The 461,373-nt window shown below is 70.3% G+C and carries 254 protein-coding genes and 41 pseudogenes (2 of these 295 running past the window's edge); 140 read left to right on the top strand and 155 right to left on the bottom strand.

Annotated elements, in window-relative coordinates; genetic code table 11:
* Together OG306_RS00485 and OG306_RS00490 are read right to left on the bottom strand one after the other, a co-directional pair.
* Positions 1 to 785, bottom strand: partial view of a PIG-L family deacetylase gene (locus OG306_RS00485; RefSeq protein ID WP_266907989.1) — the 5' portion only. The gene continues 49 nt to the left of window position 1, outside the view; the window shows 785 of its 834 coding nt (coding positions 1–785); the start codon lies at positions 783 to 785; its stop codon lies beyond the left edge, outside the window.
* A gap of 438 nt (positions 786 to 1,223) precedes the next feature.
* Complete coding sequence (locus tag OG306_RS00490) at positions 1,224 to 1,778, bottom strand: MarR family winged helix-turn-helix transcriptional regulator (protein WP_266751745.1); 555 nt, start codon at positions 1,776 to 1,778, stop codon at positions 1,224 to 1,226.
* A gap of 66 nt (positions 1,779 to 1,844) precedes the next feature.
* On the opposite strand from OG306_RS00490, the gene OG306_RS00495 reads away from it, so the two are divergent.
* Entirely contained in the window at positions 1,845 to 2,873 is a 1,029-nt protein-coding gene (locus OG306_RS00495) for an alpha/beta hydrolase (protein ID WP_266751743.1), read from the top strand.
* Between the two features lie 434 nt (positions 2,874 to 3,307).
* Here the strand turns inward: OG306_RS00495 and OG306_RS00500 are convergent, their stop codons facing one another.
* Both OG306_RS00500 and OG306_RS00505 read right to left on the bottom strand, forming a co-directional pair.
* Complete coding sequence (locus OG306_RS00500; protein WP_266751742.1) at positions 3,308 to 3,838, bottom strand: CHAT domain-containing protein; 531 nt, start codon at positions 3,836 to 3,838, stop codon at positions 3,308 to 3,310.
* Positions 3,741 to 4,985 carry a CHAT domain-containing protein gene (locus OG306_RS00505; RefSeq protein ID WP_327259604.1) on the bottom strand — a complete coding sequence of 415 codons (1,245 nt, stop codon included), beginning with the start codon at positions 4,983 to 4,985 and terminating at the stop codon, positions 3,741 to 3,743. Before OG306_RS00505 ends, OG306_RS00500 begins: the two co-directional genes overlap by 98 nt.
* A 93-nt stretch (positions 4,986 to 5,078) precedes the next feature.
* Here OG306_RS00505 and OG306_RS00510 point away from each other — a divergent pair, with 93 nt between their 5' ends.
* Positions 5,079 to 5,450 (top strand): integrase, encoded by a 372-nt coding sequence (locus OG306_RS00510; protein WP_323184024.1) that lies wholly within the window; start codon positions 5,079 to 5,081, stop codon positions 5,448 to 5,450.
* On the opposite strand, the gene OG306_RS00515 is transcribed toward OG306_RS00510, so the two are convergent.
* Entirely contained in the window at positions 5,422 to 6,492 is a 1,071-nt protein-coding gene (locus tag OG306_RS00515) for a transposase (RefSeq protein WP_327259602.1), read from the bottom strand. The genes OG306_RS00510 and OG306_RS00515 overlap by 29 nt on opposite strands.
* 132 nt (positions 6,493 to 6,624) lie before the next feature.
* Here OG306_RS00515 and OG306_RS00520 point away from each other — a divergent pair, with 132 nt between their 5' ends.
* Both OG306_RS00520 and OG306_RS00525 read left to right on the top strand, forming a co-directional pair.
* Positions 6,625 to 7,098 (top strand): hypothetical protein, encoded by a 474-nt coding sequence (locus tag OG306_RS00520; protein WP_371665026.1) that lies wholly within the window; start codon positions 6,625 to 6,627, stop codon positions 7,096 to 7,098.
* A 45-nt stretch (positions 7,099 to 7,143) separates the two neighbouring features.
* Positions 7,144 to 7,814 (top strand): annotated as a pseudogene (locus tag OG306_RS00525) (transposase family protein).
* A gap of 30 nt (positions 7,815 to 7,844) precedes the next feature.
* Here the strand turns inward: OG306_RS00525 and OG306_RS00530 are convergent.
* From OG306_RS00530 to OG306_RS00540, 3 genes are all read right to left on the bottom strand, one after another.
* The gene (locus OG306_RS00530; RefSeq protein WP_323184070.1) at positions 7,845 to 8,747 is read right to left on the bottom strand and encodes an IS3 family transposase; all 903 of its coding nucleotides are present in this window, start codon (positions 8,745 to 8,747) and stop codon (positions 7,845 to 7,847) included.
* 5 nt (positions 8,748 to 8,752) lie between these two features.
* Positions 8,753 to 9,058, bottom strand: coding sequence for a transposase (locus OG306_RS00535; RefSeq protein WP_266751048.1), 306 nt, complete (start codon positions 9,056 to 9,058; stop codon positions 8,753 to 8,755).
* A 65-nt stretch (positions 9,059 to 9,123) separates the two neighbouring features.
* Positions 9,124 to 9,369 carry a transposase gene (locus tag OG306_RS00540; protein ID WP_371665027.1) on the bottom strand — a complete coding sequence of 82 codons (246 nt, stop codon included), beginning with the start codon at positions 9,367 to 9,369 and terminating at the stop codon, positions 9,124 to 9,126.
* A 277-nt stretch (positions 9,370 to 9,646) separates the two neighbouring features.
* On the opposite strand from OG306_RS00540, the pseudogene OG306_RS00545 reads away from it, so the two are divergent.
* Positions 9,647 to 10,393, top strand: a pseudogene (locus OG306_RS00545) (integrase core domain-containing protein); the annotation flags it as partial.
* Here OG306_RS00545 and OG306_RS00550 read toward each other — a convergent pair.
* The 6 genes from OG306_RS00550 to OG306_RS00575 form a co-directional block, all read right to left on the bottom strand.
* A complete protein-coding gene (locus tag OG306_RS00550) occupies positions 10,368 to 10,598 on the bottom strand; it encodes a MauE/DoxX family redox-associated membrane protein (protein ID WP_323184077.1) in 231 nt (76 codons plus the stop codon). The pseudogene OG306_RS00545 and the gene OG306_RS00550 overlap by 26 nt on opposite strands.
* 15 nt (positions 10,599 to 10,613) lie before the next feature.
* Entirely contained in the window at positions 10,614 to 10,760 is a 147-nt protein-coding gene (locus OG306_RS00555) for a hypothetical protein (protein WP_266751732.1), read from the bottom strand.
* Positions 10,757 to 11,377 (bottom strand): hypothetical protein, encoded by a 621-nt coding sequence (locus tag OG306_RS00560; protein ID WP_266751730.1) that lies wholly within the window; start codon positions 11,375 to 11,377, stop codon positions 10,757 to 10,759. The genes OG306_RS00555 and OG306_RS00560 overlap by 4 nt, the downstream gene beginning before the upstream one ends.
* Complete coding sequence (locus OG306_RS00565; RefSeq protein ID WP_266751729.1) at positions 11,374 to 12,840, bottom strand: hypothetical protein; 1,467 nt, start codon at positions 12,838 to 12,840, stop codon at positions 11,374 to 11,376. Before OG306_RS00565 ends, OG306_RS00560 begins: the two co-directional genes overlap by 4 nt.
* Entirely contained in the window at positions 12,837 to 13,694 is an 858-nt protein-coding gene (locus tag OG306_RS00570) for an ATP-binding cassette domain-containing protein (RefSeq protein ID WP_371665028.1), read from the bottom strand. The genes OG306_RS00565 and OG306_RS00570 overlap by 4 nt, the downstream gene beginning before the upstream one ends.
* Before the next feature lie 418 nt (positions 13,695 to 14,112).
* Positions 14,113 to 14,559 carry a hypothetical protein gene (locus OG306_RS00575; protein WP_266751725.1) on the bottom strand — a complete coding sequence of 149 codons (447 nt, stop codon included), beginning with the start codon at positions 14,557 to 14,559 and terminating at the stop codon, positions 14,113 to 14,115.
* 498 nt (positions 14,560 to 15,057) lie between these two features.
* Between OG306_RS00575 and OG306_RS00580 the strand changes: the two genes are divergently transcribed.
* The 3 genes from OG306_RS00580 to OG306_RS00590 all read left to right on the top strand — a co-directional run bounded on the left by OG306_RS00580 (position 15,058) and on the right by OG306_RS00590 (position 16,294).
* Positions 15,058 to 15,498, top strand: coding sequence for a transposase (locus OG306_RS00580; protein WP_371665029.1), 441 nt, complete (start codon positions 15,058 to 15,060; stop codon positions 15,496 to 15,498).
* A gap of 259 nt (positions 15,499 to 15,757) precedes the next feature.
* A complete protein-coding gene (locus tag OG306_RS00585; protein WP_266751724.1) occupies positions 15,758 to 15,988 on the top strand; it encodes a hypothetical protein in 231 nt (76 codons plus the stop codon).
* A 9-nt stretch (positions 15,989 to 15,997) separates the two neighbouring features.
* Positions 15,998 to 16,294 carry a hypothetical protein gene (locus OG306_RS00590; protein WP_371665030.1) on the top strand — a complete coding sequence of 99 codons (297 nt, stop codon included), beginning with the start codon at positions 15,998 to 16,000 and terminating at the stop codon, positions 16,292 to 16,294.
* A gap of 20 nt (positions 16,295 to 16,314) precedes the next feature.
* On the opposite strand, the gene OG306_RS00595 is transcribed toward OG306_RS00590, so the two are convergent.
* The 3 genes from OG306_RS00595 to OG306_RS00605 all read right to left on the bottom strand — a co-directional run bounded on the left by OG306_RS00595 (position 16,315) and on the right by OG306_RS00605 (position 20,537).
* Positions 16,315 to 17,073, bottom strand: a complete 759-nt coding sequence (locus OG306_RS00595) for an IS6 family transposase (protein ID WP_327259600.1) — start codon at positions 17,071 to 17,073, stop codon at positions 16,315 to 16,317.
* 262 nt (positions 17,074 to 17,335) lie between these two features.
* Entirely contained in the window at positions 17,336 to 20,026 is a 2,691-nt protein-coding gene (locus tag OG306_RS00600) for a SpoIIE family protein phosphatase/ATP-binding protein (protein WP_266908128.1), read from the bottom strand.
* 292 nt (positions 20,027 to 20,318) lie between these two features.
* On the bottom strand, positions 20,319 to 20,537 hold the full coding sequence (locus OG306_RS00605; RefSeq protein ID WP_371665031.1) for a hypothetical protein: 219 nt from the start codon (positions 20,535 to 20,537) through the stop codon (positions 20,319 to 20,321).
* 458 nt (positions 20,538 to 20,995) lie between these two features.
* On the opposite strand from OG306_RS00605, the gene OG306_RS00610 reads away from it, so the two are divergent.
* Positions 20,996 to 21,601, top strand: coding sequence for a hypothetical protein (locus OG306_RS00610; protein WP_266751718.1), 606 nt, complete (start codon positions 20,996 to 20,998; stop codon positions 21,599 to 21,601).
* A gap of 137 nt (positions 21,602 to 21,738) precedes the next feature.
* Positions 21,739 to 23,904: an alpha-L-fucosidase gene (locus tag OG306_RS00615; protein WP_371665032.1), complete on the top strand. Its 2,166-nt coding sequence runs from the start codon at positions 21,739 to 21,741 to the stop codon at positions 23,902 to 23,904.
* A 134-nt stretch (positions 23,905 to 24,038) separates the two neighbouring features.
* On the opposite strand, the gene OG306_RS00620 is transcribed toward OG306_RS00615, so the two are convergent.
* Complete coding sequence (locus OG306_RS00620; protein ID WP_371665033.1) at positions 24,039 to 25,670, bottom strand: ISAzo13 family transposase; 1,632 nt, start codon at positions 25,668 to 25,670, stop codon at positions 24,039 to 24,041.
* Positions 25,671 to 25,909: 239 nt separating this feature from the next.
* Here OG306_RS00620 and OG306_RS00625 point away from each other — a divergent pair.
* Positions 25,910 to 26,218 (top strand): annotated as a pseudogene (locus tag OG306_RS00625) (cytochrome c oxidase assembly protein); the annotation flags it as partial.
* 210 nt (positions 26,219 to 26,428) lie between these two features.
* Positions 26,429 to 27,766: an IS630 family transposase gene (locus OG306_RS00630; protein WP_266908007.1), complete on the top strand. Its 1,338-nt coding sequence runs from the start codon at positions 26,429 to 26,431 to the stop codon at positions 27,764 to 27,766.
* Between the two features lie 98 nt (positions 27,767 to 27,864).
* Here OG306_RS00630 and OG306_RS00635 read toward each other — a convergent pair whose 3' ends face one another.
* Positions 27,865 to 28,143: a hypothetical protein gene (locus tag OG306_RS00635; RefSeq protein WP_266908009.1), complete on the bottom strand. Its 279-nt coding sequence runs from the start codon at positions 28,141 to 28,143 to the stop codon at positions 27,865 to 27,867.
* 57 nt (positions 28,144 to 28,200) lie between these two features.
* Here OG306_RS00635 and OG306_RS00640 point away from each other — a divergent pair, with 57 nt between their 5' ends.
* Both OG306_RS00640 and OG306_RS00645 read left to right on the top strand, forming a co-directional pair.
* Complete coding sequence (locus OG306_RS00640; RefSeq protein WP_371665034.1) at positions 28,201 to 28,401, top strand: hypothetical protein; 201 nt, start codon at positions 28,201 to 28,203, stop codon at positions 28,399 to 28,401.
* Positions 28,398 to 28,991 (top strand): hypothetical protein, encoded by a 594-nt coding sequence (locus tag OG306_RS00645; RefSeq protein WP_371665035.1) that lies wholly within the window; start codon positions 28,398 to 28,400, stop codon positions 28,989 to 28,991. The genes OG306_RS00640 and OG306_RS00645 overlap by 4 nt, the downstream gene beginning before the upstream one ends.
* On the opposite strand, the gene OG306_RS00650 is transcribed toward OG306_RS00645, so the two are convergent.
* From OG306_RS00650 to OG306_RS00710, 13 genes and pseudogenes are all read right to left on the bottom strand, one after another.
* Positions 28,924 to 29,685 carry a Scr1 family TA system antitoxin-like transcriptional regulator gene (locus OG306_RS00650; protein ID WP_266908015.1) on the bottom strand — a complete coding sequence of 254 codons (762 nt, stop codon included), beginning with the start codon at positions 29,683 to 29,685 and terminating at the stop codon, positions 28,924 to 28,926. The two genes, OG306_RS00645 and OG306_RS00650, sit on opposite strands and share 68 nt — an antisense overlap.
* Positions 29,686 to 29,713: 28 nt before the next feature.
* Positions 29,714 to 30,241 (bottom strand): DUF6879 family protein, encoded by a 528-nt coding sequence (locus OG306_RS00655; protein ID WP_266908017.1) that lies wholly within the window; start codon positions 30,239 to 30,241, stop codon positions 29,714 to 29,716.
* Entirely contained in the window at positions 30,210 to 30,464 is a 255-nt protein-coding gene (locus tag OG306_RS00660; protein ID WP_266908019.1) for a hypothetical protein, read from the bottom strand. Before OG306_RS00660 ends, OG306_RS00655 begins: the two co-directional genes overlap by 32 nt.
* Positions 30,465 to 30,674: 210 nt before the next feature.
* Positions 30,675 to 30,869, bottom strand: a complete 195-nt coding sequence (locus OG306_RS00665) for a hypothetical protein (protein ID WP_266908021.1) — start codon at positions 30,867 to 30,869, stop codon at positions 30,675 to 30,677.
* Positions 30,870 to 31,148: 279 nt separating this feature from the next.
* Entirely contained in the window at positions 31,149 to 32,417 is a 1,269-nt protein-coding gene (locus tag OG306_RS00670; RefSeq protein WP_266908023.1) for an AlbA family DNA-binding domain-containing protein, read from the bottom strand.
* A 518-nt stretch (positions 32,418 to 32,935) separates the two neighbouring features.
* Positions 32,936 to 33,760, bottom strand: a complete 825-nt coding sequence (locus OG306_RS00675; protein ID WP_266908025.1) for a hypothetical protein — start codon at positions 33,758 to 33,760, stop codon at positions 32,936 to 32,938.
* Positions 33,761 to 33,883: 123 nt separating this feature from the next.
* A complete protein-coding gene (locus OG306_RS00680; protein ID WP_266908027.1) occupies positions 33,884 to 34,600 on the bottom strand; it encodes a hypothetical protein in 717 nt (238 codons plus the stop codon).
* A 43-nt stretch (positions 34,601 to 34,643) separates the two neighbouring features.
* Positions 34,644 to 35,728 (bottom strand): annotated as a pseudogene (locus OG306_RS00685) (integrase core domain-containing protein).
* 42 nt (positions 35,729 to 35,770) lie between these two features.
* A complete protein-coding gene (locus OG306_RS00690) occupies positions 35,771 to 36,058 on the bottom strand; it encodes a hypothetical protein (protein ID WP_266908029.1) in 288 nt (95 codons plus the stop codon).
* 778 nt (positions 36,059 to 36,836) lie between these two features.
* Positions 36,837 to 37,118: pseudogene (locus OG306_RS00695) on the bottom strand (IS630 family transposase); the annotation flags it as partial.
* Positions 37,119 to 37,150: 32 nt separating this feature from the next.
* A protein-coding gene (locus OG306_RS00700; RefSeq protein ID WP_371665036.1) for an IS3 family transposase occupies positions 37,151 to 38,325 on the bottom strand; the annotation gives its coding sequence in 2 pieces (ribosomal slippage) (positions 37,151 to 38,055 and positions 38,055 to 38,325; 1,176 coding nt in all).
* Entirely contained in the window at positions 38,300 to 39,454 is a 1,155-nt protein-coding gene (locus OG306_RS00705) for an IS630 family transposase (protein ID WP_323187899.1), read from the bottom strand. The genes OG306_RS00700 and OG306_RS00705 overlap by 26 nt, the downstream gene beginning before the upstream one ends.
* Positions 39,455 to 39,787: 333 nt before the next feature.
* Complete coding sequence (locus tag OG306_RS00710) at positions 39,788 to 39,919, bottom strand: hypothetical protein (protein WP_266751862.1); 132 nt, start codon at positions 39,917 to 39,919, stop codon at positions 39,788 to 39,790.
* 232 nt (positions 39,920 to 40,151) lie between these two features.
* Between OG306_RS00710 and OG306_RS00715 the strand changes: the two genes are divergently transcribed.
* Positions 40,152 to 40,460, top strand: a complete 309-nt coding sequence (locus tag OG306_RS00715) for a hypothetical protein (RefSeq protein WP_266908033.1) — start codon at positions 40,152 to 40,154, stop codon at positions 40,458 to 40,460.
* Between the two features lie 72 nt (positions 40,461 to 40,532).
* Here the strand turns inward: OG306_RS00715 and OG306_RS00720 are convergent, their stop codons facing one another.
* Genes OG306_RS00720 through OG306_RS00730 form a run of 3 tightly spaced genes read right to left on the bottom strand, consistent with a single transcriptional unit; the run spans position 40,533 to position 43,758 of the window.
* Positions 40,533 to 41,441 carry a carbohydrate ABC transporter permease gene (locus tag OG306_RS00720; RefSeq protein ID WP_266751865.1) on the bottom strand — a complete coding sequence of 303 codons (909 nt, stop codon included), beginning with the start codon at positions 41,439 to 41,441 and terminating at the stop codon, positions 40,533 to 40,535.
* Positions 41,438 to 42,454, bottom strand: a complete 1,017-nt coding sequence (locus OG306_RS00725) for a carbohydrate ABC transporter permease (RefSeq protein WP_266751867.1) — start codon at positions 42,452 to 42,454, stop codon at positions 41,438 to 41,440. The genes OG306_RS00720 and OG306_RS00725 overlap by 4 nt, the downstream gene beginning before the upstream one ends.
* Positions 42,451 to 43,758: an ABC transporter substrate-binding protein gene (locus OG306_RS00730; RefSeq protein WP_266908035.1), complete on the bottom strand. Its 1,308-nt coding sequence runs from the start codon at positions 43,756 to 43,758 to the stop codon at positions 42,451 to 42,453. The genes OG306_RS00725 and OG306_RS00730 overlap by 4 nt, the downstream gene beginning before the upstream one ends.
* Before the next feature lie 542 nt (positions 43,759 to 44,300).
* Here OG306_RS00730 and OG306_RS00735 point away from each other — a divergent pair.
* From OG306_RS00735 to OG306_RS00745, 3 genes are all read left to right on the top strand, one after another.
* Positions 44,301 to 46,004, top strand: a complete 1,704-nt coding sequence (locus tag OG306_RS00735; RefSeq protein ID WP_266751870.1) for a class I mannose-6-phosphate isomerase — start codon at positions 44,301 to 44,303, stop codon at positions 46,002 to 46,004.
* The gene (locus tag OG306_RS00740; RefSeq protein WP_266751871.1) at positions 46,001 to 46,948 is read left to right on the top strand and encodes an ROK family protein; all 948 of its coding nucleotides are present in this window, start codon (positions 46,001 to 46,003) and stop codon (positions 46,946 to 46,948) included. Before OG306_RS00735 ends, OG306_RS00740 begins: the two co-directional genes overlap by 4 nt.
* Before the next feature lie 310 nt (positions 46,949 to 47,258).
* Entirely contained in the window at positions 47,259 to 49,028 is a 1,770-nt protein-coding gene (locus OG306_RS00745) for a glycoside hydrolase family 35 protein (RefSeq protein WP_266908037.1), read from the top strand.
* Positions 49,029 to 49,134: 106 nt separating this feature from the next.
* Here OG306_RS00745 and OG306_RS00750 read toward each other — a convergent pair whose 3' ends face one another.
* A complete protein-coding gene (locus tag OG306_RS00750; protein ID WP_327259705.1) occupies positions 49,135 to 50,304 on the bottom strand; it encodes a Gfo/Idh/MocA family protein in 1,170 nt (389 codons plus the stop codon).
* Positions 50,305 to 50,728: 424 nt separating this feature from the next.
* Between OG306_RS00750 and OG306_RS00755 the strand changes: the two genes are divergently transcribed.
* The 3 genes from OG306_RS00755 to OG306_RS00765 all read left to right on the top strand — a co-directional run bounded on the left by OG306_RS00755 (position 50,729) and on the right by OG306_RS00765 (position 53,027).
* Entirely contained in the window at positions 50,729 to 51,505 is a 777-nt protein-coding gene (locus OG306_RS00755; protein ID WP_327259592.1) for a FadR/GntR family transcriptional regulator, read from the top strand.
* A gap of 30 nt (positions 51,506 to 51,535) precedes the next feature.
* Positions 51,536 to 52,579 (top strand): enolase C-terminal domain-like protein, encoded by a 1,044-nt coding sequence (locus OG306_RS00760; RefSeq protein ID WP_266908041.1) that lies wholly within the window; start codon positions 51,536 to 51,538, stop codon positions 52,577 to 52,579.
* A gap of 118 nt (positions 52,580 to 52,697) precedes the next feature.
* Complete coding sequence (locus OG306_RS00765; RefSeq protein WP_266751875.1) at positions 52,698 to 53,027, top strand: L-rhamnose mutarotase; 330 nt, start codon at positions 52,698 to 52,700, stop codon at positions 53,025 to 53,027.
* Positions 53,028 to 53,133: 106 nt separating this feature from the next.
* On the opposite strand, the gene OG306_RS00770 is transcribed toward OG306_RS00765, so the two are convergent.
* From OG306_RS00770 to OG306_RS00795, 6 genes and pseudogenes are all read right to left on the bottom strand, one after another.
* Entirely contained in the window at positions 53,134 to 55,506 is a 2,373-nt protein-coding gene (locus OG306_RS00770) for a hypothetical protein (protein WP_266908043.1), read from the bottom strand.
* 41 nt (positions 55,507 to 55,547) lie between these two features.
* Positions 55,548 to 56,515 (bottom strand): annotated as a pseudogene (locus OG306_RS00775) (aldo/keto reductase).
* 92 nt (positions 56,516 to 56,607) lie between these two features.
* Entirely contained in the window at positions 56,608 to 57,441 is an 834-nt protein-coding gene (locus OG306_RS00780; protein ID WP_266752718.1) for a carbohydrate ABC transporter permease, read from the bottom strand.
* Positions 57,442 to 57,473: 32 nt separating this feature from the next.
* Positions 57,474 to 58,472, bottom strand: a complete 999-nt coding sequence (locus tag OG306_RS00785) for a carbohydrate ABC transporter permease (protein WP_266908045.1) — start codon at positions 58,470 to 58,472, stop codon at positions 57,474 to 57,476.
* Complete coding sequence (locus tag OG306_RS00790; RefSeq protein ID WP_266751879.1) at positions 58,472 to 59,770, bottom strand: ABC transporter substrate-binding protein; 1,299 nt, start codon at positions 59,768 to 59,770, stop codon at positions 58,472 to 58,474. The genes OG306_RS00785 and OG306_RS00790 overlap by 1 nt, the downstream gene beginning before the upstream one ends.
* 443 nt (positions 59,771 to 60,213) lie before the next feature.
* On the bottom strand, positions 60,214 to 61,020 hold the full coding sequence (locus OG306_RS00795) for a FadR/GntR family transcriptional regulator (protein ID WP_266908047.1): 807 nt from the start codon (positions 61,018 to 61,020) through the stop codon (positions 60,214 to 60,216).
* 467 nt (positions 61,021 to 61,487) lie between these two features.
* Here OG306_RS00795 and OG306_RS00800 point away from each other — a divergent pair, with 467 nt between their 5' ends.
* The 7 genes from OG306_RS00800 to OG306_RS00830 all read left to right on the top strand — a co-directional run bounded on the left by OG306_RS00800 (position 61,488) and on the right by OG306_RS00830 (position 74,156).
* Positions 61,488 to 63,836, top strand: a complete 2,349-nt coding sequence (locus tag OG306_RS00800) for an Ig domain-containing protein (protein ID WP_371665038.1) — start codon at positions 61,488 to 61,490, stop codon at positions 63,834 to 63,836.
* A 119-nt stretch (positions 63,837 to 63,955) separates the two neighbouring features.
* Positions 63,956 to 66,322: a discoidin domain-containing protein gene (locus OG306_RS00805; RefSeq protein ID WP_266751882.1), complete on the top strand. Its 2,367-nt coding sequence runs from the start codon at positions 63,956 to 63,958 to the stop codon at positions 66,320 to 66,322.
* Between the two features lie 97 nt (positions 66,323 to 66,419).
* The gene (locus OG306_RS00810) at positions 66,420 to 69,848 is read left to right on the top strand and encodes a putative Ig domain-containing protein (RefSeq protein WP_432762226.1); all 3,429 of its coding nucleotides are present in this window, start codon (positions 66,420 to 66,422) and stop codon (positions 69,846 to 69,848) included.
* A gap of 127 nt (positions 69,849 to 69,975) precedes the next feature.
* A complete protein-coding gene (locus OG306_RS00815) occupies positions 69,976 to 72,354 on the top strand; it encodes an Ig domain-containing protein (protein ID WP_266751884.1) in 2,379 nt (792 codons plus the stop codon).
* A gap of 413 nt (positions 72,355 to 72,767) precedes the next feature.
* Complete coding sequence (locus OG306_RS00820) at positions 72,768 to 73,073, top strand: hypothetical protein (RefSeq protein ID WP_266908053.1); 306 nt, start codon at positions 72,768 to 72,770, stop codon at positions 73,071 to 73,073.
* Positions 72,983 to 73,189, top strand: a complete 207-nt coding sequence (locus OG306_RS00825) for a DUF5110 domain-containing protein (protein ID WP_353963841.1) — start codon at positions 72,983 to 72,985, stop codon at positions 73,187 to 73,189. The genes OG306_RS00820 and OG306_RS00825 overlap by 91 nt, the downstream gene beginning before the upstream one ends.
* A 115-nt stretch (positions 73,190 to 73,304) precedes the next feature.
* Positions 73,305 to 74,156, top strand: coding sequence for a reverse transcriptase domain-containing protein (locus OG306_RS00830; RefSeq protein WP_266908129.1), 852 nt, complete (start codon positions 73,305 to 73,307; stop codon positions 74,154 to 74,156).
* A gap of 25 nt (positions 74,157 to 74,181) precedes the next feature.
* Here OG306_RS00830 and OG306_RS00835 read toward each other — a convergent pair whose 3' ends face one another.
* Positions 74,182 to 75,507: an IS701 family transposase gene (locus OG306_RS00835; protein ID WP_266750593.1), complete on the bottom strand. Its 1,326-nt coding sequence runs from the start codon at positions 75,505 to 75,507 to the stop codon at positions 74,182 to 74,184.
* An 894-nt stretch (positions 75,508 to 76,401) separates the two neighbouring features.
* Here OG306_RS00835 and OG306_RS00840 point away from each other — a divergent pair.
* Complete coding sequence (locus tag OG306_RS00840; RefSeq protein ID WP_266908055.1) at positions 76,402 to 76,593, top strand: hypothetical protein; 192 nt, start codon at positions 76,402 to 76,404, stop codon at positions 76,591 to 76,593.
* Positions 76,594 to 76,700: 107 nt separating this feature from the next.
* Here the strand turns inward: OG306_RS00840 and OG306_RS00845 are convergent, their stop codons facing one another.
* The 3 genes from OG306_RS00845 to OG306_RS00855 form a co-directional block, all read right to left on the bottom strand.
* Positions 76,701 to 77,114, bottom strand: a complete 414-nt coding sequence (locus OG306_RS00845; RefSeq protein WP_266908057.1) for a hypothetical protein — start codon at positions 77,112 to 77,114, stop codon at positions 76,701 to 76,703.
* Complete coding sequence (locus tag OG306_RS00850) at positions 77,059 to 77,409, bottom strand: DUF433 domain-containing protein (RefSeq protein WP_323187903.1); 351 nt, start codon at positions 77,407 to 77,409, stop codon at positions 77,059 to 77,061. Before OG306_RS00850 ends, OG306_RS00845 begins: the two co-directional genes overlap by 56 nt.
* A 418-nt stretch (positions 77,410 to 77,827) precedes the next feature.
* Positions 77,828 to 78,100, bottom strand: a complete 273-nt coding sequence (locus OG306_RS00855; RefSeq protein WP_266908059.1) for a hypothetical protein — start codon at positions 78,098 to 78,100, stop codon at positions 77,828 to 77,830.
* Between OG306_RS00855 and OG306_RS00860 the strand changes: the two genes are divergently transcribed.
* Positions 78,085 to 78,813: a hypothetical protein gene (locus OG306_RS00860; protein ID WP_266908061.1), complete on the top strand. Its 729-nt coding sequence runs from the start codon at positions 78,085 to 78,087 to the stop codon at positions 78,811 to 78,813. The two genes, OG306_RS00855 and OG306_RS00860, sit on opposite strands and share 16 nt — an antisense overlap.
* 653 nt (positions 78,814 to 79,466) lie before the next feature.
* Here OG306_RS00860 and OG306_RS00865 read toward each other — a convergent pair.
* Positions 79,467 to 80,354: pseudogene (locus OG306_RS00865) on the bottom strand (alpha/beta hydrolase); the annotation flags it as partial.
* A 684-nt stretch (positions 80,355 to 81,038) separates the two neighbouring features.
* Entirely contained in the window at positions 81,039 to 82,670 is a 1,632-nt protein-coding gene (locus OG306_RS00870; protein WP_371665041.1) for an ISAzo13 family transposase, read from the bottom strand.
* A gap of 348 nt (positions 82,671 to 83,018) precedes the next feature.
* Here OG306_RS00870 and OG306_RS00875 point away from each other — a divergent pair.
* The 3 genes and pseudogenes from OG306_RS00875 to uppS all read left to right on the top strand — a co-directional run.
* Positions 83,019 to 84,212: pseudogene (locus tag OG306_RS00875) on the top strand (IS4 family transposase); the annotation flags it as partial.
* A gap of 232 nt (positions 84,213 to 84,444) precedes the next feature.
* Positions 84,445 to 85,307: pseudogene (locus OG306_RS00880) on the top strand (ABC transporter permease).
* A gap of 16 nt (positions 85,308 to 85,323) precedes the next feature.
* On the top strand, positions 85,324 to 87,213 hold the full coding sequence (gene uppS / locus OG306_RS00885; protein WP_266908063.1) for a polyprenyl diphosphate synthase: 1,890 nt from the start codon (positions 85,324 to 85,326) through the stop codon (positions 87,211 to 87,213).
* A gap of 241 nt (positions 87,214 to 87,454) precedes the next feature.
* Here the strand turns inward: uppS and OG306_RS00890 are convergent, their stop codons facing one another.
* Entirely contained in the window at positions 87,455 to 87,754 is a 300-nt protein-coding gene (locus OG306_RS00890; RefSeq protein WP_327259590.1) for a hypothetical protein, read from the bottom strand.
* 413 nt (positions 87,755 to 88,167) lie between these two features.
* Between OG306_RS00890 and OG306_RS00895 the strand changes: the two genes are divergently transcribed.
* The 4 genes from OG306_RS00895 (at position 88,168) to OG306_RS00910 (ending at position 91,433) form a co-directional block, all read left to right on the top strand.
* Entirely contained in the window at positions 88,168 to 88,419 is a 252-nt protein-coding gene (locus OG306_RS00895) for a DUF6207 family protein (protein WP_266751517.1), read from the top strand.
* A gap of 118 nt (positions 88,420 to 88,537) precedes the next feature.
* Positions 88,538 to 88,921 (top strand): hypothetical protein, encoded by a 384-nt coding sequence (locus tag OG306_RS00900; protein WP_266745039.1) that lies wholly within the window; start codon positions 88,538 to 88,540, stop codon positions 88,919 to 88,921.
* A gap of 20 nt (positions 88,922 to 88,941) precedes the next feature.
* Positions 88,942 to 89,946, top strand: a complete 1,005-nt coding sequence (locus OG306_RS00905; protein WP_266745038.1) for an IS3 family transposase — start codon at positions 88,942 to 88,944, stop codon at positions 89,944 to 89,946.
* Positions 89,947 to 90,254: 308 nt separating this feature from the next.
* Positions 90,255 to 91,433 (top strand): DUF418 domain-containing protein, encoded by a 1,179-nt coding sequence (locus tag OG306_RS00910; protein ID WP_266908067.1) that lies wholly within the window; start codon positions 90,255 to 90,257, stop codon positions 91,431 to 91,433.
* A 344-nt stretch (positions 91,434 to 91,777) separates the two neighbouring features.
* Here OG306_RS00910 and OG306_RS00915 read toward each other — a convergent pair.
* Positions 91,778 to 92,098: pseudogene (locus OG306_RS00915) on the bottom strand (DUF4232 domain-containing protein); the annotation flags it as partial.
* On the opposite strand from OG306_RS00915, the pseudogene OG306_RS00920 reads away from it, so the two are divergent.
* Both OG306_RS00920 and OG306_RS00925 read left to right on the top strand, forming a co-directional pair.
* Positions 92,083 to 92,232: pseudogene (locus tag OG306_RS00920) on the top strand (IS110 family transposase); the annotation flags it as partial. The pseudogenes OG306_RS00915 and OG306_RS00920 overlap by 16 nt on opposite strands.
* Positions 92,233 to 92,257: 25 nt before the next feature.
* Entirely contained in the window at positions 92,258 to 92,731 is a 474-nt protein-coding gene (locus OG306_RS00925; protein ID WP_266908133.1) for a DDE-type integrase/transposase/recombinase, read from the top strand.
* An 82-nt stretch (positions 92,732 to 92,813) separates the two neighbouring features.
* Here the strand turns inward: OG306_RS00925 and OG306_RS00930 are convergent.
* The 4 genes and pseudogenes from OG306_RS00930 to OG306_RS00945 form a co-directional block, all read right to left on the bottom strand.
* Positions 92,814 to 93,638 (bottom strand): annotated as a pseudogene (locus OG306_RS00930) (transposase); the annotation flags it as partial.
* Between the two features lie 105 nt (positions 93,639 to 93,743).
* Positions 93,744 to 95,528, bottom strand: coding sequence for a reverse transcriptase/maturase family protein (locus tag OG306_RS00935; protein WP_266751484.1), 1,785 nt, complete (start codon positions 95,526 to 95,528; stop codon positions 93,744 to 93,746).
* A 517-nt stretch (positions 95,529 to 96,045) separates the two neighbouring features.
* Positions 96,046 to 96,753 (bottom strand): annotated as a pseudogene (locus tag OG306_RS00940) (ISL3 family transposase); the annotation flags it as partial.
* A 636-nt stretch (positions 96,754 to 97,389) separates the two neighbouring features.
* Positions 97,390 to 98,949: an SDR family oxidoreductase gene (locus OG306_RS00945; RefSeq protein ID WP_327259589.1), complete on the bottom strand. Its 1,560-nt coding sequence runs from the start codon at positions 98,947 to 98,949 to the stop codon at positions 97,390 to 97,392.
* A gap of 350 nt (positions 98,950 to 99,299) precedes the next feature.
* On the opposite strand from OG306_RS00945, the gene OG306_RS00950 reads away from it, so the two are divergent.
* Complete coding sequence (locus OG306_RS00950; RefSeq protein WP_371666200.1) at positions 99,300 to 99,605, top strand: MarR family winged helix-turn-helix transcriptional regulator; 306 nt, start codon at positions 99,300 to 99,302, stop codon at positions 99,603 to 99,605.
* A gap of 36 nt (positions 99,606 to 99,641) precedes the next feature.
* Here OG306_RS00950 and OG306_RS00955 read toward each other — a convergent pair.
* Positions 99,642 to 100,310: pseudogene (locus tag OG306_RS00955) on the bottom strand (cryptochrome/photolyase family protein); the annotation flags it as partial.
* 97 nt (positions 100,311 to 100,407) lie between these two features.
* Positions 100,408 to 101,781, bottom strand: coding sequence for a cryptochrome/photolyase family protein (locus OG306_RS00960; RefSeq protein ID WP_266908137.1), 1,374 nt, complete (start codon positions 101,779 to 101,781; stop codon positions 100,408 to 100,410).
* A 238-nt stretch (positions 101,782 to 102,019) separates the two neighbouring features.
* On the opposite strand from OG306_RS00960, the pseudogene OG306_RS00965 reads away from it, so the two are divergent.
* The 4 genes and pseudogenes from OG306_RS00965 to OG306_RS00980 all read left to right on the top strand — a co-directional run.
* Positions 102,020 to 102,478 (top strand): annotated as a pseudogene (locus OG306_RS00965) (transposase); the annotation flags it as partial.
* A gap of 229 nt (positions 102,479 to 102,707) precedes the next feature.
* Positions 102,708 to 104,072: a PAS domain-containing protein gene (locus OG306_RS00970; RefSeq protein ID WP_371665042.1), complete on the top strand. Its 1,365-nt coding sequence runs from the start codon at positions 102,708 to 102,710 to the stop codon at positions 104,070 to 104,072.
* A complete protein-coding gene (locus OG306_RS00975) occupies positions 104,036 to 104,734 on the top strand; it encodes a PP2C family protein-serine/threonine phosphatase (protein WP_266908073.1) in 699 nt (232 codons plus the stop codon). Before OG306_RS00970 ends, OG306_RS00975 begins: the two co-directional genes overlap by 37 nt.
* Before the next feature lie 289 nt (positions 104,735 to 105,023).
* Positions 105,024 to 106,649 carry a hypothetical protein gene (locus tag OG306_RS00980; RefSeq protein ID WP_266908075.1) on the top strand — a complete coding sequence of 542 codons (1,626 nt, stop codon included), beginning with the start codon at positions 105,024 to 105,026 and terminating at the stop codon, positions 106,647 to 106,649.
* Between the two features lie 16 nt (positions 106,650 to 106,665).
* Here OG306_RS00980 and OG306_RS00985 read toward each other — a convergent pair whose 3' ends face one another.
* The 5 genes from OG306_RS00985 to OG306_RS01005 form a co-directional block, all read right to left on the bottom strand.
* A complete protein-coding gene (locus OG306_RS00985; RefSeq protein ID WP_371665043.1) occupies positions 106,666 to 110,262 on the bottom strand; it encodes a LysM peptidoglycan-binding domain-containing protein in 3,597 nt (1,198 codons plus the stop codon).
* Between the two features lie 9 nt (positions 110,263 to 110,271).
* A complete protein-coding gene (locus OG306_RS00990) occupies positions 110,272 to 110,730 on the bottom strand; it encodes a TadE/TadG family type IV pilus assembly protein (protein ID WP_266908079.1) in 459 nt (152 codons plus the stop codon).
* Positions 110,727 to 111,098, bottom strand: coding sequence for a pilus assembly protein (locus tag OG306_RS00995; RefSeq protein ID WP_323187901.1), 372 nt, complete (start codon positions 111,096 to 111,098; stop codon positions 110,727 to 110,729). Before OG306_RS00995 ends, OG306_RS00990 begins: the two co-directional genes overlap by 4 nt.
* A gap of 82 nt (positions 111,099 to 111,180) precedes the next feature.
* A complete protein-coding gene (locus tag OG306_RS01000) occupies positions 111,181 to 111,606 on the bottom strand; it encodes a TadE family protein (RefSeq protein WP_266908081.1) in 426 nt (141 codons plus the stop codon).
* Positions 111,607 to 111,657: 51 nt separating this feature from the next.
* Positions 111,658 to 111,828 carry a hypothetical protein gene (locus OG306_RS01005; RefSeq protein WP_266908083.1) on the bottom strand — a complete coding sequence of 57 codons (171 nt, stop codon included), beginning with the start codon at positions 111,826 to 111,828 and terminating at the stop codon, positions 111,658 to 111,660.
* Between the two features lie 152 nt (positions 111,829 to 111,980).
* Here OG306_RS01005 and OG306_RS01010 point away from each other — a divergent pair, with 152 nt between their 5' ends.
* The 3 genes from OG306_RS01010 to OG306_RS01020 all read left to right on the top strand — a co-directional run bounded on the left by OG306_RS01010 (position 111,981) and on the right by OG306_RS01020 (position 114,517).
* Positions 111,981 to 112,130, top strand: coding sequence for a hypothetical protein (locus tag OG306_RS01010; RefSeq protein ID WP_371665044.1), 150 nt, complete (start codon positions 111,981 to 111,983; stop codon positions 112,128 to 112,130).
* A 133-nt stretch (positions 112,131 to 112,263) separates the two neighbouring features.
* Positions 112,264 to 114,063 (top strand): RNA-binding domain-containing protein, encoded by a 1,800-nt coding sequence (locus tag OG306_RS01015; protein WP_266908139.1) that lies wholly within the window; start codon positions 112,264 to 112,266, stop codon positions 114,061 to 114,063.
* 178 nt (positions 114,064 to 114,241) lie between these two features.
* Entirely contained in the window at positions 114,242 to 114,517 is a 276-nt protein-coding gene (locus OG306_RS01020) for a hypothetical protein (protein ID WP_266908141.1), read from the top strand.
* Positions 114,518 to 114,590: 73 nt separating this feature from the next.
* Here OG306_RS01020 and OG306_RS01025 read toward each other — a convergent pair.
* The 10 genes and pseudogenes from OG306_RS01025 to OG306_RS01070 all read right to left on the bottom strand — a co-directional run.
* A pseudogene (locus OG306_RS01025) lies at positions 114,591 to 114,844 on the bottom strand (WhiB family transcriptional regulator); the annotation flags it as partial.
* A 223-nt stretch (positions 114,845 to 115,067) separates the two neighbouring features.
* Positions 115,068 to 116,072 carry a hypothetical protein gene (locus OG306_RS01030; RefSeq protein ID WP_266908087.1) on the bottom strand — a complete coding sequence of 335 codons (1,005 nt, stop codon included), beginning with the start codon at positions 116,070 to 116,072 and terminating at the stop codon, positions 115,068 to 115,070.
* Between the two features lie 318 nt (positions 116,073 to 116,390).
* Positions 116,391 to 117,113 carry a class I SAM-dependent methyltransferase gene (locus OG306_RS01035; RefSeq protein WP_266908089.1) on the bottom strand — a complete coding sequence of 241 codons (723 nt, stop codon included), beginning with the start codon at positions 117,111 to 117,113 and terminating at the stop codon, positions 116,391 to 116,393.
* Positions 117,114 to 117,307: 194 nt separating this feature from the next.
* Positions 117,308 to 117,628, bottom strand: coding sequence for a VOC family protein (locus OG306_RS01040; protein ID WP_266908091.1), 321 nt, complete (start codon positions 117,626 to 117,628; stop codon positions 117,308 to 117,310).
* Positions 117,625 to 118,155, bottom strand: a complete 531-nt coding sequence (locus OG306_RS01045; RefSeq protein WP_266908093.1) for an NUDIX domain-containing protein — start codon at positions 118,153 to 118,155, stop codon at positions 117,625 to 117,627. The genes OG306_RS01040 and OG306_RS01045 overlap by 4 nt, the downstream gene beginning before the upstream one ends.
* A 6-nt stretch (positions 118,156 to 118,161) precedes the next feature.
* Positions 118,162 to 118,551, bottom strand: a complete 390-nt coding sequence (locus OG306_RS01050; RefSeq protein WP_266908095.1) for a hypothetical protein — start codon at positions 118,549 to 118,551, stop codon at positions 118,162 to 118,164.
* A gap of 3 nt (positions 118,552 to 118,554) precedes the next feature.
* Positions 118,555 to 119,115 carry a GntR family transcriptional regulator gene (locus tag OG306_RS01055; protein WP_353963842.1) on the bottom strand — a complete coding sequence of 187 codons (561 nt, stop codon included), beginning with the start codon at positions 119,113 to 119,115 and terminating at the stop codon, positions 118,555 to 118,557.
* Between the two features lie 38 nt (positions 119,116 to 119,153).
* A complete protein-coding gene (locus tag OG306_RS01060; protein WP_371665045.1) occupies positions 119,154 to 120,053 on the bottom strand; it encodes an IS3 family transposase in 900 nt (299 codons plus the stop codon).
* A 171-nt stretch (positions 120,054 to 120,224) separates the two neighbouring features.
* The gene (gene ltrA / locus OG306_RS01065; RefSeq protein WP_327259585.1) at positions 120,225 to 121,652 is read right to left on the bottom strand and encodes a group II intron reverse transcriptase/maturase; all 1,428 of its coding nucleotides are present in this window, start codon (positions 121,650 to 121,652) and stop codon (positions 120,225 to 120,227) included.
* Between the two features lie 582 nt (positions 121,653 to 122,234).
* Positions 122,235 to 122,537 carry a transposase gene (locus OG306_RS01070; RefSeq protein WP_266749749.1) on the bottom strand — a complete coding sequence of 101 codons (303 nt, stop codon included), beginning with the start codon at positions 122,535 to 122,537 and terminating at the stop codon, positions 122,235 to 122,237.
* 277 nt (positions 122,538 to 122,814) lie between these two features.
* Between OG306_RS01070 and OG306_RS01075 the strand changes: the two are divergent.
* From OG306_RS01075 to OG306_RS01115, 9 genes and pseudogenes are all read left to right on the top strand, one after another.
* Positions 122,815 to 124,042: pseudogene (locus tag OG306_RS01075) on the top strand (IS110 family transposase).
* Between the two features lie 476 nt (positions 124,043 to 124,518).
* The gene (locus OG306_RS01080) at positions 124,519 to 124,941 is read left to right on the top strand and encodes a hypothetical protein (protein WP_266908099.1); all 423 of its coding nucleotides are present in this window, start codon (positions 124,519 to 124,521) and stop codon (positions 124,939 to 124,941) included.
* A gap of 73 nt (positions 124,942 to 125,014) precedes the next feature.
* A complete protein-coding gene (locus OG306_RS01085; protein WP_327350054.1) occupies positions 125,015 to 125,530 on the top strand; it encodes a helix-turn-helix domain-containing protein in 516 nt (171 codons plus the stop codon).
* The gene (locus OG306_RS01090; protein ID WP_327259583.1) at positions 125,503 to 125,784 is read left to right on the top strand and encodes an integrase catalytic domain-containing protein; all 282 of its coding nucleotides are present in this window, start codon (positions 125,503 to 125,505) and stop codon (positions 125,782 to 125,784) included. The genes OG306_RS01085 and OG306_RS01090 overlap by 28 nt, the downstream gene beginning before the upstream one ends.
* A gap of 65 nt (positions 125,785 to 125,849) precedes the next feature.
* Positions 125,850 to 126,383 (top strand): hypothetical protein, encoded by a 534-nt coding sequence (locus OG306_RS01095; protein WP_266908104.1) that lies wholly within the window; start codon positions 125,850 to 125,852, stop codon positions 126,381 to 126,383.
* Between the two features lie 66 nt (positions 126,384 to 126,449).
* Complete coding sequence (locus OG306_RS01100) at positions 126,450 to 127,985, top strand: ISKra4 family transposase (protein ID WP_266908106.1); 1,536 nt, start codon at positions 126,450 to 126,452, stop codon at positions 127,983 to 127,985.
* Positions 127,986 to 128,080: 95 nt separating this feature from the next.
* The gene (locus tag OG306_RS01105; protein ID WP_266908108.1) at positions 128,081 to 128,656 is read left to right on the top strand and encodes a Mu transposase C-terminal domain-containing protein; all 576 of its coding nucleotides are present in this window, start codon (positions 128,081 to 128,083) and stop codon (positions 128,654 to 128,656) included.
* Between the two features lie 39 nt (positions 128,657 to 128,695).
* On the top strand, positions 128,696 to 129,505 hold the full coding sequence (locus OG306_RS01110) for an ExeA family protein (protein WP_266908110.1): 810 nt from the start codon (positions 128,696 to 128,698) through the stop codon (positions 129,503 to 129,505).
* 474 nt (positions 129,506 to 129,979) lie between these two features.
* Positions 129,980 to 130,378 (top strand): integrase core domain-containing protein, encoded by a 399-nt coding sequence (locus OG306_RS01115; RefSeq protein WP_266908112.1) that lies wholly within the window; start codon positions 129,980 to 129,982, stop codon positions 130,376 to 130,378.
* A 30-nt stretch (positions 130,379 to 130,408) separates the two neighbouring features.
* On the opposite strand, the gene OG306_RS01120 is transcribed toward OG306_RS01115, so the two are convergent.
* Entirely contained in the window at positions 130,409 to 130,774 is a 366-nt protein-coding gene (locus OG306_RS01120; RefSeq protein ID WP_266908114.1) for a hypothetical protein, read from the bottom strand.
* A gap of 5 nt (positions 130,775 to 130,779) precedes the next feature.
* On the opposite strand from OG306_RS01120, the gene OG306_RS01125 reads away from it, so the two are divergent.
* The 3 genes from OG306_RS01125 (at position 130,780) to istB (ending at position 134,097) form a co-directional block, all read left to right on the top strand.
* Positions 130,780 to 131,364 carry a DUF6262 family protein gene (locus OG306_RS01125; RefSeq protein ID WP_327259581.1) on the top strand — a complete coding sequence of 195 codons (585 nt, stop codon included), beginning with the start codon at positions 130,780 to 130,782 and terminating at the stop codon, positions 131,362 to 131,364.
* Between the two features lie 550 nt (positions 131,365 to 131,914).
* Positions 131,915 to 133,330 (top strand): IS21 family transposase, encoded by a 1,416-nt coding sequence (istA, locus tag OG306_RS01130; protein ID WP_266753038.1) that lies wholly within the window; start codon positions 131,915 to 131,917, stop codon positions 133,328 to 133,330.
* The gene (istB, locus tag OG306_RS01135; protein ID WP_266908118.1) at positions 133,327 to 134,097 is read left to right on the top strand and encodes an IS21-like element helper ATPase IstB; all 771 of its coding nucleotides are present in this window, start codon (positions 133,327 to 133,329) and stop codon (positions 134,095 to 134,097) included. Before istA ends, istB begins: the two co-directional genes overlap by 4 nt.
* A gap of 158 nt (positions 134,098 to 134,255) precedes the next feature.
* Here istB and OG306_RS01140 read toward each other — a convergent pair whose 3' ends face one another.
* Entirely contained in the window at positions 134,256 to 134,867 is a 612-nt protein-coding gene (locus OG306_RS01140) for a DUF6461 domain-containing protein (protein WP_266753042.1), read from the bottom strand.
* Positions 134,868 to 135,336: 469 nt separating this feature from the next.
* Between OG306_RS01140 and OG306_RS01145 the strand changes: the two genes are divergently transcribed.
* Together OG306_RS01145 and OG306_RS01150 are read left to right on the top strand one after the other, a co-directional pair.
* Positions 135,337 to 135,828 (top strand): hypothetical protein, encoded by a 492-nt coding sequence (locus tag OG306_RS01145; RefSeq protein WP_371665046.1) that lies wholly within the window; start codon positions 135,337 to 135,339, stop codon positions 135,826 to 135,828.
* Positions 135,829 to 135,873: 45 nt separating this feature from the next.
* Positions 135,874 to 136,713: a transposase family protein gene (locus OG306_RS01150; protein ID WP_266753019.1), complete on the top strand. Its 840-nt coding sequence runs from the start codon at positions 135,874 to 135,876 to the stop codon at positions 136,711 to 136,713.
* Positions 136,714 to 136,813: 100 nt separating this feature from the next.
* On the opposite strand, the gene OG306_RS01155 is transcribed toward OG306_RS01150, so the two are convergent.
* Entirely contained in the window at positions 136,814 to 137,257 is a 444-nt protein-coding gene (locus tag OG306_RS01155; RefSeq protein WP_266753017.1) for a phosphotransferase, read from the bottom strand.
* Between the two features lie 221 nt (positions 137,258 to 137,478).
* Here OG306_RS01155 and OG306_RS01160 point away from each other — a divergent pair.
* A pseudogene (locus OG306_RS01160) lies at positions 137,479 to 137,934 on the top strand (ATP/GTP-binding protein); the annotation flags it as partial.
* Positions 137,931 to 138,725 carry a hypothetical protein gene (locus OG306_RS01165; protein WP_266753015.1) on the top strand — a complete coding sequence of 265 codons (795 nt, stop codon included), beginning with the start codon at positions 137,931 to 137,933 and terminating at the stop codon, positions 138,723 to 138,725. The pseudogene OG306_RS01160 and the gene OG306_RS01165, both read left to right, overlap by 4 nt.
* Here the strand turns inward: OG306_RS01165 and OG306_RS01170 are convergent.
* The gene (locus OG306_RS01170) at positions 138,714 to 140,225 is read right to left on the bottom strand and encodes a hypothetical protein (RefSeq protein WP_266753013.1); all 1,512 of its coding nucleotides are present in this window, start codon (positions 140,223 to 140,225) and stop codon (positions 138,714 to 138,716) included. The genes OG306_RS01165 and OG306_RS01170 overlap by 12 nt on opposite strands.
* Before the next feature lie 510 nt (positions 140,226 to 140,735).
* Between OG306_RS01170 and OG306_RS01175 the strand changes: the two genes are divergently transcribed.
* Entirely contained in the window at positions 140,736 to 140,921 is a 186-nt protein-coding gene (locus OG306_RS01175; RefSeq protein ID WP_327259579.1) for a hypothetical protein, read from the top strand.
* Here OG306_RS01175 and map read toward each other — a convergent pair.
* Entirely contained in the window at positions 140,893 to 141,675 is a 783-nt protein-coding gene (gene map / locus OG306_RS01180; protein WP_266753010.1) for a type I methionyl aminopeptidase, read from the bottom strand. The genes OG306_RS01175 and map overlap by 29 nt on opposite strands.
* A 65-nt stretch (positions 141,676 to 141,740) precedes the next feature.
* Here map and OG306_RS01185 point away from each other — a divergent pair, with 65 nt between their 5' ends.
* On the top strand, positions 141,741 to 142,043 hold the full coding sequence (locus OG306_RS01185) for a helix-turn-helix domain-containing protein (RefSeq protein WP_266753008.1): 303 nt from the start codon (positions 141,741 to 141,743) through the stop codon (positions 142,041 to 142,043).
* A 561-nt stretch (positions 142,044 to 142,604) separates the two neighbouring features.
* Here the strand turns inward: OG306_RS01185 and OG306_RS01190 are convergent.
* Positions 142,605 to 143,276 carry a hypothetical protein gene (locus OG306_RS01190; protein WP_266753006.1) on the bottom strand — a complete coding sequence of 224 codons (672 nt, stop codon included), beginning with the start codon at positions 143,274 to 143,276 and terminating at the stop codon, positions 142,605 to 142,607.
* Between the two features lie 301 nt (positions 143,277 to 143,577).
* On the opposite strand from OG306_RS01190, the gene OG306_RS01195 reads away from it, so the two are divergent.
* The 6 genes from OG306_RS01195 to OG306_RS01220 all read left to right on the top strand — a co-directional run bounded on the left by OG306_RS01195 (position 143,578) and on the right by OG306_RS01220 (position 152,913).
* The gene (locus OG306_RS01195) at positions 143,578 to 147,312 is read left to right on the top strand and encodes a S8 family serine peptidase (RefSeq protein WP_266753004.1); all 3,735 of its coding nucleotides are present in this window, start codon (positions 143,578 to 143,580) and stop codon (positions 147,310 to 147,312) included.
* Positions 147,313 to 148,010: 698 nt separating this feature from the next.
* Complete coding sequence (locus OG306_RS01200) at positions 148,011 to 149,093, top strand: integrase core domain-containing protein (protein WP_266753002.1); 1,083 nt, start codon at positions 148,011 to 148,013, stop codon at positions 149,091 to 149,093.
* Between the two features lie 633 nt (positions 149,094 to 149,726).
* Entirely contained in the window at positions 149,727 to 150,206 is a 480-nt protein-coding gene (locus OG306_RS01205) for a hypothetical protein (protein ID WP_266753301.1), read from the top strand.
* Positions 150,207 to 150,420: 214 nt separating this feature from the next.
* Complete coding sequence (locus OG306_RS01210; RefSeq protein ID WP_266752970.1) at positions 150,421 to 151,251, top strand: IS5 family transposase; 831 nt, start codon at positions 150,421 to 150,423, stop codon at positions 151,249 to 151,251.
* Positions 151,248 to 151,670 (top strand): hypothetical protein, encoded by a 423-nt coding sequence (locus OG306_RS01215; RefSeq protein ID WP_266908125.1) that lies wholly within the window; start codon positions 151,248 to 151,250, stop codon positions 151,668 to 151,670. The genes OG306_RS01210 and OG306_RS01215 overlap by 4 nt, the downstream gene beginning before the upstream one ends.
* A 586-nt stretch (positions 151,671 to 152,256) precedes the next feature.
* On the top strand, positions 152,257 to 152,913 hold the full coding sequence (locus OG306_RS01220; protein WP_353963819.1) for a transposase: 657 nt from the start codon (positions 152,257 to 152,259) through the stop codon (positions 152,911 to 152,913).
* On the opposite strand, the pseudogene OG306_RS01225 reads toward OG306_RS01220, so the two are convergent.
* From OG306_RS01225 to OG306_RS01240, 4 genes and pseudogenes are all read right to left on the bottom strand, one after another.
* Positions 152,823 to 153,839 (bottom strand): annotated as a pseudogene (locus OG306_RS01225) (IS30 family transposase); the annotation flags it as partial. The gene OG306_RS01220 and the pseudogene OG306_RS01225 overlap by 91 nt on opposite strands.
* Positions 153,840 to 153,849: 10 nt before the next feature.
* Positions 153,850 to 154,740, bottom strand: a complete 891-nt coding sequence (locus OG306_RS01230) for an IS3 family transposase (RefSeq protein ID WP_266752043.1) — start codon at positions 154,738 to 154,740, stop codon at positions 153,850 to 153,852.
* Between the two features lie 17 nt (positions 154,741 to 154,757).
* Positions 154,758 to 155,063 (bottom strand): transposase, encoded by a 306-nt coding sequence (locus tag OG306_RS01235; RefSeq protein ID WP_266744336.1) that lies wholly within the window; start codon positions 155,061 to 155,063, stop codon positions 154,758 to 154,760.
* A 72-nt stretch (positions 155,064 to 155,135) separates the two neighbouring features.
* Positions 155,136 to 155,300 (bottom strand): annotated as a pseudogene (locus tag OG306_RS01240) (IS30 family transposase); the annotation flags it as partial.
* Positions 155,301 to 155,319: 19 nt separating this feature from the next.
* On the opposite strand from OG306_RS01240, the gene OG306_RS01245 reads away from it, so the two are divergent.
* Positions 155,320 to 156,096, top strand: coding sequence for an IS256 family transposase (locus tag OG306_RS01245; RefSeq protein ID WP_371665049.1), 777 nt, complete (start codon positions 155,320 to 155,322; stop codon positions 156,094 to 156,096).
* 644 nt (positions 156,097 to 156,740) lie between these two features.
* Here the strand turns inward: OG306_RS01245 and OG306_RS01250 are convergent.
* A pseudogene (locus tag OG306_RS01250) lies at positions 156,741 to 158,136 on the bottom strand (IS1380 family transposase).
* Positions 158,137 to 158,728: 592 nt separating this feature from the next.
* Entirely contained in the window at positions 158,729 to 160,156 is a 1,428-nt protein-coding gene (locus OG306_RS01255) for a replication-relaxation family protein (RefSeq protein WP_371665050.1), read from the bottom strand.
* A 645-nt stretch (positions 160,157 to 160,801) separates the two neighbouring features.
* Here OG306_RS01255 and OG306_RS01260 point away from each other — a divergent pair.
* Entirely contained in the window at positions 160,802 to 161,281 is a 480-nt protein-coding gene (locus OG306_RS01260; RefSeq protein ID WP_266752979.1) for a hypothetical protein, read from the top strand.
* Positions 161,282 to 161,747: 466 nt separating this feature from the next.
* Here the strand turns inward: OG306_RS01260 and OG306_RS01265 are convergent, their stop codons facing one another.
* The 3 genes and pseudogenes from OG306_RS01265 to OG306_RS01275 form a co-directional block, all read right to left on the bottom strand.
* On the bottom strand, positions 161,748 to 162,362 hold the full coding sequence (locus tag OG306_RS01265; RefSeq protein ID WP_266908833.1) for an HAAS signaling domain-containing protein: 615 nt from the start codon (positions 162,360 to 162,362) through the stop codon (positions 161,748 to 161,750).
* A complete protein-coding gene (locus OG306_RS01270; protein WP_266360896.1) occupies positions 162,359 to 162,733 on the bottom strand; it encodes a PadR family transcriptional regulator in 375 nt (124 codons plus the stop codon). Before OG306_RS01270 ends, OG306_RS01265 begins: the two co-directional genes overlap by 4 nt.
* A gap of 61 nt (positions 162,734 to 162,794) precedes the next feature.
* Positions 162,795 to 162,998: pseudogene (locus OG306_RS01275) on the bottom strand (transposase family protein); the annotation flags it as partial.
* Between the two features lie 178 nt (positions 162,999 to 163,176).
* On the opposite strand from OG306_RS01275, the gene OG306_RS01280 reads away from it, so the two are divergent.
* From OG306_RS01280 to OG306_RS01290, 3 genes are all read left to right on the top strand, one after another.
* On the top strand, positions 163,177 to 164,493 hold the full coding sequence (locus OG306_RS01280; RefSeq protein ID WP_323184085.1) for an ice-binding family protein: 1,317 nt from the start codon (positions 163,177 to 163,179) through the stop codon (positions 164,491 to 164,493).
* Between the two features lie 366 nt (positions 164,494 to 164,859).
* Positions 164,860 to 165,210: a hypothetical protein gene (locus OG306_RS01285; protein ID WP_266752984.1), complete on the top strand. Its 351-nt coding sequence runs from the start codon at positions 164,860 to 164,862 to the stop codon at positions 165,208 to 165,210.
* 133 nt (positions 165,211 to 165,343) lie between these two features.
* A complete protein-coding gene (locus OG306_RS01290; protein ID WP_327259577.1) occupies positions 165,344 to 165,556 on the top strand; it encodes a DUF6233 domain-containing protein in 213 nt (70 codons plus the stop codon).
* A 115-nt stretch (positions 165,557 to 165,671) separates the two neighbouring features.
* Here the strand turns inward: OG306_RS01290 and OG306_RS01295 are convergent, their stop codons facing one another.
* Together OG306_RS01295 and OG306_RS01300 are read right to left on the bottom strand one after the other, a co-directional pair.
* The gene (locus OG306_RS01295) at positions 165,672 to 166,793 is read right to left on the bottom strand and encodes an IS630 family transposase (protein ID WP_266752985.1); all 1,122 of its coding nucleotides are present in this window, start codon (positions 166,791 to 166,793) and stop codon (positions 165,672 to 165,674) included.
* Between the two features lie 34 nt (positions 166,794 to 166,827).
* On the bottom strand, positions 166,828 to 168,231 hold the full coding sequence (locus tag OG306_RS01300) for an RCC1-like domain-containing protein (RefSeq protein WP_266752987.1): 1,404 nt from the start codon (positions 168,229 to 168,231) through the stop codon (positions 166,828 to 166,830).
* Between the two features lie 277 nt (positions 168,232 to 168,508).
* On the opposite strand from OG306_RS01300, the gene OG306_RS01305 reads away from it, so the two are divergent.
* Positions 168,509 to 168,814, top strand: a complete 306-nt coding sequence (locus tag OG306_RS01305) for a transposase (protein ID WP_371665051.1) — start codon at positions 168,509 to 168,511, stop codon at positions 168,812 to 168,814.
* A gap of 322 nt (positions 168,815 to 169,136) precedes the next feature.
* Positions 169,137 to 169,531, top strand: a pseudogene (locus tag OG306_RS01310) (bifunctional DNA primase/polymerase); the annotation flags it as partial.
* Here the strand turns inward: OG306_RS01310 and OG306_RS01315 are convergent.
* The 5 genes from OG306_RS01315 to OG306_RS01335 form a co-directional block, all read right to left on the bottom strand.
* Positions 169,431 to 169,802, bottom strand: a complete 372-nt coding sequence (locus OG306_RS01315) for a hypothetical protein (RefSeq protein WP_266752989.1) — start codon at positions 169,800 to 169,802, stop codon at positions 169,431 to 169,433. The pseudogene OG306_RS01310 and the gene OG306_RS01315 sit on opposite strands and share 101 nt — an antisense overlap.
* Positions 169,799 to 170,629 carry an IS5 family transposase gene (locus OG306_RS01320; protein ID WP_266908839.1) on the bottom strand — a complete coding sequence of 277 codons (831 nt, stop codon included), beginning with the start codon at positions 170,627 to 170,629 and terminating at the stop codon, positions 169,799 to 169,801. Before OG306_RS01320 ends, OG306_RS01315 begins: the two co-directional genes overlap by 4 nt.
* Positions 170,622 to 170,831, bottom strand: a complete 210-nt coding sequence (locus OG306_RS01325; protein WP_266753302.1) for a hypothetical protein — start codon at positions 170,829 to 170,831, stop codon at positions 170,622 to 170,624. The genes OG306_RS01320 and OG306_RS01325 overlap by 8 nt, the downstream gene beginning before the upstream one ends.
* Positions 170,825 to 171,391: an amidohydrolase family protein gene (locus OG306_RS01330; RefSeq protein WP_266752996.1), complete on the bottom strand. Its 567-nt coding sequence runs from the start codon at positions 171,389 to 171,391 to the stop codon at positions 170,825 to 170,827. The genes OG306_RS01325 and OG306_RS01330 overlap by 7 nt, the downstream gene beginning before the upstream one ends.
* A 231-nt stretch (positions 171,392 to 171,622) precedes the next feature.
* Complete coding sequence (locus OG306_RS01335; protein WP_266752997.1) at positions 171,623 to 171,775, bottom strand: hypothetical protein; 153 nt, start codon at positions 171,773 to 171,775, stop codon at positions 171,623 to 171,625.
* Between the two features lie 38 nt (positions 171,776 to 171,813).
* Here OG306_RS01335 and OG306_RS01340 point away from each other — a divergent pair, with 38 nt between their 5' ends.
* Entirely contained in the window at positions 171,814 to 172,077 is a 264-nt protein-coding gene (locus OG306_RS01340) for a hypothetical protein (RefSeq protein WP_266907967.1), read from the top strand.
* Positions 172,078 to 172,197: 120 nt separating this feature from the next.
* Here OG306_RS01340 and OG306_RS01345 read toward each other — a convergent pair whose 3' ends face one another.
* Positions 172,198 to 172,827 (bottom strand): TetR/AcrR family transcriptional regulator, encoded by a 630-nt coding sequence (locus OG306_RS01345; protein WP_266752998.1) that lies wholly within the window; start codon positions 172,825 to 172,827, stop codon positions 172,198 to 172,200.
* Between the two features lie 153 nt (positions 172,828 to 172,980).
* On the opposite strand from OG306_RS01345, the gene OG306_RS01350 reads away from it, so the two are divergent.
* The 3 genes and pseudogenes from OG306_RS01350 to OG306_RS01360 form a co-directional block, all read left to right on the top strand.
* Positions 172,981 to 174,198 (top strand): beta-ketoacyl-[acyl-carrier-protein] synthase family protein, encoded by a 1,218-nt coding sequence (locus OG306_RS01350; protein WP_266752999.1) that lies wholly within the window; start codon positions 172,981 to 172,983, stop codon positions 174,196 to 174,198.
* Between the two features lie 62 nt (positions 174,199 to 174,260).
* Positions 174,261 to 174,464 (top strand): annotated as a pseudogene (locus OG306_RS01355) (hypothetical protein); the annotation flags it as partial.
* 106 nt (positions 174,465 to 174,570) lie between these two features.
* Positions 174,571 to 174,717: pseudogene (locus OG306_RS01360) on the top strand (ATP-binding protein); the annotation flags it as partial.
* A 172-nt stretch (positions 174,718 to 174,889) separates the two neighbouring features.
* Here the strand turns inward: OG306_RS01360 and OG306_RS01365 are convergent.
* Positions 174,890 to 175,021, bottom strand: coding sequence for a hypothetical protein (locus tag OG306_RS01365; RefSeq protein WP_266752969.1), 132 nt, complete (start codon positions 175,019 to 175,021; stop codon positions 174,890 to 174,892).
* A gap of 82 nt (positions 175,022 to 175,103) precedes the next feature.
* Here OG306_RS01365 and OG306_RS01370 point away from each other — a divergent pair, with 82 nt between their 5' ends.
* Positions 175,104 to 175,394, top strand: a complete 291-nt coding sequence (locus OG306_RS01370) for a hypothetical protein (protein WP_266752968.1) — start codon at positions 175,104 to 175,106, stop codon at positions 175,392 to 175,394.
* A gap of 9 nt (positions 175,395 to 175,403) precedes the next feature.
* Here OG306_RS01370 and OG306_RS40855 read toward each other — a convergent pair.
* A pseudogene (locus OG306_RS40855) lies at positions 175,404 to 175,616 on the bottom strand (hypothetical protein); the annotation flags it as partial.
* A gap of 66 nt (positions 175,617 to 175,682) precedes the next feature.
* Positions 175,683 to 176,795, bottom strand: a complete 1,113-nt coding sequence (locus OG306_RS01375; protein ID WP_266908841.1) for a serine hydrolase domain-containing protein — start codon at positions 176,793 to 176,795, stop codon at positions 175,683 to 175,685.
* A 934-nt stretch (positions 176,796 to 177,729) separates the two neighbouring features.
* On the opposite strand from OG306_RS01375, the gene OG306_RS01380 reads away from it, so the two are divergent.
* A complete protein-coding gene (locus OG306_RS01380) occupies positions 177,730 to 178,107 on the top strand; it encodes a hypothetical protein (protein ID WP_266908843.1) in 378 nt (125 codons plus the stop codon).
* Positions 178,108 to 178,116: 9 nt separating this feature from the next.
* Here the strand turns inward: OG306_RS01380 and OG306_RS01385 are convergent.
* A pseudogene (locus OG306_RS01385) lies at positions 178,117 to 178,476 on the bottom strand (transposase); the annotation flags it as partial.
* 16 nt (positions 178,477 to 178,492) lie between these two features.
* Between OG306_RS01385 and OG306_RS01390 the strand changes: the two are divergent.
* The 5 genes from OG306_RS01390 (at position 178,493) to OG306_RS01410 (ending at position 182,201) form a co-directional block, all read left to right on the top strand.
* Entirely contained in the window at positions 178,493 to 178,894 is a 402-nt protein-coding gene (locus OG306_RS01390; RefSeq protein ID WP_371665052.1) for a transposase, read from the top strand.
* The gene (locus OG306_RS01395) at positions 178,891 to 179,778 is read left to right on the top strand and encodes an IS3 family transposase (protein WP_371665053.1); all 888 of its coding nucleotides are present in this window, start codon (positions 178,891 to 178,893) and stop codon (positions 179,776 to 179,778) included. Before OG306_RS01390 ends, OG306_RS01395 begins: the two co-directional genes overlap by 4 nt.
* Positions 179,735 to 181,126: an IS1380 family transposase gene (locus OG306_RS01400; RefSeq protein ID WP_266749819.1), complete on the top strand. Its 1,392-nt coding sequence runs from the start codon at positions 179,735 to 179,737 to the stop codon at positions 181,124 to 181,126. The genes OG306_RS01395 and OG306_RS01400 overlap by 44 nt, the downstream gene beginning before the upstream one ends.
* Positions 181,127 to 181,172: 46 nt before the next feature.
* Positions 181,173 to 181,460: an IS3 family transposase gene (locus tag OG306_RS01405; RefSeq protein ID WP_266752964.1), complete on the top strand. Its 288-nt coding sequence runs from the start codon at positions 181,173 to 181,175 to the stop codon at positions 181,458 to 181,460.
* 186 nt (positions 181,461 to 181,646) lie between these two features.
* Positions 181,647 to 182,201 (top strand): SMI1/KNR4 family protein, encoded by a 555-nt coding sequence (locus OG306_RS01410; protein ID WP_266752963.1) that lies wholly within the window; start codon positions 181,647 to 181,649, stop codon positions 182,199 to 182,201.
* A 197-nt stretch (positions 182,202 to 182,398) separates the two neighbouring features.
* Here the strand turns inward: OG306_RS01410 and OG306_RS01415 are convergent, their stop codons facing one another.
* The 5 genes and pseudogenes from OG306_RS01415 to OG306_RS01435 form a co-directional block, all read right to left on the bottom strand.
* Positions 182,399 to 182,740, bottom strand: coding sequence for a DUF6262 family protein (locus OG306_RS01415; protein ID WP_371665054.1), 342 nt, complete (start codon positions 182,738 to 182,740; stop codon positions 182,399 to 182,401).
* Positions 182,730 to 183,149 (bottom strand): hypothetical protein, encoded by a 420-nt coding sequence (locus OG306_RS01420; RefSeq protein WP_266753299.1) that lies wholly within the window; start codon positions 183,147 to 183,149, stop codon positions 182,730 to 182,732. The genes OG306_RS01415 and OG306_RS01420 overlap by 11 nt, the downstream gene beginning before the upstream one ends.
* A 43-nt stretch (positions 183,150 to 183,192) precedes the next feature.
* A pseudogene (locus OG306_RS01425) lies at positions 183,193 to 184,248 on the bottom strand (tyrosine-type recombinase/integrase); the annotation flags it as partial.
* Between the two features lie 450 nt (positions 184,249 to 184,698).
* Positions 184,699 to 184,974 (bottom strand): hypothetical protein, encoded by a 276-nt coding sequence (locus tag OG306_RS01430; protein WP_266752960.1) that lies wholly within the window; start codon positions 184,972 to 184,974, stop codon positions 184,699 to 184,701.
* A complete protein-coding gene (locus OG306_RS01435; RefSeq protein ID WP_266752958.1) occupies positions 184,971 to 186,080 on the bottom strand; it encodes a tyrosine-type recombinase/integrase in 1,110 nt (369 codons plus the stop codon). Before OG306_RS01435 ends, OG306_RS01430 begins: the two co-directional genes overlap by 4 nt.
* A 385-nt stretch (positions 186,081 to 186,465) precedes the next feature.
* Between OG306_RS01435 and OG306_RS01440 the strand changes: the two genes are divergently transcribed.
* On the top strand, positions 186,466 to 187,263 hold the full coding sequence (locus OG306_RS01440; protein ID WP_371665055.1) for an NAD-dependent epimerase/dehydratase family protein: 798 nt from the start codon (positions 186,466 to 186,468) through the stop codon (positions 187,261 to 187,263).
* Between the two features lie 31 nt (positions 187,264 to 187,294).
* On the opposite strand, the gene OG306_RS01445 is transcribed toward OG306_RS01440, so the two are convergent.
* The 3 genes and pseudogenes from OG306_RS01445 to OG306_RS01455 form a co-directional block, all read right to left on the bottom strand.
* Positions 187,295 to 187,756 (bottom strand): hypothetical protein, encoded by a 462-nt coding sequence (locus OG306_RS01445; protein ID WP_266752955.1) that lies wholly within the window; start codon positions 187,754 to 187,756, stop codon positions 187,295 to 187,297.
* Complete coding sequence (locus OG306_RS01450; RefSeq protein ID WP_266752953.1) at positions 187,753 to 188,346, bottom strand: hypothetical protein; 594 nt, start codon at positions 188,344 to 188,346, stop codon at positions 187,753 to 187,755. The genes OG306_RS01445 and OG306_RS01450 overlap by 4 nt, the downstream gene beginning before the upstream one ends.
* A 684-nt stretch (positions 188,347 to 189,030) precedes the next feature.
* A pseudogene (locus OG306_RS01455) lies at positions 189,031 to 190,237 on the bottom strand (ISAzo13 family transposase); the annotation flags it as partial.
* Positions 190,238 to 190,621: 384 nt separating this feature from the next.
* Between OG306_RS01455 and OG306_RS01460 the strand changes: the two are divergent.
* The gene (locus OG306_RS01460) at positions 190,622 to 191,164 is read left to right on the top strand and encodes a DUF4232 domain-containing protein (RefSeq protein WP_266752951.1); all 543 of its coding nucleotides are present in this window, start codon (positions 190,622 to 190,624) and stop codon (positions 191,162 to 191,164) included.
* 117 nt (positions 191,165 to 191,281) lie between these two features.
* Here OG306_RS01460 and OG306_RS01465 read toward each other — a convergent pair whose 3' ends face one another.
* From OG306_RS01465 to OG306_RS01480, 4 genes and pseudogenes are all read right to left on the bottom strand, one after another.
* Entirely contained in the window at positions 191,282 to 191,458 is a 177-nt protein-coding gene (locus OG306_RS01465) for a hypothetical protein (RefSeq protein WP_266752949.1), read from the bottom strand.
* 101 nt (positions 191,459 to 191,559) lie between these two features.
* Positions 191,560 to 192,237 carry a hypothetical protein gene (locus OG306_RS01470; RefSeq protein WP_266908847.1) on the bottom strand — a complete coding sequence of 226 codons (678 nt, stop codon included), beginning with the start codon at positions 192,235 to 192,237 and terminating at the stop codon, positions 191,560 to 191,562.
* Positions 192,234 to 192,749, bottom strand: coding sequence for a sigma-70 family RNA polymerase sigma factor (locus OG306_RS01475; protein WP_266752944.1), 516 nt, complete (start codon positions 192,747 to 192,749; stop codon positions 192,234 to 192,236). Before OG306_RS01475 ends, OG306_RS01470 begins: the two co-directional genes overlap by 4 nt.
* Before the next feature lie 705 nt (positions 192,750 to 193,454).
* A pseudogene (locus OG306_RS01480) lies at positions 193,455 to 193,784 on the bottom strand (helix-turn-helix domain-containing protein); the annotation flags it as partial.
* Between the two features lie 204 nt (positions 193,785 to 193,988).
* Here OG306_RS01480 and OG306_RS01485 point away from each other — a divergent pair.
* The 3 genes from OG306_RS01485 to OG306_RS01495 all read left to right on the top strand — a co-directional run bounded on the left by OG306_RS01485 (position 193,989) and on the right by OG306_RS01495 (position 197,483).
* Positions 193,989 to 194,627 carry a hypothetical protein gene (locus OG306_RS01485; protein WP_266752942.1) on the top strand — a complete coding sequence of 213 codons (639 nt, stop codon included), beginning with the start codon at positions 193,989 to 193,991 and terminating at the stop codon, positions 194,625 to 194,627.
* Positions 194,628 to 194,750: 123 nt separating this feature from the next.
* Positions 194,751 to 196,142, top strand: coding sequence for an IS1380 family transposase (locus OG306_RS01490; protein WP_266745780.1), 1,392 nt, complete (start codon positions 194,751 to 194,753; stop codon positions 196,140 to 196,142).
* A gap of 219 nt (positions 196,143 to 196,361) precedes the next feature.
* A complete protein-coding gene (locus OG306_RS01495) occupies positions 196,362 to 197,483 on the top strand; it encodes an IS630 family transposase (protein ID WP_266752985.1) in 1,122 nt (373 codons plus the stop codon).
* 538 nt (positions 197,484 to 198,021) lie between these two features.
* Here OG306_RS01495 and OG306_RS01500 read toward each other — a convergent pair.
* On the bottom strand, positions 198,022 to 198,990 hold the full coding sequence (locus OG306_RS01500) for a hypothetical protein (protein ID WP_266908849.1): 969 nt from the start codon (positions 198,988 to 198,990) through the stop codon (positions 198,022 to 198,024).
* A gap of 346 nt (positions 198,991 to 199,336) precedes the next feature.
* On the opposite strand from OG306_RS01500, the pseudogene OG306_RS01505 reads away from it, so the two are divergent.
* Positions 199,337 to 199,996 (top strand): annotated as a pseudogene (locus OG306_RS01505) (transposase); the annotation flags it as partial.
* 169 nt (positions 199,997 to 200,165) lie between these two features.
* Here the strand turns inward: OG306_RS01505 and OG306_RS01510 are convergent.
* Positions 200,166 to 201,284 (bottom strand): PP2C family protein-serine/threonine phosphatase, encoded by a 1,119-nt coding sequence (locus tag OG306_RS01510; RefSeq protein ID WP_266752940.1) that lies wholly within the window; start codon positions 201,282 to 201,284, stop codon positions 200,166 to 200,168.
* 740 nt (positions 201,285 to 202,024) lie between these two features.
* On the opposite strand from OG306_RS01510, the gene OG306_RS01515 reads away from it, so the two are divergent.
* The gene (locus OG306_RS01515; RefSeq protein ID WP_266752938.1) at positions 202,025 to 203,731 is read left to right on the top strand and encodes an alpha-L-fucosidase; all 1,707 of its coding nucleotides are present in this window, start codon (positions 202,025 to 202,027) and stop codon (positions 203,729 to 203,731) included.
* Between the two features lie 112 nt (positions 203,732 to 203,843).
* Here the strand turns inward: OG306_RS01515 and OG306_RS01520 are convergent, their stop codons facing one another.
* The 3 genes and pseudogenes from OG306_RS01520 to OG306_RS01530 form a co-directional block, all read right to left on the bottom strand.
* Positions 203,844 to 204,173 (bottom strand): hypothetical protein, encoded by a 330-nt coding sequence (locus OG306_RS01520; protein ID WP_266752936.1) that lies wholly within the window; start codon positions 204,171 to 204,173, stop codon positions 203,844 to 203,846.
* A 372-nt stretch (positions 204,174 to 204,545) separates the two neighbouring features.
* Positions 204,546 to 204,999 (bottom strand): annotated as a pseudogene (locus OG306_RS01525) (SDR family oxidoreductase); the annotation flags it as partial.
* Positions 205,000 to 205,063: 64 nt separating this feature from the next.
* A complete protein-coding gene (locus tag OG306_RS01530) occupies positions 205,064 to 205,549 on the bottom strand; it encodes a MarR family winged helix-turn-helix transcriptional regulator (RefSeq protein ID WP_266752934.1) in 486 nt (161 codons plus the stop codon).
* Between the two features lie 257 nt (positions 205,550 to 205,806).
* On the opposite strand from OG306_RS01530, the gene OG306_RS01535 reads away from it, so the two are divergent.
* The 13 genes and pseudogenes from OG306_RS01535 to OG306_RS01595 all read left to right on the top strand — a co-directional run bounded on the left by OG306_RS01535 (position 205,807) and on the right by OG306_RS01595 (position 214,857).
* Positions 205,807 to 206,997 (top strand): MFS transporter, encoded by a 1,191-nt coding sequence (locus tag OG306_RS01535; protein WP_266752932.1) that lies wholly within the window; start codon positions 205,807 to 205,809, stop codon positions 206,995 to 206,997.
* Between the two features lie 44 nt (positions 206,998 to 207,041).
* On the top strand, positions 207,042 to 207,464 hold the full coding sequence (locus tag OG306_RS01540; RefSeq protein ID WP_266752931.1) for a GlcG/HbpS family heme-binding protein: 423 nt from the start codon (positions 207,042 to 207,044) through the stop codon (positions 207,462 to 207,464).
* A gap of 109 nt (positions 207,465 to 207,573) precedes the next feature.
* Positions 207,574 to 207,804, top strand: a complete 231-nt coding sequence (locus OG306_RS01545; RefSeq protein WP_327259575.1) for a hypothetical protein — start codon at positions 207,574 to 207,576, stop codon at positions 207,802 to 207,804.
* 14 nt (positions 207,805 to 207,818) lie between these two features.
* Entirely contained in the window at positions 207,819 to 208,643 is an 825-nt protein-coding gene (locus OG306_RS01550) for an aldo/keto reductase (RefSeq protein WP_266908851.1), read from the top strand.
* A gap of 212 nt (positions 208,644 to 208,855) precedes the next feature.
* Positions 208,856 to 209,083 (top strand): hypothetical protein, encoded by a 228-nt coding sequence (locus OG306_RS01555; RefSeq protein ID WP_266752929.1) that lies wholly within the window; start codon positions 208,856 to 208,858, stop codon positions 209,081 to 209,083.
* Positions 209,084 to 209,099: 16 nt separating this feature from the next.
* A pseudogene (locus tag OG306_RS01560) lies at positions 209,100 to 209,249 on the top strand (MarR family transcriptional regulator); the annotation flags it as partial.
* A gap of 351 nt (positions 209,250 to 209,600) precedes the next feature.
* Positions 209,601 to 210,611 (top strand): aldo/keto reductase, encoded by a 1,011-nt coding sequence (locus tag OG306_RS01565; RefSeq protein WP_266908853.1) that lies wholly within the window; start codon positions 209,601 to 209,603, stop codon positions 210,609 to 210,611.
* 51 nt (positions 210,612 to 210,662) lie between these two features.
* Entirely contained in the window at positions 210,663 to 211,082 is a 420-nt protein-coding gene (locus OG306_RS01570; protein WP_266908855.1) for an SRPBCC family protein, read from the top strand.
* A gap of 718 nt (positions 211,083 to 211,800) precedes the next feature.
* Positions 211,801 to 212,214 (top strand): hypothetical protein, encoded by a 414-nt coding sequence (locus OG306_RS01575; protein ID WP_266752922.1) that lies wholly within the window; start codon positions 211,801 to 211,803, stop codon positions 212,212 to 212,214.
* A 264-nt stretch (positions 212,215 to 212,478) separates the two neighbouring features.
* Complete coding sequence (locus OG306_RS01580; RefSeq protein WP_266752920.1) at positions 212,479 to 212,778, top strand: SsgA family sporulation/cell division regulator; 300 nt, start codon at positions 212,479 to 212,481, stop codon at positions 212,776 to 212,778.
* Between the two features lie 265 nt (positions 212,779 to 213,043).
* Complete coding sequence (locus OG306_RS01585) at positions 213,044 to 213,784, top strand: aromatic acid exporter family protein (protein WP_266752918.1); 741 nt, start codon at positions 213,044 to 213,046, stop codon at positions 213,782 to 213,784.
* Complete coding sequence (locus tag OG306_RS01590; RefSeq protein ID WP_266752917.1) at positions 213,759 to 214,376, top strand: hypothetical protein; 618 nt, start codon at positions 213,759 to 213,761, stop codon at positions 214,374 to 214,376. The genes OG306_RS01585 and OG306_RS01590 overlap by 26 nt, the downstream gene beginning before the upstream one ends.
* Positions 214,306 to 214,857 carry a TerD family protein gene (locus OG306_RS01595; RefSeq protein WP_266752915.1) on the top strand — a complete coding sequence of 184 codons (552 nt, stop codon included), beginning with the start codon at positions 214,306 to 214,308 and terminating at the stop codon, positions 214,855 to 214,857. Before OG306_RS01590 ends, OG306_RS01595 begins: the two co-directional genes overlap by 71 nt.
* 263 nt (positions 214,858 to 215,120) lie before the next feature.
* Here OG306_RS01595 and OG306_RS01600 read toward each other — a convergent pair whose 3' ends face one another.
* On the bottom strand, positions 215,121 to 215,726 hold the full coding sequence (locus OG306_RS01600; protein ID WP_266908859.1) for a helix-turn-helix domain-containing protein: 606 nt from the start codon (positions 215,724 to 215,726) through the stop codon (positions 215,121 to 215,123).
* 144 nt (positions 215,727 to 215,870) lie between these two features.
* Between OG306_RS01600 and OG306_RS01605 the strand changes: the two genes are divergently transcribed.
* On the top strand, positions 215,871 to 216,857 hold the full coding sequence (locus OG306_RS01605) for an alpha/beta fold hydrolase (protein WP_327259574.1): 987 nt from the start codon (positions 215,871 to 215,873) through the stop codon (positions 216,855 to 216,857).
* 337 nt (positions 216,858 to 217,194) lie between these two features.
* Here the strand turns inward: OG306_RS01605 and OG306_RS01610 are convergent.
* Together OG306_RS01610 and OG306_RS01615 are read right to left on the bottom strand one after the other, a co-directional pair.
* Positions 217,195 to 218,007, bottom strand: a pseudogene (locus OG306_RS01610) (MerR family transcriptional regulator).
* 135 nt (positions 218,008 to 218,142) lie between these two features.
* Positions 218,143 to 218,439 carry a helix-turn-helix domain-containing protein gene (locus OG306_RS01615; protein WP_327259573.1) on the bottom strand — a complete coding sequence of 99 codons (297 nt, stop codon included), beginning with the start codon at positions 218,437 to 218,439 and terminating at the stop codon, positions 218,143 to 218,145.
* Positions 218,440 to 218,446: 7 nt separating this feature from the next.
* Here OG306_RS01615 and hflX point away from each other — a divergent pair.
* A pseudogene (hflX, locus tag OG306_RS01620) lies at positions 218,447 to 219,565 on the top strand (GTPase HflX); the annotation flags it as partial.
* Between the two features lie 308 nt (positions 219,566 to 219,873).
* A complete protein-coding gene (car(A), locus tag OG306_RS01625) occupies positions 219,874 to 221,529 on the top strand; it encodes an ABC-F type ribosomal protection protein Car(A) (RefSeq protein WP_327259572.1) in 1,656 nt (551 codons plus the stop codon).
* A 568-nt stretch (positions 221,530 to 222,097) separates the two neighbouring features.
* Here car(A) and OG306_RS01630 read toward each other — a convergent pair.
* From OG306_RS01630 to OG306_RS01665, 8 genes and pseudogenes are all read right to left on the bottom strand, one after another.
* Entirely contained in the window at positions 222,098 to 223,114 is a 1,017-nt protein-coding gene (locus OG306_RS01630) for a group II intron maturase-specific domain-containing protein (protein WP_323187864.1), read from the bottom strand.
* Between the two features lie 550 nt (positions 223,115 to 223,664).
* Positions 223,665 to 224,786 (bottom strand): annotated as a pseudogene (locus tag OG306_RS01635) (recombinase family protein); the annotation flags it as partial.
* A 132-nt stretch (positions 224,787 to 224,918) separates the two neighbouring features.
* The gene (locus OG306_RS01640) at positions 224,919 to 225,266 is read right to left on the bottom strand and encodes a hypothetical protein (RefSeq protein ID WP_266744339.1); all 348 of its coding nucleotides are present in this window, start codon (positions 225,264 to 225,266) and stop codon (positions 224,919 to 224,921) included.
* 77 nt (positions 225,267 to 225,343) lie between these two features.
* Positions 225,344 to 226,174, bottom strand: coding sequence for a reverse transcriptase N-terminal domain-containing protein (locus tag OG306_RS01645; RefSeq protein ID WP_371665056.1), 831 nt, complete (start codon positions 226,172 to 226,174; stop codon positions 225,344 to 225,346).
* Between the two features lie 591 nt (positions 226,175 to 226,765).
* A complete protein-coding gene (locus OG306_RS01650) occupies positions 226,766 to 228,382 on the bottom strand; it encodes a transposase (RefSeq protein WP_371665057.1) in 1,617 nt (538 codons plus the stop codon).
* 179 nt (positions 228,383 to 228,561) lie between these two features.
* Positions 228,562 to 229,338, bottom strand: coding sequence for a GNAT family N-acetyltransferase (locus tag OG306_RS01655; protein WP_266752907.1), 777 nt, complete (start codon positions 229,336 to 229,338; stop codon positions 228,562 to 228,564).
* 115 nt (positions 229,339 to 229,453) lie between these two features.
* Positions 229,454 to 229,726: a helix-turn-helix domain-containing protein gene (locus tag OG306_RS01660; protein ID WP_266752904.1), complete on the bottom strand. Its 273-nt coding sequence runs from the start codon at positions 229,724 to 229,726 to the stop codon at positions 229,454 to 229,456.
* Positions 229,727 to 230,336: 610 nt separating this feature from the next.
* The gene (locus OG306_RS01665; protein WP_266752900.1) at positions 230,337 to 230,648 is read right to left on the bottom strand and encodes a hypothetical protein; all 312 of its coding nucleotides are present in this window, start codon (positions 230,646 to 230,648) and stop codon (positions 230,337 to 230,339) included.
* A 466-nt stretch (positions 230,649 to 231,114) separates the two neighbouring features.
* Here OG306_RS01665 and tap point away from each other — a divergent pair, with 466 nt between their 5' ends.
* The 3 genes from tap to tpg are packed head-to-tail and all read left to right on the top strand — an operon-like array spanning position 231,115 to position 234,244.
* The gene (gene tap, locus OG306_RS01670) at positions 231,115 to 233,238 is read left to right on the top strand and encodes a telomere-associated protein Tap (protein WP_266752898.1); all 2,124 of its coding nucleotides are present in this window, start codon (positions 231,115 to 231,117) and stop codon (positions 233,236 to 233,238) included.
* Between the two features lie 52 nt (positions 233,239 to 233,290).
* Entirely contained in the window at positions 233,291 to 233,686 is a 396-nt protein-coding gene (locus OG306_RS01675) for a hypothetical protein (protein WP_266908490.1), read from the top strand.
* Between the two features lie 3 nt (positions 233,687 to 233,689).
* A complete protein-coding gene (gene tpg / locus OG306_RS01680; RefSeq protein WP_266752896.1) occupies positions 233,690 to 234,244 on the top strand; it encodes a telomere-protecting terminal protein Tpg in 555 nt (184 codons plus the stop codon).
* 294 nt (positions 234,245 to 234,538) lie between these two features.
* Here tpg and OG306_RS01685 read toward each other — a convergent pair whose 3' ends face one another.
* Together OG306_RS01685 and OG306_RS01690 are read right to left on the bottom strand one after the other, a co-directional pair.
* Positions 234,539 to 235,555, bottom strand: a complete 1,017-nt coding sequence (locus OG306_RS01685; RefSeq protein ID WP_266752894.1) for an NAD-dependent epimerase/dehydratase family protein — start codon at positions 235,553 to 235,555, stop codon at positions 234,539 to 234,541.
* 408 nt (positions 235,556 to 235,963) lie between these two features.
* On the bottom strand, positions 235,964 to 236,821 hold the full coding sequence (locus OG306_RS01690; protein ID WP_266752892.1) for a class I SAM-dependent methyltransferase: 858 nt from the start codon (positions 236,819 to 236,821) through the stop codon (positions 235,964 to 235,966).
* A 274-nt stretch (positions 236,822 to 237,095) separates the two neighbouring features.
* Here OG306_RS01690 and OG306_RS01695 point away from each other — a divergent pair, with 274 nt between their 5' ends.
* On the top strand, positions 237,096 to 237,806 hold the full coding sequence (locus OG306_RS01695; RefSeq protein WP_266752890.1) for a histidine phosphatase family protein: 711 nt from the start codon (positions 237,096 to 237,098) through the stop codon (positions 237,804 to 237,806).
* Positions 237,807 to 237,812: 6 nt separating this feature from the next.
* Here OG306_RS01695 and OG306_RS01700 read toward each other — a convergent pair whose 3' ends face one another.
* Positions 237,813 to 238,022, bottom strand: coding sequence for a hypothetical protein (locus tag OG306_RS01700; protein WP_266752888.1), 210 nt, complete (start codon positions 238,020 to 238,022; stop codon positions 237,813 to 237,815).
* A gap of 500 nt (positions 238,023 to 238,522) precedes the next feature.
* On the opposite strand from OG306_RS01700, the gene OG306_RS01705 reads away from it, so the two are divergent.
* Both OG306_RS01705 and OG306_RS01710 read left to right on the top strand, forming a co-directional pair.
* Positions 238,523 to 239,500 carry an ABC transporter ATP-binding protein gene (locus OG306_RS01705; protein WP_266752886.1) on the top strand — a complete coding sequence of 326 codons (978 nt, stop codon included), beginning with the start codon at positions 238,523 to 238,525 and terminating at the stop codon, positions 239,498 to 239,500.
* 5 nt (positions 239,501 to 239,505) lie between these two features.
* A complete protein-coding gene (locus tag OG306_RS01710; RefSeq protein ID WP_266908494.1) occupies positions 239,506 to 240,330 on the top strand; it encodes an ABC transporter permease in 825 nt (274 codons plus the stop codon).
* 422 nt (positions 240,331 to 240,752) lie between these two features.
* Here OG306_RS01710 and OG306_RS01715 read toward each other — a convergent pair whose 3' ends face one another.
* Positions 240,753 to 241,397: a dihydrofolate reductase family protein gene (locus OG306_RS01715; protein ID WP_266752885.1), complete on the bottom strand. Its 645-nt coding sequence runs from the start codon at positions 241,395 to 241,397 to the stop codon at positions 240,753 to 240,755.
* A gap of 104 nt (positions 241,398 to 241,501) precedes the next feature.
* Between OG306_RS01715 and OG306_RS01720 the strand changes: the two genes are divergently transcribed.
* A complete protein-coding gene (locus OG306_RS01720) occupies positions 241,502 to 241,999 on the top strand; it encodes a winged helix-turn-helix transcriptional regulator (RefSeq protein ID WP_266752883.1) in 498 nt (165 codons plus the stop codon).
* A gap of 90 nt (positions 242,000 to 242,089) precedes the next feature.
* On the opposite strand, the gene OG306_RS01725 is transcribed toward OG306_RS01720, so the two are convergent.
* The 4 genes from OG306_RS01725 to OG306_RS01740 form a co-directional block, all read right to left on the bottom strand.
* Positions 242,090 to 242,959 (bottom strand): IS5 family transposase, encoded by an 870-nt coding sequence (locus tag OG306_RS01725; protein ID WP_266752881.1) that lies wholly within the window; start codon positions 242,957 to 242,959, stop codon positions 242,090 to 242,092.
* A 313-nt stretch (positions 242,960 to 243,272) separates the two neighbouring features.
* Complete coding sequence (locus OG306_RS01730) at positions 243,273 to 243,902, bottom strand: 4'-phosphopantetheinyl transferase family protein (RefSeq protein WP_327259571.1); 630 nt, start codon at positions 243,900 to 243,902, stop codon at positions 243,273 to 243,275.
* Positions 243,883 to 244,770, bottom strand: coding sequence for a metallophosphoesterase family protein (locus OG306_RS01735; RefSeq protein WP_266752877.1), 888 nt, complete (start codon positions 244,768 to 244,770; stop codon positions 243,883 to 243,885). Before OG306_RS01735 ends, OG306_RS01730 begins: the two co-directional genes overlap by 20 nt.
* 14 nt (positions 244,771 to 244,784) lie before the next feature.
* Entirely contained in the window at positions 244,785 to 245,549 is a 765-nt protein-coding gene (locus OG306_RS01740; RefSeq protein ID WP_266752876.1) for an AfsR/SARP family transcriptional regulator, read from the bottom strand.
* 603 nt (positions 245,550 to 246,152) lie between these two features.
* On the opposite strand from OG306_RS01740, the gene OG306_RS01745 reads away from it, so the two are divergent.
* Complete coding sequence (locus OG306_RS01745) at positions 246,153 to 246,617, top strand: hypothetical protein (RefSeq protein ID WP_266752874.1); 465 nt, start codon at positions 246,153 to 246,155, stop codon at positions 246,615 to 246,617.
* A 76-nt stretch (positions 246,618 to 246,693) separates the two neighbouring features.
* On the opposite strand, the gene OG306_RS01750 is transcribed toward OG306_RS01745, so the two are convergent.
* Positions 246,694 to 246,870 (bottom strand): hypothetical protein, encoded by a 177-nt coding sequence (locus OG306_RS01750; RefSeq protein WP_266752872.1) that lies wholly within the window; start codon positions 246,868 to 246,870, stop codon positions 246,694 to 246,696.
* An 8-nt stretch (positions 246,871 to 246,878) separates the two neighbouring features.
* On the opposite strand from OG306_RS01750, the gene OG306_RS01755 reads away from it, so the two are divergent.
* Positions 246,879 to 247,028: a hypothetical protein gene (locus OG306_RS01755; protein ID WP_266752870.1), complete on the top strand. Its 150-nt coding sequence runs from the start codon at positions 246,879 to 246,881 to the stop codon at positions 247,026 to 247,028.
* A 36-nt stretch (positions 247,029 to 247,064) separates the two neighbouring features.
* Here OG306_RS01755 and OG306_RS01760 read toward each other — a convergent pair whose 3' ends face one another.
* Entirely contained in the window at positions 247,065 to 248,723 is a 1,659-nt protein-coding gene (locus OG306_RS01760) for an acyl-CoA carboxylase subunit beta (RefSeq protein WP_266752868.1), read from the bottom strand.
* A 149-nt stretch (positions 248,724 to 248,872) separates the two neighbouring features.
* Here OG306_RS01760 and OG306_RS01765 point away from each other — a divergent pair, with 149 nt between their 5' ends.
* Genes OG306_RS01765 through OG306_RS01775 form a run of 3 tightly spaced genes read left to right on the top strand, consistent with a single transcriptional unit; the run spans position 248,873 to position 251,376 of the window.
* Positions 248,873 to 249,877: a beta-ketoacyl-ACP synthase III gene (locus OG306_RS01765; protein WP_266752866.1), complete on the top strand. Its 1,005-nt coding sequence runs from the start codon at positions 248,873 to 248,875 to the stop codon at positions 249,875 to 249,877.
* Between the two features lie 39 nt (positions 249,878 to 249,916).
* Entirely contained in the window at positions 249,917 to 250,159 is a 243-nt protein-coding gene (locus OG306_RS01770; protein WP_266752864.1) for an acyl carrier protein, read from the top strand.
* Positions 250,156 to 251,376 carry a beta-ketoacyl-[acyl-carrier-protein] synthase family protein gene (locus OG306_RS01775; protein ID WP_266752862.1) on the top strand — a complete coding sequence of 407 codons (1,221 nt, stop codon included), beginning with the start codon at positions 250,156 to 250,158 and terminating at the stop codon, positions 251,374 to 251,376. The genes OG306_RS01770 and OG306_RS01775 overlap by 4 nt, the downstream gene beginning before the upstream one ends.
* A gap of 358 nt (positions 251,377 to 251,734) precedes the next feature.
* Here the strand turns inward: OG306_RS01775 and OG306_RS01780 are convergent, their stop codons facing one another.
* The 6 genes from OG306_RS01780 to OG306_RS01805 all read right to left on the bottom strand — a co-directional run bounded on the left by OG306_RS01780 (position 251,735) and on the right by OG306_RS01805 (position 346,821).
* A complete protein-coding gene (locus OG306_RS01780; protein WP_327259569.1) occupies positions 251,735 to 251,890 on the bottom strand; it encodes a hypothetical protein in 156 nt (51 codons plus the stop codon).
* A gap of 66 nt (positions 251,891 to 251,956) precedes the next feature.
* On the bottom strand, positions 251,957 to 253,105 hold the full coding sequence (locus OG306_RS01785; protein ID WP_266752860.1) for a hypothetical protein: 1,149 nt from the start codon (positions 253,103 to 253,105) through the stop codon (positions 251,957 to 251,959).
* Positions 253,106 to 253,262: 157 nt separating this feature from the next.
* Entirely contained in the window at positions 253,263 to 253,796 is a 534-nt protein-coding gene (locus OG306_RS01790; RefSeq protein ID WP_266752858.1) for a DUF1707 SHOCT-like domain-containing protein, read from the bottom strand.
* A gap of 210 nt (positions 253,797 to 254,006) precedes the next feature.
* On the bottom strand, positions 254,007 to 282,338 hold the full coding sequence (locus OG306_RS01795; protein ID WP_371665058.1) for a type I polyketide synthase: 28,332 nt from the start codon (positions 282,336 to 282,338) through the stop codon (positions 254,007 to 254,009).
* A complete protein-coding gene (locus OG306_RS01800) occupies positions 282,328 to 313,713 on the bottom strand; it encodes a type I polyketide synthase (protein ID WP_371665059.1) in 31,386 nt (10,461 codons plus the stop codon). Before OG306_RS01800 ends, OG306_RS01795 begins: the two co-directional genes overlap by 11 nt.
* Positions 313,714 to 313,749: 36 nt before the next feature.
* Positions 313,750 to 346,821 (bottom strand): type I polyketide synthase, encoded by a 33,072-nt coding sequence (locus OG306_RS01805; protein ID WP_371665060.1) that lies wholly within the window; start codon positions 346,819 to 346,821, stop codon positions 313,750 to 313,752.
* A 458-nt stretch (positions 346,822 to 347,279) separates the two neighbouring features.
* Between OG306_RS01805 and OG306_RS01810 the strand changes: the two genes are divergently transcribed.
* The 4 genes from OG306_RS01810 to OG306_RS01825 all read left to right on the top strand — a co-directional run bounded on the left by OG306_RS01810 (position 347,280) and on the right by OG306_RS01825 (position 403,329).
* On the top strand, positions 347,280 to 348,080 hold the full coding sequence (locus tag OG306_RS01810) for an ABC transporter ATP-binding protein (RefSeq protein ID WP_266753724.1): 801 nt from the start codon (positions 347,280 to 347,282) through the stop codon (positions 348,078 to 348,080).
* Positions 348,081 to 348,085: 5 nt separating this feature from the next.
* Positions 348,086 to 350,008: a hypothetical protein gene (locus tag OG306_RS01815; RefSeq protein ID WP_266753722.1), complete on the top strand. Its 1,923-nt coding sequence runs from the start codon at positions 348,086 to 348,088 to the stop codon at positions 350,006 to 350,008.
* A gap of 446 nt (positions 350,009 to 350,454) precedes the next feature.
* Positions 350,455 to 384,444, top strand: coding sequence for a type I polyketide synthase (locus tag OG306_RS01820; protein WP_371665061.1), 33,990 nt, complete (start codon positions 350,455 to 350,457; stop codon positions 384,442 to 384,444).
* 42 nt (positions 384,445 to 384,486) lie between these two features.
* The gene (locus OG306_RS01825; protein ID WP_371665062.1) at positions 384,487 to 403,329 is read left to right on the top strand and encodes a type I polyketide synthase; all 18,843 of its coding nucleotides are present in this window, start codon (positions 384,487 to 384,489) and stop codon (positions 403,327 to 403,329) included.
* A 216-nt stretch (positions 403,330 to 403,545) separates the two neighbouring features.
* Here OG306_RS01825 and OG306_RS01830 read toward each other — a convergent pair whose 3' ends face one another.
* A complete protein-coding gene (locus tag OG306_RS01830) occupies positions 403,546 to 404,760 on the bottom strand; it encodes a cytochrome P450 (protein ID WP_327259562.1) in 1,215 nt (404 codons plus the stop codon).
* A 258-nt stretch (positions 404,761 to 405,018) separates the two neighbouring features.
* Here OG306_RS01830 and OG306_RS01835 point away from each other — a divergent pair, with 258 nt between their 5' ends.
* The 6 genes from OG306_RS01835 (at position 405,019) to OG306_RS01860 (ending at position 446,989) form a co-directional block, all read left to right on the top strand.
* Positions 405,019 to 421,686 carry a type I polyketide synthase gene (locus tag OG306_RS01835; RefSeq protein WP_371665063.1) on the top strand — a complete coding sequence of 5,556 codons (16,668 nt, stop codon included), beginning with the start codon at positions 405,019 to 405,021 and terminating at the stop codon, positions 421,684 to 421,686.
* An 18-nt stretch (positions 421,687 to 421,704) separates the two neighbouring features.
* The gene (locus OG306_RS01840) at positions 421,705 to 426,318 is read left to right on the top strand and encodes a type I polyketide synthase (RefSeq protein WP_266907501.1); all 4,614 of its coding nucleotides are present in this window, start codon (positions 421,705 to 421,707) and stop codon (positions 426,316 to 426,318) included.
* The gene (locus OG306_RS01845) at positions 426,284 to 441,310 is read left to right on the top strand and encodes a type I polyketide synthase (protein ID WP_371665064.1); all 15,027 of its coding nucleotides are present in this window, start codon (positions 426,284 to 426,286) and stop codon (positions 441,308 to 441,310) included. The genes OG306_RS01840 and OG306_RS01845 overlap by 35 nt, the downstream gene beginning before the upstream one ends.
* A gap of 264 nt (positions 441,311 to 441,574) precedes the next feature.
* Positions 441,575 to 442,363 (top strand): thioesterase II family protein, encoded by a 789-nt coding sequence (locus OG306_RS01850; protein ID WP_323183773.1) that lies wholly within the window; start codon positions 441,575 to 441,577, stop codon positions 442,361 to 442,363.
* Positions 442,364 to 442,777: 414 nt separating this feature from the next.
* Positions 442,778 to 445,582 carry a helix-turn-helix transcriptional regulator gene (locus OG306_RS01855; protein ID WP_327259559.1) on the top strand — a complete coding sequence of 935 codons (2,805 nt, stop codon included), beginning with the start codon at positions 442,778 to 442,780 and terminating at the stop codon, positions 445,580 to 445,582.
* Positions 445,583 to 445,750: 168 nt separating this feature from the next.
* Complete coding sequence (locus OG306_RS01860; protein ID WP_371665065.1) at positions 445,751 to 446,989, top strand: cytochrome P450; 1,239 nt, start codon at positions 445,751 to 445,753, stop codon at positions 446,987 to 446,989.
* Positions 446,990 to 447,062: 73 nt separating this feature from the next.
* On the opposite strand, the pseudogene OG306_RS40860 reads toward OG306_RS01860, so the two are convergent.
* The 3 genes and pseudogenes from OG306_RS40860 to OG306_RS01870 form a co-directional block, all read right to left on the bottom strand.
* Positions 447,063 to 447,257 (bottom strand): annotated as a pseudogene (locus OG306_RS40860) (helix-turn-helix domain-containing protein); the annotation flags it as partial.
* A gap of 741 nt (positions 447,258 to 447,998) precedes the next feature.
* Positions 447,999 to 448,667 (bottom strand): annotated as a pseudogene (locus OG306_RS40865) (ATP-binding protein); the annotation flags it as partial.
* A gap of 121 nt (positions 448,668 to 448,788) precedes the next feature.
* Complete coding sequence (locus OG306_RS01870) at positions 448,789 to 449,646, bottom strand: metallophosphoesterase family protein (protein WP_266744327.1); 858 nt, start codon at positions 449,644 to 449,646, stop codon at positions 448,789 to 448,791.
* Between the two features lie 315 nt (positions 449,647 to 449,961).
* Between OG306_RS01870 and OG306_RS01875 the strand changes: the two genes are divergently transcribed.
* Positions 449,962 to 450,495: an EF-hand domain-containing protein gene (locus OG306_RS01875; protein ID WP_327259556.1), complete on the top strand. Its 534-nt coding sequence runs from the start codon at positions 449,962 to 449,964 to the stop codon at positions 450,493 to 450,495.
* Positions 450,496 to 450,545: 50 nt separating this feature from the next.
* Here the strand turns inward: OG306_RS01875 and OG306_RS01880 are convergent, their stop codons facing one another.
* From OG306_RS01880 to OG306_RS01890, 3 genes and pseudogenes are all read right to left on the bottom strand, one after another.
* Positions 450,546 to 451,463 carry an SAM-dependent methyltransferase gene (locus tag OG306_RS01880; RefSeq protein WP_371665066.1) on the bottom strand — a complete coding sequence of 306 codons (918 nt, stop codon included), beginning with the start codon at positions 451,461 to 451,463 and terminating at the stop codon, positions 450,546 to 450,548.
* Positions 451,460 to 452,125, bottom strand: a pseudogene (locus OG306_RS01885) (zinc-binding dehydrogenase); the annotation flags it as partial. The gene OG306_RS01880 and the pseudogene OG306_RS01885, both read right to left, overlap by 4 nt.
* Before the next feature lie 36 nt (positions 452,126 to 452,161).
* A complete protein-coding gene (locus OG306_RS01890; protein WP_371665067.1) occupies positions 452,162 to 452,404 on the bottom strand; it encodes a hypothetical protein in 243 nt (80 codons plus the stop codon).
* A gap of 86 nt (positions 452,405 to 452,490) precedes the next feature.
* Between OG306_RS01890 and OG306_RS01895 the strand changes: the two genes are divergently transcribed.
* From OG306_RS01895 to OG306_RS01910, 4 genes are all read left to right on the top strand, one after another.
* Positions 452,491 to 453,753 carry an IS701 family transposase gene (locus OG306_RS01895; RefSeq protein ID WP_371665068.1) on the top strand — a complete coding sequence of 421 codons (1,263 nt, stop codon included), beginning with the start codon at positions 452,491 to 452,493 and terminating at the stop codon, positions 453,751 to 453,753.
* Between the two features lie 232 nt (positions 453,754 to 453,985).
* Entirely contained in the window at positions 453,986 to 455,143 is a 1,158-nt protein-coding gene (locus OG306_RS01900) for an IS30 family transposase (RefSeq protein ID WP_432762221.1), read from the top strand.
* Between the two features lie 775 nt (positions 455,144 to 455,918).
* Positions 455,919 to 456,590, top strand: a complete 672-nt coding sequence (locus tag OG306_RS01905) for a HEAT repeat domain-containing protein (RefSeq protein WP_266752041.1) — start codon at positions 455,919 to 455,921, stop codon at positions 456,588 to 456,590.
* 3 nt (positions 456,591 to 456,593) lie between these two features.
* On the top strand, positions 456,594 to 457,598 hold the full coding sequence (locus OG306_RS01910; protein WP_266744330.1) for a MerR family transcriptional regulator: 1,005 nt from the start codon (positions 456,594 to 456,596) through the stop codon (positions 457,596 to 457,598).
* 112 nt (positions 457,599 to 457,710) lie between these two features.
* Here OG306_RS01910 and OG306_RS01915 read toward each other — a convergent pair whose 3' ends face one another.
* The 3 genes and pseudogenes from OG306_RS01915 to OG306_RS01925 all read right to left on the bottom strand — a co-directional run bounded on the left by OG306_RS01915 (position 457,711) and on the right by OG306_RS01925 (position 459,555).
* Positions 457,711 to 458,169: a hypothetical protein gene (locus tag OG306_RS01915; protein WP_266744331.1), complete on the bottom strand. Its 459-nt coding sequence runs from the start codon at positions 458,167 to 458,169 to the stop codon at positions 457,711 to 457,713.
* A pseudogene (locus tag OG306_RS01920) lies at positions 458,135 to 459,049 on the bottom strand (transposase); the annotation flags it as partial. The gene OG306_RS01915 and the pseudogene OG306_RS01920, both read right to left, overlap by 35 nt.
* A 101-nt stretch (positions 459,050 to 459,150) precedes the next feature.
* Positions 459,151 to 459,555, bottom strand: a complete 405-nt coding sequence (locus OG306_RS01925; RefSeq protein WP_327350217.1) for a hypothetical protein — start codon at positions 459,553 to 459,555, stop codon at positions 459,151 to 459,153.
* A 128-nt stretch (positions 459,556 to 459,683) separates the two neighbouring features.
* Between OG306_RS01925 and OG306_RS01930 the strand changes: the two genes are divergently transcribed.
* Positions 459,684 to 459,806, top strand: a complete 123-nt coding sequence (locus tag OG306_RS01930) for a hypothetical protein (protein WP_266744332.1) — start codon at positions 459,684 to 459,686, stop codon at positions 459,804 to 459,806.
* A 141-nt stretch (positions 459,807 to 459,947) separates the two neighbouring features.
* Here OG306_RS01930 and OG306_RS01935 read toward each other — a convergent pair.
* From OG306_RS01935 to OG306_RS01945, 3 genes and pseudogenes are all read right to left on the bottom strand, one after another.
* Positions 459,948 to 460,175, bottom strand: a pseudogene (locus OG306_RS01935) (Tn3 family transposase); the annotation flags it as partial.
* Positions 460,176 to 460,256: 81 nt separating this feature from the next.
* Positions 460,257 to 460,445 carry a hypothetical protein gene (locus OG306_RS01940; RefSeq protein ID WP_266744333.1) on the bottom strand — a complete coding sequence of 63 codons (189 nt, stop codon included), beginning with the start codon at positions 460,443 to 460,445 and terminating at the stop codon, positions 460,257 to 460,259.
* 110 nt (positions 460,446 to 460,555) lie between these two features.
* Positions 460,556 to 461,373, bottom strand: the 3' portion of a protein-coding gene (locus tag OG306_RS01945; RefSeq protein WP_371665069.1) for an RNA-guided endonuclease InsQ/TnpB family protein. 463 nt of this gene lie beyond the right edge of the window; the window shows 818 of its 1,281 coding nt (coding positions 464–1,281); the start codon falls outside the window, past its right edge; its stop codon occupies positions 460,556 to 460,558.

Here is a 461,373-nt window from a genome sequence, read left to right on the forward strand (position 1 = left end):
GCGTCCTTGACACGTACGAAGGTCTCCATGCCCATCAACTCGCCGAACCTCTCCTTGCCCATCTTGAGGAAGAAGATGTTCTCGCCCTGACTGGCGTGCGCGGCCAACGCGTCGAACTTCTGACCGCTGAACGCGGCGGTGTCCACCCACGTGGTGATCTCATCGTCGGGGAGGCCGATCTCGGCCATCGCGGCGGCCTCGGCAGGATCCGGCTCCGGCATGTCCTCATGAAACTCGCGCATGATCTCGCCGAACCGCTGCATCATCGAGCGGGGCATCGTGGTCCAGTACACCTTCGGTGTCAGCGCGGTCATCTCCAGCGCCGCCATCGTGATGCGGTGGGCCTGGATGTGGTCGGGGTGGCCGTAGAAGCCGTTCTCGTCGTAGGTGACGACCACATCAGGTTGGTAGTGCCGCATGAGTTCCGCGAGTCGAGCCGCGCCTTCCTGCACGGGGGTCTGCCAGAAGGATCCGGGGGCGTCGTTGCTCGGCCAGCCCGTCATCCCGGAGTCGGCATAGTCCAGCATCTCCAGATCGCTGACCTTCAGGACGTCACAGCTCGCCTCAAGTTCTTGACGGCGCATCAAGGCGACCGCCGTCGGATCGTGCCCGGGATCGCCCGGCTTGGCACCCCCCGGTCCGTCACCGCAACCGCCGTCGGTACACGTCACGAGAACCGTGCGGATGCCTTCCGCCGCGTACCGCGCGAGGACCCCTCCGGTTCCGGTGGCCTCGTCGTCGGGGTGGGCGTGTACTGCCATGAGCGTCAAGGGCCGGTCAGTCATGAAACAGTCCTCCTGCAGAAATACATCTTGGTCCGAGTGTGCGGCGGGCGCGCCGCGATCTTGGGGCCCGGATCCTGGTGGGGCGGACGACCTTGTGGTCTCCGCGTTCCCCGCCCGTGCGGCGCCGGTCCCTCGGTCGATGCAACCGTGCCGGCCGGACCGGCTGTTCCCGGCGCGGCCGCTTGGTCTTCCAGGCGTCGGCGTTCAACGCGAACGAGGTACAGGCGCGACCTGCATGTCCCGTCGCACTGCATCTGGCAGATAGTGAGCCGTTGACCTACTCGGATGCCATGTCGTTTGAGAGCGCTGACCCTCGGCGTTCTCAAACGACATGGCTTTCGCGAAAGTGCCCTGGTTGTGGGCAACGGCCGTGGGGCTGAGAGGCTCATCGGTGAACTGGCTGAGGGCCGTCGTGTACTGAGTGGTGGTGCTGGAGGTTCAGTCGACGTGCGGCATGAGGGGCGGGCCGTCCTCCTCGACAGCGAGGGCCACGACCCGCAGGAGGGCGGCCAGGTGTCCCAACTCCTTCTTGGCCAGGGGCGCGAGCAGTGTGGCCTCGGCCTCCCGCTGGTTGTCGATCACCGCCGCCCACGTTGCGGCCCCCTGGCGAGTCAGGCCGACGAGGAGGCTGCGGCGATCCTCAGGTGCGTGCTCGCGAGTGATCAGGCCCGCCAACTGCAGTCGGTCGAGGCGGTTGGTGAGGGTGGCGGGGTGAACCCCGAGTCCCTGAGCGAGACGTGTAGGTGCCATGCGGTAGGGCTCTCCCGCCGAGCGCAGGCGCCACAGGATCTCGTACTCCCACAGCTTCAGGCCGTTCCGCGCCAGGGCGGCCTCCTTCTCTTGCTGCAGGTGCCGCACGAGCTTCTGCATGCGGGTGACGGTGCCCTCCAACTCCGTTACCAAGCCGGGAACTTCGCGTTCCCAGCGGGCGATGTGCCGGTCGATCGAGTCCCGTGGCTGCGCCGATTCCGCCGCCGAATGCCGTGATGTCACGGCGTCACCCTACCCTCCAGAAATTATGCATTCAGATATTCTGAAATCGTAGTACCGTCCCTAGGTATGTCGTCCTTCACGCTCGCCGGCCGCATCGACGAACACGTCATCGACAGCGCGCTGCTCCACGGCAACCCCCTCAACGACCCGGCGCAACGACCGCTGTGGGTCTACACCCCGCCCGGCTACGACGATGCGCCCGAACGCCGCTACCCCGTCACGTATCTGCTACTCGGCTTCACGGGAACGCTCCCGGTCTGGCGCAACCGCATGGCCTTTCGGAAGCCAGTCCCCGAGCTCGCCGACGAGATCTTCGCCCGCGGGGAGGCGCCCGGGATGCTGCTGGTATTCGTGGACGCCTGGACCGCCTACGGCGGCAGCCAGTTCATCGACTCACCCGGCACCGGCTGCTACCACTCTTACCTGTGTGAAGAGGTCGTGCCGTACGTCGACGCCCGCTACCGCACGCTCCCCACGCGCGACCACCGAGCCATCGCGGGCAAGTCCAGCGGCGGATTCGGCGCCACGGTCACCTCGATGCTCCGCCCAGATCTGTTCGGCGCCTTCGCCACCCACTCCGGCGACTCGCTGTTCGAGGCCCAGTGCCACCCGAACTTCCTCACCGCGGTCCGCCAACTGCGGCCCTATGGCGGTGACATCTTCCGCTGGTGGGATGATTTCCGCTCGCGGGTCGCCTTCACCAAGGAGGAGGACCTGAACCTCCTGGAGATCCTCGCCGTCTCCGCCTGCTTTTCCCCGGGCCCCGACGGCTCCCCCACCCTTCCCTTCGACCCCCGCACCGGGGCCCTGCGCGAGAACGAGTGGCAGCGCTGGCTGGCCTGGGATCCGGTACGGATGGCCACCACGCACGCCGACGCCCTCCGCTCCCAGCGCGGCATCTGGATCGACGCCGGCACCCGCGACGAGTGGTTCCTCGACCTGGGCGCCTTGGCCTTCCGCGACGCGCTTACGGAAGTCGGAGTGGCCGACGACATCGTGCATTTCGAGCTGTTCGAGGGTGGCCACCACGCCATCGAGTACCGGATGCCGCCCGCCATTGCCTGGTTGGCGCACCGCATCGCCGATCGGCCTTAACCTCCCGGGTTAGATCAAACCCCACGAACGAAGCAATATCGCCGCTCAGAGCACACCTCGACGAGAATCCGCCAGAGCGAACGAGAATGAGTGAGAATCCGACAACTTCAATGCGACAGGACACGAAGTTCGTCTCACATCGGTGTCCCATGGGCCGGACATAGGCCACCGTCGGTGAGAAAGGGACATCCGAATTGCGAACCTACATCGGTGTAGGCCCGCATTAGGAATGTCCCGTTCCGGCGTAGCGACCTGGGCTTTTCCGACCGTCTCATTTGGGGGACACGACACTTCTGGCTCATGACCTTGTCCCTTGAGGTCTGCTGTCGACGTGTATGCCGTGTCCCTGGGACGGTGGTTCATCCGTGATCCAGCCGAACGGGATATTAGGGCCGTCCTCGAGACGTGTGACTCCTCGGGGGCGGAGGTTCGTATCAGGCGCCAGCGTGGAGGTAGGCGGCCCACAGGAAGGGGGTCCGGGTCCGGTCGAGCTGGCCGGGCAGGTCGTGGCCGTCGCGTACGCCGCGCACGGCTTGGTGCAGCGCCCGGGCTGCCCGGCTGGTGTCGATGGTCCCGTCGGGGGTGCGTAGGTGGGTGTAGAAGGTGTCGGCGACAGTGACAGCGATCTGGTCGTCGATCTCCCACAGGGTGCCGACGACGTGGGGAAATCCGGCGAGCTGGAAAGCGGAGGTCAGATGGATGGCCTCGTCGGCCAGGTTGGCGGTGTCGATGGCCGCTGTGCGGCAGGCGGATAGATAGGCCAGCTGGGCGTGGTCGAGGCGGACGGGGGCGAGGCTGGCGACGGTGAGGGGGTCGCTTTGATGGTCGTGGAGCAGCAGCAGGCTCTGGGAGGGGTCGGTGGGGTGGCTAGCGCCGTGGCAGGCGAAGTGGGCGATCGGGCAGTGGGGTAGGTGGTCCAGGACAGTTGGTCGGCCTGCTCGGCGGCGGGCTGACAGGGTGGCCATCCGGGTCGGCTTCGCGCAGCAGTACGGTGCGCGGCAGGTGGTGGCTCAGCATCTCGGCCTCGGCGCTCACATGTCCCAGGCGACCGTGGCGGGGGAGGCCGGGGGTGGTGGGCATCGCGACGACCAGCCCCTGGGCGGGCGCATTCGGGTGTGGAGTGTGTTCCCGGGTGTGCTGGCGGGCGTAACGCAGAGCGCGGACGGTGGGGGTGTACGAGGAGATGACCCGGTCCATGACGGTGCACCGGTGCGGGTCGTCGGCGGGGTCAGTGTGGAAGCCGGCGGCGTGCAGGGGCAGCAGTCCCAGCAGCCCGCCCGGTGCCCACCACACCCGCGGCCAGTCGGCGTCTGCCAGCGGCTGGCGGTGGTGGCCCAGCGCGTCTAGGACGGGCCCGGCCGCGGTATCCCACAGCCATTGCAGGACCTGGGTGATCAGGTCCTGTGCCTGCCGCCGCTCGGATTTTTCCCGCCCCGTGACGGCGGTGTGCAGCGCCTGCTGAAAGCAGACGACCCTCTCGATCAGGGCGTCGACGGTGAGCTGGGGGAGCTCCAGGTGGGTGATGCCGTCCCGGGTCAGGAGCAGGGCGTCGCTGCGGTAGCCGCTGATGTTGAATACCACGACGGGGCCTTGTTCCGCCTGGCTGAGGAGTTCCTCTGTAGTAGGTGGGAGGGCGAAGGAGGCGAACTCGTCCAGGTCGCGGATCTCGGCCAGGGTCTGGGCGAAGTCGCGGGCCAGTCGGTGCCGGTCGTGTGCGGTGCGGTCCTGCCGCACCGTGAGGGTATCCGTCTCACCACTCCCGTCGGCGGAGGTGGCGGTGCTGGTGGGCTGGTCGAGCTTGTCGCGCAGCTGGACGAACCGTGCGGCCAGGTCCGGGCGCTGCCGGTTCAGGTCGGTGAGGTCGCTGCGGGTATCCAGTGCTTGGCTGAGCAGCACCGCCCGCCCGGCCTCAAGCAGCCGCAGCGCGCGGGCGGCGCGTTCCTTCCGGGTCCCGCGGGGCTCAGCAAGAGCCAGCGCTGCGGCATCCCCGGCCAGTCCGGCGAAGCCGCCGAGCGCATGCTGCTGATCGCCCCGGCCCAGCCGACGCAAGGTCACCTCGGGCAGCAGCCGCACCGCGGCCTCCGCCGCATCCTGTGGGGCTCGTAAAGTCATCGCTGCAGGTGAGCAGCGGTGTCCATGGTTGTCGGTGGTGGCTGGGACCCTGTCCGGATGATCGTGTCGCTGTTGTACCGTGCTGCTCGCACGATGCTGTCCATACCGGCTGTCCTGCTGCGCCGGGACACTGCCAAGGACGCCGAGTTGTTGGTGCTGAGGCATGAGAACACTGTCCTGCGCCGTCAGCTCAAGGGCCCGGTCCGCTACGAGTCGGCCGACCGGTTCTGGTTCTCCGCGCTGTCCTCGCTGATACCGCGGCGCCGCTGGGCCGGCGTCTTCCCCGTCACCCCCGGCACCGTGCTGGCCTGGCACCGCAAGCTGATCGCCAAGAAGTGGGACTACTCCGCCCGCCGCAGCCGTACCGGCCGACCCCCGACTGTGGCCGCGCTCAGGAAGCTGGTGAGGCTGTCGCACGGCTCCTGCCCCGTGAAGGTCAAGAGCGATTCTTGGGTGTGTGATTGATGAGCTTGTTGAGGTTGTGCACCGTGCCGAGGAGCTTGATCTCGGCGTCCACCGCTTGGCGGCCGCGGTAGTTGAGGTGTCGTCCGAACCGTTGGAAGATCTGGGCGAATCCCGGCTCGACCAGGGCACTTCGTTGACGGTACTGGGCCCGTCCCGTTGGGGTGGCGAGGCGGGCCGCCATGTCCTGCTGGCCGGCAGGGGCCTGCTGACGTTTCGCGGGAAAGCCTGCCTGGTCGGCATCGCTGGTGACCGAGACCAGTAGCGGGAGGTCAGCGAGGGCCTCGAAGGACGTGGCGGAAGCGTACCCGCTGTCAGCGAGCCAGAGTTGGATGTCGCCGGGGAGCCGTGCGGCCTGGTGATTGTGCTGGGTCTTCTTCACGATCGGAACGAGAGCCGTCCTGTCCGAGGGATTGTCGTGCGCTTCGATGGCCAGCAAGAATTGACGGCGGGCGCACACGATCTGGATGTTGTATCCCTGCAGGTAGCCACCGCGTTTGCCGGGAATCAGCCGGGAGTCGGGATCGCTCAGGCAGGCACGGGATGCCGGGGAGGGGGCCGGTCGGGGTGCGTGGGCCCGCTCCAGCCAGGCCCGCATCTTCACCAGTCGTGTTCGCTGGCGAACGAGGACGGTCTTGTGCTCCATCGGGACCGGCGGCCGTCCGTTCGCTCCACGACGTCCTGCCGCCCGGTCCTCTTGGACGCGGAGCTCGTACTTCTTCAGCTTCTCCTGGTGAGCCTCGGTCTCGGCGGCCAGGCGCTTCTGCGCGCGGGCGACCATCCGCTCGGCGGCTTCGACCTTGATCCGGATCTCGGTAGGTGAAGGCATAGCCCGTTCATGCAGTCTGTCCCTGGCCGTGTGCGCGCGGGTGAGCCGGTCGCACAGCCGGGACAGGCGAGGCCAGTTATCGCACGGGTCCTCGCCATCGCCCTGTGCTGCCGAGCCGTCGGCCTCGACGCTCAGCGCGTGGTCGACTACATCCTCCATCAGCGTGTGGATCTCTTTCTCGCACTGAGTGGTGTGCATCGTGAAGTAGCAGGTCACGGGCCTGGTGTGCGTCGGTGTCGAGGCGCTCGTGCTGGTCGCGCGCGACAGTCTGCCGTGTAGATCGTCGGGCAGGGGGGTCTTCGCGGGTTCTGGTCCGTTACCGCCCGTGCGGCTCCTACGCTCCCGGGCATGGTGGATCCTGAGGTGCGGGAACGGATCGCCGCGCGCCGCGCGGAACTGAACGGACTGGAAGAACAGCTGGTCAAGCGGCTGGACCAGGTGCGGGCCGAGCGGAACGAACTCGCCGTCGCCGAGCGGGTCCTGGCGCGGGTGAGCGAGCAGATCGCTGGGGAGCGAGCCGCCTCCGCGCCGGCGCCTGCGCCTGCGCCTGCGCCTGCGCGGGTGGCGGGGCGTGCGGTGCTGTTGGTTCCGCACCGCGGCGACAGCGTGGACAAGACCGCGCTACCCGGCGACTACCGCCGGATCCTGGTGATCGTGCGGGCCGCCGGCGGTCCGGTGCAGGTGCGGGCGGTGGGCGAGGAGCTGGGCCTACAGGTGGAGGTGCGCGGGAAACTGGAGCCGCTGCGGGCGAAACTGGTCAAGCTCGCGGACCGCGGCTGGCTGCACAAACGCGGCGACGGGAAGTTCACCGCACGCCTGTAGCCGTGCCACCGTAACTGGAAGGCCCCCGGCGGCAGTTGAGTTTGTGTGAAGAAAAACAACAGTCTTGCCGAGGGCCCCGACGGTCTTGTCTACACCGCCCGCCTGCCGCTGTCGAGCGCCACCTTGAACTGGCTCGCCGACCTGATCCGCGGCCACTGCAAGAAGGTCGGATCGCGGTGGCGGGCCCTGCCCGCAGGGAAGATCGCCGGCCTCGTGCTGGCCGTGCTGCGCTGTGACCAGCGGCCCGGCGACCTGGCCGGCGGGAACGGGGTGCACCGCACCACTGTGACCCGGTGGGTGCGGGAAGTCGTCGGGCTGCTGGCCGCCCGCGCCCCGCGCCTGGACCGCGCGCTCAAGAAGATCGCCCGATCGGGTGGCGGGGTGGTGCTGCTGGACGGCTCCCTGATCCGCACCCGCCGCCGCACCGGGACCGAGAACCGCAAGAACTACTCTCCGGCAAGCACAAGTGCCACGGCCTGCTCGTGATCGCGCTCACCGACGACAAGGGACGCCTGGCCTGGGTGAGCGCGGTGAGGCCCGGACGCACCTCGGAGATCACCGCGTGCCGCCACGACAAACTGACCGCCCATCTGCGCGCGGCCGGCCTCGGAGCGATCGCAGACCTGGGCTTCGTCGGCCTCGACGACAGCGGCCCGGACGCCGACCCGGCTGTGATCACCGGCTACAAGGCTGCCCGCAACAAGCCACTGACCTGAAGTTCCCCCTCTGAAGTGGACAGCGGTTGTTTACGCTGCGGGGGTGAAGTCGTGCTGCAGCCTGGCTCGGGTTTCGAGCGGGGTGAGGTACCCGAACTCGGGGTGCTTGCGGAGCCTGGTGCGGTTGTACTCGACCTCGATGAAGCGGAAGACGTCGGCGCGGGCCGCCTCACGGCTCTCCCAGACGGCGGTGCCGATCTCCGCTTTCAGCAGTCCGAAGAAGCTCTCGGCTGCGGCGTTATCGTAGCATATGCCGGTTCGTCCCATGCTCTGCCTCAGGTTCAACTCCCGCAGCTCGTGGCGGAATTCGCCACTTGTGTACTCGCTTCCGCGATCGGTGTGCATGATGCAGCCGCCCTGAAGGTCGCCGCGGCTGGCGGCCATCCGCAGCGCGTCGGTGACCAGCTCGGCACGGTGGTGTTCGGCCATCGCGTACCCGATCACCTCGCGCGTCGCCAGGTCCATGACGGTCGCGAGATACCACCAGCCCTCGATCGTCGGCAGATAGGTGATGTCGCCGACGAGCTTCGTGCCGGACCGGGTAGCGGTGAAGTCGCGGCCGACCAGGTCCGGAGCCGGTGCGGCCTTGGTGTCCTGCTGCGTCAGGTGGCGGCGTCTGCGGCGGGTGACGCCGCGGATGTCGCGCTCGCGCATGATCCGCTCGACCTTCTTCCGGTTGATCGCATGGCCCTTGCGCCGCAGCGCGGCGTGTACGCGCGGGGCTCCGTAGGCACCCCGTGAGGAGGCGTGGATCTCGCGGATCTCCTCGGTCAACTCGTTCTCGGCACACTGCCGTTCGGCCGCTGCCGGCCGGGCCGCCAGCCAGGAGTAGTAGGTGGAGCGGTTGATCCCCGTGACGCGGCACAGCAAAGCCACGCTGTAGCCGTCGGGGTTGGCCTCGGCGGCCTTCTCCGCGTCGATGAATCGGCACAGCGTGCCTACTTCATCGTCTCCTTCGCGAAGAAGGCCGCTGCTTTTTTCAAGATCTCGATCGTCTGCTGCTGTTCCCGGTTCTCCCTGCGCAGCCGCTGGAGCTCTTCCTTCTCCGCCGTGGTCAGCGCGCCGGGCGCCCCCTCGCCGCGGTCGGCCTTCGCCTGCTTCACCCAGCCGCGAAGCCCCTCCGGACTCACACCGAGTTCCCGGGCAACCTCGGTGACATTCCGCCCTGACGACCGGACCAGTGCCACCGCGTCCCGCTTGAACTCCGACGTGTACCGCTTGCTCATGTTGCTCTTGCCACTCAACCTGGACTGCTTCCTCCGGGACCGATCCGTCCCAGTATCAGGCTGTCCACTTCAGAGGGGGAACTTCAGAAGCTGTCCAACAAGGCCACCGCCGAAAGATCGACCAGGCCACGTCGGCCACACAGCGACAACACCTGGACGAACAGCGAGTTCAAGGCGGCACGGTGGCGTCGTACGAACCGCGCGACGGTGGAGTGGTCCACTCGGCGGTTCGCTGTGATGATTCGGCAGCCCACGTCGTCCCAGCAAGCCTGCTCGATGCGACGGGAGGAGCGCACTCCCTTGCTGTAGCAGTAACAGGAGCAACGCAATCAGGCTCGCGGGAGGGTAGGCCACCCCGCCCCGCCCGTCGTCACGGTAGCTGTTCTCGAACGCCGATAGGTCAAGAACCTCGACGACGTCGAGCACCTTCCAGCACAGGTGCTCGGGCGGCAGCCACTGCCGGACATCCCGCGGCATCTCAAGATCACGTTCACGGTCGCACGACAAGAAGTTCCGCTCCACCGGCCAAGAATCCGACGCCTCCCTGATCCTCGGAACCGAACAACGAATCGCTCTTGACCTTCACGGGGCAGGAGCCGTGCGACAGCCTCGGTGCTGCGCCTGGCCGGCGAGAATCCCCGGTGGGGGCACCGAAGGGTCCAGGGCGAACTGGCCCGGCTGGGCCATCCGATCGCACCGTCCACGGTCTGGAGGATCCTGAACGCCGCGGGCATCGACCCGGCTCCACGCCGGTCCGGCCCCAGCTGGCGCGAGTTCCTGACCACCCAAGCCCAAGGGATCATCGCGGCCGACTTCTTCCACGTGGACACCATGCTCGGAAAGCGCCTGTACGCCATGACGTTCCTGGAACACGGCACCCGCCAACTGCACATCACCGACGTCACCGCCCGCCCCACCCGGGCCTGGGCGACGCAGCAGGCCCGCAATCTCGCCGACCAACTCGTCACGCACATGGAGTCCCTGCGCTTCGTGCTGCGCGACCGTGACGCCAAGTACGACCAGTCCTTCGACACCGTCTTCGAAGCCGAGGACATGGAGGTGCTGCTCAGCGCGCCACGGGCGCCCCGGATGAACGCGCACTGCGAGCGGGTGATCGGCACCGTCCGCCGCGAGGCGCTCGACCACCTCTTGCTCATGAATGAGGCCCACGCCCGGCAAGTCCTTGCCGACTTCGAACGGCACTACAACACGCATCGACCTCACCGGGCCCGAGATCAACGGCCCCCTCACGCCTCCGGGCAGCCAGCCACCGTCCACGGCCTCGACGGCCGCAGACTCCTGCGCACCCGCATCCTCGGCGGTGCTATCAACGAGTACCGGTACGCCGCTTGACCTGCGCCGATGACTTTTCGAGCCCCACACCCACAGGTGCCGACGAAGTGCCGAAGCACTGGCAGAGAACACGCCGCCTGCGCCGCACCGCCACGAGGATGCCCGTGGTGAAGGCGATCAGGAGGCCGATCGCCACGGCGAAGCCGGCCAGGGCCGTCGCCGGCAGCGCCACGAAGACGACGGTGGCAGCTTCGGCCACCACCACCACCGTGGCCGTGGCCTACGGCGGCAGCCCGGGTGCCAGCTCTCCCGCCGCCTTGATGAAGTCCGTATACCGCTCCCGCACCCGGACCTTGCCGACGAAGGAGACGAGGAAGACCACACCGACGAAGATCCGGCAGCCTGCGAGCACTGCGGTGGCGATCACCGGGACACCTCCCTGTGCGCGAGGACGAGCGCCGCCACCGGAACAGGCAGTACGGCGAGCCAGACGTGGTGGATCTGATCCCAGCGCGCGCTCCCGGGGTACGGCCAGACCTCCTCGAACCAGGGCACTGTGCTCACCGCGATGCCCAGGAGCACTGCCGCGCCGGCCACCGCCGCGAGCCGCTCGGGTCGCCGCCGTACGACGAAGGCGGTGCATGCCAGTCCGGTCAGGACGCAGACGGCTGCCTCGGTCATCAGTCCGGGTGCTGCCATCTCCGCACCCTCGGCCAGCCGAGTCGACAGGATGAGGAACGTGCCCGCCCAGACAACGGCGGTCGCGGCTGCCACGAGCAGCAGCCGAAGCCACTGCCGCAGCCAGCGGGGTACCGGGACCACCGTCGTGGTGACCTCGGCGGGGTCGACGAGCGCGAAGCTCGAGGCGGCCCCGAGGAGGACTCCGGACATCCTGAGCGTGATCGCGGCATTGTCCGGCTCCACCGCGGAGCCCGGGGTCGTGGCCAGCGCCAGGACGATGGTGACCGCCGCGGCCGTGGCTACGGGAATCCAGTCGATCGCCCGGATCAGCGGTCCGAGCAGGGGTCCGGAAAGGCGGATCACTCGCACGGCGTTCCCTTCGGCTCCGCGGACGCGTTCGAGCGACCGAGGCCCAGGAGCGGCAGCGCTTGATCGACGGTGGTGGTAGGCGCGGTCAGTACGGCCCAGTGCTCCCAGATCCGCTCGCGGGCTGCGGGTTGCGCCAGCAACTGCTTCGCGTAGCCGAGTTCGGCCTCGCCGTAGTCCACGGACCCGAGGTCGGAGCGCGGCACCTCCAGCGCCGACTGCCCGCCATCGTCCGTACGGATGGACGTCCGCTTGGTGGTGGCGGCGACCGGCTGCTCGACCTGGCCGATCAGCCAGAGAGCGACGACGGTCCGGGCCTGGCCACGGGCGTCGCAGCCCTGCGGGCCACCGCCGCGCTGGGTTCCCCACGGGAGGCCCCCCGCCGCGGCGGCCATCTGCGCGGCGAGGGTGCGCCGGGAGGCACGCTCGGCTCCATTGCGCCCCCACGATGTGGTGGTCAGGATGTTGCCGTCGGTGACCGCCGGATCGAGGACTCCGGTGGCGGCTCGCTGGACGATGCCGGGCAGCCGCTCGCGTGACGCTTCCGGCACCGCCGCCACCACAGGATCGACGGCGCCCTGCCACAGCGGGATCCAGGCCGCATAGGCCGGAAACGCGCAGTATCTGGTGGTGTTCAGTTCGCGGCAGTGTTCAGCGCCCGCCGTGGCGGACCGCGTCGACTGTCGGAGGTCTCCCACCTGCGCGGCAGCCTTCGCCGCCGGGGAGTTCAGGGTCAGTGCTCCGGCCACGACCACGGCGGCCGCACCACTCACCGCCGTGATCACGGGAACAGGACGCCGGCCGTGCCGCAGCAGTGCGACGGACCCGGCGAGCAGGACCAGCGCGGCGACATAGAGCAGGTGCCAGCCGGGCGGCCGGACGGGATCGATGGCCAGCTTGAGTTCGGGAACCACCGGCAGCAGCCAGGTCGAGGGAAACTGGACGAGCGTCCAGAAGAACAGCACGATGCCGATTGGGGCCGCGATCAGGCCCGGAATCCAGCAGCCGGCGGCCACCCCCAGGGCCCCCATCAGGGCGACCAGCAGCAACCCGGTGACAAGTTCCCGCACGTCGGCGTGCCCTGTGGGGCGGCTGCCGATCAGCAGGCTGCCCAGCTGGATACCCATGGCCGGCGCGGCGACGAGTACGCCGGCGAGCGGGTAGGCAACGAGCACGGCCAGGGTGCGGGTCTGCGGCCGCACGGGTAGCGCCTCGGTCAGTTCCACGGCATCGGAGCGTGCGTCACGCAGGATCGCCAGATTGCCGGCCAGCATCGCGCCGGCGCCGATCACGAGTGCGGACGTGGCGGTGTTGACCGTCTCCCCCGACCAGTCGGGCATCTCTTTCCAGGTGGTGACGATCCGCCCGGCCACGGTCACCAGCGCCAGGGCCCACAGCAGGGGGCTGCGCAGTGCGAGCGTCGATTCCTTCAGGATGAGCGCGGGCAGCGGCCTCTTCATGATCCCGCCCTTGCGCCAGCGCCCAGCAGCTGGAGGTATCCGTCCTCCGCGGTGGGGGCCACCGCCGTACCGTCCGAGGGCCGCTCGCCGACCACGCGATAGCTGCCGTCCGCCGTCCGCCAGAAGATCTGTGCCTCCGCCGGCCGGCTGTCGGAAGACCAGACACGGCCCTTCGCCCCATCGGCGAGTTCCCGCGGTGTCCCGTCGAACATCACGGTTCCCCCGCTGAACACGATGACCCGGTCGCACAGCGCGGCGATGTCCTCGGTCTGGTGCGTCGACAGCAGCACTGTCCGGTTCTCGCCCAGTCGTGAGGTCAGCGTGCGGAACCGCATCCGCTGCTCGGGATCGAGACCGACCGTCGGCTCGTCCATGATGAGGAAGTCGGGATCGCCGATGAGCGCCTGCGCGATACCCAGCCGCTGGCGCATGCCCCCGGAGAGCTTGCGGACCTTGATACGGGCGGAGTCCGCCAAGTCCACCTCGGCGAGCACCCGCCGGACCTCGCTCCGGCGTGCGCGTCGATCGGTGATCTCTTTGAGGATCGCGATGTAGTCGACCATGGACGCTGCGGTGAAGTGCGGGTACAGGCCGGGATTCTGCGGCAGATAGCCGATGAGTCTGCGCAGCTTCGTGCGCTGGGAAGAGTCCGCCGGGTCCAGTCCGAGGATGTCGATCCGGCCCGAGTTCGGAGTGAGGGCGGTGGCCAGGCAGCGGAGCAATGTGGTCTTGCCCGCCCCGTTGGGGCCCAGGAGGCCGGTGACGCCCGGTCCGAGTTCCAGATCCAGCTTGCCGATCACCTCCTTGGCACCGTACCGCTTGCTTAATTCCCGTACCGCGACTGTGGCTTCCATGTCCAACATTTCGATAGGTCTTGATCGGATAAGCTGGCGACAGGGGTGTCGTGCCCTCTTCGTTAAGGCACGACACCCCCTACCGCACCTATCGACCAGTGCAGTCATCGAACGTGTGTCAGCAGCCACAGCCGCAGCACTCGTACTCGGTCCAGCTCTTCCCGTCGCTGCAGGTGATGTAGTGCGCACGCCGCCACCACCAGAACGGACAGTTGCCGTCGCAGTAGTTACGAGCCTCGCTGCAAGTGTGGGGGCATCAGGCGACGGCCGGGCGCTGGGCGGCGAGGCAAGTGAGGTGGGCCTCGCGCAGCTCCTCCCACGGCGTGCACTGCTCAGGGTCCGGGAGGGCGTTGGTGGCGATGTCCTCCCGGGGGAGTCCAGGGTGTTCGAGACAACGTGAGAAAACCGCCAACATAGTTCAGCCGGATAGCTGGTCTGGGCCTGGTGATGGCAGAGGGCTCGTCGTGATGACTTCGATCTGATTGAGCATGCGGACAGCCAACCGCCCGCGCGCCTCCTGGATGTACTCCAGGGCTGAGCGGAGCTCGTCCACCACGTCGGGTCCGGCGGAAGACCCGTTCACCGCCTCTTGGCGGATCCGCCTGGAGGCAGCTTCCAGGTACACCAGAGGTGACCTTTGACCATCTTGCGAAAGAGGATCATGTAAGGGATACCCATAGGCGGATTGCCCGATCCATAGCCCGTCACGCAACATGGCGTCTACAGCCGCGTGGGCAGCATCCCGGACACGTGCGAGCGCGACATCGAAGTCCTCCGCATTCAGCTGCCGGCCAAGTTCAAGGTCTTGAACTGCCCTGTACAAAAAATCGTTCCAGTCACGCAAGGTGGAACGAACCAGGATCACCCTCTCAACTCTCTCCTCCTTTTGTACCTCCCCCTGGGCACGCTCCGCGCGGGCACCCTGCTCTCGGGCCTCCTGCCGCTGCGCTCTCAGCGTCGCTCGCTGGATCTGTAGCGGTCCCCAATACGCCCCCAGCGCAGTGATGAACGCTCCGCCAAGCACTCCCAGTACCCCATATAGAACCTCCGGCATGGGACAACCATGCTCGGCGGGCAACATGGCGCAGACAGACTTGATACGACTGAAGTCAATCTGTGATCGATGAGATCGTGTGCTATTCGATGGATTTCAGGGCCGCCAGGTAGTCCGCCCAGCTGTCCTGTGCCAGTGCGGCCCACTCAATCGCGGTGCTTGTCAATGGCCTTGAAGTTCGGTTCTGATCCACTCTCTGTGGAGCTGTGACTGACCGTCACAGCTGCCTGGCAGAATGGGTGGTCGTGTGACTGTAGTGCGCTCTTGGCCGCCTTCTCCCATCTCTCAACGGTGACTGTGGAGTAGGTTGTGGTTGACGACGGCACGATGACCTTGTCCGCGCGTACCGGGACGCGGCAGGCCGTCTGTCCGGGGTGCGGCACGGCGCCGGGCCGTGTCCACGGCGGGTATCGGCGGCGGCTGGCGGACATGGCGGTGGCCGGGGACCGGTGCCCGGAACTTGAGCAAGTCGCCACCTGCTTGAGCACCTTCGCCGACATGATGACCGAACGCCGGGGCCAAGACCTCGCCGACTGGCTCGAACGGGCCGAAGCCGCAAACTTCCCCTCCCTGACCAGCCTGGCCCGCGGGCTCCGCCACGACTTCCAGGCCGTTACCGCCGGACTCACCCTGGAGTGGAACTCCGGCCGCGTCGAGGGCAACGTAAATCGCGTGAAACGCATCAAACGAGACGGCTACAGCCGCGCCGGCTTCGATCTCCTCCGCCTGCAAATCCTCCACGCCGACTGAATGATGTGACGGTCAGTCACAGCTCCGCAGAGAGTGGATCAGAACCGAACTTCAAGGCCATTGACAGTGAGCGATGAGGAAAAGGCGTCCACAGGACAGCTGGGCGGACTACCTGGCCGCCCGGAGAGACACCGAATAGCGCATGGTCGGAACGCTGACCCTTCACCAGTACCGGCCTCGCCGCGGCCGGTCTCGGCCGACGACGGATGATGATCTGCGCAGGTCAAAATGGCGTGCAAGTTCATAGAGCAATGCGGCAATGATCGAGGTCGAGCGCAACGGGGCCTTCAACGTCAACAGCGTCGGGATGAATCGATTGCCGTTCCCGCTGAGTTTCACCGTTCGTGAGGTCGACGGGTCGTGGCAGATCAGTGCTTCGGCGGCCCAAGCCAGCGAGTTGATCGATGTGCTCTCGCGCTCGGCGAACGACACGATCCTCGTCGTGGACCTTGCGACGAACAGCTTCCTGCACGAGGACTTCCAGCAGTGACAGCCATCGTTGATCGCCGCGGAACAGGGGGCCGACTTCACCGTTCACCCGGTCGGGGCATGGGCTTCTGCCACCCCAAGACTCGGTGAGGAGATCGTGGTGATGCACCGCAACAGTCTGCCCCGGTTCCTGGATGGCAACTGGTCGCCCTACGAGCTGTCTCTGGTCGACGTGCCGATGGTGCCGACCCCGGCCCAGCTTGACGAGATCGCCCTGGTCATTGGAATGGCTGCCCTCGACGAGCCGGTCCGGCGTTGTCACGTTGATGGCGCGGTGACCGGTCGATGGAGCTTCGGGGCGTGCTGAGGTGTGGTTTCGGTGCCCGTTTAAGCCGCGGTAGTCAGGCCGATGTTCTCGGTGACGTGGTCCCAGAGGGTGAAGCGGATGGTCATTTCGAAGCGGTGTTCGGCGGCGGTGCGGAGATGTCGCCGGGTGCGGAAGTGGGGTGAGATGCCGCTGAACGCGGACAGGAACCGCTGCGCTCCACCGACGGAGCGGAAGCCCTTCATCGCGCGTTCGCATTGCCTCGTCGGCTGGTGGGAGTTCTCGGCCCGGTTGTTCAGTCCCTTGTGGGAGCGGTGCTCCACCGAGGGCATGATTTCGCGGTGGGCCGCGCCGTAGGAACGCAGCTTGTCGGTAACGATCACCCTTGGCACCGCCCGGGTCTTCTTCATCAGACGGCGGAAGAACCGCCTGGCCGCGGCCTTGTCGCGGCGGTTCTGGACGAGGATGTCGAGGACGTTGCCGTCCTGGTCGACGGCCCGCCACAGGTACTTCTGCACACCGTTGATCTTGATGAAGACCTCGTCCAGATGCCACTTGTCGCCGGGCCGTGGCTGTCGGCGGCGCAGTCCGGCGGCGTAGGCCTGTCCGAACTTCAGACACCACCGCCGCACCGTCTCGTAGGAGACGATGACGCCGCGCCGGAGCATCAGCTCTTCGACCTCGCGGTAGGACAGAGGGAGGCGGAAGTACAGCCACACGCAGTGCGAGATCACCTCGACCGGGTACCGGTGACCCCTGTACGACGGCAGCACAGACGACACCAGCGATCCCCTCCCCAGCGTGATCAATACGAAGATCATCCCACCCGGTCAGCCAAGGTGACAGTGCCTCTGGCAGAGATGATGCCCCTTCGGTACCCGAAGGGGATTCGAACGATGGCGTGCGAATTCGCACGCCGGGCTCGGGCTGAAAGGGCAGGCGGCGTCAGGACAGCGGTACCCCCGAGCTGACCCCCGGCAACTGGCGACAGAGAGCCGGCTGCGTGGTCAGAAAGGCTGGGCTACCGCTGCCGCGAAGCCGGGACCCGCACCAGTAGTTGCGCTGTAACCGAATACACCGCCGTCACAGCTCTGTGCCAGTCCATAGATCCAACAGGTTGTCGCCGAGGCCTGCACCGGGTTCGGCTGCGGCGTCGTGGAGGGATTGTTCGGTCCAGATGACCTTGCCGCGGGCGCCGTACCGGGTGCCCCAGCGCTGGGCGAGCCGAGCGACGAGGAACAGCCCGCGGCCGCCCTCGTCCGTGGTGGCCGCCCGCCGCAGGTGGGGGGAGGTGCTGGAGCCGTCGGTGACCTCGCAGATCAGGTGGTTGCGGTCGTGTAGCAGGCGCAGCCGGATGGGCTGGGTGCCGTATCGGATGGCGTTGGTGACCAGTTCGCTGACGATCAGTTCGGTGGTGAAGGCGACCTGGTCCAGGCCCCAGGTCTCCAGCTGGCGGGTGACGTCGGTACGGACGCGGGAGACGGCTGCCGGGTCGGAGGGCACCTCCCAGTCCGCGACCCGGGCCGGGTCCAGCAGGTGGGTCCGGGCCACCAGCAAGGCGATGTCGTCGCGGGGGCGCTCGGGGAGCATGGTGGCGAAGACGGTCTGGCAGGTGGCCTCCGGGGTGCGGTCCACAGCATCGGCCAGGGCCGTGCGCAGCTGCTCGATTCCGGTGTCGTGGTCGCGGTCCCGGTCCTCGATCAGCCCGTCGGTGTAGAGGACCAGCTGACTGCCCTCGGGCACAGTGAGTTCGGCTGTCTCGAAGGGCAGGCTGCCGCCCAGGCCCAGCGGGGGACTGACGGGTACGTCCGGGAAGGTGACGGTGCCGTCGGGGTGGACCAGGGCGGGGCCGGGGTGGCCGGACCGGGCCACAGTGCATCGGCCGGAGACGGGATCGTAGATGGCGTACAGGCAGGTGGCCCCCGTGACTCCCTGGCCATCGGCCTCGTCGTGGTCGATGTGGGCGACCAGCTCGTCCAGGTGGCTCAGGAGTTCGTCCGGGGCCAGGTCCAGGGCGGAGAAGTTGTACACGGCGGTGCGCAGCCGACCCATGGTGGCGGCGGCGTGCAGGCCGTGGCCAACGACGTCGCCGACCACCAGGGCCACCCGGGTGCCGGGCAGGGGGATGACGTCGAACCAGTCGCCGCCCGCCCCGGCCTGGGCGGGCAGGTAGCGGTGGGCGACCTCGACGGCGGTCTGCTCGGGCAGGGTGCGGGGCAGCAGGCTGCGCTGCAGAGTGGCCGCCAGGGTGTGCTCGCGGGTGTAGCGGCGGGCGTTGTCGATGCACAACGCAGCACGTCTGGCCAGCTCCTCGGAGAGGGAAAGGTCCTCCTCCCCGAAGGGAGGGGAGGCGTCCGCCCGCCAGAAGTTGGCCATCCCTAGCACCACCCCGCGGGCCTGCAGCGGCACCGAGATCAGGGAATGGATTCCGTACTCCAGCACCCGCCGCGCCCGCTCCGGGTCCTGGGCCCGCCAGCCGTCGGAGTCGGCGAGGTCCGACTCCAGCACAGCGTGGCCGTTGGCCGCCCCGGCGGCGATGGGGTTGGTGGAGGCGAAGCGGATCAGCTCCCCCACGGGGTAGAGAGGCGGATCGTCACGGACGCCGGTGACGGCGGTGCGGCGCATTTCGGTGCTTGCCTCGGCCGGCTCCTCGCCACGCAGCACCGGATCCAGCAGCTCCACAGTGACGAAATCGGTGAACCGCGGGACGACCATCTCCGCCAGTTCCTCGGCGGTGCGCACCACATCCAGCGTGGTGCCGATCCGCACGCCCGCGTCGTAGAGCAACTGCAGGCGCTCGCGGGCCACCTCGGCCCGGCCTGCGAGTGTGCGCAGTTCGGTGGTGTCGCGCAGCGTGGCCACGCTGCCCGCCGGGCCGCCGTAGCGCTCGACGGGCCGGACGTTGACGGCCAGCAGCCGGTCGCCAGCCAGATGGACCTCGTCGGTGGCCGTCCGCCCCGAGGAAAGCAGCTCGGCGGCGCCCGGGGTCAGGCCGAGGTCGGTGATCTGGCGCTGCTCCACGTCCGCCGGCAGCTCCAGCAGCCGCCGCGCCTCGTCGTTGGCCAGCAGCAGCCGCCCGTCACCGCCGACGATGAGCACGCCCTCGCGCACCGCATGCAGCACCGCGTCATGATGCTCGTACATGCGAGTCATCTCGGCGGGGCCCAGTCCGCGGGTCTGGCGCAGCAGCCGGCGGCCAATCAGCGCCGACCCGCCCGCGACCAGGGCGAGCGCGCCGCCCGCGGCGCCGAAGAGCACCGGAAGCTGCCCGGCCACCGCTTCGTTCACCTTCTTGACCTTGATCTCGGGGGACACGATGCCGGCGACCGAGCCGTCAGGCCGGAAGACGGGGACCTCCGCGAAAACCGAAACGCCCAGCGGAGTCACCTCGGAGTCCGTGAGGGCCGTGCCCCTCACCGCCTTCCGGTAGGGGTCGCCCTTGACTACGTGTTTCCCGATCTGATGCGGGTCAGGGTGCGTGTACCGGATCCCGTCCGTGCTGATGACCACGATGGCGTCGACGCCGGACCGCTTTCGGGCCCTCTCGGTGAGCGGTTGCAGTACCGCGCTCGGATCGCGGCTGTCCAGCGCCTGCACGATCCCCGGGGAGTTCGCGAACGCCTCGGCGACGGCAAGCACCTCGTCGCGGGCTTTCTCCGTCCCCTGGTGCCGGGCCTGGACCACCAGCGTCACCACCGCCGCGGCCACAAGCAGCACCACGACCGCCAGCTGCAGGAGAAACACCTGACCGGCGACGCTCTGCGCGCTCACCAGGGAGCGCAGGCGCCGCCCGGGCGACCGGTGCTGGATCTCCCGTTCGTCCGCGGGACGAGTCGGCTGCTCCGCTCCCGGACGTGGAACCTCACGCCGCCTCCGCGCACGCCAACCAGCGAACCGACGGGCGAGCTGTCGGCGCGCGGTGCGCCGGGGCGGCCAGGGCGTGATCATCTTCGACCTCGTATTCGTGGTGCGGATTCGGGAGCGGGCCGCCGCCAGAGCGCTGTCGGCGGCCCGCCGAATATGGTTTATGGCAGGCCCGAAATTCGACCGTGCCAGAACCGGAAATCTATTGACTGGACGTGCTAAAAACCGCACGCAGGCCAGCGGCGCTGGTGCCCCATTCCGTGAAATACGACTCGGTGATGACCCCCGCGACGATCGGATGCAGCTCCTCCTCCGTCGCACCATCTTCCCGAAGCTGGAGGATCTGCGCGGCGTAGGTGGGTGAGATCGGCGTGGTGATGGTGCGCTCGCGGCCGTCGTCCGAGCTGCCTAGCGACGCCATGCCCTTGTCGAAGTGCGTGGTGAAGCTGTCCGCACCCGACTCGCAGCCGACCAGCTCATCGGCGTCCCCGAGAGCTCAGGCTTCTGGAGCCGCTGATCTCCCGCCACCGCCTGGCGCCCTACCTCGCCCCACGACGTCGTCGGCCGCTGCGATGGAGCTGTATCTGTGGAACGTCCGCGTCTCTGCCGCCTTCGCCGAGGTCATCGCCCTGGCGGAGATCATCCTGCGCAACGCGATGGCCGAGCAGCTGGCCGCCGCGTACGGGGCCACCTGGTACGCGCAGGAAGAACTGTTCGACGACTGCATGATCAACGGGTTCCGCAGCACGTGGCACAACATCAACATGCCCAATGATCCCGGCACCAGGAGACCGGCGAGCAAGACACTGCGAACCGTCCCGGCCGGGAAGATGGTGGCGGAGTCCACCTTCGGCTGCTGGGTTCACCTGCTCGACGCCCATGGGCATCACCACCCGCCGGCAGCTGCTGGGAGCCCTCCGGCGCGCCGACCAGGCCGACGCCGCGCATACCGCAGCCGGCCGCGCCTGCACCCGGGCCACCCGGGCCGCGGTGGAAGCGCTCACCGACATCGGCCGCGGCGAGCAGCAGCTGGCCGTTGCCCGCGGCCGTGCCCAGACCAAGCTGCGCCGAACGTTCGCCGCGGCCCGTGCCGCCAACCGCGAGCTCGCCGCCCTGGCGGTCGGCCGGTGGCTGGCGGCGAAGAGCTTTCCGGATATCGCGGCGGTGACGGGATGGCTCCATCTGATCGCGGCGCTGGTGGTGGCTGGGGTGGGGCTGAGCATGCTGCTGCGGCATCTGCGCCGTCGGGAGCATCACCACCGCGGGCAGGGGCACGACCATGTGCTCGGGGGCGGCCACGGCCTCGGCGGTGGTGGCCGCGGGGACGGTGGTCCCGGCGCTGGCCGCGGCACAGCTCGCGGGGCCGTGACGCCCGTCCGGGAGAGACAACGCACGCGGCGTCGTAGCCACCCGTGTCACTGCCGCCGCCGACGCCGATTGGTCCAACGATGGTCACCGCAGGGGCAAATGGTCCGACTAATTTGATTGCTTCATCGAAGCTTTCGGGGGACATGCGACTGTGGAGCAGTTACGTCGGAAGTATTGATCGGATGTCTCTTCGGTTCTACCGTGTCCGCGCATCGAGGCAATGCACTCCACCCCGATCCGGAGGAGCAGGACGCATGTTCAAGAGACCCATCGGCCAACCAGCCAGACGCCGGCGCGTGTGGCGGCCCGTGATCGCTTCGCTCTGCATGTTCGCGGCGCTCGGCGGCAACGCCGTCGCGGCCGCACCCCCTAAGGCGCCGCCCGTGACGGCGGCGGCGCCGAGTCCGGTCGTCGGGATCAGCAGCTCCGACACGCAGGCGCAGATCCTTGAGAAGGCGGCGTCCGTCACGCCGTCGGCGAGGCAGTTGGCGTGGCAGCGGGAGGAGCTGACGGGGTTCGTCCACTTCGGCCCGAACACCTTCACCGGTGTGGAGTGGGGGTCGGGACTTGAGGACCCGGACGTTTTCAACCCATCCGACCTGGACACCGATCAGTGGGCGGCGACGTTCAAGGACGCGGGCTTCAAGAAGGTCATCCTCACCGCCAAGCACCACGACGGCATGCTGCTGTTCCCCTCGGAATACTCCGATCACGGGGTGGCCTCCAGCAGTTGGCAGAACGGCCGGGGCGACGTCGTCAAGGCGTTCACCGACTCGGCCCGCAAGTACGGTCTCAAGGTCGGCTTCTACCTCTCCCCCGCGGACGGCCACGAGTACGAGACCAGGGACGACGGCGGCCGGTACGGCAACGGCAGCACCCCGCAGCCCACCCAGATCCCGAGAAAGGGTAACGGCAACGGCACGACCTTCAACTTCACCGCCGACGACTACAACCGCTACTACATGAACACCCTGTACGAGCTGCTCACCAAGTACGGCGAGATCAGCGAGGTATGGCTCGACGGCGCCAATCCCTGGCCCAACACCAACCAGAAGTACAACTTCACGGACTGGGTCACCATGATCCGCACCCTCCAGCCGGGCGCGGCCGTCTTCCAGGACGGCGGTCCCGACGTCCGCTGGTCCGGCAACGAGGCCGGTCTCACCAACCGGACGAGCGAATGGTCGCCGCTCCCGTACAACACCGACTACAAGGGCGACCCCGCGGATCCGGCGACCGCAGCCGACACGATCCTGAGCGTGCCCGGCTACAATACGGCCGCCGACCTGGGCAGCGACGCGGTACTCGGACGACAGACCAACGGCAGCAGTAGCTGGAAGCTGCTGCGCTGGCAACCGGCCGAGTGCGACGGCCGGCTCCAGGCCCCATCCTGGTTCTGGGACAAGGACGCCCGGCCCGTCCCGCTGGACACGCTGAAGGAGATGTACCTCAACTCGGTGGGCAAGAACTGCCAGCTACTGCTGAACGTGGCACCCGACAACACCGGGCGGTTCCCCGACGACGCGGTCTCCCGGATGAAGGAGTTCGGCGACTGGATCCGCTCGGTCCAGGTCAAGACCTCCGCAAAGGCGTCGGCGCAGAACGATAAGGGCACCTCCCACACCAGGGGCAACCACCCTCGCAACGTGCTGGACACCGACGACGCCACCGCCTGGCAGCCCACGGCCACCACCGGGAACCTCGTGCTGAACCTCCACAGGGCCAAGACGTTCAACGTGGTGAACCTGCAGGAGAACATCCAGGTCGGACAGCGCGTCTCGGGCTTCGCCGTGGACGCCTGGGACGGCACCTCCTGGAAGGAAGTCGGCAACGGCACCACGATCGGCTACCGCCGCCTCCTCAAGCTGCCGAACCCGGTCACCACCACCAAGCTCCGGCTGCGGATCACCGCGTCCAGGGCACTCCCTCCGGCGATCTCCACCTTCTCCGTCCACCAAGACGGCGACCAGAGAATCAACCTGGCCTTCGACAAGCCCGCTACCCAGTCGAGCACCCTTCAGGCCGGCACCGAGGCCAGTAAGGCCGTCGACGGAAACACCAGCGGTAGTTTCAGCTCCGGCTCGGTCACCCACACCTCCGACAAACCACTGGACGCCAACCCGTGGTGGCAGGTCGACATGGGCAAGCCCCAGTCCGTCGGCACGATCGAACTGTCGAACCGGACGGACTGCTGCTCCGACCGGCTCCGCGACTTCTACGTGTTCGCCTCCGACACTCCCTTCACCTCCACGGATCCGGAGGCCACCAAGAACCAGCCCGGCGTGTGGAGCTCGTACCAGACCGACGCCGTCGGCCAGAGGCTGACCCTGCCCGTCGGCCGCGACGCGCGCTACATCCGCGTCCAACTGGTCGGCTCGGACCGGCCCCTGTCGCTCGCCGAAGTACAGGTCTTTGGCTGACCCACCCCCGGTCCGCGGCGGACGCGTGAGCGACTGCCGCGGACCGACCGTTCAGCACCCATCGATCATTCCCGGGTCGCTGGTCGCTACTGTCCGAAAGAGGGGCCGTCGAGAAATTACTGGTGCGTGTCGGGTCAATCGTCTGTTGTCGTTGCGTGTATGACATAGCGGGCGAGTTCGCTGGGGTCGATAAGGCGGACCGGGAGCGGGTCGCTGTGGTGGCCGTGTCGCTGTAGCAGGGGGCGGGTCTGCTGGAGGAGGGTGCGCATCTGGTTCTCGCCGACGCGGAAGAGGTGGGCGATCAGCGAGGCGGGCAGCCCGCGCTGGTCCAGGACGGAGGCCCAGATGATGTTTTCGACCGCGAGTTTGCGGTGGCGGGGTCGCTGGCCCGGTGCGAGTTGGTCGATCAACTCACGAACTCTGCTGACGAGTTGGTCGAGGGCTTGCCGGGTGAGACCGGTCAGCACCGGGTGGGTGGCCAGCGCCGCGTCGAAGGTGTGGGCCTGGCGGGGATGGGCTCGGCGCCCTTGCGGCTGCAGCGGCACGGCCGGGACGCCGGGCTGCGGCGGAATGGTGTAGTTCCACTCGCCGTGGAAGTCGTCGGGGTCGATACGCAGCGCCGCAAGGTGCTGGGCGTCAATCTCGATACCGGTGGGATAGGCGCCCTCGTCCAGGCGGGCGCTGACACGCAGGCCGGTCGTGGTCGTGGTGGAGGCGATCAGGTTGAGAGCGACTTCGTAGCTGGTCAGCGGGCGGGCGCGCCAGTTCATGGAGATGAAGGAGAACAGGCGATGTTCGACCTTGTTCCATTTCGATGTGCCTGGGGGCAGGTGGCACACGCTGATCTCCAGACCCGTCTCGGTGGCCAGGGCGGCGAGGTTGGCCTTCCAGGCGCGGGCGCGGGAGCTGTTCGAGCCCCCGCCGTCCGCGGTGATCAGGAGTCTGTGTGCGTCGGGGTAGGCCGTTTGGCCTTCCTCCCTCCACCAGCGGCGCAGGGCCGCGACCGCGAACGCGGCGGTGTCGTGGTCGGTGCCCACCACGACGAAGCCGGTATTGCGCCCCAGGTCGTAGATGCCGTACGGGATCGCCGTACCGGTAGCGTGGGAGGGGAAGTCGTGGTCGAGGACCTTCACCGGCGCACCCGGCGGCACCCACTCCCTCCCGGCCTGCGCGAACAGCCCGATCTGCTCCTTCTTCTTGGTGTCCACACTGATCACGGGATCGCCGGCGGCCAGGAACTGGCCCACCGTGTCGTTGAGGTGCCGGAACTGGGCATCACGGTCCGGGTGCGAACTCCCCGCCAGGACCCGCGCGTTCGCGCGCAGGCTGAACCCGGCCTGCTTGAGCAGCGCGGCGATGGTGTCCCGGCCCACCGCGTGGGCCTGGGCGGCCAGTTCACCCGCCAGGTGGCGCAGCGACTTCGTCGTCCACGTCAGCGGCCGTATGGGATCACCCTGGGTACTGTCCTCGACCAGGGCCAGTAGTGCGGCCCGCAGCCCCGGATCCTTCTCGGCCGCGGCCGGACGGCCCGCGCCGGCCCGGCGGGTACGGCCGTGTGGCGCGGGATCCTCCTCCAGCTCGGCCAGCCCACGGGAGACGCAGCCCTTGGAGACTCCTGCCGCCTTCGCGACGGCGGCGATCCCACCGTGACCGAGTATCCGGGCCTCCGCCCCGTACAACAACCGACGCTGACGCTCGTCCAGATGCGGCGTCACCGCCTCCAGCTTCGCCCGCAACGGACCGATCAACTCATCGAAACGCCCCATACCACATCAACGATCCGAAGGCTCGGAAGCAACCCGTAGAAAATCGACGGCCCCAGAGCTTCCACTGAGAGGGCGGTATGTGACGTGATGCCGCATCTGTCGTCACCGGAACGTGTGGGACCGTAGCCTCCACGCTGACCAGAGGACTCGGCCGTGCTGGAGTGTCTGCCGTGAGTGGCTGTTGTCGTTCCGATCTTGAGTGGTGCTGGTCGAACAGGGGTCTCGTTCGGCTGATCGCGGCGGGCGCCGGCGCCGGTCCCGACCCCGCCCCGACCCGGCCCGGCGTCCCCACCCGGCTCGTCGTCCTCGGGATCGCCGTCGCGGCGCATGCCACGATTTCCCAGCTGATCTACGGCGGCTTCCTCATCAACGTTCACGCACCCATCGACCAGGTCCAAGGCGGCGCGGAGATCATGTACTACGGCGGCGACATCGCCGAACTCCTCCTCGCCGCAGCCCTCGTCACCACTTGGCGGCCTGCCCGCCACCGGCGCCAGGATGCTGATCGGCCGGTGCCCAGTGGCGTGGTCAGGACAGTCGCCGGCTGACCCGGCCCGTCGCACCGATCCCACGGGCGTCGGTGGTCACCCGGCAACCTGGACGATCTGCTGGCCCGGCTCGACCGACACACACCCGCCGACCGACAAGAAGAATCCTCCGTCGCCCTGGCAGCCTGATCAACCCCCGAAGGACTTCCGGAGCTGACCACTTAGTGTCCCGCGCCGGAAATTGCGGCTGTAAGTCTGTAGGCTGTTTTCATGTCGCATCGGGGTCCGCGTGCTGTCGAGGTCGTACTGTCCGAGGAGGAGCGCGCTGAGTTGTCGCGTTGGGTGGGTGGTGGGGCGGGATCTCGTCCGGCTGAGCGCGCGCGGATCGTCCTGTCTTGCGCGGATGGCGCGTCAAGTTCCCAGGTGGCGGCTGACTTGGGCGTGAACGTGGCGACGGTACGCAAGTGGCGCTCCCGGTTCGTGGACCTACGGATGGCGGGCTTGGTCGACGAGCCGCGGCCGGGCCGGCGCAAGTCGGAGCTGGTACTCAGCAAGACCGAGCGCGCGCAGTTGACCCGCTGGGCGAAGCGGGCGAAGACTGCGCAGTTCCTGGCGCTGCGCGCGAAGATTGTGCTGCGGTGTGCGGAGGGCAGGACGAACAAGCAGGTCGCCACCGAACTCGGGGTGGCGCAGGCGACGGTCAACCGCTGGCGGTCGAGGTTCGTCACCGGTCGCCTGGACGGGCTGATGGACGAGCGGCGTCCGGGACGGCCCCCGTCGATCCTGCTCGACCAGGTCGAGGACGTCGTCGTGGCGACCTTGGAGTCGACGCCGGGCAGGGACACACACTGGTCGCGCGCCTCGATGGCCAAACGCACCGGACTGTCGAAATCCACCATCGGGCGGATCTGGAAGAGGTTCGACCTCAAGCCGCACCTGCAGGACTCCTTCAAACTCTCCACCGATCCGCAGTTCGTCGACAAGGTCGTCGATGTCGTCGGCCTGTACCACAACCCGCCCGAAAAGGCGGTGGTGCTCTGCGTGGACGAGAAGAGCCAGATACAAGCTCTGGACCGCTCCCAGCCGGTGCTGCCGATGATGCCGGGCATGCCCGAGCGTCGCACCCACGACTACCTGCGGCACGGCATCACCAGCCTGTTCGCCGCCTTCAACATCGCCGACGGCACCGTCATCGGTGAACTCCACCGCCGCCACCGGGCGATCGAGTTCAAGAAGTTCCTGGTCACGATAGACAAGGCCGTCCGCAGCGAGCTCGACGTGCACCTGGTGTGCGACAACTACGCGACCCATAACACTCCAGAGATCAAGACCTGGCTGGCCAGGCACCCTCGCTTCCACGTGCACTTCACCCCCACCGGCTCGTCCTGGATAAACCAAGTCGAGCGCTGGTTCGGCCTGTTGACCGACAAGCTCATCCGCCGCGGCGTCCACACTTCCGTAAAGGCGCTGGAAGACGACATCAAAGCGTGGATCGCAACCTGGAACGAGGACCCGAAGCCCTTCACCTGGACGAAGACCGCCGACGAGATCCTCAACTCACTCGCCGACTACCTCGCCAAGATCACCCCACCCAGCACCGAATCCTGACAAGAAAATAAGCTCGCCATTTCTGGCGCAGGACATTAGTGGTCGCGTCCGGAAGTCCTTCGGGGGTTGACTGCAGAGTCGGTGTGGTGCCTCCCGTCTTACCGGATCGCCGCTGCATCTTTCCGAAGTTGCTCACGCCATACCGGCACCTGCGACTTCGGCTTCGCCGCCCCCGGCACTGACGACGTCTGCTCGGCCTGCCCGTCGGCGGCCGGCACTGTCCGGTCGGCGTGGTCGTGGCCATGCCCGGTCTTGTCCGCCGGGGCCAGCACCTCGCCGACCCGCGAGCGGGCAATGGCCCATTCCTTCCAGTCCCACTCGGCCACGGCCAGTTCAGCCTGGACGTCGGAGTCGCGCGGGACTATGGGCAAGGTCATGTGGGTCCCGTAGCGTCGGCGGTGCACAGGCCGATCACCATGACTGCGGGGCAGACCATGAGGCGGACCGAGCACGCAATCGTGGCCATCGCCCTCGCGGCGCCCCTGGGGGTGACCCGGCTCGGCGCCCCGGCCTCCGCGGATGCCGGGAACGGCACCGAGCGCGCCACTCCCTCCCAGCCCGCGTACCGCGTCGCCTTGCACGCAGACGTCACCGGCACCCGCTGGACCGTCTTCCAACGTTGGGAGGAAGCATGAGGGCAGAGATGGTCGCCGTGCTCGTGGCAGTCGTGGGTGTGGCCGGCACGCTTCTGGCCCCGATCACGACCGCATGGGTCAGTGCACGTACCCGGCTGCAGGAGTTCACCCTGCAGCAGCGGGCCGCCGAGATCACGCGCCAGGATGAGGAGCGCAGGACGGAGATCGAACGGAGGCGGACCACCTACATCGCTGTGAACTCCAGCACTCGGCTTTGGCGTATACGGCTCATGGAGGACCTTCGGGCTCTGCGTGCCGGCGAGATCGCAGGCGGGCATGCCGAGGAAGCGCGGATCGCCTTCCAGAACGACTACGCGCAGGCACAGATGCTGGTTCCGGATCCGGTACTGCACGCCTGCACCCAAGTGCGTGCGACTCTGGCCGACGCCCGAAAGCGGATGCTGAGTCTCGCGGCGGGCGACACGGAGTACGGGGACACCTGGGAGGTCCTCTACGAGTACGTGCTGGGCACCTGGGACCTGATCACCGAAATGCAGACGGCGATGCGCCGTGACCTCGGTATCACCGCGCCGGAGCTGCCGGACTCGGAAGGACGCCCAATCCCGCCGGAACCCGGCGATACGCAGTGAGGCGACGGCGCCTCTGAGGCGAGCATGCGGGCCAGATGGCGCGCTGGGCGGTTTGCGGGATGATCCCGAAGGCGACTGAGGGCAGAGACATCAGCTCCAGGAGCTTGCCGAGCTGGCCGGCCATCACCTCGGGGTCGCCGATCCGGTAGCGCAGGACGGCTTCTTCCGCCAGGAGCACGAAGCGGTGGTTGCCCTCGTAGATGACCCGGGAGCGGTCCAGGCGGGCGGTGGCGGCGTCTGCGGCGTCGTTGGGGGTGCCCTGGAAGGTGCTGATGGTCGAGAGCAGCGCGGTGGCGTAGGGGTGGGTCTGGAGCAGGCCGGGGACGACGTTGGAGCAGTAGACGCGGAAGAGGCTGGTGCGCTGGTAGAGCGGGACGGCTGATTCCTGGAACGCCTTGATGCCGCTTCGGTGCAGGCGTCTCCACTCCTGGTACATCTCGTTGGCTGTGCGGGATTCGGCGATCAGGTCCGCGGTGTGTTCGTCGGCGTCGCAGGCGCGGCACCACGCACGGATATCGGCGTCCGAGGGCAGGGTGCGGCAGTTCTCGATGCGGGATGCCTTGGACTTGTGCCAGCCACACCGGTCCGCCACCTCGAACGACTTGAGACCGGCGTCCTTGCGCAGCCCCGTCAGGCGCCGGGCGAGGGCCGTGCGGGCGGCTTGCGCGGCCGAGGACGGGGAGGCGGTCGTCATGAGGTGGCGGCCCTTGGGTGTGCGTCGGTCAGATGCGGTAATCGGCGTGCGGGACGGCCAGTTCCCACACCGACCGGAACGCCTCGGTGCACAGCTTGATCGCGCTGGGGTCTTCGGTGTGGTCGGGTTCGAGGGCCTGGCCGTCACCGGAGAAGACGTTCCAGCGCACGACCTGGTCGTCGATGAGCCAGAAGTCGTTGCCGGGCAGTGCGAGCGTGGAGGCGCGGCGGCGGCCGAGCCAGCGGATCTCCTCGCCTGCACGGAGGTTGGCGTCGGTGATGGCGTGCTCGAATCGGATGTAGTCGGTGACGGGCTCGGACACGACCCGGGCCCGCAGGACCTTCACCCCGCGGGCGATGGTCCGCTCCACCAGCGGCAGCCATCCACTCCAGAACGCAGAGTTGTCCGCGGGCACGCTCCCGTCTCTCAGGAACGCGTCGTAGACCTCCCGTTCCTCCCCCACGGCGTAGACGTCCCGCAGTTCCAGGTGCAGGGCGTGCTGCTGGGCGGAGTCGAGCAGGTCCTCAAAGCTGGGTGCCGGCGGCTTCTGCGGCATCGCACGCCTTTCTGATCTGCGGCACCATCCGGGCCGGGATACGGATGACCGTCTCGTCGTCCGCGGGCGGGCTGTCCTGGCCGCAGGCGGCCCGGGTGGCCTCGTCGACGGCCTTGCCCTGCAGGACCAGTTCCGGCCCCTCGGGGGTGTCGGTGTCCACCCACACCGCGGGGCAGTTCCCTCCGCCTGAGTTCGGGTCCGTGCCGAAGAAAAGTAACGCCATGATCGCCTCCCGAGCGAGCCGGTTGCGCGTAGTTGCGCACCGACCGTCCCGCGCCGTGGTGTCGGGGGTCAAGGGCACAGACAGCACCGCGACCGGTTCGTGTGACACCGAGGCCGGATCATCGTCGGCCTGTGCGACTCCAGGGGTCGGGCCCCGGGGACGTCATGGCTGATCCCCCGGGGCCCGTGGTGTGTCCGACTCGGAGTCAGGTCAGTCCTCTTGGGCCGCCGTGGCGGCGACCCACGCGGTGGCTTCGGCGTTGGTCAGGAGCAGCACCTGCGTCTGGTGGGCGGTGAAGCCCTGGACGACGTGGACGCGGCCCGGGTGCGTGCTGCTCTTCGGCGCGGTGTCGATCTGCGGGGCCAGCCGGTCCCAGGTGCGGGTGGTGACCCGCCCCAGGGTCACGGTGGAGAACTGCTCGCGCCCTTCCGCGCCATGAGGTCAATCTCGGCTCTGGCGAAGAACGATCCCGGGGTGGCGAGGAACAGGCCCGGGTCGGTAGGTGACTGGTCGCCCGCGGTGTCGCGATGGCCCGGAAGGTTGCCGACGCCCTCGAAGTCCGGGAGCTGGCCGCCACGTGACGCCGGAGTCGCGCCGTCGTTGGACAGCGCGACTCCATATGCCGGTGCCCTGGGGATGTTATGACCGATTCTCCGGGGCCCGTGGTGTCTCGTGGAGCGAGGCTCATTCTTCGTCGGTCAGAGCCTTAGCGAACAGCTCTTCGGAGTCGAGCGAGCGGAGCAGGGGGCCGATGAGCCTGTGGGTCACCGTGCCCGGTGCGTGATGCAGTTCGGCCAGGGTGGCGCCGGTGCTCTCCTCGTAGTTGTCGGCGCTGTACCTGTGGTTGCTGGGCCAGTGTGACTGTCCGGAGTACCTGCGGCGGCCGCGGAGCCGGTTGGCCCCGACCGCAACGGCCCAGTTCCCGTGGTAGCCCACGTCGTCGGAGACCAGGCGCATCAGCTCCAGCATGTGCCGAGTGAGGATGACGGCGCCGGAGTCGAAGAGGACCTGCTCCTCTTCGTTCTCCGACGCATGGCGCTGGAGGCCGTCGGAGAGGCGGGTCATGAAGAGGCGCAGGCCGCCATCCTCGAAGAGCTGGACTTCGATCACTTTCTCGTCGCCCCAGCTGCCGTCTGCGACGTACGTGCGGTCGGACTGGAGACTCGAGGAGCTGAGAGCCACTCCCCTGGCGCGCCTGTGCCCTTGGTGGGCATCGCTCAAGTCGGGGCTGAAGCCCTGGTTCGCGAGCGCTGCCCGCAGGCTCTGGTTCTCCTGGACACGACGGATCAGGGTGTGCAGCTGCATGTTCCAGTCTTGGGCACCAGTGATGGGCAGGCACAGGTCCCGTCGTCCGGCTGTGGGCTGGGCGACCAGGAAGAGGTGGGACTGGGCTCCGACGTCGCGCAGTGGGTCTTCGTCCATCTCCTTGCGCAGCAGGGTGAGGGTGTCGGCTTCGGCGTTGCGCCGGCGTGCGTGCAGTGTGACGACCTCGGCATCGCCCATCTGGTACTTCGTCTTGTCGCCGCGGCCGAAGTAGCGGTTGTCGACCATGTGCGGTGCGACGGGGCTGGCCGGGATGTGAACGACGAGGTAGCCGGTCCCGTCGTTGGCCGCCGAGCTGATCTCCTCGGTGAGGATGGTCAGGGGCGGGTCGGGGATGGTCCGGGCCACCTGCTCGATCTTTTCCGGCAGTCCGTTCAGGGGCTGGGGGGCGAGTTCGAAGGTGCGGCTCTCCTTGTTCTCCTGCACACCGATGATCAGGGTGCCGCCGTCGACGGCGAACGAGGACAGGTCGCGCGCCAGTTCCTTGTTGTCGCCCTTGCTGTTCGGGGCTTTCTTCAGGTCCAGGTGGTGGCTTTCCTCGAACAGGCCGCCGTCGACGGCGGCCTGGAGGTCAACCTCGGTCTTCGGTATCCACCGGGGGTTGTCGGAGGAGAGGTAGATCGATGACACTATGCGGTCCCGCTTCCCGTGATCCAAGGCCCAACACAGGCCGTAGCCCAGGCGGCTGAGCGCCAAGACTACGGAGGGGGACCGACAGTCGACTGTTCGTCTATTCCGGGCCAGGATCGCGCAGCGGGTTACGGTGCCTGCAGTCCCAGCACCTCACGGTCTCCGGGAGATTCTCGAATCGCGTGCCGGAGACGCCGAAGGATCCGTCGATGCGGAAGCCTCCGCATTCTTGGCACGGGGTGGCGTGGAAGGGCTTGTCGCAGCGGAAGCAGACGCCTTCCGCGCTGTTCTGGTCGAGGTGGGTAAGTCGGGTGTCTGCGCTGCCGCATCGCACGCAGAACGCTTCCTGGGTCTTCATGGTTCTGGTTTACCTCAGATCCGCGGCGACGTTCCCCCTGCTCCGCGTCCGGCACCCATACCGCAGCGGGCGGAGATCGTTGAGTCGGCGACTCCATATAGCCGGGCCCCAGGGAGGTCATGGCTGATCCCCCGGGGCCCGTGGTGTGTCCGACTCGGGGTCAGCCCTCTTCGGCCGCCGTGGCGGCGACCCACGCGGCGGCTTCGGCGTCGGTCATAAGCAGCACCTGCGTCGGGTGGGCGGTGAAGCCCTGCACGACGTGGACGCGACCCGGGTGCGAGCTGGACTTCGGGGCGGAGTCGATCTGCGGGGCGAGCCGGTCCCAGGTGCGGGTGGTCACCCGCCCGAGGAGCACGGTGGAGAACTGCTCGTGCCCTCCCAAGCCGAGGGCGCTGTTGAGGGCGTGGCCGTGGTAGAAGACGTGGATGCGGGCCTCACGGCCCACGAAGAGGAGCTCGTGAAGGGCGTCGACGGCCGGGGACGTCTTCGGGTCGCCCTTCTCCCGGACCGTGTCCCAGTAGCGGGCGAGCTTATGCAGGGTGTGGTCGGCGGCCTCGAACACCACCGTCAGGCGCGGCAGGTCGTCGGTGTCACCGTCCTGGTCGGTGTGGTCGATGCGGCGCTTCAGTTCGGCCTGGAGTCCGACCAAGGCGTCGTGGATGTCGGCGAGGTTGGTGCGGTACGTCACCGTCGGCAGGGCACGCGCCCACTGCTGGGAGATCCGCTTGGTATCGAGGACCAGGGCGTGCCCGCCGTGGTGCAGGAGCTGGGCGGTCAGGGTGCGCAGGGTGGACGTGGTGCCGCCGCCGCTGCCGGAGCAGACCAGGACGTGCGGCGATTCGACGTCCAGGTCGACGCAGACCGGCTGCCCGTCAGGGCCGATGCCGATCAGGATCTGGGAGGCGGGCAGCGCTGCGAGCTGTTCGCGGATGCCGGGGTCGGTGAAGCGCAGCAGCTCCGGGAGGGTGCTCTTCTTGTTCCACATGGTGCGGTGTTCCTTTTCTGTGCTGTGCCTGGTGAACCGGGTGTTCACCAGGACTGGGGGGGATCGTGTCGGCCGAAGCGGACAGGTCCGGTTCGCGGACGTCGGCGGTTGGGCCGGGGCGGGTCAGTCATCCTCGAGTTCGGTGGTGCCGGAGGCGGCGCGGGGCCGGTTGCGTGCCCACTTCTTGAGGTCGCCGACGCGGTAGAGGAATGCGGAGCCGCGCTTGGCGACGTGCTTGGGGAAGGTGGCGTCGGTGTGACGGGCGGTGCGCAGGGCGTGGAGGCTGGCGGCGCCCGGCAGGTGGTTCTCGAACGCCTCGCGGAGCCCCATCACCTGGTCGTCGTCGACCGGGGCCGGGTTCGCCGGCGACGTCGCTGCGGTCGTCGCGGCGGCCGCGCTGTCGCCCGGGTCGGCAGCCGGGGGCGTGAGGCTCCAGGCGTCGGCGAGGAAGTCGCGGTCGGCGGCCGGGGCCGGATCGGGCGCGGCCGTGGTCGCCTCGGTGGCATCGGGGGCGGGCGGCTTCTGCAGCTGCACCGGGCCGGGCTGCGTCGGGAGGTCCGCGGGCTTCGGGTCGGTGGCCTTCTTGCCGGTGGTGGCCCACTCGCGGGCTTCGGCCTCGGTGAAGAACAGCACCTGCGTCTCGCGGGCGGAGCCGCCGATGACGACCTGGGCGCGGCCCGCGTGCTTGGTGGACTTCGGCGCCGGGTGGACCTCGGGGGCGAGCATGCGCCAGGCGTTCATGCTGTAGCGGGCGAGGATGCGGGTGGCGAACTGTTCGCGGACCTCCGGGCCTCCCAGGGCGCGGGCGGTGGCGGACTGGGCGACCAGGAGCACGTGCATGCGCAGCTGGCGGCTGTGCCGTTCAGAAACTCATCGCTGCTGGTCAAGCCGCGTATCTGTACTCGTTGATGACGCCGCCCAGTACTCGGGTGCGGAGGAGTCGGTGCGCGGTCAAGTCGGTCGAGGGCGCCGGGTGCTCCTGGGCGAGGGGAGGAAGTTGTCCCCGGGCCTGGTGGGGCGATGGCCGTTGTAGTGGAAGGCGTAGACGTCGAGCACGCGTCGAGCGTGGGCTTCGTTCAGGATCAGCAGGTGGTCAAGGGCCTCGCGCCGGAGTGTCCCGATGGCCCTTTCGCAGTGCGCGTTCATCCGTGGGGCCCGCGGCGTCGTCTTCAGGGTCTCGATGCCCTCGGACGCGAAGACCGCGTCGAAGGACTCGGTGTACTTGCGGTCCCGGTCGCGGACCAAGAAGCGCAGCGACTCCAAGCGCAGGCCCAGGTCGACGGCGAGGCTGCGGGCTTGCCGGACCGTCCACTGCGCGGTCGGATGCGCGGTTATACCAGCGATGTGCAGGCGGCGCGTGCCGTGCTCGAGGAAGACCAGTGCGTAGACCCGGCGACGATCAGCCAGGTCGATGTGCAGTAAGTCGCGGGCGATGACGCCGTCGGTCTGCGCCGTCAGGAACTCGCGCCACGTCGGCCCACCTCTACGGGGAGCAGGGCCTACTCCGGCAACAGTCAAGATCTCCCAGACCGTGGAGGCTCCGACCCGATGCCCGAGCCGCGCGAGCTCGCCTTGGATCCTGCAACACCCCCAACGCGGATTCTCTGCGGCCAGCCGCAGCACCAGCTCTTTGATCGCCTTCGTGGTCGGTGGCCGGCCGGGCCTGCTCCGGCGCTTGCTGTAGTCCCACCGGCGCGCCACGAGCCTTCGATGCCACGCCAGCACGGTGCCCGGAGTCACCGGGAACACCTGCGCCCAACGACGCCAGGGTATCAACGAGGACAACGCCGCGAACCACAGCCGGTCCGCCGGCTCGTAGCGCACCGGACCTGCAAGTTGCCTGCGCAGCACCGCGTTCTCGTGCCGCAGGACAAGAAGTTCGGTGTCCTTGGCCACCTGCCGACGCAGCAGCAACACCGGGACCGACAACAGCTTCCTCGTCACCCGATAGACCAGCGAGACAATCACCCGCGGCATCGTCCCACGCGACCCTGAGCGCCACCACACCCCCTACGACCTGCAGCAACGCATTTCTGAACGGCACAAGTCGGGAATATGGTCCTCCCGCCCGCTGGTGCTCTGGAAGCGCAGCCGGAACGGTTGCGCGAGGGCTTCCACCAGGCCTCCGGCGAAGTCGGCTACCAGAAGCAGGAGTTCCTCCTCGAAACTCTCAAAACCATGGTGGCGATCCGTGGTCACGAGGTATTCAAGGCCCGGGCGATGCCATTGCCCGGTGCGCCAGGTGAAGCGGCGTACGGGAACACTGGACAGCATGTCGACCTGGTTGAGGTCTTTCACGGAACAGGCGACCTGCGTCTTCCCGTGGCGCCAAGCCGTGGTCCATCGGGCATGCCAGTCTCCCGGCATGACGAGTTGAGCGGCAGCTTCGGTCGAAATGGTGTGCGCGTGCGCGAGGTCGGACAGCCGAGATGTGTCCGACCAAGGACTGGTGGTAGATGCGGGAACCCGCGCGGCGTCTCGCAGCAGGGTACGGAGTGGCATGGCTCTGCCTCACGTTCATAGCAGTGCAGCGGAAAACGCCGTGATCATGCTGAGACATGCGCGGGTTCTGCAACTTGACCCAGCGGATCAAGAGAACCGCGTCATGGCGGTGTGGTAGTGGGCAGGCCGTTTCTGCACGCAGCTGGGTGAGTCCGAGAAGGAACGAAGCCTATGCAAGGGAGATTCAGAGGATCTCGTGGTCCTGTCACGGCCTAGAAATCTGCCATGAACGGAATGCCGAGCTCGGGTCAAGGAGAGCCGGAGGAGCGATTCTTCGCTTACTTCGAGGGGGCAGTCACATTAATGTGCAGGGACGTGCGAGCACACTTTCGAGGGAATTATTCATGGCTCGCCGGGCAGGAACCATATCAGCGCGGCAAGGAGAGAGGCGTGCCCCATCTTGCCGACGTCGAGGCGGGCGTGGCGGGTGCCCTCGGTCTGTACCGATGTGCCAAGAAGACTCGGCATCTGGCGCGTTGAGGTACCGCCGATGGTTGGCAAAAGACCAGGTCGACGGTGACCCGAAATGTCACCTAGTGTGTCCTGCGCCAGAAATGGCGAGCTTATTTTCTTGTCAGGATTCGGTGCTGGGTGGGGTGATCTTGGCGAGGTAGTCGGCGAGTGAGTTGAGGATCTCGTCGGCGGTCTTCGTCCAGGTGAAGGGCTTCGGGTCCTCGTTCCAGGTTGCGATCCACGCTTTGATGTCGTCTTCCAGCGCCTTTACGGAAGTGTGGACGCCGCGGCGGATGAGCTTGTCGGTCAACAGGCCGAACCAGCGCTCGACTTGGTTTATCCAGGACGAGCCGGTGGGGGTGAAGTGCACGTGGAAGCGAGGGTGCCTGGCCAGCCAGGTCTTGGGGCTTCCCCCGGGAGCGTGGACACCGGGTGCTATGCGGCCGTGGCCAGGGTAACTGATCTCTGCTCGTAGGCGATCGGGGTCATGTGGTCGAGGGCGGAGTGCCGCCTCCAGGTGTTGTAGCGGTTGATCCACCGGAACACCGCGAGCCGGGCCGCGCGGGCTCCCGGCCAGCGCTTCGCGCCCTGGAGCGTCTCCCGCTTCAGGCTCGCGTTGAACGCCTCGGCGGCGGCGTTGTCCGCCGAGGTGCCGACGGCCCCGCGCGATCGGGTCACGCCGAGCTCGCGGCAGACCTTCGCGAAGTCCTTCGAGCAGTACTGGGCGCCGTTGTCCGTGTGGAACACCGCGCCGGCCAGGTCTCCACCTCTGGTTGCGGCGGCGGCCCGCAGCGCGTCGGTGACCAGCTCGGTCCGCATGTGGTCGGCGATCGACCAGCCCGCAAGCCGCTTGGAGTGCAGATCCAGCACCGTTGCCAGATAGAGGAATTGGCCGTCACCGACTGGGAGGTAGGTTATGTCGCCGACGTACTTCGTGTTCGGCGCCGTGGCAGTGAAGTCCCGCTGGAGCAGGTCGGGCACCGGGGCCGCCTCCGGCTCGGGGACGGTGGTGCGGATCTTCTTGCGCAGGTGGACTCCGACGATGCCGTGCTCGCGCATCAGGCGCTCGACGCGCTTGTGGTTGACCGGGCAGGTGGCGTCCCGCAGCTCGGCGGTGATCCTCGGGCTGCCGTAGGTGCCGTCCGACTCGGTGTGGATCTCCTTGATCCGCTCCGTGAGCATCCGGTCGGCGCGCTCACGCTCCACCCGGGCCGGAGCTGCCTCGCGCCAGCGGTAGAACCCGGAGCGGGAGACCTCCAGGACCTGGCACAGCCGCTTCACGCCGAAGGCGCGGTGGTGGTCCTCGACGAACTGGAAGCGGCTCACCAGTTGGTCTCGCCCGCGAAATACTTGGCCGCCCGGCGCAGGATCTCACGTTCCTGCTCGAGCTCGCGGACCTGCTTGCGCAGCCTGGCGATCTCGGCGTCCTTCTCCGATGCCGCCCCGGTCCCGGGATGCTCGGTCTTCTCGGCGGCCTTGATCCACTGGCGCAGCGTCTCGTGGTTCACGCCCAGGTCAGCGGCCACCGACGCGACCGGCCGCCCCGGGCTGGAGCGGTACAGCGCGACGGCGTCGGCTCGGAACTCAGCCGAGTACTTGTAGGTCCCCAACGGGAACTCCTGATCTCCGGATCTTCACGGATCCAGTGTCCAGGGTGTCCACGCTTAAGGGGAAACGCCCCTTGATCTCTGGAGTGTTGTGGGTCGCGTAGTTGTCGCACACCAGGTGCACGTCGAGCTCGCTGCGGACGGCCTTGTCTATCGTGACCAGGAACTTCTTGAACTCGATCGCCCGGTGGCGGCGGTGGAGTTCACCGATGACGGTGCCGTCGGCGATGTTGAAGGCGGCGAACAGGCTGGTGATGCCGTGCCGCAGGTAGTCGTGGGTGCGACGCTCGGGCATGCCCGGCATCATCGGCAGCACCGGCTGGGAGCGGTCCAGAGCTTGTATCTGGCTCTTCTCGTCCACGCAGAGCACCACCGCCTTTTCGGGCGGGTTGTGGTACAGGCCGACGACATCGACGACCTTGTCGACGAACTGCGGATCGGTGGAGAGTTTGAAGGAGTCCTGCAGGTGCGGCTTGAGGTCGAACCTCTTCCAGATCCGCCCGATGGTGGATTTCGACAGTCCGGTGCGTTTGGCCATCGAGGCGCGCGACCAGTGTGTGTCCCTGCCCGGCGTCGACTCCAAGGTCGCCACGACGACGTCCTCGACCTGGTCGAGCAGGATCGACGGGGGCCGTCCCGGACGCCGTTCGTCCATCAGCCCGTCCAGGCGACCGGTGACGAACCTCGACCGCCAGCGGTTGACCGTCGCCTGCGCCACCCCGAGTTCGGTGGCGACCTGCTTGTTCGTCCTGCCCTCCGCACACCGCAGCACAATCTTCGCGCGCAGCGCCAGGAACTGCGCAGTCTTCGCCCGCTTCGCCCAGCGGGTCAACTGCGCGCGCTCGGTCTTGCTGAGTACCAGCTCCGACTTGCGCCGGCCCGGCCGCGGCTCGTCGACCAAGCCCGCCATCCGTAGGTCCACGAACCGGGAGCGCCACTTGCGTACCGTCGCCACGTTCACGCCCAAGTCAGCCGCCACCTGGGAACTTGACGCGCCATCCGCGCAAGACAGGACGATCCGCGCGCGCTCAGCCGGACGAGATCCCGCCCCACCACCCACCCAACGCGACAACTCAGCGCGCTCCTCCTCGGACAGTACGACCTCGACAGCACGCGGACCCCGATGCGACATGAAAACAGCCTACAGACTTACAGCTGCAATTTCTGGCGCATCACACTAGCGGCAGTGGTCACAGCAGCTGTGACGAGGATTCATAGTTGGCACAGGAGAGGCATGGTTGGCACCGGCTGCAGCCCGCAGTCATCGGGATGCCGGCTCCGACGGGAAGGGCGTGCCGCGACCACGGCAGGGCACCACGAAGGTTCGGACTGAGGGGATGCCCCACGTGGTGGTGTGAGCTGCGGCACGACGTCTCTTCGGGGGTGCCGATCTGTCGCGGCGGCTGGTTCCTGACGGTCTGTCGGAACTTGGCGTTCCGTTGCTTTCGTCGTTCAACTCCCGCCCTCAGGGCGGCGGAACCGTGCTGCTGGACGAGCGGGTCGGATTCACGGCGGTGGTGTACATGCCGACCAGCGGGGGTGCCTGGCGGCCCCTGCTGGAGACGTCCGGGATGTCGCCCGCGACGGCGCACCTCATGGGCCAAGGCGGGGCTGTGGCGCGGATCGAACCGGGCGGTCCTGGACGAACTCGGCGGCCAGGCTGAGCTCGACTGGACATATGCGATCGTTGACGCCGCCTCGGAGCGGGCGAAAGAGGGCGTTCGCTGACCGGGCCGCCCCCGGTCGCTCGCGGCAAGCAGGGCAGCGTACTGCATCTGCTGGCCGAGCTTCAGGGCGTCCCGCTCAGCGTTGCCATGGTCGGCGCCAACATGCACGAGAGCCTCGCCCTCAAGTCGTCGGTCCGCGGCATACCCGCCATCCGTTCCCGACGCGGAACCCGTCGACGACGCCCGGCCAAACTCCGCGCGGACAAGACGGACTTCTCCGCCGAACACCTGGCCTGGCCGCGCGAGCGGGGAGTCGTCCCACGCATCGCACGGCCGGGCATCGAGTCCGGCGAACAGCTCGGCCGGCACCGCTGGAGGACCGAGCGGTCCATCGCCCGGCTCTTCGGCCGCCGGCGCCTCACCATCCGGTACGAGCGATCCGGCTCCCACTTCCACGCCTTCCTCGGGTGAGCCACTGCCCTCACCTGCTGAGAGAAGCCCGCAACACTCGCCAAAGCTGATCAGCACGGAACTGTCCGCGCGTCAGCTCTTGAGGCTTCCGGCGGACAGCCCCGAGCGCCAGAACCTCTGGAGGGCGAGGAAGGCGATACAGAGGGGGACCACCGACACCAGGGAGCCCGTGACGACGATGTCGTACCAGGGCTGGTCCCGAAGCTGGCTGTTCCAGAAGTAGAGCCCCAGGGTGAGCGGCCAGCGTGAGTCGTCGGCGAGCATCATCAGTGGCAGGAAGAAGTTGTTCCAGATCCCCACGAACTGGAACAGGCAGATGGTGACCAGCGCGGGCGACATCAGCCGCAGGGCGATGGTGAAGAAGATCCGGAGTTCTCCCGCGCCGTCGACCCGGGCGGCGTCGGTGAGTTCGTCGGGCACGGAGGCTTCGGCGTAGACGCGGGCGAGGTAGACCCCGAAGGGGGTGACGGCGCTCGGGATCAGCACCGACCAGTACGTGTTGACGAGGCCGGTCGACGAGGCGAGCAGATACAGCGGGAGGGCGAGCAGCGGCGGGGGGATGAGCACCGCGCCGAGGATCACGGCGAAGACACCCTCCCGGCCTTTGAAGGGATATTTGGCCAGGGCGTATCCGGCCATCGCGGCGAACAGGGTCGCCACCAGGGCCCCGGCCCCGCAGTACAGAAGGCTGTTGAGGAGCCAGCGGCCGAAGACGCCGTCGCTGTGCCGGAAGACCTTCGTGAGGTTGTCGGCGAGGTGGAAGTGCGAGCCGAACCAGAAGCCGTTGCTGCCGAACAGGTCGCCGTTGGATTTCGTCGCCGAGACGATCAGCCACCAGATCGGCAGCAGGAAGTAGCCCGCGATCGCGAACAGCAGCACGGTGGTGCTCAGTCGGGCGGCCGAGGTGCCGCGACGGCGGGCGGGCGGCGCCGCCCGCCCGGGGTCGGACCCGCGGTCTCGGGGTGTGGGCTGCGTGCTCATCGCGATCCTTGTGTGCTCAGGCGCAGGAAGCCGTAGGACAGGGCGAATGTGGCCAGGGCCAGGACCACCGCGACAGCCGCGGCGAAGTTGTAGTCGTTGAGGCCGAAGGCAGCCTGGTAGGAGAGCATCACCGGGGTGTAGTTGCTGCTGATCGTGGCGGTCATGGGGCGCAGCACCATCGGTTCGCCGAACAGCTGCAGCGTGCCGATGATGGAGAAGACGCCGGTCAGGGTGAGGGCCGGGCGCACCAGCGGCACCTTGATGTGCCAGGCGATCCGGAATCCGGAGCATCCGTCCAGCTCGGCGGCCTCGTACAGCTCCTTGGGGACCGACTGCAGCGAGGTGTAGATGATCAGCATGTTGTAGCCGGTCCAGGACCAGGTGACGATGTTGCCGATCGAGAAGAGGATCACGTTGTGGGAGAGGAAGTCGACGTCTACGCCGATGCTCCTGCCGACGTCGTTCAACGGACTGATGCCGGGCATGTAGAGGAAGGCCCACAGCACCGCCGCGATCACACCGGGGATCGCGAACGGCAGGAAGTACGCCACGCGGAAGAAGCGCTTGAACCGTGCCACTTGCGAGTCGAGGAGCAGGGCGAGGAGCAGGGCGAGACCCAGCATCACCGGCACCTGGACGAGGCCGAAGACCAGGACCCTGCCCACGCCCTTCAGAAACGTGCTGTCGGTGAGCACCCGCGTGTAGTTGTCCAGGCCGGCGAAGACGGTGCGCGGCGCCCCGAAGCCGAGCCCGGAGCGCTCCACCCGGAACAGGCTCTGATGGACGGCGTACCCGATCGGGATGACGAACACGGCCAGGAACAGGACGCCGAACGGGGCGAGCAGCACGGCGGCGGAGCGGTTGCGCCGGGCGGCGAGCCTGCTGCCGGAGCGGCCGCGCGACGGCCGCCGCTCCCGGCCCGGGACACCGGCGAACCGGTCCCGTCCGTGACCGCCCGACCGCGCCGGCCGGTCCGCGACCGGCACTGTCGAGGAGTCCACATCGCGGGTCATCTGACCTTCACGCCCTTCGACTTGATCGCCGCGAGCGTCTTCTTCTGTACGTTGTTGAGCGCGTCGAACAGCGTGCCGGAACCGGCGTAGGCGTTGGCGGTCGCCTCGTCCAGATCGACACCGAACTGCGACTGCGTGGGACCCCAGTGCCAGTTCGTGTCCGTGTGCTGGGCGGCTTCGCCGAACACCTTGTAGATGTTCTGGCCGCCGTAGTAGTCCACGCCCTTGTTCACTTCGGGCAGCTCAAGTCCGGCGGTGGCGGCCGGGTAGATGCCGGTCTTCGTGATCAGATTCTTGAGGCTGTCGGGGTCGGTGCTCATCCAGGTGGCGAACTCGACTGCTTCGTCCTTGTGCTGACAGCCCTTGAGCAGGGCCGTGCTGCCGCCGCCGTCGTTGCCGAACTTTTTCTCCCCGGCGGTCCACTGCGGCATCGGGGCGACGGCGAACTTGCCTTTGGCCTTGGGGGCATTCTGGGCGATCAGCGGGTTCAGCCAGACCGCGCCGATCGCCGTGGCCACCTTGCCGGACTGCAGGCCGCTCCACCACGCGGGGCTGTAGCCCTGGTCCGTGGCCACCAGCTTCTTGTCTACCAACTGCTGCCAGTAGTTGGCGAGTTGAAGGGACTGGTCGTCGTTGACGCCGATGTGCCACGCGTCGCCCTCGGTGCCGAACCACTTGGCGCCCTTCTGCCAGGCCAGGCCGGACAGGGTGATCGCCCGCAGGTTCACGATGTGGGCCTCGGGGTCGACCTTGTGCAGCTTCTCGGCCGCCTTGGCGTACTCGTCCCAGGTCGTCGGCACCGAGATGCCGTACTTCGTGAAGACGTCCTTGCGGTAGTACATGGCCATCGGGCCCGTGTCGACCGGGATGCCGTAGGTCCTGCCCGCGACGGTGACCTGGTTCCACGTCCACGGAACGAACTTGTCCTTCGCGGCACCGGCCTCCTGGGAGACGTCCTCCAGGGCGCCCTCGAGCAGGAACGTGGGTATGGACTCGAAGCCGATCTGCGCCAGACAGGGGGCGTTGCCCGCCTTCACCGCCGAGAGCATCTTGTCGTAGCCGCCCTGGCCACCGGACGGCAGCTTCTTGAAGGTGACCTTGATGTTCTTGTGGGTGGCGTTGAACAGCTCGGCCGACTTGTCGTAGCCAGGGGCCCAGCCCCAGAACTCCAGGTGGACGGTGCCGCCGGCGGCCTTGTCGTCGCCGCTCCCTCCGCACGCCGCCGCTGTCAGGACCAGGGCGGCCGCGGACAAACTCCCGAGTACGACCCGCCTTCTGGAGCGCGCGGCCAACTTAGCAAGCATTTATGTGCACCTTCCCGTTGCGAAGAACTGGAAATTACTCAGATTCTTGGGCACGTTGAACGTGAGGAGCCTGGTGCTGCCCTCGAAGGTCGAGGGGTGGGGCTGTAGTTTCCCGAGGCGCTGAGGTCCGGTACTTGTATCCATTGCGAGGCGAAGCTCAGTATTTGTGGGGTGCTCCGTGACGTCAAGACCATAGATCGGATACATTCCAGCTGTGGAGATCCGTAGCTCAGAAATATCAGATGGGCATTGAAGCGGCTGCGAGCCTGCCTTCATCGCCGCGTCGGCCGTGATCCCACCGTCGGACACCAGGCCGGGACCGGACCGGCGGCTGGAGCGCCACGGGGAGGCTGAGCGGACCGGAGGGCGACGGCGACCCGGTCGCCGTCGCCCTCCGACCGTCCCGATCACGGCGCGGTCGGCGCCTGCGCCGCTTGGACCCGGCATCACGCCGGGTGCGGTGCTCCCGGCCCTCGTCGCAGGAGCGGCCTGAGCCGCACGATCAGCAAGCCCTACCGAAAGACAGAAAGGCTGACACCGTCATGTCGGAAGTTCGCGGCTATGAAGCCGAACCGTGTTACAGCATCTCCGCAGAGGTGGGCGCCGGGTACCGGGAGGCGGTCGCCGGACTCGCCCCGGGTCTTGTCCTCGCCGTCGACGGCCCGGCGGCCGTGGACTGGGAGGCGGTTGCCGCCGGGATCTGTGAGGCGCTGGCCGCCCGTGCCGTCGCGACCAAACAGACCGACCTGCGCGAGCACTTCGCGCCCTGGCCGGACGTCCTTGCCCTGACCGCCTCCGCGGTACTGGAGGACGACCCGGACTTCGCCCCGCTGTCCCGGGCCGGGCTCGCCGACTTCTTCACCGGGCTGCCGGAGCCCGGGGCCGCCGACGACACCGTAACGGTCGTCTTCGGACCGGGCGCGGCCCTGGTGCCGCACGACCGGCTCTGGTACGCGGACCTGCCCAAGCGGTACGCCGAGGCCCAGATCACCGGCGGGACCGGCCGCAACCTGGGGCAGCCCGCCGGTACCGGGGCGGGCACGACCCGTCGGCTCTTCTACATCGACTGGCCCGTCCTCGACCGGCACCGCGACACCCTCGTGTCCGGCGTCGACCTGTGGCTGGACACCCAGGACGCGCAGGCCCCGTCCTGGCTGGAGGGCGCCGCCCTGCGCACTGCCCTCGCAGATCTGGCCAGGCGGCCCTTCCGTACCCGCCCCACCTTCAACACCACTTCCTGGGGCGGACATTGGGCCCAGGCGCAGCTCGGCTTCAACCAGGAGGGGGCCAACACCGCGCTGGGCTACGAGCTCATCGCTCCCGAGAGCGGGATTCTGGTGGGTACGCCGGACGGTCCGCGGGTCGAGGTGCCCCTGCAGGCACTGGTCGCCTCGCACCCCGAGGCGATCCTCGGCGACGACGTACACGCGAGGTTCGGCACCTCGTTCCCGATCCGCTTCGACTACCTCGACACCGTCGGCGGTGGCAACCTCTCCGTCCACTGCCACCCGCAGTCGGACTACATGCGCCGCGTATTCGGATGGCCGTACACCCAGCACGAGACCTACTACATGATGCTCGGCGGGCCCGGCCGGCAGGTGTTCCTGGGGCTGCGCCAGGACGCCGACCTCGCGGCCTTCCGACACGAGGCGGACCGGGCGTTCCACGACGGCGTGCCGTTCGACATCGAACAGTACGTCCAGACCTTCCCGGCCGATCCGCACCAGATCTTCCTCATCCCGGGCGGCACCCCGCACGGCAGCGGCGAGGGCAATGTCGTACTCGAGATCAGCGCGACGCCGTACCTGTACAGCCTTCGCCTCTACGACTGGCTGCGCAAGGACAGCGAAGGCAGGCAGCGGCCGGTCCACGTCGGCCACGCGTTCGAAAACCTGGACCCGGACCGGTCGGGGGAAGCCGTGGCCAGGGACCTGGTCCCCACGCCGCGCACCCTGCGCTCGGGCGACGGCTGGCACGAGGACGTCATCGGCCGCCTCCCGGAGATGTTCTTCGAGGTCCGGCGGATCGCACTGGCGCCGGACACCGTTGCGGACGACGACACGGACCACCGCTTCCACGTCCTCAACGTCGTGGAGGGCGACGGAATCCTCCTGGAGACCAGTGGCGGCCACCGCCATGTGCTGGCGTACGCCGAGACACTGACCGTGCCCGCCGCGGTCGGCGCCTACCGGGTGTGGGCCCTCGGCGGGGGACCGGTGCGCTATGTGAAGGCGCTGGTGCGGTGAGCCCCGCAGACGAGGCCACCATCTCGGTCCTCGAGGTCGGCGGCACCCATGTGACCGCGGCCGGTGTCGACATCCGCGCCCGCAGCCTCCGGTCCGGCCGCTCGTTCCGTGAGGCGGTGGACAGTAACGGCAGTGCCGAGGAGATCCTGTCGGCCCTCGTCCGCTGCGCCGACCGGCTGTCCGGCCTCGGCGCGGGCCCATGGGCCGTGGCACTGCCCGGTCCGTTCGACTACGAGCGTGGGATCGGGCGGTTCGAAGGGGTCGGCAAGTTCGAAGCCCTGCGGGGGGTCGATCTGCGGGCCGCCCTGACAGCATCACTGCCCGGCGCCACCGCGCTCAGCTTCTGCAACGACGCGGACGCGTTCGTGCTCGGCGAGTGGTGGGCCGGGGCGGCGCGCGGGCACCGCACCGTCGCCGGTATCACGCTCGGGACCGGTGTGGGTTCCTGCTTCCTGCGCGACGGCCGGATACTGCGGCACGGCCCCGGGATCCCTCCCGAAGGCTGGGTCCACAACCTGCGGTACGCGGGCGGACCCCTGGAGGAGACGGTGTCCCGGTGTGCCCTGCGGCGGGCCTACGCACGGGCGACCGGCGCGGCGCCGCCCGACGTCCGGGAGATCGCCCGGCGGGCGCGGCAGGGGGACCGGGCCGCGGCGGAGGTGTTCACCGAGACGTTCCGTGCCCTGGGAAGGGTGCTCGGGCCACTGCTCGCCGCCTTCGAACCGACGGTTCTGGTGGTCGGGGGCGCCATCGCGGGGGCCTGGGACCTCCTGGCCGAACCGCTGCGCTCAGGGCTCGCCGAGGCCGATCCGGTCCGCAACCGACGCGTCGTCATCACCCCGGCGCACCGGCCGGACGAGGCCCCGCTGCTCGGCGCGGCCTACCTGGCCGGGGAGCGCGGGCGGCCGGGCGACCGTACCGCGCCGCTCGGAGACTCCCGCTGACACCGACCCGGCACGTGCGGGACCCGGAGGAAGCCGGGTGAAGGACGAGAAGAAAGGTCTCACCTCGGTGCCCTCGTCACATCCTCACCGGCGGCGCATCAGCACGCCGCCGGCCTCGCCCCGCATGCCTCTCGGGCCTCGGCCACCGTCCAGCGGGCGGCGGCACGAGCTGAGCGGCTTCCCGCTGTACGGCCGGCACCACTTCGCGCACGTCGGCCGGACCCCTTTCCGCCTTCTTCCGGGAATTGCGCAGAGCGGATCCCCCGACGAGGCCTCCTCGATCCACACCCCCGACCCCCTGGGAACAGCTGTGACACCTCCCCGTTCCACCGCCGAACTGACCGTGACCGAGCGCGGCTTCCTGCGCGCCGGACGCCCCCACCAGATCGTCTCCGCCGCCATCCACTACTTCCGTGTCCACCCCGAACTGTGGGAGGACCGGCTGCTGCGGCTGCGTGCCATGGGCGTCAACACCGTCGAGACCTACATCGCCTGGAATCTGCACCAGCCGGCTCCCGGGCAGACCGACTTCTCCGGACAGGCAGATGTCGCCCGCTTCCTGCGCACCGCCGCCCGGCTCGACCTGGACGTGATCGTGCGACCCGGCCCCTACATCTGCGCCGAGTGGGAGTTCGGCGGCCTCCCCGCATGGCTGCTGGCCGACCCCGGGCTGCGGCTGCGCCGCACCGACGACCGCTATCTGGCCGCCGTGGACGCCTGGTTCGACCAGCTGATCCCAGTCCTGCGCCCCCTGCTCGCCGGCCGGGGCGGGCCGGTGATCGCCGTCCAGATCGAGAACGAGTACGGCAGTTACGGCCATGACACCCCCTACCTCGACCATCTGCGGCAAGGTCTGATCCGACGCGGCGTGGACTGCCCGCTGTTCACCGCCGACGGAGCCACTGACGGCGTACTGCGCGGGGGCATGCTGCCCGGCACCCTGGCGACCGCGACCTTCGGCTCACAGCCCGAGGAGTCACTGGCGACCTTGCGCCGCCACCAGCCGACCGGCCCGCTGATGTGCTCCGAGTACTGGCACGGCTGGTTCGACCACTGGGGCGAGCACCACCACGTACGGAACGCGGACGAGGCCGCCGGGGAGCTGGACCGGATGCTGGCTCAGGGCGCTTCGGTCAACCTCTACATGGGCCACGGCGGCACGAACTTCGGATGGTGGAACGGAGCCAACCACAATGAGACCGACTACCAGCCCACCTGCACCAGCTACGACTATGACGCTCCGGTCGGTGAGGCCGGAGAGCTGACCGAGAAGTTTCACGCGTTCCGCGCGGTGATCGAGCGGCACCGTGGCCCGATCCCGTACGCGATACCCGCGACACCGGACCGGCTCGCCCCGCAGACGGTACGGCCGAACGGTGCGGTGGCGCTGGCAGACTGCCTCGACGTGCTATCCACTCCTCGGCAGCGGCTCTCACCGGAACCGATGGAGGTGCTGGGCCAGTCACTGGGGCTGATCCACTACCGCACGTGGCTCCGTGGCTCCTTCCCCGACTCGACCCTGCGCGTGCACGGCCTCGCGGACCGGGCCCAGGTGTTCCTCGACGGAGTGCCGCTGGGCGTCCTGGAGCGGACAGGGTCGCTCGACGCGCTGCCGATCGACGTCCCCGACACCGGTGCCGAACTCGACCTGCTGGTGGAGAACATGGGACGGATCAACTACGGCCCCTTGCTGGAAGATCGCAAGGGCATCAGCGGCGGCGTCCGCATCGACGGCCAGTACCAGTTCGACTGGGAGATCCGCCCCCTCCCGCTGACCGATCTGGCAGGCCTGCGGTTCGGGGCCGCCGAACAGGTCGAGGGCCCGGCCTTTCACCGTGCGACGCTGGAGGTACCGGAACCGGCCGACGGTTTCCTGGCCCTGCCGGGCTGGACCAAGGGCCAGGTGTGGCTGAACGGCTTCGCCCTCGGCCGTTACTGGGACCGCGGACCCCAGCGCACCCTGTACGCCCCTGCCCCGGTGTGGCGGGCCGGCCGAAATGAACTCGTGATCCTGGAACTGCACCGGCCGGGCGAGCGGATCGAGCTCTGCGACGCCCCGGATCTGGGCCCGACCGACTGACCTCCGGACTGCCAAGTGGCTCCGGTCCGTATTCCTTCCGGACCGGAGCCACCTGAAGCGAGTCCCGGAGGGCCGACGGGATCCCGCCGGCTTCCGCCTGCCCGAATCAGCTCTGGCCGTGCCCGAAGTACGCGGCCAGGTCCCGGTCCGGGGCCGCGACCTCGACGGCCCGGCCGCCGTCCCGCAACGACACGGTGGCCGCGTAGCCGGCCGCCACCGCTTCGCGGGCCGCAACGGGCGAGGTGACGGTGGCTCCGCCGTCCCGCACGAACCGCAGGAATTCCGCCATCAGCACGGGATCGGCGCCCCCGTGCGTGCCGCTCGGTGTGTGCACGGGCACCACCAGATCGGCCTCGGCGCGGCCGTCGGAGCGGCGGTTCCACACGTGGACCTCCGCTCCCTCCGAGTCGCCGAAGTTCTCCAGGCGCCCCTCGGTGCCGATCACCGTGTAGTTGCGCCAGTAGTCGGGGGTGTAGTGGCACTGCTGGTAGCTCGCGAAAACTCCGTTGTCCAGCTGCATCTGCATCATGCTCAGGTCCTCCACGTCCACCACCGGGTGGAGACCGGTCTGGCTGAGTGGCGGCCAGTTCTCCGTCGACAGCCACTCGGTCATCCGCTCCCCGCTGCGGTCGCGGTGTGAGTCGATGTCCCCGTAGACCGTCAGCCCGCCCATGGCGTTCACCCGCCGGGTGTAGCCGCCGGCCAGCCAATGGATGACATCAATGTCGTGCGCGCCCTTCTGCAGCAGCAGGCCGGTGGTGAGGCGTCGGTCCGCGTGCCAGTCCTTGAAGTAGAAGTCCCCGCCGTGGCCGACGAAATGGCGGCACCAGATGACCTTGACCTCGCCGATCGCCCCCTTGACGATCAGTTCACGCATGGCCACCACGACCGGCATGTGGCGCATATTGTGGCCCACGTACAGCGGGGTCCGATGCCGGTGAGCTGCCGCGAGCAGCCGGTCACACCCCTCGGTGGTGATTGCCATCGGTTTGTCCAGGAACACTGGTACACCAGCCTGAAGGAAGTCCAGGCCGATCCCCTCGTGCGTGTGGTCCGGAGTCAGCACCAGCACGCCGTCGAGTCCCGCGTCGAGCAACTCATGGTGATCCGCGGCGGTCCGCACCTGGGTGCCGAATCGCTGTTCGGCGCGCGTCAGCAACTGTCGGTCGCGGTCGCAGGCGGCGGCCACCAGTGAGCCCGATCCGGGCTGGTGGGCCAGATCGGCCAGGTCGCTGCGATTACCCAGGCCGATGACGCCGAGCCTGATGTCGTCCAAGGTGCTTGCCCTTTCAGAAGGTTTCGACCCCAGCAGGGCGAGGATGACCGGACGATAGATCTGGAACATGTCCGGTTGCATGGTGAGATTGTCTTGATTCTGAGGGGGTCGGGATGGTGCCGACCGCCAGGGCGGCCGCACTCTCGGGGGCCCTGCGGCCGGGCGGAGAAGGATGCTGCCCCGGTGAGAGGTGGGGTGAGGCGGCCGGTGCGGGACGGAACGAGTCTGAGCTCACCGGATCCTGGCGTCAAGAGTTTGAATGTGATTCACTGACCCCGGATTGGCTGATGTATCAGAAACATATCGCAAATGGCGCGTCTCTGCGTCGCTCGGCGAGCTCACGCCCGACGTGGACCGCCGTACTGTCCGGACCGCCGTGACGTGGATCGACGGAGAAGTGGATCGACGTGAAAGGGGAGCGCCGTTGACCCGCGCAGCCCGCAGCACCGCACCCGCGCCACAACCCCCGGGCGACGGGGCCGGTTACCGTCCCGGCTACGAGGTCGCGGCCGAACGCATCCTCGAGTACCTCGTCCTGGCCGGCCTGGGGCCCGGCGCCCGGCTGCCCACCGAGCAGGACCTGGCCGACCGGGTGGGGACGAGCCGGACCGTGGTCCGCGAGGCGGTGAAGATCCTTTCCGCGTTGGGCCGGCTGTCCGTACACAAGGGCCGCGGCATCTACGTCGCCCAGCCCGACCAGTCCTCCTGGCAGCACTCCCTGACCCATTTCCTGCCCGCCGATCTGCGTCAGGTCGACGAACTCTTCGAATTCCGGCGCCACTTGGAAACCACCACCGCCCGCCTGGCCGCCGAACGCGCCACCCCCGCCCAGGTCAAAGCCGTCCGCGCGGCCGCCCACCAGTCCACCCGGGCCGCCCGGCAAGACGACATCGACGCCTTCAGCCACGCCGACGACACCTTCCACACCGCCATCGCCACAGCCACCAACAACGCCTTCTTCGCCGCCACCATCGACACCCTGCGTCGCCTGCAACACCAGGTCACCGCCATAGGACTGGCCGGCCTCGCGGGCGGCTCCCTGCGCGACGCCGCCGCCCAGCACGAAGCCATCGCCCACGCCGTCGCCACCGGCGAACCCACGCACGCGCACACCCTCATGGCCCACCACATCGACCGGACCACCCACCAGTTCCAGCGAGAGATCCGGCACCGCATCGCCCCGGGCCACCCCAACGCCTGAACCCCACACCACCACCCATGAAGGACACCCATGCGAATCACCGACGTGACTGTGGAACTCGTCGATCTGCCCGCTCAGCCGCCCTTCCGGTGGCGGGCAGGGCTGCCCGGATCGGAGCCGGCGGTCGTGGGCGGGATCCTGCGGGTCCACACGGACGAAGGCCTGGTGGGCGAGGCGCACACGAGACGTGGGCTGATCGTCGCCGATCTGGTGAACCGCCGTATACGTGAGGACCTGCTCGGCCGCGACCCGCTGATGCGCGAGCTGCTGTGGCACCGCCTGTGGGAGCTGGACCGCATAGAGGAGCTCCCCATCTACGCGCTCGGCCTGGTCGACGTAGCGCTGTGGGACCTGGCCGGCCGCGCGGCCGGCCAGCCGGTCCACCGGCTGCTCGGCCCCTACCGCGAGGCCATCCCCGCCTACGCGAGCACGGTCACCTTCGGCAGCGTCGAGGAGTACCTCGATGTGGCCGACCAGTGTCTGGAGCTCGGCTACTCCGCCATCAAGCTGCACGCGTGGGGAGACCCGCGAGCCGACGCGGACCTGTGCCAGAAGCTGCGGGCCCACGTCGGTGACGACGTCCCGCTCATGTACGACGGCTCGGCCGGGTTCGACCTCGCAGACTCGGTGTACCTCGGCCGCGCACTGTCCGAGGCGGACTACCTGTGGTACGAGGAGCCGATGCGCGAGTTCAGCGTGACCGCCCACCGGTGGCTGGCCGAACAGGTCGACATTCCGCTGCTGGTCGCGGAGACCTCCGACGGCGCGCATTTCAACGCTGGTGACTTCATCATGGCGGGCGCGGCGAGCCGGGTCCGCACCAGCGCGCAGCTCAAAGGCGGGATCACCGGAGCCCTGCGCATCGCGCACCTGGCCGAGAGCTACAACCTGCGGGCCGAGGTGCACGGCAGCGGAGTGGTCAACGCCCACCTGTGCATGGCGATCCCCAACACCACCTACTACGAGTCCCTCGTGTACACCAACCCCGTACAGCGCGAGCCGGCGGTCGGCGCCGACGGGCTGGTGCGGGCGCCGACGGCCCCCGGCATCGGCTTCGATCAGCCGGGCTGGTGACGACTTCCGGTCGAAGTAACAGGGCGGCTCCGGCACATTCTTGACGATGTCTCAGGTTCCAACATCTCAACGTCCCAACATCTCAACTCCTCGGCGCTTCGTGGAAAGGAGCCACACCATGCCCGTGAAACGCTACGCCTCGGTCATACGTCTGCGTGGGGAACTCGAGGCGGAATACCGCGCCTTGCACGCGGCGGCCTGGCCCGAGGTCCTCGCGACCCTCAAGCGCGCCCACATCGGCAACTACTCGATCTTCCTGCGTGACGGGCTGCTCTTCAGCTACCTCGAGTACACCGGCGAGGACTACGCGGCCGACACCGCGCTCATCGCCGAGTGCCCGGTCACCCGGGACTGGTGGGCCCGTACCGACCCCTGCCAGCAGCCACTGGACAGCGTCGGCGACGGCGAGCGGTGGGCACCCGCCGAAGAGGTCTTCCATCTTGACTGACATCAGGGGCAAGCGGCAGGGGGGGGCGGACGCAGCTGCGTCCGCCCCCCCCTGCCGCTTGCCTGCCGCGGGTCACAGACCGTAGACGGGGACAGGCTCAGCCGGATCAGGCCTGACGTGCGACTTTGCCCCTCCTCGTGATCCGCACGGTGACCGCCCCGCCCGCCGGGACTTCGACCTGCGGCCAGTCGAGGAACGCCGTGTACCCAAGGGGGCGAGCCGCTTGGCGGGCCGTCTCCGCCAGTACCGACACCCGTGCCGCGTAGGCCGTGTTGTTGGTCAAGCGGACTACGGTTGCCTGACGGCTCTCGCTGACATGCTCGGCCTCTACATGATCAAAGGGAATGAGAATTCCTTCCCCGGGCCGGACGTAGATACCGGGAAGTTCGAGTGCCATCAGGACACCATTGGTCTCGGTCCATGAGTTTCTCGTCCTGATGAAATCACCGACGGCATTCTTGCCCTCGGCATCGCTGGGCTGGATCCGCTCCATGCTCGAACCGATGAGGTAGTCGGTGGTTATGTGTCCTGGCATGTTGACGGCCTCGGCGTGCGCATGCTGGATATCGCTGATGAGTTCAGCGTACTTCTTGTTCCCAGTAGCTCGATACAGCTTGAACAGGTGGTCGGCGGAGGACGTACAGACACCGGGTGCGGCATGTTTGTTCTGGCTGCTCGCCCAAACGGCGCCCGCCATCCTTCCCTCCAGCCGCGCGATATCACTGCCTGCCGGAAACAGCGGATCGTACGCAAGAGTCCAGGACGAGCACAGAGCAGCCTGGACCTTCGCGCGATTCAGCCATATCTTCTTTCCGGTGTACTGGTACAGCGCCATGAATGACTCCAGGAGACCGAACGCTGTTTCGGAGTCCGCATCCTGTGAAATATCCGCGCACGCTCCGCTGGTGAATCCACGGGACTTGATGTCGCGCTCATAGTAGAATTCGGCTGCTTCCTCGGCCACGGCCAACCAGTCCGGACGGTGGAAGTATTCAGCCGCCAGGGCGAGCCCGGCCGGAGCGATGGCGCCGGCCGTCGAGTTGTACACGGCGATGTCGCCTGTTTCGGGCACGATGTACTGACCGAATTCTCCGTGCTTTCGCCAGGTCCGGGTGAATGCTTCGGCCAGACCGCCTGCGGCCAGTTCCCAGGATTCCTTGACGATGTCGCCGTGCCCTTGCGCCTTCAGGAGCATCACATGCTTGATCAGCCAGAAGAGCACGTCTCCGTTCTTGCGTACCATCGCCTGCACCGCCGGGAAGCCGGGGTGGGCCTTCTCCGATCGGATCTCTCCGTCTTCGTTGATGAAGCCGTAGAAGAATCCGCTCTGCCCCTTCATGCGGGAACAGATGAAGTCCAGCTCATCGGATACCCTGCCCCGTTCCGTCGGGTCATTCAGAGCCAACATGGGGTAAGTGTTGATCATTCCGCTGACCCAACCCAGTTGAAAGTGCCTGGAATTTTCCGGCAGGTAGTAGCGGCCTGCTTTGGTCTCTGTGAAATTGCCTCGGCAGATGTTGGTGCCGAGCTCGGCCAGCTTACTCATCGGAAGTAGGTTGCGAGGCACGGTGGGGCCGGTGAGCGACTTTCGCACATCCATGAATTTTTGCAGGACTTCCGGAATTCCGTCGACATCGAAGGTGAAGACCTGGAAGCGAATCGAAACCGCGTCACCGGGAGCCCAGTCCGACGCCCTGTCATCGCTCGTCCGGAAATCGCCGAAACCGGCCACCTGCCGGCGCACAACCGGTGCCGAGATGCTGAATTCACAGCTTTCCCTGCCTGCACTCTCCTCAATCGAGAGTCCACTGTTGCCCAGGCGGGTTCCCTGCTCGGTGAGGACGATCCATCCCTTTTTGAACTTGGGCGAGAAGAAGCTCATCGCCGGGGCGGCAGTACTGAACGTCGCCAGCTCGATCCGCGAAGGCGCCGCGGCATCGACGGCCAGTCGCGGGTTGTTCGATATCGTCAGCGGCGACTGTGGGTTGTAGTACATGTCGGCCGGATAGTCCGGATTGTATCCGTTGCCGATGGCGCGATAGCGATTGCCGTTGTAGATGATTCCGGGAATCATCACGTAGTTGGCGGTCTCCCAGCTCTCGAATGGGAAATCAACGGAGATTGCGGTCTGTTCCGCCGCCCCCTTCTCCAGGGTGCAGGTCAGGGTGACCTCCCACCCGTGACCAGCGGGAACCCGCCGCGTATCCCACTTCAGTTGCCACTGTCGCGGTCCGTCGGTCAGCAGGTCGCCATCGAACTGCTGGGCCCGGCGCAGCGTCGTGCCGTCATATTCCCGAATCGACACCAGGAGGGAGCCGTGCAACTCGCGCAGAGCACGGCTGAGTTCCACGGCCTGACCATTGGCTACGGCAACCCCTGCGTCGAGCGGTTGGGCTTGCGAGACGGTGGGTTCGAGAGCGATCTTCGCTCCGACTCCGGCGGCCGCCAACAAAGAAAGGCAGTTTCTCCTGTCAAGCATTCTGCAACCATCCTTGTGTGCGTGTTCCAGCGAATTGAGCTTCAGTTCGATATCGGTACAGGCACCGGCGCGCCCGGCAGCAGACCCTGGGCACGCAGGGCGAGCCACATCTCCTCGGGGACGGGGTGGCTGATCATCGCGGTGGCATCCGTCACCTCGGCGGCGCTGCGTGCCCCGAGCAACACACCGGCGACCGCCGGGTGCCCCAGCGGGAATTGCAGGGCGGCGGCCCGCAGCGGAACCCCGAAGGTCTCGCACAGCGTGCGCAGAGCCAGCGCCCGGTCCAGCAGGTGTGCCGGGGCCGGTGCGTAGTCGAAGGTCGCGCCCGGCTGGGGATCGGCGAGGAGGCCCGAGTTGAACACCCCGCCGACCAGCACGGACACTCCGCGTTGCGCCGCCAGCGGCAGCAGTGCGGCCAGAGCGCTCTGGTCGAGCAGGGAGTAGCGGCCGGCCAGCAGGACCACGTCGATGTCAGTGTCGCGGACGAAGCGTGTCGGCATCGCGGTCTGATTCATGCCGACGCCGATCGCGTGCCCTCCGCACGCATCCGCTCCAGCTCGGGGTAGGCGCAGTCGAAGGCCTCGCGCTCGTGGCTGTCCGGGTCGTGCAGGTAGACGGTGTCCACGCGATCCAGGCCGATCCGGGCGAGGCTCTCCTCGACGCTGGTGCGTACACCGCGGGCGCTGAAGTCCCACACCCGTTCGTGGGTGGCCGGGACGGCGAAGCCGTTCGCCAGGTCGTCGCCGGGCACTCCGGCACGTGCGCGCAGCAGGCGGCCGACCTTGGTGGACAGCGTGAACTGCACACGTGGCCGAGTGCGCAGTGCGTCCCCCAGCCGGCGCTCGGACAGGCCGAGTCCGTAGTGCGGAGCGGTGTCGAACGCGCGGATGCCGCAGGCCCAGGCTGTCTCGACGGTGGCGGCCGCGTCCTCGTCACTGACCGGATGGAACAGGTTGCCCAACGCGGCTGCTCCCAGGGTGAGTTGACCGACCCGTGTGGTGGTGCGCATGAGTTCAGGTGTGCCTCTCGTTCGGGACCCGGTCGCACGGCATGGGACAACCGGGGCGGGGGATTGCGCGGACCCGCCCCGGTGCCGGCCGCTCAACCCTTCGTCGCTCCTCCTGTGAGGCCCTTGACGAACTGCTTCTGGAAGGCCAGGTAGAAGACGAGGATGGGCAGTGTCGCCAGGAACATGAAGGCGAAGACCGAGCCGAAGTCCGCCTGGTGTTCACCGATGGCACGGTAGATGCCGACGGTCACCGTGGTGCCTGCAGCCGGGCCCAGGACGATCAGCGGGTTGAGGAAGTCGTTCCAGATCCAGACGCCGAGGAAGATCACCACGCTGGCCGAGGCCGGCCGCATCAGCGGGAAGACCACCTGCCAGAAGGCGCGGAACGCTCCGGCGCCGTCGATCGCCGCGGCTTCTTCGAGCTCTCGGGGGATCGTCTTGGCGAAGCCCGCGAAGACGAACACCCCGAACGGCATGTAGTAGCCGACGTACGCCAGGACCAGTCCGGGCACGCTGCTCATCAGCCCCAGCGTGCGCAGGACTTCGGTGATCGGGGTGAGGATCACCGCGGGTGGCACCATGAGACCGCAGAGCAGGACGACCATGATGACCTTGGACAGGAAGCCGGTCGACCGGGCCAGGTAGTGGCCGAGCATGGCGGAGATCGCGGTGATGACGAGGATGGAGATCACGGTGACCTCCGTGCTGTTGACCAGCCCGTACCAGAAGAGGTGGTCAGGGCGCGACAGCACGCTCTGGACGTTGTCCAGGGTCGGTGGCACCGGGAGGCCGACCGGGTTCGACACGATCGCCGAACCGTCCTTGAACACGTTGACCAGCACGAGGTAGATCGGCAGGAAGAACAGCAGGCCGGCGAGGAGCGCGACGACCGGACGTATCCACGCCCTTGTTCCACCCCTGTTCATGCTCGCGTTCAGGTCCGGGTTCGTCTTCGTGCTCATGCGGACACCTCGCGTTTCTGCAGCCACCCGAGCGCCATCACGGAGACGGTCGCGACCAGGATCAGCATCGCCACGGCCATCGCGGAGGCGTAGCCGACGTGGTTGCCGTTGAACGCGGTCTGGATCACCTGGAAGGCGAGGGTGGACGTGGTGCCGGGGCCGGGGCCGCCGTTGGTGAGCACCTGGATCTGGTCGTAGGCCTTGAATCCGCCGATCAGTGACATGACCGTGTTGATGGTGACGGCGGGTGCCAGCATCGGCCAGGTGACGTGGCGGAACCGCATCAGTGGTCTGCAGCCGTCGATGGCCGCCGCTTCGTGCAACTCCTGCGGGATGCCCTGCAGTCCGGCCAGGTAGATCACCACGCAGAAGCCGAGCCCCTGCCAGGCGATGACCCACGAGACCGTGTAGAGGGCGAGGCTCGGGTCGGAGAGCCAGCCCGGCGGATGGCTCACCCCCAGCTGCCGCAGCATGGAGTTGAGCAGGCCGTCATCGACGAGGATCGCCTGCCAGATGACGCTGACCACCACGGCGCTCAGCACGACCGGTACGAAGAACACGCTGCGCAGGGCGTTGTACAGCCAGCCGCGCCGGTCGAGCAGCAGGGCGATCGCCAGGCCGCCGGCGTTGGTCACCAGCGTCACGATCACGGTGATGACGACGGTGTTCTGCAGTGCTTTGAGGAAGTCGTCGTCGGAGAACAGGCTCGTGAGGTTGGCCAGGCCCACCCACCGGGTCGGCGGGTTGAAGGGGTTCTTGTTGGTGAGGCTGTAGCCGGCGGTCATGCCGATCGGCACCAGGACGAGGGCCAGGTAGGCGAGCAGTCCGGGAGCCGCGAAGAGAGCGAAGCGGCCCGGTCCGCCGTTCGGCCGGAAGCGCCGGGACGGTCGCGACGGCCGCCGCGCGGGGGCGTCCTGTGATCGGACAGCTGCCGTGTCCTGCGCCTCGGGCGCGGCAGCGGAACCCTCCGGTCGAGTCAGGGTACGTAGGCGCATTATCGGGTGGCCTTGTCCCACTGCTCGTCCATGTAGGCACCGAACTGACGGGCTGTCATGCGGCCGCCGAGGAGATTCTGGACGCCGGCCGCGGCCTTGTCGGCCAGGCCGGGCGGCAGGGAACCGTCACCGGTCTCCTGGGAGAACGAGTTGACGATCCCGTCGTCCTTCTGGGCCTGCCGATACGCCGCCACGGTCTTCTTGTAGACGGGGCCCATGGTGCTGGGCGGGCTGTAGCCCTTGATGTCGATGATGAGCCCGTCGGCCTTGACGGCGGCGTCCAGGTTCTTCTGGTCCTCCATGAACGCCTTGGCCCACTTCTTGGCCAGAGGAACATCGGACGCCTTGGAGCTCACGGTCATCCCGCCGCCGAGGACGCCCGGGAGTGCCGGGGCCCCTTGGTCCGTGGGCCACGCGAAGACGCCCGTGTCGAAGTCCGGCTTCTTCGTGTCGGCCGAGGCGGAGAACCAGCTGCCCATCGGATACATCGCGCCCTTTCCGTCACGGAAGGCCTGTTCGGTGTCCGCGTAGGAGCGGGAAAGGCCGGCGCGGTCGATGTATCCCTTGTCCGCGAGGCCGGCGACCTTCTGGGCGGCGGCGACGAACGCCGGGTCGGTGAACTTGACCTTGCCCTTGGCGCGTTGGGACAGCCAGTCCGGCGTCTTCTTGTAGACGTCGGTGGCCACCGTGCAGATCAGCGGGAACATGTCGGCCCAGGAATCCTTGCCGCCACCGCCGACCACGAAGGGGTTGATGCCCTTCTTCTTCAACTTGGCACTGTCGTCGAGCAGTTCACGGTACGTGTGGGGCGGTGCGTCGATGCCGGCGGCCGCGAAGTCCTTCTTGTTGTAGTAAACGAGCGTCGTCTGGGCGGCGTAGGGCAGCTGGTAGACCTTGCCGTCATAGGTGTTGGCGCGGGGGTTCTCGTACGTCGCGAGTTCCTTGTCCGTCCACGGTGACAGCTTGCCCGCCTCGGCGAATCCGGCGGGGTTCAGGCCGATCATGACGTCCGGGAACTGACCCGTGCTGTCGAGCTGCTTCGCGTACCCGGTGCGGTCGGCGCTGGGCGACACGAGCTTCTTGATCGTCACCCCGGGCACCTTCGCCGAGGCGCGGGCAATCGCGGCGTCCCAGTACTTCGCGTCCAGGTTGGGCGTTTCGAAGGTGAGGAAGGTCAGGGTGACCTTGTCGCCGTCGCCCTTGGACGCACTCGTACCGGAACTGCCGGCCGTGCACCCGGCCAGGAGGAGAGCACCTGCGAGGGCGGCGGTTCTCGTGAGTATCGGATTGCGCATCATGTCCAACTTCCCCTACCCGTCGTTGTCCGGGGGCGGTACCGAGTCGCTGTCTTGTTCGTACCGGGACGAGAGAGGGAATCCCGCTGCCGACCGTCCACCGAATCCGTCACATGGTTCAGACTCTTCCCAGAGTCCTGCTGCTCTCGGGGGCGACCGCTTCCCCTCAGCGTTCGCCCGTCAGGGCACCTTGGGGTATGGAAGTCCGCGCGCGACGGCATGTCAAGAGATGAGACGGAGTTATTGCTGAACCAGGGAGGCAATAGATCTGATACATGTCGGTAGAGTTTCGTCGGCCCCTACGGATTCGCTTCGCGGGAACGAGACGCGTCGGTGGCGCGGTTCACGACCCCGGCACGCTTCGACCGCCCCGTCGCCCGGTCGTTTCCGGTGTGGGCGGCGGGGCGGGGCGGCGGGGCGCTACTGATCGAGGCTGTCGTCCGCGGTCACGCCCCGTCCCGGCCGGCGGGAGCGGCGGGAGCGGCGAAAATGCGATTGCGGATCTCTCGCTGGACCTGGAGTTCCGTCGTGTCGATATGGCGGGCCATTAGGGCGGCGGCCTGTTCCTGCTCACCGGCCCCGATCGCTTCCAGGATCGCCAGGTGCTGCTCCGCGGCCCCGGCGAGTGATCCCGGTGCGGAGTCGGCCAGGGCCACGATGGTGACCTGTCGCTGCAGCCGCTGGATCGCGTCGACCAGGCTGGAGAGGAACGCGTTCCCCGCTGCCGCGCCGATCGCCTGATGGAACTCCGCATCGGCCCGGCCGAACGACTCGTGGTCGTCGCGCTCGGCAGCCTCCGCCGAGCGCTGCGCCGCCTCGCGGATCGCCCTGAGCTGAACCGGTGTGGCCCGCGCGGCCGCGAGCCCGCTGGTCTCGGCCTCGGTGAAGCGCCGGAACTCGAACAGTTCACCGACGCGGCTCGGGTCGGTCGGCAGGAACCGGGAGAACGTGTCGGACCACAGGTCGTTCCTGGGATGCGCCACGAAGATGCCGCGCCCCTTCTCCACCGAGAGCCTCCCGAGGGCCGAGAGGATCTTGACGCCCTCTCGCACCACCGTCCTGCTCATGTCCACTTCGGCCGCCAGATCCTTCTCCGTCGGCAGCCGGTCGCCGGGCCCCATCCCCTGCCGGGCGACGTACTCCAGGATGCGCTCCGCCGCGACCTCGTAGCCGGGGCGGTAGGGGGCCGCCTCAGTCTCCGTCTCCGTCTCCGATGCCGCGGACGCGGACGCGGGCCGGGAAGATCCAGTCATGTTGCTCCATGTATCCGATGCATTCCGTCACGAAATACCAAGTGCTGGGCCCCCAAGATACCTCCCTGGCCGCCCGTACAGGGGTGCTCGGACCGCCCTGCGGAGCACCCGCGCCATCGGGAATAGATCCGAACTAAGCCTTGACGGCCACTTCCGTGCCGTGCACGCTAGACCGCACTTGTGCTGCGGTAGTTACACAGGAGAAGCAAGCGCACTTCCCTGCACGGGCAGGCCTATGGGCTCTCCGGCTCACGGCCGTCCGCCGATCCCGCTCCTCGGAACAGCGCGAACCATCTTCGTTGAAGAATACGAACTATCCAGGTGACTTCGTTCGTCGCTCGACGTTTGCCGGCCTTGCGCCCCTATGAGCTGTTCGCGGGCAGTTGATCAGCGATCCCGCGCGTCATCGAGAGTCACTTCACCTAGGAGGACATGTGGACAGGCGTCGCTTTCTGGTTGCCAGCGGCTTGAGTTCGGCCACGGCCGTGGCCATGGCCGCCGGACCCGCGCATGCCGCGCGAACGGCCAGGACCAAGACGTCCTCGTCGCTGCGGATCGGGGCGGGCTTCCTTTCGGTGGGCATCAGCGGCTCCGGGTACGTGGACAGCCTGGTGGACCTGCGTGACGGCACCGACCACCTGGCCAAGGACACCCCTGTGCCGCTGGTCAGCGTGGTGGCCGACGGCAAGCACGTGGTTCCCGCGAAGGTGCGGGTCGTGTCGCGTGACCGGGCGCACCACCGGCAGGTCCTGGAGTTCGTCGGCGAGAGCGTGACGATCCAGGTAGAGGCCGTCGGGTTTCCCACGCATTCCACACTTGAAGTCGTCGGCCTGACGGCCGCCTCGGGTGTGGATGTGCAGACGCTGCTGTGGGGTCCGCTGCCGACGATGCTCGACGACACCATCGGCGAGACGGTCGGTGTGGTCGCCAACTCCGATTTCGTCATGGGGGTCCGGCCGCTGAACGACAAGACGGTGGGCGGGTGGCCGAACGAGCATCTGGCGTACGGGTTCGGTCCTGACCTCGTATGGAATCCGTACGGCCTGCAGACCGGTGTGAAGGACGAGTGGCTGGCGAGCAACGTCGCCGCGAAGACCACGTGGGGCAGCGTCCTGCGCGCCACCACCTACGACTACAGCAAGGCACGGGTCCGGCAGCGCACCAACGGTTACGAGATCCCGCTCGGCCCGCTGCCCGCGCCCGAGGGCCGGATCGTCGGGTCGAAGATCGCCCTGTTCGGCAGTGCGCCGGATCTCGCCCTGACCGTGCTCAGCCAGATCGCCAAGGAGCACGACCAGGCGTACCCCACCCTGGACGGCCAGTGGCAGAAGGCGGCCCAGCGCACCTCGCAGACCCACTTCTGGGTCCACGACCTCAACACGGGCACCGTCACAGCGGCCGCCAAGCTCGCCGCGCAGGCCGGGGTGCGGAACATCTACGCGATCAGCGGCAACGGGCCGTGGGTGTCGCACGGGCACTACCAGTTCAACGGCTCCTTCGGTGGATCGGACGCGGCGGCCGCCCAGTTGGTGGCCGCAGCGGCGAAGGAGGGCATCGAGGTCGGAGTGCACACCCTGTCCACCTTCATCGATGCCAACGACCCGTACGTGAAGGCGCCGGCCGATCCACGGCTCGCGGTGGGCGGCTCCGCCCGGCTCACCCGCCCGCTGGCCGGGGCGGACACCACGCTGTACGTGGATGCCAACGGCCTGCTGGCCTCCGGCGTCGACGGTCAACGGCTGTGCATCGGCGACGAGTTCATCACCTACGGTTCCGTCACCAAGGTCAGCAACACCGAGTGGCAGGTCAGCGGCCTGAGCCGGGCACAGTGGTCCTCGGTCGCCAAGGACTACCCGGCCGGTACCACCGTCGCCCGGCTCATCCAGAACGGCTACGGCGGCGCGCTGGCCGGTCTGCCGATCACCGACGAGATCGCGACCCGGCTGGCCACCGCCTACAACACCAGCGGCGTCCACGCCACGTCCTACGACGGGCTTGAAGGCACCGGCTACAACGGCTGGGGCGGCTACGGCTTCGCACGGCTCGTCAACGGCGTCCACCGGCAGGTCACCACCAAGAACTTCATCACCGAGTGCAGCAACCTCGCGTCGAACACCTGGGACGCCCAGTCCAGGGCGAGCTGGGGTGAGATCGGCCCCACGAGCTACGCCCAGATCATCCGCAGCAACACCTTCTACCGGGCGAACTACCTGCCCGGGATGATGGGCCAGCAGGGGCTCTCGGGCGGCGACGCCCTGCAGAAGATCGAGGACACCCTGGCGCACGCGGCATCCCTCGACGCCGGCATCAACTTCGAGACCAGCGTGAGCAGCCTCCAGTCCGGGCAGAACACCGCCGTGCTGCTCGCCGCCGTCCGGATGTGGGAGTCCGCGCGCGCATCCGGCGCGTTCACTGCCGAGCAGAAGAAGCAGCTGGGCGTCGCGAGCAGGCACTGGCACCTGAGCGAGGTCACGCCGGACGCCGAGTGGACGCTGCAGGAGATGGACACGTCCGGTCAGCCGATCGGTGACCCGCAGTCGATCAAGGCCCCGACACCGGGCTTCGCCACGCCGGAGCCGGCGGACGCCCGGGTCGGAAAGCTGTACGCCTTCAAGGTGACCTCGACGACTCCGCGGACCATCCGCTACGAGGTCACCGACGGCCGCCTCCCGCACGGCCTGACCCTCAACCAGGACACCGGTGGCATCACCGGAATTCCTGCCTTCCCCGGCACCAGCAAATTCACCATCACCGCCAAGAACGGCGGGAGCATCGCCGACGCGAAGACCACCTACAAGATGACGACCCGGCCGTGACCGCTGCCGTGCCGTGCCCCGGCCTCGGTCGGGGCACGGCACGGCCGGCACCTGCTCCCCGTCGCGTCACCCGCACGAACCTCCAGGAACGAATCCATCGAGAACGCTTGGAGTTTCACATGAGAGTGCGTCCAGGACAGCTGCTGTGCCTTCTCGCGTCAATGCTCTCCTTGCTCGCCCTCGCCGCTCCCGCGACACCGGCGAGCGCCGCCCCCGACCCGGTCAACGCAGAACCCGCAGTGGTGCCCGCCCTCCAGAAGTGGCAGGGCCGCACCGGATTCTTCGAGCTGGGCCGGCACAGCCGCATCGTGTTCGCCGGAGCGCACCGCGACCGTCTCCGCGATCAACTCGCCACCCTCCCCGACGAGATCGAGCAGGTCACGGGGCGCAAGCCGGCCCTGTCGCCGCGCCGCCCGCACAGCGGCGACATCGTGCTTTCGGTCGATCCCACCCTGCCCGAAGCGGTGGACAGCGCCCGGTTCAAGGAAGAGGGCTACACCTTCACGGTCACCGGCGAGAACGTGCGGATCACCGCGCCGACCGCGAAGGGCGTCTACTACGGCACCCGTACGCTCCTGCAGATCCTGCTGCTCGACGACGGCCGTGACTCCGTCCCCGTGGGCACCGCCGTGGACTGGCCGAACTACAAGGTGCGGGGCTTCACGCTGGATGTCGGGCGGCGCTTCTTCACCGCGGACTTCATCCGCGACTACATCCGCCTCATGGGCTGGTTCAAGCTCAATGAGTTCCAGATCCACCTCAACGACAACGGGTTCAAGGGTGACCGGCCCTGGAGCGAGGCCCAGGCCGGCTTCCGGCTCGAGACCGACAACCCCGCGCTGTCCGGCCTGGCCTCGAAGGACGGGGCGTACGGCCGGCACGACTGGGACTCCTTCGAGGACACCGCCGCCGCCAACGGCGTCACGCTCGTCCCCGAGTTCGACGCCCCCGCCCATTCGCTCGCGTTCATCCGGTTCAAGCCGTCCCTGGGTCTCAACAACGGCGATTCCGACCACCTGGACCTGTCCAAGCCGGAGACCACCGCGTTCATGAAGTCGGTGTTCGACGAGTTCACGCCGTGGTTCCGCGGCCCGGACGTGCACTTCGGCGCCGACGAGTACCGGTCGGACAAGCCCCGCTACAAGAGCTACTTCAACGAGATCGCCGCCCACATCCGCGCGCTCGGCAAGCATCCGCGCGCCTGGGGCAGCCTGTCCCTGATGACGTCCGACACCGAGGGCTTCGACCGCGACGTCACCCTCAACAGCTGGAACAACTCGTGGTACGGCCCGCAGGCCGCCAAGAAGGACGGCTATTCGTTCATCAACACCAACGACGCCCTGCTCTACATCGTCCCGTTCGCGAGCTACTACCACGGCCACGGCCTGGACGGTAAGTACCTCTACGACAACTGGGAACCCAACGTCTTCCCCGACGGCCAGAGCGTCGCACCGAAGGACCCCCAACTCCTCGGCGCCATGTCCTCGGTGTGGAACGACCTGACCAAGTCCAGCTACACCGAACTCGACGTGCACGAGCTGGTCGAGCCCACCTTCGGGGTCCTCGCGCAGAAGATGTGGAGCGGCGCCAACTCGGGTGTCCCGTACAGCGATTTCATGTCGACCGTGCGCAAGCTCGGCGTGGGTACGGGGCTGACCGAGGTCGCCACGACACTCGCCACCCCGGCCAACAGTGAGCTGAGTGCGGGCAAGCCGGCGTCCGCGTCCGCGGGCACGGCCGACGCGGCGTTCGACGGGGTGAGCACCACCAAGTGGCAGAGCGGCCCGGGAGATCACGCCTGGCTCCGCGTGGACCTCGGCCGCCCCCGGACCGTCACCAAGGCCGACCTGGACTGGGCGCCCGCACACGGCCGTGACTACGCGATCCAGGTGTCCGGCGACGGCACGACCTGGACCACGGTCGCCCACCGCACGGACCGCGCGTCCGCGGGATCCGACACGCTCACCTTCGAGCCGGTCACCGCCCGGTACGTGCGTCTCGTCGGCACCGAAGCGGCCCGCAAGCAGGACGGCTTCGCGCTGTGGAGCATGCGCGTCTTCGACGCAGCGGATCTGGCGCTGCACCGGCCCACCACCGCGTCGTCGTCCGAAGTGCCCAGCCTGGGACCGGAGAACGCCACTGACGGTGACCCGGTGAGCCGCTGGGCCAGTGCCTACCGTGACGGCGAATGGATCCAGGTGGACCTGGGCCAGGTACAGACGGTCCGCCGCGTCCTGCTCGACTGGGAGACGGCGTCCGGAAAGGACTACGACATCCAGGTCTCCGACGACGGGACGAACTGGAAGACAGCCGCCGCCGTCCGGGACAAGCCCGCAGGCGCCCGCGTGGACGACCTCACCTTCGCTCCCGTGTCGGGCCGGTACATCCGCATGCAGGGCATCAAGCGCACGTCGTCCTTCGGCTATTCGCTCCGGCGCCTCGAGGTCCGGGCCGCGAGCCCGGCGACGAACCTGCTGCGCCGCTGAGACGTGGTGCCGGCCGGTGACGGCGCCGGTCGGCACCACTGCACAACCCCTACGGAGCACGGAGTAGTCGCGCTAATGGAGAGAGGGCCACTCGACAGTGAGTAACAGCTATAGAAAGATCGCTTCCTTCTTGGGGGTGGTGATCGTCGCATCACTCCTGTTCGGTGTATCCGCAACGAAAAAGGCGTCCGCGCAGCAGGTGCCCGGGAACGCTCCGTTCATCAACTCCTGGCTGGTCTCGGGCCCATTCGATTCGCCGGTGGTCGACAAGCAATATGAATGTGAAGCCGATGGCTCGAAGACCCCGGTCGACGGGAAGGCGGAGATCACTCCGAAGGTCGGCGATTCATTGAGCTTCGGCAACGAAAGCAGAAAGTGGGAGTACTTCGACGACCGCATCTATAACCGGAACTACGACGACTACCAGGATCTTTACGGGTATTACTCCGTCAAGAAGGGTGTCGATACGAGGAACAAGTACGTGTATGCACACACGTACGTCTACAGCCCTGTCGAGCAGCAGGCATATCTCAATGTCGGCGCGAGCGGTTCGTACCGGCTGTATGCGAACGACAGCTGCCTGACGAACCCGAGCACCCCGGTGGAGGTGCAAAAGGATCTGACGAAGCAAGCCGTCCAGCTGCACGCAGGTTGGAACAAGCTGATGATTCAGATCAAGCACACCTACACGGAGGACGTGAATTCAAACGGTGTGCCGATAGCCAAGGATCAGAACGTCGCCTTTCTCGGGTTCTACGGCCGGGTGGCGGACCAGAACGGCAACAAGATCGACGGCCTGGTCAATTCCGTGACAGGGTCGTCGGGGAGTCTGCAGATCGTGTCGCAAGGACTCTCGACCGACGATGCGATCCACACTCCGCTTCCGAAGAACAGCATGCCCACCGGCTACAAGGAATGGCCGTACGTCTGGAACAAGTCGGCGTCCAACAACAAGTACGGCGTCAGCGCTTCGGCTTTCCAGTTCATGGCTGCCAGTGGCGCGCCGGGCTATACCTGGAAGATCATCGACGGGAAGTTGCCTGATGGCCTGGCGCTGAACCCTGATGGCTCCATCGCGGATGGACTGGTCGACGGGAAAGTCGATCTGAACAGCACCAAAGGCATCGTTGGCGTCAACACCGAACCAGGAGACTACCGCTTCACCGTCCAGGTGGCCGACAAGGAAGGGAGCACTGCCTCAAAAGACTTCACCATCACGGTGAAGGAACGTCCGAACAAGTGGTTCGAGGAGGGCAGGGTCAGCGCACTGACCCATTCCACCCCGACGTACAACTACTTTGTGGATCCCACCTACTCCGTTGATCAATGGGCAGCGAGAGCGAAGCGCGAAGGACACTCGCTGGTTTCGGTCGAATCCCTGCAGCAGAACTACTTCTGGCCGTCAAAATTCGCCGATCCGAAGCACATCAGGGCGGAGTACCTCCCCAAGGACGAGAACGGCAATGTAGTAGACGGATTGAAGCCGTATGAACAGGCGGTAAAGCGCTACGGAATGAAATTCGGCCTGTACTACGCTACCGAGGGCGGCGGCTTGCAGCATTACTCCACTGATGTGTTCGTGCAGAATGTGGAGGATCTCATCAGGCGTTACTCTCCGGACTACCTGTACTTCGACGGCCCACAGGCAATGCCCAATGCCAACTACGACGCGATGTACAGCGCAGTGCGCGACCACAGCGATGAGATCATCGTGGACTCAAATGCCCAGGGGGCAGAGTACGGTGATCCGGATGTGAGAACCAGCGAGGCGTCGGGCATCTACGCCAATACGGGGAAGAACCATCTTCTCAAGCGGACCCCCATGGAACCGTGGAAGATGATCCACACCAAGAACATGCTCTCGCCGTACTATGGCAAGCGCGACGACTTCAGGCAGGTCGCCAAAGAGATGGTGATGAATGCCGGTCGGGGCTATGTCGACAACAACGATCAATCGGTTCTCGACAGCCGGGGACCGAACTGGGACTCTCCCCAGGACATCGCCACGAGATACCCGAAGGCCGTCCAGGAGTTCATCGACGTACGAGAGAACCTCGCCGGCTGGTTCGCTCCGGTGCATGGTACGGAGAGACACGAGTCCACGACGGGCACGACGCCGTACTTCCTGGCGGACGCCGGCTACGAAGACGATGGACGAGGAAACTACGAGAAGTTCGCTTTCCCCAACAGCACGACCGGCCCGCAATGGGGATATGCGACTGTCAGGGACAACAACATCTATCTGCACATCGTGAAGGGGCCGGACGGCAAGAAGGGCTTCGACGCGATCACCGACAAGCCCCTGACCATTCGTCCGGTCAAGGATCGGGTGAAGTCGGTGAGATGGCTGAACAGCGACGTCCCGGTCACGTCGTTCAGTCAGAAGGGCGACAGCCTGACCATCGACCTGGCCGATGTGAAGGAAGACCCGATCGACACGATCGTCAAGATCGTGACGGACAATCCTGAGCGCAAGTACAAGCTGACCGACATCGACGTCACGGGTCAGCAGTTGGCGCCGAAGGTGCTGAAGGTCAAGGCCGAGGGTTACATGACGTATCCCGCGCTGAAAGCCAAGCTTTCGGGCGTTACCTACAGCAGCGCGAACCCTGAGACAGCGAAGGTTCGCCCCAGTGGAATCGTGCATCCGGTGTCGGACGGCACGACGAGCATCACGGTCCGAGGCGCTTATGAGGGCGTGACCAAGCAAGGCGTGTTGAAGGTGACGGTCAAGGACGGCCTCGTCCATGCCGCCGACATGCTCAGTGCGTCGTTGTCGGTGGAAGGGAAAGAGGCCTACGGCGAGTTCGGCCTGAACGACGGGCTCACGTACGACATACAAGGCAGGTCGACCTCGGGCGGGCCCATCGGCTTGGACGCGGCTCAGATCACATGGCATGGCGGAATCGTCGATCTGGCAGGCGGTGACAAATACAAGCCGGTCGCCATCAAGGAAGTGGACACGTTCACGTTCAAGGGGAAAAAGATCACCACCCCGCAGGTCGAGGCACCCACGAGAGGGGTCGTCTGGGCAGACGTGACACTGGACGGTAAGACCTACCGAACGAACAGGGTCTTCATGGACCTGCTGCCGTACCGGAACCTCGCGAAGGGTGCCGAAATCACCGCCGGCCAGGGGCGGGATACGTTGTCGCACCTCACCGACGGCAGGCTCATCAATGGCGACCACTTCGATCGGTCGAAGTGGTCGGTGCCAGGAAGCGAAAAGGCTTGGATTCAATTCAAGCTGCCCGCGAAGTCGGATATCGCGAACATCGACATCAACTTCAACACGCTGGATCAGAATTACTTCAACACGCCCAGGACAATCAAGATCCAAACCAGTGTCGACGGCGTGACCTGGAGTGATGCCACTACCGTCAACGGCCCGACGGGTACTGCCTATTTCGGGTTCCGCAACCAGTACCCCCTCAGCGCGCAGGCCCAGTACGTGAAGTTGGCGTTCGACGACGGCTCGAACGGGTCGACGACCGACCTGCTCGAGGTTGCCATCAACGGGAGATAGGTGACATGGCGACCGGTCGGCGTCGTGGCCTTCATCGGTGACGACGTCGGCCGGCACCACTGCACAACCGATTGCACCCTCCACGTAGAACACGAGACATATCGACACATGTCGATTTGGAGGAATTGTGGACAGAAGAAACTTCCTGATCGCCGGCGGTGTCAGTTCGCTGGCGCTGATCGCGACGCCGGCCCTCGCCCAGCCGGCGGCAGCAGCAGGGCCGGCGTTCACGGAACAGGCCGGCCGCCCGTTACGGATCAGGGCGGGATTCCTGTCGCTGGGTCTCGACCCGGCGGGCCGGGTCGTCGAACTGAAGGACATACGCACGGGAACCGACCATTTGCCGGCGGGCAAGTCGCTCCCCCTGGTGTCCGTCGTCCTGGGCGACGGACACCAGGACACCCCCACCCAGGTGAAGGTCTCCCGGCAGGACCGGCACATGCTGGTGTTCAGCGGCGACCAGGCGACGGTCGAGGTCAAGGTCGTCAACCACGCGACGTACGCGACGCTTGAGGTCGTCGGTCTGGACGCCGCACCGGGCGTGGACGTGCGGACCCTGCTGTGGGGGCCGCTGACCACCAGCGTCACTGACACCGTCGGCGAGGCCGTCGGTGTGGTCCGCGACAGCGGCTTCGCCCTCGGCATCACCCCGCTCAACGACAAGACCGTCGGCGGCTGGCCCAAGGAGTTCGACGCGTACGGGTTCGGCTCGGAGGTGCAGTCGAAGCCGTACGGGGAGGCCGGGACGCAGAACGAGTGGGGCGCCGCGGCGAAGACGTCGTGGGGCAGCATTCTGCGCGCCTACTCCTACGACTACAGCACCGTGCGGACCCGCGAGGACGGCATCCGGATCGGCCCGCTGCCGGGCTTCGAAGGCCGGATCCTCGGATCGAAGCTGGCCGTGTACGGCAGCACCCCTGATCTCGTGCTCACCGTGCTCAGCCAGATCGCGCAGGGCGAGCACCTGCCGTACCCGACCATCGACGGGCAGTGGCAGAAGACGACCCGGGCGACCCGGCAGCCGTTCCTGGCCCTGTCGTCCCTCGGCACCTCGAACCTCTCCGACGCCATGAAGTTCGCGAAGCAGGCGGGCATCAAGAACGTCTACTCCGTGCAGGGCGCGGCCGGTCCCTGGAAGTCGACGGGGCACTACCAGTTCAACAGCGGCTTCGGCGGCTCGGACGCCGCCGCGGCTCAACTGGTGGCGACCGCCGCCGCGGGCGGCATGCGGGTCGGCGTGCACACCCTGTCCAACTTCATCCAGGCCGATGACCCGTACATCTCTCCCGCACCGGCCGACATGCGGCTCACGGTCGGCGCGACCGTGCAGCTGACCCGCGCTCTGGCCGCGTCGGACACGACCCTGTACGCCGACGGAGACTCCGGCGGCGGCGGTCACGTCATCGGCCGCCGGCTGCGCATCGGCGACGAGTTCCTCACATACTCCGGTGTGACGCAGGCCGGCGCCGGCGAGTGGCAGTTCACCGGCATCAGCCGGGCGCAGTGGGGATCGGCCGCGGCGGCCCACCTCGCCGGGGCCGACGCCACCCGGGTCAGCGAGAACCAGTACGGCGGTGCACGAGGCGACCTGCCGGTCATCGACGAGATCGCCACCCGCCTTGCCGCGATGGCCAACACCACCGGCGTCCGGAGCATCTCGTACGACGGGCTGGAGGAGGTGTCCTGGAGCGGCTGGCGCGGCCAGGGCTTCGCTCACCTGGTCAACGGGATCTATCGCCGGCTCGACTCCCAGGACGGTTTCATCTGCGAGGCGTCCAACCCGTCGTCCAACTCGTGGTTCGCCCAGTCGCGGATCAGCTGGGGCGGCATCGGCTGGTCCGACTCCAACTACGCGCAGGTGATCAGGAACAACAACTTCTACCGGGCCAACTTCCTGCCCGCCATGGGTGGTTCACTGCCGATCGGTGGAGGCACGAGCACGCTCGGCGTCGAGCACAACCTGGCCCTCGGCGCGTCGATCGGCGCGAACTTCGGCTGGTTCGAGACGAGCACGGACAGTCTCGCCAAGGGATCCAACACCGCAGAGGTCCTCACTGCGGTACGGATCTGGAACTCCGCCATCGAGGCCGGCGCCTTCACGCCCGCCCAGCAGCAGCTCATGACCGACGAGAAGAAGAACTGGCACCTGAGCGAGATGGCCGAGGGGAAGGAGTGGTCGCTGCAGGAGCTGGACTCGTCCGGCAGTCCGGTCGGCCGGGCTCAGCCGGTGCGGGCGCCGAAGCCCGGTTTCACGACACCGGAGCCGGCCAACGGCCGCGTGGGTGAGCTGTACGCGTTCAAGGTCACCTCTAGCTCGCCCCGTACGGTCCGGTACGAGGTCACATCCGGCGCGCTGCCCGCCGGACTGAGCCTGAACAAGGACACCGGCGGCATCACCGGAGTCCCCACCGCCCCGGGCACCAAGCGGTTCACGATCACCGCGCGCAACAACGGCATCATGCCCGACGCGGAGGTCACGTACAGCCTGCAGGTCACTCGCGGCTGACAACGGCCTCGGTCGGTCCATGACCGCTGAAAACAGTCAGGGCCACGACGGAAGTGTGACGACACGCCTCAGCGCTTCCCTTCGACGGAGTCCAGAGAGATGTCGTGGCCCTGGCTCGCCTGGTTCTTGTGCGCCGACAATGTGATCGTGACGGGGCCGCACCGTCGATACTGCCCCGCATCATTGCCTGGTACGGGCCGCGCAGGGCGATCTGCCGGCCGGTGATGTGTACACCTGCGGCATGACCGGGGAAGCACCACCTGCCCCGGACCCGGCGGATCGTTGGCGCGCGCGGCACTGTCCTGCGGACGACCCCACGACAGCCTGCTGAGCCGCGCGTTGGCCGAGGCCACCGCGCCGTCCGCCCGATCCGGGCTCCCATGGCTGTCCCCACTACCGAGGAGTTCATGACCATGAGTGTTGTGACCATTGTAGAGCGCCCTGCGGCGCCGGAGACCCCGTTGATCGACGACGTGACGGTCGCGCTGCTGGGCGGTCGGTTCGCCGTCCGCGAGCTGCCCGGCGGGCTGATTGCCCTGGACGTCACCGCCCCGAAGGGCACCACCGTGGAGATCCGGCTGGCTGTTCCGCTGCGCGATGCCGTCGGCTTCAGCGCGACGACCACCGGATGCGAGGCGCCGACGGTGCGTTCCCCCTCGTCGAGGACGACGGGGTCACCGAGGACCACCAGTTGGGCGAGCAGACCGTCACCGAACTGACCCACGCCGACAAGACGCGCAAGGTCGTCATCCGCCACCCGCGGGGAACCTATTCCGACGCACCCACCGCGCGCCGCTACGTGGGCCTTATGCCCCGGCTTCGGCTGGATTGTTAAGGGAAGGAGGTTGCGGCAGACCCGATCTCTGGCCTCAGGCAACAGTAGGGCGAGCACCGCCACGTCGAGGGATCTGCGCACAGGACGTCCCGCGCAAGAGCCATCGCCATGGCGTGTGCCGATTTTCGAGGCGGAATTCCTCCCGTGCTCCTACGGGTTCCGTCCGAACCGCCGGGCTCACGACGCGGTGGCCGAGGTCCGCCACTTCACGTCCCACGGGTATGAGTGGATCGTGGAGGGCGACATCAAAGCCTGCTTCGACGAGATTTCGCATCCGGCCCTGCTGGACCGGGTGCGGCTTCGGATCGGGGACAAACGCGTTCTTGACCTGGTGAAGGCGTTCCTCAAGGCGGGCATCCACGGTGAGGATCGCGTGCTGCGAGAAACCAGCGCAGGAACCCCACAGGGTTCGATCTTGTCGCCGTTGCTCAGCAACGTGGCCCTCTCCGTCCTGGACGAGTACGTCGCCCAGGGTCCGGGAGGACCCGGAAGCAGCAAGCTCGGGCGGGAACAGCGTCGCCGTCAAGGTCTTCCCAACTACCGTTTGTCACGGTACGCGGACGACTGGTGTCTGATGGTCCACGGCACCGAAGACGACGCCGAAGCCCTGCGCGATGAGATCGCTGGGGTCTTGTCCACGATGAGCCTGCGCCTGTCCCCGGAGAAGACCCTGATCACCCGCATCGATGAGGGACTGGACTTCCTCGGGTGGCACATCCAGCGCCACCGCAAACGAGGAACCAGCCGGTACTACGTCTACACCTACCCCGCACGCAAAGCCCTCGCGGCTGTGATGGCCAAGGTCAAGACGGCGTGCCGGAGGATGGCCACGAACCAGCCACTTGACACCCTGCTCATCCATCTCAACCGGATGCTGCCGGGCTGGTGCGCCTACTTCCGACCCGGCGTGTCCAGCGCGACATTCCAATACCTGAGCTCGTACACATCTCGAGTTTCGCTGTTCTGACCAGTCGTCAGTGCCTGTTCCGGGGTCAGGCTGCCTGGTCACCGTCGGCGGCGGCCCAGGCGTGCTGGACCTCCCGGATTTCTGCATCCGTGGGCCGACCTGGGGTGGTGGGCGTAAATCGGGCCGCGATGATGGTGCGGCGGAGCTTGGCGGTCATGTCGGCGAATGCCGGGGTGGTCTTGGTGGTGTACCACGGGGCTCGCTCGCGGCGTTCGGCGGCATCGGCGGGGTGGTGACCGTGCAGCGCGTACCAGATGACGGTGATCGTGTAGCAGTACAGGCCGAACGGCACCCCTCGCTGGACTGCGTGCCGGGTCCGGTGGTGGGCCTGCCCGACGCCGAGGACGCTGCGGGCTTCGCCGAAGGTCACCTCGATCGACCACCGCGCGGCATAGCGGGCCACCAACTGCCCGGCCGACGCGGTCAGATCGGTGGATATCAGCGCCAGGTCGTAGCCGGTATCGGTGGTGTCCTCACGCAGCAGTACCACCTTCACCGGCTGGGTGTGGAAGGAGCCGTACCACAGGCAGGTGGTCTCGGTGGCGAACACGGTTTCGGTGCGGCCGTAGCGGGTCACCGCCTGCGGGGTGAACACCAGCGTGGCGGCCAGCTCGGCCGGCGTGCCGAGCCGGTCGCCCTTCAGGCGGGGCCGCCCACGCCGCCCGGTCGGCGGCGGGGCGAGAGCGTAGAGCACGGCGTTGGACGGCACCCGGGTGGTGAAGGTGACGGATACCGGCAGGTCACGCAGCGCACGGCCGTGGTAGGCAGCGTCGGCGACCACATCGATACGCCGACCCCAGTGACAGGCGGCCAGGAACCGGATCATCGCCGCGGCCAACTCGACCTTGGTCTTCTCGCCCTTCGGGCGGTGCAGCCGGGCGGCCACCGGCAGGCACACCGGCCGGGACAGGAACGGCAGGTCCACGATCAGGCCGATCACGACGAAGCAGGTGCCGTAGCCGATTCCGTCGCGGCCGGCGGCGGAGCCGTCGTGCTGCCAGGCGGCGCCGAAGACCTTCTTCCCGCGCCGTTTGAACAGCGTGTCGTCCACCGCCACCGTCAAGACGGCGCCGTCGGGCACCAGCGAGCGCACCACGAGGTGGGACAGCGACGCGCCAAGCGTCTGCGGGTCCCAGCGGGCGCGAGCGAAGAAGGAGTGCGCCCGGTCGTGGGACCAGTGATGCGTCAAGTTCGCGCCCAACAGCATCCCGGTGACCGTGCCCCGGCCGGTGTTCGCGATCAGCCCGGTGACCAGCGCGGCGAACGTGGAGAAGGTCGGCGAGGTGAAACTGCCGCGCAAAGCACCCAACACGGCGAGCAGAGATGCGGGTACGGTCGGATCCGGAAGCATCGGCGGGTCCCTCACAGCAGGCGACACAAGCACCGCCGATGCTTCCTTGCTGTCCACTCCCAAGGCGGAACAACGGCCACAGGTCACCCGCGCGAGCTACCTACCTGACAGTTGGTCAGAACAGCGAAAGTCGAGAGGCTCACTGACGGTCTATCAAATCAGCAACCTCCGACTGCCTGCACCAGACAACATCAGTCGCCTGAAGGCCGCTTGCGATCCAAGTCCGGTTACAAGTTGTCATCCGACACACGGGCAGCCGGCGTAGGGGGCTGCCACGCCAGCATGGATTCTGCGGTCGCGCACGAGAACACGGTGCAGCGGAGGGTGAAGCTCATGGCCAAGCTCACAGAGGAGCAGAAGCGACAACGAGCCGCCAAACGTGCTCTGCGCTCGGCTCTCGATGCCGAAGCAGATGACCGGCGGCGCCGTGAGCGGGATGAGCGGTGGAAGCGAGAAGGCACGCGCCTCAGCTGGGCGGAGTACGTGGCCGGTGAGCCCTGCCGGGGTTGCGGAGAGCCTATACAAGATGGGCTGGTTGACTGGTATCCCCTCATGAAATTGTCCGAGTCGGAGAGGCATGAGTACGAGGAAGCCGACCGGAGATTCCGCGAGCGGCACGCCGACTGCCGGGGTGGTCGGTGGAGCATCAGCGGTTCTCGGGTGACGCATTGCTGTTTCTGTTGCCCGCCACCGCCGGTGGGGCCGAAGCAGATGGAGAAGCTCGCCAGGCTGTTTGCTTCCTGGCCCTCACAGGAGGAACGCCAAAAGGACCTCCATAGCTGGAACCTCACTCTCCGTTGCGACCACGTGGTGCCATACATTCAACATCGGGATAACTCCTACGTTTCCACCCGCGTCGTCGACTGCCCAGAATGCGGAGACCGTCGCGGAGTAGTGAGCAGTGAGCGGGTAGGGCCCGCGTACCGCGACGACGGGACCGTCCGTGAGCGCACGGCAGCTGATCTAGAGCGCCTCGCCCGGGAACTGGCATCCGCCGAGGCGAAGCTGACCCGTCAGCAGAAGAGCGCGGCGGCAACCCAACGGCGCATCGCCGAGCTCCAGGAAGAGCTCAGCAGCGAGTCTTGATGAGACGCAGCGCAGTCGGCGACGCCGGGTCATTTCCCGGCATCGCTTCCAATGGGTCACCGGCCGGGAGCCCTCGTGTATCGAGGTGTCAGGACTCAGCGGACGAATCACGCCCCGGCCAGTGCTTCGGCGGAGACGGCTGGGTCCGTGATCTGAAGGCGCTTCTGCCGAGTCGGGTCGATCGATGTCAGGGAGACGAGACGGTGGCCGTCGGCTGTTTCGAGTTCGGATAGGGCGTGGGGAAGGGCCGCGCACACGGTGGCGATCGCCGTGCCCAGTCCCACCAGGCCGCCGCGCTTGTTGTTCTGGCGGTACTCGATGCGATGCAGGCCCGACTGTGCGATGGCCGCCACTTCGAGTGGCCGGCTGAGCCGTTTGGTGTCGTTGGTGATGACGACGTCGAAGTCCTCAGCTTTGGCTCTGGCGTACAGCTCGATGTCCTTCGTGCCCGTCCAGCCCTTGATCTCATGGACGTGGACGACGTCGTGTGCCTTCAGCAGGATGCGCACGATCTCGGCCATGGGGCGGGGCACGTTCTCGTCGAGCAGCAGTTTCAAGCAACGACCTGCCGGGCTCGCTGCTGCCATAGCTGTCGACGTACTCGCTGGAGTCGGCGGCGTCACGAGCGGCCTCGGCCGTCACGCCTGGGTAGAACTCACCGATCTGGTCCGGTGGGATGCCGTCTCTTACGAGGGCAGCGACATCTGACGCCGGGACCCTGGTGCCTTGGATCGGCGCCGTGCCGAACTCCGGGAGCCAACCTGCTCCGCAAGCCCCCCTCCAGACCCGTATGTCCGTAACCGACTGCGCTGTCAGTCCCTTTCGGCATGATTGACGCCAACACCTGCTGGATCACCGTGCCCGGGTGGGACCTATCAGAGGCCAGGGGCGCGGTGTTGGAGATTGGAGTCCGATGACCGCGGCGGAATCACGTACGTCTCTTCCTTTCGATTTTCTGCGTACGGTCATCTCACAGGCATCCGACGACTCCCCGCCCACGCGCATGGCTGTCGAGGCGATACGCACGGCATCCCAGGGCACGGACCGGGACGGCCTGCTCATGGCCCTGCTCACGGGACCGCTCGCGCAGTCGGCGCCCGAGTGGCTGTTGGCCACGGTGGTGGAGAGCGATCTGAATCGCGAACCGCAGCCATACATAACGACCGACCGCATGGAGTTGACCCGCGTCGCCCTGTCGCACCCCGCCTGCCCGGACGCATACAGGGTGCGGTTTCTACGGGAGTGCACTGAGGCGCGACTCGGTGTGCTTGGCCGAAGAGAGGGTGGGGCAGCGCTCATACGCGCCGTCGTTGCTGAGCTCCACCGCCGCTCGGCAACGGACCTGACCATCACCCCCGAGCTGCTGACGGCTCCGACGCCCGCCCAGCTCGTACTCGGTGAACACGGCTTGCATGAGGACGTGTTCGTCGCAGCGCTCGACTGCCTCCCGTTCGGGCCGGACAAGCATGACGGCGAAGAAGACGTCGAGGCGTGGATGGAGCGCCACCGTCCGCATCCGACGCATGGGACAGCATGTGGTCCGGTATCGTCCGGGCGCAGACCGGGCATCACCGCCGCCTGCTGGCCTGGTCCGCGCGGCACCCCGCCGCCGATCGCGTGGTGCGCAAACACCTGCTCGGCTCCTTGCCATGGCACGTCGAACCGACCTTGTTGGAGGAAGTCGCCGCACACGACCTGGAGTACTTCGGTCGAGCGGTCCTCCTCACCCGGATCTCCCGGTCCTGCCGGGACGGGCTGACGCCCGCGCAGGCACGGGAGCGCTACGCCGACGAGCTGGCGGCTGCGTCCCAGGAGGAGCGGGACTACGTGGAGCGATTCCTCGACGAGGAGATGCAGTCCGGGTACCTCCAGACCATGGCCTGCCGTTCCGCTGTCGCCTGGGTGGAGCGCGCAGCCAGGCAAACCTGGCGGTTCCTCCTCAACCCTGGCGAGGCTCAGCGTCTCGGACGGCCCCGGGAATGGCTGGCGTCTGAAGAACTCGTCGCCACCCTCAGCACCCAGTTCGCGACCATCTCCCTTACCGCCTTGAGCCTCTGGGAGCCTGACTCCGATTCGCGCAATCCGGTCGTGCGCGATCTCGGCTGGTTGCACGCACTCCTCGTGCATCTCCCCGAAGTCCCGGACGAGGCGCGGCAGAAAGCACGTCTCGTGGTGCGGGACACCCGGCGGGCCCTGTCCGCCTGCGGGGCGGGCCCCTGAGTGGTTTTTGCCCCTGTCTTGGGAGCCATGTGAGAGCCGACTTCGAGATGCGGCTCCAGGGGCCCTTACCCGAGGGTGGCTGCGCGTGCACGCAGCAGGTCATTGAGCACGGGCACCAGTGACACAGGCGTTGGTTCAGCGGGGCAAGGCCGTGTCCGCGACACTCTCGACACGCTTTTGGTCGCCTTGCCCGGCTGCATGGCCACCGCGATGCCGGCGGCGCGGCCGTCATCGGTGGTTCCGGGCCGCCGGGCGGAGGCGCCCGGCCGAGCGGTGAAGAACTGGTTGAGGTCGGAGTGGGTGGAGATCACCCGTCCCGCCGCCCAGCCCAGGGCGGTCCCATTCCGTGACGTCGACCATGGGCGCAGCCGGTGACCTTCCGGGCCCTGTGGTGGAGGTACAGGTGCGGCCGTCGCGACCATTGAGGCCCGCCGGTGCGGCGGGCACGCCGTCGGTGCGTACCCACGCGTTCGGACCCTGCTGGACCGTGTCCGGCCTTGCGGCGGCGGATGCCGCGGGCGGCGCCAGGACACCCGTCGCCACCAGGCCGACGGCCACCGCGGCCGCGGCTGGTACGCCACTGATGCGAGGTGGGGCCTTCCGGGAAGGCCCCACCTGAACACCCTGGACCGGTGAGAGTCAGAAGCGGTTGTTCATCTCCCGGCCGGCGTTCGGCAGGTCAGGTCCTTGGCCGGAAGCCTGCCCGTGGTCAGGTAGACCGTGGCGGGCTCGTCCGCACAGGACTCGGCGCCGTAGACGCCGTGCCCCTCTCCTCCCGCGACAGTGACCATCCGCGAGCCGCGCAGGACCCGGTGCATGCCCTGGGCTGCTGCCAGGGGCGTTTGGGAGTCCCACTTGTTCTGCAGGATCAGCGCCTTGACCTCGTTGTCCACCTTGGTCGGCGCCTCACTGCCCGGCTTCCAGAAGGCGCACGGCTTGATGTTGGACGCGAAGTCGCCGTACAGGGGATACCGGGCCTTGTCGCGGACGGCGTCGCGCCGGTATTGCTCGGGGTCGCGCGGCCACGAACGGGAGGTGTCGCCGCACATGACCGCCCAAAGGCTCGCGGTCTCGTTCTCCGGGGGGAGCTCGGGGTCGGGCGCCGGCACAGCGGGCTTGTTGCCCTCGGCGGCCTTCTTCAGCCCGGCGACCCAGTCGGCAGCCTTGTGCGCCCGGAAGAACATGTCGCGCATGGCGCGGATGTCGTCACCGGTGAGGGGTCCCGCGTCGGTGTCGATGGGCTTGCGGTTGGCTCGGGCGACGATGTCCCGGAAGGTCTCGCGGACCTCGGCCGGGGTCTTGCCCAGTTGGTACGTCGTGTGCCGCTGGGCAGTCCACTGGCTCCACCGCACGAAAGCGGGCTCGGTCCCCTCCGCCATCTGCTGGAAGGTACCCCGTCCGTACCGCGCGGGGTCGATCGCGCTGTCCAGCACGAACCGGTCGGTTTGCCGGGGGTACATCTGCATATAGACGGCACCTAGATAGGTGCCGTACGAGCCCCCCAAGTAGGAGATCTTCTTCTCTCCCAGGACGGCACTCACGGGGTTGTACCCGTGGCAGTGGACTCCCACCGATGGCGAGGCGTTCATCGTCCACCTTCGCAGCGGGGCCAAGCCGATCCAGTTGTCTACGGCTCGGTCGTACGAGGTGGAGATCGAGCTGTTCGTGGAGTACCTGCTGGACCGCCGGTACGGGTGGGTCGAAACCTGCCAGGAGCGGTTCGGCCTGTCACCGCAGGTGATCTTCAGATCCTGCGTGATGCGGCTGGGGCGTGCGTGGCCGTTCCGTCAGAGCGTCTCGGTGACGGCGAAAGCGGACGGCATCCTCAATCGCCGGCACGCCGGACCCGACTCCGAGGGCGGGCCTCGGGGCCGAACGCGGACGGTGACTGCCGACCCAGCGGCGGCACAGCCAGAGTCGAGCACGTCGGGCTCGGGCGCCTCCATACCGGCCGACGGCCCGTCGAGATTCTGCGTATTACACCACCGCATCCACCCAGCGGTCGCATGCTCGCTTGATCAGGCGAAGGTGTCGGCTGGCGGCCGTCCACGCCCTCGACGAGGCGTCGGCCGACCGCGCGCTCACCCGGAGCTCGGCAACGATTCGCTGGTAGACAGCGGCTGGCAGGAAAGGCGTACCAACGTGGCGGTACCCCGTGTTCAAGCGCGTATCGAGCGCCCGGGCGAACGCATGGGGCCGTCGAGAAATTACTGGTGCGTGTCGGGTCAATCGTCTGTTGTCGTTGCGTGTATGACATAGCGGGCGAGTTCGCTGGGGTCGATAAGGCGGACCGGGAGCGGGTCGCTGTGGTGGCCGTGTCGCTGTAGCAGGGGGCGGGTCTGCTGGAGGAGGGTGCGCATCTGGTTCTCGCCGACGCGGAAGAGGTGGGCGATCAGCGAGGCGGGCAGCCCGCGCTGGTCCAGGACGGAGGCCCAGATGATGTTTTCGACCGCGAGTTTGCGGTGGCGGGGTCGCTGGCCCGGTGCGAGTTGGTCGATCAACTCACGAACTCTGCTGACGAGTTGGTCGAGGGCTTGCCGGGTGAGACCGGTCAGCACCGGGTGGGTGGCCAGCGCCGCGTCGAAGGTGTGGGCCTGGCGGGGATGGGCTCGGCGCCCTTGCGGCTGCAGCGGCACGGCCGGGACGCCGGGCTGCGGCGGAATGGTGTAGTTCCACTCGCCGTGGAAGTCGTCGGGGTCGATACGCAGCGCCGCAAGGTGCTGGGCGTCAATCTCGATACCGGTGGGATAGGCGCCCTCGTCCAGGCGGGCGCTGACACGCAGGCCGGTCGTGGTCGTGGTGGAGGCGATCAGGTTGAGAGCGACTTCGTAGCTGGTCAGCGGGCGGGCGCGCCAGTTCATGGAGATGAAGGAGAACAGGCGATGTTCGACCTTGTTCCATTTCGATGTGCCTGGGGGCAGGTGGCACACGCTGATCTCCAGACCCGTCTCGGTGGCCAGGGCGGCGAGGTTGGCCTTCCAGGCGCGGGCGCGGGAGCTGTTCGAGCCCCCGCCGTCCGCGGTGATCAGGAGTCTGTGTGCGTCGGGGTAGGCCGTTTGGCCTTCCTCCCTCCACCAGCGGCGCAGGGCCGCGACCGCGAACGCGGCGGTGTCGTGGTCGGTGCCCACCACGACGAAGCCGGTATTGCGCCCCAGGTCGTAGATGCCGTACGGGATCGCCGTACCGGTAGCGTGGGAGGGGAAGTCGTGGTCGAGGACCTTCACCGGCGCACCCGGCGGCACCCACTCCCTCCCGGCCTGCGCGAACAGCCCGATCTGCTCCTTCTTCTTGGTGTCCACACTGATCACGGGATCGCCGGCGGCCAGGAACTGGCCCACCGTGTCGTTGAGGTGCCGGAACTGGGCATCACGGTCCGGGTGCGAACTCCCCGCCAGGACCCGCGCGTTCGCGCGCAGGCTGAACCCGGCCTGCTTGAGCAGCGCGGCGATGGTGTCCCGGCCCACCGCGTGGCCCTGGGCGGCCAGTTCACCCGCCAGGTGGCGCAGCGACTTCGTCGTCCACGTCAGCGGCCGTATGGGATCACCCTGGGTACTGTCCTCGACCAGGGCCAGTAGTGCGGCCCGCAGCCCCGGATCCTTCTCGGCCGCGGCCGGACGGCCCGCGCCGGCCCGGCGGGTACGGCCGTGTGGCGCGGGATCCTCCTCCAGCTCGGCCAGCCCACGGGAGACGCAGCCCTTGGAGACTCCTGCCGCCTTCGCGACGGCGGCGATCCCACCGTGACCGAGTATCCGGGCCTCCGCCCCGTACAACAACCGACGCTGACGCTCGTCCAGATGCGGCGTCACCGCCTCCAGCTTCGCCCGCAACGGACCGATCAACTCATCGAAACGCCCCATACCACATCAACGATCCGAAGGCTCGGAAGCAACCCGTAGAAAATCGACGGCCCCGAGTACGCGGCGGTCAGCCCGGTGGCATCAGCGAGATCCGCCAGCAACCGTGCCCCGGCATGCCCGACCACCCCCGAACCATCGGCACTGACATGGACCTTGGGACGCAACCCGATAGCCTGCACGTAGAAAGTGCCCTCCGCCTGGACCGACAGAACCCCTCAGCAAGGTTCATCGTCCCAGGTCAGGAAGGCACTTTCGCGTTTCCGCCCCAAAGTCAGCCGTACCCAAGTGAAACGGCGAGGTTAACCCCAATACCGGTAACTTACGGAGATTCTGCTCGTTGTTGTTGGTATGCCAAGAGCGGGCCAACTGAAGTCATCTGGTGAGCGGTTGTCGGACCGAGTTGCGGTCGGAGTGCTGACGCAGGCGTTTCCTCGGTCGCTGGTGGACGAGGTACTGGTGGAGACGGGCCGGATGCAACTGCGGAACCGGTTGCTGCCGGCCCGGTTGGTGGTCTATTTCGTGCTGGCGATGTGTTTGTTCTCCGGGCAGAGCTATGAGGAAGTCGCCCGGCTGCTGACAGCTGGTCTGCAGGACGAGCGGCGTTGGCGTGGGACGTGGGTGGTGCCGAGTACGGCTGCGATCTGGAAAGCCAGGTCCCGGCTGGGTGTGGCGCCTCTGCGGCGGCTGTTCGCGCGCGTGTGCTGTCCGGTCGCCACACCCGACACGCAGGGCGCCTTCTACGGCGTCTGGCGGCTGACCGCGATCGACGGCACCACGTTTGACCTGCCGGACACGAAAGCGAACACGGAAGCGTTCGGCCGCCCGCCCCGCTCCGGGCGGGGCGAACTTGAGGTCGGCCGCCCGCAGTTGCGCATGGTCGGCCTGGTGGAATGCGGCACCCACGTCGTTTTCGACGCTGCGGTCGGAGGTCTGCGCGCCGGAGAGCAGACACTGGCCCGGGCGGTGCTGGGGTCCCTGCGGCCGGGGATGCTGCTCCTGGCCGACCGCGGTTTCTACGGCGTGGACCTGTGGTGCAAAGCGGCAGCCACCGGGGCGGACCTGTTGTGGCGCGTGCGCAAGGACCTGGTGCTGCCGGTGGTGGAGCAACTGCCGGACGGCTCCTACCTCACCGAAATTTTCGATCGGAGCGACATCCACCACACTCGTCGTGGGGTGCGGGTGCGCGCGGTGGAGTACACCATCGCCGGCCACGAGGGTGTCTACCGGCTCCTCACCACCATCCTCGACCCGTCCATGGCCCCAGCCGCGGAACTGGCAGCCCTTTACGCCCAGCGATGGGAGTTCGAGTCCACCCTCGACGAGATCAAGACCCACCTCGGCGGGTCGCACCTGGTGCTGCGTTCACAACACCCTGACGGAGCCGAGCAGGAACTTTACGGCTTCCTGCTCGTCCACCACGCTATCCGGCACCTGATGCACCAGGCCGCGAACCAAGCCGGTCAGGATCCCGACCGCATCTCCTTCATCCGTTCAGTGCGCGTCGTGCGCCGCCAGGTCACCGACCAGGCGGCATTTTCCCCCGGCAGACTCACCCGCGCGGTCAAAGCGACCCACGCTGAACTCATCGAGCGTCTCCTGCCACCGCGACGCCGCAGATCCAACCCCCGCGTCATCAAACGCAAAGTCCTCGCCTGGCCCCTCAAACGCGCCGCCCACCGTGTTACGGACCGTCCAGCTATCCCGACTCTCACCATCGTCAACGCCACCAAACCCAAACGGGTCAAGCGGACCAAAGCGCCCTACGTTACCGGTATTGAGGTTAACCCGGTTCGCTATCGCCACCCGGTTCGCGCTGATCGAGCATGGCCGCAACCGGTTCGCCCTGGTGCTCGTGAACCTGTTCGTCCCCCTGTGGGCGACCCTTGCCTATCTGGCGATGCCCGACACCCCGGCGCACATGCGGCTTCGCGCCACCGGGGAGACGCTGGCGCCGGATGGCAACGAACTGACTGAGATCAGCGGCGCGCTCAACGCGGTCACTCTGATCACCGGTTTCATGATGTTCGCCGCCACATTCTCCGGCAACCACTTCGACCGCCGGCTGGCGATGGCCGGCTATCCACGCACCCACCTCGTCCTGGCCAAGGTAACCGCACTGGCTCTGGTATCGGCGGCGGTCGCCGCCTACGCACCACGGTCACCTGCCTGGCCTGGACACCCCGGCAGCCTCTGCTGCTGGCCGCCGCGCTGTTTTGCGCCGGGCTCACCTACGGCGCTCTCGGCGTCGGCTTCGGCTCCGTGCTGCACCGGGACGTCGAGGGCATGTTCGCCATCGTGATGACCAGCATCATCGACCTCGCGCTGCAGAACCCGGTCACGAACTCCGGGGCCGACAACCCGGTCATGCGCTACCTGCCCTCCTACGGGGCCATGCAGGCCAGCACGGCGGCGGGATTCTCCACCAGCCCAGTGCCGCGCTATCTGGCCATCCAGCTCACCTGGTTCGCGGGGGCGGCCCTCATCGCCCTGGGGGGCTTCCGCCGCAGCACCCGCAGCGCCCTGCCCACAACAACCCAGGCCCCTGAGCCCGGGCCAGGCAGCGGCAATTCCTTCCTTCCCGCGCCGCGCCAAGCTGCCACGCCATCGGCTACGGCATCCGACACGGAAACACACTGAGGTCCTGGTTCCCGATATGCGCGCGAAACCGCAGCCCACCCCTGCACACCTTGACGCGGCCACGCAAGCGCGGCAGAGCCGAGCCACCGCCCGTTCGCTGACCGGCGAGGACCCCGTCCTGCGGGCGGCATACCGGCTGTGCCGCCGCACCACACGACAGCACGATCCCGGGATCTACGCCCTCGTCCAGCTGATGCCGTCCGTGCTGCGCCCGGCGTGCTGGGCCTTGTGGGCGGCTGCCAGCGTCCTTGACGACCTGGCAGACGAACAAGATGCGGAGCCGGCCAAGCGCGCGGCCCGCGTCGAGGCGTGGACCAGGGCGGTGAAGCACGACCTGGCGGCGGGCACGAGCACGGATCCTATCCGGCACGCCCTGGTGGACACCGCCGGACGATGGCGTCTGGACCTGTCCAGCCTGCAGGGCGCCATGGCCAGGACGCGAGACGACGCCCACGGTCTACGCTTCACCGACTGGGCCGCATGGCGGGCCTGGTGCAATGAGGGCCTGGTGCCCTGGGTCGACCAAGTACGGCAGCTGTTCGAGCACGCCGGCGCACCGATGACGCTACGGCTGGACCGGCAAGCCGACTACGAACACTTCATCGACGGCGCCCAGCTCACCGACATCCTCACCGACCTGAGTGCCGACCTCGCCCAGGGCCACCTGCTCCTGCCGCAGGAAGCCCTGGAGCCCTTCCCCGGCGCCGAGGGGGACCTGACCCAGGGCCGCTGGAGTCCGGCCGTAGCGGCCTTGACCGCCAAGCTGACGGCCCTGGCCCGCCAATGGGTGACCAGGCCCGCCATGACGAGAGGAATGCACCCGGGCGCCGCCACCGTGCTCAACACGGCCGCAGACCTGATGCGCGCCCAACTCGACGCCATCGACGCGGCCGGCCCCACGCTGCTGAAACGGGCACCGAGCCCCTCCGCCGTGGCCCGCACCCGCGTACTGGCCCCCGCCCGCCTCCGGTCGGCCATGGCCTGGAGCCTGACCCCCCTGACCGTGCCGGATCCACGACGACCCGCGGTGGCCGTGAGGGACCCGAGCCCGGCAGCCGACGGCACCGGACTCCGACCCCCGCCGCCGCACCCCGACGGCGCCCGGCGCCCGCAGATCGCAGCCGACCAGATGCCCTCCCACGTGGCGGTCATCATGGACGGCAACGGGCGCTGGGCCGAGCAGCGCGGCCTGCCCCGCCATGAAGGCCACCGCGCCGGCACCGCCACCGTGCACGAGATGGTTTACGGCGCCCTGGAGATCGGCCTGCGCCACCTGACCCTCTACACGTTCTCCACCGAAAACTGGAAACGCGACAAAGAGGAAATCACAACGATCCTGGAGACGGTCCAACGCGAACTCGACGAGGGCCCCATCCGTGACCTCGACGTGCGCCAGCACTGGTCCGGCCGTCCCGACGAACTGCCCGAGGACCTCGTCCATGCCCTCAGACGCGAAGAGCGCCGCACCCGCCCCCGCACCGGACTGACACTCACTATGTGCATCAACTACGGCGGCCGCGACGAGATCACCCGGACCGCCGCAGCACTCGCCCAGGCAGCCCGAGAAGGTGAAGTGGATCCCCACCTCATCGGCCCGGACGACTTCGCGCGCCATCTGCCCCACCCCGACATGCCGGACGTCGACCTGCTGTGGCGCACCGGCAACGAGCAGCGCACCTCCAACTTCCTGCCCTGGCACGCCACCTACGCAGAGCTGTACTTCACGCCCGACTACTGGCCCGACATCGACCGACGTGACCTGTGGCAGGCCATCACCGAGTACAGCCGACGCCAACGCCGCCACGGCGCCGTCCCCGCCCCCCTCACCTCCCCCGAAGACCACCGGCCGTCCCCTCGCGTCCAACCTGACTCCCGCCGCCTACAAGTTCCAGCCCAGCCAACGTAGAAGTCGTCCCATTCGCTGCTGTACTCCGCGCAGCCCTCCCACAGCCGCCCGAACTCGGGGTCGGCCTGCCGGGCGTCCAAAATCTGCCCAGCCCGGTTCGCGACGGCGGCGGGCTGGATGACGGTGGTCATGGTGGTGGCCCCTCTCGTGTCGGATCGAGTAGTACTGTCCGTCCGGGGTCCGGACGGGGCGATACGCCGCGCACCCGGGGACCGTGGTCCTGCCCGGGCACTCGGCAGTTTCAGGAAGCCCCCGTGGCTGGCGGGGGTTGTGCGAGCCGGTCCAGCCGTCCGCACAAGGCGCGGACCAGCCGGGCGCGGCCCTGGGCGCAGCGCAGGGTGCCCTCCGCCGGGGACATCGAGTGCGGCGCACCGGGTGCGCGCGAGAGTGCCGGGCATCGTCGGGTGGTGCGCACCGGTGCGGTGCCGGACATCGTGGTGCGCACGAGAGTGGAGTCCACCGTCAGCCGGTGCGCACGGGAGTGGAGCCCACCGAGTGGAGTCCACTCGATGCACAGCATCCGATGATGGGCGTCGTGCACCGGATGCAGAACATCGTGCGGTCCACTCGGTGGACGATGCCCGACATCGTCACCACAGCCAGGCGTTGGAGTGCCGCACACCGAGCACTGCACCCCGGTCGGCCAGGCGGCCGGCCCCCACCACCCGGGACAGAGCGCGCGTCATGGCGCGCGGCCGCGTTGCCGATGCGGTTCTGCTGGGACCGGGACCGACGGCCGCGCCGACTACAAAGCCCGCCTTGGCGAGCCCTGCCGGTGGGACTGGGTCGGCGACGTCCCCTGAACTTCTGTCTCTGCGACGCCGCCCCGCCGCCGAGCATGGGGCAGGCGGTGCCGTCAACCACCGCCCCGGAGGGCGGGCCTCGCCTCGCTCGTATGGATGGTGTGCACGGCGTCGGTGAACCCGGCCAGGCGATCGCCGCGTTAGATTCGGCGTGACGATCGACGCCCAGCACATCGACGAGCCCGGCCTCGTGGTTCTCGACATCACCGCCGGCGACGAGGAAGAGAAGATCACTGAAACAGTCGCAAGCGGCAACATAACCCGCGATCTCCATGACCGGGCTCTTGCCGGGCGTTACCTCGCGCGTGGCCCCATAGGGAGCGCTGATCTGGTGACGGTCCTCGCCATGCAGGTGGCCAACCGCCGAAGGCGGAGGCACCTGGCGCCACCATGCCCCCGGTGACCGCACACGGTGACCGAGAGGCTTCAACTGGTGAGGAATACCCTCTCTGTCAGCCTTGGGTGAGACATCCCGTTCTGCGGGGTTAGCCTGAGAGGGCACGACAGGAGAACCGTCCCTTATGCCCAGTACAGAGCCCGTCGGGTCCGACCCGGCACCGAGGCCGAAGCGCCGTACCTTCACCTCGGAGTACAAAATGCGGATCGTCGCCGAGTACGACGCCGCGCCCAGGAACGAGAAGGGCGCGGTCCTGCGCCGGGAACGCCTCTACCACTCGCATGTCAAGGAGTGGCGGGCCGCCCGGGATGCCGGGGCCCTGGAAAACCTGGTCGACCGCCGGACCAGCCCGGCCCGTGCGAAGAAGTCCGCCGCGGAGGTGGAGAACGAAAAGCTGCGGCAGCAGGTGGAGCGGTTGCAGAAGGACCTGGCACGGAACAAGGCCGCACTCGAGGTGATGGGAAAAGCTTCCGCGCTCTTGGAAATGATCTCCGAGAGCGCGGACTGAAGCCTGCCGCCGACCCTGTCGTGGACGAGGCGTTCACCGGCGTCGAGGTTCAGCTGGGCATCACGGCCGCCTGTCGGCTGACCGGCCGCTCCCGCGCCACGCATTACCGTCGGCTCCGGCCGGCACCACCGCGCAGAACACGTACCCCGCAGGTGCAGCCGTCGGCCCTGACGGCCGAAGAGCGGTCTGCGGTACTGGAGTTGATGAACGGCGACGAGTACGCCGAGCTGGCGCCTGCGCAGATCTGGGCCCGCGAGCTGGATGCCGGGCGCTATCACTGCTCCGTCTCGACGATGTACCGGATCCTGCGCGAGCAGGATCAGTCCGGTGAGCGCCGACGGCAGGCCACCCATCCCGCCAAGGCGGTGCCCGAGCTGGTCGCCACCGGCCCGTCGCAGGTGTTCACCTGGGACATCACCAAGGCGGCCGGACCGGTCAAGGGCGTCTGGTATCACGCCTACGTGATCATCGATATCTTCAGCCGGTACATCGTCGGCCACACCGTCGAGCGAGCCGAATCAGCTGTGCGGGCCGAGGAGCTGATCCGCGAGACCATCGCCCGCAACGGCATCGTGCCCCAGACCGTGCACGCGGACCGCGGCACCTCGATGACGTCGAAGAAGGTCTCCCAACTACTGATCGATCTGGGCGTGACGCGGTCGCACTCGAGGCCGAAGGTCTCCAACGACAACCCTTACAGCGAGGCCCAGTTCAAGACCACGAAGTACATGTCGGACTATCCCGAACGGTTCAATTCGCTGGCCCACGCCCGCGAGTGGTTCGACGCGTTCTTCGCGTATTACAACCATGAGCACCGGCACTCGGGTATCGGCTGGCACACACCCGCCTCCGTCCACTTCGGGACCGCCGAGGAGGTCCGTGACCAGCGCGCGGTCACCCTCGCCGAGGCATACGCCCGCCACCCCGAACGCTTCGGCCGCCGCCCCAGACCACCCGAGATACCCCAGACGGCCTGGATCAACGACCCGGCCAAACGCAGGGAACCCGCACCACAAACCTCATAGCGTCACGACCGTCTCACTGGACTTGAAATCTTCCGATACGCGACTCTCGAATACGCGAGGTCGCCAGTTTCAGGCCCCCCACCGAGAGCCGGATCACATACGTTCCGCCTCGCCGTCTGTACATTCGAAGTACACGCGCCGATGGCTGTCCATGCCTGCTGCACCGAGCCCAAAGCCCCAGATGACCGGGGCGGCTCCGCGAGCAGCGGCTCCGGACATCCGGCGCAGGTGGGCCTCCGCCGGATGGCGGGGCGGCCCGGACATCTGCCGGTCACCCGGCGATCAGCCCACTCTCAAACCTGGAAGGCATGACTCAGTACTCAGACGTCGCAGCTCCTGTGGTAGACGCCCCGGCCCCCGTGCGCGACAGAGGGAAGGCACCGGCGGGTCGGCTGATCGGGCTGGACCTGGCCCGCGGACTCGCGGTGTTCGGCATGTACGCGGCTCATGTGGGGCCCGACCCTGACCAGGGCGGTGCGATCGGCTTCCTGATGGAGCTGGCCCACGGCAGATCCTCCGCTCTCTTCGCCTTCCTGGCGGGCTTCGCCGTTGTCTTCATCACCGGGCGTGTGACGCCGAAGACGGGCCGGGCCGGGCGTCAGGCGGTGGCCAAGGTGGTGATCCGGGCCGTGATCCTTCTGGCCCTGGGCACCGTGCTGACCATGAGCGGCATCCCGGTCGACGTGATCCTCGCCTTCTACGGCCTGTACTTCCTGCTCGTACTGCCGCTGTACCGGCTCGGCGCCGGCCCCTTGGCGGCGATCGCCGCGGGAACGGCCCTCGTCCTGCCCCAGGTGCTCTACGTGGTGCAGCAGGCGATCGGCGACAGTGGCGTCCGCTCGCCCGGTGAGCCCGACGGCATCGTCTCGCTGCTCTTCACCGGCACCTACCCGGCCCTGACCTGGATCCCGTTCGTGATCGCCGGCATGGCCGTGGCCCGCCTGGACCTGGCTGCCACCGCTGTCCGGACACGCCTGGCCCTCACGGGTGCCGTCCTCATGATCACCGGCTACGGAGGCTCCTGGCTGGCGCTGCACGTCGCTCCCGGCGCCGCCGACGCCATCGGCGCGGGTGGGGCCAGCGCGTGGTGGTCCGACATCGCGGGCTATCCGTCCGGTGACACCCCCGCCTGGCTGCTGGCTGCCTCCCCGCACAGTGAGACCACCCTGTCGATCCTGGGCAACACCGGTGTGGCGATCATGGTAGTGACCGCGTGTCTGGCCGCGACGGACACCCTCCCGCGGCTCCAGTTCCTGGCCCGGCCGGTCATCGCAGTTGGTTCCATGTCGCTGACCGCGTACGTTTTCCACCTCGTCGGCATCCGGTTCCTGGGCATCGAGGAACTACCCGGATCGCCCCTGTATGTCCTATTTGGCTTCATCGCGGCCGCCTTGGTGTCCGCGACCGTCTGGTCGCGCTTTCAGCAGCGCGGACCACTGGAATGGATGATGGCCAAGGCGACGGGCCTGGCCCGGCACATCCGCTGAGCGCAGAACCGGCTGGACCGGTAGAGGGCGGCTGTCAGCCTGCCGTCGATGTCCGTGGTCGCGTGCTTCGCCGCGGCGCGGGAGATGCTCGTGCGGCGGCCGGGTTGGTGTCTCGTGTGCGAGCCGGATCGGTGCCCGCGGCGACGGCCTGGATGGTGCCCAGGGCGCGGGCGACGTCGAGCAGCCGGTACGCGTGCGCGCGGCTGATGCCGAACTCCGCGTCACCGTACCCCTCCCAGCTGCTTTCTCTGTGTCGAGTTCAGCGTGTTGGGGGCTTTGCATTCCGTACTGGCGGGTGCTCGGGCAGCGGCGCGGTGCGGCCTGAGCACCCTGGGACGTGCGGGTCAGCCGCCCTGACCGGCGCTCCCCATCGGGCCGACCTTCACCTGGGAGCCGGAGCCGTCCGTGACGGGCAGAGTGTCGGCGCCCGGCCAGTGGAGGGTGACCGACTTCGTCTCGTCCGGCGGGGTCACCACCAGCCCCGTGATGCGGACGCCGGAGCCGCCCGACGTGTTGATCGGGTAGTTGATGCCGAAGTACACCGACTTCCCGTCCTTGAGGGTCATCGGGGTGGCCTTCTCACCGGTGCGCTTCGCGGACAGCGACCCCGAGCTGGTCTTCAGGTCGACGCCGGCGTACCCGGAAAGCACGGCGCCGCGACGACCACGGAGACTGGCACGCCGCCGCCCAGCGCAACCTCTTCAACCGCATGATCGGCCAGCTCTACCACTGCCTCCAGCACGAAGAGCTGTTCGACGAACACACCGCCTTCCCCGTCGAACTTGCCGCCGCAGCTTGACGAGTTACGCGCCTGAGGTGTCTACATCCCCACCGCCGAGGGCTGGCTCTACCTCGCCTCGTGGCTGGACCTGGCCACACGGGAGGTGATCGGCTACTCGATGGCCGACCACCACCGCGCCGAACTCGTCGTCGACCCCCTGGACATGGCCGCCAACCTGGGCCGCCTGGAACCCGGCTGCGTGATCCACTCGGACCGCGGATCCGAGTACACCTCCACCCAACTTGGCGCAAAAATCTGCCAGTTGGAATGCCGCCAGAGCATGGGGCGGACTGGAATCTGCTACGACAACGCCGCCGCCGAGAGCTTCTGGGCCGTCCTCAAGGAAGAGATCGGCACTCGCTTCTGGCCGGACCGGGCCACCGCCCGCGCCGAGATCTTCGCGTTCATCGAGACCTTCTACAACCGCCGCAGGCTCCGCAAGCACATCGTGTGGGGATACCTCACACCCCACGAAACGCGCCTGCGTCACCAGCGGGAACAAGCCCTCGCGGCATAACAAGATCGTGTCCAGGATCACGGGGAAACTTCAACAGCTACTTAGGCTCTGTCCCGTAATCGGTGGTAGCGCTATGTGGTGGTCATTGGAGGAGGACGCGGTGGCGGAGCAGGGGAAATCCGGCTCGGCCGTGCATCTGTCTCGTGATCATCTTGGTGCGTGTGTTGACGCCCTCGGTGCGGCCGTTGTGGTGGGGGTGAGTGAGGCCGGCGTTGACCGCGGCGCGGTCGAGTTCGAGGCCGTGCGCGAAGGTGTGCAGGTGGGGCAGGTCGCAGGCGCGGACGGCTGTGATCCACTCGGTGAGCTTGGTGTCGTTGCCGGTGGCGGGGGTGAGGAGTTCAGCGAACTCCTTGACGAGACGCGCGAGTTCGGTCATCTCGGGGCAGGCGGCAGTGAGTTCACACAGGAGTTCGGCGTCCTTGTCCCGCAGGTTGTCGGGGTGGGTGAGGAGAAGGAGGGCGAGGCGGCGCGGGGTGATGACGGGCCGGTCGCCCTCGGCCCGGCCCTGGGTGATGTAGCGGTAGAGAAGATTGAGGCTGCCGGTGTAGCCCAGTTCCTTGATCTCGCGGAAGAGTTGAAGCACGGGGACGGCGGGGTCCGCGGTCCGGCGGGCGCGCAGGTGGTCGCGGTAGGGGTCGACGAGGGTGGGCCGGTACTGCGGGGCCCGGCGCAGGGCGTTGGGCTCCTGGGTGCGGGCGTAGCGTTTGACGGTGTTGAGGGCGAGGTTCAGGCGGCGGGCGCATTCGAGCAGGCCGACGCCCTTGCCGAGGAGGTCGTGGACCTGGTGCCAGCGTTCGCGGGTGGTCTGCCCGCGTGCTCCCTCGGGGCGGGGTGGGTTGACGGTGGCCCAGCAGGAGCTGTGGGAGCGGACCTCGGCCAGGGCCTTGTCGCAGAGGTTGTGCCACAGGGTACTGGTGGGCCGTCGGCGAGGTGCCTGCTGAGCAGGTCCTTTTCCCACGGCCCCCAGCCCAAACGACGCATGCGACTTTCACCGCACGTCGCTTTCCAGTGACTACTCCGTGAGTGCTGGGGCGGGCTTCTTGCCGTGGATGTCCGCGTGACAACTTCCGCAGACCACAAGGGCTTTGCGATGTCGTGCGGCCATGAGATCTGCCCACGGTGGCCGGGTTCCTGATCGTCCGAGGTCTGCGAGCTTGGCGACGTGGTGGACTTCCACCTCGTTGATCTGCCCGCAGGACTCGCACCGTCCGGCGAGGAGCCGGGTGACCAGCTCCTTGCGTTTGGTGTTGACCGGGGCCAGCCGACGGTCATTGATCACCGTCTTCTTGTCCCGTCGCAGCGGGATCCCTCCGAACCGTCCGACCAGTGGCTTCCTGCCGGTGCGTTCGACGCGGGCTTCGAAGCACTTGCGCAGTCCGTGCGGGGTCTCGATGGTGGCCGCGTACTTGCGGGCCATCTTCGACACCGACGAGCGGTGCTTGTTGGCGAGCGTCATCAGCATCGAGGTCTCCATGACCCATTGCAGCCGGGCGAGTCGAAAGACGTCGCCGGCCAGCAGGTAGTACTGGACGATGCCGCGGTACTCCGACCCGTAGGTGCTGAGGATGACGTGATCGTCCTGGTTCAGCAGTTCCGGCCGACGCGCGGGTTTGCCGCGCTTCATGTACTGGGCTTGCTTGGCAGATACCACCGAACGAGGGACGCGCAATCTGATGACCCCATTGACGGAACGACGTCCGCCGGTGATCTTGCGGTCGTTGTGGTGCACGGTGATTTCGTAGCCGAGGAACCTCGCCGCCTGGGTGCGGGCGTGCGTGATGAGGGTCTTCTCCGGCGACAGTTCCAACCTGAGTTCGTCACGGATGAATTGTGCCAGCCGCTCTTTGATTTCCTCGGCTTCTGCCTTCGGTCCGGCGAACCCGAGCAGGGTGTCGTCGGCGTAACGCGTATATCGCAGTCGCCGGTAGCCAGGATCATGAGTATCCATGCTGGGCACACTGCGAAGTTGCTTGCGCAGCTCCCGCACCTCGGTGCGGTCATCGCGCTTGCCTGCGCGTCTTATGGCCGCCCACACCCGATGAAAGGCACGGTTCGGCTGCCTGACTCTTCCCCGGGTGTATTCCGGGATCAGAATATTCTCGACGTACTCATCCATCTTGTGCAGATAGATATTTGACAGGATCGGTGAAACTACACCGCCTTGCGGACTCCCGCTGTGCGTAGCGTTCCAGACCCAGTCCTCCATGTATCCGGCCTTGAGCATGTTGCCCATCAGCCGCAGGAACCGGTTGTCTTGGATTCTTTCACCCAGGATTCGGAGCATGACCGAATGGTCAAGGCGATCGAAGCACTGGGCGATGTCGCCCTCGACAAACCAAACTGTGCCCGTCCAGGTATTGGCCACATCACGTAGTGCGGTGTGACAGCCCCGGCGGGGACGGAAACCGTGCGAGGAGTTGGAGAACGTCGGCTCGTAATACGCCTCAAGCAGCAGACGGATCACCTCGCCGACGAGTTTGTCACTCCAGGGCGGCAGGCCGAGCGGGCGCAGCTTCGTGCTGCCCCGCCCCTTTGGGATATAGACCCTTCTGGCTGGGCTCCACCGGTAGCGTTCGTGACGCAGCGCGTCGATGACGTGCTCGATTTTTCCCAGCGACATGCCGTCCACGGTCTCCCCGTTGACCCCCGGTGTCATTGACCCCTTGTTGGAGTACAGACGGCCGTAGGCCAGCAGATACAACTGCGGATTGAAGAGCTGTCGATACAATTCGCTGCACGGCAGGCCACGCCTGCCGCGTTCACGGAGGACACCCAGCACCGTTTCGGCGCTCTGCATTACGCATACCTCCCGATCCTTGAGTGTCCGATCACCTGGCCCCTTTCCCGTCCTCCTTGGCCGGTCGTGACTCCGGCGACTACTACGGGACCTCCGTCGCCATAGGAAGATCTCACCCCTTAGGCGATCCCATGTTCGTCCTTGTCGTACGTAATAGCGTGAGGTAGGCGCCCCATTCATCCCCTTGAATTCCCTCACTGGGCATCGCTCCGCGCTCCGGAGGTTGCGTCGGCCATGGCACAAAGCCGTCGCAGGGCGCGGCACCGGTTTCAGGCATTTTTCCGGTGGATTCGACCTTCAATCTTCTGGGGATTGGGATTCAGGCAATCCAGCTTTCGCCATATCACGCGGGTCCCACGACGCCCCGTCTCCAATGCCTGAGCCCGGCCGTCGCTTTCCTGGCATGCTGCGGTCCCCTCACCGTTTCCGGATTAGGTAAGCCATCAGACCCAAGAATTTCCTTCCGAATTCTTCCCGACTGAGTCGGGGATACGACAAGGCGCCTCATGGCGCACTGCCACCGGTCGCTGACCTGCACCGCGGCGGGCAGGGCCCGGCGTATGGCCTCGCCGTAGGCGCCTGAGCCGTCCCGGCAGACGATCTCAGCGCCGGGATGCTCGCGCAGCCACGCCTCAAGGGTGTCCGCGCTGCGGTCGGGGAGTACGTCGATCCGCTCGCCGGTCTCGGCGTTGATCACGATGGTGGCGTACCGGTGGCGGCGCTTGAGCGCGAAGTCGTCCACGCCCAGCACCCGCGGCACCCGGCGCGGAGGCAGCGGCAGTCGCATGAGCATCCGCAGGGCGGTCGAGCGCGACACCGCGGTGGCCAGAGCCCGGGAGAGGCGGGCGCCCGCCCGGCCCGCTAACTCCTTGACTACGCTGCCGAGTTGGTCGGTGAGCCGGTTCGTCCGGCGCTGGTAGCGCCCCAGCAGGCCGGGCACCTGCTCACGAAACGTCTGCCACGGACAGCCCAGCACCGGGCACACCAGGCGCCGCACCCTCACCGACACCACCACCCGCCTGCCGTCCACCGCCACGTCCGCCACCGTCCGGCCGTGAAAGCCGTGCACCCGCCCAGTCGGCGTCCCGCACACCGGACACGGCACCGGATCATCACGGGTACGCGCCACCACCCGGACCAGCTCACCCTCATCCGCCACACCCTCGATGACCAGGGCAGACAGACCCGAAAACACCACACCCACAAGGGCATTGACCTCAAGCACGCCCCAGCCTGACACACAGTGACGTACGGTCACCACCGATTACGGGACAGAGCCGCTCGTTTGACAGACCCGGTTGGGGCAGGGCTGCTGGTTGCGGGGCTTCAGTCGGCTACTGCTTTCTGGTGAAGATGCCGGTGTCGGCCTCGGTGAGGACGTCGAGCTTCCGACGATGGCAAGCAGTTCGCTGCTGGTTGCAGTTCCACCCGTACAAGCACTCCAGAGGCAAGTGGGGGCGCAACCGACCGTTGGGGCTCCATATGCCGGAGCCTGGCATACGGAACGGTCCGTTGACCACGGGTTTCCCCTGGTCAACGGACCGGATTGAGCGGCACCCCCTGCGGTTTCGACCGGTGACCGAGGAATGGCGAGTGCTGTTCCTCCGGTCTACGCAGAGCCGGCGCAAGGCAGTCTCGACGCTCGTTCTGTCGGGGTGTCAGGTGTGTATGAGGGCGGTCAAGGCCATTCGGCTCGTGCGTCTGCCCTCAGCCGGGGTGGCATTCGCCCAGTGCGGTGACGGGCGCTCCCCGGGGAGTGGAACAAGGTGCAGCGCGACAGGGCGCTCACCGACGCATGGATTCTCCTGGGCGTCCTTCGGGCGGGACGGCGGGCAAGACCGGCACCGGGGAAGGCCGGACCTCACCCGGTCCGTCGGACCGCCGACGAGGCCGTACGGCCGGCGGAGGGCGCCCCGCTCCCCGGGCCGTGGCCGCCCGCCCGCTCGGCCGTGCGGGCGATGTTGCGGGCCATGCCGCCGAAGACGACGGCGTGGAAGGGGGAGATACTCCACCAGTAGGCGTGACCGAGCAGTCCGCGCGGGTGGAACAGGGCGCGCTGGCGGTAGCGGGTGCGGCCCGTGTCGTCGGTGCCGGCGCACATCTCCAGCCAGGCCAGTCCGGGAAGCCGCATTTCCGCGCGCAGCCGCAGCAGCCGGCCCGGCTCGATCTCCTCCACCCGCCAGAAGTCGACCGAGTCGCCCACGCGTAGCCGGTGCGCGTCCCGGCGTCCGCGGCGCAGTCCCACGCCCCCCACGAGCCGGTCGGCGATGCCCCGCACGGACCAGGCCAGGGGGAAGGAGTGCCAGCCGTTCTCCCCGCCGATGCCCTCGATCACCCGCCACAGGGCCTCGGGTGGGGCGTCGACCAGGCGTTCCCGCAGGTCGGTGTAGAGGCTTCCACCCGCCCAGGCGGGGTCGGTGGGCAGCGGGTCGCTGGGGGCGCCGGGTACCGAAGCAGAAGACCAGCGGGTGGCGACCTCGGCTTCCCGCACGCGCATGAGCGCCAGCCGTACCGCCTCGTCGAAGCCGATGGGGTGGCCGGGCGGGTCGGGGATGTAGTGGGTGATGTCGTTCTCCTGGCACACCACCTCGTGCCGCAGCGACTCTGTCAGCGGCCGGGCGATGGATGCGGGGACCGGGGTGACCAGGCCGACCCAGTGGCTGGACAGGCGGGGGGTGAGCACCGGCACCGGCAGGATCACGCGCCGGGGCAGTCCGGCGACCGCCGCGTAGCGCAGCATCATGTCCCGGTACGTCAGCACGTCGGGCCCGCCGATGTCGAAGGCGCGGTTCACGTCCGCGGGCATCCGGGCACCGCCCACCAGCAGGCGCAGCACGTCCCGGACCGCTATCGGCTGGATGCGGGTGCGCACCCAGCTCGGTGTGACCATCACCGGCAGCCGCTCGGTCAGGTAGCGCAGCATCTCGAAGGACGCCGAGCCGGACCCGATGATCACGGCGGCGCGCAGCACCGTCGTGGGTACCCCGCTCGCCAGCAGGATGCGCCCGACCTCGGACCGGGAGCGCAGATGAGGCGACAGTTCCCGCTCGGGCACCCCGGCCGGGGTCAGCCCGCCGAGGTAGACGATGCGGCGCACGCCGGCGCGGGCGGCCTGCGCGCCGAAGACGCGGGCGCCCTCGCGGTCGGTGTCCTCGAAGCCGCGTCCGGTGCCGAGCGCGTGCACCAGGTAGTAGGCCACGGCGACCTCCCGCATCGCGGCACCGACCGTGGCGGGGTCAGTGACGTCCCCGCGGACCACCTCCACCTCCCCGGCCCAGGGGTGGTCGCGCAGTTTCCCGGGGGAGCGGGCCAGGCAGCGCACCCGGTATCCGGCGGCCAACAGTTCGGGCACGAGCCGTCCGCCGATGTAGCCGCTGGCCCCGGTCACCAGGCACAGGGGTCGGTCCGCCGTCGTCTCCATAGCTCCTCCTACTTTAGGGTGTTCGGCCGTCGCACCGCATGCGGATGCAGCCCGGCCGTGACCCGCGAGTACCCCGGTACGATGCGCCAGATGAACACGGAGACGAGCGGAGGGGCCGCCGATGGCGCGTCCCCTGCCGCCGGTGACCTGCACACCGTGGCCGCCGGTCCCTCCACCGGCGGCGCCTCCACCGGTGACCTCCCCGCCTTCCCGGGCGACCTGTCGGCCTTCGCGGGCTGCGCCGCATGCACGGCGAGGTCGGCCGGGTCATCCAGCAGTACGCGGCCCGGCAGAACCTGCACGCCACCGACGTACAGGCGCTGGCCGCCATCCTCGACGCGCCCGAGCCGATGCCCCCCACCAGGCTGCGTGCCCTGCTCGGCCTCACCTCGGGGGCGGTCACCGCCTGCGTCGACCGGCTGGAGCGCGCCGGGCACATCCGACGGGTGCGTGAGGACACGGACCGCCGGGTGGTGCACCTCCACTACGCCGCCGACGCCCGCGCCGCCGCCTGTACCCACTTCTGTCCCCTCGCCGACGCCCTGCGCCGGGCCGGGGCAGACTTCGACGAACACGAGCTGACCGTGGCCCTGCGGTTCCTGACCGCGCTGAACGACGCTCTCGCCCAGGTACCCGGGGAGTCCGCCGGTCGCTGAGGCGCCGTCCGCACCGAGGGCGGCGACACCTGCATCGGCGGGGAAGCGGCGGGGCCCGTCCCGGCCGACGAATCGCACCTCGTCCTCGCGTTCCCACCGGTCGAGGTCGTCGCGCACCTCGGCGTCGATGTCGTCCTCCCGCGGCCGGTACGGGCCCGGCACGTCGAGCTCTCGGGCGCCGCCCGGCGGGGGCTTGCGGTTGGCGTGGTCGTGGTTGAACCGGCCGCCGGCCGGGTGGCCGCCCTCCATCAGCAGGTCGTGCTCCTGGCGCACCCAGCGGTAGAAGTCCTCCTGGAGCAGCCGCCGCCCACCGCGCCCCTCGGCCCAGCCTGCGAACTCCTCGCGCACCACCAGGAAGCCCCGTGCGGGCAGCACCCGCACCCGGGGCAGGGCGCGCACCAGCCGGAGCGCCGCGTACGAGGTGGGGTGGCACACTGTGACCGGCGCGCCGCCCACCGCGCGGCGCAGGCCCTTACGGTAGGTCTCGGCCCGGACGTACGTCATCCGCACGCCCAGTTCCGCCGCGCGGTGCCGCATCGCGGAGAGCACCAGGTGCGCCTTGGCGCGGTGGAAGCGGCGCCGCCGGAAGACCGACCTGGCTTCGATCATCACCACGGGCGCCCCGCGGTCGGGCCCGTCCTCGCCGGCCGGCGTGAGGAAGTGCGGGCCGAGCAGGTCGCCGAAGATCCAGTGCGGGGTGGGCATGGGAAAGGCACCTTCCGTGCGATGCGGGGTGTGGCGTACACGTACGAGGTGTTGCGCGTGGTGCCCGGCGGCCCGGCGGATGTCCTCCCGCCGGACTTCAGGAGCGCCCCCGGGCCCGCTTGAAGCGGTCCAGGCCCTCCGCCAGGGACACCACCGGCTCGGGGTAACCGGTGCTCGCGCGCTCTTGCGCCGGAAGGTTCCACGGCTCGTGCACGTCGGCCGCCTTCACGTCCGCCAGTTCCTCCACCCAGCGCCGCACATAAGCTCCGTCTGGGTCGTACCGCTTGCCCTGGGCGATGGGGTTGAGCACCCGGTTGGGCCGGGTATCGGTGCCCGTGCCGGCCATCCACTGCCAGTTCAGCTGGTTGTTCGCCATGTCGCCGTCGACCAGCAGGTCCAGGAAGTGCCGGGCGCCCACCCGCCAGTCGACGTACAGCGTCTTGGTGAGGAAGCTCGCGGCCAGCAGCCGGCCCCGGTTGTGCATCCAGCCCTCCTGGCGCAGCTGCCGCATCGCCGCGTCCACCACCGGGTAGCCGGTGCGGCCCTCCCGCCACGCCTCGGCGTCCGCCTCCGCGTCCTTCCCGCCGCGCCACCGGTCGCGGTGGGTGCGGTAGTCGCGTGCGGCGGCGTCGGGGCGTGCGGCGAGCACCTGGCGGTTGAAGTCGCGCCAGGCGATCTGCCGTACGAACGCCTCCGCGCCCGCGCCGCCGGCCCTGCGGGCCCGGTGCACCACCTCGACCGGTGACAGTGTGCCGAAGTGCAGGTGGGGGGAGAGCCGGGAGGTGGCGTCGCCCGCCAGGTCGTCGTGCCGTTCCTCGTAGGCGTCCACGCCGGAGCGCAGCCACGCGGTTAGCCTGCGCCGCCCCTCCGCCTCGCCGCCCGCGCACAGCCCCGGCGACACCCCGCTCACGTCGCCGCGCTCCGGCAGCGGGGCGGAGACCACCTCCTCTGGCACGGTGATCGCGCGCGGCGCGTCCAGCACGTCCCGCAGGCCCTGCGCGGACCAGCGCCGGCAGTACGGCGTGAACACCGCGAAGTGGTCGGAGGAGGCCGGGGTCACCGTGCCCGGCGCCACGGCGGTGCTCACCGTGTCGTGCACGTACAGGCGCCGCCCTTCGGCCTCCAGCGCCAGGCGCAGCCGCTGCTCGCGCGCGTGCGCGAAGGCGCTCACATCGCCCGCCATGTGCACCTCGTCGGCGTCCGCTTCGGCGGCCACCCGAAACACCTCCGTGACCGTGTCGCCCTCGCGCAGCACCAGCCGGCCGCCCCGCTCCCGCAGCCGGGCGTCCAGGTCCCGCAGGCAGTCGGCGAGGAACGCGAGCCGGTTCGGCGCGGCGAAACCCGCTCCGTCCACGGCCGGGTCACGCACGAACAGCGGCGCCACCCGGCCTCCTCCGTACAGGGCCGCGCGCAGTGGCGGGTGGTCCGACAGGCGCAGATCGCAGGTGAACACGACGACCGAGGTCTGCATGGGGCTCACTTCCGCTTCCGGTGGGGTCACTCTCGGATGATTTCGCCCCGTCGGCCGGTGCCGGATGCGGCTGGCCGCCGGTAGTCCCCCGTTTGGGTGTCGGCGCATCCGCGGCGGCGGCCAGCGGGGAAGTACCTAGGGAAAACGTCAGGCGCCTGTGGAGAAGGTGACGTCGTCACCCGGGGGACGGGGCCGTGCGGAATCCGGTGCGTGCTCTCGGCGAGCCGCCTGAGCCCCCGCTACGTACTACTACTTCGCCGCCTGGCGGGACGACGGAACCGACCAGGTCATCCAAGAACTCCTGCGCTGCCAGGTCCGCGGGCGGGCCCGCCGATTAGAGGACCCGACCCTGGTGGTGCTGGACACACAGAGTGTCCACGCGGCTGCCGGGGTCCCCGCCTCCACGACCGGCCGGGACCCGGCGAAACGGGTGCCCGGCCGGAAGCGGGCACTGGCCGTGGACGTTCTGGGCCTGGTCATCGCCGTCATCGTCCTCTCCGCCAGCACGCACGACAACGCCGCGGGCATCGCCCTGCTGGACCAGGTCGCCGCACACACCGGCGACACCGTCCGCAAGGCGCTGGTCGACCAGGGCTTCAAGAACCAGGTCGCCGTTCACGGCACCCGCATCGGCATTGACGTCGAGATCGTCGAACGCACTCCGCCCGCTGTTCGGGGGTCTGGGCCTCGACCGCAAACAGAAACAGGCTAGGCACAGACGGCACATACAGGAGCACAGAATGTAACTGTGCGTGGCCGGTTGATCGCTGGCGCCGCGCTTACTCCAGAGAGCGGGGATTACCCCGTGCTGCCGAGGGCCTAGGCGCACGCCAGGTCCAGCGGTGTCACGCCGGGCATGTCCGGCCCACTCGTGAGCCTCGCGCAGATGGCCGCATAGTGGAAGAGAGCAGCCCGCTAGGAGCCTCATGCACCGTCCCGAAGTATTCGACCAGGCGGCCGACGCAGCGGAGGTACGCCTGGGTGGCCTGTGGCCGAACGAATTGCTGGTGGCCGGGGTGCGGGTGGACGCCTTGGGCCGCATCGTCCACTGGGATGCGGCGGCCGAGGCCCTGCTCGGCTATCCGGCGTCGGAGGTGCTGGGCAGCCGGGGCGAGCTGCTCATCCCGGCGGAAGGCCGCTCCGCGGCCTGGTCGCTGCTGGAGCGGGCCGCCGCCGGCCGTGCCACGACGGGACCGTGCACGGCGCGACACCGGGACCGGCACCTGATGGAGCTCGCGGTGTGGGCCTACCAGGTCCCGGAACCGCCCGGTGCCGGCGGCGATGTGCTCGTGTTCCTCGTGGACGTTTCCGCAGCGTTGGAGATGCGGGTGTCCCGCGCCGTTCTGGACGGGCTGTTCAGCCGCTCGCCGATCGGGCTGTGCGTCTTCGACAGCGAACTGCGCTATCTGCGTGTCAACACCGCTCTGGAGGCGATCAATGGCGTGACCGAGGCGGGGCACCTCGGTCGGCGGCTGTCCGAGGTGCTGCCCGGTGTGAACAGCGCCGAGGTGGAGACCGTGATGCAGCGGGTGCTGGACACCGGCGAGTCCGCGGTCGACTTCCGCGCAACGGGCCGCACCCCGGCGACCCCGTACGAGGACCGGGCGTGGTCGTGCTCCTACTTCCGTCTGCAGGACACCCGGGGACGCCCGTTCGGCGTCGGCGCCTCGGTGGTCGACGTCACCGCACGGGACCGGGCCGAGCAGGCGGCCGCCGAGAGCCACCGGCGGCTCGACCTGCTCAACGAGGCCGGCACCCGCATCGGTACCACCCTGGACATGGCGCAGACCGCGCAGGAACTGGCCGACGTGGCGCTGCGAGGGCTCGCCGACATCGCCACCGTGGACCTGATGACGGGGGTCGCCGACGACGCCGAGGATCCCGGCAGCGACCTGACCGGCGGCATCACGGTACGGCGGCTCGGCAAGGCCCCGGCCCAGGGCTCGCCGGCGGCCGAGGCCCTCGCCCCGCTGGGCGCGACCCTGCACTATCCGGCCGGTGCACCCTACGTGCAGGCCATAGCACTTCGGTACCCCTTCGTGGTCGCCGAGGTGGACGAGCGGACCGTCACCGCCTCCTCCTGCCACACCGCCGCCATCCGGCAGCTTCGCGAGCTGGGGGTCCACTCCCTGCTGATGGTCCCGCTGCTCGCCCGCGGCAGGGCGCTGGGGGTGGCCACCTTCTTCCGGGCGCTCCCCGCGCGGCCCTCTACCTCGACAACGCCCGCCTGTACACCCGCGAACACGACACGGCAGTGCTGCTGCAGCGCAGCCTGCTGCCGCACCGGCTGACTCCTCCGCCCGGGATCGAGATTGCCCACTGCTACCGGCCCGCAAGCGACGTCAACGTGGTCGGCGGTGACTGGTACGACGTCGTTGAGATGCCCGAAGGACGGACCGCCCTGATGGTCGGGGACGTCATGGGACACGGCATCGCGGCCGCGGCCGCCATGGGTCAGCTGCGCAGCACCATGCGGGCGCTCGCCCGCCTGGCGCTGCCCCCCGAGCAGCTGCTGCGGCAGCTCGACACCGCTCTGCCGGACCTTCCCGACACACCCCTGGCCACCTGCACCTACGCGGTCTGCGACCCGGCAGCCGGCTGCTGCTCGATCACCCGGGCAGGCCATCCCCCACCCGCCGTCATCCACCCCGACGGCACCGCCGAACTGCTGGAACTACCCGCCGGAGCGCCACTGGGCGTCGGCGGCATCGACTTCGTACCGACCGACCTGCCACTGTCCCCGGGCAGCATTCTCACCCTCTACACCGACGGCCTCGTGGAAACCCGCTGCACGGACCTCGACCAGCGCCTGACCCAGCTCCGCGACGTGCTCACCGCCAACTCCGCGCTGCCGCTGGACGACCTCAGCCGAACCGTACTGGACCGGCTCGACCCCGCACCCGACGACGACGTCGCCCTGCTGCTCGCCCGGATCAGCACCCCGGACCCATAGGGCCAGCCGGGCTGCCGCTGGCGGACGGCAGCCCGAAAGAGGCCGCCGCCGACGGCGGCATACCAGCAAAGCGCACAGGAGCAGACCAGCCCCGGCCCGATCACGCACGCCGGGTGGAGCGGGCGAGGGGCGGGCACGGGGCCCGTCGTCACACCCCGCCGTCAGCAAGAAGTGCTGTTCCTGAGGCTTGCGCCGTACGTGGGGGCGCTGGCAATCTTGCCGTCAAGCAGCAGACGTCATACGTCCGTTGTCCGAGTCCCGAGCTTTGTGTAAAAGATGGGGAGAGCGCATGAGTGACGAGGCCTTCAGTCGGGTGACGAGGCGGGGCGTACTGCTCGGCGGCCTGGCCGCGACGGCGATGGGTGCCGCGGGCACCCTGGCCGCGGCAGGACCGTCGAGTGCGAGTCCGTCGGCAGCAGCACCCACGGCCGGCATCTCTCCGTCGACCGACCCGACGAGAGGGCCGCACAAGTACTTCGCGTTCGACACCGGAATCTGGAACGGCCACCGGGGAATGGCGAACTGCCGCATCGAGATGGGCGATTTCGTCAAGGACGAAGAGCACAACCCCCTTTTCCGGGAAGGGATCTTCGAGAATCCCCGGCTGCCGTGGGAGCCGCGCTTCGACAACGGATACCCGAACGTCTTCTGGGATCCGGAGCACAAGAAGTTCCGCTGCTATTACACGCTCTTCCTCCGCGACCCCGCGTCGCTCGACACGCCTCCGGAGGAAAGGCGCGGGCGGGACTACGTCATCGCGAACAGGGAGACCGGCTGCTGCTACGCCGAGTCCACCGACGGCGTGCACTGGACGAAGCCCAAGCTGGGGCTGGTCAGCTTCGACGGCAGCAAGGACAACAACATCCTGTTCGAGCACGTCCAGGGAACGTCCGTGCTCTACGACCCCGCAGACCCGGACCCCACCCGCCGGTACAAGCTGATCACATTGCGTGAGGCGGACAAGGCGTCGCTGTGCGTGGCCTTCTCGTCGGACGGTATCCACTTCAGCGATCTCAAGCCCTGGCCGGCCAACAGCCCGTCCCCCGGTGCGGACTGCCACAACCTCGTCTTCCGCGACTCGCGCACGAGCGAGTACGTACTCATCACACGCCTGTGGGACAGCAACATCCGCGTATCCGCGATGTCGCGGTCCACGGACTTCATCAACTGGTCCAAGCCGGTCGAGGTCCACCGGGGCAACGGATTCGACTCCCAGATCTACTCGATGCCGGTCTTCGAGTACGGCGGCCTCTACCTCGGGCTCGCCTCGCTGTACCGCGACGGCGACACCACGCTTCCGTACTACGACACCGTCGACCTGGCACTGCAGTGGTCCATCAATCTCACCGAGTGGAACAACGTCGCACTCGACGACAGCACGCTCATCCCGCATGGCAAGGGCATGGAAAAGTACCCGCGCGGCGACTTCGACAGCAGCGTCATCTTCTCCTCGGTCCCCGTGGAGATCGACGACAAGCTGTACTTCTACTACATGGGCGGGAAGGGCCGGCACACCGACTGGCGTGAGTCCGCACTCGGTAGGGGCTACATCGAGAAGGACAAGTTCGCCTGCTACGGCAGCCGCAGAGGGAACCAGCCCTCCTCCATCACCTCGCAGGGTTTCAACTTCTTCGGCGAGAACGTCGAGTTGCTCGTCGACATCGAAGACGGCGGCCGGATCGAGGTGGACCTGATGAACCAGGGAGGTACCGTCGTCCAACCCGGTTTCGAAGCCGACAACAGCACACTTCGAGATCTCGGCAACGGTTGGCACCGGCTCACATGGCGCAACTCATCCGTCATGACTCTCAATCGTGAATCCTTCTACGCAATGAGGATCACGATGCGCAAGGCGAAGCTCTGGGCGATCCAGGGTGACCTGTACGTTCGCCCGTTGAAGTACGCCAAGCCGTAACGCGCGCCCTGCGCCCTCAGCGAGTAGTGAGGGGCCGGGGCAGCAGATTGCGCAGAAGTTCCGCCGTCTCGGCGTCCATGTCGACCCCGCCGCCGAGCTGTTCGTTGATCTTCGTCAGGGTTGCGGCGGCGTGACGGAGGGCGTCGATGTCGCCGGCGACGTGGTGGGCGAGGAAGATCTGGCGGTGCAGGGTCTCGTTCTCCTCGGCGGCGAGCAGGCCTCGGCGGGCTGCCCACAAGGCGGCGGGGACATCTCCTGCTTCGCGGCGGCGCGTGGACAGTTCGTACGCGACGTGTGCGATCGCCGAGACCATCTCCTCGATGGCGGGCTCGGCCCAGGCGTAGCGGCCGGGGTCGATTCCGGTGAAGGGGCGGCCGCGGACCAGGGCGAGTGCGCGGCGCAGTGCAAGGTCGCCGTCTTCTGTGTGGTCGGCCAGGCCCTTGCGGGTGTGTTTCTGGAATCGGGTCCAGTCGCAGGCGGTGTGGGGGCCGAGGCGGTAGCGGTTGTCGCCTGTGTCGTGGACGCGCGGGAAGTGTGGTTTGCCGCCGGTGTCCGTGCCTAGCCAGGACCGTGTGCGGGAGATGACCTGGTTGCGCCTGTCCTTGTTGCCGATGCGGCCGGGCCACAGGGCGTCGTCGATGGCGTGGTGGTCGACGCCCGGGTTGAGGGCGAGGAAGGCGACCAGCTCGGTGCCGATTCGCTTGCGACTGGAGTCGATGCGGCCGGTGGTTCCTGCGATGTTGATGGGGCCGAGCAGCAGCACGTCGAGCCCATCGCCCGCTTCCGGGTCTTCCGTCTGCGGGGGAAGGGGAGACGCCGTGGTCGTGGTGGTCGGAGCCGGGATGGTGACGTGGACGGCCCTGGTGGGTACTGCGCAGGGGGTGGCCAGCACCATGGGAGGGTCGGCGGGCCCGGTACGGGGCTGGTCCTCGGCAACATCGTCTTCTTCGGCCAGGACGTCGGCGAGCGAGAGACCGGCGGGCCGCTCCCCCTGTCCGTCGGCGTCGTCGGCCGGTTCCTTCTCCAAGGTCAGGCGGTCGGCTGTACCCAGACTGGCATCACCGGTCTGGGGTGCTTGAGTGACGGGGCCAGCTGCGAGAGCAAACTCCTCGTCGTCGTTGAGCGCTTCCTCTTCGGCGGCGTACTCAGCGGGCAGACCGTCCTCGCCCGAGGCCTCATCGTCTTCGTCTTCGTCTTCGTCGGGGTCGGCACGGACCCAGTCGGGTGCCGGAACATCGGCGTCGCTGGCGGCAAGGGTGAGCAGTTCGATGGCGTCCGCGAAGTGCTCGTCGCTCAGGCCTTGGAGATGGATGGGCAGGTTGGATCCGGGGAGCACGATGGTCTCGTCGGGGCTCTGGCAGGTCAGCGTCCAGGCGTCGGCCGAGGTGTCGGTGGAGGCGGCACCGGTGGTGATGACGGCGGCCGCCGTATGGGGTTGCTCGGTGAGAGCGTCGAAGAGACGGTCGGTGTCGGCTCCGTCGGGCAGGTTCTGTGCGAGGACGATGTGTGGTGTCCAGGCCCCTTGGGCGTCGTCGGACAGCCGGGCGGCCCGCAGCGAGTCGGTGCCGATGCTGGCGAGGGTGCGGCGCTGGTCGGCGGTGTGAGCTTCCACGTCGGCGGCGGCGTCGGCCAGGTTTTCGGTCCGGGCGACGCGTTCGGGGGCGGCCTCTTCGAGGCCGGGCGCCACGTCTGCCAGGGCAGTGACTTCCAGGTGTCCCGGTAGCGGGGTGCTGGCGAGTTCGACGGCGATGGCCTGCAGAACGTGCCGCGCGAAGTCGTCGTCACCGGCGAGCTGGAGGATGCCGACGTGCTCGAGGTCGACCAGGACGAGGTGGCCCTTGTCGTCCCAGCCGATCGAGACGAGCGCCGGGTAGGGGGCGTCCGCGTCCTTGAGGGCGTCTTCGTCAGCCAGATCAGGGTTGCTGGCCGTACAGGTCCACATGTCCTGACGTCCGGCCGCGGCGGCGAACGGCTTCATGGGCGCGGTGTCCCGGTCGAGGTGGAGCTCGACGCGTGACTCGTGCAGGACGACTGCCTCGATCACGGGAAGCTCTCGGTCGGCGGCTGTCAGGTTCAGGGCGAGGGAGCGCAGGGTGGTGTTCAGCAGGTCGAAGCCGGTGGGGTGCTGGGCGGCGCGCAGGCCTTGCTCGGTTGCGGCCGCGCGGCCCTGGGGCATCGGGATGCGTCGGCCCGGGCGAAGGCGGCGCTGCTGTAGGCGGCGGCGTACCGCCAGCGTGCCGACCAGGGCGTCGGCCAGAGCGCCTGCGCCCATCCATACGGCGGCCGGCGCGAGGGCGTGCTCGTTGTGTGCTTGTGCCGTGGCGGGGGTCTGATCGCGACCGGTGTCCTGGGAGCTGGGTGCCGGGGCGACGGTGCTGGGAGTGCCCGGGGACGGCTGGGCCGTACGGCTCGGGAACGGGGCCGGCACTGTGGTGGCCGGGGCTGGCTGCTGCGCGTCGCGTTCGTGCTCCTCCTCGCCCCGGTCTGGTGCCTTGTCGTTGGTCTTGCTGTCGGGCTTGTTCTCCGGCGTTTGATCGTCGGAGACCGGCGGGGTTTCGGTACCGGAGTCGGCTGGCGGATCGGCCTGCGCGTCCGGCTGGGGCAGGTCGAGTTCCTGGCCCGGGTAGATCAGGTCCGGATTGTCGAAGGTTCCGCCGCCGGGCTGGGCTTTGCCCTTGTTGGTCTCATAGATCCTGGTCCAGTCGGTGGGCTCGCCGTACTTGTCGGCGATCCCCCAGAGGCTGTTACCCTCCTGGACGGTGACGCTCGCGGGGCGCTCCGCGTCGCTCTTGGCCGGGGCTGAGGTGTCGTCGGTGCGGTCGGCGACCTGCCCGGTCTCCTGCTTCTGGGCTTGTGGCGTGGGGCTGGTGTCCGCAGCTGGGGCCTTGACTGCCGGAGACTGGGGGGCCGAGGCGGTGGGCGTGGGGCTGGTGGCGGGGGCGACGGGCCGTGCGTCAGCCGGCAGCTTGGTGACCGCGCCCTTGGGCAGGTAGCCGTCACCGGCGGCCAGTTCGGGGATTTCGGGGTTGAGGGCGGCGATGTCCCTCCATCGCTGCCCGTTGCCGAGGTACTCCTCCGCCAGGTCCCACGGCGATTCGGTGGGCGTGGAGACCGTGTGCGTGGGCCAGTCGGTCTCCTGCGTCGCGGAATTCGCCGAACTGGTTTTGGTGGGTGTGGTGGTGAGGCTGGTGTCCCCCGCGGTGTGCAGGGCAGTCGCTGCGACAGCAGGTGTCACGGTGGCCGCCGACGCCGCGGTGGGGGCGAGCAGCACGATGCCGCCGATCAGGAAGCTGGCGAGGGACTGCAGGCCTCCCAGGCCCTTGATGCTGGGTGCGGAGCGGCGGCGCAGCACGGCCACGATCTCCACCAGCACGGAGAACGTGAACGCCACCCAGCCGACCCAGCCGATGCAGGTGAGGGCGGTCAGGAACAGCGTCCCGTCGTCCTGCCGCATGAGCAGGTCCAGCCCTCCGGAGAGGTCGGTCGGCTGGTGGCCCACCTTGAACAGCAGGTACGGCACGCCGACGACCAGCGCGACCAGGAGGGCGAGGCCGATCAGGGCGCGCAGCAGGGAGCCGATGAAGCGCAGGGGGGCGGGGGTGCGGTGGGCCATGATTGCGGCTCAGCCTCCAGCTTGGGCTTGCAGATGAGCTTTCGCGGTGCCGGTCACGGTGATCGTTGACTTGCCCACCAGCTGCGCGAACAGGGTGTCGTAGGTGTCGTGGACGGTGACGGTGAGGGTCTGCCCGCCATCGGTGACCTGCACGTCACCCTGGACGTTCGCCGCGGCGAGGTAGTCCTGGGCGGCGCCGACGGCGGCGTCCGGGTCGATGGTGATCGCGGTGCCCTCGACTGCGGCTGCGGGGTCAAGCTGCTGGCCGGCTGTACGGGCCGCTTCCTGGGCGAGTGAGGTGGACCGGTTGGCGGCGTTCAGCGCTCCGCCGGCGTCCACGAGCAGCCCCATGACCATGAGGATCGCGAGCGAGGACAGAGCGAAGAACAGCGACATGGAACCCCGGTCGCGCTGGCGGCTGGTGAGAATCTCGATGCGACGTCGGGATTCCTGAACCCAAGTGCTCATTGGCCCGTCCTCCCCCGGTAGGTATCGATGGGGCTGGTCCACGACGCGGTCAGGGTCTTGGCGCCGGGCAGCCCGGGCAGTCCGATGTCGGACAGGTCCGCGGTACACGAGATCGTCGCCGTCACGTTGGCTTCCACGCCGACGTCGAGCGCGTAGCCGGCTGTGTCGACGACCACGCTGGAGGTCTGACAGGTCACGCCCTCGCCTTGCAGGCTGCGTACGGCTGCGGCCTGCGCCTGCGACTGGGCGCTGCCGGCATCGCGTTCCAGGGATGCGGCGCGGGCGGCCGCGCGGGCGGCGGAGTCCACGGCACCTTCGGCGTCGGTTACCCGGCCGAACGCGATCATCAGTAGGAGCAGGGCAATCATGACGGGGCGAGGACAGCGGTCTCGACTGCGTAGCTGCCCCGGTCACGGCGGAGCGCCGACATGAGGTGCCGCATTCGGGCGCTCACGGGTTCGTCCAGCGCTCGATCGGGGCGTCGGCGTACTGCACCACGTCCAGTTCCAGGCCGGGCACGAGGGTCGCGACGCTGCCGCGGACGGTGATGCGGATCTCCTGGGCGGTGCTGCCGGTTGAGGAGACGCTCGCACCGCGCACGCTGTTGCCGTACCAGGCGAGGAAGTCCTGAGCCTGGGCGACACCGTCACCCTCGCTGGCGCCGAAGGCCCGTCCCGCCTCAACCCCCTGGCGTGCGGCGGACTGGGCGACTTTGCGCGCGTGGTAGTACAGGCCGACCTGGATAGCGGTAAAGATCAGCATGAGGACGACGACGGCCAGGACCGCGAACTCCACACTTCCGAAACCGCGGTCGTTGCCGCGCAGCCGGCGACGGCGGGCGAACGCGCGCAGGCGGTTTCGCATCCGTGAGCTCACGCCTCTCCCCTCCCCTATGTTTTCTGATCCCCTAGGTTTTCTGGTTGGTGCTCAGCCGCCGTTGATGATGCCGATCTTCTCCATGAGCTTGGTGCGGATCGCGAGGACCAGCAGGCCGGCGCCGACATCGGCGTCGTCGTCGACATACGCGTTCCCGGCCGGTCCGGGCGCGACGACTCCTGGACCATCAAGCGCCGTCAGCTGCACGACCTGCTGGAACACAGTGCCAGCGCGGTGTACTGGCTGATCCGGGGCGCCGGTGATGTGCTGGTGGTTCCGGCGAAGTTCCTTGCTGCCGTTGAGGGTGCCACCGCCGTCCGTCCTCCCAGCAGTTCACCGTTGGCTACACAGCCGTCCGGCACACCGCGGTGCCCATGGAGCAGTACCTGCCCGATCTGGTCGTGGGCTTGTGGCTCGGCAGCTGCAGCGAGCAGACGCTCCAGGCGGCCCAAGGCACCGGCCGCACCACACAGCCCCGGTTCGCCCTCACCATCGACGTCGTTCTCGAGCCCGTGGAGGGGTGAGCAGGCCGAGTCCTGCTCGCTTTCCTGGTTCAGCTGGGCGATAGGTGAGATCAGCGCACAGCCCGCGGTGAGCGTGAACCACGAATTCCGGCGCCCGGAGGCAGATGTGCCGGTGGATACTGCCGGGGTGTCGATGGATCTGAAGAGCGCGCTGGCCGCGCTGGATGCTCATGAGCCGGGCTCCCTTCTCGAACTGCGCGAGACGCAGTGGCTCGACGCGAAGGCCGCTGCGTACCAGCTGGCTAATCCGCGCGCGGTCGAGGAGCTCGCCAAGGACGTGGGCGCCTTCGCCAATGGGGGCGGCGGCGTCATCGTCATCGGCATCGCGACCCGTCTGGAGCACGACGAGGAAGTACTTGACCGAATCGTCGGAGTCGAGCCCGCATCGGTGAACCTGGACCAGATCCGCAAGCTGATCCGCGCCCAGATCACGCCGTCACTGCGGGGGGTGCGGGTCGGCTGGTCCGGCAAGGACGAGCGGGTGGTGTTCATCCACGTCCCCGCGCAGGCCGTCGACACGCTCTTCGTCGTGCCGGCACCGGTCGGGAAGCCCGGCTCGGTCCGACCGGACACGGTCGCTGTGCCGGTGCGGGACGGAGACAGCACGCACTGGCTGATGCGGACCGAGATCCAGCAACTGCTCTCCGCCGGGGTCCGGGCCTCCGGCATGCCGACGGCTCAGGCACTCGCCGAGCTGGTCCGCGAGGCCGTGTCCGGGACGGACCTGACTGAGCTGCGGGTGGGGCAGGGGCTCCCGGACCGGGAGCGGGAGCTGCGCGAGGCCTACCGGCAGCTGGCCGAGGCCGGGCTGGGGAAGCCGGCCGGGGAGGCGTGGGCCCACGGGCCGGCCGCCCTGCAGGACCTGCATCATGTCCGTGACGAGGAGTCGGAGTGGGTGTTGTGCCTGGTGGCCGGTCGCTCGCCGGTCGCGGTCGCCGCGCCCGTCTGGCAGGCGATCATCGAAGCCGGACGGGGCGCCGCGGGCCAAGACCCGCTCGCAGCCGTGGGCTACCCCGTCCCACCCGAAGCCGAGAGCGGGCCGTGGGTGATCCGGGCTGACGCGGGGAGCGTGGACCTTGACGGCGGGACATGGGGTGCGGGCCGCTTGGCGCGGCCGGGGAACGGCATGTGGCGGTGGCAGCCACTCCCCCGCTTCGGCCTCCACCAGGGCCGGTCAGCGACGAACTGGACCGCCGGCCAGACACCGGCCCTGCGCCTGCGCGCCGTGGTCAATCTCCCATGGGCCGGGCCGGACGCGCTGGAGATCACCAAGTCGCGGCGCCACGAGCTCGAACAGCAGCTCCCGTACAGCGCGTTGGCCGGTGACCTGACGATGCTGTCGAAACGCCGGGGTGCGGATCTGCCAGCCGCGCGGTGGGAGCGGGCTCCGTACGGCAACTCCTCCCGCTCAGTCGCCTACACGTGCACGATCACCACCCCGGACGGCACCCCGGCCCTGAGGGCCGGCGTCATGCTCGCCCTGCCGTCGTCGATGGAGTCCACCGTGGTCGCCTGCGCGGAGGTCCTGGTCGAGGACACCACGGCGTGGGCTGCGGCTCTCGGCCCCGGCTGGGAGACGCGGCTGCGCCTGGAGGAGGCTCAGGTTGCCTTGCTGAGTGCATGGGAGATGGCCGCCGAGCTCCTGCCCGGCCTCGTCGACGCCGGGGATCTGCCGTGGGCGGCCCCGCCCACCACCGAGCTGCGGCTCAGCAGCGAGCGGCCCGCCCCGAACGACGTCCTGCCCACCCTGGAGACCCTCGTCGACCTGGCGCCGCTCGGCCCCGGTGACGGTAGTCGGCCCATGATGGCTGTCACGATCACCGGCGAGCCCCGCGTCCCCTCGTCCGAGCGTCGGGACCTGGCGAGGCGCGCCCTGGTGCACATGGCCCGCGCGTTCGGGTACGTCGACGCCGAGTTGGACACACTGCAGTAGGCCCGCGGCCGGTCACCCCGGAGCAAGACACGCGAGCGGCTTCGGTCACGGGGGAGGCCCCTTGCACGTGCAGCGGCTGGACAGGGGGCCGGGGCTGGGCGCTGGTTCTGGTCACGTGCGTGGCTCGGTCTGACCGCATGGGGCAATGGCCTCCGCGTCACGTCTACGCTCGGGACTCATGAGCGATCCGACCGTCAACTTCCTTGCCACGTTCGCGGGTGTCGGCCGAGCCCTGTTCAGCGAACTCGAGGACGCCCTGGAGTGGTGCGATCGGCGGGCCGAGGAGCAGTTTCCCGGTGCTGTCGTGGAGTGGCGGGAGCCGGAGGGCGCAGCGGGAGTTGGCACGGGTCAGTCCGGCCAGCAGTGGCACCGTCAGGAGCCGAAGGCGGGTCACTCCATCCCGCCCCTGAGCCTGGGAAGCGTGGTGTCGCCTCCAGTCGACGCGGAAGTGTGAGGGGGCTCGTATACGGGCTCCGCGCCGACCGCGTCAGCCGGCTGCCTGCCAGCGCGGACCATCTCCAGTTACGTGCCGACCGGTCGTGCTCCCTGCGGGCTGCCTCCAGCAAGTTTCGCCATGACGTCACCGTCGGGCGCCGACGCAGGAGCGCGCGTCGTTCCCGGTCCGTCGTGCCTCCCCACACGCCGTGCTCGATACGCTGATCGAGAGCATGGGCAAGGCACTCCGTGCGCACCGAACAGCCACTGCAGACCGTCTTCGCCCTGTTCTGGGCTGCGCCTTCTACGAACAGCTCTCCGGATCAGCGGTACGGCATACCGCCCGTTCGCCCCATTCGTCGTCATCACCCGCGACCACCCCCGACGCCGTCCTCTCCCCGATCGGCCTACGTCATCCCACCCTAGGACGTTGGCAGTTCGGTGACGGTACGCCAATCGGGCGAGGCATGGAACATCGATGGCCAGCAGCAACCCCTGCGGGTGAAGAGGCGCTTGGCGGCTAGGGGGCCGGCGCAGCACCGGGCGGCCTGGCCCTCGCGGCATCGGTGTCACCCGTCGGCCCGGCCTCCCGGCACGAGAGGGAGCGGGGCCTCGCCCGTCAGCTTGCCGATGCGCTGCCGGATCGCCCTGAACATCTCGGCGCGGTCCTTCTCCGGGTAGTCGACGCGGTCGTAGCGCAGCTGGAGCGCGGCGGTGCGGTCCGGGGATTTCAGCAGCACCAGGCCGAGGCCTTCGCCGGGTGTCAGGTCCCGGTGTCCGCGCAGTTCGAGCGGCAGGCCGTTCACGGGGTCTGTCAGCGCCTGCACCAGCTCCGCGCGGCGCAGGCCGGTGTCGGAAAAGTGGTCCATCTCCAGGATCCAGAACTCCCCCAGCCTCGCCTCGTGCCCGGTGACGACCTGGGGAATGGCGACCGTGTGCAGAAGGCCAAGGCGGCGCAGGAGGCCGCTGGGCAGCCAGGCGGCGGCGCGCCAGGTGGAGTCGTAGGAGAGCGGCTGGCGCTCGTCGTCCCACTGCCGCTCGTAGTCGGTCCAGGTGCCTTCGGCCAGCCAGCAGGCTTCCCCGCCGTTGTCCTCGACGCGCTGGGCAATGGCGGCCTCGGCTTTCTCGAAGGCGCGGCGGGAGGGACCGGTCAGCTGGAGGCTGGTCGGCTGTCCGAGCCGGCGGAGTTCGATGCCGCGCTCGGTGCGCGCGCAGATGCGGACGCCGTTGAGACCGTAGATCTCGTCCCGCCCGGTGCGCATCGGCACGCGGCACGGCAGCAGTCCGGACAGCAGGCTGTCGAGGCTCGCGTTGCTCTCCATGTGCAGGCGCAGGCCGGCCGCGGTGGGCTGGACGTACCGGATGCCGAGCGGGTACTCGAAGTAGTGCCGCTGGGAGTTGAGGACCCAGTAGAGGATCTCGGACTCGAAGAGGAGCTGCGCGTGTGCGGCTGGTGCCGGGATGAGGGGCGCGTCCGGCGGCAGGGCGGCGACGACGTCGCACGCGAGTTGGCGGGGGGCGCCGGTGTAGAGGGCGTACGTACGGGCGCGGCTGCTGATCTGGGAGGCCGACATCGGCAAGCACCTTTCACTCGGAGATCCGTCGGCCCGCGGAACGTGAGGAAGAGGTACTGCGTGCGGTACTGGAGTGGAGGGCTGGGGCTGGTCGAAGACCGCGCTTCTTCGCCTCCGCCTGAACCCGAGGGGCCGAGGTTCGCGGTAGGAGCAGCAGACCAATGCCGCAGTAGGCAACCGTAGCCGTGGCACTCGACTCGGAGGGGAGTGCCACGCCGTTCGTCGGCTCGGGATGCCGGTGGGGCGGGTGGCCCCGGGACGTCTGTACCGCCCCAGAGTAGTCTGGTGCGCTGCCTGAATGGTTGGTTGGGTGGGTGGTCACGGACCGCTGGGTTCGGCATCTGAGTCGACCCAGAACGCCTTGTACAGCAGGCCCGGGTGACGGTGTGGGGCCGTGACGTGGCCGGCCACGCGGTAGCCCATCGACGCCACGTCGCCCTCAAGGCGGTCCTGATCGCGTTCCTCGTTGAAGACGCCGACGATCAGGCGGCCGCCGGGGGCGACCACGGCGTGCAACAGGTGCCGGACGTAGGTGCCGCGCAGCGTGGGCGGGACGTAGTCCAGGCCCGTGCGCACGATCGCGAAGGTGCGCGAGGGCGTCCAGTCCATGGCGTTGGCGTGCCAGATTCTGCTGCTCCATTGCGGGCACCGGTCGCGGGCGAGTGCGGCCAGGGCCTGGGAGATGTCCACGCCGTACGGCTCGATCCGGATGCCGTCCTGTGCCGCCCAGGCGGTGAGGGTCTCCATGAGGTGACCGTTGGCGCATCCGATGTCGAGGAAGTCGCCTCCGCCGAGTGGCAGTGCCCGGGTCAGGGGGCGCCGGGCACGTTCCCAGTGGGCGGCGTCGCCGCTGTGTCCGGACTGGGCGCGGGGGTTGTCGGCGGCCAGGTAGGCGGGCTCGATGAGCGCGCGGACGGCGTCGTGCCAGCCCTGCTGGTCGAGGTGACCGGCGGCGAAGGCAGCATCGATGGCCGAGCTCTCCCGCCATCCCCGTTCCTTGGCCGCAGCCAGGTCATCGGCCGGCGATGGGTCTGCTGCCATGTCTGTTTCCTCGGTCGCGGAGGCCGGGGCCTCCTGGGGTTCGGCCTCCGCGCGAGGTGAGGGCCGTCCCCGTTCGGCGTTGGCCCATGCTCGGGCGGGTGGGTGTCCGCGGGCGGGCACCAGGTCAGCCGGCGGGGCCGTCGAGGCCGATCACGGTACCGAAGGGGTCTTGGACCTGACAGATGGTCCGGGTGTTATCCACGGCCAAGGGGCCGCGGTGGTGGGTGCAGCCCGCGGCCAGGAGTGGTCGTCACGTTGTCGACGGACGAGTACACCACCGGGCTCGCGCCGGGCGGGTTGTTCACCGGGTCCGCAGGATGGAAGCCGAGCTCGATGCCCCCGACGTCCAACCAGGCGTGGACCGAGGCGCCCGCGACGTCGAAGTGCACCTCGGTACCGAGGACGCTTGCCCACCACCGAGCCGATCGCTCCGGGTCGTCCGCGAAGACCATGACCGTGCGGACCCCGCCGAAGGCGATCCCACTGCCGGACGGTGTATCCGTGGGGCGGCTCAAGGCAGGTCTCCGAGGTAGCAAGGGCCCGGACGGCCGTCGGCGAGATCGGACACCGGGCCGGTCAGGCCAGCAGGCAGGAGAGCCAGTTCGCCGACCGTCGCGGCGGCGTGCCACACGACTGCGGACTGGGTCCGGTCGGGGTGGCCCGGCGGTGCAGCGGCGCTCTCATGCTCCAGGTAGGCGTCGAAGTAGAGCTGGAGCTGTTGGAGGCGGGTCGTGTGGTGCGGATCGCCTTGGTGGCGCTGCGGCAGGTACTCCCGGACCCAGCGCAGTTCGCCGACGCGGACCGACAGCCCCGTCTCCTCCAGGACCTCCCGGCGCACAGCCTCCGCCGAGGTCTCACCGGGTTCAACACGGCCCCCGGGCAGAACGTAGAACTCCCGATCCTGGTCGCGGTGACGGACCAGGAGGATCTCGCCCTGGGCGTTCAGCACGACCGCACGGGCGCTGACCCGCGGCTCGGTGGCCTGCCTCCGGGGCGTGGGCCTGGGATCGGGTGCGGCGGTCTCGCTCTCGTCGGCTCTCATGGCAGCTCAGGCCACCGAAGGCACGGACAGTGGTGCCCCGGCCGGGTGAGGATCGCTCACTGTGGTGAGGTGCCTGCGGGCGACGGCCTCTTGCTGAAGCGCGGTCCTCAGATGCCACAGCGAGACCGCCGGGAGGAGGGTGCCGAGCCGGGCCGCTGCCCGCAATGCCTCGGCTACTTCAGCCAGGGGCCCGGCGGCCTTCCGCGACCGCTCGTCGCCTTGATTGCCGCGCAGACGTTCCACGATCTCGTCCAGCATCTGTGCCAGCTCGCCCGCTCCGGGGTCGTCCGGCGCGTCCGCTCCCCACCACTGGACGGCAGCCTCCAGCGCCGTAAAGGCGTCGGCGCGGTCGAGCGGCGGCCTGGTGGTTACGTCCCCGTGCGTCACGATCACCATCGTTCACCTTCCGGCCCCTCGTTGGGGCAAAAACGGGGAATCGGCGGCGCTCGGGTCAGGTCGAGGCATGGGTCGGGAGGTACCCAGGGCTCCTGGAGGCGTCGTCCGTGCCGCGGGCTGCGGTCGGCACAGGCATGCCGCGGCGCAGTGCCTCGCAGGTGAGGGCCCCAAGCTCGGCCCCGGCCGTGTAGTAGGCGTCGGCGGCGCGGGCCAGGCGCTGCTCGGCGGCAGCCAGGGCCGCGGCGAACTCTTCATCGGTCGGCGCCTGACCCCGAGGAGAAATGGGCTACCCGAGAGCTCCCTCGTCCCGAGGAGGGGTTCGTCCTGCCGTGCGGCGCGGCGGACGAACACGCCCTTCCCCTTGACCGCGTAGACCAGGCCCTCGCGTTTGAGCACGCGCACCGCGTTCTGCGCGGTCGAGTTGGCGATGTCGAAGCGGTCTTGGAGTTCCCGCGCGGAGGGAAGCCGGTCGCCCGGCTTGAGGACTCCGGACCGTATCTCCTCCCTCAGCCGGTCTGCCGTGCGGACGTAGGGGGGCCTGGGGTCGTGCTCGGCGTCGACCACCTCGGTGGTGTCAATCCCCTGATTTCGTAGAGACCTTGTTATGCAACTTGGCCCTGATGGTGGGTGTGGTTGCGTGCTTCTTGGATGGTGTTCTCGAACGTGACGGGCAGCTGCCCGCCGGCGGCGCTGTGGCGCCTCCTCGTGTTGTAGAAGTCGGTGATCCAGGTCGCGGTCTTGATCCTGGCCTCGGCCCGGGTGTCGAAGCGGTGCCGGTGGACGTACTCGACCTTCAGCACAGAGTGGAACGACTCCGCGGCGGCGTTGTCCAGCGCCGACCCCACGCGCCCCATCGACTGCACGACACCCCACCGGCCGCAGAGCTGCTGGAACGCCGCACTGGTGTATTCCGAGCCGCGGTCCGAATGAAAGATCACGCCGTCCACCTCGCCACCCCGGGTGGCGATCGCCATCTGCAGTGCGGCGCTGACCAGGGAGGTGTCGTGCCGGGAACCCATGGCGTAACCGAGTGCCCGGCGGGAGAACGCGTCGTGGACGGAGGCAAGGTAGAGCTTGCCCTCGCCGGTGTCGATCTCGGTCATGTCGCCCCACCACAGCACGTCCGGAGCGATGGCGTCGAACCCGCGTCGCACCAGGTCAGGAGAGGCTTTCCGTTTGCCCTGCCGCGTCAGCGACTTGCGTCGACGCGGCGGCCTGCGGCCCTGGAGGCCGAGCTCGGCCATGATGTCGGCGACGGTGTTCCGCGACACCTGCCAGCCCTCCTCCCACAGATCCAGCGTGATCCTCGGCGAGCCGTACGTCCTGCCCGACCGGTCGAAGAAATACCGGATCCTCTCCGCCAGCTCGGCCCGTCTCACCTCGCGTTTCGTCGGCCGGTCAGGGCGCCATTGCCACTTGTAGAACCACGCCTCCGACACCCCCAGAGCACGGCACGAGACGCGATACGGAATGTTGCACTCGGTCTTCTGGTCGCTGATCACCCCGACGACAGCCGTCGGGTCCGCCGCAGCTACTTCACCCAGATGAGTAGGGTCGGCCCGAGGCGCGGTGCTGGCCTTGCGACCAGCCCGTTTCCCCGGGCCGCCCTCCGCACCCGCCGTGCCCGTTCCCGAGCAACGGGCGCTCCACAAGCCCCGGTTGGGCGGTGTTTTTCAGCCGGTGCTGGGCCACGGGGCGGGGATCTTCATCCCTCGGTAGAGGTAGCGGATGGTCTTCACCCTGGCGGGGTCGAACAGCCGCACCTCGTCCGTGACGGGCCACCAGCGGCCACCGCAGTAGCGGCGGCGCAGGTCCTTCCAGGTGCTCCGGCGGAACTTTCTTCGCAGCCATTTGATGACCCGCTGCCAGACGAAATGGCGCAGGTATCGGAAGGTGGCGTGCGAGACACCGAAGCGGAAGTAGGCCGTCCAGCCCCGCAGCACCCGGTTGAGGCGGTGCAGCAGGACTTCCAGCGGCAGATTGGTGTCCTGTCGGCATACGTTGCGCACCTTGTCCTTGACCGACGCGAGCGCCTTCTTGGACGGGTAGGTGTAGACGTAGTGCCGGTTGGTGCCCTTCTTCCGGTGGCGCTGGAGGCGCCAGCCGAGGAAGTCCAGGCCCTCGTCGATGTGCGTGATCTTCGTCTTCTCCGGTGACAGGCGCAGGCCCATCGGGAAGAGGACCTCAGCTACCCAGTCACGGATGGCTATCGCATCCTCGCGGGTCCCGGCGACGAGCACGAGAAAGTCGTCCGCGTACCGGCAGATCCGGTAGTTGGGCTTGCCCGTTGCCCGCCGGTGGGCCCTGCGGCTGCGGGTGGCTCCTGGTCCTCCCGGTCCCGCCGCGATCGCCTCGTCCAACACGGACAGGGCGATGTTGGAGATCACGGGCGACAAGATCCCGCCTTGCGGTGCACCGGCCCTGGACTCCTTCAGGCCGGACTCCTCGGTGAGGATCCCGGCCTTGAGGAACGCCTTCACCAGATCCATCACGCGCTTGTCCCCGACCCGGGCCCGCATCCGTTGCAGGACGGGTGCATGCCCGATGTTGTCGAAACACGCCTCGATGTCGCCCTCAACCACCCACTCATAGGAGCGGGAGGCCAAGTAGTGACTCTCGGCGATCGCGTCATGAGCCCGGCGCTTGGGGCGGAACCCGTAGGAACACGGGAGGAAATCCGCCTCGAAGATCGGCTCCAGAACCAGTTTCAAGGAAGCCTGGACCACCCGGTCACGGATCGTGTTGATCCCCAGATAGCGGACCTTGCCGCCAGCCTTGGGAATCCCACGCTGCCGCACCGGCAAGGGCCGGAAGGTGCGGGTCTTCAACTCCGCCCGCAGCTCCGTAAGGAAGCCCTCCAGCCCACGCACGTCCTCAACGTAGTGGGCGGTCACGCCGTCCACTCCAGCCGTGCGCGCACCCTTGTTGCTCCGCACCCGCATCCACCCTGCAAGCAGGAAGGCCGGGTCACAGACGAGGTTGAACAGGTCATCAAACCGGCGAAGAGGATCCTCCGCCGCCCAACGGTGCAGCTTGGCCTGGATCTTCAGTACCCGGCGTTCGGCCACATACGCGACGTCCTCCAGCTCGTCGGTATTCACCAACGACCTCCTGACATTCCAGCTTCCGCACTGCCGACTTGCTGGCCCCCTTCGCCATGTACGCGCCTTTCGCGCGCTCGGACTACTACGGGGCCTCCGCCCCACCACGAGACCATCAGCCGGCGACGGGCCTGCCCCCACTCCCGGCCTGGAAGGACGGTGCCTGGGCGGTCTAGGATGGTTCCCACGTTCCCTGTGTGCCGATCGGCCAGGATGGGTGCCCTGCTTTGCCCCGACAGCCTCGCCGTGCCTACGCCGCAGTCCTTCGGCACGGCCCCCGGACCCGAAGACATCTCGGGCTCCGGAGTCGGCGGCCCGCATGTAGGGCAGCCGCGTACTGCATCCCGGCCCAGATCCACCAGGTTGGAGCCGGTACAACGCTTACGGAGCTTTAACCGCAGGTTCCTCACGTACACCTTCTGGCCTCGCTTGCCGGACCCGCACCGTCTGGCAGTACCGGCGCGTCCCGTCGTTGTCGGGGCTGCTTCCCGCCCTTCCCGGCATCCCCCGGGTCGGACTGCCCCCAGCTTCTACCGAACCGCTGCGACGGCCCGGCGGTGGTGGTCTTGCACCACCACTCGGTCACACAGAACTTCGTGGCGCACCCATGCAGCGTTTGAGGACATCACGCTCCATGACCAGCTCCTTGTTGTCCTTCCGCAGCTGGGCGTTCTCCCGCCGCAACCGGACCAGTTCCTCGCTCTCCACCGCCTGGCCGGCCCCGGCCCCGCCGACCCTGCGGGCCCGCGAGACCCAGCTCGCCAGCGTCGTCTCGTTGATCCCCAAATCCTTCGCGACCTGCCCGACCGGCTTCCCGGTCTCGGTCACGATCCGCACAGCCCCCTCACGGAACTCCGCGTCGAACTTCCGCCTCTTCTCCGCCATGACTCCCAACTTCCCCTGCAGTCACGGTCTCTACGCTACGAGGGAAGACTCACACTCGTTGGTGTTGGTGGTGCGAGCCCGCACCACGGTGACCTCTTGCGAAGCCCGAGCTGTTTTGAGCTCCCGTTTAGACCGAGGTCCGTGGGGTGAGCTGGTGCCACGAACAGCTACTGAGGTGGCGGACCAGTCAACGCGGCTGAGTCCTGGGATTAGGTCGCTGCGTGGTTCCGCATTAGCTCGTGACCAGCACAAACGCACAGGATTACTGGGAGGGATCTTGATCTACTGCGGCATCGACTGGGCGGAGAAGACACACGACGTCGCCCTGGTCGACGACAGCGGCCAGCTGCTGGCCAAGCGACACATCACCGACGACACTGCCGGCTACCGGATCCTGCTGGACCTGCTCGCCGAGTACGGCGACAGCCAAGAGAGCCCGATCCCCGTCGCGATCGAGACCTCCCGCGGCCTGCTGGTGGCCGTACTGAGGACCGGTAAACGGCGGATCTTCGCAATCAACCCGATGGCCGCCGCCCGCTACCGGGACCGGTACTCCGTCTCCCGCAAGAAGTCCGACCCCGGCGATGCTCTCGTGCTCGCCAACATCCTCCGCACCGACATGCACGCCCATCGGCCCCTGCCCCAGGACAGCGACCTGGGACGCGCCGTCGCCGTGCTCGCACGAGCTCAGCAAGATGCCACCTGGAATCGCCAGCAGATTTCCAACCAGCTCCGATCCCTCCTGCGCGAGTACTACCCCTCCGCCCTGGCCGCCTTCGACTCCTGGCGCAACGGACTCTGCCGACGCGAAGCCCACGAGCTCCTCAAAGCAGCCCCGACACCGGCCAAGGCCGAGCGGCTGACCCGCACCCAGCTGCAGTCCGCCCTCAAGCGGGCCGGCCGCCAGCGCGGCATCGACGCCGAGACCGAACGGCTCCGGGAGGTCTTCCGGGCCGACTGGGCCCACCAGCCGCCGCTGGTCGAAGACGCGCTCGGCAAGCAGATGCTCGCCCTCCTGGTCCAGCTGGAAGCCGCCTGCACAGCAGCCGACGACCTCGCCAAGGCGGTGGAGGAGACGTTCCCTCGACACCCGGACGCTGAGATCATCCTCAGCTTCCCCGGCCTCGGCACCCAGCTCGGCGCCCGGGTGCTCGCCGAGATCGGCGACGACCGCAAACGGTTCGCCGATGCCCGCGGCCTGAAGGCATACGCCGGCGCCTCGCCCATCACCAGGGCCTCCGGGAAGAAATCCAGCATCACCCGCAGGTGGGTCAAGAACGACCGCCTCAACCACGCCGGCTACCTCTGGGCCTTCGCCTCCCTCACCTCTTCGCCCGGCGCCAAAGCCCATTACCGACGGCGCCGCGACGACCACGGAGACTGGCACGCCGCCGCCCAGCGGAACCTTCAACCGCATGATCGGCCAGCTCTACCACTGCCTCCAGCACGAAGAGCTGTTCGACGAACACACCGCCTTCCCCGTCGAACTTGCCGCCGCAGCTTGACGAGTTACGCGCCTGAGGTGTCTACATCCCCACCGCCGAGGGCTGGCTCTACCTCGCCTCGTGGCTGGACCTGGCCACACGGGAGGTGATCGGCTACTCGATTGTTAGACGTCATTGAAAATGCCTATGAGTGCGGCAGTTTGGGCAGCTTGGTGCCGACAAGATCGGTAAGCGTGCCTGCCGACGGATAGGTGCAGATTTGGGGCGGCACCTTGCCGACGAAGGGCATGCGAAAGGCCCTCCCGGTATCTCTGGCCGAGCGCCGGGAGGGCCGTGTAGCGCGCGGAGGCGCTGTGCTCACGGTAGAGGCCGACCCGGCGCGGGTCGAGATGCGTTTGGCTGAAGGCGAGTTGGCATGTCCGAGTTGTGATGGGCTGCTGTGCCGGTGGGGCTGGGCACGGGGCCGCGTACTGCGGGACGTGTCGGGTGGATCGGTGGTGGTGCGACCGAGGCGGGCCCGGTGCGTCAGTTGCGGCATGTCGCATGTGCTTCTTCCGGTGTTTGCGCTGGTCAGGCGGGCGGATGTGGCAGAGGTGATCGGGGCGGCACTGGCCGCGAAGGCTTCCGGAGCCGGGGCCCGGATGATTGCCGAGCGGCTGGGCCGGCCGGTGGAAACGGTGCGGGGGTGGCTTCGCCGGTTCGGCCGGCGGGCGGAGGCGGTGCGTCGGTACTTCACGGTGTTGCTGGTCGATGCCGGTGTTGACCCGGCACCTCCCGGAACATCCCGGACGCTGTTCGCGGACGCCGTCGCCGCGGTGGTCGGGGCCTGGTGGTCGATGAAGTTGAGATGGCTGGGCGTCGGCAAGGTGTCGCCCTGGCTGGCGGCCTGCGCGGTGACCGGCGGGATACTGCTGGCGCCTTCCTGGCCTGCGAAGACGATCAACACGAGCCGCCCCTGACGCCACGCCGGTCCGTCCTGTCAGCCTCTGCGCGTGTGTCTGTCGACACCGTGAGCGGAAGGCTGGTGGGCGGGTGGCAGGACAGGAAGACCAGACGCGGCTGGAGCGGGCCCAGGCGATCGGGCTGTTCCGGTACATGCTGATCAGGGAAGCGGCAGATGCAACCCTGTCGCGCCGCCAACGAGGCGCACTGGTGCGGGAGTTGGCTGCGGTCACGCACACCGATCCGGACGGCCGGACGGTGCGGATCACCCGCTGGACACTGGACCGGTGGATCATGGAATGGCGCCGGGGCGGCTTCGAGGCACTGGTCCCCTCGCCCCGGCAGTCCCGCCCCCGCACCCCGCCGGAGGTGCTGGAACTGGCCGCGTCGCTGAAGAAGGAGAACCCTTCGCGCTCAGCGGCACAGATCCGCCGGATCATCGCCGCCCAGCTGGGCTGGGCCCCGGACGAACGCACCATCCAGCGGATGATCGTCCGGGAGGGTCTGACCGCGTTGCAGGCACCCTCCTCACCTGCGGTGTCGGCCGGTTCGAGGCCGACGGACCCAACGAGCTCTGGGTGGGCGATGCACTGCACGGCCCGATGATCGAGGGCCGCAAAACCTACCTGTTCGCGTTCCTGGACGATCACTCACGGGCCGTGGTCGGCCACCGGTGGGGGTTCTCGGAGGACACCGTCCGCCTCGCCGCCGCCCTGCGGCCGGCCCTCGCCGCCCGCGGGGTCCCGCGCTTCGTCTATGTCGACAACGGCAGCGCGTTCGTGGACTCCTGGCTCCTTCGGGCCTGCGCCAAACTCGGCATCAAACTGGTTGGGTGCGGCTCGTTTCGAGGGAAGCCCTGACCTGTGGGGACGTGGGTTGGTGCGGAAATGGGCAGGTCTTCTCGTGACGAGAGGGGGCGGTGCCGGTGGGTTCACTGTTCGAGTTGATCGATGCCGAGGAGGCCGGGGTCCGGGCCCGGGTAGAGGAACTTGAGGTGCGGGCTGCGGAGTTGGCTGAGCGGCTGGTTGTGGAGCGGGAGAGGTTGTCGCGGCTGGTGATCACCCGTGAGACGGCTGGTGAGCTCCTGGCGAGGATGCCGGTCGGCGTTCCGGACCAGCCCGAGGGTGAGCCGCCGACGGCGGTGAAGGCGTCGCCGTTCACGGGTGCGGAACGTCGGGTGATGGGGATTTTGACGGTGCCGAAGTGGCAGCAGGGCATGGACCAGGGAGTGCTGCCGCGCGCCTACCAGGACATTCTCGACGTGGTGCGGGACGCTCCGGGGCCGGTGCGGGCGAAGCAGATCGCACCGAGGATCGGGCTGCCGGCCGAGACCTCGAAGATCGAGGGGGTCCGTTCGAAGCTGAAGCGGCTGGTCGAGCGGGGCTGGCTGGACGAGGACACCCCGGGACTGTTCACCCCGTCTCACGCATGGACGGCCAGCTCGTCCAAATCGCCCTGAAAGAAGGGCTCTTCCTTCTAAATTCGTAGGTGCGAACCAAAACGAACACAAGAAGGAAGAGCCACGATGGAACATTACGACATCGGCCCGGGACCTGACCCGTTTGCCCACTCGGTCAGCGCCTTCGAGACGCTGACGGCCACCCTGTCGGGACGGACGGCCGGCGAGTGGACCCATGCTGAGCTGGAGGAACATCTCGAGGCCGCGGGACGGGACCTGATCCGCCAGCTCCTGCAGGACCACCTCGACCTGCGCGCGATACGCGAGGAACAGAAGACGGCAGGGGCGTCGGCCGTGCAGGTCGTGGGGCCGGAAGGACGGACGAGGCCCTGGCGGGAGAAAGGCCACGAACGACGGCTGGCCTGCTTGTTCGGAAACGTGAACGTCCGCCGGATTGCCTGCCGCGGCCCGAACATGAGCAACGTGCATCCCGCGGACGTGCTGCTGTCCCTGCCTGCCGGCCGGCACTCGATGGGCCTGCGCCGACTGGCTGCCGTCGAGGCCGTCCGCGGCTCTTACGACCAGGCCCTCGACGCGGTCGGCCGCCGCTGCGGAAAGGTCCTCGGCAAACGTCGCCCCGCCGAACTCGTCATCGCCGCTGCCTGCGACATCGACGCCTTCTACCGCGACCGCGTTCCTGTTCCCTGCGGCCGCGAGACCCTGCTGGTCCTGCAGTTCGACGGCAAGGGAATCGTCATGCGGCCCGAGGCCCTGCGCGAAGCCACCCGCCGCAAAGCAGAGGAAACCGCAGCTCAGGGCCGACGCGGACGCCTTGCACCGGGCGAGAAACCCAACCGGAAACGCATGGCCACCGTCGCCTGCGTCTTCGACACCCGCCCAGCGCCCCGCCGCCCACACGACATCATCCACCCGCCCGGCGGCCGCACCGGCGAACGCATCCCCCGGCCCGGCCCGAAGGCGGCGAACAAGTGGTGCACCGCCTCCGTGATCCGCCCGCCCCGCCAGGTCGTCGCCGACGCCTTCGGCCAGGCCGACGCCCGCGACCCCAGCCGTCTGCGGACCTGGATCGTTCTCGTCGACGGCGCCCGCCACCAGCTCGACCTCGTCCACGCCGAAGCCGCACGCCGCGACATCGAGATCAACATCCTGATCGACTTCGTTCATGTCGCGGAATACGTATGGACGGCCGCGCACGCCTTCCACCCTGCCGGCAGCCGCGACGCCGAGTCCTGGGCAGCCACCCACCTGACCACGGTCCTCGCAGGCCAGGCGGCCCGCGCCGCCGACGAGATGCTCGCCCAGGCGGACCGCGAACAACTGCCCGCCTCACGCCGCGCGGCCGTCGCCACCTGCCACCGCTACCTCACCGGCCACCTCGACCAACTCCACTACGACACCGCACTCGCATCCGGCTGGCCCATCGCCACCGGCGCGATCGAAGGCGCCTGCCGCCACCTCATCGGCGACCGCCTCGACATCACCGGAGCCCGCTGGGGCCTCGACGGAGCCGAAGCCGTCCTCCGCCTCCGCACCCTGACCGCCAACAACGACCTCAACACCTACTGGACGTTCCACACCGCCCGCGAACACGAACGGCTCTACACCCACCCCCACCAGGCCGGATTCGGACTGACCGCCTGACCGATCTTCACTTCAGAAGAGCCGCACCCAAACTGGTTCACTCCACCCCCGGCCGGCCACAGGGCCGGGGAAAGATCGAACGGTTCTTCCGCACGGTGAACAGCGAGTTCGTCGTCGAGATCGCCTCCGGCGACGGACAGCCAGGCCGGCAGATCACCAGCCTCCTGGAGATGAACCGGCTTTTCACCGCATGGGTGGAGAACGTCTACCACCGCCGCGTCCACACCGAGACCGGCGCCGCCCCGCTCGGGCGGTGGATGACCGGCAGCCCTTTCGCCGTCCCCAACCCGGCCGACCTGGCCGAAGCCTTCCGCTGGTCCGAATACCGCACCGTGACCAGGACCGCGCTGGTCTCCCTGCACGGCAACCGCTACCAGGTCGACCCACTGCTGACCGGCCAGCGCGTCGAACTCATCTTTGATCCCTTCGATCTGTCGTTCCTGCGGGTCCGCGCGAACGGACAGGACGCGGGAACTGCGCTGCCCTACCAGATCAGCCGCCATTCCCACCCGAAAGCCCGGCCCGAGACGCCGGCCGAACTGCCCCGCCCCACCACGGGAATCGACTACCTCGCCCTCATCGACACCGCCCACACCCGCACCCTCGCCGAGAAGGTCAACTACTCGGCCTTCGCGATCGATCTGGAACCCGAGGCAGGGCCCGATCAGTAACCGAGCCGACACAACAATCCGCTGACCAGGAGAAACACCGTGATTGACAAGCTCCAGGCCCACTACGGATTCAACCGCATGCCCTTCGGCCGCGACCTCGCCCCCGGCATGCTGCACCGCCACGCGTCCCACAACGAAGCCGTCGCCCGCATCGGCTGGTGCATCGCGGAACGCTCCATCGGCGTCGTCACCGGCGAGGTCGGCGCGGGCAAAACCGTCTCCGTCCGCACCGTCCTGCACAGTCTCGACCCGTCGAAACACACCGTGATCTACCTGCCCAACCCCATGGTCGGCGTCCGCGGCATCCACGAAGCGATCGTCACCGCGTTCGGCCAGCCGCCCGCCCACCTCGGCTCCCGCCTCACCGCCCAGACCGGCCATGCCCTCACCGCCGAGCGTGAAGAACGCGGACGCACCCCGGTCCTGGTCCTGGACGAGGCCCACCTGCTCAACTACGAACAGCTCGAAGCCGTCCGCATGCTCACCAACACCGCGATGGACCAGGACTCACCGCTGTCCTGCCTGCTCGTTGGCCAGCCCACCCTGCGACGGACGATGAAACTCGCCGTCCTCGCGGCCCTCGAACAGCGGACCGCCCTGCGCTACACGATGCCCGGCATGACCTCGGCCGAGACCGCCAGCTACATCAAGCACCACCTCGGACTCGCCGGCCGGGCCGATCAGCTGTTCACCGAGGACGCCATCACGCTCATCCACACCACATCACGTGGCTTCCCCCGCGCGGTCAACAACCTCTGCCTGCAAGCCCTGGTCGCCACATTCGCCGCCGGCAAGTCCATCGTCGACGACAAAGCCGCCCAGTCCGCCGTCACCGAAGTCCTCGACTAACTGGGGGGTTCGGCATTCACTCACTCAGAAAGGAGCCTCTCCTGCCTCGCCAAACTTGCCCCCCTCCACGAGCTGAGAAACCCGAACATCAAGCCGACGAGGATGACCCATCGCCCTGCACCTCCGAGGACAGGGTCCGTCATGCACAGAAAGCCGGCCGCCGCATAAAAGACGCAACCGACGATGTTCCCCCAGAACCGCACACCTGGACTGACTCTCACTTTCATGACCCCCCACAGACGCGATCGGCGCTGCCGATGACGACCAGCACAGTAGACGAATCGATCACAGTGTCACCCCACTGAGGAGGGAGCCAGCCCCAGAACGCTCACCGATCCGGCACCTTGCCGACCGACGCGACACCTCGCCCACAATCGCCCCGCTGGGACAACACCAGCGGGGCGATTCCGCTCTCACTCGTCGGAACCTTGAATGCCGCACCCATCGGCAATTTCAGCGTCGCTCAACAACTCGATGGCCGACCACCACCGCGCCGAACTCGTCGTCGACCCCCTGGACATGGCCGCCAACCTGGGCCGCCTGGAACCCGGCTGCGTGATCCACTCGGACCGCGGATCCGAGTACACCTCCACCCAACTTGGCGCAAAAATCTGCCAGTTGGAATGCCGCCAGAGCATGGGGCGGACTGGAATCTGCTACGACAACGCCGCCGCCGAGAGCTTCTGGGCCGTCCTCAAGGAAGAGATCGGCACTCGCTTCTGGCCGGACCGGGCCACCGCCCGCGCCGAGATCTTCGCGTTCATCGAGACCTTCTACAACCGCCGCAGGCTCCGCAAGCACATCGTGTGGGGATACCTCACACCCCACGAAACGCGCCTGCGTCACCAGCGGGAACAAGCCCTCGCGGCATAACAGGATCGTGTCCAGGATCACGGGGAAACTTCAGGCGGTGCCTGCCCCTGGAACCTGGACTGCCACAACTGCGACAAGTTCGTCCTGTCCGGCGCCGACCTCCTCTACTGGCGCCGCAAGCGCGAGCAGTGGCGACTCCTGGCCGAGGGCGCCCCCGACGACGCCACCGCCGACTACCTCCACCGCTACTTCGAACCCACCGCCCGCGCCATCGACGGCCTGGAAAGCGCCCTGGCCGGCCTGGGCCTGCTCGACGACGCCCTCGCCCTGGACCTGCGCAAACCCCAGGACTACTTCCACCGCGTCTGGTCCACCGCCTTCCGCGCCGCCGACCTCGCCGAGGCCGCCGGCGACGAACAGGACCAGGCCGACGACACCACCGACGAACAGGAGCAATGCGCGTGACCACCACCGTCCCCGACCCGCGCACGGCCGCCGCCTTGGCCGCCCGCCACCGCAGCACCGACGCCGCCCTCGGACGGGTCCGCGACGCCGTCACCAGGCTCCGCCGCGAGAAGACCCAGGTCAGCGTCGCCGCGGTCGCCCGCCGCGCGAATGTCTCCCGCACCTTCCTCTATGACCACCCCGACGCCAGAGCCGCGGTCGCCACCGCGATTGCCGAAGCCGGCGAACGCCGGACTCAGATGGTCACCGACCAGGACGAGGCACGCGAGGCGACCTGGCGCGAGCGAGCCCTAAACGCCGAGGACGCCCTCAAGGCCGCCCACGCCGAGATTCTCACCCAGCGCACCCGCATCGGCGAACTCCTTGGACAGGTCCGCGACTTGGAAGCCGAGTGGACCCAGGAGGCCATCCAGCGGATCACCACCGAGAACACCACCCTCAAGCAACGCGTCCGCCAGCTCACCGCCGACAACCGGTCCTTCGACGAACGCCTCAAGGCCGCCCGCTCCAACCTCCGCTTCCAGGATCGCCGCGTCGCCGACCTCGAAGCCCAGATCGCCGAGCCTGCATCAGGCACGTGATCTCACTTCACTGGTTCGGCCCCAGGGCCTGACCGCCGCCGCGACGGTGTTGTCCACCTGCGGACCGTCAGGATCCGACGGTCCGCACGGGGCGCGATGGTGGCAGGAGGTCGAGTAGTCGGTCGGCCTGCCGTTCCGCAGTGCCGGGCGGGTTCCTGGGCTTGTCTGGGTCGTCGAACGCCAGCAGGAACAACCAGACGAGTGCGAGGAGCCGTCGGCAGTCCTGGAGTCGGGCGGCCTCGGCTGCGGTCAGACGGAAGTACCCGAGGAATGATGGGACATCAAGGGGGTGGTCGACCCGGCTCGACACGTGTTCGGTGATCTCCGCCAGTTCGAAGGCACGATCGCTGCGGCCGGAGTCCTCGAAGTCGACGATGCGGACCCTGGAGCCGTCCCAAAGGTAGTTAGCGAGATTGCCGTCACCAGGTGTCGGCGTACACGTGAACGCGCATAGCCGCGTACGGATGAACGTACAGAGTTCTTGATGCGCTGAGTGCCGGCCCCCGGCACGCTGCTGCCTGTTGTCAAAGGTTGCAGAGAGGGGTGGGCCATGGTCTTGGACCCGCAGCGCTGGCTGGAGCTCCGGCGTTTCCGCGGCCTGGTGGAGTCCGGGGCGATGAGTCTGTCGGAGGTCGCCAAGGAGACCGGGTTGAACTGGCGAACGGTCAGCAAGTACCTCTCTGCCGACTCGTCTGCGCCGCCGCGCCGGACGGCGAGTGGTCAGCCGCGCAAGCGGGTGGTCGACGAGGTAGCTCCGCTGATCGACGCGATGCTGCGGGCGGAGATCCTGATGAAGGCCGCGGTGATTCATGAGCGGCTGGCCACGGAGTACGGATTCACCGGGAACTACCAGCGGGTCAAGCTCTACGTGCAGGAGGCCCGCCCGAGGATCGCGGAGGAACTGGGCATCACGCCACGGGAGCTGGCGGGGATGCACCGCAGGTTCGAGGTGATCCCGGGTGCTCAGGCTCAGGTCGACTGGGGCGATGAGGGCAAGGTCCTCGCCCACCTGGGCATTCCGAAGGTCTACTCCTTCCACATGGTGCTGTCGTACTCGCGTGATCCGTTCTGCTGCTTCACCACCAGCCTGGACCTGCAGATGTTCTTCGACTGCCACCGCCGGGCATTCGCGCACTTCAACGGGGTGCCGATGACGATCGTCTACGACCGCACCAAAACGGTCGTGCGCCGTCACGTCGCCCCCGGTGAGGCGGTTCCACTGCATCCGGAAGCGGTCGGATTCGCCGGCCACTACGACTTCGACATCGATGTGCTGGCCGCCTACCGACCCCAAGGCAAGGGCCGCGTCGAACGCCAAGTGCTGATCGTCCGCGATCACGTTCTCTCCGGCCGGGCCTTCTCCTCCGTCGAGGAGATGGATGCCGCGTTTGCCGCCTGGGTTCCGCAACGGCGGGCTCAGATCCACAAGACGCACCGCGAGGTGATCGGACATCGTGCTGCCCGGGACCACGCAGCTCTCAAGCCGCTGCCGCCGACTCCCTTTCTGGTTGCCGAGCGCCATCTGCGGCCGGTCGGCAAGGACTGTCTGGTTGCCTTCGGCGGGAACCTCTACTCGGTCCCGGCCCGCAAGGTCCGCCCCCGTCAGCTGGTGGAGATCAGGGCCACGAAGTCACAGGTCGTGCTGCATTCCACCGTCGCCGATTCCCGTGGGGAGACGTTGTTGGCCACTCACCCACGGGCTGTTGGACGCGGGGTCCGTGTCGTTGAGGAACAGCACTGGGATGGCCTGCCCACCGGCAAAGGGCGCCGGACCACCTCCGGCGATGTCTTGCCCCGGCCGCGTCACGATCGCCCGCTGGGCGAGGAGAGCGGACCGCTGCAAGCCCTCCTCAACCGGGCTGCGGCGACCCGCATCGAGGTCGGCCGTCGGCCTTTGTCCGTCTATGACGAACTGACCGGAACCCGCCCCTTCACCACCAACCGAGCGACGAAGGAACCGTCTTGAGTGAGCTGACCGGAAACCGCATCCGCACCACGGCGACCAAGCTCGGCCTGCCCCACCTGGCGGAAACCATCAACGAGTACACGCGGCGGGCGGACGAGGGAAAGATGGGCTACCTCGACTTCCTCGACCTGGTCCTCTCCGAGGAACTGGCCGTCCGCGACGACCGGCACTTCCGCCAGGGCCTGCGGCTCTCCCGGCTGCCGCACCACAAAACGCTGGATGAGTACGACTTCTCGTTCCAGCCCGAGCTCGACCCGCGCAAGGTCAAAGACCTGGCCACGCTGTCCTTCGTCGAAGCGAAGGCCAATGCTGCCCTGCTCGGGCCACCTGGAGTCGGCAAGACCCACATCGCGATCGCACTGGCGGTCGCGGCCTGCCGGGCCGGATACTCGATCTACTTCACCAGCCTCGACGACATGGTCCGCAACCTCAAAGCAGCCGAGGCGGCAGGGCGCCTGACCAGCAAGCTGGGCTCCTACCTGCGGCCGAGTGTCCTCGTGGTCGATGAAGTCGGCTACCAGCCCCTCGAACGCGCCGAGGCGAACCTGGTCTTCCAGGTCATCTCCAAGCGCTACGAAAAGGGCTCCATCATTCTCACCTCGAACAAGACCTTCAGCGAATGGGGCCAGGTCTTCGGCGACGAAGTCCTCGCCACCGCCATCCTCGACCGCCTCCTGCACCACTGCGAAGTCGTCGCCATCAACGGCCCCAGCTACCGGCTGAAGAACCGCCTCAAGGCCATCGAGCGCGAGACAGAAGTCGCCTGATCCAGGAGCTCAAGCCGGGCCCAGTTCCTCGCCCGGCGGGATGAAAGCGTCGGCGCTGTCGGCATCGTCAACATGCCCGTGAGCATCCATCGTGATGGCCGTTGCCCGGCCCTGCGACGTGATCAGCCACGCGCGCACTATTCCGTGCCATGGCCGGCTCACCGGATCTCCGCGCTGCCGCAGATGAAAGGGGTGTTCTGGAGGAGTTCCGGTGTGATGCGGACACCGGTCAGGTGCTCGGCAAGGGCGAACGCTGCTTCTGCGGCCAAGTGTTCCGCGGTGTCAGAGGTCTCGTTCCAGAACTGGAAGCCGCAGTGATGCATGGCCTCTAGGAGTTCGTCAGGGGTTGTTCCCCAGCGGCGGTCGGGCACTGCGGGCTCGAACGTCAGGCGACCGGCCGTGTCCTGGGCCCAGAGGAACGAGTCGAGGCCGTTGATGTTGACGAAGTGCGAGACCCAGCGGGTGCCCGCAGAAGCGGGCAGGGCTCTCTCTTCGGTGACGCCGATGTAGCCGACGGGCTCAATCAGCAGGGTCCAGTCCCCGACAGTGGTCATGGCGATGAACTGCCGGGTGTTGTCCGAACGGTCCAGGAGCTCAAAGGCCGCGTCCACTATCGCCTCCACCCCGGTCTGGGAAGGCTCGCTCTGGCCTTCGAGGCGGGCAAGGACGTCCACAGGCGCCAGGTTGTGCACCAGCGTGAAGCAATACGCCTCCGCGAGGTCGGGGAAGCGCTCGTTGAGCCATACGTAGTCGGCAGCAGTTGCAGTCATGGCCAAGATCCTTGCGCATGCCTCGGACATTGGCCGAGAGAAGTGGCGCGGTCTCGGCGCTGACGGGGCGACTCGCAACTTCCTACGGATGACTGGGACGGCCGCTTGTTTGCCCACAGAAGAGCGGGACTGCCTACACATCACGGGGACCGGACCCCCATCATCTCGCACGGCAATGAGGGCCAGCCGGCGGCTACTTGCTCTGCACGTTCATCCGTACCTACCTCTGCACATACGCGAGTACGCCGACACCAGGGCCGAAGACCGGTGGGATGTCTGACTTACCAGCGGATTCCAGGCCTGACTGAGTGGTGTGCATCGTGAAGTAGCAGGTCACGGGCCTGGTGTGCGTCGGTGTCGAGGCGCTCGTGCTGGTCGCGCGCGACAGTCTGCCGTGTAGATCGTCGGGCAGGGGGGTCTTCGCGGGTTCTGGTCCGTTACCGCCCGTGCGGCTCCTACGCTCCCGGGCATGGTGGATCCTGAGGTGCGGGAACGGATCGCCGCGCGCCGCGCGGAACTGAACGGACTGGAAGAACAGCTGGTCAAGCGGCTGGACCAGGTGCGGGCCGAGCGGAACGAACTCGCCGTCGCCGAGCGGGTCCTGGCGCGGGTGAGCGAGCAGATCGCTGGGGAGCGAGCCGCCTCCGCGCCGGCGCCTGCGCCTGCGCCTGCGCCTGCGCCTGCGCCTGCGCCTGCGCGGGTGGCGGGGCGTGCGGTGCTGTTGGTTCCGCACCGCGGCGACAGCGTGGACGAGACCGCGCTACCCGGCGACTACCGCCGGATCCTGGTGATCGTGCGGGCCGCCGGCGGTCCGGTGCAGGTGCGGGCGGTGGGCGAGGAGCTGGGCCTACAGGTGGAGGTGCGCGGGAAACTGGAGCCGCTGCGGGCGAAACTGGTCAAGCTCGCGGACCGCGGCTGGCTGCACAAACGCGGCGACGGGAAGTTCACCGCACGCCTGTAGCCGTGCCACCGTAACTGGAAGGCCCCCGGCGGCAGTTGAGTTTGTGTGAAGAAAAACAACAGTCTTGCCGAGGGCCCCGACGGTCTTGTCTACACCGCCCGCCTGCCGCTGTCGAGCGCCACCTTGAACTGGCTCGCCGACCTGATCCGCGGCCACTGCAAGAAGATCGGATCGCGGTGGCGGGCCCTGCCCGCAGGGAAGATCGCCGGCCTCGTGCTGGCCGTGCTGCGCTGTGACCAGCGGCCCGGCGACCTGGCCGGCGGGAACGGGGTGCACCGCACCACTGTGACCCGGTGGGTGCGGGAAGTCGTCGGGCTGCTGGCCGCCCGCGCCCCGCGCCTGGACCGCGCGCTCAAGAAGATCGCCCGATCGGGTGGCGGGGTGGTGCTGCTGGACGGCTCCCTGATCCGCACCCGCCGCCGCACCGGGACCGAGAACCGCAAGAACTACTCCGGCAAGCACAAGTGCCACGGCCTGCTCGTGATCGCGCTCACCGACGACAAGGGACGCCTGGCCTGGGTGAGCGCGGTGAGGCCCGGACGCACCTCGGAGATCACCGCGTGCCGCCACGACAAACTGACCGCCCATCTGCGCGCGGCCGGCCTCGGAGCGATCGCAGACCTGGGCTTCGTCGGCCTCGACGACAGCGGCCCGGACGCCGACCCGGCTGTGATCACCGGCTACAAGGCTGCCCGCAACAAGCCACTGACCAGGGGACAGAAGCTGTCCAACAAGGCGCTGGCCGCGGTCCGGGCCCCGGTCGAACACGGCTTCGCGCACCTGAAGAACTGGCGCGTGCTCGGCAAGGTCCGCACCGACCCGAAGTGGGCGACCGCGCTGGTACGGGCCCTGCTGGTCCTTACGAACCGGGAAGTCGCCCGCTGACCGACGATCTCCACCGAAGTCACCCGCCCACCACCAGCGTGAGCACCTCGATACCGACGCACACCAGGCCCGTGACCTGCTACTTCACGATGCACACCACTCACTGGGTGAGCCACGCCAGGCCCGCGTCCATAGCCCGGGACGCTCTGCCGCTGACCTGCGGATGCGCGTGTGTGCTCCAGGTGTGAACGTGGGCAATCAGTTCGCCTTGATGTCCAGGCCTGAGGGGGAGCTCGGTGAGCACCCCCTCAGGCACCGCAGCATGAAGTGTGGTGACAGCTTCCGCCAGAGCCCTGAGCTGCCCGTCCGCGATGGGGCCACCACGCAGCGGCATGCCGTTCAGCCGCGACATCACCACCGTGGGCACCACAGCTGCGAGATCGGCATCCCTGGGCTCGGGGGCCAGGCCGGGAACGTATGCGTCGAGCAACTTCAGGGCGCGCCACTCGCGCTCGCACCGCTCGCGATCTTCCCTCCGGAACCGCTTGATCACGCTGTCGGGACCCATCTCGATCGAATGGGTGCTCCATCGGTCAGAACTCATGGGAAGAGATCCTGCCAGGCGCGAGCGCCAGGACCACTGCCCCATCAGGGTCTTCGGGGGCATGAGGGGGTTCGCCACCGATGCCATCAGCCTGGCGAACAAGCCCTTTCCCGAGATCACCCAGACGAGCGACCAAAGCAGCCCCAACCCATCGTTGCGGACATGTAGTCTATGAGTCGTCGCAGTTCAGAGCCGATATCCGAGCTCCTGCGGTCGGTAAAGTCGACGAGCTCCACAACATCTCGCTGACCAGCCGCAACGGCGCTGAGGTCGCCGACACCCTCAAGTACTTCTCCGAGCGCATCCCCGCGACGTTCGTCTACGCCGGCATCAACGTCGAGCGGCTCCTGGCTGGCGTCCGCGGTGAGCAGATCGCCGGCCGCTTCACCCTCATCCGCACCCACCCCTTCCCCTACGGACCCGAGTGGAAAGGCCTGGTCAGGACCCTGGAAGGCACGCTGGTCCTGCTCAAGCACGAACCGTTCAGCCTGATCCGCCTCGACCGCTTCCTCCACGAACGCTGCGGCGGCATGATCGGCTCCCTGTCCCACCAGATCCGCGGCGCCGCGATCGACGCGATCCTCACCGGCACCGAGGAACTCACCAAGTACGGCCTGGAGGATGTTCCGCTCGACCTCGCCGCCTCGCCCAAGCCCCGCAGGCGGACCGCCCGGTGACCCCCGACATGGAGCCGGACCCCACCGTCTCCCGCCTCCCGCGCCGAGTGCGGCCGCTGGACCGCGAAGGCGTCGAGGCCTTCATCGTCCGGCTCGCCCAGGCCAACCATCTCCAGCCCGCCTACCTGCGGGACTACCTCTGCCCGCCGCCCCACCACCGCGGGAAACCGAGCTGGGGCCGGCTCGCCGCGGCAACCGGCCGTCACCCCGCCGCTCTGCGGGAAGCCCTCGAAGGCCCGGCGACACGATGCGCCGAGTGCGATGCCCCGCTCCCGCCGAAGGGGACCGCCGGCGGGAGCCCCCGGCGCCACTGCTCCGCCCGCTGCCGCCAACGCGCCCATCTGCGACGCACCATCGGCACCCCGACCTGCAGATACTGCGGGATCGAACTGCCCCGGACTCCGGGGAAGAGCACGCCGTCCTGGTGTTCCCCACGCTGCCGCCGGATGGCACACCGCCAAGGTGTCGAGCGGCCCCCCGAGCCGCCGGCCCCGACCGCCTCCCCGGCGAAGCTCTGCACGAAGTGCGGCGAGGTCATCCACCGCATCCCCGTGAGCCGCCGCGGCCCGGCGGGCTACTGCCAGCGATGCCGAGACCAGGACTACCTCCAACGCCAGCAGAACCCCGCCCAACCTCCCGCCGGCCACAGCGTCCCCACGGGCCCGACATGCGGCTTCTGCCGAACCCTCATGGACTCGGCCTCAGCAGCCCGACGGTGGTGCTCGCACGCCTGTCGACAGGCCGCCTACCGAGCACGCAAGCTCGGCGAGATCCCCGAGCTAGGGCTGTGACAGGGCCTCCCGGACGGCGTCGATGCCGAGGGCCAGGTCCGCATGAAAGCTCTGGTGGAGGTCGAAGTCCCGGGTCATGTCGACGTAGTAGCCGTCCGGCAGGGTCGACTCGGCACGCGAGAGGTCGCTGTTCAGTCCGTCGAGCTGGTGGATCATCCGGTGGGTGTCGCTCAGGGACTGCCTGAGGGCCTCGGCGAGCGGGCCGCCGGACTGAGGGGAGATGGCCGCACCGGGCCGGTGCGACGCGCGCAGCGCCGCCCGCACCGCCGCGCGCCGGAACTGGGCCAGGGCGAGGGAGGCTTCGATCCCGTCGTAGGAGACCTCGTTCGTCCAGGGGTCGTCATCGGCGAGACCCGACGCCAGGAAGCCGACGCGTCGGGGGACGTCGAGGTCCTTCACCGCGTCGAACATCGGCGCGGCGAGCGCGGCGTCCTGGGCCAGTGCGACCGCGAACGCCCGGGCGTCCTCCCTCCGGAACTCGTCCCTGGTGGCCCGTGTCCCGGACCTCTCGGCCTCCTGCCGGAATCGCTCCACCTGAAGGGCGAGCACCGCTCCGAGCCGTACAGCCGCCAGTTCGGCCGCGGGAAACCCGCCGAGCGCGGCCTCGCGGCCCTGTGCGTCGCACCGGGCGAGGCCGGCCGCGTACGCCCGTACTCCGGACGGCGCGGGCTCGGCGAACGAGTGCAGCACGGGTGCGCCGAAGGGCGGCACGGGGAGCGAGGAGCCGAGGTTCCACAGCGGCGGTCCGGGGGCGCGGCGAGCGGTGGCCCCGTCCGCACCAATGGAGCCACTCACCTCGTCCAGCCCGGCCCGCAGGTCGAGTACGGAATCCAGCGCGGTGGCCAGCTCGCCCAGCAGCTCCGCGAACCTGACGTCTGCCTCCGCGGCCCCCTCGGCCGCGCCAGCCCCATCGGCCTCCCCCGGCGCCTCGGCACCTCTGGCCTGCCGTGCCCCCGTCTCCGCTCCGAGCAGCTTGCCGACGTGGCGCAGGGTGCGGTGCACCTTCGGCATCGACAGGCCCAGCTCGTACCCGATCGCTCCCGGAGCACAGCCGGCCAACCGAAATGCGGTGACGTTGAGTTGACGCTCGTTCAACTCTCTCAGCGGGGCGAGCGCCACCACCGTCCGGGCCTGCACCAGGGCGTCGGTGCTGCCCTTCCCCAGGAGGGCTGGCACCGTCCCGTGCGCAGGGCGGAGCGCCCCGCAGCCGCCGCCGACGGTCATCCGGCACGTCCAGGCCCGCAGCGCCTGCGCGGTGACCACGGGGGTCCTGGTGTCCTTCGCGGCCCCGGCCGCGTTCGCGGCCCCGGCCGCGTTCGCGCCCAGCAGGTCCATCCACCGCCGGGCCACCGTCATCGAGTCCTGGGCGAGTCGCGCCGCCTCCACCAGGTCCGCGCCCCGCAGCAGCGACAGGGCGACGAGCGGCCCCGCGTGCGCCCGGTAATAGTCCCCGAACCCGACCCCACTGACGGACGCCGTATCCGCCGGATCTGTCGCCATTGACCCAACTCCTCTGCGCTTATAGTCACTTGTGTTTCCGTCGGAGTTCAAGGTAATGGTTCGACGCGCGGAGACGGACTGCCCCGCCCCACGCTCCGATGGCAAACGGGCAAGATCCGATGACAGAGGACATTTCTACGGCTCCGAGAAATGGACATACGGGGATGTTTTCGAGGCGGCGTGACACCTTCCCCGGAGGGGCGTGACAGGGGGTGTCACGCTCACGCTCCGTATATGAGACCCGGTCGGGAATGTCCTTTGACACTGAACATGGACCGATTGCCAGGGAAGTTGGACGACCACTACGTTCCTGCCATTGATGTTGGACCGAAAGGGCTGGGGACAGGGTGGGGGGGCTCCGGCTCTTTCGTACGGGGACGTCACGTTATTGGCCTTGAGCTGGACTTTCTTGAGTGTGGGCGTCGGCGGCGACAGCCCTCGGGGCAGGCGTGGAGTGCGCCGTTCGAGGCCGTGGCGCCGGCCCGGGACTTCCGCTGGGCCAAAGACGGCGTGAGCTTCGCGGGCTGGCACTACTGCGCGACAGCTCGGGACGACGTCGGCTACGAGACGTGGCTGGAGCGGGACCATCTGATCTTGATGGGCCGCGATCCGGAGGTGGTGGGGGTCACCTCGCAGCCGTTCTGCGCCGGCAGGATGGCACTCGGCCTCACGCCCGCGCTTGCTTCGGCATGGTGAGGATCTCCGCTCCGTCGTCGGTGATGGCTATCGTGTGCTCGCTGTGTGCCGTCCTGCAGCCGGTGGCGCTGCGGAGGGTCCAGCCGTCGGCGTCGGTGACGAGTCGGGCGGTGTCCGCCATGACCCACGGCTCCAGAGCCAGCAGCAGTCCGGGGCGCAGTGTGTAGCCGCGGCCGGGCCGTCCGGTGTTTGGGACGTGCGGGTCCTGGTGCATCGTCGAGCCGATGCCGTGACCGCCGAACTCGGTGTTGATCGAGTACCCCGCCTTGGTGAGGGCCGTGCCGATGGCATGGGCGATGTCGCCGATCCGCGCCCCGGGCCCGGCGGCAGCGATCCCCGCGGCGAGCGCGCGTTCGGTCGCACTGATCAGGGCGACGCTCTCCGGGGGCTTCGCGTCGCCCACGATGAAACTGATGGCGGCGTCGGCGGCGACTCCGCCCAGGGAGACGGCGAGGTCGAGGGTCAGCAGGTCACCGTTGGCGAGCGGATAGTCGTACGGCCGCCCGTGCAGGACCGCGTCGTTGACGGCGGTGCAGATGTAGTGGCCGAACGGACCGCGTCCGAAGGACGGGGCGTAATCGACGTAACAGGACGTGGCTCCCGCCTCGACGATCAAGTCCTTGGCCCACCGGTCGATGTCCAACAGGTTCGCGCCGATCGTGCTGCGGCTCTTCAGCGTCTGCAGGATGTCGGCGACCAGGGCGCCGGTGTCTCTCGCCCGGGTCAGCAGGGCGGGGTTCAGGATCTCGATCATGCGGCGTCCTCCTCGCGATACCAATAACTATACCGGCCATACTGTACCGGTATAGAATTCGTGCCATGGTCAGGTTGCCGCTCACTCCCGAAGAGATTGAACGCGGACAGCGTCTCGGCGCCCTCCTGCGCCGGGCCAGAGGGGAGCGTTCGATGCTCGACACCGCGCTCGCCGCACGCGTCTCGCCGGAGACTCTCCGGAAGATCGAGACAGGCCGCGTGGCCACCCCCGCCTTCCCGACCATCGCGGCGATCGCCGACGTCCTCGGCCTCTCCCTCGACGCGGTATGGGCCGAGATCAGCGGGGCCGAACGCGTCGTCGGGCCCGCCGGCTCCACCCACCGCTCCCCGGAACGGCTGGCGTCCTGAGCGATGCCGCGGCGGCCCCTGCCGGCCGGGGCGGCCGCCAAGGCGGCGCGGACTCGGGCCCGGCTTCCCAAAGGCATCCGGGCGGGCTGTTGACGGCCTTCTACGGGGGAAGGGCTCCTTCTCATAGGCCTATTGGGGTGCAGGGGTCCGTCTGCGGTTTCGTGAGCGGGCCGCAAGCCGGGACTATCGGCGGGTTTGGGCCCACATCAACCGACGCCTCGATCGCCGTCTGTCACCCCTGCCCCAGCCGGCCGCCGGCATCCCTCCGTGCCTTCAACGGGACGGCTGCGCCGTCTGCGGGACGCCACTCTCCCGGGTGCTTACGGACGGGTCCGGCTGACCCTCTCAGGTTCCTGTCGAGCAAAGCGCTCCTACTGAGCAAGAAGGCGGAGCTCGCTACTACCGGCTGACCAGTCCAACTTCATTGGCAAACAATCCAACTTCGGTGTCGGAGGACACCTACGATTCCTGTCTCACTGGACGCGGCCGCGCATCTGACCTGCCGCACTGGCGCCCGAAGCGATCTCAGCCGCGGCGGTCAGGGGCATGGGAGTGTGCTTCTCAGGAGTGGGGTGTCATTCCTTGCGGGTCGTTCTGCGGGGTGTACGTCTTCATTGCCTTGTCTGTCATGAGTGCTGAGATCCGGCGCCATTCCTGGTGTTCCACTTCGGCGGTGCGGAGCCATTCCTCGGCTCGGTAGCTGTCCAGTGCCTGCCCGGCGATGTCGCGCTGGTATTCCTGTGCGTCCTCAGCGGCGCGAGCGACGTCCTGGACCGTCATCCCGGTGGCCTGTGCCTGTACCCGGGCGCGGTAGAACCGGGCGGTGCTGGGGGCGAGGGGGATGGGTTCTTCGAGGGGATGCAGCCAGACGGCGGGCAGGGCGGTGTAGGTGATGGCGGCGGGGAGGGTGACCTCGTTGCCGGCGGTGTCGGTGACGAAGCCGTCGATCTCGTACTCGGGGCCTGCGGGGAGGTCCAGAAGTACGGTCTGGTCGGCGGTGAGGCGCAGGGTGACCCGGTTGGTGGTGGTGGCCTCGTAGCCGTCGACGGTGGCGCCCTCGGGGTCGGTACCGGTGACGGTGAGGTCGAAGCGGTCGCCGCGGCGTAGGTTCAGTCGCATGTCGGCGGCGAAATCGGCATGGATGCGGGGGATACGGTGACGCAGAGCCGGCGGCAGTCGCTGGGGGACCTTAACCTGGTAGGTCTCGCCGATCCGGATGTCCTGGACGCGCATGACGACCTCCTGAGCCCCTCTCCAGCCTCCCCCGGGCCGTCCCGAACCGCCAAGGCCGGGGCGGGGAAGCGCCGAGCGGCGGCCCGGTAGAGCCGGCGACCACCCGCGTCCAGCTCGGCTGGTACGCCCGCCGCCACGGCTGGGCGCAGGGCGGGTCCGCGCTCCGTGGCCGTCATTGACGGGTCTCCGTCAAGGCGGATATCCGCCAGGGCAGAACGGTCGACACGCGAGTTGCCGCCGCGAAAACTCTTCGCAGCACCCGGAACCACCCATTCACCGGGTGCGTGGAGGAGAGTCGTCCATGACCAGATCATCCGCGAGGCGGAGGTCCCGGCTGCTGGCAGCGGGGCTGTCGCTCGTACTGCTGCCGGCCGGGCAGGCCGTCGCAGCCGGGGCGTTGGGGACGGCGGGGGCGGGCACCGACCGTGCCACATCACCCGTGCACGCACCCAGCACCGCGCGAACCGTCACCCTGATCACCGGTGACCAGGTGACCGTGACCGACCTCGGCGCGGGCCGGAAGTCGGTCTCCGTGGAGCGTCCCAAGGGCGCGACCGGAGCGGTTCGCAGCGAGATATCCGACGGCCGGATCACCGTCATACCCGACGAGGCCCGGCCCTACCTCCAGGCGGGCGTCCTCGACGCCGAACTCTTCGACGTCACCGCTCTGATCGAGCAGGGGCTCGGTGACCCGTCGTCCGACGGCCTCCCGCTCATCGTGACGTACACGAAGAACGCCCGGAGCGCGACGCCCCACGGAGCCCGCCAGGTCCGTGGTCTGCCGAGCGTGGGCGGCGCGGCCCTGGAGGCGTCGAAGTCCGGGGAGTTCTGGCGCACGGTCGCACCGGACGTCACCTCCCAGACGCGCAGCGCGACTTCGGGCCGTGTGCGTCTTTCGGGCGGCGTCGAAAAGATCTGGCTGGACGCCCGCGTCGACGCCGCGATGGAGACCAGCAACGCCCAGATCGGCACCCCCGCGGCCTGGGAGGCCGGGCTGACCGGCGAGGGTGTCAAGGTCGCCGTCCTCGACACGGGCGTGGACCTGACCCACCCCGATCTCAAGGACCGGGTGAGCGAGACCAAGAGCTTCATCGAGGGTCAGGAGGTCGCCGACCGGAACGGGCACGGCACGCATGTCTCGTCCACCGTCGGTGGCAGCGGTGCCGCGTCCGACGGCAAGGAGAAGGGCGTCGCGCCCGGCGCCACGCTCGCCGTCGGCAAGGTTCTCAGCGACCAGGGTTTCGGATCCGAGTCGCAGATCATCGCCGGTATGGAGTGGGCGGCCAAGGACGTCCAGGCCAAGATCGTCTCCATGAGCCTCGGATCGTCGCAGGGCAGCGACGGCACCGACCCGATGGCCCAGGCGGTGAACACCCTCTCCAAGGACACGGGCGCCCTGTTCGTGATCGCGGCCGGCAACGCATACTCCCCCGGCACCATCGGCTCCCCCGGCGCGGCCGACTCCGCGCTGACGATCGGCGCGGTCGACTCCGCCGACCGGCGTGCCGCCTTCTCCAGCCAGGGCCCGCGCCTCGGCGACAACGCGCTGAAGCCCGACCTGTCCGCGCCGGGCGTGGACATCCTCGCGGCGCGCTCGCAGCTCGTGAGCGGCAGCGGCCCGTACACATCGATGAGCGGTACCTCCATGGCCACCCCGCATGTCGCGGGCGTGGCGGCGCTGCTCGCCGAGAAGCACCCCGACTGGAGCGGACAGCAGCTCAAGGACGGGCTGATGAGCACGTCCAAGCAGATCAGCGGCACGTCGTACGAGGTGGGTGCGGGCCGCGTGGACGTCCCGTCCGCGATCGCCGCGCAGATCACCGCGACCGGCAGCGCCGACCTCGGCTTCACCAGCTGGCCCTACGAGGCGAACAAGCCGGTCACGAAGACGCTGACCTACACCAACGCCTCCGACCGGCCGGTCACCCTGGCGCTGACCGCCGAAGGCGCTCCGGCCGGCGTGGTCACCCTCGCAGACTCCACCCTCACCGTGCCCGCGCACGGCACCGCGCAGACCACGGTCACCGGTGACGGCACCGCCGCGCCCGTCGGCGCCACCTCCGGCCGGATCGTCGCCAAGGACGGCGACACAGTGGTGGCGCACACGGCCTTCGGCCTGGCCAAGGAGGAGGAGCGCTACACCCTCACCGTCCACGTCAAGGACCGCGACGGTGCCCCATCCGCCGCATACGTGGCTGTAAAGCAGCTGGCCAAGGACACGTCGGTCATCCCGGCCTCGGTCGGCGAATCCGGCACGCTCAAGCTGCGCGTGAAGCCGGGCATGTACACCCTGTCCAGCTTCCTCGATGTGCGTGGCAGCAAGGGCAAGGACTCGCTCGGCCTCGGTCTGCTCACCGAGCCCGAGGTCACCATGGACCGTGACCGCGAAGTCACCCTCGACGGAACGAAGTTGCGGGAGATCCGGGCCGAGGTGGACCAGCGGACCCAGACCCGTCAGCTGATCATGAAGTTCAACCGGTCCGCGAACGGCGCGTCCTTCGCGCCGGCCGTGCAGGTCCCGCCGAAGTACGACAGCATCTTCGCCGCGCCGACCCGCAAGCCCGCCACGGGCACCTTCGAGTACCGGACCGTCTGGCGGCTCGGCAAGCCACAACTCGATGTCGAAGCAGGCGGCAAGCGGCTCGGCGAGACGACCGTCCAGTACGGATCGGACATGCTCACCGGGCACAAGCGGATGTCCCTGGTGGACGCGGGCACCGGAAGCCCCGCCGACTACGCCGGCAAGGACGTGACGGGCAACGCGGTCGTCGTGCGCCGCACCGACGCGATCACGCCCGCCGAGCTGGCCCAGAACGCACGGGATGCGGGCGCCAAGGCTCTGTTCGTCACCGACGAGGCTCCCGGACGGCTGATGGCCAACTTCAGCGCGGCCGACGGGGAGACTCGTCCCCTGTACATCGCGACGGTGAACGCGGCGGACGGGGCACAGCTGACCGAGGCCGCTCGGCTCGGCCGGAGCTTGGAACTGACCGGTACCCAGTTCACGCCGTTTGTCTACGACCTCAGCAAGGGATACCCGGGGGCGATCCCCGCTGGTCTGACGTACCGGCCGGGCAAGAGGGAACTGGCCGTGGTCAACAACAAGTTCCACGCGCCGAAGCCAGCCGACGGCGGCGAGTTCCGCTACTCGATCACCGACAGCTTCCCCTACGGCATCGGATTCCAGGAGAAGATCAAGTTCCCCGCGGAGCGCACCGACTACATCAGCGCCGGTCCCGACCAGGGCTGGGCGGAGTCCATGTCCAGCGGCCCGGGCGCCCTCGTGGAGCGCGGCGGCATCGTGCACTACCGCGGCGGCACGCGCTCCGGGACCGACTGGTTCAAGCCGGTCTGGCACCCGTGGCTGGGTACCGGTCTCGGCTGGGGCCAGCGTCGCGCGGGCAACGACCTGGAGTTCAACACGCCGGGCTGGGGCGACTCGGGACCGGACCACACCGGCTTCGGCGAAGTGTTCAACCAGAAGTCGCTGACCCAGTTCACCGAGGTGTACGTGGACGGGGTGCAGGTCGACCGGAAGCAAAGCTCGGGGGTGCACGCCTGGCGCGTCAAGCCGACCGAGCAGGACTTCAAGGTGGTCACCGACACCACGATGGACCCGGACGTCTGGCGGCTCGCCACGAAGGGCCACTCCGAATGGACCTTCAAGTCGTCCGCCACGCCGGCCGACCGGTGGACGTACCTGCCGATGCTCAACCTCGGGTTCGACGTCGACACCGACCTGCAGGGTGACGTGCGGGCCGGAAAGCGGCTGGATCTCGGGATATTCTCCGAGTACATCAAGGGCGCGTCGGACACCGGGAAGATCACCGGCTCCACGCTGGAGGTCTCCTTCGACGACGGCGCGACGTGGACATCCGTCGCACTCGACGGCGTACGCGGCAAGTCCGCCGCCTGGGCCGGCTCCGTGCGGGTGCCGAACGACGCGCAGTACATCTCCGTGCGGGCCTCGGCCTCCGACAACAAGGGCGGCTCGGTGAAGCAGGAGATCATCCGCGCGGTCGGCGTGCGGAAGTAGCCGACCGGGTGGGAGCCGCGCAGTCGGCGGCCCGGCTCCCACCTGCCACGTGAGCGATGCAAGGTCCGCACCCTGCACGTAGTGCTGCTCACCGCACGCCGCGGGCGGGCCGGGCTGGCGGGGCAGGTCCATGGTCTTGAGCTGGGTGGCGGTGGCGTAGATGCCGGCCGGGACATCCCGCCAGGACACGAAGTGCGGCCGGGACGTAGTCGTCGTGTTCGCCGTCATTGCTGAACTGCCTTTCTCTGTACGTCGAAACGGTGGCGGCTCCGCCTCCGGCAGCTGCAATGCCGGAGGCGGAGCCCAGACGCCTCATGAGTGCGCGTCGTCAGTCGACGCCGAAGTCGAAGTAGTCGTCGTACGTCGTCACTGCGCCGGGTACGGTCCGTTCAGGCGGCTGACCGGGGGTGCTGGGTCTTCGCAGAGCCGTGATTCCGTGCCGCCGGGGCCTACTACCACCCTCTTTCGCGAGGACGCTTCGCTCGCCGAGAGCGTGACGTGGGCGGTTGATCTCCATCACCGCAAGCTGGAGGAGGAGCAGGCACTGCGGGAGGGACGGCCGTCTGACGACTTGTCCGACTCCGGACGGTGTGGGGCTCAAAAACACGAATCGTCGCCCCGCTTGAAGCCCGTCGCCGCAGAGAACCGGGAGCACAAGACCCTGAGCAGCGGCTCTGCCGCGTCTGGGATCATGTTTCGTGATCCTGTCCACGGTGTACGCCGTCACCCGCCGCCTGCTGTCGCTGCCCGCGTTGCTGCTGCGGCGTGACGTCACGAAGGACGCGGAGTTGCTGGTGCTGCGCCACGAGAACGCGGTCCTGCGCCGACACGTCCCACGCCTACGCTACGAACCAGCCGACCGCCTGTGGTTCGCCGCGCTCTCACACCTGATAACGCGCCGCCGCTGGGCCCAGGTCTTCCCGATGACCCCGGCCACGCTGATGTCCTGGCACCGTAAACTCGTCGCGAAGAAGTGGGACTACAGCCAGCGTCACCGCCCCGGACGCCCGCCCACGGGCCCCGCAGTCAAAGCCCTGGTCTTGCGCGTGGCGGCCGAGAACCCGGGATGGGGCCATCGGCGCATCCACGGCGAACTCACCCGTCTCGGCCACAAGATGGCCGCCTCCACCGCGTGGAACATTCTCAACCAGGCCGGCATCGACACCGCCCCACGTCGTACCGGACCAACCTGGAGGCAGTTCCTCGCAGCCCAGGCCGAGCACATCGTCGCCGTCGACTTCCTGCACGTCGACACCATCAACCTCAAACGCATCTACGCCCTGGTCATGCTCGAACACGGCAGCCGCCGTGCGCACCTGCTCGACGTCACCGCCAACCCCACCGGCCCATGGACCACCCAGGCCGCCCGCAACTTCCTCATGGACACCGGCATGAACATCGCAAGCATCAAGTTCCTGATCCGTGACTGCGGCGGCCAGTTCACCGACGCCTTCGACGCCGTCTTCGCCGACGTCGGACTGCGCGTCCTCAAAAGCCCGCCCCATGTCCCGAAAGCGAACGCACACTGCGAAAGGTTCATCGGCACCCTGCGCCGCGAGCTCCTCGACCGGACACTCATCCTCAACGAACGGCACTTGCGCCGAACCCTCACCAGTTACATGGAGCACTACAACGGGCACCGGCCTCACCGCGCGCTGAGCCAGCTCTGTCCATCGCAAGCTGAAGCCGGACCTCCGCGCCCCATCGACCTCGCCGAGCACCGCGTCCGCCGCACAGCGGTCCTCGGCGGACTCATTAACGAGTACCGGATCGCCAGTTGACACCGCTACGAACCCGCAGATCAGCGGTCGAATCCCGTATTTGAGCCCCACAGGCTGTCCATAAAGGGATCGAATTTCGGCCGACCGACGGAATGCACACAGCCGGGACACAGCCGTGAAGGTCTCGTCACAGGGCAACCGTCGCACCGCTCGTACCACCCGCACCACCCTTACCGCCCGCACCACCGGCCCCGGGGCCCCGCCGGCACCGGGGCCCCGGGCGCTGAGTCATACTGATGCGCCGAGCACAGGGGAAGGCTTACAGCGCATGGGGCACGGGGTGAACGGTGCGGGCCTGCCGGATCGTATCGGCGGGTATGCCGTGGAGCGGGAGCTGGGGGCCGGCGGTATGGGCACCGTGTATCTCGCGCGTTCGCGCGGCGGGCGTGCGGTGGCCGTGAAGGTGGCGCGCCCAAAGCTCGCGGCCGACCTGCACTTCCGGGAGCGTTTCCGGGCCGGTCTCTCTGGCCATGGCCTCTGCGGTCTCTCACCGACTGGCGGGTCTCCAAGCGCCGACAGCGGCGCGCTGAAGCCGAGGCCGCGTGCGAGCGTGAGCGACTGCGCGTCGGTGAGTCGCTGGCCGTCGGGAACGCCGAGAGCGGCGCGGACCTGCGGTCGGCACGGCTCGCCATCGTGCGCGTCTCGCAGGAGGAACCCCATCGGCCCACCTGGTCCGGCGACCGGATGCACGCGGTCACTCTCCGCCTCGCACGGGATCTCGACCTTGACCTCGCCACGGTGTGGCCGGCCCTGTGGCAGCTGCTGCCCGACGCTCCGCGCCAGCAGATCGAATCGACCCGGGAGGTGCTCGGCCGGGCGACCATACTCGTGGCATGGGCGATCCTGTACGCACTCCTCACGGTGTGGTGGTGGCCGGGACTGCCCCTGGCCGTTGCCACGTTCATCACCGCTCAGCTCCGGATTCGCAGTGCTACCAACGCCTACGCCGCCCTGGTCGAGGCGACGGTCCACCTGCACACCGGCGAGCTCGCCGAGCGCCTGGGAGTGTCGGGGAACGGAATCCTCGGCAGGCGCACCGGTTGGGAAGTCACATGCTTGTTGCAGGGCAGGCGGCACCTGATCGACCTGACGGCACACGAGCCACAGCCGTAGCCGGCCCCGGAACCAGTGTCCGGAGTCCGACCACCGGTAGAGGGCAGCCCCTCCGTCCGCTCGATCGCGGGGTGCAGGTATCGCCGAGGGATCGGACACTCAACAACACTTAGTGGGCGGTATGAGAGTGCATAGGAGTTTTGTCGTCACCTGAACGTGTGGCGGTGCGGCACCCCGGCCGGTCGGCGGCCATGGGCATGCTGGGCTGGGCAGCATGAGCGAGCGCAAGCCCTACAAGACCGACGTGAGCGACGAGCAGTGGGCGCTGGTCGAGCCTGTGATCGCCGCGTGGAAGGCCGCGCATCCCTCGGTCAGCGGCCATCAGGGCCGGTACGCGATGCGGGAGATCGTCAACGCGCTGCTCTACCAGGGCCGGACCGGTTGCCAGTGGGAGCTGCTCCCACACGACTTTCCGCCACCCGGTGCGGTGAAGTACTACTTCTACACCTGGCGTGACGACGGCATCGACCAGACCATTCACGACCTGTTGCGCTGGCAGGTGCGGGAAATGGCGCGTCGGAAGGCGGACCCGAGCCTGGTGGTGCTCGACACCCAGAGCGTGCACGCGGCGGCCGGAGTGCCCGCTGAGTCGACGGGGTGCGATGCAGCAAAAAAAGTACCGGGCCGCAAGCGCGGCCTGGCCGTTGACGTTCTGGGGTTGGTGATCGCGGTGGTCGTGGCGGCCGCGTCTGCGCACGAGAACGCCGTCGGGATCGCGCTGCTGGACAAGGTCGCCGCCGACACCGACACCGTGCAGAAGGCCCTGGTCGACCAGGGCTTCAAGAACGCCGTCGTCGCGCACGGGGAGAAGGTGGGCATCGAGGTGGAGGTCGTGGAGCGCAATCCCGCGCAGACCGGGTTCGTTCCCCAGGCCAAGCGGTGGGTCGTGGAACGCGCCTATGGGATCTTGATGCTGCACCGCAGGCTGGTGCGCGACTACGAGCATCTGCCCCGCAGTTCGGAGTCGCGGGTGTACTGGGCGATGACCGCGGTGATACTGCGTCGGCTGACCGCGGCGACCGTGCCCGCCTGGCGCACCGCATGACCGGCGGGGATCTGACCCTCGGCGCGGTGCTGGCACGCCGGGAGGAGCGGGAACGCGAGATCGCCGCGCAGGCCGAGACGACGCGGGAACAGATCACGCAGCTGACCACACAGCTCGACGAACTCGGCCGGGCCGCCGAAGAAGTCCGGATCACCCGCAAGACACTGCTGGAACTGCCCGACCCGCAACCGCCCGCGCCGCCGGCACCGAAACTGCCGGACCATCCGGCCTACCAGCAGATCACGGCGGTGTTCACCGCGGCCGACCATCCGCTGCGTGCGCGGCAGGTGTGCGAGGCGATGGACCTTACGGTCGCACCCAACAACATCAACAACGTCCGCCTCAAGCTCAAGCGGCTGGCCGACCGCGGGATCCTGGCCGAGACCGAGCCAGGCTTGTTCACCCAGCCTCGGCCGTAGTCGACCGACGTCGCCACGACCTGCCCGCTTGTCCCACACGAAACGAAGAATCGGGCATCAGGTCTCATACCGCCCTCTCAGACCCGACCGAGCGGCTGACGGCAGCATCGCCGCCGGTCACGCGAAGCAGGCTTCCGCTCCTGCGGTTCGGTGCCTTGGCCGGCTGAGCAGTGTCTTCAAAGGATTTCGTTTTGGTGGATCACGGCTGGGTGGTGATTCAGTGCCATGAACTCTCCGGTGCGGAGCGGGCGTTCGTCCGTCCGCCGCTGCCTGCGTTCCTGCGTGGCAGGAGGCGGTCGGACGACCGCAGCCGTGCTGGCCGGGGTCGTGGGGAGGTTCTGTGCAGGGCTGCTTGGCGGGGACGCGCCTGAGCAGTGCGGCCTCCTGGGCCACGCCACAGGTCCGCTTTCGCCGAAGGGCCAGGGAGGAATACGCATTCAACTACGGGGGCGGCAGGCACGGCAGGAAGCGGCCCGTGGTCAGGCCAGCCTCTCCCACACGAGTTCGGCCGTGCGCTCCGCGCCCCACAGTCGGGTGGGGGTCTGTACGGTAACCGGTGTAACTCCCGAGCTGGAAGCGACAGTTGATGACTGACGTGATGAGTGACATCAAGGCCGGGGAGGCCGCCGTGGGTGCGCTGGATGCTGTGGATGACAGTCTGGTTGCCGAACTGGTGGCCCGGGCCCAGGCCGGCGGAGTGAAGCTGACCGGCGAGGGCGGCCTTCTGGCGGAGCTGACGCGCAAGGTGCTGGAGTCCGCGCTGGAGGGTGAGCTGACCGACCACCTCGGACACGAGCCCGGTGAACGGGTCGAGGGCGGCCGGGAGAATTACCGCAACGGCCACCGGTCCAAGACCGTGACCACCGAGGTCGGCCCGGTGGAGATCGCGGTGCCGCGGGACCGGGCGGGCACGTTCGAACCGCAGCTGGTCAAGAAGCGCCAGCGGCGCCTGGGCGGCGTGGACGAGATGGTCCTGTCCCTGTCCGCGAAGGGCCTTACCCACGGCGAGATCTCCGCCCACCTGGCCGAGGTCTACGGCACGGAGGTCTCCAAGACCACTGTCTCCACGATCACCGACAGCGTGATGGCCGGCATGGCCGAATGGCAGAACCGTCCCCTGGACAGCGGGCGGTTTCTAGCGGTGATTGCGAATCACGGAAACTGTGATGCTATGCCCCAGTCTTGCATGACCTCGGACGGAGTACGGTCTCCCAGGACCATTCGGGGGCGCTCGTTGAGCTGACGGGCCACGGCCGTCAGGTTGCGCAGGGAGTGGACCGTAAGGTCGGTGCCCTTGGGGAAGTACTGCCGCAGCAGCCCGTTGATGTTCTCGTTGGTGCCGCGCTGCCAGGGAGAATGAGGATCGCAGAAATAGATCCGGAAGCCGGAGAGGGCCTCTATCTCTTCATGGAGGACGAGCTCGCGCCCCTGGTCCCAGGTCAGGGTCCGCCGCAACGCTCGTGGCAGATCGGCGGTCTGCGAGACCAGGGCGTCGCGCATCGGCTGGGCCTTCCAGCCGTGCGGCAGGTGGATCAGGCGAACGAAGCGGGTCGTGCGGTCGACGAGGGTGCCTATAGCGGACCGCTGAGCGCGTCCGATGATGAGGTCTCCCTCCCAATCGCCGGGCGTTTCACGATCGTTGACCGTGGCGGGTCGGTCATGGACGAGCGTCATGTTCTTGATCTTGTTGGGTGAGACGACGCCACGGCGTTGCCGCTTGCGGCGGGTGCGTCCGGTGCGCAGTCGGCCCTCACCCTTGCCCAGAAGGCCAGCGAACAGGCCACGGTAGATCGTCTCCGGACAGGCCCGCATGCGAGGGTTGTTCGGGTGCTCGCGTGCGAGGTGTCGAGCAATCTGCTGCGGGGACCACTTCTCGTCGAGCTTCTCGCGCACTGCCGCGCGCAGGGGTCCGTGGTCGCGGAGTTTCTCTTCTTTGGGGCGTTGGCGACGCAGGAGCGCCTGGTTGTGTGCCCACCAGGGTTCGTACTCCCCGTTCTCCTTCCGGCCGCGTCCAATCTCCCGGTAGACCGTCGAAACGCTCTTGCCGATCTCGGCGGCGATGACGACCGGGCTCCGCCCGGCGCGCAGACCGTCGGCGATGGCGATCCGGTCGTCCTGGGTCAGGAAGCGTGGCGAGATGGGAGGGTGAAGTTCCCCCACGATCATGGACAGCGAATGTTTACGCTGCGTGGGTGAGATCTTGGGCCGCCAGGGCCCTGGTCTCGATCGGGGTGACGTAGCCGTAGACCGGATGCTTGCGCAGACGGGTTCGGTTGTATTCGACCTCGATAAAGCGGAAGACGTCCGCGCGAGCAGCCTCGTGGGACTCCCAGACGGTGGTCCCGATCTCCGCTTTCAGCAAACCGAAAAAGCTTTCAGCCGCGGCGTTATCGTAACATGACCCGGTTCGTCCCATGCTCTGGCTCAGCTTCAACTCCCGTATCAGCTTGCGGTATTCACTCGACGTGTACTCCGATCCGCGATCCGAGTGTGCGATGCAGTCCTCCCTCAGGGCGCCGCGGCCGGCGGCCATCTTCAGGGCGCCGACAACAAGTTCGGCGCGATGGTGGTCGGCCATCGCGTACCCGATCACCTCGCGGGTCGCCAGATCGATGACCGTCGCCAGATACCACCAGCCGGCGAGTGTGGGCAGATATGTGATGTCCGAGACCAGTTTCGTGCCGGGCTCGGCGGCGGTGAAGTCCCTCCCGACCAGGTCCGGCGACGGGGCCGCCTTGGTGTCGGCCTTGGTCAGGCTGCGGCGCTTGCGGCGGGTGATCCCGCGGATGTCGCGCTCGCGCATGATCCGCTCGACCTTCTTCCGATTGATCCGCCTGCCCCCGCGTCGCAGTTTCGCGGTCACCCGCGGGGCCCCGTAAGCCCCACGGGAATCGGCGTGGATCTGCCGGATCTCCCCGGCGAGCTCGTCCTCGGCCGCCTGGCGCACCTCGGCGGCGGGCCGCGCGGCAAGCCAGACGTAATACGCCGATCGCGCCACCTTCAACGCCCGGCACAGCAGACTCACGCCGTAGCCGCCGGGATTGTCCTCGGATGCCTTCTCCGCGTCGATGAACCGGTAGCGCGCGGCTACTTCGTCTTCTGCCGCGCGAAGAAGGCGGTCGCTTTTCCCAGCACCTCGATCGTCTGTTCCTGCTCGCGGACCTTGCGTCGCAGCCGGACCAGTTCCTCACGCTCCGCGGTGGTCAACACCCCGGCCGGCCCCTCGCCCCGGTCGATCGCGGCCTGCTTCACCCAGCCCCGCAGCCCTTCGGAGCTCACCCCGAGCTCACGGGCCACCTCCGTCACCGTCCGCCCGGAGGAGCGGACCAGCCCGACCGCGTCCCGCTTGAACTCGGCCGTGTACCGCTTGCTCGTATTGCTCTTCTTGCTCACTACCTGGATCTGCTTCCTCCGGAACCTGTCGTCCCAGTATCAGGCTGTCCAGCTCCAGGGTGGAACTTCAGGGTCAGGAATGATCATGCTTCCAGCATCGATGAACCAGTTGGACCCGCAGCTCACCGATACGCCCACTTGGCGGGCGGCCGCTGCCCCCTTCAGGCCCTTGCGCCGCAGCTCGAAGTACCGCCGTCTGGCCGACGACGGCATGCGATTGGCTCCTCCACGAGGCATGCGAACCATCTCCCCTTGGATGTTCGCAACCACCGATCGAATTCAAGGCGTGTATCCGGTCGTCTTCATCGACTGCGTGAACGTGAAGGTCAGGGATGGGCAGGTCGCCAACCGGCCCGTCTACATGGCCTTGGCCGTGACGGCGGAGGGGCATCGGGACATCCTGGGCCTGTGGGTCGGCGACGGCGGCGAGGGCGCCAAGTACTGGCTGCAGGTCCTTACCGAGATCAAGAACCGGGGCGCCCGTGATGTGCTGATGCTGGTCTGCGACGGCCTGACCGGTCTTCCGGACGCGGTCAACACGGTCTGGCCTGCGACGATCGTGCAAACGTGCGTGGTTCACCTCCTGCGGAACAGCTTCCGTTACGCGGCCAGGCAGGACTGGGAGAAGATCGCGAAGGCGCTCAAGCCCATCTACACCGCGCCGACCGAGGACGCCGCCCTGGAACGCTTCATGGAGTTCAATGAGGCCTGGGGAAGGAAATACCCGGCGATCGTGCGGCTGTGGGAAAGCGCCTGGGCGGAGTTCGTCCCCTTCCTCCAGTTCGATATTGAGATCCGGAAAATCGTGTGCACCACCAACGCAATCGAGTCCGTCAACGCCCGTATCCGCAAGGCCGTGAGGGCCCGCGGGCACTTCCCCACTGAACAGGCCGCGCTCAAGTGCGTCTACCTCGCGGTGATGAGCCTGGACCCCAAGGGCACCGGAAGCAAGCGCTGGACCATGCGCTGGAAAGCCGCACTCCAAGCCTTCGACATCACCTTCGACGGCCGGCTCACTGCCGGACGCCGGTAGAAACAATCAACCGAGTCCCACCGTTCGCTGTACAGACCCGTCTCCAGACGCTCCTGCATCTTGGTACGGCTGTGGTCGTACCGGTCGGGCACCACGGCAGGGCCGAGTTCCAGAAAGTTGTGCGCTTTCACAAGGTGATCAACGGACGCCACGAGCAGAGTCAGCACCGAGAAGACCAACACCGTCACCAGGGCGGCGTTCCCGGCGACCAGGCCTTATGGTGACCGGCTTGCACGGCTGACCAGGCCGCGAGTCCCGGGCTGGACACAGCAGCCAGAGCCAACGCTGTCCCGCACCGTCGGGCGCGCCGCCTTTTCCAAGCAAGGTCGCGTTCGTCCTGCCTGACGGACACCTGCAGGCTTCTGATTCGCTCCGACACCGCTAACGGAGTGCCCTGCGTGCTGCTGGCCAACTCTGCTCCTGATCCTGCAGGTTATACGACGGCGAGGATCCGAGTATCAGGTGATGCCAGGCCGTCCCTCAGCCCGGATCCACCGGCTTGATTCCGGAGTGATCGTTTCGGGGTTGTCTTGGCGGTTGGCGAGATGATCTGGCTGTTCGGGCAGGGAGTATCCGCTGGTCTGTCCAGCTCTTCCACGTGTTCGGCGGTCTCGGGCCCTTGCGGGCGGGGTGGTCAGGGCTTCTCAGGCTGTGGGTGGTGGCGCGTGCACGAGGTCGAAGAGCTGGGTGAAGTCGTCGGCCCAGGGCCAGTGTTCGGGCAGGTGGAGGGTGAGGCGCCGGGCGGAGCGGGCCGGGCGGGCGGGCGGGCACGTTGATCAGGTGGTCGCGGATCGTTGCGGTGGTGGCCTTGGCGTGGAAGGCGGACGCCAGGGAGCCGGCGGCGCGGGTCAGATTGTGCGCGAGAGCGGCCAGCGCGAGCCAGGCGGCGTTCGCCTGGAAGTGCCCGGAGGGGGCGTGGGCGAACGGGCCGTTCTTCAAGTCCGCGATCACCTGTTCCACGACAGCGTGCCGCCTGTGCTCACGTTCGGCATCGGACAGGGAGAGCGGAGAGTCGGTGAACGCGGCGTGGTAGCGCCAGGTATCGAAGAGTGCGCCCTGTCCCTCGGGCACCGCTGCCGGGTTGAGCCGTTTGACGCGGCGCACGATCAGACGGGCGGTGGCCTGCTGCTTCTTCGGCTTGGAGGTGAAGGCGGTGTAGGTGGTCTCGGCTATCTCGGCGTCCGAGATCCAGCACTGCCCCTCCTCGTCCCACACGGCCTTGGGGTACTTGATCGCCTTCCACGCGGCTTCGTCGATGCCCGCGATCGCGGCCTTGACCGAGGCGTTCATCCGCACGGTGACCGAGAACCGGACGCCCAGGGCCCGGCAGGCGTTCACGATATTGGCGCCGTAGAACGCGGAGTCGGCCCGCACGACCAGCAGCCCGTTCGCGCCGCACGCTCTTGCGGTGCGGATCGATTCGGCGACGAACGCGGCCGCACCTCGGGCGGAGTTGGACGGTCCCTTGCGCAGGCGGGTGGCGACGATCACCGGAGCGGCCAGCGGGGTGGAGACGATCCCGATCAGCGCGTTCAAGCCCTTGACCTTGCTGTATCCGTAGCCGGCGCCCTGCTTGGCGTAGCCGTAGGTGCGACGGATCGTGTCGTCGATGTCCACGTAGGCCACTTGGTCGGCGCCGGGCAGCAGCGGGGTGTGCGCGGCCAGTTCGGGTAGGAACCGGCGGGCCACCGCGTGCAGTTGCTTCACGTGTCCGTGGCTGAAGGAGCGCAGGTACGAGCCCAGCGTGGACGGCGCCCGCACCCCGCTGAACAGCCGCGGCAGCCCACCGTGCCGCAGCCGGTCCATGTCATCGATGCTGTCCGCCCCGGCGACCATGCCGCCGACCAGCGACATCAGCTTCGCCGCGGGGAAGGCCCCGGTGCCGTCCGTCGAGGCCGGCAGCCGGACGTGCTCGTCGACGAGTGCGGGCAGTCCGCACCGCTCAGCCAGCCGCACCACCGGGGCCAGCCCGCCGTAGCCGACCAGATTCGGATCATCAAACCGTGCGGAGACCCTCGCTGCGGCATGGGAAGATTGCATCTCGGAAGTGCCCTCGTGGTCGTGCGTGCTGGAAGCGTGAAGAACTCCCATCATCGCAGGTCACAGGGCACTTCCTCGTTTCCGGAGAGGCTATCCACAGGCATCGAGCCGGTGGATCCGGGCTCAGGCGATCGACCCGGCTGTGACACGCCCCATACAAAACTCCGGACCTGCAAAGAGGCCCGCCCCGGCAGGGGGTTCCGTCACCGGTAGGCCCTCCGCGTGTAAGCGCCGGCCGGCCCCCTGACGTCGCGCCGACCAACTACGAAAAACGGCAGCGCGGCCTGGCCTCCAGACGGCGTCTCGTGAACAGGAGGAAGACCGGTTTCAAAAATCGGCCCTTCCCCGAGGTCTGCTGGGCGGGGGTGGACGACCTGGCCCGCTGGAGCGGGTCGGTCGTCCACCCCCCAGGAATCCACGCTGGTCAGCCTCCGAACAGCCCTGGACGAGAACCGGTCCTCACGGCCGCTGCGGCCGGAGCGGCTGCGGACCGATGTCGTCCTCCTGGTGCTCAACGCTGTACGTCTGACCCGAATCCTGACCCGCGCACCCGGACCGGCGCTGCCCCTCCTGCTCATTGGGGTGGCCCGGGTCAGATGCGGAAGCGCGAGCGCCAACCGCCGGCCTTCTGCTCGGGCAGGGCCTGCTCCTGCTCCTGGCGCTCGGTGTCGACCCGCTCCTGCCATGCGGCGGCCACGGCCTGGTGCTTGCAGCCGTCGCAGAGCTGCGGGTGACTGTCCTTCGGGGTGCCCCAGTCCGTCGCCTGAGCCTCCTCCCACCGTTCGTCGGTGAACTTCGCCCCGCAGCTGGTGCAGACGGGACGGCGGGCCTCACGCTCGGCTGCCTTCTTCGCGGCCTGCTCCTCTGCCGCCCGCCGTACCTGTGCCTTGTACTCCTCCTGGCGGGCCCTGTACTCCTCTTCCCGGCGGGCGTCGGCCGCCTCGAGGCGGGGGTTGCCGATCGCTCCCCACAGATGCTGCATGTGGTCGCGGCCGAAGCGGAGGAACACCGGGCCGGTCGGCCCTTGCTCGCGGAGGTGGCGCAGCCCGGTCGCGATGATCGGGATCCTCCCGTCGTAGTGGTGGTGACCGCCCCTCTGCCGCTCCCCCTCCCACAGGTGGCGGGTGAGCTTGATCAGGCGCGGGATCGTGCGGTTGGGGTTGCGGTCGCCGATGTGGTTGAACACCAACAGCACGGGCGGGTGCGTCCTATCGCCGGACCAGGTGTCCGGAGCGGTCCAGCGGGTGCGCCACATCGGGCGCTCCTTGCCGTCGGTGTCCTTCATCTTCCGCCGGAAGAAGCGGGCGTATTTCTCCAGCTTGTCGGCGAGCTCCTCAGCGGTCTCGTGGCAGTTGTCGACCTCGATGAACAGCAGCGGCACGTGGTCCTGCGAGGCGGTGAGCACGATGTCGGCCTGGGCGCCGCCCTTGCCAGGCGCGTTCCACGTACCCGTGGCGGGCAGCGGGACCTCAGTCCAGTACGAAGCGATCGTGCCGACTCCACCGGGTGCGTCGACGGCGGCCTGGGCAGCTGCCCGGACTTCGGGCGGATCCTCAGCGAGCTTGGCGAGGTTCGGCTTCGGGCGCAGCATCGCGATCACGGTCTCGTTGACGGCCATCGAGTGGGAGGCCCCGCTGGAGCCCGCACCACGTGCGGTAGAGTCCATCTCCGTCACCGGGCGCCGCAACTCGTAGGAGGCAGCCTCCAGGCCCTTGAGGGTCAGGTTCCGCAGCCTCTCCCCCGTCTCGGTGGAGCCGCCGTTCTCGGCAAGGCCGTGCTTGCGCATGTCGGAGAGCGCGCCGGTGTGCGAGGCGGTGCGAGCGGTCTTCTGCTCGGACGGGGTCTCCTTGTCGGTGTGCCGGAAGCTCAGGTGCGGAGCGCCGATCCGCTGGATCTGATCAGCCGTGGCCACCTTCAGCACTCCGAGCACCCGCAGCACATCGCCGCGGAAACCGTTCGTCGACCCCGCCGGGTTGGTCTTCCGCTTCCCCGCCATCAGCTCTGCTCCCTCGTCACTCACGACCGGCCACCAGCCGACCGCCGCCGCTGGCCGCGCCCGGCCTGGGAGAGCGTCCGGGCCCCCCGGAACCCGATGATCTCCTCCCATACGGACATCAGGAGGAGAGAAGAGGGTTGTGACGGCGCAGAATTCGCGCCGATTCCTGGCCTGACCAGGGGCTTTCCCCCGTCCCTGGGTGTCGGGCGCACCAAAGGGGGTTCCCAAGTGCCCTCCGAAGTGGGGCCCCAAGGAGCCCACTTCGGCTTGCCCGCCACGGGCCGGCCTTCCGGCTCGATCGGCCCGAGCATTGCCGCTGCCCGGCCCTTGGGTGGGTGGTCGTCATCGTCTCGTCTCCTTCGCTGCCCCAAGCCCGGGGCGTTGATCGAAGGAGCAGCGTGCAGGGGTACCCCTTGACCGCGGTCTGACGGTGGCCGGTAGCGAGGCAGGTCAAGGGGAAGCGGGGCGTGCGCGCCCGGGCGGCGGATGCGGTCAAGGGGTCGGTGGCCGGGTCCGCCGCCCGGGCCGACAAGCGGGAAAATATCCGCTTTCTCCATGCGCGCCCGTTTCGTGCGTGCGGGTGCAGATCTCTGTCCACAGGCCCGCGATCCGAGCATCACTTCTGAGGCCGCCGCGATCAGCGCTCCGGCCCGTGTATGAGGAGCCGTCATGCCTGAAACCACCGCCACCGAGATACTCACCCCGATGCACCCGGACGACGTCTTCAGTGCGTTCGCCTACATCCGGGCCGTGCAGGCCCGCGACATCGACACCGCCTCCATGGTGGTGAAGGAACTCGGAACGGAACTGCACTGGCTGCTCCTGGACATCGCCGAACGCGTCATCGTCCCGGTCACCGCCCTGGACGACCAGAACGAGGAACTGCGCGCAGACCCCTTCGCCCTGGAGGCGCTCGGCCGGATACTCCTGGAAGTCCTGCGTGACGGCGACGCCCTGTGCCCGACAGTCGGCACGGCCATCGCCCGCACCGTCATCCGCTTCGCGGAGAAGATCCTCACCGAGGAGGGCCAGGACGTCGCCGATGTGCTGGCGCAGCTCCAGGCCGCAGGCGTCGAACAGGCGATGCAGGTAATGCGGGCGTACGGTGCGCCGGTCGGCACTCACCCGGCAGGTGCCTCCGCCGTGTAGTGCGCACCGGGGACGGCGATGGTGAGCACCGCGTGCATCGGGTGCCCACCATCGCCGCGCGATGAACCGTGCCGGGTACTTGATCTCGCGGTCGGCGGCCCCCTATCACACGCCCCCTTGACCGTGACCTGATCGACGGCCAGGACACGCTGTGTCAAGGGGAATCGTGCCGGGCGGCAAACCTGGTCAAGGGGTGGCCGGGTGGCGTACGCACCGGTGCGGTGCGCAACACCGCGTGCGGTGCGCCGGGTGCGCGCGAGAGTGAGCCTCCGCCAACTTGAAACCGCAGCTCAAAGGGCTGGTGTGACCAGCGCTCGGGGTGCTCACGCTGGTCGTGGGCGGCTGTCTGCGGAGTAGATCGTCTGACGGAACGGCCGTTTCGCTGTTTCCAGGTCAGGAGCGGTGCCTGATGCGGTCTAGGTCTGCGCCGAAACGTCCTGGTGGACCGGGACGTCGGCGGCCGCGCTCAGGCGCGGCGGGCCCGCCAGAGCCATACTGCCGTGCCGACCATCAGGGCGAGGCTTCCCAGGTTGCCCAGGAGGGCCGGGACTTCGCTCGCCGCCCGGCCGCTGATCAGGTTCCAGGTGACGATGACGGTGGTCGGCACGATGACGGTGAGCAGCACGCCGGTGGTCTTCTGGACGGCGGTCCAGTGCACTGAGGTGCAGAGAAGTACCGCGCCGGTGACACGGAACAGGAAGCCGAACACCGGGCCGGGGTCGAACGCCGCGTCGGGGCCGATGGAGAAGATCATCGTGAAAGGCAGCGAGAGGGTGAGCATCAGGAGCGGGACCAGGGGGTGCACCTTGCCGCGCCGGGCGGGTGCGTCCACGTCGCTCTGGGCCGGGGTGCCGGTGGTCCCGTTCCCCGCCTCGGCCAGTGCCATCGCCGCGATCGTGCGGGGGTCCCCCAGCTCCGCGAGTATCTCGCCGATCGCGGCGTCGGGACACTCGGTGCGCGTCACCTCGATGTGTTCGGCGAGGTCGGCGAGGAGTTCCTGGCGACGGTCGGCGGGGAGTGCGGAGCTCTCGCGTTCGACGGCGGAGAGGTAGTCGCGTACGGGGTCGGCAGAGGTCTTCATGCGGGGTCTCCGGTGGAGGGGTGCGGGGTGGTGAGGAAGGCGTCGACGGCGTTGCGGAAGCCGGGCCAGACGCGGGTGAACTCGTCGAGTGCGGCCCGGCCGCTGTCGGTGAGCGCGTAGTAGCGACGGGGTGGGCCGGAGGCGGACTCCTGCCAGGTGGTGGTGACCAGGTCGTCGCGGCGGAGCCGGGAGAGCAGCGGGTAGACCGTGCCCTGGCTGGTGGCCAGGGCACCGGAGTCCTCCAGGGCATGGAGGAGTTCCACACCGTAGCGGGGGCGGTCCCGCATCAGGGCGAGTACGCAGTACTCCAGGACGCCCTTGCGTAGCTGAGCGGCTGCCCGGGCCTGCTTGGTCGAATCACCTGGTTCCATGCGATGCAAGATACCTGGTGGGGCAAGCGGATAGGAAGGGGGGTCCCCTTCCAGAGCGTCGTCAGCGGTTGATTTCGAGGTTCGTCAGGACGAGCAGGGCACGCAGGAGGTAGGTGGCGCGGGCGGGATCGGCGCGGAGCTTGGTGAGGATCCGCCAGTTCTTGAGGTGGGCGAAGCCGTGCTCGACGGGTGCGCGTCCGACGGCGAGGACACGGTTGGCGGTCTTCTGGCCGGGGTGAGTTTGTCCGCGGGTGGTGCGCCGGTGGTGCTGCTTGACGCGAAGCGCCGAACGCGCGTCCGTTGCGGGCGACTTGAGCTCCTTGAGTTATTGACATCGGGTTGAACCGGTGTGCTACTTGATGTATTCGCACCGCTATGTCGTCGGAGGAAGAGCTGGTTCGAGACGCGCCCCGTCCGTCGGCGATGGACTCAGGGGAGCCCCTATGCCAGTCTCGCCGAACCAAGGATCCACCGGCGGGGGCGACGCGGTGACCCTCACCGGCAGCCACTTCACCGGCACCACCGCCGTGCACTACGGCACCCGCCAGGCGACGAGCTTCACGGTCGTCAGCGACACCACGACCGACACCATCACCCCTTCCGGTCACGGCGCCGTCCCGGTCTCCGTCACAACCGCCGGCGGAACGGGGATTGTGGGCACCTTCTTCTACCTGCCGCCGCCCTCCTTCCGCATCGACCCGCCTCCCGCAGGCCCCCTGGGAGGCGGAAATACGGTGATCTTCACCGGCCTCGGCCTCTCCACCACGAGCGAGGTCAGATTCGGCACGCAGACCGCCGTGTTCACCGTCGACTCCGACGGCCAGCTCACCGTGACCGTCCCAGCGGCGGCCTCCGCGGGTCCGGTAGGGGTCACTGTCACCACCAGGGGCGGAATCGCCAGCGGAGTCATCTATACCTATCTCAACTCGCCTTCCGTAACCGTCGTCACCCTCGAGTCGGGACCAGTGGACGGCGGCAATCTCGTCGTCATCACCGGGACCGCGTTCACCTACACCACCAGCGTCACCTTCGACGGCACCCCCGTCCTCTCCTTCCGGGTCGCCTCCGACACCGAGATCGACGCCGTGGTGCCCGCCGGGGCGCTCGGGCCGGCCGATGTCTCCGTCACCACCCTCGGCGGCACCACCACCGCTTCGAACGCCTACACCTATCTGGGGCTCTTCGCGGTCCTGGGCGGAGCGTCGGTCACAAACACCGGCCTCTCCAACGTCACCGGAGATCTCGGAGTGAGCCCGGGAGTGTCCATCACCGGATTCCCGCCCGGCCAGGTCAACGGAAGCATCCACAACTCGGACGCCGTCGCCGTCGCAGGCCATGCCGACCTGGTCACGACGTACAACGACGCCGTCGGCCAGATCCCGGACGGCAGCATCACCGGAGACATCGGCGGCCTCACACTGACCCCCGGCGTCTACAACGCCGCCTCTTCCATCGCGCTCACCGGCACGCTCACGCTGGATGCCCAGGGAGACCGCAACGCCGACTGGATCTTCCAGATCGGATCGACCCTGACGACGGCAACCGCGAGCCACGTGCTCCTCATCAACGGCGCCACAGCCAGGAACGTCATCTGGCTGATCGGCAGTTCAGCCACTCTGGGCACCGGCACCGACTTTGCAGGAAGGGTCCTGGCCCAGACCTCGATCACCGTGACCACCGGCGTAACGGTCAACGGCCAGGTCCTGGCCATCGACGGCTCTGTCACTCTGGACACCAACACCATCACTCGCCCGTGGTGAAGTTCGCCGTGCAACCGAGGCGCACGCCAGCCGCGTCCCCCAGAAACTCGACCGGCACCCCGGACCTCCAAACAGCCGATCAACACGACTGCCGAACATTCCAAGGCCGCAGAAGACCAGGTCAAAGCCCGTCCGAGCATCGGAAGGGCTGAGCGCCGGTTTTCCTCAGCCCCCACAAGCAGGCTTGTAAGGACCTTTCACCGCATGGCCACGCTCGTTGGTTCGCGATCAGCATGGCCAGATCATCCAGCTAGGTCAGACACAGCCCAGTACGGCTCTGACCAGGGTGGCCAAGGTTCGAGTGGCCCCTGTGACGAGGTGCGGCGTGCCCTCGCTTCGATATTCGAACAGACGTACCATTCTGATGTGTCTACGTACGACTTCCCGCAGGACCTGCGCGACGCCCAGCTCGCCCTCCATCAGACCCGTGCCGCCTACGAGCAGTACGCCACTACCCTGCCGTGGTCGGCAGTGCCGATGCCGGGCTGGGAAGGCGAGAAGCAGCTGCACTCCGGGTACCAGTCCCGCAAGGACGACTCCCCCGGTTACACGGAGGAACAGGCCGCTGAGGTCACCCGCTTCCGGAAGCGGCTTCTGGAGCTCAGCATCACCGTGTCCACGCACCCTTTCTGGGATTCCGTGGACGGCGGCAGCCGTGTCGACGCCCGGATGGCGCTGAAGCACGTCCACGAGCAGCCCGAGGACGAGGCGGCGTAGCCCGTGTCCGACCCGTCGCAGATATCCCGCCTGGACAAGCTCCGGGTCACCCGGGAGTACCTGGCGTATCAGGTGCAGCGGATGGATCAGACGATCCGGGACCTGGAGGCTGCTGAGAGTCAGGAGCGGCGCCGTGCGGAGCTGGCACGCGCCGACCCAGGGGTGGAAGATTCAGCCCAAGCGGGGCGAGGCGCCCCCGGTGCTGCACCGTGGTGGCTGCGCCGTGTTCGGGGCCAAAGACGGGCATCGGATCAATCGCACGGAGGCGCGGCTTGCGGTGACACATGAGACGTACATCGTGAAATGCGCGATCTGTTCTCCGGAGACGGGGCTGCTGCCGGAGTAGGCCCGGGCGGTCATTTGATGTCGTCCGGGGCGAGGTCGGGGCGCAGGCGGTGCCAGGAGGGGTGGCGTAGTCGGCCTGCTCGGGTCCGGGGCAACGGCCATCCGCCACGCTCTGACTAGTGTCCTGCGCCGGAGATCCGTCGGCAGAAGCGGGCGAGGGAGTCGAGGATCTCCTCGGCCGTCTTGGTCCAGATGAACGGTGTTGGGTTTTCGTTCCACTCCTTGACCCACGCACGGATGTCGGCTTCCAGGGAACGCACGCTTTTGTGGGAGCCGCGGCGGATCTTCTGGTCGGCGAGGAAGCCGAACCACCTCTCCACCTGATTGATCCAGGACGAACCGGTAGGGGTGAAGTGCAGTTGGAACCGGGGGTGTTTGGCCAGCCACGCCTTGATGGCGGGCGTCTTGTGGGTGCCGTAGTTATCGCAGATCAGGTGGACCTGGAGATGCCCGGGAACCTCCTTTTCGATCTTGATGAGAAACTTCTTGAACTCCGCTGCCCGGTGCCGACGGTGCAGCGAGGTGATGACTTCGCCGGTCGCGACGTCGAAGGCCGCGAAGAGGGTAGTCAGACCGTTACGGACGTAGTCGTGGGTGCGACGCTCGGGCATGCCCGGCATCATCGGCAGCACCGGCTGAGACCGGTCCAGCGCCTGGATCTGCGACTTCTCGTCCACCGACAGCACTACCGCCCCTTCGGGCGGATTGAAGTACAGCCCGACCACGTCGTAGACCTTCTCCACGAACAAGGGGTCCGTCGACAGTTTGAAGGTGTCCGTCAGATGAGGCTTGAGATGGAACTTCCGCCAGATTCGGCCCACGGTCGACTTCGACAGCCCACTGCGGTCGGCCATCGACTTGCGCGACCAGTGAGTGGCGTTCTTCGGCATCTCCTCCAACGTGCTGACCACGACGGCCTCCACCTGGTCGACGCTGATGGTGGGCGGCCGGCCCGGCCGGGGCTCGTCCACCAACCCGTCCAGCCGGGCGGCCAGGAACCGCCGGCGCCACTTGCGGACCGTATCCGCCGCTACCCGAAGATCCCGCGCCACCACAACAATCGGCGGAACGTCAGGACCTGCACACGCCAGCACGATCCGCGCCCGTAACGCCACCGCCTGCGCAGACGTCGCCCGCCGGGCCCAACGCTCCAACACCGCACGCTCGTCAACGGACAACAACAACGGTTCCAGCTTCGGACCACGACGCGGTGCGGGCACACCCGCAGAAACACTCATACAGGAACTAACGATGGATCTCCGGCGCAGGACACTAGTGGCGGGCTCGCTGATCGTCGACCAGGGCCAGGCTGTGCTGTCCGCCTGCGGTGATGGTGCGTACGTGGGTGAGGAATCGGCTGCAGGGGGCTGTCTGGCCGGGCGCGCACACTCGTACCGGCGTGTTCCGGTTGGTGGTGGTGCCGTCACCGAGCTGGCCGAAAGCGTTGTCTCCCCAGGTGAGGGCGGTGTCGTCCTTGCCCAGTGCCAGGCTGTCCCGTCCGCCTGCGGTGATGGTGCGTACGTGGGTGAGGAATCGGGTGCAGGGGGCTGTCTGGCCGGGCGCGCACACCCCCACGGGCGTGTTCCGATTGGTGGTGGTGCCGTCACCGAGCTCACCGAAAGCGTTGTTTCCCCAGGCGAGGACGATGCCGTCCCTGCGCAGCGCCAGGCTGTGGTTGCGGCCTGCGGCGAAGGTGCGTACGTGGGTGAGGAATCGGGTGCAGGGGGCTGTCTGGCCGGGCGCGCACACCCACACCGGCGTGTTCCGGTTGATGGTGGTGCCGTCACCCAGCTCACCGAAAGCGTTGTCTCCCCAGGCGAGGACGCTGCCGTCCCTGCGCAGCGCCAGCGCGTGAGTGCGGCCTGCGTCGATGGCCACCACATGGGTGAGGAACCGTGTGCAGGGGGCCGTCTGTCCGGGAGCGCACACCGGCACTGGCGTGTCCCGGTTGGTGGTGGTGCCGTCACCCAGCTGACCGGAACCATTGTTTCCCCAGGCGAGGACGCTGCCGTCCCTGAGCAGCGCCATGCTGTGGCCGCCGTGTGCGGAGATGGCCACCACGCCGGCGAGGAACCGGGTGCAGGGGGCCGTCTGGCCGGGCGCGCACACCGGCACCGGCGTGTCCCGATTCATCGTGGTGCCGTCACCCAGCTGACCGCCGGCGTTGTCTCCCCAGGCGAGGACGGTGCCGTCCCTGCGCAGGGCCAGGCTGTGGTTGGTGCCTGCGTCGACGGCCGCCACGTCGGTGAGGGATCGGGTGCAGGGGGCTGTCTGTCCGGGAGCGCACACCGGCACCGGCGTGTTCCGGTTGGTGGTGGTGCCGTCACCCAGCTCACCGAAAGCGTTGTCTCCCCAGGCGAGGACGATGCCGTCCCTGCGCAGGCCCAGGCTGTGGTCGGTGCCCGCGGCGATGGCCACGTGGCTGAGGAATTGGGTGCAGGGGGCCGTTTGTCCGGGCGCGCACACCGGCACTGGCGTGTCCCGATTCATGGTGGTGCCGTCACCCAGCTCACCGCCGCCGTTGTCTCCCCAGGCGAGGACGGGGCCCCTCGGCTTGCCGTGGTCGGCCACAGCGGTCTGCCGAGCGCCCGGGGACGCGGCGGTGGCCATCAGGGCCGCTACGGCGACGGCGACAACGCGCCTGCGCAGCGGCCTGCCATGGCGTGCGAGAAGCATGGGAATCCCTTCATGCAACTGGTCGGGGACCGGGCTGCGGACCGCGCCCTCCGAAGATGCCTGATCGACTTGCACTCATCAGACAGATGTGCCACACGCCTCGACGATTCCTCGCTTTATAAGAGGTAATCCGCCGGTATTTCGCCCTGATGGACCTGAGAAGTGGCCTCCAGCTGGGCCGCGGCCTCGGCCTCAGATGCGGGGCGGCCGGCCCGGCACAGGTCGCTGGGGTGCAGCGGTCGGGTTGGGCAGGCGCGCGCCGCGGTATCCGAGCGATATGACCGACGCGGAGTGGGCGGTGGTCCGGGCGGCAATGCCGGTGCCGGCATGGCTGGAGGGCCGGGGCGGGCGCCCGGAGGTGCATTGCCACCGGGAGATGATCGACGCGGTGCGGTACTTGGTCGACAACGGCGCCAAGTGGCGTTCGCTGCCCGTGGACTTGCCCTACTGGCGGGCGGTGTACGACTTCTTCCGCCGCTGGCGCCGTCACGGCTACGTGCGCGAGCTCGGGCGGCGCTGCTGTTGGCGTACGGGTTGGCGTAGACCGTCTCCGTTCTCGTGCGCCGGTGAACGTGGCTGTTGATGTCAGGCGTTGATGTCAGGGTGCCGTCCCGTTTCCGCTGGTCATGTCGTCGTTAGCTCCCGCTTCCGCCCGCTGGTGCGGCACTTCGAGGGGCGTTGCCGTATATCCGTGGCACCCCCCATAGGGGCCAACAGGCAAAAGGTCATCTGGCAGGGCTAGCTCACCCGCCCGGCGTTGAGCAAGCCACCCCGAGCGTCTGTGGGACGGTGCCTCGGTACGTACGTGCCGGAACCCCAACCGTTCGTAGTACGCGTGCAGCCCGGTATTCGTGCGCCACGTGTCGATGCGGACCCAGGTTCGTCCTTCCAGGGCGGCGAGCCCCGAACGGGCCTGCCCCGGCACCGGACGCTGCGCGGGAGGGCACCGCAAGCCCGAGCAGCGCGCCACCACCGACCCCGCGCTCATCCACGCCACGTGGGCAACGCGGCCGTACAACGTGGGCATTGCCACCGGTCCGGCCGGGCTGCTCGTGGTCGACCTGGACGTGTGCAAGCCCGAAGAGCCGAAGGAGCGCCTGACAGCGCAACGTCCTTTGCGGCGCTCTGCGAGCGCACCGGGCAGACCGTCCCGGCCACCTACCGGGTGCGGACCGCGCGCGGCGGGGAGCACCTGTACTTCACCGCCCCCGCCGGGGTGCGGCTGAAGTGCAGCGCGAACCGGCTCGGGCCGCACATCGACACCCGCGCGTGGGGCGGCTACGTCGTCGCCCCCGGCAGCGGCCGGCTTCGGTGAGGGCGGTGAGTATCTGCTGGTAGGCCGGGTGGTCCGGCACGTCGGGGCGGGGCGTCTCATCGGCGGGTGCCGGAGCCGGGATGGCGAGGAGGGTCTTGCGGGTAATGCGCAGGTTCTCGCTCTCCGCGTCGAGTTCGCTGAGGCGTGCGGTGAGTTCCTCGACGCGGGAGCGGAGCTGTCCGGCCTGCTCACCGAGTTCGCGCTCACGGGCCTCGATATATTCCAGGACGGCGCTGATCTGCGGGTTCTCAGTCACGCTGTCCTCCAGGCGGGGACGGTGGCGTCGGTGAGCCGGCGGGCCATGACAGAGGTCATCGCCCAGAAGACCCGAGAGCGGGAACTGGCGAGACGGTGTTCGTAGTCGCGGACCAGCCGCCGGTAGAACATCAAGATCCCATTCGTCTGCTCCACCACCCACCGCTTGGCCTGCGGGACAAACCCCTCGTCGGCCGGGTTGCGTTCGACGATCTCGACGTCGATGCCGTGTTGTTTGCCGTGCTCAACGACACTCTTCTTGAAACCCTGGTCGACCAGAGCCTTACGCACCGTGTCGGTCTGTTCGGCCACGCCGTCCAGCAGCGCGATACCGGCGGCGTTCTCGTGCGCGGAAGCTGGCAGCACGACGGCCTCGACGACCAGGCCCAAAACGTCCACGGCCAGGCATCTCTTGCGGCCCGGCACCCTCTTCGCGGCATCCCGGCCCGTCGTAGTGGACGGCACACCGACGGCGGCATGAATACTCTGCGTGTCCAGAACGACGAGGCTCGGGTCGGCTAATCGCCGCTTCTTCTCCCGCAGCTGCCATCGGAGAAGATCGTGGATGGTCTGGTCGGTACCGTCGTCGCGCCATTTGTAGAAGTAGTACTTGACCGCACCGGCGGGCGGCAGATCGTGGGGCAACAGGTCCCACTGGCAGCCGGTGCGGTTCTGGTACAGGATCGCGTTCACGATCTCCCGCATCGCGTATCTGCCCTGGTGACCACTGACCGACGGGTGCCCGGCCTTCCAAGCACTGATCACGGGCTCGACCAACACCCACTGCTCGTCGGAGACATCACTCGAGTACGGCTTGCGATCACCCATCTCGCCACCCAAGCGAATCCCGAACGCTTGACCGGCCATGATGCCCCAACATCACCCCATCGAGCGATGACAACCCGGACATAAATTCACGTACCGCACTCTCATACGGGTAGTCGACGGAGAACAGGACGCGGTCGGTGCCGATTTCGCCGATGGTGTCGTACAAGGTGCGGGTGTGGAAATGCCCGCTGGTGGTCAGCACGAAGAGTACTCGCTGACCCGCCGCTTGGCCGCGCCCAGGCCGGCGCCCTCCCGCTGCTTGTGCAGCCGGTGTTCCAGCCGGGGCAGCAGGAAGGGCAGACCCTCGCCGAGGTGGCCCAGCACGATCTGGATGTCCGGGTAGGTGTCGAAGAGCCCGGACAGCATGAGCCGCACCGCGTGCGTTGCGGTCTCGTGCCCGAACCCCCAGGCCGAACCCACCAGGGATTCGTATCCCTGGTACGGGCGTTGCACCGCGGGCAGCGGCTCGCGCGGATGCAGGTACACCGGGACAGCGAGGTGGGCGACCTTGTCCCAGAGGAAGCGCCCGGTCGTGGTGCTTCGTCCTGTGGGTCGAGCTTGGTGAAGTTGACATCGAGGTGCGGCTCGTACGCCTCCGGGGCCAGGTCGAGCTCGTGGGTGGAGTATTCGCCGAACCGCATGATCTTCTCGGTCAGGTCGGGCGAGACCTCCGCCAGATCCTCTGGGTCGACCTCGGCCTGCAGTTCGCGGACCGCGTAGGAGCGCAATGGGCTCGTGTGCCCTGGTGGCCCGCGTATGCATCACTGGAGAAGAGCCCGCTGTCACGCTCCGCCCTCAAAACCGCGAGCTTGCGGTTTCCCCTCGTCTGGGATGCAACGCGCGGCGAGCGTGACACCTGCGATGACACCCCGGAAGGTAGTGTGATAATGGACGCGCGGCTGACAAGCGAGATCCCTACGGCGCTCGGCATCGCGAGCAACTGAGTACCCGCAGGCAGCAGGAACCACGAGATCGTCGCCGGCTCTCGCACGTCTACAACGGCCCGACGATGCTGACCGGGCGCTGGTGGCCGCGCTGGGCGAGCTCGAAGCCGATCCTGTCGGTACCTCGCCGGGAAGGTTCGGGTTCGATGAACCGGAGCTCGCTCTCCACCAGGCGGAAGCCGATCTCGTTCTCGGACGTCATCAACAGGCCCGTACCCGTGCCGAAGCGTCCGCAGCAGCGTGCCCGAACGGTACGGGCGGCTGGGCGGCTGGGCGGCTGCCACCCTCGTCCTCGCACAGAGCGAAGCTCTCGGCCAGCCCCAGTACGCCGTCCAACGCGCCCTTCACGTTTTCGACCACGTCCCCGCTGCCCGGCTCCGCTCCACAACCCGCACCCGCCTCCACAAACTTGCCACAGCGCTCCCCGCCGGACACGCAGCCGACCTCACCGAACGGCTCGGTACTCTCCCCGTAGCCATCGACCACCACGGACACGCCCTCTGAGTCCCTCAGCGACGTTCAGCTCGGCATATCCGCTTTGTGCCCATCCGCGTGTTCGGCAAGAGCGTCGAGCGCGCCGGCGGTGAGCTCTCGATGACGACGGCAACGACGAGTGAGCCCGGCTCAGCGCTCCAGGTCGCCAGGCATGGTGCTCAGCCCGGCACGAGCCGACGGAAGCGGCGGAGTGGCAGTCATCCGACGGGCCAAGCCAACGAGGTGCTGACGCAGGTCAGTATGCTCGTCGGCCGTGGAGCCGAGGATCAGTCGGGTGATCTGGGGAAAAGCGGAGGGCAGTACAGCAATCCCGATGAGAGCCAAAAGGGTGCCTGCAGCGCGATCGTCCGGCTTCGTACCCAGCGCTGCGGCCAGTGTCTCCACCATTTCCTGGTAACGGATCGACCGCTGCCGCTCGGCTGGCAGGCAGTCTCCGTCGTATTGCAGGGCTTCCCACATCATCAGGCGAAGCAGTTGAGGATTGCGCTGGTGGAGGTCGTAGATCCGGCCGACAAAGTCGGCCAGATCCCCGGAAGGTGGTCCCAGCAGAACGGCGTGCTCGTTGAGGGCCTCGGAGACGACAGCGGCGAAGAGGTTCTCCTTGCTGCCGAAGTAGCCGTAGATACGTTCCTTGCTGACGTCCGCCCGCTCCGCGATTCGGCTGACGCGCGCGCCTGCCATGCCGTGGGCGGCGAATTCCTCACGGCCTGCGGCCAGCAGACGGTCACGGGTTCCTACTAGTTGATCACTTCTCGACATGGCGCAACTCTACATATCCAACCAGACGGTTGGTTGGATATGTTGTGGATCACAGCGGCACCCGATTGTCCGCCTCAGCCGCTGACCGCTGCGCGCGGCCGGTTGGAGGACAGCCAGCGGCGGCCATCTGATGCGCTAGGAGACGAGGAAGTCATGGCAGACGCAGGTGTGTGGGTTACCGGCCTTGGGGCGACCACACCGCTGGCCGGCGACGTTGCAACGACGTGGTCCGCGATGTTGGCCGGAAAAAACGGAGTCGCCGTACTTGATGACCCGTGGGCTTCTGCATTGCCGGTCCGCCTGGCGGCTCGCATGCGAGTGGACCCTGCAGCAGCCATGCGACGAACAGAGGCCCGCCGGATGGACCGGTGCGAACAGGCAGCGGTCGTGAGCGCCCGTGAAGCTTGGGCCGATGCGGGACGTCCCGACGTCGATCCGGAGCGGCTGGCTGTCGTCATCGGCACCGGTGTTGGAGGTGTGCTGTCCTTGCTTGAGCAGGACGATATTTTGGAGGTATCCGGGCCGCGCAAGGTCTCTCCCCACACCGTGCCGATGTTGATGGCCAACGGCCCGGCTGCCTGGGTAAGCATTGATCTGGGAGCTCGGGGCGGAGCACACACCCCTGTCAGCGCGTGTGCATCCGGGGCAGAGGCCATCGCCCTGGGCCTGGACCTGATCCGTCTCGGCCGTGCTGACGTGGTCGTAGCCGGAGGAACCGAGGCATGTGTGCACGGACTGCCCTTGGCCGGCTTCGCGCAGATGATGGCCCTCGCCACGACGAACAACGAACCCGATAGTGCGTCCCGTCCCTTCGACTCGGAACGCAATGGCTTTGTGCTCGGTGAGGGTGCTGCCGTCCTGGTGCTGGAGCGCAGGGATTTCGCCCGCGACCGCGGCGCGCGTGCCCACGGCACACTCGTTGGCGCCGGAGTCACGTCCAGCGCCCAGCACATCACGGCTTCCGACACCGCCGGGCAGGTGCGGACCATCCGCATGGCGTTGGCAGCGGGCGGCTTGGCACCCGAGGACATCGGCCTGGTCCACGCACACGCCACCTCCACTCCGCAGGGAGACCTCGCGGAGGCAAACGCCGTGGAAGAGGCCGTCGGAACGCACCCAGTCGTCACCGCTACCAAGTCAATGACCGGACACCTCCTGGGAGCGTCCGGAGCCTTGGGCGCGATCGCCACCCTCCTCGCTCTGCGGGACGGGATCGCACCGGCCACCAGAAACCTCGACAAGATCGATCCCGCGATTAACCTCGACGTTGTCTCCGATCGCCCCCGTCAAGGAGCTTGGACCGCGGGAATGGCCAATTCCTTCGGCTTCGGTGGCCATAACGTCTCCTTGGCCTTCACCACGGTCCGCTGATCAAAATCTCCTTTGCCTGCAAAGGCCACTGATTCAGCAATCATCGCCGCCCGAGTGTCGGCAAACGATGGCGAGCTCAAGCGGTCAGCGCATCACCGCCCTCGGCGTTCCATCCCGCAGTACGCCATTTCCGGCACCCGGTGGCCGGTGGTCTGCGGCTGCGGTACGTCAAGCTCGCCGCCGTCGACGAGCCGGGCCACCATCTGCTGGCCTACCTTTCCGACGACTGGGCGACGGAGGAGGCCCTGAGGGTGCTCGTCGAATGACCCGGTGCCCCTTCGTGCGGGCGGGCGCGCAGGCAGCGGTGCGGCCCGACCGCGCCGGTGGGCTGCTGTCGGGCCGCCACCCTCACCGCCACCGGCGCACCGCCAGGGCCCCTCCGCATTCCGCCTCGAATACCTTGAGCCCTATGTCGAGGCGGCCCGCACGTGGCTGCACGACGAGGCCGAGGTCGTCGACACCACGCACCTCACACCCGCCCAGACCGCCCTGCAGATCGCAGAGGCCGTCAAGGGCTGAGGCTTGATCCTCCCGCCACGCATTACCCGACATGCAGGAAGGTGGGCGGCTTGGCTGGTTGGCTGACAGCGGAGGACGCGCCGTTGACGGCGGCGAGGACGATCAGAAGGTTCATTGGCACGTTGCCGTGCAGAAATAGGGTGAGGTTCCCCCGACCTGCGGGAGGTGCTGATCAGCTGGTCAGTGCGGGTTGACGGGGCTTCAGGTTCGTTCGTTCGGTGGTTGCCTGGTTGGCGTAGTGCTTCTCCTCGAACTCGACGGGGCTGAGGTAGCCGAGTGCCGATGAACGCCGCCATTCCGACACGTGGCTCGGACGGTAGCCGTGCCTTGCCGTGCAACCCAGGCTGATAGTGAGTGATAGGCACGAAGTCTTGGAGGACCGACCGATGGCACACACTCAAAGTTCGCTGTCAACGGACATCAAGCGCCAACAGATCCGCACCTACAACCGGCTCGCCCTGCGCCCCACGATCGGGGCGGCCGGGCTGCGGCAGGACCTGATCCGGGTGTCCTGCCTGATCAGCACCCACCCGCACTGGGCGAAGCACGGCTGGAGCATGGCGGGCCGGGTCGAATTGTCCCGGGCGGCCCAGAGCGGGCCGGACGGAGTACGGGAGCTGGTCGTGCGCTGGACCGGCGAGGAGTTCTCCGTCACCGAGCCCGGGACACGACCCTGAGCGCGCAGGAGGCCTGCCTGGAGAACCGGCGGTCCCTGTCGGCGCGAGCGGATCGCGCGGGATGAGTACGCCGTGTCCGCCAGGACCACGTCCGGCCTGGCGCGCAACGGCGATCTCCCGGTTCTTCTCCCTATTGCCGAAGCAGGCCATGGCCTGGAGCCGGACCAGCTCCCCCGCAACCCTCTCGGCATCCGTCCATCCCCCACCCTGCGAATATCTCACCGCACCAGGACTACCGAAGCCATCTGCACGCTGTCCGAGGTATAGCCCGACATCGCCCGATGAGGTTCAGTAGTCGGCCAGTGGCCTCATGGTGGTGAGGGCCGCCTCGACCACTGACTCGACTCGGGCACGTTGCTGCGCGGGAGTGGCCAGGGCGTCGGGCCGCAGGGTGTAGACCGTCCGGAGGCGGTGTTCGGTGCTCGCGAAGACGCCGCTGGTCCAGCCGCCGCTGGAACCGGTCTTGCCCCAGACCTTGGTGCCGTTCAGTTCGATTCTCATCAGGCCGCCGGCACTGAAGCATGCCGCGGACGTGGGGCAGCTGGTGTTCTCGCGGGCGCTGGATACCGCAGGTACCTCGAAGAGGTGCTTCTGCTGTGCCGGCGGGAGGATTCGTCCGTCCAGCAGGGCCTTCAGGAACGCGTCGAGATCGGCCGCGGTGGACGACAGCCCGCCTTCCGCCCAGGCCCAGGCGATCGTCGGGTCCTCGGAGAGCCCGGTGTGGCGGAGGGCCAGTGGCCACAGGATCCGCCGGTCGAGCTCATGGACGAAGGGCCAGCCGGTCACCTCTTCCACGAGCAGCCCGGCAACGAAGCTGTTCAGCCCGTTGTACTGCTGGGCGTCTCCGGGGGCCGGGATATGGCCCGGGCGGGCCGAGGCGTCCGCTTCGAAGGAGGCAGCCACCACTCCGTGCGGATCGAGCGGAACCTGGACCGGTCGGGGCAGGTCGCTGGTGTGGTCCAGGAGTTGGCGTACGGTCACGTCGCCGTAGGCGGCGGGGATCAGTCCGGGCAGGTGGGGGCGGACGTGCTCATCGATGCCGATCCTGCGCTCGGCGACCAGCTGCAGCACCACGGCGTCGGTGAAGATCTTGGTCACGCTGCCCACCGGGAACCGGGCGTCCGTCGCCACTGGTCCGGCCGTCCCCGTGAACGGGGTGCGCATGCCCCGGCCGGCAACGCGTACGAGAGCCGCGTCCGTCACTCCGTCGGGGAGGGTGGACAGCAGCGTTCTCACGGCAGCAGGGTCGCGGGTGCCGGTCGAGTTGGGGGAGGAGTTGTGGGCCGTGACCGCGCGAGGCATGGCCGTGGCCGCGGGCGCAGCCGCCAGACCGGACGTGAGTGCGGCCAGAGCCACGGTGGTGACGGCGCGACGACGGAGGGCGCGGGGACGTGTGGTCATCGACAGCTCCAGGGGCGGCGAAGGCGACTCGGATCGGCGCGGTGTTCGCGCTGGACCAACTCTCCACCCGACAGCCCCCGGTGATCGTCGGTGACCACCCTGAGCCACCCCGGAGCCACCCCCGATCTGCCCTAGGGGTTACGCCCGCGTAGGCCCGGTCAGTCGAACGCGCGCAGCGCCAGCCGCACAACTCCCATGGTCCCTCGCCCGACCCACCCGAGCAGCCCTGTCTCCACGGCCAGCTCGGCGGCATCCCCGGCCGCTTCCGCCTGGTCCGGCCCGGAACGGCACTGGGAACAGGAACGAGGCCAACGACGCTTCCGCACGCCACACTTCTTGCACACCGCCATTACCCCATTCTCCCTCCTCGCCCCCGAACCGCCCGATCCGCACAGCCAGATGACTCCAAACCACGCACCCAGAGCCGGAACGGCGTCAAGCCAGTCCGGCAGCCGTTCGCCCTGGCGGCCGGTGAGCAGGGCAGCGAAGGACCGGACATGGCCGGTCAGAGCGTCGAGCTAGGGGCAGTGACTCCGGACGGCCTTGAGCTGGAGTTGCTCGGCTTCGGTAAAGGTGTCCGGGTGCCGGAGAATCCACCCCGCGACGGCCCGGGGCGAGGGCGGCCGGGCGATCACCGGCCGCGGTAAGGTGCGCTTGTCGTGCAAGTAGGCGCGAACGCGCTGTTAGCTGCCCTTGTAACCGAGCGGCACAACCGCGTACTCGCCGTCCTGCTCCTCGACATCCCCGCCGTCCGCGCACTCGCCACCACCCTCGCCCTCAAACACATCGCAGGACACGCACGCCCTCCACGTAGGAGGCTGGATGCCGGGACGTCTGGGCGCGGGCCCGAGTCACGGACGATGCGGCCCGTGACTGCGCGGCCGCGAAGTCGAGCCGGCCGTTCCGCCAGATCACGGCCTCGCCGTCCAGGGCCGTGCCTGGCCTGCAGGCCCACGCCACTGCAGAGGCGTGGTGGGCGCTGTTATCTCGCCCGCAGGTTGAGGAGCTGTTCAGAGCTGTTGTCAACGCAGCGTGGAGGCGCGAACAGGTTCGGGTTCGGATTCCCGAGGGCGGCGGCGTCGCGGCGAACTTCGCCTACGGGATTCCGGTGCATGCCTTCAACCGACTGTACGGAATCGTGCGTCCCTGCCCGGAGTTGCTTTCCCTCTCCCCCCAGCTGATCTATCAGCAGGTCTTCGCCCGTGACGCGGAGGAGGCCCGGGCTTTGGAGGCGGGCGGCCTGCGTGTCACGCACATCGCCCACTTCGACCTTGGCGGCCACGAGCCATGCCTGTCCTCCCGGGCCCAGTAAGAAGTCATCTCATTTGGCGAGTCTGCGGTAGCAGATGAGGGTGCAGGCGATGCTGGTGAACGCCAGGAAGTGCTCGGCCTTGCGTTCGTAGCGGCGGTGGAGTCGGCGGCAGCCGGCGAGCCAGGCCATGGTGCGTTCGATGGGCCACCGGTGCCGTCCGAGCCGCTGGGAAGTCTCGATGCCCTTGCGGGCGATCCGGTGCCGGATTCCGCGTCGCGAGAGCCATTGCCGAAGGTGGCGGTAGTCGTAGCCCTTGTCGGCGTGGAGCTTGCAGGGTCGGCGCCGGCGAGGGCCTCTGCGGGAGCGGATCGGAGGTATGCCCTTCACAAGTGGGATCAGGGCCTGGCTGTCGTGGACGTTGGCGCCGGAGGGGGCCTCCCCCTGAGTGGTGGACACGCTGATACTGGATCTGCTTGATCCGGAGGAAGCGAGAAGACCGCCGATGGCGATGAAGGACTACTCGGACGAGTTCAAGGCCGATACCGTGGCCCTGTACGAGTCCACACCCGGGGCGATCTACAAGAGCATCGCTGCTGACCTGGGCGTGAACCGGGCGACCCTGCGTGAGTGGGTGCTGCGGGACCGCGAACGCCGTGGCATCACCGCGGCAATTGCGAAGCCGGGCGCCCGGCCTCGGGAGGCGGTGCCGTCCGCTGATCCGGACGAGCGGGTGCGGCAGTTGGAGGCCCGGGTGGCCGAGCTCGAGGCAAGTGAGCGCAAGCTCGCCACCGAGCGGGACATCCTCCGCAAGGCGGCCAAGTATTTCGCCGGAGAGACGAACTGGTGAGGAGCCGCTTCCAGTTCGTTGACGACCATCGGAACACCTACGAGGTGAAGCGGCTCTGCCAAGTCCTGGACGTGAACCGGTCCAGCTACTACAAGTGGCTCGCCGGAGCCGAGGCCCGGGCCACCCGGCAGCGGGAGGACCGGATCCTGGCCGAGGAGATCCGCGAGGTCCACGGCGAGTCCGGCGGCGCTTACGGATCCCCGCGAGTGACAGCCGAGCTCCGCGAGAAAGGGCGGCAGGTCAATGAGAAGCGGATCGCCCGGATCATGCGGACGTTCTCCATCACCGGCATCCGCCTGCGCAGACGCGTGCGCACCACCGTCCCGGACCCGGCAGCCTCACCGGTCCCGGACCTGTTCCAGCGGGACTTCACCGCTACCGAGCCGGGGCGCAAATACATGGGCGACATCACGTATCTCCCGCTCGCAGGCGGGGAGTTCCTCTATCTCGCGACCGTGCTGGACTGCTTCAGCCGCAAGGTCGTCGGCTGGTCCATCGCCGACCACATGCGCACCGGCCTGGTCGCCGACGCACTGCGGATGGCAGCCTCGACCCGTGGCCGCCTGGACGGCGCCGTGTTCCACTCCGACCACGGAGCGCAATACGGATCCCGGGCCTTCGCCGGCCTCTGCGACCAACTCGGGGTCACACGGTCGATGGGCGCGGTCGGCACCAGCGCCGACAACGCGGCCTGCGAAAGCTTCCACGCCTCCCTGAACCCGGATCCACCGGCTCGATGCCTGTGGATAGCCTCTCCGGAAACGAGGAAGTGCCCTGTGACCTGCGATGATGGGAGTTCTTCACGCTTCCAGCACGCACAACCACGAGGGCACTTCCGAGATGCAATCTTCCCATGCCGCAGCGAGGGTCTCCGCACGGTTTGATGATCCGAATCTGGTCGGCTACGGCGGGCTGGCCCCGGTGGTGCGGCTGGCCGAGCGGTGCGGACTGCCCGCACTCGTCGACGAGCACGTCCGGCTGCCGGCCTCGACGGACGGCACCGGGGCCTTCCCCGCGGCGAAGCTGATGTCGCTGGTCGGCGGCATGGTCGCCGGGGCGGACAGCATCGATGACATGGACCGGCTGCGGCACGGTGGGCTGCCGCGGCTGTTCAGCGGGGTGCGGGCGCCGTCCACGCTGGGCTCGTACCTGCGCTCCTTCAGCCACGGACACGTGAAGCAACTGCACGCGGTGGCCCGCCGGTTCCTACCCGAACTGGCCGCGCACACCCCGCTGCTGCCCGGCGCCGACCAAGTGGCCTACGTGGACATCGACGACACGATCCGTCGCACCTACGGCTACGCCAAGCAGGGCGCCGGCTACGGATACAGCAAGGTCAAGGGCTTGAACGCGCTGATCGGGATCGTCTCCACCCCGCTGGCCGCTCCGGTGATCGTCGCCACCCGCCTGCGCAAGGGACCGTCCAACTCCGCCCGAGGTGCGGCCGCGTTCGTCGCCGAATCGATCCGCACCGCAAGAGCGTGCGGCGCGAACGGGCTGCTGGTCGTGCGGGCCGACTCCGCGTTCTACGGCGCCAATATCGTGAACGCCTGCCGGGCCCTGGGCGTCCGGTTCTCGGTCACCGTGCGGATGAACGCCTCGGTCAAGGCCGCGATCGCGGGCATCGACGAAGCCGCGTGGAAGGCGATCAAGTACCCCAAGGCCGTGTGGGACGAGGAGGGGCAGTGCTGGATCTCGGACGCCGAGATAGCCGAGACCACCTACACCGCCTTCACCTCCAAGCCGAAGAAGCAGCAGGCCACCGCCCGTCTGATCGTGCGCCGCGTCAAACGGCTCAACCCGGCAGCGGTGCCCGAGGGACAGGGCGCACTCTTCGATACCTGGCGCTACCACGCCGCGTTCACCGACTCTCCGCTCTCCCTGTCCGATGCCGAACGTGAGCACAGGCGGCACGCTGTCGTGGAACAGGTGATCGCGGACTTGAAGAACGGCCCGTTCGCCCACGCCCCCTCCGGGCACTTCCAGGCGAACGCCGCCTGGCTCGCGCTGGCCGCTCTCGCGCACAATCTGACCCGCGCCGCCGGCGCCCTGGCGTCCGCCTTCCACGCCAAGGCCACCACCGCAACGATCCGCGACCACCTGATCAACGTGCCCGCCCGCCCGGCCCGCTCCGCCCGGCGCCTCACCCTCCACCTGCCCGAACACTGGCCCTGGGCCGACGACTTCACCCAGCTCTTCGACCTCGTGCACGCGCCACCACCCACAGCCTGAGAAGCCCTGACCACCCCGCCCGCAAGGGCCCGAGACCGCCGAACACGTGGAAGAGCTGGACAGACCAGCGGATACTCCCTGCCCGAACAGCCAGATCATCTCGCCAACCGCCAAGACAACCCCGAAACGATCACTCCGGAATCAAGCCGGTGGATCCGGGCTGAAACGCGAGACCCTCCAAGGCGCCCACGACTACGGCGACTCCGATACCTGCCGCAGGACCGTCTTCGCCTGGCTGACCCGCTACAACACCCGCCGCCGGCACTCCGCCAACGGCCACCTCAGCCCCAACGAATACGAACACCACACCGCTAAACTCACGCTCGCCGCGTGATCAATAACCGCGTGCCCACCTTCACGGGGGAAGGCCCGTGCTCAGCCAAGTACGGATGAACGTGCTCAGCTCGGACCTGTCTGCCGGCCGTATTGCCGGGCCTGATGCGAGGACGGGCGCCGTTCTGTCGGTCCGTGGCGGCAGGATGCTTCCAGCACCAATGGGACACGGCAGATGGGGGCGGTCATGCCAGCAACGGCGCTGGACAAGTTGAGAGATCGGCTTGGCAAGCCGGAGTGGTGGGGCCAGGCGCGGCCGGAGTTGTGGCAAGCGTCGGAGGCCTACCTGGGCCTGGCCCTGCCGACCGATTACAAGGCGTTTCTGGACCTCTTCGGGCCCGGCGCCGTAGACGGATACGTGTGGTTGGACCGGCCGATGGACGGCAGCCACGAGGAGGCGGAACGGCTCTGGCACCAGGGGTGGCAGGGAATGAACGACCCCGAACTGTACCCGTGGCCGTTCCATCCCGAGGAGGGCGGTCTGATCAACTGGGGGCACGACGAGCAGGGCAACACGTACTACTTCCTCGCCGTGGAACCGGACCCGGACGACTGGCGCGTCATCGTCCGGAGCGAGATCGGAGAGTGGTTCGAGACCGCCGGCACCTTCACCGAGTTCCTGCTGCGGTGCTTCGAGCGGGTGGACCGCCCGCCATTCATGGCCCGCGGCTGGCCCGGGAAGGAAGCCCGGTATCACCGGAGTACGGCGGGCAACCAGCCCAGCGGAGCAGAGGCGCGCTGACGAGCGGCGCCAGCGCGCGCCAGAGAGCCCACCAGCGGCACCTGCGCCACCCCCGGACAGGCCCCCAGAACCGAGCACGTTCACTCGTACCTGGCTGGGCACATTCATGTGCACGCCGACATGGGATCGCTCGCGCCTGCCCGGAGCGGGCTGGTGCGAGTTGTCGCGGCGCGTTGTTCACCGAGTGCACGGGCGAGTTACTCGCGAAGTTGCTGGTTCTCCTCGGTGAGGCGCCGGATGCGGGCGTTGGCAGCTTCGAGGCGTCGCCGCAAGGAAGCGTCGGAGGTGCGCTGACGTCCAGGAACCGGGGAACTGAGGTCGCGGCGGTGCGCTGCCCGCAGCCGCTCGATCTCCTCTCGCAGGTCCGGCTGGGCATAGAGCCAGGACCGGGACAATGCGGCCCGCTTCGCGACGGTCTCGAAGGTCACCGGCTCGCCCGCCAGGTCGAGGGAGCGGAGGGCCTGGACGGCCTTGGCGCGGGTGTACTCGCTGCGGCGACGGGCGGCGTCGACGATGTGCTGGCTGTTGTCAGCTCGCATCGGCAGTCACCTCCGGCCCTCCGAGGTCGTCGTCCAGGCTGGTGATGATCTTCTCCAGATTGATGAGGACCTGGCGGTTCATTTCGATCACGCGGGCTTGGCCGCGGGCCTCGGCGGCGGAGACGATCTGCAGTAGCTGCTGCTTCTGCTCGCGGTGCTGCGGCAGGAACTCGGGGGTCGTGACGAACCTCGGACACGTCAGGCACGCGTTGGCATGCGGACAGGTCCCTTGCACCGGCAGGCCGCAGTAGTCGTTGGGCAGGGACTGGGTCACGCGCCCGAGCCGCTGCTTGGCCCAGGTGGCCTCGGTCAGAGCGCCGTCGGGATCGGCGGTGACGCTCTCGCCCTTGATGTTGACCTTGCGGGCCTTCTCCCAGCGCCGGAACCGTGGAGTCGTGCAGCCGAGCATAGTGGGCAGTCATCTTGCCGGAAGAGTGATCGAGAAAAACGCGTACGACTTCCTGCGGGACGTCCCGGTTGATCAGCCTGGTTCCAAAAGTGTGGCGCCATTGGTGGGGCGTCAGATGGACCGGTTGGCCGTGTTCGTCCTGGACGTCGCATCTCTCAAGCCAGCGGTCGAGCTGTCCGCGGTAGGAGTGCGTGGTCAGTGGCCGAGTGCCGTCGGGGTGCATCCGGGGCGCCGGGAACAGCCACTGGCGGCCGCCGGGCCAGCGCTCAAGGACGCGCTGTTGCTGGGCGGCGATCTCGCCCTTGACCTCCTCGTCGATGGGGACCAAGGCTTCGCGTTTCATCCTCCGGTTGAGGTAGCGCAGGTAGGCGGCGCCATCGGCGTCCCGGATGATGCAGTCGTAGGCCAGGTGGCAGGCGTCGCCGACCCGCAACCCGCAGCGCATGAGGATCAAGGTCAGGACCCGGCCGTCGGGGGTGTGCCAGCGGTCGAGGTTGGCGGGCTGTTCGACCTGGGCCCTCACGTGCTCGGCCAGAGCCCGGGGCAGCCGCTTGTCGGGGCGGGGGAAGTCGTCGGGGTAGAAGGTCGCGTTCCCCGGGAGGCCCTGGTCCCAGCCGTGGCGGCGCACGGCGTGGAAGAAGGCGTTCAGCGAGCTGATGTCCCGGCTGCGGGAATGCGTTGAGCGCGGGTCGAGGGCCAGGTCGGCGAGGTAGCGTTCCAGCACGGCCCGGTCCACGCGGGCCGGCTCGTCGGCGGCGACGCGAGGGTCGGCCAGGAAGCCGGAGAACCGGTTGAGGGCCAGGATGTCGATGACGGCCTGGTTGACGCTGCGGCCGACGCTCAGCCGCCACCGCACGAACCGTTTGGCCAGCTCGCGTAGCCACGGCTGGAGGATGCGGTCGAACCGCAGCCGGGCCCGGGTGCCCTCGATGCCGAGTCGGCGCAGTTCCCACACGTCACGCGGGAACTCGCTCTCCCAGCCGCTGCCGTGGGCGAGGTCCTCCAGGTGTGTGTACGCGTAGCGCAGGAAGGCCAGCTGCCCGTTCGGGCTGTGGCTGGAGCCCCGCCCGGTGGCGTAGTACTCGCTCCACCGCTCCATCGGCCACTCCAGCAACGACGCGGTGCCGCTGGCGGCGACCAGCCGGATCGCCGGGGCGACGGCCGAGCTTTGGGTGTTGACCTGCCGCTCGTCGTGACGGCGCTGGAGGGCGTATTGCAGCTCCAGCCTCAGCTGCCGTGTCCCACCAAGCGGCCGGAAGTCGAACCGGTCGTCCCCGGCGGCCTCGCAGCGGCGCACGAACTCCTCGGTCTCGGGCCTGCCGACGGCCTGCCACCGGGAGGTGTCGTTGTGGCAGAACGCTGACTTCCCCTGGGCCCACAAGGTGCAGAACGAGTCGGCAGACCCGCTGGCCGCTGTCCTCGACAGTCGGCAGGCCGGCCACGCACGTTCTCTTATCGGGCTGGCCCGCTCGCTCCCAGAAGCCGTGGTGGCGCACACACAGGCCCTGCCGGGCCGCCCCGAAGCGGCATCCGGTGACGGCGCACGCCGTCAGTTCCGACCGCCCGATCGGATCGGGCCCGGGATCAGCGATGAAGGCTTCACGTCCGGTTTCCCTCGCCGCTGCCAGCGGTAGTAATGGCCCCGGCAGAGCTGGCGGGTGCGGGGCCGGCGCGGGCATCCAGGAACCCGGCACGAGCCCAGCCCGGAGATCAGTTCACCGGGCGCGGGGATGAACACGTCCACGCGGAACTCCGGCCGGACGGCGGCCATCAGCTTGCCGAGCAGGCCGGCGCCGTGGGCCGGAGCGGCAGACGTCGCGTTCACCAGCGCACCTCCCGGCCGGTCAGGAATCCCGTGGCCTCCAGGGCTCGACGGGCGCCCTCCACGGACGAATGACCGTAAATGTCGTGCGTGGTGGCGATCGAGGAATGTCCGAGCAACGTGCTGACCACTTCGATCGGCACTCCCTGCCGCAGCAGCAGGGTGGCCCGGGTGTGCCGGAACCAGTGGGGATCGAAGTCGAACCCGACCTCGCGCCGCAGCCGCAGCACCAGGTCGTAGACGGACGCGTAGGTCAGCGGATGACCGTAGGAGCCGCCCCACAGGTTGACGAGCATGTAGTCGCTGTCCAGGTCGTCGTACTCACCGTGCAGGTAATCGGCGTAGAGCCGCACGATCTCGGGACCGATGGGAACGGTGCGGGGAGAGGCGGACTTGGCCCGTGCCCGGTTGTCGTTGACGCGCGGCGTCACGGTCAACTCGCCTTCTGCCACGGCCAGATCCTCGTGCCGCAGATCCAGGGCCTCGCCGATCCGGATACCCGTCTCCCACAGCCGCGCGAACAGGAACCGGTCCCGCAACCGGGTGCAGGCGTCCAGGATCGCCTGGGCCTGGGTGGCGGTCAGGAGCGTCGGATGCGTGCGGGGCGTCTTCAGCTTGATCGTGCGGCAGCGCTCGGTCTGGCCGCCGGCCAGGTGATACAGGAACGGCTTCCAGCCCGTGCGCCGGGCCCGGACCGGCTGCAGTTCGGTGACGAGATCGCCGAGATCCACACCGTGACGTGCGTGGAAGACGTACAGGCCGCTGACCGCGGACAGCTTCCGGTTGACCGTGGTCACCCCGCAGTGATGCTCCGCTGAGGGCAGCAATGTGACACCGCCGTCGCGGCCCGTGGGAGGCAGCCGGAGCCAGGCGACGAACTCGCCCAGGTCCTCCAGCCGGACCTCGCGCCAGTCCAGGCCGCGTCGGCGGAGGAAGACGAACCAGTCCTTCAGATCGTGGGCGTATGCCCTGATCGTGTTCGGTGACCGCTCGACCGCCGTCAGGTAGGACAGGTACCGCTCGATCGGCTCGACTATGCCGCCCTCATCGCCGAGGACCGTCCACGACTCAAGCGGCGAGTCGGGCATCAGCGCCCGTTGCACCAGCATCAAACCTCCTGGAGAACTGCGTGATGGACGGCGGTAGATAATTACCTCCGCCACACAGATCTCCGCCCGCCCCAGGCTCGTGCTGCGCGTCATGGACACACTGCTGAGGACTCAAGAGAACCTGGATAGACTTCGGGTCGACCCCGTCCTCGATGTTGTGCGTGCCGTATGTGTGCCTTGTGTCCGCAGAGGCCGTGCGCGGATAGATCCGTGTGGCCATTGAGCGGGACGGTTACGGCGGCCGGTTTTGCTTCGATGGTGGCAGGCGGTGTTGTGATTCCCGAACAGCCGCCGTGAGGCAGATCACAAGCCGTCGCCACTTCCAGTCGCCCGCGGAAGGCCTGCGGAGATCCCGATGTCGGTGGTGTGCGGCAGGATGGTCGCCATGGGAACGAAACTTGAGACTGTGGCGATCACGGGTGCCGCCGGGCGGATCGGATCGGTGGTGCGGGTCGGCTTGCGTGATGAGGTAGCGCGGTTGGTGCTCATCGATCGTGTTGGGCTCACAGCGCAGGCGCCGACGGAGGACGTTCACCAGCTGGATCTGCGTGATGCTGAAGCGGTGACAGCAGCCCTGAAGGACGTGGACGCGGTGGTGCATCTGGGTGGGGTCCCTGATGAGGCGCCATTGCCGGATCTGCTGGACGGGAATGTCCGAGGGACGCACAACGTGCTGGAGGGCGCGCGTCGGCAGGGGGTGCGGCGGGTCGTGCTGGCCAGCAGTAATCGTGTGAGCGGCTTCTATCCTGTCGCGGAGACCGTGACACCCGAGATGCCCGCGCGTCCGGACGGCCTTTATGGGGTCAGCAAGGTTGCAGTGGAAGCGCTCGGGCGCCTGTATGCGGACAAGTTCGGCCTGTCGGTGGTGTGCCTGCGGATCGGGAGCTTCGAGGACGCACCGAGCGAGCGACGGCATCTGTCCACGTGGTTGAGCCCCCGCGACGGCATCGGCTTCGTCCGGACGGCTCTCACCGCTCCGGACGTGCGCTTCGAGACCGTCTATGCGGTCTCCGCCAACACCCGCCGTTTCTGGGATACCGATGCCGGGGCGGATTTGGGATACGTGCCCGTGGACGATGCCGAAGCCTTCGCTTCGCTTCTTCCGAAAGGCGGAGACCCGGCCGAGAACGACCCGCAGGGCGGCGAGTATGCCAGCGCGGAATACACCCTCCGACACATGTGAAGACCGGCTCAGCCGCTGTGGGCTGGGCATGTCAGCTGCAGGATCCGATTGTGGTTGTTCGGGCTGCTGGGAGGCGGGTCGCGCGGTTGGCCGCAGCGGCTGTTCCGCGGAGATGGACGATCTCTTCGTGCTGCGCGGCCAGCCAGGCGAGGACCTGGGTGCGGAAGTCGGAGAGTTCATCGACAGTGCTCTCCGACTGGGCGAGCCGTTCCTTGAGCTTGGCGTTCACCGCCTTGAGGCGGACGATCCGGGCTTCCCGCGGGTCGGGAATCTTGCCGGCCTCTCGCATGGCCTGTAGGCGTCGTTCGAACTCGACGCGGAGGTGAGCGTAGGGGCGGGGGCCGTAGAAGGCGGTGCGGTCGACGGAGGCTTCGTGGGCGAGGGTCTTGATGTCGCACTTTCCGCCGGGTGGGATCTCGCCTCGGAGGAGTCGGTCCATGGCGGCTCGGATGCGGTTCTCGTTCTCGGTCCGCTGGGCTGCGGAGATTCTCATGCGGATGCCTCGTTCATCGTGCTGGCGGCGTCGATTTCGGCGACGACGCGCAGGGCCCGGTCGTGGTCGGCTTGGAGCCGGGTTCGTTCTGTCTTGCGTGTCGCGCCGAGCTGCCCGATGAACGTCTCGGTGCGTTCGGCGTGCTCGGCCCAGACAGGGCGGTGGCAGGGGTCGTGGGTGGTCTGCGGGCAGCGAGCCGGGTCACACATCCCGATCAGCGGCCGATCCGCGGTGGGGGTGCCCGCGAGTTTGAGGCAGAGCGCCCTGGAGGGGTCGGTGAACCAGCAGCAGTTCGCCGGTCCGAGGTGCAAGACCTTGGCGCGCTTGGTCAGCAGGTTGAGGATGTCACGGTCGTTGCGCTGGACTTTTGGGGCCGCGGCCGAGGCTGCATCGAGCTGGGCGTCGATGCCGACGGAGAACTCCGTGAGGCTGCGGGCACCGGGACCGGCGGGCAGAACGCCCTGCTGGTAGTTTCGGAACTCTTCCAGGACCAGCTGGAGGTTGTGCTCGCTCTCGTGCTTGTTGACCTCGGCCAACAGCTCGGCCTGAGCCCCGCCAGGACGCGAGGCATAGCCCTCCGTTGTGGCCACGGCGGTAGTTTCATGTGGATCTTGGTGGCCAGGACGCCGCCCACCGGCTCGGTCAGAGCCCACTGATCGTCCGATAAGTCGCTTGGGTACGGCGTGCGTTCACTCACCCCGCCACCCCAACAGGCCACCGCCTGCGGACCAGCGGATTCCGCCCGCACCCACACCATCAGGCGACGACAGAACCACTCAATGTATTACGAACCACCCTCTGACACCTCGGCGGCGGGGGCCGTCGAGAAATTACTGGTGCGTGTCGGGTCAATCGTCTGTTGTCGTTGCGTGTATGACATAGCGGGCGAGTTCGCTGGGGTCGATAAGGCGGACCGGGAGCGGGTCGCTGTGGTGGCCGTGTCGCTGTAGCAGGGGGCGGGTCTGCTGGAGGAGGGTGCGCATCTGGTTCTCGCCGACGCGGAAGAGGTGGGCGATCAGCGAGGCGGGCAGCCCGCGCTGGTCCAGGACGGAGGCCCAGATGATGTTTTCGACCGCGAGTTTGCGGTGGCGGGGTCGCTGGCCCGGTGCGAGTTGGTCGATCAACTCACGAACTCTGCTGACGAGTTGGTCGAGGGCGTGCCGGGTGAGACCGGTCAGCACCGGGTGGGTGGCCAGCGCCGCGTCGAAGGTGTGGGCCTGGCGGGGATGGGCTCGGCGCCCTTGCGGCTGCAGCGGCACGGCCGGGACGCCGGGCTGCGGCGGAATGGTGTAGTTCCACTCGCCGTGGAAGTCGTCGGGGTCGATACGCAGCGCCGCAAGGTGCTGGGCGTCAATCTCGATACCGGTGGGATAGGCGCCCTCGTCCAGGCGGGCGCTGACACGCAGGCCGGTCGTGGTCGTGGTGGAGGCGATCAGGTTGAGAGCGACTTCGTAGCTGGTCAGCGGGCGGGCGCGCCAGTTCATGGAGATGAAGGAGAACAGGCGATGTTCGACCTTGTTCCATTTCGATGTGCCTGGGGGCAGGTGGCACACGCTGATCTCCAGACCCGTCTCGGTGGCCAGGGCGGCGAGGTTGGCCTTCCAGGCGCGGGCGCGGGAGCTGTTCGAGCCCCCGCCGTCCGCGGTGATCAGGAGTCTGTGTGCGTCGGGGTAGGCCGTTTGGCCTTCCTCCCTCCACCAGCGGCGCAGGGCCGCGACCGCGAACGCGGCGGTGTCGTGGTCGGTGCCCACCACGACGAAGCCGGTATTGCGCCCCAGGTCGTAGATGCCGTACGGGATCGCCGTACCGGTAGCGTGGGAGGGGAAGTCGTGGTCGAGGACCTTCACCGGCGCACCCGGCGGCACCCACTCCCTCCCGGCCTGCGCGAACAGCCCGATCTGCTCCTTCTTCTTGGTGTCCACACTGAATCACGGGATCGCCGGCGGCCAGGAACTGGCCCACCGTGTCGTTGAGGTGCCGGAACTGGGCATCACGGTCCGGGTGCGAACTCCCCGCCAGGACCCGCGCGTTCGCGCGCAGGCTGAACCCGGCCTGCTTGAGCAGCGCGGCGATGGTGTCCCGGCCCACCGCGTGGCCCTGGGCGGCCAGTTCACCCGCCAGGTGGCGCAGCGACTTCGTCGTCCACGTCAGCGGCCGTATGGGATCACCCTGGGTACTGTCCTCGACCAGGGCCAGTAGTGCGGCCCGCAGCCCCGGATCCTTCTCGGCCGCGGCCGGACGGCCCGCGCCGGCCCGGCGGGTACGGCCGTGTGGCGCGGGATCCTCCTCCAGCTCGGCCAGCCCACGGGAGACGCAGCCCTTGGAGACTCCTGCCGCCTTCGCGACGGCGGCGATCCCACCGTGACCGAGTATCCGGGCCTCCGCCCCGTACAACAACCGACGCTGACGCTCGTCCAGATGCGGCGTCACCGCCTCCAGCTTCGCCCGCAACGGACCGATCAACTCATCGAAACGCCCCATACCACATCAACGATCCGAAGGCTCGGAAGCAACCCGTAGAAAATCGACGGCCCCCGATCTGGCCCCGCGAGCCACAACTCGGGGGAGACACGCGACCGCCCCCGGTCGCGGGCCTGCCGCGTGCACCGCGTGTACGCCCCGGCCGTCATGGGCGTCACTGGCACCCGTGCCCACGCGCGCCGAGAACGAGAACGCGTGGTCACGGCACTCGGCGGCGGCGCCACACCGCATGAGTTCTTGTACGCGGCCACCGTCGCGAGCCTGGCTGTCGGAAAAAGGTTCTCCGGCACACCGAACCTCCCCCAGACATTGCACATCTTCAGGTGCGTAGGCGCGCACTGACCTCGCGCGCCGAATTCGTATTCGAGGGGAAACCGAAACTTCATGAAGAGCAAGCTGACCGCCGTGGCCCTTGCGGCCGTTGTCGTCGCCGGCACTGCCATTACCGCCGTCCCGGCCTCGGCCGCCCCCGCCAAGGCCGAGCCGACCCGTTGCCACACCGCCGACCTGAAGGCCGGCTTCGCCATGGGGGATGACGCGAAGCCGGAGATGGAGCAGACCAAGAAGCAGACCCAGGCGTACATCTGGTTCACCAACCAGAGCAAGCGCACCTGCACCCTGTCCGGCTTCGCCGGTGTAGACATGATCGGCGCTCAGAAGACCGACCGCACTTGGTCGCTGGCGCGCTCCTCCAAGAAGCCCGAAAAGATGATCCTGAAGCAGGGGGACACGGTGGACTTCAGCATCAACCTGCTCCCGGTGGCCAAGTCCACTCCGCAGAAGGAGAAGTTCGTTCCGGCGAAGTTCCTGGTCACCCCGCCGAACGAGACGGAGTACTTCACCCTGAAGTGGCCGTTTGGCGGCCAGATCCTCAAGCAGGACGGCGCCACCCGCCCGGCCACCTACCTCAACCCGGTCGGGCTGTAGCCAACCGGACCTCTGAGCTTCCCTTCAACGTCGCTGGTGGCCACCGTAGGACTCCCGGAATGAGTTGAAGCCTCCGGGTGGTGCGGTGGCCACGTCTGACACGCGGCACAAGTCGCACTACAGCCGTTGCTCGATCCACCAGAAGACGAGGCCCACGGCGCCGGTGCCCATGCCGTAGCAGGCGCCGCGCAGAATATTGGCGGCGATGACGCGGCGGCGGCGAGCAATCCAGTGCCGGGCGTTCAGCGATCGCCTGTTCCGGCTCGGTCTGAGGGGTTTGGGCTTAGAGTTCATGGAGGTGTTCCTTCCATCGCGGGGGTACATCGGTGCGAGGAGCCCACTGTCGACCCATTGGCGTAGGAACCGGGGTCGTCGGTAGGGCTTCGTGTTTTGGGTCAGCTCCGGCAGGAGAGTTCGTGGAGTCGGTCGGCGAGTTGCTGGTCGGGGCGGCAGACCAGTCCACCGGTATTGCCGCTACCGACCAGGCGCCCGATCTCGGCTTCCAGCCGGCCGGTGGCGACGGTCGCGTTCGAGCCGTGGCGGCCGACGTAGCCGGCGAAGTGCTCCAGGCCGTGGATGAACTCGTCGGAAGGGCCGTCGAGGCAGCGCTGGAGCTGGTTGAGCCAGTGCGTCGCCTCACGTGATTCTCCGAGACCGAGGTGGCGCAGATAGAGGCAGTAGGCGGCGGCTCCGTGTCCGGCGCCGGCGGCCAGCTGCCACCAGAACAAGGCGCTTTCGGGGTGATCGGCGAGGTACAGGGCGCAGGCGAAGACCTGGGCGCCTTCGATGTCGAGGTTCTTGAGCGGTGCGCGGTTCGCGTCGGATCCGTCTTCGCCGAGTTCGGCAGCGAGGCGTTCTATGTGGGTGACCGCGCCGGGCTGGGTCAGGCACCAGCGCGAGACCACGGTGAGTCGGCGGTGGGCGCGGGAGCTCTGGGGCACTTGGAGTGCTGGTCGGACGTATCCGGCGTCCCGGGCCAGGCGGTGCAGCCCGGCGGCGACGTCGAAGGCGCGCCGGGGTTCGTGGGCAGACGGGCCGGCTTCGGCGAGGTACTGCTCGACGGTGGCACTCATGCGGCTTTCCCTTTCGTCTCGTTCGGGAGGTTGAGTACGTCGCTCAGTCGTTCTTTGGCCTTGCGGCAGTGGTAGTCGACGGTGCTGTCGGTGATGCCCATGTACCAGCTGATCCGCTTGGTGTCGCAGTTCAGGACGTACCGCAGGACGATCACGTCGAACTGGCGCGGGGGGAGCTTGCTGAGCGCGACGAACAGGCCGATGTTGCTGTGCATCAGGGTGATCTTTTTGCGGAAGCTCATGAGTGACTGCGATATGACGACCCGCCGCATGATCGCCCAGGTCTGCTGCTGCAGGTTGCTCTCGCAGAGGAGGGTGTTCCAGTGATGCAGGATCTCCAGGAACGCCCGGTGGACAGCTTCCTCGGCCGCTTCATTCGAACCCAGGTAGAACAGGGCGTACTGGTGGAACGCCTCCTGGTGGGTGACGTAGTGCGCCTCGAACTCCAGCGGGAGGGGCAGTACGGCGTCGGCGACCGGACTGCTGCCGTCCGCACGAACGTCTTCGGTCATCAGGGAGAGTCCTCTTCGTTGAGGGTCTGGGGGTGGGGCCACGGCTGATCGCTGTGCCGGGAGTGACTACTCAACCGGCTTCGATGGACGAACACGCATGCGCACCCGGTTGAATATCACCCACAGATCACTAACCAGCGCTCTACGTGAGCATCTTGACGGGCTGTCACCCCTTCCGGCCTGCTTGTTTACGGGCCGTCACGCCACAGGGGTCCACTCTTATCTGAAGATCAAAGTGACGGACATCACAACTCGGGCCAAAGGCTGTACGGCGATACGCTCACTATCTGGAGTGAATGTCAGCAAAACGGGCCCGTTCGCGGATCGGCTCTGCTATCAGCTTGCGGGGTTCGGTGGCGTACACCCTCGACACCCTCGGACTCTGCCTCGGGTGAACGCCCCAACACAGCCGGCGTATTGCTGCAGTACTCGGCTGCGGCCTCGCTGGACCGGTCGCCCCGGCCGTCGCCCCACCACCACGGCCCGTGTTCCCGGGGAAGCCGACACGGTCAGCCGCCCACTTTACGGTGCGTGACGATTACCTCAGTATCGGTTATCGCAGTGGATCCTGGGGTGGGGCGAAACCCATGGCAACGGACAACGACTATTGGGCTTCACAAGCGCTGCCGAGCGTTCTCAAGCACTAGCTGCTGGGCCAGCACATTCCCCGCTTCGGCGGGATGACCGGCTCGCGTGGTCGGCCGCCCGCGAGACCGGATCCGCCGGAAGGTAGACCGGCCGCAGTTCGCGCACCCGCCGCTTCAGCACCGACAACGACCGTTCCCATCCGATCCGCTCGGCGATCACCGTGGCGGGCATCCGCTGGTACTCCGCCAGCAACTCGCGGATCGCCGGCTCCACCGCGTCCACGAGCGAGCCCTTCGGCGCCCGCCGGTACTTCGGCGGATCCTCGCCGGCCACGGCCCGTCGCACAGTGTTTCGGGCGATCCCCAGATGCCGCGCGATCCCCTTGATCGACATTCCCTCCGCACGGTGGAGCCGCCGGATCTCAGCCCAGTCCTCCACACCGATCACCTCTTCCACCTGACTCCCATGGAGCCAGACTGATCACTTGATCACGGAAGGGGTCACTTTTCATCGACCGATAAGGGGTCACGGTTCAAAGCACGCCGACACAAATCCGTAGCGTTTGAGGATTCGGCAGTCATCGCGGCCATGGTGTCCGAGGGCGTGGGCGATGTTGGCATGGCCGGCCCTGGCCGCCTAGCATCGCCGGTCATGGACATCGCGCTTGTCCGTTCACGATGGCGGGCCGTATTCGCCCTGTTCGCCGTGCTTCCGTGGGGGCTGGGCCTGCCGTTGACGGCCCTCGCATTCGGATGGGACGCCGCTGCGGGGCAGCCTGATGTGCTGGGCACCGCGATGGCCGTGGCAGCCGGTGCGGTGTCCTTCGCGACCGTTCCGGCTCAGGTGCAGACCGTTAGGGCTCTGCTGTCCAGACCCCGGCTCACCCTGGAGACCGACGCCCTGGTCATCCATGACCCCGTGTTCCTCCGCAAAGGCGCCCGGATCGCGCGCGAGCGAATCGCGGAAGCCGATCGGCTGGACTGGAAGGAAGCCGAGGTCAGGTTCCACGTCGACTACGACACGACCGAGCTGACTCCGTTCCGCGAACCGCTGAACGTGGAGGTACGGCTACGTGGCGACCACGGCTTCGCCTCGGCCCGAAGGTTTCACCGCGGCACCTGGATCTGGCGCCTCGCCCGCAGATCGGACCGAACCCCGCAGTTTCCGGTGCCGGGCGACCGCTACCGAAAGATCCGGGTCCGTGCCAGACACCCGGTGGACGCCCTCACCGCCCTCACCGAATGGATTACGAGCTCAGCCGCTCCTGACGCCGGGCGCCCTCCTCACTGAACCCGGATCCACCGGCTCGATGCCTGTGGATAGCCTCTCCGGAAACGAGGAAGTGCCCTGTGACCTGCGATGATGGGAGTTCTTCACGCTTCCAGCACGCACAACCACGAGGGCACTTCCGAGATGCAATCTTCCCATGCCGCAGCGAGGGTCTCCGCACGGTTTGATGATCCGAATCTGGTCGGCTACGGCGGGCTGGCCCCGGTGGTGCGGCTGGCCGAGCGGTGCGGACTGCCCGCACTCGTCGACGAGCACGTCCGGCTGCCGGCCTCGACGGACGGCACCGGGGCCTTCCCCGCGGCGAAGCTGATGTCGCTGGTCGGCGGCATGGTCGCCGGGGCGGACAGCATCGATGACATGGACCGGCTGCGGCACGGTGGGCTGCCGCGGCTGTTCAGCGGGGTGCGGGCGCCGTCCACGCTGGGCTCGTACCTGCGCTCCTTCAGCCACGGACACGTGAAGCAACTGCACGCGGTGGCCCGCCGGTTCCTACCCGAACTGGCCGCGCACACCCCGCTGCTGCCCGGCGCCGACCAAGTGGCCTACGTGGACATCGACGACACGATCCGTCGCACCTACGGCTACGCCAAGCAGGGCGCCGGCTACGGATACAGCAAGGTCAAGGGCTTGAACGCGCTGATCGGGATCGTCTCCACCCCGCTGGCCGCTCCGGTGATCGTCGCCACCCGCCTGCGCAAGGGACCGTCCAACTCCGCCCGAGGTGCGGCCGCGTTCGTCGCCGAATCGATCCGCACCGCAAGAGCGTGCGGCGCGAGCGGGCTGCTGGTCGTGCGGGCCGACTCCGCGTTCTACGGCGCCAATATCGTGAACGCCTGCCGGGCCCTGGGCGTCCGGTTCTCGGTCACCGTGCGGATGAACGCCTCGGTCAAGGCCGCGATCGCGGGCATCGACGAAGCCGCGTGGAAGGCGATCAAGTACCCCAAGGCCGTGTGGGACGAGGAGGGGCAGTGCTGGATCTCGGACGCCGAGATAGCCGAGACCACCTACACCGCCTTCACCTCCAAGCCGAAGAAGCAGCAGGCCACCGCCCGTCTGATCGTGCGCCGCGTCAAACGGCTCAACCCGGCAGCGGTGCCCGAGGGACAGGGCGCACTCTTCGATACCTGGCGCTACCACGCCGCGTTCACCGACTCTCCGCTCTCCCTGTCCGATGCCGAACGTGAGCACAGGCGGCACGCTGTCGTGGAACAGGTGATCGCGGACTTGAAGAACGGCCCGTTCGCCCACGCCCCCTCCGGGCACTTCCAGGCGAACGCCGCCTGGCTCGCGCTGGCCGCTCTCGCGCACAATCTGACCCGCGCCGCCGGCGCCCTGGCGTCCGCCTTCCACGCCAAGGCCACCACCGCAACGATCCGCGACCACCTGATCAACGTGCCCGCCCGCCCGGCCCGCTCCGCCCGGCGCCTCACCCTCCACCTGCCCGAACACTGGCCCTGGGCCGACGACTTCACCCAGCTCTTCGACCTCGTGCACGCGCCACCACCCACAGCCTGAGAAGCCCTGACCACCCCGCCCGCAAGGGCCCGAGACCGCCGAACACGTGGAAGAGCTGGACAGACCAGCGGATACTCCCTGCCCGAACAGCCAGATCATCTCGCCAACCGCCAAGACAACCCCGAAACGATCACTCCGGAATCAAGCCGGTGGATCCGGGCTGAACGGCAGGCGAGCCCTACTAGTGTCCTGCGCCGGAGATCCATCGTTAGTTCCTGTATGAGTGTTTCTGCGGGTGTGCCCGCACCGCGTCGTGGTCCGAAGCTGGAACCGTTGTTGTTGTCCGTTGACGAGCGTGCGGTGTTGGAGCGTTGGGCCCGGCGGGCGACGTCTGCGCAGGCGGTGGCGTTACGGGCGCGGATCGTGCTGGCGTGTGCAGGTCCTGACGTTCCGCCGATTGTTGTGGTGGCGCGGGATCTTCGGGTAGCGGCGGATACGGTCCGCAAGTGGCGCCGGCGGTTCCTGGCCGCCCGGCTGGACGGGTTGGTGGACGAGCCCCGGCCGGGCCGGCCGCCCACCATCAGCGTCGACCAGGTGGAGGCCGTCGTGGTCAGCACGTTGGAGGAGATGCCGAAGAACGCCACTCACTGGTCGCGCAAGTCGATGGCCGACCGCAGTGGGCTGTCGAAGTCGACCGTGGGCCGAATCTGGCGGAAGTTCCATCTCAAGCCTCATCTGACGGACACCTTCAAACTGTCGACGGACCCCTTGTTCGTGGAGAAGGTCTACGACGTGGTCGGGCTGTACTTCAATCCGCCCGAAGGGGCGGTAGTGCTGTCGGTGGACGAGAAGTCGCAGATCCAGGCGCTGGACCGGTCTCAGCCGGTGCTGCCGATGATGCCGGGCATGCCCGAGCGTCGCACCCACGACTACGTCCGTAACGGTCTGACTACCCTCTTCGCGGCCTTCGACGTCGCGACCGGCGAAGTCATCACCTCGCTGCACCGTCGGCACCGGGCAGCGGAGTTCAAGAAGTTCCTCATCAAGATCGAAAAGGAGGTTCCCGGGCATCTCCAGGTCCACCTGATCTGCGATAACTACGGCACCCACAAGACGCCCGCCATCAAGGCGTGGCTGGCCAAACACCCCCGGTTCCAACTGCACTTCACCCCTACCGGTTCGTCCTGGATCAATCAGGTGGAGAGGTGGTTCGGCTTCCTCGCCGACCAGAAGATCCGCCGCGGCTCCCACAAAAGCGTGCGTTCCCTGGAAGCCGACATCCGTGCGTGGGTCAAGGAGTGGAACGAAAACCCAACACCGTTCATCTGGACCAAGACGGCCGAGGAGATCCTCGACTCCCTCGCCCGCTTCTGCCGACGGATCTCCGGCGCAGGACACTAGCGGAATTCAGGCAAGTTGTCCCGGTCTACGCTGATCAGCGGGACAGGAGAGCGGGAAGACTTTCCGACGGGTGCTGGGCCCGCTCGCGGTCCGCCCCAGCTGCGGCACGCTGTGAGCCGTCCCGGCCTGCTCGGCTCGTGCACGGTGCTGGGCGCGGATCGCCGCGATCGGGGACAACGCGTTGTCCAGCACCGTCTCCGCATCGGGGAACGCCTTGGCACCAAGCGCGCATCGCACGGGTCTGCCACTCAACCGCCTTCGTGATGGCCGGGGCCGACCGACGGCCGCATGCGCTATAGTTGATCTTGAAAGTTCGCCGCAACTCACGGCGACTGACACTGCGTTGGTGGTCCAAGGAAAGACGCCCCGCTTCCTGCGGGGAAATGCAGGTGCAAGGCCTGCCCAGCGCTCACTCACGAAGCCCTTCCCCCACCGGGGAAGGGCTTCGTCACGTTTCCCGCGTGTCCTGGAGAACTTCACTCCGGCGGCTGCGGGCTGGCTGGATCCGGGCGTACGGCGCTCGGTCGCGACCGCCTGCTCATGCGATCGACGGGTCCGACTCCTCCTGTACGGTCCAGGACAGTCCTTCGGGCAGGACGGGGGCGGTGAGCAGGGCGGCGAGCAGGACGCCGCCGAGGATCCGGGTGTGTACGGGTGCGGCAAACTTGGCCGTGCGGGGCAGGCGCCGGACGGCGCGGTCGGACGATGGGGGACGCGTTCCGGTCAGGTACGGGCGCGCCTCGTCAGGGTCCGTGAGCCCCATGAGCACTTCACCGCTGTCGGAAACAAATACTGCGGGCAGCTCCGCCTCGATCAGCTTCCACCGCTCCGGCCAGCAGAGCCAGCCGTCCTGGCCGGCGAGGCGCAGGGCCGCCCGGCCCACCTCCTCGGGGGCGTTGCCGAGTCTGATGCCACGTTCGCCGTCCTGGAGGACGAGCCAGTGGAACTGGGTGACGTCGAGTTCGCCCGGCTTGCCGCCACGCTGGAGGTAGCGCATCCGTACGGGTTCGCCGACCCGGACACGTACGGCGTGGAGCTCGCCCCGCGTGGCGTCGTCCGTCAGTACGCGGAACTTGCTGCGCGCCACGGCCTCACCGCCCCGTTTGCGAGCGAAGAGGAGTGCTTTCACCGTCACCACGAGGACCAGGATGATCAGCAGTCCGGAGAGCACCCCAACCGAACCGGCGGCCAGCCGGGTCAGGACGAGCGGGGTCAGGACAAGGAGGACGGTTCCGGTAGCCCGGCCCACGTCACGAGCGGGCAGCGGGAGCCGGTGCGGGAGCGGCGGCCTGCCTGCCGCGGTGGATGGCGCGGCGCCGAGCGGTGGCGCCGTACGGCAGGCGAGCATCCACCCTCCGGCGGTGACGGCGGCCGCTCCGAGCGCCCCGAGTATGTCCCAGCGCGGGGCGGGCGCGTCGTAGCGTACGAAGACCAGGGACAGGGCCACGGCGGCGCAGACCAGTGCGGTGCTGCCGAGGGCCCGGGTGATGAGGGTGGAACGTCGCATGCGCGTCCTATACCGGTGAGGTGGAGCCGGGGTGGGGCACCGTCTCGCGGGGCTGGGTGTGCACGTACCGCTTGATGCCGGGGTGGGACACGGGAGGGGGAGGTGGTGGTCGTGCGCGACGTATCAGTGTGGACTGCGATCCGAACCCAAGGCAATGGCAGGTCGCTCTCTTCGAGGTTACGGGCTTCTCCGGAGGGCAAGCCGTCGTCGAAGCCGCCACCAGCAAACCTCGGCGCCGACATCGATGGCCGCACCTCCTCCCTCGTCGTCGGGAACACCCGCAGCTAACCTCGTCGCTTCGGTTGGGGTGTGGCTAAGGGTTGGGGTAGAAACGCAAGGTGCCTTCCTGAGCTGGGACGATGGACCTTGTCTAGGGGTTCGGTCGTCGCCGGAGGAAGGCACTTTCTGCGTGAAGGATATCGGTTCGCGGCCCCGGCTTGTGGTGTCTGCTGACGGGTCGGGGGTGGTCGGGCACGCCGGGTCACGTTTGCTGGCGGACCTCGCCGAAGCGACCGGGCTGACGGCGGCGTATTCCACCGTGCTCCGGCAGCTTCGGCCGCGCGGCACCGGCCATGACCCAGGCCGGATCGCCGCCGATCTCGCAGTGATGCTCGCCGACGGCGGCGAGGCGATCGCGGATCCGGCCGTTCTACGGGACCAGCGCGAGGTGTTCGGCCCGGTGGCCTCCACGCCGACGGCTTGGCGGTTGCTGGCCGCTGTCGACGAACGCATACTGGACCGCCTGCGGTTGGCCCGCGCCGCAGCCCGGGAGGTGGCCTGGCTACAGGCCGCCGAGACCCGCACCGCGATACCCGCAGTGAAGGCCGGCGGACGCGAACTGCCCGGCCTGGTCCTGGACCTCGACGCCACGCTGGTCACCTGCCACTCCGAGAAAGACCAGGCCGCACCCACCTACAAGAGCGGATTCGGGTTCCACCCGTTGCTGTGTTTCCCACGGCCCACCTGCTTGGCAACAGGATCGCCGACCAAGGCTGGGCACGTTTCCCGGCGTGCACGCCTGAAGACCGCCGTCGGCTGGTCGATGTCGCGCACCATCTCACCTCCTGCTGGGGGCAGCATGTGTTCGTCGAAGCCGAAGACCAGTGCTGCCTCAGCCTCTGCCTCGCCGGATACGAAGCGCTGCCGAAACCGTTGCCGGCGCCCGGTTCTTGGGTTCAGCGGCCTGGGGGCGGGGGCGATCCACTGAGGTGGTGCCGGTGGTGACCCATGGGATGGGGTGTGAGGTTCGGCCGGTGAGAAGGAGTGCGTTCGATGACCAGGAGGGCGGCGTCGTCGGCGAGGTGGCCGCCGACGTGGGCGAGCAGATCGCGGTGGATGTGGTGCAGCAGAGTGTCGGGGTTGGTGGCGGGGAAGGAGGCGACCCGTTCGGCGAGCGGGTAGAACGCTCCGTTCGGCGAGCGGGCTTCGATGACACCGTCGGTGTAGAGGACGAGCATGTCACCGCCTTCGAAGGTGAACGGGTCGATGCGGTCGTCCTCGGTCGTTCGTTCGCACACGCCCAGCGGAGGCAGGGGCTGTCGGGCGTGCAGGACCGTGACCCGCTGATCGTGCAACAGCAGAGGCGGCGGATGCCCGCAATTGATCATCTCGGCGGCCGACAGGGCGTCGTCGGGGATCTCCAGGACGAGGCAGGTGATGAAGTGCTCGCCGGGGTCGTGCTCGGTGTCCGTCACGTCCTCCAGGTTCCGGGAGACGCTGTCTTCGAGGGCGGCTACCAGCCCGGAGAGGGTGGCATACCGGTGAGCGCCCTCACGGAATGCCCCCAGCACCAGCGAGGCCTCACCGATGGCGGCCAGCCCGTTGCCCCGGACATCGCCGATGACCACCCGGGTCGCGGCATGCGCGGCGCGGGCGAACGCAAACAGATCACCCCCGATCTCGGTCTCGTCCTCCGCGGACATGTAGAGCCATGCCACCTGCAACGGCCCGATCCGGCGTGGTGGAGGCCGAAGCAGAACACGCTGAGCCGTCTCCGCCACAGAGCGTGCCCGGCTCAGCGCCCGGTCGCGCCGCTCCCGCACACACCGCATGAAAATCACCAAGGCGGAGAGCGTGGTCAGCGCGATGATCTGTGCCAAGTGGTCGGGCGTGGTCAGTCCGCCGAGGAAGACAGCGGTGAGCACCTGGGCCGCCACTGCCAGGACCCCGGCGAGAGCGGTGAGCCGTGGCCCGGCGAGGGAGGCGGTCAGAGCGGGCGCGATGACCAGCAGTGGGCCCAGATGGATATCGCGCCCGGTGTAGATATCCAGCGCGGCGATCGTCAAAACCAGCACGAACGGGACCGCAACCAGCCCACCACCGGCTGGATGCTCCCGGAAGTGATCCCACGAACGTCGCACACCCATATACCCCTTATGCTCCATCGATAGTGCACCCCCAGCCAGCCGACGAGCACGGGTCGGGGCTTCGCTCAGCCTTCCTGCGGCGGCCTCGTTCTGTCCGTCCGCTGGCCCTGCCGTCGACAAGCTCCTGCAGCTGGCCGAACTCTGACTCGACTGGGCGGCGTAGGAAACGAAGCATGCCGGGCGGGTCGCCCAGTGTCCGGCGGCCCGCCTTGGCGTCAACGCGGCGGGATTCTGGGTGACGTCACACGGTGCCGACGGACGACCGTGGTTGTGGGATAGGTGACTGAGCGCCGTGGGTGGCGGACTTCGCCAGCTACGGTGCCCAGCCAGCCGGTCCGGTTCATACCGCAGATCACGGGGTCCAGGTGAAGGTGAACCGGTTGCCGTCAGACCTCTGGCAGGTGAGGGCGTCGGGCAGTTGACTCTTCTCCAATGCGACCCGTCGACGGCATACCTCCGATGTTTTCAGCCCTTCTCGCTGCAAGTTCCCTTGACAGGCTTTATTAGGCAGCCTCAAGATCAATAGAACCGATGTTTGAGTCTCCAGTCGGATGCCAGGAGATCCCACTCACACACGGCTGCAGAAGCAGCGGGAGGACAGTGACGTGCACCCCCAAGTCACAAGTTTGACCAGAAGTTTGAAGGCGGCGTTCGCGACAGTCGCCCTCGTGGCCGGTTGTGCTCTGGCCGCCGGCGGCCCGGCCCAGGCCAATCCAGCCCCCAAGCCCATCGATGCCTACCCCGCAGCGATCCCGCTGAGCACCGACACGAACATCGCGAACTGGGAGAAGCTCCAGTTCGGCATGTTCGTGCACTGGGGCATGTTCTCCTCCTACGGTGGCTACTACAACGGGGTGCAGCAGACCATCGGCTACCCGGAGCAGATCAAGGCGTGGATGAACATCCCGACCTCCGACTACCTGGCCGGCGCGCACCAGTTCACCGCCGACAAGTTCGACGCTGCCCAGTGGTGCGCCACCGCCAAGGCGGCGGGTGCCAAGTATTTGGTGCTCACGTCGAAGCACCACGACGGCTTCGCCATGTGGGACACCGCGACCACCGACTACAACGTCGTCGCTCAGACACCGTTCGGCCGTGATCCCATCAAGGAGCTGAGCAGCGCCTGCCGCGCTCAGGGCATGGGCTTCGGTCTGTACTTCTCCATCATCGACTGGACGTTGCAGACCCCCGAGCCGTATCAGAACCTGAACCCGATTCCCGACTCGATGATGCCGTACATCAAGTCGCAGCTGACCGAGTTGCTGACGAAGTACGGGCAGCTCGACGAACTGTGGTTCGACATGGGCAAGCCGACCGCCGCACAGAGCGCGGAGATGGCGGCGACGGTGCACCGGCTGCAGCCACAGACCATGGTCAACTCCCGGGTCTGGAACAACAAGGGCGACTTCGAGGTCGGCGGCGACAACTCGGTGCCGACCAAGCAGCTGCAGGCGCCGTGGCAGTCTGCCTACTCGATCTTCCCGATGTGCTGGGGTTACTGCACCTGGCCGAGCGCCGATCGCTCCGACGCCTCCAAGACGTCCAAGACCACCCAGCAGGTCAGGTCCCTGTTCACCGTGACATCGGGCGGCGGCAACTACCTGTTGAACGTCGGACCGCAGGGCAACGGCGCCATCGACGACTTCCAGGCCGGCGTGATGGCCGGAATCGGTGCCTGGAATGCACGCCACCCCAACGCCGTCGAGGGTGCCCGGCCGACGCTCTACGGCCGGATGTCCTGGGGCGACAGCACGATCAAGGGCAACGCGGTCTACCTCGGCGTGAGCAGCTGGCCGAACGGCGGTGGCGACATCAGGCTGCCAGGTATGGCCAGCACGATCCTCGATGTCACGGTGGACGGCACGGCTGACCAACTGCCGTACCGGACGGACGGCAACGATCTGGTGATCACCTTGCCGGCTCAGCCGACCGATGCCGACCTGCCGGTCATCAAGGTGCACACGGACGGTGCGCCGCTCGTGCGGCCGGCCGGCACCGCCGTCAGCGCGGACCGGCACTTCTCGATCGCCGCCGGTTCTCTGACCAGTCGGCTCTCACCCATCAACGGCGGCCGCAATGCGTCCTCCGTGACCGGGTGGCTGGCCGGCCAGGATGGCAACAGCGGTTGGAACGCGGCCAGGGTCACCGTGTCCGGCACGTTCAAGGCGGACACGAAGTACCGGATCACCCTCGGCGAGACGTCCGTGGTGGCCACTGGAGCGCAGCTGGCTTCCGGAGCGGTGGACGGCCTTCGGTACCGATCGCAACGGATCACGCCGATCACGATCGCGCCGGCCGACCCCGACTACTTCGCTGATCCGTTGGGGGCGACCGTCACGAACATCACCGTCGACGGCTACCGCGGGTACTCCTGAGCGTCCGATCCCGGTGGCGACTTCCCTCCCGAGCCGGCACCGGGGTCCTCTCTCCGGCTCATGAGCGCCGCGGGCGGTGGGGTGCACAGCGCCCTCACCACCCGGGGCGTTCTTACGGCCCCGACGACCTCTCGCGGACGGCCTCGGAGACAACGTCGACGAGCTGACCCGTCTTCTCGTGCATGGCCCGCTGACGCATCGCGGCGGTCAGGTTCCCTCGGATCAGGATGCATTGCGCGACTCGGGGGAGGTCGTTGACGGAGACCTGGGCGTAGCTGCGTTCGATCCGTACGCGCAGCGCCCCCTCTTCCTCGGGGACCTCCGGCATGGCCGGCTCCGCAAACGCTGCGTTGAGCGTGGCGTGCGTGTTCCCACTGAGGTGGCGCGAGACGACACCGTCCAGCAACTGCCGAAGTCCCGAGCGCTCCCTGCTGTTGACCATCCGCCGATAATTCCGGAGCTCCGCCGGGCAGTCAGCAATCTGTACCCCTCGACCACCCGTTGAGCAGTCAGGCTGTCAGCGTCGCAGTGCTGGGCGGAAGGTCGAGCGGGGATGTCCATGGCGTGATAAGCGCCTCGTGGGCGGGGTACCCAGAGCCTGCCCCGGCCGCTGCCGGGGCAGCGTTCTCCTTGCGCAGCGCCGCGAGTTCCGCTCGCTCGTCGGTGGTCTGCCGGTCGTCACGCTCACCGGCGTCCGCCTCGGCCTGTCAGCGAGACGAAGCTGTGTGACTGCGCCGAAGGGTGCAATACGGAGGCTCACGGCGGATCGGACGAATCTGTCCGGCCTGCGGCTGGGGGGCGGCCGAAGCCCGCGTCACCTCCCGGCGAGCCGCTGCACCGTAGGGCCCGTGGCCCACCCTCCACCGTCCACGGCCAGCTCGGCACCCGTGATGTACGAGGCCGCGTCCGACAGCAGGAAGACGACGGCCTCCGCGATCTCCGGGGCTTCGCCGACCCTGCCCATGGGGGTGTTCGGGTACTTTCCCTCGCCCGGTTCGATGCCGACATGCGCGGTCATGGGGGCGTACGTCATGCCCGGATGCATCGAATTGACGCGAATCCTCGCCGTGCCCAGCTCCACCGCGCCGACTTTGGTCAGCCCGCGCACGCCCCACTTGGCGGCTCCGTAACAACGGTCATCGCCAGGCCCATCGGGCCCGCCGACGAGGAGATGTTGACGATCGAGCCACCCCCTCGCCCCTTCATGAGCGGGATCATGCTGCGCATGCCATGAAGACACCGGTGAGGTCGATGTCGTCGAGGGTCCGCGTCACCGGATCAACGGCCGGCATCTCTCCCTCCTCCCGCGAAGGGCAGGGTGAACGCTACCTCTCACTGTGCCGGAAGGGGATCGGGGTGCCGACGCGTCGGGTTCATCGCCTCGACTGCCGTGACCAGGGGAGCCAGCTCGGGGTTCTTGGCGGCTTCGTCGAGCGCCTTTCCGAGGGCGGTGTCGTTGGTCGGCCGGGCCTCTTGGATGAGCTTCAGGCCCGCGTCGCTGACATCGGTGTAGATGCCGCGGCGGTCGGTCGGGCACAGGTAGCGGGAGAGCAGGCCACGGTCCTCCAGGCGGGAGACCAGGCGAGTGGTGGCGCTCTGGCTGAGCACCACCGCGTCGGCGACCTGCTTCATCTGCAGGTGCCCGCCCTCGCCGTCGTGCTGGCGGCTGAGCACGTCGAGCAGCGAGTACTCCCGCACGCTCAGGCCGTGCTCGGACTGCAGGGCGCGCTCGATGTGCGCCTCGATCCTGCCGTACAGGAGGGAGAGGGCTGCCCATCCGTTGGCAAGGGCGGTCAGCGCGGGATCCGTGGCGGTCATGGGTCCGGGACTCCTTCTGGATGCGACTGGAGTCCAGGATAAGCCCTTCCTGGAAATATCAGCCAGAGCCCGCATAAGGCTCTTGCAAGCATCTCGCGTCGGACCGGGGCGGGCGGGCGGCACCGGCGCGCCACCGAGTCCCGAGCGCCACTGGAATCCAAGACCCAGGAGGAATGCCCGCCCTTGCACTTATAGCGCGTATGCAATTATTGTCGAGGCTCGTAAGACGCACTAACAATCGCACGGAAAGTGGCGCCATGCCTCTCGCACTTCTCGCTCTGGCCATCGGGGCCTTCGGGATCGGGACCACCGAGTTCGTGATCATGGGCCTGCTGCCCGAGATCGCCGCAGACTACGGCGTGTCCATCCCCACCGCCGGCCTGCTGGTCACCGGCTACGCGCTCGGCGTGGTCATCGGCGCCCCGCTGATGACCGTGCTCGGCAACAGGATCAGCCGCAAGACGATGCTGATCCTGCTCATGGGCTTGTTCGTGGTCGGCAACCTGTTCTCCGCGCTCGCACCGAGCTTCCCGCTGATGCTCACCGGCCGGATCGTGACCTCGCTGGCCCACGGCGCCTTCTTCGGGATCGGCTCGGTGGTCGCCGCCGACCTGGTCGCCCCCGACAAGAAGGCCGGCGCCATCGCCACCATGTTCACCGGGCTGACCATTGCGAACATTGTCGGCGTGCCGCTGGGCACGTTCATCGGGCAGGCAGTGGGCTGGCGCACCACGTTCGCCGTCGTCGCCGCGCTCGGCGTGGTCGGCCTGCTCGGCATCGTCAGGCTCGTACCCGCCATGCCCCGGCCCGAGGGCGCGCGCCTGCGCGGGGAGCTGACTGCGTTCCGTAACCCGCAGGTGCTGCTCGCGATGGCGATGACGGTGCTCGGCTTCGGCGGTGTCTTCGCCGCGATCACGTACATCGCCCCGCTGATGACCCGTGTGGCGGGCTACTCGGACGGTGCGGTCACCTGGCTGCTGGTGCTGTTCGGCGTCGGCATGTTCCTCGGCAACCTGCTCGGCGGCCGCTACGCCGACCGCAAGCTGATGCCGATGCTGTACACCACCCTCGGCGGGCTCTCCGTGGTGCTCGCACTGTTCACCGTGTTCGCGCACAACAAGATCCTCGCCGCGATCGCCATCCTGCTCGTCGGGGCGCTCGGCTTCGCCACCGTCCCGCCACTCCAGAAGCGCGTCCTCGACCAGGCCCACGGTGCGCCGACGCTGGCCTCGGCGGTCAACATCGGTGCCTTCAACCTCGGCAACGCGCTCGCCGCCTGGCTGGGCGGTCTCGTCATCGCCGCCGGCCTCGGCTACACCGCCCCGAACTGGGTCGGCGCCGTCCTCGCCGCCGCCGCGCTGGTCCTCGCCGTCTGGTCCGCCGCCCTGGAGCGCCGCACCCCCGCGCCTGGGACCGCGGCCGCCGTCCCCGCCCCCGTCCACCACTGACCTCCCCTCCTTCCGCATCCCCCTCGCCCAGGAGAACCCCCCTCATGAGCACCACCGCCGTCACCCCGCTGACCACCGCCGCCGCCGAGACTCTGATCGCGGCCGCCCGGGCCGCCGCCGAGGAGGCCGGGGTCCCGGTCAGCGTCACCGTCCTGGACGCGGGCGGGCACCTGCTCGCCTTCCGCCGCGACGACCGCGCCGTCCTGATCTCCGGCGAGACCGGCACCCGCAAGGCCTACACCGCCCTGCAGCTCGACGCGCCGACCGCCGACCTGGTCGACCTCGTGAAGCCCGAGGGGCCGTTCCACTCCCTGCCGACCGCGCTCGACCGGCCGCTGCTGTTCATCGCCGGTGGCGTCCCCGTCCACCGCGACGGCCGTCTGATCGGCGCGGTGGGTGTCGGCGGCGGCGCGCCCGAGCAGGACCACTCCTTCGCCACCGCCGCTCTGAAGGAACTCGCCCGATGACCCGCACCCCGCAGGAGGTCTTCGCCGACCACGGGAAGCGGCTCGGCACCGGGGACCTCGACCTGATCGCCGCGAACTACACCAAGCCGTCCTGATCACCCCCGCAGGGGTGTCCCATGGGTGGCACGGGGTCAGGCAGGTCATCGGCCGCCTGCTGGCCGATCTTCCGGACGCCGACTGGCAGCTCACCCCGCAGTTCGCCGGCGAGGTGCTGTTCCTCCGGTGGAGCGCGTCCACCCCCGCCCACCAGGTCACCGACGGCATCGACACCTTCGTCTTCCGCGACGGCCTCATCAGCACCCAGACCGTCCACTACACCCTCACCGACCGCACCGACTGAAAGAGCCAGACACCATGACCACCATCCCCACCGTGAAGCTGAACAACGGCGTCGAGATCCCCCAGCTCGGCTTCGGCGTCTTCCAGGTCCCCGACGACCAGACCACCGCCGCCGTCTCCGCCGCCCTGGAGGCCGGCTACCGCAGCATCGACACCGCGGCGATCTACGGCAACGAGACCGGCGTCGGCCGGGCCCTCACCGCCTCCGGACTGCCGCGCGAGGACCTGTTCGTCACCACCAAGCTTTGGAACGCCGAGCAGGGCTACGACTCCACCCTGCGTGCCTTCGACGCCAGCCTCGCCAAGCTGGGCCTGGACCGGATCGACCTCTACCTGATCCACTGGCCCACCCCGGCCCGCGACCTCTACCTGGACTCCTGGCGGGCCATCGAGCGCCTGGCCGCCGACGGCCGCATCGGGGCGGCGGGCGTCTCCAACTTCCAACCCGCCCACCTCCAGCGGCTGCTGGACAACAGCGAGCTCGTCCCGGCGGTCAACCAGGTCGAACTGCACCCCGGCCTGCAGCAGGCCGAGCTGCGCGCCTTCCATGCTGAGCACGGCATCGCCACAGAGGCGTGGAGCCCGCTCGCCCAGGGCGCCGTCCTGAGCGATCCGGCGATCACCACGATCGCCGAGCGCACCGGCAAGTCCCCCGCCCAGGTGGTCCTTCGCTGGCACCTTCAGCTCGGCAACATCGTCATCCCCAAGTCGGTCACCCCGTCCCGCATCCGCCAGAACCTCGACGTGTTCGGCTTCCAGCTCACCGACGAGGACATGGCCGCGATCGCCGCCACCGACCGCGACCTGCGCACCGGCCCCCACCCGGACCAGTTCAACTGAGCCGCACGTCCGAGCCGGCACACGGTCACCGATACGGCTCCCGAGCTGTATGGCTCGGCCCGTACACCCCGCCGCTTCGTTCCGGGCAGACCGCCCGGAACGGGGCGCCGTCCCCCGCCCCGGAAGGACCCAGCGACCTCGGCGCCCTGCGCCTGAAGACTCGCGAGCGGCAACGGCTCACCGCGGGCGGCGGCAAGCCGCACCTCACGCCCATGGTGCTGCGCCTGCGGGAGGAGCCCGACGCCCCGCCGCAGCCCATCCGGCTGGTACTCAGCACCGGGAGCAAGGCCTTGGTCGATCACCTGGGGCAGATGGCCGATCTCGGCGTCGCCCATGTCTCCTTGAACCTGCGGCCCAACGAGCGGCCCGTCGACGACGTGCTGCACGAGCTCGCCGAGGACGTCCTGCCGCACTTCCCTTCGCCAGGACCTCGCGTATGAACCCCTTGAACTGAGGCTGCTCTCCCGCTGCCTGTGCCCCATCGACCGTCGCGGCATCTACACCAGCGTGAGCGAGGACGGCCTGAAGCTGCTGGCGAAGGCCCGCCCGACCAGTGTGGCCGCCCTGCGCGAGGCGCTGGGATGCGGCGCGCCGTCGTCGGCGTAGTCGGGCGGTCATCATTCGGTCGCCTTCGCCTTGCGAGCCCGCGCGGATCGCAGTGAGGTTGACGGCGGGGAAGACCGTGCCTCAAGCGCCCGGCGCCCGAGCCCGTGACACCGGCGCGGTGCGGCAAAGCCTTGCATTACCAGGCGTCTGCAATTATTGTTCTCACCAATAAGGCGCTTCTGCATCTATCTGCGCCGTACGTCCGGCCCTGACAAGACGCCGCCGTGCATCCACTGCCACGGCTCCGCCGGCAGAGCCGCCAACCGCAGAGGCATCCGTTCACTCATGCCTCTCACCCCCGTGCTGGGGATGCCGTCACACCCTGGCTCCACTGATCGAAAAGGCACTGTCATGTCCCTCAAGGAAATCCTTCCCGGCCGGCTCGGCTTCGGCACCGCCCCGCTCGGCAACATGTTCCGCGCGATCCCCGACGAGGAGGTCACCGCCACGGTCGAGGCCGCCTGGGACCAGGGCATCCGCTACTACGACACCGCCCCGTTCTACGGCGCCGGCCTCTCGGAGTCCCGCCTGGGCGAGGTCCTGTCCACCAAGCCCCGCGACGCCTACGTCCTGTCGACCAAGGTCGGCCGGGTCATCCTCGACGAGCTGGAGGAGGGTGCCCGCGACCTCGGCGAGAAGGGCGGCCTGTTCGAGCACGGCAATCCCAACAAGATGCTCCACGTGTGGACCGCCGAGGCCACCGAGCGTTCCATCGAGGACAGCCTCAAGCGACTCGGCACCGACCGGCTCGACATCGTCTGGGTCCACGACATCGCCCAGGACTTCCACGGCGACCTGTGGCTGCAGAAGTTCGAGGAGGCCCGTACCGGCGCCTTCCGGATGCTGTCCCGGCTGCGCGACGAGGGCGTCATCAAGGCCTGGGGCCTCGGCGTCAACCGCACCGAGCCCATCGAGCTGACCCTCACCCTCGACGAGCCGCAGCCGGACGGATTCCTCCTCGCCGGCCGCTACACCCTCCTCGACCACGAGCACGCCCTGCAGCGGCTGCTGCCCATGGCCCAGGAGCAGAACGTCGACATGGTCGTCGGCGGCCCCTACAGCTCCGGCGTCCTCGCCGGCGGCGCCCACTTCGAGTACCAGCCGGCCCCGCCGGAGATCGTCGAGAAGGTTTCCCGCCTGAAGGCCCTGGCCCAGAAGCACGACGTCTCCATCAAGGCCGCCGCCCTCCAGTTCTCCCTCGCCCACCCGGTTGCCGCCGCCGCCGTTCCCGGCGCGACCCGCCCGAGCCGGATCGCCGAGGACGTCGCCGCCCTGAACGAGACCGTCCCGGCCGCGTTCTGGCACGAGCTGCGCACCGCCGGCCTGGTCAGCCCGGCCGCCCCGCTGCCCAACGGCGCCTGACCACACAACCCGAAACCCCCACCACAGCACCGGGATCCAGGAGAAAAATACATGGCTTCCACCTCCGTCAGCCGCATAGCGCCCGCCTCCCCCGACAAGGTCTGGAGCCTCATCGGCGGCTTCGACGCCCTGCCCGACTGGCTCCCCTACATCCTCGAGAGCACCCCGCTCCAAGGCGGCCGGGTCCGTCGACTGAAGAACCCGAACGGCGAGGTCATCATCGAGCGTCTCGTGGACTTCAACGAGGCCGAGCGCCACTACAGCTACGCCATCCTCCAGGCCCCGTTCCCGGTCAACGGCTACGTCTCCACCATCCGGGTCCACACCGTTCCCGGCCGCGACGACATCGCCGAGGTCCAGTGGTCCGGCCGCTTCAACCCCGACAACGCCACCGACGACGAAGTCGTCGACCTCTTCACCGGCATCTACGGCGACGGCCTCGACGCACTCCACAAGACCCTCACGGCCTGACACCGGGGCCATCCATCGCGAGGCCCCACCGCGCAGCCCGGGTACGCACCCCGCATACCCGGGCTGCGGTGTGCCCGGGTCGCACAGTCACCCACCGCGACGGCCGACACGTCCAGCACGTGGCGCCGGAGCGGATCGCTGCGCTGCCGGAGGACCGCCAGGCGGCCACCACCCCGATCGACCGACCCCGGAGGCCGGAGCGCCAGGCACCCTCGCTCGCGCCGTGTGCTCGCCCGTACCGACGGGCGCACGGGCAATCGCGGTGCGGGCCACGATCCCCAGCAGGGTGCACTCGCGCATCCGCTCCTTGACGGCCTGCTCCAGCACCTGCGCGCCCCCGCGCGACTTCTCCGCCCGGCGGGCCTTGAGCCTGGGCGCCCCGAAGTCGGGGTCGACGAACAGCTCGTCGTTGCCCTGGTACTCGCCGTCCGCCGCTGCCGCCGCCGCGCTCAGGCGCCCCCGCAGCTGGGACCGGTGCGCGGCCGCCGAACGGCGCCTCCTCGCCCGGTGCGCGCAGGCCGAGCCGCCCGGGAACCGGCTCGCAACATCGGGTTTCGCGCGAATATTCCGACGCAACGGCTCTTCGGCGCGTGGTGGACCTCACCCACCAGAAGTAGTTCATTGTTCAACCATTTGGAGTTAGTGTCTTCAACGTCAGCAAGGCAAACAATCACTAACTCACCCATTCACATCGCAGGGTGGGGAAAGACAGGAAATCATGACAAGCGGGACTCTTCGTCGGACTGTCGTCGCGATCACCTCGACCGCCATCGCCGCAGCCGGGCTTCTCGCCACCGGCGGCACCGCCTCGGCGGCGACGCACCCGAGCAGCACCCAGCCGGGCGCCGTATCCACCGTCCGAATCACCGACCACCACAACGAGGACCGGCACGACAACCACAGCAGGGACCGGCACAGCGCACTCGGCGGCCGGGGCAGCGACGGCCGTGGCCACTGGAAGCAGGATCGCGATGGAGGCCGCCACGGGGTCCGGCACGACGACCGCCACGGCTACCAGGCACGGATCGACGAAGACCGTCGCCAGTGGGTCCTCGACCAGATCCGCTGGGCCGAGAACCACGGACACACCTACTGGGACAGCCTGGAACACCACGACCGTTCACACCGCTGAGAATCGCGGACCCCAGGAACATCACCACCCGGGCCGCCGCACACCGATGGGCAAGTGACACGGCCCGAATCACCCCCCGCACACATGCGGGCGGGCACCGCGGGGGCGGCATGCGGTGTCATGGCCGCTCAACGGACAGCAACGGCCATGACACCGCATGCCGCCCCCGCCCCGCGCGAAGGCCCCGCAACCACCGCCACCAGAGCCCAGGCGCCGCCCCGGCCCCCGAACCAACACAAAGCCCTGATCACTTGCGTAGACCACATGCTCGACATGGAGCTCGTGTCGCCCCTGGGCGCACGGCTCCCGGTACCAGCCCACCTGCTGTACAAGTCGCAGGACCCGCTGGTGGTGGAGTTCCTCTTCCATGACCTCGTCCGAGGCCCCGTACTCTGGGGCATCTCACGCGAGTTGCTCGCCCGGGGAATGCTGGCACCCAGCGGAGAGGGCGACGTGCGGGTACGGCCTACCGGGACCGGCCCAAATGCCCTCCTGCGCCTTCTCCTGACTTCTCCGGGCGGCTCCGCCCACCTCATCGCTCCGCTCCCGGCCCTCAAGCACTGACTGCTGCGCACCTACCAGCTGGTGCCCGCCACCCAGGAGGCCGAGGCACTGGACCTGGACGGCCACCTCGACCGGTTCCTGAACGGGGCGTCCTGAACGTACCCGCCGCGAGGACCTCGGGGAAGCTGCCTTCGCGGCGGGCCGGGGCGAGGGGGCAGATGCCGGAGGCCGCCGAGCGCTCCGCGAAGAGGGGGCGTCGGCGGCTGCCGATCGGATGAGCGGCGCAGCGCCGTCGCGGATGAAGGACGAAGCCGGAGCCGAAAGCATGACAGCACACGTCCTCGCGCGAGGTCAGGCCGTCGCCGTGTGGTGGCGGAACGCGGGTCGGGCCTGGTGGCCGCCGCGAGTCGTCCGGTCGGTATGGCTTGCGGCGATACGGTCCGCGACGATACGGCCGGCAGCGGTACGGACCGCCAAGGTCCTGATCGCGACCCTCCTGGCCTGGCAGGCCGCTTCGTGGTGGTTGCCGCGGGAGCAGCGGTATCTCGCCGTGGCCACCGCGCTGGCCATGGTCAGCGCCCCCACCGTCTATCGGTCGGTGACACAGGCGCTGCGCAGCCCGGCCGCCCGGGCGGCCGGGCTGGCGGTGGCCGTGGCCGTCATGTGGCTGCTGGGCCCGGCTGCGGGGAGCGCCGCCGTCATCCCGGCGATCGCGCTGGTCGTGGCCGGGCGGCGGGGGTCGGACGGCCGTCTGCAGGTCGCCTCGACGGCGGTGCTGGCCCTGGCCGCGGCGACGGCCGTTCCCGTGGGCCATGTGGTCGCGCTGACCCTTGCGACGCTGACCGGAGCGGCGGTGGGGATCGCGGTGAACGCCGTCATCCTGCCGCCCGTGCACCTGAGCGCCTCCGACTCCGCGGTACGCGGTCTGGCCGTGGCCTTGGGGGAGCTGCTCGTCGACATGGGCCGGGCTGAGGGAACGGCAACCCGCCGACCGTGCGCACACCTGGCTGGAGAAGGGCAGACGCCTGGAGGACCTGGCGGTGCGGGCGCACGAGGACGTCCGTGAGAGTCAGGAGAGCCTGCGCTGGAACACTCGGTGCGTCGTCGTACGCGGACGACGCGAGCTGTCGGGCCACGGCGAGGCCCTGCGGGCTTTGCACCGGATCACCTTCCAGGTCCGCGGCATCGCCCGGACGCTGGCCGACGCCGTCGACGACCACCGCCTGGGGCAGATGTTCCTCGACCGCTACGCGGCGACCCTGGAGGCGGCGGGCGAGGCGGTGGCATGCTTCGCCAACCCCGGCCCGGCCGAGGGTCCGGCCCAGGACGACGCCCGCGAGCGACTGCGCCGGGCCATCGACGACGCCGCCGCGTGGCACACGATGATGACCGGCGAGATCGAGCAGGGCACACTGACCGAGCCGGGCGCCTGGCACGTGTACGGATCACTGATGACCGACGCCGAACGTCTGCTCGCCGACCTCGACCGCGCGCCCCGCCCCGCCGGGACGTGGCACGATGGACAATCATCCTTGGTCTCAAAGAAGTTGGGATGGAAAGCACGTGGATACGAGGGAGACGGGGCTGTTGAACAGCACCAGCAAGGACATTCTCAAGATCGAGGTCGCGCTGAAGTGGGCTCCGAGCCCCATCGGTGAACCGGCCAGCCACCTCGACATCGTCGCCGCGACCTACCTGGCGGCTGCCCCTTACGGAGACCCCTCCTACATAGTGCACTGGGACAGCCGCTCCCCAGACGGCACCATCTACCTCAACCGTGACAGCAAAGACGGCAAGGGCCTCGGCTGGGACGAGGTCATGACGCTGGAGCTCGACCGCCTCGACAGCCGGTACGCGCGTGTGGTGGTCGGCGTTGTCATCCACCAGAACGCCAGCCGCAGGACGTTCGCCGGCGTGCTCAGCCGCGGCCTGCGCCTGCGCGAGGGCTACACCGTCCTGGCCGAGGACGACTTCGGCGGTGTCCTGGAGGCGACGGCGGCGAAGGTCGGCGAGTTCGTACGCGACAACTCCGGAGCGTGGACCTTCCGCCCGGGCATCCGCGGATACGACGAGGAACCGGCAGCCTTCACCAGGATCATGGGCAGTGCCCCGAGTCGTGAAACCGGCCCGTCCGCCTGATATCGGCATGCCACCTCCCCCAGAGACGTGAGGCCACTCTGCATAGGGGTTTCCGGTTCCGGTGTCGTTCCTTCTGAACCGTTCCGGGTTTGATCGAGGCTCGATCTTTTGGAAGGATCGAGCCGCTACCTGTTCCACATCAAGGCCAGCGCCCCGGCCAGAGCCTGCGCCCCTTCTGCGACCCCGACGCCGCTGAGGACAACGAGGAAGAGACCTGACATCCCGGACATATCCAGGACGTCAGGCCGTTCGTTCTCTGCTTGCTACCGGGCCCTGAGGCCGGGGGCGGGCGGGGTGCGCGGTCGCAGGCGCTCTCCCTGCGGCCCGAACATGATCAGGTACTCGACCGGGCCGCCGGGGCCGGCGTTCGCGACCCCGTGGGGATTGCGGGTGTCGAACTCGGCGACGTCCCCGGCACTCAGGACGAGGTCCTGCTCGCCGAGTGCGAGCCACAGCCGCCCGTACAGGACGCACAGCCATTCCCAGCCGTCGTGGGAGACCTGCCGGGGCCGCGCGGGCGGCTCCTGGACGGCGGGCAGGACGTGTTTGTGGGCGTGCAGGCCCCCGACGTACCGGGTCAGCGGCAGCACCGCCTTGTCGTCGCCGAAACGCCGGAGCGCGGAGGTGCGGGGCTCGGCGGCGGGGGCGGTGCCGGCCAGCTCGTCCAGGGAGACGCCGTACTCCTTCGCCAACTGCAACACCACTTCCAGGGTGGGCTTGCGTCGGCTGATCTCGATCCGCGACAGCGTGCTCGGGGAGATGCCGGTCGCGCGGCTGACGCCGGTGAGCGTGGAGCCGCGGTGTTCGCGCGCGGCCCGCAGCCGGGGGCCCATCGCCGCCAGCGTGTCGGCCACGTCGTCGCCTGTCACCCGCTCCGCCCCCTTCCGGACGCGCCGCTCCACCATCCTGTCCTGCAAGTTTGCCAGACTGGCAAGGGTAATCGCGTCGGACGGTCGCCGCGCCGCATGATCGATGCGTACCTGCGTCCACCCGCGAACCGAGGAGAAGCCCCCATGCAGCCCGAGCCGTCCGCCGCACTCCGCCACCGCACCGTCGGGGCCCCGGCCGGGCGCCTGCACCTGGTCGAGCAGGGCACCGGCCCGCTGGTCCTGCTCGTGCACGGCTTCCCCGAGTCCTGGTACTCCTGGCGCCGCCAGCTCCCGGCACTCGCCGCGGCCGGCTACCGGGCGGTGGCGATCGACGTGCGCGGCTACGGCCGCTCCTCCAAGCCTGCGGCGACCGACGCCTACCGGATGCTGGACCTGGTGGAGGACAACGTCGCCCTCGTGCACGCCCTCGGCGAGGAGAGCGCGGTGGTCGTCGGCCACGACTGGGGCTCCAACATCGCCGCCGCCTCCGCCCTGCTCCACCCCGAGGTCTTCCGGGCCGTCGCCCTGCTGAGCGTCCCGTACGCGCCACCCGGCGGCCCCCGCCCCACCGACATCTTCGGCCAGATCGGCGGCCCCGAGCAGGAGTTCTACGTCTCCTACTTCCAGGAGCCCGGCCGCACCGAGACGGAGATCGAGCCTGACGTGCGGGGCTGGATCGCGGGCTTCTACGCCGCCCTGTCCGCCGACACCATGCCCGCCCAGGGCGAGCCCGACCCGCACTTCGTCGCCCACGGCGGCCAGCTGCGTGACCGTTTTCCCACCGGCATCCTCCCGGCCTGGCTGACCGAGGACGACCTCGACGTCTACGCCGGGGAGTTCGAGCGCACGGGTCTGACCGGCGCCCTCAACCGCTACCGCAACGTGGACCGCGACTGGGAAGACCTCGCCCCCCACCGCGGCGCCCCGATCAAGCAGCCGTCCCTGTTCATCGGCGGCGCCCTGGACGCCTCCACCACCTGGATGTCCGACGCTATCGACGCCTTCCCCACCACCCTCCCCGGCCTGACCGCCTCCCACCTCGTAGAGGGCTGCGGCCACTGGATCCAGCAGGAACGCCCCGAGGAGATCAACCGTCTGCTGACCGGCTGGCTCAACACCCTCATGGGCTGAACCGTCAGGCGCGGCCGGGGCTTCTGTACACGGAACAGTTCGGCCCGCGTACCCGAGCGCAGCGGCCACGGCCGGGCGCTGCGTGATTCTCACAAATGACCATCTGTGAGAGTTCTGCGAGAGCCCCGGAGGCGATCACGTTTTCGCAGGTCACCGTTCGCAAAAGTCATCTCGGAACTGGCGTATTGTGCGAGGCCGTTCTGAGAGACTCCCGCTATGGATCTCACGCCCGATTGTCAGCTTTCGAAGTCGGCTGCGCTGATGTCCGAAGTTGGCTGCACTCGCTGACGGCGGATCATGCTGGGGTCAGCCAGGGTGCCGGCTGACCCCTCTCTCATCAGGCCTTGGTCACCGGTTCCTGGAGCTCGGTCACCCACTCGTCGTGGTTGTCGGGGCACTCCAGGTTGACCTCCCGCAGGTAGCCGGTCGAGCGGTAGCCATTGGCGTCGATCCAGCGGCCCAGGGTCTGGATAGTGGGTAGGACGGTCTCCATCGAGCCGCGGTGCACGATGGTCGCCGCCTGCTCAACGGGCGGCAGGGCCACGATCCGCAGCCTGTCATCCTCCCTGAGGGGCACAGAGACCTAGACGCCCGCGTGGATGAGGACCCCGCCGTCCGGAGCGTCCTCGTAGTAGGCGATACCGGGCCCGGAGGGAGCGATGCCCGCCGCCTCCAGATGCCGGAACAGCTCGCCGTACAGCGGCTGGATAACCGGCCCGATGGTGTCGAAGTCCGGTGCCACACCGGTAAGTTCGGCCACCCGAACGCTCGGCAGGCTTTTCAGTACAACGTCGTTGCTGGGCATCTGCCCCTCGCTCTCGATCGAGCGTAGCCTCGCCTCGACCTGGACCAGCCGGGCAGCCGCAGCCGTCATTGCAGCCTCCAGTTCGGCCCGTCGCAGCCGGAGCATGGCGCGCAGTTCCTCGGTTGTGACCTTCTCGTCCAGGATCTCCTGGACCTGCTGGAGGGTGAAGCCGAGGTCCTTGAGCGCGATGACGCGGTTGAGGCGGGCCAGCTGGGCGGCCGTGTAGTAGCGGTACCCGGTGGCCGGGTCGACGTGGGCCGGGCGCAGTAGGCTGGTCGCGTCGTAGTGACGCAACATCCGGACCGATACGCGGCCGTGTCTGGCGAAGTCTCCGATGGTGAACATGATGTCTCCGAGTTGACCACCTGACGCGGTGAGAGGGTCAAGAACCTACTTCGCGGCCGGGCGGCGGCCGCGGCGTGGCCACAGTCGGCGGGGCGAGCAGTGCGCCAGCCGCGGATTTGCCGCTTCTTGCCGCGGTCATCCCTGTAGGTAGCGGTGCAGGGAGGTCTTGGGGATGCCGGTCTTGGCACTGATCTCGCCGCAGCCGGCACCCTGGCCCTTGAGGAGCCGCGCGTACTCGATCTTGTCGGAGGGGTGGGCGACAGGGCGGCCGATGCGGCGGCCGGCGGCTTCGGCGACGGCGCGGGCGTGAGCGGCGCGTTCGGCGGTGAAGCTGCGCTCCATTTCGGCGAACAGGGCCAGGAGGAGGAAGGCGATACGGCCCATGCCCTCGTCGGCGGTGTTGATCGGCAGCGGGTCGGCCAGCGAGTGCACCCCACAGAAGCCCGACCCCGCGACCTACATCGGATCGTGCAAGGCCGCGGAGCTGCGCGAGATCATAGAGGAGGCCGGTGCCGACACGGTCGCATGCGACGGAGAACTGAGCCCCAGCCAGCTGGTCCACCTCGAGGACGTCGTACGCGTCAAGGTCGTGGACCGTACCGCGCTGATCCTGGACATCTTCGCTCAGCACGCCAAGTCCCGCGAGGGCAAGGCTCAGGTGGCACTGGCCCAGATGCAGTACATGCTCCCCAGGCTGCGCGGCTGGGGTCAGCCGATGTCCCGGGCAGATGGGCGACGGAGCTGGGGGCGGCATGGCGACCCGCGGACCCGGCGAGACGAAGATCGAGACCGACCGGCGGCAGCTTCACGAGCGGATGGCCAAACTCCGCCGGGAAATCGCCCAGTTGAAGACCGGACGGGACGTCAAGCGCGAGGAGCGGCGGCGCAACAAGGTGCTGTCGGTCGCCCTCGCGGATACACCAACGCCGGCAAGTTCTCCCTGCTGAACCGGCTGACCGGCGCCGGAGTGCTGGTGGAGAACGCGCTGTTCGCCACCCTGGACACGAAGGTGCGCCGCGCGGAGACCCCGAGCGGCCGCACCTACACCATCGCCGACACCGTCGGCTTCGTACGGCACCTGCCGCACCACCTCGTCGAGGCGTTCCGCTCCACGATCGACGAGGTGGCGGACGCGGACCTGGTGCTGCACGTGGTGGACGGCTCGCACCCGGAACCGGAGGCGCAACTCGCCTCCGTCCGGGAGGTCCTGGCGGAGGTCGGCGCGGGCGGGATCAGGGAGGTCGTGGTCGTCAACAAGGCAGACGCCGCCGACCCGGACGTGCTCTTCCGCCTGCTGGAGGCGGAACCAGGCTCGATCGCCGTCTCCGCGCGCACCGGAGACGGTATCGAGGCCCTGCGGGACCTTAGCGACGTCCAGCTGCCGCGCCCCGAGGTGGAGATTGAGGCCATGGTCCCCTACACCCAGGGCGGCCTGGCCTCGCGGGCCCACCAGGAGGGCGAGGTGCTCTCGGCCGAACACACCGAGCAAGGGACCCTGCTCAAGGCGGGGGTGTGGCCGGAACTGGCGTCCGTGCTACGGGCCTACCCCCAGCCGTGACCCGGGTGGGAGGGCCGGGGGCGGACCCAGCCCTCCCACCCGGGGCTCCGGCCAGACCGGTTGCCGGTGCAGCCTCGTACCGCCTACGCTGGCGGCATGGGTTCCCTGTGATCGGTACGTGTGGTCCGCGAAGGTGTGGGACGTCGAGCCTGGCTCCGTCACCGCGCCCCGCCGTGCACCCCTGAGGAAACAACCGCACCGCGATCCTTCGCCGTGCGGTATTCCCACCGAACGGATCCGCTCCCGACGGTCTTCTGTGTGCGCGGCGATACATCACTCAACCCAGTGACGATCAGGAGGACTCCTGCGTGTCGACAGCACAACTCGCCCTGCATGACATCACCAAGCGTTACCAGGGCCACGTCGTACTCGACCGGATCGGTGTCACGATCAAGCCGGGCGAGAAGGTAGGTGTCATCGGGGACAACGGATCTGGCAAGTCCACGCTGATCAAGCTCATCGCCGGGCAGGAACAGCCCGACAACGGTGCGCTCACGGTGGTCGCGCCCGGTGGAGTCGGCTATCTGGCCCAGACACTGGAGCTGCCGCTGGACGCCACGGTCCAGGACGTCGTCGATCTGGCCCTGGCTGACCTGCGGGAACTGGAGGAGGGCATGCGCCAGGTCGAGTCCGAACTGGCCGAAAGGCCACACCAGGAAGAGCAGGATGCCGAACTCACCACCCTCCTGGAGGGCTACGCCGTGCTGGTCGACCGGTACCAGGCCCGGGGCGGCTACGAGGCCGACTCCCGGGTGGAGATCGCGCTGCACGGACTCGGGCTGCCCGGGCTGGACCGCGGCAGGCGGCTGGGCACCCTGTCCGGCGGCGAGCGGTCGCGCCTCGCCCTGGCCGCGACTCTGGCCTCGGAACCCGAACTGCTGTTGCTGGACGAGCCGACCAACGACCTGGACGACCGGGCCGTGGGCTGGCTGGAGGAACACCTGCGGGGGCACAAGGGCACCGTCGTCGCAGTCACCCACGACCGGCTGTTCCTCGACCGGCTCACGACGACGATCCTGGAAGTCGACTCCGGCACGGTGGCGCGCTACGGCAACGGCTACGAGGGCTATCTGGCGGCCAAGGCGGCCGAACGACAGCGTCGGCTGCTGGAGTACGAGCAGTGGTGCGCCGAACTGGACCGCAGTCGCGAGCTGATCACGTCCAACGTGGCACGGCTGGACAACATCCCGCGCAAGCTTCCCTTCGCCGTCTTCGGCGCCGGGCAGTTCCGGATGCGCGGGCGGGGCCACGGCGCGATGGTGCGGATCCGCAACGCCAAGGAACGGGTCGCACGGCTGACCGAGAACCCCGTCGCGCCGCCGCCCGAGCCGCTCACCTTCGCCGCGGAGATCACCACCGAGGCCGCGCAAACGGAGGAGACGGTGGCCGAGCTCACCGACGTACGGGTGGGCGACCGGCTCGGCATCGACTCCCTGCGCCTCGGGCCCGGTGAACGGCTGCTGATCACCGGCCCCAACGGGGCCGGCAAGACGACGCTGCTGCGGGTGCTCTCCGGGGAGCTGACACCCGACAGCGGATCGGTGCGGGTGTCGGGGCGGGTGGGGCATCTGAGGCAGGAACAGGCGCCATGGCCGACGGGGATGACGGTGCTTCATGCCTTCAGCACTGGACGGGTCGGTGACATCGACGAGCACACCGAGGCGCTGCTCTCGCTCGGGCTGTTCAGCCCGGACGACCTGCGGCAGCGGGTGGAGGAGCTGTCGTACGGGCAGCGGCGCCGCATCGAACTGGCCCGGCTGGTGACCGAGCCGGTGGACCTGCTGCTGCTGGACGAGCCCACGAACCACCTCTCGCCCGCGCTCGTCGAGGAACTGGAGGCGGCGCTGACCGGCTATCAGGGCACGGTGGTCGTCGTCACCCACGACCGGCGCATGAGGTCCCGCTTCAACGGCGCCCACCTGACGCTGCGTGACGGGCTCGTGGCCGAGTTCATCGCCGCCTGATCGCTGGGCGCGGTACGGACGGAGGGACGGCCGACGGGGTCCGTCCCTCCGTCCGATCAGAACGTGCCGTTCGGCTGTGGGGACCGGTGGTGCAGCCGCTATCGGCTGCACCACCGGTCCCCGCAGCCGGTCCCACTTGCCTCACGTGCCTGAAGCCGCAGTATCCGGCCTGACCTGCGCGCAGTGGGTTCGAACCCTGGATAAAGCCGGCGGCCCAGGTATACCCCGAGGTCGTCGAGCGGGCTCACGCCGACTTTGCCGCCCTCCAGGACTCTGGTGCGCAATTCCGGGTGGGTGGTCAGGCTGTGAGTCGGTAGCTGAGGCGGGTGAGGTTGCTGGTGCGGCTGCGGTCCAGTGGATGCTCGGTCCAGTGGGCGTCTAGGCGGACGACGTTGATCGCGGTGGCGGAGAAGGCGTGCTGGAGGCGGACTTTCGGCAGCCCGCGGTAGCGGGCCCGGCGGATGCCGGTGATGTCGAGTGCCTGTCGGGTAGCGGCGGCGCGTTGCCGCGCCGCCGCCCCCTGAGAACCGTGCGGGCGGGTTGGCCCCGCACACGGCTCAAGCAGGCCCTATGGCTCACGGGCGGGCAGAAGGCTGGGCCCCTTGCCGGTGGCGGTGACAAGCCGTTGTCGGCAGTGGGCGTGCAGGAGTTGGGCGGGTGGGGCGTCCGGTGTGCCCGGCCCGGTGATGACGATCGCCTTGCGGCTGATCGCTTTGCGGGTCGCCCGCAGCCACTGCTCCCACGCGATGGGGCTGGACGGCGGATGGTCAGCGTGCAGCAGAAGAGCCCCGCAGAGCGGACAGCGGCCGTTCTGGCGGTTGAGCAGGTGCCAGTCGGCCTTGTCGATCAGCGGGATCACGTCCTTGCGCCGCCGCCGGGCCCAGTACTCGGTCAGTGCCGGGTCATCCGGAGACGCCCCGAACTTGACGAGCTGGTGCCGGACGATCTTCGTCCACGCGAACTTGGTGAGGAACCGTCCGCTGCCGCGGTCTCCGAAGACCCACCGGTCACCCCGGCGGGGGTTGAACTCTCCGAAGTAGCGGTGCACGATCCAGTCCTTTGGCTTGTTCGCGTGTTCGTGCTTGGCCCACTTGTAGGCGAGCTGCCACACGTAGAAGTCCAGCGAGCTGAAGACCCTGCTGGACACCCCGATCCGGAAGTAGGCGGACCAGCCCCGGATGATCGGGTTGAGGGTCCTGATCACCGCCTCGGCATTGGACCCGCGCAGGTCCCACATCTCGGCGGCGAGCCGTTTCCGGATCCGTTTCACGGACGCCTTGCTGGGTTTGATCAGCAGTTTCCGGTTGCGATACAGCCGGACGTGGAAGCCCAGGAAGCAGAAGCCCTCGGTGAGGCGCACGATGCGCGTCTTGTCCTCGTTGAAGGCGAGCCCTCTGGGTTCCAGCCAGGCGGCGAGCCGCTGCTTGACCTCCTCGGCCTGCTCACGGCTGTGGCACATCGCCACCAGATCGTCTGCGTACCTCACCAGCACGGGGCTCTTGCGCATCACGCTCCCGGCGTGGATGCCGCTCGCGTGATACCGCACCCCGGCGGCCTCCTCCATTCCGTGCAGAGCCACGTTCATCAGCGCGGGGCTGATCACGCCCCCAACGCAATGGGTAACTCGGGCATGAGTCACCCTCCGTAGCGTCTTGATCTTGATGCTGGTCGTCGGCGGTGCGCTCACGCACGGGTATGCGGTGCCGGATGGTGATCTTCTCGGGGCCGACGAGGACGTCCTTGACGAGGAGCCTCAGGACGCGCTGGCGCTCGGGGACCTCGGCTGTCCCAGCGTTCTCGCGGAGCTGGGCGAGGAAGCCTTCGAGGTCGTCAGCGAGCTTGAGGTAGGCGTCGCGGTCGGCGAGCTGGGCTTCCAGCGCGTCGAGTTGGCCACGCAGGTTACTCTCCCGGGCCCGCAGGCCGGGCATCCGGGCCCGCAGTTCATCGATGGTGACGAGCTGTTCCTGGAACGCCTCGATCATGCGCGTGATCGCTGCGGTGGCCTTGGCCAGGGCCAGTTCGAGACGGCTGCGCTGGCGGGTGGCGGGGTCGGAGGTGCGGGCACGGTCCAGCCGCTTGTCGATCTCGGACCGGATCAGGTGCGGGTCGGCGATCATGCCGATGATGTGGTCCCAGACGACGGTGTCGAGGTAGTCGGCGCGGACGGGCTTGTTGGTGCAGACCCGGCCGCCCGCGTAGCGGTAGTCGTCGGAGCCCAGGCACCGGTAGTAGTAGATCTTCTTGCCGGAGGAAGTAGTGGTCGAGGTGCGGTAGTAGCCGTATCCGCAGCTCACACACGCCGACAGCCCCTGAAGCAGGGAGGGGACCTTGCTGTTGCGCGAAGCGAAGCGCTTGTTGTCGGCGAGCCGCTGGGCGGCGCGTTCGAAGGTGGCCGGGGTGACGAGCGCGGGAACGGGGATGGTGATCCACTCCTCGCGGGGGCGGTCGGCGGTCTTGACGGCGCGCGGAGTACTGCGGCCCTCCAGGCGGGCCCGGCGGTTCAGGCCCGGGGACTCGTGGAGGATCTGGGTCTTGCCGAAGGCTGCCTGCCCTTGGTAGGCGGGGTTTTTGAGCATGCCCCAGACCACGCTGCGGTCCCAGCGGGTCTTGCCGGTGCGGGTGGGAGTGCCGCTGTCGGTGAGCCAGCGGGTCAGGTCCGCGATGGAGACCCCGTCGTCGGTATAGCGGCGGAACAGCTCGACCACCAGCGCCGCCTCGGACTCGACGATCTCGTAGGTGGCCCCGCACTCGGGGGTCTTGCGCAGGTAGCGGTAGCCGAACGGGGCTCCGCCCAGCACGTTCACCGCCCCCGAGCGGGCCCGGTAGGTCTTCCCGCGCCGGTAGCGTTCCATCAGCTGGGCCTTCTCGTACTCGGCGAACATGCCCTGGAACTGGACCATCAGCTGGTCCTCGGGGCTGTCGCCGCGTGGGCCGCGGACGAACTCCACCCGGGTGCCTGCCCGGGCGAACTCCTCGACCAGCAGGGCCTGGTAAGCGAACTTGCGGGCGAGGCGGTCGGGCGCATAGCACAGCACCACATCCACGCCGACCTGGGCGACCAGGTCGCGCAACCGCTCCAGCGCGGGCCGCACCAGGGTCGCCCCGGAGTGCCCCTCGTCCTCGAACACCCACTCCTCGGGCAGCTCAAGACGCTGTTCTGCGACGTGCGCGCGCAGGGCCGCGGTCTGCGAGCTGATCGTCTGGTCCTTCTTCTGCCGGGCCGAGGACACCCGGGCGTAGATCGCCACGCTGGTCATCGCTCACTCCTGCCTGCTCCAGGCGATCCCGTATCCGGGCCCGCCGCTGCGGAACCAACGCCGCATAGGCCGCGGACAAGTCCGCCGCCGCATGACGGTCGAAGACCGCCTCCACCTCCACCGGCCGGCCGCTCACCTGCCCGGCCGCCCCTCCGGGGCACCCCGCTCAAGGAATTCGGCCAGGGCCTGGGCCACCACCGCGGAGATCGCCCGGTCGCTCTCGTGGGCACGGGCGCGGATCTGTCCTGCCAGCGATTCCGGCAGCTTGACAGTGAACACCACGCTCGACTCGGGGACTTCGAGATGTCCAGCGGCCATGGCCTGCTCCAGATACCGGCGTGCCTGACGCACCGACACCCCGTACCTACTCGCCAACGTGCGGGCGGCTGCGGCCACGGGCGCACCCGCCCCGACCAGATCCGCGGCGGCGTTGACCCGCCGGGCGTACTCGACGCTATCGACACGATCACCACGCACCATGTCACAAACCTACTACCCATTGTGACGCTCCTTACCCTCCGCGCGAGGAAGGAGTTCCAAGCGCCGGTAGCCGAGCGTCACCTCGAAGCAGAAGTTGCCCATTGCGTTGGGGGCGTGATCACACCGCCCTGGGGAGTTCCCTCCCCGGTCTCGGTGAGCCGACCGTCCTCGACCACACCGGCCCGCAGCCACTGCGCGACCAGTTCCCGCGCGGGAAACGTGCCGAGCCGCCGGAGCAAGTGATCATGGTCGATCCGGTCGAATGCCGCCGCCAGGTCCGCGTCAAGTACCCATGGCCGACCAGGGTTGGGGCCCCGGCAGGTCAGAAAGATGGACTCGATCGCGTCATGACAGCCACGGCCGGGCCTGAATCCGTAGGACCTCGGCTCGAACCGTGCCTCCCACTCGGGCTCCAGAGCACCAAGGACCACAGCCTGAAGACAGCGGTCCAAGATCACGGGAATGCCGAGCGGACGCCGACGCCCGTCGGGCTTCGGCACATACACCCGTCTGACGGGCCGGGCCGTCCACGACTCGGAGCGGTGCTGCACCCAGTCGGCCACCTCGGCCTTGCCGGGCGCGGTCAGCACCACCTTGCCGTCGACGCCCGCCGTCTCGCGGCCAGCGTTGACCTCCGTCACCCGCCGCACCGCATGCAGTGCGTTGGCGCGGGAACGGAGCATCAGCTTCTGCAAATTGCGGACCCTCTTCAGGTCCCCTGCCTGTGACGCCGTGAAGATCCTCTGCCGCAGCCGCCGTACGTCGTCATCCACCCGCTGCCAGTCGATCGACAGCCAGTCGGTGACATCGTCCTCGGGTCCGTTCACCACCGCGATCACAGCCGGAGCGGCATCTGCCATCCCGGCCTCCTTCACCGCCTTGGTGTCCAACTTGTCCCTCGGTTCCATCGCCTTCGGTCATCGTCACTTCACAGGCCCACCAGACCCACGTCAGCACCCTTTCGGGTCCGGGCAGCTGCCCGTATCCGGCCGGTTATACGAGACGACCGGCGGAGGGGCCGGTCATCGTGTCCCGCTTTCCCGCTGCCTTTCGGCCGCCGGCGTTCGCTTCTTGGGTCCTCCTGTTCCCGCCGGGGAGTTGAGCTCTCCTCGCGGTCGGCCAACCGGGCACCGGATAACCGGCCCCGGACCCCGACGGGGTTTCCGCGTTGCACACGTACGAGATCCGACTGGGGTGGGCGCCCCCTATGCCCCGGGAACAGCGGTGTCCTACGACTGCAACTCACCTCTTACAGTCGCCGCTTGCCGCCTCTCAACGGCCGGTTCCTGGACTCCGGCAGAGCGATCCATCATCCGGAGCTGATACCTGACGAGACATCAACCAGGGGTTCACTCGTCGTTCGCCCGTCCAGTCTTCCCCTTCGCCTGTGGTCCCCGGATGGCACGGGCACCCTTGGGCTTGACCCCCTGAGCTCCGCACCCCGCGGTTACCCGCAACGCACGTCAGGGTGGGGACAGACCCTGGACACTGGCCCGGAACTACACCTTCAACATCGAACCTCCACTCGGTGTGTTCACTCGTATCGTGCGCCCTCGTGTCGCACGGTTGATGGTTCCTTCCACTCCGGCCCGCAGGGCGTACTTGTCCTTCCAGGTCTTGGTCTTCTGTTCGGCGCGGGCGGCGGCGAGGACGGTGTGCAGGTGCTCGGGGTAGAGGGTGAGCATGCGGTTGCCGCGCCGGGCCGAGGTGCACTCGGGTCGGACGGGGCATGCTTGGCAGTCCGTCTTAGCGAACTCGACGACGATGGCGTCTCGTTCGCGTTGTCGCACCGGGTGCCATCCGGTGCTGGTGTTGCCCTGGGGGCAGCGGACCCGTCGGGCTTTCCAGTCGATCCGGAAGGCGCTCTTGTCGTAGCCGGCGTGGCTCTTGGCCTGGGCGGATCGGTCGAGGAGGACGGGAGTGACCATGACGGTTCCGCGGCTGCGGGCGGTCTCGATCAGTTCGGCGGAGGGGTAACCGGAGTCCAGGTAGTGCTCGGCGGGCGGCAGGCCGCGGTCGGCGAGTTGTTGCTGGATCGGCGCGGTGGCCTTCACGTCCGGCACCGTCGACAGGGTGGTGGTCACATCCGTGATCAGGTTCGGCCGTCCCCGGACTTCGGCTTCGGCTTCGGCTTCGGCTTCGGCTTCGGCTTCGGCTTCGGGGGGAGTGTTGTCGCAGCTCTCGGTGAGATGGACCTTGTAGCCGAGCCAGAACAGGTCGTCGCCCTTGGCGGACCAGCGGGCGTCGGTGTCGTAGGGCGAGGCGAGGCGGAGATGGCCGGGCGGGACACCGTCCTCGTCGGCTTCCCGCTTGCTGACCACCTCCTTGCCCCGGCTGCTGGTGCGGACGGTGTAGGTCTGCACGAGGACTTGGCGCATGATGTCCACGGCCCCGATCTCCCGCAGCCAGGCCGGCGCGTCGGGCGACCAGACGGCCCGGCACAGCCGCAACGCGTCCTGTCCGTAGACCTGGGACAACTGGTCGCGCTTGACCTTGGAGCCGGGCAGTTTCCAGCTGTCGACCCGAGGTCCGTAGCGGTGGGCGAACTCCGGCACGTCCACGGCCCGGGCCAGCCAGTCCGGTGCCGCGACCGACAGCGCCTCCAGCGCAGCCCGCACGCTCTCCCCGGCCAGCTCCAACCGGTTCAAGTCCCGTACCGCGCTGACCACATGGGTGGAATCGGTGCGCTGCTTTCCTCCCGCGGCCACCAGCCCGGCGTCCACGCAGTACTCAAGGAGCCGGTCGAAGACGACACGCTCCATGCCGTTGTCGACCAGGCGGGCCCGGAACCGGGGCAGCACACTGTGGTCGAAGCCGGTGTCCGTCAGCTCCAGGCCGAGGGCGTACTCCCAGTCGATGGCCCGTATCGCCATCGCCGCGGCCTGCCGATCAGTCAAATTCTCCGCGAACTGCAACACCGTGACCAGCGACAGCATCCCCGGCGACAGACCCGGCGCCCCACGCACCCCGAACGCCTCGGCGAACGGCTCATCGGTGAAGACCTCCCCGAGCCGGTCCCGCACCCGGATCGCCAAACTCCCCTGCGGGAACGCCGCCCGCGCGACCCGCACCGTCTGCTCCGGCACCGGCGGCAGCCCCATCGGCCGCAACGACATCACAACCCACCCTCCACGGCCGGACGACACGTAACGACCGCAGGAACGATCATCACCTACCGGTCAAGCAGCCGCAGAGAATTGCGCACCAGAGTCCTCCAGGCCCGGGAGGTTCCTCACCCCTGCCCGGCCGAAGTGCTCCAGCCCGCGAGCGAGAAGCGTTGAGCAGGGGGTACCGGCTACGGCTTGTACACGTACGGGGTCGTGGTGCTCAGAGCGGCGAAGCCGAGCCGCTGCAGGATCGGGCGGCTCTGGTCGGAGGCGTCCACCTGCAGGTAGTGGTAGCCGTGCTCGGCGGCGATCTCGGCGCGGTGCGCAACCAGCGCCCGGTAGATCCCCCGGCCGCGCCAGGCGGGTACGGTGCCGCCGCCCCAGAGGCTGGCGAACTCGGTGCCCGGGTGTAGTTCCATCCGCGCCCCGCAGACCGGCATGTCGCCGGCCATCGCGACGACCATGCTGACCGCCCCCGGGCTCTCGGCCAGCATGTCGAGCAGGCTCGGCCGCAACCAGTCCGCAGTCGTCTCGAACGCCCCCTCGTGCGCGGACAGCATGAGCTCCACGTCGGCTGGGGTAGTCACCGGGTGCAGCCGGACACCCTCGGGCAGTCCGCTGCCATCGGGCAGGTCGGCGATCCGGGCGATCATCAGGGCCTCGTCGGGCTCAGCCTCGAACCCGGCCGCCAGCAGCAGCTCGCCGAGATCCTCCGGCTGGTCGTGCGAGTAGAGCTTCCACTCGAACTCACGGCCCAGCTCGGTGAAGTACTGCACCTGCTCGGCGATCGCCGGCCGCGCCGTGGCCTGGTCCAGGCCGGACCAGACGACCGCGCTCCAGCCGCCCTCGACGCCGACCTGCCGCACCACCTTGCCGACCCGCTCGACCCGGGCGCCGGGCGCGTCGGCGAGGGTATCCCGCCGCATCTGACGGTCGAAGAGGGCGAGTACCTCAGAAGTATCCATCCGCGCATTTCAGCACGGGCGAGAGGGTTCACCAAGCGGATTTCCGCCCACCTGAGGGGGCCGGGTCAGCCGCCGCAAGAACAACGGATATCGCTGACCTGGGGCGATGCCGTGGTTACTTTGCCGACTGCGCTGGGCGGGGCAGTGCGGCTGCCCCTGTCGGCTCGGCGAGCGCGAGTCGTCCGCCCTTCAGCTCGGGCACGTACTTGCAGATCGTGTCGCGGGAGACGCCGAGGAACTTGGCGATCGAGGAGACGGAGTTCTCTGGGTGAGTGAGCAGGTCGCGGGCGTGGCGCACCTGTTCCTCGGTCATGGCCGGCGGGCGGCCGAGCCGGGCGCCGCGGGCGCGGGCGGCGACGCTCCGCCCGAATCGCCCCGCTCCCGGCATCTTGCGGGCGTCGCACGCCGGTGGACGCCCGGCCTCCACCGGTGGCCTTGGCCTTCCCGGTATCGACCACCGCAACCCGGGGCTGTGGGGTGGCTGGGGACTGCATCAGCGCCCAAACCAGGGCGGCAATACCGGTGGCGCCCTGGACCGAGGCGGCAACCAACTGGCCGGTATCTGGGCTGTCCAGCAGCCAGAAGAACGGCGTCGACACGGTCAACACGACCGCCGCCACCATGACCGTGATCTTCCTACGTCGCGACACACCCACTCGCCCCCTCCCCGCAGCCGACGAACGCGCGCCCTCAGCAGCATGGATGAACTTCAACTGTTAGCACAGGACGCCTCTGCACAACCACCAGGTCCCCGCTCGCGTTGGAACTCACCGTCCCAGCGCCGCCCGGCACAGGTGGCAGGGTTCAGAACGGCCCCGCTACCGCTTTGCCTGCATCGGCGGAAGCTCCGCCTTCTCCCGGTCCCGGGGTGGGGTCGGCTGGTCATCCAGCGGGGCCCGAGGGCCGGGCATGGTGGCCGCAGCGAGGTTGAGACGGGCGTCCATGTCGAAATTGGCCTCTCCGTACGGGCGGACATGGGACCAGAAGAGCGGGGTCGGTCAGCGCCGGTCGGCGGGCGTGAGGAGCTCTGCCCACTCCGGTTCACCGAGGATGTCTTGGAGCATGAGGGTGTTGACGTAGACCGCTTCCTTGGTCTTCCCCAGCGCCGGAGGCGCGTCCTCGCCCTCCGTACCGCCACGGTCGGGTCCGGCGTCGTCGTCCTGGTCGGTGCCGGCGGCCACCGGAGCCACCAGCCGCTCGATGGTCTCCGCCGTCAGCCGTGAGGAGATCTGCGCAGTCAGCGACTCCTCGGGCGCCCGCAGGGCAGCCGCCACGATCCGGTCGCACCGGCCCGGCGTGGGCGGTTCCATGCTCTCCATGCGGCAATGTGCCGGCAGCTCCACCCGGACCTGCTCGGGCCTGCGTTCCTTGTGCGCAACGTGCTCGGCCGGATACGCCGTCAGCTTCTCCGCGTCCGCGACGCTGCACTCGCGGAAGCCGAGGTGCTCCCGGACCTACGCACGGTGGTACTCGACCGTACGGCCCGTCCAGTCGTAGGAATCCAGCGCCGTGACCGCCGCACCTGCACAAGACCGTAACTCTCCAGAACCTGCCTGCACATGACCGGGACAGAGCCTCACATGCCTATAGAAGAGCGGGACTGCCTGCACATCGCAGAAACAGGACAGAAAAATCCGTCAACTCACCCTTTACGTACGGGTGTTCGCTTCTGACGCGCTCCTCTGACGTCAGATTGGCAGACTTGTGGACGGGTTAAATGTTTGAGTTAAACGCAAGGGTAAATTCTGCTACTGTCCAGACTGGAGGTAGAGACACATGGCATCCGAGGAAGAGCTGTTCGCGAACATCGACGCGCTGCTGGAGGAGGAGCCTCAGCTCCCGCCCCCGGCGGAGCGCGCCCGGCTGCGCGAGGCCGCCGGTATCACCCAGGTCCGCCTCGCGACCGCGTTGAAGACGTCGACGCAGTCGGTCAAGAACTACGAGAACGGCCGCTCCGAGCCGAAGTCGCCACGCCTGGAGGCGTACCAGCGGTTGCTGAACGGCTGGGCGGCGAAGTACCCCGCCCACGGCACTCCCGCCGCTGCGCCCGTCCCGGCCGCCGCGCCGCAACCGGCCCCGGAAACGTTCACCGGCCCGGCTGCGCCCGAGGTGCCCGCGGCGGAGACCGTCGCGCCGGCGGAGGCACCCGCCGCCCCGGTCGCGCCGGAGCGACCCGCCCGCCCGGCGACGTCGTCTCGCCGCCCGGCCGCGAAAAAGGCAGCCAAGCCCGCGACCGATCCACGCTTCCCGCACGGCCCGCTCGCGGTGCTGGACGGTGACGGCTCCGCGTACGGCGTCGACGGCATCGTGCTGGACTGCCCGGCGACCACCGTGCCTCATCTGGTGGAGTGGACCCTCAAGGAGTCCGGTCTCGGCGCGCCGAAGCTGCACCGCAACGGGAAGGACTCCGACCCGCTGATCGTGCTCACCGCGTCCGCGGCCGTGAAGCTCGGGCTGCCAGAGCGCTTGGAGGGCCACGAGCAGCGCCGCTCCCTGCGCCTGCCCGAGGACCACCCCGTGATCAAGCAGGTCACCAAGGCGAAGTGGCAGCTCACGCAGCGCGGGTTCGGCCCGTGGGCGAGGATCTACCGCAGGGCCACCGGAAACCAGCGCCAGTGCGTGCAGCTCGCCGTCCTCTCGTGGGACGCCCTCGATGAGCGGTCGTGGCCGGGGGCGTCGGAGATGGAGCCGGCCGACGTCGCCCGCGTCCTCGGGATTTACGCCCAGCGGGTCATCACCCCGCGCGGCAGCACGGCCGTGTCCGGACTGGAGCTGATGACAGCACTGCGCCCGCCGACCCGGGCCGTGCAGGACAAGGAGACCGGCAACTGGGTCTCCGGCCACAACCCCGGCTCGCTGGGCACGGACCCGATGGACCCGGCACCGCCGGAGGCCCGTCCCGAGCACCCCGTGGTCGTCCACTCCGGCTGGACCGGCGGCTTCCTGAACGAGGAGGCGTACCAGTGGGTGCGCGACGTCTCACTGCTGTCCGATGAGGAGTGCCTGCTGCCGTGGGCGGTGGGGCTCGACTTGAACACCGCGTTCCTCGCGGCCGCGGCGAGGCTGACGGTGGGGCTCTCCGCGCCCGACCACTTCCACGCCCCGACGTTCAACCCGAAGATCCCCGGCTCCTGGCTGGTGGACCTCTCCCACGTTGAACTGGACCCGCGCCTCCCTTCGCCGTTCACGCCGACCGGCGAGCGCCCGACGGGACCTGCCTGGTACCAGACGCACACCGTCGCCTACGCCCAGGAGCTCGGCTACAACGTCGCCCCGATCGAGGCGTACCTACGCCGGGAGGCCGGGGCGTACCTGGACCCGTGGCACGACCGGCTCAAGAACGCGTACGTCGACACGCTCGCCGACCTGGGCGTCACGAAGGACCTCACCGACCTCGAGTTCCTTGCCGCGATGGAGCAGCACAAGCAGGCCGACCCGGCCCTGGCGGCCGTACTCGCCGCCATCAAGGGCACCGTCAAGGGCGGCATCGGCAAGCTCCGCGAGGGCCCGCAGGGCAAGCAGTACCGCGACGGCGAGACGTGGCCGGCCCTTCAGCGGCCGACCTGGCGCCCGGACATCCGGGCCGCCGTCATCAGCAAGGCCCGGGTCAACATGCACCGCAAGCTCAGCAACATGGCCAAGATGACGGGCCTGTACCCGCTGGCCGTGCTGTCCGACTGCGTCGTCTACCCCTCACCCGGGGCCTCGCCGATGGACTTCCTGCCGTACGCCACCTCCGGTAAGCCGCAGCCGGGCGGCTTCCGCCTCGGTCCCACCCCGGGCCTGGCAAAGCTGGAGGGCGTCCAGGAGATGGCGTGGGCGGTCGACCTGATGGAGAAGGGCCTCAACCCCGCTCGCCACATCAAGGGCGGCGACGCCGTCCTCGAAGAGGGCAAGTAGGCCGTACTCTGGCGCGCCCCCACTGGAGATATCACCGAAGGAGTCGTACCCGATGAACACCACCGACGCCACGGCCTTCCCGGAGTGGCCCGCTCCCTCTGCCTCGCCTGTCCACGACCCGGCCTTGTTCGCGCGGGCGATGCGGGACATGCGTCTGACCTGGCGTGCCCGCGGCGTCCTGGCCGAACTCGCCACCGGCTACACCCCCGGGCAGGAGCCCACGGTCAGCGATCTGGTCTCCCTTACCCGTGACGAGCGCCTGGGCGCCGAGGGCCGCGACGCCTTCCGCAAGGCGGTCGGCGAGCTCCGCAGTCTTGGCTACCTCACGCCCGACGCCACTACAGCCTCCGGCGTGGGCGAGCGCCTGGTCGTGGACCTCGCCCCGGCCGCCGACGCTCACCTGATCCGCCGCCGCTACGGCCACGGCGCGCTTACGGACGGGAGCTGACCGGTGGGAGAGATCGAGGACGCGATCGAGCGTGCCGACCGGGAGGCGTTCACCCGGGAGCCGCCCAAGACCCTCCAGGGCCGCATCAACTTCCTGATGAAGCAGCTGAAGACGACGCGCGCCGTGGCTGCCGAACTGGGTGTCACCCAGCGGTCGGTGGAGCGCTACCGCAAGGGCGAGCGCAAGCACCCGCCCAAGGACATCGCCGTGAGGATCGACAGCGCTGTCCGGTCCCGCTGGCAGCCCCAGGTGCGCAAGCGCCGGCGGAAGCAGGCCGCCGCCACCGGGATCACCGTGGAGACGCGGGCCCGCTTCGGCTACACCGCGCCGATCGGCACCACCGACGACGGCCGCTTCCGCCGCCTCACTGTCCGCCTCCCCGCGACGTACGCGCAGCGCCTGTTCGACGCCCGCGACGCCGGGGCCAGCGACCAGGAGATGCGTGGGATCATCGCCGAAGGCTTTAAGGACGTTTATTTCCAGGACGGCGGGGGCCGGGCCATGGGGCTGTCGGACGTGGCCATTAACGACATCGACTACCTGGATCTCGACTACTGAATTCGGAGCCCTTTTATGGCGAGCATCAATTACTGGGACTGAGCGGCTGAGTTGGCCCTCTAGCGCTTGAGTTGGCCTGGCTGAGCGTCATTGTTGGCCCGCAGGGCAGCCGTCGGTGCGCTGACACGGACGAGGCCCGATGGACAGGCGGGACATACGCCAATCACCCCAGGTCTCTTTTCTTGCGGAGTGACGGCTGACTATGGTCATCGGAGGCTCGGGGACACTTCCGCGGCGCCTGGCCCTGCTGCACCGTTGCCGGGTCGCGGGGCCGGGGCGCGGTGGGGTTCAGGCCTACGACCTGCGGTCGTCCCACGCGGCGAGGACCGCGTCGTGCTTGTCCTTGTCCAAGCCGACGGGAATTTTCCCCTGAAGGTACTTGGGCCGCGGATACCCGCCCTCGCTGAGCGCTCGCCAGGTGTCCGCGGCGGTATCGGCGACCGGACGGCAGCGCAGACCTGTGGCCAGGGCCTTGGCCGAGGAAGCGGTCCAGGTACCGGCCACCTCGGGAATGTCAGGGGCCCACAATGGTACTTCGGTCCACGGGGCCACGCCGTGATCCTGGAGGAACTGCTCGTCCGCCCACACGAGTTCGGTGTCAACACCGGTGGCGTCGACGCAGGCACCCAGCAGCTCACCCATGGTCGTGTTCTCGCGGACACCGGTGGTCAGATATCGGCCGGTGCCGCCCTCGGCGAGCCGGTCGAGCATGAAGTCGGCGATGTCACGGGCGTCGATCAGCTGCATCGCGCGGTCCGGGGACCCCGGAGCCAGCACACGGCCGCCACGTGCGATGGTCTCCAGCCACCACGGGAGGCGCCCGACGTTCTCTCCGGGACCGACGATGATTCCGGGATTGACGATCAGGGCGGGTTCGGGGAAGCCCTCCTCGACCGCCCGCTCGCATCCGGCCTTGAGCGCGTTGTAGGGCACGTCGTCCGGCGAGGCGTCCGGAGCGCAGGCGTGGCGAGGGAAGGACTCGTCCACCCCCTTGGCGGGCCAGTCCGAGTAGGCATGGAAGGACGAGACGAAGGCGTACATTTCCGCATGGCCGGCCATGGCCCGGACAGAACGCTGCACGATCTGGGGCTCGAACCCGCAGGTGTCCATCACACAGTCCCAGGTCCGCCCCTCCACCAGCGCACGCAAGGCGGCTTCGTTCCCTCGGTCGCCCTGGACCGCCTCCGCGCCCGAAGGCGTCGGGCCCGCCTGTCCGCGGTTGAACAACGTCACCTCGTGACCACGTCGCAGCGCCTCGTCCACAAGCGCACGGCCCAGGAAGACGGTTCCACCGATAAAAAGGATCTTCATGAACGCAAGGCTTTCATCGTGCAATGAACTTGCCAAGATCCCCATGCACTGGCGTTGAGCAGGTTCCGTGTCGGCCAGCCCGATCACACTTCATCTCTCTCGAAAGGTCGCAGCAGCGGGCCGACACCAACGCTGAGCCTGGCCAACTCAAGCGCTAAAGGGCCAACTCGGCCGCTCAGCCACAATTACCCGTTCCCGGCCCCGAAGAACGCGGCCGAACGCGCAGCGAACCGTCAGGCCGTCGACGACTACCAGCGTCAGGAGGAGGAAGGCGCCGGCTTTCTCGACTGGGAGGAGGAGCTGGGATGGAGCTGACCGACCACGCCGAAGCGGCACCGGCCGACGACAAGCCCGGCTTCCTGGCCTGCCGGCGACGGAAACCCGAGAGTCGGGGCGGGCCCGGCCGTGTCAGGGGGACTTCACGGCGTTGATCACGGTGTATCCCATCTTGTCACGGCACAGGGCGAGGATGCTCGGGTAGACGGTGTCGAGCTGCACCATCGCGGCGGTGCCCACCAGCTCCGCGATCTGGGCGCGCCTTGCGGCGAACAGGCGCGGGATCAGCTCGTAGGTGGGCTTGAACTCTCGGGACATGTCGCGGATGCCGTGGATGGTGAAGCCGGCCTCGCCGAGCATGCGGGAGTAGTCCTTGGGTCCGGCGGGAAGTCGGGAGAGGGCGAACGCGGCCTGGAAGAGCTGGACTTCCTCAGGCGTGAAGGGTTCGGCTTCGTAGCAGTCCGCGAGAACGAAGCGGCCCCCGGGCCGCAGCACCCGCCGAACCTCGCGGATCGCGGCGGGGCGGTCGGAGAAGTGCGCGAACGACTCGATGGCCCACGCGGCGTCGAAGATCTCGGACTCCTGGGGCAGGGCCATGGCGTCCGCCTGTTCGAAGGCGACGCGGTCGGACAGTCCCGCCTTCGAGGCGCGGTCGCGGCCGGCCCGGACCTGCGCGGCGCTGACCGTCACGCCGAGCACGCTCGCGCCCGACTCGGCACCGATTCGCACGGTGGGCCGGCCGGTGCCGCAGCCGACGTCCAGCATCCGCTGTCCCGGCAGCAGCCCGACCTCGTTGATGAGGCTGCCGGTCCAGGAGTCCTGGGCCCGGGTCAGTTCCTCCCACATCTCGTCGGCTGTCGGCTCCCCCGTCTGCGTCCGCACGCCGTCGGTCCACATGCCCAGGTGCATGCTGTCGCCCATGGTCAGGCCATACAGGCCTCCGAAGCGGTCGTACCATTCGCCGACATCCCGGGCCGATGGATCGCTCATGTCCAACTCCTCGCTTCCGTTTGGCCCACCAGGCGAGGTGGTGCCGCCGGGCCGACCCGACCGATCGGCCCCGCTGCCTCCACTACTTCCCCGGAACGGCCGCGCAGTGAGGCCATACGGCGGGGCGCACGGAAGCACGAATGGATTCGCCCTCCCCAGTCGGCCTCCCGACGAGGCAGAACTGAGTCAGGACAGCCGCGACGGAACCATGCACAAAGAGCTCAGCGTCCATCCCTGACATACAAGATCAGGGATGGCGACGGAGACCCGGAACATGACAGACGCAGCCACTCGATACCTCTACCTCGCCCGGCACGGTGAAGCGTCGGCAGATGAGACGACCCTGACGGAAAGCGGCCGGCGCCAAGCCGTTCTGCTCGGTGAACGGCTCCGGAACACCCCACTTTCGGCGATTTACCACGGGCCGCTGCCCCGGGCGCAGCAGACGGCCCAGCTGATCAGCGCACAACTTGACGCCGTCCCACTGCACCAGTCGGAACTGGCCGGCGACTACATCCCCTACCTGCCTGCGAAGGAGGAGCTGCCGCCGGATTCGGCTGATGCCATGCTCAGCTTCCTCGCTCAGGTTCCCGAAGAGGAGCGCAACCTCGGTCCGGCGCTCGCCCGGGAAGCGCTCGCAGAGTTCACAGGCCCGGTCGACGGAGACCGGCCCCGCCATGAGCTGGTCGTCACGCACAACTTCCTCATCGGCTGGCTGATCCGGGCTGCCCTCGACGCACCCGAGTGGCGCTGGATGGGCCTCAACCACAGCAACGCAGCTCTGACGGCCATCCGCTACGCGCCCGGCAGGCCGTCCTCCGTGCTGTTCTACAACGACATGCGGCACCTGCCCGCAGAGCTGCGCTGGACCGGCTTCCCACTCGACCTCACCGCCGAGGTCACTTCACCGGCACGCAGGGCAGCCGCGAGTTTTTCGGGCCGTCTGAAAATTCCACTCCCTGAATCCGACCGTACTGACCTCTGAAACAGGTCATGAAATGCTGCTTCGCACAACGGGATGGATGTCTCCATACTCATCATGTTCCTCCCCGGCCACAGACAATTCGCCCGACCGCCGGCGATGGCGACGCGCGGCCGGATCGACGGGCAGATATGCCGGACGCTGCTCGCGGACCCGGTCCTTGAGCACCGTCATGCCCTTCTCCCAGCCGATCCGCTCGGCGATCACGTTCGTCGGCATAGTTTTGATCCGCCGTCAGAGGGTCACGATTCACCCGTCGCCGATAACGAGGTGTTCCGGTACTCCAGACGCCCCGCCCACTCGGGAGCCGGGGCTCCGTCCCGGCCGAACCCACGCAGACCGACGTCCGACCACAGTCGCCGGGTGCGCGGTGTCAGCCAGAGCGCACGGTCGCGGATGTTCCGGTTGATGGTCGCCTTGGTGGTGGTCCGGGTACGTGTGCGGCGATTTACAGGGATGATCCGGGCCGCAACAGAGCGATTACCACCGAAAGCGACAAGGAGGTTCCGGTGTCGCGCCAGCCCCCTTATCCACCCCTATTGAGGGGAAACTTAAACGGTCCCCGAAGCCTGGACGCATCACCGCAGGTCAGCGCCGCGGCGACGAGAATCCCAAGAATTTCCCATCAATAGGGGGTCACCCCTATTTTGCGGCGGAGGTGCACTCCGCTCCCTACCGTCACTGGGCTTCTGACAGAAGCAGTCGTTAGGGTCGGCATTGTGACTGATGCCGTGAGGGTCGAAGACCTGGTGAAGAAATATCCGAACGGTCCGGTACCCGCAGTGGACGGCCTGAGTTTTTCCGTGTCGCACGGAGAGGTCTTCGGTCTGCTCGGACCGAATGGAGCCGGCAAGACCACGACCGTGGGAATCCTGACCACGCGGGTGCTCCCCACCTCGGGACGTGCCATGGTCGATTCGGTGGACGTGGTGGCGGAGTCCGCCCGGGCGCGCAGGGCGCTGGCCGTGGTGCCGCAGCGCAACAACCTGGACCGGTCTCTGACCGTCCGTCAGAACCTGCTGTTCCACGCGGCCTACCACGGGGCCCGCTCCGCCGAGCGGAAGCGGACGGCGGACCTCCTCCTGGAGCGAATGGGACTGAAGGACTTCGCTGACGCCCGTGTCGACTTCATGTCCGGCGGTCAGGCTCAGCGGGTGATGATTGCGCGGGCGCTGATGCACCGGCCCTCTGTGCTGTTCCTCGACGAGCCGGCGACGGGACTCGATCCACAGGCACGGCTGTTCGTGCACGAACGGATATCCGAACTCCGCGACGACGGGGTGACCGTGGTGCTCACCACCCACGACATGGACGAGGCCGAGAAGCTGTGCGACCGCGTCGGCATCGTCGACCACGGCAAGCTCATCGCCCTCGACACGCCCGCCGCGCTGACCCGCACCCTCCCCGGCAGCAGCACCTTGACCGTCACGCTCCGCCTTTCCGACAGCGCCACCGCCGAGGACGTCACGCTCACGCTCGCGGGTGCTGACGGGGTGGAGCGGGTGGAGCGCCTTCCGGCGGACCCCTCGGGCGCGGACGAGCAGTTCCGGCTCTATACGGCCCTTGCCCCAACCGCTGTGCTGCCGGGCGTCATCAAGGTGCTCGAGGGCGTCAGCTGCGAGGTGAGTGACATCGCCATCGGCAGACCGAGCCTCGAGGACGTGTTCATCCATTTCACCGGTCGGGAGCTCCGTTGACCAGCATGCTTGAAACGCCGAGCCGTCAGGGCGGCGACGACGCGGCGCGCGGGCCCGGCTCCGCGCGCGTCTTCATGGCCGTCTTCTGGCGCGACCTGTTCGTCACGGGCCGCGAACTTCCCTCGTTCCTCGCGCAGGTGGTTCTCCAACCGCTCTTCACCCTCTTCATCCTGGGCAAGGTTTTGGGTGATCTCGGTTACGTGGGCGCCGAGTTCGAGCAGGTACTGCTGCCGGGCGTGGTGGCTCTGGCCGCGTTCATCGGAGCCTTGCAGAACACCGCCCTTCCGCTGGTGCTGGACTTCTCCTACACCAGGGAGATCGAGGACCGGCTCCTGGCACCGCTGCGTCTGGAACTGATCGCGGTCGAGAAGATGCTCTTCGGCGCCGCGCGTGGAGTGCTGTCGGCCGTGCTGATGATCCCGATCGGCATGCTCATCCTGGACGGGGTGGACTGGCCGTTGAGCGCTGTGCCAGGGATCGCCGGAGTGATCCTGCTGGGATCTCTGGTGGGTGCGGCGATCGGAATGACCCTGGGCACCTTTGTTCCGCCGCAGCGGATCGAGATCATGTTCGCGGTGACGCTCACTCCGTTGATGTTCACCGGCGCCACGCAGTTTCCCTGGCTCGGTCTCGAAGCGATTCGGTGGTTCCAGGTAATTTGCGCGGTCAACCCGCTGACATACTTCAGCGAAGCACTGCGCGCGTTGCTGCTGGTGGACGGCAGCGTCGAGTCGCTGCCGCTGTGGATCTCCCTTCTGGCCCTGGGCGCGGCACTCATCGGCTTCGGTTTCGCCGGCGTCAAGGGCTTCATGAAACGCGCGCTCGACTGACCGGTCGAGCGGAGCGCGGTGGCTGGCGGAACCTGTGTCCCCCGGGGGCTGGTCACTCCTCGTGCACGTGTGCCGTCATGCGCGGGTCGGTCTCCTGCCGGCTCCGCGCATGACTTAGAGGCCACGCCGATAGGCACGGGCGGGGCCCATTGGCAGATGGGGCAAGCACAGGTTCCGTGATCACGGAGTTGCGACGCTCTGTGACCACCGGAGATCCTGTGTCTGCGACGCCATCATGTCGGCGAGCCCGGCCACGGTCGCGCGGTCGTTGAAGGCGCTGCCGATCAGGATCAGCGGCGCGCCCTGGCCGGTCGTGTCGACGGCGAACGTGGTGCCGTCCCTGGAAGTGATGTTCGTCCCGTCGGCCTTCGGAGCATGCGGGGTGGGAGACCGAGGCCGATTGCCGCCTGCGCGGGCGGTCGCTACGGCCGGGTGAAGGTCATGTGCGTGACGCCGCTGGGGGTTGTCACGGACTCGGCCTGGAAGCGCTTCTCGAGTCCTTCGAGTCCGTCCCACAGGCGCTCGCCACGGCCCAAAACGATCGGGACGACGGCGATGTGCAAATGATCGATGAGGTCTTCGACGAGGAACTCGCGGATCGTGGTCGGCCCGCCACCGATCCTCACGTCCAGGCCGCCTGCGGCCTCGCGCGCCTGACGGAGTGCCTCCTGCGGCGTGGCGTCGATGAAGTGGAATGTGGTGCCGCCCTCCATCTCCACCGAGGGGCGGGGGTGGTGGGTCAGGACGAACACCGGGGCGTGGAAGGGCGGGTTGGGCCCCCACCAGCCGTTCCAGTCGTCGTTCTGCCATGGCCCGCGCTGGGGGCCGAACTTGTTGCGGCCCATGATCTCCGCTCCGATGCCGACATCCCAGGTGCCGGCGATGGCGTCATCGACCCCAGTACTCCCGTCCGGCTTGCCCAGCATCTGCTGGAAGGTCCTGGTCGGGAAGAACCACTCATGGAGCCGCGTGCCGGCGTGGCCGAACGGGGCGTCGAGACTCTGCCCTTCACCAGTGGCGAATCCGTCGATAGAGATGGAGAAGTTGTGGACCCTCACGCGGGACATTGCACGGACCCCTGCCCTCGAAGCGATGTGATTGCGAACTGCAATCACTAGCCGTGGGCGAGCCTAAACTCGGTGATGGCAGAATGCAATCACTGGAGGTGGGCATGCGAGACAAACCGCGGTCCGGATGTGCGGTCAACGCGGCGGTGGAGGCGCTCGGGGACCAGTGGAGCCTCATCGTCCTGCGCGACGTAATGTTCGGCGGGCGCCGACACTTCCGCAAGCTGCTCAGCCACTCCGAGGAGGGGATCGCGTCAAACATCCTCAGCAGCCGTCTCAAGGCCCTCGTCGCCGGCGGTCTCCTCACGCAGGAGCAGGCCGAACGAGGACGTCGAGCGACCTACAGCCTCACAGAAGCGGGCATCCAGACAGTCCCCATCATGGTCGCGCTCGGCTCCTGGGGAATGCGGCACCGCCCGACCACACCCGAACTCAGCGTCCGCGCTCGCCTCTTGGAGGACGGCGGCCCGCATCTCTGGGAGGACCTCATGGACGAACTCCGCGAGGTACACCTGGGTATTCCCCGCCCGAACCCCAACCACCCCCGGGCCTCCGAACTCCTTCAGGCAGCCTACGAGCAGTCACTCACGGAGGCGCACTGACACACCCCTCCGGCCGGCCTCAAGATCGCTTGGAGTACTGGTCCTCCGCCGATACCCAATCTTTCCGCGCGGGCGGCCTGACGATGGTCTTTAGAGTCCGCGCGGACAGGCGGCAGGTCGTGCTCGGCGTCGGGGGCGTTCCTCCCAGCGGTGGGTGGTCCATGCCTGCCGGATCAGGCTACGGACGGTGATGATCGTGTCGGCGAGGTCGAAGAATGCGTCGATGACGGTGGTGCGCCGCTCGTAGCAGCGGGCGAGCCGGTGGAAAGCGTTCTGCCAGGCGTGAGTGCGTTCGACATGCCAACGCTGACTGGCCTGGATGGGCGCCTTCTCCCCCTTGTGCGCGATGCGTCCGTGCAGGCCGCGTTCGTTGAGCAGAGCGCGGGTCTTGTCCGAGTCGTAGCCGGCGTCCAGGTGCACGGTGATGTCGTCGGGCAACGGCCCCAGGTCGTCCAGACGGTCCAGGGTCGGGGCGAGCAGCGGGGAGTCGTGGCGGTTGGCACCGGCCAGGACACGGCCCAGGGGAATCCCGTACCCGTCCGTCATGCCCGAGCGTTTGAGGCCCTGTTTGCCGCGGTCGACCGGTGAGCGACCGGCCGCCTCGCCGCCTCCGAAGGCCTTGGTGATGGAGCCGTCCACGGCGATCTGATCGAGGACGAGGCCGACGATCCGGTCGTAGGACTCCAGCGCGATCTGCTGGAGCCGGGCGAACACGCCCAGTCGTATCCACTCGTCGCGACGGTTTCGGATCGTGGTGGCCGAGCAGGTCGTGTCGGCGATCGCCTGGTACGAGCAGCCGAAGCGCAGGAGCTGCAGCATCTTGTCGAAGACGATCCGGTCGCTGATGCGTGGGCGGTGGCATCCCAGCGGATGGGTCGACGCGTACGCCGATCGCTCAGGCAGCAGGGCGGCGAATTGGCTCCAGAGCGGTTCGGTCAGCCAAGATGGCAGTACAGGCACAGGTCTCCCCGGTGATCACAGAGCGTCGCAACTCCATGATCGCCAAGACCTGTGCCTGCCTTGCTGCCGGGGTGCCGCCACCGGGCCTATCTGCGCGGCTTCTTACTCGTCTTTTCCAGCACGGCCGGCTGCTTCGGGTTGTGCTGCCGGCGCACGTACCGTGTCGCGCTGCTGCTTCGCAGTCGCCGCGACCGTCCGTGGTGCTGCCGCCCCGCTCCGGGTCACCGCCGGCGGCGTGTGCCGCAGTGGGTGCTGGGAGTTCAGGGGGTTCAGGGGGTTCAGGGGGTTCAGGGGCTCTGCCGCCGGATCCCGCTCAGACCACGATCGCAGTCAGGAGCAGGCCGCGCTGCACACGCCACAGCCCGGTGAACCCGCTGAACGGCCCGGGCACGAGCAGTTCGGCGTGGAACGTTCCGGCGTCCGGGTCGATCTCGATGCGGGCGGCGTCGAAGCCGATGAAGACGCGGGCCACCGGGTACCAGGCCTTGTAGACCGACTCCTTCGCGCTGAACAACAACCGGTCCCAGTTGGGCGCGGCGGGGTGCGCCGGTAACGCGGCCAGCATCTTCAGTTCGGCATCGAGCGCCACCGCCTCGGCCACGCCATCGGGCAGCGGCGCGTCCGGCTCGGCGTCGATGCCGATGGTCAGCGCGTCGTCGCGGCGGGCCACGGCGGCTCCTCGGTAGCCGGCGCAGTGCGTGAGGCTGCCGACGATGCCATCCGGCCAGACCGGCGCACCCCGCTCCCCCGGCAGGACCGGGACGGGCGGCAGGCCGAGGCGGCCGAGCGCCCGGCGGATGCAGGCCCGTCCGGTGGCGAATTCGCGCCGGCGTCCTTCGACGGCGCGCGCCGCCGTCGCGGCCTCCTCCGGGAACAGGTAGGCGTCTGCCAGGTCCCCGAACTCTTCGGCGGTCGCGACCATGTCAGGCAGAATATCGAGCATGCGCCCCTCCCTGCCGGTCCGCCGACGCCGCGTTCGTCCCGGGCAGGACCACCGGGCGCAGCACCGGCGGCGGTGTGCCGCGGCGTTTCCATTCCCGCGGGTATCCGAGTGACACCTCCTGGAACAGCACGCCGTCCCGGGTGATGTTGCGGGGTATGTGCAAGTGTCCGTAGACGACCGTCGCGGCCCGGAACCGCAGGTGCCACGAGGCGGTGCGCTCGGTGCCGCACCACTGCGCGAACTCGGGGTATCGCAGGACGTCCATGGGGTCCCGGATGAGCGGATAGTGGTTGACCAGGACGACGGACTGCTCGGGTGCGCACGCGGCGAGGCGGCGCTCGGTGTACTCGACGCGCTGCGAGCACCACGCCTCACGGCTCGGATACGGGTCGGGGTGGAGCATCGACTCGTCGGTGCACACGACTCCGGTGGAGTACGCGTAGGCCAGCGACTCGGCCTTCGTGCGCGTTCCGGGCGCCCGGAAGGAATAGTCGTACAGCACGAACAGCGGCGCGATCAGGAGCGGGCCGCCGCGTCCGGTCCACAGGGTATATTCGTCCTCTGGTGTGAGGACGTCGAGGCGGCGACACATCTCCACCAGCTCGCGATAGCGGTGCTCGCCGCGCAGCCGGACGGGATCGTCGGGGTGCGTCCACAGTTCGTGGTTCCCGGGCGCCCAGACGACCTTGGCGAACCGCGAGCGCAGCAGCCCGAGACACCATTCGATGTCGGCAAAGAACTCCCCGACGTCACCGGCGACGATGAGCCAGTCGCCCGGGTCGGTGGGGCGGATGCGCTCGACGAGTTCGCGGTTCTCGCGATAGCCGACGTGCAGATCGCTCAGCGCATACAGGGTCGGTGGCACCATGGGTTCCTCAGCCGCTACGCGGCGCGCAGTGGCGTAGTGAGCGCCGGGTCCTGGTCGAGGATTGCGCGGTACCGGCGCTGGACCTGCAGGCCGGGCTGCAGGCCGAGGTCGTCGCGGAGGCGTTGGCGCAGCCGGTGGAACACCTCAATCGCGTCAGCCTGCCGGTCGGCCCGGTAGAGCGCGAGCATGAGCAGGTCGTGCAGCCCCTCGCGCAGCGGATGCTGGGCGGCCAGGCTCTCCAGTTCGGAGGCGACCGCGCGCTCGTCGCCGAGGGCCAGCCGCGCGGCCATGAGGTTCTCGTGCGCGGCGACGCGGCTGTCGTTGAGCCACAGCGCCGCGGACCGGCAGCGCGCGCCCGGACCGGCGTCGAGCAGGGCCGGCCCCCGCCAAAGGCGCAGCGCCTGTTCGAGGTGCTCGACTGCGGCCTGCGGGTGGTCGGCGACGCGCTGGGCGCCGCTGGAAGCGAGGCGGTGGAAGCGTTCTGCGTCGATCGCGTCGGGGCTCAAGTCCAGCAGGTAGCCTTGGCTCACCGTCTGCAGCGCGTCCGGACGGCCGGCGCCCTCCAGCAGTCGGCGCAGCCGGGCGATGTGGGCCTGCAGGGTGTTCTTGGTCGTGCGGGGCGGGCAGTCGTCCCACAGTTCGTCGGCCAGATCCTGGCAGGACACGACGGAGCCGGCGTTGAGGGCGAGCAGTGCGAGGATGGCGCGCACCTTGGTGCCACCCACCGGGAGACGACTCTTCCCGATCACCGTCAGCGGGCCGAGAATTGTTATTTCCATCAGGACTCTCCGCCTGGCCATCGTTGTCAGTGGTATGCCGACGAATGATCGACGAAGCCCATGCTTGCCGGAACCGTACAGCATCGTCAAGCAGCCATTGCCCCGTATATCCACCAGCCGACCCCACTGCTTCCCGCCCCCGGTCTAGGGGTTACCCCGGGATCGCCCATCGCTTTCCGCGGGCCGCTAGGGGTTTCAGACCATTGTGCCGACGGAAGCCGTCGGGTTAACGTGGCCGCTCATGCCGGGACGACGCCAGCCGAATGTTCGAGAAATGACCGGTATGATCGAGACCATCGGATTACATAAGTCCTGCAAAGGCAAATACTGCGGACAGACTTATACCGTCTAAGCCGTATGCAGCGTCGAAATGTCCGTCGACAAAGGCGAGATCTTCGGCTTCCTCGGTCCCGACCTCGTCGTTTCACCGAGTCGGCCGGTTGATCTTGTGCCTGTGATGCCGTGTTGATCCCTGTCCGGGGCAGTGCCGGTCAGGGGTGCGCGTCGGCTGGCGTGCCGGATCGCGCCGGGTCCCACGGGCCCGGTGACCGCGGGTGTCCTCCTCTCGGTGCCCGGCGGGGCGGTTCGTGCCGTTCAGGTGGGGTGGGGCAGAGCGAGGATGCGGGTGAGGGCCCGCACGATCGCGGCTGTCCGGAGTCCGGTTTCGAAGAGTTTCAGGCGGCGTTTGCGCCGGCCGCGCACCAGGCGGGCGGGGACGTGGAGGATGCGGTAGCGCAGTGTCCTGGGGGTGGCCTTGGCCTCCTCGCCGTCCAGCGCGAGAAGTTGGAGCCAGGCGCGAAGGTCGTGGCCGTCAGTCAGGCGGCATTGACATTCGTCTCGTGGGAGGGCAGCAGGCCCATCCCGGACGCCTTGCTGTCGCGGCTCGACGCGGGCGTGCTTGCGGTGCCGGGCGTCGAGGTGGGCGATCTGACCGCGGCGACTGTTGGTGGCGAAGGTCCGGTAGCGGACCTGTTGCTTGATCTCGTAGTCGGAGGCGTCCTTGAGGCAGCGGGGGGGCGCAGCGGCTCCTCCGGGCGATCACCCGATGGCTCTTCGGCCAGCCGGTGATGTCGGCGAGCAGGCCGGTGATGTCGGCGACGAACGCGTCCTCACGGACGTGGCCGCCCTCGCCGGTGGTCGGCTGTCACAGCTTCTTGCGGTCCACGATCTCAATGGTGGCCTGCTCGCGCTCGGTGAGGTACCAGCCGACGGAGTACTCCCAGCGGAACGTGGGGCTGGCCCTCCGCCCGCGCTCCAGTCCAGCAGGTGGTGGGAGAATCCGGCCCGGTCCATCCGGAACAGGATCTTCTGCCGCCGCCACCAGGGTAGTTGGGCAACGCCCCTGGTGAGGATGTCGATGCGCTGTTCGCCGATGAGCTGGGCAGCAACGTGATCTGGCAGAGCATCCTCGTCGTCGGCGCTCTGGCGATCCTCTCGATGCCGTGGGCCGCACGGGCCTTCGCGCGGAGTCTGCGGTAGTCGGCTCCGCGCACTTCCTCAGCGACATCCCGCTTCCTACAGCGGGATGTTGCTGTGTTTGCGGGGCGGCAGTGTCACACGCTTGTTACGCAACGCCCTGAGTGCGCGCATCACGGTCAGCCGGGTCTCCGACGGCAGGATGACGTCATCAAGGCTGCCGCGTTCGGCCGCCATGTAGGGGGTCAGCACCGTCTCCTCGTACTGCTCGATCAGCTCCTCGCGCAGTTCGCCGGGATCGTCGGCGGCGCCGAGTTCGCGGTGGCACAGCATGTCGACAGCGCTGGCGGCACCCATCACGCCGATCCATGCGGTGGGCCAGGCGAAGCACATGTCGGCGCCGAGCTCCTTGGAGCCCATCACCGCGTACCCGCCGCCGAACGCCTTCCGGACGATGACGGTCACCTTCGGCACCGTCGCCTCGATGTAGGCGAAGCCGAGCTTGGCGCCGCGCCGGATGATGCCCTGATGCTCCTGGGCGGTGCCGGGCAGGAAGCCGGGGACGTCCACAAACGTCACGATGGGGATGTTGAACGTGTCGCAGAACCGTATGAACCGCGCCCCCTTCTCGGCCGCCGCGATGTCGAGAGCTCCGGCCAGTTGCCGCGGCTGGTTGGCCACGACGCCGACGGTGTGCCCCTCGATCTGGCCGAAGCCGCAGATGATGTTCGGCGCGAAATCCGGGTGCACCTCCAGTAGTTCGCCATCGTCGACCACGCGCGCGATCACCTCGACCATGTCGAACGTCTCGCGCTGCGCATCGGGCAGGATCGAGTCGAGCTCGAGGTCGTCGGGGGTGACGTCCAGGACCGCCGTGTTCTGGTACGCCGGCGCCTCGCCCAGGTTGTTGGACGGCAGGAACGACAGCAGGTCCCGTACGTAGTCGAGCGCCTCAGCCTCGCTGTCCGCCATGTAGTGCGCGTTGCCGGCGACCGTGGCGTGCACCTGCGCGCCTCCGAGGTCCTCCATGCGGACCGTCTCGCCCGTGACCGTCCGGATGACGTCCGGGCCGGTGACGAACATGTGCGAGGTCCGGGCGACCATCACAACGAAGTCGGTGCAGGCCGGCACGTAGACGGCGCCGCCCGCGCAGGGTCCCATGATCAGCGAGATCTGTGGGATGACGCCGGACGCGGTGACCACCTTGTTGGCTACGCGGCCGTATGCGGCCAGCGACAGCACGCCCTCGGCGACGCGCGCGCCGCTGGAGTCGTTGATCGCGATGACCGGGCAACCTGTCTGCAGGGCGAGGTCGAGCAGTTTGCCGACCTTCTCGCCGAAGACCTCGCCGACGCTGCCGCCCAGGGTCAGGGCGTCCTGGGCGTAGACGCACACCCGGCGGCCGTCCACGGTGCCGTAGCCGGTGATGACGCCGTCGCCGCTCGGCCGCGCCGTGTCGGCGGCGAAGCCGGTCGAGCGGTGGCGGGCGAGCAGGCCGGTCTCCACGAACGAGTCCGGGTCGAGCAGGTACTCCAGGCGGTCCCGGGCCGTCATCCGTCCGAACCGGGCGAGGCGGCGGACCGTGCGGTCGGGGACGTGCAGGGCCGCCTCGCGCCTGGCCCGCAGGTCGGCGATCTTGTCGGCGGTGGTGCCGGGCGCCTTCGGGGGCACCGGTCTCTCGTTCCCGTTCCCCGTCCGCTGGACGGGGAAGCGCCGTTGCACGGCTACGTGCGCTTCGAGGTAACCGGGTTCGTCCATAGTCGTCTCCTCGCTCACACAATCATGCTCGCGCACTCCGCTGCCCATGCTCTGACCAGCTGCTGACAGGCTGCTGAAGGAGTGCTGAAAGCGGCTGCGCGTCAGAGATCCTTCAGCCGACTTTCAGCGCCTGCTGGCATCCTTGGCGCATGACGCGTGCCGCGGTCATCAGTGGCCTGGGGGGCTGGCTGCCTCCTCGGGTGGTGACGAACGACGACCTGCCAGCCGAACTCGACACCTCCGACCACTGGGTCCGCACCCGTACCGGCATCGCGCGCCGCCACTTCGCTGAACCCGGCTCCGCGACCTCCGACCTCGCCGTCGAGGCTGGAGCGCGAGCCCTGGTCTCCTCGGGCGAGCCGCACATGGACGCCGTGGTCCTGGCCACGACCACGCCCGACCGGATCTGCCCGGCCACCGCCCCCGAAGTCGCGACGCGGCTGGGCCTGGCCGGCGCCGCCGCCTTCGACCTCAACGCCGCGTGCACCGGGTTCGTGTACGGGCTCGCCTGCGCAGCTGGACTGATCACCACAGGCGTCGCCGACCGGGTGCTGCTCATCGGCGCCGAGACGTACTCCAGCATCGTCGATCCCCTTGACCGCGGGACGGCTCCCATCTTCGGCGACGGGGCCGGCGCGGTGGTCCTGCGGGCTGGCGCCCCCGACGAGCCGGGCGCGATCGGCCACATCGATCTGGGCAGCGACGGCGCCGACGCCGAACTCATCGAGGTCAACGGCGGTGGTTCCCGGCAGCGGCTGTCCGACGGGCCGGAGCGGGACGGCGAGCGGTATCTGACGATGGCCGGCCGCGAGGTGTTCAAGCACGCCGTCATGCGGATGACCGCCTCGTGCCAGACCGTGCTGGAGCGCGCCGGCCGGGGCGTCGCCGATGTCGACCGGCTGGTGGCCCATCAAGCCAATATCCGCATCGTCCACCAGCTCGCCGACCAGTTGGGCATCGACCGTGGCCGCGTCGTGACCAACATCGACCGCGTCGGTAACACCGCGGCCGCCTCCATCCCGCTGGCGCTGCTCCACGGCGTCGCCGACGGCACCGTGCGGCCCGGCCAGCAGACCCTGCTCACCGCGTGCGGCGCGGGCTTCACCTGGGGTTCGGCGCTGCTGACCTGGCCCGATCTCGTGCTCTGCGACTAGCCGAGCGATGGTTACCGATTGCTGATGAGGAGCACTCTGATGAAGAACACGTACGACCGGCTCACCGACATACTGGTCAACCAGTTCGAGGTGCAGCCCGAGGAGGTCCGCCCGGACATCACCTTCGAGGAGCTCGAACTGGACTCGCTGTTCCTGGTGGAACTCGGCCTGGTCATCAAGCGGGACCTCGACGTGGAGATCGGCGAGGACGACGCGACCCCGCGCAGCACGGTCGCCGACGTCGTGAAGCTGATCGACGCCCAGCTCAACCCGGCGTCATGACCACCGGTGTCGTCGTCACGGGTTTGGGGCTGGTGACCGCCGCTGGCGTCGGCACCGAAGCGACCTGGCGCGCGGTGTGCGCCGGGGTGCCGACCGCTGCCACCGACCCGGCGCTGGCCGGGTTGCCGGTCGACTTCTCGTGTCGGGTCCCCGATTTCGACGCCCGGGCACTGCTCGGCCGTCGCACGACCATGCAGTACGACCGGTTCGTGCAGCTGGGGCTCATCGCCGCGCAGGAGGCCGTCGCGGACGCCGGACTGGATCCGGCCACGTGGGACGGCGCCCGGGTCGGCGTCGTCGTCGGCTGCGGCGTGGGCGGTGCGGGCACGTGGGAGACGCAGTACCGGAAGTTCGACAACGACGGGCCCGAGACGGTGTCGTCGATGCTGATGCCGATGCTGATCCCGAACATGGTCGCCGGGCACCTGGGTATCCGCTTCCGGGCGACCGGCCCGAACCTCGTGACCGCCACGGCGTGCGCTTCCGGGGCCACCGCCATCGGCGTGGCCCGCGACATGCTGCGCCAGGGCGTCTGCGACATCGTCCTGACGGGCGGCACCGACGCCGCGGTGGTACCTCTCATCGTCACCGGCTTCAGCCAGATGCGCGCACTGTCGACCCGTACGGAATCACCGGCGGCGGCGTCACGCCCGTTCGACGCCGGCCGCGACGGATTCGTCATAGGGGAGGGCAGCGGCATCCTGGTCCTCGAACGCGCCGACCACGCCGAGGCCCGCGGCGCCCGCGTCCGGGCCCGGCTCGTCGGTTACGGTGCCTCCGCCGACGCGTACCACGCGACTGCCCCCGACCCCACCGGCACCAGTGTGGAGCGAGCCATCCGCGCCGCACTCGCCGAGGCCGGCGCCGCTCCGTCCGACGTGGACCACGTCAACGCGCATGGCACGTCGACGCCGCTGAACGACCTGGCCGAGGCCAGGGTCCTGGCCCGCTGCCTCGGTACCGGCCCCGCGGTCACGTCGGCCAAGGGCACCCTCGGGCACACGCTCGGCGCGGCCGGGGCGATCGAGGCGGCGCTGACGGTGCTGACGCTCGAGAACGGGCTGATCCCGCCGACGGCGAACCTCGAAAGCCAGGACCCGGAGATCGAGGTCGACGTGGTGGCCAAGGAGGCCCGGCGCTGCCGGGTCGACCTGGCGCTCACGAACTCCTTCGGGTTCGGCGGGCAGAACGTCGTACTCGCCTTCGCAGCAGGCTGAGCACGCCGGCCGGTCCCGAGCGAGCGGGTCCACCCTTCTTCTTTCATCAGGGGTGCGGTACGGGTTTCGGGTACCGCACCCCGCTGCTTGGCGCCCCCGTGCAGTAGGGGTTCAGCAGCGTGCGCGGGCCGGGACACGGTTCTCCCTTCGATCGCGGTCACCAGATCCATTCCTTCCGCCGGACACCGGTCATCTCTCTGTCGGAGACGGACAGGCGGTGTCCGATCGCGCACACCGTAGAAGGGGGCCCGCGTTCGTGTCGCGCCCCTCGGTTGCTCCCACCGCCGAAAAAGATGCCGCGATCTGCATCGCAGCCGGGTGGGCCGGCCCAGAGAGCACGCCGTGAACTGCACGAAGTTCACGCCGAATTGCACACGATGCAGGCGGCAATGCCCTGGTAGGTCGAACCCGGCGACGGATGGGACGACTCCGTCACCAGCCGCTGGTATCCCACGGCCAAATCCCCGGCCGAGGGCTGGAGCAGCGAGGAGACCAAGGCGTATGCCCTGGTCACCCGCCCTGCCATGGTCGAATCCGCCCGGGCCGCACAGACCCACATCGTGAGGAACACCGGCCCGGATCACGACGCTCCCACCACTTCGGCCACGGCCTGGTCCTCGGTGAGAGGGCGGACCGCGAGCGCGGCGCACCGCTCGTTCCACGCCCGCACCGGCTCTCGCGGCACGGCCGTGGCCCGGGCCCGGTAAAGATCGCCGAGGAACTCACCCAGCAGCTCCTCCGCCACCCGCGTCCGGGCCTTGTCTGCGGCCGTCTCGGCCCGCTTGCGGTTTTTTTCAGTGGGAGACATCCCGCGCATAGCCATCCGCTTCACGTACGCGGCCTCGGCAGGCTTCGAGTCCCGCAGCCGTTCCAACGCCCGCCGGCGGCGTGCCTCCAGCACCAGCTTGGCCATCTGCCGCTCAGCGTACGCCCGCGACGTCGGGTGGTCGAACCCTTCCGGTACCTGGGACCCGTGCACGTACGCCCAAGTGTCCCGCGCCACCGTCTCGGTCAGCTCTGCCAGGCCCTGAGGATCGTCGACGTCGGCTCGCAACGCCACCGTGATGTCCACCGCCTGGTCCACCACGGCCGCAGTTTCCCGCCGCAACGTGCACGTCATGCACAGCCCAGCGGCGTCGGACAGGCCGCAGTCCGCGCACGGCTGTGCCGCCCGCTCCGCCTTGGCCACCGTGATCTGCGCCTTCTGCTCGTCGACCGCAGCACGGTAGGCGATCTGCTGCCTGGCCGTCTGCTCGCGCCGCACGAGATCCATCGCGGCCTGGTACTCGACCGTTGCCCGCAGTTCGCCCTCGTAGGCGGCCCGCCACTCCCCCGGCGGAAGGTGCGGATGCTCAGCGACAACACGGGCCGCCACCACGGTGTGCAGAGCACGCCGATCGCCGATCCGGCAGGTGCAGCTCTCACTGCCGCCGGTGTCGGTCCGGAACCCGTCGTCGCACAACGTCGACCAGCACGCGGCCTGCTGCGGCAGTCCGCGTTTGAGCAGCCGGCCGGCCAAGTTCTGAACCGGGCGGGTCCCTTGCCGGTCCAGGCGGCGATTGATCCGTTCCGCCAGTCGCCGGTCTGCGTGCTCGTCGCCGACAAGACCGCGAAGCCGCACCAGCTCCAGGCGCACTGCCGTAGCCAGCCACTCACCGGTGGACTCGCGGCCAAGCCCTGCCCACAGCCAGGAAACCGGAGCGAGGGCGACCTTGAGGTCGTCCGGCACCGCAACCGGCCGCTTCGACGGCCGCCTTACCGCCGGACGGGTATAGGCCAGTCGGACCAACCAAAAACCACTAGGCCAAAGGGCCTAAAAACACCAATCATGATAGACGCGGACCCGGCTCTCACCGCGTGCGGTGTGACGGCTGACGGGCCCGGGCTCACGGCCGCTGCTCGACCACCTTCGCGTGCTGGAGCGTTCCGACCAGCTGGATACGGAGGCGGGGGTCGGCGACGACATCCTTCGAGGCACGCTTCACCTGGGAGAACGTCAGGTTGAGCTGGTCGGTGTCGATCGCGATGTCGGGCGCGCCGACGATGACGATCCTGCCGTGCTTTATGTCCACGTCGATGCGCAGCGTTCTCGACGTGATCACCGCATCGGTGAAGTCGAGGGTGACCCGGCACATCTGCGTCTTCACCGTGATGTGCTGCGGAACCGTCCACTGGCCGGCCCGTGACCAGTTGCCGCTGCGCTGTTCCACGACGAGGTCCTCCGCCGTCAGGGCTTCGGCCGGCAGGTCCGCGACCAGCGCGGCCAGCTCGCCCTGCGTCTGCGCCGTCAGCGCGCGTTCCACGCGGTCCTCGAGCTCCTCGGAGGTGAGCCGGCCGTCTCCGGCGGCGATCCGCAGAACCTCCACGACGCGGTCACGGTCACCGTGCGACGCCCGCAGCTCGGGCACGTCAGTCGACATGTCAAACATCCTTTCACAGACGGTACTTGTGGTGTCGGGTCTCTGGTGCCCGCCACGGACGGATCGAATCCGTGGCGGGCGCCTTCGCTTCCGCCCCGACGGCGCTCCCGGCGTTCAGGGGCCTGAGTACGCCGGTCCTTCCCCTCCGGTCCCTCTCCTCAGGTCCTTCAACTCCGGTTCTGCTCCTTCGGTTCCGCTACTCCGGATCCGCTACTCCGCTCCTTCGTCGAGCTCCTTCTGGATGAGAGCGATGAGTTCGTCGTCACCGGCCGCGTCGAGCCGCTCGGCCAGCGACTCGTCCGCGGCGGTCGGCTCGCCCGCCGTCCACTTCTCCAGGAATGCCTGCAGCCGAACCGCCACCCGGGCCCGGACCAGCCCGTCCGTCCGACCGGCGGCGAAGGCCGCGTCCAGCTCGTCCAGGGCGCTGATCATGGGCTCGGCCACGTCGGCCACGCTCCCGCCCAGCTCGTCGAGGAGGTGCCGCACCAGTGCGGACGGCGTCGGATGGTCGAACACGACCGTCGAGGCGAGCTGCAGCCCGCTGTCCTTCGCCAGCACATTGCGGAACTCGACCGCGGTCAGCGAGTCGAACCCGAGGTCCCGGAACGGCCGCCTGTCGATGTCCTCCTCCGACTTGTAACCGAGCACGGCGCCGATACCGCGGCGGATCATCTCCGACAGCTCCGCCTCCTGCTCCTGAGGACTCAGCGGAGCCAGTCGTGCGCGCAGATCGGCAGCGCTCGCCCCGCCCTCCTCCTGTGGCACGGTCAGGGCCCCGGCCGTTCCCGCGAACTCGTGGAGCAGTGGGCTGGGTCGCAGGAGGGTGAAGGCTTCGGCGAAGCGTGTCCAGTCGACGTCGGCGACGGTGAGGCTGCTGTCGCCGTTGTCGACCGCCTGGGCCAGGGCGCGGATCGCCAGGTCCGGTTCCATCGGGGTCAGCCCGCGCCGGCGCAGTCCCTGCTCCGCCTCGCCCTGGGCCGCCATGCCCGTTCCGGCCCAGGGGCCCCAGGCGATGGACGTACCAGGGAGTCCGCGGTCGTGGCGGTGCTGGACCCAGGCGTCGAGGAAGGCGTTGCCCGCCGCGTACGCACTCTGACTGCCACTGCCCCAGGTCGCGGCGATCGACGAGAACACCACGAACAGACCGATCGGCATCCCGGCGGTGAGTTCGTCGAGGTAACGGGTCCCGTCGACCTTCGCGCGGAGCACCGTCGCGAAGGTCTCGGGGGTGGCTTCCTCGATCCGCTGCGGGAGGTCGAGACCGGCCGCGTGCACGATGCCGGTGAGCGGCCACTGCTCCGGAACACCGGCGATCACCGCCGCCAGGGCGTCCCGGTCGGCCACATCGCAGGCCGCGACCGTGACCTGCGCCCCCAGCCCGGACAACTCCTCGACCAGACCCTCCGGCGCGACGCCGCCACGGCTGGTCAGCACCAGATGCGGCACACCCCGGCCCGCCAGCCAGCGCGCCACCTCCGCACCCAGCGCACCGGTGCCGCCCGTGACCAGCACGCTGCCCGACGGGTCCGGGTCCCACGGCGTGGCCGGCACACCGCCAGGCAGCGCACGCTCCAGCCGACGCCCGAACACCCCGGTCCCACGGACCGCGACCTGATCCTCACCCGCACCGGCCGCATCGGCGGCCAGGACATCCGCGAGAAGCTCACCGGCCCGCGCGTCCAGCTCGGCCGGCAGGTCGACGAGACCGCCCCAGCGCTGCGGCAGCTCCAGGGCAGCGACCCGGCCCATACCCCACACCGCCGCCAGATCCGGATCGCCGAGCCCGTCGGAACCGTCCACGGACACCGCACCTCGTGTCAGCACCCACAGCGGTGCGTGCACCCCGGCCAGTGACTGCACCACGGCCAGCGTCTCCGCCCACCCGGACGCGGACAGGACAACACCCGCCAGGCCAGGCAGTCCCGGCACCTCCTCGGCGGGCAGGCCGACCACGGTCGCGCCCGCGGCCTCCAACGCGGCGGACACCTCCGGATCCTCGGTCCCCACGACCGCCCAGATACCGGACAGCACCGCCGTCTCGGGCAGGCCGTCCAGCGGCTGCCAGGTGACGCGGTAACGCCACAAGTCCAGCGTCGAGCGTTCCCGGTGGCGCCGCCTCCACTCCGACAGCGCCGGGAGTGCCGACTCCAGACCGGCGAGTTCCGTCAGGTCCTCACGTTCCACCGCGTCCCAGAACGCCGCATCGATCAGGTCGCCACCGCCCGCGGCAGCCGTGGCCGAAGGCTCCGGCCAGTAGCGCTCACGCTGGAACGCGTAGGTGGGCAGATCGACCGTCCGACCGCCCCAACCGGCGTACACCGCCGTCCAGTCGACCTCGGCTCCGGACACCCAGAATCGACCGGCCGCCGTGAGCACGGTGTCGGTCTCCTCGCGGTCCTTGCGCAGGAGGGAGACGAACTCGGCGTCGGTGACGGTGTCCTGGGCCATGCCCGACAGGACGCCGTCCGGGCCGAGTTCGAGGTAGCGGGTCACGCCCATCGCTGCGAGTGCTTTGACACCGTCGGCGAAGCGGACCGTGCCGCGGACCTGGTTCAGCCAGTACGCGGGCTGCTGCATGGCGCCAGGTTCGGCGACGGCTCCGGTGAGGTTCGAAACGAGGGGAATCCGGGCCGGGTGGAACGTGAGGCCGGCCAGGACGGTCGCGAACTCGTCCAGCATCGGTTCCATCAGCGTGGAGTGGAACGCGTGCGACACAATCAGAACGGTGAACCGGCTTCCCTGCTCGGCGCATTGGGCGGCGTACCGCTCGATGGCCTCGACCGTGCCGGACAGGACGACGGAGTTCGGGCCGTTGACGGCGGCGATGTCCAGGCCGGAGTCGGCGACCTCCGCCTCGGACGCCTGCACGGCGAGCATGCCGCCGCCCGCGGGCAGCGCCTGCATCAGCCGGCCCCGCTCGGCCACCAGCACGCACGCGTCGTCCAGGTCGAGGATCCCGGCCACATGTGCGGCGACGATCTCGCCCAGGGAGTGACCGAGCAGCACATCGGGTGTCACGCCCCAGGACTCGACCAGTCGGAAGAGGGCGACTTCGAGGGCGAAGAGACCGGCCTGCGCCCACACGGTGTGGTCCAGGTCGACGCCATCGGTCAGGACGTCGCGCAGCGGACGCTCCAGCCGGACATCAAGCCGCGCGCACACGGCGTCGAAGGCTTCCGCGAACACCGGGAACGCCTTGTGGAGTTCCAGCCCCATGCCCGCACGCTGTGAACCCTGGCCGGTGAAGAGAAACCCGGTCCTGCCTTCGCCGGCGAAGCCGGTGGCGAGCGTCGTGTCCCCGGACAGCACCGCGCGGTGCTCAAGACCGGCTCGTGTGGTCGCGAGCGACCAGGCCACATCGACGGCGTCCAGCTCCGGCCGTTCCGCGGCGAACGACGTCAGCCGATCGACCTGCGCCCGCAGCGCGGCACCGGACTTCGCCGACACCAGCCACGGCACCAGCCCAGGCGCCTGCCGCGGCACGGCAACCGGAACCGGCTCGGGCTCCGGAGCCTGCTCCAGGATGACGTGCGCATTGGTACCGCTGATGCCGAACGAGGACACCGCCGCGCGGCGCGGACGATCCGACTCGGGCCAGGCACGGGATTCCGTCAGCAGTTCCACCGCACCCGCCGACCAGTCCACCTGCGGCGACGGCTCGTCGACGTGCAGCGTCGCCGGCATCAGACCGTGCCGCAGCGCCATCACCATCTTGATCACACCCGCCGCGCCCGCGGCGGCCTGCGTGTGACCGATGTTCGACTTCACCGAGCCCAGCCACAGCGGCTCGCCGGCCTCGCCCCGCTCCTGACCGTAGGTCGCCAGGAGTGCCTGCGCCTCGATCGGGTCCCCGAGGCGCGTACCCGTGCCGTGCGCCTCGACCACGTCGACGTCAGCGGTCGTGAGGTCGGCGTTGGCCAGGGCCTGGCGGATCACCCGCTGCTGCGACGGACCGTTCGGCGCCGTCAGACCGTTCGACGCACCGTCCTGGTTCACCGCGCTGCCGCGCACCACCGCGAGGATCTTGTGCCCGTTGCGCTCGGCGTCCGACAGCCGCTCCACCAGCAGCAGGCCGACGCCCTCACCCCAGCCCGTGCCGTCGGCCGCTCCCGCGAACGCCTTGCACCGGCCGTCCGACGCCAGACCGTCCTGCCGGTCGAACTCCACGAACGCGCCCGGGGTGACCATGACCGTCACACCACCGGCCAGGGCGAGTTCGCACTCACCGGCCCGCAGTGCCTGCCCTGCCCAGTGCAGCGCGACCAGCGACGACGAACACGCCGTGTCCACCGTCACGGCCGGACCCTCCAGCCCGAAGGCGTACGAGACCCGGCCCGACAGCACCGCCGCCGCGTTCCCCACGGCAGCGTGCCCGTCACCGGTGTCCTGCGACGCCGCGAGGACCTGCCCGTAGTCCTGGCCGTTGGTGCCGGCGAAGACACCCACACTGCGGCCGCGCTGCGACCGCGGGTCCATCCCCGCCGACTCGAACGCCTCCCAGGCCGCCTCCAGCAGCAGCCGCTGCTGCGGGTCCATCGCCAGCGCCTCACGCGGCGAGATCCCGAACAGGTTCGCATCGAACTCGCCGGCATCATGGACGAATCCGCCCACGCCGCCCGCGACGCCGGATACCTCCGCCGGCCATCCCCGGTCGACCGGGAAGACGGACAGCCCGTCCACCCCGTCGGAGACCAGGTCCCACAACTGCTGGGGCGATCCCACTCCGCCCGGGAAGCGACACGCCATCCCGACGATCGCCAGCGGCTCGTCGGTTCCCGCCGACGGTGCCGGCGCACCGGACGCGACCGCCGCTCCCGTACCGGTCAGCTCCGCGCGGAGGTGGTCGGCGAGGGTGTCAGGTGTCGGGTGGTCGAACACGAGGGTGGTCGGCAACGACAACTCCGTCGCCGCGGACAGCAGATTGCGCAGCTCGACCGCCATCAGCGAGTCGAAGCCCAGCTCCCGGAACGCCCGGCCGGGCTCCACCGCCTGCACCCCGGCATGTCCGAGCACGGCGGCGGCCTGCCCCCGGACCAGGTCGAGGAGGACCTGGCGGCGCCTGCCGTCCGGCAGGCCCTCCAGCTGTTCCCGCAGGCTCGGCCCACGCGAGCCGGCCGGCAGAGCCGCCGCGACCGCGGCCGCTTCCGGAAGGTCCGCCAGCAGACGGCTGGGGCGTGCCGATGTGAACACCGGAACGAACCGCTCCCAGTCGATGTCCACAACCGTCACATCCGCGTCACCGGACCGGATCGCCTCGCCGAAGACGCGCAGTGCGAGCTCCGCGTCCAGCGGGCGGACCCCGCCACGCCGCAGCCGCTCCACGACCACACCGTCAGCCGCCATGCCCTCCTCGGCCCACGGACCCCACGCCACCGACGCCGCCGGCAGACCACGACCGCGACGCCACTCCACCCACGCGTCCACACACGCGTTCGCAGCCGCGTAGTTGCCCTGACCCGCGCTGCCCACCGAGCCCGCGAGCGAGGAGAACACCACCAGCCATTCGACGGGCAGCTCCGCCGTCACCGCGTCCAGGTTGACCAGACCGTCCACCTTCGGCGCCATCACCGACGCCAGACGCTCCAGCGACAGGCCCTCCAGCAACCCGTCGTCCAGAACACCCGCCGCGTGGACCACGCCCGTCAGCGGCACATCGTCCGGCACGCCCGCGACGACCGCCGCCAGAGCCTCCCGGTCGGCCACATCGCACGCAGCCACCGTCACCCGCGCGCCCAGCCCCGCGAGCTCGTCGACCAGACCCTCCGGCGCGACACCGCCGCGGCTGGTCAGCAGCAGATGCGGCACACCCCGGCCCGCCAGCCACCGCGCGACCTCGGCACCCAGCGCACCGGTGCCGCCCGTGACCAGCACCGTCCCCGACGGGTCCGGGCTCCACGACGTGTCTTCCGGCGCAGCAGGCACCGCACGCACCAGACGACGCCCGAACACCCCCGACCCGCGGACCGCGACCTGGTCCTCACCGCCGGCGGCGGTACCGGCGGCCAGGATGCCCGCGAGGCGGGCGCCCGCCCGCGCATCCAGCTCGGCCGGCAGGTCGATCAGGCCGCCCCAGCGGCCCGGGATCTCCAGCGCCGCGACCCGGCCCAGACCCCATACCGCCGCCAGACCCGGATCGCCCAACCGGTCCGAACCACCCACCGACACCGCACCCCGGGTCAGCACCCACAACGGCGCGTCCACCCCGGCCAACCCTTGCACGACGGACAGCATCTCCGCCACACCCGAGGCGACCAGGACCACACCCGCCAGGCCCGGCAGACCCAAGACCTCCTCCACCGGAACACCCACCACCGACGCGCCCGCCGCCGACAGGGCCGCGGACACCTCCGGGTCCTCGGTGCCGACAACCGCCCACACCCCGGACAGCGCCTGCGACGACGACGGCAGACCGTCCAGCGGACGCCATGTCACCCGGTAACGCCACGAGTCGACCGTGGAACGCTCCTGATGACGCCGACGCCACGCGGACAGCGCCGGCAACGCCGACTCCAGGCCGGCGAGTTCTGCCAGGTCCTCCCGTTCCACCGCGTCCCAGAAGGCGGCATCGACCAGGTCACCACCGCCGCCCGCAGCGGCCGCCGGCGAAGATTCCGGCCAGTAGCGCTCACGCTGGAACGCGTAGGTCGGCAGGTCGACCGTCCGGCCGCCCCACACGGCGAACAGCGCCGTCCAGTCGATGGGCGTACCGGAGGTCCACAGGCGGCTGACGGCGGTGAGTGCGGTGTCGGTCTCCTCGCGGTCCTTGCGCAGGACGGAGACGAACTCGGCACCGGTGACCGCGTCCTGGGCCATGCCCGACAGCACACCGTCCGGGCCGAGTTCCAGGCAGCGGGTCACGCCCATCGCGTCAAGCGTCGCGACACCGTCCGCGAAGCGGACCGCCTGCCGCACCTGACGCAGCCAGTATCCGGGTTCCTGCATCAACCCGGGGCCGGCCACGTCGCCGGTCAGGTTCGAGACGACCGGGATCCGGGCCGGGTGGAACGTCAGCCCGTCCAGCACCGCCGCGAACGCGTCCAGCATCGGTTCCATCAGAGCGGAGTGGAACGCGTGCGAGACGGAGAGGACGGTGAACCGCAGGCCGTGCTCGGCGCATGCGGCGGCGTAGCGCTCGACCGCGTCCAGATCACCCGACAGCACCACGGAGTTCGGACCGTTCACCGCCGCGATGTCCAGGCCCGAGTCGGCGACGTCGGCTTCGGTCGCCTGGACGGCGAGCATGCCGCCGCCCTCGGGCAGCGCCTGCATCAACAGGCCGCGCTCGGCGACCAGGGTGCAGGCGTCGTCGAGGTCGAGGACGCCGGCCACATGCGCGGCGCTGATCTCACCGAGGGAGTGGCCGAGCAGCACATCCGGGGTCACACCCCACGATTCGACCAGTCGGAACAGGGCGACTTCGAGGGCGAACAGGCCGGCCTGCGCCCACGCCGTCCGGTCCAGGTCGGCGCCGTCGGTCAGAACTTCCCGCAGCGGACGCTCCAGTCGAGCGTCCAGCCGGGCGCACACCGCGTCGAACGCCTCGGCAAACACCGGGAACCGCTCATACAGCCCCAGGCCCATACCGGCACGCTGCGAACCCTGCCCGGTGAACAGGAACGCCGTCCGACCCTCGCGGGCGGTACCCGTGGCGATTGTCGTGTCCGCGGACAGAACCGCACGGTGCTCCAGAGCGGCGCGCGTCGTCGCGAGCGACCAGCCGATGTCCACCGGGGACAGCTCCGGGCGGCCGGTGACGAACGACCTCAGGCGTTCGATCTGGACCTGAAGCCCGGACTCCGAGTTCGCCGAGATCATCCACGGCACCGGGCCCGGCACCTGCAGCGTCGCGGCAACCGGAACAGCGTCCGGCTCGGGAGCCTGTTCGAGGATGACGTGCGCGTTGGTGCCGCTGATACCGAAGGACGAGACGCCCGCGCGGCGCGGACGGTCCGACTCGGGCCAGGAACGCGCCTCCGTCAGCAGTTCCACCGCGCCCGCCGACCAGTCCACCTGCGGCGACGGCTCATCCACGTGCAGCGTCGCCGGCAGGACGCCGTGCCGCATCGCCATGACCATCTTGATCAGGCCCGCGACACCCGCGGCCGCCTGCGTGTGGCCGATGTTCGACTTCACCGACCCCAGCCACAGCGGACCGGACTCGTCACGGTCCTGGCCGTACGTGGCCAGCAGCGCCTGTGCCTCGATCGGGTCCCCGAGGCGGGTGCCCGTGCCGTGCGCCTCCACCACATCGACATCCGCGCCGGTCAGCCGGGCGTTGGCCAGGGCCTGGCGGATCACCCGCTGCTGCGACGGCCCGTTCGGCGCCGTCAGACCGTTCGACGCACCGTCCTGGTTGACCGCGCTGCCACGCACCACCGCAAGGATCTTGTGCCCGTTGCGCTCGGCATCCGACAACCGCTCCACCAGCAGCAGACCCACGCCCTCGGCCCAGCCCGTGCCGTCCGCACCCGCGGCGAACGCCTTGCACCGGCCATCGGCCGCCAATCCGTCCTGCCGGTCGAACTCCGCGAACGCAGTCGGGCTGACCATCACCGTCACACCACCGGCCAGCGCCATGTCGCACTCACCCGACCGCAGCGCCTGCCCCGCCAGATGCAGCGCCACCAGCGACGACGAACACGCCGTGTCCACCGTCACCGCCGGCCCCTCCAGACCGAACACATACGCCGCCCGGCCGGAGATCACACTGTTCGCCGCCCCCGACAGCACATGCCCTTCGGAACCCGCCATGTACCCGGACGACAACGCCCCCGCGAACACGCCCACACTGCGACCCCGCAGCGAACGCGGATCCATGCCAGCCGACTCGAACGTCTCCCACGCCGCCTCCAGCAGCAGCCGCTGCTGCGGATCCATCGACAACGCCTCACGCGGCGAGATCCCGAACAACGCCGCGTCGAACCGGTCCGCGTCATGGACGAACCCGCCCACACCGGCGCCCCGACCGGCCAACTCGGCCGGCCAGCCACGATCCGCCGGGAACGGCGACAAACCGTCCAGCCCACCGGAGACAAGGTCCCACAACTGCTCGGGCGACGTCACACCCCCGGGCAGCCGGCACGCCATACCCACGATCGCCAGCGGCTCATCGGTCCCGGCCGCGCTCACCTGCCGGACCGGCTCCCCGACCGCCTCCGCGCCGCCGAAGAACTCCGACAGCAGATGGTCGGTCAGCACCACCGGGCTCGGATAGTCGAACACGAGCGTCGCGGGCAGCCGCAACCCTGTCGCCGCCGTCAGCCGGTTGCGCAGTTCGACGGCGGTCAGCGAGTCGAAGCCCAGGTCCTTGAACGCCTGACGCTCACCGACCGCGTCCACCGAGGCGTGGCCCAGCACCGCCGCCGCGCTGCCGCGCACCAGCTCCAGCAGCATCTGCGCACGCTGAGCACCGGGCATCGAGCGCAACCGCTGCACCAGCGCCAAGCCCGCACCCGACGCCTGCGCAACACCACGCCGCACCCCACCAGCGACCAGACCACGCAACAACGCAGGCACCTCACCAGCCGCCCGCACCGCCACCAGATCCAGACCGACCGGCACCACATGCGCCACCGACAGCCCCAGCGCCGCATCGAACAGCGCAAGGCCCTGCTCCGTGGACGTCCCCGTGGACAACTGGTCCCGGAGATGCCCGGTCATACCGCTGGCCTCCTGCCACAGGCCCCAGGCAAGGGACAGGCCGGGCAGACCCTCCGCACGACGTCGGACGGCAAGGGCGTCGAGATAGGCGTTGGCGGCCGAGTAGTTGGCCTGGCCCGGAGTCCCGAACGTCGCCGACGCCGAGGAGTAGAGCACGAACATGGCGAGATCGCTGCCGCGAGTCAGCTCGTCCAGGTTCGAAGCGGCGGTGACCTTCGCCCGCAGCACCGTCTCCAGACGCTCCTGGGTCAGAGCGGTGAAGATGCCGTCGTCGAGGACACCCGCCGCGTGAACGACACCGGTCAGCGGAGTCTCCGCGGGAACGCCCGCGAGGACGGCCGCGAGGGCATCACGGTCGGCCGCGTCACACGCCACGATGCTGGCCTGCGCCCCGAGTTCGGCGAGCTCCGCGACAAGTGCGGCCGCACCGGGTGCATCCGCGCCCCGGCGGGACAGCAGAAGCAGGCTACGGACGCCGTGCTCGGTGACCAGGTGGCGGGCGAGAAGCCCTCCGAGCGTTCCGGTGCCACCGGTGATCAGCACCGTGCCGTCACCGTCCAGCGGCACAGACTGCGCAGCACCCCCGGCCCGCATCAGACGGGGCACCAGCAGCGCACCGTCACGGAGGGCGACCTGCGGCTCGTCGAGACCGGCGAGCAGCGTCAGGTCCGCGTCCTGGTCGTCGGTGGCCGGGTCGGTGTCGACGAGCACGATCCGGTCCGGGTGCTCCGACTGCGCCGAGCGCACCAGACCCCACACCGCCGCACCCACCGGGTCCACGACGTCCGCAGTGCCCACGGGCATCGCGCCCCGGGTCACGACCGCCAGACGAGAGCCGAACGTGCTCTCGTCCGCCAGCCACTCCTGCACACCACGCAGCACCTCGCCGAGGACCTGCTCCACCGGACCGTCACCGGCCGGCAGCACCGTCCACGCCGCAGCCTCCGCCGCATCACCGGACGCACTGCCCGGCGGCAACGCAGTCCACTCAACGGCGAACAGTGCGTCGTCCGCCGCGTGCCCGGACGCCGACAACTGCCCGGCCGACACCGCACGCGACATCAACGAACGCACGAGAGCGACCGGCGCACCCGTGCCGTCCGCCGCCTGCACGGTGAAGCCCTCGCCCTCGGGACGGATCGCCACCCGCAGCACGGTCGCCCCGACCGCGAACAACTCCACACCCGACCACGCGAACGGCAACCGCGGCCCCGACTCCCCCGGCTCTCCGGACTTGCCGGAGCCCTGGGACAGGAGATTCGCCGGATGCAACGCGGCATCCAGCAGCGCCGGATGAATACCGAACGCGTCGACCTGCCCCACACCCGGCTCCGGCAACACCAGATCCGCATACACACCGGACGCGTCACGCCAGGCCGCCCGCACCCCCTGGAACACCGAACCGTAACCGAAGCCCACCCCGGCCAACGACTCGTAGAACCCGTCGACCTCCACCGCAACCGCACCCTGCGGAGGCCACACACTCAAACCGAACTCAGGCACCCGCGTCTGCGACACAGCGAGGAAGCCCGACGCATGCAACGTCCACTCCTCCGCGCCGTCCAGCCGGCCATGAATCTGAACCGGCCTGTCTCCGGACTCGTCCGATCCGCCGACGCTCACCTGGACCTGCACGCCACCGGATTCTGGCAGCACCAGAGGGGCCCGCAGGACAAGCTCCCGCAGCAGACCGCAGCCCACTTCCTGTCCGGCCCGCAGCACCATCTCCACCAACGCCGCACCCGGCACCACGACCTGGCCCAGCACGACGTGGTCAGCCAGCCAGGGCTGGGTACCCAGCGCGAGGCGGCCGGTCAGCACCACCGCGTCTCCGTCGGCCAGTTCTACCGCCGCACCGAGCAGCGCATGGCCCGCACCCGCCAGGCCGACAGCAGCCAGGTCTCCCGCGCCCATGTCAGGCAGCGGCCAGTACCGCTCGCGCTGGAAGGCGTAGGTGGGCAGGTCGACCGTCCGGCCGCCCCAGCCGGCGAACACCGTCGTCCAGTCGATGGCGGCCCCGGAGGCCCACAGGCGGCTGAGGGCGGTGAGGGCGGTGTCCGTCTCGTCGCGGTCCTTGCGCAGGACAGGGATGAACTCGGCCTCAGTGACGGTGTCCTGAGCCATGCCCGACAGGACTCCGTCGGGACCGAGCTCCAAGTAGCGGGTCACGCCCATCGCCGCGAGGGCGGTGACGCCGTCGGCGAAGCGGACCGTGCCACGGACCTGGTTCAGCCAGTACCCCGGCTCCTGCATGGCACCGGGTTCGGCCACGGCTCCGGTGAGGTTGGAGACGAGGCGAATCCGGGCCGGGTGGAACGTGAGCCCGGCAAGCACTGTCGCGAACTCGTCCAGCATCGGCTCCATCAGCGCCGAGTGGAAGGCGTGCGACACCGACAGGACGTTGAACCGCAGGCCACGCTCTCTGCACGCGACGGCGTAGCGCTCGACGGCCTCCACGTCGCCGGAAAGAACCACGGAATTGGGCCCGTTGACGGCGGCGATGTCCAGGCCGGAATCGGCGACCTCGGCCTCCGCCGCCTGGACGGCCAGCATCCCGCCACCCGCAGGCAGCGCCTGCATCAGCCGACCCCGCTCGGCGACCAGGGTGCAGGCGTCGTCCAGGTCGAGGATGCCCGCGACATGCGCCGCACTGATCTCACCCAGCGAGTGGCCGAGCAGCACATCCGGGCTCACGCCCCACGACTCCACCAGCCGGAACAGGGCGACTTCGAGCGCGAAGAGGCCGGCCTGCGCCCACGCCGTCTGATCAAGGTCGACACCGTCGGCGAGGACCTCCCGGAGAGGGCGCTCCAGTCGGACGTCGAGCCGGGCGCAGACAGCGTCGAACGCCTCCGCGAACACCGGGAAAGCCTCATGGAGTTCCAGCCCCATGCCCGCGCGTTGCGAGCCCTGGCCGGTGAACAGGAACGCGGTCCGCCCTTCAGTGGCCGTGCCTGCGGCCAGCACATCACCGCCGGCGGCGAGCACTACACGGTGTTCCAGCGCGGTCCGCGTCGTCGCCAGCGACCAGCCGACGTCCACGGGGTCCAGCTCCGGCTGCTCCGCGACGAACGACGTCAGCCGTTCCACCTGCGCCCGCAGCGCGGGCTCGGACTTCGCCGACACCACCCACGGCACCGGAGCAGGGAGCGCGGCACGCACCCGCGGCGCCTCGACGGCCTGTGCGGCAGGAGGCGCCTCCAGGATGACGTGGGCGTTGGTGCCGCTGATGCCGAACGACGAGACACCCGCGCGGCGCGGACGGTCCGACTCGGGCCAGGCGCGGGATTCCGTCAGCAGTTCCACCGCGCCGGCGGACCAGTCCACCTGCGGTGACGGCTCGTCGACGTGCAGCGTCGCCGGCAGCACGCCGTGCCGCATCGCCATCACCATCTTGATGAGGCCCGCGACACCCGCGGCCGCCTGCGTGTGACCGATGTTCGACTTCACCGACCCCAGCCACAGCGGCTCATCGGCCTCGCCGCGCTCCTGGCCGTAGGTCGCCAACAGGGCCCCGGCCTCGATCGGGTCCCCGAGCCGGGTGCCGGTGCCGTGCGCTTCGACGACGTCGATGTCCGTGCCGGTCAGTCGGGCGTTGGCCAGGGCCTGGCGGATGACCCGCTGCTGCGAGGGACCGTTCGGCGCGGTCAGACCGTTCGACGCACCGTCCTGATTGATCGCACTGCCCCGCACCACCGCAAGGATCTTGTGCCCGTTGCGCTCGGCATCCGACAGCCGCTCCACCAGCAGCAGACCCACACCCTCGGCCCAGCCCGTGCCATCCGCCGCGCCCGCGAACGCCTTGCACCGGCCATCGGCCGCGAGCCCGTCCTGACGATCGAACTCCACAAACGCGGCCGGAGAGACCATCACCGTCACACCACCGGCCAGCGCCATGTCGCACTCACCCGACCGCAGCGCCTGACCCGCCAGATGCAACGCCACCAACGATGACGAACACGCCGTGTCCACCGTCACCGCCGGCCCTTCAAGACCGAACACATACGCCGCCCGACCCGAGATCACACTGTTCGCCGCACCCGACAGCACATGACCCTCACCACCGGCCACATACCCCGACGACAACGCCCCCGCGAACACACCCACACTGCGACCCCGCAACGAACGCGGATCCATCCCCGCCGACTCGAACGTCTCCCACGCAGCCTCCAGCAGCAACCGCTGCTGCGGATCCATCGCCAGCGCCTCACGCGGCGAGATCCCGAACAACGCCGCATCGAACCGGTCCGCGTCATCGACGAACCCGCCCACACCCGCACCCCGGCCCGCCAGATCCGCAGGCCAGCCACGATCAACCGGGAACGGCGACAAACCGTCCACCCCACCCGCGACCAGATCCCACAACTGATCGGGCGAGGTCACCCCACCCGGCAGCCGGCACGCCATACCCACGATCGCCAACGGCTCATCAGCCTCGGCCACACTCACAGGCCGCACCGGCTCACCGGCCGCCTCCACCCCACCGAAGAAATCGGAGAGGAGGTGATCACTCAGCACCACCGGGCTCGGATAGTCGAACACCAGCGTCGCCGACAACCGCAACCCCGTCGCCGCCGTCAACCGGTTCCGCAACTCCACCGCCGTCAGCGAATCGAAGCCCAGGTCCTTGAACGCCTGACGCTCACCGACCGCGTCCACCGAGGCGTGGCCCAGCACCGCCGCCGCGCTGCCGCGCACCAGCTCCAGCAGCATCTGCGCACGCTGAGCACCAGGCATCGACCGCAACCGCTGCGCCAACGCCAACCCCGCACCCGACGCCTGCGCAACACCACGCCGCACCCCACCAGCGACCAGCCCACGCAACAACGCAGGCACCTCACCAGCCGCCCGCACCACCACCGGATCCAGACCGACCGGCACCACATGCGCCACCGACAGCCCCAACGCCGCATCGAACAGAGCAAGACCCTGCTCCGTGGACAGGGCAGCACCAGCACTGGTCACCCGGGTCCGGTCGGTCTCGGCGAGTCCGCCGGTCATGCCACTTGCCTGCTCCCACAGACCCCAGGCAAGGGACAGGCCGGGCAGACCCTCCGCACGACGTCGGACGGCAAGGGCGTCGAGATAGGCGTTGGCGGCCGAGTAGTTGGCCTGGCCCGGAGTCCCGAACGTCGCCGACGCCGAGGAGTAGAGCACGAACATGGCGAGATCGCTGCCGCGAGTCAGCTCGTCCAGGTTCGAAGCGGCGGTGACCTTCGCCCGCAGCACCGTCTCCAGACGCTCCTGGGTCAGAGCGGTGAAGATGCCGTCGTCGAGGACACCCGCCGCGTGAACGACACCGGTCAGCGGAGTCTCCGCGGGAACGCCCGCGAGGACGGCCGCGAGGGCATCACGGTCGGCCGCGTCACACGCCACGATGCTGGCCTGCGCCCCGAGTTCGGCGAGCTCCGCGACAAGTGCGGCCGCACCGGGCGCGTCCGCGCCCCGACGGGACAGCAGAAGCAGGCTACGGACGCCGTGCTCGGTGACCAGGTGGCGGGCGAGAAGCCCTCCGAGCGTTCCGGTGCCACCGGTGATCAGCACCGTGCCGTCACCGTCCAGCGGCACAGACTGCGCAGCACCCCCGGCCCGCATCAGACGGGGCACCAGCAGCGCACCGTCACGGAGGGCGACCTGCGGCTCGTCGAGACCGGCGAGCAGCGTCAGGTCCGCGTCCTGGTCGTCGGTGGCCGGGTCGGTGTCGACGAGCACGATCCGGTCCGGGTGCTCCGACTGCGCCGAGCGCACCAGACCCCACACCGCCGCACCCACCGGGTCCACGACGTCCGCAGTGCCCACGGGCATCGCGCCCCGGGTCACGACCGCCAGACGAGAGCCGAACGTGCTCTCGTCCGCCAGCCACTCCTGCACACCACGCAGCACCTCGCCGAGGACCTGCTCCACCGGACCGTCACCGGCCGGCAGCACCGTCCACGCCGCAGCCTCCGCCGAGTCCTCTTCGGTGACAGCGGTGATCCCAGGTGATACCGGAACCGGCACCCATTCCACGGCGAACAGCGCGTCGTCCGCCGCGTGCCCGGACGCCGACAACTGCTCCGCCGACACCGCACGCGACACCAACGAACGCACGAGAGCGACCGGCGCACCCGTGCCGTCCGCCGCCTGCACGGTGAAGCCCTCGCCCTCGGGACGGATCGCCACCCGCAGCACAGTCGCCCCAACCGCGAACAACTCCACACCCGACCACGCGAACGGCAACCGCGGCCCCGACTCCCCCGGCTCTCCGGACCTGCCCGAGCCCTGGGACAGGAGATTCGCCGGATGCAACGCGGCATCCAGCAGCGCCGGATGAATACCGAACGCGTCGACCTGCCCCACACCCGGCTCCGGCAACACCAGATCCGCATACACACCGGACGCGTCACGCCAGGCCGCCCGCACCCCCTGGAACACCGAACCGTAACCGAAGCCCACCCCGGCCAACGACTCGTAGAACCCGTCGACCTCCACCGCAACCGCACCCTGCGGAGGCCACACACTCAAACCGAACTCAGGCACCCGCGTCTGCGACACAGCGAGGAAGCCCGACGCATGCAACGTCCACTCCTCCGCGCCCTCGACACACCCATGGACATGCACCGGCCGGTCACCCGAAGCATCCGGGCCCTCGACCCGCACCTGAACCTGCACACCACCCGACTCCGGCAGCACCAACGGCGCCCGCAGCACCAGCTCCCGCAGCAGACCACAGCCCACCTCCTGCCCCGCCCGCAGCACCATCTCCACCAACGCCGCACCCGGCACCACCACCCGATCCAGCACCAGATGGTCGGACAGCCACGACTGCACACCCAGCGACAGACGGCCGGTCAGCAGTACGCCGTCGCCCTCTGCCAGCGTCACCGCCGCACCCAGCAGGGCATGGGAGGCACCCGTCAGGCCGACGGCGGCCAGGTCTCCCGGGCCCCTGTTCGGCTGCGGCCAGTACCGCTCGTGCTGGAACGCGTAGGTGGGCAGATCGATCACCTGGCCACCCCAGGCGGCGGACAGCGTCGTCCAGTCGACCTCGGCACCGGTCGCCCACAGGCGACCGGCCGCGGTCAGCGCGGTGTCCGTCTCGTCGCGGTCCTTGCGCAGGACAGGGATGAACTCGGCGTCGGTGACGGTCTCCTGGGCCATGCCCGACAGCACACCGTCGGGACCGAGCTCCAGATAGCGGGTCACGCCCATCGCCTCGAGGGCGGTGACGCCGTCGGCGAAACGGACCGCCTGCCGGACCTGGCTCAGCCAGTACCCCGGCTCCTGCATGGCACCCGGCTCGGCCACCGCACCCGTCAGGTTCGAGACCACCGGAATCCGCGCGGGGCGGAAGCTCAGACCCTCCAGCACCGCCGCGAAATCGTCCAGCATCGGCTCCATCAGAGCCGAGTGGAACGCATGCGACACCGACAGGACGTTGAACCGCACGCCGCGCTCGGCGCACTCCGCGGCATACCGTTCGACAGCCTCGACCGCGCCCGACAGGACGACGGAGTTCGGGCCGTTGACGGCCGCGACGTCGAGACCGGAGCCGGCGACATCCGTCTCCGTCGCCTGGACGGCCAGCATCCCGCCACCTGCGGGCAGTGCCTGCATCAGGCGGCCGCGCCCGGCGACCAGGGTGCAGGCGTCGTCCAGGTCGAGGATGCCCGCGACATGCGCCGCACTGATCTCACCCAGCGAGTGGCCGAGCAGCACATCCGGGCTCACGCCCCACGACTCGACCAGCCGGAAGAGGGCGACTTCGAGGGCGAAGAGTCCGGCCTGCGCCCACGCCGTCTGATCAAGGTCGACGCCGTCGGCGAGGACCTCGCGCAGCGGGCGCTCCGGCCGGGCATCGAGGCGCGCGCACACCGCGTCGAAGGCTTCGGCGAACACCGGGAACGCCTCGTACAGCCCCAGGCCCATGCCCGCACGCTGCGAACCCTGCCCGGTGAACAACACCGCCAGTCGTCCGTCACCGGCAGCACCGGTGGCCAGGACGGTGTCGCCGGCCAGCACCGCGCGGTGTTCCAGCGCGGCCCGGGTCGTCGCCAGCGACCACCCGACGTCCACGGGGTCCAGCTCCGGCCGCTCCGCGACGAACGACGTCAGCCGTTCCACCTGCGCCCGCAACGCAGCGTCGGACTTCGCCGACACCACCCACGGCACCTGACCCGGCGCCTGTCGCGGCGCGGCAACCGTCTCCCGCCCGACGACGGGCTCCGGAGCCTGCTCCAGAATCACATGCGCGTTCGTGCCACTGATCCCGAACGAGGACACCGCCGCGCGGCGCGGACGATCCGACTCGGGCCAGGCACGGGATTCCGTCAGCAGCTCCACCGCACCGGCCGACCAGTCCACCTGCGGCGACGGCTCGTCCACATGCAGCGTCGCCGGCAGCACACCGTGCCGCAGCGCCATGACCATCTTGATCACACCAGCCGCGCCCGCGGCGGCCTGGGTGTGCCCGATGTTCGACTTCACCGAGCCCAGCCAGAGCGGCTCGTCGCTCTCGCCGCGCTCCTGGCCGTACGTGGCCAGCAGGGCCCCTGCCTCGATCGGGTCACCCAGGCGGGTGCCCGTCCCGTGGGCCTCGACGACGTCGATGTCGGCGGTGGTGAGCTGGGCGTTGGCCAGGGCCTGGCTGATGACCCGCTGCTGGGAGGGACCGTTGGGTGCGGTCAGACCGTTCGACGCGCCGTCCTGGTTGATCGCGCTGCCGCGGACGACGGCGAGGATGTGGTGTCCGTTGCGCTGTGCGTCGGAGAGCCGTTCCACGACCAGGACCGCCGCGCCCTCGGACCAGCCCGTGCCGTCCGCCGCGGCGGCGAAGGACTTGCACCGGCCGTCGAAGGACAGTCCGCCCTGCCGGGCGAAGTCGACGAACACGCCTGGTGTGGACAGCACGGTCACACCGCCGGCCACCGCCAGGTCGCATTCACCGGCCCGGAGTGCCTGCGCGGCCAGGTGCAGCGCGACGAGCGAGGACGAGCACGCCGTGTCGACGGTGACGGCCGGGCCCTCGAGCCCGAAGACATAGGCTGCCCGCCCGGAGAACACGCTTCCGGCGTTGCCCGTGGCCAGGAAGGCTTCCACGTCCTCCGGGACGACGCCCAGGCTCTGGGCGTAGTCGTGGTACATGATTCCGGCATACACGCCGGTCGACGATCCGCGCAGCGACATCGGGTCCAGCCCCGCGGACTCGAACGCCTCCCAGACCCCTTCCAGCAGCAGGCGTTGCTGCGGGTCCATGGCCAGCGCCTCACGCGGCGAGATGCCGAAGAGGCCCGCGTCGAAGTCACCGGCACCGGCGAGGAAGCCACCGGATCCGGAGACCCCGCTCCAGGTCACGTCCCAGCCGCGGTCGTCGGGGAAGTCCGTCACCCCGTCCCCGCCGGCCGTGACCAGATCCCACAGCCCCTCGGGGGACACCACACCGCCCGGCAGCCGGCACGACATGCCGACGATCGCGATCGGCTCGTCCGCAGCCGCCGGGGCAGTTCGCCGTGGTGCCACCACGGCCGGCTCACCGGAACCGGACAGCAAGGCAGCCAGATGACCGGCAAGCAGCTGAACGTTCGGGTAGTCGAAGACCAGTGTCGCGGGCAGCCGGAGTCCGGTGGCGGCGTGGAGCCGGTTGCGGAGCTCCACCGCGGTGAGCGAGTCGAAGCCCAGGTCCTTGAAGGCCTGACGTTCCCCGACGGCGTCCGCGGAGGCGTGCCCGAGGACATGGGCCACCTCCGTGAGCACCATGTCCTGGAGCAGCCTGTCCCGCTCGGCCGAAGACAGCCCCGCAAGCTGACGCAACAGCTGGGGCTCGCCTCCGGTCGCTCGTCCTGCCCTGCGGACGACGGCGGCCGGGACGAGGCCGCGCAGCAGCGCGGGCACCGGGGTGGCGCCGTTCCAGGATCGGAGGGCGACGGTGTCGAGCAGCATCGCCACGATGTCGGCGCGGTCCGCGCCCAGAGCGGCGTCGAAGAGGGCCAGGCCCTGTTCGTCGGTCAGGCCGGGGCCGAGACGTTCGGTCCGGTCCTGGAGGTGTCCGGTCATTCCGCTCGCCTGCTGCCACAGGCCCCAGGCCAGGGACAGACCGGGCAGTCCCTCCGCACGGCGGCGGATCGCGAGGGCGTCGAGGTAGGAGTTGGCGGCCGCGTAGTTGGCCTGGCCCGGGGTGCCGAAGGTCGCCGACGTGGAGGAGTAGAGCACGAACATGGCGAGGTCGGTGTCGCGGGTCAGCTCGTCCAGGTTCGACGCGGCGGTGGCCTTGGCGCGCAGGACGGTGTCCAGGCGTTCCTGGGTCAGCGCGGTGACGATGCCGTCGTCGAGGACGCCGGCGGCGTGGACGACGCCGGTGAGCGGGGTCTCGGCGGGTATGCCGTCGAGGACGGTGGCGAGGGCGTCGCGGTCGGCGGCGTCGCAGGCCACGATGCGGGCGTGGGCGCCGAGTTCGGCGAGTTTCTCGATGAGGTCGGCTGCGCCGGGGGCGCCGGGGCCCTTGCGGGACAGCAGGAGCAGGTTGCGGACGCCGTGTTCGGTGACCAGGTGGCGGGCGAGGAGCCCGCCGAGGGTTCCGGTGCCACCGGTGATCAGCACGGTGCCGTCACCGTCCAGCGGCACAGCGGTCGAGCCGGCGGCGGTACGGGCGAGACGGGGCACCAGCAGCGCACCGTCGCGGACCGCTACCTGCGGCTCGTCCACCCCGGCGAGCAGCGCCGGATCGAACGGATCGCCGGATGCCGGGTCGGTGTCGACGAGCACGATCCGGTCCGGATGCTCCGACTGCGCCGAGCGCACCAGACCCCACACCGCCGCACCCACCAGGTCCACACCGACGACAGACCCCGCGGGCACGGCACCGTGGGTCACGACGGCGAGGTGTGCGTGCTCGGGGTGTTCCTCGCTCAGCCACTCCTGCACTCCGTGCAGGACCTCGCCGAGGACCTGCTCCACCGGCCCGTCACCGGCCGACAGCACCGTCCATGCCGGGGCTTCCTCCGCCGTGTGGCCGGAAGCGCTGCCCCGCGGCAGCGGGACCCACTCCACCGCGAAGAGCGCGTTGTCCGCTCGACCGACGGAGGACAGCTGGTCCGCCGACACCTCGCGGGACATCAGCGAACGCACCACCGCGACGGGCAGACCGGCGTCGTCGGCCGCCTGCACGGTGATGCCCTCGCCGTCGGGACGGATCGCCACCCGCAGCGTGGCCGCGCCGACCGCGAACAACTCCACACCCGACCACGCGAACGGCAACCGCGCCCCCGGGGCGTCGGCGTCGCCGATCAGCAGCCCCGAAGGGTGCAGTGCCGCGTCGAAGAGGGCGGGGTGGATACCGAACCCGTCCACCGGATCCGCGATCGTGACCTCGGCGTAGACACCGGAAGCGTCCCGCCAGGCCGCCTGGACGCCCTGGAACACCGGGCCGTACGCCAGGCCCACCCCTGACAGGACGTCGTAGAAGCCGTCCAGGTCAACTGCCGTGGCTTCCTGCGGGGGCCACAGCTCCAGATCGAACCCGGGCGTTCGGGTGTCCGAGGCGGCGAGAAAGCCCGATGCATGCAGCGTCCACTCGGCCGCGCCTTCGGGGCGAGCGTGGAGGTGGACCGGACGGTCGCCCGAGGGATCGGGTTCCTCGATCCGGATCTGGACCTGGACGCCGCCGCTCTCGGGCAGCACCAGCGGGGCGCGCAGGACCAGCTCACGGAGCAGACCGCAGTCGACCTCCTGGCCGGCGCGCAGCGCCATCTCCACCAGTGCGGTGCCGGGCACCACGACACGGCCGAGCACGAGGTGATCGGCCAGCCACGGCTGCGCGTCCACCGAGAGACGGCCGGTGAGGAGTACGCCGTCCGCGTCGGCGAGGGCTACCACGGAGCCGAGCAGCGCGTGCTCGGCGCCCTGGATGCCGAGTGCGCCCGCGTCCGCGCCGAGTACGCCCGGCTGCGGCCAGTAGCGTTCGCGCTGGAAGGGGTAGGTGGGCAGGTCGACCGTCCGGCCGCCCCAGTCGGCGAACACGGCGTGCCAGTCGATGTCGGTGCCGGAGGTCCACAGGCGGCTGATCGCGGTGAGGGCGGTGTCGGTCTCGTCGCGGTCCTTGCGCAGGACGGGGACGAACTCGGCCTCGGTGACGGTGTCCTGGGCCATGCCGGACAGGACGCCGTCGGGGCCGAGTTCGAGGTAGCGGGTGACGCCCATGGTGTGGAGGGTGGCGACGCCGTCGGCGAAGCGGACGGGCTGGCGGACCTGGTTCAGCCAGTACTCCGGCTGCTGCATGGCACCCGGTTCGGCAACGGCTCCGGTCAGGTTCGAGACCACCGGGATGCGGGCGGCACGGTACGTCAGGCCGTTCAGGACGGTCGCGAACTCGTCCAGCATCGGTTGCATCAGGGCCGAGTGGAAGGCGTGTGACACCGACAGGACGTTGGACCGCAGGCCACGCTCGGTGCACTCGGCGGCGTAGTGCTCGATGGCGTCCGAGTCGCCGGACAGGACGACGGAGTTCGGGCCGTTGACGGCGGCGATGTCGAGGCCGGATTCGGCGACCTCGTCTTCGGTGGCCTGGACGGCGAGCATGCCGCCGCCCGTGGGCAGGGCCTGCATCAGGCGGCCGCGTTCGGCGACCAGGGTGCAGGCGTCGTCGAGGTCGAGGATGCCTGCGACGTGGGCGGCGCTGATCTCGCCGAGCGAGTGGCCGAGGAGCACGTCCGGGGTCACGCCCCAGGACTCCACGAGCCGGTACAGGGCGACTTCGAGGGCGAAGAGGCCGGCCTGTGCCCACATTGTGTGGTCCAGGTCGGTGCCGTCGGTCAGGGCCTCCCGGAGCGGGCGCTCCAGCCGGACGTCCAGCCGGGCGCAGACAGCATCAAACGCTTCGGCGAACACCGGGAACGCCGCATAGAGCCCGAGCCCCATACCGGCACGCTGCGACCCCTGGCCGGTGAACAGGAACGCGGTTCGGCCCTCGGCAGCGAGCCCGGAGGCCAGCAACGTGTCGCCGTGAAGCACCGCGCGGTGCTCCAGCGGAGCCCGAGTGGTGGCCAGCGACCAGCCGACGTCCACCGGATCCAGGGTGGGGCGCTCGGACGCAAAGGACCGCAGTCGTTCGATCTGGGCACGTAGGGCGGACTCGGACTTCGCCGACACCGCCCACGGAATGAGCCTGGGTGGCGTCGCACGGACCGCCGTCACCTTGACGGTCTCCGCGGCGGAAGGCTGTTCGAGGATGATGTGGGCGTTGGTGCCGCTGATGCCGAACGAGGAGATGGCGGCACGGCGCGGACGGTCCGACTCGGGCCAGGGACGCTGTTCGGTGAGGAGTTCGACCGCGCCGGTGGTCCAGTCGACCTGGGGTGTGGGCTCGTCGACGTGGAGGGTGGCGGGCATCACGCCGTGGCGCATGGCCATGATCATTTTGATGATGCCGGCGACGCCGGCGGCGGCCTGGGTGTGGCCGATGTTCGACTTGATGGAGCCGAGCCAGAGCGGTTCGTTGTCGGTGCGGTCTTGGCCGTAGGTGGCGAGCAGGGCCTGCGCTTCGATGGGGTCGCCGAGGCGGGTGCCGGTGCCGTGTGCTTCGACGATATCGACATCCGCGGTCGTGAGCTGGGCGTTGGCGAGGGCCTGGCGGATCACGCGTTGTTGGGAGGGGCCGTTGGGGGCGGTGAGGCCGTTGGAGGCGCCGTCCTGGTTGACGGCGCTGCCCTGGACGACCGCCAGAACGTGGTGGCCGTTGCGGCGCGCGTCGGACAGCCGCTCGACGAGGAGGAGGCCGACGCCTTCGGCCCAGCCGGTGCCGTCGGCGGCGGCGGCGAAGGACTTGCAGCGGCCGTCCGTCGCGAGGCCGTCCTGGCGGTCGAACTCGGCGAATGCGCCGGGGGTGACCATGACGGTGACGCCGCCGGCGAGGGCCATGTCGCATTCGCCGGTTCGCAGGGCCTGGGCGGCGAGGTGGAGGGCGACGAGGGAGGAGGAGCAGGCGGTGTCGACGGTGAGGGCCGGGCCTTGGAGACCGAAGACATAGGCCAGGCGACCGGAGATCACACTGCTGGCGGTTCCGGTGAGCAGGTGCCCCTCGGCGCCGGTGACTCCGGTGCCGTAGCCGGAGGGGGAGGCGCCGGCGAACACGCCGATGTTGTGGCCCTTCAGGGAGCGGGGGTTGATGCCTGCGGTTTCGAGGGTTTCCCACGCGGTTTCCAGCAGGAGGCGCTGCTGGGGGTCCATGGCGAGGGCTTCACGCGGTGAGATGCCGAACAGGGCGGCGTCGAACTCGTCGGCGTCGTGGACGAAACCGCCCACCGAAGCGCTTGAATCGAGCAGGACGGTGGGCCAGCCCCGGTCGTCGGGGAACGGGGTGACGCCGTCCGTCCCGCCCGCTACCAGGTTCCACAGCTCCTGCGGGGAGGTGACGCCTCCGGGGTAGCGGCAGGCCATGCCCACGATCGCGACCGGTTCGTCGAGGATGGCACCCGCGACTGCGGGGGTGTTCTGTGCGGTGTCGCCTGCCAGGTGGGACAGGAGGTGGTTGGTGAGGGCGGTCGGGTTGGGGTGGTCGAAGACGAGGGTGGCGGGGAGCGTCAGGCCGGTCTCGGTGGTCAGCAGGTTGCGCAGTTCGACCGCCATCAGCGAGTCGAAGCCCAGATCGCGGAACGCCCGCCCGGGCTCGACCGCGTCCGCACCCGTGTGCCCGAGCACCGCGGCGGCCCGCTCACGCACCAGATCCAGCACGAATCGGGCCCGTTCCCCGGCAGGGACGTCCAGGAGTCGCTGCCGCAGTCCCTGCGCGGCACCACCGTCCGGCGTGCCTGCGAGCGCCTGCGCAGCTTCCGGAAGCTCGGAGAACAAGGCGCTGGGACGGGACGAGGTGAACGCCGGGGAGAACACCGACCAGTCAGTGTCGGTGACCGTCAGACCGCTGTCGTTCCGGTCTATCGCCTCCGCCAGGGCACAGACAGCCAACACCGGGTCCATCGGGGCCAGCCCACGCCGACGCAGGCTCCTGCCGGCTTCCGGGTCCATGGCCATGCCGGCTCCGGCCCAGGGTCCCCAGGCCACGGATGTGCCGGGGAGTCCGCGGTCGTGGCGGTGTTGGATCCAGGCGTCGAGGAAGGCGTTGCCGGCCGCGTAGGCGGCCTGGCCGCCGCTGCCCCAGGTCGCGGCGATCGAGGAGAACACCACGAACAGGTCGAGCGGCAGATCTGCGGTCAGCTCGTCGAGATACCTCGTCCCCTCGACCTTGGCCCGCAGCACCGCGTCGAACGACGCACTTGTGCTCTGTTCCAACCCTTCCGTGTCCACCACCCCGGCCGCGTGGACGATGCCGGTCAGCGGCAGGTCGGCGGGCACGTCGGCGAGGACGGTGGCGAGGGCGTCGCGGTCGGCGACGTCGCAGGCCGTGACCGTGACCTGCGTACCCAGCCCGGACAGCTCCTCGACCAGACCCTCGGGCGCGACACCGCCGCGGCTGGTCAGCAGCAGATGCGGCACACCCCGGCCCGCGAGCCAGCGCGCGACCTCGGCACCCAGACCACCGGTGCCACCGGTGACGAGCACGGTCCCCGACGGCCGCCAGCCCTCACCGACCACCACGGCCGGCACCGCACGCGCCACACGACGGCCGTACACACCCGCCCCGCGGATCGCGACCTGATCCTCACCACCACCGGCCAGGACGCCGGCGAGGCGGGCACCCGCCCGCTCGTCCAGGACCTCGGGCAGGTCGACGAGACCGCCCCAGCGCTGCGGCAGCTCCAGCGCCGCGACCCGGCCCATGCCCCACACCGCCGCCAGGTCCGGATCAGTCAGCCGGTCCGAGCCGCCCACCGACACCGCGCCCCGGGTCAGCACCCACAACGGTGCGTTCACCCCGGCCAGTGCCTGGACCACGGACAGTGTCTCCACCCACCCCGACGGGGCCAGGACGACACCCGCCAGGCCGGGCAGTCCCGGCACCTCATCGGCCGGAACGCTGACCACCGTCGCACCCGCCCCCGACAGGGCCGCGGACACCGCCGGATCCTCCGCGCCGACAACCGCCCACACCCCCGACAGCACTCCCGCCCGCGGCAGGCCGTCGAGCGGCTTCCACATGACGCGGTAACGCCACGAGTCGAGCGTCGAACGCTCCCGGTGACGCCGCCGCCACTCCGCCAGAGCCGGCAGGGCCGACTCCAGACCGGCGAGCTCGGACAGGTCCCCGCGTTCCACCGCGTCCCAGAACACGGCATCGACCAGATCCCCACCACCACCCGCAGCGGCCACCGCCGACAGCTCCGGCCAGAACCGCTCCCGCTGGAAGGCATACGTCGGCAGATCCACCACCCGACCGCCCCAACCGGCGAACACCGCAGACCAGCCGACCTCGACACCACAGGCCCACAGACGACCGGCCGCGGTCAGCGCGCTGCCGGCCTCGTCCCGGTCCTTGCGCAGCACAGGGATGAACTCCGCGTCGCTGACGGTCTCCTGGGCCATGCCCGACAGCACACCGTCCGGACCCAGCTCCACATACCACGTCACGCCCATCGCGTCGAGCGCCGCCACACCGTCCGCGAACCGCACCGCCTGCCGCACCTGACGCAGCCAGTACCCCGGGTCCTGCATGGCACCCGGCTCGGCCACCGCACCCGTCACGTTCGACACGACAGGGATCCGCGCCGGGTGGAACGTCAGCCCGGCAAGCACCGTCGCGAACTCGTCCAGCATCGGCTCCATCAGCGCCGAGTGGAACGCGTGCGACACCGACAGCACCCGGACCCGCACGCCACGCTCCGCGCACTCCGCGGCACACCGCTCGACAGCCTCGACCGCGCCCGACAGGACGACGGAGCTCGGGCCGTTGACGGCCGCGACGTCGAGACCGGAGCCGACGACCTCCGCCTCCGTGGCCTGGACAGCGAGCATGCCGCCACCCGCCGGCAGCGCCTGCATCAGCCGGCCCCGCTCCGCCACCAGCACGCACGCGTCGTCCAGGTCGAGGATCCCCGCGACATGCGCGGCGCTGATCTCACCCAGCGAGTGACCCAGCAGCACATCCGGGGTGATGCCCCACGATTCGACGAGGCGGTACAGGGCGACTTCGAGCGCGAACAGCCCCGACTGCGCCCACACCGTCCGGTCCAGGTCCACGCCGTCGGTCAGAACCTCCCGCAGCGGGCGCTCCAGCCGGACGTCCATCCGCGCGCACACCGCGTCGAACGCCTCCGCGAACACCGGGAACGCCTCGTACAGCCCCAGGCCCATGCCCGCACGCTGCGAACCCTGCCCCGTGAACAGGAACGCGGTCCGCCCCTCGGCCGCCACGCCCTCGGCGAGCGTCCCGCCCCCCGCCAGCACCGCACGATGCTCCAGCCCGGCACGGGTCGTCGCCAGCGACCACCCCACATCCACCGGATCCAGCTCCGGCCGCTCCGCCACGAACGACCTCAGCCGCTCCACCTGAGCCCGCAACGCAGCGTCCGACTTCGCCGACACCACCCACGGCACCAACCCGGGGCGCACCACCGAAGGCTCGGCGGCCGCCACCGGCTCCAACTCCGGGGCCTGCTCCAGGATCACATGCGCGTTCGTGCCGCTGATGCCGAACGACGACACCGCCGCACGCCGCGGACGCTCCACCATCGGCCACGGACGGGACTCGGTCAGCAGCTCGACCGCGCCCAACGACCAGTCCACCTGCTGCGACGGCTCGTCGACGTGCAGCGTCGCGGGCAGCACGCCGTGCCGCAACGCCATGACCATCTTGATCACGCCCGCGACACCTGCCGCGGACTGGGCATGGCCGATGTTCGACTTGACCGACCCCAGCCACAGCGGTTCGCCGCTCTCGCCCCGGCTCCGACCGTAGGTGAGCTGGAGTGCCTCCGCCTCGATCGGGTCGCCGAGCCGGGTGCCGGTGCCGTGCGCCTCGACCACGTCGACGTCGGCGCCCGTCAGCCGGGCGTTGGCGAGGGCCTGGCGGATCACGCGCTGCTGCGCGGGGCCGTTCGGTGCGGACAGGCCGTTGGAGGCGCCGTCCTGGTTGATCGCGCTGCCCCGCACCACGGCGAGGATCTTGCGCCCGTTGCGGCGGGCGTCCGACAGACGCTCCACCAGCAGGACGCCGACGCCCTCGGACCAGCCCGTGCCGTCGGCCGCCGTGGCGAACGACTTGCACCGGCCGTCCGAGGCGAGACCGCCCTGCTTGGCGAAGGCGCTGAACGAGCCGGGGGTCGCCATCACGGCGACTCCGCCGACCAAGGCCATGCGGCACTCGCCCTGGCGGAGTGCCTGCGCGGCGAGGTGGAGGGCCACCAGCGACGAGGAGCACGCCGTGTCCACGGTCACCGCGGGGCCTTCGAGGCCGAAGACGTAGGACACGCGGCCCGACAGGACGCTGCTGGCGCCCCCGGTCAGGGCGAACGACTCGGCGTCCTCGGAGCCCTGGTCGATCAGGCCGTAGCCGGAGGGCGAAGCCCCGATGAACACTCCGGCGGGCGTGCCCGCGAGTGAGCGCGGGTCGACGCCCGCGGTTTCGAACGCCTCCCACGCGGACTCCAGCAGCAGCCGCTGCTGCGGGTCCATGGCGAGCGCCTCGCGCGGGCTGATGCCGAACAGGTCGGCGTCGAAAAGGTCGGCGTCGTGGACGAAGCCGCCCCTGGGCGCATAGGTCTCGGATCCCTGCTCGGGTTGTTCCCAGCCGCGGTGGGAGGGGAAGTCCGTGATGGCGTCGGTGCCTGTGCTCACCAGTTGCCAGAACTCGTCGGGGCCCGCGACATCGCCGGGGAGCCGGCAGCTCATGGCGACGATGGCGATCGGCTCGCTGTTCGCGGCCAGGATCTCCCGGTTCTGGGTGCGGAGCCGCTCGGCTTCCTTGAGGGAGGCCCGCAGCGCTTCGACGATTCGCTTGTCGGCCGAGTCAGCGGTCATTGGTTTCTCCAGAACTGGCTTCGTGCCGTGCGGCGTCGAGCGCGATTTCGATGAGGGCTTCGGCGTCCAGGTCGTCCAGCGAGTCGAGTCTCTCGGTCGAGGACTGCTCGACGGGGTCTGTGGGTTCTGCCAGTTTCAGCAAGGTGTCCATGAGTCCGGCTTCCCGCAGCCGCTGGATCGGGATCGCGGCGAGGACACCGCGGATCTCGGCGTCACGGGAGTCGGACACGGGGTCGTCCGGTGCGGTGGGTTCCGGCATCAGCTCGGTGAGGAGCAGGTCGGCCACCGCCTGCAGCGAACGGAAGTTGAAGACGAGGCTCACCGGGAAGCGCAAGCCTGTCAGCCGGTTGAGGTGATCGCGGAACTCGACTGCCATGAGGGAGTCGAACCCGAGGTCCTTGAACGCCTCGCCGGCTCCGATCGCATGCGGATCGCGGTGTCGCAGGACGGTCGCGGCCGTGGACCGGACCATGTCCAGCAGTATCCGTTGACGCTGTGCGGCCGGGGCGTCCGCCAACCGGTCCCGCAACTCGGCACCGGTGTTCTCCTCCGTTTCGTCGGCAGGAGTCGCTCCGGCGGCCGGGTCTTCGGACGTCGCGGTGAACTCGTGGAGCAGTGGGCTGGGCCGCAGGAGGGTGAAGGCTTTGGCGAAGCGTGTCCAGTCGACGTCGGCGACGGTGAGGCTGCTGTCGCCGTTGTCGACCGCCTGGGCCAGGGCGCGGATCGCCAGGTCCGGTTCCATCGGGGTCAGCCCGCGCCGGCGCAGTCCCTGCTCCGCCTCGCCCTGGGCCGCCATGCCCGTTCCGGCCCAGGGGCCCCAGGCGATGGACGTACCAGGGAGTCCGCGGTCGTGGCGGTGCTGGACCCAGGCGTCGAGGAAGGCGTTGCCCGCCGCGTACGCACTCTGACTGCCACTGCCCCAGGTCGCGGCGATCGACGAGAACACCACGAACAGACCGATCGGCATCCCGGCGGTGAGTTCGTCGAGGTAACGGGTCCCGTCGACCTTCGCGCGGAGCACCGTCGCGAAGGTCTCGGGGGTGGCTTCCTCGATCCGCTGCGGGAGGTCGAGACCGGCCGCGTGCACGATGCCGGTGAGCGGCCACTGCTCCGGAACACCGGCGATCACCGCCGCCAGCGCGTCCCGGTCGGCCACATCGCAGGCCGCGACCGTGACCTGCGCCCCCAGCCCGGACAACTCCTCGACCAGACCCTCCGGCGCGACGCCGCCACGGCTGGTCAGCACCAGATGCGGCACACCCCGGCCCGCCAGCCAGCGCGCCACCTCCGCACCCAGCGCACCGGTGCCGCCCGTGACCAGCACGCTGCCCGACGGGTCCGGGTCCCACGGCATGGCCGGCACACCGCCAGGCACCGCACGCTCCAGCCGACGCCCGAACACCCCGGTCCCACGGACCGCGACCTGATCCTCACCCGCACCGGCCGCATCGGCGGCCAGGACATCCGCGAGAAGCTCACCGGCCCGCGCGTCCAGCTCGGCCGGCAGGTCGACGAGACCGCCCCAGCGCTGCGGCAGCTCCAGGGCAGCGACCCGGCCCATACCCCACACCGCCGCCAGATCCGGATCGCCGAGCCCGTCGGAACCGTCCACGGACACCGCACCTCGTGTCAGCACCCACAGCGGTGCGTGCACCCCGGCCAGTGACTGCACCACGGCCAGCGTCTCCGCCCACCCGGACGCGGACAGGACAACACCCGCCAGGCCAGGCAGTCCCGGCACCTCCTCGGCGGGCAGGCCGACCACGGTCGCGCCCGCGGCCTCCAACGCGGCGGACACCTCCGGATCCTCGGTCCCCACGACCGCCCAGATACCGGACAGCACCGCCGTCTCGGGCAGGCCGCCCAGCGGCTGCCAAGTGACGCGGTAACGCCACGAGTCCAGCGTCGAGCGTTCCCGGTGGCGCCGCCTCCACTCCGACAGCGCCGGGAGTGCCGACTCCAGACCGGCGAGTTCCGTCAGGTCCTCACGTTCCACCGCGTCCCAGAACGCGGCATCGATCAGGTCGCCACCGCCCGCGGCAGCCGTGGCCGAAGGCTCCGGCCAGTAGCGCTCACGCTGGAACGCGTAGGTGGGCAGATCGACCGTCCGACCGCCCCAACCGGCGTACACCGCCGTCCAGTCGACCTCGGCTCCGGACACCCAGAGTCGACCGGCCGCCGTGAGCACGGTGTCGGTCTCCTCGCGGTCCTTGCGCAGGACCGGCACGAACTCCGCCTCGCTCCAGGCCTCTTGCGCCATGGCGGACAGGACCGCGTCAGGGCCGAGCTCGACGCAGCGGCTCACACCGAGTTCCGCGGCGGCCGCGAGGCCGTCGGCGAAGCGGACGGCCTGCCGAAGCTGGTTCAGCCAGTAGCGGGGCTCCTGCATCAGACCGGGTTCAGCCACCGCGCTCGTCACGTTCGACACGACAGGAATCCGGGCCGGGTGGAAGGTCAGACCGTCCAGCACGGTCGCGAACTCGTCCAGCATCGGCTCCATCAGGGCCGAGTGGAAGGCGTGCGACACCGACAGGATGGTGGACTTCCAGCCGCGGGCCGCGCACTGGGCGGCGTAGCGTGCGATGGCTTCGGTGGTGCCGGAGAGGACGACGGAGTTCGGGCCGTTGACGGCGGCGATGTCCAGGCCGGAGTCGGCGACATCCGCCTCGGACGCCTGGACGGCGAGCATGCCGCCGCCCGCGGGCAGCGCCTGCATCAGCCGGCCCCGCTCGGCCACCAGCACGCACGCGTCGTCCAGGTCGAGGATCCCGGCCACATGCGCGGCGACGATCTCGCCCAGGGAGTGACCGAGGAGCACGTCGGGGGTCACGCCCCACGACTCCACCAGCCGGAACAGGGCGACTTCGAGGGCGAAGAGACCGGCCTGCGCCCACATCGTGCGGTCCAGGTCGACGCCGTCGGTCAGGACGTCGCGCAGCGGACGCTCCAGCCGGACATCAAGCCGCGCGCACACCGCGTCGAAGGCTTCCGCGAAGACGGGGAACGCCTCGTACAGCCCCAGGCCCATCCCGGGCCGCTGCGAGCCCTGGCCGGTGAAGAGGAACGCGGTCCGGCCGTCAGCGGCCCTGCCCGCGGCGAGCACTTCCCCGTCAGGGGCCAGCACCGTACGGTGCTCCAGCGCGGCCCGTGTCGTCGCCAGCGACCAGCCGACGTCCACCGGATCCAGCTCCGGCCGCCCCGCCACGAACGATGTCAGCCGCTCGGCCTGTGCCCGCAACGCGGTCTCGGACTTCGCCGACACCAGCCACGGCACCAAGCCCGGTGCCTGTCGCGGCGCGGCAACCGGAACCGGCTCGGGCTTTGATTCCGGAGCCTGTTCGAGGATGACGTGGGCGTTGGTGCCGCTGATGCCGAAGGACGAGACGCCCGCGCGGCGCGGACGGTCCGACTCGGGCCAGGGACGCGCCTCGGTGAGCAGTTCCACCGCACCGGCCGACCAGTCCACCTGCGGCGACGGCTCGTCGACGTGCAGCGTCGCGGGCAGCACGCCGTGCCGCAGCGCCATGACCATCTTGATCACACCGGCCGCACCCGCGGCCACCTGTGTATGACCGATGTTCGACTTCAGCGAGCCGAGCCACAGCGGCTCACCGGTCTCGCCCCGCTCCTGACCGTAGGTCGCCAGGAGCGCCTGCGCCTCGATCGGGTCGCCGAGACGGGTGCCGGTGCCATGGGCCTCGACCACGTCGATGTCGGCACCGGTGAGCCGGGCGTTGGCCAGGGCCTGGCGGATCACCCGCTGCTGGGACGGACCGTTCGGCGCCGTCAGACCGTTCGACGCACCGTCCTGGTTCACCGCGCTGCCGCGCACCACCGCGAGGATCTTGTGCCCGTTGCGCTCGGCGTCCGACAGCCGCTCCACCAGCACCGTACCGACGCCTTCGCCCCAGCCCGTCCCGTCCGCGGCAGCCGCGAACGACTTGCAGCGGCCGTCCGCGGCCAGTCCGTCCTGCCGGTCGAACTCGGCGAACATGCCCGGTGTGGCCATCACCGTCACACCGCCGACGAGAGCGAGTTCGCACTCACCGGCACGGAGCGCCTGCCCCGCCCAGTGCAACGCCACCAGGGAGGAGGAGCAAGCGGTGTCCACAGTGACGGCAGGGCCTTCCAACCCGAACACGTAGGCGACGCGCCCGGAGATCACACTCGGCGCGTTGCCGGTCAGCAGATGACCGTCCGCCCCCAGCGTTCCGGAGACGCTGTACCCGGACGACGACGCTCCGGCGAAGACACCCACGCTGCGACCCCGCAGGGAACGCGGGTCCATTCCGGCCGACTCGAACGTCTCCCACGCGGCCTCCAGCAGCAAGCGCTGCTGCGGGTCCATGGCGACGGCCTCACGCGGCGAGATGTTGAACAAGGCGGCGTCGAACCGGTCCACGTCGTGCACGAACCCACCCAGGCCGGCGGCACCGCCGGGCACCTCGGCCGGCCAGCCGCGATTCGACGGGAAGGCGGACATACCGTCCACTCCGCCGGTGACCAGCTCCCACAGCTGGTCGGGAGACGTGACCTCCCCGGGGAACCGGCAGGCCATGCCCACGATCGCCAGCGGCTCGTCGAGCGGCACGACCCGGGCCGGCGCCGTCGGCACCGGCTCGTCGGCTCCGAAGAACTGCTGGGCCAGGTAGCCGCTCAGCACGGTCGGGGTGGGGTAGTCGAACACCAGCGTCGCGGGCAGCCGGAGTCCGGTGGCGGCGGTCAGCCGGTTGCGCAGTTCGACGGCGGTGAGCGAGTCGAAGCCCAGGTCCTTGAACGCCTGACGCTCACCGACCGCGTCGGTCGAACCGTGGCCGAGGACCGTCGCGGCGCTGCCGCGCACCAGCTCCAGCAGGAGCTGGTGCCGCTGGGCCTCGGGGACGGACCGCAGCCGCTGGGCGAGTGCCAGACCGGCGACGGACTCCTGCGCGACGGCACGCCGCACCCGGCCGGTGACCAGGCCGCGCAGCAGCGCGGGCACCTCGCCGGCCGCACGCACGGCAGCAAGGTCGAGGCTGACCGGTATCAGGTGTGCTGTGGGTCGGTTGAGGGCGGTGTCGAAGAGGGCGAGCGCCTGCTCGGTGGCCAGCCCGCGCGCGAGCTGGTCCTCAAGATGACCGGTCATCGCACTGGCCTGCTGCCACATACCCCAGGCGAGGGAGAGGCCGGGCAGGCCGTGTGCGCGGCGGCGGGTGGCGAGGGCGTCGAGGTAGGCGTTGGCGGCGGCGTAGTTGGCCTGTCCGGGGGTGCCGAAGGTTGCCGATGCGGAGGAGTAGAGGACGAACATGGCGAGGTCGGTGTGGCGGGTGAGTTCGTCGAGGTTGGTGGCGGCGGTGGCCTTGGCGCGCAGGACGGTGTCCAGGCGTTCCTGGGTGAGGGCGGTGACGATGCCGTCGTCGAGGACGCCGGCGGCGTGGACGACGCCGGTGAGCGGGGTCTCGGCGGGGATGTCGGCGAGGACGGTGGCGAGGGCGTCGCGGTCGGCGGCGTCGCACGCCACGATGCGTGCCTGCGCGCCGAGTTCGGCGAGTTCCGTGACGAGGTCGGCTGCGCCGGGGGCGTCGGGGCCCTTGCGGGACAGCAGGAGCAGGTGGCGGGTGCCGTGTTCGGTGGCGAGGTGGCGGGCGAGGAGGCCGCCGAGGGTTCCGGTGCCGCCGGTGATCAGTACGGTGCCGTCGGGGTTGGGGCGGACGGGGAGGGAGAGGACGTTCTTGCCGGTGTGCTTGGCCTGGGCCATGTGCCGCCAGGCGGTGACGGCTTCGCGTGCGTCCCAGACGGTCAACGGCAGCGGTGCGAGCACACCCGCCTCGAACAGGGCGACGACCTCGGTCAGGATGCGGCCCATACCCTCGGGACCCGCATCCGACAGGTCGAACGGGTAGTACGGGACGTCGAGGCCGGCCCGGATGTCGGTCTTGCCCATCTCGACGAACCGGCCGCCGGGGGCCAGCAGCCTCAGGGACGCGTCGAGGAACTCGCCCGCAAGCGAGTTCAGCACGACGTCGACACCCCTGCCGCCGGTCGCGGTCCGGATCCGGTCTTCGAAGTCGAGGTCCCGGGAGGACGCGATCCGTGAGGGGTCGACTCCGCCTGCGATGACGGTGGGCCACTTGGCGGGGCTGGCGGTGGCATACACCTCCAGGCCCCAGTGACGGGCCAGTTGGACGGCGGCCATGCCGACACCACCGGCGGCCGCGTGGATCAGCACGGATTCACCGGCCTTGACCTGGGCCAGGTCCCGCAGCCCGTACCAGGCCGTCGCGAACACCAGCGGCACCGCTGCCGCCTGCGCCCACGACCAGCCCGACGGAACGCGCACCAGCAGACGGCGGTCGGTCACGGCCTCCGTCACGAACCCGCCCTCGAAGAACCCGAACACCCGGTCACCGACAGCAAGATCGTCAACGTTCGTGCCCACCTCGACGACCACACCGGCCGCCTCGGAGCCCATGACGCCAGGTTCCGGATACATGCCCAGTCCCAGGAGCACGTCCCGGAAGTTCACGCCCGCCGCACGGATCTCGACCCGCACCTGGCCGGATTCCAGAGGCAGCGAGCCGGCTCCCTCAAGGTGGAGGGACTCCAGCGTGCCGTCGGTGCCGGGGGCAAGGCGCCAGTTGTGGTCCGGCAGTACCAGTCCACTGCCTCCTCCGGCGCGCATCAGGCGGGGTGCCAGGAGCGCACCCTGACGGATGGCGACCTGTGGCTCGTCGAGTCCGGCCAGGAGGGCCAGGTCGAGCTGTTCCTCAGATGCCGGGTCGGTGTCGACGAGCACGATGCGGTCCGGGTGCTCCGACTGCGCCGAGCGCACCAGACCCCATACCGCCGCACCCACCGGGTCCACGGCACGGCCAGGACCCGCGGGCATGGCTCCCCGGGTCACGACCGCCAGACGCGAACCGAACGTGCTCTCGTCCGCCAGCCACTCCTGCACACCACGCAGCACCTCGCCGAGGACCTGCTCCACCGGGCCGTCGCCGGCCGGCAGCACCGTCCACGCCGTCTCACCGGAAGCACCGCCGGGCGGGAGCGCGACCCACTCGACCGCGAAGAGCGCGTCGTCCGCCGCGTGCCCGGCCGCCGACAACTGCTCCGCCGACACCGCACGCGACACCAGCGAACGGACCACCGCGACCGGCGCACCCGTACCGTCCGCCGCCTGAACCGTGAAGCCTTCGCCCTCGGGACGGATCGCCACCCGCAGCGCGGTCGCCCCGACCGCGAACAACTCCACACCCGACCACGCGAACGGCAACCGCGGCCCACTCGCTTCAGCGTCGGCGCTCGGGACCAGCCCGGAGGGGTGCAGTGCCGCGTCGAAGAGGGCGGGGTGGATACCGAACCCGTCCACCAACTCCGCGATCGCCACCTCGGCGTAGACACCGGAAGCGTCCCGCCAGGCCGCCTGGACGCCCTGGAACGCCGGACCGTAACCAAAGCCCACACCCGCCAGCGCCTCGTAGAACCCGTCGACGTCCACCGCCTCCGCACCCTGCGGAGGCCACACACTCAGCTCGAAGCCCGCCCCCGATGCAGCCTGCTCCGCCAGCGAACCGGACGCATGCAGCGTCCATTCGTCCACGCCCTCGGCACGGGCATGGACATGCACCGGCCGGTCACCCGAAGCATCCGGGCCCTCGACCCGCACCTGAACCTGCACACCACCGGACTCCGGCAGCACCAGCGGAGCCCGCAGCACCAGCTCCCGCAACAGACCGCAGCCCACCTCCTGCCCCGCCCGCAGCACCATCTCCACCAACGCGGTCCCAGGCACCACCACATGCCCCGACACCACATGATCGGCCAGCCACGGCTGGGCGTCCACAGACAGCGAGCCGGTCAGAAGACTGCCGGCGCCCTCGGCCAACGAGACCGAGGTCCCCAACAATGCATGTCCAGAGGCGAACTGACCGCTCCCACCCGGCACCGACTGCGGCCAGTACCGCTGGTGCTGGAACGCGTAGGTCGGCAAAGCGACATGCCGGCCAGTGAGCACCGCCCGCCAGTTGACGTCGACACCCGCCTTCCACGCCTCGCCGAGGCTGGTCAGCAGGCGGCGCATGCCACCCTCGCCGCGTCGCAGGGTACCGAGCACCACGGCGTCCGCACCGGTCGCGTCGATCGTCTCCTCGATGCCCACCGTGAGTACCGGGTGGGCGCTGACCTCGACGAAGGTGCGCATCCCCTGTCCGAGGAGGGCACGGACCGCGGTCTCGAACTCGACCGTGGAGCGCAGGTTGTCGAACCAGTACCGGGCGTCGAGACCGCCGTCGACGGTCTCGCCGGTCAGGGTGGACAGCATCGGAACCGTGCCGGCGACCGGAGTCAGCCCGGCCAGGTCGGCCAGGATCCGCTCCCGGAGCCGGTCCATCTCCGGCGAGTGCGACGCGTAGTCCACCGGAATGCGGCGCGTACGGATGCCCTGGCGTTCGCACTCGGCCATGAAGGAGCCGAGGGACTCCGCGTCGCCGGAGACGACAGTGGACGACGGACCGTTCACCGCGGCCACCGACACCGTGCCCGGCATCAGGCCCTCGACCGCTTCCCGGCCGGCAGCCACGGACACCATGCCCCCACCACCGGCCACCGCCACCAAAGCCTGCGACCGCAAGGCCACCACCCGCGCCGCATCGTCCAGCGACAACCAGCCCGCCACACACGCCGCAGCGATCTCACCCTGCGAATGACCCACCACCGCAGACGGCACCACACCCGCCGAACGCCACACCTCCGCCAGCGACACCATCACCGCCCACAGCACCGGCTGGACCACATCCACCCGGTCCACATCACCGTCCCGCAACAACACATCGGTCAACGACCAGTCGACGTACGGGGCGAGCGCCGTCTCGCACTCGGCCAGCCGCTCCCGGAACACCGGCGAGGCATCCCACAACTCCCGCGCCATGCCCACCCACTGCGAGCCCTGACCCGGGAACACGAACACCACACCACCGGCACCCGTAACGGCCGACGTGGCCACGGACAGCCCGGCCAGCAACTCCTCCCGGCCCTCCCCCACGACCACCGCACGATGCTCCAACGCAGCCCGCGTCGTCGCCAGCGACCAGCCCACGTCCACCGGGTCCAGCTCCGGCCGCTCCGCGACGAACGAGGCCAGCCGCTCCACCTGCGCCCGCAACGCGGCCTCGGACTTCGCCGACACCACCCACGCCGACACACCAGGAACCGAGGTCTCTGCAACCGAAGCCTCCGGCTGCGGGGCCTGCTCCACAATCACGTGCGCGTTCGTGCCCGACATGCCGAACGACGACACCGCCGCACGCCGCAGACGCTCCACCGCAGGCCAGTCCCGGGACTCCGTCAGCAACTCCACCGCACCCGCCGACCAGTCCACCTCCGCCGACGGCTCGTCCACATGCAACGTCGCCGGCAGCACACCGTGCCGCAGCGCCATCACCATCTTGATCACACCCGCGACACCCGCAGCTGCCTGCGTGTGACCGATGTTCGACTTCACCGACCCCAGCCACAACGGCTCACCGGCCTCACCGCGTTCGCGGCCGTAGGTCGCCAGCAGGGCACCTGCCTCGATCGGGTCACCGAGACGCGTACCGGTGCCGTGTGCCTCGACCACGTCCACGTCCGCGCCGGTGAGCCGGGCATTCGCCAGCGCCTGACGGATGACCCGCTGCTGCGAGGGCCCGTTCGGCGCCGTCAGACCGTTCGACGCACCGTCCTGGTTGATCGCACTGCCCCGCACGACCGCCAGCACCTGGTGCCCGTTGCGTTCCGCGTCCGACAGCCGCTCCAGCATCACCAGGCCGACGCCTTCGGACCATCCGGTGCCGTCGGCGGCCGAGGAGAACGCCTTGCACCGGCCGTCGCCGGCCAGCCCTTCCTGCCGGTCGAACTCGATGAACGCGCCCGGTGTGGCCATCACCGTCACACCACCGGCCAGCGCCATGTCACACTCACCCGACCGCAGCGCCTGACCCGCCAGATGCAACGCCACCAGCGACGACGAACACGCCGTGTCCACCGTCACCGCCGGCCCCTCCAGCCCGAACGCGTAGGAAACCCGCCCTGAGATCACACTGCTCGCGGTACCGGTCAGCATGTGTCCTTCGGCACCCGGGATCCCCGCCGCGCCGTAGCCGGACGACGCCGCGCCGGCGAACACGCCGACGCTCCGGCCACGGAACGACCGTGGGTCCATTCCGGCCGACTCGAACGTCTCCCAGGCGGCCTCCAGCAGCAGCCGCTGCTGCGGGTCCATCGCCAGCGCCTCACGAGGGCTGATCTCGAAGAGTCCGGCGTCGAAGCCGTCCGCACCGTGGACGAACCCACCAAGTCGCGTCATGTCAGCGAGCACCTCGCTCGGCCAGCCACGGTCGAGGGGGAACGGCGAGATGCCGTCCCTCCCGTCGGCGACCATGTCCCACAGCTGCTCGGGGGACACGACCTCCCCCGGGAAACGGCAGGCCATTCCCACGATCGCCAGCGGCTCATCGCTCACGTCCGACGTGAGCTGACGGGCCGACTCTGCGATCGCCTCCGACTCGCCGAAGAACTGCTGGGCCAAGTAGTCGCTCAGCACGGCCGGGGTGGGGTAGTCGAACGCGAGCGTCGCGGACAGCCGCAGGCCGGTGGCGGCAGTCAGCCGATTACGCAGTTCCACCGCGGTGAGCGAGTCGAAGCCCAGGTCCTTGAACGCCTGACGCTCACCGACCGCGTCCGTCGAACCGTGGCCCAGGACCGTCGCGGCGCTGCCGCGCACCAGCTCCAGCAGCAGCTGGTGCCGCTGGGCCTCGGGGACGGACCGCAGCCGCTGCACCAGCGCCAGACCGGCCACGGACTCCTGCGCGACCGCACGCCGCACCCGCCCGGTGACCAGCCCACGCAGCAGCGCGGGCACCTCACCCGCCGCACGCACCGCAGCAAGGTCAAGGCTGACCGGCACCAGGTGTGCCGCAGAGCGTCGCAGTGCGGTGTCGAAGAGGGCGAGCGCCTGCTCGGTGGCCAGCCCGCGCGCGAGCTGGTCCTCAAGATGACCGGTCATCGCACTGGCCTGCTGCCACATGTCCCAGCCCAGCGAGAGACCAGGCAGGCCCTCCGCACGCCGACGGACAGCGAGGGCGTCGAGGAAGGCATTCGCGGCCGCGTAGTTGGCCTGCCCCGGACTCCCGAACGTCGCCGACGCCGAGGAGTAGAGCACGAACATGGCGAGATCGCTGCCACGGGTCAGCGTGTCGAGGTTGGTGGCGGCGGTGGCCTTGGCGCGCAGGACGGTGTCCAGGCGTTCCTGGGTCAGCCCGGTGAAGACACCGTCGTCGAGGACACCCGCCGCGTGAACGACACCCGTCAGCGGAACCTCGGCAGGGATACCCGCGAGGACCGCCGCGAGGCCGTCGCGGTCGGCCGCGTCGCAGGCCACGATGCGTGCCTGCGCGCCGAGTTCGGCGAGTTCCGTGACGAGGTCGGCTGCGCCGGGGGCGTCGGGGCCCTGGCGGGACAGCAGGAGGAGGTTCCTCGTGCCGTGTTCGGTGGCGAGGTGGCGGGCGAGGAGTCCGCCGAGCGTTCCGGTGCCGCCGGTGATCAACACCGTGCCGTCGGGGTTCGGGCGGGCCGGGAGGGAGAGGACGTTCTTGCCGATGTGCTTGGCCTGGGCCATGTGCCGCCAGGCGGTGACCGCTTCACGCACGTCCCACACGGTCAGCGGCAGTGGCTGGAGGGAGCCCTGTTCGAAGAGGGCGACGACCTCGGCGAGGATACGGCCCATACGCTCGGGACCTGCGTCGGTGAGGTCGAACGGGTAGTACGGGACGTCGAGGCCGGCCCGGATGTCGGTCTTGCCCATCTCGACGAACCGGCCGCCGGGGGCCAGCAGCCTCAGGGACGCGTCGAGGAACTCGCCCGCAAGCGAGTTCAGCACGACGTCGACACCCCTGCCGCCGGTCGCGGTCCGGATCCGGTCTTCGAAGTCGAGGTCCCGGGAGGAGGCGATGCGTGAGGGGTCGACTCCGCCTGCGATGACGGTGGGCCACTTGGCGGGGCTGGCGGTGGCATACACCTCCAGGCCCCAGTGACGGGCCAGTTGGACGGCGGCCATGCCGACACCACCGGCGGCCGCGTGGATCAGCACGGATTCACCGGCCTTGACCTGAGCCAGGTCCCGCAGCCCGTACCAGGCCGTCGCGAACACCAGCGGCACCGCTGCCGCCTGCGCCCACGACCAGCCCGACGGAACCTTCACGAGCAGTTCCCGGCCCGCCACCGCCTCGTCGGCGAACCCACCGTCGAAGAACCCGAACACCCGGTCACCGACAGCAAGATCGTCAACGTTCGTGCCCACCTCGACGACGACACCGGCCGCCTCGGAGCCCATCGTGCCGGGAACGGGATACATGCCCAGTCCCAGGAGCACGTCCCGGAAGTTCACGCCCGCCGCACGGATCTCGACCCGCACCTGGCCGGATTCCAGAGGCAGCGAGCCGGCTCCCTCAAGGTGGAGGGACTCCAGCGTGCCGTCGGTGCCGGGGGCAAGGCGCCAGTTGTGGTCCGGCAGTACCAGTCCACTGCCTCCTCCGGCGCGCATCAGGCGGGGTGCCAGGAGCGCACCCTGACGGATGGCGACCTGTGGCTCGTCGAGTCCGGCCAGGAGGGCCAGGTCGAGCTGTTCCTCAGATGCCGGGTCGGTGTCGACGAGCACGATGCGGTCCGGGTGCTCCGACTGCGCCGAGCGCACCAGACCCCATACCGCCGCACCCACCGGGTCCACGGCACGGCCAGGACCCGCGGGCATGGCTCCCCGGGTCACGACCGCCAGACGCGAACCGAACGTGCTCTCGTCCGCCAGCCACTCCTGCACACCACGCAGCACCTCGCCGAGGACCTGCTCCACCGGGCCGTCGCCGGCCGGCAGCACCGTCCACGCCGTCTCACCGGAAGCACCGCCGGGCGGGAGCGCGACCCACTCGACCGTGAAGAGCGCGTCGTCCGCCGCGTTCCCGGACGCCGACAACTGCTCCGCCGACACCGCACGCGACACCAGCGAACGAACGACCGCGACCGGCGCACCCGTACCGTCCGCCGCCTGAACCGTGAAGCCTTCGCCCTCGGGACGGATCGCCACCCGCAGCGCGGTCGCCCCGACCGCGAACAACTCCACACCCGACCACGCGAACGGCAACCGCGGCCCACTCGCTTCAGCGTCGGCGCTCGGGACCAGCCCGGAGGGGTGCAGTGCCGCGTCGAAGAGGGCGGGGTGGATACCGAACCCGTCCACCAACTCCGCGATCGCCACCTCGGCGTAGACACCGGAAGCGTCCCGCCAGGCCGCCTGGACGCCCTGGAACGCCGGACCGTAACCGAAGCCCGCACCCGCCAGCGCCTCGTAGAACCCGTCGACGTCCACCGCCTCCGCACCCTGCGGAGGCCACACACTCAGCTCGAAGCCCGCCCCCGATGCAGCCTGCTCCGCCAGCGAACCGGACGCATGCAGCGTCCATTCGTCCACGCCCTCGGCACGGGCATGGACATGCACCGGCCGGTCACCCGAAGCATCCGGGCCCTCGACCCGCACCTGAACCTGCACACCACCGGACTCCGGCAGCACCAGCGGAGCCCGCAGCACCAGCTCCCGCAACAGACCGCAGCCCACCTCCTGCCCCGCCCGCAGCACCATCTCCACCAACGCGGTCCCAGGCACCACCACATGCCCCGACACCACATGATCGGCCAGCCACGGCTGAGTATCCATGGAGAGACGGCCGGTGAGGAGCACGCTGTCCGCGTCGGCGAGGGCCACCACGGAGCCGAGCAGCGCGTGCTCGGCGCCCTGGATGCCCAGTGCGCCCGCGTCCGCGCCGAGTACGCCCGGCTGCGGCCAGTAGCGTTCGCGCTGGAAGGGGTAGGTGGGCAGGTCGACCGTCCGGCCGCCCCAGTCGGCGAACACGGCGTGCCAGTCGATGTCGGTGCCGGAGGTCCACAGGCGGCTGATCGCGGTGAGGGCGGTGTCGGTCTCGTCGCGGTCCTTGCGCAGGACGGGGACGAACTCGGCCTCGGTGACGGTGTCCTGGGCCATGCCCGTCAGGACGCCGTCCGGACCCAGCTCGACGTGCCGCGTCACGCCCATCGCGTCGAGCGTGGCGACACCGTCGGCGAACCGCACCGCCTGCCGCACCTGACGCAGCCAGTACGCCGGCTGCTGCATGGCACCCGGCTCGGCCACCGCACCCGTCAGGTTCGACACGACAGGAATCTGCGCCGGGTGGAAGGTCAGACCGTCCAGCACGGCCGCGAACTCGTCCAGCATCGGTTGCATCAGGGCCGAGTGGAACGCATGCGACACCGACAGGACGTTGAACCGCACGCCGCGCTCGGCGCACTCCGCGGCATACCGCTCGACAGCCTCGACCGCGCCCGACAGGACGACGGAGTTCGGGCCGTTGACGGCCGCGACGTCCAGGCCGGAGCCGACGACCTCGGCCTCGGTCGCCTGCACGGCGAGCATGCCGCCGCCCGCGGGCAGCGCCTGCATCAGCCGGCCCCGCTCCGCCACCAGCACGCACGCATCGTCCAGGTCGAAGATCCCGGCAACGTGCGCGGCGCTGATCTCGCCCAGCGAGTGGCCGAGGAGCACGTCCGGGGTCACGCCCCAGGACTCCACGAGCCGGTACAGGGCGACTTCGAGGGCGAAGAGGCCGGCCTGTGCCCACATCGTGTGGTCCAGGTCGACGCCGTCGGTCACAACCTCCCGCAGCGGGCGCTCCAGCCGGGCATCCATCCGCGCGCACACCGCGTCGAACGCCTCCGCGAACACCGGGAACGCCTCGTACAGCCCCAGCCCCATACCCGCACGCTGCGAACCCTGCCCCGTGAACAGGAACGCGGTCCGGCCCTCGGCCGCCACGCCCTCGGCGAGCGTCGTTTCCCCCGCCAGCACCGCACGATGCTCCAGCGCGGCACGGGTCGTGGACAGCGACCAGCCCACATCCACCGGATCCAGCTCCGGCCGCTCCGCGGCGAACGACCTCAGCCGCTCCACCTGAGCCCGCAGTGCAGGCTCGGACTTCGCCGACACCACCCACGGGACCGCCTGCGGGGTCCACGTCTGCAGGTCGATCGGGGCGGGCTCCAGTGCCGGCTCCGCTTCCGGTGCCTGCTCCAGAATTACGTGGGCGTTCGTCCCGCTGATCCCGAACGACGACACACCCGCACGCCGCGGACGCTCCACCGCGGGCCAGGGACGCGACTCGGTCAGCAGTTCCACCGCACCGGCGGACCAGTCCACCTGCGGCGACGGCTCGTCGACGTGCAGCGTGGCGGGCAGCACGCCGTGCCGCATGGCCATGATCATCTTGATCACGCCCGCGACACCCGCGGCGGCCTGCGTGTGACCGATGTTGGACTTCACCGAGCCCAGCCACAGGGGCTCGCCGGCGTCGCCGCGCTCCTGACCGTAGGTCGCCAGCAGCGCCTGCGCCTCGATCGGGTCACCCAGCCGGGTGCCGGTGCCATGCGCCTCGACGACATCGACATCGACGCCGGAAAGCCGGGCGTTCGCCAGAGCCTGGCGGATCACCCGCTGCTGCGAGGGGCCGTTCGGCGCCGTCAGACCGTTGGACGCACCGTCCTGGTTGACGGCACTTCCGCGCACCACCGCGAGGATCTTGTGCCCGTTGCGCTCAGCATCCGACAACCGCTCCAGCATCAGGACACCGACGCCCTCGGCCCAGCCGGTCCCGTCGGCCGCCGAGGCGAACGACTTGCACCGGCCGTCCGACGCCAGCCCGTCCTGCCGGTCGAACTCGGTGAACACGTTCGCCGTGGCCATCACGGTCACGCCGCTCGCCAGCGCCAGGTCGCACTCGCCCCCCCGAAGTGCCTGTGCCGCCCAGTGCAGGGCGACCAGCGACGACGAACACGCCGTGTCGATCGTGGCCGCCGGACCCTCGAGTCCGAACGCGTACGCCACCCGGCCGGAGATCACGCTGTTCGCCGTACCGGTCAGCAGGTGACCGTCGGATCCTGGGACACCGCCGTAGCCGTATCCGGACGAGGACGCGCCGGCGAACACGCCCACGCTGCGACCTCGTTGCGCACGCGGGTCCATTCCCGCCGACTCGAACGTCTCCCATGCGGCCTCCAGCAGCAGCCGCTGCTGCGGGTCCATGGCGAGCGCCTCACGCGGCGAGATCCCGAAGAGGCCCGCGTCGAACCCGGCCGCGTCATGGACGAACCCGCCCATGCCACCGGCCGCCTCGGCCACATCGGCCGGCCAGCCGCGGTCCGCCGGGAACACCGACATGCCGTCCGTCCCGCCGGCGACCAGGTCCCACAGCTCGTCCGGCGACGTCACACCGCCGGGATAGCGGCAGGCCATACCCACGATCGCGATCGGCTCGTCGGCCGCGCCCGCCCGGGCCGGCACCATTTCCGCGGGCCGGTCCGCGCCGAGAAGCTGGGCCTGGAGGTACTCCGCCAGCACTCGCGGCGTGGGGTAGTCGAACGCCAACGTCGCGGGCAGAGTCGTCCCGGTGTGCGAGGACAGCAGGTTGCGCAGTTCGATCGCCATCAGCGAGTCGAAGCCCAGGTCACGGAAGGCTCGCTCGGGTTCGACCGCCTGCGCGGCGGAGTGCCCCAGCACGCTCGAAGCCTGCTCCCGCACCAACTCCAGCAGCCTCTCCTGCTGCCGCTCCTGGGGCATCGACGTGAGTTCCTGACGCAGCGGCGACTCCGGGCCGGGAGCGCCGCCCGGGGCGGTGTCGGCCAGGGCGGCCGCCTCGGGCAGGTCGCTGAGCAGCGCGCTGCGCCGTGCCGAGGTGAAGGCGGGCAGGAAGGTGGGCCAGTCGACGTCGGCCACCGTCAGCGTGCCCGGTCCCGAGTCGATCGCCTGGGCCAGTGCCCGCATCGCGAGTTCCGGATCCAGTGCGTCGAGCCCACGCCGACGCAGGTACTCTTCCGTCTCGCCCTCGGTGGCCATGCCGGCCTTGGCCCAGGGGCCCCAGGCCAGGGATGTGCCGGGGAGTCCGCGGTCGTGGCGGTGTTGGATCCAGGCGTCGAGGAAGGCGTTGCCGGCTGCGTAGGCGGCCTGGCCGCCGCTGCCCCAGGTGGCGGCGATCGAGGAGAAGACGACGAAGAGGTCGATCGGCAGGTGGGCGGTGAGTTCGTCGAGATGCGCCGTGCCGGTGACCTTGCTCGCGAGCACCTTCCCCACGGCGTCCAGACCGGTGAGGTCCAGCTTCTCGGGAGTCCCGACGCCGGCGGCGTGCACGATGCCGGTCAGTGGTGTGTGAGTGGGGATGCGGGCGATGACTTCGGCGAGGGCGTCGCGGTCGGTGACGTCGCAGGCGGCGACGGTGACCTGGGTGCCGAGGCGGGCGAGTTCTTCGGTCAGGCCGTCGGGGGCGTTGCCGCTGCGGCTGGTGAGGACCAGGTGGGGGGTGCCGCGGTGGGCGAGCCAGCGGGCCACGACGGTGCCGAGGGCGCCGGTGCCGCCGGTGATCAGGACGGTCCCGGTGGGGGTCCACGGGGTGGTGGGCGGTGTGGTGGTCGGGGCGTGCAGGACGCGCCGGCCGTGGACCCCGGAGTCGCGGACGGCGACCTGGTCCTCGCGGCCGTCGGCGAGGACGCCGGCAAGGCGTGCTGCCGTGTTCGTGTCGGTTGTGGGGTGGGTGTCGGTTGTTGCGGGGAGGTCGATGAGGCCGCCCCAGACGTGGGGTGCTTCGAGTGCGGCGACGCGGCCCATGCCCCAGATGGTGGCCTGGGCCGGGTTGGTCAGCGGGTCCGATGCCGTGGTGGACACGGCGCCGCGGGTGGTCACCCACAGGGGGGCGGTGAGGTGGGTGTCGGTGAGTGCCTGGAGCAGGGTCAGCACGCCGGCGAGGGGTGCGGGGATGCCGTTGTGTGCGGGCTGGTTGGTGAGGGTGTCGGCGAGGAGCAGGATGCCGGACAGGTCGGGGGCCTGGGCGGCGAGGTGTTCGAGTGCCGCTTTCCGTTCGTGGCGTGTGGCCGTGGCGTTGTCGTGGGGGGTGTCGAGGGGGAGGGTGAGGACGGTGGCACCGGCTCCGGTGAGAGCGGCCGTGATGGTGGCGGTGGTGGTGGGGTCGCCGGTGGTGGCGAGGATCCATGTGCCGGTGAGGGTGGGTGTGGTGGGGAGGGTGGTGAGGGGTTTCCAGGCGACCTGGTAGCGCCAGGAGTCGATCACGGAGCGTTCGCGTCGGCGGCGTCGCCAGGTGGCGAGCACGGGCAGGACCTGGCCCAGGGAGGCCGGGGGTTCGGTGAGTTCGAGTTCGGTGGCCAGTTGCTGGAGGTCTTCGCGTTCGACCGCGTCCCAGAATCCGGTCTCGGCCACCTCGCCGCTGGTGGGTGCGGCGACGGGCTCGGGCCAGTACCGCTGTCGCTGGAAGGGGTAGGTGGGCAGGTCGACCGTCCGGCCGCCCCAGCCGGCGAACACCGCGCGCCAGTCGACCTCGACACCGCAGGTCCACAGTCGGCTCACGGCGGTCAGGACGGTGTCGCTCTCGTCGCGGTCCTTGCGCAGAACGGGGGCGCAGAGCATGTCGTCGGCGCCGGTCTGGGCCATGCCGGACAGCACACCGTCGGGGCCGAGTTCCAGGCAGCGGGTCACGCCCATGGCCGCGAGGGCGGTGACGCCGTCGGCGAAGCGGACCGTGCCACGGACCTGGTGCAGCCAGTACGCGGGCTGCTGCATGGCACCCGGCTCGGCAACGGCTCCGGTGAGGTTCGAGACGACCGGGATGTGTGCGGGGTGGAACGTCAGGCCGTTCAGGACGTTCGCGAACTCGTCCAGCATCGGTTCCATCAGGGCCGAGTGGAAGGCGTGCGACACCGACAGGACGTTGAACCGCAGGCCACGCTCGGCGCACTGGGCGGCGTAGTGTGCGATGGCTTCGGTGGTGCCGGAGAGGACGACGGAGTTGGGGCCGTTGACGGCGGCGATGTCGAGGCCGGACTCGGCGACGTCGGCTTCGGTGGCCTGGACGGCGAGCATGCCGCCGCCCGCGGGCAGCGCCTGCATCAGCCGGCTCCGCTCCGCCACCAGCACACACGCATCGTCCAGGTCCAGGATCCCCGCGACATGCGCCGCACTGATCTCACCCAGCGAGTGACCCAGCAACACATCCGGGCTCACGCCCCACGACTCCACCAGCCGGAACAGGCCGACTTCGAGCGCGAACAGCCCCGCCTGAGCCCACATCGTGCGGTCGAGGTCGGCGCCGTCGGTCAGAACCTCCCGCAGCGGGCGCTCCAGCCGGACATCAAGTCGGGCGCAGACGGCGTCGAACGCTTCGGCGAACACCGGGAACGCCTCGTAGAGCCCCAGGCCCATGCCCGCGCGCTGGGAGCCCTGGCCGGTGAACAGGAACGCGGTCTTGCCTTCGCCCGTGGTGCCTGTGGCGAGCACATCCCCATCGGCGGCCAGGACGGTGCGGTGTTCCAACGCTGCCCGGCTGGTCGCGAGCGACCAGGCCACGTCGACCCGGTCCAGTTCGGGCTGGTCGGCAACGAAGGTCCGAAGGCTGTCGATCTGTGCGCGTAGGGCGGTGTCGGACTTGGCCGAGACGAGCCACGGCACCGGTCCGGGGCGCGTTGCCGACGGTTCGGCGACTGCCACCGGCTCGGGCGCGGGTGCCTGTTCGAGGATGATGTGGGCGTTGGTTCCGCTGATGCCGAACGAGGAGACCGCAGCGCGGCGCGGACGGTCCACCGCAGGCCACGCGCGCTGCTCGGTGAGCAGCTCCACCGCACCGGCGGTCCAGTCGACCTGGGTCGACGGTTCGTCGATGTGGAGGGTTGCGGGCATCAGGCCGTGGCGCAGGGCCATGACCATCTTGATGACGCCGGCGACGCCGGCGGCGGCCTGGGTGTGGGCGATGTTGGACTTGACCGAGCCGATCCACAAAGGCTCGTGACCGGCGCGGTCTTGGCCGTAGGTCGCCAGCAGCGCCTGGGCCTCGATCGGGTCGCCGAGGCGCGTGCCGGTGCCGTGGGCCTCGACCACGTCGATGTCCGCACCGGTCAGGTCGGCGTTGGCCAGCGCCTGGCTGATGACCCGCTGCTGCGAGGGTCCGTTCGGCGCCGACAGGCCGTTGCTGGCGCCGTCCTGGTTGATGGCGCTGCCCCGCACGACGGCGAGGATCTTGTGTCCGTTGCGTTGGGCGTCCGAGAGTCGCTCCACCAGCAGCAGGCCGACGCCTTCGCCCCAGCCCATGCCGTCGGAGGAATCGGCGAACGACTTGCACCGGCCGTCGGACGCCAGCCCGCCCTGGCGGTCGAACTCGCCGAACACGCCGGGGTTGGCCATGACGGTCACGCCGCCGGCGAGCGCCATGTCGCACTCGCCCGTCCGCAGCGCCTGCGCCGCCAGGTGCAGGGCGACAAGCGACGACGAACACGCGGTGTCCACCGTCACCGCCGGGCCCTCCAGCCCGAAGGCGTAGGACACCCGGCCGGACATGACGCTGGTCGCGGTCCCGGTGAGCAGGTGTCCTTCCGCGCCCTGGGGGATCTGGGTTCCGGTGCCGTAGCCGGAGGTGGTGCCGCCGACGAACACGCCTGTGGCGGTGCCTGCGAGCGAGCGGGGATCAACTCCCGCCGCTTCGAAGGCCTCCCACGTGGTTTCCAGCAGCAGTCGTTGCTGGGGGTCCATGGCGAGGGCTTCGCGGGGGCTGATGCCGAACAGGTCGGCGTCGAACTCGTCGGCGTGGTCGAGGAACGCGCCCCGGCCGGCGATGCCCTCGGGCCAGCCACGGTCGGTGGGGAACGGCCCCACCGCGTCGCCCGCGTCGGCGACCAGGTCCCACAGGGACTGGGCCGAGGTCACCGAGCCGGGGAAGCGGCAGGCCATGCCGACGATCGCAACCGGCTCATCCACGGCCACCGACACCGGACGCGCCACCGACGGCGTCCCCGCTTCGGTACCGGAGAGTTCGGTGAGCAGGAAGTCGGTCAGGACGAGGGGGGTGGGGTGGTCGAAGACGAGGGTGGCCGGCAGCCTGAGTCCGGTGACCGACTGGAGACGGTTGCGGACCTCGACTGCCATCAGGGAGTCGAATCCGAGGTCGCGGAAGGCCCGGCCGGCTTCCACGGACTCCCCGTCCGCGTGCCCGAGGACGGCCGCGGCGTGGGTGCGCACGACGTCCAGCACCACCTGCCGGCGCTGCGCGGCCGCTGTCCCTGCGAGCTGCTGCCGCAGGTCGGCTGCTCCGCCGTCCTCCTCGAACGATGTCGGTGTGTCCGGGGTGGTGGCTTCGGGGAGGTCGGCGAGGAGTCGGCTGGGGCGGATGGCGGTGAACGAGGCTGTGAAGGTGGGCCAGTCGATGTCGGCGACGGTCAGTCCCGACTCCCCGGCGTCGACGGCTGCCGCGAGGGTGCGCATGGCGAGTTCGGGGTTCATCGGGGCCATGCCGCGTCGGCGCAGGAGCTGCTGGGTCTCACCCTGGACGGCCATACCGGCACCGTCCCAGGGGCCCCAGGCCACGGACGTGGCGGACAGGCCGCGTTCACGGCGCTCGGCCGCCCAGGCATCGAGGAACGCGTTCGCCGCGGCGTAGGCGCCCTGACCCGCACCACCCCACACTGCGGCGCCGGAAGAGAAGACGACGAACAGGTCGAGCGGAAGATCCGCGGTCAGGGCCTCCAGGTGTGCGACCCCGTCGATCTTCGCGCCGATCACCGCCGCCGTCGTGTCCCGGTCGGCGACCTCCAGCATCTGCGCATCCCCGACACCGGCCGCATGCACCACACCCGTGAGCGGAACATCTGCCGGAACACCGGCGATGACCTCGGCCAGCGCATCCCGGTCGGTCATGTCACAGGATGCGACCGTCACCCGTGCACCCAGTGCGGCGAGTTCCTCGACCAGACCATCCGGGGCTACACCGCGACGGCTGGTCAGCACCAGATGCGGCACACCCCGCCCCGCCAGCCACCGCGCAACCTCAGCGCCCAGCGCCCCGGTACCACCCGTGACCAGCACGGTTCCTGAGGGCTGCCATCCCTCGCCCGCCGCATCAGTCGCCGCTGCCCGGACCAAACGCCGGGCGTAGACACCGGAGCCACGCACAGCCGCCTGATCCTCACCAGCACCAGCACCGTCGGCGAGAATCGCGGCCAGGCGGCCGGACGCCTTCGCGTCCAGGGTCTCGGGCAGGTCGATCATGCCGCCCCAGCGCTGCGGGAACTCCAGCGCCGCGACCCGGCCCAGACCCCACACCGCGGCCTGCACCGGATCCAGCACCCGGTCCGACGCACCGACAGCGACCGCACCCCGCGTGAGCACCCACAACGGCGCGTCCACCCCGGCATCACCCAGCGCCTGCAACAGCACCGTCACCCGGGTGAGTTCATCCGCCACCACATCAGCAGTGCGGTCGGCCGAAGCCGCGCCGGCCGCCAGCACCACACCGCACACATCCGGCACGGCAGCGACCGCCCCGGCCAAGCCCGCACGGTCCACGACCTCATCCACCGACAAGCCCGCCACGACGGCACCCGCGCCGGTCAACGCCCCGGCCACGTCCGCAGCACTGTCGCCCACCACCAGCCAGGTACCCGACAGCAGTGCGGCAGAGGCCGTTTCGAGAGGCTTCCACACCACCTGGTAGCGCCAGGTGTCGATCACGGACCGCTGCCGGCGTTCCCGGCGCCACGAGGCGAGTGCCGGAACCACCGACCCGAGCAACTGCGGGGCTTCCGACAGCTGGAGCGTGCCCGCGAGTTCATCGAGGTCACCACGCTCCACGGCATCCCAGAACCGCGACTCGACCGGGTCCACCACCCCGCCCGCAGCCTGAACCGGCAGCGACGGGACGTCCAGCCAGTACCGCTCATGCTGGAAGGCGTATGTCGGCAAAGCTACATGGCGGCCGGTGAGCAGCGCGGACCAGTTCACGTCCACGCCGGTGGCCCATGCCTCGCCGAGGCTGGTCAGCAGGCGGCGCATGCCACCCTCACCGCGTCGCAGGGTACCCAGTGCCGTGGCGTCGGCCCCGGTCGCGTCGATGGTCTCCTCGACCCCGACGGTGAGTACGGGGTGGGCGCTGACCTCGACGAAGGTGCGCATCCCCTGTCCGAGGAGGGCACGGATCGCGGTCTCGAACTCGACCGTGGAGCGCAGGTTGTCGAACCAGTACCGGGCGTCGAGACCGCCGTCGACGGTCTCGCCGGTCAGGGTGGACAGCATCGGAACCGTGCCGGTGGCCGGAGTCAGCCCGGCCAGGTCGGCCAGGATCCGCTCCCGGAGCCGGTCCATCTCCGGCGAGTGCGACGCGTAGTCCACCGGAATGCGGCGCGTGCGGATGCCCTGGCGTTCGCACTCGGCCATGAACGCATCCAGCGCTCCGTCGTCGCCGGAGACGACAGTGGAGGACGGACCGTTCACCGCGGCCACCGATACCGTGCCCGGCATCAGGCCCTCGACCGCTTCCCGGCCGGCAGCCACGGACACCATGCCCCCACCACCGGCCACCGCCACCAAAGCCTGCGACCGCAAGGCCACCACCCGCGCCGCATCGTCCAGCGACAACCAGCCCGCCACACACGCCGCAGCGATCTCACCCTGCGAATGACCCACCACCGCAGACGGCACCACACCCGCCGAACGCCACACCTCCGCCAGGGACACCATCACCGCCCACAACACCGGCTGGACCACATCCACCCGGTCCACATCACCGTCCCGCAACAACACATCGGTCAACGACCAGTCGACGTACGGGGCGAGCGCCGTCTCGCACTCGGCCAGCCGCTCCCGGAACACGGGCGAGGTCTGCCACAACTCCCGCGCCATGCCCACCCACTGCGAGCCCTGACCCGGGAACACGAACACCACACCACCGGCACCCGTAACGGCCGACGTGGCCGCGGACAGCCCGGCCAGCAACTCCTCCCGGCCCTCCCCCACGACCACCGCACGATGCTCCAACGCGGCCCGCGTCGTCGCCAGCGACCAGCCCACGTCCACCGGGTCCAGCTCCGGCCGCTCCGCGACGAACGAGGCCAGCCGCTCCACCTGCGCCCGCAACGCGGCCTCGGACTTCGCCGACACCACCCACGCCGACACACCCGAAACCGAAACAGGAGAGACCGCAGCAGCTTCCCGAACCGAGGCCCCGACCGGGGCCTGCTCCAGGATCACGTGGGCGTTGGTACCGCTGATCCCGAAGGACGACACCGCCGCACGCCGCAGACGCTCCACCTCGGGCCAGGCCCGGGACTCGGTCAGCAGCTCCACCGCACCCGCCGACCAGTCCACCTCCGCCGACGGCTCGTCCACATGCAACGTCGCCGGCAGCACACCGTGCCGCAGCGCCATCACCATCTTGATCACACCCGCGACACCCGCGGCCGCCTGCGTGTGACCGATGTTCGACTTCACCGAACCCAGCCACAACGGCTCACCGGCCTCGCCCCGCTCCTGACCGTACGTCGCCAGCAGCGCCTGCGCCTCGATCGGATCCCCGAGACGCGTACCGGTGCCGTGTGCCTCGACCACGTCCACGTCCGCGCCGGTGAGCCGGGCATTCGCCAGCGCCTGACGGATCACCCGCTGCTGCGACGGACCGTTCGGCGCCGTCAGACCGTTCGACGCACCGTCCTGATTGATCGCACTGCCCCGCACCACCGCCAGCACCTGGTGCCCGTTGCGCTCCGCGTCCGACAACCGCTCCACGAGCAGCAGGCCGACGCCCTCGGACCAGCCGGTGCCGTCGGCCGCCGAGGAGAACGCCTTGCACCGGCCGTCGCCGGCCAGCCCGTCCTGCCGGTCGAACTCTGCGATCATGCCCGGCGTGACCATCACCGTGACACCACCGGCCAGTGCCATGTCACACTCGCCGGCGCGCAGCGCCTGCGTGGCCAGGTGCAGGGCCACCAGCGACGACGAACACGCCGTGTCCACCGTCACCGCCGGGCCCTCCAGCCCGAAGGAGTAGGCGATACGGCCGGAGATCACGCTGGTCGTGCTTCCTGTCACCTGGTGTCCGTCGGCGCCCTCGGGCAGCCGTGCGTTCATGCCGTACCCCGAGGAGGCCGCGCCGGCGAACACGCCGATGCTCCGGCCGCGCAGCGAACGGGGATCCATTCCCGCGGTCTCGAAGGTCTCCCACGCCGACTCGAGCGCCAGCCGCTGCTGGGGGTCCATGGCGACGGCCTCACGCGGCGAGATGCCGAACAGCTCGGCGTCGAAGCCGTCCGTGTCATGGACGAAGCCGCCCACCCCGGCGGATCGGCCCGCGAGATCGGCAGGCCAGCCGCGATCCGTCGGGAACGGCGACATGCCGTCTGCTCCGTCGGCGACCAGGTCCCACAAGTGCTCGGGCGACATGACCCCGCCGGGGAACCGGCAGGCCATGCCCACGATCGCGATCGGCTCGTCGGTTCCGGTCAGGGTGAGCCGGGGCTCCGGTTCTGCGGCGGTGTCCAACTCGCCGAAGAACTGCGCCAGCAGATGGTCACTGAGAACAGCCGGGGTGGGGTAGTCGAACGCGAGCGTCGCGGACAGCCGCAGGCCGGTGGCGGCAGTCAGCCGATTACGCAGTTCCACCGCGGTGAGCGAGTCGAAGCCCAGGTCCTTGAACGCCTGACGCTCACCGACCGCGTCGGTCGAACCGTGGCCCAGGACCGTCGCGGCGCTGCCGCGCACCAGCTCCAGCAGCAGCTGGTGCCGCTGGGCCTCGGGGACGGACCGCAGCCGCTGCACCAGCGCCAGACCGGCCACGGACTCCTGCGCGACCGCACGCCGCACCCGCCCGGTGACCAGCCCACGCAGCAGCGCGGGCACCTCACCCGCCGCACGCACCGCAGCAAGGTCAAGGCTGACCGGCACCAGGTGTGCCGCAGAGCGTCGCAGTGCGGTGTCGAAGAGGGCGAGCGCCTGCTCGGTGGCCAGCCCGCGCGCGAGCTGGTCCTCAAGATGACCGGTCATCGCACTGGCCTGCTGCCACATGTCCCAGCCCAGCGAGAGACCAGGCAGGCCCTCCGCACGCCGACGGACAGCGAGGGCGTCGAGGAAGGCATTCGCGGCCGCGTAGTTGGCCTGCCCCGGACTCCCGAACGTCGCCGACGCCGAGGAGTAGAGCACGAACATGGCGAGATCGCTGCCACGGGTCAGCTTGTCGAGGTTCGACGCGGCGGTGGCCTTGGCGCGCAGGACGGTGTCCAGGCGTTCCTGGGTCAGCCCGGTGAAGACACCGTCGTCGAGGACACCCGCCGCATGGACTACACCCGTCAGCGGAACCTCGGCGGGAATACCGGCGAGGACCGCCGCGAGGGCATCACGGTCGGCCGCGTCGCAGGCCACGATGCGTGCCTGCGCGCCGAGTTCGGCGAGTTCCGTGACGAGGTCGGCTGCGCCGGGGGCGTCGGGGCCCTGGCGGGACAGCAGGAGGAGGTTCCTCGTGCCGTGTTCGGTGGCGAGGTGGCGGGCGAGGAGGCCGCCGAGGGTTCCGGTGCCGCCGGTGATCAGTACGGTGCCGTCGGGGTTGGGGCGGACGGGGAGGGAGAGGACGTTCTTGCCGGTGTGCTTGGCCTGGGCCATGTGCCGCCAGGCGGTGACCGCTTCACGCACGTCCCACACGGTCAACGGCAGCGGTGCGAGCACACCCGCCTCGAACAGCGCGACGACCTCGGCCAGGATGCGGCCCATACCCTCCGGACCCGCATCCGACAGGTCGAAGGCGAAGTACGGGACGTCGAGGCCGGCCCGGACGTCGGCCTTGCCCATCTCGACGAACCGGCCGCCGGGGGCCAGCAGCCTCAGTGACGCGTCGACGTACTCGCCCGCAAGCGAGTTCAGCACGACGTCGACACCCCTGCCGCCGGTCGCGGTCCGGATCCGGTCTTCGAAGTTGAGATCGCGGGAGGACGCGATCCGTGAGGGATCCACGCCGGCGGCGACGACCGTGGGCCATTTGGCGGGGCTGGCGGTGGCATACACCTCCAGGCCCCAGTGACGGGCCAGTTGCACGGCGGCCATGCCGACACCACCGGCGGCCGCGTGGATCAGCACGGATTCACCGGCCTTGACCTGGGCCAAGTCCCGCAGCCCGTACCAGGCCGTCGCGAACACCACCGGCACCGCCGCCGCCTGCGCCCACGACCAACCCTCGGGCACCCGGACCACCTGCTTCCGGTCCGTCACCGCCTCAGCACCGAACGAACCGGTGAAGAAGCCGAATACCCGGTCCCCGACGTGAAGGTCCGCAACCTCCGGGCCCACCTCGACGACCACACCGGCCGCTTCCGCACCCATCTCGCCGGGCTCCGGATACATGCCGAGGCCCAGGAGCACGTCCCGGAAGTTCACACCCGCCGCACGGATCTCGACCCGCACCTGGCCGGACTCCAGAGGCAGCGAGCCGGCTGCCTCAAGGTGGAGGGACTCCAGCGTGCCGTCCGTCCCAGGCAGAAGGCGCCAGGTGTCGTCGGGGAGCACCAACCCGCTGCCTCCGGCGCGCATCAGGCGAGGCGCCAGCAGCACACCGTCACGGAGGGCGACCTGCGGCTCGTCGACACCGGCCAAGAGGGCCAGGTCGAGCTGTTCCTCAGATGCCGGGTCGGTGTCGACGAGCACGATCCGGTCCGGATGCTCCGACTGCGCCGAGCGCACCAGACCCCACACCGCCGCACCCACCGGGTCCACGACGTCCGCAGTGCCCACGGGCATCGCGCCCCGGGTCACGACCGCCAGACGAGAGCCGAACGTGCTCTCGTCCGACAGCCACGCCTGCACACCACGCAGCACCTCGCCGAGGACCTGCTCCACCGGACCGTCACCGGCCGGCAGCACCGTCCACGCCGTCTCACCGGAAGCACCGCCGGGCGGGAGCGCGACCCACTCGACCGTGAAGAGCGCGTCGTCCGCCGCGTTCCCGGACGCCGACAACTGCTCCGCCGACACCGCACGCGACACCAGCGAACGGACCACCGCGACCGGCGCACCCGTGCCGTCGGCCGCCTGAACCGTGATGCTCTCGCCCTCGGGACGGATCGCCACCCGCAGCACGGTCGCCCCGACCGCGAACAACTCCACACCCGACCACGCGAACGGCAACCGCGGCCCCGACTCCCCCGGCTCTCCGGACCTGCCCGAGCCCTGGGACAGGAGATTCGCCGGATGCAACGCGGCATCCAGCAGCGCCGGATGAATACCGAACGCGTCGACCTGCCCCACACCCGGCTCCGGCAACACCAGATCCGCATACACACCGGACGCGTCACGCCAGGCCGCCCGCACCCCCTGGAACACCGAACCGTAACCGAAGCCCACCCCGGCCAACGACTCGTAGAACCCGTCGACCTCCACCGCAACCGCACCCTGCGGAGGCCACACACTCAAACCGAACTCAGGCACCCGCGTCTGCGACACAGCGAGGAAGCCCGACGCATGCAACGTCCACTCCTCCGCGCCCTCGACACACCCATGGACATGCACCGGCCGGTCACCCGAAGCATCCGGGCCCTCGACCCGCACCTGAACCTGCACACCACCCGACTCCGGCAGCACCAACGGCGCCCGCAGCACCAGCTCCCGCAGCAGACCACAGCCCACCTCCTGCCCCGCCCGCAGCACCATCTCCACCAACGCCGCACCCGGCACCACGACCTGGTCCAGCACGACGTGGTCGCCGAGCCAGGGCTGTGCTCCGAGAGCGAGGCGGCCGGTCAGCACGACCGCATCCCCGTCGGCAAGGGCAACTGTGGCACCCAGCAGCGCGTGGCCCGCACTCGCCAGACCGACAGCGGCCAGATCCCCGGCGTTCATGTTCGGTCGCGGCCAGTACCGCTCGCCCTGGAAGGCATACGTCGGCAGGTCGACCGTCCGGCCGCCCCAGGCGGCGAACACCTTCGTCCAGTCGACTTCGGCACCGGTCGCCCACAGACGACCGGCCGCGGTCAGCGCGCTGCCGGCCTCGTCCCGGTCCTTGCGCAGGACAGGGATGAACTCCGCTTCGGCGGCCGTCTCCTGGGCCATGCCCGACAGCACACCGTCCGGGCCCAGTTCCACGTATCGCGTCACGCCCATCGCGTCGAGCGCCGCGACACCGTCGGCGAACCGGACCGCCTGCCGGACCTGGCTCAGCCAGTACCCCGGGTCCTGCATGGCACCCGGCTCGGCCACCGCACCCGTCACGTTCGACACGACAGGGATCTGCGCCGGGTGGAACGTGAGACCGGCAAGCACGGTCGCGAACTCGTCCAGCATCGGCTCCATCAGCGCCGAGTGGAACGCGTGCGACACCGACAGCACCCGGACCCGCAGGCCACGCTCCGCGCACTCCGCGGCACACCGCTCGACAGCCTCGACCGCGCCCGACAGGACGACGGAGTTCGGGCCGTTGACGGCGGCGACGTCGAGGCCGGAGCCGACGACCTCGTCTTCGGTGGCCTGGACGGCGAGCATGCCGCCGCCCGCGGGCAGCGCCTGCATCAGGCGGCCGCGTTCGGCGACCAGGATGCACGCGTCGTCGAGTTCGAGGATGCCCGCGACGTGCGCGGCGCTGATCTCACCGAGCGAGTGCCCGAGCAACACATCCGGGCTCACGCCCCACGACTCCACCAGCCGGAACAGCGCCACCTCAAGGGCGAACAGCCCCGCCTGCGCCCACACCGTCCGGTCCAGGTCCACGCCGTCGGTCAGAACCTCCCGCAGCGGGCGCTCCAGCCGGGCATCCATCCGCGCGCACACCGCGTCGAAGGCTTCGGCGAACACCGGGAACGCCTCGTACAGCCCCAGGCCCATGCCCGCACGCTGCGAACCCTGCCCCGTGAACAGGAACGCGGTCCGCCCCTCGGCCGCCACGCCCTCGGCGAGCGTCCCGCCCCCCGCCAGCACCGCACGATGCTCCAGCCCGGCACGGGTCGTCGCCAGCGACCACCCCACATCCACCGGATCCAGCTCCGGCCGCTCCGCCACGAACGACGTCAACCGCTCCGCCTGCGCCCGCAACGCAGCGTCCGACTTCGCCGACACCACCCACGGCACCTGACCCGGCGCCTGTCGCGGCGCGGCAACCGTCTCCCCCTCGACGACGGGCTCCGGAGCCTGCTCCAGAATCACATGCGCGTTCGTGCCACTGATCCCGAACGACGAGACACCCGCGCGCCGCGGGCGCTCCACCGAGGGCCAGTCCCGGGACTCCGTCAGCAGTTCCACCGCACCGGCCGACCAGTCCACCTGCGGCGACGGCTCGTCCACGTGCAGGGTGGCGGGCAGCACACCGTGCCGCATCGCCATGATCATCTTGATCAGGCCCGCGACACCCGCGGCCGCCTGCGTGTGGCCGATGTTGGACTTCACCGAGCCCAGCCACAGCGGCTCGCCGGCCTCGCCGCGCTCCTGGCCGTAGGTCGCCAGCAGCGCCTGCGCCTCGATCGGATCACCCAGCCGGGTGCCCGTCCCGTGCGCCTCCACGACATCCACGTCCGCACCCGTCAGCCGGGCATTCGCCAGCGCCTGGCGGATCACCCGCTGTTGCGACGGACCGTTCGGCGCCGTCAGACCGTTCGACGCACCGTCCTGGTTGACGGCAGTACCCCGCACCACGGCGAGGATCTTGTGCCCGTTGCGCTCGGCATCCGACAACCGCTCCAGCAGCAGCAGGCCGACGCCCTCGCCCCAGCCGGTGCCGTCGGCCCCCGCCGCGAACGCCTTGCATCGGCCGTCCGACGCCAGGCCGTCCTGCCGGTCGAACTCCACGAAGGCGGCCTGGGTGGACATCACCGTCACACCGCCGGCCAGGGCCAGTCCGCACTCTCCCGATCGCAGCGCACGCGACGCCAGGTGGAGCGCTACCAGCGACGACGAACACGCCGTGTCGACGGTGACGGCCGGGCCCTCCAGCCCGAACGCGTACGCCACGCGGCCGGAGATCACGCTGGCGCTGGCGCCGGTGGAGACGTATCCCTCCGCCTCGTCGGCGTTCAGCAGCGTTGCGTAGTCCTGGCCGTTCGTACCGACGTACACGCCGGTCCGGGTACGCCGCTGCGACCGCGGGTCGATCCCGGCGGACTCGAAGACCTCCCAGGCCGACTCCATGAGCAGTCGCTGCTGCGGGTCCATGGCGAGCGCCTCGCGCGGCGAGATCCCGAACATGGACGCGTCGAACCGGTCGGCGTCGTGGAGGAATCCGCCTTGGCGGACGAAGTCGCCCTCCTCGCTCCAGCCACGGTTGTCAGGGAAGTCGCCGATGCCGTCGACACCGTCGCGGACCAGCCGCCACAGGTCTTCCGGGGACCGGACCCCGCCGGGGAAGCGGCAGCTGACACCGACGACCGCGATCGGCTCGTGTTCGCGTTCCTCGACCTGGCGCAGCGAGCGCTGGGCTTGGCGCAGCTCCGTGGTCATCCACTTCAGCTGGTTGAGGAGCTGTGCTTCATCCGCCATGGCCGTTGTCCTTCACGGGATGTGTCTGAACGTTGTTCACTTCGGTCCCCCGAATTCCTTCTGGATCAGCTGCAGTACTTCGTCGGCGCTGGCCGCTTGGTCCAGCGCGTCGTCGGCAGCTGTCTCTTCATCGGGGGCATTGCTCTTCCGCCAGTTCGCCAGGAGGGCTTCCAGTCGGCCCGAGACGTCGAACTGTTCGCCCTCGGCTTGTGACAGCGTCAGCAGGGCCGCTTCCAGCCGGTCGATCTCTTCGGCAATCGAGGCCGTCTGCTGTGCTTCGCCGGGGGCGAGTTGTGTGTGGAGGTGGTCGGCGAGGGTGTCGGGGGTCGGGTGGTCGAAGACGAGGGTCGACGGCAACGACAACTCGGTCGCGGCCGAGAGCAGGTTGCGCAGTTCGACCGCCATCAGGGAGTCGAAGCCCAGTTCCCGGAACGCCCGGCCCGGCTCCACGCCCTGCACCCCGGCATGCCCGAGAACGGCAGCAGCCTGCCCCCGCACCAGGTCCAGCAGCATCTGTTGCCGCTGCCCCGCCGGAACCGTCGCAAGTTGTTCCCGCAGGCCCGATGCGGCCGCCTCGCCCAACGACACCGACGACACCTTGGCCGCTTCCGGGAGGTCCGCCAGCAGACGGCTCGCACGCGCCGACGTGAACACCGGAACGAACCGCTCCCAGTCCACATCCGCCACCGTCACATCCGTGTCACCGGACCGGATCGCCTCACCGAACACCCGCAACGCCAGCTCCGCGTCCAGCGGACGCACCCCACCACGCCGCAGCCGCTCCACCACCACACCATCCGCGGCCATACCCTCCTCGGCCCACGGACCCCACGCCACCGACACCGCCGGCAACCCACGCCCACGACGCCACTCCACCCACGCATCCACACACGCATTCGCCGCCGCATAGTTACCCTGCCCGGCACTGCCCACCGAACCCGCCAACGACGAGAACACCACCAGCCACTCCACCGGCAGCCCCGCCGTCACCACATCCAGATTCACCAGACCGTCCACCTTCGGCGCCATCACCGACACCAGACGCTCCAGCGACAACCCCTCCAACAAACCGTCATCCAACACACCCGCCGCATGCACAACACCGCTGAGCGGCCACTGTCCGGGAATGCCCGCGACAACCGCCTCAAGTGCCTGCCGGTCCGCCACATCACACGCCGCGACCGTCACCCGCGCACCCAGCCCCGCGAGCTCCTCCACCAGACCCACCGGCGCCACACCACTACGGCTCGTCAGCAGCAGATGCGGCACACCCCGACCCGCCAACCACCGCGCCACCTCGACACCCAACGCACCCGTACCACCCGTAACCAGCACCGTCCCCGACGGACTCGGACACCACGACCCCTCCACCGCCGCGGCAGGCACCGCACGCACCAGACGACGCCCGAACACCCCCGACCCACGGATCGCGACCTGATCCTCCCCACCAGGTGCCGCCAGGACACCCGCGAGACGCGCACCCGCCCGCGCATCCAACACCTCCGACAGGTCCACCAGGCCACCCCAACGGTCCGGAACCTCCAGCGCCGCCACCCGGCCCAGACCCCACACCGCCGCCAGACCCGGATCACCCAACCGATCCGAACCACCCACCGACACCGCACCACGCGTCAACACCCACAACGGCGCATCCACACCAGCCAGCCCCTGCACCACCGACAACGTCTCCGCAACACCCGACGCCACCAGCACCACACCAGCCAAACCGGACAGCCCCGCAACCTCCTCCACCCCGACACCCACCACCGACGCACCCGCAGCCGACAACGCCGCAGACACACCCGGATCCCCAGCACCCACAACCGCCCACACCCCGGACAACACCCGAGACGACGACGCCACACCATCCAACGGCCGCCACATCACCCGATAACGCCACGAGTCCTGGACTTCCTGCATCGGCAACTGCGGCCAGTAGCGTTCGCGCTGGAAGGCGTAGGTGGGCAGGTCGACCGTCCGGCCGTCCCAGCCGCCGAGCACCGCCGTCCAGTCCACCTCGCCACCCATCGCCCACAGGCGGCCGACCGCGGTGAGGGCGGTGTCGGTCTCGTCGCGGTCCTTGCGCAGGACAGGGACGAACACGGCATCGGAGACGGTGTCCTGGGCCATGCCCGACAGGACTCCGTCCGGGCCCAGTTCCACGTATCGCGTCACGCCCAGCGCGTCGAGCGCGGTGACGCCGTCGGCGAAGCGGACCGTGCCACGGACCTGGTTCAGCCAGTACGCGGGCTCCTGCATGGCACCGGGCTCGGCGACGGCTCCGGTCAGGTTGGAGACGAGGGGAATCCGGGCCGGGTGGAACGTCAGTCCGGACAGCACGTTCGCGAACTCGTCCAGCATCGGCTCCATCAGAGCCGAGTGGAACGCGTGCGAAACCGCAAGGTTCCTGACCCTCAGGCCCTGCTCCGCGGACTCGACCGCGTAGCGCTTGATCGCGTCCACGTCGCCGGAGAGCACCACGGACCGGGGCCCGTTGACCGCGGCGATGTCGAGGCCGGAGTCGGCGACGTCGGCCTCGGTGGCCTGGACGGCGAGCATGCCGCCGCCCGCGGGCAGCGCCTGCATCAGCCGGCCCCGCTCCGCCACCAGCACACACGCGTCGTCCAGGTCGAGGATGCCCGCCACGTGTGCGGCGCTGATCTCACCCAGCGAGTGGCCAAGCAGCACATCCGGGGTCACCCCCCACGACTCGACCAGGCGGAACAGTGCGACTTCGAGGGCGAAGAGACCCGCCTGCGCCCACATCGTGTGGTCCAGGTCGACGCCGTCGCTCAGAACCTCCCGCAGCGGGCGCTCCAGGCGGACGTCGAGCCGGGCGCACACCGCGTCGAACGCTTCCGCGAACACCGGGAACGCCGCATAGAGCCCGAGCCCCATGCCCATGCGCTGCGAGCCCTGGCCGGTGAACAGGAACGCGGTCCGGCCCTCAGCGGCCGTGCCGGCGGCCAGCACATCCCCGCCGGTGAGCACCGCTCGGTGCTCCAGCGCGGCACGGGTCGTCGCGAGCGACCAGCCGACGTCCACCGGATCCAGCTCCGGCCGCTCCGCCACGAACGATCCCAGCCGCTCCACCTGCGCCCGCAACGCGATCTCGGAGTGCGCCGACACCGGCCACGGGACCAGCCCAGGCGCCTGTCGCGGGGCGGCAACCGGAAGCGGCTCGGGCTCCGGGGCCTGCTCCAGGATGACGTGCGCGTTGGTGCCGCTGATGCCGAACGACGAGACGCCCGCGCGCCGCGGACGATCCGCCACCGGCCACGGACGCGCCTCCGTCAGCAGTTCCACCGCACCCGCCGACCAGTCCACCTGCGGCGACGGCTCGTCCACGTGCAGCGTCGCCGGCAGGACGCCGTGCCGCATCGCCATGACCATCTTGATCACACCCGCGACACCCGCGGCCGCCTGCGTGTGACCGATGTTCGACTTCACCGAACCCAGCCACAACGGCTCACCGGCCTCGCCCCGCTCCTGACCGTACGTCGCCAGCAGCGCCTGCGCCTCGATCGGATCCCCGAGACGCGTACCCGTCCCGTGCGCCTCGACGACATCCACGTCCGCGCCCGTCAGCCGGGCATTCGCCAGCGCCTGACGGATCACCCGCTGCTGCGACGGACCGTTCGGCGCCGTCAAACCGTTCGACGCACCGTCCTGGTTCACCGCACTGCCCCGCACCACCGCCAGCACCTGGTGCCCATGGCGCTCGGCATCCGACAACCGCTCCACAAGCAGCAGACCGACGCCCTCGCCCCAGCCCGTGCCGTCGGCCCCTGCCGCGAACGCCTTGCACCGGCCGTCCGACGCCAGCCCGTCCTGCCGGCCGAACTCCACATACGCAGCCGGGGTGGACATCACCGTCACACCACCCACCAACGCGAGTTCGCACTCACCGGCCCGCAGTGCCTGCCCTGCCCAGTGCAGCGCGACCAGCGACGACGAACACGCCGTGTCCACCGTCACCGCCGGACCCTCCAGCCCGAAGGCGTACGAGACCCGTCCCGACAGCACCGCCGCCGCGTTCCCCACCGCCGCGTGCCCGTCACCGGTGTCCTGCGACGCCGCGAGGACCTGCCCGTAGTCCTGGCCGTTGGTGCCGGCGAAGACACCCACACTGCGGCCGCGCTGCGACCGCGGGTCCATCCCCGCCGACTCGAACGCCTCCCAGGCCGCCTCCAGCAGCAGCCGCTGCTGCGGATCCATCGCCAGCGCCTCACGCGGCGAGATCCCGAACAACGCGGCATCGAACCGGTCTGCGTCGGCAACGAACGCGCCTACGCCGCCGGGTGCGTCGGCGGGCCAGCCGCGGTCGGCCGGGAACGGCGACATGCCGTCGACTCCGTCGGCGACGAGGTCCCACAATTGGGCGGGCGAGGTGACTCCGCCCGGGAAGCGGCATGCCATGCCCACGATCGCGAGTGGTTCGTCCACCGGCGCGAGCGCCAGGGCCGCCGTCTCGGTCGCCGTCGCGATACCGACGCCGTCACCGGCCAGTTCGGCCGACAGGTGGTCGGCCAGGACCGACGGTGCCGGGTGGTCGAAGACGAGGGTGGCGGGCAGACGCAGCCCGGTCCGCGCGGAGAGCAGGTTGCGCAGTTCGACCGCCATCAGGGAGTCGAAGCCCAGTTCCCGGAACGCCCGGCCCGGCTCCACGCCCTGCACCCCGGCATGCCCGAGAACGGCAGCAGCCTGCCCCCGCACCAGGTCCAGCAGCATCTGTTGCCGCTGCCCCGCCGGAACCGTCGCAAGTTGTTCCCGCAGGCCCGATGCGGCCGCCTCGCCCAACGACACCGACGACACCTTGGCCGCTTCCGGGAGGTCCGCCAGCAGACGGCTCGCACGCGCCGACGTGAACACCGGAACGAACCGCTCCCAGTCCACATCCGCCACCGTCACATCCGTGTCACCGGACCGGATCGCCTCACCGAACACCCGCAACGCCAGCTCCGCGTCCAGCGGACGCACCCCACCACGCCGCAGCCGCTCCACCACCACACCATCCGCGGCCATACCCTCCTCGGCCCACGGACCCCACGCCACCGACACCGCCGGCAACCCACGCCCACGACGCCACTCCACCCACGCATCCACACACGCATTCGCCGCCGCATAGTTACCCTGCCCGGCACTGCCCACCGAACCCGCCAACGACGAGAACACCACCAGCCACTCCACCGGCAGCCCCGCCGTCACCACATCCAGATTCACCAGACCGTCCACCTTCGGCGCCATCACCGACACCAGACGCTCCAGCGACAACCCCTCCAACAAACCGTCATCCAACACACCCGCCGCATGCACAACACCGCTGAGCGGCCACTGTCCGGGAATGCCCGCGACAACCGCCTCAAGTGCCTGCCGGTCCGCCACATCACACGCCGCGACCGTCACCCGCGCACCCAGCCCCGCGAGCTCCTCCACCAGACCCACCGGCGCCACACCACTACGGCTCGTCAGCAGCAGATGCGGCACACCCCGACCCGCCAACCACCGCGCCACCTCGACACCCAACGCACCCGTACCACCCGTAACCAGCACCGTCCCCGACGGACTCGGACACCACGACCCCTCCACCGCCGCGGCAGGCACCGCACGCACCAGACGACGCCCGAACACCCCCGACCCACGGATCGCGACCTGATCCTCCCCACCAGGTGCCGCCAGGACACCCGCGAGACGCGCACCCGCCCGCGCATCCAACACCTCCGGCAGGTCCACCAGGCCACCCCAACGGCCCGGAACCTCCAGCGCCGCCACCCGGCCCAGACCCCACACCGCCGCCAGACCCGGATCACCCAACCGATCCGAACCACCCACCGACACCGCACCACGCGTCAACACCCACAACGGCGCATCCACACCAGCCAGCCCCTGCACCACCGACAACGTCTCCGCAACACCCGACGCCACCAGCACCACACCAGCCAAACCGGACAGCCCCGCAACCTCCTCCACCCCGACACCCACCACCGACGCACCCGCAGCCGACAACGCCGCAGACACACCCGGATCCCCAGCACCCACAACCGCCCACACCCCGGACAACACCCGAGACGACGACGCCACACCATCCAACGGCCGCCACATCACCCGATAACGCCACGCATCGACCGTGGAACGCTCCTGATGACGCCGACGCCACGCGGACAACGCCGGCAACGCCGACTCCAGACCCGCAAGCTCGGACAGGTCCTCACGCTCCACCGCATCCCAGAACGCCGAGTCCAGGCCGTCGCCGGCGGCCGACGTCGCCGACGGCTGCGGCCAGAATCGCTCGCGCTGGAAGGCGTACGTCGGCAGATCGACCACCTGGCCGCCCCAGCCGGCGAACACCATCGTCCAGTCGACCTCGGCCCCAGAGGTCCACAGACGACTCACGGCGGTCAGGACGGTGTCGGTCTCGTCGCGGTCCTTGCGCAGAACGGGGGCGCAGAGCATGTCGTCGGCGCCGGTCTGGGCCATGCCGGACAGCACACCGTCGGGGCCGAGTTCCAGGCAGCGGGTCACGCCCATGGCCGCGAGGGCGGTGACGCCCTCGGCGAAGCGGACCGTGCCACGGACCTGGTTCAGCCAGTACGCCGGCTGCTGCATGGCACCCGGCTCGGCAACGGCGCCGGTCAGGTTCGAGACCACCGGGATACGGGGGGCACGGAACGTCAGGCCGTTCAGGACCGTCGCGAACTCGTCCAGCATCGGCTCCATCAGAGCCGAGTGGAACGCGTGCGACACCGACAGGACGTTGAACCGCAGGCCACGCTCGGCGCATTCGACGGCGTAACGCTCCACAGCGTCCAGGTCACCCGACAGCACAACGGAGTTCGGGCCGTTCACGGCCGCGACGTCCAGACCGGACTCGGCGACCTCGGCCTCGGTCGCCTGCACGGCGAGCATCCCGCCGCCCGCGGGCAGCGCCTGCATCAGCCGGCCCCGCTCGGCCACCAGCACACACGCATCGTCCAGGTCCAGGATCCCCGCGACATGCGCCGCACTGATCTCACCCAGCGAGTGACCCAGCAACACATCCGGGCTCACGCCCCACGACTCCACCAGCCGGAACAGGCCGACTTCGAGCGCGAACAGCCCCGCCTGCGCCCAGCCGGTCCGGTCCAGGTCGACGCCATCGGTCAGAACTTCCCGCAGCGGGCGCTCCAGCCGGGCATCCATCCGCGCGCACACCGCGTCGAACGCCTCCGCGAACACCGGGAACGCCCCATACAGACCCAGCCCCATCCCCGCACGCTGCGAACCCTGGCCCGTGAACAGGAACGCGGTCCGCCCCTCAGCGGACGTGCCGGTCGCCAGCACATCCCCGCCGGCCGCCAGCACTACACGGTGCTCCAGCGCGGCACGGGTCGTCGCGAGCGACCAGCCGACGTCCACCGGATCCAGCTCCGGCCGCTCCGCCACGAACGATCCCAGCCGCTCCACCTGCGCCCGCAGCGCCGGCTCGGACTTCGCCGACACCGGCCACGGCACCGGAGCAGGGAGCCCGGAACGCGTCGGTACCGGGGCCGCCGCGACGGCCGGTGCGGTGGGAGGCGCCTCCAGGATGACGTGGGCGTTGGTGCCGCTGATGCCGAACGACGAGACGCCCGCGCGCCGCGGACGATCCGCCACCGGCCACGGACGCGCCTCGGTCAGCAGCTCCACCGCACCCGCCGACCAGTCCACCTGCGGCGACGGCTCGTCCACATGCAGCGTCGCCGGCAGCACACCGTGCCGCAGCGCCATCACCATCTTGATCACACCCGCGACACCCGCGGCTGCCTGCGTGTGACCGATGTTCGACTTCACCGACCCCAGCCACAGCGGCTCACCGGCCTCGCCCCGCTCCTGACCGTACGTCGCCAGCAGCGCCTGCGCCTCGATCGGATCCCCGAGACGCGTCCCGGTGCCGTGCGCCTCGACGACATCCACGTCCGCGCCCGTCAGCCGGGCATTCGCCAGCGCCTGACGGATCACCCGCTGCTGCGACGGACCGTTCGGCGCCGTCAAACCGTTCGACGCACCGTCCTGGTTCACCGCACTGCCCCGCACCACCGCCAGCACCTGGTGCCCATGGCGCTCCGCGTCCGACAACCGCTCCACCAGCAGCAGGCCCACGCCCTCGGACATGCCCGTGCCGTCGGCTGCTCCCGCGAAGGACTTGCAGCGGCCGTCCGAAGCGAGGTTGCCCTGCCGGTCGAACTCGGTGAAGATGCCGGGCGTCGCCAGGACCGTCACACCGCCGGCGAGGGCCAGCGAGCATTCGCCGGCGCGCAGTGCCTGGACCGCCGAGTGCAGGGCGACCAGGGACGAGGAGCACGCGGTGTCGACCGTGATCGCCGGTCCTTCGAGGCCGAAGGCGTACGCCACTCGGCCGGAGAGGACACTGCCGGCGTTTCCGGTGCCGAGGAAGGCCTCGACGCCTTCCGGAACGCGGCCCATGCTCGCGGCGTAGTCGTGGTACATCACGCCCGCGTAGATGCCGGTGGCGCTGCCGCGCAGGGACGTCGGATCGATGCCCGCCGACTCGAATGTCTCCCAGGCGGTTTCCAGCAGCAGCCGCTGCTGGGGGTCCATGGCCAGGGCCTCGCGCGGGGAGATGCCGAAGAGGTCGGCGTCGAACCGGTCCGCGTCGTGGACGAACCCGCCGACGGGTGCGAACGACGCGCCGCGCAGGGCTTCGGCCCAGCCCCGGTCCGCCGGAAACGGGGACGTGGCGTCACCGGTGCCGGCCACCAGTTCCCACAGCTCGTCCGCGGAGGAGATCCCCCCTGGGAGGCGGCAGGCCATGCCCACGATCGCGATCGGCTCGTCGGAGGTGGCGACGGCGGTCGGCGACACGGTGTCGGGCCGGGTTCCGGTGACCTGGCCGCGAAGGTGGTCGGCGAGGGCGAGTGCGGTGGGGTGGTCGAACACGAGCGTGGCCGCCAGACGCAGGCCGGTCGCCGCCTGGAGGCGGTTGCGCAGGCGGACGGCGAGGAGGGAGTCGAAGCCGAGGTCCTTGAAGGGGCGACCGGGCTCGACGTCCTGCGGTCCCGCGTGCCCGAGGACCGCGGCGATCTCGGTGCGAACGAGGTCGAGGACGGCCCGGGTCCGTTCGGCCTCGGGGAGTTCGGCCAGTCGACGCGTCCACGTGGCGGCTTCGGCCACGTCGGCGGCACGGCGCAGTCGGCGGCGGGTCAGGGCGCGGAGCATCGGCGGTATGTCGCCGTCGCCGGTCGCCTCGGTGTTGAGCCGCAGGGGAAGGAGGTGCGGGCGGCCGGAGGCGCGGGCCACGTCGAAGAGCGCCATGCCGTCCGCGGCGGACAGCGAGCCGGTCAGCTCGGCCGCGCGCGCCGCCTCGGCGTCCGCCAGGTGGCCGGTCATGCCGGTCGCCTGCTGCCAGAGGCCCCAGCCGAGGGAGATGCCCGGCCGGCCCTCGGCGCGGCGCAGGTGGGCCAGGGCGTCGAGGAACGCGTTCGCCGCGGCGTAGCCGGCCTGTCCCGCCGCGCCGAAGGTGGCGGCGGCGGACGAGTAGAGGACGAAGAGGCCGAGGTCGGCGTCGGCGACGAGGTCGTGGAGGTGGACGGCCCCGTCGACCTTGGAGCGCAGTGCGCTCCGGACGCGTTCCGGGGTCAGGGCTTCGACCATGCCGTCGTCGAGCGTCCCGGCCGTGTGGATCACGCCGGTGAGCGGGGCGTCGTGCGGGATGGTGGCCAGGACGTCCGCCAGGGCGGCGCGGTCGGCCACGTCGCAGGCCACGATGTCCACCGTGACGCCGGTGTCGCGCAGCGCGTCCGCGAGCTCAGCCGCGCCGGGAGCGTCGGGGCCCTGCCGGCTGAGCAGCAGGAGCCGCCGGACGCCGGGGTCGTCGGCCAGCCGCCGTGCCGCCAGGCCGCCGAGGACGCCGGTCCCGCCGGTGATCAGAACCGTGCCCCGCAGGCTTCCGGGCTCCGGTGCGGCCCGGCGTTCGGCCGGTGCCGTCCGGACCACGCGCGGGACGAGGAGTTCGCCGCCACGCACGGCCAGTTGGGCTTCGCCGCCGGTCACGGCGCGTCCGATCCGCTCCCAGTCGGGCGACGGTGCGGACGGGTCGTCGGCATCGGCCTCGACGTCGAGCAGGACGAAGCGGCCGGGGTGCTCGGTCTGCGCGGTCCGGGCCAGGCCCCACACCGCTGCCGCGGCGGGGTCGGTCGGTGCGCCGTCCGTACCGGTCGTCACCGCGGAGCGGGTCAGCAGGACCAGCGGGGCGGCGGCCTGCTCGCCTTCGGCGCGCAGGCGCTGCTGGACGGCGTCCAGGGCGCGGACCGTCAGGGCACGTGCCCGGTCGGCCGCCGAGTCGTGTGCCGACCCGGAGGCGGCGGTGGTGAGGTCCTCGACCTGCCACGGCGCTTCGGTGGCGGACGTGGGGCCGCCAGGGACCTCGGTGTTGTAGGCAGCGGGCAGGGGCTGCCACTCGACGGCGAAGAGCGAGTCGCCGACGGTGGGCCCGGTGTCCGTGGCGTTCCACGGACGGACGGTCAACGAGCGGACCCGTGCCAGAGGCGCACCCCTGCCGTCGGCGATCCGGAGCGACACGGTGTCGGGGCCCGCCGGGGACAGCCTGACACGCAGCACGGTCGCACCGGTGGCCTGGAGCGACACCCCGGACCATGCGAACGGCACCGGGACGGCGCTCGGGTCCGCTACCAGCCCGGTGGCTCCGAGTACGTGGAGCGCGGCGTCCAGCAGGGCGGGGTGCAGGCCGAAGCGGTCGGCGTCCTCACCCGCGGACGCGGGGAGCCGTATCTCGGCGAGGGCGTCGTCTCCGTCGCGCCAGGCCCGGCTCAGGCCTTGGAACGCCGGTCCGTAGCCGTAGCCCGCGTCGGCCAGGGCCGGGTAGAACCCTTCCAGGTCGACCGGTGTCGCCCCCGGCGGCGGCCACGCGGAGAGGTCGAATACCTCGGCGGCCGGGACGTCGGAGGCCGGGGCACCGGCGAGTACGCCGTCGGCATGCAGGATCCAGTCGTCGCCGGTGGTGTCCGCCTGGGCGTGGACGGCCACGTCGCGATTGCCGTCGGGCTTGGGCGCTCCGATCCGCACCTGGATACGTGAGCTGCCGGTCGCCGACAGCAACAGGGGCTCGTGAAGGGTGAGTTCGAGGATGTCACCGCAGCCGGCCTCCTGGCCGGCCCGCAGCGCGAGTTCGACGAAGGCGGTACCGGGAACCACTACGCGGCCGTGGAGAGTGTGGTCCGCCAGCCAGGGCTGCGCGGGCAGGGACAGCCGGCCGGTGAGCACCACGTCGTCGGCGGCGGCCAGTGCGACCGAAGCGGACAGCAGCGGGTGGTCCGCCCCGACGAGACCTGCCGCCGCGACGTCTTCTGCGCCGGCGCGGGGGCTGAGCCAGTAGTGGTGGTGCTGGAAGGCGTATGTCGGCAAAGCGACATGGCGGCCGGTGAGCAGCGCGGACCAGTTCACGTCCACGCCGGTGGCCCATGCCTCGCCGAGGCTGGTCAGCAGGCGGCGCATGCCACCCTCACCGCGTCGCAGGGTACCCAGTGCCGTGGCGTCGGCCCCGGTCGCGTCGATCGTCTCCTCGATGCCCACCGTGAGTACGGGGTGGGCGCTGACCTCGACGAAGGTGCGCATCCCCTGTCCGAGGAGGGCACGGATCGCGGTCTCGAACTCGACCGTGGAGCGCAGGTTGTCGAACCAGTACCGGGCGTCGAGACCGCCGTCGACGGTCTCGCCGGTCAGGGTGGACAGCATCGGAACCGTGCCGGTGGCCGGAGTCAGCCCGGCCAGGTCGGCCAGGATCCGCTCCCGGAGCCGGTCCATCTCCGGCGAGTGCGACGCGTAGTCCACCGGAATGCGGCGCGTGCGGATGCCCTGGCGTTCGCACTCGGCCATGAACGCATCCAGCGCTCCGTCGTCGCCGGAGACCACGGTGGAGGACGGACCGTTCACCGCGGCCACCGACACCGTGCCCGGCATCAGGCCCTCGACCGCTTCCCGGCCGGCAGCCACGGACACCATGCCCCCACCACCGGCCACCGCCACCAAAGCCTGCGACCGCAAGGCCACCACCCGCGCCGCATCGTCCAGCGACAACCAGCCCGCCACACACGCCGCAGCGATCTCACCCTGCGAATGACCCACCACCGCAGACGGCACCACACCCGCCGAACGCCACACCTCCGCCAGCGACACCATCACCGCCCACAGCACCGGCTGGACCACATCCACCCGGTCCACATCACCGTCCCGCAACAGGACATCGGTCAACGACCAGTCCACAAACGGAGCCAGTGCGGTCTCGCACTCGGCCAGCCGCTCCCGGAACACCGGCGAGGCATCCCACAACTCCCGCGCCATGCCCACCCACTGCGAGCCCTGACCCGGGAACACGAACACCACACCACCGGCACCCGTAACGGCCGACGTGGCCACGGACAGCCCGGCCAGCAACTCCTCCCGGCCCTCCCCCACGACCACCGCACGATGCTCCAACGCAGCCCGCGTCGTCGCCAGCGACCAGCCCACGTCCACCGGGTCCAGCTCCGGCCGCTCCGCGACGAACGAGGCCAGCCGCTCCACCTGCGCCCGCAACGCGGCCTCGGACTTCGCCGACACCACCCACGCCGACACACCCGGAACCGAGGTCTCTGCAACCGAAGCCTCCGGCTGCGGGGCCTGCTCCAGAATCACGTGCGCGTTCGTGCCCGACATGCCGAACGACGACACCGCCGCACGCCGCGGACGCTCCACCTCGGGCCAGTCCCGGGACTCGGTCAGCAACTCCACCGCACCCGCCGACCAGTCCACCTCCGCCGACGGCTCGTCCACATGCAACGTCGCCGGCAGCACACCGTGCCGCAGCGCCATCACCATCTTGATCACACCCGCGACACCCGCAGCTGCCTGCGTGTGACCGATGTTCGACTTCACCGACCCCAGCCACAGCGGCTCGCCGGCCTCGTCACGGTCCTGGCCATACGTCGCCAGCAGCGCCTGCGCCTCGATCGGATCCCCGAGACGCGTCCCGGTGCCGTGCGCCTCGACGACATCCACGTCCGCGCCCGTCAGCCGGGCATTCGCCAGCGCCTGACGGATCACCCGCTGCTGCGACGGACCGTTCGGCGCCGTCAAACCGTTCGACGCACCGTCCTGGTTCACCGCACTGCCCCGCACCACCGCCAGCACCTGGTGCCCGTTGCGCTCCGCGTCCGACAACCGCTCCAGCACGAGGACGCCGACTCCTTCGGCCCAGCCGGTTCCGTCGGCGGCCGAGGAGAACGCCTTGCACCGGCCGTCGCCGGCCACGCCGCCCAGTACCTGGAACTCGGTGAAGATGTCCGGGCTGGTCATGATGGTGACCCCGCCCGCGACGGCGAGTTCGCACTCCCCCGCGCGCAGCGCCTGGCTGGCCAGGTGCAGGGCGACGAGCGACGACGAACACGCCGTGTCCACCGTCACCGCCGGGCCCTCAAGACCGAAGGTGTAGGAGACGCGGCCGGAGATGACGCTGGTGGCCGAGCCGGACACGACGTGTCCCCTGACCTCGGGCGGGAGGTCGGCGCCGACGCCGTAGTGGCTGGAACCGGCTCCGAGGAACACTCCGGCCGGTCTGCCCCACAGGGTCGTAGAATCGATGCCCGCGTCCTCGAAGGCCTCCCAGACTGCCTCCAGGGCCAGGCGCTGCTGCGGGTCCATCGCCAGCGCCTCGTGCGGGCTGATCCCGAACAAGCCGGCGTCGAACCGGGTCGCGGTGCCGAGGAAGCCGCCGCGCAGGGCGAAGCGGGCGTCGGCGATGCTCTGCTCCCAGCCACGGTCGGCGGGGAAGGCGGTCATCGCGTCGGTGCCGCCGAGGAGGAGCTGCCAGAACCGGTCGGCGCTGTCCGCGTCGCCGGGGTAGCGGCAGCTCATGCCGACGATGGCGATGGGATCGTCGGCGGGCGCCGGCTGCGCCGATGTCTTCGGCGGCGCGGCGGGCATGCTGCCGACGAGTTCTCCGAGCAGGTAGTCGGCGAGCGTGGCGGGTGCCGGGTGGTCGAAGACGAGGGTGGCCGACAGCCGCAGGCCGGTCTCGGCGGCGAGGCGGTTGCGGAGTTCGACGGCGGTGAGCGAGTCGAAGCCGAGGTCCTTGAAGGCGCGGCGTGGTTCGACGGCTTCGGCGGAGCCGTGGCCGAGGACCAGGGCGACCTGGGTGCGGATGACGTCGACGACCAGGGCGAGGCGCTCGTCGCCCGGGAGCGCGGCGAGGCGCTGGGCGAGGAAGGAGGCGTCGGTGGCGCGGCCGCCGGCCGCCCGTCGCCGTGCGGGTCCGGCCAGTGCGGCCAGGATCGGCGGGACGGGCGCGGCGGCGGACCTCAGGGCCGTGGTGTCCAGGTTGGCCGGCACGATGTACGAGCGGTGCGTGGTGCTCGCCTCGTCGAACAGGGCGAGACCGTGGGCGGCCTGCAGCGGCGCGCCGAGGCGGGTGGCCCGTGCGAGGTCGACGTCGGTCATCCGCCCGGTGACGCCGCTGTCCGCGGCCCACAGGCCCCAGGCCAGTGACACGGCGGGCAGCCCGTGGGCGCGCCGGTGCCGGGCGAGGGCGTCCAGGAAGCTGTTGGCGGCGGCGTAGCCGCCCTGGCCGGCGGGTCCGAGTTGGGCGGCCACCGAGGAGTAGAGGACGAAGGCGGTCAGGTCGTGTCCGGCGGTCAGCTCGTGCAGGTTGACGGCGGCGTCGACCTTGGGCCGCAGGACGTCGTGCAGCCGTGCGGCGTCGAGTGTTTCGAGGACTCCGTCCTCGGCGACTCCGGCGGCGTGGACCACGGCGGTGAGCGGGTGGGCGGCCGGGATGCCGGCGAGTGCGGCGCCGAGGGCGGCGCGGTCGGCGGCGTCGACGGCCAGGACGGTGGCGTGGGCGCCGAGCCGTTCGAGGTCCGCGACGAGTTCGGTGGCGCCCGGTGTGTCGGTGCCGCGGCGGCTGAGCAGCAGCAGGTGACGGATGCCGTGTTCGGTGACGAGGTGGCGGGCCAGGAGGCCGCCGAGGGTGCCGGTGCCGCCGGTGACGAGGACGGTGCCGTCGGGGTCCGGTGCCGCGGGGACGGTGACGACGTTCTTGCCGATGTGGCGGGCCTGGCTGATGTGCCGGAACGCGGCGGCGGTGTCGCGGATGTCCCAGGCCGTGGCCGGGGGCAGCTGGAGTGCTCCGCTGTCGAACAGGGCGAGGATGTCGGTGAGGATCTCGCCGAGCCGCTGCGGGCCTGCCTCGGAGGGGTCGAAGGAGCGGTAGCGGACGCCGGAGTGGGCGGCCGCGACCTGCTCGGGGTCCCTCAGGTCGGCCTTGCCCATCTCGGCGAGCCGGCCGCCGGGGGCGAGCAGGCGCAGGGTGGCGTCCAGGATGTCGCCGGTGAGCGAGTTGAGGACGATGTCGACGCCGCGCCCGCCGGTGGCGGTCCGGAAGCGGGCTTCGAAGTCGGTGGTACGGGAGGACGCGATGTGCGCGTCGTCGAGGCCCGCCCGGCGCAGGGCGTCCCACTTGGCGGGGCTCGCGGTGCCGAACACGTCGAGTCCGAGGTGGCGGGCGAGCTGGACGGCGGCGGTGCCGACGCCGCCGGTCGCGGCGTGGACGAGGACAGATTCGCCGGGCCGCGCGCCCGCGACGTCGACGAGTCCGTAGTACGCGGTGACGAAGGCGACGGGCACGGTGGCGGCCTGGCTGAACGACCAGTCCCGCGGGATGCGGGCGAGCTGGGCGCGCGGGGCGGTGGCGACGTTGCCGAGGCCGGCGGGGACGAGGCCGAAGACGCGGTCGCCGGGGGCCAGGTCGGTGACGGCGGGGCCGGCCTCGACGACGATGCCGGCCGCTTCGGCGCCCATCGGGGACGGCTCCGGGTACATGCCCAGGCCGATGAGGACGTCGCGGAAGTTGACGCCTGCCGCGCGGACGGCCACGCGGACCTGGTCGGGCTCCAGCGGCGGGGCGTCGGCGGGGACCAGGGCCAGGTTCTCCAGGGTGCCGGGTCCGGTGGTGTCGAGGCGCCAGGCGGGTGCGTCGGCGGGGAGCGGGAGGCCGTCAGGGGCGGGCAGGCGGACGAGGCGTGGTGTGCGCAGTTCGCTTGCGCGCAGGGCGAGTTGGTGCTCGCCCCGGTCGACGGCGTCGCGGACGGCGGTCCAGTCGACGCCGTCGCGGACGGCGGTCCAGCCGACGCCGTCGGCGGGCGTGGGGGTGCCGAGGGGTGTCGCGTTGCCGGTGGGCCCCTCCGTGCCGGGGGTGCCTTCCGTGCCGCCGGTGGCGGGGAGGTCGAGGAGGACGAAGCGGTCCGGGTTCTCGGACTGCGCGGTGCGTATCAGACCCCACACGGCGGCGGCGGCCAGGTCCGGGGCGCCCTCGCCCGGGCCGGCGTCCACCGCGCAGCGGGTGACGAGGACGAGCCGGGAGGAGGCGGGCCGTTCGCCCGCCAGCCAGCGCTGGATCAGGCCGAGGACGGCGGCGGTGGTCCGGTGGACGTTCTCGGCGAGGTCGCCGGGGGCCGGGCCGACGGTGCACACGACCAGGTCGGCGGTGGCGTCGTCGAGGTCCTCGGTGACGGGGCCGCCGGGCAGGACGTGCACGTCGGCCGGTCCGCCGGTGCCGGCGCCGGCACCGGTGGCGGCCGGTGCGGCGGTCCATTCCACGGCGAACAGCGAGGAGTTGGCCGCGGTGGCCGCGGCCGCCGCCGCCAACTGCTGGGGGCGCACCGGGCGCAGGGTCAGTGACCGGACCTCGGCGACGGGGCGGCCGGTGCTGTCGGCCGCCTGGATGGACAGGGCGTCCGGTCCGGCGGCGGCCAGGCGCACGCGCAGTGCCGTCGCGCCGGTGGCCTGCAGCGTCACGCCCGACCACAGGAAGGGCAGCGGGGTGGCGCCGGTGTCGTCGAGGAAACCTCCGATGGTCGTGGCGTGCATGGCCGCGTCGAGGAGGGCGGGGTGCAGATCGAACGCGTCGGTGTCGGGTGCGGCCGCCGGTGGCAGGACGATGTCGGCGTAGACGGCGTCGGTGCCGCGCCAGGCGCGGCGCAGGCCGCGGAAGACCGGTCCGTAGTGGTAGCCGGCGCCGGCCAGGGTGGTGTCGTAGTAGCCGTCGAGGTCGACCGGTTCGGCGCCGGGCGGCGGCCAGGCGGACAGGTCGAAGCGGGCGGCTTCGGCTTCGGCCTCGGGGGCGAGGAGCCCGGAGGCGTGGCGGAGCCAGGTGCCGTCGCCGTCCTCGGGCTGGGAGTGGATCGACACCTCGCGGTCGTCGGCGCCGGACGGGGGGCTCACCCGGACCTGGATCCGGATCCGGCCGGCGGGCGGGACGACGAGGGGGGCCTGGAGGGTCAGTTCGCGGATCTCTCCGCAGCCCGCCTCCCGGGCGGCGCGCAGGGCCAGTTCGACGAATCCGGTGCCGGGCAGGATCGCGGCGCCGAGGACCTGGTGGTCGTCGAGCCAGGGCTGGGCGGACAGCGACAGGCTGCCGGTGAGGACCAGGCCGCCGTCGTCGGCGAGCGGGACCGCGGCGGCGAGGACGGCGTGGCCGGTGTTCAGTCCGCCGGCCACGCCCGCGTCGCCGCCCGCCGCGGCCGGACGCAGCCAGTACCGCTCCCGCTGGAAGGCGTAGGCGGGGAGGTCGACGCGGGTGCCGCCCCGGCCGGTGAGGACGGTGGCCCAGTCGACGCCGGCGCCGCGGGTCCATCCGGCGGCGACGGTGTGCAACAGGGTGGCGGCTTCGGGCCGGTCGTCGCGCAGCGCGGGGGCGATCGTCGTCGTGGCGGCGTCGTCGCGTTCGGCGAGGGTGTGCTGGGCCATCGCGCTGAGTACGGTGCTGGGGCCGATCTCGAGGAACCGGGTGGTTCCGTGGTCGGCGAGCCAGCTCACGCCGTCGGCGAACCGGACGGCGTGCCGTACGTGCCGCACCCAGTAGGCGGGTGAACAGAACTCCTCGACGGGGAGGGGGGCGCCGGTCAGGTTCGACACGATCGGGATCGCGGGCGGCCGGAAGGTCACGGTGGAGGCGAGCGCGGCGAACCGTTCGAGCATCGGGTTCATCCGCTGGGAGTGGAAGGCGTGCGAGACGCGCAGCCGGGTGGCCTTGCGGCCGGAGAGGGTCCAGCGGGCGGCCAGTTCGGCGATGGCGTCCTCGTCACCCGACATCACCAGGGCGGACGGGCCGTTGAGTGCCGCGATGTCGACGCGTCCCTCGTAGGTGCCGAGGGCCTCGACCGCTTCGGCCTCGGTGGCGGCGACGGCGAGCATGGCGCCGCCGGGCGGCAGGTCGGCCATCAGCAGGGCTCGGGCGGCGACGAGTTCGCAGGCGTCGTCGAGCGAGAGGACGTCGGCGACGTGCGCGGCCGCGAGTTCGCCGACGGAGTGGCCGAGGAGGTGGTCGGGGCGGATGCCCCAGGACTCCAGGAGCCGGAAGAGCGCGACCTCCAGGGCGAACAGGGCTGTCTGGGTGTAGGCGGTGCGGTCGAGGAGGGCCGCCTCGTCGGTGCCGGGTTCGGCGAACATCACCGCGCGCAGCGGGTGGCCGAGGTGGGGGTCGACGCGGGCGCAGACGGCGTCGAGGGCGTCGGCGAACACGGGGAACGCCTGGTAGAGCTCGCGGCCGGTGCCGGGGCGCTGCGAGCCCTGGCCGGAGAACAGCATCGCGAGGCGGCCGTGCCCGGTGGCGCCGGTGACGACGGCGTGGTGGGGGCGGTTCTCGGCGATCGCGTCGAGGCCCGCGAGCAGGGTGTCCCGGTCGCCGGCGATCACGGCGGCCCGGTGTGCCAGGCCGGCACGGGTGACGGCCAGGGAGTGGGCGATGTCGTGGACGGTGTGCGGGCTGCCGTCGGCGGCGGCGAATGCGCGGAGCCGGGCGGCCTGTGCGCGCAGTGCGGCAGGGCCGGCGGCCGACACCAGCCACGGCACCACCGGTTCGGGGGAGGGCGCCGCGGCGGGGACGGGGGCGCGGTCGGGGACGGGGGTCGGCGGGGCCTGTTCCAGGATGACGTGGGCGTTGGTGCCGCTGACACCGAACGACGACACACCGGCCCGGCGGGGCCGGCCCGCTTCGGGCCAGGCCCGGTTCTCGGTGAGGGGCGAGACGGCGCCGGCGGACCAGTCGACGTGGCCGGTCGGCTCGTGGAGGTGCAGGGTGCGGGGCAGCACACCGTGCCGCATGGCCAGCACCATCTTGATCACGCCGGCGACACCGGCGGCCGCCTGGGTGTGGCCGATGTTCGACTTGAGCGAGCCGAGCCACAGCGGTTCGGCGTCGCCGCGGCCCTGGCCGTAGGTGGCCAGCAGCGCCTGCGCCTCGATCGGGTCGCCGAGGGCGGTACCCGTGCCGTGCGCCTCGACGGCGTCCACGTCGGCCGGGGCGAGCTGGGCGTTGGCCAGAGCCTGCTGGACCACCCGCTGCTGCGCGGGCCCGTTGGGGGCGGTGAGGCCGTTCGAGGCGCCGTCCTGGTTGACGGCGCTCCCGCGCAGCGCGGCCCAGATCCGGTGCCCGTGACGCCGCGCGTCCGAGAGGCGCTCCAGCACCAGGACGCCCGCGCCCTCGGACCAGCTCGTGCCGTCGGCGGCCGCCGAGAACGGCTTGCAGCGGCCGTCGGCTGCCAGCCCGCGCTGGCGGCTGAACTCGACGAACGCGTCGGGGGTGGCCATCACGGTGACGCCGCCGGCCAGGGCGACGGAGCACTCGCCGTTGCGCAGCGCCTGGGCGGCCAGGTGCAGGGCGACGAGGGAGGACGAGCAGGCGGTGTCGACGGTGATCGCCGGGCCCTCCAGCCCGAAGGTGTAGGCCAGGCGGCCGGAGGCGACGCTGGTGGCGGTACCGGTGAGGAGGTGCCCCTCGACGCTGTCCGGCAGTCGGGCGGCGCGGCCGTAGCCGGAGGAGGTGACGCCCATGAAGACGCCGCCGGGGACGCCCTTGATCACGGCCGGGTCGACGCCCGCGTCCTCGAGCGCCTCCCAGGACGCTTCAAGCAGCAGTCGCTGCTGCGGGTCCATGGCGAGCGCCTCGCGCGGGGAGATGCCGAACAGTTCGGCGTCGAAGTCCCCGGCGTCGGGCAGGAATCCGCCGTGGCGCGTGTAGGTCGTGCCCTGACGCTCCGGGTCGGGGTCGAACAACGCGCCGATGTCCCAGCCCCGGTCGGCGGGGAATTCGGTGATGGCGTCGCCGCCGTCGCACAGCAGCCGCCACAGGGCGGCCGGGTCCGTTGCCCCGCCCGGGAACCGGCAGCTCATGCCGACGATGACGACGGGGTCGTCGTCGGCCGCTGTCGCGGCCACGGCCGCGGGGGCGGCGGGGCCACCGAGGCCGCGGGCCAGGTGACCGGCCAGGATCCGCACGCTGGGGTGGTCGAAGACGGCGGTGGCGGACACCGCCACGCCGCTCGCCGCCCGCAGCCGCTTGCCGAGCTCGACGGCCGTCAGCGAGTCGAAGCCGAGATCCTTGAACGGCAGGTCCGGGTCGACGCCGGCGGGGCCGACGTGGCCGAGGACCGCGGCGACCTGCGCGCGGACCACGGTGAGCATCTCCTGCTCGCGTTCGGCGGCGGTGAGGGAGGCGACACGTCCGGCGGTGTCGGGCTCGTCGTGCCGGTGCGACGGGCCGGGCGCGGGCTGCAGGTCCGGCAGGTCCGCGAGCAGCCGGCTGGGCCGCGCCGAGGTGAACGCCGCGACGAACGCGGGCCAGATGATGTCGGCCACCACGACACACCCGTCGCCGTGGTCGACGGCCCGGTCGAGCGCTGCCCGCGCCGTCCCGGGCTCCATCGCGGCCAGACCCCGCCTGTGCAGGTCTTCGAGGCCGTGCCCGTCGGGCACCTGTGCGCCGTCGTCCCAGGGTCCCCAGGAGACACAGGTCGCCGGCAGGCCGCGGTCCCTGCGGAACTCGGCGAGCGCGTCCAGGTAGGCGTTGGCGGCCGCGTAGGCGCCCTGTCCGGCGCCGCCCCAGGTCCCGGCGACCGAGGAGAAGAGGACGAACGCGTCCAGCGGGGTGTCGCCGAGGGCGTGATGCACGGTGGTCGCGCCCAGGACCCTGCCCGTGAGCGCGTAGCCGAACGCTTCGGGGGCGGTCCCGTCGACCGGGCCGGTGGACGGCACGGCCGCGGTGAACACCACGGCGGAGAGCGGCTCTTCCGCCGGGATCGCGGCCAGCATGTCCTGGACGGCGTGCGGATCGGTGACGCGGCAGGCGAGGACCGACACCGGGACGCCGGTGCCCGACAGCTCGGCGGCGAGGTCCGCCGCGCCCCGGTCGTCGAGTCCGTTGTCGCTGACGAGCAGCAGCCGTGCCGGGGCCCGGCCGGCGGCCCAGCGCGCGGCATGGGCACCCAGTGGACCGTCGGCGCCGGTGACCAGCACGGTGCCGCCCGGCTGCCACCGCTCGGCGGTCCGCTCGCCCAGCGGCGTGCGCCGCAGTCTGCGGCCGTAGGCGCCGGAGGGGCGCAGCGCGACCTGATCCTCCCCGGTGCCGCCGGCCAGGAGGGCGGCGAGTCGGCCGCCGGTCCGCGCGTCGACGGCGGCGGGCAGGTCGACCAGCCCTCCCCACAGACGCGGATGCTCCAGTGCGACGACCCGGCCGAGGCCCCACACCTGTGCCTGGACGGGTGCGTCCAGCCGGTCGGACCGGCCGGTGGAGACGGCCGCGCGGGTGGCGGTCCACACCGTCGTGTCGAGGCCGGTGACAGCGAGGGCCCGCATCAGGGTCAGGGTGGTGGCGCTGCCGGCCGGCAGCGGGGCGGTGGGAAGGCCCTCGTCGGCGAGTGCGGCGAGGTTGAGCACACCGGCCGTATCCGGGCCGGAGACTTCGCTGATCCGGGCGGCGAGTTCGGCGGGATCGGTGTCACGGGCCCCGACCGTGAACGTGACCACGTCGGCGCCGGCGCGGTGGAGCGCGGTCACCACGGAGTCGGCCGTTTCGCCATGGGCGGCGGTGTCCTCGGGCAGGACGACGAGCCAGGTGCCGGACAGGGTGGCGGTCGTCGGGAGACCGGTGAGCGGCTTCCAGGTGACCTGGTAGCGCCAGGTGTCGATCACGGACCGCTGCCGGCGTTCCCGGCGCCACGAGGCGAGTGCCGGAACCACCGACCCGAGCAACTGCGGGGCCTCCGACAGCTGGAGCGTGCCCGCGAGTTCGTCGAGGTCACCACGCTCCACGGCATCCCAGAACCGCGACTCGACCGCGTCCACCACCCCGCCCGCAGCCTGAACCGGCAATGACGGGACATCCAGCCAGTACCGCTCATGCTGGAAGGCGTATGTCGGCAAAGCTACATGGCGGCCGGTGAGCAGCGCGGACCAGTTCACGTCCACGCCGGTGGCCCATGCCTCGCCGAGGCTGGTCAGCAGGCGGCGCATGCCACCCTCACCGCGTCGCAGGGTGCCCAGTGCCGTGGCGTCGGCCCCGGTCGCGTCGATCGTCTCCTCGACCCCGACGGTGAGTACGGGGTGGGCGCTGACCTCGACGAAGGTGCGCATCCCCTGTCCGAGGAGGGCACGGACCGCGGTCTCGAACTCGACCGTGGAGCGCAGGTTGTCGAACCAGTACCGGGCGTCGAGACCGCCGTCGACGGTCTCGCCGGTCAGGGTGGACAGCATCGGAACCGTGCCGGCGACCGGAGTCAGCCCGGCCAGGTCGGCCAGGATCCGCTCCCGGAGCCGGTCCATCTCCGGCGAGTGCGACGCGTAGTCCACCGGAATGCGGCGCGTACGGATGCCCTGGCGTTCGCACTCGGCCATGAAGGAGCCGAGGGACTCCGCGTCGCCGGAGACGACAGTGGACGACGGACCGTTCACCGCGGCCACCGACACCGTGCCCGGCATCAGGCCCTCGACCGCTTCCCGGCCGGCAGCCACGGACACCATGCCCCCACCACCGGCCACCGCCACCAAAGCCTGCGACCGCAAGGCCACCACCCGCGCCGCATCGTCCAGCGACAACCAGCCCGCCACACACGCCGCAGCGATCTCACCCTGCGAATGACCCACCACCGCAGACGGCACCACACCCGCCGAACGCCACACCTCCGCCAGCGACACCATCACCGCCCACAGCACCGGCTGGACCACATCCACCCGGTCCACATCACCGTCCCGCAACAACACATCGGTCAACGACCAGTCGACGTACGGGGCGAGCGCCGTCTCGCACTCGGCCAGCCGCTCCCGGAACACCGGCGAGGCATCCCACAACTCCCGCGCCATGCCCACCCACTGCGAGCCCTGACCCGGGAACACGAACACCACACCACCGGCACCCGTAACGGCCGACGTGGCCACGGACAGCCCGGCCAGCAACTCCTCCCGGCCCTCCCCCACGACCACCGCACGATGCTCCAACGCAGCCCGCGTCGTCGCCAGCGACCAGCCCACGTCCACCGGGTCCAGCTCCGGCCGCTCCGCGACGAACGAGGCCAGCCGCTCCACCTGCGCCCGCAACGCGGCCTCGGACTTCGCCGACACCACCCACGCCGACACACCCGGAACCGAAACAGGAGAGACCGAAGCCTCCGGCTGCGGGGCCTGCTCCACAATCACGTGCGCGTTCGTGCCCGACATGCCGAACGACGACACACCCGCACGCCGCGGACGGTCCGCACCGGCCCAGGGACGTGCCTCCGTCAGCAGTTCGACCGCGCCCGCCGACCAGTCCACCTCGGGCGACGGCTCGTCGGCGTGCAGCGTGGCCGGCAGGACGCCGTGCCGCATCGCCATGACCATCTTGATCACACCCGCGACACCCGCAGCCGCCTGGGGGTGGCCGATGTTCGACTTCACCGACCCCAGCCACAGCGGCTCGCCGGCCTCGTCACGGTCCTGGCCATACGTCGCCAGCAGCGCCTGCGCCTCGATCGGATCCCCGAGACGCGTCCCGGTGCCGTGCGCCTCGACGACATCCACGTCCGCGCCCGTCAGCCGGGCATTCGCCAGCGCCTGACGGATCACCCGCTGCTGCGAGGGACCGTTCGGCGCCGTCAGACCGTTCGACGCACCGTCCTGATTGATCGCACTGCCCCGCACCACCGCCAGCACCTGGTGCCCGTTGCGCTCCGCGTCCGACAACCGCTCCAGCAGCACGAGCCCGGCGCCTTCGCCGAGGCCGAAGCCGTCGGCCCCCGCGCCGAAGGCCCGGCAGCGGCCGTCCTGGGACAGGGCGCGCTGGCGGCTGAACTCGACGAACAGGCCGGGGCCGGCCATCACCGTCACACCGCCGGCCAGGGCGAGGTCGCAGTCGCCGTTGTTGAGGGCCTGCACCGCCAGGTGGGTCGCCACCAGCGACGACGAGCACGCGGTGTCGATCGTGACGGCGGGGCCTTCCAGGCCGAGGGCGTAGGCGACCCGGCCGGATGTCACGCTGCCCAGGCCGCCGCTCAGCCGGTAGCCCTCGGATCCTTCCAGCGGCTGGTCGAGCCGTGGACCGTACTCCTGGGTGGCGGCGCCGGCGAAGACTCCGGTGCGGCTGCCGCGCAGGGTCGTCGGGTCGATGCCGGCGCGTTCGAACGCCTCCCACGCGGTTTCCAGCAGCACCCGCTGCTGCGGGTCCATGGCCTGGGCCTCGCGGGGCGAGATGCCGAAGAACGCCGGGTCGAACTGGTCGGCGTCGAGGAGGAATCCGCCTTCGGCGGTGTAGGAGCGGCCGGGCTCGTCGGGGTCGGGGTGGTAGAGGCCGTCCGTGTCCCAGCCGCGGTTGTCGGGCAGGCCGGAGATGACGTCGCTCCGGTCGGTGACGAGCCGCCAGAGGTCTTCGGGAGAGGTGACACCGCCGGGGTACCGGCAGGCCATGGCGACGACGGCGACGGGTTCGCCGACATGGGTCGCCGTGGGCGTGGCCGTGCCGGCGGATTCCGCGGGCCGCCGCAGCAGCCGGGCGACGAGCTGCTCGGCGAGGGCGTGGGGCGTGGGGTGGTCAAAGGCGATGGTGCTCGGCAGGCGGAGACCGGTGGCGGTGTTGAGCCGGTTGCGGAACTCCACCGCGATGAGCGAGTCGAAGCCGAGGCTCTTGAACGCCTGGGCGGCGTCCACCTCACCGGTGCCGGCGCGGCCGAGCACCGCGGCGGCGTGCGCGCGGACGAGGTCGAGCACGGTGCGGTGCCGGTCCGCCTCCGGCAGCGCGGCCAGGTCGAGGCCGAGGCCGGTCAGCGCCTCGGGGGCGGCGGCGGGGCGGCGCGGCTCGCCCACCAGGGCGCGCAGCGGGGCGGCGACGGTGTCGGGGTCCGTCAGGGCGGCGGCGCGCAGTTCGGGGAGGCTGAGCCGGGCGGGTGCGAGCAGCGGCTCTCCGCCGGGCAGTGCCGCGTCGAAGAGGGCGAGCGCCTGCTCGGGGCTCATGGGGGCGAGTCCGGTGCGTGTCAGCCGGGCCCGGTCGGCGTCGCCGAGGCGGCCGCCCATGCCGGTGTCGTCCCACAAGCCCGACAGCAGTGACAGCGCGGGCAGGCCGCGGGCGTGCCGGTGCTGGGCGAGGGCGTCGAGGAAGACGTTGGCCGCGCCGTAACTGCCCTGTCCGGGGGTGCCGATGGTGCTGGCGAGCGAGGAGACGAGGACGAACGCCGTGAGATCGAGGTCCGCGGTGAGCCGGTGCAGATGCCAGGCGGCGTCGGCCTTGGGACGGAGCACCGTGGTGAGCTGGTGGGAGGTGAGCGTGTGGATCGGGGCGTCGTCGACGACACCGGCGGCGTGGACGACCACGCGCAGCGGGTGTGCGGCGGGGATACCGGCGAGGAGTGCGCGGAGCGCCTGCGGGTCGGCGGCGTCGCAGGCGACGGCGGTGACGTGGGCGCCGGTCGCGGTGAGTTCGGCGATGAGTTCGGCGGCTCCGTCGGCGTCGGCGCCGCTGCGGCTGGCGAGCACGAGGTGGCGGGCGCCGTGTGCGGTGACCAGGTGCCGGGCGATGAGCCGGCCGATGTCGCCGGTGCCGCCGGTGATCAGGACCGTGCCGTCGGCGTCGACGGGGCTTGCCCCGGCCGTGGTGGTGACGCGGGCGAGCCGCTCGGCCAGAACCCGGTCGCCGCGGAGGGCGAGTTGGGGCTCGTTGTGGTTGAGGGCCGCGGCGGGCGCCCGGTCGAGGAGGGTGTCGTCGTCGATGTCGACGAGGACGAACCGTCCGGGGTGTTCGGCCTGGGCGGTGCGGACGAGACCGCGGGCGGTCGCGACGGCAAGGTCGTGGACGTGCTCGTCGCCACGGGTGGCGACGGCGCCGTGGGTGAGCAGGACGAGGCGGGTGCCGGTCAGGCGCTGGTCGGCGAGCCAGGTCCGGAGCAGCGTCAGCGTGTCGAGGGCGGCGCGGTGGGCGTCGGCGACGGGGTCGGCGGCTTCCGCGGCGCGGTGGGCTCCGACGAGGTGTACGGCGACCGCTTCCGGTGCGGTTGCGCCGGCGGTGAGGGCCGCCTGCAACGCGTCGAGGTCGGCGTAGTGCCTGGCAAAGGCCCCGGGCCGGGTGGCCGGTGTGCCGGGGAGCGCCGAGTCCGCGGATTCGGCCGGCAGTTCACCGGGGAGCCCCACGCCGCCCGCTCCGGAACGCGGTTCGCCGACGAGGGCCCAGTCGACGGGCCCGGCGGGGGTGGTGTCGTGGAGCGTCACCCATTCCAGGCGCCAGAGCGGGTCGGTGCCGGTCGTCGCGGTCGCGAGCTGGTCCGGATCGACCGGGCGCAGCACGAGGGCCTCGATCGTGGCGACGGCGCCGCCGGAGGGGTCGGTCAGTTCGACGGTGACCGCGCCGTCGCGGTCCGGGGCGCCGATGTGGACCCGCACGGCGCTCGCGCCCGTGGCGTGGAGCTGGACGCCGCCGAAGCCGAAGGCGAGCCGGGTGCCGGCCGGGCTGCCGTCGAGGGGCAGCAGAGCGTGCAGGGCGGCGTCGAGGAGGGCCGGGTGGAGTTCGAATCCGACGGTGTGCTGCGGATCGGGATCGGGCAGGGCGGCTTCGGCGTAGATCTCCTCGCCGTGCCGCCAGCAGGCGCGCAGTCCCTGGAACGCCGGGCCGTAGGCGTAGCCGAGTGCGGCGAGCCGGGGGTAGGCGCCGTCGAGCGGGACGGCCGTCGCGCCGGGGGGCGGCCAGGCGGCCGGGGCCGGGCGGGGCGGCCGGGCGGGGCCGGCGGTGTGGAGGGTGCCGGTGGCGTGCCAGGTCCACGGGACCAGGTCGGCGCCGGTGGCCTGGCGGGAGTGCACGGTGATCGGCCGCCGGCCGGTGTCGTCGGGCGGCTGCACGATGATCTGCAGCTGGAGCGGCTCGTCGTCGGGGACGATCAGCGGTGTCTGCAGGGTGAGTTCGTCGACGCGCGGGTGGCCGCAGCGGCGGCCCGCGTACAGGGCGAGGTCGACGAGGGCGCTGCCGGGCAGCACCGTCCTGCCGAGGATCGTGTGGTCGGCCAGCCACGGCCGGCCCGCCGTCGACAGGCGGCCGGTGAGGACGAGGGTGCCGTCCTCGGCGATGTCGACCACGGCGCCGAGCAGCGGGTGGTCGGCGCCGTCCAGGCCGAGGGCGTCGGCCCCGGCGGTGGGCGTGGCGGGTGCGAGCCAGAAGCGTTCGCGCTGGAAGGGGTAGGTGGGCAGCGGCACCTTGCGGGCGGGTGCGGGGAGCACGGTCGTCCAGTCGGGCCGGACGCCGTGGGTCCAGGCGGTCGCCATGGCGGCGACGAAGTGGGCGTGGTCGCCGTGGTCGCGGCGGAGGGTCGCGAGTGCGGCGCCGGGGCGGCCCATGTCGTCGAGGGTGTCGGCGACGGCCGCGGTGAGCACCGGGTGGGCGCTGGTTTCGAGGAACACGTCGTGCCCGGCGGCGCGCAGGGCGCGCACAGCCGGCTCGAAGCGCACGGTTTCGCGCAGGTTGCGGAACCAGTAGGCGGCGTCCAGGTGCGCGGTGTCGAGTGGTTCGCCGGTGACGGTGGAGTAGAACGGTACGTCGCCGGTGCGCGGGGTGAGGGTGGCGAGCGCGTCGAGGAGTTCGTCGTGGAAGGCGTCGACGTGGGGTGAGTGGGAGGCGTAGTCGACGGGGAGGCGGCGGGCCCTGATCCCTTCGGCCTCGTATGCGGCGAGGAGCGCGTCGAGTGCGTCGGCGTTGCCGGAGACGACGGTGGCGGAGGGGCCGTTGAGGGCGGCGATGCCGATCCGGCCGTCCAGGCGGGCCAGGCGGGTCCGGACGTCGGCGGCGGGCAGCGGCACGGACACCATGCCGCCGGTGCCGGCGAGGGTGCGGACGCAGCGGCTGCGGAGGGCGACGATCCGGGCGGCGTCGGGGAGGGTGAGGCCGCCGGCGACGTAGGCGGCGGCGATCTCGCCCTGGGAGTGGCCGACGACCGCGGCCGGTTCGACGCCTGCCGAGCGCCACAGGGCGGCCAGCGACACCATGACGGCGAAGAGGGCGGGCTGGACGACGTCGTCCCGGTCCAGCGGCGGTGCTCCGTCGGCGCCGCGGAGGACGTCGACGAGGGACCAGTCGGCGTACGGTGCGAAGGCGGCCGAGCAGGCGTGGATCTCGTCGCGGAAGGCGTCGCTGGTGTTCAGCAGGGAGGCGGCCATGCCGGCCCACTGGGAGCCCTGGCCGGGGAAGACGAACACGGTGCCGTCCAGGTGGCCGGCGGTTCCCTCGGTGACGCCGGGTGCGGGGAGCCGGCCCGCCAGCGCGTCGAGTCCCGCGAGGAGGCCGTCCCGGTCGGCGGCGACGACGGCGGCCCGCCGGTCGAACGCGGCGCGGCCGGTGGCGAGGGTGTGGCCGAGGGCGGCGAGGTCGAGGTCGGTCCGGCTGCGCAGGACGTCGGCGAGCCGGTGCGCCTGGGCGCGCAGGGCGGCGTCCTGGTGTGCGGAGATCAGCACGGGGACGGCGGGCGGCTGGTCGCCGGGTTCGGCGACGGGGGGCTGCGGGTGGCCTTCGAGGATCAGGTGGGCGTTGGTGCCGCTGATGCCGAACGACGACACCGCCGCGCGGCGGGGGCGGTCGAGCTCCGGCCAGGGTGTCGTCTCGGTCAGCAGCCGCAGCTCGCCCGCGGACCAGTCGACCCGGGGGGTGGGTTCGTCGATGTGCAGGGTGCGGGGCAGGACGCCGTGCCGCATGGCGAGCACCATCTTGATGACGCCGGCGACGCCCGCGGCGGCCTGGGTGTGCCCGATGTTCGACTTCACGGAGCCGAGCAGCAGCGGCTCGCCGGTCTCGCCGCGTTCCTGGCCGTAGGTCGCCAGCAGTGCCTGTGCCTCGATCGGGTCGCCGAGGCCGGTGCCGGTGCCGTGGGCCTCGACGGCGTCCACGTCGGCCGGGGTGAGCCGGGCGTTGGCGAGGGCCTGCCGGACGACCCGTTCCTGGGAGGGGCCGTTGGGCGCGCTGAGGCTGTTGGAGGCCCCGTCCTGGTTGACGGCGCTGCCGCGGACGACCGCGAGGACGTCGTGGCCGAGGCGCCGGGCGTCGGAGAGGCGTTCGAGGATCAGCAGGCCGGCGCCCTCGCCCCAGCCGGTGCCGTCTGCGGCCGCGGCGAACGGCTTGCAGCGGCCGTCCGGGGCCAGGCCCTGCTGGCGGCTGAACTCGGTGAACATGCCCGGGGTGGCCATCAGGGTGACGCCGCCGGCGAGCGCCATGTCGCATTCGCCGGCGCGCAGGGCCTGCGCGGCGAGGTGCAGGGCCACGAGGGAGGAGGAGCAGGCGGTGTCGACGGTGACGGCCGGGCCCTCCAGGCCGAGTACGTACGCGATGCGGCCGGAGGCGACGCTCGGTGTGCCGCCGGTCAGCAGGTGCCCTTCCAGCTCCGGGGGCGCCTCGTGCATGCGCGGGCCGTAGTCCTGGGCGGTGGCGCCGACGAAGACGCCGGTCCGGCTGCCCCGGAGGGATTCGGGATCGGTTCCGAGGCGCTCGACCGCTTCCCAGGCGGTTTCCAGGAGCAGCCGCTGCTGGGGGTCCATGGCGAGGGCTTCGCGCGGCGAGATGCCGAAGAAGGCGGCGTCGAAGTCGCCGGCGCCTTCGAGGAACGCGCCGGCGGGCCGCAGGGTGCCGTGGGGGTTGCGGGCGGCGTCCCGGTAGATGTCCTCGGCATTCCAGCCCCGGTCGTCGGGGAAGCCGGTGACGGCGTCACCGCCGTCGAGCAGGAACTGCCACAGCGCTTCCGGGGTCGCGATCCCGGCGGCGTAGCGGCAGCTCATCGCGACGATGGCGATCGGCTCGGCGGGGTCGGCGGTCTCGCCGGGTGCGGCCGGCGGTGCGGGGTCGGTGCCTCCCCGCAGCCGGTCCCGGAGGTGTGCGGCGAGCCGGTCCGGTGTTGGGTGGTCGAACAACAGCGAGTCCGGCAGCGGCAGGGTGAGCGCTGTGGCGAGCCGGTCCCTCAGTTCGACGGAGCCGAGCGAGTCGAATCCGAGGTCGTGGAAGGTCTGGCGGGCGTCGACGTCGTCGGGGCCGTCGTGCCCGAGGACGGCGGCGGCGTTCTCCTGGATCAGCCGGAGCACGGCACGGGTTCCAGCTCCGTCGGCGGAGCGCTCCGGCTCGGGCTCCTGTGCCTGCGGGCGGGCTCCGGGGAGTTCCGGCTCCTGCGTCCGCGGGCAGGTGGCGGGCAGGGCGCGGGCGGGGAGGTCGTCGAGCCAGTACCGGCGCCGCTGGAAGGAGTAGGTGGGCAGGGCGACCGGGCGGGGCCGGTGGGCGGCGAGCAGGGCCGTCCAGTCCAAGTCCACGCCGGCCGTGTGCATGCGTCCGACGGCGCGGAGCAGCGTCTCGGCCTCGTCGCGGCCCTTGCGCAGGGCCGCCGTCAGCACGGGGCCGTCGGTGCGGCAGGTGGCCGCCATGCCGGCGAGTACGCCGTCGGGGCCGAGTTCGAGGTAGCGGGTGACGCCCAGTGCGGCGGTGGCGGCGACGCCGTCGGCGAAGCGGACGGTGTCGCGGACCTGGCGCAGCCAGTACGCGGGCTCCTGCATGAGGCCCGGTTCGGCCGTCCGGCCGGTCAGGTTGGACACGACGGGGATGGTCGCCGGCCGGTACGTCAGTCCGGTGAGCACCGCGCCGAACTCGTCCAGCATCGGCTCCATCAGGGCCGAGTGGAAGGCGTGCGACACGTGCAGGACGGTGGACTTCCAGCCGCGCGCCGCGCACTCGGCGGCGTAGCGGCCGATCGCCTCGGCGTCGCCGCACAGCACGACCGCGCGCGGGCCGTTGACGGCGGCGATGTCGAGGCCGGAGTCGGCGACCTCGTCTTCGGTGGCCTGGACGGCGAGCATGCCGCCGCCCGCGGGAAGGGCCTGCATCAGGCGGCCTCGCTCGGCCACCAGGGTGCAGGCGTCGTCCAGGTCCAGGATGCCCGCCACGTGTGCGGCGACGATCTCGCCGAGCGAGTGGCCCAGCAGCACGCCGGGGGTGACGCCCCACGACTCCACCAGCCGGAACAGGGCGACTTCGAGGGCGAAGAGGCCCGCCTGCGCCCACATCGTGTGATCCAGGTCGGTGCCGTCGGTGAGCACCTCGCGCAGCGGGCGGCCCAGCCGCGGGTCGAGTCGCTCGCACACCGCGTCGAAGGCTTCGGCGAACACCGGGAACGCCTGGTGGAGTTCCTTCCCCATGCCGGGGCGCTGCGCCCCTTGGCCGGTGAACAGCAGGGCCAGGCCGCCGGGTTCGGCGTCGCCGGTCATCACACCCGGGTCGGGGCGGTCGTGGGCGAGGCTGTCGAGGCGGGCGAGGAGTTCCGGCAGGTCCCGGCCGACGACGACCGCGCGCCGGTCGAACGCGGAGCGGGTGGTGGCCAGGGAGAACCCGATGTCGGCGGGGTGCGGGCCGGGGTGGTCCGCCAGGTGCTCCGACAGCCGGCGTGCCTGGTCGCGCAGGGCTTCGCCGGTCCGGGCGGACAGCGGCCAGGCCACGGGGGTGCCCGGGTCGTCGGGCCGTCCGGCGACATCGGGCTCGGAGGGCTCCCATCCGGTGAGCACCAGGTGGCAGTTGGTGCCGCCCATGCCGAAGGAGCTCACACCGGCGACACGGGACGGCTCGTCGGCGGGCCAGGGCGCCAGCTCGGTCTGGACGGTCAGCCCGAGGTCGTCGAGGGGGATCGCGGGGTTCGGGGTGACGAAGTTGAGGCTGGGCGTGAGTTCGCCGTTGCGCAGGGACAGTGCGACCTTGAGCAGCCCGACGGCGCCGGCGGCGCCTTCCAGGTGCCCGATGTTGGTCTTGGCCGATCCCACCCGCAGCCGGCCGTCGGCCGACCGTCCCCCGCCCAGCACGGTCCCGAGGGCGTGCGCCTCGACAGGGTCTCCGGCCGCCGTTCCGGTGCCGTGCAGTTCGACGTACTGGACCTGCTCGGGTCCGACGCCCGCCGCCCGGTAGGCGTCGCGCAGGACCTCGGCCTGGGCGTCGGCGTCGGGCACGGTCAGGCCGCTGCCGCCGCCGTCGTTGTTGACGGCGCCGCCGCGGATGACGCAGTAGATCTCGTCGCCGTCGGCGACGGCCTGCGTCAGGGTCTTCAGTGCGACGACGACGCCGCCCTCGCCGCGTACGTAGCCGTTGGCGCGGGCGTCGAAGGTGTGGCAGCGGCCGTCGGGCGACAGGGCGCCGAAGGCCGCGGCGGCCACGGCGCTCTCGGCGGCGATGTTGAGGTGGACACCGCCGGCGAGCGCGAGCGTCGACTCGCCGCGGCGCAGGCTCTCGCAGGCCACGTGGACGGCCACCAGCGACGAGGCCTGCCCGGCGTCGACGGTCATGCTCGGGCCGCGCAGGCCGACGGCGTAGGAGACCCGGTTGGCGATGATGCCGCGCTGCACACCGGTCAGCGAGTGGCGGCCCACGGCGCCGAGGCCGGCCCGGTGGCCGAGGGTGGCGTAGTCGTTGCCCATGACGCCGACGAACACACCGGTCCGGCCGCCTGTCAGCCGCCCGGGAACGATGCGGGCGTCCTCCAGGGCCTCCCAGCTCAATTCCAGCATCAGGCGCTGCTGCGGGTCCATCGCCGCGGCCTCGCGCGGCGAGATTCCGAAGAACCGGGGATCGAATTCGTCGACACGGTCCAGGAAACCGCCGCGGCGCACGGCGCGAGCCGCATTCGGGTCGTCGTCGGAGAAGTCCCAGCGGTGCGCGGGAATTTCGCCGACCGCGTCCATGCCGTTGCGCAGAAGCCGCCAGAATGCGTCCGGGGTGGGGGCGCCGGGGAGCCGGCAGGCCAGCCCGACCACTGCCACCGCTTCCTGCGTTTCGGCAGAGATTTCAGGCATGGAAACTCCAACCACCTCTGAATGCGCCATGGATGCCGCTGCCGTGATCCGGGTCGGCACCGAGACTAACCACGCCCTGTCGGCGCACCAACCCCTATGGGGAGGCTGACCAGCCCCTATGTGCCTTGCGGGACTCTCCGGGACACGGCCGGCGAACCGTGGCGGGGCCGGACTCCCCCGACGGGGGCGGGGCCGCACGCGGCGGGGACCGTGCGGCCGGCGGCCCCGGGAGGCGGCCGACGGGTGCGCGACCAGGAACACCCCCCTCCGCGCGCGGAGTTCTAGGGGTACTCGGTAGGGGCGTGGTGTCGTATAGGGTCCACCCGCGGCGGCGCCTGTTCACCCCCCTCAATTCCCGCCGCACCCGGCCCGACCGAGCCCACGCGGCCGGTGCCGCTGCCACAGGCCCGACCGAGCCCACGCGGCCGGTGCCGCTGCCACAGGAAGGAAAACAACACGTGACGGAGCAGCACGCCGAGAAACCGGAATTCGGCTCCGGCAGCGAGCCGCCCGCGCTGCGGCTGACCGGCCTGCACAAGGAGTTCGGTGACAATGTCGCCGTCCGGCAAGTCGATCTGACCGTCTCCCGGGGTTCCTTCTTCGGCCTCGTCGGACCCAACGGCGCCGGCAAGACGACGGCCCTGTCCATGGCCGTCGGCCTGCTGCGCCCGGACGGCGGCCGCTGCGAGGTCTTCGGCGTCGACGTCTGGTCCGACCCGGTCCGGGCCAAGACACTGCTGGGTGTGCTGCCCGACGGCCTGTCGATGCCGGAGCGGCTCACCGGCCGTGAACTGCTGACGTTCACCGGCCAGCTGCGCGGCATCGAACCCGCCGAGCTCACCCGGCGGGTCGACGAGCTGCTGGAGGTCATGCAGCTCACCGAGGCCGAACGCACCCTGGTCGTCGACTACTCCACCGGAATGCGCAAGAAGATCGGACTCGCCACCGCGCTGCTGCACCGGCCGCGGCTGCTGGTGCTGGACGAGCCGTTCGAGGCGGTCGACCCGGTCTCGGCCGTGGCACTCAAGACGATCCTGCAGCGCTTCGTCGCGTCCGGCGGATCGGCCGTCCTGTCCAGCCATGTCATGCCGCTGGTCGAGCAGCTCTGCGACACGGTCGCCGTCATGGCCGGCGGCGACGTGGTGGCCGCCGGGACGCTGGACGAGGTACGCGGCGACAGCACACTCGAGGAGGCCTTCGTCCGTCTCGTCGGGGCCGAGGCGAAGACGGGAGAGGGCCTGTCGTGGCTGGCGTCCTGATTCGGATGAAGTTGCGGCTCATCCGCAACTCCATGACCGGCGGCAAGGCCGTCTGGATGGTCACCGGCGCGATCCTGGGCCTGATGTTCGCCGCGGCCACCGTCGCCCTGGCGTTCGTCCGGCTCGAGACCCCGGGACTGGTCTCCGACCTGCTCGCCGTGACGTTCCTGATCTGGACCCTCGGCTGGATGGTCGGTCCGCTGTGGGGCGGCTCGGCAGTCCTCCGCAACGACCACTTCGCGCTGCTGCCGCTGCCCCGCCGCGGCCTCGCCCTCGGACTGCTCGCGGCCGCCTTCGTCGGCATCACCACCGTGGTGACGGCCCTGGCGTTCCTCGGCCTCGTCGTCCACGGCATCCGCTCCGGCCTGGGACCGGCCCTGGTGTCGGTCCCGGCCGCCGCCGCGCAACTGGTGTTCGTGGTCCTGCTGTCGAGGGTCACCCACGCCCTGTTCGGGGCGGTCGCCGGCTCCCGGTTCGGTGCCTTCGTGACCGGCCTGCTGTTCGCGGCGATGCTGGTGCTCACCCAGTCCGGCTGGATGCTCGTGGTGGCCGTCGTCGCGTCCCGGGTGACCGAGACCGGGTTCTCCGGCTTCGTGTCGACCGCGATCCGTTCCGTCCCGTCCGGGTGGGGCGTGGCCGCCGTCGACGCCGCCGACAGCGGCGACTGGTGGCAGTCGCTCGGCGCCCTGGCCGGACTCGTCGCCCTGTGCGTTCTGCTGCTGGCCGTCTGGAGCCGCACCCTCGGCCAGGCCCGGCACGGCCGCTCCGTCGTCCGCGGGAGCGCACGCCGGGCCGCCCCCGCGCGCGGCGCTCTCTCCGGCGCGACCGGGGCCGTGGTCCGCAAGGAACTGCGGACCTGGCTGCGCGACCCGCAGCGCGTCACCATGGCGGTCACGCCGCTGGCCTGGGCCCTGGGGACGGCACTGCTGCCGCTCACCTTCGACACCGGCCTGCTGCTGCCCTGGGCGGGCCCGGCACTTCCGGTGATGGTCGTCGCGACCGCCTACAACCTGTACAGCCAGGACGGGACGAGCCTGTGGCTCACCCTCACCACGGGCAGCCAGCGCGCCGACGTCCGCGGCCGGCAGTGGGCGTGCCTGCTGCTGTTCGGCCCGCTGACCGTCGCGGTGACGGTCGTATGCACCGCGGCGAGCGGGTACTCCTGGACCTGGCCGTGGGTCGCCGCCCTCGTCCCGGCCCTGCTCGGCGGCGGTATCGGCCTGACGTCGTACGCGTCGGTCACGGCCCTCGTGCCCGGCCCGGACGCCCACAAGCGGCCCGACAGCCCCCTCGACCGGGCCGACACGACCGGGCCCTCCAACGCGCTGTTCTTCGTCGCCCTCCTGCCCGCCGTGCCGGCGGCCGGCGTCGTCGCCCTCGGCACCGTCCTCGACAACTCCCTCGTCGGCTGGCTCGGCGCCCCGGTCGGTGTGGCCACCGGTGTCCTGCTCGCCCTCCGGCTGGGGCGGGTCGCCGCCGACCGGCTCACCGCACACGGCCCCGAACTGCTCCTCCTGATGCGGACCGGACGCCCCGCGACCCCGGGAACGGCGGGCGAGGCCTCGGCGGGCACGGGGAATGCGGGCGCGGCGACGCGCGTCAAGCCGCAGCTCACCCGGCGCCAGGAAGTGGTCACGCTCCTGTCCTGGGTGTTCGGCGGCCTGGCGCTCTTCCCGCAGGGCCTGGTGCCCCTGATCTTCCTGCTCGCCGACGTCGACGCGAAGGTCTGGTTCCTGGCCCTCTACACACCCGACCCCTGGTCCTGGGCGGTCGCACTGGTCATGATCGCCGTCGGCGTCACGCTGTTCATCCGGGCCGTCCGCCTCTCGACCGGCCGGGCCGGCGGCAAGCCGGCGGCACCCCAGGAGAACGGTGGAGAGGCCACGGACCCGTCCCACAGCCGTCACCCGGAACGCGAATCCACCTGACCCACCCCGACCACGGCACCACTCCGGTATTCCGTCCCTCCGACATTCCCACCCGTCCGACACGCCACCTGTCCGGCGTTCCACCCGTCCGACATGCCACCCTTGGCGTTCCACGCGCGCGGCATTCCCTCATTCCCTCGATCCGACCCCCTCCCACTTCACCCTTTCACCGTTCGACCATTTCCAGGTCCGGCCGTTCCGACGCTCCGTCATTTCGCCGTTCCCCTTTTCGCCGCTCCCCCGTTCCACCGCTCGTTCCGCGTTCTCCGGGAATTCATCTCCCGGGGACATTGAGGGGCCGATTAGGGGTTGCCGTATCAGTGCTTTGATCTCCTAATCTGATCCTGGTCTCCGTTCTCCGCAGCTCTGGGCTGCTGGGTCGCAGAGGGCTGTTGGGTTCAGGCTTGACATTTCTACCCACTGCCCCGGAAGTAAGGTGGATTCGGGTGGAGAATGAAGAGAAGTACGTCGATTACCTGAAGCGCGTAATGACCGATCTCCGCCATACGCGCAGCCGCCTGCAGGCGGCACAGGACCGGGAAAACGAGCCGATCGCCATCATCGCGATGGGCTGCCGTCTGCCCGGGGACGTACGCTCTCCCTCCGACCTGTGGCGACTGGTCAGCACCGGCGGGGACGGCATCACACCGTTCCCCTCCGACCGCGGCTGGTCCTCCCTCCTGCCGGCCGGCGTGACGGCCATGGGCGGCTTCGTCCACGACGCCACCGACTTCGACCCCGGCCTGTTCGGCATCTCGCCGCGCGAGGCCGTCGCCATGGACCCGCAGCAGCGCCTCCTGCTGGAGACCGCCTGGGAGACCTTCGAGACGGCCGGGGTCGACCCACGTTCGCTGAAGGGGCGCGGTGTCGGAGTCTTCGCCGGAGCGGCCACCTCCGGCTACGGCGACGCCCCTCTGCCCGGTGCCGGCGAGGCGTTCCGCGGCACGGGGAACGCGACCAGTGTCGCGTCTGGCCGCGTCTCCTACGCCTTCGGCCTCGAAGGCCCCGCCGTCACCATCGACACCGCCTGCTCCTCCTCGCTGGTCGCCCTCCACCTGGCAGGCCTCGCGCTGCGGGCGGGCGACTGCGACATGGCACTGGCCGGCGGTGTCACGGTCATGGTCGGCCCCGGCATGTTCGTCGAGTTCGACCGTCAGGACGGCCTCGCCGGCGACGGACGCTGCAAGTCGTTCGGGCAGGCCGCGGACGGCACGGGCTGGGGCGAAGGCGTCGGCCTGCTGCTGCTGGAGCGGCTGTCGGACGCCCGGCGCAACGGACACCAGGTGCTGGCGGTCGTGCGCGGCAGCGCCATCAACCAGGACGGCGCGTCGAACGGTCTGACGGCACCCAACGGGCCGTCGCAGCAGCGGGTCATCCGCCAGGCCCTCGCCAACGCCCGGCTCACCGGCGCCGACATCGACGCGGTGGAGGCGCACGGGACGGGCACCCGGCTGGGTGACCCGATCGAGGCGCAGGCGCTGCTGGCGACCTACGGCCAGGACCGCGACGAGTCCCGTCCGTTGTGGCTCGGGTCGGTGAAGTCGAACATCGGTCACACCCAGTCCGCGGCAGGTGTCGCGGGTGTCATCAAGATGGTCATGGCCATGCAACACGGTGTGCTGCCGGCGACGCTGCACGCCGATGAACCGTCGACGGAGATCGACTGGTCGGTCGGTGCGGTCGAACTGCTGACGGAGGCACGTCCCTGGCCCGTGACGGACCGCCCGCGGCGCGTGGGCGTGTCCTCGTTCGGCATCAGCGGTACCAACGCGCACGTGATTCTGGAGCAGGCACCGGAGTCGCAGCCCGTGTCCGATTCGGTGTCGGAATCGGAGCCCGCCGAGCCGGCTTCGGTCTCCCCTGCTCTGTTCTCCCCTGCTTCGGTGCCGCTTGGTTCGGTGTCGCTCGGTTCGACATCTTCCAACTCTGTATCGACCGGTTCGGTCTCCCCGGCTTCGGTTCCGGGTGTGTCGGCGTGGGTGGTGTCGGCGAAGTCCGAGGCCGCGTTGCGGGCGCAGGTGGAGCGGCTGGCCTCGTTCGTCGCGGAGCGGCCGGAGCTGGACCCGGTGGACGTGGGCTGGTCGCTGGCGACGACGCGGGCTGCGTTGGAGCATCGTGCGGTGGTCGTGGGGGAGGGCCGGGAGGAGTTGCTGGCCGGGCTGTCCGTGGCCACGTCGGCCGTTACGGGTGCCGGTGGTGTGGTGTTCGTGTTCCCGGGTCAGGGCTCGCAGTGGGTGGGCATGGCGCGGGAGTTGTGGGATGCCTCGCCGGTGTTCCGGGAGCGGCTGAAGGAGTGCGAGACCGCACTGGCTCCGTTTGTGGACTGGTCGTTGACCGATGTCCTGTTGCGGGACGGTGATGTGGACCGGGTGGATGTGGTCCAGCCGGTGCTGTGGGCGGTGATGGTGTCCCTGGCGGAGGTGTGGCGTTCGGCGGGTGTGGTGCCGTCCGCGGTGGTGGGTCATTCGCAGGGTGAGATCGCTGCGGCGTGTGTGACGGGCTGGTTGTCGCTGGACGATGCGGCGCGGGTGGTGGCCCTGCGGGCGCAGGCGCTGGTGGCCGTGTCCGGCAAGGACGGCGTGATCTCCCTGACGGCGGGGCGGGACACCGTCGAAGACCTGGTCTCGGCCTGGCCGGACCGTCTGTTCGTGGCCGCGGTGAACGGCCCCTCCTCCACCGTGGTCTCCGGCGACACCGAGGCCCTCGACGAGCTCGCCGCCGTATGCGAACAGCGGGACATCCGCGCCCGCCGCGTTGCGATGAACTTCGCGGCCCACTCACCGCGGATGAGGCAACTGCGGGAGCGGATCCTGACCGACCTGGCCGGGCTGTCTCCGGTCTCCGGCGCGATTCCCATGATCTCCACCCTGACCGGCGAGGCGATCGAAGACGGACTGGACGCCCAGTACTGGTTCGACAATCTCTGCTCCACGGTCCAGTTCGAAGGCGCTGTCCGGACCCTGCTGGAACAGGGCACGCGCACGTTCATCGAGATCAGCCCTCATCCCGTGCTCACCATGGGCATCGAGCAAACCATCGACGCGACCGGGGCCGAGGCCACCGCACTGGGCACCCTGCGACGGGGCGAGGCCGGGGTGCGCCGTTTCCTGAGCTCCCTCGGCGAGGCGTGGAAGGCGGGTGTCGACGTCAACTGGCGGGCGGTGCTCACTGGCCGGCATGTCGCTTTGCCGACCTACGCGTTCCAGCATGAGCGGTACTGGCTGGACGTCTCGTCGCTGCCGGTTCAGGCTGCGGGCGGGGTGGTGGACCCGGTCGAGTCGCGGTTCTGGGATGCCGTGGAGCGTGGTGACCTCGACGAACTCGCGGGCACGCTCCAGCTGTCGGAAGCCCCGCAGTTGCTCGGGTCGGTGGTTCCGGCACTCGCCTCGTGGCGCCGGGAACGCCGGCAGCGGTCCGTGATCGACACCTGGCGCTACCAGGTGGTGTGGAAGCCTCTCGAAACGGCCTCTGCCGCACTGCTGTCGGGTACCTGGCTGGTGGTGGGCGACGACGGCAGGGAGGTGGCCGGGGCGTTGACCGGCGCGGGTGCCGTCGTGGCGGGCTTGTCGGTGGATGAGGTCGTGGACCGTGCGGGCTTGGCCGGGGCGGTCGCTGCCGTGCCGGATGTGTGCGGTGTGGTGCTGGCGGCCGGCGCGGCTTCGGCCGACCGCACTGCTGATGTGGTGGCGGATGAACTCACCCGGGTGACGGTGCTGTTGCAGGCGCTGGGTGATGCCGGGGTGGACGCGCCGTTGTGGGTGCTCACGCGGGGTGCGGTCGCTGTCGGTGCGTCGGACCGGGTGCTGGATCCGGTGCAGGCCGCGGTGTGGGGTCTGGGCCGGGTCGCGGCGCTGGAGTTCCCGCAGCGCTGGGGCGGCATGATCGACCTGCCCGAGACCCTGGACGCGAAGGCGTCCGGCCGCCTGGCCGCGATTCTCGCCGACGGTGCTGGTGCTGGTGAGGATCAGGCGGCTGTGCGTGGCTCCGGTGTCTACGCCCGGCGTTTGGTCCGGGCAGCGGCGACTGATGCGGCGGGCGAGGGATGGCAGCCCTCAGGAACCGTGCTGGTCACGGGTGGTACCGGGGCGCTGGGCGCTGAGGTTGCGCGGTGGCTGGCGGGGCGGGGTGTGCCGCATCTGGTGCTGACCAGCCGCCGAGGGACCGCCCCGGACGGCCTGGTCGAGGAGCTGGCAGCGCTCGGGTCCCGGGTCACCGTGGCCGCGTGCGATGTCGCCGACCGGGATGCGCTGGCCGAGGTCATCGCCGGTGTTCCGGCAGATGTTCCGCTCACGGGTGTGGTGCATGCGGCCGGTGTCGGGGATGCGCAGATGCTGGAGGTCGCCGACCGGGACACGACGGCGGCGGTGATCGGCGCGAAGATCGACGGGGTCGCACACCTCGACACCCTGACCGCGGATCTTCCGCTCGACCTGTTCGTCGTCTTCTCTTCCGGCGCCGCAGTGTGGGGTGGTGCGGGTCAGGGCGCCTACGCCGCGGCGAACGCGTTCCTCGATGCCTGGGCGGCCGAGCGCCGTGAACGCGGCCTGTCCGCCACGTCCGTGGCATGGGGCCCCTGGGACGGTGCCGGTATGGCCGTCCAGGGTGAGACCCAGCAGCTCCTGCGCCGACGCGGCATGGCCCCGATGAACCCCGAACTCGCCATGCGCACCCTCGCGGCAGCCGTCGACGCCGGGGAGTCGGGACTGACCGTCGCCGACATCGACTGGCCCACGTTCACAGCCTCGTTCACCGCCATCCGCCCCAGCCGACTCCTCGCCGACCTCCCCGAAGCCACCACCCCGGACACACCGACATCGTTCGAGGAGGACGGCGGAGCAGCCGACCTGCGGCAGCAGCTCGCAGGGACAGCGGCCGCGCAGCGCCGGCAGGTGGTGCTGGACGTCGTGCGCACCCACGCCGCGGCCGTCCTCGGGCACGCGGACGGGGAGTCCGTGGAAGCCGGCCGGGCCTTCCGCGACCTCGGATTCGACTCCCTGATGGCAGTCGAGGTCCGCAACCGTCTCCAGTCGGTCACCGGACTCAGGCTGCCGGCCACCCTCGTCTTCGACCACCCCACCCCCCTCGTCCTGACCGACTTCCTGCTCACCGAACTCTCCGACATCGCACCCGGCACAGCATCGCAGGCCCGGGCGGTGGCAGCCGCCGGCGGCGTCGACGAGCCGATCGCCATCGTCGGCATGGCCTGCCGCTTCCCCGGCTCGGTGACCTCGGCCCAGTCCCTGTGGGACCTGGTCGCCGACGCGGGCGACGCGGTGGGGCCGTTCCCCACCGACCGTGGCTGGCCCGAGGGCATCGCCGGCCGGGGCGCGTTCCTCGACCACGCCGACGAGTTCGACGCCGACCTGTTCGGCATCAGCCCCCGCGAAGCCCTCGCCATGGACCCCCAGCAACGACTGCTGCTGGAAACCACGTGGGAGGCCTTCGAAGCGGCGGGAGTTGATCCCCGCTCGCTCGCAGGCACCGCCACAGGCGTGTTCGTCGGCGGCACCACCTCCGGCTACGGCACCGGAACCCAGATCCCCCAGGGCGCGGAAGGACACCTGCTCACCGGGACCGCGACCAGCGTCATGTCCGGCCGGGTGTCCTACGCCTTCGGGCTGGAGGGCCCGGCGGTGACGGTGGACACCGCGTGTTCGTCGTCGCTTGTCGCCCTGCACCTGGCGGCGCAGGCGCTGCGGACGGGCGAGTGCGACATGGCGCTCGCCGGCGGCGTGACCGTCATGGCCAACCCCGGCGTGTTCGGCGAGTTCGACCGTCAGGGCGGGCTGGCGTCCGACGGCCGGTGCAAGTCGTTCGCCGATTCCTCCGACGGCATGGGCTGGGGCGAAGGCGTCGGCCTGCTGCTGGTGGAGCGACTCTCGGACGCCCAACGCAACGGACACAAGATCCTCGCCGTCGTGCGGGGCAGCGCCATCAACCAGGACGGCGCCAGCAACGGCCTGTCGGCGCCGAACGGACCCTCGCAGCAGCGGGTCATCAGCCAGGCGCTGGCCAACGCCGACCTGACCGGTGCGGACATCGACGTGGTCGAGGCCCACGGCACCGGCACGCGCCTCGGCGACCCGATCGAGGCCCAGGCGCTGCTGGCGACCTACGGCCAAGACCGCGCCGGTCACGAGCCTTTGTGGATCGGCTCGGTCAAGTCCAACATCGCCCACACCCAGGCCGCCGCCGGCGTCGCCGGCGTCATCAAGATGGTCATGGCCCTGCGCCACGGCCTGATGCCCGCAACCCTCCACATCGACGAACCGTCGACCCAGGTCGACTGGACCGCCGGTGCGGTGGAGCTGCTCACCGAGCAGCGCGCGTGGCCTGCGGTGGACCGTCCGCGCCGCGCTGCGGTCTCCTCGTTCGGCATCAGCGGAACCAACGCCCACATCATCCTCGAACAGGCACCCGCGCCCGAGCCGGTCTCGGATGTGACGAAGCAGCAGACGCCCAGCCTGGTGCCGTGGCTCGTCTCGGCCAAGTCCGACACCGCCCTACGCGCACAGATCGACAGCCTGCGAGCCTTCGTCGCCGACCAGCCCGAACTGGACCCGGTCGACGTGGCCTGGTCGCTCGCCACCACGCGGACCGCACTGGAGCACCGTGCGGTGCTCCACGGCGACACGACACTCGCCACCAGTGTCGTGGCCGCAGGAAAGACCGCGTTCCTGTTCACGGGGCAGGGTTCGCAGCGTGCGGGCATGGGGCTGGGGCTGTACGAGGCGTTCCCCGTCTTCACCGAAGCCTTCGACGCGGTGTGCGCGCGGATGGACGTCCGGCTGGAGCGCCCGCTGCGGGAGGTTCTGACCGACGGCGTGGACCTGGACCGGACGGTGTGGGCGCAGTCGGGGCTGTTCGCGCTCGAAGTCGCCCTGTACCGCCTCGTCGAATCGTGGGGCATCACCCCGGATGTGCTGCTGGGTCACTCGCTGGGTGAGATCAGCGCCGCGCATGTCGCGGGGATCCTCGACCTGGACGACGCGTGCGTGCTGGTGGCCGAGCGGGGCCGGCTGATGCAGGCGCTGCCGGCGGGTGGCGGCATGCTCGCTGTCCAGGCGACGGAGGCGGATGTCGTCGGCTCCGGTCTCGATGTCGCGGCTGTCAACGGCCCGAGCTCCGTCGTCCTGTCGGGCGCGGTCGAGGCTGTCGAGCGGTGTGCCGCGGAGTGCGCGGAGCGTGGCGTGCGGGTCCGGGTGCTGTCGGTGTCGCACGCGTTCCACTCGGCGCTGATGGAGCCGATGCTGGACGAGTTCGCGACGGTGCTTGCCGGGCTGACGTTCCACCCGGCGCGGATCCCTGTCGTGTCGAACGTGACGGGTGCGGTGGCCGAGCCGGGTGCCATGCAGGACCCGGGGTACTGGCTGCGTCAGGTGCGGCAGGCGGTGCGGTTCGCGGACGGTGTGGCGGCGCTCGACGCGATGGGCGTGACGTGGTATGTGGAGCTGGGTCCGGACGGTGTGCTGTCGGGCATGGCCCAGGAGACCGTCAGCGACGCGGAGTTCATCCCTGTGCTGCGCAAGGACCGGGACGAGGCCGGCAGCGCGCTGACCGCGGCCGGTCGTCTGTGGGCCTGTGGTGTCGAGGTCGGCTGGTCTGCGGTGTTCGCCGGTTGGGGCGGTCGGGTGGTGGATCTGCCGACGTATGCCTTCCAGCGGGAGCGGTTCTGGCCGGAGCTGTCGGCGGTGGCCGCTGCGGGTGGTGGTGGGGATCTGGTCGATGCCGTGTTCTGGGACGCGGTGGAACGCGGGGACCTGTCCGAGCTCGCCGGTCTGGAGTCGGCCCTGCCGGCTCTGGCGGAGTGGCGGCGGCGTCACCGGGAGCGTTCGACGCTCGACTCGTGGCGTTACCGCGTCATGTGGAAGCCGCTCGACGGCCTGCCGCGGGCGGGAGTGCTGTCGGGGGTGTGGGCGGTTGTCGGCGCGGAGGATCCGGCGGTGTCCGCGGCCCTGTCGGGGGCGGGTGCGACGGTGGTCAGCGTTCCGGCCGATGAGGTGCCGGGACTGCCCGGCCTGGCGGGTGTCGTCCTGGCCCCGTCGGGGTGGGTGGAGACACTGTCCGTGGTCCAGGCACTGGCCGGGGTGAACGCACCGTTGTGGGTGCTGACCCGGGGCGCGGTGTCGGTGGGCGGCTCGGACCGGCTGACTGATCCGGACCTGGCGGCGGTGTGGGGCATGGGCCGGGTCGCGGCGCTGGAGCTGCCGCAGCGCTGGGGCGGTCTCGTCGACCTGCCCGAGGTCCTGGACGGGCGGGCGGGTGCCCGCCTCGCCGGCGTCCTGGCCGGTGGTGGTGAGGATCAGGTCGCGATCCGCGGGGCGGGTGTGTACGGCCGTCGTGTGGCGCGTGCGGTGCCGGCCGTGGTGGTCGGTGAGGGCTGGCGGCCGTCGGGGACCGTGCTCGTCACCGGTGGCACCGGTGGTCTGGGTGCCGAGGTCGCGCGCTGGCTCGCGGGCCGGGGTGTGCCGCATCTGCTGCTGACCAGCCGCGGCGGTGTCGCGCCCGAGGGTCTGGTCGAGGAGCTGTCCGGGCTGGGTACGCAGGTCACGGTCACGGCCTGCGACGTCGCCGACCGCGACGCCCTCGCCACCGTCCTCGCCGACCTGCCCGCCGACCTGCCGCTGACCGGCATCGTCCACGCGGCCGGGGTGGTGGACACGGAAGGGTTGGAACAGAGCACAAGTGCGTCGTTCGACGCGGTGCTGCGGGCCAAGGTCGAGGGGACGAGGTATCTCGACGAGCTGACCGCAGATCTGCCGCTCGACCTGTTCGTGGTGTTCTCCTCGATCGCCGCGACCTGGGGCAGCGGCGGCCAGGCCGCCTACGCGGCCGGCAACGCCTTCCTCGACGCCTGGATCCAACACCGCCACGACCGCGGACTCCCCGGCACATCCATCTCTTGGGGCCCCTGGGCCGGAGCCGGCATGGCCATGGACCCGGAAGCCGGCAGGAGCCTGCGTCGGCGTGGGCTGGCCCCGATGGACCCGGTGTTGGCTGTCTGTGCCCTGGCGGAGGCGATAGACCGGAACGACAGCGGTCTGACGGTCACCGACACTGACTGGTCGGTGTTCTCCCCGGCGTTCACCTCGTCCCGTCCCAGCGCCTTGTTCTCCGAGCTTCCGGAAGCTGCGCAGGCGCTCGCAGGCACGCCGGGCGGTGGTGCCGCGCAGGGACTGCGGCAGCGACTCCTGGACGTCCCTGCCGGGGAACGGGCCCGATTCGTGCTGGATCTGGTGCGTGAGCGGGCCGCCGCGGTGCTCGGGCACACGGGTGCGGACGCGGTCGAGCCCGGGCGGGCGTTCCGCGATCTGGGCTTCGACTCGCTGATGGCGGTCGAACTGCGCAACCTGCTGACCACCGAGACCGGCCTGACGCTCCCCGCCACCCTCGTCTTCGACCACCCCAACCCGACCGCCCTCACCAACCACCTCCTGTCCCACCTGGCAGGCGACACCGCACAGAACACCCCCGCAGTCGCGGGTGCCATCCTCGACGAACCGGTCGCGATCGTGGGCATGGCCTGCCGCTACCCCGGAGGCGTCACCTCCCCGCAGGAACTGTGGAACCTGGTAGCGGGCGGGACGGACGGCGTCACCCCGTTCCCCGACGACCGGGGCTGGCCCACCGTCCTGCTCGATTCAAGCGCTTCGGTGGGCGGTTTCGTCCACGACGCCGACGAGTTCGACGCCGCCCTGTTCGGCATCTCACCGCGTGAAGCCCTCGCCATGGACCCCCAGCAGCGCCTCCTGCTGGAAACCGCGTGGGAAACCCTCGAAACCGCAGGCATCAACCCCCGCTCCCTGAAGGGCCACAACATCGGCGTGTTCGCCGGCGCCTCCCCCTCCGGCTACGGCACCGGAGTCACCGGCGCCGAGGGGCACCTGCTCACCGGAACCGCCAGCAGTGTGATCTCCGGTCGCCTGGCCTATGTCTTCGGTCTCCAAGGCCCGGCCCTCACCGTCGACACCGCCTGCTCCTCCTCCCTCGTCGCCCTCCACCTCGCCGCCCAGGCCCTGCGAACCGGCGAATGCGACATGGCCCTCGCCGGCGGCGTCACCGTCATGGTCACCCCCGGCGCATTCGCCGAGTTCGACCGCCAGGACGGCCTCGCGACGGACGGCCGCTGCAAGTCCTTCGCCGCCGCCGCCGACGGCACCGGCTGGGCCGAAGGCGTCGGTCTCCTCCTCGTCGAGCGGTTGTCCGACGCGCGCCGCAACGGCCACCACGTTCTGGCGGTCGTCCAGGGCAGCGCCGTCAACCAGGACGGCGCCTCCAACGGCCTCACCGCCCCCAACGGCCCCTCCCAACAACGCGTGATCCGCCAGGCCCTCGCCAACGCCCAGCTCACGACCGCGGATGTCGATATCGTCGAAGCGCACGGCACCGGCACCCGCCTCGGCGACCCCATCGAAGCGCAGGCCCTGCTCGCCACCTACGGCCAAGACCGCACCGACAACGAACCGCTCTGGCTCGGCTCCATCAAGTCGAACATCGGCCACACCCAGGCCGCCGCCGGCGTCGCCGGCATCATCAAAATGATCATGGCCATGCGCCACGGCGTGATGCCCGCCACCCTCCACGTCGACGAGCCCACACCCCAGGTCGACTGGACCACCGGCGCGGTCGAACTCCTCACCGAACAGCGTCCCTGGCCCGAGTCGGACCGTCCGCGCCGTGCCGCCATCTCCTCGTTCGGCATCAGCGGCACCAACGCCCACATCATCCTCGAACAGCCTTCCGCCGCGGAGACCGTCAAGGTGACGGCGGTCCGTGCGACGCCACCCAGGCTCATTCCGTGGGCGGTGTCGGCGAAGTCCGGTGCCGCGCTGCGGGCGCAGGTCGATCGGCTGACGTCGTTCGCCGCGGAACGTCCGGAGCTGGACGCCGTCGACGTGGCCTGGTCGCTCGCGACCACACGAGCCGGTCTTGAGCACCGCGCGGTGCTTCACGGCGACACGTTGCTGGCCTCCGGGCTCGCTGCCGAGGGCCGAACCGCGTTCCTGTTCACCGGCCAGGGGTCGCAGCGTGCCGGTATGGGGCTCGGGCTCTATGCGGCGTTCCCGGTGTTCGCCGAAGCGTTTGATGCTGTCTGCGCCCGGCTGGACGTCCGGCTGGAGCGCCCGCTCCGGGAGGTCCTGACCGACGGCACCGACCTGGACCACACAATGTGGGCACAGGCCGGCCTCTTCGCCCTCGAAGTCGCCCTGTACCGGCTCGTGGAGTCCTGGGGCGTGACCCCGGACGTGCTCCTCGGCCACTCGCTCGGCGAGATCAGCGCCGCCCACGTCGCGGGCATCCTCGACCTCGACGACGCCTGCACCCTGGTCGCCGAGCGCGGCCGCCTGATGCAGGCCCTGCCCGCGGGCGGCGGCATGCTCGCCGTCCAGGCCACCGAAGACGAAGTCGCCGAATCCGGCCTCGACATCGCCGCCGTCAACGGCCCGAACTCCGTCGTCCTGTCCGGCGACTCGGACGCCATCGAGCACTACGCCGCCGAGTGCACCGAGCGTGGCCTGCGGTCCAACGTCCTGTCGGTGTCACACGCCTTCCACTCGGCCCTGATGCAACCGATGCTGGACGAGTTCGCGACCGTCCTGAACGGCCTCACCTTCCACCCGGCCCGGATTCCGCTCGTCTCCAACCTCACCGGAGCCCTCGCCGCCCCTGACGCCATGCAGCAGCCGGAGTACTGGCTGAACCAGGTCCGCCAGCCCGTCCGCTTCGCCGACGGCGTCGCCACCCTCCACACCATGGGCGTCACCCGCTACCTCGAACTCGGCCCCGACGGCGTCCTGACGGGCATGGCCCAGGACACCGTCACCGAGGCCGAGTTCGTCCCCGTCCTGCGCAAGGACCGCGACGAGACCGACACCGCCCTCACCGCGATCAGCCGCCTGTGGACCTCCGGCACCGACATCGACTGGCACGCCGTGTTCGCCGACTGGGGCGGCCGGACGGTCGACCTGCCCACCTACCCCTTCCAGCGCGAACGCTACTGGCCGCAGCCGGGCGTACTCGGCGCGGACGCGGGCGCACTGGGCATCCAGGGCGCCGAGCACGCGCTGCTCGGCTCCGTGGTGGCCCTCGCCGACGCGGACAGCGTGCTCCTCACCGGCCGCCTCTCCATGGATACTCAGCCGTGGCTGGCCGATCATGTGGTGTCGGGGCATGTGGTGGTGCCTGGGACCGCGTTGGTGGAGATGGTGCTGCGGGCGGGGCAGGAGGTGGGCTGCGGTCTGTTGCGGGAGCTGGTGCTGCGGGCTCCGCTGGTGCTGCCGGAGTCCGGTGGTGTGCAGGTTCAGGTGCGGGTCGAGGGCCCGGATGCTTCGGGTGACCGGCCGGTGCATGTCCATGCCCGTGCCGAGGGCGTGGACGAATGGACGCTGCATGCGTCCGGTTCGCTGGCGGAGCAGGCTGCATCGGGGGCGGGCTTCGAGCTGAGTGTGTGGCCTCCGCAGGGTGCGGAGGCGGTGGACGTCGACGGGTTCTACGAGGCGCTGGCGGGTGCGGGCTTCGGTTACGGTCCGGCGTTCCAGGGCGTCCAGGCGGCCTGGCGGGACGCTTCCGGTGTCTACGCCGAGGTGGCGATCGCGGAGTTGGTGGACGGGTTCGGTATCCACCCCGCCCTCTTCGACGCGGCACTGCACCCCTCCGGGCTGGTCCCGAGCGCCGACGCTGAAGCGAGTGGGCCGCGGTTGCCGTTCGCGTGGTCGGGTGTGGAGTTGTTCGCGGTCGGGGCGACCGCGCTGCGGGTGGCGATCCGTCCCGAGGGCGAAGGCTTCACGGTTCAGGCGGCGGACGGTACGGGTGCGCCGGTCGCGGTCGTTCGTTCGCTGGTGTCGCGTGCGGTGTCGGCGGAGCAGTTGTCGGCGTCCGGGAACGCGGCGGACGACGCGCTCTTCACGGTCGAGTGGGTCGCGCTCCCGCCCGGCGGTGCTTCCGGTGAGACGGCGTGGACGGTGCTGCCGGCCGGCGACGGCCCGGTGGAGCAGGTCCTCGGCGAGGTGCTGCGTGGTGTGCAGGAGTGGCTGGCGGACGAGAGCACGTTCGGTTCGCGTCTGGCGGTCGTGACCCGGGGAGCCATGCCCGCGGGTCCTGGCCGTGCCGTGGACCCGGTGGGTGCGGCGGTATGGGGTCTGGTGCGCTCGGCGCAGTCGGAGCACCCGGACCGCATCGTGCTCGTCGACACCGACCCGGCATCTGAGGAACAGCTCGACCTGGCCCTCCTGGCCGGACTCGACGAGCCACAGGTCGCCATCCGTCAGGGTGCGCTCCTGGCACCCCGCCTGATGCGCGCCGGAGGAGGCAGTGGACTGGTACTGCCGGACCACAACTGGCGCCTTGCCCCCGGCACCGACGGCACGCTGGAGTCCCTCCACCTTGAGGGAGCCGGCTCGCTGCCTCTGGAATCCGGCCAGGTGCGGGTCGAGATCCGTGCGGCGGGCGTGAACTTCCGGGACGTGCTCCTGGGACTGGGCATGTATCCCGTTCCCGGCACGATGGGCTCCGAGGCGGCCGGTGTCGTCGTGGAGACCGGTTCCGGTGTCGGCGATCTTGCTGTCGGTGACCGGGTGTTCGGGTTCTTCGACGGTGGGTTCGCCGACGAGGCGGTGGCGGGCCGGGAACTGCTCGTGAAGGTTCCGTCGGGCTGGTCGTGGGCGCAGGCGGCAGCGGTGCCGCTGGTGTTCGCGACGGCCTGGTACGGGCTGCGGGACCTGGCCCAGGTCAAGGCCGGTGAATCCGTGCTGATCCACGCGGCCGCCGGTGGTGTCGGCATGGCCGCCGTCCAACTGGCCCGTCACTGGGGCCTGGAGGTGTATGCCACCGCCAGCCCCGCCAAGTGGCCCACCGTCATCGCAGGCGGAGTCGACCCCTCACGCATCGCCTCCTCCCGCGACCTCGACTTCGAGAAGCAGCTACGCACCGCCACCCGTGACCGGGGCGTCGACGTCGTCCTCAACTCCCTTGCGGGCGAGTTCCTCGACGCGTCCCTGAGGCTGCTGGCCCCCGGCGGCCGGTTCGTCGAGATGGGCAAGACCGACATCCGGGCCGGCCTCGACGTCCCGTACTACCCGTTCGACCTGTCGGATGCGGGTCCCGAGGGTATGGGCCGCATCCTGACCGAGGTCGTCGCCCTGTTCGAGGCGGGTGTGCTCGCACCGCTGCCGTTGACCGTGTGGGACGTGCGTGAAGCCGTCACCGCCTGGCGGCACATGGCCCAGGCCAAGCACACCGGCAAGAACGTCCTCTCCCTCCCCGTCCGCCCCAACCCCGACGGCACCGTACTGATCACCGGCGGCACCGGAACCCTCGGCGGCCTCCTCGCCCGCCACCTCGCCACCGAACACGGCACGAGGAACCTCCTCCTGCTGTCCCGCAAGGGCCCCGACGCCCCCGGCGCAGCCGCTCTCATCGAGGAACTGGCCGAACTCGGCGCGCAGGCAAGCATCGTGGCGTGCGACGCCGCCGACCGCGACGCCCTCGCCACCGTCCTCGCCGACATCCCCGCCGAGACCCCACTCACCGGCGTCGTCCACGCCGCCGGCGTCCTCGACGACGGCATCGTCACCGCCCTCACCCAGGAACGCCTGGACACCGTCCTGCGCGCCAAGGCCACCGCCGCCACCAACCTCGACGAACTCACCCGCCACACCGACCTCGCCATGTTCGTCCTCTACTCCTCCGCATCGGCAACCTTCGGCACCCCCGGACAGGCCAACTACGCCGCCGCCAACGCCTACCTCGACGCCCTCGCCACCCGCCGCCGCGCACACGGCCTGCCCGGCCTCTCCCTCGCCTGGGGCATGTGGGAACAAGCCAGCACCATGACCGGCGCACTCGCCCACACCGACCGGACCCGCGCCACCACCGCAGGCACCACCCTGTCCACCGCACAAGGACTCGCCCTCTTCGACACCGCCCTCAACCGCCCCACAGCACACCTGATACCGATCAACCTGGACCTTGCTGCCGTGCGTGCGGCCGGTGAGGTGCCCGCGCTGCTGCGCGGCCTGGTGTCGGGCCGGGTGCGGCGTGCGGTCGCACAGGAGTCCGTCGCCGGTCTGGCACTCGCCCAGCGGCTGCGGTCCGTCCCCGAGGGACAACGGCACCAGCTCCTGCTGGAGCTGGTGCGCGGCAGCGCCGCGACGGTCCTCGGCCACGGTTCGACCGACGCGGTCGGTGAGCGTCAGGCGTTCAAGGACTTGGGCTTCGACTCGCTGACCGCGGTGGAACTGCGCAATCTGCTGACCTCGTCCACCGGACTTCGGCTGCCCGCGACGCTGGTGTTCGACTACCCCACGCCGATTGCTCTCACCGATCATCTGCTGTCGCAGTTCTTCGGGGCGTGGGAGACACAGCCGGACGTCACGCGGCCCGCGCTCACCACCGGGAACGACGAGCCGATCGCGATCGTGGGGATGGCCTGCCGCTATCCCGGCGGTGTGACCTCGCCGGAGCAGTTGTGGGAGCTGGTGGCCGGCGCGACCGACGGGATGTCGCCCTTCCCGGTCAATCGCGGCTGGCCGATGAGTGCGTCCGAGGCAGCCGGTGTGGGCGGGTTCGTCCATGACGCGGACGAGTTCGACGCGGCGATGTTCGGGATCTCGCCGCGTGAGGCGCTGGCGATGGACCCGCAGCAGCGGCTGCTGCTGGAGGCGGCCTGGGAGACGCTCGAGTCGGCCGGAATCGCGCCTGCGCGGGTCCGGGGAACCTCGACCGGCGTGTTCGTCGGGTCTTCGTCCTCCACCTACGGGGTGGGCATGCAGATGCCGGAGGGGGCGGACGGCCACCTGCTGACCGGCAATGCGCCGAGCGTCATCTCGGGTCGTGTCGCCTACTCCTTCGGTCTCGAAGGGCCCGCGGTGACGGTGGACACGGCGTGCTCCTCGTCGCTGGTGGCTCTGCACTGGGCTGCTCAGGCGCTGCGCACCGGCGAGTGCGACATGGCGCTGGCCGGTGGCGTGACCGTGATGGCCACCCCGGGTATGTTCGCCGAGTTCGACCGGCAGGACGGCCTCGCGTCGGACGGTCGCTGCAAGGCGTTCTCCTCGGCGGCCGACGGTACGGGCTGGTCCGAGGGCGTGGGTCTGCTGCTCGTGGAGCGGCTGTCGGACGCCGTCCGCAACGGGCACCAGGTGCTGGCGGTCGTGCGGGGCAGCGCGGTGAACCAGGACGGTGCGTCCAACGGCCTGTCGGCGCCGAACGGTCCCTCGCAGCAGCGGGTGATCCGTCAGGCGCTGGCGAATGCCCGGCTGACGGGTGCGGACGTGGATGTCGTGGAGGCGCACGGGACGGGCACCCGTCTGGGTGACCCGATCGAGGCGCAGGCGCTCCTGGCCACGTACGGCCAGGAGCGGGGCGGGACCGACGAGCCGCTGTGGCTGGGCTCGGTCAAGTCCAACATCGGCCACGCCCAGGCGGCCGCGGGTGTCGCTGGTGTGATCAAGATGGTGATGGCACTGCGGCAGGGTGTGCTGCCCGCGACGCTGCACGTCGACGAGCCGTCGCAGCATGTGGACTGGTCGGCCGGCGCGGTGGAGTTGCTGACCGAGTCCCGGGCCTGGCCCGAGGTGGAGCGTCCGCGGCGTGCGGCGGTGTCCTCGTTCGGTATCAGCGGCACCAACGCCCATGTGGTCCTGGAGCAGGCGCCGGAGCAGCAGTCCGAGTCAGAGCCTGCTTCGGTTGCGCCTGTTTCGGGTGTGTCGGCGTGGGTGGTGTCGGCGAAGTCCGAGGCCGCGCTGCGGGCTCAGGTGGAGCGGCTGGGGTCGTTCGTCGAGGAGCGGCCGGAGCTGGACCCGGCGGATGTCGGCTGGTCGCTGGCGACGACCCGGGCCGCGCTGGAACACCGCGCGGTGGTCGTGGGCGAGAGCCGGGACGAACTGCTCGCCGCCCTGCCCACAGCCGCTGCGGTCGTCGGGACCGTCGGAGTCACGTCCGCCGTCGCGGGCTCCGGCGGCGGAGTGGTGTTCGTGTACCCGGGCCAGGGCTCCCAGTGGGTGGGCATGGCACGGGAGTTGTGGGACACCTCGCCGGTCTTCCGGGAGCGGATGGCCGAGTGCGAGACGGCGCTCGCCCCGTACGTCGACTGGTCACTGACCGACGTTCTGCTGCGAGAAGAGGACCTGGACCGGGTGGACGTGGTCCAGCCTGCGCTCTGGGCGGTGATGGTCGCCCTGACCGAGGTATGGAGGGCGGCAGGAGTCGTTCCGTCCGCGGTCGTGGGTCACTCGCAGGGTGAGATCGCCGCGGCGTGCGTGACGGGCCGGTTGTCGCTCGACGACGCCGCCCGTGCGGTGGCCCTGCGGGCGCGGGTGCTGGTGAGCGTGGCCGGCAAGGACGGCATGGTCTCCCTGGCCGCCGGGCGGGACACGGTGGAAGACCTGCTGTCGTCGGCCTGGGCGGACCGGCTGTCGGTGGCCGCGGTGAACGGCCCCTCCTCCACCGTCGTCTCCGGCGACGCCGAGGCCCTCGACGAGCTCATCGCCGTATGCGAACGGCGGGACATCCGCGCCCGGCGCGTGTCCGTGAACTACGCGTCCCACTCGCCGCGGATGAAGGAACTACGGGAGCGGATCCTGACCGACCTGGCGGGGCTGACTCCGGTCGCCGGCACGGTTCCGATGCTGTCCACCCTGACCGGCGAGACCGTCGACGGTGGACTGGACGCCCGGTACTGGTTCGACAACCTCTGCTCCACGGTCGAGTTCGAAGGCGCCGTCCGGTCCCTTCTCGGTCAGGGACAGCGGACGTTCATCGAGATCAGCACCCACCCCGTACTCACGGTGGGCATCGAGGAGACGATCGACGCGACCGGGGCCGACGCCGTGGCGCTCGGTACCCTGCGACGCGGCGAGGGTGGCATGCGCCGCCTGCTGACCAGCCTCGGTGACGCGTGGAAGGCGGGTGTCGACGTCAACTGGCGGGCGGTGCTCACTGGCCGGCATGTCGCTTTGCCGACCTACGCGTTCCAGCATGAGCGGTACTGGCTGGATGTCCCGTCGTTGCCGGTTCAGGCTGCGGGCGGGGTGGTGGACGCGGTCGAGTCGCGGTTCTGGGATGCCGTGGAGCGTGGTGACCTCGATGAACTCGCGGGCACGCTCCAGCTGTCGGAGGCCCCGCAGTTGCTGGGGTCGGTGGTTCCGGCGCTGGCGTCGTGGCGCCGGGAGCGGCGGCAGCGGTCCGTGATCGACACCTGGCGTTACCAGGTCGCCTGGAGGCCGCTCACCGGTCTCCCGACGACCGCCGCGCTGTCGGGTACCTGGCTGGTGGTGGGCGACAGTGCTGCGGACGTGGCCGGGGCGTTGACCGGCGCGGGTGCCGTCGTGGCGGGCTTGTCGGTGGATGAGGTCGTGGACCGTGCGGGCTTGGCCGGGGCGGTCGCTGCCGTGCCGGATGTGTGCGGTGTGGTGCTGGCGGCCGGCGCGGCTTCGGCCGACCGCACTGCTGATGTGGTGGCGGATGAACTCACCCGGGTGACGGTGCTGTTGCAGGCGCTGGGTGATGCCGGGGTGGACGCGCCGTTGTGGGTGCTCACGCGGGGTGCGGTCGCTGTCGGTGCGTCGGACCGGGTGCTGGATCCGGTGCAGGCCGCGGTGTGGGGTCTGGGCCGGGTCGCGGCGCTGGAGTTCCCGCAGCGCTGGGGCGGCATGATCGACCTGCCCGAGACCCTGGACACTCGTGCGGGCGCCCGCCTCGCGGCCGTCCTGACCACCGGTGACGGTGAGGACCAGACCGCCGTGCGTGGCTCCGGTGTCTACGCCCGGCGTTTGGTCCGGGCAGCGGCGACTGATGCGGCGGGCGAGGGATGGCAGCCCTCAGGAACCGTGCTGGTCACGGGTGGTACCGGGGCGCTGGGCGCTGAGGTTGCGCGGTGGCTGGCGGGGCGGGGTGTGCCGCATCTGGTGCTGACCAGCCGTCGCGGTGTAGCCCCGGATGGTCTGGTCGAGGAACTCGCCGCACTGGGTGCACGGGTGACGGTCGCATCCTGTGACATGACCGACCGGGATGCGCTGGCCGAGGTCATCGCCGGTGTTCCGGCAGATGTTCCGCTCACGGGTGTGGTGCATGCGGCCGGTGTCGGGGATGCGCAGATGCTGGAGGTCGCCGACCGGGACACGACGGCGGCGGTGATCGGCGCGAAGATCGACGGGGTCGCACACCTGGAGGCCCTGACCGCGGATCTTCCGCTCGACCTGTTCGTCGTCTTCTCTTCCGGCGCCGCAGTGTGGGGTGGTGCGGGTCAGGGCGCCTACGCCGCGGCGAACGCGTTCCTCGATGCCTGGGCGGCCGAGCGCCGTGAACGCGGCCTGTCCGCCACGTCCGTGGCCTGGGGCCCCTGGGACGGTGCCGGTATGGCCGTCCAGGGTGAGACCCAGCAGCTCCTGCGCCGACGCGGCATGGCCCCGATGAACCCCGAACTCGCCATGCGCACCCTCGCGGCAGCCGTCGACGCCGGGGAGTCGGGACTGACCGTCGCCGACATCGACTGGCCCACCTTCACAGCCTCGTTCACCGCCATCCGCCCCAGCCGACTCCTCGCCGACCTCCCCGAAGCCACCACCCCGGACACACCGACATCGTTCGAGGAGGACGGCGGAGCAGCCGACCTGCGGCAGCAGCTCGCAGGGACAGCGGCCGCGCAGCGCCGGCAGGTGGTGCTGGACGTCGTGCGCACCCACGCCGCGGCCGTCCTCGGGCACGCGGACGGGGAGTCCGTGGAAGCCGGCCGGGCCTTCCGCGACCTCGGATTCGACTCCCTGATGGCAGTCGAGGTCCGCAACCGTCTCCAGTCGGTCACCGGACTCAGGCTGCCGGCCACCCTCGTCTTCGACCACCCCACCCCCCTCGTCCTGACCGACTTCCTGCTCACCGAACTCTCCGGTACCGAAGCGGGGACGCCGTCGGTGGCGCGTCCGGTGTCGGTGGCCGTGGATGAGCCGGTTGCGATCGTCGGCATGGCCTGCCGCTTCCCCGGCTCGGTGACCTCGGCCCAGTCCCTGTGGGACCTGGTCGCCGACGCGGGCGACGCGGTGGGGCCGTTCCCCACCGACCGTGGCTGGCCCGAGGGCATCGCCGGCCGGGGCGCGTTCCTCGACCACGCCGACGAGTTCGACGCCGACCTGTTCGGCATCAGCCCCCGCGAAGCCCTCGCCATGGACCCCCAGCAACGACTGCTGCTGGAAACCGCATGGGAAGCGTTCGAGTCCGCCGCCCTCGACCCGGTCGGACTGCGCGGCTCGGCGACCGGCGTATTCGTCGGCGGCACCACCTCCGGCTACGGCACCGGAACCCAGATCCCCCAAGGCGCCGAAGGACACCTCCTCACCGGCAACGCCACCAGCGTCATGTCCGGACGCGTCTCCTACGCCTTCGGCCTCGAAGGCCCCGCCGTCACCGTCGACACCGCCTGCTCCTCCTCCCTCGTCGCCCTGCACCTTGCCGCGCAGGCGCTGCGGACCGGTGAATGCGACATGGCGCTCGCCGGCGGCGTGACCGTCATGGCCGACGCAAGTGTGTTCGGCGAGTTCGACCGTCAGGGCGGGCTGGCGTCCGACGGCCGGTGCAAGTCGTTCGCCGATTCCTCCGACGGCATGGGCTGGGGCGAAGGCGTCGGCCTGCTGCTGGTGGAGCGACTCTCGGACGCCCAACGCAACGGACACAAGATCCTCGCCGTCGTGCGGGGCAGCGCCATCAACCAGGACGGCGCCAGCAACGGCCTGTCGGCGCCGAACGGACCCTCGCAGCAGCGGGTCATCAGCCAGGCGCTGGCCAACGCCGACCTGACCGGTGCGGACATCGACGTGGTCGAGGCCCACGGCACCGGCACGCGCCTCGGCGACCCGATCGAGGCCCAGGCGCTGCTGGCGACCTACGGCCAAGACCGCGCCGGTCACGAGCCTTTGTGGATCGGCTCGGTCAAGTCCAACATCGCCCACACCCAGGCCGCCGCCGGCGTCGCCGGCGTCATCAAGATGGTCATGGCCCTGCGCCACGGCCTGATGCCCGCAACCCTCCACATCGACGAACCGTCGACCCAGGTCGACTGGACCGCCGGTGCGGTGGAGCTGCTCACCGAGCAGCGCGCGTGGCCTGCGGTGGACCGTCCGCGCCGCGCTGCGGTCTCCTCGTTCGGCATCAGCGGAACCAACGCCCACATCATCCTCGAACAGGCACCCGCGCCCGAGCCGGTCTCGGATGTGACGAAGCAGCAGACGCCCAGCCTGGTGCCGTGGCTCGTCTCGGCCAAGTCCGACACCGCCCTACGCGCACAGATCGACAGCCTGCGAGCCTTCGTCGCCGACCAGCCCGAACTGGACCCGGTCGACGTGGCCTGGTCGCTCGCCACCACGCGGACCGCACTGGAGCACCGTGCGGTGCTCCACGGCGACACGACACTCGCCACCAGTGTCGTGGCCGCAGGAAAGACCGCGTTCCTGTTCACCGGCCAGGGCTCCCAGCGCGCGGGCATGGGGCTGGGGCTCTACGAGGCGTTCCCCGTCTTCGCCGAAGCCTTCGACGCCGTCTGCGCCCGACTCGACCTCCGCCTGGAGCGGCCCCTGCGCGACGCGCTTGCCGAGGGCACCGACCTCGATCAGACGGCCTGGGCACAAGCGGCGCTGTTCGCCATCGAAGTCGCGCTCTTCCGCCTCGTCGAAGCGTGGGGCGTGACCCCGGACGTGCTCCTCGGCCACTCCCTGGGCGAGATCAGCGCCGCACATGTCGCCGGCATCCTCGACCTGGACGACGCATGCACCCTGGTCGCGGAACGCGGCCGCCTCATGCAGGCGCTGCCCGCGGACGGCGGCATGCTCGCCGTCCAGGCCACCGAAGCCGACGTCGCCGACTCCGGCCTCGACATCGCCGCCGTCAACGGCCCCAACTCCGTCGTCCTCTCCGGCACCACCGAAGCCATCGCACACTACGCCGCCCAGTGCGCCGAGCGTGGCCTGCGGTTCAACGTCCTGTCGGTGTCGCACGCCTTCCACTCGGCCCTGATGGAACCGATGCTGGACGAGTTCGCGAACGTCCTGGAGGGGCTGACCTTCCACCCCGCACATACCCAGGTCGTCTCGAACCTCACCGGCGCCGTGGCCGAACCCGGTGCCATGCAGCAGCCCACGTACTGGCTGCACCAGGTGCGCCAGCCGGTCCGCTTCGCCGACGGCGTCACCACCCTCCAGACCATGGGCGTGACCCGCTACCTCGAACTCGGCCCCGACGGTGTCCTGTCGGGCATGGCCCAGGACACCGCCACCGGTGCCGTGTTCGTCCCCGTCCTGCGCAAGGACCGCGACGACACCGACACCACCCTCACCGCGATCAGCCGCCTGTGGACGACCGGCACCGACATCGACTGGACGGCGGTGTTCGCCGGCTGGGGCGGCCGGACGGTCGACCTGCCCACCTACCCCTTCCAGCGACAGCGGTACTGGCCCGAGCCCGTCGCCGCACCCACCGGCGGTGAGCTGGTCGATGCCGCGTTCTGGGACGCGGTCGAACGCGAGGACCTGTCCGAGCTGGCGGGTCTGGAGTCGGCCCTGCCGGCACTCGCCGCCTGGCGGCGGCGTCACCGGGAACGCTCGACGCTCGATTCGTGGCGTTATCGGGTCACGTGGAAGCCGCTGGCCGATCCGGTTCCGCCGACGCTGTCCGGCACCTGGGCGATCATCGGTTCCGAGGACGCCGACGTGTCCGCGGCGCTCTCCGCCGCGGGCGCGACCGTGGTCGGTGTGGAAGCCGAAGAGGTGTCGCTGCCGGCTGACGTGGCCGGGGTGGTACTGCTCGCGGACGACGTCGTGGGTGCGCTGGCCGTGGTGCAGTCACTGGCCGGGGTGGATGCGCCCTTGTGGGTGCTGACCCGTGGCGCGGTGTCCGTGGGCCGCTCGGACCGTCTGGTGAGCCCCGGCCTTGCCGCGGTCTGGGGCATGGGCCGGGTCGCTGCCCTGGAGCTGCCGCACCGTTGGGGCGGTCTCGTCGACCTGCCCGAGGTCCTGGACGCGCGGGCGGGTGCCCGCCTCGCGGGTGTCCTGGCCGCCGGTGGCGGCGAGGACCAGATCGCGATCCGTGGGTCCGGTACGTACGGCCGCCGCCTGGCGCGTGCGCTGCCGGCAGGCGTGGTCGGCGAGGGCTGGCAGCCGTCGGGGACCGTGCTGGTCACCGGTGGCACCGGCGCGCTGGGCGCCGAGGTCGCCCGCTGGCTCGCCGACCGGGGTGTGCCGCATCTGGTGCTGACCAGCCGCGGCGGCATCGCCCCCGACGGCCTGACCGAGGAACTCACCCGGCTCGGCACCCGGGTCACCGTCGCCGCCTGCGACGTCACCGACCGGGACGCCCTTGCCGCGGTGATCGCCGGTGTCCCCACCGATATGCCGCTGACAGGCGTCGTCCACGCGGCCGGCGTCGGGGACACGGGAGGGCTGGAACAGACCACCGCCGCGGCGTTCGCGGACGTGGTGCGGGCGAAGGCCGAAGGCACGGTCCTGCTGGACGAACTGACCGCGGATCTGCCGCTCGACCTCTTCATCGTCTTCTCGTCGATCGCCGCGACCTGGGGCAGTGGTGGCCAGGCCGCCTACGCGGCGGGCAACGCCTTCCTCGACGCCTGGGTCCAGCACCGCCATGTCCGCGGACTTCCCGGCACATCCGTGGCCTGGGGCCCCTGGGCCGGAGCCGGTATGGCGGTCCAGGGCGAGGCGGAGCAGGCACTGCGCCGACGCGGCTTGCTGCCGATGGATCCGGGCCTGGCGATTCAGGCCCTGGCCACGGCGGTGGACGGCCGTGAGTCGTGTGTGACGGTCGCCGATGTGGACTGGCCGCGGTTCGCCCCGGCGTTCACCTCGCTGCGGGCCAGCGCGCTGCTGGCGGATCTTCCGGAGGCGGCAGGCGCTCCGGATCCGGTGCGCTCCGGGGAGTCCGGATCGCCGTGGGCCCGGCGATTCACGGGGGCCGCGGTGGAGCACCGTCGCCGGATGGTGCTGGATCTGGTGCGGGCGCAGGCCGCTCAGGTGCTGGGTCATGCGGGTGAGGAGGCGGTGGACGCGGGCCGGGCGTTCCGCGATCTGGGCTTCGACTCGCTGATGGCGGTCGAACTGCGGAACCTGCTGGCCGAGCACATCGGGCTGTCGCTGCCGGCGACGCTGGTGTTCGACTATCCGAGTCCGACGGTTCTGGGTGATCACCTCCTGGCGCAGCTCGTCGGGGACGAGGAGCCGGATTCCGCACTGCCGGCGCGTTCCGCGGGTTCTGCGCCGGACGAGCCGCTCGCGATCGTGGGCATGGCGTGCCGGTATCCGGGCGGAGTGAACTCTCCGGAGCAGTTGTGGGATCTGGTCGAGTCCGCGGCCGACGGCATCACTCCGTTCCCGGCCGACCGTGGCTGGCCCGTGGACGGCCTGGACGGTGTGGCCGGACTGGGCGGGTTCGTCCATGACGCGGACGAGTTCGACGCCGCGTTGTTCGGGATCTCGCCGCGTGAGGCGCTGGCGATGGATCCGCAGCAGCGGCTGCTGCTGGAGGCGGCCTGGGAGACGTTCGAGTCGGCCGGTGTCAACCCCCGCTCGTTGAAGGGCCGCAGCGTCGGAGTGTTCGCGGGAGCCTCGTCGTCGGGGTACGGCAACAGCGGTGTCGCGGGGTCCGAGGGGCATCTGCTCTCGGGCACGGCGAACAGTGTGATCTCCGGCCGGGTGGCGTACGCGTTCGGCCTGGAGGGCCCGGCGCTGACGGTGGACACGGCGTGTTCGTCGTCGCTGGTGGCTCTGCATCTGGCCGCGCAGGCGCTGCGGTCGGGCGAGTGCGGTCTGGCTCTTGCCGGTGGTGTGACGGTGATGGTGAGCCCCGCGGCGTTCGCCGAGTTCGACCGGCAGGACGGTCTGGCCGCCGACGGCCGCTGCAAGTCCTTCGCGGGAGCGGCGGACGGCACCGGCTGGGCCGAGGGTGTGGGTCTGCTGCTCGTGGAGCGGCTGTCCGATGCCGAGCGCAACGGGCACAAGATCCTCGCCGTGGTGCGCGGCAGCGCCGTCAACCAGGACGGCGCCTCCAACGGCCTCACCGCCCCCAACGGCCCCTCCCAGCAGCGCGTGATCCGCCAGGCCCTCGCCAACGCCCAGCTCACCGGTGCCGATGTCGATGTCGTCGAGGCGCACGGCACCGGGACCCGGCTCGGCGACCCGATCGAAGCAGGGGCCCTGCTGGCGACCTACGGCCAGGAGCGTGGCGAGGCCGGCGAGCCGCTGTGGCTGGGCTCGATCAAGTCCAACATCGGTCACACGCAGGCTGCCGCCGGTGTCGCGGGCATCATCAAGATGATCATGGCGATGCGGCACGGCGTGCTCCCGGCCACACTGCACGTCGACGAGCCGTCCCCGCAGGTGGACTGGTCGACGGGCGCGGTGGAACTGCTGACCGAGGCGCGTCCCTGGCCGGAGTCCCATCGTCCGCGCCGCGCGGCGGTGTCCTCGTTCGGCATCAGTGGCACCAACGCGCACGTCGTCCTTGAGCAGGCGCCGGACCCGGAGCCGGCCCGCTGGGCCGGTGCCGGGGCCGCTCGCGGAACGGGGCCGGTGCCGTGGCCGGTGTCGGCGAAGTCCGAGACCGCGTTGCGGGCGCAGGTGGAGCGGCTGACCTCGTTCGTCGCGGGGCGGCCAGAGCTGGACCCGTTGGACGTCGGCTGGTCGCTGGCCACCACCCGGGCCGCGCTGGAACACCGCGTGGTCCTGTCCGACGGGGACGTGCTCGCGGCCGGGGTCGCCGGCGACGGCCGACTGGCGTTTCTGTTCACCGGCCAGGGCTCGCAGCGTGCCGGTATGGGCCTGGGGCTGTACGAGGCGTTCCCCGTCTTCGCGGAAGCGTTCGACGCGGTGTGCGCACGGCTCGATGTCCGGCTGGAGCGCCCGCTCCGGGAGGTTCTGACCGACGGCTTCGACCTCGACCGCACGGTGTGGGCGCAGGCCGGTCTCTTCGCTCTCGAAGTCGCTCTGTTCCGCCTGGTCGAGTCGTGGGGGGTGAGCCCGGATGTGCTGCTCGGTCACTCGCTGGGCGAGATCAGCGCCGCGCACGTCGCGGGCATCCTCGACCTCGACGACGCGTGCGCCCTGGTCGCCGAGCGCGGCCGCCTGATGCAGGCCCTGCCCGCGGGCGGCGGCATGCTCGCCGTCCAGGCCACCGAAGACGAGGTCGCCGAATCCGGCCTCGACATCGCCGCCGTCAACGGCCCGAACTCCGTGGTGCTGTCCGGAGACTCGGACGCGATCGAGCGGTACGCCGCCCGATGCGCCGAGCGCGGCGTGCGGTGCACCGTCCTGTCGGTGTCGCACGCCTTCCACTCCGCGCTGATGGAACCGATGCTGGACGAGTTCGCGACCGTCCTGGCCGGCCTCACGTTCCGTCCCGCGCACATCCCGGTGGTCTCGAACCTCACGGGAGCCGTCGCCGAGCCCGGTGCCATGCAGCAGCCGGAGTACTGGCTGAACCAGGTGCGCCGGCCGGTGCGTTTCGCCGACGGCGTCACGGCCCTCGAAGCGATGGGCATCACCCGCTACCTCGAACTCGGCCCGGACGGCGTACTGTCGGGCATGGCCCAGGAATCGGTCAGCGAAGCCCAGTTCGTCCCCGTCCTGCGCAAGGACCGCGACGAGACCGACACCACGCTCACCGCGATCAGCCGGCTGTGGACCTCCGGCACCGACATCGACTGGGCGGCCGTGCTCGACGGCCGGCACGGTCAGGTGGTCGACCTGCCCACCTACGCCTTCCAGCGGCAGCGCTTCTGGCCGCAGTCGACGCCGGGCGGAGTCGGCTCTGCCGGCACCGGGCACTCGCTGCTGGGTGCGGCGGTGTCCCTGGCCGGCGGGGACGGCATGGTGCACCACGGTGTTCTGTCCGTCGACGCGCAGCCCTGGCTCGCCGACCACGTGGTGCTGGGCAGGATCGTGGTCCCCGGCACCGCGCTGCTGGAGATGGCGCTGCACGCCGGGCACGAGGCCGGCTGCGGAGTGGTCAGGGAACTGGTCCTCCAGGCGCCGCTGGTCCTGCCTGCGGCGGGAGGCGTCCAGGTCCAGGTCCGGGTCGACGATCCGGACGCGACGGGTGAGCGTCCGGTGCAGGTGTACGCCCGTGCCGAGGACACGGACGGCTGGACTCTGCACGCCACCGGCGTCCTGAGTGCCGAGGGACCGGGGACGCCGCCCGGATTCGGTCATGAAGTGTGGCCGCCGCTGCATGCCACCGCGGTGGACCTGGCCGGGTTCTACGAGGCCCTGGTCGCAGCGGGATTCGAGTACGGCCCGGTGTTCCAGGGGGTGCGGGCGGCCTGGCGCGACGAGTCGGGTGTCTACGCCGACGTGGTGCTGCCGGACACGGGCACGAACGCAACGTCCGCCGAGGGACTGGGAATCCACCCCGCGCTGCTCGATGCGGCGTTGCACCCGTGGGGCCTGCTCCCCGGTGACGCCGACGCCTCCGGGCCGCGGCTGCCGTTCGCGTGGTCGGGTGTGGAGCTGTTCGCGGTCGGGGCGACCACCCTGCGGGTGGCGATCCGTCCCGATGGCGACGGCATCACCGTGCAGGCGGCCGACGGAACCGGTCAGCCGGTGGTACGGGTGCGTTCCCTGATGGCGCGCGCGGTCTCGCCCGAGCAGTTGCCTGCCACCGCGCCCGGTGGCGATCCGTTGTTCGCCGTCGACTGGGTCCCTGCCCCGTCCGCGACCACCGCTGCCGCGGAGGAAGCGACGGATGCCTCGATGTGGACGACGCTGACGGCCAGTCGGACCGGGCCGGTGGGCGACGTGGTCGGCGACGTACTGCGCCGGATCCAGAAGTGGCTGGACGACGCCGATTCCGCGGATTCGCGACTGGCCGTCGTGACCCGTGGCGCGGTTCCGGCCCACTCCGGTGCGGGCTTGGACCCGGTGGGTGCGGCGGTGTGGGGTCTGGTGCGCTCGGCGCAGTCGGAGCATCCGGACCGGATCGTGCTCGTCGACACCGACCCGGCATCCGGCGATCCGTTCGATCCGGCGCTGCTCGCCGGGGTGGACGAGCCGCAGGTAGCGGTCCGCGACGGTGCGCTGCTGGTGCCCCGTCTCGCCCGTACCGCCGCCGGCTCGACCGCTGTGCCGCTGGACGGTGACGGCACCGTGCTGATCACCGGTGGCACCGGAACCCTCGGCGGGCTCCTCGCCCGCCACCTGGTCACCGAACACGGCGTCCGCAACCTGCTCCTGCTGTCCCGCAAGGGCCCCGGCGCCCCCGGCGCAGCCGACCTCATCGAGAAACTCGCCGAACTCGGCGCCCGCGCCCGCATCGTGGCCTGCGACGCCGCCGACCGCGACGCCCTCGCCACCGTCCTCGACGGCATACCCGCCGAGACCCCGCTCACCGGCGTCGTCCACGCCGCCGGCGTCCTCGACGACGGCATCGTCACCGCGCTGACCCAGGAACGCCTGGACACCGTCCTGCGCGCCAAGGCCACCGCCGCCACCAACCTCGACAAGCTGACCCGTGGCAGCGATCTCGCCATGTTCGTGCTCTACTCCTCGGCGTCGGCGACCTTCGGCACCCCGGGCCAGGCCAACTACGCGGCCGCCAACTCCTACCTCGACGCCCTCGCGATCCGCCGCCGTGCGGAGGGACTGCCCGGTCTGTCCCTGGCCTGGGGCCTGTGGCAGCAGGCGAGTGGGATGACCGGTCATCTCCAGGACCGGACCGGGCGTCTCGGCCCCGGCCTGACCGACGAGCAGGGCCTGGCCCTCTTCGACGCCGCTCTGGGCGCGGACCGCGCCGACATCGTGGCGATGCTGCTCGACACCGTCGCCCTCCGATCCTGGAACGGCGCCACCCCGGTGCCCGCGCTGCTGCGCGGCCTCGTCCCGGCCGCCGTCGTCCGCAGGGCGGGCCAGGCCCGGGCCGCGGTCGGCGAGTCGCCGTTGCTGCGGCAGCTTGCCGGTCTGTCGTCGGCCGAGCGGCGCAGGCTGCTCCAGGACACGGTGCTCACGGAGGTGGCCCATGTCCTCGGGCACGCCTCCGCGGACGCCGTCGGGGAACGTCAGGCCTTCAAGGACCTGGGCTTCGACTCGCTCACCGCGGTGGAACTCCGCAACCGGCTCAACGCCGCCACCGGACTCCGACTGCCCGCAACGCTGGCGTTCGACTACCCGAGTGTCCATGTCCTCGCGGATCACCTGGCCGGTCTTCTGTCGGGATCCGACGTACCGGCCGCCGTGGCGCCCACACGGCCGGTGGCTGCGGACGAACCCATCGCGATCGTCGGCATGTCGTGCCGGCTGCCGGGCGGTGTGGTGTCCCCCGAGGGGCTGTGGGATCTGGTCACGGCCGGCGGGGACGGGGTGACGGACTTCCCCGACGACCGCGGCTGGGACGTGACCTGGAGCGGGGTCTCCGGATCCGGTGGCTTCCTCGCCGGTGCCGGTGACTTCGACGCGGGCCTCTTCGGCATCTCGCCGCGTGAGGCGCTGGCCATGGACCCGCAGCAACGCCTGCTGCTGGAAGGGGTCTGGGAGGCGTTCGAGTCCGCGGGGCTGGACCCGATGTCGCTGCGCGGATCGTCGACCGGCGTGTACGCCGGAATCATGTACCACGACTACGCCCAGAGCCTGGGCGTAGTCCCGGAGGGTGTGGAAGCCTTCCTGGGCACCGGCAACGCGGGAAGCGTGCTGTCGGGCCGGGTGGCCTACACCTTCGGGCTCGAGGGCCCGGCCGTCACCGTCGACACGGCGTGTTCGTCCTCGCTGGTCGCACTGCACCTGGCTTCGCAGGCGCTGCGGTCGGGCGAGTGCGGGCTGGCGGTGGCCGGCGGTGTGACCGTGCTGTCCACGCCCGCCGTGTTCGTCGACTTCGCCCGGCAGGGCGGACTGTCCTTCGACGGCCGGTGCAAGTCCTTCGCCGCCGCGGCCGACGGCACGGGCTGGTCCGAGGGCACGGCGGTCCTGGTGCTGGAGCGGCTGTCCGACGCACAGCGCAACGGCCACCAGGTGCTGGCGGTGGTGCGGGGCAGTGCGGTGAACCAGGACGGCGCGTCGAACGGTCTGACCGCGCCGAACGGTCCCTCGCAGCAGCGGGTGATTCGCCAGGCGCTCGCCAACGCCCGGGTGGCGGCGGCGGATGTCGATGTCGTCGAGGCCCACGGGACGGGCACCCGCCTGGGTGACCCGATCGAGGCAGGGGCCCTGCTGGCCACGTACGGCCAGGAGCGCGGCGAGAGCGACGAGCCGCTCTGGCTGGGCTCGGTGAAGTCGAACATCGGGCACACCCAGGCCGCCGCGGGCGCGGCTGGTGTGATCAAGATGGTCATGGCACTGCGGCACGGTCTGATGCCGGCGACGCTGCATGTCGACGAGCCGTCGCCGCAGGTGGACTGGTCGGCCGGTGCGGTGGAGCTGCTGACGGAGGCGCGTCCCTGGCCCGAGTCGGATCGTCCGCGCCGCGCGGCGGTGTCCTCGTTCGGCATCAGCGGCACCAACGCCCACGTCATCCTGGAGGCGCCGCCCGCCGCACCGGCCGTCGAGGCGGCCCCGGTACCGACGCGTTCCGGGCTCCCTGCTCCGGTGCCGTGGCCGGTGTCGGCGAAGTCGGCGGATGCCTTGCTGCCCCAGATCGAACGCCTGCGGTCCTTCGTGGCCGGGCGTCCCGCGTTGGACCCGGTGGACGTCGGCTGGTCGCTGGCGACGACGAGGGCCACGCTGGAGCACCGCGCGGTGCTCGCCGGGGACACGACGCTCGCCACGGGTGTCGCGGGCGACGGCAAGACCGCGTTCCTGTTCACGGGGCAGGGCTCGCAGCGCGCGGGCATGGGCCTGGGGCTGTACGAGGCGTTCCCCGTCTTCGCGGAGGCCTTCGACGCGGTGTGCGCGCGGCTCGACGCGCGTCTGGAGCGTCCGCTGCGCGAGGTCCTCGCCGACGGCACCGACCTCGACCGGACGGCGTGGGCGCAGGCGGGCCTCTTCGCTCTCGAAGTCGCTCTCTTCCGGCTGGTCGAGTCGTGGGGGGTGAGCCCGGATGTGCTGCTCGGTCACTCGCTGGGCGAGATCAGCGCCGCGCACGTCGCGGGCATCCTCGACCTCGACGACGCCTGCACCCTGGTCGCCGAACGCGGCCGCCTGATGCAGGCCCTGCCCGCGGGCGGCGGCATGCTCGCCGTCCAGGCCACCGAGGCCGAGGTCGCCGACTCCGGCCTGGACGTCGCCGCCGTCAACGGCCCGGCCTCCGTGGTGCTGTCCGGAGACTCGGACGCGATCGAGCGGTACGCCGCCCGATGCGCCGAGCGCGGCGTGCGGTGCACCGTCCTGTCGGTGTCGCACGCCTTCCACTCCGCGCTGATGGAACCGATGCTGAAGGAATTTGCCGTCGTCCTGGACGGGTTGACGTTCCGCCCGCCCGGGATCCCGGTCGTCTCCGACCTCACCGGAGCCGTCGCCGAGCCGGGTGCCCTGCAGGAGCCCGCGTACTGGCTGGACCAGGTCCGGCGGCCGGTGCGGTTCGCCGACGGTGTCACCGCGCTCGAAGCGATGGGCGTGACGCGGTACGTGGAACTCGGCCCGGACGGCGTCCTGTCGGCCATGGCCCAGGAGACCGTCAGCGACGCCGCGTTCGTCTCCGTCCTGCGCAAGGACCGCGACGAGACCGACACCGCGCTCACCGCGGTCAGCCGGCTGTGGGCTTCCGGTGCCGACGTCGACTGGACGGCCGTGTTCGCAGGGTACGGCGGCCGGACGGTCGACCTGCCCACCTACGCGTTCCAGCACGAGCGGTACTGGCCGCAGCCGAAGACGGCCCCCGGCGATCTGGGCGCCGTCGGTCTGGCGGGCGCCGGACACTCGCTGCTGGGTGCGGCGGTGTCGCTCGCCGAGGGCGACGGGATGGTGCTGACCGGCCGGCTGGCGGTCGGTTCGCAGCCGTGGCTGGCCGACCACGCCGTGCTGGACCGGGTCGTGGTTCCCGGGGCCGCGCTCGTCGAGATGGTGCTGCGGGCGGGCCGGGAGGTGGGCTGTGGACTGATCCGCGAGCTGGTCCTTCAGGCACCGCTGGTCCTCCCGGCCACGGGCGGCGTCCAGGTCCAGGTCCGGGTCATGGCCCCGGACGCGCCGGACGTGTCCGACGAGCGGTCCGTACAGGTGCACGCGCGCCCCGACGGCACGGAGACGTGGACCCTGCACGCCTCCGGTGTGGTCGCCGCATCGGGTGCCGAGGCGCCGGGGTTCGATCTGGCGGTCTGGCCGCCGAAGGACGCGACATCCGTCGAGGCCGAGGGCTTCTACGACGTCCTGGCCGGCGCGGGCTTCGGGTACGGCCCGGTGTTCCAGGGCGTGCAGGCGGTGTGGCGGGACGAGTCGGCGGTCTACGCCGAGGTGGTGCTGCCGGAGCAGGCCGTGAGCCAGGTCGACGGGTTCGGCATCCATCCGGCGCTGCTCGACGCGGCGTTGCATGCCTCCGGTCTCGTCGCGGGCGACACCGAGGCCTCCGGGCCGCGGTTGCCGTTCGCCTGGTCGGGTGTGGAACTGTTCGCGGTCGGGGCGACGGCTCTCCGGGTGGCGATCGTCCCCGCGGGTGACGGAGTGTGCGTCAAGGCGGCCGACGGCACGGGTGCCCCCGTGGCGATCGTCCGTTCCCTGGTCTCCCGTGAGCAGTTGCCGGTCGCCGCCGCCCGCGGCGACGCCCTCTTCGCGGTCGACTGGGTGCCCGCGTCACCGGCCGCGGTGACGGATGGGGCTGCCGAGGACGGGGCGGACGGCTCCGCGTGGACGGTGTTCTCCGTGGGAGACGGGCCGGTGGAAGCGGTCACCGGTGACGCGATGCGCCGTATCCAGGAGTGGCTGGACGCGGAACAGAACGATGACGCACGGCTGTCGGTGGTGACGCGGGGTGCCGTGCCCGCGGGGTCTGTCGTCGGTGTGGACCTGGTGGGTGCGGCGGTGTGGGGTCTGGTGCGCTCGGCGCAGTCGGAGCATCCGGACCGGATCGTGCTCGTCGACACCGACCCGGCATCCGGCGATCCGTTCGATCCGGCGCTGCTCGCCGGGGTGGACGAGCCGCAGGTAGCGGTCCGCGACGGTGCGCTGCTGGTGCCCCGTCTCGCCCGTACCGCCGCCGGCTCGACCGCTGTGCCGCTGGACGGTGACGGCACCGTGCTGATCACCGGTGGCACCGGAACCCTCGGCGGGCTCCTCGCCCGCCACCTGGTCACCGAACACGGCGTCCGCAACCTGCTCCTGCTGTCCCGCAAGGGCCCCGGCGCCCCCGGCGCAGCCGACCTCGTCACGGAACTCGCCGAACTCGGCGCCCACGCCCGCATCGTGGCCTGCGACGCCGCCGACCGCGACGCCCTCGCCACCGTCCTCGACGGCATACCCGCCGAGACCCCGCTCACCGGCGTCGTCCACGCCGCCGGCGTCCTCGACGACGGCATCGTCACCGCGCTGACCCAGGAACGCCTGGACACCGTCCTGCGCGCCAAGGCCACCGCCGCCACCAACCTCGACAAGCTGACCCGTGGCAGCGATCTCGCCATGTTCGTGCTCTACTCCTCCACGTCGGCGACGTTCGGTGCCCCCGGCCAGGCCAACTACGCGGCCGCCAACTCCTACCTCGACGCCCTCGCGATCCGCCGCCGTGCGGAGGGACTGCCCGGTCTGTCCCTGGCCTGGGGCCTGTGGCAGCAGGCGAGCGGAATGACCGGACACCTCCAGGACCGGACCGAACGTCTCGGCCCCGGCCTGACCGACGAACAGGGCCTGGCCCTCTTCGACGCCGCCCTCGGCGCGGACCGCGCCGACATCGTGGCGATGCTGCTCGACACCGTCGCCCTCCGATCCTGGAACAGCGCCACCCCGGTGCCCGCGCTGCTGCGCGGCCTCGTCCCGGCCGCCGTCCGGCGGGCCGGCCAGGCGGCCGTGCGGGAGCCGCAGCTCCCGAAGAGGCTGGCCTCGCTGTCGCCCGCCGATCAGAGCCGCCTGCTCCAGGACACGGTGCTCACGGAGGTGGCCCATGTCCTCGGGCACGCCTCCGCGGACGCCGTCGGGGAACGTCAGGCCTTCAAGGACCTGGGCTTCGACTCGCTCACCGCGGTGGAACTCCGCAACCGGCTCAACGCGGCCACCGGACTCCGACTGCCCGCGACACTGGTGTTCGACTACCCGACCTCGGCGAAGCTTGTCGATTTCCTCGCCGCGGAGCTGCTTCCCCGGCAGGAGATGGCCGCCACGGCCCTGCTCTTCGACAAGCTCCAGGAGATCGAGGCCGGTCTCGCGCAGACCGCGGACGCGGCGGCTGTCACGAAGCTCGTCCGGCGCCTGGAATCCATGATCTCCAAGTACGGCGACGACGGTATGCAGCAGGTCGCCGCCCCTTCGGTGGTCGACGCGCTCGGCCAGGCGACGGACGACGAGATGTTCGCGTTCATCGACAGGGAGCTCGGCGATGACTAGCCGGCGTTTCCGGATCCGCCCACGACACACAACGAGGCCCTGATGTCAGACGAGATGAAGCTGCGCGACTATCTCAAGCGGGTCACGGCCGATCTGCACAGCACGAAGCAGCGGCTCCGGAGCATCGAGTCGGCGGATCGCGAGCCGATCGCGATCGTGGGCATGTCGTGTCGGCTGCCGGGCGGTGTGGTGTCCCCCGAGGGGCTGTGGGATCTGGTCACGGCCGGCGGGGACGGGGTGACGGACTTCCCCGACGACCGCGGCTGGGACGTGAGCTGGGACGGGGTGTCCGGGACCGGCGGCTTCGTCGCCGGTGCCGGTAATTTCGATGCGGGGCTCTTCGGCATCTCCCCGCGTGAGGCGCTGGCGATGGATCCGCAGCAGCGGCTGCTGCTGGAGGCGGCGTGGGAGGCGTTCGAGTCCGCGGGGCTGGACCCAATGTCGCTGCGCGGTTCGTCGACCGGCGTGTACGCGGGGCAGATGTATCACGACTACGCGTCGAGCATGAGCGTGGTGCCGGAGGGTGTGGAAGCCTTCCTGGGCACCGGCAACGCGGGAAGCGTGCTGTCGGGCCGGGTGGCCTACACCTTCGGGCTCGAGGGTCCGGCGGTGACGCTGGACACGGCATGCTCGTCCTCGCTGGTCGCGCTTCATCTGGCGGCGCAGGCGCTGCGGTCGCGTGAGTGTGATCTGGCGGTGGCCGGCGGTGTGACGGTGCTGTCCACGCCGGCGGTCTTCGTGGACTTCGCGCAGCAGGGCGGGCTGGCGTCGGACGGGCGCTGCAAGTCGTTCGCCGCGGCGGCGGACGGCACGGGCTGGTCCGAGGGCGCGGCGGTCCTGGTCGTGGAACGGCTCTCCGACGCGCGGCGCAACGGGCACCGTGTGCTCGCCTTGGTGCGGGGTACCGCGGTCAACCAGGACGGTGCGTCGAACGGTCTGACCGCCCCGAACGGTCCCTCCCAGCGGCGGGTGATCGAGCAGGCGCTGGCCAACGCCCGGCTGACGGGCGCGGATGTCGACGTGGTGGAGGCGCACGGCACCGGGACCCGGCTCGGGGACCCGATCGAGGCGCAGGCGCTGCTGTCGACGTACGGCCAGGAGCGCGGCGAGGCCGATGAGCCGCTGTGGCTGGGTTCGGTGAAGTCGAACATCGGGCACACCCAGGCCGCCGCGGGCGCGGCTGGTGTGATCAAGATGGTCATGGCACTGCGGCACGGTCTGATGCCGGCCACGCTGCACGTCGACGAGCCGTCGCCGCAGGTGGACTGGTCGGCCGGTGCGGTGGAGCTGCTGACGGAGGCGCGTCCCTGGCCCGAGTCGGATCGTCCGCGCCGCGCGGCGGTGTCCTCGTTCGGCATCAGCGGCACCAACGCGCACGTCATCCTGGAGCAGGCTCCCGAGGGTGCCGAGGACACGGAACCGGCGCGAGCGGTGCGGCCGGGAACGGTGCCGTGGCTGGTCTCGGCGAAGACCTCGGAAGGCCTCGGGGAACAGGTCCAGAACCTGCGCGCGTTCACCGCCGGACGCCCCGGCCTCGACGCGGTGGACGTCGGCTGGTCCACGGCGACGACGAGGGCCGCGCTGGAGCACCGCGCGGTGCTCACGGGCCCCGGCGCCGAGCAGACGGCCTCCGGTGTCGTCAGCGCCGGCCGGCTGGCGATGCTGTTCACCGGCCAGGGCTCCCAGCGTGCCGGCATGGGACTCGAACTGTACGCGGCCTTCCCGGTGTTCGCGGGTGCGTTCGACGCGGTGTGCGCGCGGCTCGACGCGCGTCTGGAGCGTCCGCTGCGCGAGGTCCTGAGCGACGGCGCCGACCTCGACCACACCGTGTGGGCGCAGGCGGGGCTGTTCGCCGTCGAGGTCGCACTGTTCCGGCTGGCCGAGTCCTGGGGTGTGGTTCCGGACGTCCTGCTGGGCCATTCCCTGGGCGAGATCGCCGCCGCGCATGTGGGCGGCATCCTGTCCCTGGACGACGCCTGCACGCTGGTGGCCGAGCGCGGCCGGCTGATGCAGGCCCTGCCCGCGGGCGGCGGCATGCTCGCCGTGCAGGCGACCGAGGCGGAGGTCGCCGACTCCGGCCTGGACGTCGCCGCCGTGAACGGCCCCACCTCCGTGGTCCTGTCCGGCGACGTGGAGGCGATCGAGCGGTACGCCGCCCGATGCGCCGAGCAGGGACGCCGGTTCACCGTCCTGTCGGTGTCGCACGCGTTCCACTCCGCGCTGATGGAACCGATGCTGGACGAGTTCGCGGCCGTCCTGGACGGGCTTTCCTTCAACCCGGCCCGGATCCCGGTGGTCTCCAACCTGACCGGCGCCGTGGCGGAACCCGGGCTGATGCAGCGTCCGGAGTACTGGCTGGAGCAGGTGCGGCGGACCGTGCGCTTCGGCGACGGTGTCGCGGCGCTGGAGTCCCTGGGCGTGACACGGTGCCTGGAGCTGGGCCCGGACGGTGTGCTGTCCGGGCTGGCGCGCGAGACCGCTGGGGAAGCCGTGCTCGTGCCGATGTTGCGCAAGGGCCGGGACGAGACCGCCTGCGCGATCGGCGCCGTCGGACGGCTCTGGACGGTCGGCGTCGAGGTCGACTGGGCCGGGGTCTTCGCGGGCTGGGGCGCACGCGTCGTCGACCTGCCGGCCTACGCGTTCCAGCGGGACCGGTACTGGCCCGAGCCGGGGGTCGCCGGGCTCGGCCGCGCCGATGACGAGGACTCGGCGTTCTGGGACGCGGTGGAGCGGGGGGACCTGCGGGAGCTGGCGGGCCTCGAGTCCGCGCTGCCGGCGCTGACCTCGTGGCGGCGGCAGCGGCAGGAGCAGGCGGCCGTGGACTCGTGGCGCTACCAGATCGTGTGGAAGCGGCTCGCGAGACCGGCTCCGGCCCCGCTTCCGGGCACCTGGGTGGTGTGCGGGCGCGCGGACGACAACGTCGCCGCCGCCCTGGGCGCCGCCGGCGCGACAGTGGTGAACGCGCCCGTCGACGAGGCGGCCTCCGTGCCGGACGTCGCCGGAGTCGTGCTGGTCGCCGACGGCTGGGCGGACGTCCTGGCCTCGGTGCACGCGTCGCGTGATCTCGCCGCGCCGCTGTGGGTGCTGACCCGGGGCGCGGTCCGCGTCGACGCGTCGGACCGGCCCGCGGACCCCTCGCAGGCGACCGTATGGGGAATGGGGCGTGTCGCCGCCCTGGAACTTCCGCACCGGTGGGGCGGTCTCGTCGATCTGCCCGCCGAGTGGGGCGACCGGACGGGCGCCCTGCTCACCGGTGTCCTGGCCGGCCGGGACGGCGAGGACCAGGTCGCGGTGCGCGGGCAGGGCGTCCACGGGCGCCGGCTGGTGCGGGCCACTCCGGCACGCCGGACCGCTCCCGAGTGGAGCCCCGGCGGCACGGTCCTGATCACCGGCGGGACCGGCGGGCTGGGCGTGACGGTGGCCCGCTGGCTGGCCGGGCGCGGCGCCCCGCACCTGGTGCTGACCAGCCGCCGCGGCGTGGCGCCCGACGGTCTGGTGGAGGAGCTGGCCGCGCTCGGCACCCGGGTCACCGTGGCCGCGTGCGATGTCGCCGACCGGGACGCCCTCGGCGAGGTCATCGCCGGCATTCCCGGGCAATGGCCCCTCTGCGGTGTCGTCCACGCGGCCGGGATCGACGACCCCGGGACGCTGGAGCGGACCGGCCCCGAGGCGGTGGCACGGGTGATGCGGAGCAAGGTCGACGGAACGGTGCTACTGGACGAGCTCACCCGGGAGCTGCCGCTCGACCAGTTCGTGGTCTTCTCGTCCATCGCCGCGACCTGGGGCGGCGGCGGTCAGGGCGCCTACGCGGCCGGCAACGCGTTCCTGGACGCATGGGCGCAGAGCCGCCGTGACCGGGGTCTGCCGGGCACGTCGATCGCCTGGGGGCCGTGGGCCGAGGCCGGTATGGCGGTCCAGGGCGAAGCCGGGGACCTGCTGCGCCGGCAGGGGCTGTCGCCGATGAGCCCGGAGCTGGCCGTGCGTGCGCTGGCGCAGGCGATCGAGCAGGAGCACACCTGCGTGACCGTCGCGGACGTGAACTGGACCCGGTTCGCCGCGGCGTTCACCCTGCTGCGGCCGAGTCCGCTGCTGTCCGACCTCCCGGAGGCCGCGGAGGCGGCGAACCCCGGAGCCGACACCGGCGGCGGTTCGGGCGCCGGCGGCGCCGGCCTCCGTGACCTGCTCGCCGGCTTCCCCGTCGCCGAGCACCAGCGGATCCTCCTCGACCTGGTGCAGACCGCGGTCGCGAACGTCCTGCAGTACCCCGACCCCCAGGCGGTCGACCCGGGACGGGCGTTCAAGGACCTGGGGTTCACGTCGCTCACCGCGGTGGAGCTGCGCGACCTCCTGGTCGAACGGACCGGGCTGAGGCTTCCCGCGACCCTGGTGTTCGACTATCCGGTGCCGCTGGCGCTGGCGCAGTACCTCATCGGTCAGCTGCTCGGCGAGGCCGACCACTCCCCCACGACGACGTCCCCGTCCGCACACGCCGATCCCGGGGAGCCACTGGCGATCGTCGGCATGGCGTGCCGGTACCCCGGCGGCGTGACCTCCCCGGAGGAGCTGTGGCGGCTGGTCGCCGACGGGCAGGACGGCATCTCGCCGTTCCCCCGCGACCGCGGCTGGCCCACCGACGTACCCAGCGGCATCGTCGAACTGGGCGGCTTCATGCCCGGCGTGGCCGACTTCGACGCCGCGTTGTTCGGGATCTCGCCGCGTGAGGCGCTGGCGATGGACCCGCAGCAGCGGCTGCTGCTGGAGGCCGCGTGGGAGACGTTCGAGTCGGCCGGAATGGACCCGCGGTCGCTGCGCGGCCGGAACGTGGGCGTGTTCGCCGGCGCCGCCTCGTCCGGCTACGGCGCGGCGGGGATCCCTGGAGCCGAAGGTCACCTGATCACGGGTACCGCCGGCAGCGTCATCTCCGGCCGCCTCTCCTACACCTTCGGCCTGGAGGGCCCGGCGGTCACGGTGGACACGGCGTGTTCGTCGTCGCTGGTGGCCCTGCACCTGGCCACGCAGGCGCTGCGCGCCGGCGAGTGTGACATGGCGCTGGCCGGTGGTGTGACGGTGATGGCCACACCGGGCGCGTTCATCGAGTTCGACCGGCAGGACGGGCTGGCCGGCGACGGCCGGTGCAAGGCGTTCTCCTCGGCCGCCGACGGCACCGGATGGTCCGAAGGCGTCGGCCTGGTGATGCTGGAGCGGCTGTCGGACGCGGAACGCAACGGGCACCAGGTGCTGGCGGTCGTGCGGGGCAGTGCGATCAACCAGGACGGTGCGTCGAACGGTCTGACGGCGCCGAACGGGCCCTCGCAGCAGCGGGTCATCCGTCAGGCGCTGGCGAATGCCCGGCTCACCGGCGCGGACGTGGACGTGGTCGAGGCACACGGCACCGGTACGCGTCTCGGTGACCCGATCGAGGCAGGTGCCCTGCTGGCGACCTACGGCCGCGAACGCGGTGAGGCCGGTGAGCCGTTGTGGCTGGGGTCGGTGAAGTCGAACATCGGTCACACGCAGTCCGCTGCGGGTGTCGCGGGTGTGATCAAGATGGTCATGGCGCTGCGGCACGGTGTGCTGCCGGCGACGTTGCATGTGGACGAGCCGTCGGCGGAGGTGGACTGGTCGGCGGGTGCGGTGGAGCTGCTGACCGAGTCCCGGGACTGGCCCGAGGTGGAGCGTCCGCGGCGTGCGGCGGTGTCGTCCTTCGGCATGTCGGGCACGAACGCGCACGTGATTCTGGAGCAGGCCCCGCAGCCGGAGGCTTCGGTCTCTCCTGTTTCGGTTCCGGGTGTGTCGGCGTGGGTGGTGTCGGCGAAGTCCGAGGCCGCGTTGCGGGCGCAGGTGGAGCGGCTGGCCTCGTTCGTCGCGGAGCGGCCGGAGCTGGACCCGGTGGACGTGGGCTGGTCGCTGGCGACGACGCGGGCTGCGTTGGAGCATCGTGCGGTGGTCGTGGGGGAGGGCCGGGAGGAGTTGCTGGCCGGGCTGTCCGTGGCCACGTCGGCCGTTACGGGTGCCGGTGGTGTGGTGTTCGTGTTCCCGGGTCAGGGCTCGCAGTGGGTGGGCATGGCGCGGGAGTTGTGGGATGCCTCGCCGGTGTTCCGGGAGCGGCTGGCCGAGTGCGAGACGGCGCTCGCCCCGTACGTCGACTGGTCGCTGACCGATGTGTTGTTGCGGGACGGTGATGTGGACCGGGTGGATGTGGTCCAGCCGGTGCTGTGGGCGGTGATGGTGTCGCTGGCGGAGGTGTGGCGTTCGGCGGGTGTGGTGCCGTCCGCGGTGGTGGGTCATTCGCAGGGTGAGATCGCTGCGGCGTGTGTGGCGGGCTGGTTGTCGCTGGACGATGCGGCGCGGGTGGTGGCCTTGCGGTCGCAGGCTTTGGTGGCGGTGGCCGGTGGTGGGGGCATGGTGTCCGTGGCTGCCGGCCGGGAAGCGGTCGAGGGCCTGATGCCGGGCACGGTGTCGGTGGCCGCGGTGAACGGTCCGTCGTCCACTGTCGTCTCCGGCGACGCGGAGTCCCTCGGCTCCTTCATGGCCGAGTGCGAACGCCAGGGCATCCGTACGCGCCGCATTCCGGTGGACTACGCGTCGCACTCGCCGGAGATGGACCGGCTCCGGGAGCGGATCCTGGCCGACCTGGCCGGGCTGACTCCGGCCACCGGCACGGTTCCGATGCTGTCCACCCTGACCGGCGAGACCGTCGACGGCGGTCTCGACGCCCGGTACTGGTTCGACAACCTGCGCTCCACGGTCGAGTTCGAGACCGCGATCCGTGCCCTCCTCGGACAGGGGATGCGCACCTTCGTCGAGGTCAGCGCCCACCCCGTACTCACCGTCGGGGTCGAGGAGACCATCGACGCGACCGGGGCCGACGCCACGGCACTGGGTACCCTGCGACGCGGTGAGGGTGGCATGCGCCGCCTGCTGACCAGCCTCGGCGAGGCATGGGCCACCGGCGTGGACGTGAACTGGTCCGCGCTGCTCACCGGCCGCCATGTAGCTTTGCCGACATACGCCTTCCAGCATGAGCGGTACTGGCTGGACGTCCCGTCGCTGCCGGTTCAGGCTGCGGGCGGGGTGGTGGACCCGGTCGAGTCGCGGTTCTGGGATGCCGTGGAGCGTGGTGACCTCGATGAACTCGCGGGCACGCTCCAGCTGTCGGAAGCCCCGCAGTTGCTCGGGTCGGTGGTTCCGGCACTCGCCTCGTGGCGCCGGGAACGCCGGCAGCGGTCCGTGATCGACACCTGGCGCTACCAGGTGGTGTGGAAGCCTCTCGAAACGGCCTCTGCCGCACTGCTGTCGGGTACCTGGCTGGTGGTGGGCGACAGTGCTGCGGACGTGGCCGGGGCGTTGACCGGCGCGGGTGCCGTCGTGGCGGGCTTGTCGGTGGATGAGGTCGTGGACCGTGCGGGCTTGGCCGGGGCGGTCGCTGCCGTGCCGGATGTGTGCGGTGTGGTGCTGGCGGCCGGCGCGGCTTCGGCCGACCGCACTGCTGATGTGGTGGCGGATGAACTCACCCGGGTGACGGTGCTGTTGCAGGCGCTGGGTGATGCCGGGGTGGACGCGCCGTTGTGGGTGCTCACGCGGGGTGCGGTCGCTGTCGGTGCGTCGGACCGGGTGCTGGATCCGGTGCAGGCCGCGGTGTGGGGTCTGGGCCGGGTCGCGGCGCTGGAGTTCCCGCAGCGCTGGGGCGGCATGATCGACCTGCCCGAGACCCTGGACGCGAAGGCGTCCGGCCGCCTGGCCGCGATTCTCGCCGACGGTGCTGGTGCTGGTGAGGATCAGGCGGCTGTGCGTGGCTCCGGTGTCTACGCCCGGCGTTTGGTCCGGGCAGCGGCGACTGATGCGGCGGGCGAGGGATGGCAGCCCTCAGGAACCGTGCTGGTCACGGGTGGTACCGGGGCGCTGGGCGCTGAGGTTGCGCGGTGGCTGGCGGGGCGGGGTGTGCCGCATCTGGTGCTGACCAGCCGTCGCGGTGTAGCCCCGGATGGTCTGGTCGAGGAACTCGCCGCACTGGGTGCACGGGTGACGGTCGCATCCTGTGACATGACCGACCGGGATGCGCTGGCCGAGGTCATCGCCGGTGTTCCGGCAGATGTTCCGCTCACGGGTGTGGTGCATGCGGCCGGTGTCGGGGATGCGCAGATGCTGGAGGTCGCCGACCGGGACACGACGGCGGCGGTGATCGGCGCGAAGATCGACGGGGTCGCACACCTGGAGGCCCTGACCGCGGATCTTCCGCTCGACCTGTTCGTCGTCTTCTCTTCCGGCGCCGCAGTGTGGGGTGGTGCGGGTCAGGGCGCCTACGCCGCGGCGAACGCGTTCCTCGATGCCTGGGCGGCCGAGCGCCGTGAACGCGGCCTGTCCGCCACGTCCGTGGCCTGGGGCCCCTGGGACGGTGCCGGTATGGCCGTCCAGGGTGAGACCCAGCAGCTCCTGCGCCGACGCGGCATGGCCCCGATGAACCCCGAACTCGCCATGCGCACCCTCGCGGCAGCCGTCGACGCCGGGGAGTCGGGACTGACCGTCGCCGACATCGACTGGCCCACCTTCACAGCCTCGTTCACCGCCATCCGCCCCAGCCGACTCCTCGCCGACCTCCCCGAAGCCACCACCCCGGACACACCGACATCGTTCGAGGAGGACGGCGGAGCAGCCGACCTGCGGCAGCAGCTCGCAGGGACAGCGGCCGCGCAGCGCCGGCAGGTGGTGCTGGACGTCGTGCGCACCCACGCCGCGGCCGTCCTCGGGCACGCGGACGGGGAGTCCGTGGAAGCCGGCCGGGCCTTCCGCGACCTCGGATTCGACTCCCTGATGGCAGTCGAGGTCCGCAACCGTCTCCAGTCGGTCACCGGACTCAGGCTGCCGGCCACCCTCGTCTTCGACCACCCCACCCCCCTCGTCCTGACCGACTTCCTGCTCACCGAACTCTCCGGTACCGAAGCGGGGACGCCGTCGGTGGCGCGTCCGGTGTCGGTGGCCGTGGATGAGCCGGTTGCGATCGTCGGCATGGCCTGCCGCTTCCCCGGCTCGGTGACCTCGGCCCAGTCCCTGTGGGACCTGGTCGCCGACGCGGGCGACGCGGTGGGGCCGTTCCCCACCGACCGTGGCTGGCCCGAGGGCATCGCCGGCCGGGGCGCGTTCCTCGACCACGCCGACGAGTTCGACGCCGACCTGTTCGGCATCAGCCCCCGCGAAGCCCTCGCCATGGACCCCCAGCAACGACTGCTGCTGGAAACCACGTGGGAGGCCTTCGAAGCGGCGGGAGTTGATCCCCGCTCGCTCGCAGGCACCGCCACAGGCGTGTTCGTCGGCGGCACCACCTCCGGCTACGGCACCGGAACCCAGATCCCCCAGGGCGCGGAAGGACACCTGCTCACCGGGACCGCGACCAGCGTCATGTCCGGCCGGGTGTCCTACGCCTTCGGGCTGGAGGGCCCGGCGGTGACGGTGGACACCGCGTGTTCGTCGTCGCTTGTCGCCCTGCACCTGGCGGCGCAGGCGCTGCGGACGGGCGAGTGCGACATGGCGCTCGCCGGCGGCGTGACCGTCATGGCCAACCCCGGCGTGTTCGGCGAGTTCGACCGCCAGGGCGGGCTGGCGTCCGACGGCCGGTGCAAGTCGTTCGCCGATTCCTCCGACGGCATGGGCTGGGGCGAAGGCGTCGGCCTGCTGCTGGTGGAGCGACTCTCGGACGCCCAACGCAACGGACACAAGATCCTCGCTGTCGTGCGGGGCAGCGCCATCAACCAGGACGGCGCCAGCAACGGCCTGTCGGCGCCGAACGGACCCTCGCAGCAGCGGGTCATCAGCCAGGCGCTGGCCAACGCCGACCTGACCGGTGCGGACATCGACGTGGTCGAGGCCCACGGCACCGGCACGCGCCTCGGCGACCCGATCGAGGCCCAGGCGCTGCTGGCGACCTACGGCCAAGACCGCGCCGGTCACGAGCCTTTGTGGATCGGCTCGGTCAAGTCCAACATCGCCCACACCCAGGCCGCCGCAGGTGTCGCCGGCGTCATCAAGATGGTCATGGCCCTGCGCCACGGCCTGATGCCCGCAACCCTCCACATCGACGAACCGTCGACCCAGGTCGACTGGACCGCCGGTGCGGTGGAGCTGCTCACCGAGCAGCGCGCGTGGCCTGCGGTGGACCGTCCGCGCCGCGCTGCGGTCTCCTCGTTCGGCATCAGCGGAACCAACGCCCACATCATCCTCGAACAGGCACCCGCGCCCGAGCCGGTGGCAGTCGCCGAACCGTCGGCAACGCGCCCCGGACCGGTGCCGTGGCTCGTCTCGGCCAAGTCCGACACCGCCCTACGCGCACAGATCGACAGCCTTCGGACCTTCGTTGCCGACCAGCCCGAACTGGACCGGGTCGACGTGGCCTGGTCGCTCGCGACCAGCCGGGCAGCGTTGGAACACCGCACCGTCCTGGCCGCCGATGGGGATGTGCTCGCCACAGGCACCACGGGCGAAGGCAAGACCGCGTTCCTGTTCACCGGCCAGGGCTCCCAGCGCGCGGGCATGGGCCTGGGGCTCTACGAGGCGTTCCCGGTGTTCGCCGAAGCGTTCGACGCCGTCTGCGCCCGACTTGATGTCCGGCTGGAGCGCCCGCTGCGGGAGGTTCTGACCGACGGCGCCGACCTCGACCGCACGATGTGGGCTCAGGCGGGGCTGTTCGCGCTCGAAGTCGGCCTGTTCCGGCTGGTGGAGTCGTGGGGCGTGAGCCCGGATGTGTTGCTGGGTCACTCGCTGGGTGAGATCAGTGCGGCGCATGTCGCGGGGATCCTGGACCTGGACGATGCGTGTGTGCTGGTGGCGGAGCGGAGCCGGCTGATGCAGGCGCTGCCCGCGGGCGGCGGCATGCTCGCCGTCCAGGCCACCGAAGCCGACGTCGCCGAGTCCGGCCTCGACATCGCCGCCGTCAACGGCCCCAACTCCGTCGTCCTCTCCGGCACCACCGAAGCCATCGCACACTACGCCGCCCAGTGCGCCGAGCGTGGCCTGCGGTTCAACGTCCTGTCGGTGTCGCACGCCTTCCACTCGGCCCTGATGGAACCGATGCTGGACGAGTTCGCGAACGTCCTGAACGGCCTGACGTTCCACCCCGCACACATCCCGGTCGTCTCGAACCTCACCGGAGCCGTTGCCGAGCCGGGTGCCATGCAGCAGCCCGCGTACTGGCTGCACCAGGTCCGTGGCACGGTCCGCTTCGCCGACGGCGTCACCGCCCTCGCGGCCATGGGCGTGACCCGCTGCCTGGAACTCGGCCCCGACGGTGTGCTGTCCGGCATGGCCCAGACCGGCGCCGACGACATGCTCTGCGCCCCCGTTCTGCGCAAGGACCGCGACGAGAGCGACACCGTCCTGACCGCCGTGAGCCGACTGTGGACCTGCGGTGTCGAGGTCGACTGGCGCGCGGTGTTCGCCGGCTGGGGCGGCCGGACGGTCGACCTGCCCACCTACCCCTTCCAGCGACAGCGGTACTGGCCCGAGCCCGTCGCCGCACCCACCAGCGGCGAGGTGGCCGAGACCGGATTCTGGGACGCGGTCGAACGCGAAGACCTCCAGCAACTGGCCACCGAACTCGAACTCACCGAACCCCCGGCCTCCCTGGGCCAGGTCCTGCCCGTGCTCGCCACCTGGCGACGCCGCCGACGCGAACGCTCCGTGATCGACTCCTGGCGCTACCAGGTCGCCTGGAAACCCCTCACCACCCTCCCCACCACACCCACCCTCACCGGCACATGGATCCTCGCCACCACCGGCGACCCCACCACCACCGCCACCATCACGGCCGCTCTCACCGGAGCCGGTGCCACCGTCCTCACCCTCCCCCTCGACACCCCCCACGACAACGCCACGGCCACACGCCACGAACGGAAAGCGGCACTCGAACACCTCGCCGCCCAGGCCCCCGACCTGTCCGGCATCCTGCTCCTCGCCGACACCCTCACCAACCAGCCCGCACACAACGGCATCCCCGCACCCCTCGCCGGCGTGCTGACCCTGCTCCAGGCACTCACCGACACCCACCTCACCGCCCCCCTGTGGGTGACCACCCGCGGCGCCGTGTCCACCACGGCATCGGACCCGCTGACCAACCCGGCCCAGGCCACCATCTGGGGCATGGGCCGCGTCGCCGCACTCGAAGCACCCCACGTCTGGGGCGGCCTCATCGACCTCCCCGCAACAACCGACACCCACCCCACAACCGACACGAACACGGCAGCACGCCTTGCCGGCGTCCTCGCCGACGGCCGCGAGGACCAGGTCGCCGTCCGCGACTCCGGGGTCCACGGCCGGCGCGTCCTGCACGCCCCGACCACCACACCGCCCACCACCCCGTGGACCCCCACCGGGACCGTCCTGATCACCGGCGGCACCGGCGCCCTCGGCACCGTCGTGGCCCGCTGGCTCGCCCACCGCGGCACCCCCCACCTGGTCCTCACCAGCCGCAGCGGCAACGCCCCCGACGGCCTGACCGAAGAACTCGCCCGCCTCGGCACCCAGGTCACCGTCGCCGCCTGCGACGTCACCGACCGCGACGCCCTCGCCGAAGTCATCGCCCGCATCCCCACTCACACACCACTGACCGGCATCGTGCACGCCGCCGGCGTCGGGACTCCCGAGAAGCTGGACCTCACCGGTCTGGACGCCGTGGGGAAGGTGCTCGCGAGCAAGGTCACCGGCACGGCGCATCTCGACGAACTCACCGCCCACCTGCCGATCGACCTCTTCGTCGTCTTCTCCTCGATCGCCGCCACCTGGGGCAGCGGCGGCCAGGCCGCCTACGCAGCCGGCAACGCCTTCCTCGACGCCTGGATCCAACACCGCCACGACCGCGGACTCCCCGGCACATCCCTGGCCTGGGGCCCCTGGGCCAAGGCCGGCATGGCCACCGAGGGCGAGACGGAAGAGTACCTGCGTCGGCGTGGGCTCGACGCACTGGATCCGGAACTCGCGATGCGGGCACTGGCCCAGGCGATCGACTCGGGACCGGGCACGCTGACGGTGGCCGACGTCGACTGGCCCACCTTCCTGCCCGCCTTCACCTCGGCACGGCGCAGCGCGCTGCTCAGCGACCTGCCCGAGGCGGCCGCCCTGGCCGACACCGCCCCGGGCGGCGCTCCCGGCCCGGAGTCGCCGCTGCGCGAGAAGCTGATGGCCGTTTCCGAGGTCCGGCGGCAGGAGATGCTGCTGGCCCTGGTGCGGGAGCAGGCTTCGAGCGTGCTGGGGCACTCCGCCGCGGAGGCGGTCGAACCCGGGCGGGCGTTCCGTGATCTGGGCTTCGACTCGCTGATGGCGATCGAACTGCGCAACCTGCTGGCCACGGAAACCGGGCTCGCCCTGCCCGCGACGCTGGCGTTCGACTACCCCACGTCGCAGGTGCTGGCGGAGTACCTCCAGGCCCAGCTCCTCGGTGCCGACCGGCCCGCGGAAATGGTGCCGGCCCGGGCGGGCGCGGCCGACGAACCGTTGGCGATCGTGGGTATGGCCTGCCGCTATCCCGGCGGTGTGACGTCGCCGGACGAGCTGTGGGACCTGGTCGCCGACGGGGCGGACGGGATGTCGGTGTTCCCGGCGGACCGCGGCTGGCCGGTGGAGGTGTCCGGGTTCGCGGGCGGCCTGGGCGGGTTCGTCCATGACGCGGTCGAGTTCGACGCGGGCCTCTTCGGGATCTCGCCGCGTGAGGCGCTGGCGATGGACCCGCAGCAGCGGCTGCTGCTGGAGGCCGCATGGGAGACGTTCGAGTCGGCGGGAATGGCCCCGCAGTCACTGCGGGGCCGCAGCGTGGGCGTGTTCGCCGGCGCGTCCTCGTCCGGATACGGAGCCGCGGGGGTGCCGGGTGCGGAAGGCCATCTGCTGACCGGTACCGCGGGCAGCGTCATCTCCGGCCGTCTCTCCTACACGTTCGGCCTGGAGGGCCCGGCGGTGACGGTGGACACGGCGTGTTCGTCGTCGCTGGTGGCGATGCACCTGGCCGCCCGGGCCCTGCGGGGTGGCGAGTGCGACATGGCGTTGGCCGGTGGTGTGACCGTGATGGCGACGCCGGGCGCGTTCATCGAGTTCGACCGGCAGGACGGGCTCGCGACGGACGGCCGGTGCAAGTCGTTCGCCGCCGCGGCCGACGGGACCGGCTGGGCCGAGGGCGTCGGTCTGGTGATGCTGGAGCGGCTCTCCGACGCCCGGCGTCATGGGCATCAGGTGCTGGCGGTCGTGCGCGGCAGTGCGATCAACCAGGACGGCGCGTCCAACGGTCTGACGGCGCCGAACGGGCAGTCCCAGCAGCGGGTGATCCAGCAGGCGCTGGCCGACGCCCGGCTGACCGGCGCCGACATCGACACGGTGGAGGCCCACGGCACCGGGACGCGGCTGGGTGACCCGATCGAGGCAGGGGCGCTGCTGGCCACGTACGGCCAGGGCCGTGACGAGGCGGGTCCGTTGTGGCTGGGCTCGGTGAAGTCCAACATCGGTCACACGCAGGCCGCCGCGGGTGTCGCGGGCGTGATCAAGATGATCATGGCCATGCGGCACGGCGTGCTGCCCGCCACGCTGCACGTCGACGAGCCGTCGCCGCAGGTGGACTGGTCCGCCGGTGCGGTGGAACTGCTGACCGAGTCGCGTCCCTGGCCCGAGGCCGGTGATCGTCCCCGGCGTGCGGCGGTGTCCTCCTTCGGGATGTCCGGGACGAACGCCCACGTGATCCTGGAGCAGGCACCGGAGCCGGACGAGGTCCCGGAGCAGGCGGGTCCGGGTGTGCCCGGCGGTCCCGGTGTGCTGTCGCCGGGTGCGGGTGTGTCGGCGTGGGTGGTGTCGGCGAGGTCCGCTGAGGCGTTGCGGGCACAGGCGGAGCGGTTGCGGTCGTTCGTGGCCGAACAGCCCGCCCAGGACGCGGCGGACGCGGCGGAGGCGGCGGACATCGCGGACGTGGGTTGGTCGCTCGCGACGGGCCGGGCCGCGCTCAAGCATCGTGCCGTGGTCGTGGGCGAGGGCCCGGAGGAGTTGCTGGCCGGTCTGTCCGGGGTCGCCTCGGGGGTCGGTGCGGTGTCCGCGGGTGCCGTGGGTTCCTCGGGCGGCGTGGTGTTCGTGTTCCCGGGCGGAGGCCCCCAGTGGGTGGGCATGGCACAGGAGTTGTGGGAGACCTCGCCGGTCTTCCGGGAGCGGATGGCCGAGTGCGAGACCGCGCTCGCCCCGTATGTGGACTGGTCGCTGAGCGACGTCCTGCTGCGGGACGGGGACCTGGAGCCGGTGGACGTGATCCAGCCGGTGCTGTGGGCGGTGATGGTCGCCCTGGCGGAGGTGTGGCGGGCGGCGGGTGTGGTGCCGTCCGTGGTGGTGGGTCACTCGCAGGGAGAGATCGCCGCGGCGTGTGTGGCGGGACGGCTGTCGTTGGACGACGGTGCGCGGGTGGCGGCGCTGCGGTCGCGGATCCTGGCCTCGGTGGCCGGCCGCGGCGGGATGGTGTCGCTGGCAGCGGGCAGGGAGGCCGTCGCGGATCTGGTGTCGGGCAGGGCGGGAGTGTCGATCGGGGCCGTGAACGGCCCCTCGTCCACCGTCGTGTCCGGGGAGAACGGTGCCCTTGAGGAACTGACGGCCGAGTGCGAGCGGCGGGGGATCCGTGCGCGACCGATCGTCATGGGCTACGCCTCGCACTCCGTGTGGATGGAGGAGCTGCGGGAGCGTGTCCTGACGGACCTGGCGGGGCTGTCCCCGGCCGGTGACGGCACGGTGACGATGTTCTCCACGCTCACCGGCCGTCTGCTGGAGAGCCGCCTGGACGCGCAGTACTGGTACGACAACCTGCGCTCCCCTGTCGAGTTCGAGGACACGGTCCGCAATCTGCTGGAGCAGGGGATGCGTACCTTCATCGAGGTGAGCCCGCACCCGGTTCTCACGGTCGGCGTCCAGGAGACCCTCGACGCGGCGGACGTGCAGGCCGCGGTGCTCGGCACACTGCGGCGTGGCGAGGGCGGGCCGCGCCGGCTGCTGGCCTCCCTGGGCGAGGCGTGGAAGGCCGGCGTCGACGTCGACTGGCCCGCCGTGCTCACCGGCCGTCGCACCCCGCTCCCGACGTACGCCTTCCAGCGCGAACGGTACTGGCCGGAGCCGCCGGTGACGGCCGCCGGCGATGTGGTGGACGCCGCGTTCTGGGACGCCGTGGAGCGCGGGGATCTGGCGGAGCTGCCCGGACTCGAATCCGCGCTGCCCGCCCTGTCCGCGTGGCGGCAGCGCCGGCAGCAGCGTTCGCTGCTCGACTCGTGGCGGTACCGGGTCGTGTGGAAGCCGGTCGCCGATCTGCCCGTCCCCGCGGGCTCCCCCGGTACCTGGCTTCTCGTCACGCGGGCGGACGACCCGGGGGCCGGGTTCGCCGCCGCCCTGGCCGACGCCGGTGCGACCGTGCTGCGCCTGCCCGTCGACGGGTCGCACATGACACGGCACGGTCTCGTGGAGCGGCTCAAGCACGTGCTCGCCGAATCCGACGGGCTCGCCGGGGTGGTGTCGCTGACGGCGCTCGGCGGGCACGCCGAAGGGGCGGACACCGAGGAGGCGGGCACTGGGGGGATGCGGGCCCGGGCCGCGGGCTTCGAGGGGACGCTGGAGCTGCTTCAGGCACTCCGGGACGCCGGTGTCGACGCCCCGCTGTGGTGTGTCACCTCGGGCGCGGTGTCGACCGGCGCGTCCGACCCGGTCCGCGATCCGGCGCAGGCGCTCCTGTGGGGTCTCGGGCGGGCGGTCGACCGCGCCGGCCCGGCCCGCTGGGGCGGTGTGATCGACCTGCCCGAGGAGCCGGCGGCCCGTCACTGGCCGATGTTCACCGCCGCGCTGCTGTCGGGACACGAGCAACTGGCCGTACGTAACGGCCAGTTGCGGGTACCGCGGCTGGTGCCGGACGTGCCGGATCCCATGACCGACGGCGAGCCGGTCCGCTGGCCCGAGTCCGGCACGGTCCTGGTGACCGGCGGGACCGGCGGGACCGGCGGGACCGGGGCGGGAACGGCGCGTTGGCTCGCCGACCAGGGGGTGCGGCATCTGCTGCTCACCGGACGCGAGGGCGCGGCGGGTCGCGGTGTGACCGAGCTGGTCGCCGATCTGACCGGGCGTGGCGCGCGGGTCACGGTCGTGGACTGCGACCCGGCGGACCGTGCCGCGCTGGCCCGGGTACTCGCGGAGATTCCCGGCGAGCGGCCGCTGGCCGCTGTCGTGTACGCGCCCGAGATCGCCTCGGACTGCGAGCCGTCGGCCCTGACACCGGCCGGGTTCGGTGCGATCGACCGTGTCGTCGCCGGGGCCCTGCATCTGCACGAGCTGACCGCCGGTCTCGATCTGGCCGCGTTCGTGCTGCTGACCTCGGCCGACGGAGTCTGGGGAGACGCCCGGCAGGTGGCCCGTTCGGCGACCGGGGCCTACCTCGACGCCCTGGCCGCGTACCGGCGGGCGGGAGGAGCTTCCGCCGCCTCGGTGGCCTGGGGGCCGTGGACGGACCTCGCGGGCGGTGATGCGGACGAGCTGGAGTGGCTGCGGCAGAGCAGTCTGCGAGCGATGCCGCCGGAGATCGCGACCGGGGTGCTCGGACGGCTGCCGGCCGGGTCCGGTGTCGTCGTCGCCGATGTCGACTGGGCCCCGTTCGCCGCCGCGTACACGCGTGACCGTGCCCGGCGCCTGCTCGACGACCTGCCGGAGGTACGCCGCCTGCGCGGCATCGGCTCGGCGGCCGGCGGCGGCGCCGGTCCCGAGGATCTCCGTGAGCGGCTGGAGAGGCTGCCGCGTGCCGAGCGGCACCTGGCGGCCGTGGACCTGGTCCGGGCGCACACGGCAGCCGTGCTCGCCTATCCGGACGTGGAGAGCGTCGAACCGGACCGCGAGTTCCTCGAGTTGGGCATGAGCTCGCTGACGGCGATCGAGCTGCGCAACGCGCTGCAGGTCGTCACCGGTGCGGCACTGAGCAGTACGGTCGTGTTCGATCACGCGACTCCGGCCGCGCTGGCCGCGCATGTGCTGCACACTCTGCTCGGCCCCGACGCCGACGACGCGGGGGCGGGCACCGACGCCGGGCCGCGTGGCGGTGGGATCCTGCGGTTGCTGCTGCAGGAGGCGTCGCAGGAGGGCTCCTTGGTCAGGTTCATGGAGTTCCTCAGGGAGGCCGCGGGCTTCCGCCCGAAGTTCGAGGACCCCGACGAACTCGAGGTGGCGCCCGATCCGGTCTTCCTCGCCCGCGGTGAGGGACGGGTGCGCATCGTCGGCCAGTGCGGCACCTCCGCCGTGGCCGGGCCCCACGAGTTCGCCCGGTTCGCCTCGTCGTTCCGCGGGGAGCGCGATGTCATCGCCCTGCCGGTGCCCGGCTATCGGGACGGCGAACTGCTCGCGTCCGATCCGGACACGGCGCTGGCCTGGCAGGCGAAGGCCCTGCTGGACGTCGTGGGCGACGACCCGTTCGTGATCGTCGGGCACTCGGGCGGCGGCCTGCTCGCCCACGCGCTGGCCTACCGGCTGGAGCAGATGGGCGTCGTGGCGGCCGGTGTCGTCCTCGTCGACACCTATCCGCTGGATCAGCCGGTGTACGAGGAGTGGAAGGAGGAGTTCAACGACGGCATGTTCCAGCGCGAGGACCTGTACGTGTCCATGGACGACACCCGGCTCACCGCGCAGGCCTGGTACGGCGGGATGTTCACGTACTTCCAGCCCCGGGACATCCAGGCCCCGACACTCGTGCTGCGGGCGTCGGACCCGATCGCGGAGTGGAACCACGAGAGGGACTGGCGGGCGTCGTGGGACCTGCCCCACACGGCTGTCGACGTGCCCGGCAACCACTTCACGGTCATGCGCGAGCACGGCGGGACGACCGCGCTGGCGGTCAGCAGGTGGCTGGAGGAACTCGGCTGAGCGAGGCCGGCGGTGGGCCCCGGCCCGCCGCCGGCCGGCCGGGCATCGGCCACCGCGCGACGGCGGTGGCGGGTCCACGCGGACCGCGCGGCGGCGACGGGCCGGTCGTCGCGGGCCGTGCGGCAGCAGTGGGCCGGACGCGGAGGAGACGGACGGTGCCGGGCCGTGCATCGGCATCCGCATCCGCATCGGGGACGCGCGGGGCGGACCGGCCGTCTAGCGGCGGTACGTGACCCGCAGCGGGAGGCTCCTGAGTCCGAGGACGAAGCTGAAGCGGGTGTGCCACTGGAGGTCGTCCGTGGCGAACTCGATGGTCTCGTACCGCCGCAGGAGTTCGGTGAGGGCGATGGAGACCTCCGCCTTGCCCAGCATGGCGGCTATGCAGGCGTGCGGGCCCGAGCCGAAGGCGAGCGACCGCACCCCGGTACGACGCACGTCCAGCCGGTCCGGGTCCTCGAACCTGGCCGGGTCGCGGTGCGCGGACCCGGTGATGCCCAGTACCGAGGAGCCCGCGGGGATGACGGTGCCGTCGAGGACCAGGTCGCCGCTGAGCTGCCGAGCGATGATCTGCACCGTGGCGTTGAAGCGGGCGAGTTCCTCGAAGGCGGGCTCGATGAGTTCGGGGTGCTCCCGCAGGATGCGCAACTGGTCCGGGTGCGTGAGCAGCGCGTGGAGCGCGTTCCCGATGACGTTGACCGTGGTCTCGTGGCCGGCGTTGAACAGCAGCAGCACCTGGGCAATGACGTCCTCGTCGCGCAGCCCGTCGCCGTCGGCGTCCTTCCGCATCAGCAGGGAGAGGACGTCGTCGCCGGGGTGGCTGCGCCGGAGCTCCATCTGTTCCCGGACGTAGGCGCTGAACTGGGGTTCGGCCCGGTTCATCGCGATGCGCATCTGGGGGGTGATGAGGGGGTCGACGATGTTGGCGATGGCGTTCGTCCACTCCAGGCAGCGCTGGGCGTCCTCGACCGGGATGCCGAGCAGCCCGCAGACGACGGCGATCGGCAGCGGTGTGGCGAGCCCGCCGATCAGGTCGATCTCGCCCTCGCCCATGTCGTCGATCAGGCCGCTGACGATCCGGTGGATCTCCGGGCGCAGCCGCTCGACGGCGTTGGGGGTGAGTGCCCGGGCCACCAGGCGGCGCAGCCGCCGGTGCTCGGCGCCGTCCTTGACCACCATCCACCGCTGCATGCTGCGCATCGCGGGGGCGTCCCGGCCGCCTCGCAGGGCGACGAACAGGGGGTCCTGGGGAGTGGCCGCCGATGTCTGCGGAGCGCGCAGGAAGGCGTCGACGTCGGCATAGCGGGCGAGTGTCCAGAAACCGTGCGGTGAATGATGGATCGGCTCTTTTTCCCGCAGCCTTCGATAATAGGCGTACCGGTCGTTCATGAGGGCCGGGTCGGTCAGGTCGAAAAGACCTCGGGGATTGTCCACTTGTCGCCCAGCCAATCCGATCGGTAGCAGCGGAAGAAGCGTATGGGGAAGACGGGGGGCGTCAACCCCTACAAGTCCCCCCTAGAGTTCTGTGCGCATGTCCCCCCTTACCGCTCGATGGGGTCCTGACCAGCAGGCAGGGGTTGGTCCCCGCATGCTCGGGTGGCTAGCCTCCCCCGCACAGGGGTCTAACTCACGGGGCCCCGGGTAAGCGACAGCCGGCCGCTGCGTCGCCCACGGAAATGGGGTTTCCTTCAGATGGTGGACGACGGAACGCTGCGCGAGTATCTGAAACTGGTCACCACGGATCTGCACCGGACCAGGCAGCGGTTGCGCGAGGCCGAGAAAGGAAATCGGGAGCCGATCGCCGTCGTCGGCATGGGCTGCCGTTTTCCCGGCGGGGTGTCCACGCCGGAAGAGCTGTGGCGGCTCGTGTCGGCGGGTGCCGACGCCGTCGGCCCGTTCCCCGAGGACCGCGGCTGGCAGCAGTCCGGACTGCTCGGCGAGGACGGCCGCGGCCAGGACACCGGCTCCGCCGGCGAAGGCGGTCACGACGACGGCCGCGACGGCGGCGGCTTCGTCCGAGAGGGCGGATTCGTCGGTGACGCCACCCGGTTCGACGCGGGGTTCTTCGACATCTCGCCGCGTGAGGCCCTCGCCATGGACCCGCAGCAGCGTCTGCTGCTGCAGACGTCCTGGGAGGCCGTGGAGGCCGCGGGTATCGATCCGTCGTCGCTGCGCGGCAGCCGCACCGGTGTGTTCGTCGGTGCCAACGACCAGCACTACACCTCGCTGCTGGCCGGCGCCGAACAGGACAACCAGGGCTATCTGCTGACCGGTGGCGCGACCGCCGTGATCTCCGGCCGGGTGGCCTACTCCCTGGGCCTGGAGGGTCCCGCGGTCACCGTGGACACCGCCTGCTCGTCGTCGCTCGTCGCCCTGCACCTGGCGTGCCAGTCGCTGCGGCGGGGCGAGAGCACCCTGGCGCTCGCCGGCGGTGTGACCGTGATGGCGACGCCCGGTGTGTTCTCCGAGTTCAGCCGGCAGGGCGGGTTGGCCGCCGACGGCCGGTGCAAGTCCTTCGCGGCGGCGGCCGACGGCACCGGCTGGTCCGAGGGTGTCGGTGTCCTGGTGGTGGAGCGGCTGTCCGACGCGCTCCGGCTGAACCACCCGGTGCTCGCGGTGGTGCGCGGTTCGGCGGTGAACCAGGACGGCGCGTCCAACGGGCTGACCGCGCCCAACGGGCCCTCGCAGCAGCGGGTGACGCTGCAGGCCCTGGCGGACGCCCGTCTGGCGCCCGGTCAGGTCGACGCCGTGGAGGCGCACGGCACCGGCACGAACCTCGGCGATCCGATCGAGGCCCAGTCGCTGATCGCGGCGTACGGTCAGGACCGGTCCGCGGGCCGGCCGTTGTGGATCGGCTCGGTCAAGTCCAACATCGGCCACACGCAGGCCGCCGCCGGCGTCGCGTCGGTGATCAAGATGGTGCAGGCGCTGCGTCACGGCGTCCTGCCGCGGACCCTGCACGTCGACGAGCCCACCGGGCACGTCGACTGGAGCGCCGGCTCCGCCCGGCTGCTCACCGAGGCCCGCGACTGGCCGGAGACCGGCGAACCGCGCCGGGCGGGCGTCTCCTCGTTCGGGCTGAGCGGCACCAACGCCCATCTGATCCTGGAGCAGGCACCCCCGGCGGAGCCCCGGCCGGAGCAGGACGCGGCCCCGGCGGCGCGCCGGCCGGCCGGTGTGCCGCTGCCGTTCCCGGTGAGCGCGAGGTCGGCGTCCGCGCTGCCCGGGCAGGCCGCCCGGCTGCGGGCGCGGGTGGCGTCCGACCCCGGGCTCGATCTCACCGGCCTCGCCCACGCCCTGGCGACGACCCGCGCGGCGCTGCCGCACCGGGCCGTGGTGACCGCGGGCGGCCGCGAGGAGCTGCTCGACGCCCTGGCCGCCGTCGAACAGGGCGCCCAGAGCCCCCGGGTGCGGTACGGGGTGGCCCGCGGGAGCCGTCCGGCGGGGAAGCTCGCGATGCTGTTCACCGGTCAGGGTGCGCAGCGGGCCGGTATGGGCCGCGAACTGTACGCCGTGGAGCCGGTGTTCGCGCGGGCGCTGGACGAGGTGTGCGCGGCGATGGACCCGCACCTGGAACGCCCGTTGCGCGAGGTGCTGTTCGCGGAGCCGGATTCGTCCGCGGCCGGGCTGCTGGACCGCACCGAGTACGCCCAGCCGGGGCTGTTCGCGATCGAGGTCGCGCTCCACCGGCTGTTCACGCACTGGGGTGTCGCCCCCGACTACCTGCTGGGCCACTCCGTCGGTGAACTCGCCGCGGCCCATGTGGCCGGGGTGTGGTCGCTGCCGGACGCCTGTGCGCTCGTCGCCGCCCGGGGCCGGCTCATGCAGCGGATGGCCGGGGACGGCGCGATGCTCGCGGTCCGGGCCGGCGAGGACGAGGTCCGTGCGACGCTCGCCGCGCACGCCCCCGGGGCCGTCGTCGTCGCCGCCGTCAACGGGCCGGCCGACGTGGTCGTCTCCGGCGACCGCGACGCCGTCGTCCGGCTGGCCGCCCACTGGGCGGAGCAGGGGGTGCGGACCCGGCCCCTGCGGGTGTCCCACGCCTTCCACTCCGCCCATATGGACCCGATGCTCGACGAGTTCCGCGCGATCGCCGCCGGGCTGACGTACGGGTCCCCCACCGTCCCGGTCGTCTCCAACGTCACCGGCACGGTGGCCGGGGCCGAGGAGCTCGCCGACCCCGACCACTGGGTCCGCCAGGTCCGTGAGGCGGTGCGGTTCGGGGACGGTGTCGCCTGGCTCGACGGGCACGGTGTGGACCGGTACCTCGAACTCGGACCGGACGGTGTCCTCGCCGCCATGGCCGGCGAGTCGCTCGCGCACCGTGACGAACCCGCCGTCGTGGTGGCGGCGTTGCGGCGTTCCCTCGGCGAGCCGGCCGCCGCGACAGCGGCCCTGGCCGAGCTGCACGCGTACGGTGTGACCCCCGACTGGACGGCCGTGCTCCCCGGTGTGACCGGCCTACCGGTGGCGCTGCCCACCTATGCCTTCGAGACGGAGCACTACTGGCCGCGGCTGTCGTGGGCGCCCGGCGACGTGACGGCGGCCGGGCTCGGCGCCACCCGGCACCCGCTGCTGGGCGCCGGTGTCTCCGTCGCCGACGGCGACGAACTGCTGTTCTTCGGGTGGCTCTCGCCCGGCCGGCCGCAGTGGTCGGCCGACCACGTGGTCCTGGGGCACACCGTGCTGCCGGGCACCGCGTTCGTGGAACTCGCGGTCCGCGCGGGCGACCAGGCCGGTTGCGGCGGCGTCGAGGAGCTGGTGCTCGAGACGCCGCTGGTGCTGCCCGAGCGGGGCGGCGTGCAGGTGCAGGTCGCGGTCGGCGCCGCCGACGGGGCCGGGCGGCGGGACGTGACCGTGTACGCGCGGCCCGGCGCCCCCGCGGACGAGGGGTGGCCCGAGCGCCCCTGGACCCGGCATGCGAGCGGTGTCCTGGCCCCGGAGCCGCCCGCGGGCCGGGGCCCGGACGGCGACTGGGCGCGGCAGTGGCCGCCGGCCGGCGAGGACGTGCCGGTGGAGGGCGTGTACGAGCTGCTGGAGGCCGCCGGACTGGAGTACGGCCCGGCCTTCCGCGGCGTCCGGAGCCTGTGGCGGCTCGGCGGCGAGGTGTTCGCCGAGGTGTCCCTCGCGGAGTCCGAGGAACCCCGGGCGCGTGCCTACGGCATCCATCCGGCGCTGCTCGACGCCGCTCTCCAGGCCGCGGCCGGAGCCGGCCCGTCCGCTCCGGGCACGGCGGGGATCCCGTTCTCCTTCACGGGCGTCACTCTGCGGGCGTCCGGCGCCGCGGCGCTGCGGGTCCGGCTGACACCGCTCGACGGCGGCGGCGTCGCCGTCGCGGCCGCGGACCACGACGGCGAGCCGGTCCTCTCGGTCGACCGGCTGGTCGTCCGCCCCGTGGCAGCGCCGCCCGGGGCCGCCGACGAGGCGGACGGTCTCTGCCGTCTCGAATGGACCCCGCTCGCCGCCGGCCGGGCCCCCGGTACGGCGCCGTCCGGCGTGGCCGTGGACGCCTTCGGGCCGGCCCCGCTGCTCCCCGACGGCCCGCTGCCGCGGACCGTGGTGCTGCGCGCCGACGGCCCGGCGGCGGATGCCGCCGCCGGGCCGGCCCGGGCGCGGGCGCTGACCGGGCGGGTGCTGGACGCGCTCCAGCAGTGGCTGGCCGACGAGCGGTGCGCCGATGCGCGGCTGGTCGTCCTCACCCGCGACGCGGTGTTCGCCGCCCCCGGCGACCGGGCCCCCGATCCGGCCGCCGCCGCGGTGTGGGGTCTGGTGCGGGCCGCGCAGTCCGAGGAACCCGGCCGCTTCGTGCTGGTGGACACCGACGGCGACGGTGTGCCCTGGCAGGCCGTCACGGCCGCGGTGGAGGCGGGCGAGCCGCAGATCGCCGTGCGGGCGGGGGCGGCCTTCGCCGCCCGGCTGGTGCGGGCCGCGCATCCGTCCGGTCTGCCCGTGCCGGCGGCGGCGTCGTGGCGGCTCGCCACGCGGGAGCCCGGCACCCTGGACGGACTCTGGCTCGCGCCCGCGGAGCCGGCGGAGCCGCTCGGTCCGGGACAGGTGCGTTTCGCCGTGCGGGCCGCGGGGCTGAACTTCCGCGACGTGCTGTACGCGCTGGGCATGTACCCGGGCGAGGTGGAGCTCGGCGGCGAGGCCGCGGGCGTCGTCCTGGAGACGGGGCCGGAGGTCTCGGGCCTGGCGCCCGGCGACCGGGTCATGGGTGTGTGCACCGGCGCGTTCGGGCCGGTCGCGGTGACCGATCACCGGCTGCTGGCACCGATGCCCGCGGACATGACGTTCGCGGAGGCGGCCGCGGTGCCGATCGCCTACGCCACCGCCTACTACGGTCTGGTCGACCTGGGCGGGCTGAAAGCCGGCGAGGCGGTCCTGGTGCACGCCGCCGCGGGCGGTGTGGGCACCGCCGCCGTCCAGCTCGCCCGGCACCTCGGCGCCGAGGTGTTCGCCACCGCCTCCCCGGGCAAGTGGGACGCGGTACGGGCCATGGGTGTCCCCGACGACCACATCGCCTCGTCCCGGGACCTCGGTTTCGAGGACAGCTTCGCCGCCGTCACCTCCGGGCGCGGGGTGGACGTCGTCCTCGACGCGCTCGCGGGCGAGTTCGTCGACGCCTCGCTGCGGCTCCTGCCGCGTGGCGGCAGGTTCGTCGAGATGGGCAAGAACGACATCCGGGACGCCGACGAGGTCGCCGCCGCTCATCCGGGCGTCCGCTACCGGGCGTTCGACCTGGTGGAGGCGGGCCCCGCGCGTATCAGGGAGATCCTGGCCGAGCTGCTGGAGTTGTTGCGGACCGGGGCGCTGCGGCTGCCGCCGGTGCGGGCGTTCGCCCTGCGGCAGGCGCCGGACGCGTTCCGTCACGTCAGCCAGGCCCGGCACATCGGCAAGGTGGTCCTCACCGTCCCGCGGGCGCTCGACCCCGACGGCACCGTCCTGGTCACCGGGGGCACCGGCGGTCTGGGCGCACTGCTGGCCCGGCATCTCGTCACCGCCCACGGTGTGCGCCGTCTCGTGCTGCTCAGCCGGAGCGGTCCGGACGCGCCGGGCGCGGGGGAACTGGCCGCCGAACTGGCCGAGCTGGGCGCCGACGTCGAGATCGTGGCCTGCGACGTGGCCGACCGCGACGCGCTCGGCGCCGTGCTCGGCGCGATACCGGCCGGCCGTCCGCTGACCGGTGTGTTCCACACCGCTGGTGTGCTCGACGACGGGACCGTCGGGGCGCTGACGCCGGAGCGGCTGGACACCGTGCTGGGGCCCAAGGCGGACGCCGCGTTCCATCTGCACGAACTGACCCGTCGTCATGACCTGGCGGCCTTCGTGCTGTTCTCCTCGGTCGCCGGGACCCTCGGCGCTCCCGGTCAGGGCAACTACGCCGCGGCCAACGCCTTCCTCGACGCCCTGGCCCAGCACCGGCACGCCGCCGGTCTGCCCGCGCTGTCGCTGGCCTGGGGCGCCTGGGACGGCACCGCCGGCATGGCCGCCCGGCTCACCCGGGTGGACCGCGACCGCGTCGCCCGCTCCGGCTTCCCGCTGCTGGCCGCCGGCCACGGACTCGCCCTCCTCGACACCGCGCTGGCCGCGCCGCACGCGGCCCTGGTGGCGACCGGGCTGGACACCGCGGCCCTGACCGCCGCCGGTTCGCTGCCGCCGATGCTGACCGGTCTGGTCCGTCCCGGTGCCCGGCGCACGGTCGGCGATGCCGCGCCGGTGGAGCGCGGCGCCTGGGCCGACCGGCTCGCCGCGCTCGCCCCGCAGGACCGTGCCCGGTTCCTGCTCGACCTGGTCCGTTCGGCCGCCGCCGCGGTCCTCGGCTTCTCCGGCCCGCGGGCGGTCGAGGAGGGGCGGGCGTTCAAGGAACTCGGCTTCGACTCGCTGACGGCCGTCGAACTCCGCAACCGGCTGGCCGCGGCCACCGGGCTGCGGCTGCCGGCCACCCTGGTCTTCGACCACCCGACGCCCCGCCTGCTGGCAGCGATGCTCGGCCGGGCCGTGGTGGGCGACCGCGAGGAGACGGCCGACGTCCCCGGGACGGCGGACGCGCCCGCGCCGGCCAACGATCCGATCGCGATCATCGGGATGAGCTGCCGGCTGCCCGGCTCCGCCGACACCCCCGACGCGTTGTGGCGGATCGTCAGCGAGGGCGTCGACGCCATCGCTCCGTTCCCCGACGACCGCGGCTGGCGGCTCGACTCCGTCTACGCGGCCGACAGCGCCGGGGCCGGTCTCAGCCGGACCTTCGAGGGCGGGTTCGTCGACGGCATGGCGGACTTCGACGCCGAGTTCTTCGGCATCGGCCCGCGTGAGGCCCTCGCCATGGACCCGCAGCAGCGGCTGCTGCTGGAGACCGCCTGGGAGGCGGTCGAGCACGCCGGGATCGCCCCCGGCTCGCTCGCCGGCAGCCCCACCGGTGTCTTCGTGGGCGCGGCGTCGACCGGCTACGGCACGGGCCCGCTGGACATCCCCGAGGGGACGGGCGCGCATCTGCTGCTGGGCACGTCGACGAGCGTCGCCTCCGGCCGGGTCTCCTACGTGCTCGGCCTGGAGGGCCCCACCCTCACGGTCGACACCGCCTGTTCGTCCTCGCTGGTGGCCATGCACATGGCCGCCGAGGCGCTGCGCCGCGGTGAGTGCTCGATGGCCCTGGTCGGCGGTGTCACCGTCATGACCACGCCGAGCATGTTCACGGACGGCAGCCAGGGCGGCGCGCTGGCCGCCGACGGCCGGTGCAAGGTGTTCTCCGCCGACGCCGACGGCACCGGCTGGAGCGAGGGCGCCGGGATGCTCCTGACCGAGCGGCTCTCCGACGCCCGGCGCAACGGCCACCGTGTGCTGGCGGTGCTGCGCGGCTCCGCGGTCAACCACGACGGCGCCAGCAACGGCCTGACCGCACCGAGCGGTCCGGCCCAGCAGCGGGTCATCCGCCGGGCGCTGCGCAGTGCCGGCCTGGAGCCCCACGAGGTCGACGCCGTCGAGGCGCACGGCACCGGAACCGCGCTCGGCGACCCGATCGAGGGCGGGGCCCTGCTTGCCGTGTACGGGCAGGAGCGGCCCGCCGGGCGCCCGCTGTGGGTCGGCTCCGTGAAGTCCAACATCGGCCACTCCCAGTGCGCCGCCGGGGTCGCCGGCGTCATCAAGATGGTGCAGGCCCTGCGCCACGAGGTGCTCCCGGCGACGCTGCACGCCGCGGAGGCGACGCCGCACGTCGACTGGTCGTCCGGGGCGATGCGGCTGCTCACCGAGCCGGTGCCGTGGCCGCGCGACGGCGTCGTGCGCCGGGCCGGTGTGTCGTCGTTCGGCATGAGCGGCACCAACGCCCACGTCGTCCTGGAGGAGGCTCCGGCCGAGCCGGCGCCCCGGACGGCCGACGCTCCGGCCGCCGCGCCCGTGGTCGCCGAATCGCCGGTGCCGTGGGTGCTGTCCGGCCGGACGGAACCGGCGCTGCGCGCCCAGGCGGCGCGGCTGCGCGAACGGCTCGTCGAGCGGCCCGGCCTCGCCGCCCCGGAGTCCGTCCCGGAGGTGGCCCGTGCCCTGGCCACCGGCCGGACCGCGTTCCGCCACCGCGCCGTCCTGCTCGGACCCGATCCGGCGCGCTACCTCGACCAGTTGGATGCCCTGGCCGCGGGCCGCGGTGTCCGGGGCCTCGTCAGGGACGAGGCGGGACCGGACGGCCCGGTCGCGTTCGTCTTCCCCGGGCAGGGCTCGCAGTGGCCGGGGATGGCCTCGGAACTGCTGCGTACCGCACCGGTGTTCCGTGACGCGCTGAGCGAGTGCTCGGCGGCGATCGCGGAGCACGCCGGCTGGTCGGCCGAGGACGTCCTGCGGGGCGTCGAGGGGGCCCCGTCGCTGGAGCGGCTGGACGTCGTCCAGCCGGCCCTGTTCGCGATGATGATGTCCCTGACCGCGCTGTGGCGGGCGCACGGCATCGTGCCGGAGGCCGTGGTCGGGCATTCGCAGGGCGAGATCGCGGCGGCCTGCGCCGCGGGGGCCCTGACCCTGCCGGACGCGGCGCGGATCGTCGTGGCCCGCAGCCGGCTGCTCGCCTCCCTGGACAGCGCCGGCGCGATGCTGACGGTGACCCTGCCCGCCGGTGAACTCGCCGAGCGGATCGCTCGGTGGCCGGGCCGGCTGCACCTCGCCGCCGTCAACGGCCCCCGGGCCACCGTGGTGTCGGGCGACCTCGAGGCGGTCGGGGAGCTCGCCGCGGCGCTGGCCGCCGACGGGATCGCCGCCCGCCGGATGCCGATCACCGGCGCCGCCCACTCCCCCGAGGTCGAACGGCTCCGCGACGAGGCGCTCGCCGCGTTCGACGGGATCGCCCCGCGGGCCGCGGCCGTCCCGCTCTACTCGGCCGTCGACGGCGGCCCGGTCGACGGCGCCGCCCTGGACGCGGAGCACTGGTACCGGAACATGCGGCTGCCGGTGCGATTCGCCCCGGCCGTCGCCGCCATGCTGCGCGACGGCTTCCGCGCCTTCGTCGAGCCCAGCCCGTATCCGTCGCTGACCGCGAACGTCGAGGACGTCGCCGACGCCGAGGGCGCCGACGACACGGTCGTCGTCACGACGCTGCGCCGCGACAACGGCGGTCCGGGCCGCTTCCGGGAGGCGGTGGCGACCGCGTTCGCCCGGGGCCTCGCCCTCGACTGGGACGCCGTCCTGCCCGCGCCGGGCGCCTCGGCCGCCCTCCCCGAGCTGCCCGGATACCCGTTCCAGCGGCGGCGGTTCTGGCTGGAGCCCGCCGCGCCGGCCGTGGCGACGGCGGGTCCCGGCGTCGCCGACCCGGCCGACGAGGCGTTCTGGGACGCGGTCGCGGGCGGCGATCCGCTGGCGCTCGCCGACGCGCTCGACGTGTCCGACCCGCAGCGGCGCGAGCTGCTGGAGGGCGCCGCGTCCGTGCTGCCCGTCCTGTCGGCGTGGCGTGCCGAGCGCGGTGACCGGTCCACCGTGGACCGCTGGCGCTACCGGATCCGGTGGCGGCGCACCACCCGGCTTCCGCGGCCGGTGCTGTCGGGCGTCTGGCTCCTCGTCGCCCCGGCCCACGACCCCGGCGGTGTCGTGGGCCGGATCTCCGGGGCGCTCGCCGAACGGGGCGTCACCCAGGTCCTGACAGTGACCGTCTCCGACGACGACCCGTACGGCGAGGGTCTGGCCGCCGGCCTCGCGGACGCCGTGGCCCGGGCCGCCGACGGCGCGGGCCCCGGCCCGGCGGGCGCCCGTGTCGCCGGGCTGCTGTCCCTGCTCGGCCTCGACACCCGCCCCGGCCCCGGTGGCGTGGCGAACGGTGTCGCCACCACGCTCGCGCTGGTCCGGGCGGCCGAGGACCTCGGCGTGGCCGCGCCCCTGTGGGCGGCGACCCGCGGCGCGGTGTGCGTCGGCGAGGCCGACCCGGCGCCGGACCCGGCCCAGTCGGGGCTGTGGGGCCTCGGGCTGGCCGCCGGGCTGGAACTGCCCGCCCGCTGGGGCGGTCTGGTGGACCTGCCGGCCGAGCTCGACGACCGGGCCGCCGACCGTCTGGCCGAGGTCCTGGCCGGTGAGAACGGCGAGGACCAGGTCGCCGTACGCCCCGCCGGGGTCTTCACCCGCCGCCTGGTGCGCGCGCCGCTGGGCCACGCTCCCCGCACCGAACCGTGGCGGCCGACCGGCACCGCGCTGGTCACCGGCGGCACCGGCGCTCTCGGCGCGCACGTCGCCCGCTGGCTGGCCGGGCTGGGCGCGCCCCGTATCGTCCTGACCAGCCGCAGCGGACCGCAGGCGCCGGGCGCCGCGGAGCTGGCCGCGGAACTGACGGCGGCCGGCACCGAGGTGCTGATCGAGGCCTGCGACGTCGGCGACCGCGAGGCGCTGCGGGCGCTGCTCGCGGGGCTCGACGACGGCCCGCCCGTGACCACCGTCGTCCACGCCGCCGGGGTGACCCGGTCCGCGTCCGTCCTGGACACCACGGCCGAAGAGGTCGCCCAGGTGATCGCCGCGAAGGCCGACGGCGCGCGTCATCTCGACGAACTCCTCGGCGACGGCCTCGACGCGTTCGTCCTCTTCTCGTCGGGCGCCGCCGTCTGGGGCGGCGCCGGCCAGGCGGCCTACGCGGCCGCCAACGCCCATCTCGACGCGCTGGCGCTGCGGCGCCGCCGGCAGGGCCGGACGGCCACGTCGGTATCGTGGGGCGGCTGGGACGGCGGCGGTATGGCGGACGCCGAGGCGATCGAGCTCCTCGGACGGCGCGGTCTGCGGCTGATGCCGCCTCAGCTCGCCCTCGTCGCCCTCGGACAGGCCCTCACCCACGACGAGACGCTGCTCACCGTCACCGACATGGACTGGGCCCGCTTCGTCCCCGGCTACACCGCGGCCCGTCCCCGTCCGCTGATCGGCGAGATCCCGGAAGCGGCGCGGGCCCTGGCCGTCGCCGACGGCGGCGACGGCTCCGGCGGCGACGAGGCGGGCTCCGGTCTCGGCCGTCAGCTCGCCGCGCTGCCCGCGGGCGAACGCCGGCCGTTCCTGCTGACCCTGGTGCGCACCGAGGCCGCCGCCGCGCTGGGCCACACGGGTCCGGCCGACATCGAACCGGGCCGCGCCTTCCGGGAGCTCGGGTTCGACTCCCTGACCGCCGTCGACATCCGCAACCGGCTGCGCGCCGCGACCGGCCTGCGGCTGCCCACCACCATCGCCTTCGACCATCCGACGCCGAACGCGCTGGCGGGCTTCCTCGCCGACGAACTGCTCGGCGCGTCCGCGCCCGCCGGTACGCCCGCGGCCGGTACCGCGGCGGAGGCGGGGGCCGCGGCCGGGTCCGCCGACGAGCCCGTCGCCATCGTCGGCATGGGCTGCCGGTTCCCCGGCGGGGTGCGCTCGCCGGAGGACCTGTGGGACCTCGTCGTCCACGGCCGGGACGCGATCACCCCGTTCCCCGACGACCGGGGCTGGGACCTCGACGCCCTCTACGACCCCGACTTGTCGCGGCCCGGCAGTTCGTACGTCCGCGAGGGCGGCTTCCTGGACGGCGCGGGCGACTTCGACGCCGAGTTCTTCGGCATCAGCCCCCGCGAGGCGATGGCGATGGACCCGCAGCAGCGGGTGCTGCTGGAGACCGCCTGGGAGGCGCTGGAGCGCACCCGCGTCGACCCTGCGGGGCTGACCGGCAGCCGCACCGGCGTGTTCGTCGGCACCTCGTTCCAGGGCTACGGGCTGGGCGACGCCGACGCGCTCGGCGCCGCCGAAGGATTCTTCCTCGCCGGAACGGGAACGGCCGCGGTGTCCGGGCGCCTGTCCTACAGCCTCGGCCTGGAGGGCCCGGCCGTCACCGTCGACACCGCCTGCTCCTCGTCACTGGTCGCGCTGCACCTCGCCTGCCAGTCGCTCCGGCAGGGCGAGTGCGACCTGGCCCTGGCCGGCGGTGTCACCGTCCTGCCCACGCCGGTGTCCTTCACCGAGTTCAGCCGCCAGCGCGGCCTGGCGCCCGACGGCCGCTGCAAGCCGTTCGCCGCCGCGGCCGACGGCACCGGCTGGAGCGAGGGCGTCGGAGTCGTCGCCGTGCAGCGCCTCAGCACCGCCCTGGCCGAAGGCCGGAACATCCTGGCCGTGGTCGCCGGTTCCGCCGTCAACCAGGACGGCGCCAGCAATGGACTGACCGCGCCCAACGGCCCCTCCCAGCGCCGCGTCATCGCCGCCGCCCTCGCCGGCGCCCGGCTGGACGCCGGCGACGTCGACCTCGTGGAGGCGCACGGCACCGGCACCCCGCTCGGCGACCCCATCGAGGCCCAGGCCCTGCTGTCCGTCTACGGGCCGGGACACTCCGCGGAGAACCCGCTGTGGCTCGGCTCGGTCAAGTCGAACATCGGCCACTCCCAGAGCGCCGCGGGCATCGCCGGAGTGATCAAGACCGTGATGGCGCTGCGGCACAGCGTCCTGCCGCCGACCCTGCACGTCGACGAGCCCACCCCGCACGTGGACTGGTCCGAGGGGTCGGTGGCGCTGCTCACCGAGGCGCGGCCCTGGCCGGAGACCGGCCGGATCCGCCGAGCCGCTGTGTCCTCCTTCGGCGGCAGCGGCACCAACGCCCACGCCGTCCTCGAACAGGCACCGCTCGCACCGGCGCACGACGACGGCGACGAGGCACCCGACGCACCGCCCCGCGCGACGGCCGGCGAGGCGCAGCCCGCGCCGCCGCACGACGCGACCGGCGAGGCGCCCGACGCGACGTCCTCCGCCACCGGCGCCGGGGCACCGGCCGCGCTGCCGTGGCTGCTGTCCGGGCGCAGCGAGCGGGCCCTGCGGGAGCAGGCCCGACGGCTGCACGACCACCTCGGGCGCGGGCCCGCGCCGGAGGCGGGCGACGTCGCCTGGTCGCTGGCCACCACCCGGACCGCGTTCGAGCACCGTGCGGTGCTGCTCCCGGGCGACCGCGACGCCTTGGCCGCCCTGGCAGCCGGGGAACTCCCCGCCGGTGCGGTCCTCGGCCGGGCCGTCGAGGGCCGCACCGCGTTCGTCTTCCCCGGCCAGGGGTCGCAGTGGGCCGGTATGGGCGGCCCGCTGCTGGAATCCGACGCCGTGTTCGCTGAGACGGCCGCCGCGTGCGACGAGGCGTTCGCCCGTCACACCGACTGGTCCGTGCTCGACGTCCTGCGCGGCGCCGACGGCGCGGCCTCGCTGGAGCGCGACGACGTCGTCCAGATCTCGCTGTTCACCGTGATGGTCTCGCTGGCCGCGATGTGGCGCTCCTGGGGCGTCGAACCCGACGCCGTGGTCGGCCATTCGCAGGGCGAGATCGCCGCCGCGTACGTCGCCGGGGCGCTCTCCCTGGACGACGCGGCACAGGTGGTCGCCCTGCGCGCCGACCTCCTCGCGAGCGTCGTCGGCCGCGGCGGCATGCTGTCGGTGGCGCTGCCGGCCGTCGAGATCGAGAAGCGGCTCGCCGCGTGGGAGGGCCGCCTCTGTCTCGCCGTGCGCAACGCGCCCGGCACGAACGTCGTCAGCGGCGACCGGGACGCGCTCGCGGAGTTCGCCGCGGCGTGTGCCATGGAGGAGATCCGCGTCAAGCCGGTCCGGATCGGCTACGCGTCGCACTCGCACCATGTGGACGGGCTCGCCGGCCCTCTGCGGGAGGCGCTGGCGGACATCCGGCCGCGGACGGGGGCGGTCCCGCTCTTCTCCAGCGTGACCGGCGGCTGGGTCGAGGGGGCCACGCTGGACGGCGCGTACTGGTTCGACAATCTGCGCCGCTGCGTCGGGTTCGAGCCCGCCGTGCGCTCTCTCGCCGCCCAGGGCTACCGGCATTTCGTCGAGGTCGGTCCGCACCCCCTGCAGGCCATGGGCATCCAGGAGACGCTCGAGGACATCGGCGACGACGGCGTCCCGTGGCCGCAGCCCGTCTCCTCGCTGCGCTCCGGGCAGGGCGACGCGGCCCGTATGCTCGCCTCCGCCGCCCAGGCGCACGTGTCCGGCATCCGTGTCGACTGGCGCAAGGTGCTGGGCGGCCGCGGCGCACGCGCCGTCGATCTGCCCACCTACGCGTTCCAGTCCGACCGGTACTGGATGAGCTCGCCGGGGACGGTGTCCGGGACGGACCAGTCCGGCGCCGGGCTGGACGCCACCGCGCATCCGGTGCTCACCGCCGCCGCTCCGGTGGCGGGCACCGGCACCCTCCTGCTGACCGGCCGGATGTCGACCCGGACCCACCCGTGGCTCGCCGACCACGCCGTCCTCGGCACCGTCCTGGTGCCCGGTACCGCCTTCGTCGATCTCGCGGTCACCGCGGGCGGCCGGGCCGGCTGCCCGTTCGTCGAGGAACTCACCCTCGAGACGCCGCTGGTGCTGTCCGACACGGACGCCGTGCGCGTCCAGGCCGTCGTCCGGCCGCCGGACGACACCGGGCGGCGGTCCGTGGGCGTCTGGTCCCGGCCCGACGACGGCTCACCGGACTTGGGCGACGCCGACGGCGACTGGGTGCTGCACGCCACCGCCACCGTCGCGCCCGCCGCGCCCGTGGCGGCGGAGCCCGAAAGTCTGGCGCAGTGGCCCCCGGCCGGAGCGGCCGAGATCGACCTCGGAGGCTTCTACGACGACCTCGCGGCCCTCGGCTACAGCTACGGGCCCGCGTTCCAGGGCATGCGTGCCGCCTGGCACCGTGACGGAGCGGTGTACGCGGAGGTCGCTCTCCCGGACGGCCCGGAGGCCGACGGCTTCGCCGTCCACCCGGCCCTTCTGGACGCGGCGCTGCACGGCATCGGCATGCTGCGGTCGCTGGGCGGGGGAAGCGAACCGGTCCGGGCGGAACTGCCGTTCGCCTGGCGCGGTGTGCGGCTTCTGCAGCACGGCGTGCGGGCCCTGCGGGTCCGGCTGACCCTGGGCGGGACGGGCGGCATCGGTGTGACCGTCGCCGGCACCGACGGCGCGCCGGTCGCCACGGCGGACTCGATCGTCTCCCGGCCCGTGCCGGACGGTTTCGGCGCGGGACACCCGTCCCGCAACGCGCTGTTCCAGGTCGGCTGGGCGGAGGTGGGGGGCGTCCCGGCGCCCCCCGTGCCGTCCTGGACGGTGTACGGCCCCGACCCGCTGGACCTCCACGCCGGGCTCCTGGCGGCCGGGGCGCCGGCCCACCGGGCCGACGACACCGACGGCTCCGGTGGCTCCGACGGCTCCGGCTTCGGCGACGAGGCCGGTGCGGGCGTCGTCCTCGCGTCCCTGGCCACAGCGGACGGGTCCGCGGAGCCGGCCGGCGTGCCGCGCGACGCGCTCCGGCTCGTGCGCCGGTGGCTCGCCGACGAGCGACGCGCGGACGCCCGCCTCGTGATCGTCACCCGGGGAGGCGTGGCGGCCGACGTCGACACTGACACGGACACGGACATCGGTGATCTCGCGGGAGCCGCGGCCTGGGGGCTGATCCGCTCCGCACAGGCCGAACACCCCGGCCGGTTCGTCCTGGTCGACCTCGACGGCCCCGTCTCACCCGACGTGCTCGCCGAGGCACTGAGCTGCCCGGAACCGCAGGTGGCGGTGCGCGCCGGCCGGTTGTACGCGCCGCGCCTGGCGCGGGCCGAGCGGCCGGCGGAGACGTCCCTCGACGCCGGTGGCACGGCGCTGATCACCGGCGGCACCGGCACCATCGGCTCGGCGCTCGCCCGGCATCTGGCCGCCGAACACGGCGTCCGCCGGCTCGTGCTGACCAGCAGGCGCGGCCCGAAGGCACCGGGTGCGGACGGCCTCGTGGCCGACCTCGCCGCCCTCGGCTGCGAGGCCACGGTCGTGGCCTGCGACATCGGCGAACGGGACGAGGTCGCCGACCTGTTGCGGACCGTCCCGGCCGACCGGCCGCTGCGCATCGTGGTGCACGCGGCCGGGGCACTCGACGACGGCCTGGTCACCGGCCTCGACGACGCCCGGCTCGACCGGGTGCTGCACGCCAAGGCGAACGGCGCGTGGCATCTGCACGATCTGACCCGGGACCTGGAGCTGTCCGCGTTCGTGCTCTTCTCCTCGGCCTCGGCGACGTTCGGCGCCGCGGGGCAGGCCAACTACGCCGCCGCGAACGCGTTCGTGGACGCCCTCGCCCACCACCGCCGGGCCCGCGGGCTGACGGCGGTGTCCATGGCGTGGGGCCCGTGGGCCGAGGCGAGCGGCATGACCAGCGGGCTCACCGACGCCGACGTCCGGCGCGTCGAACGGCTCGGTGTGACGCCGATGTCCACGCGGGACGGCATGGCGCTGTTCGACGCCGCGCTCGGCTCCGCCACCGCGGTCGCCGTCCCGATGCTCCTCGACACCGGTGCGCTGCGCATCCGTTCCGAGACGGCGCCGCCGCTGCTGCGGGAGCTCGTCCGGCCCGGCCGCCCCTCCGCCGTCGCCACCGGCGACGACGGGGCGGAGCTGCGCCGCCGCCTCGCCGACCTCGGCGACGCCGAGGGCCACAAGGCGGTCCTCGACCTCGTCCGCACCCAACTCGCCGTCGTCCTGGGCCACTCCGGTGGTGAGGCGGTCCGGCCCGACCGGGGCTTCCTCGAAACCGGCGTCGACTCCCTCACCGGCGTCGAACTCCGCAACCGGCTCGCGGCCCTGACCGGGCTGCGCCTGCCGGCCACTCTGGTGTTCGACCACCCCACACCGATCGCCCTCGCCCGGTACCTCCGCGCCGAACTGCTGCCGGAGCCGGTGGCCCCGTCCGCGCGCGCCCTGGAGGAACTCGGCCGGCTGGCGGAGGTCCTGGCCGCCGTGTCCCCCGACGACGCCGACCGTGCCACGGTCGGCAGCCGGCTGCGGGAGCTGCTCGCCGGGTGGAACGACGGACGGCAGCGGCCCGATGACGCCGTCAGCCTCGAAACGGCGACCGCCGAGGAGCTGTTCCAGATCCTCGACGAGTCCGACTGAACCGCCGGGAGCGCGAGCATGACCACCACCGAAGAGATGCTGCGATACCTGCGGCAGGCGACCGCCGACCTGCGCGAGGCCCGAAGGGACCTCCGCGAACTGGACGAACGCGTACGCGAGCCGGTCGCGATCGTCGGCATGTCCTGCCGGTACCCCGGCGACGTCGCCTCACCGGACGGCCTGTGGCACCTCGTCGACACGCGCGGCGACGGCCTGTCCGGCTTCCCGGAGAACCGCGGCTGGGACCTCGGCCGGCTCCCGGCCGACGGCCCCCGCGAGGCAGGATTCCTGCACGACGCCGGCCGGTTCGACGCGGCGTTCTTCGCCATGTCCCCGCGCGAGGCCCTGGCCACCGACCCCCAGCAACGCCTGCTGCTGGAAACCTCCTGGGAGGTGATGGAGTCCGCCGGCGTCGACCCCGCGACGCTGCGCGGCAGCCGCACCGGCGTCTACATCGGCCAGATGTACCACGACTATCTGGTCGGCTCGGCCGAGATGCCGCCCGGCAGCGAGGCGTACCTGGCCACCGGCACCGCGGGGAGCGCCGCCTCCGGCCGCGTCGCCTACTCCTTCGGGCTGGAGGGCCCCGCGGTCACCGTCGACACCGCCTGCTCCTCCTCGCTGGTGACGCTGCACCTGGCGTGCCAGGCGCTGCGGGCCGGTGAGTGCGATCTGGCGATCGCCGGCGGTGTCACCGTGATGGCCACCCCCGAGGTGTTCGGGGCGTTCGGCGTCGACCAGGGCCTCGCTCCGGACGGCCGCTGCAAGTCGTTCGCCGCCGCGGCCGACGGCATGGGCTGGTCGGAAGGCGTCGGCATACTGCTCGTGGAGCGGCTCTCGGACGCGCGGCGCAACGGCCACCGGATCCTCGCTGTGGTGCGGGGCAGCGCGGTGAACCAGGACGGCGCGTCGAGCGGGCTGACGGCGCCGAACGGGCCGTCGCAGCAACGGGTGATCCGCGACGCCCTGGCGAACGCCCGCCTGACCGCCGCGGACGTGGACGTGGTGGAGGCGCACGGGACGGGCACCCGGCTCGGCGACCCGATCGAGGCGCAGGCACTGCTCGCCACCTACGGCCAGGAACGGGGCGACGCCGATCCGTTGCGGCTGGGGTCGGTGAAGTCCAACATCGGTCACACCCAGGCGGCCGCCGGTGTCGCGGGCGTGATCAAGATGGTCATGGCGATGCGGCACGGTGTGCTGCCGGCGACGCTGCACGTGGACGCCCCGTCGCCCCAGGTGGACTGGTCGGCGGGCGCGGTGGAACTGCTCGACGACGCGCGCCCCTGGCCCGCATCGGACCGCCCGCGGCGCGCAGGTGTGTCGTCGTTCGGCATCAGCGGCACCAACGCGCATGTGATCGTGGAGCAGGCACCGGAGTCAGAGCCCGTGGCATCCGCCGAGTCGTCGGTGGTGCGCCCCGGGCCGGTGCCGTGGCCGGTGTCGGCGAAGTCCGAGACCGCGTTGCGGGCGCAGGTGAAGCAGCTGACGTCGTTCGTGGCGGAGCGTCCCGGGCTGGACCCGGTGGACGTGGGCTGGTCGCTGGCGACCAGGCGCGCCGCGCTGGAGCACCGTACGGTGCTCGCCGGGGACACGACCCTCGCCGAGGGCGTGGCGGGCGAAGGAAAGACCGCGTTCCTGTTCGCGGGGCAGGGTTCGCAGCGTGCCGGTATGGGCCTGGGGCTGTACGAGGCGTTCCCGGTCTACGCCGAAGCCTTCGACGCGGTGTGCGCCCGCCTCGATCCCCGGCTGGAACGCCCGCTGCGGGAAGTCCTCACCGACGGCACCGACCTGGACCACACCGTCTGGGCACAGGCAGGTCTCTTCGCCCTCGAAGTCGCCCTGTACCGGCTCGTGGAGTCCTGGGGCGTGACCCCGGACGTGCTCCTCGGCCACTCCCTCGGGGAGATCAGCGCCGCACACGTCGCGGGCATCCTCGACCTCGACGACGCCTGCACCCTGATCGCCGAACGCGGCCGCCTCATGCAGGCCCTGCCCGCGGGCGGCGGCATGCTCGCCGTCCAGGCCACCGAAGACGAAGTCGCCGACTCCGGCCTCGACATCGCCGCCGTCAACGGCCCGAACTCCGTCGTCCTCTCCGGCGACGCGGACGCCATCGCACACTACGCGGCCCAGCGCGCCGAGCGCGGACTGCGGTTCAACGTCCTGTCGGTGTCACACGCCTTCCACTCCACCCTGATGGAACCGATGCTGAACGAACTCGGCACGGTTCTCCGCCGGTTGACGTTCCACCCGGCCCGCATCCCGGTCGTCTCCAACCTCACCGGAGACGTGGCCGAGCCGGGCGCCATGCAGCAGCCCGCGTACTGGCTGAACCAGGCCCGCCGGCCGGTCCGCTTCGCCGACGGCGTCACCACCCTCCACACCATGGGCGTCACCCGCTCCCTCGAACTCGGCCCCGACGGCGTCCTGTCCGCCATGGCCCGACAGGCCGCCCCCGGCGCCACGTTCGTCCCCGTCCTGCGCAAGGACCGCGACGAGACCCACACCGCCCTCACCGCCCTCAGCCGGCTCTGGACCTCCGGCGGCGACATCGACTGGACCGCCGTACTGGACGGCCGGGCGGTCGACCTGCCCACCTACGCCTTCCAGCACGAGCACTACTGGCCACAGCCCTCTCCGCACACCGCGGCGGATTCGTGGCGTTACGCCGTGGAGTGGAAGCCCGCGGGACCCGCCCTCTCCGCGGCGGCTCCGGGCGGCACCTGGCTGGCACTGCTGCCGGACACCACGAAACACCACGATGTGGCCGAACGGTGCGTACGCGCGCTCACCGACGCCGGCGCGCATGTCGTGACGGTACGGGCGGAGGCCGCGGACCTCCGGGAGCGCGTCGCCGAGGCATGCGCGGACGGTGCCGAGCCCGCCGGTGTGCTCTCCTTCGCCGGGCTGACCGCCGACGGCGGCCCCGGAAGTGCTGTCCCGCCCGCGTCGGTCGCGAGCGTGCTGGCCACCGTGGAGGCGTTGCGGCACCGCGGGGTCCGGGCGCCCGTCTGGTGGATCACCTCCGGCGGAGTCGCCGTCGACGCCGGTGAGACGGTCGACACCGACCAGGCGCAGGTGTGGGGCCTCGGCCGGGTGGCGGGGCTCGAACTCCCCGAGATGTGGGGCGGTCTCGTCGACGTCGGTGACACCGCATCGGCCGAGCGTCTCGCCGAGATCCTGGGCTCCGGCGTCGAGGACCAGGTGGCGCTGCGTCCGGCCGGCGCGTTCGTCCGGCGGCTGGTGCGGGCCGGCGGCACACCGGCGGGAGAGTGGCAGGGCCACGGGACCGTGCTGGTCACCGGAGGCACGGGAGGGCTGGGACGCGAAGTCGCCCTCTGGCTGGCCCGGTCCGGAGCCGAGCGGCTGGTCCTGGTCTCACGGCGTGGGTCGGCGGCGCCGGGCGCCGACCGGCTGGTGGCCGAGCTGGAGGGCGCCGGGACGGCGGTGTCGGTCGTCGCGGGCGACATCGGGGACCGTGCGTTCGTGCGGTCGGTCGTCGAGCGGTACCGCCCCTCCGGGGTGGTCCACGCGGCCGGTGTGGGCGACCCGACCCCGCTGGGCACTTCGGGCCCGGAGGATTTCGCCCGGGTGATGGCCGCGAAAGCCGAGGGCGCGCGCCTGCTCGACGAGGCGCTGGGGGACGTGCCCCTGGACTTCTTCGTGCTGTTCTCCTCGATCGCCGGAGTCTGGGGCAGTGGCGGACAGGGCGCCTACGCGGCCGCGAACGCCTACCTGGACGCGCTGGCGGCCAACCGGCGCGCGCGAGGCGCCGTCGCCACGTCGGTGTCCTGGGGGCCGTGGGCGGGCGAGGGCATGGCGGCGGACGCCGGCGCGTCGGAATATCTGCGGCGCCGCGGTCTGCGGGCGATGGCGCCCGGCGCGGCGGTCCGGCGGCTCGGCCCCGCGCTGCTCGCCGGCGACGCGTGCGTGACGGTCGCCGACGTCGACTGGGCGGCGTTCCTGCCTTCCTTCAGCGCCAGCCGGGAACGCCCGCTGATCCACGACATCCCCGAAGTCACCGCGCTGACGGCGGCCTCCGCGGAGGTGGACGGCGCGCTCGCCGCCCGCCTGCGCGACCGGCTCTCGACCCTGACCGGCGACGAGCGGGAGGCGGCCCTCGTCGGTGTCGTGCAGCGGCACGCCGCCGACGTACTGGGCTACCCGTCGCCCGAGGCGGTGACCGCCGACAAGGCCTTCCGCGACCTCGGCTTCGACTCTCTCAGCGCCGTTGAACTGCGCGACCGGCTGGCCGCCGAGACCGGTCTGCGGCTGCCCGCGACGCTGCTGTTCGACCACCCGAGCGCGCGGGCCGTCGCCGGCCTGCTGCGGGCCGAGATGTTCCCGGACAGCGTCGGCGAGATCGACGAGGAACGCGCCGCCGAGATCCGGCGGGCACTGCGGGGGATCCCGCTGTCCCGCCTGGCCGACGCCGGTCTCCTCGCCCCGCTGCTGCGGCTCGCCGCGGAGGACGGTGCGAACGACGGGACGGCCCCGGAGGACCCGGAGCCGGGCCAGGACATTCAGGATTCGATCGACTCGATGGACGGCGAGAGCCTGCTCAGGCTCGCTCTCGGCGGTGGTCCGGAGTCGGATGGACAGACAGATCGAGCAGATCGAGGAGCTTGAAATGGCCGCCGCCTCCATGGAGGACTACGTCAAGGCGCTGCGTACTTCTTTGAAGGAGACGGAGCGGCTGCGGGCGGAGAACCGCGAACTCACCGCGGCGTCACGCGAGCCCATCGCGATCGTGTCCATGGCCTGCCGCTACCCCGGGGGCGTCCGGTCGCCGGAAGAGCTCTGGGGTCTGGTGGATGCCGGCGGGGACGCCGTGACCCCGTTCCCCTCCGACCGCGGGTGGCGCCTGGACGCCGCCGACACGGCGGACGAGTCGGCGTCGGGCGGATTCCTCGACGGCGTCGCCCGGTTCGACCCCGGCTTCTTCGACATCTCCCCGCGCGAGGCCCTGGCCATGGACCCCCAGCAGCGTCTCCTGCTGGAGACCTCCTGGGAGGCGTTCGAGCACGCCGGGATCCTGCCGCCCCGGCTGAAGGGCAGCCGCACGGGCGTCTTCGTCGGCGCGGCCCCGTCCGGCTACGGAATCGGCCTCCAGCCGTCCGACGCCGGGCAGGCGTACGCCTTGGCCGGCGGCGCGACGAGCGTCCTGTCCGGCCGCGTCTCCTACACGTTCGGCCTGGTCGGCCCAGCCGTCACCGTGGACACCGCCTGCTCCTCGTCCCTGGTCGCCCTGCACCTGGCGTGCCAGGCTCTGCGCGCCGGCGAGTGCTCGCTGGCCCTGGCGGGCGGCGTCACCGTCATCGCCACCCCCGACGTGTTCGGTGCCTTCAGCGTCGAGCAGGGCCTGGCCGCCGACGGCCGCTGCAAGTCGTTCGCCGCGGCCGCCGACGGGACGGGCTGGGCCGAGGGCGTCGGCCTGGTGCTGCTGGAACGGCTCTCCGACGCCCGGCGCAACGGACATCAGGTGCTGGCGGTGGTGCGGGGAAGCGCCATCAACCAGGACGGCGCGTCCAACGGCCTGACGGCGCCGAACGGGCCATCGCAGCAACGGGTCATCCGCCAGGCGCTCGCCAACGCCCGGCTCACCGGCGCGGACGTGGACGTGGTGGAGGCGCACGGGACGGGCACCCGGCTCGGCGACCCGATCGAGGCGCAGGCACTGCTCGCCACCTACGGCAGGGCACGGGGCGAGACCGGCGATCCACTGTGGCTCGGCTCGATCAAGTCCAACATTGGTCACACCCAGTCCGCGGCAGGTGTCGCGGGCGTGATCAAGATGGTCATGGCGATGCGGCACGGTGTGCTGCCGGCGACGCTTCATGTCGACGCCCCGTCGCCGCAGGTGGACTGGTCGGCGGGCGCGGTGGAACTGCTGACGGAGTCCCGTGCCTGGCCCGAGGTGGAGCGCCCGCGGCGCGCAGGTGTGTCGTCGTTCGGCATCAGCGGCACCAACGCGCATGTGATCGTGGAGCAGGCACCGGAGTCAGAGCCCGTGGCATCCGCCGAGTCGTCGGTGGTGCGCCCCGGGCCGGTGCCGTGGCCGGTGTCGGCGAAGTCCGAGACCGCGTTGCGGGCGCAGGTGAAGCAGCTGACGTCGTTCGTGGCGGAGCGTCCCGGGCTGGACCCGGTGGACGTGGGCTGGTCGCTGGCGACCAGGCGCGCCGCGCTGGAGCACCGTACGGTGCTCGCCGGGGACACGACCCTCGCCGAGGGCGTGGCGGGCGAAGGAAAGACCGCGTTCCTGTTCGCGGGGCAGGGTTCGCAGCGTGCCGGTATGGGCCTGGGGCTGTACGAGGCGTTCCCGGTCTACGCCGAAGCCTTCGACGCGGTGTGCGCCCGCCTCGATCCCCGGCTGGAACGCCCGCTGCGGGAAGTCCTCACCGACGGCACCGACCTGGACCACACCGTCTGGGCACAGGCAGGTCTCTTCGCCCTCGAAGTCGCCCTGTATCGGCTCGTGGAGTCCTGGGGCGTGACCCCGGACGTGCTCCTCGGCCACTCCCTCGGGGAGATCAGCGCCGCACACGTCGCGGGCATCCTCGACCTCGACGACGCCTGCACCCTGATCGCCGAACGCGGCCGCCTCATGCAGGCCCTGCCCGCGGGCGGCGGCATGCTCGCCGTCCAGGCCACCGAAGACGAAGTCGCCGACTCCGGCCTCGACATCGCCGCCGTCAACGGCCCGAACTCCGTCGTCCTCTCCGGCGACGCGGACGCCATCGCACACTACGCGGCCCAGCGCGCCGAGCGCGGACTGCGGTTCAACGTCCTGTCGGTGTCACACGCCTTCCACTCCACCCTGATGGAACCGATGCTGAACGAACTCGGCACGGTTCTCCGCCGGTTGACGTTCCACCCGGCCCGCATCCCGGTCGTCTCCAACCTGACGGGTAACGTTGCCGAAGCAGGGCTGATGCAGGATCCGGAGTACTGGCTTCGGCAGGTACGGCAGCCCGTGCGTTTCGCCGACGGCGTCACGGCCCTCGAAGCCCTGGGCGTGACGTGGTATGTGGAGCTGGGTCCGGACGGTGTGCTGTCCGGCATGGCTCAAGACTCCGCCCCCGGCGCCCGGTTCGTCCCCGTCCTGCGCAAGGACCGCGACGAGACCCACACCGCCCTCACCGCCCTCAGCCGGCTCTGGACCTCCGGCGCCGACGTCGACTGGACCGCCGTGCTGGACGGCCGGGCGGTCGACCTGCCCACCTACGCCTTCCAGCACGAGCGGTACTGGCCCAAGGACGCCACGCACGCGGTCGGCGGGCAGCCCGCGGACGCCGCGTTCTGGGACGCGGTCGAGCGGGAGGACCTGGAGCAACTCGCGGGCCTGGAGTCGGCGTTGCCTGCGCTATCGGTGTGGTGGCGGCAGCGCCGGGAGCGGTCCACGCTCGACTCGTGGCGCTACCGGATCGTCTGGAAGCCTCTGGACCTGCCCTCCGGCGGATCGCTCGACGGAACCTGGCTCCTCGTCACCTCAGGTCCCGCCGACGACTTCGGCGCCCGGCTGCGCGCCGCCGGAGCACAGGTGGTCGAACTTCCCGTCGACGCGGAGGACACCGACCACGCACGGCTCGCCGACCGCCTCCGCGAACTCCTCGGCGGTGTGCGGCCGTCCGGAGTGCTCTCGCTGACCGGCCTCGCCGACCGGCCCCTGCCCGGGACGGTCCTGCCCGTGGGAGCCGCGCTGACGGTCGCGCTGGTGAAGGCCATGAGCGCTCTCGACATCACGGCACCGCTGTGGACGGTGACCTCCGGCGCGGTCGGCGTCGGCCGGTCGGACCGGCTGGAACACCCGGCGCAGGCACAGGTGTGGGGTCTGGGCCGGGTGGTCGGACTGGAACTGCCCGCGCTGTGGGGCGGCCTGATCGACCTGCCCGGCACGCTCGACGACACCGCGGGCTCACGACTCGTCTCCGTCCTGGCGTCGGGCGCCGAGGACCAGGTCGCCGTCCGTGGCCCGGGGGTGTACGCCCGGCGGCTGGTGCGGGCCGGTGCCGCCGACGGCTTCGGCGCCGCTGGACCGGAAGGCGAGTGGCGTGGCCGGGGAACCGTTGTCGTCACGGGCGGCACCGGCGCGCTCGGCACCGAGGTGGCGCGCTGGCTGGCGAGGTCCGGCGTCGAGCACCTGATCCTCCTGTCCCGGCAGGGACCCGGAGCGCCCGGGGCCGACACGCTCGTCGCCGAGCTGGCGGAGCTGGGAACGAGCGCATCCGTGCTGGCCGGTGACGTCACCGACCGGGAGTTCGTACGGCACACCCTGGCACAGGTTCCGGACGGATCGACACTCTCGGGAGTCGTGCACGCCGCCGGCGCAGGCGATGTGACTCCCCTCGACACCTCGGACGTCGAGGACTTCACGCGGGTCGTGGCCGCCAAGGTCGACGGCGCGATGTGCCTGGACGAGGTGCTGGGCGACTCGCCGCTGGACTTCTTCGTCCTGTTCTCGTCGATCGCCGGCGTCTGGGGCAGCGGCGGGCAGTCTGCCTACGCCGCGGCGAACGCCTATCTGGACGCGCTGGCGGTCAACCGGCGGGCCCGGGGGGTGACGGCAACGGCGGTGTCCTGGGGTGCCTGGGCCGGTGCCGGAATGGCCGGCGGAGCGGAGATGGCGGCACTGCTCCGCCGTCGCGGGCTGCGCGTGATGGCCCCGGAGCTGGCCGTGGCGGCTCTGGGACAGGCCCTCCAGGCCGACGACACCTGCGTGACCGTGGCGGACGTGGAATGGGCGGTGTTCGCCCCGGCCTTCACCGCCGGCCGGGCACGCCCGCTGATCGACGACATCCCCGAAGCCCGGCCCGCCCTCGAAGCGGCCACCGCGGCCACGCCGGGTGACACGTCCCCACTCGCGCGGACCCTGGCCGCCCAGCCGGAGGCCGAGCAGCTCCGCTTCCTGCTGGACCTCGTCCGGCACCAGATCGCGGCCGTCCTGGGCTACCGGGGCCAGACCGACATCGCGGCGGACGCCCCGTTCAAGAACCTCGGCTTCGACTCGCTCACCGCGGTCGAGCTCCGCAACCGTCTCACCGCGGAGACAGGACTCGCCCTGCCGTCGGGACTGGTCTTCGACCACCCCACGCCCCAGGCCCTCGCCACCCGGCTGCGCACCGAGATCCTCGGCACCCGGCCGTTCGGCGACGAACCGGCCGCCCCGGCGGCCGTCACCGGCGACGAGCCCGTCGCCATCGTCGCGATGGGCTGCCGGTACCCGGGCATGGTCGCCTCACCCGAGGACCTGTGGCGGCTGGTCGCCGACGGTGTGGACGCGGTGACCGGCCTGCCCACCGACCGGGGCTGGCCGCAGGCAGACCCGGCCGCGGCCGCCGGGGCCTCCTGGGCAGGCGGCTTCGTGAACGGCGCGGCACACTTCGACAACGGCCTGTTCGCCGTCTCCCCGCGCGAGGCCTTCGCGATGGACCCGCAGCAGCGGCTGCTCCTCGAAGTGTCCTGGGAGGTGTTCGAGCGCGCCGGCATCTCGCCCCGCGCCGTGCACGGCAGCCGGACCGGCGTGTTCGTCGGCACCAGCGGCCAGGACTACGTCGGCATCCTCGCCGGCGGGGAGCAGGACACCGAAGGCCATCGTGGCACCGGCAACTCGGCATCGGTCCTCTCCGGCCGCATCGCGTACACCTTCGGCCTGGAGGGCCCGGCGGTGACGGTGGACACGGCCTGCTCGTCGTCCCTGGTGGCCCTGCATCTCGCCGCCCAGACCCTGCAACGCGGAGAGTGCGACCTCGCCCTGGTCGGCGGGGCGACGGTGATGTCCACCCCGACCGCGTTCGCGGAGTTCTCCCGGCAACTCGGACTGGCCGACGACGGCCGGTGCAAGTCGTTCGCCGCGGCCGCCGACGGCACGGGCTGGTCCGAGGGCGTCGGCGTCCTGCTGGTCGAGCGTCTGTCGGAGGCCGTCCGCAATGGACACCAGGTACTGGCGGTGGTCCGGGGCAGCGCGATCAACCAGGACGGCGCCTCCAACGGCCTGACGGCGCCGAACGGCCCCGCGCAGCAGCGGGTGATCCGCCAGGCACTGGCAGGCGCCCGGCTGACGGGCGCGGACGTCGACGTGGTCGAGGCGCACGGGACGGGCACCCGTCTCGGGGACCCGATCGAGGCGGAGGCGCTGCTGGCGACCTACGGCCGGGAGCGTGACGAGGCCGGCCCGTTGTGGCTGGGCTCGGTGAAGTCGAACATCGGCCATGCTCAGGCCGCCGCCGGTGTCGCGGGCGTGATCAAGATGGTCATGGCGTTGCGGCACGGCGTGCTGCCCGCGACGCTGCACGTCGACGAGCCGTCGCAGCAGGTGGACTGGTCCGCGGGCGCGGTCGAACTGCTGACGGAGTCCCGGGCCTGGCCCGAGGTGGAGCGTCCGCGGCGTGCGGCGGTGTCGTCGTTCGGCATCAGCGGCACGAACGCGCATGTGATCCTGGAGCAGGCTCCACCATCGGAGACCGTTCCGGTTGCTGCGACCCGGCAAGCGCCTGGGCCGGTGCCGTGGGTGGTGTCGGCGAAGTCGGACGCTGCGTTGCGGGCTCAGGTGGAGCGGCTGAGGTCGTTCGTGGCGGAGCGGCCGGAGCTGGATCCGGTGGATGTGGGGTGGTCGCTGGCGACGACCCGTGCCGGGCTGGAGCATCGTGCGGTGCTGGCGGGGGGCGGGACGCTCGCCGAGGGCGTGGCGGCCGAGGGGCGGACCGCGTTCCTGTTCACGGGGCAGGGTTCGCAGCGTGCGGGCATGGGGCTGGGGCTGTACGAGGCGTTCCCCGTCTTCACCGAAGCCTTCGACGCGGTGTGCGCGCGGATGGACGTCCGGCTGGAGCGCCCGCTGCGGGAGGTTCTGACCGACGGCGTGGACCTGGACCGGACGGTGTGGGCGCAGTCGGGGCTGTTCGCGCTCGAAGTCGCCCTGTACCGCCTCGTCGAATCGTGGGGCATCACCCCGGATGTGCTGCTGGGTCACTCGCTGGGTGAGATCAGCGCCGCGCATGTCGCGGGGATCCTCGACCTGGACGACGCGTGCGTGCTGGTGGCGGAGCGGGGCCGGCTGATGCAGGCGCTGCCGGCGGGTGGCGGCATGCTCGCTGTCCAGGCCACGGAGGCGGATGTCGTCGGCTCCGGTCTCGACGTCGCGGCCGTCAACGGCCCGAGCTCCGTCGTCCTGTCGGGCGCGGTCGAGGCTGTCGAGCGGTGTGCCGCGGAGTGCGCGGAGCGTGGCGTGCGGGTCCGGGTGCTGTCGGTGTCGCACGCGTTCCACTCGGTGCTGATGGAGCCGATGCTGGACGAGTTCGCGGCGGTGCTTGCCGGGCTGACGTTCCACCCGGCGCGGATCCCTGTCGTGTCGAACGTGACGGGTGCGGTGGCCGAGCCGGGTGCCATGCAGGACCCGGGGTACTGGCTGCGTCAGGTGCGGCAGGCGGTGCGGTTCGCGGACGGTGTGGCGGCGCTCGACGCGATGGGCGTGACGTGGTATGTGGAGCTGGGTCCGGACGGTGTGCTGTCGGGCATGGCCCAGGAGACGGCCGCCGAAGCGGAGTTCATCCCTGTGCTGCGCAAGGACCGGGACGAGGCCGGCAGCGCGCTGACCGCGGCCGGTCGTCTGTGGGCCTGTGGTGTCGAGGTCGGCTGGTCTGCGGTGTTCGCCGGTTGGGGCGGTCGGGTGGTGGATCTGCCGACGTATGCCTTCCAGCGGGAGCGGTTCTGGCCGGAGCTGTCGGCGGTGGCCGCTGCGGGTGGTGGTGGGGATCTGGTCGATGCCGTGTTCTGGGACGCGGTGGAACGCGGGGACCTGTCCGAGCTCGCCGGTCTGGAGTCGGCCCTGCCGGCTCTGGCGGAGTGGCGGCGGCGTCACCGGGAGCGTTCGACGCTCGACTCGTGGCGTTACCGCGTCATGTGGAAGCCGCTCGACGGCCTGCCGCGGGCGGGAGTGCTGTCGGGGGTGTGGGCGGTTGTCGGCGCGGAGGATCCGGCGGTGTCCGCGGCCCTGTCGGGGGCGGGTGCGACGGTGGTCAGCGTTCCGGCCGATGAGGTGCCGGGACTGCCCGGCCTGGCGGGTGTCGTCCTGGCCCCGTCGGGGTGGGTGGAGACACTGTCCGTGGTCCAGGCACTGGCCGGGGTGAACGCACCGTTGTGGGTGCTGACCCGGGGCGCGGTGTCGGTGGGCGGCTCGGACCGGCTGACTGATCCGGACCTGGCGGCGGTGTGGGGCATGGGCCGGGTCGCGGCGCTGGAGCTGCCGCAGCGCTGGGGCGGTCTCGTCGACCTGCCCGAGGTCCTGGACGGGCGGGCGGGTGCCCGCCTCGCCGGCGTCCTGGCCGGTGGTGGTGAGGATCAGGTCGCGATCCGCGGGGCGGGTGTGTACGGCCGTCGTGTGGCGCGTGCGGTGCCGGCCGTGGTGGTCGGTGAGGGCTGGCGGCCGTCGGGGACCGTGCTCGTCACCGGTGGCACCGGTGGTCTGGGTGCCGAGGTCGCGCGCTGGCTCGCGGGCCGGGGTGTGCCGCATCTGCTGCTGACCAGCCGCGGCGGTGTCGCGCCCGAGGGTCTGGTCGAGGAGCTGTCCGGGCTGGGTACGCAGGTCACGGTCACGGCCTGCGACGTCGCCGACCGCGACGCCCTCGCCACCGTCCTCGCCGACCTGCCGCTGACCGGCATCGTCCACGCGGCCGGGGTCGACGTCCCGCAATGGCTTGAGGCAGCCACCCCGGAAGCGTTCGACGCCGTACTGCGGGCCAAGGTCGACGGCACGAGATACCTCGACGAGCTGACCGCAGATCTGCCGCTCGACCTGTTCGTCGTCTTCTCCTCGATCGCCGCGACCTGGGGCAGCGGCGGCCAGGCCGCCTACGCGGCCGGCAACGCCTTCCTCGACGCCTGGATCCAACACCGCCACGACCGCGGACTCCCCGGCACATCCATCTCTTGGGGCCCCTGGGCCGGAGCCGGCATGGCCATGGACCCGGAAGCCGGCAGGAGCCTGCGTCGGCGTGGGCTGGCCCCGATGGACCCGGTGTTGGCTGTCTGTGCCCTGGCGGAGGCGATCGACCGGAACGACAGCGGTCTGACGGTCACCGACACTGACTGGTCGGTGTTCTCCCCGGCGTTCACCTCGTCCCGTCCCAGCGCCTTGTTCTCCGAGCTTCCGGAAGCTGCGCAGGCGCTCGCAGGCACGCCGGACGGTGGTGCCGCGCAGGGACTGCGGCAGCGACTCCTGGACGTCCCTGCCGGGGAACGGGCCCGATTCGTGCTGGATCTGGTGCGTGAGCGGGCCGCCGCGGTGCTCGGGCACACGGGTGCGGACGCGGTCGAGCCCGGGCGGGCGTTCCGCGATCTGGGCTTCGACTCGCTGATGGCGGTCGAACTGCGCAACCTGCTGACCACCGAGACCGGCCTGACGCTCCCCGCCACCCTCGTCTTCGACCACCCCAACCCGACCGCCCTCACCAACCACCTCCTGTCCCACCTGGCAGGCGACACCGCACAGAACACCCCCGCAGTCGCGGGTGCCATCCTCGACGAACCGGTCGCGATCGTGGGCATGGCCTGCCGCTACCCCGGAGGCGTCACCTCCCCGCAGGAACTGTGGAACCTGGTAGCGGGCGGGACGGACGGCGTCACCCCGTTCCCCGACGACCGGGGCTGGCCCACCGTCCTGCTCGATTCAAGCGCTTCGGTGGGCGGTTTCGTCCACGACGCCGACGAGTTCGACGCCGCCCTGTTCGGCATCTCACCGCGTGAAGCCCTCGCCATGGACCCCCAGCAGCGCCTCCTGCTGGAAACCGCGTGGGAAACCCTCGAAACCGCAGGCATCAACCCCCGCTCCCTGAAGGGCCACAACATCGGCGTGTTCGCCGGCGCCTCCCCCTCCGGCTACGGCACCGGAGTCACCGGCGCCGAGGGGCACCTGCTCACCGGAACCGCCAGCAGTGTGATCTCCGGTCGCCTGGCCTATGTCTTCGGTCTCCAAGGCCCGGCCCTCACCGTCGACACCGCCTGCTCCTCCTCCCTCGTCGCCCTCCACCTCGCCGCCCAGGCCCTGCGAACCGGCGAATGCGACATGGCCCTCGCCGGCGGCGTCACCGTCATGGTCACCCCCGGCGCATTCGCCGAGTTCGACCGCCAGGACGGCCTCGCGACGGACGGCCGCTGCAAGTCCTTCGCCGCCGCCGCCGACGGCACCGGCTGGGCCGAAGGCGTCGGCCTCCTCCTCGTCGAGCGGCTGTCCGACGCGCGCCGCAACGGCCACCACGTTCTGGCGGTCGTCCAGGGCAGCGCCGTCAACCAGGACGGCGCCTCCAACGGCCTCACCGCCCCCAACGGCCCCTCCCAACAACGCGTGATCCGCCAGGCCCTCGCCAACGCCCAGCTCACGACCGCGGATGTCGATATCGTCGAAGCGCACGGCACCGGCACCCGCCTCGGCGACCCCATCGAAGCGCAGGCCCTGCTCGCCACCTACGGCCAAGACCGCACCGACAACGAACCGCTCTGGCTCGGCTCCATCAAGTCGAACATCGGCCACACCCAGGCCGCCGCCGGCGTCGCCGGCATCATCAAAATGATCATGGCCATGCGCCACGGCGTGATGCCCGCCACCCTCCACGTCGACGAGCCCACACCCCAGGTCGACTGGACCACCGGCGCGGTCGAACTCCTCACCGAACAGCGTCCCTGGCCCGAGTCGGACCGTCCGCGCCGTGCCGCCATCTCCTCGTTCGGCATCAGCGGCACCAACGCCCACATCATCCTCGAACAGCCTTCCGCCGCGGAGACCGTCAAGGTGACGGCGGTCCGTGCGACGCCACCCAGGCTCATTCCGTGGGCGGTGTCGGCGAAGTCCGAGTCCGCCCTGCGTGCCCAGATCGAACGACTGCGGTCCTTTGCGTCCGAGCGCCCCACCCTGGATCCGGTGGACGTCGGCTGGTCGCTGGCCACCACTCGGGCTCCGCTGGAGCACCGCGCGGTGCTTCACGGCGACACGTTGCTGGCCTCCGGGCTCGCTGCCGAGGGCCGAACCGCGTTCCTGTTCACCGGCCAGGGGTCGCAGCGTGCCGGTATGGGGCTCGGGCTGTACGAGGCGTTCCCGGTGTTCGCCGAAGCGTTTGATGCTGTCTGCGCCCGGCTGGACGTCCGGCTGGAGCGCCCGCTCCGGGAGGCCCTGACCGACGGCACCGACCTGGACCACACCGTCTGGGCACAGGCCGGCCTCTTCGCCCTCGAAGTCGCTCTGTACCGGCTCGTGGAGTCCTGGGGCGTGACCCCGGACGTGCTCCTCGGCCACTCGCTCGGCGAGATCAGCGCCGCCCACGTTGCCGGGATCTTCGACCTGGACGATGCGTGCGTGCTGGTGGCGGAGCGGGGCCGCCTGATGCAGGCCCTGCCCGCGGGCGGCGGCATGCTCGCCGTCCAGGCCACCGAAGACGAAGTCGCCGAATCCGGCCTCGACATCGCCGCCGTCAACGGCCCGAACTCCGTCGTCCTGTCCGGCGACTCGGACGCCATCGAGCACTACGCCGCCGAGTGCACCGAGCGTGGCCTGCGGTCCAACGTCCTGTCGGTGTCACACGCCTTCCACTCGGCCCTGATGCAACCGATGCTGGACGAGTTCGCGACCGTCCTGAACGGCCTCACCTTCCACCCGGCCCGGATTCCGCTCGTCTCCAACCTCACCGGAGCCCTCGCCGCCCCTGACGCCATGCAGCAGCCGGAGTACTGGCTGAACCAGGTCCGCCAGCCCGTCCGCTTCGCCGACGGCGTCGCCACCCTCCACACCATGGGCGTCACCCGCTACCTCGAACTCGGCCCCGACGGCGTCCTGACGGGCATGGCCCAGGACACCGTCACCGAGGCCGAGTTCGTCCCCGTCCTGCGCAAGGACCGCGACGAGACCGACACCGCCCTCACCGCGATCAGCCGCCTGTGGACCTCCGGCACCGACATCGACTGGCACGCCGTGTTCGCCGACTGGGGCGGCCGGACGGTCGACCTGCCCACCTACCCCTTCCAGCGCGAACGCTACTGGCCGCAGCCGGGCGTACTCGGCGCGGACGCGGGCGCACTCGGCATCCAGGGCGCCGAGCACGCGCTGCTCGGCTCCGTGGTAGCCCTCGCCGACGCGGACGGCGTACTCCTCACCGGCCGTCTCTCGGTGGACGCGCAGCCGTGGCTGGCCGATCACCTCGTGCTCGGCCGTGTCGTGGTGCCCGGCACCGCACTGGTGGAGATGGCGCTGCGCGCCGGCCAGGAGGTCGACTGCGGTCTGCTCCGTGAGCTGGTCCTGCGCGCCCCGCTGGTGCTGCCCGAGAGCGGCGGCGTCCAGGTCCAGATCCGGATCGAGGAACCCGATCCCTCGGGCGACCGTCCGGTCCACCTCCACGCTCGCCCCGAAGGCGCGGACGAATGGACGCTGCACGCGTCCGGGGCGCTGGCGGAGCAGGCCCCTTCAGGTGCGGGCTTCGACCTGAGTGCCTGGCCTCCGCAGGACGCGGAGGCGATCGCCATCGACAACTTCTACGCGTCGCTGGCCGGTGCGGGCTTCGGCTACGGTCCGGCGTTCCAGGGCGTCCAGGCGGCCTGGCGGGACGCTTCCGGTGTCTACGCCGAGGTCACATTCGCGGAGTCGGTGGACGGGTTCGGTATCCACCCCGCCCTCTTCGACGCGGCACTCCACCCCTCCGGCTTGATCTCCGGCACCGAGACCGACACCGAAGCAAGTGGGCCCCGGCTGCCGTTCGCGTGGTCGGGCGTGGAACTGTTCGCGGTCGGCGCGACCACCCTGCGGGTGGCGCTCCGTCCCGACGGCGAGGGCCTCACCGTGCAGGCGGCCGACGGCACCGGTGCACCGGTCGCGGTGGTCCGTTCGCTGGTGTCGCGCGCGGTGTCGGCGGAGCAGTTGTCGGCGGCCGGGCACGCGGCGGACGACGCGCTCTTCGCGGTCGAGTGGGTCGCCCTCCCGCCCGGCAGCGCCTCCGGCAACACGGCGTGGACGGTGCTGCCGGCCGGTGACAGCCCGGTGGAACAGGTCCTCGGCGAGGTCCTGCACGGAGTGCAGGAGTGGCTGAGCAAGGAACACCCCGAGCACGCACGCCTCGCAGTGGTCACCCAAGGGGCCATGCCTGCCGAGACCGGTGCGATCGCGGACGTGGTCGGCTCGGCGGTGTGGGGTCTGGTGCGCTCGGCGCAGTCCGAGCACCCGGACCGCATCGTGCTCGTCGACACCGACCCGGCATCTGAGGAACAGCTCGACCTGGCCCTGCTCACCGGTCTCGACGAGCCGCAGGTCGCCATCCGGCAGGGGGCGCTGCTGGCGCCCCGCCTGATGCGCGCCGGACGCAGCGGACTGGTACTGCCGGACCACAACTGGCGTCTTCTGCCCGGCACCGACGGGACCCTGGAGTCCCTCCACGTCGCCGCCGCCGACGTGCGGAAGCCGGGCCCCGGCCAGGTGCGGGTCGAGATCCGTGCCGCGGGTGTGAACTTCCGGGACGTGCTCCTGGGACTGGGCATGTATCCGGAACCCGGAACCATGGGCTCCGAGGCGGCCGGCGTGGTCGTCGAGACCGGTCCCGGCGTCGACGACCTCGCCGTCGGTGACCGGGTCTTCGGATTCTTCGACGGCGGATTCGCCACCGACGCCGTCACCGACCGCCGTCTGGTGGTCCGGGTGCCCGAGGGCTGGTCGTGGGCGCAGGCGGCAGCGGTGCCGCTGGTGTTCGCGACGGCCTGGTACGGACTGCGGGACCTGGCCCAGGTCAAGGCCGGTGAATCCGTGCTGATCCACGCGGCCGCCGGTGGTGTCGGCATGGCCGCCGTCCAACTGGCCCGTCACTGGGGCCTGGAGGTGTATGCCACCGCCAGCCCCGCCAAGTGGCCCACCGTCATCGCAGGCGGAGTCGACCCCTCACGCATCGCCTCCTCCCGCGACCTCGACTTCGAGAAGCAGCTACGCACCGCCACCCGTGACCGGGGCGTCGACGTCGTCCTCAACTCCCTTGCGGGCGAGTTCCTCGACGCGTCCCTGAGGCTGCTGGCCCCCGGCGGCCGGTTCGTCGAGATGGGCAAGACCGACATCCGGGCCGGCCTCGACGTCCCGTACTACCCGTTCGACCTGTCGGATGCGGGTCCCGAGGGTATGGGCCGCATCCTGACCGAGGTCGTCGCCCTGTTCGAGGCGGGTGTGCTCGCACCGCTGCCGTTGACCGTGTGGGACGTGCGTGAAGCCGTCACCGCCTGGCGGCACATGGCCCAGGCCAAGCACACCGGCAAGAACGTCCTCTCCCTCCCCGTCCGCCCCAACCCCGACGGCACCGTACTGATCACCGGCGGCACCGGAACCCTCGGCGGCCTCCTCGCCCGCCACCTCGCCACCGAACACGGCACGAGGAACCTCCTCCTGCTGTCCCGCAAGGGCCCCGACGCCCCCGGCGCAGCCGCTCTCATCGAGGAACTGGCCGAACTCGGCGCGCAGGCAAGCATCGTGGCGTGCGACGCCGCCGACCGCGACGCCCTCGCCACCGTCCTCGCCGACATCCCCGCCGAGACCCCGCTCACCGGCGTCGTCCACGCCGCCGGCGTCCTCGACGACGGCATCGTCACCGCCCTCACCCAGGAACGCCTGGACACCGTCCTGCGCGCCAAGGCCACCGCCGCCACCAACCTCGACGAACTCACCCGCCACACCGACCTCGCCATGTTCGTCCTCTACTCCTCCGCATCGGCAACCTTCGGCACCCCCGGACAGGCCAACTACGCCGCCGCCAACGCCTACCTCGACGCCCTCGCCACCCGCCGCCGCGCACACGGCCTGCCCGGCCTCTCCCTCGCCTGGGGCATGTGGGAACAAGCCAGCACCATGACCGGCGCACTCGCCCACACCGACCGGACCCGCGCCACCACCGCAGGCACCACCCTGTCCACCGCACAAGGACTCGCCCTCTTCGACACCGCCCTCAACCGCCCCACAGCACACCTGATACCGATCAACCTGGATCTCAACGCGCCGCGTTCCGCGGACGCCGAGATCCCTCCGCTGGTGCGGGGGCTGCTGCGCCGTCCGGTGCGGCACGCCGCCGGCACGGCCGCCCGGTCCGGGCCGTCGCTCGCGGACCGGCTCGCCGGGATGCCCGCTGCCCAGCGGGACCCGGTGGTGCTCGACCTGGTCGTCGCCTCGTCCGCCGTGGTGCTCGGGCACGCCTCGTCCGACGCGATCGGGGCGGACCGCCCGTTCAAGGACCTCGGATTCGACTCGCTCACCGCGGTCGAACTGCGCAACCGGCTCAATGCCGTGACCGGGCTGCGGCTGCCGGCCACGCTCGTCTTCGACCACCCGACTCCGGCCGCGCTCGCCGTGTGGCTGCTGGACGAACTCGTGCCGCCGGACAGGACGCCGGCCGAGGTCCTGCTGGACGAGCTGGCACGGATGGAGGCCGGGCTCGCCGAAGTGACGTCCGGGGAGTCCGGGCTGACGGTGGGTGAGCGGGCGTCGGTCCGCTCGCGGCTGGAGGTCATGCTGGAGCGGATCCAGGGCGGGGACCGGCGACCCGCCGGGATCGACGGCGCGGACCTGGAGACCGCCACGGCCGATAACATCTTCGCGCTGATCGACGAGGAGCTCGGCGGCTGAGGCCGTGACTCCGGGATTTCCCGGAGTTCGCAGGCCGTTCACCGGCCCGGGGGCGCCGGGCCGATGAACGGATTACATCGATGACACCGGCCAGGTCAACCCGTATTCTGGCTCTAGGGGCAAGCGGCGGGTGTAGGGGTTGCTGGCCGGATCACATCCCCGCAAAATCGCTATCGATCTTTCAAAACCCACACACGAATGCGCCGTTCGGGCACGAAAGTCTCGGCGCGCGCGAATGATGAACGCCACACGAAGGGGTCGGGAATGACGACTGCGCAGGACGACACCGGTTTGTGGATCCGCCGGTATCATCCGGCACCGGACAGCGCCGTCAGGCTGCTGTGCCTGCCACACGCCGGAGGGTCCGCCAGCTTCTACTTCCCGGTCTCCCGCGCCCTTTCGCCGGCCGTCGAGGTCCTGGCCGTGCAGTACCCGGGCCGTCAGGACCGGCGTTCGGAACCGAACATCGACGATCTGCCCTCCCTCGCGCGGGCGATCCTCGGCGCACTCGACGGGGTTCTCGACAAGCCGCTCGCGCTCTTCGGGCACAGCATGGGCGCGACGGTCGGCTTCGAACTGGCGCGCATGCTGGAGCAGGAGCGGGGCATCGTTCCGGCCTGGTTGTTCGCCTCGGGGCGGCGAGCCCCGTCCATGCCGCGGGACGAGCGCAACCACCTGGCCTCCGACCCGGAGTTCATCAAGGAACTGCAGCGTCTGCAGGGCACCGCCGGAAACATCCTCGGCGACGAGGAGATGCTGCGCATGATCCTGCCCGCCACGCGTTCCGACTACCGGGCGGCGGAGACCTACAGGTACGTGCCCGGCGCCCCGCTGAGCTGTCCGATCACCGCCTTCGTGGGCGACGACGACCCGAAGGTCACGGTCGAGGAGGCGCGGGCCTGGCAGGACCACACCAGCGCCGCGTTCGACTTCCACGTCTTCGACGGCGGCCACTTCTTCCTCACGGCGCATCAGTCCCGCCTGCTGAAGACCATGCTGGACCAGTTGCAGTCCCTGTCGCCTCCCGGGGACCCGGCCCGAACCGGTCGCTAGCGGACCCTGGCCGGGCGGTGACGGCCGCGTGCCCTGCGGCCGGGCGGCGGCCGCCGGCCGGATTCGGCTGGAATCGGCCGCGAGGGCAATGGCCGTACGGTGCGCGGCGGTCCCGTCCGGAACTGCCGACACTGTCCGGAAACGGCGGTGCTGACCGGAACTGCCGGGGAAGAAGCATTCGCCTCCCGGTGAAATTCCGGATTCACCGCGGTTTCACCTTGCGGGACCCTCAGGAAAGGGCGCGTTCCCGATACTTTCCGAACGTATCGAAGTGGGCGCGTTTCACAGCACTCCATACCTCGCACCCTGCGGACCGCGGCATCGAGCCGCGGTTGTTGCGCGGGCCACCACCACCATGCGTGGGGTGCGGAGGAAAGACCGGTGGCCACAGGTGAGCTCACGGGGAGAGTGTCCATGGTCCGTGTCGAATGGGATGCCGAACTCGCGGTACTGCGCGCGTCTCTCGCCGCTTGCGTCCGCGGCACCGGAGGGTCGGTGGTCATCCGCGGCCCGGTAGGGGTCGGCAAGACCGAACTCCTGCGCAGTCTGGTGCGCGAGGCGGCCGTCGCCGGTGGCGCCCACGTGGGCGCCACCGGGTCCCAGGCCGAGCAGACCAATCCGATGGGGGCGATGACCCAGATCTTCGCCGGCCTGGACCTGCGGGGCGAGGAGGCCGCCCGCGCCCAGCGGCTGCTGGAGGCCGGCGCGCTCACCTCGATGCTGCAGGACAGCGACGACGAGTCGCGGGCCCAGGTCGACGTGGCGGTCCTGCACGGCCTGACCGGCATCATCCTGGCCGCGGCCCAACGGGCGCCGCTGCTGATCGGGGTCGACGACGCCCACTTCGTGGACGCGGACTCCCTGGAGTGTCTGCGCTATCTGGTGCGCCGTATCGACCACGCGCCCGTCCTCGTCGTGCTCAACGACAACACCACCGTCCGGCCGGCGCGGCCGATGATCTGGGCCGAGCTGCTCAGCCAGCCGCACCGCCAGCTCATCCGCCTCAACATGCTGTCCCCGGTGGGCGTCGCCGCGGTACTGCGGGCCGAGGCCGTCGACCTCCGGGACAACACCCCGGCGAGCCTGTACGAGGCGACCGGCGGCAGCCCTCTGCTGCTCATGGCGCTCGTCGAGGAGCTGCGGGCTGCGCAGGTGCGCCGGCAGGCCGGTCACCCCGAGACGTCGCTCCCTGCCTCCGGGCACGTCTTCGGGCAGGCGGTGCTGAACTGCCTGATGCGCAGCGACCCGAGCCTGCTGCCGGTGGTGCGCGCCGTCGCCGCGCTGGACGAGGCGGTGCCCGTCGCCTTCCTGGCCGAACTACTGGACTGGACGACGTCGGCCACCGAGTGGGCCGTGGAGGCCGCCACGGAGGCGGGTCTGATCGCCGACGGCCGTCTGCGTCACCGGCGTTCCCGCGACGTGGTGCTGGAGCTGATGGAGCCGCGGGAGCGCGTCGCGCTGCACGCCCGGCTCGCCGGACTGCTGGACCGGGTCGGCGCCGCGCCGGTGCGTGTGGCGCGGCACTGGGTGGCCGCACGCCGGCCCACGCCGCCCGGGTCGGTGCCGGTACTGCTGAAGGCGGCCGAGCAGGCGCTGGCGCAGGACGACAGCGGCCTGGCCCTCGACTGCCTGCGGCTGGCCACCCGCGTGAAGGCCGAACCCTGTTCGCGCGTGGGCATCGACGCTCTGCTGGCGCGTGCGAAGTGGCGGCTCGACCCCGTCTTCGCGGAGCACCATGTGGACAGGCTTCTGGACGCCTTCCGGTCCGGGCAGCTTCCCTCCGAGGACGCGCTGAGGCTGGTCGCCCCGCTGGAGTGGTACGGCCGGCCCGCCGAGGCGGAGGCGGTGCTGACCCGGGTCGAGGCGTCGGCCGGATCGGGGAGCCCCGGCGTCCCCTCGGTTCCGCTGTACAACGCCCGCATGGCGCTGGCCTACTGGTACCCGGGAGTGGTCGAGCCGGTGAAGGAGCCGCCGGCCGCCTCGTCGGCGCGGTCCGTCACCGCGGCCGAGCCCAAGTCCCTGGCGGCGGGCATCGTCCACACCGTGTACGCGTCCGGGTACACCGACACCGTCGTGGCCGACGCCAAGGCGCTGCTGCACAGCTGCCGCCTGGAGGACCACACCCTCTACCCCATCATGATCGCCCTCGAGACGCTGGTCTTCGCGGACTGTCTGGACGCGGCGGCGTCCTGGTGCGACCGTCTGCTCGACGAGGCACGACGGCGGTCGGCGCCCGCCTGGCGGGCCATGCTCTACGGGCTGCGGGCGATGGTGAGTTACCGTCAGGGCGACCTGGCCGCGGCGGAGCGTTGTGCCCGCACGTGTCTGCGGCAGATTCTGCCCAGGGGTCTGGGCATTCTGATCGGCATCCCGCTGTCCGTCCTGATCATGACCGCCACCCGGGCGGGCGAGAACGAACAGGCCCTCAGCCATCTGAACATGGCGGTGCCGGACGCCATGTTCCAGACCACCGTCGGACTGCACTACCGGCGTGCCCGCGGCCACTACTACCTCGCCTGCGGCAGACACGAGGCCGCGATGGAGGACTTCGAGGCCTGCGGCGACCTGATGCGCCGCTGGGGCTCGGATTTTCCGGGACTGGTGCCGTGGCGCACCGACCTCGCCGCGGCCCGGCTGGCGGGCGGGCTGTCCGCGGGCACCCTGGCCGCCGACCAGACGGCGCGGCTGGGCACCCAGAACGCCCGCACTCGGGGCATCACGCTGCGGGTGCTCGCCGCCTCCAGCGAGCTGCGCAGCCGGCCCCCGATGCTGCGGGAGGCGGTCGATCTACTGCAGGCCTCCGGGGACCGGTTGGAGCTGGCCGAGACCCTGGCGGCGCTCAGCCACGCCCAGCACGCCCTCGGCGAGTACTCCCACGCCCAGGTGATCGGCCGCCGGGCGGAGCAGTTCACCGGCCAGATGCTGGTGGCCCTGCCGGGGCAGCGGCAGGGTCCCCCCTCGGAGACGGGCCCGGCGGACGTCCCCCCGGGAGAGGTCTCGCCGGCGGACGATCCGGCCATCGTGGACCTCAGCGACGCCGAGCGCCGGGTCGCCTCGCTCGCGGCGCGGGGGTGCACCAACCGGGAGATCTCCAGGAAGCTGTTCGTCACGGTGAGCACCGTCGAGCAGCATCTGACCCGGGTCTACCGCAAGTTGCGGATCAACAGCCGCTCGGATCTGCCGACCAGCCTGCTCTCCTGTGCGGGCAACCCTCCCTGAACCCTCCCCCGTCCTCCGTCACGGCCCCGTCGGCCAGCCGGATGCCGGCCGACGGGGCGGGGGACGGCGGACGACCGGGTCGAAGTTAGGGGTGTCCGGTAGGGGGCGGCCGTCATTACGTTCTCGAAGCGGGACGCCATGGCAGGACGGGGTTAGGAGCGGGCACCGATGCGGCCGAGCGAACGACAGCTGCGGGCGCAGCTCGCCTTCTTCCATGACTTCATCCGCGTCCAGGCCGAGCGGGGCGACCCGTACGCCAAGGTGCTGAGCGTGCCGGAGAGTCCGTATCCCCACTTCGAGGAGATCCGGGCCCGGGGTCCTCTCCACCAGAGCTCCATCGGCGCCTGGGTGACGGCGGACCACGCGCTCGCCAACCAGATCCTGCGGGACCGGCGCTTCGGGGTCCGGAAGGCGAGCGGGGAGCGGCTCCCGGAGTTCATCGGCTTCGACAACTCGATGCTCGGCGCCGATCCGCCCGACCACACGAGGCTGCGCCGTATCGCGACGCCCACCCTCAACCCGCGCATGGCCGAGGGCTGGCGGACCCGTATCGAGGAGATCTGCGACCGGCTGATCGACGAGATCCTCGCCGAGGCCGGTCCGTTCGACCTGATGACGGCCTTCGCGCAACGGCTGCCCGTCGCGCTGATCGCCGACCTCGTCGGGATCCCGGACGGCCATCGTGACGACTTCCACCGCATCAGCCGCCGGATGACGCCCCTGCTGGAGGGTGTGGTCACCTACGAGCAGACGCAGAGCACCGAGACGGCGATCCGGGAGATCACGGACCTTCTCGTCGACGTCATCGCGCAGAGCAAGGCCGATCCGCGGGACGACATGATCACGCGCCTGCTGGGGCTGGTCGACGAGGGCACCATGACCATGGCGGAGCTGGTGCCGATGGTGACCTTCGTGCCGCTGGCGGGCAGTGAGACCACCGTCAACCTGATCGGCAACGGTGTCCTCGCGCTGCTGTCCCACCCCGAGCAGTGGCGGCTCCTGGTCGAGCGGCCCGAGCTCGCGGCCGGAGTGGCCGAGGAGACCCTGCGCTTCGACCCGCCGGTCCAGCAGTACCGGCGCATCGTGCACGAGCGGCTTGAGCTGGCCGGCTGCACGCTGCCCGTCGACGGTGAGCTGGCGATCATGGTCGGTGGGGCCAACCGCGACCCGAAGGTCTTCCCCGACCCGAACACCTTCGACATCACGCGCAGCGTCGGCGCCGACACCCTGGCGTTCTCCGCGGGCATCCACTACTGCATGGGCGCCAACCTGGCGAAGCTGGAGGCGGAGATCGCGTTCCGGGCGCTGGCCACCCGGATGCCGGGGCTGCGCCGGGCGGGCCGGATACGGCGCGGCAGCTCGTTCATCATCCGCGGGATGGCGGAGTTCCCGGTGGCGGCCCGCTGATCCGGGGCGGTGGGGCGAGCGGGCCCGGGGCATGCTCCCGGGTCGGCTCCTGCGGGCGGCTGCGGCAGGCGTTCAGCCGCTCGGCCAGGTCGGTCCGCCGCTTGACGTCGAGCTTCCGGTACACCCTGGTCAGATGCTGTTCGACCGTGCTCACGGTGATGAACAGCCGGCGGGAGATCTGCCGGTTGGTGTGCCCCAGGGCGGCCAGCTCGGCGACGCGCCGCTCCGCCTCGCTGAGCACGTCGCCGTCCCCGTCACCGTCCCCCGGCGGCCGCCCGGTGTGGCGGGTCGGCTCCGGGGCCGGGCCGGACCGGTCGTGGGACACCGGCTCGTCGGCGGTCTCCGACGGCGTGGGCGCCCTCCACAGGGCATCGGTCCAGGCGGCGGCACGGCGGTGCCGGGCGACCTCGCCGGCCGCCGCGCCCCGTTCGTCGAGCGTCTCTCCGGCCAGTCGGTGCAGCCGCTGCCGCTCCTCGGCCGTCATGTCGGAGACGATCAGGTCCAGGATCCGCGGATGGCGGAAGCGTCCCGCCTCGGTGAGGCCGGCGCCGCGCAGCAGCCGCATCGCCTGTGCGGTGAAGTCCGGCGGGATGCCGAGGAGGCGGCCGATCAGTTCGGCGGACGCCCTCCGGTCGAGTAAGGCCACGGCGCGCGCCACCTGACGGACGACGGGCTCGTGCCGGTACAGGCAGCGCAGCACCGCCTGGTCGAAGGCGTCGCCGGGCACCGGCCCGTACGTGCTGTCCCGTCCCGTACCACCGGCGTTTTCGTCCAGGAGGGCGCGCAGCAGGAGCGGATTGCCGCCGGTGACGCCGAGGAGGCCGCTGGCCGTCTCGCGCGCCGAGGTTCCGCCCCGGCAGTCGGCGTCGCGCGGGACGAGTCGGGCGACGGCGTCGGCGGTGAGCAGCGGCAGGGTGTAGCGCCGGAAGAAGGGCTGGCTGAACAGCTCCGCCCTTAACAGGGGATGGGCCGGGCGCAGCGTGGTGGTCTCGGCCAGCACGATCATGACGGGTGCCCGACGGAACCGCCGGACCACGTACAGCAGGCAGTGGAGCGAGGCCGCGTCCACGTGGTGGAGGTCGTCCACGGCGACGGCCACGGGGACCTCGTCCCCCAGGCCGGTCAGCGAGGTGAACACGGCGTGCAGGGCCCGTCCCCAGAGGCCGTCGCCCGGGGGCAGTTGCTCGACGACCCCTGCGGTCCGGGTGAGGCGGTCGAAGGCGGTGCCGATGAGTTCGTCGGCCTGGGCGAGGGCCTCGGGTTCCAGCGGGGCGCTGTGCAGGAGCTGCCAGATCACGCCCAGGGGAATGTCGCGCTCGGCGCGGGATCCGGCGGCGCGCAGCACCTGCCCGCCCACCATGGCCGCCCACTCGCCGAAGACCTCCAGCACCTCGGTCTTGCCACTGCCCACGTGCCCGCTCAGAAGGGCCACTTGGCCCCGTCCCTGCTCCCGGCAGGCGCGGTACATCCCCCGCAGTCCGGCCAGTTGTTCCTCGCGTTGCACGAGCACTGTGCGTGTCAGCCTCTCCACCCGCGGCTCCGAGACCGGATGCCTCGTCGCGCGGTGTCCCCGTTGGTCAGCCTGTTCACCGGCCGGCGCACGGGAGCGCGTCACGCGCCGTTGCCGCGTCGGCCCTTCTGTCGATCTTCCCCGTCCGGTCTTTGCCAAGTCTTTCATCTGTTCGCGTCGCGCGACAATGGCGGTCGGGGCCCTGGCCGGGGCGCGGCCCGGCGGAGGGTCTCCCGGGCGGTGGGCGCGGCATCAAGGCGGCCGGTGGAGCCGCCCGGCCCGGGTGTTGTCAGGAGGGCTGGGCGACCGGTGCGGGCAGCACCGGGCGGAGCCGGGCGGGCGGGCCGGAGCGGCGTCGCCATTCACGCGGGTAGCCGACCGACACCTCCTCGAACCGCACGCCGTCGTGCCAGGTGGTCCGGGGGATGTGGAGGTGGCCGTAGACGACGGTGCGGGCCTCGTAGCGCATGTGCCAGTCGGCGGTCAGGTCGGTGCCGCACCACAGGGCGAACTCGGGGTGCCGGAGGATCCTGGTCGGCTCCCTCACCAGCGGATAGTGGTTGACCAGCACGGTGGGCAGCCCGTCGCGCTCCGCGTCGAGCCGCCGCTTCGTCGACGCGGCGCGGGCCCGGCACCAGTCGTCGCGGCGCGCGTGCGGGTCGGGGTGGAGGAAGAACTCGTCGGTGCAGACGACGCCCCGCTCCTCCGCCACGGCCAGCGCCTCGTCCCTGGTACGGGCGCCGGCCGGTCGCCAGCTGTAGTCGTAGCCGACGAACAGGGGCGCGATCAGGACCGGATCGCCTCCGGCGTCCCACACGGGGTACGGGTCCTCGGGGGTCACCACACCGAGGCGGCGGCACAGCGCCACCAGATGCTGATAGCGCGCCTCGCCGCGCAGTTGCACCACGTCGTCGCGGGGCATCCAGAGTTCGTGGTTGCCGGGCGCCCAGATCACCTTGGCGAAGCGGCGCCGCAGCAGGTCGAGGGCCCATTCGACGTCGGCGACGTACTCGCCGACGTCGCCCGCGACGACGAGCCAGTCGCCTTCGTTCTGCGGACGCAGCCCCTCGACGAGGGCACGGTTCTCGGCGTACACCACGTGCAGATCGCTGATCGCCAGCAGCCGGCGGACCTCGGACCCGGCCACCTGTAACCTCCCGCGCTCCCACGACGGCCGCCCGCGGCACATCGTGTCCGTGTCACCGGCACACGGCCGGGCGACCGACGCTACCGACCGGCGGGCATCCGGCACACCCCTAGCGGGAAGCCAGCACCCCTACGCCCGGCAGGGCCCGGAGCGTTCGGCACGGCCGCGGGCGCCCGGGGCGTCTCGCGGACTTCTTCACTCCTTCCGGTGCCGGAGGCGGACGGACCGTCACGTTCCGCCGCCGGTGCGGTTGTGCAGGGAGCACTCATCGAGCCAGGCCCGGGATCGACGGACCGCAGGAGACAGGTGACGGACATGCGAACCGAGGCTGCAGAGCGGGCCGAGCTGGTCTTCTCCCTCTTCGACGCCAACGGCAACGGAGTCCTCGACTCCGAGGACTCCGACCTGATGACGGGACGTGTTCTTCAGGCGGCGGTCGCTTCGGACGACGGCGCCAAGGAGGCCCTGCGGGCCTCGTTCCGCCGCTGGTGGACGACGCTGGCCACGGAGCTGCACGCCAACGGCGACGGTGTGATCAGCGTTGAGGAGTTCCGTCCGTTCGTGCTCGACCCCGAGCGCTTCGGGCCCACGGTCGAGGAGTTCGCCCGGGCGCTCTCCGCCCTCGGCGACCCGGACGGGGACGGCCTGATCGAGCGTCCGCTCTTCGTGTCGCTGATGACGGCGATCGGCTTCGCCGAGGCGAACATCCACGCGCTCTTCGACGCGTTCGGCCCGGACGCCGACGACCGCGTCACCGTGACCACCTGGGCCTCCGGCATCAAGGACTACTACGCGCCGGACCTGGCCGGGATCCCGGGTGACCAGTTGGTGGCCGTCCGGGCCGTCTGACACGGCCGGGGGGACGGACGGCCGCGGCGGCCGTCCGTCCCGTGGCGACGTCAGGCCCGGGGCTTGTACGCGAAGACCCAGCGGTTCCCCTCCAGCGCGTCGTCCGGCTCGGGAAGGGGACTGCGTCCCAGCCGGCGGGTGAAGTCGAAGGGCGTGTGCATCGCGGTGGACCAGCCCTTGGCCGCCAGGTCGCCCGCTGAGTCCGGGCGCGGCCCCTTGTCGAAGAGGTCGAGCAGGTCGATGCCGATCCGTTGCCGCGTCGCCGTGTAGATCGCGCTGTCGCGGTACGCCAGCAGGTCCTTCTCCAGCTTGGCCTCGAAGGCCAGGGCGCTGCCCGGGACGGTGAGCCGGTCCACGGCGTCGACGCGGTACGTCTCGACGGGGCCCGGCAGGTAGAAGAGCAGTCCCTCGGCCAGCCAGACGCTCGGGGCGGCCGGGTCGAAGTCGGCGGAGGTCAGCGCGGTGACCCAGTCGGCGCGCAGGTCGACCGGTACGGGGACGTGCTTCGCCTTGGGGGCGGCCGCGAGTTCCGTGAGCACCCGCTGCTTGAAGTCCAGCACGCCCGCCCTGTCGACCTCGAAGACGACGCAGTGGGACGGCAGGTCCAGCCGGAAGGCGCGGGTGTCCAGCCCCGCTCCCAGCAGCACCACCTGGCGGGCGTCCGCACCGACCGACCGGGCGACGAAGTCGTCGAGGACCCTCGTCCGCAGGCCGAAGTAGCGGGCGAACCTCCCCCACAACGGATCGCCGTCCCCGTCCGGGACCTGCTCGATGCGCACCGGCCAGTCCGCGCAGGCCCCGGCCGCGTGCACGAAGTGTTCCGCGTGGCCGTCCCGGGCCAGGCTGTCGTGACGGTAGGTCTCGATCGCCCGTGCGGCGGCGACCAGGAGGGCGGTCAGTCCCACGCCCGAGTCCACGCCGTCCGTGTCGGGACGGCGGGGGTCGCGGGCGGTGGTCGTGTCGGTCATCGGTCTCCTCTTTCCGGCAGCAGGACGGCCTTGACCACGCGTCCGGCGTCGCAGTCGCGTTCGGCCTCGTCGATGTCGGCCAGCGGATAGGTGCGGATCAGTTCGTCGAAGGGGAGGCGGCCGGCCTGCCACAGGCCGATCAGCCGGGGTATGAGCAGTCCCGGTACGGCGTCCCCTTCGCAGATGTGCCGGATGCCGCGGCCCCGGTCGAGCGTGTCCGGTTCGAGCGGCAGCGCGGTGCGGAGGCGTGCCACGAGGCCGAGCAGGCCGGTGGGGCGCAGTGCGCGGAGTGCGTCGTTGATCAGCGGGGCCGAGGCGGTGGTGTCCAGGGCGTACTGGGCGCCGCCGTCGGTCCGCCGTCGGATGCGCTCGGCCAGACCGGCCGTCGTGGCGGGCAGGGGGATCGCGCCGTACCGTTCGGCCAGGGCCAGTCGCGCCGGATTCCCGTCGACGGCCACGGTCCGTACGCCGGCGGCGCCGGCCGCCATCACCGCGGCCAGGCCCACGCCTCCCGCGCCGAGGACGACGAGGGTGTCGCCGGGACCGGCGCGGAAGGTGTTCAGCACGGCTCCGGCGCCGGTGAGGACAGAGCAGCCGAGCGGGCCGAGCAGTTCGAGCGGCAGTGCCGAGTCGACCCGGACGGCGTTGCCCGCTATTACCAACCATTGCCGTAGTACCCCGATATGCCCAACGTCGAGTCAGGGGCTCACCTCTTGCAAGAAGTCGGAATTATCGAAGATCCGCTGGATGGTCGTATATAGCTCCAGCAGCGCCTCCTCACGCTCCTCCATGAGGAGGACCAGAAGCTTCCATTTCCGTTGTTGCCGACCCTCCGTATCGGCGACCAGCGCCTCGAGCTGCCTCCTGATGGTCTTGAGACTCCTCTCATGCACTCGGGACTGCGTGAGAACCCGGTCCTTGTCCACCGAGACCGGGTTCATGAAGTCCTTTGTGACAGTTCCTAGTAGGGCTTTGTTAGGTACCCCGAATGTTCGGCCAGGGGTAGGGTTGTGATCTTCTTTCAGGTGTGACACCTGAGGAGATGGAGACGGTCCGCCCGCGCTTGGAGGCGTTCGCGGCGGAGATGCTCGGTTCACTGGCGCGGCGGGACCAGCGGGCCAAGGGTGAGTTGTACCTGCGCGGGCTGATGCTGGACGGTAAGCGCAAGTCGATGCAGCCGATGGCCGAGCGTCTGGGTGTGGACCATCAGCAGCTCCAGCAGTTCGTCTCCTCTTCCACCTGGAACTGGGGCAAGGTCCGTGAGCGGCTGGCCCGTTGGGCTGCGGCTCACATCTCGCCCGAGGCGTACGCGATCGATGACGTGGGCTTCCCCAAGGACGGCTACGACTCGCCGGGGGTGGCGCGGATGTACTGCGGCGCGCTGGGCAAGCGCGGAAACTGCCAGGTCGGGGTCAGTGTCAACCTGGTGTCCGACCGTGCCTCCTCGGCGGTCGACTGGCGTCTGTTCCTGCCCGAGAGCTGGGACGACGCCAAGAACGCGGACGATGCGCTGCTGGCCGAGGCGATCCGCCGCCGCCGGACGAAGGCCGGCATCCCCGACAGCGAGCGGCACCGGGAGAAGTGGCGCCTGGCCCTGGACATGCTGGACGAGGTTCGCGGGGACTGGGAGCTGCCCGACCTGCCGGTGGTCGCCGACGCCGGCTACGGGGACGCGACAGGCTTTCGCGAGGGCCTGAGCGAACGTGGGCTGGCCTACGCGGTCGCGGTCAAGGGCAGCACCACCGCCTACCCGGGTGACGCCGTCCCCCGGCGCCCGCCCTACAGCGGCCAGGGCCGCCCGCCCGGCCCGGCGTACCCCGACCCCCACACCACCTTGCGCCAACTCGCCCTGGACGAAGGACGATCCACGCTACGGACGGTGACCTGGCGCCAGGGCAGCAAGACCACCAGGAACAACCCCCGCGCCGAGATGCGCTCACGATTCCTCGCACTGCGCGTCCGCCCGGCCAACCGCACGATCCGCCGCGCCGTGGACGGTTCCCTGCCCGAGTGCTGGCTGCTGGCCGAGTGGCCGCCCGGCGCCGCCGAGCCCACCGACTACTGGCTGTCCACCCTGCCCGCCGACACCCCACTGCGCGAGCTGGTCCGCATCTGCAAGATCCGCTGGCGCATCGAGCACGACTACCGCGAACTCAAGGACGGCCTGGGCCTGGACCACTTCGAGGGCCGCAACTTCCCCGGCTGGCACCGCCACACCACCCTCGCCTCCCTCGCCCAAGCCTTCTGCACCCTGCTCAGACTCGACCCAAAAGCCCCTGCGCCGGCCTGACCCTCTACGCGGTCCTCCGCGAACTCCAAGCCCTCCTGGCCACCTGGACCGGCGCCTGCTCCATATGCGGCCAACCCGCCCCGGCACCCGAACCTAGAAGCGCAGCTGCCTGACTGCGCGCGTGAGGCGAAGCTTGCCGACCTCCTGACGGACCTCAAGGGCTACGATCCTCTCCCTGAATACACCTTGAATTCGATCGGTGGTTGCGAACATCCAAGGGGAGATGGTTCGCATGCCTCGTGGAGGAGCCAATCGCATGCCGTCGTCGGCCAGACGGCGGTACTTCGAGCTGCGGCGCAAGGGCCTGAAGGGGGCAGCGGCCGCCCGCCAAGTGGGCGTATCGGTGAGCTGCGGGTCCAACTGGTTCATCGATGCTGGAAGCATGATCATTCCTGACCCTCCCATCTCGCCACGCTTCCTGACCCAGGACGACCGGATCGCCATCGCCGACGGTCTGCGCGCCGGGCGGAGCCCGGTCGTCATCGCCGCCGAGATCGGCAAGAGCGTTTCGACGGTCTACCGGGAGATTGGACGCGGCCGGAAGGAGAACGGGGAGTACGAACCCTGGTGGGCACACAACCAGGCGCTCCTGCGTCGCCAACGCCCCAAAGAAGAGAAACTCCGCGACCACGGACCCCTGCGCGCGGCAGTGCGCGAGAAGCTCGACGAGAAGTGGTCCCCGCAGCAGATTGCTCGACACCTCGCACGCGAGCACCCGAACAACCCTCGCATGCGGGCCTGTCCGGAGACGATCTACCGTGGCCTGTTCGCTGGCCTTCTGGGCAAGCGTGAGGGCCGACTGCGCACCGGACGCACCCGCCGCAAGCGGCAACGCCGTGGCGTCGTCTCACCCAACAAGATCAAGAACATGACGCTCGTCCATGACCGACCCGCCACGGTCAACGATCGTGAAACGCCCGGCGATTGGGAGGGAGACCTCATCATCGGACGCGCTCAGCGGTCCGCTATAGGCACCCTCGTCGACCGCACGACCCGCTTCGTTCGCCTGATCCACCTGCCGCACGGCTGGAAGGCCCAGCCGATGCGCGACGCCCTGGTCTCGCAGACCGCCGATCTGCCACGAGCGTTGCGGCGGACCCTGACCTGGGACCAGGGGCGCGAGCTCGTCCTCCATGAAGAGATAGAGGCCCTCTCCGGCTTCCGGATCTATTTCTGCGATCCTCATTCTCCCTGGCAGCGCGGCACCAACGAGAACATCAACGGGCTGCTGCGGCAGTACTTCCCCAAGGGCACCGACCTTACGGTCCACTCCCTGCGCAACCTGACGGCCGTGGCCCGTCAGCTCAACGAGCGCCCCCGAATGGTCCTGGGAGACCGTACTCCGTCCGAGGTCATGCAAGACTGGGGCATAGCATCACAGTTTCCGTGATTCGCAATCACCGCTAGAAACCGCCCACGGACCTGGCGCCGCTCCTTCGTCAGGGTGGTAAGAAGCTCTCGAACCGCGTGGCCCTCGGCCACGCTGCCCGGTTCACTCGACTCCTTGACCTCGACGGAACTCACTACCACAGGCCTGACCTGATATACGTGAGCGTCATCCTTACGCCTCAGCGCTTGGAGGTTCGCCAGCCCGGCCTGGACGTTGAGGGCGTGGCCGATCGTGTTTCGCAGCTCGCCAACGTGTGCAAGGAGAAAAGCGTCGAGGATGTCATCGGCCTCACCCTGGCTGTCCAGCCGGTCACTCACCCGAAGCACCTCCCTCGTTCTGTCCGACTCCTTCGACCAATAGAAGCTTCTTCAGCATTGCCCTTCGCCGCTTGGCATTTGTGCGCAGGGCCGTCTCGGTCGGAGACCCGGCTGACCGTCCTGCGCGCACTCAAGGCGCTGCGTAACCAGCGTGTGACACTGCCGCCCCGCAAACACAGCAACATCCCGCTGTAGGAAGCGGGATGTCGCTGAGGAGGTGCGCGGAGCCGACTACCGCAGGCTCCGCGCGAAGGCCCGTGCGGCCCACGTCACGCACCCGCGGCCGGCACGAGTACCCCCACCCCCGCGCACACCAGCCACATGGCCGGCAACTTCACGATGCACAGTGCTCAAGGGCACGCTCGGGACGCAGCAGGTGACTGGTGATCGAGCAGCGGGTCCTGTTTGACCTTGACACGGTGACAGGGCCTTCACTGCTTGCCAAGGAGGTGGTCTCGATGACGATCACGAGACAGGACATGGATGCGATACGAGCGCTCCAGGGGCTGGAGGACAGTCGTTCGTCCGTGCGACTGCGGGCGGCTCTGGCGGTCGGCACGACGCCTGACCCGAGCTTCGTCGACAAGCTCATCGAGCGATGCGCGATCGAGCCCGAGTTTTTCGTCCGCGACATGCTGACCTGGGCGCTCACCCGCCACCCGGTGTCCATGACGCTTCCCGAGCTGCTCCGCGAAGTCCGCTCGGAGCGTGCGCAGGCACGGAGCCAGGCGCTGCACACGCTGTCCAAGATTGGGGACCGGCAGGCGTGGCCGTCGATCACACGGGCGCTGCTGTCCGACGCCGACGACGAGGTGGCGCGGAGCGCCTGGCGGGCCGCGGTAATACTCGTACCGGAAGGCGAGGCGTCCGCGCTGGCCACGGTGTTGGCGACGCAGCTCGGGCGCGGTGAGCGGGAGACGCAGCTGAGTCTCAGCCGGGCGCTGGTCGCGCTGGGTGAAGTGATTGTGCCGGCTCTGCGTGCTGCGACGACGGCCCCTGACCCGCGCGTGTGCGCGCACGCGCTCGCCACACAACGGCTACTGCGTGAGCCGGACGCCGGATTCGAGTGCGCGATCGAGGAGGCCAAGCGCATCGTGGCCCTCGGCGGGTCCGGTCAGGAGGGACGATAGGACGTGTTGATCGGTGAGGTGGCACGACGGTCCGGGGTCAGTGCCCGCATGCTCAGGCATTACGAGTCGCTCGGCCTGGTGCGGCCTTCGGGCCGTACGGGCTCCGGCTATCGGGAGTACTCCGGGAAGGACCTCCGGCGGATCTTCCATATCGAGAGCCTGCGGTCGCTGGGGCTGTCGCTGCGTGAGATCGGGCGCGCGCTCGAAGATCCCGGCTTCACGCCCTCGGCTCTCGTCGGCGACCTCATCCGTCAGACGCGCGAACGCATCGAGGCGGAGACCGAGCTGCTCACGCGGCTGCGCCGGATCGATGCCACGGACCCCGCCGACTGGGAGGACGTCCTCCAGGTCGTTGCGCTCCTCCAGGCACTGGGGGCGAAGAGCGCCAACGCGCGCCAACGCGCGGCCCTTTCCTCGGTCGACGAGGTTCCGGTGCCGGTGGAGGCCCTGGTCGAGGCGGCACTGAGCGAGACGGAGCCGAACGTCGCCGGGGCTCTTCGATGGGCGCTGGCGCGATCGGGCGACGGCGGCCCGGCGCTGCTGGCGAAGGGCCTCGGCTCACCGGTGGCCGCGGTGCGGGAACGTGCCGTTCAGTCCCTCGCCGAGATGCCCGGTGATGAGGCTACCGCGCAGCTGCGGGACGCTCTCGCGAACCCCGACGTCGTGGTCCGCGGGTATGCGGCTTTGACTCTCGGGACACGTGGAGTGGTCAATGCGGTTCCGACGCTCATCGACATGATCGTGGAGGGAAGGAACGACACCGATGCAGCCGATGCACTGAGCGTGCTGGCGAGTGACAAGGCGACGGCGGACCAGATCGCGACCGGGCTCGTCGACCGCCTCGCCCACGACACCACCAAAGCGCCTGCACGCGGACGGCTGACCCAAGCGTTGGCGGGCATCCCGGGGACGACGGCCTCACGTGCCCTCATGGAGCTGTCGCATGACGGGGAGCGTGCCGTTGCGCTGACTGCGGCGTACCTTCTCCAGCTACGCGACACACGGTGACGGATCTCTCCTGGGGTGCCGCGTACGCGGACCAGCCCCGAAATGCCCCGGTCGGCAGCGCCCAACCCATCTGGCGGGCCAACCGCGACGCTCAACCGGGCCAACTCGGGCGCTAACGGGGCCGGCTGAGCCGCTCAGTTGGCCGATCGCGTGGGTGACTGCACCGCCCGTCGGCCGTCAGTCCTGCGCCTGGCACGCCGGGCCCGTCGCGGCGTGCCAGGCGGGAGAGGCCTTTGGCGTACACCGTTGTCGCCGCCGCAGAAGCGGTCACCATAACCGCCAGCGCGAGGATGCCCAGCAGCGCGGGCCACTGGCGCAGCGGGTCGCGGCACAGGATGTCCTCGGACAACGGGCCGACCAGCAGGCCTCGGCACATGGGCCTGTCCCCGGACTCGGGGCCGTAGTCGGCGAGCGTCAGGAAGGCGAACCATCCCCAGATCACCAGGGTCAGGAGGGTCCACGCGATCGACCACGCGCCGAGACGGCGTGCTTGCTGACGCTCCTGTTCGGCCTGCGTTGGTGCGGCGTTTACGGGATCAGGCGGTCGCCGGGCCGGCGCGTCGGCGGTCATGTCTCCCCTCTTGGCCCACGGTGAACGGACGGCAGTTCATCACACCGCGCGGGCCCAGTGCGGTATCGCCCCGTCCATCACCATCCCAGCTACAGCGACTGCGTTGCTCCCCCAGCCGGGCTGCTCGGACATGAGAGTGGCGTCCAGCAGAAAACTGGCTGGACGCCACTGCGGTTGGAACAGAGAAGGTCAGCTTTCGTTCCTCGCGTGGAGGAGCGAAGCGAGCTTGTTTCGGTTGTCGGCGGACATGTAGGTGCGCAGTTGCTCGGCGAACCACACGGGGTCGTCCCCTGGCAACGACCCAAGGTCGAGGCCTCGTGACTGATGAGAAAGCGGGGTAGAGGGACGCGTGCTGTTGTCCGCGGACAACGTGGGGGGCGTATCCGGGGCGGCGACCGAAGCGTTCGGGGTGGCGGGCGAACGCTTCGGCGAGCGTGACGGCTCGCTGGTCGCGGACCTTTTCGGCGGTGCCGAAGTGGACGCTGGCGGGCGTGTGCCATCCAATGCCCGAGTGCCGGTGCTCGTAGTTGTAGTACGCGATGAACGCGTCGAACCACTCGCGGGCGTGGGCCAGGGAATCGAACCGCTCGGGGTAGTCGGACATGTACTTGGTGGTCTTGAAATGGGCTTCGCTGTAGGGGTTGTCATTGGAGACTTTCGGCCGGGAATGGCTGCGGGTGACGCCGAGGTCGATCAGCAGCTGAGAGACCTTCTTGCTGGTCATGGAGGTGCCCCGGTCGGCATGGACGGTCTCGGGCACGATGCCGTTGCGCTCGATGGTGTCCCGGATCAACCCCTCGGCACGCTCTGCTGATTCGGCGCGTTCGACGGTGTGGCCGACGATGTAGCGGCTGAAGATGTCGATGACGACGTAAGCGTGGTACCAGGTGCCCCGCTACCGCAGGGCCGCCCTCGGAACAGGCCGCCCTCAAGCGCCTGTACCTGCACGCCTTCCGCTACGTCCACGCGGGCTGAGTGTTGTCAGTGGTCGTGGCGATCGCAGTGATCATGACGTCCGTCGTGGCCGTCGTGCCCGTCGCCGTCGTGCCCGTGGTGCTTGATCGTGGTGCTGTCGGTGGCGGTGTGGGTGCTGGTGTCACCGCCTCCAGTGACGGTGGCGGTGTTGGTGACCCGTGTACGGGCGTTGCAGGAGACGTCGACCTTCAGGGTGACGGGCGGGTAGCTGTGCCCGGCAGGCAAGACGGCGCTGCGTGTACAGGTGAGGGTGGCCAGAATGCAGTGCCATCCCCTGCCGGTGATCCTGTCGGCCCGAAGGCCTGCGGGGAGAATGTCGTGGACGATGACCGTGGTGCCATTGGTCGGGCCGGCCGCGGTGACGTTACCCACAGTGATGGCGTAAACGCCGTACTCGCCCCGGGTGAAGATGCCCGCCGGCTGGTGAACAGCCTCGCCAAGAACAACGAGTCCTTGGGTCGGCCACGGTCCGCCGTCAGCGGGCTCTTCGGAAAGTGGGGCCGTTCACTCCGTCCATGGCCGCCCGCCCTGGAGAGGTCGTGCAGATCGACTCCACGCGGCTGGACGTGATGGCGGTGCTGGACGACGAGGTCGTGGCCCGCTCGGAGTTGACGATCGCGGTTGATGTCCCGCCGCTTCGACCGCACATTCGCCATCCTTGAATGGAATCCCTGACCGGGCCGGGCGGGCCCGCGACCGACAGGCCCGGCCGCCCGGTTTCGTGGCGCCGCAGGTCCGCGCGCGCCGCGACAGAGAGTTGGGAGACACGCCCTGGCCAGGCAGCGAGATCCGCCGGACGGGGCCTACTCCTGTCCGCCACCGTCGTCGTCCTCGTCCAGCTCCGGCGCGTCCGGGGCGCGCAGCGGGCGCAGGGCGCCGGCGGCCGGGGTGGAGGCGGTGAAGCTGTAGCGGCCGAGCAGGTTCAGGTTGCGGTGCTTGAGCGGGGAGAGTCGGGCGACGTCCGCGTCGCGGATCTCGTGGCCCTTGGCCTGGAGCTGTTCGACGGCGGCGTCGATGGAGCGGGTCGTCCAGGGAGTATCCGGGGCAAACGGGTGAACTGTGGCTGTTTGTGCGGGTAGAACGCTTGCGGTCGCGTCTGTAAGAGATCGGTGTCAGGGGGTCTCGGGGCGGGCGGCATGCCGGGGACCGAGGCGGCGTCGCAGTTCGAGGTTCTCGCTCTGGGCGGCTTCGAGCGCCTGCCGAAGAGCCTGGACCTCGTCGCGGTGCCGCTGCTTGAGCACGGCGAGTTGGGCGGTGAGGGTGCGCGCGACGCTGCTCGGCGAGTCGTCGGGCGGTGGCACCGACGGCCGCGGTGGGCGGCTTTGCTGTTGTGCCCTCAGCTGCTCGACGCGACGCCGGATGTCGGTGTTCCGTTGAAGTGCTCTCCCGGCTGAAGCCGGGAGATTCCTGCTTACCTTGCGGCAGCGGGCTTGACGCGCTTCGCACGTCTGACGACTGCCCTCCCGGCAGCCGGGATGAGCGCGAGGCCCATCCGGTACAGGTGCAAGACGTTCCGGGCTGCGTTGTGGTCGGCATTGCCCGACCAGCCGCAGTCGGGGTTCTTGCACACGAACACGGCCTGGCTCTCCCGGTTGCCAGGCGTGGTGAAGCCGCACGCTGAGCAGCGTTGGGAGGTGCCGGGGGCGGGGACCTTGTGCAGGGTGCCGCCGAGCCGGGCGGTCTTGTACGTCAGCATGGTGACCGTGCGGCCCCATGCCTCCTTGCTGATGGAGCGGTTCAGCCCGGACTTCTGGGCGACGTTCTTCCCTGGCTCCTCGATGGTTCCCCTGGCCGACTTGACCATGTTCGTGATGGTGAGTGCTTCGACCACGACGGTGCCGTATGTGCGGGCGATGGCGGTGGTCGTCTGGTGCTGCCAGTCCAGGGCCCTGCGCTTGGCTTTCGCGCGGAGTCCTGCGATCCGGTCGTAAGTGCGGTGCAGCCGGCGGCTGGTGCGCTCGCCGGGCTTGCGGTGCCGCTTGCGCTGCGCGGCGCGCCGCTCCAGGTGCAGAAGCCTGGCCTTCTCCTTCTCCGTCAGCCATTCGCCGTGCTCGTACGTCTCGCCGTCCGAGAGGGCGATGGGCACGGTGACGCCCACGTCGATGCCGACTTCCGGCCCCTGGTGGGGCTCGGGCTTGACCTCAACGCTCTGGACACGGAAGGCGATGTGCCAGCCGAGCACGTCCTTGACCAGCCGTGCCCCGGTGATCCGGTTCTCCGCGCCTGCGT

This window comes from Streptomyces sp. NBC_01241 (genome assembly GCF_041435435.1).
GTDB lineage: Bacteria > Actinomycetota > Actinomycetes > Streptomycetales > Streptomycetaceae > Streptomyces.

Bases quoted from the DNA above. Each gene is read 5' to 3' on its own strand.
- OG306_RS00595 (WP_327259600.1), bottom strand. From the start codon at position 17,073: ATGATCTTCGTATTGATCACGCTGGGGAGGGGATCGCTGGTGTCGTCT.
- OG306_RS01335 (WP_266752997.1), bottom strand. From the start codon at position 171,775: ATGACGTCCGAGAACGAGATCGGCTTCCGCCTGGTGGAGAGCGAGCTC.
- OG306_RS01695 (WP_266752890.1), top strand. From the start codon at position 237,096: ATGACAGACGCAGCCACTCGATACCTCTACCTCGCCCGGCACGGTGAA.
- OG306_RS01245 (WP_371665049.1), top strand. From the start codon at position 155,320: ATGTTCGCAACCACCGATCGAATTCAAGGCGTGTATCCGGTCGTCTTC.
- OG306_RS00640 (WP_371665034.1), top strand. From the start codon at position 28,201: ATGAGGCGGACCGAGCACGCAATCGTGGCCATCGCCCTCGCGGCGCCC.
- OG306_RS00870 (WP_371665041.1), bottom strand. From the start codon at position 82,670: ATGGGGCGTTTCGATGAGTTGATCGGTCCGTTGCGGGCGAAGCTGGAG.
- OG306_RS01485 (WP_266752942.1), top strand. From the start codon at position 193,989: ATGGACATCGCGCTTGTCCGTTCACGATGGCGGGCCGTATTCGCCCTG.
- OG306_RS01045 (WP_266908093.1), bottom strand. From the start codon at position 118,155: ATGAGAGCCGACGAGAGCGAGACCGCCGCACCCGATCCCAGGCCCACG.
- OG306_RS01470 (WP_266908847.1), bottom strand. From the start codon at position 192,237: ATGAGTGCCACCGTCGAGCAGTACCTCGCCGAAGCCGGCCCGTCTGCC.
- OG306_RS00710 (WP_266751862.1), bottom strand. From the start codon at position 39,919: ATGAGGTGCGCCGTCGCGGGCGACATCCCGGACGTCTCCAGCAGGGGC.
- OG306_RS00660 (WP_266908019.1), bottom strand. From the start codon at position 30,464: ATGGCGTTACTTTTCTTCGGCACGGACCCGAACTCAGGCGGAGGGAAC.
- OG306_RS00900 (WP_266745039.1), top strand. From the start codon at position 88,538: ATGCCCAGTACAGAGCCCGTCGGGTCCGACCCGGCACCGAGGCCGAAG.
- OG306_RS01370 (WP_266752968.1), top strand. From the start codon at position 175,104: ATGGCACACACTCAAAGTTCGCTGTCAACGGACATCAAGCGCCAACAG.
- OG306_RS00935 (WP_266751484.1), bottom strand. From the start codon at position 95,528: ATGCAGAGCGCCGAAACGGTGCTGGGTGTCCTCCGTGAACGCGGCAGG.
- OG306_RS00765 (WP_266751875.1), top strand. From the start codon at position 52,698: ATGCCCGTGAAACGCTACGCCTCGGTCATACGTCTGCGTGGGGAACTC.
- OG306_RS01860 (WP_371665065.1), top strand. From the start codon at position 445,751: ATGCGGCCGAGCGAACGACAGCTGCGGGCGCAGCTCGCCTTCTTCCAT.
- OG306_RS01715 (WP_266752885.1), bottom strand. From the start codon at position 241,397: ATGTCCCGCGTGAGGGTCCACAACTTCTCCATCTCTATCGACGGATTC.
- OG306_RS01570 (WP_266908855.1), top strand. From the start codon at position 210,663: ATGGCTTCCACCTCCGTCAGCCGCATAGCGCCCGCCTCCCCCGACAAG.
- OG306_RS01190 (WP_266753006.1), bottom strand. From the start codon at position 143,276: ATGCGCGTCCAGGACATCCGGATCGGCGAGACCTACCAGGTTAAGGTC.
- OG306_RS00950 (WP_371666200.1), top strand. From the start codon at position 99,300: ATGCCCCCCACCAGGCTGCGTGCCCTGCTCGGCCTCACCTCGGGGGCG.
- OG306_RS01010 (WP_371665044.1), top strand. From the start codon at position 111,981: ATGGAGCAGTACCTGCCCGATCTGGTCGTGGGCTTGTGGCTCGGCAGC.
- OG306_RS01215 (WP_266908125.1), top strand. From the start codon at position 151,248: ATGACCGGCGGGGATCTGACCCTCGGCGCGGTGCTGGCACGCCGGGAG.
- OG306_RS01280 (WP_323184085.1), top strand. From the start codon at position 163,177: ATGCCAGTCTCGCCGAACCAAGGATCCACCGGCGGGGGCGACGCGGTG.
- OG306_RS01900 (WP_432762221.1), top strand. From the start codon at position 453,986: ATGCCTCGTGGAGGAGCCAATCGCATGCCGTCGTCGGCCAGACGGCGG.
- OG306_RS01300 (WP_266752987.1), bottom strand. From the start codon at position 168,231: ATGCTTCTCGCACGCCATGGCAGGCCGCTGCGCAGGCGCGTTGTCGCC.
- OG306_RS01630 (WP_323187864.1), bottom strand. From the start codon at position 223,114: ATGAACGTGGCTCTGCACGGAATGGAGGAGGCCGCCGGGGTGCGGTAT.
- OG306_RS01880 (WP_371665066.1), bottom strand. From the start codon at position 451,463: ATGACCGACACGACCACCGCCCGCGACCCCCGCCGTCCCGACACGGAC.
- OG306_RS01760 (WP_266752868.1), bottom strand. From the start codon at position 248,723: ATGGACGAACCCGGTTACCTCGAAGCGCACGTAGCCGTGCAACGGCGC.
- OG306_RS01415 (WP_371665054.1), bottom strand. From the start codon at position 182,740: ATGCGAGCTGACAACAGCCAGCACATCGTCGACGCCGCCCGTCGCCGC.
- OG306_RS01550 (WP_266908851.1), top strand. From the start codon at position 207,819: ATGACCACCATCCCCACCGTGAAGCTGAACAACGGCGTCGAGATCCCC.
- OG306_RS00615 (WP_371665032.1), top strand. From the start codon at position 21,739: ATGTTCAAGAGACCCATCGGCCAACCAGCCAGACGCCGGCGCGTGTGG.
- OG306_RS01020 (WP_266908141.1), top strand. From the start codon at position 114,242: ATGAGCGATCCGACCGTCAACTTCCTTGCCACGTTCGCGGGTGTCGGC.
- OG306_RS01795 (WP_371665058.1), bottom strand. From the start codon at position 282,338: ATGACCGCTGACTCGGCCGACAAGCGAATCGTCGAAGCGCTGCGGGCC.
- OG306_RS00570 (WP_371665028.1), bottom strand. From the start codon at position 13,694: ATGGAAGCCACAGTCGCGGTACGGGAATTAAGCAAGCGGTACGGTGCC.
- OG306_RS01720 (WP_266752883.1), top strand. From the start codon at position 241,502: ATGCGAGACAAACCGCGGTCCGGATGTGCGGTCAACGCGGCGGTGGAG.
- OG306_RS01210 (WP_266752970.1), top strand. From the start codon at position 150,421: ATGAGCGAGCGCAAGCCCTACAAGACCGACGTGAGCGACGAGCAGTGG.
- OG306_RS01775 (WP_266752862.1), top strand. From the start codon at position 250,156: ATGACCACCGGTGTCGTCGTCACGGGTTTGGGGCTGGTGACCGCCGCT.
- OG306_RS01790 (WP_266752858.1), bottom strand. From the start codon at position 253,796: ATGTCGACTGACGTGCCCGAGCTGCGGGCGTCGCACGGTGACCGTGAC.
- OG306_RS01575 (WP_266752922.1), top strand. From the start codon at position 211,801: ATGACAAGCGGGACTCTTCGTCGGACTGTCGTCGCGATCACCTCGACC.
- OG306_RS01520 (WP_266752936.1), bottom strand. From the start codon at position 204,173: ATGGTCAACAGCAGGGAGCGCTCGGGACTTCGGCAGTTGCTGGACGGT.
- OG306_RS01305 (WP_371665051.1), top strand. From the start codon at position 168,509: ATGACCGACGCGGAGTGGGCGGTGGTCCGGGCGGCAATGCCGGTGCCG.
- OG306_RS01585 (WP_266752918.1), top strand. From the start codon at position 213,044: ATGACAGCACACGTCCTCGCGCGAGGTCAGGCCGTCGCCGTGTGGTGG.
- OG306_RS01765 (WP_266752866.1), top strand. From the start codon at position 248,873: ATGACGCGTGCCGCGGTCATCAGTGGCCTGGGGGGCTGGCTGCCTCCT.
- OG306_RS01345 (WP_266752998.1), bottom strand. From the start codon at position 172,827: ATGTCGAGAAGTGATCAACTAGTAGGAACCCGTGACCGTCTGCTGGCC.
- OG306_RS01195 (WP_266753004.1), top strand. From the start codon at position 143,578: ATGACCAGATCATCCGCGAGGCGGAGGTCCCGGCTGCTGGCAGCGGGG.
- OG306_RS01170 (WP_266753013.1), bottom strand. From the start codon at position 140,225: ATGGCGACAGATCCGGCGGATACGGCGTCCGTCAGTGGGGTCGGGTTC.
- OG306_RS01070 (WP_266749749.1), bottom strand. From the start codon at position 122,537: ATGGCGGAGAAGAGGCGGAAGTTCGACGCGGAGTTCCGTGAGGGGGCT.
- OG306_RS00985 (WP_371665043.1), bottom strand. From the start codon at position 110,262: ATGGCCCACCGCACCCCCGCCCCCCTGCGCTTCATCGGCTCCCTGCTG.
- OG306_RS00715 (WP_266908033.1), top strand. From the start codon at position 40,152: ATGCACGAGAGCCTCGCCCTCAAGTCGTCGGTCCGCGGCATACCCGCC.
- OG306_RS01690 (WP_266752892.1), bottom strand. From the start codon at position 236,821: ATGAGCGATCCATCGGCCCGGGATGTCGGCGAATGGTACGACCGCTTC.
- OG306_RS01845 (WP_371665064.1), top strand. From the start codon at position 426,284: ATGGACAGACAGATCGAGCAGATCGAGGAGCTTGAAATGGCCGCCGCC.
- OG306_RS01320 (WP_266908839.1), bottom strand. From the start codon at position 170,629: ATGGGTGATCGCAAGCCGTACTCGAGTGATGTCTCCGACGAGCAGTGG.
- OG306_RS01685 (WP_266752894.1), bottom strand. From the start codon at position 235,555: ATGAAGATCCTTTTTATCGGTGGAACCGTCTTCCTGGGCCGTGCGCTT.
- OG306_RS01850 (WP_323183773.1), top strand. From the start codon at position 441,575: ATGACGACTGCGCAGGACGACACCGGTTTGTGGATCCGCCGGTATCAT.
- OG306_RS00500 (WP_266751742.1), bottom strand. From the start codon at position 3,838: ATGGCCACCCTGTCAGCCCGCCGCCGAGCAGGCCGACCAACTGTCCTG.
- OG306_RS01445 (WP_266752955.1), bottom strand. From the start codon at position 187,756: ATGAGAATCTCCGCAGCCCAGCGGACCGAGAACGAGAACCGCATCCGA.
- OG306_RS01015 (WP_266908139.1), top strand. From the start codon at position 112,264: ATGGATCTGAAGAGCGCGCTGGCCGCGCTGGATGCTCATGAGCCGGGC.
- tap (WP_266752898.1), top strand. From the start codon at position 231,115: ATGGCATCCGAGGAAGAGCTGTTCGCGAACATCGACGCGCTGCTGGAG.
- OG306_RS01735 (WP_266752877.1), bottom strand. From the start codon at position 244,770: ATGGTGCCACCGACCCTGTATGCGCTGAGCGATCTGCACGTCGGCTAT.
- OG306_RS00650 (WP_266908015.1), bottom strand. From the start codon at position 29,685: ATGACGACCGCCTCCCCGTCCTCGGCCGCGCAAGCCGCCCGCACGGCC.
- OG306_RS00675 (WP_266908025.1), bottom strand. From the start codon at position 33,760: ATGTGGAACAAGAAGAGCACCCTCCCGGAGCTGCTGCGCTTCACCGAC.
- OG306_RS01440 (WP_371665055.1), top strand. From the start codon at position 186,466: ATGGGAACGAAACTTGAGACTGTGGCGATCACGGGTGCCGCCGGGCGG.
- OG306_RS00910 (WP_266908067.1), top strand. From the start codon at position 90,255: ATGACTCAGTACTCAGACGTCGCAGCTCCTGTGGTAGACGCCCCGGCC.
- OG306_RS00995 (WP_323187901.1), bottom strand. From the start codon at position 111,098: ATGATTGCCCTGCTCCTACTGATGATCGCGTTCGGCCGGGTAACCGAC.
- OG306_RS00495 (WP_266751743.1), top strand. From the start codon at position 1,845: ATGTCGTCCTTCACGCTCGCCGGCCGCATCGACGAACACGTCATCGAC.
- OG306_RS01650 (WP_371665057.1), bottom strand. From the start codon at position 228,382: ATGTCGTTGCGGCCGATGGGGCTGCCGCCGGTGCCGGAGCAGACGGTG.
- OG306_RS00845 (WP_266908057.1), bottom strand. From the start codon at position 77,114: ATGGCCGAGATCGTGCGCATCCTGCTGAAGGCACACGACGTCGTCCAC.
- OG306_RS01475 (WP_266752944.1), bottom strand. From the start codon at position 192,749: ATGACCGAAGACGTTCGTGCGGACGGCAGCAGTCCGGTCGCCGACGCC.
- OG306_RS01155 (WP_266753017.1), bottom strand. From the start codon at position 137,257: ATGAGTTCTGACCGATGGAGCACCCATTCGATCGAGATGGGTCCCGAC.
- OG306_RS00805 (WP_266751882.1), top strand. From the start codon at position 63,956: ATGAGAGTGCGTCCAGGACAGCTGCTGTGCCTTCTCGCGTCAATGCTC.
- OG306_RS00585 (WP_266751724.1), top strand. From the start codon at position 15,758: ATGATCGAGGTCGAGCGCAACGGGGCCTTCAACGTCAACAGCGTCGGG.
- OG306_RS01270 (WP_266360896.1), bottom strand. From the start codon at position 162,733: ATGGAACCAGGTGATTCGACCAAGCAGGCCCGGGCAGCCGCTCAGCTA.
- istA (WP_266753038.1), top strand. From the start codon at position 131,915: ATGGTCTTGGACCCGCAGCGCTGGCTGGAGCTCCGGCGTTTCCGCGGC.
- OG306_RS01410 (WP_266752963.1), top strand. From the start codon at position 181,647: ATGCCAGCAACGGCGCTGGACAAGTTGAGAGATCGGCTTGGCAAGCCG.
- OG306_RS00790 (WP_266751879.1), bottom strand. From the start codon at position 59,770: ATGATGCGCAATCCGATACTCACGAGAACCGCCGCCCTCGCAGGTGCT.
- OG306_RS00730 (WP_266908035.1), bottom strand. From the start codon at position 43,758: ATGCTTGCTAAGTTGGCCGCGCGCTCCAGAAGGCGGGTCGTACTCGGG.
- OG306_RS01140 (WP_266753042.1), bottom strand. From the start codon at position 134,867: ATGACTGCAACTGCTGCCGACTACGTATGGCTCAACGAGCGCTTCCCC.
- OG306_RS00520 (WP_371665026.1), top strand. From the start codon at position 6,625: ATGGTGGATCCTGAGGTGCGGGAACGGATCGCCGCGCGCCGCGCGGAA.
- OG306_RS00655 (WP_266908017.1), bottom strand. From the start codon at position 30,241: ATGCCGCAGAAGCCGCCGGCACCCAGCTTTGAGGACCTGCTCGACTCC.
- OG306_RS01220 (WP_353963819.1), top strand. From the start codon at position 152,257: ATGACTGACGTGATGAGTGACATCAAGGCCGGGGAGGCCGCCGTGGGT.
- OG306_RS01800 (WP_371665059.1), bottom strand. From the start codon at position 313,713: ATGGCGGATGAAGCACAGCTCCTCAACCAGCTGAAGTGGATGACCACG.
- OG306_RS00780 (WP_266752718.1), bottom strand. From the start codon at position 57,441: ATGAACAGGGGTGGAACAAGGGCGTGGATACGTCCGGTCGTCGCGCTC.
- OG306_RS00605 (WP_371665031.1), bottom strand. From the start codon at position 20,537: ATGGCGTCGCTAGGCAGCTCGGACGACGGCCGCGAGCGCACCATCACC.
- OG306_RS01265 (WP_266908833.1), bottom strand. From the start codon at position 162,362: ATGAAGACCTCTGCCGACCCCGTACGCGACTACCTCTCCGCCGTCGAA.
- OG306_RS01770 (WP_266752864.1), top strand. From the start codon at position 249,917: ATGAAGAACACGTACGACCGGCTCACCGACATACTGGTCAACCAGTTC.
- OG306_RS00960 (WP_266908137.1), bottom strand. From the start codon at position 101,781: ATGCAGACCTCGGTCGTCGTGTTCACCTGCGATCTGCGCCTGTCGGAC.
- OG306_RS01035 (WP_266908089.1), bottom strand. From the start codon at position 117,113: ATGGCAGCAGACCCATCGCCGGCCGATGACCTGGCTGCGGCCAAGGAA.
- OG306_RS01375 (WP_266908841.1), bottom strand. From the start codon at position 176,795: ATGACCACACGTCCCCGCGCCCTCCGTCGTCGCGCCGTCACCACCGTG.
- OG306_RS01665 (WP_266752900.1), bottom strand. From the start codon at position 230,648: ATGGAACCGCCCACGCCGGGCCGGTGCGACCGGATCGTGGCGGCTGCC.
- OG306_RS00610 (WP_266751718.1), top strand. From the start codon at position 20,996: ATGGGCATCACCACCCGCCGGCAGCTGCTGGGAGCCCTCCGGCGCGCC.
- OG306_RS00705 (WP_323187899.1), bottom strand. From the start codon at position 39,454: ATGTCGCATCGGGGTCCGCGTGCTGTCGAGGTCGTACTGTCCGAGGAG.
- OG306_RS00635 (WP_266908009.1), bottom strand. From the start codon at position 28,143: ATGACCTTGCCCATAGTCCCGCGCGACTCCGACGTCCAGGCTGAACTG.
- OG306_RS00760 (WP_266908041.1), top strand. From the start codon at position 51,536: ATGCGAATCACCGACGTGACTGTGGAACTCGTCGATCTGCCCGCTCAG.
- OG306_RS00505 (WP_327259604.1), bottom strand. From the start codon at position 4,985: ATGACTTTACGAGCCCCACAGGATGCGGCGGAGGCCGCGGTGCGGCTG.
- OG306_RS01710 (WP_266908494.1), top strand. From the start codon at position 239,506: ATGCTTGAAACGCCGAGCCGTCAGGGCGGCGACGACGCGGCGCGCGGG.
- OG306_RS00510 (WP_323184024.1), top strand. From the start codon at position 5,079: ATGCTGTCCATACCGGCTGTCCTGCTGCGCCGGGACACTGCCAAGGAC.
- OG306_RS01030 (WP_266908087.1), bottom strand. From the start codon at position 116,072: ATGTCGGCCTCCCAGATCAGCAGCCGCGCCCGTACGTACGCCCTCTAC.
- OG306_RS01580 (WP_266752920.1), top strand. From the start codon at position 212,479: ATGCTCGACATGGAGCTCGTGTCGCCCCTGGGCGCACGGCTCCCGGTA.
- OG306_RS01840 (WP_266907501.1), top strand. From the start codon at position 421,705: ATGACCACCACCGAAGAGATGCTGCGATACCTGCGGCAGGCGACCGCC.
- OG306_RS01530 (WP_266752934.1), bottom strand. From the start codon at position 205,549: ATGACCGCCACGGATCCCGCGCTGACCGCCCTTGCCAACGGATGGGCA.
- OG306_RS01555 (WP_266752929.1), top strand. From the start codon at position 208,856: ATGGTGCTGCGCCTGCGGGAGGAGCCCGACGCCCCGCCGCAGCCCATC.
- OG306_RS00785 (WP_266908045.1), bottom strand. From the start codon at position 58,472: ATGCGCCTACGTACCCTGACTCGACCGGAGGGTTCCGCTGCCGCGCCC.
- OG306_RS01435 (WP_266752958.1), bottom strand. From the start codon at position 186,080: ATGCTGGTGCAACGGGCGCTGATGCCCGACTCGCCGCTTGAGTCGTGG.
- OG306_RS00835 (WP_266750593.1), bottom strand. From the start codon at position 75,507: ATGCTTCCGGATCCGACCGTACCCGCATCTCTGCTCGCCGTGTTGGGT.
- OG306_RS01350 (WP_266752999.1), top strand. From the start codon at position 172,981: ATGGCAGACGCAGGTGTGTGGGTTACCGGCCTTGGGGCGACCACACCG.
- OG306_RS01420 (WP_266753299.1), bottom strand. From the start codon at position 183,149: ATGCTCGGCTGCACGACTCCACGGTTCCGGCGCTGGGAGAAGGCCCGC.
- OG306_RS01400 (WP_266749819.1), top strand. From the start codon at position 179,735: ATGCAATCTTCCCATGCCGCAGCGAGGGTCTCCGCACGGTTTGATGAT.
- OG306_RS00680 (WP_266908027.1), bottom strand. From the start codon at position 34,600: ATGCACGTGCTCCTGGTCGCCCAGTCCGCCACCGCCCGCGCCCTGGGA.
- OG306_RS01660 (WP_266752904.1), bottom strand. From the start codon at position 229,726: ATGCCGGGAGCGGGGCGATTCGGGCGGAGCGTCGCCGCCCGCGCCCGC.
- OG306_RS01835 (WP_371665063.1), top strand. From the start codon at position 405,019: ATGGTGGACGACGGAACGCTGCGCGAGTATCTGAAACTGGTCACCACG.
- OG306_RS01495 (WP_266752985.1), top strand. From the start codon at position 196,362: ATGAGTGTTTCTGCGGGTGTGCCCGCACCGCGTCGTGGTCCGAAGCTG.
- OG306_RS00725 (WP_266751867.1), bottom strand. From the start codon at position 42,454: ATGACCCGCGATGTGGACTCCTCGACAGTGCCGGTCGCGGACCGGCCG.
- OG306_RS01465 (WP_266752949.1), bottom strand. From the start codon at position 191,458: ATGAACTCTAAGCCCAAACCCCTCAGACCGAGCCGGAACAGGCGATCG.
- OG306_RS00565 (WP_266751729.1), bottom strand. From the start codon at position 12,840: ATGAAGAGGCCGCTGCCCGCGCTCATCCTGAAGGAATCGACGCTCGCA.
- OG306_RS01260 (WP_266752979.1), top strand. From the start codon at position 160,802: ATGCCTGAAACCACCGCCACCGAGATACTCACCCCGATGCACCCGGAC.
- OG306_RS01915 (WP_266744331.1), bottom strand. From the start codon at position 458,169: ATGACCGCCGACGCGCCGGCCCGGCGACCGCCTGATCCCGTAAACGCC.
- OG306_RS00970 (WP_371665042.1), top strand. From the start codon at position 102,708: ATGCACCGTCCCGAAGTATTCGACCAGGCGGCCGACGCAGCGGAGGTA.
- OG306_RS00795 (WP_266908047.1), bottom strand. From the start codon at position 61,020: ATGACTGGATCTTCCCGGCCCGCGTCCGCGTCCGCGGCATCGGAGACG.
- OG306_RS00645 (WP_371665035.1), top strand. From the start codon at position 28,398: ATGAGGGCAGAGATGGTCGCCGTGCTCGTGGCAGTCGTGGGTGTGGCC.
- OG306_RS01675 (WP_266908490.1), top strand. From the start codon at position 233,291: ATGAACACCACCGACGCCACGGCCTTCCCGGAGTGGCCCGCTCCCTCT.
- OG306_RS01145 (WP_371665046.1), top strand. From the start codon at position 135,337: ATGGTGGATCCTGAGGTGCGGGAACGGATCGCCGCGCGCCGCGCGGAA.
- OG306_RS01855 (WP_327259559.1), top strand. From the start codon at position 442,778: ATGGTCCGTGTCGAATGGGATGCCGAACTCGCGGTACTGCGCGCGTCT.
- OG306_RS01730 (WP_327259571.1), bottom strand. From the start codon at position 243,902: ATGCTCGATATTCTGCCTGACATGGTCGCGACCGCCGAAGAGTTCGGG.
- OG306_RS00820 (WP_266908053.1), top strand. From the start codon at position 72,768: ATGAGTGTTGTGACCATTGTAGAGCGCCCTGCGGCGCCGGAGACCCCG.
- OG306_RS01805 (WP_371665060.1), bottom strand. From the start codon at position 346,821: ATGCCTGAAATCTCTGCCGAAACGCAGGAAGCGGTGGCAGTGGTCGGG.
- OG306_RS00630 (WP_266908007.1), top strand. From the start codon at position 26,429: ATGTCGCATCGGGGTCCGCGTGCTGTCGAGGTCGTACTGTCCGAGGAG.
- OG306_RS01330 (WP_266752996.1), bottom strand. From the start codon at position 171,391: ATGCATACGCGGGCCACCAGGGCACACGAGCCCATTGCGCTCCTACGC.
- OG306_RS01875 (WP_327259556.1), top strand. From the start codon at position 449,962: ATGCGAACCGAGGCTGCAGAGCGGGCCGAGCTGGTCTTCTCCCTCTTC.
- OG306_RS00720 (WP_266751865.1), bottom strand. From the start codon at position 41,441: ATGAGCACGCAGCCCACACCCCGAGACCGCGGGTCCGACCCCGGGCGG.
- map (WP_266753010.1), bottom strand. From the start codon at position 141,675: ATGATCGAGATCCTGAACCCCGCCCTGCTGACCCGGGCGAGAGACACC.
- OG306_RS01295 (WP_266752985.1), bottom strand. From the start codon at position 166,793: ATGAGTGTTTCTGCGGGTGTGCCCGCACCGCGTCGTGGTCCGAAGCTG.
- OG306_RS01050 (WP_266908095.1), bottom strand. From the start codon at position 118,551: ATGGTGATCGTGACGCACGGGGACGTAACCACCAGGCCGCCGCTCGAC.
- OG306_RS01490 (WP_266745780.1), top strand. From the start codon at position 194,751: ATGCAATCTTCCCATGCCGCAGCGAGGGTCTCCGCACGGTTTGATGAT.
- uppS (WP_266908063.1), top strand. From the start codon at position 85,324: ATGCGCGCGAAACCGCAGCCCACCCCTGCACACCTTGACGCGGCCACG.
- OG306_RS01700 (WP_266752888.1), bottom strand. From the start codon at position 238,022: ATGCCGACGAACGTGATCGCCGAGCGGATCGGCTGGGAGAAGGGCATG.
- OG306_RS01645 (WP_371665056.1), bottom strand. From the start codon at position 226,174: ATGGAACCGAGGGACAAGTTGGACACCAAGGCGGTGAAGGAGGCCGGG.
- OG306_RS00825 (WP_353963841.1), top strand. From the start codon at position 72,983: ATGCGAGGCGCCGACGGTGCGTTCCCCCTCGTCGAGGACGACGGGGTC.
- OG306_RS01500 (WP_266908849.1), bottom strand. From the start codon at position 198,990: ATGCGACGTTCCACCCTCATCACCCGGGCCCTCGGCAGCACCGCACTG.
- OG306_RS01185 (WP_266753008.1), top strand. From the start codon at position 141,741: ATGGTCAGGTTGCCGCTCACTCCCGAAGAGATTGAACGCGGACAGCGT.
- OG306_RS00980 (WP_266908075.1), top strand. From the start codon at position 105,024: ATGAGTGACGAGGCCTTCAGTCGGGTGACGAGGCGGGGCGTACTGCTC.
- OG306_RS01825 (WP_371665062.1), top strand. From the start codon at position 384,487: ATGTCAGACGAGATGAAGCTGCGCGACTATCTCAAGCGGGTCACGGCC.
- OG306_RS01605 (WP_327259574.1), top strand. From the start codon at position 215,871: ATGCAGCCCGAGCCGTCCGCCGCACTCCGCCACCGCACCGTCGGGGCC.
- OG306_RS01115 (WP_266908112.1), top strand. From the start codon at position 129,980: ATGGCCGACCACCACCGCGCCGAACTCGTCGTCGACCCCCTGGACATG.
- OG306_RS01890 (WP_371665067.1), bottom strand. From the start codon at position 452,404: ATGAACCCGGTCTCGGTGGACAAGGACCGGGTTCTCACGCAGTCCCGA.
- OG306_RS00620 (WP_371665033.1), bottom strand. From the start codon at position 25,670: ATGGGGCGTTTCGATGAGTTGATCGGTCCGTTGCGGGCGAAGCTGGAG.
- OG306_RS01100 (WP_266908106.1), top strand. From the start codon at position 126,450: ATGGAACATTACGACATCGGCCCGGGACCTGACCCGTTTGCCCACTCG.
- OG306_RS00735 (WP_266751870.1), top strand. From the start codon at position 44,301: ATGTCGGAAGTTCGCGGCTATGAAGCCGAACCGTGTTACAGCATCTCC.
- OG306_RS01565 (WP_266908853.1), top strand. From the start codon at position 209,601: ATGTCCCTCAAGGAAATCCTTCCCGGCCGGCTCGGCTTCGGCACCGCC.
- OG306_RS01640 (WP_266744339.1), bottom strand. From the start codon at position 225,266: ATGGTGCGTGGTGATCGTGTCGATAGCGTCGAGTACGCCCGGCGGGTC.
- OG306_RS00990 (WP_266908079.1), bottom strand. From the start codon at position 110,730: ATGAGCACTTGGGTTCAGGAATCCCGACGTCGCATCGAGATTCTCACC.
- OG306_RS01080 (WP_266908099.1), top strand. From the start codon at position 124,519: ATGTCGCATGTGCTTCTTCCGGTGTTTGCGCTGGTCAGGCGGGCGGAT.
- OG306_RS01535 (WP_266752932.1), top strand. From the start codon at position 205,807: ATGCCTCTCGCACTTCTCGCTCTGGCCATCGGGGCCTTCGGGATCGGG.
- OG306_RS01740 (WP_266752876.1), bottom strand. From the start codon at position 245,549: ATGGAAATAACAATTCTCGGCCCGCTGACGGTGATCGGGAAGAGTCGT.
- OG306_RS01540 (WP_266752931.1), top strand. From the start codon at position 207,042: ATGAGCACCACCGCCGTCACCCCGCTGACCACCGCCGCCGCCGAGACT.
- OG306_RS01815 (WP_266753722.1), top strand. From the start codon at position 348,086: ATGAAGTTGCGGCTCATCCGCAACTCCATGACCGGCGGCAAGGCCGTC.
- OG306_RS01460 (WP_266752951.1), top strand. From the start codon at position 190,622: ATGAAGAGCAAGCTGACCGCCGTGGCCCTTGCGGCCGTTGTCGTCGCC.
- OG306_RS00945 (WP_327259589.1), bottom strand. From the start codon at position 98,949: ATGGAGACGACGGCGGACCGACCCCTGTGCCTGGTGACCGGGGCCAGC.
- OG306_RS01655 (WP_266752907.1), bottom strand. From the start codon at position 229,338: ATGGATACTTCTGAGGTACTCGCCCTCTTCGACCGTCAGATGCGGCGG.
- OG306_RS00770 (WP_266908043.1), bottom strand. From the start codon at position 55,506: ATGCTTGACAGGAGAAACTGCCTTTCTTTGTTGGCGGCCGCCGGAGTC.
- OG306_RS01905 (WP_266752041.1), top strand. From the start codon at position 455,919: ATGACGATCACGAGACAGGACATGGATGCGATACGAGCGCTCCAGGGG.